This window comes from Aliiroseovarius sp. PrR006, from assembly GCF_010500215.1.
In the GTDB taxonomy this organism is placed as follows: domain Bacteria; phylum Pseudomonadota; class Alphaproteobacteria; order Rhodobacterales; family Rhodobacteraceae; genus Aliiroseovarius.
The window spans coordinates 789442-1245221 of the sequence record NZ_JAAGOY010000004.1; the positions used below are offsets into that span (position 1 = coordinate 789442).

Genomic DNA, 455780 nt, shown 5'->3' on the forward strand with positions numbered 1-455780 from the left:
ACTGGATGATTTCCCCGGTCTGAGCTGCCCCATTATTCGGCAGCGCCAACATGCCGATCATTTGGGACAAAGAAAGGATTATTGCACGAGATAGCAATGGCATAGGGGCCTCTGACACACGGGGATTGATGTTGTGCTAAGGTCTGCCCAAGCACCTGTCAATCAATCAGAGAATTCCCTTTCCTTTCCTGGGCGTTCCGCAATTGTAAACGCAGACCGCCCTGCGTGTTTTGACGCATACAGTGCCCTATCCGCATCTTCAGCCATCACCGTCAGATCCGGTTTCACATAGTTGGTCGACGGCACAACACCAATGCTGGCCGAAACCCTGCATTCGCGATCTTGAAACGTAATCGGAGCTTCGATCCTCCTGATCAAGCGGGCTGATATCTTTTCCAGTCGCGAGGGATAGACCTGATTGTCCAGGACAATCACGAATTCGTCCCCCCCTACGCGCGCTACCAGATCCTCTTCGCGCGTTTCTTCCCGCAGGATCTGAGCGACGGCTTCAAGCACTGCGTCCCCCGCCGCATGGCCGTGTGTGTCATTGACCGATTTGAAGAAATCCAGGTCGAGATGCATCAACGAAAACGGAACCCGGCGCAGAAACTGTCGCTCTAGCCGCGTCTCAAGCGCGCGCCTGTTGGCTAGACCGGTTAGCCCATCCGTTAAAGCTTGAGTCTGGGCAACCTCTTTTTCATCCTGAAGACGGTGTGCCAACTGGCTTGCGATGTCCATCACCGCTGATTTCGCTTCCACCAAATACAACATCTCGACCGCCAAATCGGTTGGTGCAAAATCTGATCCGGTCAATTCATAGCGCGCCACCGCTTCGGAAATTGAGTAGCCAAAGGACAGGTTGAGCAGCACGCTGTCCATATCAGGCATCACGGTCAACGCTCCGGTCAATGATGTGCGGTATGGATCGCGGATCTTCAGCTGCACGCGCCGGGTATCAATTTTGGCGACATCCTCGATCCGCGCGATACTTCTGGGCCGCCGAAGCTCAAGCAAGCCAAACACATTGCGCCCGATGACCCTGCGGTTGTTGAAAACCTTTTGGATCGTTGGCCCCGCATGTAGCACCACACCGGACCCGTCAATGATCATGTGCATCGGAAGAACGTGATCCAAAGCACCGCAAGTAAAGGGAATTGGGCGTTCAATGTTCATAGAGCACCATCCGTTGCCCAAAGAAATTCTCGCCCTTGGGCATGTTCGCGCTCCAACAGGCTTACCGAGATGACGGCGCTGTCCTGTTGCTCGCAACACACTTCGAGAAATGCAAGCGAGCCATAATCATCCGCCAATGCACGCAATGCACCCAAAAGCACGTATGGCGCACCCTTGGGGTTGTTTTCACACGTAACTTCAAAATCATGCGGCCCGACTTCGTCCACTTGTATATCCGGCAGTGTCAAGTCAGACACGGCCAAGCGCGCCCGTCCCTTAAGATCCTCTAAAGAATGTAAAAAATCGGTGTATTCAACTCCGCCGAACCGGAGCAACCGCCGCACCCGTTCGACACGCGGATCGGTCACGAGAAATGTACCGAAGTCTTCGAGCAATGAATTCCGGTCGCGCCCTTGCTCGATCGACAGCTGCCTTAAAATTGAAAGGCCGATCTGGACATCATAGTGAAACATAGGTTCGACGGATTGTACGGGCAGGTCCAATTCCGTCAGCACCTTCTCCCACACCTGATCTCCATAGGTCAGGCGTACAAATGCTTCGAATATCCACAGAATTAGGCCATGCATCATCATCACACGCGTCACTTCACGGTGATGTTCTAGAGCTCAATTCTTAACATTTCGAAAAAAGTGTATGTGTCTACTAAGCCTGTTTATCCAACCAAGCCGGAATTTGTCCGATATTGTCCAGCACCACATCCGCATATGGCGACAGCTCACCTTGGGTCGCCAACCCCGTCAGCACACCGATCGTCCGCATCCCTGCAGCGCGTCCGGCTTTCAGATCGTGCAGACTGTCCCCCACCATGGCGACCTGCTCTGACCGCACATCCACTTTTCGCGCGAACGCCAGACAGGGTGCCGCGTCGGGTTTGACGCCATTTCCGCTGTCATAGCCCGAGATGAAATCGAACAATTCCGACACACCGGCGCCTTCCAGATGCTGCCGCGCCGGGCGCTCCGCATCGTTAGTTGCAACACCCAAAGCGAGCCCGCGCGCGCGCAGGCTTTCCATCAACGGCACCAGCGCAACGGCCTCGACCTGAGGTGCGGTTTCAGCTTCATCGTTAAGAATGGTTTCCAGCGCGTTAGACGACATCCCAAAGTGTTTTTGCAGCGCCGTGACAATCTCGGCTGGCGTTCCGGCAATCACAACACTGTCACGCTTGAACGTCTGCGTGTCCATGTCGAACCCGATGTCCTGTCCAACTTCCGCGGCACGCTCTCTATCACCATCCGTCAGGCGCAAAAGCACCGCGTGCGCCCAAGCCTCCCACGTGGCCTTGAACTGGAAAAGCGTGCCGTCCTTATCAAAGAGAAGGGCCTTGATCATCATGGGTGCTCCTAGCTGCGTTTCAACGCCACACTGCCCATATCGGCCCATCAGGTCCAGTGCATTTGTGACCCGCCGGGCAATCCGTGCCGAACCTGCCCAACCTGATCATAGGACAGCCCTTGGGCATCACAGGCCTGTATGACCCACTGATCATCCATCATGAGGAAATCCAGCATCGCAGCAAGAAATTCTGGGTCGCCTGCATTGTCGCGCAACGTGTCCTGCCCTGCCCCGGTCGCCCCCATGAAAATCGGCAGAAGTTCGTCATTTGACACCAGCCAGGCCAGCATATTCAACGCAATCCGTTCGGCTTGATCTGACGTCAACTTAACACTCCTTATCAGTTGGAAAGGATTTATTAACCAATCGACTGCAGGATGTCTGCAACTTAGATTCAACTTTTAACGAAATGGTCAGATGAGCGGAAGGATATTGATAGCAGATGATCTTGCGACCAATCGCATTGTTCTGAAGGTGAAATTCACCGTATCAGGATATGACGTGATTCAGGTCGAGCGGATTGATGACGTGCTGGAAACAGCGCGGCGTGCGCAGCCTGACCTGATTATCTTGGGGCGGGGGCAATCTGGTCAAAGTCTGACCGCTTGCCGCGCTCTGAAAAACGATGCGAACCTACATACAATTCCAGTCATCCTGTTCGCCGATAAGGACAGCCACCATACCCGAATTGCCGCCTTGGAATCGGGGGCCGACGATGTCTATTCCCCGGAAGTGAAAGAAAGCACACTGTCCGCGATGGTCCGCAATCTGATCCGCATGCGCGGAACATATGACGAAATCATGCGTCATCGCGACATCTCGGCCGAATTCGGATGCGCCGAGGATGCAGCAAGTTTTGTTCCTGCGGCCCATGTCGCGCTTGTTGCACCAGAACCGGAACATGGGCTTCTGTGGCGTCGCAAGCTTGGGCTCGAGCTTCCGCACCGTCTAGATGTCATGTCCAAATCACAAGCGCTGAGCGAAGTGAACACGAACAGCAATACCCCCGACGCCTTTGTTATCAACGCATCACTGGCAGGGGAGGCAGACGGTCTGCGATTGGTCAGCGAGCTGCGCTCGCGCATACACACCCGCAACGCGATCATCGTGGTCATCCATGACCGTGATCGCCCCCATGACGGTGCAATGGCGCTGGATCTGGGGGCGGATGCGATCCTGCATTGTGGGTTCGACGCGACCGAGCTTGCCGTACGCCTGAAGACCCTTCTGGCGCGCAAGCTGGAACTGGACGCCCTGCGCAAACGCTTCGATCTCAACCTGTCGCTGGCGGTACAGGATCCTCTGACAGGGCTGCACAATCGCCGTTATGCGCAAAGCTATTTGAACCGGCTAGAGCAAGAGGCCCTGACCAACGGGCAGCCCTACGCGATCATGGTGCTGGATCTGGATCACTTCAAATCCATCAATGACCGGTTTGGGCATGGTGTTGGTGATCAGGTACTGATCGAGGTCGCAAATCGCTTGCGAGACAATCTGCGCGCATTCGACCTGCTTGCGCGGTTTGGTGGAGAGGAGTTCATGGTCGCCTTGCCCGATGTTAGCCAAAAGGACGTGATGTCCATGGCAGAACGTCTGCGCCAAGCCATCGGCGATCGGCCGATCTACGTTGCCGAGACCGCATTCCCGATCCCTGTTACAGTCTCGGTCGGGGTGGCCGTTTGGGGGGATCAGCCAAACGACACGCGCAGCGCGCATGAGCTGACACAGGCTGCGGATCAAGCGCTGTATGCATCGAAATCCGATGGCCGCAACGTGGTCACATTCGGGCGGTCTGCGGCCTAAACAGACGGGCCACATACAGACGCAGCCCACCCGAGATCAACGATCCTTGGGCCTCGCCCCGCGATCCACGGCGCGTTCCAAACGATTGGCAAATGCTTTGCGGTCTTCTACAGACATCCCGTCGATCCGTTCGACCAGCAGATGCCGCAAGGTCTCGCCGCGCAGACGCAGACGCTCGGCCTGCTGGGCCAAGGTGGCTTCAAAAGCGGCCGCGTCGAAACTGTCACTGCGCAGGATCTGCAGAAGCATCACAAAATCCCGCTCGAGCTCCGCGCGATTGTCCTTGAACGATCCGCTTTCACGCCGAAACGCGCGGCCGATCTCGCGCCGATCCTTGAGGTCCAGAGCCTTGGCGATCGGGCCAAACCCCAGATCACGGATCGCGCCGCGCTCGGGTCCGCGGTGATCAAAATCATCCCCGCGATGGCCCGAAACCTTGGCCCCTACGATTAATCCCAGAACCAGAAGGTTCAGCGTCAACGAGACCACCAGCACAACACGCGTCCAGCGTCGTGGCGCGCGCGGATCCGAGGTCGGTGTCTGCGGTGTCTGATCTGACATGATTATCCCTCATCCTCAGCAAAGAGTGTCGTTCCCAAGTACCCGGGTGCAAGGTCTTCCAGTGCGTATGACGTGTCCGTGGTGACATAATCGCCCGCCAGAACCAACCCGCCGGACAGCGTTTCAAGCTGCACGGGCTGCGTGAACCCGATCCAGACGCCAGCCACAGTCGCCGTTGCCAAGCTGGCAGCAGCAGGCAACCCGCCAATCGCGCTCCAGATGGATGCGATCCACCCTTGTTGACATGCCTGAGGGACGGGCAGCGGATCGATTGCGGGCATATGTGCCTGCGCATCGGCCATGATCGCCGCCATCAATGTGTCAGACGGCGCGGCCACGTCCTGCCGGGCCGCCTCAAAGAACAGGTCCAGCTCGTCGTCATGCATCGGCTGATTATCAGTCTTCGCCATATCCCAACTCCTCTCGTCGCCCGACCAAATCTTTGGCCAGTGCCCTTTTTCCCCGCGCGGTCAAACTTTCCACCGCTTCAACGCTGATGCCCATGATCTGGGCAATCTCGGGGTTCGTTGCCCCTTCGATATGTCGAAGCGTCACCGCTATCCGTTGACGTTCTGGCAACCGGTCCAACGCGCCCTGCAAGGCCGTGGCCCGGTCAACATCCATCATGGTTTCGACTGCCGATGGCTGACCGTCTTCCGGGTCACCCGCCGCATCCAGATCAACGGTCCGTCGTTTCCGCAGCCGGTCGGTGCATAGGTTCGACACCACCCGATAGAGCCAGGTCGAGACCTGAGCTTCGCCGCTCCGCCAGCTTGCGGCCTGTTTCCACAGACGCAACATCGCTTCCTGCGTGACGTCCTCGGCCTCGGCGCGATCACCGCCCAGAAGGCGCGTCGCGAAACCCAGGACGCGCGGCGCAAGCCGGTGGGTCAGCAGCTGAGCTGCCATAGGGTCGCCATTGCCGTAAAGCACCAGCAATGCCTCGTCCGAAGCACCCTCATACGCATCCAAGGCCATATTCATATGTCCTGCCTAGCCCGTTCCCTGACTTATGACAATCTGCGGGCACCCCCCCCGTCAGGCGGAGCACCCTTGTTAGTTTTAGCCCTTACGGTCGCGATCCTTGCCACCATGACGCATGAACATCTCTTTCTGCGCCGCATCGAATTCGGCTGCCGAAATCGCATTATCATCGTCCGTATCGAACCGGTCGATCATGCGCTCAAGCTTGGCCTGCTCGGGCGAGACCTCTTCAAAGCTCAGGCTGCCGTTGCCGTCCGCATCTTTCTTGGCCAGCATGTCTTCCAGCTTCCACCCCATACGCTTTTGGAACATCTTGCCCTTACGCTCGCCTTTGCCATCGCCTTTTGCGGCCATGCGATCCGCCATGCGTTTTTCGGCCTGCGCTTTCAACTCGTCCAGCGACAGCGCGCCGTCGCCATTGGCGTCTGCCGTGTCGAACCGAGCCTTGGCTGCGGCCTGCAGATCTTCAACAGTGATCTGTCCGTTTTTATCCAGATCCACATCGACGAATTCCATCTGCATGAACCCGCCTTTACGCCCCATCGCACCACGGTCACCGTCTTTGCCGCCGAACGCCATTGCAGCGGTCGAGGTCAGCGTCAAAGCAGCCCCAAGACCCAGAGCAATGGCAGTCGCAGCAGTTTTCTTATTGAGTTTCATAACGATCTCCTATGGTTACTTGCCTCTTGCGACACCGTGTTTCTGCGTCGCTATGTATCTTCAACGCGCGGGCCCCAGGTTTCCGTCGCAGCTCTGCGCATTTTTCCGCGACATCCCGACGCAAGCGCATTTCTGGGCCTGTTTTACATGTGAAGTTCTGTATGATGGTCTGACGCGCGATAAAGGAATCCCCGATGACCGAGACCGCTCAAATGACCGTGGAAGAGGTGATGCCGACCTTGGCTGAACCCGAACGCGAGATGAAACCCGCCTTGCGCAAGGGCTGGGCGAAGCGGTGCCCGAGCTGTGGCACCGGAAAGCTGTTTCAGGGATACCTGAAGGTCCATCACGATTGCACGGTCTGCGGGGAAGAGCTGCACCACCAGCGCGCGGATGATGGCCCGGCCTATCTGACCATCATTCTGGTCGGCCACGTCATGGCCCCGCTGCTGCACATCTTCTATGTGCACATCGTGCAGGACCCTCTGATCTTGGCCACCATCTTTACCGTCGGGACTGTCGCTGCGTCACTTTACCTTCTGCCCCGTTTCAAAGGCTTTATGATTGCCTTTCAGTGGGCGAAACGTATGCATGGGTTTGCCGGAAAGAAATAACAGAACGCATAAGGGGCCGACATGGACAAATCCAAGATCATCCGCGACGCAGCAACCGTCATTCTGATCCGGGACAAGACCACCCGCCCCCAAGTTCTGATGGGTCAGCGCGGCGCCAAGGCCGCCTTCATGCCCAACAAGTTCGTCTTTCCGGGCGGCGCTCTGGACACCACTGACGCTCAGGTGCCATTGGCGGACGCCGGTGCAGAACCTTGCCTGACCCGTCTGGGCGAACAGGCGGATGCCTCGAAAGCGCAAGCGCTTTTGGTCGCCGCCATTCGCGAACTTTGGGAAGAAACCGGCCAGATTCTGGGTGAGGCTGGCACGTGGTCCGACGAGGTGCCCGGCGACTGGCAGAGTTTTGCAGATGCGGGGTTCATCCCGTCCGCCAAGGGCATGTCTTTTGTCTTCCGCGCCATCACGCCCAAAGGCCGTCCGCGCCGCTTTGATGCGCGCTTCTTTGCGGTGGATGCGGACGAGCTTAAAACAGATGTCGACGACTTCTCGCGCGCCTCGGACGAGCTAAGCCACCTGCAATGGATCCCGCTCGATGACGTCCGCCGCTTTGACTTGCCCTTCATCACCGAAGTTGTGCTGGCCGAGATCGTGGGCAACCTGCCCAACTTGGGCGCCCCCGCGCAGGTGCCGTTCTTCAACAACTCGGACGAAGAAAGCCTGTTCGAACGTCTGGGTGGGGTCGGCCCGCTGTCCGCCGCCTTGTAACGGCGTTATTTCAAATACAGAACCAGCACCAGAACTGAGGCGAGGATCAGCGCGGTTCCCGCATATTCACGCCCGCTGACTTTTTCGCGGAACACAAACAGCGTAGCGGCATAGGAAAACAGCAGCTCGATCTGACCAAGCGCTTTCACCAGCGCTGCGTTTTGCAGCGTAAAGGCTGTGAACCAGCAGAAGCTCCCGATCATCGAGCTTAGCCCAACCAGCACGCCCACGCGCCATGCTTTGAACACGCGGGTGACCTCGCCTTTCTCACGCAGGACCATCCAACCAGCCATGACCAGCGACTGAAATGCGGTGACCACGGCCAAGGTGAAGCCTGCACGCGCCACAACATCTTCGACACCCAACGACAGGGACGCGCCGCGATACCCAATGGCTGAAAAAGAAAAGAGGAGCCCTGCCCCCAACCCTAGCGTGGCCGCCTTGTTAAAGAAGCGGCGCCAGCCCTGCCCACCCTCCGGCGGGTCCGACAGCAAGATCAGCCCGAAGAACCCGATACCGATCGCCAGCGCCCCGGCAATGCCGACGCCCTCGCCCAAGACCAGAAGTCCGGTCAGTGCGGTCAGCACAACTTCGGTTTTCTTGAAGGTGATCCCAACGGCAAAATTGCGTTCGGCAAACAGGGCGACCACACAAATCGTCGCCAAAATTTGGGCAATCCCGCCGATAAAGGCAAAGGCGAAGAAGCGCGCGTCAGGGCGTGGAACTTCCAGCCCCGTGACAGTGAAATAGATTGCCATCAACACCGCAACCAGCGGCGCCGAATAGATGAACCGCGCAAAAGTGGCCCCGGTCGCGCTTAAGCGCGTGTCCTTCAGCCGCTTTTGCAGCATGAACCGCAGGTTTTGCGAAAACGCGGCCAGAATGGTGATGGGGATCCAAGCTTGCATGCTCACGGATTCGCATGTCCTGCGGCCCTTCGCAAGCTTAGGGCTTACCGCGTTTGCAAACGATCCTTTGTGTATCCGTTGAAAGCCAGCATATCCGCGGCCGCCTTGATCCGATCCGCACCTCCAGTGCGCTTCCGGTCGATGATCCAGCCAAAGCTGCCTGACGGCGTGCCGATCGCCGCAGTGCGATAGTCTGCATCGACCCACAGAACCCAGTATTCGGTCCCAAAGGGCGGTGTGCCCACGATGATCCGGCCGGGAGTTTTCATCTGCGCGTCATAGCGTTCGCGTCCACCGGCAGCATTGCTTAGCGTGATCCCGGTGATGCCACCCGCGCCATGTTCGATCGAGACTTTCCCGTAGAGAGGCGCATGCCCGGGATGCACAAATTCGCCCCGGATCACCCAGTTTCCGGAAAAACGCTTGGCATCAAATCGGGTGGTTGAACTGATAGGGCGTCTGGTATTGCGGTGAAACTCGACCGTGCCGTTACTGACGCAGGCCGCGACCAAGGACGGCGCAGCAGCCGCCATCCCCAGTTTCAACACAGTTCGTCGATCTATCATCCCTAGCTCCGCACGTCATCTCGACCCCGTTGGGCCATTAGATATGACACCCCATTTAGTAAGGCATAGGGTGCGCGCGATGTGCCGCGTCGATGTCGGCCAATACGTCGTCCGACAATAGCAGATCTTTGCCCTTCAGAATACGCCCCAACTGCTCCATCGAGGAAGCGCCGAAAATCGTCGAGCCCATGAAAGGCCGCCCGACCGAGAACGCCAACGCCATTTGGACCAGATCAAGACCATGCTTTTCCGCAACCGCCTGATAGGCATCAACTGCAGGGAATGCGCGTTCAGTGGCACGCCCACCCAGCCCAGGGGCGAGCGACATGCGTGAGCCTTCAGGAACGGCACCTTTCTGATACTTCCCGGTCAGAAGTCCGGTTGCCAAGGGCGAATAGGACAAAACGCGCGGGCCTTCCTGCATGCACATCTCGGCCAGATCTGTGTCAGCCAGCCGGCACATCAGGCTATACTCATTCTGAACCGAGATCACTTCGGGCGCCCCCATCTCTCGGGCCATGCGCAACCACTGCGCGGTGCCCCACGCGCTCTCATTCGACAATCCAAAGTAGCGCACCTTACCGGCGGCCACGACCTCGGCCATGGCGGTCAGCACGTCGCGCATATGCGCTTCGGTTTCTTCGCGGTTCTGTTTCGACGGGTCGAACGTCCAGTTCTGACGGAAGGCATAGCTTCCGCGCAGGGGCCAGTGGGTCTGATAGATGTCGATATAGTCGGTCTGCAGCTTCTCCAGTGACTCGTCCACCGCCTGATGGATGATCGCACTGTCATAGCCCTTGCCACCGCGTTTCCAGCCCGGGTTGTCACCGGACACTTTGGTGGCAATGACCACATCGTCACGCCGCCCGGTCTTGGCCAACCAGCTTCCGATCACCGCTTCCGACGCGCCACAACGCTCGGCCTTGATCGGGTTTACCGGGTACATTTCGGCGGTATCAATGAAGTTGCCGCCGTGATCCAGAAACATGTCGATCTGCGCGTGGCCCTCGGCCTCGGTGTTTGTGGACCCCCACAGCATCGAGCCAAGAGAAAGCGCGCTGACCTCAAGTGCGCCATCGGCAAGCTTATTCATACGCATCCTGTGTCTCCCTCGTCGGACGGTCAAACTGGTGTGACGGCAAAGTTATGCACGCAGATGAAAACCACAAGTCATCACCCTTGCCGCCAAGCTTTTTTGTTTATTTCAAAGCGTAGTGTTCGTAGCCCCGCCATCCAGCAGCACATTCTGCCCCACCATGAACCCCGCGTGCTGCGAGCACATGAAGGCGCAGGTGGCGCCGAATTCTTCCTTGGTGCCATAGCGCCCGCTGGGAATGGTCGCCATACGCTGCGCACGTGCTTCGTCCAGCGTGATCCCCTGTGCCTCGGTCGCCCCTTTATCCAGAGCTGCCGCGCGATCTGTGTCATGCAGCCCGGGCAACAGATTGTTGATGATCACCCCCTGCCCTGCCACTTGGCGCGCAGTTCCCGCAACAAATCCAGTCAACCCGGTTCGCGCTGTGTTGGACAATCCAAGAACCGCAATCGGCGCTTTTACTGATACACTGGTGATGTTCACCACACGCCCCCAGCCGCGCTCCATCATGCCCGGCATCAGCGCTTGCATCAGCGCGATCGGAGTCAGCAAATTTGCATCAAAGGCGTCGATGAAATCATCACGGCTCCAATCAGACCACATGCCAGGGGGCGGACCGCCAGCATTGGTCACAAGGATATCCACCTCGCCCGTCGCCTTAAGGACCTCCGCGCGGCCTTCTTCCGAAGTAATGTCAGCGGCGACGGTCACCACGTCGACACCAGTTTCCGCCCGGATTACCTCGGCCGCGTCTAACAGCGGCCCTTCGGTCCGCGCATTCATCACCAAAGACACGCCTTCGCGCGCCAGCGCTTGCGCACAACCAAAGCCCAATCCTTTGGACGACGCACACACCAAGGCACGTTTGCCAGAAATTCCCAGATCCATCTTAACCTCCACCGTTTCTGATCAAGACCTAGCAGCGCACCGAAGGTGATGGAAGCGTCTATGGTTATTGCGCCGCCCTGCCCCCGTCGCTATATGCGACCCATGTTGGATACGAACACAAACCGCCCCGAATTGCCGCCCGAGATTGCGCGCCGTCGCACCTTTGCGATCATCAGCCACCCGGACGCTGGCAAGACGACCCTGACCGAGAAATTCCTTCTGTATGGTGGCGCCATTCAGATGGCCGGTCAGGTGCGCGCCAAGGGCGAGGCACGACGCACGCGCTCCGACTTCATGAAGATGGAACAAGATCGGGGGATCTCGGTCTCGGCATCCGCCATGTCGTTTGATTTCGGCAAGTATCGCTTCAACCTTGTCGACACGCCCGGCCACTCGGATTTCTCGGAAGACACCTATCGCACGCTGACCGCTGTAGACGCGGCCGTCATGGTGATCGACGGGGCGAAAGGGGTGGAAAGCCAGACGCAGAAACTGTTCGAGGTCTGCCGCCTGCGCGATCTGCCGATCCTGACATTCTGTAACAAGATGGACCGGGAAAGCCGAGATACGTTTGATATCATCGATGAAATTCAAGAAAACCTCGCCATCGACGTGACGCCCGCAAGTTGGCCCATCGGGATGGGTCGTGACTTTTTGGGGTGCTATGACCTGCTGAATGACCGGCTGGAGCTGATGGACCGCGCCGATCGGAACGTCGTCGCCGAGACCATCGAGATCAACGGGTTGGATGATCCAAAACTGGCCGAACATGTGCCAGAACACCTGCTTGAGAAGTTTCTGGAAGAGGTCGAAATGGCGAAGGAGCTCCTTCCCGCGCTCGACCCGCAATCCGTACTGGAAGGCCACATGACGCCGATCTGGTTCGGCTCGGCCATCAACTCGTTCGGCGTGCAGGAACTGATGCAGGGCATCGCGAACTACGGCCCGGAACCGCAGCCCCAGCAGGCTGATCCCCGCGCCATCGCGCCCGAGGAAAAGAAGGTCGCTGGCTTTGTGTTCAAAGTGCAGGCCAACATGGACCCGAAACACCGCGACCGCGTGGCGTTCATGCGTCTGGCCTCGGGCCACTTCAAGCGCGGCATGAAACTGACCCATGTGCGCTCGAAAAAGCCGATGGCCGTGTCGAACCCGGTTCTGTTCCTTGCCTCGGACCGCGAACTGGCGGAAGAGGCTTGGGCGGGCGACATCATCGGCATTCCGAACCACGGACAGCTGCGCATCGGAGACACGCTGACCGAAGGCGAGATGATCCGCGCCACCGGTATTCCGTCCTTCGCGCCGGAACTTCTGCAAGGTGTGCGTGCGGGCGACCCAATGAAAGCCAAGCACCTTGAAAAGGCGCTGATGCAATTTGCCGAAGAAGGTGCTGCCAAGGTCTTCAAACCGAATATCGGTTCAGGCTTCATCGTCGGTGTGGTCGGCGCGCTGCAGTTCGAAGTGCTCGCCAGCCGGATCGAACTAGAATACGGCCTTCCGGTCCGCTTTGAGCAGTCGCAGTTCACCTCGGCCCGCTGGATCATCGGCGATAAGGACGAGGTCGAAAAGCTGGTGAATGCCAACAAGCAGCACATCGCGCACGACAATGACGGCGATCCGGTGTTTTTGACGCGTCTTCAATGGGATATCGACCGTGTTGAACGCGACTATCCTGATCTGAGACTGTCCGCCACCAAGGAAATGATGGTCTAATCCATGTGCACGCCACGCCCCTCGCCCCTGCAAAACCGCGTTTTGCCAACGGGCGAGATCGTGGCGGATCCCGCACGTGGAATGTTCACCGGAAATCGCGGCATCCTGCCCTTCACCAAGGGGGGACTCGGCGTTTCACGTTGGAAACACCCGCACTGGATCATCTGTGACTTGACGCATCCCAAGGGCCGTTATCACGGACCGATGCCAGCCCGTGCTTGGACCCCGTTGTTCTTCTTGGATGAGGCTGTCGGACTGGCTGCAGGCCATCGTCCCTGCGCCTATTGCCGCCCCGACGCCTATCGCGCTTTCAAGTCGGCCTGGGCAAAGGCACACGCACCAATGGGCCACCAACAGATCGACCAGATGCTACACAAAGCCCGCGTGACCCGCAGCAGACAGCAGGTTCGACATATGGCTGATTGCTCTGGCCTGCCTGACGGAACGTTCATTCTGCTGAACCAGAAACCGCATCTATTGCGTGGGGCCCGCGCCCGCTGCTTTTCCAAACACGAATACAGCACATCCACCGCCCGCCCGAATGCCGAAGTCCAGGTTCTAACCCCTGCTCCGACCGTCGCAGCATTGCGCGCCGGGTTCTCGCCAAAGCTGCATTCAAGCGCGTGATCCGTGCAACAGCGGCACGTTTTCAGCCGCGATTCACGCAAACTGACCCATGTCATTGACCCTAGCTCCTTTTTTCTTTAGGCACTTCGTCATCAGAGAGGGACGCGAAAGCGCACGCCATACGGGCCTCCCTCGTTCAGCCGCACGGGCGTAAGATGTCCGTGATACAGGACATACATGACCAAATTCTCTGACTTGAAACTCAGCCCCAAGGTGCTGAAAGCCATCGACGAAGCGGGCTATGAAAGCCCCACCCCAATTCAGGCGGGTGCAATCCCCCCTGCCCTTGAAGGCCGCGACGTACTGGGCATCGCCCAGACCGGCACCGGCAAGACAGCCTCATTCACGCTGCCCATGATTTCCGCTCTGGCCCGTGGCCGCGCCCGCGCACGGATGCCGCGTTCGTTGGTGCTGTGCCCCACACGCGAGCTGGCCGCACAGGTCGCCGAGAACTTCGACGTTTACGCAAAGCACGTGAAACTGACCAAAGCCCTTCTGATCGGCGGCGTCAGCTTCAAAGAGCAAGATCAACTGATTGACCGTGGCGTTGATGTTCTGATTGCAACCCCGGGCCGCCTTCTGGACCATTTCGAGCGCGGGAAGCTGCTGCTTACTGGCGTCCAGATCATGGTGGTGGATGAAGCCGACCGGATGCTCGACATGGGGTTCATCCCCGACATCGAACGCATTTTCGGCCTGACACCGTTCACTCGCCAGACGCTGTTCTTCTCGGCCACGATGGCACCCGAGATCGAGCGTATCACTAACACCTTCCTGTCGAACCCGGAACGGATCGAGGTCGCCCGCCAGGCAACCACGTCCGAGACGATCACGCAGGAACTGTGCATGTTCAAGGCCTCGCGCCGCGATCGTGCCGCCAGCGAGAAACGCAAGCTTCTGCGCGCGCTGATTGACCGCGAGGGCGAGAAATGCACCAACGCGATCATCTTCTGCAACCGCAAGACGGACGTAGATATCTGCGCGAAATCGCTAAAGAAATACGGCTATAACGCGGCCCCGATCCACGGCGATCTGGAGCAATCCAAGCGCATGGAAGTTCTGGACGGGTTCCGCGCTGGTACGCTTCAATTCCTCTGCGCCTCGGACGTGGCTGCACGCGGGCTGGATATCCCGAACGTAAGTCACGTGTTCAACTATGATGTGCCGGGGCATGCGGAAGACTATGTTCACCGCATCGGGCGCACCGGACGTGCCGGGCGTGAGGGCAAGGCCATCATGATCTGCGAGCCGCGTGACGAAAAGAATTTGGATGCCGTTGAGCGTCTGATCGAAAAAGAAGTCCCGCGGGTCGACAATCCGCTGAAAGATGAAAAGCCCAAGCGCAGCCGTGCGAAACCGGACGAGGAGAAGGTCGAAAAGCCTGCCCGTCAGCGCAAGAGCGCTAAGCCGAAGGAAGACGTTTCCGAGGTCGTCCCTGCCGAGCAGCCGAAACCCGAAACCAAGCCCGAACGCAACGACCGCAACAAGTCACGTGGCCGTGGCAACAATCGCGGTGGCGGCAACAAGGTTGTGGGCATGGGCGATCACCTGCCCGAGTTCATCGCCAAAAGCTTTGACGAGCGTCGCGCAGGCTAAATGGCGCGGCGGATCGCGATCCCGACGGGGCTTCAGCCCGAAGATGCTGAAGCCTCTCTGGCGCTGACCCATGATGCGCTTCCCTTTCCGCAGTCCGAGATCAACCGTCTAAAAAGGCGCCGCTACATCCTTGATATGCTGCCAAAAAACTCGGTCGGTGCAGAGATTGGCGTGTTTCGTGGCCATTTCTCTGCGCTGATCTGTGAACACGTCCGGCCGCGGAGGCTTTTTCTGATCGATCCTTGGACCCAACTGGGCGAGACCTTCGGCTGGGGAAAAGGACCCTATGTGAACGGGGGTGAGCTTACCACCGAACTGGCGCAACAGGAAACTATCCTCCGCTGCACGCTCTACCCGGACATTGAATGCCACGTGATCGAAGGGTTCTATCCGGACTGCGCTAATATGATCGATGAGCCACTGGACTGGGCCTATCTGGATGCAAGCCACACGTATGAGGACACCTATCGCGAGGTTCAGGCCCTGTCACAGCAGGTCAAACCGGGGGGCTTCATCCTTGGCGACGACTGGCGGCCAGATCCGAACAGCTCTCAGCACGGCGTTTATCGCGCCGTGCAGAAGTTTACGTCCGAGACCGAGTGGGAAATCGTGATGTGCGGTCCTGCGGGACAGTGGTTGATCCGCCGCAGCCCGAACTATGGCGACATCTAAGTAAGAAAAGGGGCCCAAAGGCCCCCCGCTTATTCCAACCGGCTGACGACAACCGTGACTTCCGGCTTTCGCCCAATCTCGTCATTGGTGGACTTGCGCGCGATGCGTTTTAGCTCGTCCCCCAGCTTGTCCTCGTCGCGCAACGTCTTGTTGGACGCACGCATCAGGAACTGGCCCAGATCCTCTTCCAACACATCCACAAGCGGCGCGTTTGAGTGACCAACCTCGGGCAGGCCCATCAGTTCGACCCAGGGTTCGCCCAGAGGTTCGTTGCCGTCTAGGATCACGTTTACAATCACGTGCCCGTTCAGGGCCAATCGGATCCGGTCGCGGACGATCCCGTCCAGCGCGCCAATCAAGATGTCGCCATCCAGATAAATCCGATCCGTTTCAACATGCTCCACCACATGCGGCACGTCACTGGTCAGGTCACAGACAGCGCCGTTCACCACGACCATCGAAGGACGTCCTCCCTTCTCGGCCAGTTTGGCATGTTCGCGCAAATGGCGGTGTTCGCCGTGCATGGGAATGACCATTTGCGGGTTGATGATCTCGTGTACGCGTTGCAAATCGGGGCGGTTCGCGTGGCCCGAGACGTGATAGCGGTCATTTTCAGCGACCAGCTCCACGCCCATTTCCGAGAACGCGTTCATGATGCGGATCACACCGCGCTCGTTGCCCGGAATGGTCTTGGACGAGAACAGGAACATGTCCCCTTCCGCCATGGACAGCCCCATATATTTGCCTCTCGCCAGCTGCGCCGAGGCCGCACGGCGTTCGCCCTGCGATCCGGTTACGATCAGCATCAGGTTTTCACGCGGGATGTCGCGGGCATCTTCTGGCGTTACGGTTGTCGGGAAGTCGTGCAGGACCGATGTTTCGATCCCCGCCTGAATCATCCGACGCATCGCTCGGCCCAGCAAACAAACCGAACGACCCGCTGCTTTGCCCGCGTCCGCCAACTGCTTCACCCGTGCGACGTTCGAGGCAAAGGTGGTTGCCACGACCATATGTGGCGCATCTTTCAGCAGTTCGACCAGTTCAGGACCAACTTCGGCTTCGGACCGGCCCGGTGCAGGCGAGAACACGTTGGTTGAATCGCACACCAGCGCTTTCACGCCCGGCTTTGCCACCTCGCGCCACAATTCTTCATCAAACGCGTCGCCCAGCACCGGGGTCTCGTCCAGTTTGAAGTCGCCTGTATGCACGATGCGACCAGCAGGCGTGTCGATGATCAGACCCGCGCTTTCTGGGATCGAGTGGCTGAGCGGCAGATAGCTGACCTTGAACGGTCCGGCCTCGATCACCTGCGGATAAACATCGGCGGTGATCACGACCTCGGGCACCTGCCCCGCTTCCTCCAGCTTGCGTTGCGCATGATAGCGTGTGAAGGGGCGCGCGTGGATCGGCGCCTTTAGTTTCGAATACAGACGGCCCACCGCGCCCACGTGATCCTCGTGCGCGTGGGTGATGAAGATGGCTTCCAGGCGATCGACGTTTTCAACCAACCACGAGATATCGGGCATGATCAGGTTCACGCCCGGCGTCGTGTCCATATCCGGGAAGGTCACGCCCAGATCCACAAGGATCAGGCGTTCTTTACCGGGCTTGCCATAGCCATAGACATAGGCGTTCATGCCGATCTCGCCGGCGCCCCCCAGCGGGAGGTAAATCAGACGGTCAGCACTCATATGTTGCCCTGTTCCTTGTTGTAATCATAGATGCGCACAAGCCCGTGCATGGTTAGATCTTCATCGATCTCGTCGTATAGATGCGCGCCTTGTTCAAAGAGCGGCGCCAGCCCTCCTGTTCCGATGACCTTCATGGGAAGGCCGTATTCGTCTTTCACCTTCTGCACCAGCCCTTGCACAAGGCCAACATAGCCCCAGAAGATGCCAGACTGGATGCAGCCCACGGTGTTGGTGCCGATAACCTTGTCAGGCTGGGTGACGTCCACATGCGGCAGCGCGGCGGCCCCTTGGTGCAGCGCTTCCAGCGACAGGTTTACACCGGGCGCGATCACGCCGCCGATATAGGCCCCGTCATGCGCGACCACGTCGATATTCGTGGCTGTCCCAAAATCGACAACCATGCAATCGCCACCATAACGCTCGAACCCGGCCACGGCGTTGGCCAGACGGTCAGGGCCGGGCGTAGTCCCCTGATCCACGCGCGGTGCAACCGGCAGCAGGCAGTCAGGTTTGCCGACAACCAGCGGCCGCAAGCCAAAGAAACGATCTGCAAACACGCGCAGGTTCCACACCACGCGCGGCACGGTCGAGCTGATCACCACGCCCGAAATCTGTGGATCAATCTTGTAGTGATTGATCAGCGTCGAGAACCACGTGAAATAGGCATCCGCCGTGCGCGAATGGTGGGTCGATGTTCTGAGCGTGCACAGGAATTTTTCGCCATCCCAGATCGAGAAAACGGTGTTCGTGTTGCCGCAGTCAATGGCCAGAAGCATGGGCCACTCCTTCAGAAAAAGATCTCGGCCGCGGGGATGACCTCGCGGGATTTTGCTGTTGATAGGACAAGGTTGCCCTGCGCGTCCACTGTTTCAAATCGTCCCACGTATTCGTCGCGCGTCGTGCGGGCGGTAATGACTTCCCCAAGACGGGCGGCACGGGCCAGCCACGCCTCGCGAATTGGCTCGAACCCGTAGGTGGTGAACTGGGACTCAAAGTGCTGATAAGCCGGAGCCAAAAAGCCCAAAAACTCCTCGGGTGTCAGCTGCACGCCCGTCTCTCCAGCCAGACTGACGGGCGCCACGGCGGTGGCTTCGACCTGTTCCGTCTGTGGTGCGTCGATCAGGTTTACGCCGATCCCAATAGCGATGTGGCTGACCTGCCCCCCTGCAAGGCCCGCGCTTTCCAGAAGGATGCCGGCCACCTTACCGCCATTCAGAAGCACGTCATTGGGCCATTTCAACGACAATCCGCTAGTGCGCCCGGTGGCCGTGGCGAATGCATCATAAAGCGCCAAAGATGCCACGAAGCTGCGTAGCGCGACCTTATCCGGGGTCTCGTTCGGACGCATGACCAGCGTCGCCGAGAAGTGGCCGCGCGGTGCGGCCCATGGCCTGCCCCGCCGTCCGCGCCCGGCGGTTTGCTGATGCGCAAGCACCCATGTGGGGCCCAAAAGGCCCGGCGCGATACGCCGGGCCTCTTCATTGGTGCTGTCCACACTGGCCAGAACGCGTTTCTCAACACCTTCGGGCCATTTGGGCAGCGCGTTATTTGACAAGGGCTTCAGCAGCCGCAGCAGCGGCGCCTTCGATGCCGAAGAAGTTCACGACACCCAGAAGGATGATCGCAGCCGATCCCATCAGAGCAGCCCATGCGGCAGGCGACATGTTCAGCTCCAGCCCTTCGCCTTCTTCACCGAAATACATGAAGTACACGATGCGCAGGTAGTAGAAGGCACCGATCACCGAAGCGATCACACCAGCAACCGCCAGCCACGCCATTCCGGCCTGAACGGCGGCGATCAGCACACCATATTTGGCGAAGAAGCCCAGCATCGGCGGCACACCTGCCAGCGAGAACAAGAGGATCAGCATGGCCAGACCCTTCAGTTTATCGTTCACGGCGAACTGGTTCAGCGCCGCGATGTCGGTGACGGGACGACCGTCACGCTCCATCGACATGATGAAGGCGAAGGTCCCGATGTTCATGGTCAGGTAGACGGCCATGTAAAGCAGCATCGCCTGAACGCCATACTCGCTGCCCGCGGCCAGACCCAGCAGGGCAAAACCCATATGGGCAATGGATGAGTACGCCATCAGACGCTTGATGTTGGTTTGTCCGATCGCAGCGAAAGCACCAAGGAACATGGATAGCACAGCCAGAAGCGCGATGATCTGCTGCCAGTCGCCAACGGCCTGACCGAAAGCGTCAAACAGAACACGGGCGAACAGGCCCATTGCGGCCAGTTTCGGCGCGGTGGCGAAGAAGGCGGTAACCGGGGTCGGTGCGCCTTCGTACACGTCCGGCGTCCACATGTGGAACGGTACGGCGGATACCTTGAAGGCCAGACCAGCGGTCACAAAGACCAGACCGATCAGCAGACCAAGGCCAACCTGACCGTGGTTTGCGGCCTCGATAATGCCCGAGAACAGTGTGGTACCCGAATAGCCGTAGACCAGCGACGAACCGTAGAGCAGCAGGCCCGAGGACAACGCGCCCAGAACGAAGTATTTCAGACCGGCTTCGGTCGACTTCACGCTATCGCGGTTCAGCGACGCAACGACGTAAAGCGACAACGACTGCAGTTCGAGGCCCATGTAGAGCGTCATCAGATCACCAGCCGAGACCATGACCATCATACCAACAGTGCCGAGCGTCACGAGGATCGGATACTCGAATTTCAGCAGGCCACGGCGCGACATGGTTGCCTCGCCCATGACCAGAACCGCAGCGGCGGCCAGAAGGATCGCAACCTTAGCGAAACGCGAATACGCATCGTCCAGGAACATGCCGCCGAAGGCCGCTGTGTTGCCGTCTCCGCCTGCGACCATCAGGGCCACAAGCACCATGACGGCGCCAGTGATCCAGGTGATCGGCTTGGCCAGCCCGTCCTTCGACGTATAGACCGCGCCCAGAAGCGCCACCATCGCATAGACCGCAAGGATCAGCTCAGGCAGAACCGTTTGAATATCAACAGAGCTCATCTTTCGCTCTCCTTAATGCGCTGCGGCCTGAGCCATCTCTGCGTCTGCAGGGATAGCGGCGTGGAAGTTGGTCAGAAGCGCCTCGACCGAGGGGCCAATGATGTCCGTGACCAGTGATGGGTAGACACCCAGAAGCAGGGTCATGAAGACGAGCGGTGCGAAGATTGCTTTCTCGCGAGCGTTCATTTCAGTGATCGACTTCAGGCTTTCCTTGATCAGGTCGCCAAAGACGACGCGGCGATAGAGGTACAGCGCATAAGCGGCCGAGAAGATCACACCCGAGGTCGCAACCAAGGCCACCCAGGTATTGGCTTTGAACATGCCGACCAGCGTCAGGAATTCACCGACAAAACCCGAAGTGCCCGGCAGGCCCACGTTCGCCATGGTGAAGAACATGAAGATCAGCGCGTAGGCCGGCATGCGGTTCACAAGGCCACCATAGGCGTCGATGTCGCGGGTGTGCATGCGGTCATAGATGACTCCCACACACAGGAAGAGCGCGCCCGAGATGAAGCCGTGGCTGATCATCTGGAAGATCGCCCCGTCCAGACCTTGTTGGTTTAGCGAGAAGATACCGGCAGTGACATAACCCATGTGGGCAACCGACGAATAGGCGATCAGCTTTTTCATGTCTTCCTGAACCAGCGCCACCAGCGAAGTATAGACGATGGCAATCGCCGACATCCACAGAACGAAGCAGGCCATGACATCGGCCCCGACGGGGAACATCGGCAAGCTGAAGCGCAGGAAGCCGTAGCCGCCCATTTTCAGCAGGATCGCAGCCAGCACAACCGAACCTGCAGTTGGCGCTTGAACGTGTGCGTCAGGCAACCAGGTGTGGACCGGCCACATCGGCATCTTCACTGCGAAGCTTGCAAAGAAGGCCAAGAACAGAAGCGTTTGTGCGCCACCTACGATCTGGATGCCCAGAAGGCTGAAGTCTTCCGAACCAAACTTGTGTGCCGTCAACGTCGGAATATCCGTCGTGCCTGCGTCGACGAACATATAGATCATCGCAACCAGCATCAGGACCGAGCCAAGGAACGTATAAAGGAAGAACTTGAAGGATGCGTAGATGCGCTCTTTGCCGCCCCAGATACCGATGATCAGGAACATCGGGATCAGACCTGCTTCGAAGAACAGGTAGAACAGCACCAAATCCAGCGCCATGAAGACGCCCAGCATTAGGGTCTCGAGCAGCAGGAAGGCGATCATGTATTCCTTCACGCGCGACGTCACGCCCCAGCTGGCCCAGATGGTCAGAGGCATCATGAAGGTGGTGAGCATCACAAATAGGACCGAGATCCCGTCGACGCCCATCTTATACTTCAGACCCATGATCCACTCGCCCTCTTCCACAAACTGGAAGCCGGTGTCCGCGGGATCAAACCCGACAAGCACCAGAAGCGAGAAAAGGAAGGTTGCAACCGTCGCTGCCAGCGCAAGATATTTCGCGTTGCGCGCGGCCGCTTCGTCATCGCCGCGCAAGAACAGCGCGAGGATCACCGCCGCGACCAGCGGCAGGAAGGTGATGATGGAAAGCAGGTTGTTCATTAGTGCGCTCCACCGCTGAAGATAATCATGATTGTCACCAAGGCGACGATGCCAAGGACCATCGCGAAGGCATAAGAGAAGACGTAACCGGTCTGTGCACGGCCAGCCTGTTTGGTGAACCAAGGCACGATGCCCATCGCCACACCATTCAGGAAGCCGTCAATCACGTTGCCGTCACCGCGCTTCCACAGGAACCGCCCAACGATGAACGCAGGTTTCACGAAGAGGATGTCGTAGATCTCGTCGAAGTACCATTTGTTCAGAAGGAAGTTGTAGACCAGCGGGAACGTGGCCGCGAGACGCTTGGGCAACGACGGGTTCAGGATGTAGAACCAGAAGGCCGTGGCGAAACCGATGATCATCGCAATAAAGGGCGAGACCTTGACCCATTTCGGCACATAATGCGCGTCATGCAGGACGTGGTTGTCCGGGTGCATGAAGATGGCCCCTTTCGGTGCTTCGCCGTGATGGGCAGCTGCAACAGCCGCATGGGCTGGATCTGCCATTGTTTCAGCATGCGCTTCTTCCGTGGCGTGGCCTTCGTCAGCGTGCGTATCCTCTGCATGATCATCGCCGTGACTATCAGCAGCTTCGCCATGGGTCGCCGAAGCATGCGCCTCGATGCCGAAGAACTGATTCACTTTGTCTTCTTTACCGAAGAACGGGCCATACCAGATCATACCGGCAAAGATCGCACCAATGGCCAGAACACCCAGCGGGATGGTCATGACCAGCGGGCTTTCATGGGCATGCTCGTGCGTGTGCTTGTCGCCGCGCTGTTTGCCATAGAAGGTCATGAACATCAGACGCCAGCTGTAGAAGCTGGTGAACAGCGCTGCGATGACAAGCATCCAGAAGGCGTATCCGCCATTGGTGCCTGCAAATGCGCTTTCAATCACAGCGTCTTTCGACAGGAAGCCTGCAAAGCCGATGGTGGTCAGCGGGATGCCGACACCGGTGATGGCCAGCGTACCGATCATCATCGCCCAGAAAGTGATGGGCAGCTTCTTACGCAGGTTGCCATAGTTCCTCATGTCCTGCTCGTGATGCATTCCGTGGATAACCGAACCGGCACCAAGGAACAGCATCGCCTTGAAGAAGGCGTGGGTGAACAGGTGGAACATGGCGACCGAATAGACGCCGACGCCTGCAGCCACGAACATGTAGCCCAGCTGCGAACAGGTCGAATATGCAATCACGCGTTTGATGTCGTTTTGCACAAGGCCCACGGTGGCCGCGAAGAACGCGGTGGTGGCGCCAAGGAAGACGATGAAGTTGGTCGCCTCGGGCGCGTATTCCATCAGGGGCGACATGCGGCAGACCAGGAAGACACCCGCGGTCACCATGGTCGCGGCGTGGATCAGCGCCGACACCGGGGTCGGACCTTCCATCGCGTCCGGAAGCCAGGTGTGCAGGATCAGCTGCGCCGATTTACCCATCGCGCCAACAAACAGCAGGAAGGCCAGCAGGTTGGCAGCGTTCCAATCCGTCCACAGGAAGTGGATGTTGGTTTCCGCCAGCGCAGGTGCGGCTGCAAACACGTCGTCAAAGCGGATGCTGTCGGTCATGTAGAACAGGCCGAAGATCCCCAGCGCGAAGCCAAAGTCACCCACGCGGTTTACAACAAAGGCTTTGATCGCCGCCGCGTTGGCCGAGGGTTTCTTGTAGTAAAAGCCGATCAGCAGGTACGAAGCAACACCCACACCCTCCCAGCCGAAGAACATCTGCAAGAGGTTGTCCGAGGTCACAAGCATCAACATGGTGAAGGTGAAGAAGGACAGATAGGCGAAGAAGCGGGGGCGATAGCTTTCGCCCTCGAACTGCGGATCGTGGGCCATATAGCCCATCGAATAAAGGTGAACCAGCGACGAGACCGAGGTCACAACAACCAGCATGATCGCGGTCAGACGGTCCAGACGGATCGACCAGTCAACCGACAGGCTGCCCGACTGCACCCAATCCATTAGGTGGATGGTCTGTGTCTCGGAGCCAAGGCCAAAGAAGGTGATCCACGACAGGAACGCCGACCAGAACAGCAAGGCTGTTGTCAGGATCTGCGCGCCCTTGTCTCCGATGAACCGGTGGCCGAAGCCAGCGACCAACGCGCCAAAAAGCGGGGCAAAAAGGATGAACTGTACCATTCTTGGTTAGCCTTTCATCACGTTGACATCTTCGACAGCGATTGTGCCGCGGTTGCGGAAGAAGCTGACAAGGATCGCCAGACCAATGGCGGCTTCAGCAGCGGCCACGGTCAGTACAAAGAGCGTGAAGACCTGCCCCGTCAGATCGCCCAGATAGGACGAAAAGGCGACAAGGTTGATATTCACCGATAGAAGCATCAATTCGATCGACATCAGCAGGATGATGACGTTCTTACGGTTCAGGAAGAGCCCGAAAATGCCGATGACGAACAGCGCCGCACCAACTGCGAGATAATGTTCAAGACCTACCATTTTGTCCCTTCCATTCCGGACGCATCGTCTAGCGCCCACATCGTTTTATTCTTGTTCATCTCAGCCTCTTAAAGCCCCTGCCCCGGTTTCACGTCGATGATCTCCATCGCTTTGGCCGGGTCGCGGTGCATCTGGGCCATCACGTTCTGGCGCTTCACATTCGTGCGGTGGCGCAGGGTCAGGACGATCGCGCCGATCATGGCGACCAGCAGGATCAGACCTGCCAGCTGGAAGAGCAGGATGTATTGGGTATAGAGGATCTGGCCCAGAGCCTCGGTATTGTGGGCAACGTCCAGCGCGGGGGTGACAGAAGCACGTGCGGCCTCGGCCCCGTCAGCGAACTGCCACACACCGAAGATGGTGCCCAGTTCCATCAGCAGGATCACACCGATCAGCAGTGCCAGCGGCAGAGATTTCGACATCTCGGCCTTCAGGGCGGCGAAATCAACGTCCAGCATCATGACGACAAACAGGAACAACACCGCAACCGCGCCCACATAGACGATCATCAGCAGCATCGCCACGAACTCGGCGCCCAGCAGGACAAACAGACCGGTGGCTCCAATGAAGGCAGTGATCAGCCACAGGACCGAGTGCACGGGGTTTCTTGCCATCACGGTAAAGAACCCGCCGACCACGGTGGTCAGGGCAAAGAGGTAAAAGGCGAAATCGGCAACGCTCATGCGTTCCCCTCCTCGTTTTCGGCAAAGACGGCATTTGCTTCTTCAAGCGCCCGGTTCATCGCCGGCAGGCCGCCCAACATGGACATTTGATAGATCACTTCCGCGATCTCTTTTTCGGTAGCACCCGCTTCCAAAGCATGGCGCACAGTCACTTTCAGCTGAGGTCCGGCCTGCGCGCCCGCCGCCACTAGCCCGGCAAGGGCCACCAGCATGCGGGTTTTCGTGTCCAGACCATCCTTGTTGAAGGCATTGCCAAACATCATGTCCATCATGTCTTTCGGCATGGTGGGCATCAGCTTGTCCAAACCCTCGGGAACGAACTTCTCGAGCGCGGGGTTGAAGGCGCGGAGCATCAAGGTGCCCTGCTCCAGCATTTCAGCGTATTTCTTGGAAAAGTCGTCCATTGGATGCTCCTCAGCGATAGGGCGCGTCAAGTTCGATGTTGCGCGCGATCTCGGCTTCCCAGCGTTCGCCGTTCTCAAGCAGTTTTGCTTTGTCATAGAACAGCTCTTCGCGGGTTTCCGTCGCGAACTCGAAATTCGGACCTTCGACAATCGCATCCACCGGGCAGGCTTCCTGACAGAAGCCGCAATAGATGCATTTGGTCATGTCGATGTCATAGCGCGTGGTGCGGCGCGAGCCGTCTTCGCGGGGTTCCGCGTCGATGGTGATCGCTTGGGCGGGGCAGATTGCCTCGCACAGTTTACAGGCGATGCAGCGCTCTTCCCCGTTGGGATAACGGCGCAGTGCGTGTTCACCACGGAAGCGCGGCGACAGCGGGCCCTTTTCGAACGGGTAGTTGATCGTCGCCTTCTTCGAGAAGAAGTACTTCAGGCCCAGCTGGAACCCTTTCATGAAGTCCATCAGCAGGAAGTACTTCGTTGCGCGTGCGTAATCAAAAGCCATTGATCAGCCCCCCACAGTCCAGCGGGCATAAGCGCCCCAGAATGCCCCGTATTGGGCGAAGAATGCGACCAGCACGACCCAACCCAGCGACAGCGGCAGGAAGACTTTCCAGCCAATGCGCATCAGTTGGTCATAGCGGTAGCGCGGCGTGATGGCCTTCACCATCGAGAAGACGAAGAAGAAGAAGAAAATCTTCGCAAACAGCCACAGGATGCCATCCGGCAGCGCCTCGACCGGCGACAGCCAGCCACCGAAGAACAGGATCGAGATCAGCGTACACATCAGAACGATGGCCACATATTCACCGATCATGAACAGCAGGAACGGGGTCGACGAGTATTCAACCTGATAGCCAGCAACCAGTTCGGATTCCGCTTCTGGAAGGTCAAACGGTGGGCGGTTGGTTTCAGCCAGCGCCGAGATCAGGAACAGGAAGACCATCGGGAAGTGCGGCAGCCAGTACCAGCTGAAGAGGCCAGCACCGTCCTGTGCGTTCACGATGTCACCGAAGTTCATCGAGCCAGTCGAGATGATCACACCGATGATGATCAGGCCGATCGAGACTTCGTAAGAAATCATCTGTGCTGCCGAGCGAAGCGAGCCAAGGAAAGGGTATTTCGAGTTCGATGCCCAGCCGCCCATGATCACGCCGTAGACCTCGAGCGAGGAGACCGCGAAGACGAACAGGATCGCGACGTTCACATCCGCCAGCACCCAGCCGTCGTTGAACGGGATTACCGCCCAGGCGACCATCGCAAGCACGAAGCTCAGCATCGGGGCCAGCATAAAGACAAACCGGTCCGCACCCGCAGGCACCACGATTTCCTTCAGCACGTATTTCAGGAAGTCCGCAAAGGATTGCAGCACGCCGAAAGCGCCAACAACGTTGGGGCCTTTGCGCAGCTGAACGGCTGCCCAGACCTTGCGGTCGAAATAGAGCAGAAAGGCCAGCGCCACCAGAAGCGGGACCACGATCAGCAGACACTGACCAATGATCAAAAGCGCGATGCCTAAGTTTGTTGTGGTGAAGAATTCATACATATCTCTTCATGCCCTCAGACCGTAGGTATTCCATATTCATTCAGCAGCCAGCGGCGCACCCGTGCGGGCGCGCGCTTGTGCGGACAGTTCAGCCATAACTTCCGACGCCCGAGCAATCGGGTTGGTCAGATAGAAGTCGCCAATCACATAGCGGAAGGACGCGTTGCCCATCTTCTCGACCGGCAGTGCCTGCCATTCATTCTCAGCCACCTGATCGACGCCGCCCAGAACCGGAGCCGCTTCAACCATGGCGCGGCGCAGGCCAGCTTGGGTGTCCCAAGGCAGGGTCGCGCCCAGTTCAGCCGACAGCGCACGCAGGATGGCCCAGTTTTCCTTGGCCTCGCCCGGTGCGAAGTTGGCGCGCAGGGCAACCTGCGGGCGGCCCTCGGTGTTCACGAACAGACCGCTTTCTTCCGTGTAAGCAGCGCCCGGCAGGATCACGTCGGCGCGCATCGCGCCGCGGTCACCGTGGCTGCCCTGATAGATAACAAAGGGACCGTCTGCGATTTCAATCTCGTCGGCGCCCATGTTGAAGATGACGTCAGCACCAGCAGTTGCCGCTTCCATGCCACCTTCGGTGACAGCGCCCAGATCCATCGCGCCCACGCGGCCAGCCGCAGTGTGCAGGATCATCAGCTTCGATCCAGTGTCTTCAGCCAGTTTCATGGCATTGGACAGGACAGCCAAACCGTCAGCTTCACGCAAAGCGCCCTGCCCGACGATCACCACGCTCGGTGCGTCTTTCACGGCGCCGTAATCCTTGCCCACGATGCTTTCCAGCGCGGCGCGGTCATTGCCCACATGTGCGTAGTCATAGGTCAGATCGACAGCTTCACCGACCAAACCGACCTCGGCACCTTTCAGCCACGCCTTGCGGATGCGGGCGTTCAGAACCGGAGCTTCAACACGCGGGTTGGTGCCGATCAGCTGAATGAACTTGGCGTTGTCGATATCTTCGATCGACGCGGTGCCCACATAGCCCGAGCGGTTGTCAATCGGCAGACGTGCGTTATCGGTGCGGCATTCCACGTTGCCACCCAGACCCTCGACGATGGTCTTGAGCGAGAACGTCGCCTCGGCCGAGGCCAGATCACCGATCAGACCGGCGACCTTACCCGCACCTTTCAGCGCCTCGGCAGCTTTCGACAGAGCCTCCCCCCAGGTGGCTTTGCGCAATTTGCCGTTTTCGCGGATGTAAGGCACGTCCAGACGCTGACGACGCAGACCGTCCCAGATGAAACGCGTCTTGTCCGAAATCCACTCTTCGTTCACACCATCATGGTTACGCGGCAGCACACGCATGACTTCACGACCCTTGGTGTCCACGCGGATATTCGAGCCAAGCGCGTCCATCACGTCGATGGTCTCGGTCTTGGTCAGTTCCCACGGGCGGGCGGTGAACGCATAAGGTTTCGAGGTCAGAGCACCAACCGGGCAAAGGTCGATGATGTTGCCCTGCATGTTGCTGTCCAGCGTCTGGTTCAGATAGCTGGTGATCTCGGCGTCTTCGCCGCGACCAGTCTGGCCCATCTGCGTGATGCCAGCGATTTCCGACGTGAAACGCACGCAGCGGGTGCAGGAAATACAGCGGGTCATCGCGGTCGAGACCAGCGGCCCCAGATCCAGATCATCGACCGAGCGCTTCATCTCGTTAAAACGCGTGCCGGACATGCCATAGGCCATCGCCTGATCCTGAAGGTCGCATTCGCCACCTTGGTCGCAAATCGGACAATCCAGCGGGTGGTTGATCAGCATGAATTCCATCACGCCTTCGCGGGCCTTCTTGACCATGGGCGAGTTGGTTTTCACGACCGGAGGTTGGCCTTCTGGGCCGGGGCGCAGATCGCGCACCTGCATGGCGCAAGAGGCTGCTGGCTTGGGCGGACCGCCCACGACCTCGACCAGACACATGCGGCAGTTGCCCGCAATCGACAGACGCTCGTGATAGCAGAAACGCGGAACCTCGATCCCGGCCACTTCACATGCCTGGATCAGCGTCATCGCGCCGTCCACTTCGACTTCCATGTCGTCAATGACGATCTTTTTCAGGTCGCTCATCACGGTCCCTTTTTCGTTTCATGAGCCGGTGTTTTCACCGTGCCCACACAGTCTTGCCCTCAGCGCTCGTACAGTAACGAGCCCGCAAAAGAACGTTTTTCAATTTCGGCACGGCCCACCGTGCAATAGGTTTCTTCCTGACCCGCAACCACGCCTTTCGACGCCAGCAGAGGCTCGGCGATGGCACGGAAACGGTCCTGTTCGATGTCGCTGTCCACGTAAGCCATGACCTCGCCATGCGAGAAGCCCAGTGACATGGCGTGCTTGCGCAGCGAAAAGGCCTTGTTCAAAAGGCGCAGCTTGCGCAGCTTCAGCGCGTCACAGTTTTCGTCGATCAGATAGGCAACCGAGGCGCCCAGCAGTTCATTATGCATCCGTGCATCTTTGCGCAGCAGATCATAGTCGGTGGCAGATGCCATCCCAGCGCCAGCAAGTGCCGTCAGGGCAGTGGCCAGAAAAACAGTACGAATACGCATCATGTCAAATCTCCTTTTCGTAGAAAGGAGATGGTGATGCACGGCGCTGTCATGCAATAACAACGCGCTGAAACGGGCGGGAAACCGCCTGTTTTCAGTATGTTGTTCTGCTTGATCATTGTCTCGCCTCTACCCGGTCAACCGTCTGCTTACTCAGCAGCGATGCTGACCTTGCCCTGTTTGTTTACGCGAATGCGGTCTTCGATTTCGTCGCGGAAGTTGTTGATCAGGCCCTGGATCGGCCATGCGGCCGCATCCCCCAGCGCACAGATCGTGTGACCTTCGACCTGCTTGGTCACGTCCCACAGCATGTCGATCTCTTCCACATCGGCCTCGCCTTTCACCAGACGATCCATCACGCGCATCATCCAGCCGGTGCCTTCACGGCACGGCGTACACTGGCCGCAGCTTTCGTGCTTATAGAACTTCGACAGACGCCAGATGGCTTTGATGATATCGGTGGACTGGTCCATGACGATCACAGCCGCGGTCCCAAGGCCCGAGCCCAGCTCGCCGCGCAGATAGTCGAAATCCATGATCGCGTCGCGCATGTTCTCGGCGCGGACACACGGCACAGAGGAGCCGCCCGGAATAACCGCTTTCAGGTTGTCCCAGCCGCCGCGAATACCGCCGCAATGCTTCTCGATCAGTTCTTCAAAGCTGATCGACATCGCCTCTTCCACCACGCACGGGTTGTTCACGTGACCCGAAATGCCAAAGAGCTTCGTGCCCGCGTTATTGGCGCGGCCAAAGCCCGCGAACCATTCGGGACCACGGCGCAGGATGGTCGGGACAACAGCAATCGATTCCACGTTGTTCACCGTGGTCGGGCAGCCATACAAACCCGCACCCGCCGGAAATGGCGGCTTCATGCGGGGCATGCCTTTTTTGCCTTCAAGGCTTTCGATCAGCGCGGTTTCTTCACCGCAGATATAAGCGCCCGCACCGTGATGCAGGAACAGGTCGAAATCCCAACCGGATTTCGCAGCGTTCTTGCCCAGCAGACCCGCGTCATAGGCTTCGTCAATCGCCGCTTGCAGCGCTTCACGCTCGCGGATGAACTCGCCACGGATGTAGATGTAGGCGGTATTTGCATTCATCGCGAAGGACGCGATCAGCGCGCCTTCGATCAGTGTGTGCGGATCATGGCGCATGATCTCGCGGTCTTTACAGGTACCCGGCTCGGATTCGTCGGCGTTGATCACCAGATAGGCCGGACGCCCGTCGCTTTCTTTCGGCATGAAGGACCATTTCAGACCGGTCGGGAAACCCGCCCCACCACGACCCCGCAGGCCCGAGGCTTTCATCTGGTCGATGATCCAGTCGCGACCTTTTTTGATGATCCCGGCTGTGCCGTCCCAGTGACCGCGCGCTTTGGCGCCCGCAAGGGTACGCTCGTGCATGCCATAGAGGTTGGTAAAGATCCGGTCTTTATCCTGCAGCATTAGCTTCTATCCTTCATCCGTCTGACGCGCGCGCCAGATCCGATACGTTACGACCAGTCCGAAAACGAACCCGGCCAGCGCCAGCATGTCCATCAGGGCCATGGTCCGGTTGGACCAGCCGAGGGAGTTGCCAGCAAAGGTGCTTCCGACCCACAACAATCCGGTCACAGCGATGACGATTGCCGCCAGACGCCCCTGCCGTTTGATGTTGTTTTGAGGATCAGTAGCCATTCCCATTCCTTAGTAAACCTTGCCCTTTTTGACCTTGGACGAGAACTCGGTCTCTCCGCCCTCAGCCAGGGTCTTGGCTTGCTCAATCCAGCCGTCCCGTTCGATCCGGCCTTTGAATTTCAGGTTGTCATCAACCCATGCGATCTCGTCCGCGCCCCATTTGGCGATCTGGTCGAAATGCCAGAAACCCAGCTCGTTCAGGGTCTGCTCCAGCTTGGGACCAACACCCTTAAGCTGTTTCAGATCATCCGCGCCCGCTTTGCGGGGGGCTTTCATGGTGCGGGGTTTCTTCGCCTTACCAGTGACAGCAGGCGCGGCCTCTACCTTCTCGGCTTTTTTCGGTGCAGCTTTTTTGGCCGCCGGTTTGGCTTGCTGAGCAGCGGTCTTGCCAGTCGCAGGTGCTTTCGGCGTCGGTGCGGCGGCATTGCGGCCTGCTACGGTCCCGTCTTTGCCAATCCACGGCGTCAAAAGCGGAACTTCGGTGCCGTCGATGCGCTTGACCGTGTCGCCGATGTCGGTGGCCAGCTGAACCGAGGCGTTATACTGCGTCTTGCCGCTGTCATATTCGGTCAGCGAAGTTAGACCGGACAGAGGCTCGGCCGCATAGCGACCGTTTTGCGGACCGGGCGTGGGAACATTGCCTGCACGTAGCTCGTCCACGATCTTGGCGAAGCTCTCGGCGGTCAGATCTTCGTAATAGTCTTTCCCGATCTGAGCCATCGGCGCGTTGGTACAGGAGCCAAGGCACTCGACCTCTTCCCAGCTCAGCTTGCTGTCGTCCGACACAACATGCGGCTTGTCGGCGATCTTCTCGCGGCAGACGGCGATCAGGTCTTCCGCACCGCAGATCATGCAGCCCGTCGTGCCGCAAATCTGGATATGCGCAACAGATCCAACCGGCTGCAGTTGGAACATGAAATAGAACGAGGCGACTTCCAGCACGCGGATATAGGCCATGCCCAGCATGTCAGCCACAGCTTCAATCGCGGGCTTGGTCAGCCAGCCTTCCTGTTCCTGCGCCCGCCACAGAAGCGGGATCACCGCCGAGGCCTGACGCCCCTCGGGATATTTCGTGATCTGCCCTTCCGCCCACGCAAGGTTGGCGGGTGTGAAAGCAAAGCTTTCGGGCTGTTCATGATGCAAACGGCGGAGCATTAGCGGTCGATCTCCCCAAACACGACGTCCATGGTGCCGATGATGGCGGCGACGTCAGCCAGTTGGTGGCCACCGGCCACATAGTCCATTGCCTGAAGATGCAGGAACCCGGGCGCGCGGATTTTCGAACGATAGGGTTTGTTCGATCCGTCCGACACCAGATAGACGCCGAACTCGCCCTTGGGCGCTTCCACGGCGGCGTATACTTCACCTTCAGGCAGTTTGAAGCCTTCGGTGTAAAGCTTGAAGTGATGGATCAGGCTTTCCATCGACTGTTTCATGTCGCTGCGCTTGGGCGGGGTCAGCTTGCCACGGGCCAGCACATCGCCCTGCCCTTCGGGGGCGCGCAGTTTTTCAACACATTGCAGGATGATCGACAGCGACTGGCGCATCTCTTCCATACGGACAAGGTAGCGGTCATAACAGTCGCCGTTCTTGCCGACCGGAATTTGGAACTCGAACTCGTCATAGCATTCATAGGGCTGCGCGCGGCGCAAATCCCATGCCAGACCCGAGCCACGGACCATCACGCCCGAGAAACCCCAATCCAGAATGTCCTGTTCGTTCACCACACCAATATCAGCGTTACGCTGTTTGAAGATGCGGTTTTCGGTCAGAAGCTCGTCCAGATCCTTGATGCGCGTCGGGAAATGATGGGCCCACGTCTCGATATCATCGATCAGCTCAGGCGGCAGGTCCTGATGCACACCGCCGGGACGGAAATAGGCTGCGTGCAGGCGGGCACCGCAAGCGCGCTCGTAAAAGCCCATAAGTGCTTCACGTTCCACAAAACCCCACAGCGGCGGGGTCAGGGCACCGACGTCCATCGCCTGCGTAGTGATGTTCAGAAGGTGGTTCAGAATACGGCCAATTTCCGAGTACAGCACGCGGATCAGCTGACCACGGCGCGGGACTTCGACACCGGCCAGTTTCTCGATCGCCAGACACCAAGCGTGTTCCTGGTTCATCGGAGCCACATAGTCCAGCCGGTCGAAATACGGCAGGTTCTGTAGATAGGTGCGGCTTTCCATCAGCTTTTCGGTGCCACGGTGCAGAAGGCCGATATGCGGGTCGGCCCGCTCGACGATCTCGCCATCCAGCTCAAGCACCATGCGCAGCACGCCGTGTGCCGCCGGGTGCTGAGGCCCGAAGTTGATGTTAAAGTTTCGGATCTTCTGTTCGCCGGTCTTGGCGTCTTCGAAGTTGTTGGATCCGTCCATCATACGCTCACCATCTTCTGGGTCCATTCCGACGGAAGCTCACCCATGAACTTCTCGACGAAATTGTATTGCGGTTTAAGGGCTGCTTGCAGCTGGGCCCGTTGGGCTGCTGGCAGATCGGCAGACACGCTGCGATGCACCACGCGGTCAAACTGCGCCGGTTCATGGGTGATCCCCAAAAAGGCACAAAGACGCGCGATTGCGTCGGGCGAGAACAGCCGTTCGTAAAATTCAATGTGAAACATCTCGGTCGGCATCGCCGCGCTGAGACGGTTCAAAGTGCGGCGATAGTTCGACCGCTCAAGGATATTCGTGGCCGTTCCATCCAGAACGCCCTTGATCTTGGCATCCAAGGCGGCACGTCCGCCCTGCCCTGCAACCATGCGGATGTTCGACCAGATGCGCTCCACCGGGTCGCGCATCAGATAAACAAAGCGCACCTTGCCGGTCAGCCCTGCCATCGCACGAAAAGTCGCTTCCTTCAGCATGCCATAGGCCGGCGTAAAGTCTCCGATCAGCTTGGCATCGCCCGAGGTTCTGCGGACAAAGTTCAGATAGGCGTCGTCATCGCGGGTTTCCCCATCAAATGTATCCAGCCACTCCTGACCATCCTTCAGCAAACGCTTCTGGTGCGGCTTCGGCGTGTCGTCTATCGCCAGTTTGGCACGCACGCCTTCCATCCGCTCTTCAAGCTGCTTGCGGTGCCATGCGCCGCTGCCATGCTCAAGCGCGTCGAAATAGTGAAGCTCCTTCACGGCCGGAAGCTGACACTCCCGGTGCGAATTGAGGTAGTCGTACAGCCAGCTTGTGCCAGCCTTCGTCGCCCCAACGCAGAATATGAAGGTTTGCCCACTCATCAGGATCAGCCTTTGGCCTCTTCCGTTTTCTCGTCGCCGGGCAGGATGTAGTTTGCACCTTCCCACGGGGACATGAAGTCGAACTGGCGGTAATCCTGGGTCAGGGTTACCGGCTCGTACACCACGCGCTTCTCGACCTCGTCATAGCGTACTTCGGTATAGCCGGTGGTCGGGAAATCCTTGCGCAGCGGGAAGCCACGGAAGCCGTAATCCGTCAGGATGCGGCGCAGATCCGGGTGGCCTGTGAACAGGATGCCGAACATGTCGAAGACTTCGCGTTCAAACCAGTTAGCCGACTTGTGGACCTCGGTGATCGAGGGCACCATCTCGTCCTCGCGCACGGCCACTTTCACGCGAATGCGCTGGTTCGTGTACATGGACAGGAAGTGGTAAACCACGTCGAAACGGGCTTCACGCTCGGGATGGTCGACGGCGGTGATGTCCACCAAGGTCGAGAACTTGCAGGTGTTGTCGGTCTTCAGGAACTCGATGAAGGCCGGAATTCCCGACAGCGGCACATTCACGGTCAGCTCGCCATAGGCGACTTCCCAGCTCAGGACACAGTCAGGGCGTTTGGCTTCAATGGTTGCGCCAAGTTCGTTCAGGGCTTCGCTCATCACTTACCTCACAATCGTGCCGGTGCGGCGGATTTTGCGTTGCAGCTGCAGGATGCCGTACAACAGTGCCTCTGCGGTCGGAGGGCAGCCGGGAACATAAACGTCCACAGGCACGATGCGGTCACAGCCGCGCACCACCGAGTAGGAATAGTGATAGTAGCCACCACCGTTTGCGCAGGATCCCATCGAGATCACGTAGCGCGGGTCGGGCATTTGGTCGTACACTTTGCGCAGTGCCGGGGCCATCTTGTTGGTCAGCGTGCCAGCCACGATCATCAGGTCCGACTGACGCGGGGACGCACGCGGGGCAGTCCCGAAACGCTCAAGGTCATAGTGGGCCATCGCCGAGTGCATCATCTCGACCGCGCAGCAGGCCAGACCGAAGGTCATCCAGTGCAGCGACCCGGTACGGGCCCAGTTGATGATGTCATCCGTAGTGGTCAGCAGAAAGCCTTTGTCAGCCAGCTGATCGTTCAGAAGACGGGTCGCGTGTTCGCGGTCACCGCCTGCCGTGTTGGCTCCGGTCATCACTCCCATTCGAGCGCCCCTTTCTTCCATTCATATGCAAAGCCGATTGTCAGAACGGCCAAGAACACCATCATCGACCAGAACCCGACCAACCCGACATCCTTGAAGGCCACGGCCCAAGGGAACAGGAAGGCAATTTCCAGATCGAAAATGATGAACAGGATCGCCACCAGATAAAACCGGCTGTCAAATTTCATCCGTGCGTCATCGAAGGCATTGAAACCGCATTCGTAAGCACTAAGTTTTTCGGGGTCGGGATTGCGGACTGCCAGCACGACGGCTGCGAGGATCAGAACAAGTCCGATAACAATGGCGAGTCCGAGGAAAATGATGATGGGGAGGTATTCCCGGAGAAGATCTTCCACGTGTGGCTCCTTTTAAAGCGGATTTACCGCCTTTCGCTAGCTATGTGCGGTTTACCGCCGCACCGATGCAGGGTCAACCGACAGGCCATCGCATTCAGCCATTTGAATTTGACCAGGTGAGCGATCAGAAATTAAGCGAAATGGCGTTGAAAGTAAGGGGCGTGAGCGCTACCTGCGACGGAATTTCATCGGAAATTTCCATCACGTGTTAATCAAATTTCCTTGTCGACTTTCCGACGATCCGCGCATCTGCAGCATTTCGACTTCTGTGACGGGTCGGAAAAGAGACTCACTCGGTCGCTCGAGGGTGCCTAGACAAACGCAAGACGCAGCGCACAGAGGGTCAGGACCACGGTCACCGGTCCCCACAGGCGACGCTCGGCACGCGACGGAGTGGCCAGATTGGCAATTGTGGTGGCAATCGTGACAGCAAAGGCGGCCCAAAATGTCCAGTTGGGCCAGTCGAATGCGATGCCAGCCCGCGCCGCTATCGCTGTCCCCATGAAAGCGAGCAAAGCCCCTTGCCCGATGGCCACCACGCGCATGAAGCCCGGCAAGCGCCCGCGCCAGCGGCCTCCGTTCGCCAGATGTCCCCAAGGCGCCCCCAACGCCATGCAGGCTTGGAAACACACAAGGATCGCGATCAGCGTGACATATATCCAGCCAGCCCAAATCATCGGCAAAGCCTAGCGGATCAGGCCCAGCTTGGCTTCTCTTTTGCAAAGAACGCCGCGATGCCTTCCTGCGCCTCGGCACTTTCCCAGCGCGCAACCAGACCAGCGATGGTTTCGTCGATGATCTCTTCCGTGATGGGCGGGCCAAGACGGCGGGCCAAGGCTTTGGCTTCGGCCACGGCACCGGGGGCCACCGACAAATAGGGCTTCACTTCGGCCTCAACAGCCGCGTCCAGATCCTCGGGCGCAACGGCCTTGGCCAGCAGGCCCAATGTCACGGCTTCGTCCGCATCGAAAATGCGCGCTGACATGAAGACGCGGCGCGCCATCGCCTCGCCCAAACGGGCCAGAACGTAGGGGCCGATGGTGGCCGGGATCAGGCCCAGACGGGTTTCGGTCAGGCCGTACTTTGCCCCCTGCACTCCGATCGACACGTCCGAGACCGAGGCCATGCCAACCCCACCACCAAACGCCTGCCCCTGCACACGCGCGATCAAAGGTTTAGGCATTTCATTCAATGCATTCAACATCATAGCCAGCTTCTTGGCTTCGACCCCACGGGTCACGGGATCGGCCGCCATCTGGTCTTGCATCCAACGCAGATCACCGCCCGCGCAGAAGCTTTTGCCATCACCGGTCAGGATCACAACGCGTACCGCGTCATCTGCGCCCAGCTTGTGCGCGGCGTCCGTCAGCTCTTCAATCATCTGGGCCGACATGGCGTTGTGCTTGTCCGCACGATCCAAAAGCAGAGTGGCTACGCCGCGTTCGTCGGTCGAGATGGAAATGGTTTCGTAGGCCATGGTCACTCCCCTGCCCGCATCTGCCGCGCCATCACGGCGGCTTTTTCAAGAATGTCCCGGTCCAGCCCGGTGGTGTAGCCCAGCGCAGTCACGCGATCATACACGGCCTCGGTCGCCACGTTGCCCTGCGCACCCGGCGCATAAGGGCAGCCGCCCAACCCGCCGACAGCGGCGTCAAACACGCGAAGGCCCTTGGCCAGCGACGCCTCGACATTATCGCACGCTCGCCCACTGGTGTCGTGGTAATGGCCCGCAAACTTCGACGCATCGCCCTCGCCCAACACGGCGTCGAGCATTGCCGAAATGCTGTCCGGCGTCGCCTGCCCGATCGTGTCGCCCAGCGAAATCTCATAGCAGCCCATCGCCAGCAGTTCTTTCGCGACCCACGCCACCTGTGCGGGATCGGTCTTGCCGTCATAGGGGCAGTCCGTCACGCAGGAAATGTAGCCGCGCATGGGAAGGCCCGCCGTCTTGGCAGACTCGGCCACGGGCTGAAAGCGCTCAAGGCTTTCGGCAATCGTGCAGTTAATATTGGCTTTCGAGAACCCTTCCGAGGCCGAGCCAAAGATGGCGATCTCGTCGGCTTTCGCCGCCACCGCGCCCTCAAACCCGCGCATGTTCGGAGTCAGCGCTGCATAGGACACGCCCGGCGCGCGGGTGATGCCAGCCAGTACATCAGCACTGTCGGCCATTTGCGGCACCCATTTGGGGCTGACAAAACTGGCGATCTCGATCCGCTTGAAACCCGCGCCGGACAGCAGGTCGACCAGAGCGATCTTTTCCGCCGTCGGGATTTGGCGCTTTTCATTTTGCAACCCGTCACGCGGGCCGACTTCGAAAATCTCTACGTATTCCATAGGGTTACTCCTCGGGCACCGGATAGAAATCCTGCGCATAGAACCGTTGCTCACCCTCGCGGGCGACGGTGCGCTGATAGGACGGCAATGCCTCGATCCGCGCCTTATAGGCCGTGACATTCGGGAACTCGTCGAGCTTCACATAGTAAGGTGCCGCGAAGATGTTGAACCCCATCATGATGTCGGCCGCCGAGAACCCGCGATCCAGCAACCAGTCGCGCCCCTCAAGACGTTTTTCAAGCCCAGCCAGCGTGTGACGCAGACGCGCCACGTTTAGCTTCAGAACAATCGGGCTGGCCTTCGCGGGCGGACGCAGGAAGACCATCTGCATGTTCAGCTGTTCGATCAGGCTGGCCATGGTTTCGGTGTAGTGGATCCATTGCAGATAGTCGGTGCGTTCCGGCTGGCCGGGGGCGACACCCAGATCGGGCGCGTTGGTCTCGATCAGATATTCGACGATGGCACCGCTTTCCGACATGGTGATGTCGTCGATTTCCAACGCCGGAATACGGGTGGCGGGCGAGACCTTGCGCAGATCGCTTTCGAACATCTCGCGCGAGCCGATCTGGTATTCGACCACTTCGAGCGTCTCGCCCAGCTTCTCTTCCAGCCCGATTTCTTCGATCAGCCAGAGGATCCGAACCGAACGGCCATACTGAACATGATGTAGTCGAAAGGTCATGCCTCTTCCTCTTCGTCTTCCAGACGGATCAGCGGCGCACCGGCTTCCACCTGATCACCGTCGGCGCACAGCACCTCGGCCACCACACCATCACGCGCAGCTTCCAGCGAATGCTCCATCTTCATGGCTTCAAGGATCGCAAGGCGGTCGCCTTCCTTCACCTCTTGGCCAGCGGTGGCGAACACGGCTTTCACAAGGCCCGGCATCGGCGCTTCGATCACGCCAGCACCTGCACCGCTGTCAGCCATCTGATCCAAGGGATCGGCCACGTGGAACTCCAGACCCGATTGGGCAAATACGGTAACCACGTTTCCAGCCTTGGCCACGCGTGGGCCACGGTCGCCGCCCATTTTCCACTGACCGTTCAGGCACAGCGCCTCGATCTGATCGTCGCCGACTGCGATCATGTGACGATCCGCACCGTACGAGGTCACGACCACGTCGAACTGCTCGTCCGCATGTGTAAGCGTGACGAAGTGGTTCTGACCGCCCCACAGGGTAAAGCCGGTACCTTCACGTTTCAGCAGGTCCAGCGCACACAGGGCTGCGGCGCCAATGTCGCTGAGGCTGGGGCCGGGTTCGTCGGTTAGCGCCTCAAGGTCGCGTTCGATCAGGCCGGTGTCTACATCCCCTGCCGCAAATCCTTCATGACGGGTCAGTGCGCCCAGGAACGCAAGGTTGGTCACAGACCCGGCAACTTCCGTATGAGAAAGCGCCGAGGACAGCATCCGCAGCGCAGCCGCCCGCGAACCAGCATGCACCGTCAGTTTCGCAATCATCGGGTCATAGAACGGGCTGATCGTATCCCCTGCCCGCACGCCGGTATCGGCCCGCGCGCCTTCGGGGAATTTCAGGTGGGACAGCGTACCGGTCGCGGGCAAGAAGCCCTTCGGCACGTCCTCGGCATAAAGACGTGCTTCAAACGCGTGGCCGGTGATGGTCAGCTCGTCCTGCTGCTTGGGCAGGCCTTCGCCCGAGGCAACGCGCAGCTGCCATTCCACAAGGTCAACGCCGGTGATTTCTTCGGTGACGGGGTGCTCCACCTGCAGGCGGGTGTTCATTTCCATGAACCAGAACCCGTCCGTGCGCAGACCGTTGGCCCCGTCCACGATGAACTCAACCGTGCCTGCACCCTTATAGCCGATCGCCTCGGCGGCACGTACGCCAGCCATGCCCATTGCCTCGCGGACCTCTTCGGTCATGCCGGGGGCCGGGGCTTCTTCGATCACTTTCTGGTGGCGACGCTGCAGCGAGCAGTCGCGCTCGAACAGATGCACCGCATGGGTGCCATCGCCAAAGACCTGCACCTCGATGTGGCGTGGGCTTAGAATGTATTTTTCGACCAATACATCGGGGTTGCCAAATGCGGTCTGGGCTTCGCCCTGAGCCGAGGCCAAGGCATCCGCGAAATCGGCAGGATCATCAACACGACGCATCCCTTTGCCGCCGCCACCTGCGACAGCCTTGATCAGCACCGGATAACCCATCTTCTCGGCCTCAGCGGCCAGAAGCGCGGGATCCTGATCTTCGCCGTGATAGCCGGGAACAACGGGCACGCCTGCATCCACCATCAACTTCTTTGCGGCATCTTTCAGACCCATCTTGCGGATCGCATCTGCCGACGGGCCGATGAAGGTCAGGCCAGCCTTTTCAACAGCATCCACAAAGTCGGGGTTTTCCGACAAGAAGCCATAGCCGGGGTGAATACCCTGTGCGCCGGTGTCCAGTGCCACCTGAATGATCCGGTCGCCGAGCAGATAGGACTGCGCGGGCTGCGGCGGACCAATGTGAACGGCTTCATCAGCCATCCGCACATGGCGTGCATTCGCATCCGCGTCCGAGTAAACGGCCACCGTGGCCACGCCCAGCTTGCGGGCGGTGTCGATGACGCGGCAGGCAATTTCGCCGCGGTTTGCAATCAGAATTTTCGTGAACATATGTCTGTTCCTTTTGTCGGGCGGAGGTTCCGGGGGCTGTCTGGCGCCTCGGACATCCGAGAATATTTCCGGCCCGATGACGGGCCGGGTCCGATTACATCCGGAAGACGCCGAACTTGGTGTCTTCGATCGGGGCGTTCAGAGCGGCCAGCAGCGACAGGTACAGCACCTCGCGCGATTTACGCGGGTCAATGACGCCGTCATCCCACAGACGCGCCGAGGCATAGAGCGGGTGGCTCTGTTCCTCGAACATATCGATGGTGGGCTGCTTGAAAGCGGCTTCTTCATCTGCCGACCATTCGCCGCCCTGACGTTCGATCGCATCGCGTTTCACCGTGGCCAGCACGCCAGCGGCCTGTTCGCCGCCCATCACGGAAATCCGCGAGTTCGGCCAAGACCACATGAAGCGCGGCTGATAAGCGCGACCGGCCATGCCGTAGTTTCCTGCGCCATACGAGCCACCGACAACCATTGTCACTTTCGGGACGTTTGTGGTGGCAACCGCAGTCACCATCTTGGCGCCGTGACGGGCGATGCCCTCGTTTTCATACTTCCGGCCCACCATGAAGCCGGTGATGTTTTGCAGGAATACCAGCGGGATATTGCGCTGGCTGCACAGTTCCACGAAATGCGCACCTTTCTGCGCGGCTTCCGAGAAGATCACGCCGTTATTTGCGATGATCCCGATGGGGCAGCCTTTAAGGTGGGCAAAGCCGGTGACCAGTGTTTCGCCAAAGCGCGGTTTGAATTCGTCAAAGCGCGAGCCGTCCACGATACGCATGATCACTTCGCGGATGTCGTAGGGCGTCTTGAGGTCGGCGGGGACAACACCCAACAGTTCTTCGGCGTCATAGGCAGGTTCTTCCGGCTCTTGCCACTTCACAGTGGCCGGACGCTCGCGGTTCAGGCTATCGACTGCGCGGCGGGCCAGCGCCAGCGCGTGGGCGTCGTCTTCGGCCAGATAGTCTGCCACGCCCGACAGGCGGGTGTGCACGTCGCCACCGCCCAGATCTTCCGCGGACACAACCTCGCCCGTTGCGGCCTTCACCAAGGGGGGACCTGCAAGGAAGATGGTGCCTTGCTCTTTCACGATGATCGTCACGTCGGACATGGCGGGCACATAGGCACCACCAGCGGTACACGACCCCATCACAACCGCGATCTGCGGAATGCCCTTCGACGACATGCGCGCTTGGTTATAGAAAATCCGGCCAAAGTGGTCGCGATCCGGGAACACCTCGTCCTGCTGCGGCAGGTTCGCGCCGCCGCTGTCGACCAGATAAATACAGGGCAGATTACACTCTTCCGCGATCTCTTGGGCGCGCAGGTGCTTTTTCACGGTCATCGGATAGTAGGTGCCGCCCTTCACGGTGGCATCGTTACAGACGACCATGCATTCCTGACCGTGGACCTGTCCGATCCCGGCAATCACACCGGCACAGGGCGCGGAATTGTCATACATATCATGGGCGGCCGTCGCGCCGACCTCAAGGAACGGAGATCCCGGATCCAGAAGGTTCGACACGCGGTCACGCGGCAGCATCTTGCCACGCGACAGGTGACGGTCGCGGGATTTCTGTCCACCGCCGCCAACAGCGGCTTCGGCAGCATCTGCCACCACTTTCAAGGCTTCAAGGTGCCCTTCGCGGTTTGCTTTATACGCCTCAGAGCCGGGCGTGGCTTGGGATGTTAGTTTCATCTCAGCATCCTTCGTGGTTGCAGTTCATTTCGAGCCAGCCCTGAGCATCCTGTTCAAGCGACCAGGCTTGGCGGGCGGTCATGTTCAAGAAACACGAGACGCCAGCCGGACCGGCTCCCGTGCCATTGCCCCAATGGGAGCGGTCATAAGCACAGCTTGCATCGCGGAATGTGATCCACGCGCGCTGCATGTTGCGCAGGGCGTCCGCACGACTGGGAACGGTTGCGCCGATCTCGGCCATCTCAGTGTCGCTGGCTTTGTAGGCCGCCCTTAAAAGCCCATAGACTTTGTTCAGACGCCGGTCCCAATCGCGGGCTTCTTGGTCCATGCAGGACACCATGCCCATCGTGCTGTAGCCGGCGTCATTGGCCTCCATGCAGGCTTCTGCAGCTGCGCCGAAGCACTGATGCGCCTCTCCGGTTGAGCCCTTTTCAGCAAGGCAATCGGTGGTCGGCGCAAAGGAATAGTCCCAATCCTGCGCCGCAGCGGGTTGCGCTGCAGCACCGAACAAGATCAATGCGCCAACCAGAATCTTCATTACTGCGCGTTCATCAGTTCGCGGCCGATCAACATACGGCGGATTTCCGAGGTGCCCGCGCCAATTTCCATCAGCTTGGCGTCGCGGAAGATGCGGCTAACCGGGGTTTCATTCATGAAGCCCGCACCACCCATGGCCTGTACGGCTTGGTGCGCCTGTTTCATCGCTTCTTCCGAGGCATAAAGCACACAGGCAGCGGCGTCCTGACGGGTCACCTCGCCACGGTCACAGGCTTTGGCGACTTCGTAAACATAAGCACGGGCCGAGTTCATCGCGGTGTACATGTCGGCGATTTTCGCCTGCATCAGCTGGAAGTCCCCGATCGGACGACCGAACTGCTTGCGCTCTTTCATGTAGGGCATGATCTCGTCCAGACAGGCGGCCATGATGCCGGTACCAATGCCCGACAAAACCACACGTTCGTAGTCCAGACCCGACATCAGAACAGCAACGCCTTTGCCTTCCTCGCCCAGCACGTTTTCGAACGGCACTTCCACGTCTTCAAAGATCAGCTCGGCGGTATTCGATCCGCGCATCCCCAGCTTGTCGAAATGTTCCGAGGTCGAGAAGCCCTTCATCCCCTTTTCGATGATGAAGGTGGTGATGCCGCGGGGACCTGCATCCGGGTCGGTCTTGGCGTAAACCACCAGTGTGTCCGCGTCCGGGCCGTTGGTGATCCAGAATTTGGTGCCGTTCAGAACATAGTAGCCGTTGCGCTTTTCCGCACGCAGTTTCATGCCCACAACGTCCGAACCCGCGCCCGCTTCAGACATGGCCAGCGCGCCGATATGTTCGCCCGAACACAGCTTCGGCAGGTATTTCGCTTTCTGCTCGTCGGTGGCGTTGCGGCGGATCTGGTTCACGCAGAGGTTCGAATGCGCGCCATAAGACAGCGAGACCGAGGCCGAGGCGCGGGCGATCTCTTCCACCGCGATCACGTGCGCCAGATAGGACATGTCCGACCCGCCGTATTCCTCAGGCGTGGTGACGCCCAACAGGCCCAGCTCGCCGAACTCTTTCCACAGTTCGTTCGGGAAGGCGTTTTTCTGGTCAACTTCGGCAGCGATCGGCTTGATCCGGTCTTGTGCAAAGCGGTGCACCATCTCGCGGATGGCGTTGACGTCTTCACCCAGGTCGAAATTCATAGAGTTGTTGAACATGGCGGCTTCCTTCCGGATCAGATATTCTGGATCGCATTATTGAACACTTGTTCAGTTAATGCGCCGAAAGCTCGATTCGCGTCAATACGCGCGCAAATTCACGCAGCGTCACAACGCGCGCGGGCCTCGTTTCTGTCTGATTTTCGGGGGCTCAGCCCGCCTGCTGTACCCGCCCCACCACGTCACGGATAATCCGCGCAATCAGCGCGCAGTCATCCAGCGAGAAGGTCAGCGGTAGACGCAAATCCAGAATGCCTTTTAGGATCCGGTCGGTCTTGGGCAGGGTGGGCGTATCTGCATAGCGCCAACTGTCATAGCGGCTAGTAAAGCCAGCAGGCTCGGCCCCGCCGAACCATTTCAATTCGACACCACGGTCAGCACAGCGCGCGACAACTTCGGTCACGGCGTTTTCTGACCAATCCAACAAGAGGAACTGAAACGAGGACATGACGTAATCCTCGGCATCGGGCCGTTCGATCACCGTTAGACCCGGCGTGCTGCGAAGCCCTTCCTCGACCACGCGATAGCGCGCATTCCATGCGGCGCATTGTTCTTCCAGCTTCGCCAGCTGAGGCCGCAAGATCGCCGCCCGCAGATTGTCCATCCGGCCCGAGATATTGGGCGTGATGTATTTCACCTTCTCGAATGCTTCAGGCGGTGGACCGGCCAAGTGACGCTCATAGAGCATGTAGCTGCCCGACAGGATGATCGCGCGGGCCATCAGGTCGGGATCGTCCGAGATCAGCAACCCGCCCTCGCCCGAATTCACATGCTTATAGGTCTGGGTCGAATAGGCCGCCATCGCCCCGTGACGTCCGGACAGAGTGCCGTTCCAGCGCGCGCCCATCGTGTGGGCACAGTCCTCGATCACCGTGACCCCTGCCCCGTCGCAGATCTGCATCAAATGGTCCATGTCACAGATATGTCCGCGCATATGGGACAGCAGCAGCATACGCGGCGCATCCTTCTCAGCCACCAGCTGCGCCAGATGGTCCAGATCAATGGTCAGCGCCTCCGTCACTTCGACAAAAACCGGCTTCGCACCAAGGGACGCAATCGCACCCGGCACCGGGGCCAGCGTGAAGGCGTTGGTCAGAACGTGGTCACCCGCTTCGACCCCGACCGCACGCAGGGCGGTCGCAATCGCATACCCGCCCGAGGACACGGCGAGCGCATATTTCGATCCCATCTGGGCCGCGAATTCCTGCTCCAGCAAGGCTGCATGCGCGGTCTCGCCCTCGGCCACGTTATAGCGGTGCAGGCGTCCGTGACGCAGAACCTCCAAGGCTGCATCGACCCCTTCGTCGGGAATGGGTTCTTGCTGGGTGAAATTGCCGGTGAATCGTTCAGTCATGGCGGCAGAGTGCGCAGCCCTGCCGGGAAGGTCAATGGACAGGCTTAGCCAATCAGTCGTGCCACCGTGTCGTCCAGATCATCATAATGGTTCAGCATAGCCTCGGGTTCCAACCGCGCAACGCCCGGCCCCTCGGGTCCGAACCCTACAAGGATACAGGGTGCGTTGGCGGCGCGGGCCGTCTCGCGGTCGGTCACGGTATCGCCTACCAATAGCGCGCGGGCCGGATCGCCGCCAGCTTGCAAGGCAGCCGCCACAAAGGGCGCCGGATCAGGCTTCCGTGTTGGCAGCGTGTCCGCTCCGATCAGCGAGGTGAACCGGTCCAGAATGCCCAGACGCGTGAGCAAAATACGCGCTAGCCCCTCGGGCTTATTGGTGCAGATCCCAACCGCATAGCCCGCCACATGCAGCCGCTCGACCGCCTCCATCGTGCCGGGATAGATCACCGTGTGCCGATCGATGTCGGCCTCATACGCGGTCAATAGGTTGGGAAACTCGCGATCCACGTCAGCCTCGGCCGCTGCGCCGTTCAACCTTTCAAAACCTAGGCGCAGCATGGCCCGCCCACCGTGAAACGCAGTCAGCGCGTCCGCCTCCGGGTCCAACAGAGCCCCATGCCCCAGCCCTTCAAAACACGCATTTGCTGCTGCGATCAGGTCACCCGACGTGTCCGCAAGCGTGCCATCCAGATCAAAAATCACCGTGCGTTTTCCGTTGCCTTGCGCCATTCCACTGATCCCTCTTTGGCAAATCCCCGCCGACCCTGTAACCTCGCGTAAGGTTAATTGAACCGGTTTCCCTTGCGAGCCGCGCCTCAAGGGGTAAAACGGGCCAAAAGGAATTGAAAGAGCAGATCGACATGGCAACAGCCTTGATTATCCTTGCCGCGGGCAAGGGAACACGGATGAATTCGGACCTTCCCAAGGTGATGCATGAGGTCGCAGGCGCGCCGCTGTTTGCGCATGCGCTGGCCTCGGGTGCGGCGCTAGAGCCCGAACGCGCCGTGCTGGTCGTCGGCCACGGGGCCGAAATGGTGGGCAAAGCCGCCGCTGATCTGGACCCCGACATCACCATCGCCGTGCAGGAAGAACAGCTGGGCACCGGCCACGCTGTCGCTCAGGCCCGCTCCGCGCTGGACGGGTTCGATGGGGACGCAATCGTTCTGTATGGCGACACGCCGTTCATCCGCCCGGAAACGTTGGAAGCCATGGCGGCCGAGCGTGCGTCTGGGTCCGATGTGGTCGTTTTGGGGTTTGAGGCCGCAGATCCCGGTCGTTATGGCCGCTTGATCGCGAACGACGGCGCGCTGGAGCGCATTGTCGAATTCAAAGACGCATCGGAAGAGGAGCGCGCCGTAACGCTCTGCAATAGCGGCGTTATTGCGGCGAATGCTCAAACCCTGTTCGAGCTGATCGATGGGGTCGGGAACGACAACGCCTCGGGCGAGTATTACCTGACCGACATCGTGGAAGTGGCCCGCGCCAAGGGCCTGACCGCCCGCGTCGTCACCTGTGACGAGGCCGAGACGCTGGGCATCAACTCGCGCGCTGAACTGGCGGCTGCGGAAGAGGTGTTCCAAGCGGGCGCCCGTGCTACCGCGCTGGAGGATGGCGTTACGCTGATCGCCGCCGACACCGTCTATTTCGCACATGACACAGTGATTGGCCGCGACACGGTCGTGGAACCCAACGTAGTCTTCGGCCCCGGTGTGACCGTGGAAAGCGAGGCCCGCATCCGTGCCTTCTCGCACCTCGAAGGCTGCCACGTCTCACGCGGTGGGGTGGTCGGCCCCTATGCCCGTCTGCGCCCCGGCGCGGAATTGGCAGAACACGCCAAGATCGGCAATTTTGTCGAGATCAAGAACGCCCAGATCGAAGAAGGCGCGAAGGTGAACCACCTGTCCTATGTGGGCGACGCACGTGTGGGCGAAGGCGCGAATATCGGCGCAGGGACGATTACCTGCAACTATGACGGCGTCTCGAAGCACCACACCGATATTGGCGCGCGCAGCTTCATCGGGTCGAATACCTGTCTGGTGGCTCCGGTCTCGGTCGGGGATGAGGCGATGACCGCCACCGGTACCGTGGTCACGAAAAACGTGCCCGCAGGGGCAATGGCCGTAGCCCGCCCGAAGCTTGAGATCAAACCGGGCCTTGCCGTGAAATTGTTTGAAAAGTTAAGGGCGACCAAGGCCCGCCGTCAGAAAGGATCCTGAAAATGTGTGGTATTGTAGGGGTTCTTGGCGATCACGAAGCAGCACCGATCTTGGTCGAGGCGCTGAAACGGTTGGAATATCGCGGATATGACAGCGCGGGCATTGCAACCATCGACGCGAAAGGCCAACTGGGTCGCCGCCGGGCTGTCGGCAAGTTGGTGAACCTGTCCGACACGCTGGTCCACAACCCGCTGTCGGGCAAATCCGGCATCGGTCACACCCGCTGGGCCACCCATGGCGCGCCCACGACAGACAACGCCCACCCACACCGCGCAGGCAACGTGGCCGTGGTGCACAACGGCATTATTGAAAATTTCCGCGAGCTTCGTGATCGGCTTGCCGCTGAAGGGTTCGAGTTCTCGACCGAAACAGACACCGAAACCGTCGCTCTGCTGGCGCAAAGCTATGTGGCCCAGGGAAAGACCCCGAAAGAGGCTGTCGAGGCCACTCTGGCTCAGCTGGACGGGGCCTTTGCGCTGTGCTTCCTGTTCGATGGAGAAAGCGATCTGATGATCGCCGCGCGCAAGGGCAGCCCATTGGCCATCGGTCACGGCGACGGTGAAATGTTCGTGGGTTCAGACGCCATCGCACTGGCGCCGATGACCGACAAGATCACCTATCTGGAAGAAGGCGACTGGGCCGTCATCACCCGCGACGGAGCCGAGATCTACGACGCCGAAGGTCGCCGCGCCAACCGCCCCGTGAAACAGGTAAAACTGGACGCCGCCCGGATCGAGAAAGGCGGCTACAAGCACTATATGGCGAAGGAAATCGCCGAGCAGCCGACCGTGGTCGGCAATGTACTGAAGGCCTATGCCTCGGGCGACAAGATCACCATGGATCTTGGCGGGGTCAATTTCGCCGACGTGGATCGCCTGTCCATCGTGGCCTGTGGCACGGCCTATTACGCCGGGTTGGTCGCCAAATACTGGTTCGAACACTATGCCCGCCTGCCCGTTGACATCGACGTCGCGTCCGAGTTCCGCTATCGCGAGGCCCCCTTCGCGCCCAAAACCATCGGACTGTTCGTCAGCCAGTCGGGCGAAACTGCCGACACACTGGCCGCCCTGCGCTATTCGGCGGGCAAGGTCGATAAGATCGTGTCGCTGATCAACATGCCCGAAAGCTCGATCGCGCGGGAAAGCGATGTGGCGGTGGAAATCTATGCGGGTGTCGAGGTGTCCGTGGCCTCGACCAAGGCGTTCACCTGCCAGCTGGCCAGCTTCGCCATCATGGCGCTGAAAGCCGCCCATGATCGCGGGCATCTGGACGATGCCGCACTGGCCCAGCGTCTGGCCGAACTGCGTCAGCTTCCCGGCCTGATGAGCCACGCCCTGACCATCGACGCGGCCACCAAGAAGATTGCCAGCAAACTGGCCGAGGCACGCGACGTCCTGTTTCTGGGCCGCGGACAAATGTTCCCGCTAGCCCTGGAAGGCGCGCTGAAACTCAAGGAAATCAGCTATATCCACGCCGAGGGCTATGCGTCGGGCGAGCTAAAACATGGTCCCATCGCGCTGGTCGACAAGGTTACACCGACTGTCGTCATGGCACCTCACGATGCGCTGTTCGACAAGACCGTCTCGAACATGCAAGAGGTCATGGCCCGTGGTGGTCGTGTGGTGCTGGTATCCGATGCGCGCGCCGCCCAAGAAGCTGGGGATGGCGTGTGGCAGTCGCTCGCCCTGCCCGAAGCGCCTGAACTGATCCAACCGATCCTGTATGCCATTCCCGCACAGCTTTTGGCCTATCATACTGCGATCGCAAAGGGTACAGACGTGGACCAACCCCGCAATCTTGCCAAATCGGTGACCGTAGAATGACACTTGACGACGCGCTGGCCGCGCTGAAGGCCCAGATCGAACCGGGCCGCGCCGAAGGGCAGAAGGCCTATCATAAGCAAACGCGCGAGGTGTGGGGTATCCCGAACCCAGCGCTGAATGACCTGACCAAGGAATGGCGGCAGTCATTGTCCGTCGACGAACGCGTGGCTTTGGCCGATCAGCTGTGGAAAACCGATGTGTTCGAAGCCCGTATCGCCGCCGCAAAGCTACTGACTCAGGCCCGTATCCGTCCCGATGATGCGGTGTGGGATCTGATCCAAAGCTGGGTGCCGGATTTCGACAGCTGGGCGATTGCGGATCATGTCTGCATGGCCGGGCAAAAACGTCTGGTGGCCGATCCCTCGCGCCTTGATGATGTCGAGAAATGGACCACGTCCGACCACATGTGGACCCGCCGCGCGGCCCTTGTGATCACCCTGCCGTGGACCAAGCAAAACAACCCTAAGGACGAAGAAATCGCTGTTCGGGATCGCGTATTGGGCTGGGCCGATGGCTATGTCAGCGACCCGGATTGGTTCATCCAGAAGGCCGTGGCTTGGTGGGTACGCGATCTATCCAAACACGATCCGGATCGCGCCCGCGCCTTCCTGAAACCGCATGCCAAAACCCTGCAGCCTTTTGCGCTGAAAGAGGCGCGCAAGCATCTTCCTCCCCCTGCCCAGCTTCAAAAGGAAGCCAAGGACAAGTGGCGGGCAGAAAAGCGGAAATTGCGCGAAGAGAGCTGGGGCCGCAGGCGTCAGGACAACACCAACGACGACAACTGACCCGGCACGGCTTGGGTCCCAACCTCTTCAGATCTTAGAATTCCCGACAGTGATTAGCATTTCACTCGAAGGCCAGACGGGGGCAGTGCCCCCTTCTACCTCCTGAGCTCACGCCGCATAATCTTGCCAGTAGCCGTCATGGGCAGCTGATCCACGAAGTCGATAGACCGAGGCGCCACATGGGGGCTGATCCGGTCGCGGACCAGTTGGATCAGCGCCTTTTCCATCTCTTGGGGCGCGCAGCCGTCGCGCAAAACCACCACAGCCTTCACGGCTTCGGTTCTCAGCGGGTCCGGCACACCGATCACCGCCGCCATTGTCACGTCGGGATGAGTCATTAGGCAGTTCTCGATCTCGCTCGGCCCGATGCGATACCCGGCCGAGGTGATCACGTCGTCATCGCGGCTGGCAAAGGTAAAATAGCCCGCAGCGTCGCGCGTCGCCAAATCTCCAGTGCGCAGCCATTTGACCCCGCCCACATCGTGAAACTTGTCGCGTGTCTTCTCGGGCAGGTTCCAATAGCGCAGGAACATCACAGGGTCCGGCGCTTTCACACAGATCTCGCCCATTTCGCCCGGCTCAACAGGTGTTCCGTCTTCTGCCAGCAGCGTCACGTCGTGCCCGGGAATGGCCTGCCCCATACTGCCCGGCTTCACGTCCATCGCGCCAGCGACCGAGGACAGAACCAGATTGCATTCGGTCTGGCCGTAAAACTCGTTGATCTTCACGCCCAGGGCTTGATCCGCCCAATCGAGCAGCCCTGCCCCAAGGCTTTCGCCACCCGATCCAATAGACCGAATATTCACGCCATCAGGTGTTGCATCCGATTGCCGCAGCAGCTTCAGCGCTGTCGGCGGCATGAACAGGTTGCGCAGCTTGTGGTCGGCCAACAGGCGATAGGCGACCTCGGCCTCAAATTTGCGCATACGGTGGCTTACAATGGGTACGCCGAAATAAAGGAATGGCAGCGCCAGATCCATCAAGCCGCCAATCCACGCCCAGTCGGCCGGGGTCCAGCCTTTATCGCCCGCTTGTGGGAAGTCCTCGTTAAAGGTCTCGACGCAGGGCAAATGGCCCAACAGGAACCGATGGGCGTGCAACACGCCTTTGGGCGGCCCAGTCGTGCCCGAGGTATAGATCATCACCGCCGGATCTTCGGCCAACGTTTCGACGGGATCGGTTAGCGGATCGGCAGCGTCCAGTGCGCGCCACATATCCGTGGCCCCGTCGCAGGGATTCACCGTGAACACCGCCTGAAGTGTCGGCAGATCGGCGCGGATTTCGGACAGTTTCGCCATGTTGTCGGGATCTGTGACCACCAGCTTGGCGCCGCTATCTGACAGACGATACGCTAAGGCATCCGCGCCAAAGAGCGTAAACAGCGGCAACACCACTGCGCCCAGCTTATAGGCCGCGAAATGAGTGATCAGAACCTCAGGCCCCTGCCCCAGCAGAACCGCAATCCGGTCGCCTTCGCCAAGCCCCGCATCGCGCAATACCGTCGCAAACCGGTCCGAGGCCTCTTTCAGGCGCCCAAAGCTCCAATCCTCGGCGCCGCCATCCTGCCGCACATGGGTCAGCGCGATCCGGCCCTGATCCAGCGCGGCCCAGCTATCACAGCAGCGTTCAGCGATGTTGAAGTGTTTGGGAATATCCCATGAGAACCCGTCCTGCATGTCCCGCCACCGCCCCCAAGGCGCGACAAGCTTGCGGGCGCGGCCATGAGCCAGCCACGCCGCGTCAGATATCGACGTCACGACCCGAAGACCACCAGCTCATGCAGACCGGACAAATCCAAGTCCAACAGTTGCAGGGCCGAGATCGAAATCCGGCTTCCCCCGGTAGTGGTGGGTTTCAGCGTTACCTTCACCGTGCGCCCGGTTGCTTTGGACTGCACACGCCCCTCGGTCTCGGTGGCCACAAGCGGCGTTTCAAGCCAGAAACCCGGAACAGTCGGATCGCCCAGATTGGCAACCGTCGTCCCCAGCGCACCCGCTGGCGTCGGAGTCGATGACAACGCAGCCATATTGTCGCCCGCGCTGGCCGTGTTGAACTCGTCCACCGTGGTCGCATCCGCAGGTGGCGCATCCGGGTTAACGACCGGACCAGCCGGAGCCTGACGCAGATGCGGCGGCGTCGGCCAAAGAGTGTTCACGTCTACACCGGCACATCCCGTGACGGCCAGACAGGTGGCGGAGATAAGAATAACCTGTTTCATACAGGCAAACTGGCGCAATTCGCAGACGCATTCAACGGTTGAAATGACGCGGCCGTGACTTGCGCACAGCTTCGCCCACGCTTAGGTTCGCCCTATGGAAACGCCCAAGCTTGTCGACCCGTTTCACCGCCCGGTGACCTATCTGCGCCTGTCCGTGACAGACAGGTGTGATTTCCGCTGCACCTATTGCATGTCCGAAAACATGACCTTTCTGCCCAAGAAAGATCTTCTGACGCTCGAAGAACTCGATCGTCTGTGCACAGCCTTCATTGGACTTGGCGTGCGCAAGCTGCGCATCACCGGCGGAGAGCCTCTGGTCCGTAAGGGCATCATGGGTTTCTTCGACGCGATGGGACGGCATCTGGACAGCGGCGCGCTGGACGAGCTGACGCTGACCACCAATGGATCGCAATTGCATCGCTTCGCCGACGATCTGTTCAAGGCTGGCGTGCGGCGGGTGAACGTCTCGCTCGACACGCTGGACGAAGACAAGTTCGCCAAGATCACACGCTGGGGCCGCCTGCCGCAAGTTCTGCGCGGGATCGAGTCTGCTCAAAACGCCGGGCTGCGCGTCAAGATCAACGCCGTGGCGCTGAAAGGCTTCAATGATGACGAGGTCTTTGCCCTCGCCGAGTGGTGCGCCCAGAAAGACATAGACTTGACCTTTATTGAGGTCATGCCGATGGGCGATATGGGCGAGGAAAACCGGCTGGACCAATACTGGCCTCTGACCGAGCTGCGCCAGCACCTTGAAACACGGCTGTCCCTGACCGATTTGGACGATAACACCGGCGGACCCGCACGTTATGTGCGCGTCAATGAAACCGGTCAGAAAATCGGCTTCATCACGCCAATGACACATAATTTCTGCGAAAGCTGCAACCGCGTACGGATGAGTTGCACCGGCCAGCTGTATACGTGCCTCGGCCACGACGGCATGTCGGATCTGCGCGCACCACTGCGATCTTCGGAAAGCGACACGGTGCTGATTGATGCCATCCACGCTGCCATTGGGCGCAAACCCAAGGGGCATGATTTCGACTATAGTCGTCAGGAAATCCGCGGCCAGACGATCCGGCACATGAACCATACGGGCGGGTAACCCCCTAATTTTCTTGCATTAAATATCCTGGGGTGAGGCCCAATTGGGCCGAGGGGCAAAGCCCCTCCTCCCCAACATCATCTCAGCCGATTGGCATCCGGCTTTCTGCCATCTCTGCCCACCACGAACAACCCTGTGGGATCGCTTCATCATTGAAGTTGTACTCCGGGTGGTGAACCATCGCGGTGTCCCCATTTCCCATAAGAATATAGGCGCCGGGGCGCTCTTCCAGCATGAAGGCAAAATCCTCACCGCCCATGACGTAAGGGGCCTCGGAGCACTCCCCCGACACCTTGCGCGCGGCCTCAGCGGCGAACTCGGTCTCGTCGCCGTGATTCACCATCACCGGATAGTTCCGTTCATACCGAACCTTGGCCTCGCCGCCAAAAGTCGCAGCAATCCCACTGCATATCTCGGAAATGCGGGTCTCGGCCAGATCGCGGATCTCGGGCGACAGGGTGCGCACGGTGCCTTTCAGCTGCACCGATTGCGGGATCACGTTGAACGTGGTCGAGGACGTCTCGACCGAAGTGATCGAGACGACCACCTGTAACGTCGGATCGGCATTGCGCGAGGCAATCGTTTGCAGCGCGGTCACGGCCTGCGCGGCCATCACCACCGGGTCAATCGTGTCATGGGGTTTGGCCGCGTGCCCGCCGCGTCCGATCAACTGAATGTCCAGCAGGTCAGCCGCAGCAAAAAACGGGCCGGGCCGGATCGCAAATGCCCCCAAGGGCTGACCGGGCCAGTTGTGCATACCATAGACCTCTTGCACGCCGAAGCGGTCCATCAGCCCGTCTTCGCACATGACGCGACCACCGCCTCCACCCTCTTCGGCAGGCTGGAAGATCACCACGCACGTTCCATCGAAATTGCGTGTTTCAGCCAAATACTGCGCAGCCCCCAAAAGCATCGCAGTGTGCCCATCATGGCCACAGGCATGCATCTTGCCCGGCGTGGTGGACGCATAGTCCAACCCGGTTTCTTCATGTATCGGCAGCGCGTCCATGTCTGCGCGTAGACCAACAACTTTACCCGAATCCGTTTTTCGCCCGCGGATCACTCCAACGACACCTGTACGCCCGATGCCTTCGACAACCTCATCACAGCCAAAGTCACGCAGTTTCTCAGCCACAATCCCGGCGGTCCGATGGGTGTCGAACAGAAGCTCGGGGTGTTGATGAAAATCCTGACGCCACGCAGTGATGTCCTTGTGAAGTTCGGCAAAACGATTTCGGATCGGCACAGGATCATCCTTTTCTTTGTGGGGTAATGCAGCACACAGGCCTTGCGGACGACAATGCCCAGAAACCTTCTAAGGCTCAAGGTCTCTCTGACGGATAGTTCACGATGAAGAAGTGGTTCTGGCTGCTCGTGATTTGTCTTTGAATTCCATCAGAATTAGAAATGCAACAACACTGGGATTTCACCAAAACCCGTCGGCTCCCCCTTGCAACTCGCTTGTAATACAGTGTCATATTGCGCACAGGTTTGGCGGCGCGCGACACGGGTATTTGAGTTTGTTTTCTGCCACGAACGATCGAACTTGCACCGCCATTTCCCGGTTTATTAGCGGGGGTGGTTTGCAGAAACACCTAGGGAACCGACCAAAATGCCTGCTGCTTTTAAACACATCACCTTGGCCACTCTCAGCGTCACCGCTTTGGCCTCTGCCGCCCACGCCGAGCGCGGTTCGCAAGGGGACCTGAGCCTGATCTACTGGCAAGCCCCGACACTCCTAAACCCCTACCTTGCCTCTGGCCCTAAAGATTCCGAACCCGCGTCGCTGGTGCTGGAGCCACTGGCCCGCCATGATGAAACCGGCAAAATGGTCCCGTGGCTGGCCCAGTCGATCCCCACATTGGAGAATGGTGGCATTGCCCCCGATCTGCAGTCGATTACTTGGATTCTGAAGCCCGGGATCACGTGGTCCGATGGCAGTGACTTCACCGCAGATGACGTCGTCTTTACGGCGAACTACTGCATGGAGGCCGAGAGCGGCTGTCAGATGACTGCCAAGTTCACCGATGTTGTTGGGGTGCAAGCTCTGGACCCACTGACAGTGAAGATCAGCTTTTCGAAACCCAAACCCTACCCCTATGCGCCGTTCGTGGGCCTTGAAGTTCCTGTTCTGCAAGCTGCCCAGTTCGCGGACTGCATGGGGGCAAATGCGTTGAACTGCTCGGCCCAGAACCTCGCCCCGATTGGAACTGGTCCCTATCAGATCAGCGATTTCAAACCCGGTGATGTGGTGACCTATGACATCAACCCCAATTACCGCGACGCGGACAAGCCGGGCTTTGCCAAGGTGACCATCAAAGGCGGCGGCGATGCCTCGGGCGCGGCTCGCGCCGTGCTGGAAACCAGCGAGTTTGACTATGCGTGGAACCTGCAACTGGACCCGCAAGTGCTGGGTCAGATGAAAACCGCAGGAAATGGGCAAGTCGTGTCCTCGTTTGGAACCGCCGTAGAACGCCTTCAGGTCAACCTGACCAATTCGGCAGCCGATCTGGGCGACGCGCGCTCGACCCGAAACGGCGGCGCGCACCCCTTCCTTGCAGACCCGCGCGTGACGAAAGCCCTATCCTTGGCAATCGACCGCAGCACCTTGATCGACATCGCGTACGGAGACGCCGGACGCCCCACCTGTGACGTGCTTGCCGCCCCTGCCATCTATGCCTCGGGCGCGAATGACGCCTGCCTGACGCAAGATCTGGATGCCGCGCGTGCCCTGCTGGACGAGGCTGGCTGGACGGACAGCGACGGCGACGGCATCCGCGACAAGGATGGCGTGTCGATGACGATGCTCTATCAGACCTCGGTCAATCCGGTACGCCAGACCACACAGGACCTACTGAAAGCCTGGTGGGCTGAAATCGGCGTCGCGACCGAGCTGCGCGCCATTGCGCCTGCGGTCTTTTTCGGCGGCGATCAGTCCAGCCCAGATACCTATCAGAAATTCTATGCCGATCTGGAAATGTTCACCAACTTCTTCCCCGGCAACGACCCTGAACCTTACCTGAACAACTGGGCCTGCGCGTCGATCCCGACGCCCGAAAACGGCTGGTCCGGCATGAACGTCCCGCGTTACTGCGACCCGGACTATGACACCCTGCTGGCAAAGCTCGGTAATACGGTGGATATCGCCGAGCGGATCGCGATCTCAAAACAGCTGAACGACATGCTGATGCAGGCGGGCGCGCTGATCCCGCTGGTGCACCGCGGCGAGGTCTCGGCCCATGCCAATTCGCTGGAAGGTGTGCGGATGAATGTCTGGGACAGCGAACTTTGGAACATCGCGGACTGGACCCGCGCCAAGTAAGACCGCTAGACTGGCGGCGCGGCTAATTTCTGGCCGCGCCCCGGAACCAAAGGCCGTCGACCGCCCATGTTAACCTATTGTTTGCGCAGGCTTGCTTTCTCGGTTCCCGTGCTGATCTTCATCAGCTTCGCCATCTTCCTTCTGATGGATATGGCCCCGAACGACCCCACCGCAAATCTGCCCATGTCGATCCCCGCCGAGACCCGCGCCCAACTGCGCGAGGCGTTGGGCATGGGGGATCCGCTGGTGGCCCGCTATCTGCTGTGGTGCAAACAGTTCTTTATCCATGAACCGCTGAACTGGCTGACCGATCTGACCGGCCTCAGTTTCGGAGACCCTGACCGTCTGCGCGTTCTTAGCTGGGCCTCGCGCGCGCCAGTGGTCGAACTGATTGCCGAACGCCTCCCCCAAACCCTGTGGGTGGTCGGCCTGTCCTATCTGCTGGGCATCCTGATCGCCCTGCCCGTTGGAATCTATTCCGCCTATCGCCAGCACGGCTGGTTCGACCATCTGGGCAGCTTCATCTCGATGATCGGCTATTCCGTGCCGTCCTTCTTTCTGGGCGTCGTGGTGATCGTGATTTTCGCGGTGAAACTAAACTGGTTTCCATCGGTCTATGACACGACGCTGACCGTCACCGGGTGGGACAGCCTAATGGACCAACTGCGCCAAATGATCATGCCGGTCACGATCCTTGCGCTCTATAACGCCGCCCAGATCAGCCGCTTCATGCGCGCATCAATGCTGGAAAACCTGCACCATGATTACGTCCGCACCGCCCGCGCGAAAGGCGCCTCCGAGCCCCGCGTGGTGCTGGCCCATGTGGCGCGCAACTCGCTTCTGCCAGTCGTGACCGTGATCGCCTTGGGCGTCCCGCAGGTGCTGGCAGGCGCCATCATCACCGAGCAGATTTTCAAGATCAACGGGATCGGAGAGCTTCTGATTTCCTCAATCCAAAGTGGCGATCTGCCTGTGGTGCAAACCCTGACCTTTCTGTTCGCCGTGCTGATCGTGTTGTTCAACCTTCTGGCCGACATCGCCTATGGCCTGTTGGACCCGAGGATCAGCTATGACTGATCTATCGGTCCTCAGCGCTCCACCCAAAGGATTCTGGTGGCGATTTCTACGGCACAAGGGCGCCGTGTTCGGGGGCGGTTTGCTTGTCCTGATCCTGCTTGCTGTCCTGATCGGTCCGTTCCTGTGGCCGCATGAAGCGGGACAGATCAACGTCACCGCCCGCAACCTTGGACCCAGCTTGTTGCACCCGATGGGCACCGATCACCTTGGCCGCGACCTGTTCGCTGCCGTGCTGCAAGGCGGGCGTGTGACGATCTTGGTCGGCGTGGTCGCGATGGCTCTGTCGGTGCTGATCGGCGCTACTGTCGGAATTCTGGCGGGCATGATCCGTTGGCTGGACGCCCCCTTGATGCGCCTGACCGACTTGTTTCTGGCCCTGCCCGTCCTGCCCCTACTGCTTGTTACGATTATGCTATGGCGTGACAGCCTGCGCAGTCAATTTGGGGCCGAGGCCGGGATCTTCCTGTTGATCGTCGCGATGATTGCTCTGACCAGCTGGATGCAAACCGCCCGCATCCTGCGCGCCGAAGTTCTGGCCTTGAAGAAACGCGAGTTCGTCACTGCCGCCACCGCCTTAGGTCTGCGCCCTTGGGGTCTGATCCGGCGACACATCCTGCCCAACGTGATGGGGGTGATCATCGTCTCGGCCACACTGGGGCTGGCCAATGCGATTATCACAGAAAGCGCGCTGAGTTTCCTTGGGCTGGGCTTTCCCCCGGACCATCCCACATGGGGGCGGCTGTTGTTTGACGGGACCGAGTATCTGACGCTAACCCCCGCCCGCGCAATCTGGCCCGGGTTGATGATCACGCTGACGATTCTGTGCGCCAATTACCTTGGCGACGGGCTGCGGGATGCCTTGGATCCGCGCGGCAGCATCGGACACAAATAAGAACAGATCGAGCGCCCGCATACCTGCAGCGGTCCACCTGACCACCAAAAGCTCCACGACTGGTCATTCGTTCCGTGAACCTCGAACGATCAGAACATCTTCCCATCTCACCCCCTACTAGATGCGCTCATTAAGCTTGCTTAACGCAATCTCCCGCGCCAGATGGAACATATTCCCAAATGCGGAGACGTGAAGATGTTTGAAACCTTCGGCTTTGAGACCCTGGCCCCACGCACAGCCTCGATCCTGTTCGGGCTGGGCCTTGGTGCGACTTTCGGCATCCTGGCCGAGATCACGCGCTTCTGTCTGCGTCGCGGCGTGATTGGGGCCGGCATTGAAGGCCGTCAGGCACTGGCCGTCTGGCTGACAGCACTGGCCGTCGCCGTGATCGGTACGCAAGGTGCCGTCTGGGCCGGCTGGATCAGCTTCGCAGACCATCGTTATCACGCTCCCACCCTTCCGATCCTCTCGCTTGTCATCGGCGGACTGATGTTCGGCGCTGGTATGGTGCTGACGCGCGGTTGCCTATCGCGACTGGTCGTTCTTGGATCCTCGGGCAACCTGCGCGCGATCGTCGTTCTTGGCGTGGCGGCGCTGACCGCTCTTGCAACCCTCAAAGGCGTGTTTGCGCCGCTTAGAAACTCCCTGGGGGCGGTTGAGTTCGCCGCCCCTTCCCTGCCAGCCCTGGGCGCTCTTCTGCCCCTTACCCTGGCCGCCGTTTTTATCGCGCAAGCTCGTCCCAAGTTGCGCGTTTTGGTACCGGCGGCCTTGCTGGGGGCGCTCGTGCCTCTGGGCTGGCTGGGAACCGGATTGGTCTTGATGGACGAATTCGACCCCATCGCGGTGGAAAGCCTGTCTTTCACTGCTCCTTTGGCTGACACGCTTTTCTGGACCGCTGCTGCCAGCGCTGTCGGAGGTAACTTCGGCACCGGATTGGTCGGAGGCGTCATCTTCGGCGCCGCCCTGTCCGCCCTGATCGCCGGGCGCTTTGCATGGCAGGGCTTTGACGGCGCAGGCCAGATGGGCCGCTATCTGTCGGGCGGTGTTCTGATGGGCATGGGCGGCGTACTGGCCGGGGGGTGCACCGTGGGTGCGGGCCTGTCGGGCGTCGCAACACTTTCGACATCCGCCGTGATCGCGCTGCTGGCGATCATCGCCGGCGCTTGGCTGGCTGCCCGCGTCGACGCGCGTGTCAGTGGCCGAGCGACTTCCGAATTCGACGCACAGACAGCCACACCAGAAGCACCACAGGCAGCGTAAGCAACGCCGTCAGCGTGCCCTTGGACATGTTCAGCGCGCCCGCCAACGGATAGAACAAGTAGCCCGCCAGCGACACAGCGTAATAGCTGATCGCGACGACGGACAGCCCCTCAACCGTTTCCTGCAGGCGCAACTGCATTTTGGCGCGCGCATCCATGCTTTCAAGCAGCGCCTGGTTCTGTTCGGCCCGCTCGACGTCGACACGAGTGCGCAGCAGCTCGCCGGCCCGCGCAGCCCGTGCGGACATGTTTTCAAGCTGCGTCGCTGCGCTTTTCGTGGTCCGCATCGCGGGATCATAGCGACGCATCATGAACTCGCTCAGCGTCTGACGACCGCGAAACCGCTCTTCGCGAAGCACATCTATGCGTTGATTTAGGATGGCCTCGTACGCCCTCGTTGCCCCCAACCGGAACGAGGTCGACGCCATCAGCTCTTCCAATTCGGACGAGATGGTCAGAAGTTCACGCAACGTATTGTCTGGCGACTCGTCACTCCGCGTCATCGCCCCAACCAGATGTGTCAGCTCTCCATCCAGATTCCGCAGTTTTCGATGAATATCTTGTGCGACCGGAAAGCCCAGCATCGACATGGTCTTGTAGGTCTCGATCTCACACAAACGCTGCACAATTCGTCCGATGCGCCGTTTACTGGTACCCTCGCCAATAAACGCAACCAGACGCATATGGCCCGCGGGATCAATGCGAAAATCGGCCGCCACCATGGCCGCCCGATCCAGCACCCAAGTCGAGGCAATGCTTTCCGACACGAACCATTCGCGTACCAGCTTGTCCATTTCCTTTTCGGTACCGGGCATTTGTTGCACCCGGATATGGGCCGAGGTAATACGAGCACCCGGCGCGTCAGCCAACCAATCGTCCGGGAAGACATCAAAGGCTGCGGGGTCAAACGCGCGTGACGAAATCCCGTCCGAGAACACCGTGTAGCTGACGAACTCGTTATGCTGTTCCCACTTCAAATGATAGCGGCCGATCTCGCCGAAATAGTGGTTCGAGCCGGGACTGGGATGCGGCGCACCAAACCGATCCAAAAGCGCGACCAGATGTTGGCGATCAGCCTCGCGATCACGATTTGCCGCGTTCTCTGGACGCTTGATGGCCAGATAGACCGCCGTCCCCGGCGCACTCAGCGCGGGCGATGGACGGGCGTGCAGCTCGTTCGCAAGGTCATAGCGGCCCGGGTGGTCGGTCAAAGTCTTCATGCGCGTGTCTCCTACGCGCAAAGTCGTAACAGAGACGTGACACATTGCAACCCTTTAAAAACAAGGGGTTTTTGATAGCTTTCGCATACCGCGGAATACCGGTATCGCTCACATATCCTGAAGACGGTCCTGGACCAACCGGGTGAAGTCCTCTCCCCGCTTTTCGAAATCGGGATACTGATCGAAGCTGGCAGCGGCGGGGGCCAGCAGCACAGTGTCCCCGGATTGAGCGTCCTTGGCGGCAGCCGCGACGGCATTTTCCATCGTTTCGCAGATTTCATAGGGGACATCGCCCAGTTGCAGTGCGAACTCGCGCGCCGAATGGCCGATCAGATAGGCTTTGGTTACATTGCCAAGCGTATCCGATAGGCTTTCGATCCCGCCGTCTTTGCCAAGCCCCCCGGCGATCCAGCGGATGTTGTCGAAGGCCCCAAGGGCTGCGCGGGCGCTGTCCACATTGGTGGCTTTCGAGTCATTCACGAACGCCACACCGTCTTTCTCACCTACCAATTGCGAGCGGTGGGGAAGACCTTTGAAGGCGTGGAACGCGGCCTCGATCACCTTCGGGGCCAGCCCGATGGAACGGCATACCGCGTAAGCCGCACAGGCGTTTTGGTGGTTGTGGCTGCCCGGCAGCCCCTTCACGGCCCTCAGATCGACCGAAGCGATCTGACGGCCCTTGCGATACTCGGACAGGAAGCCTTTGCGTGCGAAAACCTGCCAGCCCGGCCCAGTCAGCTTGCGTTCAACTGAGATACGGATCACGCGGTCATCCACAGCGCCTTCGGACAGTTGCCCCGCCAGATAGGCGCCTTCAGCCTCGTCCACGCCAATGACGGCGCGATCAGGGCCACCTTCGGCAAACAGGCGGCGCTTGGCCGCGAAATAGCCGCCCATACCGCCGTGACGATCCAGATGATCGGGTGACAGGTTGGTGAAGACCGCGATATCGGGCGTCAGGGAACGGGCCAAATCGGTCTGATAGCTCGACAGCTCCAGCACCACGACCTCGCCATCATGGGCGGGGTCGATATCCAACACGCCACGGCCGATATTGCCTGCCAGCTGGGTGGGCTTGCCCGCATGTTCCAGCACGTGGTGGATCAGCGCCGAGGTGGTCGACTTCCCGTTCGATCCCGTCACCGCCACAATGCGCGGTAGAGTGTCGAAATTGTCCCATTCCTGATCGGCAAAGCTGCGGAAGAAGAGGCCAATATCGTTGTCCACCGGCACACCTGCCTCCATCGCGCGTGCGATCAGTTTGTTGGGCTCGGGGTAAAGATGCGGAATGCCCGGGCTGACGATCAGGGCGGCGACATCTTCCCACGCGTTGCCCTTGTTCAGGTCATGCAGGATCAGACCCTGCCCCTCGGCACGTTCGCGGGCCTCTTGTCCGTCATCCCAGCACAACGCCTCGGCCCCGCCAGCTTCCAGCGCATGGGCCGTGGCCAGCCCCGAGCGCCCAAGCCCCAGAACCGCAACCTTGCGACCATCAAAACCTTTCACCGGGATCATACGTGCCTCCTGCATTCGTCCGTTTTATCGCTAAAGGGTTTGGCCCAAAAACAAAAGCCCCGCCGGATGGGCGGGGCGTTTGCAAAAGCTTTGATGACGCTTAGCGCACCTTCAGCGTCGCCAGACCAATCAGCGCCAGGATCAGCGAGATGATCCAGAAGCGAATGACGATCTGCGGCTCTTTCCAGCCTTTATGCTCGAAATGGTGATGGATCGGGGCCATCAAGAAAACGCGTTTTCCGGTCTTCTTGTAGTACAGCACTTGGATGATGACCGAGAGCGCCTCGACCACGAAAAGCCCGCCCACGATGGCCAGTACGATCTCGTGCTTGGTGGCAACCGCAATGGCACCCAAGGCCCCGCCAAGGGCCAGTGACCCGGTGTCGCCCATGAACACAGCGGCGGGCGGTGCGTTGTACCACAGGAAGCCCAAGCCGCCTCCGATCAGGGCCGAGGTGAAGACGAACAGCTCTCCCGTACCTGGCACATAGTGCACGTCCAGATATTCGGTGAAGTCGACGCGGCCCACAGCATAGGCGATCACGCCCAGCGACCCTGCTGCGATCATCACCGGCATGATGGCCAAGCCGTCCAGCCCGTCCGTCAGGTTCACCGCATTCGCAGACCCGACGATCACGATCATCACGAAGGGGATGAAGAAAAAGCCCATATTCAAAAGCGTGTCTTTGAACACCGGGAAGGCCAGTTGATACTGAAGCCCCTCGGGATGCACGCTGGACGCCCAGAAGCCCGCAATCGCGGCGATCGCCAGACCGATCGCCAATCGGACCTTGCCCGAGACCCCTGCCGTGTTGTTCTTTGACACCTTCGCGAAATCATCCGCAAAGCCAATCAAACCAAAGCCATAGGTCACAAATAGCGTAATCCAAACATAGGGATTATCAAGTCGCGCCCACATCAGAGTGGCAACCAAAAGCGCCGACAGGATCAACAGCCCGCCCATGGTCGGCGTGCCCTGTTTTTCCTTGTGGCTTTCCGGGCCATCCTCGCGGATCGGCTGGCCTTTGCCCTGCTTGCGACGCAAGATGTTGATCAGCGGCTTGCCGAACATGAAGCCGAAAATCAACGCGGTAAAGAACGCCCCGCCCGAGCGGAAAGTGATGTAGCGAAACAGGTTGAAGACATCGCCACCATCCGAAAACTCGGTCAACCAATACAGCATATTGTGGGCCCTCTTGCTTGTTAGCCTTGCGATTGGCTCATTTTGCGGATCGCGTCAACAGCTTTGGAGACCAGCGACCCTTTCGATCCCTTGACCAGCACCACATCGCCTGCGTCGATCAGAGTGTGGACCTGCGCGGCCATTTCATCGGCGGTTTCGGTATAGATCCCCTGCTTGCCGCCCGGCAGACGCTCCCACAGAGATTTCATCAGCAGGCCTGAGCAATGGACCACGTCGATCTCGGCCACGAAGGGCAGATCGGCGATCTGGGCATGCAGAGCAGCCTCGTCCGGTCCCAGTTCCAGCATGTCGCCCAGAATGGCCATCCGGCGCCCCTTGTGGATCGCGCCGACACCATCGACAGGTTGGGCAGCCGCCAGAACTTCAAGCGAGGCTGCCATCGAGGTCGGGTTGGCGTTGAACGCGTCATCGATCAGCGTCAGGGTCAGCCCTTCAGGCGCGTCCAACAGAATATCCTCATGGGTGCCGCGCCCAGACGGGGGCAGCCAATGGCTGATGTCGCGGGCGGCCAAGGTAACATCCCCGCCGAGCGCGCGGGTGGCGACCAGAACCGCCAGCGCGTTCATTGCAAAATGCCGCCCAACACTTGCAATTTTCAACAAATGCTCCTGCCCGGCCACGTTGGCTTTGCAGATCGTGGCATCGGGGCTGAGGACGACGTGGACCAAATGGTGATCGTCACTGCGTTGGGCACTGAAGCTTTGGGTTTCGAACCCTTTGGCGGCGTCGCGCAGGATCTGCGTATTGTCCAGATCGGCGTTGACGATGGCAATGCCATCCGGCTCCAACCCTCTGAAGATGGACCCTTTTTCGCGCGCAATGCCGTCCAGATCGTCGAAGGCCTCAAGATGCGCGGGGGCGACGGTGGTCACCAGCGCCACGTGCGGGCGCGCCATCCGGGCTAAGGGCTCGATCTCGCCGGGGTTGCTCATGCCGATCTCGATCACAGCGAATTCGGCATCGGCGGGCATCCGCGCCAAGGTCAGGGGCACACCCCAATGGTTGTTATAGCTCGCCTCGGCTGCATGGGTTTTGCCCTGTCGTTCCAACACGGTGCGCAGCATCTCCTTGGTCGAAGTCTTACCGACCGAGCCAGTCACCGCGACTACCTGTGCCTTAGCGCGCGCGCGGGCCGCGCGGCCCAGATCTTCGAGCGCGGACAGAACGTCATCCACGATCAAGAGCGGCGCATCCTCGGCCACGCCGTCCGGAATATGACTGACCAAAGCCGCTCCCGCACCTTTTTCCAGCGCCTGCGCCACGAAGTCATGCCCATCACGGGCTGCTTTCAGCGCCACGAACATATCGCCAGCCTCGATCGTGCGGGTGTCTATGGACACACCGGACGCGGTCCAATCGCCGCGTGCGTCGCCACCTGTGGCCTTTGCCGCCTCTTTCGCTGTCCAAAGGCTCATGCCAACCGTCCTTCCAAAGCTGCCACCGCGACCGAGGCCTGTTCCACATCATCAAAGGGCAGCACATCATTACCAACGGTCTGGCCGGTTTCGTGCCCTTTGCCCGCAATCAACAGTGTGTCGCCCGGCCCAAGAGCGTCGACACCGCGCAGGATGGCTTCGGCGCGGTCGCCAACATTAACGGCCTCAGGGCAGCCTTCCATCACCATAGCGCGGATCAGGGCTGGGTCTTCGGTGCGTGGGTTGTCGTCGGTGACAAAGACCACATCCGCGTTCCCCGCCGCCGCCTGCCCCATCAGAATACGTTTCGAGGTATCGCGGTCACCGCCAGCACCAAATACGACCACCAGACGCCCCAACACATGCGGGCGCATAGCACGCAGCGCGGTTTTCAGCGCATCAGGCGTGTGCGCATAGTCCACAAACACGGCGGCCCCATTTTCACGGGTCGCGGCGTGTTGCATCCGACCGCGCACGGTTTCCAGATCTTTGAACGTCTCGAAAACATGTTCCGGTTCCGCGCCACAGCCGATTGCCAGCCCTGCGGCAGCCAAGACATTCTCTGCCTGAAAGCCGCCGATCAGGTTCAGCCGCGCGGTGTAGGGCTTGCCCAACCAGGTAAACATCAGCTCCTGCCCCGTGGCGTCATAGCGGCGCGCCTTGAGTTGCAGTTCACACCCCTCGGCTTGCCCCACGCGGATCAGCTTCTGGCCACGTGCCTCGGCGATGGTCGCCATCTCGGCGCCCTTCGGGTCGTCCATGTTGATCACGGCGGTGCCATCTTCGGGCAGCACACGCGCGAAGAGACCCGCTTTGGCCGCGAAGTATTCGTCGAAGGTTTCGTGATAATCCAAATGGTCTTGCGTGAAGTTGGTGAAGGCAGCGGCGGACAGGCGCACCCCGTCCAGACGGCGCTGCGCAAGGCCATGGCTGGACGCCTCCATCGCGGCGTGGGTCACGCCTGCACCGGCCATGTCGGCCAGTGTTTTGTGCAATGTGATGGGTTCAGGCGTGGTGTGCGACAAAGGGGCGGTGAACGCGCCTTCCACTCCGGTTGTACCCAGATTGGCGGCCTTGATGCCCAGAAGGGTCCAGATCTGGCGCGTGAAGCTTGCAACCGAGGTCTTTCCGTTCGTCCCCGTCGCTGCAACCATATGCTCGGGCTGCGTGCCGAACCAAAGCGCGGCGGCATAGGCGAGCGCCATACGCGGGTCTTCGGTCACAACAAGGGCGGCGTCCGACGCGGCCAGCTCGGCCTCGGCAATATTGGCACCTTCGGGATCGGTCAGGATGGCTGCTGCGCCCATGCGCAACGCGTATTGGATGAACTCGCCACCGTGCATCTTGGCCCCCGGAAGAGCTGCAAACAAATGGCCCGGTTTGACCAGACGGCTGTCCACCGACAGCCCCGTCACCTGCGCATCACGCCCGGCCCGGGCGCTGAGCCCCAGTTCACCCAGGGATTTCGTTACCATCTCAGCACCCATCTGTTTGCCATCCGCTTTAGTTCGACGTGAGTGTTACCCCAGTTGCGGTCAAAGGTTCAACGTGGGTTTCGCGCGGTTTCATGCCCAAAAGGGGCGCCACACGTTCGATGATCGTGGCCGCGACCGGAACCGCCGTCCAGCCAGCAGTGCGGCGCGGCTTGGTGCCCGAGGTCTCGACCGGTTCGTCCAGCGTCACAATCAGCACGTATTTCGGATTGTCGACTGGGAACATGCTGGCAAAGGTGTTGATCACCTTGTCTTCGTAATACCCGCCACGCGGCTTAGGCTTGTCCGCCGTGCCGGTCTTTCCGCCGACCAGATAGCCCTGAACCTCACCAAAGCTGGCGGTGCCTTCCGTCACAACCTTGCGCAGCATATCGCGCGCTGCCGTAGCACTTTCCGCGCTCATCACGCGCGGGCCGCGGTCCACATGATGTTGTTTCAACACGGTAGGCGTCACCGCATAGCCACCATTGGCAATCGCTGCATAGGACGCCGCCAAGTGCATCGGCGTGTTGGAAATACCGTGACCATAGGAAATCGTGACCGCGCTGAGCTTGCCCCATTTTTGTGGCAAAAGCGGGGTCGACCCCGAGGCCTCGACAATCTCGAACGGGGTGCGATCGAGCAGGCCCAGTGTTTTCAGGAACTCCTGCTGACGTTCTGGACCGATCTGCAGCGCCATGCGGCCCGTGCCGCGGTTCGAGCTTTTGACGATGATGTCCGATACTGACAGCTCGCCATAATTCTTGTTGCGAAACTCGCCGATGCTGAAGCCCGAGATCTTCATCGGCTGTCCCGTGTCGATCACAGTGTTCGGGTTCACCAGCCCCAGATCCATCGCCTGAATGGCGGTGAAAATCTTGAAGGTCGAGCCAAGTTCATAGACGCCCTGCACCGCGCGGTTAAAGAGCGGGCTGTCAGATTGATCCATCCCTTTGTCCGCCACGGTCAAGGGACGTGGACGGTTGTTCGGGTCGAAATCCGGCAGCGACGCGACCGAGATCACCTCGCCCGTGTGCACATCCATCAAGATCGCTGCGGCACCCTTGGCATTCATCATCTTCATGCCGCCATAGAGAACACGTTCGACCGCGTCCTGAATGGTCAGGTCGATGGACAGCTCAAGCGGTGCGCCGCCATTGGCAGGATCGCGCAGGAACTCGTCGAATTGCTTTTCGACACCGGCAACGCCAATCACTTCAGCCGCAGAAACGCCTTCGCGCCCAAAGCTTGCCCCGCCCAGCACGTGGGCTGCCAGCTTGCCGTTCGGATACAGGCGCATCTCGCGCGGGCCAAACAGAAGGCCCGGCTCGCCAATGTCGAACACGGCCTGTTTCTGCTCAGGGCTAATTTTCTTCTTGATCCACAGGAACTTACGCGACCCGGTGAAATCCTTGATCAGGCGCTCGTGCTCCAGATCCGGGAAGATACGCACCAGCTCTGTCGCGGCGCGTTTCGGGTCGACCATCTGATGCGGCTGCGCATAAAGCGCGTGGGTCACAAGATTGGTCGCCAGAATTCGACCCTGACGGTCCAAAATGTCAGCGCGCGCGGTTGCGATGGACGCGCCCGGCGCTTGCGCGCGCGGCTCTTGCGCTTCAGACGCGGACAGGGTTGCCATGCGCACCCCGACCATCGCAAAGGCACACAGGAAAAACCCAGCAAGCACCAAAAGCCGCCCTTCCGAGCGCAGACGCGATTCATTGCGGATCTGGTCATGCCGCTGGCGCAGGTTTTCTCGTTCGATGGTATCGGGGTTTTCACCCTTGGCGCGCGCTTCAAGAATGCGGGCAAGCGGACGAAGGGGGACGCGGGTCATTATTCGATCGCTCCCATTACTTCGACGGCGCCGGTAAATTCGGGTAGCCCATCATCTTCAGCAAAAGCGATCTGATCGACGCGGCCGAATTGGCCCGGCTCCAGCACGTTCAGCTCCAGCTTGTCATAGTTCAGCTGCGCCAGATCCCGCAGACGGTCGGGACGGTTCAGATAGGCCCATTCGGCACGCAGAACGGCCAGTTCCTCCTGCATGCGTCCAATCTCGCTTTGCAATTCCTGCGCGTGATCCAGTGAGGCTTGCGTTTTGTAGTTTTCCGAATAGGCCCAATAGGCCAGACCCATCACGGCAAGAGCGGAAAGGATATACAGCAAACTACGCATTACGCTCTGTCCTTAAATACCAGCGGCGGCAACCCAAGCTTCTTGCGATCCGAAGGGCCAGCGGGGGCATCCGTGCGGGTGGCCACCCTCAAACGGGCCGAACGGGCACGCGGATTTTCTTGCAATTCTTCCTTGTCCGGGCCGATGGCTTTGCGCGGGGTCAGCTTGAAGCGCGGAGTCTCTTCTGCAGCTTCCGGTGCATAGCGCGACCCGCCCCCGCCCGAGGACGCACGCGCCTGCAGGAACCGCTTTACCACGCGGTCTTCCATGGAATGGAAGGTCACGACAGCGAGTTTACCACCAGGCTTTAACGCCCGCTCCGCTGCCTCAAGCCCCTCAATCAATTGACCAAATTCATCATTCACCGCGATGCGGATCGCCTGAAAACTGCGCGTCGCAGGGTGACTTTGACCCGGCTTCGATCGCGGCAGGTTCTTCTCGATCACCTCGGCCAATTGTAAGGTCGTCTCAAACGGTGTCTCGGCCCGCGCCTTCACAATCGCGCGTGCAATCCGGCGCGAGGCACGTTCTTCACCGTAGTGATACAGTATGTCCGCCAGCGCATCAGCATCCGCTTCGTTCACCAGATCAGCGGCCGAAGGACCAGATTGGCTCATCCGCATGTCAAGCGGGCCATCTTTCATGAAGGAAAAGCCACGCTCAGCCAGGTCCAGCTGCATCGAGCTGACACCCAGATCCAGCACAACCCCATCGAGAAGCTTGCCAGCCAGCGTGTCCATCTCGGAAAACGTGCCTTCACGCAACGCCAGCCGGTCGCCATAATCGCCCGCCCAGCTTGCGGCCATCTCGAACACCATCGGATCTCGGTCGATCCCGCAGACCCAATCGGCCCCGGCATCGAGCAATCCGCGTGTATAGCCGCCCGCACCGAACGTCCCGTCTGCCCAGTCGCCGGAAACAGGCGCGACCGCCTCCAGAAGCGGCCGTAGCAAAACAGGAATATGGGGACGCTTGTCAGGTGAGTTGTTTGGGGCAGCCGGATCTGACATTTTAGCCTTCCCCCTGCCCGCCCAACAGGGACAGCACATCAAAATCATCCGGCTGTTCGTCCAGCCATTCTTCGGTTTTGGCGACCTCGACCTCTTCATAGGTCTCGGGCTTCCAGATCTGGAACGTGTCGCCGGTGGCGATAAAGAACGCCTCTTTGTCCAACCCGATCTTCTGACGCAGCTTCGCGGGCAGCACCAAACGGCCAGTTTCATCCACGGTTGTGGGGAAGGATTGCCCGTTGAACAAACGCTCCAGCATCCGACGCTCCATCGAGCCCCGCTGCATCTGTGCGATCTGGTCGTCCACCTCGTCGATAGCCTCGATCGTGTAAGCTTCCAGATAGTTGCGGCGGTGGTCGCCATATACAATGACAAGATTGGGGTTCAGACCGTCGGTCCAATCAGGGTCGCCCGCTTCCAGCACACGGCGAAACAGGGCCGGGATCGAAACCCTGCCCTTCGCGTCCACCTTATGGTGGCTTTCACCTCTGAACCTGCGTGCCACTTGCGCGGCCCCCTTTAATCAACTGTCCCGCCAACCCTGATTGGGGCTGGAATAAAAACGGCGAATTGATCTGCTGCCACTGACCAATCCGCCGCCTGTCCCGTTTCCGGGGGTGCCCAGCTGCGCGCGCCACCTGGGGGGATGTCTGCTCGCGTACGCGCCGGATCTCTTTCGTATGATGAAGCGGGGGCCTGTATGAAACCTGACTTGGGAGTGTCTAGCGGGGTCTTGTTGCCCCTTTCTGTCCCGTCCTCATCTTGAATACATGGATAACTTGGGAATTCATGGGAAGCAATAGTTTTTTGCGGGACCGAACATGGAGCAACGGTAGAAAAATCGCGCAGATTCAAGTGCAAATGCAGAATACCTAGCGAAATTTTGCGGAATGTAGGCCAACTTACAAAATCACCCACAAGATATAGTGCTGCCACCGCAGAATCATTTTTCCCATAAAATCCAAAATTTTTTACTTTTTTACGAGAGTGGTGCGCTCAGGCCGCAGTTATAGCCGCGCTCAACGCGAAAATCCATAGGCGGACAGCCTGATTTTTCCCACATCCATGGCTCGGCCCATGATTTCCCAGCCGGCCCACCCATGAATTCCCAAAGGAGGCCTCTCACCAGCGAAAACGCCCGGCGCATTCTCTGCACCGGGCGTTCATGTCATTGCATTTCCAAGATCTCAGGCGATCCCGCGCGCCACCATGTCTTGAGCCAGCTTGGCATAGGCATCGGCCACCGCCCCCTCGCCCGCAGCAATCGGCGTACCGCCGTCGCCCGCAAGGCGCACATCCAAGGACAGCGGGATTTCCCCAAGGAAGGGCGCACCAATCGCCGCGGCCTCGTCCTTTACGCCGCCATGACCGAACAGATGCGCCTCGTGGCCGCAATCAGGGCAAACATATGAGGACATGTTTTCAACGAGCCCCAAAATCGGAACCTTCACCTTATCAAACATGTCGATGGCTTTGCGCGCATCCAGAAGCGCCACGTCCTGCGGGGTCGAGACCACGACCGCTCCGCTGATCTGTGCCTTTTGCGCCAGCGTCAGTTGCACGTCACCAGTTCCGGGCGGCAGATCGATTAGCAGCACGTCAAGCGGCCCCCACGAGACTTGGAACAGCATCTGTTGCAACGCGCCCATCAGCATGGGCCCACGCCAGACAACGGCCTCGCGATCCGATTTCAGCATCAGGCCAATCGACATCATCTTGACCCCGTGCGCCATGACCGGTGTCAACATGTCGCCGTCGGGGGATCCGGGCCGCTCGCTTGTGCCCATCATGCGCGGCTGTGACGGGCCGAGGATATCGGCATCCAGAAGCCCCACCTTGCGCCCTTGCTTGGCCAGCGCCACTGCAAGGTTAGAGCTGAGCGTGGATTTCCCGACCCCCCCCTTGCCCGAGGCAATCGCAACAATCGACTTCACGCCCGGCACTTGCATCGGACCCGCCTGCGGCTTGGGGTGGCCACCAATCTTCAAATTCGGTGCAGGCTTTGCGGGGGCAGCACCGTGGGCCGTCAAAATGACAGACACGCTCTCGATCCCCGGCAGATCGGCCACGGCGGCCTCGGCCGCACGGCGTTGTGGCTCTAGTCCTGCGGCCTGCTTGGGCGACTGCGCTTCGATTACGAACCGCACCACCGCCCCATCGACTGTCAGAGCGCGCACCATGTCGCGCGATACAAGATCGCCACCATCCGGCAACGCCACTGCCGACAGCGCGCCCATAATCCTGTCTTTTACATCCGCCATTGAAGCCTCCTTGATCCTGACCTCTTTACTTGGCGAATTTCTACGGGCGCGCAAGGGGCTAATCAGTTGGTCAGATCACGCCCCGAAGAATCATTCGCGCGCCTTCAGCGGCCCTGTCCGCTCATCACACCCCACATTAAGTAGTGCCGAAATTCACCGCAGGAACTTTAAGACGAAAACTTACCCCACGGCACTTAACACACCAATCTTTCTGCTGTGCAGCAATTAAGGGCGACGCACAGCCTGATTGCGCCTAAATGCCTATTTTATTGGCCATTTTACCTATGCGCCAGACGCATGCCGGGTTTGTTTTTCCAAGGTATTGTGCATTCGCAGCATTACCCCCATGTTTGCTTCACAGCGACACCGTTGTCGCTAACAAGAAGAGTTTGGCCCAACGATACGGGCACCCAACCCGCAGAGATCTGCGAACAAAAGTGAGTACGTGCAATGGCACACGCATCTGAAATCATTCTGGCTCATGCCAGCCTAGCTGATCGGTTCGTCGCCTTGATCGCAGGCTGGAAAGACGACTTCGCTACGCGTCAAGCCTATCGCCAGACCGTGAAAGAGCTGAGCAGCCTGAGCGATCGCGAGCTGAAAGATCTGGGCATCAACCGAAGCTCGATCCGCCTGATTGCACGCATGGCCGTTTACGGCAACTAAGTTTCTGTTCCCCGCCTTCCTCCTCCCTGGCGGTGAACTGAATGGCGGCGAGGTCTCTCCTCCTCCCTGATCTCGCCGCCCAAAATCTTCGGACTGTCACCCTCCTCCCAGACAGTCCTCGGGTCGCGGTGATGTCTTCCTCCTCCCTGACATCACCGCACCCCCAAATTTCGGGGCGTTCCACCCTCCTCCCAGGAACAACCCGATTTGACGTGGGTCACCTCCTCCCGACCCAGGTCACAGCGCCGGACCTCTCTCCTCCTCCCAGAGGTCCGACCAAATAGGAAACGGCGTCGCTCTCCTCCTCCCGAGCGGCGCCGTTTTTCTTTTCGGAATGTCTGATGTGTTTAGAAGGGAACGTCGCCTGCTTGCGCGGCTGGGACGATGAACTTGGACACGACTTTCTTGGCCCCGGCCTTGTCGAATTCAATGTCCAACTTGTCGCCCTCGATCCCCATCACGGTGCCATAGCCGAACTTGGTGTGGAACACGCGGTCGCCTTGGGTGAAGGACGAGACAGCGGTCGCGTCGATCACAAGGCCCTTCGCTTCGTTCTGGGCGGGTTTCGCGCGCAGATTACCCTGCGCCTGCATCCGCTTCCAACCGGGCGAATTATAAGCGTCCGCGCGGCTGGCCTTGTCTTCCAGCGGAGATTGCCCACCGAAATCTCCTGACATGCCGCCATAGCCACCGCCATAGAGACCCGGTGCCGTCAGAACTTCCACGTGGTCCTCGGGCAGCTCATCGACAAAGCGTGAGGGCAGCTGCGACTGCCACTGGCCGTAAACGCGGCGGTTGGCGGCGAAAGAGATCGTGCAGACCTCCTCGGCCCGCGTAATGCCCACATAGGCCAGCCGCCGTTCTTCCTCGAGCCCCTTCAGTCCGCTTTCATCCATCGAGCGCTGAGACGGGAACAGCCCGTCTTCCCAGCCCGGCAGGAACACGGCGGGATACTCCAACCCTTTGGCACCGTGCAGGGTCATGATCGTGACCTTCTCTTCCGCATCGTCCGTGTCATTGTCCATGATCAGGCTGACATGTTCGAGGAATCCTTGAAGGTTTTCAAAGCTTTCCAGCGCCTTCACCAGTTCCTTGAGGTTCTCTAGCCGCCCCGGCGCTTCGGGCGTCTTGTCGTTCAGCCACATCGTTGTGTAGCCGGATTCCTCAAGGATCATCTCGGCCAATTCGATATGGGTGTCTTCCTCGGCGCGCAGTTGGTTGAACCAACGGTCGAGGTTCCCAACCAGCTCGGCCAGCCCCTTGCCGCCTTTGCCCTTGATCGCCCCGCTTTCCACCGCAATCCGCGCGCCTTCGACCAGCGAGACGCCGTTGGTGCGGGCGAGCATCTGGATGGTCTGGACAGCTTTGTCGCCCAAGCCACGGCGCGGCGTGTTGACGATGCGTTCAAATGCCAGATCGTCATCTTGGCTGACGGCGAGCCGGAAATAGGCCATCGCATCGCGGATTTCGAGCCGTTCATAGAAGCGCGGACCGCCAATGACGCGATAGGGCAAGCCTATGGTCAGGAAGCGGTCTTCGAAGGCGCGCATTTGGTGCGACGCGCGAACAAGGATTGCCATGTCATCCAGCGACATCCCCGCCCTGCCCCGTGTACCCGATTGCATCGCCTCGATTTCTTCACCGACCCAGCGCGCTTCCTCGTCGCCGTCCCAGTGACCGATCAGGCGCACCTTCTCGCCGCCTTCGGCCTCGGTCCACAGCTCTTTGCCCAGACGATCCGCGTTGCCCGCGATCACGCCGGACGCGGCCGCCAGAATATGCGCGGTCGAGCGATAGTTCTGCTCCAGCCGCACCACCTTCGCGCCGGGAAAATCCTTTTCAAACCGCAGGATATTGCCGACCTCGGCCCCGCGCCAGCCATAGATCGACTGGTCGTCATCGCCCACGCAGCAGATGTTTTTATGCCCCGCAGCGAGCAGGCGCAGCCAGAGGTATTGGGCGACGTTCGTATCTTGGTACTCGTCCACGAGGATGTATTTGAACCAGCTTTGATACTTGGCCAGAATGTCGTCGTGCCGCTGGAAAATCGTGACCATGTGCAGCAGCAGATCACCGAAATCACAGGCATTCAGCGTCTTCAGACGTTCCTGATATTGGGCATAGAGTTCTGGCCCGCGGCCATTAAACGCCTGCGCCTCGGACGTGGGCAGCGTTTCCGGTGTCCACGCCCGGTTTTTCCAATTGTCGATCACGCCCGACAACAGCCGCGCGGGCCAGCGTTTTTCGTCAATATTGTTGGCCACGATCAGCTGTTTCAGCAGCCGGATCTGGTCGTCCGTATCCAGAATGGTGAAGTTGGTTTTCAGCCCCACAAGCTCGGCGTGCCGGCGCAACAGCTTCACGCAGATCGAGTGGAAGGTGCCCATCCACGGCATGCCCTCTACCGTCTGCCCCAGCAGCCCCGCGACCCGTTCCTTCATCTCGCGCGCAGCCTTGTTGGTAAAGGTCACGGCCAAGATTTCATTGGTTCGCGCGGACCCGGTGGTCAGCAGATGCGCGATGCGGGTGGTCAAGGCTTTGGTCTTGCCCGTCCCCGCGCCAGCCAGCATCAAAACAGGGCCGTGTAGAGTCTCGACCGCCTCGCGTTGGGCGGGGTTCAAGCCGTCCATGTAGGGTGCTGAGCGAGCCCCCAAAGCCGCACCCATCGCACGCTGTGACAGCGGTACGTTTGGCGTGCTCATCCCGTCATCGGAATCATCAATCAGGTCGTCATCAAGATCACCGGCACCTTGGCCGGCCCCACCCGCACCCGATCGCCCCACAGCGCCCACGCGCGCTCCCCCTCCTTGCACGCGCCGAGGCTTTTCGGCCCCCGCCCAGTCTTCGGTAGATTTATCAAAAAGTTTGTCGTCGTCGGTGCTGCTCATCTGCTCTTCTTAGCAACGCCATCGCCACAGGGGAAGAGCATGTTCCACATCTGTTCCATCCGCCCCCTAAAAACGCCCACAACTTTCCGCCCCCTACGGGGGCGTGACGAAATGCGCCCCTATATAAGAAGAGTGCCCATTGACAAGCTGCCCCTTCCCGACCCATCTAACGCCCCCAGAGCAAGGCTGGTATTGCGCAGCCTGAATGAGTCGAGAGGAAGTTCATGCCCGTAGTCGTCGTTGAAAGCCCGGCCAAAGCCAAGACCATCAACAAATACCTTGGCTCGGACTACACGGTGCTTGCATCTTACGGGCACGTGCGCGACCTGCCGCCCAAGGATGGTTCGGTCGACACCGACAACGAATTTGCCATGAAATGGGAGGTCGGCCGCGACAGCGCCAAGCATGTGCGTGCGATTGCCGAGGCCCTGAAGGACGACAACAACCTGATCCTCGCCACCGACCCCGATCGCGAAGGAGAAGCGATTTCGTGGCACTTGGAAGAAGCTTTGCGCAAGCGTCGAGCCGTCAAGAAAGACACACCGGTCAGCCGTGTGGTTTTCAACGCGATCACCAAATCCGCCGTGACCGAGGCGATGCAGAACCCGCGCGATGTGGACAGCGATCTGGTCGAGGCCTATCTGGCCCGCCGTGCACTGGACTATCTGGTGGGGTTCAACCTGTCGCCGGTTCTGTGGCGCAAACTGCCCGGCGCACGCTCGGCCGGACGCGTGCAATCAGTGTGCCTGCGTCTGATCGTAGAGCGGGAAGAAGAGATCGAGGCGTTCAACGCCCGTGAATACTGGTCGGTTAAGGCGCTTCTTCAAACGCCGCGCGGAAAAGACTTCGAGGCCCGTCTGACGGTTCTGGGGGGCCAAAAGCTCGACCGGTACGACCTTGAAAACGAAACCGCTGCCGAATTGGCCGTGCAGGCCATCACCTCGCGCGATCTGTCGGTTCAGTCGGTGGAAGCGAAGCCTGCGACCCGCAACCCTTCGCCGCCCTTCATGACCTCGACCCTGCAGCAGGAAGCCAGCCGCAAGTTCGGCTTCGGTGCACGTCAGACCATGTCGACCGCCCAGCGCCTCTATGAGGCGGGCTATATCACCTATATGCGGACCGACGGGATCGATATGGCCCCCGAGGCTGTGGCGGCTGCGCGTGACGCCATTTCCGACCGCTATGGCAAGGACTTCATCCCGGCCTCCCCGCGGATTTACAAGAACAAAGCCAAGAACGCGCAGGAAGCGCACGAATGTATCCGCCCGACGGATATGACCGTCTCCGGCAGCGATCTGGCGAAACTTGAACCCGATCAGCGCAAACTTTACGACCTGATTTGGAAGCGGACGCTGGCCAGCCAGATGGAAAGCGCCCGGTTCGAGCGCACCAGTGTGGATGTCGGCTCGAACGATGGCCAAGTGGTGCTGCGCGCCACCGGTCAGGTTGTCGTCTTCGAAGGCTTCCTGAAGGTCTACGAAGAGGGCCGTGACGATCAGGTGGTGGACGATGACGACAAGCGTCTGCCGCAAATCATGGAAGGCGAGAAGGCTGACAAGAAGACCATTTCGCCCGAACAGCACTTCACCCAGCCCCCGCCCCGCTACACCGAGGCGACGCTGGTCAAACGCATGGAAGAGCTGGGCATCGGCCGCCCCTCGACCTATGCGTCGGTGATCACCACCATTCAGGACCGCGAGTACGTTCGCAAAGACAAGAACCGCCTGTTCCCCGAGGATAAGGGCCGGATCGTGACCATCTTCTTGATGAACTTCTTCCGCCAGTACGTAGGCTATGAGTTCACCGCGAATTTGGAAGAGGAGCTCGACGAGATTTCGGCGGGCGACATGGACTACAAGGAAGTGCTGGCGCGCTTCTGGCGAGATTTCTCTGCCGCGATTGCCGAGACGTCCGAGCTGCGCATTTCAGAGGTACTGGACAAGTTGGACGCGGCCCTCGCCCCTCAGCTTTATCCCCCGCGTGAAGACGGCACCGATCCACGTATCTGCCCGAAATGCGGCACCGGTCAATTGCACCTGAAGACCTCGCGCACCGGCGGGTTCGTGGGCTGCGGCAACTATCCGGAGTGTAACTACACCCGCCCGATCGCCGGTGAAGGCGCGGAAGGCGAAGAGAAGCTTTTGGGCACCGATGGTGATGACGAGATCTGGCTGAAGGATGGCCGCTATGGCCCCTATGTGCAGCGCGGAGAAGCCACACCGGAAAACAAGCGCCCCAAGCGGACGTCCCTGCCGCAAGCCCGCAATGGCGGCTGGCCGAAAGAGGAAACCGATCTGGAACGCGCACTGCAGCTTCTGTCGCTGCCGCGCCATGTGGGCGACCACCCGGAGGGTGGCCGCATCACTGCGAACCTTGGCCGGTTTGGTCCCTACCTGATGCACAAGTTCCCGGATGACGAAAAGCCGGTTTACGTGAGCCTCAAGCAATGGACCGAGATGTTCGACGTGGGCATGAACCACGCGGTCGAACTGCTGGCCGACAAGCGGGCCAACCCGGGCCGTCGTGGGGCTGCGGCTGCCAAACCCTTGAAAGAACTGGGCGAACACCCGGAAGAGGGTGGACCTGTGAACGTGTTGGACGGGCGCTATGGGCCTTACGTGAAATGGGGCAAGGTCAACGCCACCATTCCGAAAGAGGTCGCCCCCGCTGACGTCACCATGGAAATGGCCGTGGGCTGGATCTCGGAAAAAGCCGCCAAGAAAAAGCCCGCCCGTAAGAAAGCGGCGCCAAAGAAAAAAGTCGCAGCCAAGAAGAAGGCAAGCTGAACAGCAGGAGCCGGGTCACCAACCCGGTTCCGCACCGCAATTTGCCTCACTTTGAATTTGTCCCTATCGTTGACCCGGCGCTTGGCAATTGCGCCGGGTCAACGCCGTACTTCAGGGATGGATTGGACATGCTGGATTTAACGAACCCCGTATTTGAGACCTACGTAATCGCGGCAGCGCTCATGGTGCTTAAGCTCATGGGGCAGGGCTGGATGACAGTCTATCGGATGATGAAAAGCAACAGCGGCCTTGCCAGCCCGGAAGACCTGCAAAAAGGCATCCTGAATACCGACCCGCGCCCAGAACAGCTGGAGGTGAACGACTATGTCGACCGGTCGCGACGCATGCACCGAAATGATCTTGAAAACATCCCCGGGTTCCTGATCGCAGGCCTTCTGTTCGTGGTGACCGATCCCAGCCTGCTTATGGCGCAACTGCTAATGTTTGGTTTTGTCGCGGCGCGTCTGGCCCATTTCGTCGCCTATGCCACCAAGCAGACACACGAAGTCCGGGCGACGTTCTATACCATCGGGTCGCTGATCGTGATCTACATGGCAGCGCACGCGCTTGTCGTGGCGCTTGCAGGCTAGAAACTCGCGCTACGTAGTCTGGTAGGTAGAAATACCTTCGCCCCTGTAAAACCGCCCTGTTTCGTTGACTCCGTCCCTCCCCTTCGCCAGAAAAGCAGCGAAATAGACGAGAGGGAACTTTCATGAACAAGGTATATGGCAGCGCCGCCGAAGCTCTGGACGGGCTTCTGTCGGACGACATGCTGATTGCCGCCGGCGGCTTTGGCCTGTGCGGCATCCCCGAGCTTCTGCTGGAAGCCATCAAGGAAAGCGGCGTGAAGGATCTGACCTTCGCCTCGAACAACGCTGGCGTTGATGATTTCGGCATTGGCATCCTGCTGCAGACCAAGCAGGTCCGCAAAATGATCTCGTCCTATGTGGGCGAAAATGCCGAGTTCATGCGCCAGTACCTGTCGGGCGAGCTTGAGCTGGAATTCAACCCGCAGGGCACTCTGGCCGAGCGTATGCGCGCAGCCGGTCACGGCATCCCCGGCTTCTACACCAAGACCGGCGTGGGCACCGTGATCGCCGAGGGCAAGGAACACAAAGATTTCCCCACCGGCCCGAACGGCGAAGCCGAGACTTACATCATGGAAGAAGGCATCTTTGCCGATCTGTCCATCGTGAAAGCCTGGAAAGCCGACGAGACCGGCAACCTGGTCTTCCGCAAGACCGCCCGCAACTTCAATCCGCCGGCGGCCATGTGCGGCAAGACCTGCGTGGTCGAGGTGGAAGAGATTGTGCCGACCGGCTCGCTGGATCCGGATTCGATCCATCTGCCGGGCATCTACGTGCATCGCATCATTCAGGGCGAGCACGAGAAGCGCATCGAACAACGCACCATCCGGGAGGCTTAAGACATGGCTTGGGACCGCAATCAAATGGCCGCCCGCGCGGCACAGGAACTGCAAGACGGTTGGTATGTGAACCTCGGCATCGGCATCCCAACGCTGGTATCGAACTACATCCCAGAAGGCGTCACCGTGACGCTGCAGTCGGAAAACGGCATGCTGGGCATGGGCCCCTTCCCGACCGAAGACGAGATCGACGCCGACCTGATCAACGCAGGCAAGCAGACCATCACCGAACTGCCCCAGACCGCCTATTTCGACAGCTCGATGAGCTTCGGCATGATCCGTGGCGGCAAGATCGCCATGGCCATTCTGGGCGCGATGGAAGTTGCTGAAAACGGCGATCTGGCCAACTGGATGATCCCCGGCAAGCTGGTGAAAGGCATGGGCGGCGCGATGGATCTTGTGGCCGGTGTTGGCCGTGTGGTGGTCGTGATGGATCACACCAACAAGCATGGCGACTCGAAAGTGCTGAAAGAATGCACCCTGCCCCTGACTGGCAAGTCGGTCGTGGACCGCATCATCACCAATCTGGGTGTGCTGGATGTGGTCGAAGGTGGCCTGAAAATCGTCGAGACCGCCGATGGCGTGACCGAAGACGAGCTACGCGCCGCGACCGAGGCGACCATCGTCAACTAAGCGATCAAACAACTTTGAAAAGCCCCCTTCACGGGGGCTTTTTTATGCGCTCTCGTCTTTTTGACTTGGGTAAATCACGCATTGGCGTTCATCATTCACCCATCAGTTTTTGCTAACCCTTGGTGTGAAATGAACCGTCTTATTGCCTTCTGCGCCGCTTGTCTTGGCCTCTTTCTGCTCCCCGTTGCGGCGACAGCTTTTCAGATCGACGGTGATCAGGGCGGACGGCTGGAAGCTCGAAGCATCACACATTTCAATCACCCGTGGGCCATGACATTCCTACCTAACGGGCAGCTTTTGGTGACCACCAAGCCGGGCCGGCTGTGGCTGGTCGGACAAGATGGTGCGCGCTTTCAGGTCGCCGGTGTGCCACGCGTTTTGGATGGGGGGCAAGGCGGTTTGGGGGATGTGGTACCGCATCCCGATTTCGCCGATAATGATCTGATTTATCTGTCTTATGTGGACAAGGGCGACCAACCCGGCACACGGCAAGCCGTGGTAATCCGCGCGCGTTTGGACCTGTCCGCAGAGCCCAAACTAACCGACCATGAAGAGATCTGGCGCCAGTTCCCTGCCTATTCTGGGCGCGGGCATTTCTCGCACCGATTGGCATTTGGACCGGCGGGTGGGCCGCATGCGGGCAAGCTGTTCATCACTTCAGGCGACCGGCAGGAAATGGAGCCGGCACAGGACATGACGCAGGCGTTGGGCAAACTCATTCGCTTGAACGATGACGGCTCGGTCCCAGCGGATAACCCATTTCAGGACCACGGGGACCTCGCCAAGACCTTCTGGACGCTGGGCCATCGCAATTCGCTGGGCATCGCCTTTGACGTCAAAGGGCAGCTATGGGCGCATGAGATGGGGCCGCGACACGGGGACGAGCTGAACCTGATCCAGCCAGGCCGCAACTATGGTTGGCCTCTGGTGTCCGAAGGCAATCACTATAGCGGATTCAGGATCCCCAACCACGACACCCGACCAGACCTGACCGCCCCCAAGGCCGCCTGGATTCCCAGCATCGCACCCTCTGGGCTGGTGATCTGGTCTGACGGCCTGTTTCCCGACTGGCAACGTCAGGCGCTGATCGGAGGCCTCGTCAGTCGCGCCCTAATCCGGGTGTCTTTGAATAATGACGGCGCGCAAGAGCTGGAACGCTACAGCTGGGACGAACGCGTGCGCGAGGTTGAACAGGGGCCGGATGGTGCCCTGTGGGTGCTTGAGGACGGACGCCGGGGGCGTCTGTTACGCCTAACGCCCAACTAAGTCTGGCCTGCGCGATTTGCCCAACTTTTCCCCTCGTAATTGCTGTGCTGCTTTCATAATCTCGCCTCAATCCCCGGCCATAAGTCGGGCAATGACAATGAGCAGCGCAAACATGGCATCGTCCACCCAAGGGAAACAATCGACCCGCCCCGCCGCCAACAAACGGCTGCGGGATACGCTTGTTCTGCTGGGCCTATTCGGGCTGGTGCTGGCAGGTCTGATTGGACTGGCCGCGGCGACCGGCTGGGAAGAAACCCGTGCGCAGTTGATGAAACTGTCATGGGGCCAATTCGCCATCCTTCTGGCGCTCAGCCTTGTAAATTATCTGTTCCGTGGCCTGCGCTGGCACGTCTTTGCACGCAAACTTGGCCTGCCCACTGGGCTGATGCAGGATTTGCGCCATTTCCTTGGCGGCTTTGCCATGTCTGTCACCCCCGGCCGCGTGGGCGAGCTGGTGCGGATGCGCTGGCTGCGTCGCGAAACCGGTTGGAGCTTTGAACGCACCGCGCCCTTGGTCTTGATCGACCGCGCCTCGGACCTGACTGCGATGGCGTTGATCCTTGGTCTGGCGCTGGCCTTCTCGGCCACCGGCATCGCGGGTGGCTTGCCCGTCACCTTTTTGGCGCTGATCGCCGCCTTCGCTGCGACCCGCCCTCGCCTTCTGGCGGGCTTCGCCACGCTGGGCCACCGCCTGACGGGCCGGTTTTCGCGCCTCTGGGCCAAGCTGCGCCGCGCGGCTGGGTCGCTCGCGGCCTTCACGTCCCCCACTCTGATTGCCATTGCAGCCCTGATTGGCGTCATCGGCTGGATTGCCGAGGGCTATGCCTTCCACCTGCTTCTGATGTGGATGGGTGCCGATATCGGATTTTCAAAAGCGGTCGCCATCTTCGTCTTTTCAACACTGGCTGGCGGACTGACAGGCGCCCCCGGTGGTGTCGGAGGGGCCGAGGCCGCAATGATCGCCCTTCTAGCGCTTGAAGGTGTGCCGCTTGAAACCAGCCTGCCCGCAACCGCCATCATCCGCGTAACAACACTTTGGTTTGCGATCGGGATCGGCCTTCTGGTCTTTCCCCTCGCCGAGAGAATTTCACTGAGACATCAACATGGTTTGGAAAACAACTGAGTATTCAGGCTGGGGCCGCGTGCGCACAGCCACGGCGGAACTGGCACGGCCTGAACGTGCCAGCACGCTGAAAAACACCTTGGCAGATACCATCTGCCCGGCGATTGGAAACTGCCGCTCCTACGGCGATGCGCCCTTGAATGACGGGGGCCGCGCCATCGACATGACGCGGATGAACCGCATTCTGGATTTCGACGCCGGGACAGGGATTGTCACGGTCGAGGCGGGCGTGACAATCACCACGCTTGCCAACATCTTCGCCCCGCAAGGCTGGCTGCCCGCCGTCATGCCCGGCACCGGCTTTGCCACTGTCGGCGGCTGCATCGCACAGGACGTGCATGGCAAAAACCATCACAAGGAAGGCAGCTTTGGGCAGCACGTGCTGTCGGTCACTTTGCTGAACGGCGAAAAGCGCACAGTTGCCACGCCGGATCGCAACGCGGGGCTGTTCCGCGCCACGATGGGCGGGATCGGGCAGACCGGTGTGATTGCCGAGGCGAAACTGCAGTTGAAACCCTGCCCCGGCGACGTGATGATGGTCACCGAACAACGCGCCGAGAACTGGGACGCGCATCTGGCCCTGCTGGACGCGAGCCAAGCCAGCTATTGCGTGGGCTGGATCGACGCCACTGCCACGGGGGCCAGCCTTGGGCGTGGCGTTGTCGAAGAAGCCGAGCTGGCCGCAGGGCTATTGCCCAAAGCCAAACCGTCGAAATCTGTACCCATGAATGCGCCCAACTTCGCGCTATCCGGCCCGATCGTACGAACATTCAACAACGCCTATTACCGGCGCGTTCCGACCTCTGGCCGGTCGTCGGTCAAGCGGATCGACGAATTCTTCTTCCCACTGGACAAGATCCACGACTGGAACCGCCTCTATGGCAAGCGCGGGTTTTATCAGTTCCAAAACGTTGTCCCGCTGGATCAGGCGGACGCGTTGAAAGCAATGTTGGCCGAGATCGCCGGGGCGGGCCTCGCCTCGCCTCTGGCTGTGCTGAAACGTATGGGACCGGGACGTGCGGGTCCACTGAGCTTTCCGATGGAGGGGTATACGCTGGCCGTCGACTTCCCAGCCCGGGACGCCGCGCCCGAGCTGATCGGGATGCTGGAAGACATGACCGTCGACGCTGGCGGACGGCTGTATCTGGCCAAGGATGCGTTGGCCACGGGCCCTGCGATCAAAGCGATGTATCCAGAACATGGTGATTGGGTGAAGGCGGTGAACAAAGCCGACCCTGATCACGCGTTTGAAACCGACATGGTGCGGCGGCTTGATCTGCGCACGGCAGGAGGTGCGTCATGACACAGAAGTGCTGGATCATTTTGGGGGCGACGTCCTCGATGGCGCGAGCGTTTGCCAATGCGGTGGCGGATCAAGGCGCCAACGTCATTCTGGCGGGTCGGGATATGGAAGACCTGAAGCGCTCGGCCACAGACCTGACAGTGCGCGGGGTCGAGGCCGTTGCGATGAAGTTCGACGCGCGCGACAGCGCCACATTCGGCCCGATCATTGCGCGTGCTGAGCAGATGGAGGGTGTTATTAACGCCGCCGTCTTCGTGGGATCAATGCCGCCGCAAGACGCGATCGACGCCGATCCCCGCCTGATCGACGGTGTGATCAAGGACAGCCACACCGGCCCTGCGACCTTCCTGACCCAGCTTGCCCCCATTATCGAAGTGCGCGGCGCTGGCACCGTGGTTGGCGTGGGCTCGGTCGCTGGGGATCGCGGACGGATTGGAAATTATGTTTATGGCTCGGCCAAGGCGGGCTTCGCCACCTATCTGTCGGGCTTGCGCAATCGCCTGACCCGCTCGGGCGGTCACGTGGTGACGGTAAAGCCGGGCTTCGTCGACACGGCGATGACGTGGACCGTCGAGGGTATGTTTCTTGTCGCAGCACCCGAGGCCGTGGCCAAGGACATCCTGAAAGCGGTCGAGAAGCAGAAGAACGTGATCTATACGCCGTTTTTCTGGCGTTACATCATGCTGATCATCCGACATATCCCCGAGTTCATCTTCAAAAAGATGTCGATCTGATCCGCCCGTTGGGGCGCATCATGCTGGTATCGGCGGCCCGTGTCTAAGGCACGGGCACGAGCCTAGAGCGCTCCGAACCATGTCTGCCACAGACCCGCCGCGTAGAACATGATCGCTAGCGTCATCAGGATCAGACCGATCCCACGTTTGTCCTTCATGGCAAAGACGATCGGGTCGTAGTCCTGCTTGCCATGCCAGCCCAGTGACACCATGCGGATTAACCACCACGCCAAGGGGATTTCCGCCACCCAGATCAGCCAGCGGGTTTTGTACAGACCAATGGCTTGCTCGGTGAAGGAATAGAGGAAGAAGGCCACCAGCGCCGCGATCACACCTAGGGCTGCGACGTTCAGAAGGTCCGGACGGTCCGGACGGCCATAGCCGCGCCCCGGCAAACGTTCGTCGGTGGTGGCCAAGGTCAGCTCGGTCAGGCGTTTCACGCAGCCAAGGGCAAGAAACACCGGAAAAATGAAGACCAGAAGATAGCCTGAAATATATATCCCGGTCGCCGTCGCACCGGCGACAACGCGCAGCGTGTAGAGCGACGCCAGCACCGCAATATCGATCCACCGCATCCGCTTGAGCTTCAGCGAATAGGCCAGCGACATCGCCATATAGAATGCGACCACCCCTAGGAAGGTCCAAGACAGGGCTGCGGCCACCCCCAAGGCAATGGAGGAGAGAAGCACGAAACACAGCATGCCGGTCTGGATTGGGACGGCACCGGACGCGAAGGGGCGGTTTTTCTTTTTCACATGCAGGCGGTCGGCCTCGAGATCCAGCAGGTCATTCACCAGATAGATCGACGAGGCAGCGGCCGAGAACGCAACAATCCCAAGCAGTGCTGCGACCAGCGTGGGCATGTCAAACGCATGGCCCGCAATCATCGGCAGAAGCAGCAGGACGTTCTTAACCCATTGATGCGGTCGGAAACTCCGTAGCACATCGCCCATTCCCCAGCCGCCCTTGATCCGCGTAAGAGACTGCCCCCGAGCCTCGATCTGACGGGCAGAGGCAGTATCGCCGACGACAATGGCATGGTCCGATTTGGACCAGATCGCGCGATCGACGGGAGCGTTGCCGGCATAGTCAAACCCTTGCGCACCGAAGGTTTCGACCAAGGCGGCGGCCTTCCGGTCGCCTTTCAGGTTGGTCTGCCCGTCCGAGGCGAAGACACGCGGCGATAGATCGTGGTCGCGGGCCAGTTGCTCGACCAGGGGCTGGTGCGAGGCAGAGGCCAAGATAACCTCGCGCCCCTCGGATTTGGCCTGTTCTGCCAGCTGGGCAACCTCGGGCTCGACCGGAAGTAGATCCGTGCGCAGGTTCGCGATCTCAGCCAGTTCGGCCTTCAAACGCGCGGGCTGCTTCAGGTTCAGAAAGCTGACCTTCAGAGCACGAATGGGATCCTTGCCCAAGGCAGCCCAGAAGCACTCGAACAGGATATCAGTGCGCAGGAAAGTCCCATCAATGTCCAAAACCAAGGGTTTTGTGTCGATCTTGTCACCCATTCGAGGAGGCCCCCATTACCGCAAACACACAGCCATCCGTTAATAGCTCGGGTGGCGTCAAACACAACCCACGCGCGACATGCCACGCGACCAATACTTTGGGCACATAAGCGCGGGTTTCGGCATATGGGGGGATTCCGCCATGCTGGGTCACCGCATTTTCGCCCGCGTTATATCCGGCCAGTGCGAAGATCGGATCGCCTTTGAAATGCGTGATCAGCCATTCCAAATAGGCCACGCCACCTTTGATGTTCTGGGCTGGGTCCGTGCTGTCAGTCACGCCGAACCGTTCGGCGGTGGCCGGAATTAATTGCATCAGCCCCTCTGCCCCGGCTTCGCTAATGGCCTGTTCACGTCCCGCGCTTTCGACCGAGATTAAAGCAACCACCAGAGCCGGCGAGACCGGCGTCCCAACGGTGACGCGCAGGATCTCAGGTCCATGCGCGCGTGCAATATCCTGCAGATGCTGCAATCTGGGCTTGGCGATTTCCTCACGTTGCGCGATCGCGCTGATGGCTTTTTGGATGTTCGCGGGACCGGTATCGGACAGCTTCGGAGACACGTCTTGCCAGAACCAATCCCATTCGGTCGGGGCGGGCAGAGAAAACTCGGTTTCCGCTGCAGGTTCAGAACTCGCTTTTTCTGGAACCGCAAGGGCTGCAGCCTGTTCCTCGGGATCGATCTGAACGGTCAGCCGCTTGCCCGCACCGGCCTGTGGGACAGTGACGCGTTTGAATGTGAACTCTGGGAATGGCGGTGGAGTTTCCTGCGCAAGGGCAACTCCAGCCAAACCAAGCGCCCAGAGGGCTCCGGTATACGTTAGTAGCCGCATTTTGCGGTTCTCTGCTCTATCTCGTTAACTGATTCACTTCTCGCAGATTGCGGAAAAAAGCGCTAGTTTTTCCTGAATTTCAGGAAGTTCGACACAATATTCAGCCAAAAGCACACAGAGCCTCCCTCACGCAACCTTCCAATTTAATTAGTATTAACAATGTATTACGAAGTGTGTGAAAAAAAATTCACTCGAAGCGAGAAAACGTACGAAACCCGCCCAATTCTCGCCTTATTCCAAAGGCTTATTGTTGCCATGATGAGCGAAATGCGGGAGATCTCTCGTATAACGTTCACAAATCCTGAACGCCCAACCTGAGGAAGATATTATGAAACTGTTCGAGATGATCAAAACCTTCAAAGCCGACGAAGACGGCGCTGTAACCGTAGACTGGGTCGTGCTGACCGCAGCAGTCGTTGGCCTCGGCATTGCCGTACTGACTTCGGTATCCGGCGGCACCACTTCGCTGGCCGACAAAATCTCGTCCACGCTGTCGGGCATGAGCATCATGTCTCACTAAGGCCTCAGGGTTTGCGTTATTTAGCTAGTAAAAGGAAAGTACAATGAAGCTTTTTGAGATGATCAAAACCTTTAAAGCCGACGAAGACGGCGCCGTAACCGTAGACTGGGTCGTGCTGACCGCAGCAGTCGTTGGCCTCGGCATTGCCGTGCTAACCTCGGTTTCGGGCGGAACTACGTCGCTTGCTGACAAAATTTCGTCGACCCTGTCTGGAATGAGCATTTTGTCTCATTAATGTTGCCTAAACTAGAATACGGAAGCCGCGCCTTCGGGCGCGGCTTTTGCTTTGGAAGAGAGCTTAAGTCAGCCATAGTGGCGCCGTCACTCTACCAACCTTAAGATGTAGAGTTGACACTCTGAGCACATTTTCTCATTAATTCAGTCGCCCATGCTTTATGGGCTGGAAATTATTGCCGTTTCCTGTGATTTTCACCCGGACACTGCGTATTGTCTCTGATTTGGACGAAATCCTCTGATGCAGACAGGTTCAAGCTCGCAGGCGGCAGATTGATATACACGAAAGGAATTCGGATGCGCTTGATTTTCGGACTAGTCTTGGTGGTTGGTATCGGCTTGGCTGGCTTTGCCGTTTATATGGCGCGCGATTTCATTGGGGGATATCAGGCACAGCTGGACGCCGAACGCGCGGCGCGCGTGGCAGTCATTCCTACCGTTGAAGTCTTTGTGGTCAACCGGACGTTGCGTTATGGTCAACAAATCACAGCCAAAGACCTTCGCGTGGTGAAGTGGCCCGAAAACGCTATCCCGGAAGGAACGTTCCGAAAAATCGAAGACATTTTCCCTGAAGGCGAGCGGAAATTCCGCACTGTGATCCGCGCCATGGAAAAAGGCGAGGCCCTGATGACAGTGAAGGTGTCACGTCCCGGCGCCGATGCAGGGGTTTCGTCACGCCTGACCCAAGGCATGCGCGCCTTCGCCATTCGCGTGGATGTCAGCTCGGGCGTGTCCGGCTTCCTGCGCCCTGGGGACCGTGTTGATGTGTATTGGTCAGGCACGGGGGTAAATTCAGTTGGCGAATCCGAGGCCATCACCAAGCTGATCCTAGCCAACGTAGACTTGATCGCCGTGGACCAAATTGCCGACAACGACCGAACCGCCCCTACCATCGCGCGGACGATCACCGTCGAGGTCACGCCTCGACAGGTTGCAGCACTGGCTCAGGCGCAGGCCAGCGGGCGCTTGTCTCTGGCCCTAGTTGGTGCACAGGACGAAACGACCACAGACGCTGTCGAGGTTGGCCAAGGCGAGATCATCGGCGAGATCAATGCGCCCCAGAAGCAAAGCTGCTCGGTCCGTACGCGTCGCGGCGCCGAGATCATCGAAACCCCCATTCCCTGCCCCAACTAAGGCAAGCCAGAAAAGTTCCGGCCGGGGCCAAACAGAATAAGTGTTGCGTTCGGCACACATAAGCCCCGGCCTTAACGTCATTGATTGTTGATTTTTCAGTCAATCCGTCGCAGTGTTGCGACTAATAAGCGGTGATTGCCCCGACAAGAGGGCTACATTGTCAACGAGCAAAGGGGAAATCCTGTCAGCGGCAGGTACCTCCAAACATATACGTGATCAGAGAGGCAGGATCACATGAAGATCGATCGTTTTATCAAGGCGGCCCTATTGGGTCTGTCGTTAGGAGTTGGAACCGCACCTGTAGCAGGTTTTGCGGAAACTCTTCGTGTTACTGACACCGGCCCATCGCGCGCATTGAAGGTTCCAATGAACCGCGCCGTAGTCGTTGAAAGCGACAATCCATTTGCGGAACTTTCCATTGCAAATCCCGGCATCGCAGACATTTCGACCCTGTCTGACCGCACAATTTATGTGCTGGGCAAGACCCCCGGACGCACCACGCTGACCCTTCTGGGCCCGGATGGTAAGCTCCTGAGCAACGTCGAAGTGCACGTCACGCCGGATATCAGCGAATTCAAAGAGCGTCTGCGCCAGATCCTTCCGGGTGAAGGCATTGAAGTGCGCACCGCCAATGACGGCATCGTGTTGTCTGGCGTAGTTAGCTCTCCACAACAAATGGCGCTGGCCCTAGATCTGGCGAACCGCTACGCGCCCCAGCGCGTATCGAACATGATGAACGTGGGTGGCACACAGCAGGTGATGCTGAAAGTACGCTTTGCCGAAATGAACCGCTCGGTGCGCAAGGCGCTGTCGAGTTCCCTAGCGTTCTCTGGCGGCCTCTCACCAACCAGTCCTCAGGCTGCGACCGGCGTAGGGCTTAGCCAGGGCGCAAGCTTGCTGGATACAACGCAGACAACAACGGTTGCAGATGCTGAAGGCGCTTTCAAAATTGGTTTCGGCGCTGGCAGCTTCCAAGTCGGCATTCTATTGGAAGCCCTTGAAACCAAAGGCGTCGTGCGCACATTGGCCGAGCCGAACCTGACGGCCTTGTCAGGTCAGGAAGCGGCCTTCCTTGCCGGTGGCGAATACCCCATTCCGGTAAAAGACGACGATGGGGTCGCCATCGAATACAAGCCCATCGGTGTTGAGCTGAACTTCACCCCAACAGTGTTGAATGACGACGTCATCAATCTGCAAATGAAAGCTGCAGTGTCGGGCGTAGAGGGGGTTGTCAATGTCGGCAACGGCTACGACGCCGTCACATTCCGCCGCCGCGAAACATCGACGACGGTTGAACTAAGAGATGGTGAAAGCTTTGCGATCGCAGGCCTGATCGAAGACGACTTCCGCGACGCAATCGGCACGGTCCCGTGGCTTGGCGATCTGCCGGTTCTGGGTGCCCTCTTCCGCTCGACGGAATACGAGCGCCGCCAGTCGGAACTGGTCATCATTGTCTCGGCGCACCTCGTCTCCCCCACCCGCGGTGAATTCCTGGCCGTCCCGACTGACCGCATTCGCCCCCCGTCCGAAAAAGGCCTGTTCCTATTTGGCAAAACAGCCAAAGCCACTTCCCCGACGACGGGTGTTGCTGCTGAGATTGCCAAACAAGACTTTTCGGGGTCTTACGGCTACGTGATGGAATAAGGATAGTGACATGAAACGGATCAAACCCATTATCGCCGCCACGTCAGTTATCGCAGTTCTTTCGGGATGCGCGGACAACCCTCAGGCGATGCACTTCTGGCTGAACGAAGCTGGTGGAAGTCTGGATGAAGGTGGCTTCGGCACTCCGACCGCACACAACTTTGGCGTCCAGACCGGACAGATCAACGTTGTGCAAGCTCTCGCGGAACGTTTTAGCCGCGAAGTTGGAGACACGGTGAACTTCGAGTTCAATAAAGCCAATCTGACACCCGAAGCGCGGCGTATTCTGGACACGCAGGCGACTTGGATCCTGCAATTCCCGGAAATTCGCTTCCGCGTCTACGGTCACACCGACCTTGTTGGATCGACCGCATATAACAAACGCCTCGGCATGCGCCGCGCGCGTGCGGTTGTGAACTATCTGGTGTCGCGCGGCATCAGCCGTTCGCGCCTTGAGGCTGTCGTCAGCTATGGTGAAACCCGCCCGCTGATCCAGACCGATCAGCGAGAGCTGCGCAACCGCCGCACCGTGACCGAGGTCAGTGGCTTTGCCAACAACCGAAAGGCCACGCTGCTTGACGGCAAGTATGCTGCAATCATCAACCGACAGTATATTGCAAGCGCGGTGCCGCCCCCCCAAATTGCGCAGGGTGGTACCGGATCGGTCGAGTAACTTCACATCAAAATGTGACAGAAAGGGGCGCGCGAAAGAGTGCGCCCCTTTTCCTTTGCGACAGGGCATCTGCTTACCTGTTCAACAGCTGACTACTTCGCAAAGCTTGGTCGAGCATTTAGTTTATTTCTTTCGATATCAATGCTATAGTCAGAAGGATTGAGGCAAGAACGACTCTGAAAAAAGGTGACAAGCTCGTTCGTAAGGGCGAAACAGATACTTTCCAATTGGGCACACTGTCCATAAAATGCGGATAATAAAGGCTGAGGGCCGCATTCTTGCCTAGATTCCCTGCAACGGTTCACTCCGCCAGGGCGCTATTTGTTTGTGTGTGTGCGATTCGCAATTAACGAGAGAACCCGGTCGTCAGATCCGAAAGGGCCGCAATGCCGGATATGAAAGGAACAAGGAAATGAGTGGCAGCGCCGAGCTACAATCTGATCCCGAACCGATCACCGCCTGCACAGTCTCGCGAGATGTGCAGAATTTCGACCTTCTGATTGAAGATATGGAGGCCGAGCTGGGTGAGGCTTGGGGCGACCTTCCGCTTGAAGACGCTGTTGCATTCTTTGAACAGCCTGATGGCAAAGACCTTGAATTCATCGCCATGGCGCTGGACGATCAGGACGAGGCAGACCTCAGCACCGTTGCGGCAGTGATCAAAGCCGCTGTGCAGCGAAACATCAAAGTGATCGTTATCGCCGAAGAGGTCAGCCCGATTGCGCTGCACCAGTTGCTAAAACTGGGTGCCGAAGAATTCGTCCCCTACCCGCTTCCCGATGGCGCGCTTCATGACGCGATCAAGCGTATGCGTGAAAAAGAGGTCGCGCCCGTCGCCCATGCCGCCCCCCCGGAACACGCGCCCCGAAAGTCTACGGGAAATCGCGAAGCCGTCATTCTGGCCGTTCAACCTATGGCAGGTGGCACCGGTGCGACCACATTCGCTGTCAACTTGGCCTGGGAACTGACCCAAGTAGAGAAAACGACCCCACCGCGTGTGTGTCTGCTGGATTTCGGCCTTCAGTTCGGATCAACCGCCACCTATCTTGATCTACCACGCCGCGACGTCGTCTATGAGCTGCTGACCGACACGGAAATGATGGATCAGGAAATCTTCATGCAGGCCCTTCTGACTTATGAAGACCGCCTGCACGTCCTGACCGCTCCGCCCGATATTCTTCCGTTGGACATGATCACCGTTGAGGACGTCGAGCGGATCGTTGAAATGGCACGGACCAATTTCGACTATGTCATCATCGACATGCCCAACACGTTGGTCCAATGGACCGAAACGGTACTGCAAGCCGCGCATGTCTATTTCGTGACGCTGGAACTTGACCTGCGCTCGGCGCAAAATACGTTGCGCATGATCAAAGCGTTGAAAGCCGAAGAGCTGCCGGTTGAGAAACTGCGCTATGTTCTCAACCGCTCCCCGAAATTTACGGATTTGTCGGGCAAATCGCGCGTGAAACGATTGGCGGAAAGCCTCGATATTTCGATCGAGCTGATGCTACCCGACGGGGGTAAGCAGGTGCCAGAGTCAGGGGACCACGGCGCTCCACTGGCCAACTCCGCTCCGAAGAACGTGTTGCGCAAAGAAATGCAGAAACTTGCAAAATCCGTGCATGACCTGAACCAGGCTGACGTCGCAGCCCAGTAATCTATCGGAGGCAACATGTTCTCGCGTTATAAGAAACCAGCCAAGCCTCAAGCCAAAGGGGGCAGCCCACTGGCCGCATTGGATGGCCGGCAGATCGAAGAAGGTATCATCTCGGCCCCGCCCAAACAGGCAGCCGCCCCAAGGGTGAAAGCCCCAGAGCCGGTCAAACCTAAGGCCCCCGCAGCCGCGGCCCCGTCTGACAAGGAACGCAAGCGCAAGGAACGTCTGTCTGAAATCAAGACCGAACTTCACAAAGAGCTTCTGGACAACCTGAACCTGAGCGCACTCGACGGTGCTTCGGAAAAGGATCTTCGCGCAGAAATCACTGATATTTCATCAGAATTTTTGACAACGCGCGACGTGGTTCTGACCCGCGACGAACGATTAATTCTGAACCAGGAACTGTATGACGAGGTTAAGGGCCTGGGTCCGCTGGAACCCCTTCTGCAGGACGAAACCGTCAACGATATCTTGGTAAACGGCCCACAGCAGGTTTTCATCGAACGCGATGGTAAGCTTGAACTGACCGACGTGGCCTTTAAGGATGAACGTCACCTTCTGCGCATCATCGACAAGATCGTTTCGGCTGTTGGCCGTCGTGTCGACGAACAGAACCCGCATGTCGATGCGCGCCTTGCCGATGGCTCGCGCTTCAACGCGATGGTCCCCCCGATTGCGGTGGATGGCTCGCTGGTCTCTATTCGTAAGTTCAAAAAAGACAAGCTGGGCATCAACGAGCTGGTGAATTTCGGCGCCTTTTCCGAGGAAATGGCCGCCTATCTTCAGGCCGCAGTTGCCACCCGCCTGAACGTGATCGTGTCCGGTGGTACGGGCTCGGGTAAAACGACCACGCTGAACGCCCTGTCGTCCTTCATCGACGACAGTGAGCGCATCCTGACCATCGAGGATACGGCAGAACTTCAGCTGCAACAGACCCATGTGGGCCGTATGGAAAGCCGCCCGGCAAACGTCGAAGGCAAAGGCGCGGTCAGCCAGCGTGACTGTCTGAAAAACGCGCTACGTATGCGTCCTGACCGCATCATCGTGGGTGAGACGCGCGGCGAAGAAGTTATCGACATGCTGCAAGCTATGAACACCGGTCACGATGGGTCGATGACGACGATCCACGCGAACTCGGCACGTGATGCTGTGTCGCGTCTGGAAAACATGGTTGCGATGGCCGGGATCGAAATGCCAATCAAAGCCATCCGCAGCCAGATCGCCTCGGCTGTGAACCTGATTGTGCAGGCCAGCCGTCTTCAGGACGGGTCACGTCGCATGGTCTCGATCACCGAAATCACCGGCATGGAAGGCGAAGTTATCTCGATGCAGGAAGTGTTCCGCTATGAGCGCCTAGGGCTCGCGCCGGATGGTAAAATCATCGGGCGCTTCAACGCGACCGGTGTCCGGTCCCACTATGCCGAACGCTTCCGCCAGTGGGGTTACGACCTGCCCGCATCGATCTACGAGCCTTGGAGCGACTGATCATGACGATCTCTGCAGAACCAATTATCTATGGATTGATCTTCCTGGCAGTCTTGCTGCTGGTCGAAGGTATTTATCTGACATTGTTTGGGAAATCCATCAGCCTGAACAGTCGCGTGAACCGCCGCCTCGACATGCTGGAAAAGGGTGCGGCCCGCGAAGAGGTGCTGGAAAAACTGCGCAAAGAGATGAGCCAGCACGTCAAGGCGCAGGGCATTCCGTTCTATTCCCTTCTCGCCACCAAGGCGCAAAAAGCCGCCTTGGCATTCACCCCGACACAGCTGATCGTCATCATGGCCGCCCTGTCGGTCTTCGCCTATTTCGGACTGAGCGTCGCAACCGCCGCAAGCCTTCCCGTACGCGTAGGTGTGTCCATTGTGATGGGTGTCGGCGGAGTGTTCTTCTGGGTCGGCAACAAAGCCAAAAAGCGGATGTCGATGATCGAAGAGCAACTGCCTGACGCGGTTGAACTGATGGTGCGCTCGCTGCGCGTTGGTCACCCTTTCTCGTCGGCGGTACAGATCGTGGCCAAAGAAGTTCCGGATCCGCTGGGGACCGAGATGGGTTTGATTGCCGACGAAAGCGCCTATGGTCGTGACGTGGGCGAAGCTCTTGCGAATATGGCCGAGCGTATGGACAACCAGGACATGCGCTTTCTTGCGGTGGCTGTGACGATCCAGCAGACCTCGGGTGGCAACCTGGCCGAGATTCTGGACGGTCTGGCCAAGGTGATCCGCTCGCGCTTTCGCCTGTTTCGTCGGGTGCGCGCCATTACGTCTGAAGCCAAATGGTCCGGCAACTTCCTGTCGGGCTTCCCTCTTGTCGCGCTGGTCATGATCAACCTGATCCAGCCCAACTATTACGATGATGTCCGCGAAACTGCCTTTTTCATTCCGGCGTGTTTGGTCGTGGGTGGCTTTCTGATCGCCAATATCTTCGTGATGCGTATGCTTGTGAACATCAAAGTCTAGGCTGGCAAAACCATGCAATCCATCATCGACTTTCTGACCGAACAGCTTGGACCCGCGGGGCCAATTCTTGCGCTCGGGGGCGTCGGCATCCTTCTGGTCGTCGTCACGCTGCCCTTTGTGTTGCGAAAGCAGGTTGACCCGCTAGACAAATTGAAAAAGCAGCGTGAAGGCACCGCACGAGGCGCCGAGAAAGCCGACCTACGCGTGGCCCAAGGGTCGACGAAGCTTGAAAAATACTCGGCATTTCTGGAACCTCAGGACGCTGAAGAATATTCGGCCATTCAGCTAAAACTGCTGCAAGCTGGCTACCCGGGCAAAAATGCGGTTCAGACCTATCACTTCGCGCAGTTTGCTCTGGGTGTTGGCCTGTTGGCGTTTGGTGTATTCCTGACCATTTTAAAAACCGCCAATGAGCAGGAAATGAGCACGCAGGCCCGCATCCTGTGGATTTTGTTGCCCGGCATCTGCGGGTACATGTTGCCCAAATACTGGGTGACGCGCCGCGTCGAAGAGCGCAAGGAAGAAATCATCAACGGCTTTCCCGATGCGCTAGACATGATGCTGGTTTGCGTCGAGGCCGGTCAGTCGCTTGATCAGGCGATCTTACGCGTCGCCAAGGAAATTCGCCCTTCCTACCCCGCACTAGCGGATGAGTTTTCGATCGTCTCGAACGAGATGAAGGCCGGTAAGGACCGTGTACAGGTTCTGCGGGATATGTCCGAACGTTCGGGCGTGGCGGATGTGGCCAGCTTTGTGACCGTGATGATCCAGTCCTCGACCTTTGGTACATCCATCGCAGAAGCCTTGCGCGTCTACGCAAGCGAGATGCGAGACAAACGCGTAATGCGCGCCGAGGAAAAGGCCAACAAGTTGCCGACCAAGATGACGCTGGCCACCATGATGCTGACAGTGCCACCATTGCTGATCATCCTGATCGGACCGTCCGTTTACCAGATCTACCTGACCCTGAAGAACGTCAGATTCTGACCGCGCATCCGGCATGGAAAGGAACATCACGTGATCCAGCCCCCTGCCCTTCCAAAGCATAGAGGCGTACGCGCTGGCATTCTGACATCGCTCGCGACCGTGATGCTACTGGCCGGATGCCAAACGGGCACCACCGGATTTGGGCACGCGCCCGACAGCCCATATGCCCCCGGAACCTACGGCACGCTGGGCGACTCGGTCGATGGGCTGATCGTCGGTCATCGGCTGACTGCGGCGGGCGAACACGAGCTTGCGCTGAAAGCTTACAAGCGGGCGGCGATCGAGCATGGGTTCACCGTCGATGTCCTGTCTGCCCTCGGGTCCGCAAACTTGCAGCTCGGACGTTTGGGACAAGCCGAAAAGCTGCTGCGCAGAGCCACCCAAGTGGATGTGAACTTTGCGCCTGCCTGGAACAACCTGGGCGTTGTGTTGATGGAAACCGGCCGAGTCAGCGAAGCAGCCCGTGTGTTCCGGATCGCATTTGGTCTGGATCGTGGCCAATCTGCCGAAATTCGAGAGAATTTACGCCTAGCGCTCGCCAATCAAGGTAATCCGGACTATGATCCAGCCAATAATGATACATTTTCGCTGGTTCGGAGGGGCTCGGGTGACTACCTGCTACTGTCCGAAATCTAGACGGAGAGACGAGCAGTAAAGGACGCGAACATGCGCCACCCAACTCTACTTGTGCTTTGCGTAAGCAGTGCCTTGGCCCTTTCGGCATGTCAAAACCCCAAGAACGAGGGGGAAGACGTAGAACGCGCCTTGGCAGATCTGAATGTCATCGACGAAAGTAATCTGAACGACATCATGTTGACGGTCGGAGATGCGGACGAAGCCGCAGCCTATTTCCGCAGTGCTGTCAAAAGCAATCCTGATCGCATTGATCTTCAACGCGGCCTTGGGCAATCGCTTGTGCGCGCCAAACGGCCATCGGAAGCCGTCGGCGCATGGAAGAAAGTTGTGTCGCTTCCCGGCGCCACCAACGAAGACCGTGTCTCGCTGGCAGATGCGCTGATCCGTGCAGGCGACTGGGAACAGGCCGAGGCGGAACTGAACAAGATCCCCCCAACGCACGAAACCTTCCGTCGCTACCGGCTTGAGGCGATGATCGCCGACAGCAAGGAAGAATGGAAGAAGGCAGACAGCTTCTATGAGACCGCCGTGGGCCTGACGACGAACCCGGCGACCGTTCTGAACAACTGGGGATACTCGAAGCTGACACGCGCGGACTATAAGGGGGCAGAAGACCTGTTCATCCAGTCCCTGAGTTATGATGCCAAGCGCTTCACCACCAAGAACAACCTGATCTTGGCACGGGGCGCGCAGCGGAAATATGACCTGCCCGTCATCTCGATGACCCAGATCGAGCGTGCGCAGCTTCTGCATACGCTTGCCCTGTCCGCGATCAAGCAAGGCGATGTGACAATCGGGAAGGGCCTGCTTCAGGAAGCGATCGACACCCATCCACAGCATTTCGAAGCCGCCGCGCGCGCGCTTGAAGCTTTGGAAAACAACATCTCCAACGGGTAAGGCGCATGCAGATTTTCCTGACACAATGGGCAGCAATGCTATTCCTGCCACTCGCCCTTCTGGTGTCCGCATGGGTGATGTGGTCAGACATGTCCCGGATGAAGATCCCAAACAAGGCTGTCATGGTCTTGCTGATCGGCTTTGCCGTTCTTGGATTTTTTGCGTTGGATCTGTCCGCATATCTATGGCGCTGGTCCCATTTCGCGCTCATCCTTGTCATTGGATTTCTGATGAATGCGGCGCGTATGCTGGGGGCTGGCGATGCCAAATTCGCCGCGGCCATCGCGCCCTTTGTGGCTGTGCAGGATACGTTTTTGGTGTTGACCATCTTTGCGGCGATGATCGTCATCGGCTTCACGCTGCACAGAATTCTGCGCCGTATCAAACCCTTGCGAGAGATGACGCCGGAATGGGAAAGCTGGTCACGGCGCGACTATCCAATGGGATTGAGCATCTGCCTGACCTTCCTGACCTATCTGGTCTGCGGCCTGATCTACGGCGCCTGATATACAAACCGAAACATCAAAAAAACCCGCAGCTTTCGGCTGCGGGTTTTTTCGTCCCAGCATTGGTGTGAAGTGCCACCCTACGAGGTTTCGTCGTCGGGGTCGGCTTTAAGCTCTACTGGCTCGGCCTTTTCCCCAGGCAGGGCATAGAGCGTATACAGCGCGGTCCGGCGCACCTCTGTCACCTTGTCGGCCCAGCTCTGCGCCGAAATCTCGCCAAGGATGGATTTGCGCGTCGGTGCCGACAAGGGACATTTGGGAACAAGCAGATAGTCGGCGTTCTCGATCCCCGACAGCTCGCCGTAATACCAAGGTGCCCCGCGCTTGAGAGGCGCCAGATCGGCGTAAAGCCAATAGCTGGACAGCAGGTCCGCAGTGAACAGCGCAGCCCCCTCGCCGCCGTCCCATGTGGCGATGTCATTGGCGACGGTTTCAAACCACCCGACCATCCCCAGCTCTAACGTGCAATAGGACAGGTCGTCACCTTGGAAGGTCACTTCCAGCTTATCCCGGTCCGTATACTCGGCGTAATGCGCGAAGGGCGTCCCTTCACCATCCATCGCCGCCCGGTAATCCAGCTGGAAAGCGCGCGGGGCAAAAGTCTGAAGGTCCTCATGCAGCCCCGAGCCGGGCATCAGTGGGACGTATTTCTCGACATCCGTAGCCAGATGGCGGAACGTGCTTGCCGTTAAATTCATGAAGCTCGGAGATGCGAGCGCCAGTGCCGCTACGGCGCACAGCGTCACCGATTGCCGCAAATCCCAACCAAATCCGTTTTTAAGTCCGGCGTCGGGACGGCGCGCAAACAGCAACAGCCCCAGAAGCCATAACCATTGGGGATCATTTCCGAAATTCTGAAACGTGACATAGAAGAATGCCGGGGCCAGCAGCAAAAGCATCAGCCCTTCGGGCATGCGATCCGCCTGTCGCATCAGAACCACAGACGCCAAAATGATCAGTGATCCGCCAATATAGGCGGGCGCGCTGACCACATAGCCGAAGTCGCGGCCTGGCTGCGGACGCACCTCGGACCCGGCGACGTTCAGAAGATCCTGCAGATAGGCCAGCCAGAAGATGGGCGTCCCGACAACCAGCGTTGCCAAGCCTGCAGCAACCACTCCGCTGACCACTGCCCAAAGCACCGTGCGTCCGGCCCCGCGTGCCAAAAGCCCGATCAGGACCGGAAAGAAGAACGCCGCGAAATAGGTCACTTTGATCAGCGCCATCACGACCATCATCATGCCAACCACGACGCCATCAGCAACGGCCGCGCCGCGCCCACCCCGCGACGGGATCATGGCGACGGCAATCGCCAAGAAGGCTGCGGCCCAGGCCCAGCGGTTGTAGTGCATCGAGATCGAGACCGCATCCACGGCCTCGCCATACACCAGAGCCACGCAGAAGATCAGGATGGTGGCCGCGAACAGATAGGCCCAGCCCCCAGAAAACCTGCTTTTTGCCACCCACCACACAAATGGAAACAGCGCCAGAGCCACAAGGTATTGCCCCGCCAAGATCGCTTGCCCGGCGCCATATCCGGCCTTCAGAAAGACGACAATTGGCGCAAAAGCCAGAATGCCGATCGGGGTGACGAAATCGAAATGCGGCCAGTCTCCGCCCTGCATTCGGAACAACATTTGCAGAAGGTGCAGCGTGTCCCCTTCATGCTTGCCGATGTATAACCCACCCTTCAAAAAGGTCAGGGTTGCATAGGCCGCCAGAAGCGCGGCCATGAAGACCGCCAAAATCTTACCACTATTTGCGCTCATCCCTGCCCTCATTTTTTTGTAGCCAGATTAGCGTCAATGTATTCTCTGGCAAGGCTTTGTAAGCTATACAAGTGCATATATACACGGATTAATGGAATAATCTGAACGAATGATCGGGCAAAGAAAATGAATGTGCAACCGTCTGATATGATTGCCCCTCCGGGCCTGAAAACCGCCAGTGACCTTGGGCTAACCACGGTCATGATGCGGGATATCCTTCTGAAGACCATGTTCCGCACCAACCTAGAGCGGATCACCGATCTGGAACGCGTCCTATGCGTGCCAGCCCGCGTGGTACAGGAGCTGATTGACATGGGGCGCGACCTCGGCTTGGTCGAGGCAATGGGCACCATGCATGCCGGCGCACAAAGTTCAGAAATGGGGTACCGCCTCTCTGACACCGGCAAGGCGCGTGCGTTGGATGCGCTATCGCAGTCCGAGTATTTCGGCGCCATGCCCGTTCCGATGGAAGTCTATGCCGTACAGGTAAAACGCCAGTCGATCCGCAACATCACCATGACCCGCGATCAGCTGACCGGCGCGATGGGGCATCTGATCCTGCCGGACGACCTGTTGGACCAATTGGGACCGGCTGTTGGTTCGGGCCGCTCGATCTTGATGTATGGCCCGCCGGGCAACGGGAAGTCGTCGATCTCGAACGGGATCCGGGACGCGCTTGGGGACAAGATCTATGTTCCCAAGGCCATCGAGTATTCCGGCCAGATCATCACGGTCTATGACCCGATCGTGCACTCCTCGGCCGAAGAGGATTTTGACAATCCAGACACGCTGCGCCGCAAAGCCAAGAAATACGACCGCCGCTATGTGCTGTGTGATCGCCCCACCGTGATCACCGGGGGGGAACTGACGCTGGACATGCTGGACCTTGTCTACAACCCGACCGCGCGGACCTATACGGCATCGCTGCAGCTGAAATCCACCGGTGGCGTCTTCATCGTGGACGACCTTGGCCGTCAGACCGAACCCCCGCAGGCGCTGGTCAACCGCTGGATTGTTCCGCTGGAAGAAAACAAGGATATTCTGGCGCTTCAATCGGGGGAAAAATTCGAGGTTCCGTTTGACACGCTGGTCATCTTCTCGACCAACTTCCACCCAAACAAGATCTTCGATAGGGCGGCTCTGCGCCGTATCTTCTATAAGATCAAGATCGACGGACCGGATCAGGAAGACTTCCTGAAAATCTTCGCCATGGTCGCAAAGAAGCGGAAGATGCCTCTGTCGCAAGAGGCCCTGATCCACCTTCTGAAGAACAAGTACCCGCTGATCGACAACGTCTATGCAAACTATCAACCGATCTTCCTGATCGACCAGATGATCTCGATCTGTGAATTCGAAGGCATCCCCTATCAGATGACGCCGGAACTGGTCGACCGCGCTTGGGAAAACATGTTCGTAAAAGAAGAAGAGATCATTCACTAAACGAATGACGCATAACCGGGCGAGGTCTTGTTAAAAAACCCCGCCCGATTTTTTTGCCGGTCTGGGACGGAACCGGCAAGTTCTGGGGTCAGTGGTCATCACCTGATGCGAACAGCGCCGACATGGCCGCGGATTGAAGTCCGAAATCTCCATCAGTCGCATCGGCAAGGCTTTGGCCCGGCTGCAGATCGACACCCGCCTCGGACAGAAGCACGCGGCCCTCTTGCAAATCATGCCCGGACAGAGCCATCAACGTCGCCTCGTCTGCCTGCGCCACGGCCATCACCATGCTGCGGACGGGCGGCTCACCAGCGCCACCGATTGGCAGCAACGTCGCGATGGTCAACGCAGCCCCAACGCCCATGATCCACATCGCCAGTGGACGTTTGAAATAGGTGGTCAGCGCGCGCCAGTTCAGCACGATATGCGCGCCAACGCCGATCAGCATCAGCCACCCGGCCCATTCATGGATCACCTTCCCCACCATGGTGTTCAGGTGAAAGAACATCAGCGTGCCCGTCACGCCCATCACAAGAAATGATCCCACCGTCAGTGGTGTGGCCCATTTGCGCAGTGTCGACATCACAAACCTCCTTTGGTCGTCCTGCGTGATACGATTTCCCAGCGATTTTCCGTCGCCCTGAAATGAGTAATTTCGCCCCATCCCGGAATTCCCTATCCCGCCCCCAACGACGCCCCTTCCCGCCGAGTTCCAAAGCTGGCTTTCCGACCGCAGCGGGTCGCGCTTGGCGCGGATCCTGCCCGCCTATGGGACTTATATGGGCGGGCTCCGACCTGATGCGGAGGATGCAATCGCGTTCTGACCGGCTCCCCGCCCCATTCCGATGCCCCCGCAACCTTTGACGTGGCGTTTTGATGTCACGACCGGCCAGCGGGTCTATGCTGATCGCGAAAGGAACCGCCATGACCGATTTGTCACCCGAGATGGAAAAACGCCTGAAGGGCAGCTTCGCCGCCCAATCCCTGATGACTTTTGCGGGCGCTGAGGTGGAAAGCTGCGCCTATGGATCGTTTCGCATCACCAGCCCCATCCATGATGACATGCGACAGCAGCATGATTTCGGCCACGCGGCACTGACCTTCGCCTTGGGCGACACGGCGGCGGGCTATGCAGCCATGTCCGTCATGCGCCCAGACCAAGAGGTGCTGACAGCTGAGATGAAGATCCAATTGCTCGCGCCCGCAAAAGGTCAACGCCTGATTGCAGAAGGCCGCGTCATCAAAGCCGGGCGGCGCCTGATCCCGGTTGAGGCCGACGTCTGGGCCGAGGACGGCGACGAGACGGTCCACATTGCGCGGCTGATCGGCACGATGGTCCCCGTCGACATTCCGGTTGCCGCGACGTGAGACTTGCGCCCCTCCGACCAGACAGCGCAAAGTTCATTGAACACAAAGGATAAAATCATGTCAGAGCGCGTTTCCATCACCGAAGAAAACCAAGTCGCCACGGTCACGCTGACCCGCGCGGACAAGCGAAATGCGCTGGATTTGGACATGATCCGCGCCATTGTCGACGCCGGTGAAACCCTCGCCGCCCGCAAGGACATCCGTGCGGTGGTGCTGACCGGCGACGGGCCTGCGTTTTCCGCGGGGCTGGACCTGAACGCCATGCCCAAGATCGCTCAATATGCGATGCAGGGCGGCGTGTTTCTGGAGCGCACCCACAACAACTCGAACCTCTTCCAAGCCGCTAGCATGGTCTGGGCCGAGGTGCCCCAACCGGTGATCGCCGCCGTGCATGGCTATGCGTTCGGCGGCGCGTTCCAAATCATGCTGGGCGCGGATATGCGCATCGCGGCCCCGGACACGCGCTTTTCGATCATGGAGGGCCGCTGGGGCATCATCCCCGACATGGGCGGCATGGTCCTGATGCGCCAACTGGCACGGGGCGACGTGATCCGCAAGCTGACCTATTCCGCCGAGCAATTCGAGGCCCCCGCCGCGCTGGACTGGGGCTTTGTGACCGAGATCTCAGACACGCCGCTGGAGCGCGCACAGAAAATCGCCACCGAGATCGCATCAAAATCCCCCGACGCCATCCGCGCCGCCAAAGCCCTGATCCGCGACACCGAGTTGCTGGACACCCGCGAGACGCTGATTGCCGAAAGCAAAGCGCAAGAAAAGCTGATGGGCACGCCCAATCAGATGGAGGCGGTGATGGCCGGGATGCAGAAACGGGAGGCGGAGTTTAAGGATTGAGGGGTGTTTGTTGATTAACGAGAGTCAGTTGGGAGCCCAAATTGTCTGGTGCCGCGCAATGCATATTGGAATACGAAACGGACAAATCCGGCAGCGAGTTTCCTGCGGTCTTAACATTGAATAGCGGTCGGCCTAGCTCTCTACTGGATAGGCCGAACCTTCTTCCTGAGAACCTGCAGCCGATGATGCATGTCGATGCACCCACTTCCACTCCACGCCCTTCTTCACAAGTGAAACTGTCCAACGAACGGGCACCATTAACTTCTCATCGCCGATTTCCAGATGGATATTCAGCGTCGTCGCAACTGTCGCGGCGTCTTTGTGGATCGCTACATCTTGCCATTGCCACTCAAATTGCGTCGCAGTCGCGTCGCGGAAATTCCGTTCAAAAACAGATGCGACTGCTTTGCGCCCTGAACACAACTCGTCAGCGCCTGTTCCAATAAGTGAGATACTCTCGCCATCTACAAAGACGGCCATCAGCCGTTGCAGGTCTTTGGCACAATAGGCATCGGCATATTCTTCCAGCGTTGCCAGCACCGCATTCTGGTCAATCATGGCCATTCCTCGATATCCATTCGGATTAGAACTACCACAATACAACTTTTCGAGCAGTTTGGCTGTAGGTATAAACTAAATGATGCCGATTGCGATTATCAACTCAGTACACAGTGTACCCGCCGCTGAAACAAAGTCAGCGAATTACTGCTTCGCCCGCCGCTCTCCAAAACAAAACGGCGCCAGGTTTCCCAGACGCCGTTCAAGATTTCTAAACTTTCAGCTTACGCCGTCAGCCCATCCGGCTCGGCCAGGCCGTTGGCGCGGCAGCAGGCGGTCAGGGTGTTGGCCAGAAGGCAGGCGATGGTCATCGGGCCGACGCCGCCGGGGACCGGGGTGATCGCGCCCGCCACTTTCGAGGCGCTTTCAAAGTCCACATCGCCGACCAGCTTGTTCTTGCCGTCACGCTCGATCCGGTTGATGCCCACGTCGATCACGGTGGCTCCTTCGCGGATCCAGTCTCCGGGCACCATTTCCGGGCGGCCCACGGCGGCAACCACGATGTCAGCTTTGCGCACGACCTCGGGCAGGTCTTTGGTGCGGCTATGCGCGATGGTGACGGTGCAGCTGTCGCCGAGCAGCAGTTGTGCCATCGGCTTGCCCACGATGTTCGAACGGCCGATCACGACGGCGTTCAGCCCCGACAGTGATCCGTGGTGGTCGCGCAGCATCATCAGGCAACCCAACGGGGTGCACGGGACCATCGACTTCTGACCGGTGCCCAGCAGGCCCACGTTCGAGATGTGGAACCCGTCCACATCCTTGGCAGGGTCGATCGAGTTGATCACCAGGTCTTCGTTCAGGTGACCGGGCAGCGGCAGCTGAACCAGAATGCCGTGTACGGCAGGGTCGTTGTTCAGCTTGTCGATCAGCGCCAGCAGATCCTCTTCCGAGGTGTCGGCCTCCAGCTTATGCTCATAGCTGTTCATGCCCACTTCGACGGTCTGCTTGCCTTTCGAGCGGACATAGACCTGCGACGCGGGATCTTCGCCCACCAGCACCACGGCCAGACCCGGCGTGATGCCGTTTTCTTCTTTCAAGCGGGTCACGTGACCCGCGACTTTCTCGCGGACAGTTGCGGCAAATGCCTTGCCATCAATGATCTGAGCCGTCATCACGCTCTCCTTATCTGTCAGTCAAACTCGGAACGCGCATAGGCGTCACGATAGTGATTCATCTGCATTTCCGTTGCCAATACCGCGTTGGACATCAGGGTCGCAACCGTCACGGGGCCAACACCGCCGGGAACCGGGGTGATCCAGCCGGCAACTTGGCTGCAGCTTTCGAAATCCGCGTCGCCCACAGTCTTGCCGTCGACGCGATTGATGCCAATGTCGATCACCGCACAGCCGGGTTTCAACATCTCGCCGGTCACCAGACCGGGCTTACCCACGGCGACGAACACGGCATCCGCAGCGCGCGAGTGCATCGCAACCGAGCGGGTCATGTGGTGACACACGGTGACTGTCGCGCCCAGCCCCATCAGAAGGAAGGCGATGGGCTTGCCGACAATCTCGGAGTGGCCAATGACAGTGACGTTCAGCCCTTCCATATCCAGCGGCAGTGTTTTCAGGATTTCAACAGCGGCCACAGCGGTACAGGGGCCAAGCGCCAGATCGTTGTAGACGATATTCCCGATGGACGCGGGGTGCATGCCCTCCACATCCTTCAGCGGGTGGACCAGCTTTTGCAGGGTTTTAACCGGGATATGGTCCGGCAGTGGGCGCTGAATGATGATCCCGTTCACACGCGGGTCGGCGTTCAGGCCTTGGATGATACCCGTCAGCTGCTCAAGCGAGGTTTCGGCAGGATAATTGCGCGCCTCGAACTCGACCCCAGCGCTTTCCGCCGATTTCTGCTGATTGCGGACGTAAAGCTCGGCTGCGGCGACGTCACCGACGGACAACGACACCAGCTTGGGCGACCAGCCCTTATCAGACAGCTCGGCTGCGCGTGCGGCCACATCTTTGCGCATATCAGCGGCAATGGCCTTGCCGTCGATCAGAGTGGCAGTATTGCCAATCATGGCCCATTCCTTCTTTGCGGGTTTTTAAGGGGTCTTAAACGTGAAGGGCGGGGTATCCCCGCCCTTCGTGATCCTGCTTAGAACAGGCCTTCGATTTCGCCTTCGGCGTTCAGGCCGATGGACAGAGCCGCAGGTTTGCGCGGCAGGCCCGGCATGGTCATGATGTCGCCGCAGACGACAACGATGAAGCCAGCACCAGCCGACAGGCGAACCTCACGCACCGGAACCGAGTGGCCGGTGGGTGCACCGCGCAGCGACGGGTCGGTCGAGAACGAGTACTGGGTCTTCGCCATGCAGACCGGCAGATCGCCATAGCCCGCTTCTTCCCAGTCACGCAGCTGGTTGCGCACTTTGGCGTCGGCCAGAACTTCGTCAGCGCGGTAGATGCGCTTGGCGATGGTCTCGATCTTTTCGAACAGCGGCATTTCGTCCGGGTAGATGGGGGCGAAAGCAGCCACGTCAGCGTCGGCGATTTCAGCCACGCGGGTGGCCAGATCAGCCGAGCCTTCCGAGCCCAGTTCCCAGTGACGCGAAACGATAGCTTCGGCACCGTGACCGTCAACATAGTCTTTCACTGCAGCGACCTCGGCGTCGGTGTCGTTGACGAAATGGTTGATAGCGACCACAACCGGCACACCAAAACCCTTCAGGTTCTCGATGTGACGACCAAGGTTGTCGCAACCGGCGTTTACGGCGTCGACGTTCTCGTCGCCCAGATCGGCTTTGGCAACACCGCCGTTCATCTTCATCGCGCGCACAGTGGCAACCAGTACGACCACCGAGGGGGCCAGACCAGCCTTGCGGCACTTGATGTTCATGAACTTCTCGGCGCCAAGGTCAGCACCAAAGCCCGCTTCGGTGACAACATAGTCGGCCAGTTTCAGCGCGGTTTTGGTTGCGATGACCGAGTTACAGCCGTGTGCGATGTTGGCGAACGGGCCGCCGTGTACGAAGGCCGGGTTGTTTTCCAGCGTCTGCACCAGGTTCGGCTGCATGGCGTCCTTCAGCAGAACGGTCATTGCGCCGTCCGCACCGATGTCGCGGGCATAGATGGCTTTGCGCTCGCGGGTGTAGGCCACAATGATGTCGCCCAGACGTTTCTGCAGGTCTTGCAGATCGTTGGCCAGACACAGGATCGCCATGACTTCCGAGGCCACAGTGATGTCATAACCCGTCTGACGCGGGAAGCCGTTGGCAACGCCGCCCAGCGAACACACGATGTCACGCAGAGCACGGTCGTTCATGTCGACCACGCGGCGCCAAGCCACACGACGCTCGTCGATTTCCAGCTCGTTGCCCCAGTAGATGTGGTTGTCGATCATGGCCGACAGCAGCGAGTGTGCCGAGGTGATGGCGTGGAAGTCACCGGTGAAGTGCAGGTTCATCTCTTCCATCGGAACAACCTGAGCGTAACCGCCACCAGCAGCACCACCCTTCATACCAAAGTTCGGACCCAGCGATGCTTCGCGGATACAAACCATGGCGTTCTTGCCGATGCGGTTCAGGCCGTCGCCCAGACCAACGGTTGTGGTGGTCTTACCTTCACCGGCCGGGGTCGGGTTGATCGCGGTCACAAGGATCAGCTTGCCGTCCTCTTTGGACTGGACCGAGTTGATGAAATCCTGGCTGACTTTGGCTTTGTCGTGGCCATAGGGCAGCAGGTGCTCGGTCGGAATGCCCAGCTTGTCGCCGATTTCCTGAATCGGGCGTTTTTTGGCTTCGCGGGCGATTTCGATGTCAGATTTATAGCTCATGGCAGATCCTTCAGAAACGAGAGCATGTTCAAGGCAGCTGCATCCCTGTTAGCGCTGCAGCCAAATATCTACCTCTGCATAACGATCCTAAAACCGACTCACAGGCTGAAATCCGACATGTTTGCCGCCGATTTCGTCGGATCATTGACGCAACGTTTCTGATCCGCAACGAAGGTTCCGAAACAGCACGAAGATCTTTGCATTTGTTACGGTCAGCCTTGCGCTGGCTTCCAAGCCGGTTGATCCGGCACGAAGAGTCGCATCTGATCCCCAATTTTCAAGGCTCCGGCGTGTTCAACCCAGGCCGTGACACCCCGCTTTCCGCGCGCTGCTTGCTTGTAACCGATACCATGCCCGGGCATGGCGCGCTCGACCTCGCGCCCGGTAATGTTGCAGGGGCGATTTTCCATGTCGATCACAAGGCAGGTGCCGTTTTCCGACAGAAGGCGCGCGGATGGCGGGACATGTGTGAAATCGGGGATCCCCTCGATGATCATCGACGCGCCAAGCCATGCAGGGTCTAACACGTCCAACACTAACGCTGTAGCCACTTCGGCCAGTTCCTCGGCTGACAGTACCGAGATCTGGCGCGAGTTGCGAATTTCCGTCCCCTGTGGGTATTGGTTTGTCACGCGGGGACAGGACGCCCGCATCAGGCCGGATCGGACTTCCCCAACAAATCCATCATACGTCACGTCGACCGCGTCACGCGCTTCGCTGCGCATGGTGCTGTCGCGATCGGACGTGACCCCAAGCCACGTGATTGTTGCGATGTAGTCAGTGGGGATCAAGGCGGGCATGGGCGCTCCTTTTCGTTTCCAGCACCCTGCCCGGTTGCGCGACGAACAGCAATTCACAGCTTGTGTCGCTCTGAAAGAAAAACCCCAGAGCGTCGCTCTGGGGTTCTATCATTTTATGCGGTGGGTTCCGGTTCCATCCCACCATCGTCAGGCGCTTTCTTGCGCGGCTTGGTTTTCGGGATGGCCGCGACCGACGGGGCGTTGCCTTCGTCCGGCGTGTCGTCATCATCGGATGCATGGGGCGGTTCGCCCTTCATCACACGTTCGATTTCCGCACCGGTCAGGGTTTCGTATTCCAACAGTCCCTGCGCCAGATTTTCCCATTCTTGTTCGTACTCTTTCAGGAGTTTGAACGCAGTCTCATAGCCGTTCTGGATGAAGCCTTTCACCTCCCCCTCGATCAGCTCTTTCGTATGCGCCGAGACCGAGAAGCCAGCCGTGTTGCCCTGATAGCCTTCATGCGCTTCGGCATAGTCGATATTGCCGACCTTGTCGGACATACCCCAGCGCATCACCATGGCGCGCGCCAGACCGGACGCCTGCTGGATATCCCCAGCCGGACCGTTCGAGACGTTTTCTTCGCCATATTTGATGATTTCAGCAGCCTTGCCCGCCATGGTCATGGCCAGCTTTTCTTCACATTCCGACTTGTGCCAGTTCAGGCGGTCAATCTCGGGCAAAGATACAACCATACCCAACGCACCACCGCGGGGAATAATGGTCGCCTTATAGACCGGATCACATTGCGGCAGTTTCAGGCCGACCACGGCGTGACCAGCCTCGTGATAGGCAGTCTTTTCCTTCTGGTCGTCCGTCAGCACCATGGACCGACGCTCGGCGCCCATCATGACCTTGTCTTTCGCGTTCTCGAAATCTTCCATGGTCACGAAACGGCGCCCCACACGGGCAGCCATCAACGCGGCCTCGTTCACAAGGTTCGCCAGATCAGCACCCGAGAAGCCCGGCGTACCACGCGCGATGATGCGCATGTCAGCATCGGGGCCCAGCGGCACTTTGCGGGCGTGGACGCCCAGAATTTTCTCGCGACCTTTGATGTCGGGATTCGGCACGGTGACCTGACGGTCGAAACGACCGGGACGCAGCAAAGCCGGGTCCAGCACGTCACGACGGTTGGTCGCGGCCAGAATGATCACGCCTTCATTGGCCTCAAAGCCATCCATCTCGACCAGAAGCTGGTTGAGCGTCTGTTCGCGTTCGTCATTGCCGCCACCATAGCCAGCACCACGCGACCGGCCTACGGCGTCGATCTCGTCGATGAAAACGATACACGGCGCGTTCTTCTTGGCTTGTTCGAACATGTCACGGACACGCGACGCACCCACACCGACGAACATCTCAACAAAGTCGGAGCCCGAAATGGTGAAAAAGGGCACACCAGCCTCGCCTGCAATGGCACGGGCCAGAAGCGTCTTACCGGTACCCGGAGGGCCCACCAGCAGCGCGCCTTTGGGGATCTGACCACCAAGGCGGCTGAATTTCTGCGGGTTGCGCAGGAATTCCACGATCTCTTCCAGCTCTTCCTTGGCTTCGTCGATACCGGCAACATCGTCAAAGGTCACACGGCCTTCACGCTCGGTCAGCATCTTGGCTTTCGATTTACCAAAGCCCATCGCGCCGCCGCCCCCGCGACCTTGCATCCGGTTCATCATAAAGAACCAAAAGCCGATCAGCAGAGCCACAGGCAGAAGCAGTGTAATAATACTCATGAACCCCGATTGCTGCTGCGGTTCGGCGGTCACTTCGACGCCTTCCGCGATCAAGAGTTCAGTCACGGCCGCATCACGCGGCACGATCGTTTGATAGATCTTGCCGTCCGCGGCCTGATAGACCAGCTGTTCGCCATCGATCGTGACGGACTTCACATTGTCGCCCTCAACGGCGGCGATAAACTCCGAATAAGTTGCCTGAGACGATGCAAGCCCAGACTGACCGTTCGAAAACAGGTTGAACAAGGCCAGGATGAGCACAAAGAGCACTATCCAGAAGGCGAAATTTCTCGCGTTGCCCAAGAGGGATCTCCTTTAGATGCCATAGCGACAGGGCGCCAAGCAGGAAGCGTAACGCCGTGTTCTTAAAATAGGGATGATTGGCCGAGGTTCAATGCGATAAAATCGCCTTTAGGAAATCAGCTTTGCCTGGCCCAGCCAGAGTAACGCCTTCGCACAGAAAACCAGCTGCTGGCGCAGCCATTAGTTGATCTCCGTCGAACAGTGCAGGTGTGGTCATCAAACGATCACGGGGTTGGCCGGTTGTGCGCCAATCAGGACAATCGGAAATGGCATTCGCCAAGGCCCGAACCTGTGTGTTCGCGGGCCCTGTCAGGATCCAGCGACCATCCCAAACTTCGCCGGGCTGAGACGTTTCAGGCAAAAGGATATTTAGCTCGCGCCCAATCACAATTTTCCCGGCTTTCAGGTCCAAAGTGCAGCCAGACAAGGTTCGACGCTGTCCCTCTAGCACCTGCGTTTCGACCGCTTTCAGCGCGTCATAACGCGGGCGGTAGGTTGCCCCTGAGACAAAACGGATAGCAGCTGTCAGCAAGCGGTGTCGGGTCTCGATCGGAAGCGCCTCGTAGGTGGCGGCGTCAAACAGGACGTCCCCCAGCGCCACAACTGCACTGATTTCAGCAGCGTCAATTGCAGCCTGAGTTAGAGCGTTGCGCGCCTCGGCCATGCGATGGGCCGTGCTGACCAGCCGGTCGCGATTCAAACCAAGTTGGGCCAGATCCTTCATCGCAGCGCGTACCCGAACACGTTCAAACCGCGTGTCCACGTTTGAGGGATCGTCGATCCACTCCATCCCGCGCTGCTTCAGTACTTGCCGCAAGTCCTGACGACCCACCGCCAAAACAGGGCGCAGCCAGCGCATGCCCTGCGCCTGCCAATCGTCTTGCATCGCAGACAGCCCGTCTACACCCGAGCCACGCGCCAGACGCATCACGAAAGTTTCGGCCTGATCATCGGCGGTATGGGCCACGGCCACGGCGTCTAGCTCCAAATCCCGCGCCCACTTGGCCAGCAGATTGTAACGCGCAGCGCGCGCAGCGCTTTGGACATTGCCACTGGGCGCGTCCGTCCACGTCAAAGTGTCATGGGCCACACCAAGCGCGGCACAGCGGGCCTTGACCCACGCTGCCTCATTCGCGGCCTCGGGGCGCAGCCCATGATCCACTGTGGCCACCCGGAGGTCAGCCCCGACGCCCTTTGCCCAATCCTGCGCTAAAACAAGCAGCGCCATGCTGTCGCTGCCGCCCGACACCGCCAGTCCAAGACGCGAAACGGGCCCGCGCTGGCGGGCCCGGTCCAAGGCAATTTCAAATGTGTGTTCGGGCGTCACGGACAGCTCAGCGCCTGACGCGCGGCTTGCGCGTCGGCCACGGCAGGGGCCCCGGGGAACCGCTTGCCCACTTCAGCCAGCGTTGCACAGGCTTCGTTCACCTGCCCAAGTTCGCCCAGAGAAAAGCCCAAACGATACAGCGCATCAGGTGCACGGTCGCTGTTTGGCGCGCCGGAAAACGCGTTCAGATACGCACGGGCTGCGTTCTTGATATCGCCCGATCCGGTCAGGGCCTCGCCACGCTGGAAATGCGCTTCCGAGGTCAGCGGGCTACCCGGATAGTTCTCAATGAACTGCGTGTATAGGGTCGCAGCTTGGGCGAACTCACCCGCTTCCAACGCCCCACCTGCAGCGTCAAAATCCTGCTGCTCGCCCACGGCAAGCTCGGTCGCTGGGGAAGTAGACGTTGTGGGCGCCGTCACCGGACCTTCCGGTACCGCGCCGCCCCCAAGGGTCGAGGTTTCCCCCAGCTTTGAGATATCGCCGCCTTCAAGCTCGACCAAACGGAATTCCAGATCGCCGATGCGGTTGGTGCCATCTTTCACGATCGAGTTGATGCGAAACTCCAGCTGTTCGGTCTTCGAGGTCAGACGCGACAGCTCTCCTTCGATGGCCGCCATACGCTGAGACAGGCTGCCCACGCCAGTGGTCACGTTGGCGCTTCCAGTGGTCGACAACTCGGTCTTCAGCTTCTGGATCTCGACAAAAAGCACAGTCAGTTCCTGTCGAATATCCGCCAGCGATTGTGCCCGGTCCTGCGCCGACGCCAAGATGGGCGCACCCACCAGAACGGCACCCAGCAACAAAGCTTTCAAGGATCTTGCCACCATATCTTAATCCCTCTCAGTTCAGTTGGATTAGCTGGTAAATGCACCCGCGGCCAGCACGGTCACGGCGCGGCGGTTCTTGGAATAACACAGCTCGTCCGAGCAGACCTCAAGCGGGCGTTCTTTACCATAGCTGACGGTCTGCAAACGGTTCGGTGCAACACCGCGATCAATTAGGAAGTTCTGCACGGCCGAGGCACGGCGCGCACCCAGTGCAAGGTTGTATTCACGGGTGCCCTGCTCGTCCGCGTGACCTTCGATCACGGCGGTATAGCTGGTATTTTCCATCAGCCACGTGGCCTGCTGGGTCAGCACCTGAACGCCTTCCGGGCTTAGCGTCGATTGGTCCACGGCAAACAGCACGCGGTCCCCGATGGTCTGGTTGAAATAGGCGGGCGAACGCGGGTCGGACGGGCTGCCTGCCACGAAATCGCCGGAACCACCGCCAAAGCGGCCATTTCCAAAGCGGTCGTTCGAACAGGCCGACACGGCCAATGCGCCCACGAACAGCGCAGTCATCGCAATATGTTTCATGGTCATTCCTGTATCATTTTGCCCTTTGCGGGCATGCTCTTTCAGTTTCTTGCCGGAAGTCTAGCATTTCACCGGCGGTTTGAAAACAAAGCGCGTTCTACGCCCGTTTTGGTTTAGTTCAACAACGGCGACCACGCGGGGTCAGATGCGGCCCCTTCGGTCAGAACCCGGCGCAAGTTGCGGCCCGTGATGTCCACGGAATAAAGCGATGCCTCACCCGTCTCACCCTGACTTTCGCGGGTAAACATGATGACGCGGCCGTTGGGCGACCAGGTTGGGCCTTCATCCAGGAAGGATGCTGTCAAAAGACGTTCTTCCGACCCATCGGTCCGCATCACACCAATATGGAAGCGGCCTGCATTCTGCTTGGTAAACGCAATCAGATCGCCGCGCGGCGACCAAACGGGGGTGCCATAGCGCCCTTGACCAAAGCTGATCCGCGTCGCCTCGCCACCCGTTGCGGGCATCACGTAGAGCTGCTGGCTGCCTGATCGATCGCTTTCAAAGACAATCTTTGATCCATCCGGCGAAAAGCTGGGCGCGGTCTCGATCGACGGCGCTTGGGTCAGACGACGAGCCTGTCCGCTGGCAATGTCCATCGTGTAAAGGTCGGTGTTGCCGCCTGCTGACAGCGAATACACAACGGTGCGGCCATCCGGCGAAAAGCGCGGCGCGAAGGTCATGGTTCCCTCTTGGCTGGACAGCACGCGACGACCAACGGTGGCCACATCCAGCACGTAGACCTGCGGGAAGCCGGTTTCATAGCTGGTATAAAGCACCCGATCCCCTTGCGGCGAGAAACGCGGCGCCAGTACCAGCGCCGAGCTGTCGGTCAGGTACTGCACATTTGCGCCGTCATAATCCATGATCGCCAGACGCTTGCGACGGGCATTCTTCGGGCCACTTTCAGCCACGAACACTACGCGGCTGTCGAAATAGCCACTTTCGCCGGTGACGCGGCTATAGACAATGTCAGCGACCTTGTGCGCCATGCGACGCCATCCCGCCGCCCCGCCCGAGAACTGCAGGCCCTCGCCCAGCGGTTGGCCCGAGAACACGTCGAACACGCGGAATTTCACGTTGATGCTGTCGCCCGAGCTGCTGACCGCCCCGGTGATCAAGGCTTGCGCGTTGATCGCCTTCCAATCGGCATAGGCCACGGGGCTGGCGAAGTTGGAAACGCCCGAAATGAACGCATCCTGCGGAATTTCACGAAACAGCCCGGTGCTGGCCAGATCTGCAGCGATCACGCGCGAGATCGAGCGTGCAAAATCCGAGGCGCCACCGTCTTCGGCGACGAAATCCGGAATGGCGAAGGGCAAGGGCTCGATGACGCCGTCGGTAATCTCGATCCGCAGGGGACCATTGGATTGGGCGGACGCCATCGTCACGTGCCCTGCCATGAACGCGGCACATGCTGCCAGAAGGCAAGTCACTTTACTAAGCTGGAAACCCATGCGTTTCGATATGCGTGTCATTGTTCCAACGCTCCCTTCATCAGTTGCACCATATGCTTAGAGGTTGTGGCCCGGCCACCGGCAGGGGAAAAATCAGAGAAAATCCGCTCGTCTGCGATCTTTTCAGCACAAGAGGCATGAACTTCGGCGACTCCGGTGTCGCGCACCAAAGTGGCAACGTTCTGGTGGGTCAGCCCACACCCCGCCATCACCGAAATCCGACCGTCAGCCCGCGCCACCATACTGCGCAACATCGCAGCCCCGTCTGGCGCTTCGGGTGCTACGCCCGAGGTCAACACCCGGTCGAACCCAAGCTGGATAGCTGTGTCCAGTGCCTCGAGCGGGTCTGGCACCACATCGATCACGCGATGCAACGTGCTGCCCATTCCATCGGCAGCAGCCAGAAGACGCCTCAAACGTGCCACGTCGAGCCGGTGATCGCTTTGCTGCGCGCCCAGAACGACGCCCTCCAACCCAGCCTCTTTTGCGGCCTGAATATCCGCCAACATAATCGCTTCATCTGCATCCGAGAAATGGAACAGGCCCGAACGCGGTCGGATCATGGCAAAAACAGGGATGGACAGCGTTGCCGCCTGCCGCATCAGTCCAACAGAGGGGGTTAGCCCGCCTTCGGACAGTGCCGAGCACAGTTCGATCCGATCCGCGCCGCCCTCTTGCGCAGCACGCGCGCCGTCGAACGTATCTACGCAGACCTCAAGTGGGATCATGTGATTTGAACGGTTCATGACCTCTCCCCTCTGTGTTCCGGACCCATCACTTGATCCTCATCTTGTCGGGGTTGAAGGTCATTTCGATCTCGCGCCACTGGCCGTATTTCTCGGCAGGCAGGTCGAACCCACGGGCGCCGCAGCGGATGATGGCGCGGCGGGCGGCTTGGAACGCGGTGTTCGCAGCGGCTTGGTTCGGGCCGTCCCAGCTGTCCAGTGTGATCCCCTCGGGTTTGCCTTCTCGGCTCATCGTGACCATGACGACAACGGTCGTGGACAGAGCATCCGTCGACGAGGATCCAAGGTTCCAGCACTGACTGACGGCCACGCGCAACCCGTCTTTTTCACCGCGCGTCAACGGCGGACCTAACGGGATATCCTGCGCGGGGGTGTCTTGCGTACCGCCCGCCACCTCGTTGGCAACAGCATTCGCCACGGTGTTTGCATCAGCGGGAGGCGTTTCAGCGGGCGTTTCCGGTTGTGCCACCTGCGGACGCGGGCGGTTCGGGCGCGATTTTGGTCGTTGCGAGGTCGCGGGTGCAGCAGAGGGTTCATCTGCTGGTTCTTCGGCCTCGGTCACAATTTCAGTCGTAGCCTCGGGCGGGGCGGCTGGTGTGACCTCTTCCGGCACAGGGGCCGCCTCGGGGGTGGGCTCGGGCGTCACAGCCTCGACTGCCTCGGGGGCTTCCTCCACCGGGGTTTCGGGTTCCGGTGCGGCTTCTGGGGCCACACGAGGTGCGGCTTCGGGCGGTGCGACTTCGGTGACGTCTGCGGGTTCTTCAACTGGCACCGGCTCGGGTTCCGGTTCAGGCTCGGGTTCTGGTTCCGGGGTAGGCTCAGGCTCCGGCACAGGCTGAGGCTCTGGTTCAGGCTCGGGTTCGGGGCGCGGGGCGGGCGCCGGGCTTTCCTCGGGCGCATTGGCCTCGCCTTTCGGGGCACTCAGCGCGGCAAATTCATCCTCTGAGATAAATGAAACATCGGACACTGGCACAAGCTCATCGTCGCGGTCCCACTTGAAGACCCCGCCGAAAAGCACCCACAGGATCAGAACCCCATGAGCGGCTGTCGAGATATACAGCCCCTTGCGCATCCCTGCCTCAGTTCCCCTGCCCAGTCAGCGTCGGGCCACCGCCTTCGGTCACGAACCCGATCTTAGAGAAGCCCGCCGCATTCAACGCGCCCATGATCTGGGCCGTGGTGTCCCATTCGACCTGACCGTCGATCCGCAGGAAAATCTTGTCGTCCACACGTTCGGCTGCAATGGCACGCAGACGCGGGATCAGATCGTCGCGCGAGATTTCCGTGGTTTGCAGGAAGACCTGACCATCGGCATTGATCGTAATGGCCAGCGGTTCTTCCTCGGGTGCCTCTAAAGATTTAGCCGCCGTTTGTGATAGCTCGACCGGCACGCCGACCACCGACAAGGGCGCGGCCACCATGAAGATGATCAGAAGCACCAGCATGACGTCCACGAAGGGCGTCACGTTGATTTCGGCCATCACCCGGCGATGCTTGCCACGACGGCGCCCACGACGGGCGCGCCGGTCGGCACCCCCGCTGGCTTGCACATTCGCGCCCATCTCAACTGTCCAACTGACGGCTGAGGATGGTGGCGAATTCGTCCGCGAAGGCCTCGTAGCCTGAGAGGATGTTGTCGCTGTCCACGCTCAGCTTGTTGTAAAAGACAGCTGCCGGGATCGCGGCCAGAAGGCCCAGACCGGTCGCCAACAGCGCCTCGGCAATGCCGGGGGCCACAACGGCCAGGTTGGTGTTCTGTTGCTGCGCGATCTCGATAAAGGCATTCATGATGCCCCAGACGGTGCCGAACAGGCCGACAAACGGCGCGGTCGAGGCGACCGTGGCCAGAAAGCTTAGCCCCTTGTTCAGATCTTCGCCTTCCTTGGCAATCGCCACGTCCATCGAGCGATCAATCCGCGACTGCGCATTGGCAATTAACCCGCCATCGGCCCGGTGCGAGCGGCGCCATTCCAGCATCCCCGCAGCAAAAACCTTTTCCGCCGATCCCGAGGGGCTGGGTCCGATCTGGTCGAACAGCTCGTCCAGCGGTTCGCCCGACCAGAACTTGCGGTCGAACACGTCTGCCTCGGCACGGGACTGCCGAAACGCCATGAATTTTGTGATGATGATGGCCCATGACCAGACCGACGCAACAATCAGCAGAAGCATCACAAGCTTCACTGTAAAAGTTGCACGTAGGAATAGGCCCAAGAAGGAGAAATCAATCTCCGCCGCTGCCGAAAGCGCTTCCGTTTCCATAACTCTGCCTCTGTACCGCCGCCTCTTTGGGCTGCTTTTCTGCACGAAGATTAACTTATGGAAAGGCAGATGGCTATCAAAACTGAGTCATCGGCAGGAAATGCTGCAAATTCAATGCACCAACCGGCGAATATTTGCCGGAAGACGGACAGGAGCCCCCGTATCCGCGACGCAGACGATGGTCACAACCGCCTGAAACAAAGGCTGTTCGCCGCGTTTGACCACCTGCGCCAACACCAGACGCGCGGCGGTCACCTGCTCAACAGATGTTTCAACCTGTAACTCATCGTCAAATTTCGCTGGCGCGATATAGTCTGCCTCGACCCGGCGCACCGCGAAAACCAGCCCCTCTTCGCGCATCGCGTTCTGATCAATTCCGATCTCGCGCACCCAATCCGAGCGCGCCCGTTCGATGTAACGCAAATAGTTGGCGTAATAGACAATCCCGGCCATGTCGGTGTCTTCATAGTAAACGCGGATGGGGAAATGATGCATTGGAGCCTCGTGATTTTTATCCACTCTAGGACGTCAGGGGATAATCCGCCAAGACCTCGTATCGCGCGCCGTCTGGATGCAGTTCCGAGCGGTACAGCGATAGGGTGTCCAGCTGAGTATCTGGAAAACGAACCGCGCCGTGGGTCTGCAACACGTGTCCCAATGCGGTCATGTCCTCGGGCAAGGGTTTGCGCGGCAACCGCGCCAATGTCACATGGGCCTTAAACCGACGATGCGGCAGCGTGATCCCGGCTTGACGCACACAAGACAGGACTTGCTTTTGCAACCCATCAACTCCCAACACCATCAGCCCCAACACCGAGGGAACCTTTCCTCCCAATGGTTCGAGCCCCGAGAATTCAGCGTTGATCGCGGGAAGCGAGGTGACCTCCAAAGCTTCATGCACGTCTTGCAGCGCGTCGTGGGACTGATCTCCCAGAAAGGCCAACGTGACATGCAGGTTTTCGATGGGTTGCGGTCGCCCAACTTTAAGCCGCGCGGCAAAGCGCTCCACCTGATCCGCAAGCTCGTCAGGCAAAGGAAGGGCGAGGAAGCTGCGCATCAATGTTGTGTTTCGCCCTCCGGCACAGCGACCTGCATGCGCGCAAACAGGCGTAGCGCGTGCGAAGGATCATCGGCGCATGGCGGCAAGATCGGATCATAGGCCGCTTTGATCAGGGCGGCGATTTCAGGACGCAGAATGGTTTGCCCGTCAGGCAGCAAGGCCAGCGGGCTTTTCGAGCCGAACGCGCCTTCGCCCCACAGGACGACCGCTTGCACGGCCTGCGCCAGCGCGATGCTTTCGGCGGGTTGCTCGGCCATCTCGCCCGACATGCACACGAAAGTAAAACAGGCCTGAATGGCGCCGTCATTATCGAACCGGAAGGCGCGGTACTGGCTGGCTCCGGCGGCTTTCAGTCGCGGAACAAGAGGCTCAAGATCCGGGATCATCTCGCCCAGTTTCGGAACGTCCAAAAGTTCGTCCCAATCGCGGAAGAAGAACACCATCAAGTTGGCGCCCAGCTCGGGATCGGTCTCGGCCATCTTGTGGCCCGCCAGTACGACGACCGCTTCGATCGCGCCCTTGACCACCTCAAGCGTTTCTTCCTCAACCCCGAAGACCACAGGTACGATCGGGCGCCCCCAGCGCGCAAAGGTAAAGCTGCCATCCGTGCGGGTGAAATGTGCCGTAACGTCTTCGGGTGACATCATGGGGGGCATCTGAGGGGCGTCGGTCATGGGTGGTCTCCTTGCTTGGCGCTGTGTGTCGCGCAGCCAGCGTCCCGTTGCAAGACTTAACCCTCGAACAATTGGCCTTGGGATTTACGCTCGGGTTTCGGAGCCTCAAGCCCCAAATGTCGCCAAGCGCGTTCCCCCAGCATCCGACCACGTGGAGTGCGTTGGATCAGGCCCTGTTGTAGCAAATAGGGTTCGATCACCTCTTCCAGCGCATCGCGGCTTTCCGACAGCGCGGCAGACAGTGTTTCGATGCCTACGGGACCACCGCCATAATGTTCCGCCATTAACCCCATATAACGTCGGTCCGCGCCATCAAGACCCAGATTATCGACGCCCAATCGGGTCAGCGCATTGTCAGCAATGTCGCGCGTAATGCGTCCGTCACCTTCGACCACGGCAAAGTCCACGACACGGCGTAGCAGACGGCCCGCAATGCGCGGCGTCCCACGGGCGCGTTTTGCAATCTCGCGCGCCCCGTCTTGGTCTGCGGGTGCACCCAGTTTGATGGCATTGCGCGAGACGATCTCGTGCAGCTCGTCCACCGTGTAGAACTGCAGCCGCGTTGGGATACCGAAACGATCCCGCAAAGGCGTCGTCAGTAGACCCAGACGTGTGGTCGCGCCGACCAAGGTAAAGGGCTGCAGCTCGATTCGCACAGTGCGCGCGGCGGGGCCTTCGCCGATGACCAGATCCAGTTCGAAATCCTCCATCGCGGGATAGAGCACTTCTTCGACGACAGGATTCAGGCGGTGGATCTCGTCAATGAACAAGACGTCATTGGCTTCCAGATTGGTCAGGATCGCCGCCAGATCACCCGCCTTGGCCAGCACAGGCCCCGAAGTCATGCGGAAGTTCACCCCAAGCTCGCGTGCCATGATCTGTGCCAGCGTGGTTTTCCCCAGACCGGGGGGGCCATGGAACAACACATGATCCATTGCCTCATTCCGGCGGCGGGCGCTTTCGATGAAGACGCGCAGATTGGCGCGGGCCTCGGCCTGACCTATAAAATCACCCAGCGCTTGCGGGCGCAGGGCACGATCCACTTCCACGCGCTCTTCCGGCGTAGGCGCAGGGCGCAGGGTGGGGTCCGGGCTAAAAGATGGGTCCGAAGTCGACATAGGTTAATCCTTCAACTCCTAGCCTTTGGGCGCAAGCCGTTTCAGAGCCGCGCGGATCAGCCCCGCGGTGTTCAGCGCGGGGTCATCCCCCAAGGCTTGCGCGACAGCCGACGCAGCCTCACCGGGCGCGTAGCCCAGATTGGTCAAGGCCGAAAGCGCCTCGGCCTGCGCGGCAGGGTCCGTGCTTGGCGCGGTGGGCACAGCTGTCGCTCCCGCAACAGCGGATGTCTCGATGACCGTGTCATCGAGATCAGGCTCAGGCGCGGCAGCGCCTGAGCCTGCCCCAACCGAGCCCCCTGCCCCCGCCAATGCCATTACGCTGGCAGCCTTGTCTTTTAGTTCGTTCACAACGCGCTGCCCGGTCTTGGGACCAATTCCTTTGGCCGCTTTCACCGCATTCCAATCGCCCAGGGCAATCGCCCGGCTGACGCCATCCGCCCCCAGAGTGCCCAGAATAGCCATCGAGGCTTTCGCCCCCACGCCCTGCACGCTCATCAGAAGACGGTGCCATTCTTTCTCGACCAGAGAGGTGAATCCGAAGAGCTGCAAATTATCTTCGCGCACTAAAAGATCGGTATAGAGCGCCACGGCCTCGCCCGTGGCAGGCAGCGCTGACATGGTCCGGTCCGAAACATAGACCAAGTACCCCACGCCCTTCACGTCGATCAGCACGTGATCATCCGCGCGATAGTCAATGCGTCCTGCGATCCGTCCGATCATGCTGTTGCCCTTTTCACTGCGGCCTCAAGCCGTCCTGCGTTTTGTGCATGGAAGGAATGGCAGATGGCGATGGCCAGCGCGTCCGCCGCGTCGGGCCCGGTGATCTGCACCCCCGGCAATTGCATCCGCACCATGTGATCCACCTGTTGCTTGTCCGCGTGGCCGACACCCACCACGGCCTTTTTCACCGCGTTGGGGGCGTATTCACCAATGCTCAGCCCCGCCTGCGCCGGAACCAACAGCGCGATCCCGCGTGCCTGCCCCAGCTTCAGTGTACCGACCGCGTCTTTGTTCACGAACGTCTGTTCGACCGCCGCCGTGTCCGGTTGGAACCGCGCCACGACGTCAGTCAGCTGTTCATGCAAAGACAAAAGCCGAGACGCCAAATCACCCGTGCGGGACATGCAGACGCCATTGGCGACATGCGACAGCCGCGTCCCTGCGGTGTCCACAACCCCCCACCCCATGTTTCGAAGTCCCGGATCGATGCCAATGATGCGCATATCCTGCCCTGCTCTGCTGTTTCGTGGCCTTTTCGGCGCTTTTCGTTGCGCCCCAGAGGTAGCACGAAACAAGAACATTGACCAGCGAGATTTGCGTCAGGCGGCCTTTCGAGCCACCTCCTAGTTCAGACTTGATAAAATGCGAATAAAAATTCTGGGGGACAGCATCGCTAGCCGTACGGTTTTTGCCATTTTCCGACCAATTTCGACCTCGCAAATCCTGAAAACGACCCGTTGCACAAAACGCATAAGTGACATGCAAAAACCGTTCTTGTGGCAACGGTTTTTCGGTCCTAGATGGCGTTTCAGAGCAATTCAGCTCGCCCAACCTCTTTTTGTGAAGGACACGAAAATGGCTGCTTTCGAAACGATGACTCCCGTAACTGGCGGTGTCTTCGGGGGCCGTCTGTCCGACGCCATGCGCGGTATTGTTGCCGCTGTGGTCGCCTGGAATGACGCTCGCGAGACCCGCAACGCACTGTCGAAACTGACGGATCGCGAGCTTGAAGATATCGGGCTGTGCCGCGCCGACATCGACGCAATCTAAGACCTCGCCACTCGCGAATATGTTTGCACTGACCGTCCAAGGTTCAGGGGTGAACACAAATGAAACCCGCGCTGGTCTAGCGCGGGTTTTGTTTTGCCCGCCAGAACGAATCCGGCGGGAAATATCTTTTCGATTTACTCTTCCAGCGACAACGCAACAAAGCGCGGATTGCCATCACGGCGCACCAGAAGCAGGACCGATTTGCGGCCGCCATCACGCGCGACTTGCAGGCTGGCTTCCAGATCCTCGATCGAGGCAACGGGCTGCTGACCAGCCTCCGAGATTACGTCACCTGCACGGATGCCCTTCTCGAACGCCTCGGTGTCTTCATCGATGTCCAGAACGGCCAGACCCTCTTCACCGGGGTTCAAGCCCAGTGCCTCGCGGGTGCTGTCATCCAACGGTGCCAGCGACATACCCAGAAGCTTGCTTGGCTCAGCCGGAGCGGACGGTTCTTCGCCAGTTTGGTTCGAGGCAGCAACGGCATCTTCGCGACGGCCCAATGTTACCTTGATGGTTTCGGTTTTCCCGTCCCGCAGGATCATCACGCGCACGGCCTTGCCGACCGGGGCGTTGCCGACGATGCGCACCAGTGCGCCTGAATCCGTGACATCAACACCGTCAAAGCTCAGGATCACGTCATTGACCTGAATGCCTGCATCCTTTGCAGGACCATCCGGCACATCGGTCACCAGCGCGCCATCGGTGCTTTCCAAACCCAGCGCTTCGGCAATGTCGTCGGTGATGTCCTGAATGCGCACACCCAGCCATCCGCGGCGAGTTTCGCCGAATTCCTTCAACTGGCCTACCACGCGATCCACCACAGCCGAGGACATGGCAAAGCCGATCCCGATTGAGCCACCATTGGGGCTGAGGATCGCGGTGTTCACACCAATCACCTGACCATCCATGTTGAACAACGGCCCACCCGAGTTGCCTCGGTTAATCGCCGCGTCGGTCTGAATGTAATCGTCATAGCTGCCCGACAGCTCGCGGTTGCGCTGCGACACGATCCCGGCCGAGACCGAGAAGCCCTGCCCCAGCGGGTTGCCAACAGCCATCACCCAATCGCCAACGCGCATGATGTCGCTGTCACCGAAACTGACATAGGATAACGGCTCGTCGCTTTCGACTTTCAGAAGTGCAATATCGGTGTTCGGGTCGGTGCCAACCACTTTGGCTTCAAGCTGCTCTTCGCGATCAAAGAACTCGATCAGGATTTCATCCGCACCTTCAATCACGTGGTTGTTGGTGACAATGAACCCATCTTCAGAGATCACGAAACCCGAGCCCAGCGCCTGGCTGCGACGCTGACGCTGCTGAGGTTCGCCACCGTTCGGCCCTTGCTGGTTGCGATCAAGGAAGTCGCGGAAGAACTCTTCAAAGGGGCTACCTTCCGGGATCATTGGCTGCGGGCCACCTTCGCGCCCTGCCACGATCGTCGAGGTCGTGATGTTCACAACTGCAGGGCTGACCTGCTCGGCCAAATCGGCAAAGCTTTCTGGCGCACCGCGTGCATCTGCGCGTAGGGATGTTGCCAACAATGTGGCGACCGCAAGGATCAGGGCCACAAACCCCCGATAATACTCTGTCTGCACCTGCCTAAGGGCGTATGCCTGCGCTCTCACACTACTCTCCTTTTTGATAACTATCGGATGAGACATCCGTTTAAATGATAGTCTCTAGATAGGAGCCGAAAAGCGCAACGCAAAGTTTGGGTGGCGACCTCACCGGTATGTGAACATGCGTAACACAGCGTGAGCAGTTAGGCGGCTTTACGCCCCCACACCCGACAACCAGACCAGAAGCACGCCAAGCGCCAAGGCGACCAGCCCAATCATCCGCCGTTGGTCGCGCGACATGGCGGCCATCATGGCGACCAGATCATCCAGACGTGAAGGGGCCAGTGCGAACACCAGCCCCTCGATCACGAGCACAAGCCCGATACCTAGTATCAGAAGGCTCATTGCCGTCCTTGCTCCGACCCCAGATAGTCGAAGAACTCGCTATCCGGTGAGATTACCAGCGACGAATTGCCGGTGGTCAGCGAGTTTTCGTAAGCTTCCAGCGAGCGCAGGAAGGTGAAGAACTCGGCGTCACGGCCCAACGCTTCGGCCAGAATGGCGGTCCGGCGTGCGTCAGCCTCACCACGAACGATCTGAGCGTTCTTGCGGGCCTCGGATACGGTTTCCACCACAGTACGATCTGCAGTCGCACGAAGACGCTGAGCGGCTTCGTTACCACGAGCGATCTCGTCTGCTGCCAGACGCTGACGTTCGGCGCGCATCCGTTCGAAGGTCGCTTCAAGGTTTTGCTTGGGCAGATCGGCGCGCTTAATGCGCACGTCAACGATATCAACGCCAAGCGACAGCGCTTGCACACGCGCTTGGTCACGGATCTGGTTCATCAGGACCACACGGTCAGCTGACAGAACAGCGCCCGAGTTTACTTTACCCAGAACCTCACGCAGTTCCGCGTTCAGGATCCGCTCAAGCCGTGGTGCCGCGCCCGCGATCGAGCTTGCACCCACCGCACGGCGGAACTGCTTGGCATCCGCGATACGCCAGCGGGCGAACGCGTCGACCTCAAGGCGGCGACCATCGGCCGGGGTAACTTCCAGCTTTCGCGTGTCCAGCGGCAAGATCCGGTCATCGTATTTGACGATTTCGTGCAGGAACGGAACTTTGAAGTTCAGACCTGGCTCGCGGATCTCGGCGGTCACCTCGCCGAACCACAGACGCAAAGCGGTCTGCCGTTCATCAATAATGTAGACCGCCTGCAACGCACCAACGACCAGAGCGAACAGGACAAAAAGAGCGATTTGAGTACGTTTCATCAGTTCGACCCTCCGCTGTTGGATTGCGATTTGTTCAGCTCGTTCAGGGGCAGATACGGCACGACGCCGCTGTCGCCACTGATGGCTTCATCCAGAATAACCTTGTCGACGCTGGACATGACTTTTTCCAATGTCTCCAAATACAGACGCTTCCGCGTGATATCCTGCGCTTTCTGGTATTCTTCGAACACGGCAAGGAAGCGCGCAGCTTCACCTTCGGCTTCGTTCACGACCTGTGCACGATACCCTTCGGCCTGCTCCACCAACTGAGCGGCTTCACCACGGGCAGCGGCAACAACGCGGTTGGCATAGGCATCCGCCTGCTTCTGCAGTGTGTCGCGGGTCTGTTCCGCGGCCTGAACTTCACGGAAGCTGTCGATAACTTCAGCGGGCGGGTCGGCACGGTCAAAGTTCACACGAACGATGTTCACGCCTGACTGATACCCATCCAGCGTCGACTGAATCAGCTCTTCCAGCTCTTGGGCAATCACGCCACGATCCGATGTCAGGATCGGTGCCAAACGCGACCGCGCAATAATCTCGCGCATGGCCGATTCCGACACAGCCTGAATGGTGTTTTCAGGCGCCGCCAGATTGAACACGAATTTCTCAATGTCCGAGATATTCCACACGACCTGGAAGTCGATATCGACGATGTTTTCGTCACCCGTCAGCATCAGACCTTCCGACGTACCATCACCAATGTTGATGACGTTCTCGCGCGTAACCGGATAGATTTCCTTGGTCACGATGGGCCACGGGGCAAAGTTCAGACCCTCTTGCCCGACGCCGTACCGTTCGCCGAACAGCAGCTCGACCGATTGTTCGGACGTGTCCACACGATAGAAGCTGGCAAAGACCCAAACGGCTGCCGCGACAAGCGCAATCAGCAGGATCGAGCCGCGCCCGATGCTAGGACCGCCCGCGCCTTGACCACCGCGACCGCCACCCTTACGACTGTCACCTCGGCCACCCATGAGCACACGCAGTTGCTCTTGGCCTTTTTTCATCAGCTCGTCAATTTCCGGGATCTGGGGGTTGTCACCACCGGGGCGGTTGTTGCCTCCGCGGTTGCCACCATCATTCGAGGGGGGACGTCCATCGGAGCCGCCACGGTTTCCACCGCCGCCCCAAGGACCGCCATTATCGCTGGCCATCTGGTCCAATTCCTTCCGTCTTAAAAACAGGGTTTCGCGGTCATAACTGGCCTTTTACAGGCGGATTTTCAAGAGACCACACCAAAGGTTGCCCCGGTTTTCGTCGTTTCCTGTGCCACTTCGCAAGCCAAGCAGGCATATCAGCAGAAAAAGTGGGGTTTTGGTGCGCACAGCAATGCTGGAGCGACCAATCCCTTTGCTCATCTACCGGGGGCAATCTGAGCTGTGCTACAATGCCCCATTATTTGTATGTCTTTGTTTTGAGGAAAATCGAGCAGCGTAGCACTTTAATTTAAGGAGTTAAGCTATGCAGATTGAACTCATAAGTTTGTTAATGGTCCATTTTTTATGTAACGCATCGGCACAGGAAGGGCCGCTGAATATGGATGCAGCACTTTTTTGCTCTTCTAATTTCGAACGGGTCAAAGTGGCGCTACATCCCACACTGTCTCTTGAAGCCTACGATCAAATGACGACCGAAGAGCGCGTAGAGATCAGCGTCGAAGGATACGCGTATTACAAAGCCTGGCTGCAAGAGAATCCAGACCTTAGCGAACAGTTTCGGCTGTCCGCCACTGTTGTGATGACCAACTGGTAGGCGGTTTCAAAGGGCCTGCATTCCGACGTCATCAGAGGGGTGAAGTTTGGGGAAAACGCTCGGTGCAATGTGAAGCGATCCCCCAAACTTTGTATCTTTCAAATTGGCCTGATCTTAGTCGCTGCGGGTGGGCGACTTCATCAGCACGATTTCTTCAGACATGGTTGGGTGAACGGCCACGGTGCGGTCGAAATCGGCCTTGGTCGCGCCCATTTTCACGGCCACAGCAGCCAGCTGGATCATCTCACCCGCACCGTCTCCGACGATATGCACGCCCAGCACTTTCTGGGTCTCTTGGCTGACGATCAGCTTGAACAGCACACGCTCGTTCGAGCCGATAAAGCTTTTCTGCATGGGGCGGAAAGCGGCGCAGTAAACGTCGATCTTTTCTTGGACGCGGGCGTCTTCCTCGGACATACCGACAGCGCCGTACTCGGGCTGGGTGAACACGGCCGAGGCCACGTTTTCGTGGTCTGGCTTGGTCGGATTGCCGTTGAAGACAGTTTCGACGAACGCCATACCCTCGCGAATGGCGACTGGGGTCAGCGTGATCCGGTTGGTGACATCACCCACCGCATAGATCGACGGGACTGAGGTCTGGCTGTAGTCATCAACGACAACTTCGCCTCCCCGGCCAAGTTTCACGCCAGTCTCTTCAAGGCCAAGCTCGTCGGTGTTTGGCACGCGTCCGGTAGCGAAGAGCACTTGATCAAAGACCTCTTCACGGCCATCGGTGCCCTTGACCCAGATGGCGCCGTCACGCTCTTCCATGCGCTCGACTTCAAGACCCACATGCAGGTCAACACCACGCTCGCGGATGTGCTCGGCCAAGAAGCCGCGCACTTCGTCGTCAAAGCCACGCAGGATCTGCGCGCCGCGGTACCATTGGGCGACTTGGCTACCCAAGCCGTTGAAGATGCAGGCAAACTCGGTCGCAATATAGCCACCACCGACGATCAGGATCCGCGGGGGGAAGTCTTCCAGATTGAACACTTCGTTCGAGGTAATGCCCAGCTCGGCCGCACCCGGTGTGTCGGGAATGAAGGGTCGTCCACCAGTCGCCACAAGAATGTGCTTGGCGGTAAAGCTCTCGCCCGTCGACAGCTCGACCGTGTGTGCGTCTTTCACAACCGCACGAGCGTTGTAGATGTCGGCACCCGAGTTGCCGAGGTTGCGGTTATAGATCCCTTCGAGGCGCTCAAGTTCAGCATGCAACGCAGGACGGAATGTGTTTTTCCAGTCGAACGTCCCGCGTTCGTTACCCTTCCAGCCATAGGCGCGTGCATCAGCGGACGCGGGCCCGTGCTGCGAGGCAAAGACCATCAGTTTTTTCGGTACACAGCCGCGGATGACACAGGTGCCGCCCATCCGGAACTCTTCCGCCAGCGCCACTTTCGCGCCGCCTTCGGCTGCCACGCGACCAGCGCGCACGCCGCCCGAGCCGCCGCCGATTACAAAGAGGTCATAGTCAAATCCGCTCATATCCATTGCCTTTCACATCCCACCCGGTCGGGTGCGCATCACATCGGGGTTTGCATCCGCTGAAAGCTAGGAGCTTGGCACGCGGCTTTCCACCCCCAGAATTGTCACATTGATCACGTTTCCGCGTTTGATCCCAATCAGATATCCGCAAACATGTTTGCTTCCTGCCCGGTTTCGACCTGCACCTCAGTCAGGGTGCCGTCGGTCAGATCGGTCACTTCAATCCGCCCATCGCCATGACCGCAGATCACCATGTCGCAAATGTCGATGAACAGCCCGTTCTCGACCACACCCGGAACCTGGTTCAACGCAAGCGCAAGGTGGCGCGGGTCGCCTATCCGTTTCAGATGCAGATCGATGATATGGTTGCCCTGATCGGTCATAAAAGGTTCATCGTCGATCATCCGCATCACGGATTCCCAGCCCAGAACGTCCATCCCGTCCAGCATCGCCTCGACGGTGGCGCGGGTGGTTTGCAGCCCGAAAGGCACGACCTCGATCGGCAGGGGGAATGCGCCAAGATGGGCGACGGATTTCGAGTGATCGGCAATCACGATCATACGATCCGACGCCGAGGCGACGATCTTTTCGTGCAGCAATGCCCCGCCGCCACCTTTGATCAGGGTAAGCTCGGCATCATATTCGTCGGTCCCGTCGATGGTGATGTCCAGCCACTTCACGTCGTCCAAAGTGGCAACCCGCAGTCCGGCCTCTTGCGCAAGGGCAGCGGTGCGACGGCTGGTCGGCACGCCGACGATATTCAGCCCCTCCTCGCGAACGCGTTCGCCAAGGTATTTGACCATCCACGCCGAAGTCGACCCGGTCCCCAGCCCGATGCTCATCCCATCTTCAACGAACTGAACAGCGTATTTCGCCGCAATGCTTTTTGCCGTGTCGATAGGTGAAAGTTCTGCGGTCATTACAACGAATCCCTCAAACCAAACAACTGTTGCGCAGTTTATACGGCGCGGACCCCGCGTTGGCGAGTATCGAGCCAAACCGGCATCTTTTTTCTGGTCACTTTGCTGTGGATTTGATTGTGTCGCGCCATGTTGAGACTTCACTACGCCCCCGACAACGCATCCCTGATCATCCGGCTTGTGCTGGAGGAACTGGGCGAGCCCTATGAAACCGTTCTGGTGGACCGCGGCAGCAATGCGCAGCAAAGCCCGGCCTATCTGAAGGTCAATCCGATGGGAACGATCCCCGCGCTTGAGACCCCGCATGGCGTGATCTTTGAAACCGCGGCCATTCTGTTGTGGCTGGTGGATCGCGCCGGTCAGCTGGCCCCTACTGCAAACAGCCCCGATCGCGGTGCATTTCTGTCATGGATGATGGTGGCCTCGAACGGATTGCAGATGGATTTGCGTCAACATTTCTATGCCGAACGCTTCACAACCGGATCGGTGGAAGACCACCGCCGCATCGTGGCCAAACGTCTGCAAGGGCATTTGGATCGCTACGAGGCGCTTTTAGGCGAAGGACATGCGTGGTTTGGGGGCGAGGCGCCGACCGCGCTGGACTACTACGTTGCTACACCCCTGCGCTGGTTTGCGCTGTATTTGCGCAACGAGCCGTGGTTCGCACTTGAGAACTGGCCGCGCCTGCAAACCCTTGCCAAGCGGATCGAATCCCGCCCCGCGATGCAGGCGGCGATGGCCGCCGAAGGCTTGGGCGAGACGCCCCTCAGCAACCCCGCGCCCGCTGATCCGCCGGAAGGTGTGGCGCTTTAAGGCACCATCTGGACAATCCCCCTCTGGCGTCTGAGACTGTCGGGGCAGCAACATGGGCGCAGATCATGGGCAAGTATTTCTATCTCACGCTTGGCTGGTGCGCCGTCGCGCTTGGCCTGCTCGGAGTCATTCTGCCGGTTCTGCCCACCACACCATTCCTGCTGGTCGCGGCCTTTGCCTTTGGCAACAGCAGCCCCCGCGCGCGGGCTTGGCTGATTGATCACGCCCATTTCGGCCCCGCCATTCGCGATTGGGAAGAGCGTGGCGCGATCTCGCGGCGGGCCAAAACGCTCGCCACTAGCATGATGGCGCTGGTGCTTGCCATTTCACTGATACTGGGTGCCCCGTGGTGGGTGGTGCTGGCGCAAGTCGTGCTGATGGGGGCCGGAGCCGCGTTCATTCTGACCCGCCCAGACTGACCCCCGACCTGATCAGCAACGCGATTGGCGTAAAAACTGTCGCTTTTTCACGCACCTAGTGGCGGAAAATCCGCACAATGATCTGACGTAATCAAGCGAGGTCAAAATGTTCCTGTCTGTATTCGACATGTTCAAGGTCGGGGTCGGCCCCAGTTCGTCCCACACGATGGGGCCGATGGTTGCGGGTGCCCGCTTTCTGGATCTGCTGCGCGAACAGCCGTTCGAAGTGCATGGGCTGAAAGCCTCGCTGCATGGCTCGCTTGCGTTCACAGGCGTCGGCCACGCGACCGACCGCGCGACCATTCTGGGATTGGCTGGATTCCTACCCGACAGTTATGACCACGCCAGAGCCGAGGCGGCGATGGCCGCGATCGAGGAAACCAGCACTGTCTCTCCGGAAGGGCTGGGCACGCTGAAATTCGCGCCGAAAACTGATCTGATCTTCGACTACGAGCACCCCCTACCCGGCCATGCCAACGGCATGCAGCTGATGGCAACTGACGCGCAAGGCGACGTTGTTGTACGCGAGACCTATTACTCGATCGGCGGCGGGTTCGTCGTGACCGAAGCCGAGCAGGCCCAAGAGGCCAAGCTGGACGCCGAAGACGCCAAAACCCATCCGTTCCCGTTTGAAAACGCCGTGCAAATGCTCGAGATGGCGAAAGCCTCGGGCAAGAGCATCGCGGATATGAAGCGCGCGAACGAGCTGATACATATGGGCCCTGCCTCGCTGGCCGAGAAGCTCGACCGGGTTTGGGAAGTTATGCAGGACTGCATCCAGCGCGGGTTAGCGAACGATGGTATTCTGCCCGGCGGGCTGTTGGTCAAACGTCGCGCTAAAGCGATCCACGAAAGCCTGATCGCCGAACAGGGTCTGAACCTGACCGCCCCGCATACGATCAACGATTGGATGAGCGTCTATGCGATGGCGGTGAACGAGGAGAACGCCGCGGGTGGACAGGTTGTGACCAGCCCAACCAATGGCGCGGCAGGCGTGTTGCCTGCGGTGGTCTATTATTGGCTGAACCACGTGCCAGGGGCCTCGGCCTCGCGCGTTCACGACTTCCTGCTGACCGCCTCGGCCATTGGCGCCATCGTCAAACACAACGCGTCGATCTCGGGTGCCGAAGCCGGGTGTCAGGCCGAGGTCGGATCGGCCAGCGCCATGGCCGCTGCCGGTCTGTGCGCTGTTATGGGCGGGACACCTGAGCAGGTAGAAAACGCCGCAGAAATCGCACTGGAACACCATCTGGGCCTGACCTGTGACCCCGTGCGCGGTCTAGTTCAAGTCCCGTGCATCGAACGCAACGGTCTGGGCGCGATCAAGGCGGTGTCCGCCGCGTCCCTCGCTCTGCGTGGCGACGGCACCCATCTGGTCCCGCTGGACGCCTGCATCAAGACGATGTTCGAGACCGGTCAGGACATGATGGAGAAATACAAAGAGACCTCTCTGGGCGGACTGGCAGTCAACGTTCCGAACTGCTGACCCCAAACTGCGCGCTATGGGCAGAGCGAAGGATCGCCCTGCCACAGCGCCCGCACGGCCTGTCGCAGGAAGGCGCGTGGCAGAATTACCAAAAGCCCATCTCCCTCGGCTGATAGGGTGATGGGTCCATCCGTCACCTCGTTCGAGGTGCCAATCTGCCCCCAGGGTGCAAACTCCAACCCTTCAACAGGCCAGCGCAAACCGGTGCAATGTGCCACCACGCGGGCCATGGGAAACAGCGACAAACGCGTGCCAACGGGCAGCTCCAGCGAGACATCGTGGGAGAGGTGAAAACAGATGTCCTCGTCTCCCAAAAGAATCGCTGGTTTCCGCGCCTGACGCACCAAAACCGAATAGCAGGCCAACTGATGATCCATGCGCTTGCCAGTGAAGCCTGCGCACAGGATTACCGGTGCCTCGACAAGGTCCAATGCCTTATCAAAATCCGTTCTGTTCTGGTCGGGTGTTTCGATCAAAATTGAGGGATCCAAGGACGCGCGTGCTGCATCGGATATAGAATCGAAATCCCCCGAAACCCCCAACAAATCAAGGCCCAGCGACACCGCTCGGTTCGCACCGCCATCAACCCCGAACAGATTCGGGGCTAATGTTAACGATTCAGCGATGTCTTGCGCGGTAGAGTGCCCCCCACCAAGCAACGTAACACCCGCGTCCAGACACAACTCCTGACAACCCATGGTTAGTATTTTGGCCTCTCTCCACACAATCGCCACATTCTCGCCGCAGAAAAATCCCATCCGCATCGCGCTTTTGCGCAATTTAAGCAGCATATATAGTTAAATGTATCGTTGTCGTCGTTCTGGTTGAGAAGGTAAGTTTTTAATGGTTAACAACAACAAGATCCTTACGGTTTCCTATGGCACGTTTTCCTGCACGCTGGAAGGGTTTGATGATCCGTTTGGCGCCATGAAATCGATTGCCGAATATTTCCGTGGTTTGGCCGAGCAAGACCGCTCGTTTGGCGCAGAACCCGTGGCACCCGACACATCTGTGCTGCACCAGATTGCCGAGCGTGAATCCCTGAAACAGGTTGATGCCGAGATCGAGGATAAGGGCATTATCCTGCGTCAAAGCGGTGAAGACCTGAAGGCGCAAGCGGCTGGCCAACCCGAAATTGAAGATGACAAGCCCGCCACAGAGACAGCCAAAGTTGTCGCAATGGACGCGCAATCTGATGAGCGCGAAGACAACGCTGGCGCGCAACACGACCTGAACGAAGATGATGCGCTGTCAAAACTGTCTCGCCTGCGCGCTGCGGCGATGGACGATGCGCCGACCTCGGACGAGTTTCTGGAAGATGAACATGCCGCTGGCTCGGTAAAATCAGCGCTGACAGATCTGGATGATCTGGACGAATTTGAAGGGCTGATCAGCAACCATGCGCGTGCCGCAGATGCTGAGACGGAAGAAGAAACCGTGTCCGAAACCGCTGACCGTGAAGCCAAGCGTCAGCGTGTGAAAGATCAGATCGCGATGAATGATGATGGGGCACCTGAACCTCAGGTCACCGCCCTTACCCTCGGCGCGGAAGATGCTGTTGACGCGGCACTGGTCGTACAACAGACCGACGAAGCCGATCGCCGCGAGAACGCACCAAGCGAGGCAAGCAATGTATCGCGTGTCCTGCGTGTGAAACGGAAACGCCGGAATGACGGCGAAGAAGACGTCGTCATCTCGCAGACCAACACGCCCACAAGCGACAGCATTGAAGATGCGACCGAGATCGGCACGGAAACCTCTGTGGATACGGCAGCCGAACAAGAAAGCGTGCTGACGGCAGAGCAAGAGGCTGACCTGGCCGCTGAACTGGCACAGGCAGAGGCCGAAACCCGTGCAGAACTTGAACAGCAGCCCGAACCAGCGCCCGCGATCAAATCCGCGTTCGCATCCATTGCGCCGCTGCCGCCACTGCCACTGGACGATTCTTTGCGCGTTGCCGTGCAGGAAGTGTCGACCAAGGTTGGTGACAGCATCACTGGCGATATCTCGGCAAGCGCCCCGCGCAGCGAACTGCACACCGAAATCGAAGCGCTTTTGTCGACGATGGAAGCCGAAAGCCGCATGGACGCCCGCCGCGAGCGCCGCGCGCAAGTCTTTGACGATCAAGAATCGGCACGTGACGACACGGCATTGGACCGCATTCTGGCGGAAACCAACACCCAAATGGACGATCAGAATGCCTCGCGTCGTCGCAATTCGATCAGCCACCTGAAGGCCGCGGTTCAAGCAACCCGTGCCGACAAGCCCGGCGGTCCGGTTGAGGTCGCGGAAGAAGAGCAGAAATCGCCCTATCGCAGTGATTTGGCGCAGGCCGTGAAGCCGCCAAGCCCTGAGGCAACCGCACCGAAATCTCCGGGACCGCAGCGCACCTCGCCGCTGGTCCTGATTTCCGAACAGCGGATTAAAGAGACCGACATCGAACAGGACAATTCAGTTACGGCGCCGCGTGACCGTCTTGTTCGCCCGCGTCGCGTCAATGTCAGCACAAGCCGCAAGCGCCCGGACGGCACCGAGGCGGATTCGGATGCAGAGCCGGTCTACGCCGCCACTGCCGACCTGACCTCCTTTGTGGCCTTCACGTCAAATATCGACCACGGTGACATCGAAGGCTACCTGCGTGCAGCTGCTTCGTTTGTCACGCAGGCGTCAGGGCTGTCGCATTTCAGCCGCCCTCAGGTGGTGAAACTGGTGACCAAGCTTGATGTTCCCGGCGGGATCTCGCGTGAAGATGCGCTGCGTTCCTTTGGTCGTCTTCTGCGGGAAGGTGACATCATCAAAGTGGCACAGGGCTGCTATTCCCTGACCGCTGTGAACACCAACGTTGATCAGGGCGGGTTGCAAACCGCCTGATCCGACCACGATCTGTAAACAAAAAAGGCCCCGATCTCGGGGCCTTTTTTATTCGTTGTCTTCTTTATCCTTTAGGGCGTATTTCCCTGCGGGATCATGGGGATAGCTGGATTCATCTTCGTCCGGATCGGCCTTTCCGACCCCTAAGAACACCTGCTTCAATGGCACCATCCACAGGAAGCCAAGTACCGCATAGACGATGAACTCGAGCCAGATGGGCGGACGGTTAAACAGGCTAACCACGAACACCGCCGCGACGATGTAAAGCGGCAGCCCGACGACCAGCACCAGAAGTGCCAGACGCTTGCGTGCCTTGTATCCCAGCGCCATCAGATCAATCCGCGAACGGGTCAGTCACCAGAATGGTGTCGTCCCGTTCCGGGCTGGTGGACAGAAGGGCCACGGGGCACTCGATCAGTTCTTCGACGCGCTTAACGTACTTAATCGCGTTGGCGGGCAGATCATTCCAGCTGCGCGCGCCTTCGGTCGATTCCGACCAGCCGGGCATCTCTTCATAGATCGGGGTGCAACGGGCCTGCTGATCAGCCGCGGTGGGAAGGTAATCCATGCGTTCACCGTCCAGATCATAGCCCACGCAAATCTTCAGGGTCTCGAACCCGTCCAGAACGTCCAGTTTCGTCAGTGAGATCCCCGTCACGCCCGAGGTGGCACAGGTCTGGCGCACCAAAGCGGCGTCAAACCAGCCACAGCGGCGCTTGCGGCCAGTGGTGGTGCCGAACTCGTGCCCACGTTCGCCCAGACGCTGACCATCATCATCGTCTAGCTCGGTCGGGAACGGGCCTTCACCCACGCGGGTGGTGTAGGCTTTCACGATGCCCAGAACATAGTCGATCGAGCCCGGCCCGATGCCCACGCCGGTGGCCGCCTGTCCTGCAATCACGTTCGAGGACGTCACAAAAGGATAGGTGCCGAAATCAATGTCCAGAAGCGCGCCCTGCGCACCTTCAAACAGGATCCGATTGCCGGATTTGCGCTTTTCATTCAGCACTTTCCACACCGGAGCGGCGAATTTCAGGATGGCCGGAGCGACCTCTTTCAGAAGCGCAACCAACGCGTCGCGGTCGATGGGCTCGATGCCCAGACCCTTGCGCAGCGGATCGTGGTGCTGAAGCGCGCGGTCGACGCGGGCCTCAAGCGTGGCATCATCTGCCAGATCGGCCACGCGGATGGCGCGACGGCCCACCTTATCCTCATAGCATGGGCCGATACCGCGACCGGTGGTCCCGATCTTGGTGCCCTTCGACGCGGCTTCTTCGCGGGCGCGGTCGAGCTCTCCGTGGAACGGTAGGATCAGCGGGGTGTTTTCCGCGATCATCAGCGTTTCCGGAGAAATATCAACGCCTTGCGCGGTAACTGTTTCGATTTCCTTCAGCAGGTTCCACGGGTCCAATACGACACCGTTGCCGATCACACTCAGCTTGCCGCCACGCACAACACCCGAGGGCAGCGCATGCAGCTTGTAAACCGCTCCGTCAATAACAAGAGTATGGCCCGCATTGTGCCCCCCTTGGAATCGGCAGATCACATCGGCACGTTCGCTGAGCCAGTCAACGATCTTACCTTTTCCTTCATCGCCCCATTGGGCGCCTACGACAACGACATTGGCCATGGTCTTTTTCCTATCTCAAAGAAAACCCGGCCCGGTATAGCGGCACATCTTCCCCAGCGAAAGGAGTATTTGCTGCGAATGCAGAAAGGTCGCGATCCTGCCCGCTGCGGCTTGCACCCTGCGTTCTTTTCGCCTACATACCCCGGCAGATCGAATGAACCCAAACCACGGGAAACGCCCCATATGGAAAACGTCATCCTCGTCATTCACCTGATCCTTGCCCTTGGGCTGATCGGGATCGTGCTTTTGCAGCGCTCTGAGGGCGGTGGCCTTGGCATCGGTGGCGGTGGCGGTGGCGGCGTTATGTCGGCACGTGGTGCGGCAACGGCTTTGGGCAAACTGACCTGGGGTTTTGCGATTGCCTTCCTGGTGACCTCGATCTCGCTGACGATCATTTCGGCAAAGAATTCGGCTGATAGCTCGGTCGTGGATGCGCTGGGTCTTGAAGCGCCCGCCGCTGAAGGCGAGGCCGCGCCTGCAGTACCTGATGTCAGCAACCTGCTGCCGCCGGTGAACACCGACGACAGCCTGACCCCGCCGCGCGCAGATTGATCATCGGGCAGGTTCGCCTGCCCCATATCGTGCGTCGAACCGGTTTTCGCTTAGAAAACCGGACGATAGACAGCCCATACAACACCTAGAGGCGGGGCGCAAAGCCGCCCCATTATCTAGACGATCCGGTTGCACGGGAGGCCGGAATCGATTATATCTTTAATCCCGTGAGGACCGGATTCGCAGCGGTGTTTTCTGCTTGCTGTTTGCGCATCCACTTACCAGCTATTGCGGCGCAACGACGCCAGTATCACGGGGGCAGCCAACCACATGGCACGTTACATCTTCATCACCGGCGGTGTTGTTTCATCCTTGGGCAAGGGTCTGACCTCGGCCGCATTGGGTGCGCTGTTGCAGGCGCGCGGCTATTCGGTCCGTCTGCGAAAGCTTGACCCCTATCTGAACGTCGATCCCGGCACGATGAGCCCGTTTGAGCATGGCGAAGTCTTCGTGACCGACGACGGCGCCGAGACCGACCTGGACCTTGGCCACTATGAACGCTTCACCGGCGTGGCTGCACGTAACACGGATTCGGTCAGCTCGGGCCGTATCTATACCACCGTGTTGGAAAAAGAGCGCCGTGGCGACTATCTGGGTAAGACCATTCAGGTGATCCCGCACGTCACCAACGAGATCAAAGACTTCATCGAAATCGGGGATGACGAAGTCGATTTCATGCTGTGTGAAATCGGCGGCACCGTGGGTGACATCGAAGCCCTGCCTTTTTTCGAGGCCATCCGCCAGTTCAGCCAAGAACGTCCGCGCGGCCAGTGTATTTTCATGCACCTGACCCTGCTGCCCTATTTGGCAGCCTCGGGCGAACTGAAGACCAAGCCGACCCAGCACAGCGTAAAAGAGCTCCGCTCGATCGGCATCGCGCCGGACGTGCTGGTCTGCCGCTCCGAGCATCCGATTCCCGACAAGGAACGCGCCAAGATCGGTCTGTTCTGTAACGTTCGTCAGGAATCGGTCATCCCGGCTTATGACCTGAAGTCGATCTATGAAGCGCCGATGGCCTATCACAATGTGGGTCTGGATCAGGCTGTTCTGGATGCCTTCCAGATCGCGCCTGCACCAAAACCCGACCTGCGCCGCTGGGAAGACGTCGAAGACCGCATTCACAACGCCGAGGGCGAAGTGAAAATCGCTGTGGTCGGGAAATACACGCAGCTTGAGGACGCCTATAAGTCCATCAAAGAAGCGTTGACCCACGGCGGCATGGCCAACCGCACCCGCGTGAAGCTGGAATGGGTCGATGCCGAGCCTTTCGACAACGAAGATCCTGCCCCCTATCTGGAAGGCTTCCACGCCATTCTGGTTCCCGGCGGCTTTGGTGAACGCGGGACCGAAGGCAAGATCAAGGCTGCGCAATACGCCCGCGAGCACAAGATACCCTATCTGGGCATCTGTCTGGGCATGCAGATGGCCGTGGTCGAGGCCGCGCGCAATGTTGCTGGAATTGAAGATGCCGGATCGGAAGAATTCGATCACGAAGCGGGCGAAACCCGTTTCACGCCGGTTATCTATCACCTGAAAGAATGGGTACAGGGCAACTACAAGGTCAAGCGCAAGGTAGGGGACGACAAAGGCGGCACGATGCGTCTGGGCGCCTATTCCGCGACGCTTGCAGAAGGGTCGAACGTGGCACGGATTTACGGCGGCACCGAACTGGAAGAACGTCACCGTCACCGCTACGAGGTCGATGCAAAATACCGCGAGAAGCTTGAAGCCTGCGGATTAAAATTCTCGGGCATGTCGCCGGACGGTCGCCTGCCAGAGATTGTCGAATGGGAAGATCACCCGTGGTTCATCGGCGTGCAGTTCCACCCGGAACTCAAATCGAAGCCTTTCGATCCTGCGCCGCTGTTTGCTGATTTCGTGCGCGCCGCGAAAGAGATTGAACGGCTGGTCTAAACCACATCGAGTTTACGAACAGGGCGGGGTTTTTCCCGCCCTTTTCTTTGCGCAAACCGTGATTTAGGCTTCCCTAGTTCACGAAGGAGCGCCCATGTCGCAAGCTGACAACATCCGCTGGACCGAAGATGCACAAGGCGCCATGGGCGTGCTGCTGGTCCGCCTGGCGCGCGCGGATGCGAACTATGCCCAGACCGAGATCGCCCGGATCGATCGCCTCTTCGCCCATCACTATGACCTCAACCCCGTCGCAGCCGCGAAACTGCGCGCGGAATGTGAGGCACAGGAAAAACAGGCAGGCCCGACCGACGATCTGGCAAGGGCCGTGCAGGGCCTGATGCCCATGGAACAGAGGGTAAGAATCATCACGGCCTTGTGGCAGGTGTCCCTGGCAGATGGCGTACTTCGCGATGAAGAGGCCGATCTGGTCACGCGCGTGGCCGAGGCATCCGGCGTTCCGCGCGGCGATATTGTTGTGGAATGAAACCCGCTGCATTCATCGCATTCTGCCTGTCCGTTGCCCCAGCCGCGGCCAATCCCATCACGCAAGTCCCCTATGACCTTGTCGCGCAAGCCGCATCTGGTTTGATTGACTTCGAGAGCTTTCCCGTCCTGCCCGAGCCGGGCCAAGCGATTGCCGGTGCAATCCACGCCCCCGGAGCCATCTTGGGAGCCGCGCTGATTGGGCAGAGCCTTGTCGCACAGGATGTCTTCGCCGTTCTCGACGGCGAGCCAAAGCCCCCTCCGCGCGTGGTGCAGCCCCCGACGCGGCCACCTCTGGCCGTTGCCTTCCACGCGGGTTTCGGGTCGAATGCAGCCTTCCCATTAGGCCCCGACGGGTTCACACAGCGGTCCGGCCGAGGGGAAGGCAGTGTGGCAATCAGTTTTGACGCCCCAACCCAATCTTTTGCCCTGCGCCTGCATCTGGACTACTCGGATCCGCTGGGCAGCCGTCCACCACCCGGCCCAGTCTGGCTGAGCTTCTACGACAAAGACGCCACGCTTTTACACACGGATACACTGATGCCCGCGCATGGCGTGCAAAGTTTCGGGTTCCTCAGCTCCACCCCCGTCGCGGCAATTTCGCTGACCCATCAGGATCCCGGTGGAATTGCGATTGACGATATCCGCTATTCACTGGACAGTCTGACAAACTGAACGACAGGGGGCAAAAATGGCCAAAGGATACTGGATCGGACGCGTCGATGTGGACGACCTCGAACGTTACCAAGAATACGTTAAAGCGAACGGCCCAGCCTTCGAGACCTATGGCGCACGATTCTTGATCCGGGGCGGCAAATTCGAATCCGTCGAAGGTCAGTCGCGTTCACGCAATGTCGTGATCGAGTTTCCCAGCTATCAAGACGCCGTCGACTGCTACAACAGTGATATCTATCAAGCCGCCAAGGCCTTCCGCGATCCTGTCTCTCAGGCAGATGTCATCATCATCGAAGGCTATGACGGATAAGTGAAGGAGGTGGGCTTGGCATTTTCTGCGCCATGCCCACATAAAACGAATGCTGAAATCGCTTCTGGACAAACTGACCCAACCCGCCCCCCAGCCGCTTCAGGATGGGGATGCCAGACTAGCCGTGGCGGCCATTCTTGTGCGACTTGCGCGGGCGGATCACGACTATGACGCCGACGAAAAGCGTGCGATTGACCGGATTTTGGCGCAGCGGCATGGGCTATCAGATACCGAGGCCACGTCCCTTCGTACCGAAGCAGAGGCGTTGGAGACCACCGCCCCCGACACGGTCCGTTTTACCAACGCCGTGAAGGATGCCGTGCCATTGGATGATCGCATCGCCATCTTGGAAGCCGCGTGGACAGTTGTCCTGACGGACGGCGCGCGCGCCTCGGAAGAGGATGCACTTATGCGGATGATTCCTCGTTTTTTGGGCATCAGCGATGTCGACAGCAATCTGGCCCGCCAGCGGGCGGCAAAGGCGCTGTAGCCCCCTCAACCCTTTTCAGGTTTTGATTCCCCGCAAAGCGCGCGGCTCTTCGGCCAGACATGCGCGCTCTACCCCGTGTTGATCATCACGACACAAACCGACATTTCGCAGCGCGAACCGACCATCCACCCGGATTTACGTAACTTCCCCGTCATTTCGCCGTTGCAATCCGTATGAATTTGCTTCCTACTCAGGCACCACAAAACCCTGTACTAAGCCGGAACCACTCGTGCCTCGCGATAACTCAGACCATCATTCTGCCGACACTGCGTCGGTCATTGAAATCCGCGACCTGCACAAAAGCTATGGTGCGCTGGAAGTGCTAAAAGGCGTCGATCTGGTCGCCCCGCGCGGGCATGTAGTATCTCTGATCGGGTCATCCGGGTCTGGCAAATCCACCCTTCTGCGCTGTGCCAACCTGCTTGAAGAAAGCCAGCAGGGCGACATCCGCTTTGAAGGCGAGCCGATCAAGTGGAAGGGCCAAGGACTGAACCGTCACCCCGCGGATCGTGCTCAGGTCACGCGCATCCGTACCAACCTGTCGATGGTGTTCCAGCAGTTCAATCTGTGGTCCCACATGACCATCCTGCAAAACGTGATGGAAGCGCCCGTGACCGTTCTTGGCCGCGACAAGGTCGAGGTCGAAGAAAAGGCGCGCGCGTATCTGGCGAAGGTCGGCATTGGCGACAAATGCGACGTCTGGCCCGCGCAGTTGTCCGGTGGCCAACAGCAGCGTGCTGCGATTGCCCGTGCGTTGTGCATGGAACCAAAGGCGCTTTTGTTTGATGAACCCACGTCGGCGCTGGATCCAGAGCTTGAGCAAGAGGTGGTCAAGGTGATCAAAGATCTGGCCGCCGAAGGTCGCACCATGATCATCGTCACCCATGACATGCGCTTGGCCCATGATGTGTCCGATCATGTCGTGTTCCTGCATCAGGGGCTGATCGAAGAAGAGGGTGCGCCGGGCGAGCTGTTCGGCAATCCGAAAAGCGAACGCCTGAAACAATTCCTGTCTCACTCGCAACCCGTGTGAGACCAACTTAAACCAAAAAAGTAACCTGGGAGTAAATCATGAAAAAACTGATCGTCTCGACGGCGGCGCTGGCCCTGACAGCCGGCTTCGCACTGGCCGATGACACCGTGCGCCTCGGCACCGAAGGTGCCTATGCACCGTGGAACTTCGTGAACGATGCTGGCGAAATCGACGGCTTCGAACGCGAACTGGGCGACGAGCTGTGCAAGCGCGCCGAACTGACCTGCACATGGGTCAAGAACGAGTGGGATTCGATCATTCCGAATCTGGTCTCGGGCAACTACGACGCCATCATCGCTGGTATGTCGATCACTGCCGAACGTGACGAAGTCATCGACTTCACCCAAGCCTACACCCCGCCAGATCCCTCGGCTTATGCAGCCATGTCGGCAGACGTCGATCCGGCTGGCGGCGTTGTTGCCGCTCAGGCGACCACCATTCAGGCTGCTTTCGTAGCTGAACAAGGCTGGACCCTGGTTGAATTCGCAACCCCGGAAGAAACCGTTGCTGCCGTGAAGAACGGTGAAGCTGACGCGGTTCTGGCCGACAAATCCTTCCTGGACACCATGGTTGGTGCCGATGGTCTGGTGATGCTGGAACGTATGGAGCAAATCGGCGGCGGCGTTGGCATGGGTATCCGTGAAAGCGACGGCGACCTGCGCGCCAAGTTCGATGCGGCCATCCAGTCGATGAAAGACGATGGCACCCTGAACACCATGATCGCCAAATGGGAAGTTGCTTCTCAGTGGTAATGTAATGGCCGGGCCCGTGTGCTGACGCATGCGGGCCTTGCATCTTTCAGCGGATAATCTGCACACGCGATGTTTTCCTACTGTACCGATCCTTCCACGCTTGAGGGCCTAAGCTGGCTCAGCTGCTACCTGACCACAGGCAAGCATATGGCGTTCTATCAATCCTTTGGGATTGTCTTGGTGCTGTTGGCAATCACCGCACCGGTGGCCTTGATGTTCGGCTTTGCAGGCGCAACCGCAGCCCGCTCGCGCATCTGGCCGGTCAGCCTTCTGGGCAAATCCTACACTGCCATTGTACGGGGCGTCCCCGACATTGCGTTCTTCATGTTCTTCGTGATCGCACTGGATCAGGGGTTTGAGTATATGCGCCACAAGGTGAAGTGCCCCGACTGGTCCGAACCTGTTCGCCAGGGCAATGACTTCGTGGTCTGCGCGCAGGCCAAGCTTCCCCTGTCGACCAGCCCGCAATGGATGCACGAAACCTATGGCTTTGCGCTGGCGGTTCTGACCTTTGCCATCGTATTCGGGGCCTTTGCCGCGAACGTGCTGTTTGGCGCCATGAAAGCCGTGCCCCACGCCCAGCTTGAAACCGCCGAGGCCTATGGCATGTCGTCCCGCCAGACCTTCTGGCGCATCCTCGTGCCGCAAATGTGGGTCTATGCCCTGCCCGGCCTGTCGAACCTGTGGATGATCCTGATCAAGGCCACGCCGCTTTTGTTCCTTTTGGGCGTCGAAGACATCGTCTATTGGGCGCGTGAACTAGGAGCGACGAAATCTGCCAAGTTCACAGAGTATCCGCATGGGAACTGGAACGCCTATTACTTCGGGGGCCTTCTGGTTTTCTACCTGATGCTTACCTCGATCAGCGAGCGTGTGTATAAGCGACTGTCCCTCCGCCTGTCCCACGGTCAGGCCACCGCCGCCGGCGAAGCGCAACGGAAGGCCGCGACATGAGCTGCGTTCAAACTGTTCAGGACTATGCTTTCCGCTCGATTGGCTACGGTGAACGCCTGCTGCCGCGTGAAGACTATACGCTGTGCGAGCATTTCACGCTGATCGGCTCGGGCATGATCTGGAACATCTATTTCGGCCTCATCGCGATCCTGTTCGGTTTCTTTGCCGCCACGGGGTTGGCACTGGCCAAGAACAGCCGTTCGGTCCGAGTGCGCAAACCGGCCGAGTTCTTCATCTATGTGTTCCGCGGCTCGCCGCTGTTTATCCAGATGTTCTTTGCCTATGCGGTGTTTCTGTCGATCAAGCAGAGCGTCCCGGGCTTTTCGCTGCTGACAACAGCGTGGCTGGGTGCCTCGATCGTGCTGTTCCTGAACACCACCGCCTATTCAGCCGAGATCTTCTTTGGCGCACTGCAGTCGATCCCGAAAGGCGATCTTGAGGCCGCCGACGCCTATGGCATTACGGGCTGGACCCGCTTTAAGCGGATCATCTGGCCGTCGATGATGCGTCTGGCATGGCCTGCCTATACGAACGAGGCGATCTTCTTATTCCACGCCACGGCGCTGGTCTATTTCTCGGGCTTTCCGGTCTGGCAGCAACGCGGAGACGCGCTCTATTACGCCAGCTATTTCGCAGATAAGACGTTCAACCCGTTCATCCCCTACCCGATCCTGGCCTTCTATTTCATCTTGTTGACGTTAGCCGTCATCTTGATCTTTGGCCGCATCGGCAAGCGCCTGAACCGGCACCTTCCACAGGCTGTGGTGCGCCGCCCCAGCTTCATGCGCACCTTGTTTCGCTGATCAATCACGCAAAATTGCCCTTGCCCCGGCGTCACGGCTCGGGTAGGTCATGTATGACCGTGTAATAATTTGATCAAATTTGGGTGACGCATGAAAATCGGCATTCTGCAAGCGGGCCATTCCCCCGACGAACTACGCGATAGCGTCGGCGACTATGGCGAGATGTTCACCCGCCTTCTGGATGGGCATGGGTTCGACTTCCAGATCTTCTCGGTCGTGGATGGCGAATTTCCTGCGGGCACAGACGACGCGGATGGCTGGCTGATCACCGGCTCGAAACATGGTGTTTACGAGGATCACGACTGGATCCCACCGCTAGAAGATCTAATCCGCGACATCCGCGATGCGGGCCAGCCGCTGGTCGGCGTCTGCTTTGGCCACCAGATCATCGCCCAAGCGCTTGGCGGTAAGGTCGAGAAATTCGATGGTGGTTGGTCGATCGGGCGAACCGAGTACGATTTCGGATATGAGAAATTGGCCCTGAACGCTTGGCATCAGGATCAAGTGATCGACGCGCCAGAAGGAGCCGAAATCATCGCCTCGACCGATTTCTGCGCCAATGCGGCCATGATGATCGGCGACAGAATCCTGACCATCCAGCCCCACCCCGAATTCACAGCCCCCTTGGTCGCGGGTCTGATTGAACATCGCGGACGCGGCAATGTCCCGGATGCGCTGCTGGATGCTGCAGCGGGCGTGCTTGAGACCGGAACGGACAACGCCAAGTTTGCAGACCAGATGGCCGCTATTCTGAAAGGGTAGCCCTCAATCCCAGCCCCAAAAGCCGCGTTGCCTTAGCGCGGCTTTTCATTTTTGCCCCCTCCACCCCGCAGATTCGTAACACGCGCGCGACAAGTCTGAGAATTTCGTCGCGTCGACGGCAGTAAAACTTCTGGCCAGACTCAGCGTGCTATTTTATATTTTCCGAAATGAGTTTTCGAAAAAGCCGAAAAGGCGACACTCGAAAGAGGAGACAGCATGACCCTGGACCAGAACGCAGCCCCACTCGCCGCACCGAACGTCCACGACGCCGAACCCATCCCCGAAGCCGCCCGCGCCGAGATCGACCGGCTGCTACAGTCCGGTGACCTCTTCCGCTACACCGCCCCAGAAGACGCGCCTGTTGCCCTTCTGGAAGCCGAGTTCGCCGAGATGATGGGCGCTAAATACGCTCTGGCCGTGGCCAGCTGCTCGGCCGCGCTGTTTCTGTCCCTGAAAGCGCTAAATCTGCCGCGCGACACCAAGGTCCTGATCCCCGCCTTCACCTTCGCCGCTGTGCCCAGCTCGGTCGTGCATGCCGAGTGCAAGCCGGTGTTGGTGGATGTGCAGGACAACTACCGTATCGACATGAACGATTTCGCCGCCAAGCTGACCCCGGATGTGGGCGCGGTGATCATCAGCCATATGCGCGGCCATACTTCGGACATGGATGCGATCATGCAGCTGTGCGATGCCGCCGAAATACCGGTGATCGAAGACGCTGCCCATTCGCTTGGCACGCTATGGCATGGGCGCAAAATCGGTACGATCGGAAAAATCGGCTGTTTCTCGTTCCAGTCCTACAAGATGCTGAATGCGGGCGAAGGAGGCATTCTGATCACCGATGACGCCGATCTAGCCGCCCGCGCTGTGATCATGTCTGGCGCCTACGAGCATAACTGGAAAAAACACAAAACGCCGCGCGGTGAAAACTCGACCGATCTGGCCGACGCTTTCGCACGCTGGCAAAACCAGCTGCCGCTCTACAACACGCGCCTCTCGAACCTGTCCGCCGCCGTCATCCGCCCGCAAATTCCAGAGCTTGAGCGCCGCGTGGCGGACGGTCTGCGCAACCACGACTATGTGGCGGCAAAGCTGGAAAAAAGCCCGTGGATCACCGTCCCCGCGCCGCTGGCCCCGGAAACCCGCGCGCCGGATTCGATCCAGTTCAATCTGGTTAATGTCACCGATGAAGAGACCATCGCCTTCCAAGCGGCTGCAAAAGCACGCGGCGTCGGAGTTCAAGTTTTCGGAAGAAGCGAAGACAACGCCCGCGCCTTCTGGAACTGGCAGTTCATCGACGACCAAGGCCCGCTACCACAAACTCGCGAGATGCTGTCCCGTGCCTGCGACACCCGCCTGCCCGTGCGCTTGACCCCGCCCGAACTGGACTTCATCGCCGACGCCATTGTGGGTGCCCTCGCCGAGGTGAAAACCCAGAAAGCAGAAACAGCAGCCTAAACAACTCAGCGCATTTTCTTGCACTAAGTATCCTGGGGTTCGAGGGCTTCCTGGAATTGGTCCGGGGGACCAATTCGCCCGATGAACGGGCGGAGCCCCGGCCAAAGGCCAAGAGGGGCAACGCCCCTCCCCCTCACAACACCTGAAGCGCGCCCTTTAGCCACGGATAGTCGCGCACCGCAGGCTCTACGATCAGCGCGTCCAGAAGCGACCGGCACTGCGCCGCCAGATCCCGCGGCAAATCGCCCAGCATATCCGCGCGTGCAACAAGATTGATGCACCGCGTGAACGGGGCGAATGGCAGCTCGATCAGGTCGGCAGCATCCCGGAAACGGTGGGCGCGCAAAAAGCCCAGAGGCGTGATGATCGTCCAGCCAGCCCCGCCCGCCACCATCGCCATGATCGCGTGATAGCTGTCCAGCTCGAACCGGTTATCGAGCTTCAGGTTCTGCCGCGCCAGATTGTCGGAAATCACCCGCCCCATGTGATGGCGCGCCGTGTACTGCACCAGCGGAAGGTCCTTTAGTACCTCGCGCGGGTCACGATCCCCGATCAGCCCCTTAGGTACGGCGGCGACAAAGGGCTCTTCCAACAGGGGATGCACCTCCATCCACGGGGCAGAGGCTCCGGTATCCGCTGCCACGATCACGTCTAACGCCCGCGCATCCAACTGATCGTGCAACCGGTGCGAGGCACCCGTTTCCAGCAGGAACCGCGTTGACTGGAGCTGACCCGCTGCCTCGGACAGCAGGCGCGGGGTGACGTCTGCGTCAAAATCCTCGATCATACCAAGACGTAGACGGGACAGCTGGGACATAGCCCCCAGCGTCAGCTCGGCCTTCGCCTGTTCAGCCTCGTTCAAAATGGCCTGTGCGCGTTTAAGAAACAGAGACCCGGCGGCGGTCAAAGACACGGGCCGAGCCGAACGGTCGAGCAAGCTGGTGCCCAGTGCCGCCTCAAGGTTGGTAAGCTGCTGACTGACAGATGACGGGCTGACCCCCAAACGCCGTGCCGCCACCGAGATCGAGCGCTCATCGGCAATGGCAACGAACACTTCGACACCCCAAAGAGTGATCCGCCCGGCAGTTTCAACCATCTCGCTCTCCTTTGCGCAGAAAGCTAGGGGCAAAGACGGGGGCGGGCAACATCCAATCCCGCTTAGCGGGTCCACAGGCGCGACAGATCCTCTGGGTGGGACGGTTCGATGAACCAACCGCCGGGCTCAAGGTGCACGGCCACTGCGCCGCTCTGTGCAAGCGCCTTGCGATCCAAAAGGGCACACCCGTCGAGCACCGGCCCGTCGCGCCAAGCAGCCAGAACCACCAGATCGGTTGCAGCACAGGCCTCGACCAAACGATCTTCAGCCCCGCGCCCGGTCAAATGAGTCAAAGACAACCCGGACAAGTTGATCTCCAACTGCCCTTTCTGGCCACTGAAGCCTTCCCGTTCGAACGCCATCTGTTGTGTTGCGACATCGCCGTCATTCTCCAGCCATGATCGGGCAGCAAAGCCCTCGCCCCGCGATTTGGATAAGGCACGGCCATCACTGGTCATCACGCCGACCAATCCGCCCGAGGAACTGATCAGCACCGTCGGGCGCTCGACCGTTGCCCAGCCAACCAAAGCCACCATAGTGGGCAGTATGGCCACCCATTTTTCTCGCCCGCGCAGCAGAATGAAGAAAATCCCCGTCACGGCGAGCAGTGGCAGTACATATCCGGGGGGCGTTGGCACCTTTCCAATAGCACCATCTAAAGATGATACCGTGTCGGCCACCCACAGGATCCAACGGATCGGCCAGTCCATCAGCGATAGCGCCAGAGCTTCTAGGCGCACCACAGCCAGCAAAGCGGCCAGCACCGCAAGCGGCATGATTACGGCCCCCATGATGGGGACGCTCAGAAGATTGGCGACCAAACCGTAGTGGCTGACCTGATTGAAATGTGCCGCCCCAATCGGGGCTGTCGCCAACCCCGCCACCGCCGAAGAGATGACTACAGCCAGCACGGGTCGCAGCCAACCGGGCAAACGCCGAGGGGTTCCATTGCGAGATCGATCTCGGATCCATGCGAACACCGCAACCAACGCCGTGGTGGCGGCAAAGGACATCTGAAACCCCGGCTCAACTAGGGCTTCGGGGGTCAGGATCAGGACGATCATCGCCGCCATCGCAACCGCTCGCAGAGTCAGGGCACGCCGATCGAACAGAATCGCCACGAACATAGTCGTCACCATGATGAAGGCCCGCGTGGTCGCAACTGCGCCTCCGGAGAGGGCCAGGTAAAACACTCCGGCCCCGATGGCGGTCACGGCGGCCAGCTTCTTCACTGGTACGTTTAAGGACAGTCTGGGCCACAACCCCATCAGCACGCGCATCGCCTGAAAGACGAAGCCGGTCAGCAACCCCATATGCAGGCCAGAGATCGCCAACAAATGCGCGAGGTTTGATCCGCGCAATGCGTCAATGGTGGCACGATCCATCGAGGATCGATCCCCCGTCGTGATCGTCGCAGCAAAAGCTCCGCTGTCGCCGGGCAATACCTCTCGCACGCGGTTTGCAATCGTCTGGCGAAGCCGCCCTACGGCCAGTGACAGCTCGCCCATGGGTGGGGACAGCAAAAGCGCAGGACTGCGCGTATAGCCCACCGCCCCGATCCCGCGAAACCACGCCATGCGTTGGAAATCGAAGCCGCCGGGCTCGACCGGGCCGTTGGGGCCGGACAGATGTCCAGTCGTGGCGATACGTTGGCCGATCGCGGGCGTCAGAAAGTCCTGATCGCCGTGCAGCGACACACGCACCCGGTTCGGCAGCTTCGCAGGGTTCACATCATTGAGCCGCACTTGATCCAAGGTCAGGCGCACCGCATCGGATTGCGAGCGGTCCATCGCGATGATCCGCCCCTCGATCGGGCCGTAATATCGGAAATCCAGTACCGGCCCTGCGACCCAATGGGCGCGTGCCCCAGCCACCCCGAAGCCAAGCGCCACACAGATCACCGCGCGCGCCAGTGGCCCGCCCCCCCAAGGCCAGCGCCATGCGATGCTTGCGCAGATCAGGACCACGACCGCCAGTGTGGTATAGGTCGCGATATCCGGTTCACGCAGCGGCACGAAGTACAACCCAATGCCCGTACCAAAGAACAGCGGCGCCCAAACCAGGAACCGCCCGCGTTCTTCTTCGATACGAGACAAGAGATTCACGACCGCACCCTTGTTCAAAACCTTCCTTTTGTTAAAAGCATCTCAACAAAACTTGGTTTCAGGCTTTCCCTGAAATGCCACTTCCTCTGCGTACCGCGCACATGGTTTCCAAAAGGTTAATGACCGATGTCTCAGACACCCCAGATTGTCACCCGTTTCGCCCCCTCACCCACCGGTTATCTGCATATCGGCGGTGCCCGCACGGCACTGTTCAACTGGCTCTATGCCCGCGGCCGCGGCGGTAAATTTCTTCTGCGGATCGAGGATACGGACCGCGCCCGTTCGACCCCCGAAGCGACCGACGCAATCCTGAAGGGCATGGCATGGCTGGGTCTGGACCATGACGGAGAGGTTGTCAGCCAGTTCGACCGCGCCGACCGCCACGCCGAGGTTGCCCGTGAAATGCTTGCCAACGGCCACGCCTACAAGTGCTTTGCTACACAAGACGAAATTCAGGCCTTCCGCGATGAAGCCCGGGCCGAAGGTCGCTCGACTCTGTATCAAAGCCCGTGGCGCGACGCCGACCCGTCCACCCACCCGGACGCGCCTTATGTGATCCGTGTAAAAGCCCCGCGCGATGGCAAAACCGTGATCCACGACGAGGTGCAGGGCGACGTTACGATCCGCAACGACCAACTGGACGACATGATTTGTTTACGTTCGGATGGCACACCCACCTACATGCTGGCCGTTGTTGTTGATGACCATGATATGGGCGTGACCCATGTGATCCGCGGGGACGACCACCTGAACAATGCTGCGCGTCAGACGATCGTCTATCAGGCGATGGGCTGGGACCTGCCGGTTTGGGCCCACATCCCGCTGATCCACGGCCCGGATGGCAAGAAGCTGTCCAAACGCCACGGCGCCCTGGGTGTCGAGGAATACGAAGCTATGGGATATCCCGCCACAGCCATGCGCAACTACCTAGCCCGTCTGGGTTGGAGCCACGGCGATGACGAATTCTTTTCGGACGCGCAGGCATTGGAGTGGTTTGACCTGTCTGGCATCGGCAAAAGTCCTGCCCGGTTCGACTTCAAGAAGCTCGATAACCTGTCCGGTCAGCACCTTGCCGCGATGGAAGATGCTGACGTTCTGGCCGCTCTTCAGGGGTATATGGAGGCTGCAGGCGAAATTTCTTTGCAGTCGCAGCAAATTGATTTGGTATCGTCCGCGATGTATGTGCTGAAAACCAGCGCCAAAACCTTACCGCAACTACTTGAAAAGGCTAGGTTTGCAACGGTTTCGCGGCCCATTGACCGGGATGAGAAAGCCGAAAAGGCCCTCGACGAAGTATCCCGTGGTATACTGAAAGAATTGACGCCGCAGCTGCAAAATGGTAGCTGGGATCGCAACACGCTTGAGGGCACTCTCAACGGCCTCGCCGAGGCCCATGACCTCAAGTTCGGCAAACTCGCGGCGCCCTTGCGCGCAGCACTTGCCGGACGGGCCGTCACGCCCAGCGTTTTTGATATGATGCTTGTTCTTGGGCGCGACGAAACCATCGCCCGACTGGAAGAGGCAAGCGCCTAAAGCACAAGCGACCGGCCAACCGGGGCGGTCGCTTTCTAACACGAAGGGAAAATACATGGCTGAACAAACCGGAACCGCAAAGCTCTCGTTCGGAGACAAAGAACTCGAGCTTCCCATGTACTCCCCGACTGCAGGTCCGGACGTGATCGACATCCGCAAGCTTTATGCGCAGGGCGATGTGTTCACCTACGACCCGGGCTTCACGTCGACCGCAAGCTGCGATTCGACCATCACCTATATCGATGGCGACAAGGGCGAGCTTCTGTACCGCGGATACCCGATTGATCAGCTGGCCGAGAAATCGCACTACCTCGAAGTTTGCTACCTGCTGCTGTACGGTGAACTGCCCAGCGAAGCCGAGCTGGTGGATTTCGAAAGCCGCGTGACCCGTCACACGATGGTGCACGAACAGATGACCAAGTTCTTCTCGGGCTTCCGTCGTGACGCACACCCGATGGCCATCATCACCGGTGTTATGGGCGCCATGTCGGCCTTCTACCACGACTCGACTGACGTGAATGACCCGTGGCAGCGCGAAGTGGCAGCGATCCGCATGATCGCCAAACTGCCGACCATCGCCGCCATGGCTTACAAATACTCGATTGGTCAGCCCTTCGTGTACCCGAAGAACGATCTGGACTATGCGTCAAACTTCCTGCGCATGTGCTTTGCCGTTCCGGCCGAAGAATATGAAGTGAACCCGATCCTGTCGAAAGCCATGGACCGCATCTTCACCCTGCACGCCGATCACGAGCAGAACGCCTCGACCTCGACCGTGCGTCTGGCCGGTTCGTCGGGCGCCAACCCGTTCGCCTGTATCGCTGCCGGCATCGCCTGCCTGTGGGGCCCTGCCCACGGTGGTGCCAACCAAGCTTGCTTGGAAATGCTGCGTGAAATCGGCTCGGTCGACAACATTCCGGAATATGTGGCCCGCGCCAAGGACAAGGACGATCCCTTCCGCCTGATGGGCTTCGGTCACCGCGTCTACAAGAACTTCGACCCGCGTGCGAAGGTCATGAAGGAAAGCGCTGACGAGGTTCTGGGTCTGCTGGGTATCGAGGACAACGAAACGCTGAAAGTGGCCAAGGAACTGGAGCGCATCGCGCTGGAAGATCCCTATTTCGTTGACAAGAAGCTTTACCCGAACGTCGACTTCTACTCGGGCATCATTCTGGAGGCCATGGGCTTCCCGACCTCGATGTTCACCCCGATCTTCGCGCTGTCGCGCACCGTTGGCTGGATTTCGCAGTGGAAAGAGATGCTGGGCGATCCGGGTCAGAAAATCGGCCGTCCGCGCCAGCTGTATCTGGGCGACACCGAGCGCGACTATGTAGATGTAGAAAAGCGCTAAGCTACACTAAGTTAGAGAAAAGCCGCCCAATCATGGGCGGCTTTTTTCGTTTGACGGCACAGCCTATTCAGAAGTTCCCTCGGGCAATAAAAAAGGAGCCCGAAGGCTCCTTCCAGATCGTAATCCGTTTGGGATCAACGGCCTTCGTATTGCGGCGCGCGTTTCTCGAGGAACGCCAGCACGCCTTCCTTAAAATCACGCGACTTGCCGCATTCACCTTGCAGGCTGGCCTCAAGCGCCAGCTGCTCGTCCAGCGTGTTGCTTAGCGAGGCACGCATGGCTTTCTTGATATTGCGATAGGACAAGGTCGGGCCTTTCGCCAGTTGCTCGCCCCGCTTGCGCCAGGTGGTCTCAAATTCGTCGTCTGCCACGCATTCCCAGATCAATCCAAGATCGGCCGCTTCTTTCGCGGGCATCTTTTCAGCAAACAGGGCCGCGCCCATTGCCTTAGCAAAGCCCATCTGGCGCGGCATCCAATAGGTACCACCGGCATCCGGGATCAGACCAATGCGCGAGAACGCTTGCATGAAGAAGGCGCTTTCCGATGCAATCACCACATCCGCAGCCAGCGCGATGTTGGCCCCTGCCCCTGCAGCGGCCCCATTGACGGCCGAGATCGTCGGGATCGGGCTGTCATAGATGGCGCGCAGCAGCGGCTCGTATTCGTCACGCAGGGTGCGTTCCAGATCGACCTCGGCGGCGTTGGCGCGGTCGCCCAGATCCTGACCCGAGCAGAACGCGCGGCCCGAGCCGGTGATAACCAGAGCACGGGCGGTCCTGCCAGCCTCTTCAACAGCATGAGCAATCTCGGCGCGCATCTGGGTGTTCAGGGCGTTCATCACGTCGGCGCGGTCGAAAGTCAGAACCGCCAGGCCATCCGTAATGTCCAATGTGATCGTTTCGTAAATCATGTCATCCTCCCGGAGTTTCACGCAATATAACCGACCAAGTGGTCAGGTAAAGGTGAACGCCCCGTCATTTGTGGAAGTTTCCTGTGGTCAGGCCTTATTCGTCCAGCAATTCTTTCAGCCGGGCCTGTTCATCTTGCGTCAACGCGGCTACTCCGTCCTTCGACTGGGCGCGGCGACGCAGATAGAGCACACCCGACAGCGCGGCGATCAAAAACAATACCGGCCCCGTGGCCCAAAGAATCATGTTCGCGCCCGAGCGGTTCGGCTTCATCAGAACGTATTCGCCATAGCGTTCGACGATGAAGTCCACGACCTGATCGTCGCTGTCCCCCTCGACCAGACGCTCGCGCACCAAAAGGCGTAGGTCACGCGCAATCGAGGCATTGCTTTCGTCAATATTCTCGCCCCGACACACCACGCACTTCAGGTCGGACGAGATATCGCGCGCGCGCTCTTCCAACACCGGATCAGCCAGCACTTCGTCGGGGTTCACAGCGTGGGCAGGTGCCGCAAGGCAGCCCATAACGGCCAGCAAGGCTATCAGACGTTTCATTCGGCAGGCACCCCTTCCATACGGGTCTTGGCAGCCCCTGCGGCCACGCGGAACCGGCGGTCAAACAGGCTGAAGATGCCGCCCAAGGCCATGATGATCGAGCCAGCCCAGATCCAGTTGGCAAAGGGTTTGATGAAAGTGCGCACAGCCCAGCCGCCACCTTCCTGCGGGTCGCCGATCACCACATAGATATCGGTCCAGAACCCGTTCGAAATCGCAGCTTCGGTGGTGGGCATTGCCTGCACCGGATAGACGCGTTTTTCAGGGTACAGGACCGCAATCTCGGCGTTATCCTCCGAGACCACGATGGTCGCCATGGTCGAGATATAGTTCGGCCCCTGCTCGCGCCCGACATGCTCCAACGTGATGTCATACTCGGCCACTTGGAAGGTTTCTCCGATTTGCGCGACGCGGATGTCTTCGACCTCCCACGCCATCAGGCCGGAAATCCCCATCATGGTGATCCCAAGCCCGGCATGGGCGGCGAACTTGCCCCAGTCTGCACCGGGCAAACGGGTCAAGCGCGACAAGCGTCCCGCGATGGCCCCGCGCCCTGTACGGCTGAAGATGTCTGTCATCGCCCCGGTCACCAACCACGTTCCAAGGAACATTCCGATTGGACCGAGGGCAGACTTGCCCGTCTGCATCGCCCAGACCAGCGCCAACACGGCGATGGACAAAACCAGAGCTGGTACCAGTTGCTTCACCGCGCGTCCGATCTTGGCGCGTTTCCACGGCAGCATGGCGCCTATCGGCAGCACCAAGGCCAAGACCACCATGAAGGGCGTGAAGGCCGCTTCGAAAAATGGCGCACCGACCGAGATCTTGCGGTCGAATGCCTCGCCTACCAAGGGCCATATGGTGCCGACAAACACGACAAAGGACGACACGGCCAGCAGGATGTTGTTCACGACCAACGCGCTTTCGCGACTAACGAAACCGAAAACACCCTTGGCCTCCATCGCGCCAGCGCGAGCGGCAAACAGGGTCAGCGCGCCGCCGGTGAAGAACAGCAGGATGAACAGGATGAACACGCCGCGTTCAGGGTCGGATGCGAATGCGTGGACCGAGGTAATCACGCCCGAACGCACGATGAACGTGCCGATCAGCGAGAACCCAAAGGCCAAGATCGCCAGCAGGATGGTCCAGCTTTTCAGGCTCTCACGCTTCTCGACCACGATGGCCGAGTGCAATAGGGCGGCAGCGAACAGCCACGGCATGAAGGACGCGTTTTCAACAGGATCCCAGAACCAGAAGCCGCCCCAGCCCAGCTCGTAATAGGCCCACCAGCTGCCCAGCGCGATGCCGATGGTCAGAAAGACCCACGCGGCCAGCGTCCACGGGCGCACCCAGCGGCCCCAAGCGGCGTCGATGCGGCCTTCGATCAGGGCGGCCACGGCGAAGGAAAAGGCCATCGAAAGACCCACATAGCCCAGATAGAGGAACGGTGGGTGGAACGCCAAACCCGGGTCTTGCAAGAGCGGGTTCAAGTCCTGACCGTCGAAAGGCGGCTGTGCCAGACGCAGGAACGGGTTCGAAGTGAAAATGATAAACGCCAAGAATGCCACAGCGATCGAGCTTTGAACCGCTAGAACACGCGCTTTCAAGGTCCGTGGCAGGTTCTGCCCAAACCATGCCGCCGTTGCCCCAAAGCCTGCGATGATCAACACCCAAAGCAGCATCGAGCCTTCGTGGTTCCCCCACACGCCCGAGATCTTATACAGCATCGGCTTGGCAGAATGCGAGTTCAGCGTGACCAGCCGGACCGAGAAATCCGAGGTCACGAACGCATAGGTCAACGCCAGGAATGACGTAAGGATCAGCAAAAACTGGATGGTTGCCGCAGGCACGGCCATCTCCATCCAGCTGTTCCAGCCCTTATGTGCCCCGATCAGTGGCACGATGGTTTGCACCACGGCCACGCCCAGCGCCAAGATCAGCGCAAAATGTCCAAGCTCTGTAATCATGCAGCGGACTTTACAGAGAGTCGGCCCCAGTCACTAGCCCTTGCCGACTGATGCGGCACCCGGTCACGGTCTTTTGTCTGGCGCGGGCCTAGTGAACCAGCACATAAATCCCGGTCGAACACAGAACGGCCCCCAAAACCGGCGCCAGAAACGCCGCGCCGTGCAGCCCGAAAGATCGGTGAATTACGCTGAAATGCAGCACCGCCCCCGACAGGTACACAGCCAGCGGCGCGAAATGCAGCGCGCTTGCGACCATCGCCTCGGGTGCACCCAGCAGGGCATAAATCCACCACCACCCCAGCACCAGGCTTGCCCCGCACCAGCTATAGGCCATGCCCAACGCTAAGGGGGTGGCGCGTTGTAAATATAGCCAAAGGAAAGTAAGTGCGATCATCAAGCCCATCAACGTGATGGCCCCGAACCCGATCTGGAAAATCGCTTGGTAGCCAAAGGCCCAGTAACCGGCTTGAAGCAGAACGGCCAATATCGCGACTAAGAGAGCTGCTTGTTTCATTTGTGCAAGATACCTCTGACAACCGCGTCCAGTTCCGCGGCTGCTTTTTCGTTTCGTGAAAGCGCTTGTTGAAATCGGTTCGCCAGAAGGACGTCTTTCAGCCGCAGCTTGAGACAGGTAATCAGGTGCCGCACCATTATCGTCCCCCGCCCGAAGGCAACCGTTCGCGGATGATCGTCGTGATCTCGATCAGGATGGACGAGTTTTTGTCCAACACCGCGCGCGTCGCCTGATCCTTCTGCAAGTCGCGATAGAGCAGATAGAAGACCAGCAAGACCCAGGGGCCATGCTCGGCCACCAGCTTCAGGATCATGTCACTTGCCATTTTGCTGCGCCTTCCAATCCTGCAGGGCTGCATTGTCGCTGACATCCACATTCGCTGGGACGGTTGCCGAGAGCTGGCGAATGCCCAACTGAGCAAAGCCTGCGGCGACAGGCGCGGCCTCTTGTGGACCTGCAGACGCCCGCAACTCATTGGCGCGCACCAGCACCTCGGCGATCGAGCGCTGAAATTCCTGCCCTTTCACCTGCTGACGGGCTCCGAAATAGAAGCTGACAATGGCCCCCATCAGCCACCACAGCGGCTCGGGCACCAGCGTGATGCCCAGCATCCGATCCGCAAACCAGACCGGGTCCACCATCGCGGCAGCGAAAAGCCCCAGCGTCGACAGGGCCAAAGCCGGTCGCGGCACGCGGTTCAGAGCGTCCATGAAGCGGTCAAACCGACCGCGACGGGCATGGGCGAACTCGGCGGCGAAGGCCTCGATTGCGGTCATCTGCAATCCGGCATCGCGGGCCGAGGCAGCCTCGGCGTTCTCACGAAACACTTCTGCGGTCTCACGCACCACATTACCGCGCCCGCCGAACAGCACGCGGATCACATCACCAATTACACCCATGCCCGCACCCGTTCCCTGTGAGCCTCATCTGTCAGGTGATAACGGGGCGCGATGAATTCCTCAGCGCGCTTGATCCACCCGCCTTTGCCGCCATCCTTGCGCCGCGCATATTTGCGCGAGGTTGGGCGGCGGTCTGCCAACCGGTAGTAATAGTTGCGCCGCTCGATCCCGTAGGCATCCACCAGATGGCCCGACGCGGCCTTCATGGCGGCGCGCGCGATACCCAAGGTCTGCGGCCCAAGCGCCCCGTCCTGTGACAGTTCATAGCCCATCTTGGCAAGCAGTCGCTGTAGAATCCGCACCGCATTTCCACCCGCGTTGACATACATGTCGAACACTGTGGCCTGCAGCGGTTCTGGCAGTTCATCAATCCGAGGCTTGTAGAAGTAGTGCTTCAGAAAGATGTCACGCGCCTGCGCACGGGTCAGGCGCCTCACGTCCGAGGGCGTGATCTTGCCGTCCCCGTCCAAGTCCAACCCCAGCCGACGCATGGTGTGGATCGTGACCCCGAATTTCGTCGCCCCGCCGGGATCATCGGGGTCATTCACGTAGCCGCCTTCACGGGCGACGATCTGATCTGCGATGTCTGTGACGCTCTGCATCCGGGCCTTCCCCGCGTTTGTAACACGGGGGTAAGGCTGCGGAACTCAGGTTAACAATATCGAAATCAGTCGGTCGGTTCGACGTAGACGCCGCTTTCCTTCAGGCTGTCCACGACTTCTTTCGGCATGTATTCCTCGTCATGTTTGGCAAGGATCTCAGAAGCTTCAAAGACGCCGTCGACATAGGTCCCGGTGCCGATCATGCCTTGATTTTCGGCAAACAGATCGGGCAGCACGCCGGTATAGCGCACGGGCACCGTCTCGGCCCCGTCGGTCACCGAGAAGCTGACCGTCTCGCCTTGTCCGCGCACGATCGAGCCATCGGACACCAGCCCGCCCATACGGAACACCTCGTCCGCGCGGGGCGGTTCGGCGATCACTTCTGTGGGCGAGCGGTAATAGTTGATCCCGTCCTTCAGCGCAAAGCCAATCAGCCCCGTCGACAGCGCCAACGCCACGAAAGCCAGAACGATAATCTGGATACGACGGGTTTTCTTCAGGCTTTTCAGACCGGCCATTTCAGGCTCCTTTTCAATCGCTTACGGAAACACCGGTGGCATCATCAGCCCGGTGGTTTCATCTTCGCCCAGCATCAGGTTTGCGTTTTGCAACGCCTGCCCAGACGATCCTTTGCACAGGTTGTCCAAAGCCGACACGACCAAAGCACGGCCCGGAATACGGTCGCCCGCCACGCCCAGATGACACTGGTTCGATCCCATCACCTGCCCCATACCCGGCAGTTTGCCGAAGGGCAGCACGGTGACGAAGGGCTCGTCCGCATATTGCGCGACCAACGCGGCATGGATCGCCTGCGGGTCGCCGTCCACATAGCAGTCGGCCAGAATACCCCGGTTCACCGGCACCAGATGCGGGGTGAATTGGATACGCACATCGCGTCCAGCCAGCATCGAGAATTCCTGATCGAACTCGCCCAGATGACGGTGGGTGCCGCCCTGCGCATAGCCCAAAACATCAGTCGAGCGTTCGGCGAACAGCATGTTCTCCTTCAGCGACCGGCCAGCGCCCGAGATCCCGTTCTTCAGGTCACAAATGATCCGGTCCAGATCGACCAACCCACCCGAGATCAAAGGGCGCAACGCATATTGCACGGTCGCGGCGTTACAGCCGGTGCCAGCCACCAGACGCGCATTTTTGATGTCGTCGCGATAGAACTCGGTCAGGCCATAGACAGCCGTTTTCTGCAGCTCGACCGCCACATGCGGTGCGCCATACCATTTTTCGTACTCGGCCGGATCGCGCAGACGGAAATCCGCACCCAGATCGACGACTTTTACGCTTTCGGGCAGATCGCGCACCAGTGCTTGGCTCAACCCATGCGGCAGAGCGGCAAAGGCCAGATCGACGTTCGAAAAGTCGATCTCATCCATTTTGACCAGCTTCGGCAGATCCAGATGGCGCAGATGGGGATAAACGTCCGACATCTCTTGCCCGGCCTTGCGATCAGCGGAGAGGGCGACGATTTCCATCGACGGATGGGTTGCGATCAGGCGGACAAGCTCGGCTCCGGTGTAGCCGGACGCACCAAGAATGGCGATTTTGTGGGTCATACAGACCTCCTGCGAATTCGAAGGATAGATAGGTGTTTTGCGTGCGCCTTGCAATCAGGCGGCTTCGAAAGCGATCTTTCGTCGCAGAAACTGGGTCGCACGGTTGGATACTTGAGCGGGGTCGCCGGTGGTCAGGAACTTCGTCTCTGTCCCTGTTCCGCGCATCTTGGGATGGCGCTCAAGGTAGTCTGCAAGGCTTTCGGCCACCAGATTGGCTTGGCTATAGACCTTCACATCTGCCCCCAGCGCGTCCTGAAACTCCTGCTCCATCAGCGGATAGTGGGTGCAGCCCAGGATGGCGGCCTCGGGCTTGGGCATCTTACGCTTCAGTGCGTCCACATGGCTGCGCACCAGCGCTTCGGCCAGGATCATGTCGCCGTCTTCGATGGCATCCACGACACCACCACAGGCCTGCGCCTCGACATCCACGCCGATGGCGCGGAAGGCGAGTTCGCGCTGGAACGCACGGCTCGAGACGGTGGCGGGCGTGGCAAACAGCGCGACGTGCTTCACCTCGACCTCGCGCGGTGGCGAGTTATCGCCCCACTGGCGTTCCGTCAGCGCTTCGATCAGGGGGACAAACACGCCCAGCACCCGCTTGTCAGTGGGGATCCAGCTTTCCTGCATCCGGCGCAGCGCCGCAGCTGAGGCGGTGTTACAGGCCAGAATAACCAGATCGCAGCCTTGATCCCACAGGGCGGAAACCGCCTTGGTCGTCAAGTCATAGACATCATCCGCGTCCCGTACCCCGTATGGTGCGTGCGCGTTGTCGCCGTAATAGACAAAATCTACATCCGGAAGGCGTTTCGAGACCGCATCCAGAACCGTCAATCCGCCCAGACCGCTATCGAAAATACCTACTGCCATCGCCCTATGCCTTGTGCTTGTCCTCGAACTCGAACCCATAGGTGCCTTGGGCACCGGGTGTCTTGGACAAGGCATAGGTCCGATCGCGCAGGAAATCCATCATGGATTTGGCGTCTTTGGCATATTCGCCCCATTCTGCTGGCAAAATCGGCGGACCGACCGACAAGCTCACGGGTTTGTCGGTCCGCTTTCCGAATTCTCGGATCAAAAGCGCCATGCGCAGCGTCGTGTGCAAGTGGCTGGCCACCTGAAAACTGCGCGAGTTGTGGCCGTGGAAACAGATCGGCACCACGGTCGCATTGGATTTCGCAATCAAGCGTGCCGTGAACCGACGCCAGCCGGGGTCCAGCGGCGTGCCGAACGGCTTTTGCGCGGTCGAAACCGTACCGCCGGGGAAAATTCCGACCGCTCCACCGTCCGCCAGATAGCTGCGCGCCGCGTTGCGCGTCTCAAGGTTCACCTTCATCGCCTCGCGCGTTTCGGCAAAATCGACGGGCAGGATCACCCTGTTCAGATCCTCGGCCTTGCGGAAGATCTGATGGGCCAGAATGCGAAAATCTCCGCGGTGGCGGCTAAGGATATTCCCCAGAACCAGCCCGTCCAGAATGCCGTACGGGTGGTTGGCGACCACGATCACAGGACCGTCGCGCGGGATCAGATCCAGCGACCCTTCGACGAAATCCAGCGACAGCCCGTAGCGCTCGACCATCACCTGCCAGAAGTCCCGTCCCTGCGCGACATCGGCATCATAGCCATGGGCGCGCTTGATCAGGCGAAGCCGCCCGGTCGCGTTCTCCATGACCCGGATGACCGCACGGCCGGGACGCGTTTCGGCGCTGTGGGCATAGGTGATGTCGCGGGCGACGTGTCTGCTCATCTGCGTGATCCTTGATGGACGCCATATCTGGCAGCGCGATGTAACAGGTTTATGTCGCCCGATGAACTCTTATTCCGCAGCTTCCTGCACCGGATCGGTGCCATCAAACTTCGCCCACAGCACGCGGCGTTTGGTGTCTGCTGCGACGACGCTCGCCTCTTTCACCGGACCGAAGCCGCGGATCGACAGGGGCAGCGCCGCGATTTCCAACGCGACCTCGATGTTGGCCTCGGTCAAGCCTGCCACCAGACGCTGCATATCGACCTCGTAATCGGCGATCAACTTGCGTTCGGTTACACGTTCGGCAGACCGGCCAAAGGGATCAAGCGCTGTGCCACGCAGGCCTTTCATCTTGGCCAGAAGCGGTGCGGCCTTCTCGAACCACTGCCCAAAGCCGCGTTTTTTCGGACGGCCAACGGGGTCCGTGCCCCCCAACAATGGCGGCGCAAGGTGATAGGTCAGTTTCAGATCGCCATCGAACTCGGCCTCGGCCTTTGCGCGGGTTTCCGTGAGCAAGCGCGCGACCTCGTATTCGTCCTTGTAGGCCAGCAGTTTGTGATAGCCTTTCGCAACGGTTTCCTGCAGTTCTTCCGGCATCGCCCCTACGAAATCGCGGTATTTCCGGGCCATCGCTTCGTTCTGATAGCTCACCAGATGATCCGCACGGAAGGCGATGATATCTGCCAGAGACTTGGGCAGCTCCACCACATCTTTCTGCGTATACTTCGCGGCCTCTTCCGGGAAAGCCACCGCCCAGCGCCCCAGTTCAAACGCGCGTTTGTTGCGCTCGGGTGCTTGGCCATTCAGGTCAATCGCATGCATGAGGGCCTCATGCGTCAGCGGCACATAGCCCGCCTGCCACGACGCGCCCAGCACCATCATGTTCGAGAAGATGCTGTCGCCCATCAGAACCCGCGCCAATTCGCTTGCATCAAACATCGACAGACGGTCCCGCAGACGCGCCTGCAAGGACAATTGCAGCTGGTCGCCCGGAATGCTGAAATCCGTATCGCGGGTGAACTCACCCGTCACGGTTTCATGGCTATCCACCACCGCCCCGGTGCGCCCCGTCTTGGTCAGGCCCAACGTCGTTGACGCCGCCGAGACCACCAGCTCGCACCCGATCAGCGCGTCGCATTCCCCAGTGGCCACGCGAATGGCCGAGATATCTTCGGGTTTCTCTGCCAGCCGCAAATGCACCGTCACCGCGCCGCCTTTTTGGGCCAGCCCCGCCATCTCCATCATGCCAGCGCCCTTCCCATCGATATGCGCGGCTTGTGCCATCACGGCCCCGATCGTCACAACGCCGGTGCCCCCGACGCCGGTGATCACCGTGTTGAAGGTGCCGTCGATCTTCGGCAGCGCGGGCATGGGCAGATCCGGCAGGTCGATCTCGGCCGTAGCCGCCTTTTTCAGCTTCGCGCCTTCCACCGTTACAAAGCTGGGGCAGAAGCCGTTCACACAGCTGAAATCCTTGTTGCAGCTGGACTGGTCGATAGCACGTTTGCGGCCCAGCTCGGTCTCGACCGGAACAATAGACACGCAGTTCGACTGCACACCGCAATCGCCGCAGCCTTCGCAAATATCCGTATTGATAAAGACCCGCTTATCCGGGTCCGGGAACAGCCCGCGCTTGCGGCGGCGGCGCTTTTCAGCGGCACAGGTTTGGATATAGAGGATGATCGACACCCCCTTCAATTCCCTGCATTTTTCTTCAATGGGCAACAGTTCGTCGCGTGAATGCAGGCTCACCCCGCTGGGGAACGCACCGCGGTCGACATCTTCTTTGTCGTCATACACGACGAAGATATTCTTCACCCCCATCGCCAGCACTTCGCGGGCAATTCGGGGCGCATCCAGATCGCCTTCGTTGGTCTGGCCCCCGGTCATCGCAACCGCATCATTGTAGAGGATTTTGTAGGTGATGTTCACATCCGCAGCCAGTGCTGCGCGGATCGCCAAAATGCCCGAGTGGTTGTAGGTCCCGTCGCCCAGGTTCTGGAATACGTGATTGGTTTTCGAGAACGGCGCCTCGCCGATCCAGTTCACGCCTTCGCCGCCCATCTGGGTCGATCCCAGCGTCGAGCGATCCATCCACTGCACCATATAGTGACACCCGATCCCCGCGTATCCGCGGCTACCATCTGGCAGTTTGGTCGAGGTGTTGTGCGGGCAGCCCGAGCAGAAATAGGGCAAGCGCGCCGCGATATTTGGCGCATTGTCCGCCCCGCGTGCCTGTGCCAGCGCCTCAAGCCCCGCTTTGACGGCTTCTGTGCCGCGCCCCTCTTCGACCAGAATATCGCCCAGCTTTTCGGCGATCATGATCGGGTCCAAGGCATAGCGCGTCGGGAACAACTCTAACTGGCGCCCGTTTTCCCATGTGTCGCCTTTGTGCCAGCCGTAGACACGGCGACCCCGGCGGTCATCAAAGATGGCCTCCTTGATCTGAACTTCGATCAGTTTGCGTTTTTCTTCAACGACAACGATCAGATCGAGTCCCTCGGCCCATTCGTGGAAGCTGGTCATATCCAGCGGCCAAGTCTGCCCGACCTTATAGGTGGTGATCCCCAAACGTTCGGCCTCAGCCTCGTCGATCCCCAACAGGTTCAGCGCATGAACCAGATCCAGCCAATTCTTGCCCGCCGCGACGAAGCCGATTTTCGCCCCCGGCTTACCCCAGACCCGCTTGTCGATACGGTTCGCGCGGGCGTAGGCCTCGGCGGCGAAACGTTTATAGTCGATCATCCGCGCTTCTTGCGGGATACGGTCGTCAATCAGACGGATGTTCAGCCCACCTTCCGGCATGTCGAACTCGGGCGTGACCAGCTGCATCCGATCCACGCGGCCATCCACAACTGACGTTGCCTCGACCGTGTCTTTCATCACCTTCAACCCGGCCCACAGGCCCGAAAAGCGGCTGAGGCCATATCCATAGACACCAAAGTCGATAATTTCCTGTACGCCCGCAGGGCTGAGCACCGGGATATACGCATCCACCATCGCCCAGTCGGATTGGTGCAATACGGTCGAGCTTTCGCCCGTGTGGTCATCCCCCATCGCCATTAGAACGCCGCCCCTCGGTGACGATCCAGCCATGTTGGCGTGACGCATTACATCGCCGGTGCGGTCCACGCCGGGTCCCTTGCCGTACCACAGGCCAAAAACACCATCGCGCGCACCTCCGCCACGCACCTCTGCTTGCTGACTGCCCCACAAAGCCGTGGCGGCCAGATCTTCGTTCAGGCCCGGTTGGAAAAGAATGTCATTCTCGCTCAAGACGCCCTGCGCGCGCGACATCCATAAGTCTACAGCGCCCAATGGAGAGCCACGATATCCGGTCACATAGCCAGAGGTGTCGAACCCCGCCCGCCGGTCCCGCTCACGTTGTGTCAGCATCAAGCGCACCAGCGCCTGCGTGCCATTCAACAACACCTGATCTTTCGACAGATCGAACCGGTCATTCAGAGTGATTTCTGGCTTGCCCATGCCGTACCTCCCAATACGAATAGCTTGCTGGAGACTGGCCTCCATTTTAGGTCATAATATATGACCCATCAAAACAAATCCAATCACAATCCGTTCTGGCTTTCATCACGATTCTGATGGTAACAGTATGAATAGATTACACGCTAACAGGGATTGGTTCGTACGTCATGGACTGGGATAAGCTCAGAATATTTCACGCCGTGGCGGATGCAGGGTCGCTGACCCATGCGGGTGACGCGCTTCATTTGTCCCAATCCGCTGTGTCCCGCCAGATCAGAGCGCTTGAGGAAGGGTTGAACGCAACCCTGTTTCACCGTCATGCGCGCGGACTGATTCTCACCGAACAGGGTGAGCTGCTGTTTGACGCCACCAAAGCGATGAACCAGCGCCTTGAAGCAGCCGTTGCACGCATTCGCGACAGCAAGGAAGAGGTGTTTGGCGAGCTTCGCGTCACGACCACCACCGCGTTCGGGTCAATGTGGCTGGCGCCCCGCCTGCCGAAGCTTTACGAAAGCTATCCCGACCTGCGCATCGATCTGATGCTGGAAGAGCGCGTTTTGGACTTGCCCATGCGCGAAGCGGATGTGGCCATTCGCATGAAAGAGCCCAGCCAGGCGGATTTGATCCGCAAACGGCTGATGGACGTACACATGCGCCTTTACGCGACCCCGAGCTATCTAGAGGCCAACGGCACGCCCGAAACGCTCGAGGATCTGTCGAAGTTTCGCCTGATCTGTCAAAACACCTCGGCCGCGCAGGTCAGCGCCGGGGCCGCGTTGGTGCGCGAGCTGTTAACCTATGATGTCGGGTCGCTTCTGACCGTGAACAACTATTTTGGTGTGCTGCAATCGGTCTTGCATGACTTGGGGATTGGGGTCCTGCCGGACTATATCACACATGACTTCCCACAATTGACGCGCGTTCTGCCCGATGTGGAAAGCAAGGATATTCCGGTTTATCTGGCCTACCCCGAGGAATTGCGTGCTTCGAAGAGGATCGAGGCGTTCCGGGATTTTGTCACATCTGAGCTGGCAGCGCAGCGCCGCAGCATGGCAAGCTAAGAAATACATTCGCAAATAGTGATGCGATCACGCAACACTCACTTACACGCATTTAGGCCTTATTTTATTAACTCCAGCACTCCTTTACCGTGTTAAGTTTATATAATCATTGAACTATCTGAAGGTGAATTGACCTTAGGGCAGTTAAGCACCCGCAAAACACAATCAAGGCATGCGCAAAATGCATAGCTGCAATGCAGCATTTTACCTTGAAGCGACTCATTCCCCCACCTAAATCAGGTTCAAAGCCGATGGTTGAGCATCGCTCTAGTCGGTTTTTACCTCCCTGTTGGACTTGGCCGGGCTCTGCCCGGCCTTTTTTTTGCCTGAACGCCACCTGTTCCCGCAAAACAAGGCATCCAGACCCTTCCCCAAAGCGCGCCCTTCCCCTAAAAGGCGCAGCAACTGACATGGCAATCGCGCCCACTGCGAGTCGATGTCGCTGCAACGCCGAAGGGGACCGAGCATGAGCGAGCCGAAAATCACCACCGACCTGATTGAAGCACACGGCCTGAAACCTGATGAGTACGAGCTGATCCTCGAAATCATCGGACGTGAACCAAGCTTCACCGAGCTCGGCATCTTCTCGGCCATGTGGAACGAGCACTGCTCGTACAAGTCTTCGAAGAAATGGCTGCGCACCCTGCCGACAGAAGGCCCTCAGGTTATCTGTGGTCCGGGCGAAAACGCGGGCATCGTGGATATCGGCGACGGTCAGGCTGTGGTCTTCAAAATGGAAAGCCACAACCACCCCTCGTACATCGAACCCTACCAAGGTGCGGCCACCGGCGTGGGCGGCATTCTGCGCGACGTCTTCACCATGGGCGCCCGCCCGATTGCCGCAATGAACGCACTGAGCTTCGGCGAAGTTGATCACCCCAAGACCAAGCGTCTGGTCAACGGCGTTGTCGAAGGCATCGGCGGCTACGGCAACTGTTTCGGCGTTCCCAATGTGGGTGGCGAAGTACGCTTCCACCCGGCCTATAACGGCAACTGCCTTGTAAACGCGTTTGCGGCTGGTCTGGCGGATGCAGACAAGATCTTCTATTCGGCCGCCTCGGGCGTCGGGATGCCCGTTGTGTATCTGGGTGCGAAAACTGGCCGCGACGGCGTTGGCGGCGCGACCATGGCCTCGGCCGAGTTCGACGACACGATCGAAGACAAGCGCCCCACCGTTCAGGTTGGTGACCCCTTCACCGAAAAGCGCCTGATGGAAGCCACGCTGGAGCTGATGCAGACCGGCGCCGTGATCTCGATCCAGGACATGGGGGCCGCTGGCCTGACCTGTTCGGCCGTTGAGATGGGCGACAAGGGTGGTCTGGGCGTCAAGCTGAACCTCGAAGACGTCCCCCAGCGCGAAGACAACATGACCGCATACGAGATGATGCTGTCGGAAAGCCAAGAACGCATGCTCATGGTGCTGAAGCCGGAAAAAGAAGCCGAAGCCCGCGCCGTATTCGAAAAGTGGGACCTCGATTTCGCCATCGTCGGCGAAACGCTGGCAGATGACCGTTTCCTGATCATGCATCACGGCGAAGTCAAAGCTGACTTGCCGCTGTCGCCTCTGTCGGGCCGCGCGCCGGAATATGACCGCCCGTGGGTCGAGACCCCGGCAGCCGAGGAACTGGCCGACGTACCCGAAATCGATGCAATCGACGGCCTGAAGGCGCTGATCGGCTCGGCCAACCACGCTGCAAAGCAGTGGGTCTATGAACAATATGACCACATGGTTATGGCCGACACTGTACGTGCCCCCGGTCTGGGCGCAGGCATCGTGCGCGTGCATGGCACCGACAAGGCCGTGGCTTTTACCTCGGACGTGACGCCGCGCTATGTGAAAGCCAACCCGCTGGAAGGTGGCCGTCAGGCCGTGGCCGAGGCCTATCGCAACCTGACCGCGGTCGGCGCCAAGCCGTTGGCCACCACCGACAACCTGAACTTCGGCAACCCCGAAAAGCCCGAGATCATGGGCCAGTTCGTGGGCGCCATCAAAGGCATCGGCGAAGCTGTGGCCGCGCTGGACGTGCCGATCGTTTCGGGCAACGTCTCGCTCTATAACGAGACCGACGGCCAAGCGATCCTGCCGACCCCAACCATCGGGGCCGTGGGCCTGCTGGACAGCCTTGATGACATGATTGGCGGCGTGGCCCGCGAAGGTCACGTGGCACTGGTCGTGGGCGAAACCAACGGACATCTGGGCCAATCCGCCCTGCTGGCCGAGGTCTTCAACCGCGAAGACGGCGACGCGCCCCATGTCGATCTGGACGCCGAGAAGCGCAATGGCGACTTCATCCGCGCCAACCGCGAGCTGATCAAAGCCTGTTCGGACCTGTCGGATGGCGGTCTGGCGCTGGCTGCGTTCGAGATGGCCGAGGCCGGTGAAGTCGGCGTTCAACTGGACGCCGCCGACACACCAACGCTGTTTGGTGAAGATCAGGCGCGCTATCTGGTGGCCTGCAACTTCGATCAGGCCGAAGCGCTGATGATCGAAGCCGGCCGCGCTGGCGTGACCATCACCACTGTTGGCCGCTTCACCGGCGACAGCGTGAAGATGGGCAGCTCGGAAGCACCTCTGGCAGAACTGGCCCAGATCTTCCGCACTGGCTTCGATCAGGCGCATACGTAAATGACGGGCCCGGTGCCGCTGGCACAAGATCCCGCGACGCTGACCGCCGATTGTGCGGGCTGCATGGGGCTGTGTTGCGTAGCACCGGGATTCGACGCGGGCGATGACTTTGCCTTCGACAAACGCGCTCTTGCGCCCTGCCGTCACCTTGGCCCGGACAACCTGTGCCGCATCCACGAGACCCTGACGGATCAAGGGTTTCCGGGGTGCGCCAAGTTCGATTGCAAAGGCGCGGGGCAATATGTGACCCAGCAAATCTTCCCGCGCAAACGCTGGCGCACGGATCGCGAGACGCTGGAAGCCGTGTCCGAAGCCTATCGCCGGATGCGCGCCATTTGTGACATGGCGGAACTGCTGCATCTGGCCGCGCGCCTACCCCTGTCGGTCTCGCAAGAGGCCGCGCGCACGGATATGCTTGACCGCCTACTACCTGAGCCCGCGTGGACTGCCGACACTCTGGCCGCCGCCGAAGAGGCGGGTATTCTGTCTGACGCCCGCGCGGTCCTGACCAGTTTTCGTGATGCCGCAACACGCCGCTAGGCCTTGCAGCCCATCTGCGCGGCACATAAGTTAAACAAAACAGATAAAAGGTTTGGCCAATGTCCATGGAAGCATCCAAAATCGAAGACCTGATCCGCGCAGGTTTCCCCAACGCTCAGATCACCATCACCGATCTGGCAGGTGACGGGAACCATTGGGCGGCCGAGGTCGTGGATGAAAGCTTCCGCGACATGAACCGCGTGCAGCAGCAACGCGCCGTGAACGCCACCGTGCGCGAGCAAATCGACTCGGGCGAGCTGCACGCGCTAGCGCTGACCACGAAGGTGCCTGAGTGAACGTCTTAATTGGACTTCTCATCTTTTTGGCAATCGTGGTTCTGATTGGTGCTGCGCTCAAAAAGTTCATGCTATTCAGCTTTACCCACCAACCGATACCGCACGGAGAGGTCAATTCTCCCCCCAGTGGCTCGTTGATTGGCAGCTTTGGAGAGTATGGCGCAAAGATTCTAGAGTTGGCGGCCTTCGAAGGTTACGATCAGTTCTTTGTGTGCTGCACAGACCTCGAGAGTGACCGCTTTGTCCAGATGACCGCCGGCCGCGAAGAAGACGGGCACTATACATATCAATTTGATATCCCACGATTTCCATGGTCCGAACCGTTCTTGGAGCAAGTCGAGAGCAGCGCACGCGAGCGTGGGTTGTCGCCATATGACAGTGCGGGAGGATATGAGGACAAATTTTTTGATATCGACTTTGAATCCGCTGATGCGCTTATCAACTTCAGCCAGCACGTCGTCTTAGATATTTTTAGAACAAAACTGGACGGCCCCTTCGAAGTGACTTGGGGATAAACAGCCTGCTGTCCTTGAAACAGCGGATGATTTGTCCGATATGAAAACAGACTCAGCCAGACAACACGCGAGATGATCACATGACCGACGCAAAAACACGCATCGACGAAACCGTCAAAGCCAATGACGTGGTGCTTTACATGAAGGGCACGAAAGAGATGCCGCAGTGTGGGTTCTCATCCCGCGTGGCTGGTGTTCTAAACTACATGGGCGTGGATTACGCCGATGTGAACGTGCTGGCAGACGAAGAAATCCGGTCTGGCATCAAAGAATACTCCGACTGGCCGACCATCCCGCAGCTTTACGTCAAAGGCGAATTCGTTGGCGGTTGTGACATCGTGACCGAGATGACCCTGTCGGGCGAGCTGGACACGCTGTTTGCTGACAATGGCGTGGCGTTTGACCAAGACGCGGCCGACAAGATCCGCGAAGCCAACGCTTAATCGGACTGCGGCAAGGGGCGCTGCCCCTCGCCCGTTCCGGGCTCACCCCGGGATATTTCAGACAAGAAAAAGGCGCGTCGAAATTTCGGCGCGCCTTTGTTTTTGTTTTGTTTTCTGGGGTCAGTCTACCTTGAGGCGCTCCTCGACCGAGGCGGCCATCGCTTCGGTCCGGGCTGCGATCTCGGCCAATGTATCAGTGACCGACGCGGGCACCACAGGCACTTCGACCTTCTGTGGTTCCGCATTTTTCAGCGCTTCAATCTCGCGCTCCAGCTCGGCAATCCGACGTTCGGTCAGCTTGACCTTGTCTTCCATTCCGGCGGTTTTGTCGGCCAGCATCAGGCCCGACATCAGCAGCATCCGGCTTTCGGTCAGGTTCGAGATCTGGCTGACGAGAACCGAAGCCTCGGTATCCAGCATAGCGGCAGCAGCTTTCAGGAAGTGTTCTTCACCCTCCTGACAGGACACTTCAAAACTTCGGCTACCGATCGTGATCATAACGTCAGGCATGAGTGTCCTCCTCGCTTACGGGGGTGGCCATAGATGTCAGCTCGCTGAGAACCGCGTCCAGTTCGGCCCGATCAGCCTGCTGTGTCGCACGCAATGCGGTCAGTTCAGCGCCCATCGCGTCGTTGATCAACGCGGGCTCCACCACGCCGGTGGATGCGGCGGCACGCAATGCGTCGTTGGAGCTACGCAGCTCTTGATTGCTTTGGCGCAGCGCATCTGCCGAGGCTTCGGCCTGCGCAAGCTGTGCCTGCAATTGAGACAGTGCGTTCTCAACAACAACAAGCTTCTCGCTCATCTGGTCTTTCAGCGTAGACAGACGTTCGTTCAGTTGCGCGTTTGCCGTGCGTTCATCGTCCAGCTGGCGGGTCAGCGCGTCGACCTCATCGGTGTTCGCCGATGGTTGGTCCGCCCATTTATCAAGCCCCGCGTTTATCCGCTCCAGCGCTGTTGTAATGCGCGTCTCGAGTTCGGAGATATCACTCATAATATGCCCTGTTTAATTCTCTCCCTTTGATCTTGTCACAAGCCTGCCAAACACTCAACGCCCAGAGGGACCTATGCGCATTCAATCGCGATTCGTCGCCATATCCCGCAGATTTCACGCAAATCGCGCCACGACGATGCAATCGAAAGCGCGATTACAGACACTTAGCCCTGCCAATACGCCCCAAAGCCTTGCTTTGCTTGACCCAAGCAGCAGGACTGCTATCAGGGGCCAATCTTTACTTAGCCAAAGGACTCGGACCTTGGATATCGCTGCACTTGCCAAAGCCCACCCTGATCACTGGAAGAAAGCTGCCGCCATCCGCGCCTTGACGCTGGATGCTGTTGCTGCCGCAAATTCCGGCCACTCTGGCATGCCGATGGGCATGGCCGATGTGGCAACCGTTTTGTTTGAAAAGCACCTGAAGTTTGACCCCTCGGCCCCGCGCTGGGAAGACCGCGACCGGTTCATCCTGTCGGCAGGTCACGGCTCGATGCTGATCTATTCGCTGCTCTATCTGACCGGCTACGAAGACGTCACGCTGGACCAGATCAAGAACTTCCGCCAGTGGGGCGCGATCACTGCTGGTCACCCCGAATACGGTCACGTGTCGGGCGTTGAGACCACCACTGGCCCGTTGGGTCAGGGCATCGCCAACGCTGTTGGCTTCGCGATGGCTGAAGAGATCCAGCGCGCACAGTTCGGTAAGAAGATCGTCGATCACTACACCTATGTCATCGCTGGCGACGGCTGCCTGATGGAAGGCATCAGCCAGGAAGCCATCGGCCTTGCAGGCCGTCACGAGCTGTCGAAGCTGATGGTTCTGTGGGACAACAATGACATCACCATCGACGGTAAGGTGTCGCTGTCGGATCGCACCGACCAGGTGCAGCGTTTCAAAGCCTCGGGCTGGCACGTTCAGGAAATCGACGGTCACGATCCCGCGCAGATCGATGCGGCCATCGCCAAGGCAAAAACGACGGGCAAACCGTCGATGATTGCCTGCAAGACACATATCGCACTGGGCCACGCCGCTCAGGATACCTCGAAAGGTCACGGCGCACTGACCGATGCCGAGCAACTTGCCGCCGCCAAGGGCGTCTACGGCGCGCCGCAAGGTGCCTTCGAAGTCCCCGCCGACGTGAAAGCACAGTGGGAAGCCATGGGTGGACGCGGTGCAGAAGCACGCGCCGAGTGGGACGCACGTTTCGCCAGCATTTCCGACCGCAAGCAGGGTGAATTCAAGCGCGCCTATGCGCTGGAGGCTCCGAAGAAGCTGGCCTCGGTTGTGCGCAAGTTGAAGAAAGAGGTTGCCGAAAACAAGCCCTCTGTCGCGACCCGCAAGTCGTCGGAAATGGCCCTGTCGGTGATCAACCCGGTGATGCCGGAAACCGTGGGCGGCTCGGCTGACCTGACCGGTTCGAACAACACCAAGACCGGTGATCTGGGCGTCTTTGACACCGACAACCGTGGTGGCCGCTATGTCTATTGGGGCATCCGCGAGCACGGCATGGCCGCGGCGATGAACGGAATGGCCCTGCACGGTGGCATGCGCCCTTATGGCGGCACCTTCTTCGTCTTCACCGACTATGCCCGCCCTGCAATGCGCTTGGCGTCGCTGATGGGCATTCCGACCGTGTTTGTGATGACCCACGATTCGATCGGCGTTGGCGAAGATGGCCCGACCCACCAGCCGGTCGAGCATCTGTCGATCTGCCGCGCGACCCCAAACAGCTACACCTTCCGCCCTGCGGACACGGTGGAAACGGCTGAAGCTTGGGAAATCGCACTGACCGAGAAAGACACGCCCTCGACCTTGGTTCTGACCCGTCAGAACCTGCCGACCGTCCGCACCGAGTATAAACAGAAAAACCTGACCGCTCAGGGTGGTTACGTTCTGGCCGATGCGGAAGCTGGCAAGCGTCAGGTGATCCTGATCGCGACGGGTTCGGAAGTGTCGCTCGCAATGGAAGCCCGCGCGGCGCTGGAAGCCCAAGGCATCGGCACCCGCGTTGTGTCCATGCCCTGCTTGGAGCTGTTTGCCCAGCAGGACGAAGCCTATCGTCGCAAGGTTCTGCCCGCAGGCCCGGTACGCGTTGGTGTCGAAGCCGCCGTCCGCGATGGTGGATGGGACAAGCTGCTGCTGGGTGAGCGCGGCCGCGAAGCCAAGCAAGCCTTTGTCGGCATGACCGGCTTTGGTGCCTCGGCCCCGGCTGGCGTGTTGTTCGAGAAGTTCGGCATCACCACCGACAATGTCGTAGCACAAGCCAAAGAGCTTCTGGGCTAAGCCTAGGCCAATAACTCGACAGGGAATCTGCATAGATTCCGGTCCAATACTTCGAAACGCCCCGCCAATCGGTGGGGCGTTTTCTTTATGCCTTTTAAATCCGGCCCAGATCAGACAGTCTGCGCCTGTTTTATCAAAGGATACCAATGTGCTGTCAGGCTTAAGCGAAAACCATCGGGGTGCGCTGTTCATGGTCTTCGCCATGGGCGCCTTTGCGCTTGAGGACATGGCGTTGAAGGCTGCCGCGCGCGATATCCCGATCGGACAGGCGGTTGCTCTGTTCGGGCTGGGCGGACTGGTGATTTTCGCCCTGATCGCACGCGCGCAAGGCGCACGAGTTTTTCACCCGGATCTGCGCTCGCCCGTGTTGATCTGGCGGTCCCTGTCCGAGATTGCCGGGCGCTTGTTCTATGCGCTGGCAATTGCCCTGACGCCTCTGTCCAGCGCCTCGGCCATCCTGCAGGCTACACCTCTGGTCGTGGCTTTGGGGGCTGTAATCGTTTTCAATGAAAAGGTCGGGATACGTCGCTGGCTGGCCATCTTCGTGGGCTTCATCGGGGTTCTGATGATTCTGCGCCCCGGCTTAGATACCTTTGACCCGCTGTCGATCTTCGCTGTGCTGGGAATGCTCGGTTTCGCCGGACGTGACTTGGCAACCCGTGCCAGCCCAGCAAGCCTGTCCGGTGCCCAGCTTGGCGTGGCCGGGTTCGCCGTGCTGACGGTTTCGGGATTGGTCCTTGTGGCTTTTGAGGGCGAGTTGCGCACCCTGACGCCAGCGGCCAGTGGGTTCCTAGTTATGGCTACCGTATTTGGCGTTCTGGCCTATGGCGCGTTGACGCTGGCCATGCGGACCGGAGAAGTCTCGGTCGTCACGCCCTTCCGCTATTCCCGGCTGCTCTTCGCGCTTATTCTGGGTGTCGTGGTGTTCAACGAACGCCCAGACATAATGACGCTGGCAGGCAGCGCCGTCATTGTCCTCAGCGGGCTGTTCTTGCTCAGCCGGTCAAAGCCGAAAGCTTAAGCTTTGCCCTTGAAGATCGCGCCCCAGATGGGGCCGATCACCCATGTCGCCAAGGGAATGATCAGCACGCCAAGCGCAAGGCCCAGCACGCCATCCAGCGCCGCCGTCACGGCCCATTCCACGGCACCTGCAAATTGTGGCACCGCATGGGCAGCAGCCACGGCCATGTGGTGAATGGTGTCATAGGGCAGATGCCAGCCCAGTTCGTGCAGCCCGTGCACAATGATCGAGCCGCCGACCCAGATCATTGCTGCGGTTCCGACAATGGTTAGCAGCTTCATGACATAGGGCATCGCCTTCACGATCCCACGCCCCAGCGCCTGCGTCGCGCTAAGCCGCGCATTGTTGGCCAGATAGAGGCCGAAATCATCGGCCTTCACGATCAGCGCGACCGAGCCATAAACCGCCACGGTGATGCCCACAGCGGCAACCGCCAGCGTGGCGGCCTCCATCCAAAAATTGCTGTTCGGGATGCCCGACAGAATGATGGTCATGATCTCGGCCGACAGAATAAAGTCGGTCTTGATTGCACCGGCAATTTTAGCCTCTTCCAAGTGGGCCGGGTCGCCTTCGTCATGTTCGGCGTGGTCCCATGTGTGATCATGCGGGAACAGCGTATGCCAAACCTTCTCGGCCCCTTCAAAACACAGATAGGCCCCGCCCAGCATCAGAAGCGGCGCGATCGCCCAAGAGGCAAAGGCCGACAGAAGCAGCGCAATGGGCAGAAGGATGATCAGCTTGTTTTTGATCGAGCCCCAGGCGATACGCCCGATGATCGGAAGCTCGCGCTTGGCTTCAAAGCCCTGCACATATTTCGGCGTCACAGCAGCGTCATCAATAACGGCACCCGCCGCTTTGGCACTGGCCTTCGCCGCCTGCCCCGCGACATCATCAATCGAGGCCGCAGCGACTTTGGCAATCCCCGCCACGTCGTCCAGAAGTGCAATCAAACCGCTCATCGTACCGCCTTCACTGTCATTGTACTCATTGTGAGGCGAATCTAGCGAAACCGCCCTGAAGGGCAAGGGCAGGACGGGCTGACCCTTGGAATAATTCAGCCCCGCGAAGGTTTGCGCTAACCTGCGCGCTGAAAACAATGGATCACAGATGTTTTCGCTATCATGCTACTACGGAAGGTGTTTTCCGGGTTGGGTGACCACGCAGTCAACGGTATACCGCGTGCAAGTCTGAACACCCCCTCGCGGCCTGTGGATGCCGCCATGAGAATGAGGAAAACACCCATGACCGTCAAAGTCGGTATCAACGGATTTGGTCGTATCGGCCGCTGCACCCTTGGGCAGATCGCTGCTTCGGGACGCGAAGATATTCAGGTGGTGAAGGTCAATGCGACCGGCCCCTTGGAAACCGCAGCGCACCTGCTGAAATATGACAGCGTGCATGGCCGCTTCCCGAACGACGTCGTTCTGGGCGATGGCACCATGGATGTGGGCCAAGGCCCGATGCAGATGATGTCGACCTATGACATGAACGAACTGGACTGGGACGGCTGTGACGTTGTTCTGGAATGCACCGGCAACTTCAACGACGGCATCAAGGCCAAGCCGCACCTCGAGCGTGGCGCCAAGAAAGTTCTGCTGTCGGCCCCGGGTACCAACGTCGACAAGACCATCGTCTGCGGCGTGAACGAAGAGATGCTGACCGCCGGTGACGTAATGGTGTCGAACGGCTCGTGCACCACCAACTGTCTGGCCCCGGTGGCCAAGGTTCTGCTGAACGCCTTCGGCATCGAAAGCGGCATCATGACCACGATCCACGCTTACACTGGCGACCAGCCGACGCTGGACCGTCGCCACAAGGACCTTTACCGCGCCCGCGCTGCCGCCATGTCGATGATCCCGACCTCGACCGGTGCCGCGAAAGCTCTGGGTGAGGTTCTGCCCGCCCTGAAAGGCAAGCTGGACGGGTCCGCCGTGCGCGTTCCGACCCCGAATGTCTCGGCCGTGGACCTGACCGTTGTGGTCGAAAAGGACGTGACCGTCGCAGACGTGAACGCTGTGATGAAAGAGCAGTCGCTGGGCGCGATGAAAGGCGTTCTGGGCTACACGGAAGAGAAACTGGTCTCGACCGACTTCAACCACACCGAAGAAAGCTCGATCTTTGCCGCAGACCAGACCAAAGTCATTGGCGGCCGTCTGGTGCGCGTTCTGGCGTGGTATGACAACGAATGGGGCTTCTCGACCCGCATGGGCGATCTGGCCGTGAAGATGGGTTCGCTGTAATCCATCCCTGAAAAAACGTTTCTGAACCCCCAATGGCCCAGCCCTTGGGGGTTTTCTTTAACCTGCGTGTTTTACCTTGCTCCCACCGATGCGGCTTGCATAATCGCTGAAAACAGGCAGGAGCTTCCTTGTGACTAATCAGTTGGCCATCATTCTGGGCGCAGTAATCCTGCTGCTGGTCGGGCTGGATATTGTGGTCTGGGGCGGCGAGAACCTTTTGTTTCTGGCCAAGAAGTTCCTTGAACTGACCGAGTGGGTCGCCTTCTGGCGCTGAGCCTGCCTGCCCCTACAGAACCTGAGACAAGAACTGCCGCGTCCGTTCTTCGCGCGGGGCGTCGAAGATCTGGGCCGGTGTACCCTCTTCCAGAATGCGTCCACCCTCCAAGAAGCACACCTTGTCTGCCAGCTCGCGCGCGAAGCCCATTTCATGGGTGGCAAGGATCATGGTCATCCCCTCTTCCCGCAGACTGCGCAGCACATCCAGAACCTCGGCCACCAGTTCGGGGTCGAGGGCGGATGTGATCTCGTCAAACAGCAAGATGTCGGGCTGCATGGCCAGCGCACGAATGATGGCCACGCGCTGTTGTTGCCCGCCGGACAACTGATCGGGGTAGTGGTCGATCCGGTGGCCAAGGCCGAAACGGTCAAACAGTTCTTCCACGCGCCCTCGTTGCGCGGTACGGGACAGCCCCTTTACCCGGCGCGGGGCCAGCATGACGTTCTCAGCCGCCGACATATGCGGAAACAGGTTAAAGGACTGGAAGACCAGCCCGATACGCTGGCGGATCGGCTGTGGATCCAGCCCCGGTTCGGCGATATCCACACCGTCAAACCAGATCTCGCCATCATCGACCGGGTCCAACAGGTTCACCGCCCGCAGGAGCGTCGACTTTCCGGACCCGGACGCGCCAATCAGGCAAACCATTTCACCCTTTGCGACCTCAAGGTCGATGCCGCGTAGCACATGGTGATCGCCAAAGGCCTTCTGGATGTTTTTCAACGACAGCATGGGCTTATTGCTCCTGCTTGCGACGTTTGTTCATCAGGTGATCGGCAAACCGCGTCATCGGTATGGTGATCGCCAAGAAGATGATCGCCGCCCCCACATAGGGCGTGAAGCTGGCATAGAGAGACTTGTAGACACCCGCCTGCCGGAAGATCTCGACCGGGCCAACGAAGGACAGAAGCGCCACGTCTTTTTGCAGCGCGACCACAAGATTCATATTGGCGGGCAGCACGTTGCGCAGAGCTTGCGGCAGGATCACGTAACGCATCGTATCCGCGTTCGAGAGCCCCAGCGACAGCGCCGCCGAGCTTTGGCTTTTGTGGATCGAGCCGATGCCCGACCGGATGACCTCGGCCACGTAGGCGGCATAGACGAGGATCAGCGCCAAAGAGCCCCAGATATAGGGCGAATTCCACGGGCGCGGCAGGCCCAGACCGGGGATGCCGAAGCCCACAAGATAGATAACCAGAATGACAGGCAGTCCGCGAAACACGTCCGTATAGACGGTGGCAAACAGGCGCAGCGGATAAAGCGCGGGCTTCTGGATGTCGCGGCAGATCGCCACGAACAGACCCAGCAGCGCAATAAGCGGCGCACACCACGAGAAGATCGCGATATCCAGCAGGAAGGCATCCAATAGACCCGGAAAGGTCTTGGAAAAGACACCCCAGTTGAAGAAGCTTTTCTTCACGGCCTCCCAACCGGGCGCCAGCGGCACCAGGACCAGAATGGCCAAAAAGACCAAACTGGTCGAGACACCTGCGACCCACAAAGAGCGGCGGCGCAACGCAGCTTCATACTGCGCGCGCCGCCCCGGCATCGCCGGGTTTTCGTCTGCCTTCGTCATTCTGCGTGCTATCCGCCTTATTGAATGACCGGAACGCCAGTGGCGCCTTGCAACCACTCGGCTTCGATCTCGGCCAGCTTTCCGCTGTCCGTCAGGGCTTGGATGGCTTCATCTACGCAAGGTTTCAAGGCGCTTCCGTCAGCCATCAACATGCCAAACTGATCCGGGTTCTCGGACCGCTCCGCCGGGAACTGTCCCAGAAGCGCGCCGTTCTCAACCACGACGGCCGACAGGTACAGTGCGGTCGGCAGGTCAAACAGCGCCGCGTCGATCTGATTGGCTTGCAGGGCCGCGGTCACGTCGGTGTTGTCGTTATACAGCAGAACGTCCTGATCCGGTGCGATCACTTGCCCCACCATAGTTGCGCCCGTATGCGAAGCCCCTGCGCCCCAGAGCAGCCCCTTCAGAACCTCTATCGTCGGCTCGCCGACCTTCTCGGCCACCGATTGCGTGGTCAGAACGGCCATGGCCGAGCTGTAATACGGCAGCGAGAAATCGACGGTCTCTTCCCGTTCGGGCGTGATCGAATATTGTTGCAGGTTGAAGTCGAAATTCTTAGCACCGGGCTGGATCGCCTCGTCAAACGAGGTGCGAACCCATGTCACGGCATCGTCTGCAAAGCCCATTTCATTGGCGACCGCATAGGCCACGGCGGCCTCGAATCCCTGTTTGCTTTCGGGGGCATCATCCATAACCCACGGGTAATAGGCAGGGTTGCCAGTGGCGATGGTCAGCACACCATCGGTCAGCGTCTTGCCCGCGGCACAATGATTATCAGCGAATGCTGCGCTGCCCGCCAGCGACGCGCAGAGGATCGTCATCAATGTTTTCATGTCTCAAATCTCCCCAGATTGGATATTTTATCGGAGCCTAGCGCGAAGCGTTCGTCTGTTCGAGCGAAAAGCGCCGACCGAAACGCCCATTGACCTTCTGTATAATTTGATCAAATATCCAGCACCAACTCTTTTTATGAAATCCGGCGTCGCATGACACCCGACGCCGAAGGAGGTTTTGATGTCACGAAAGCGCCCCTTGGATTGGGCCCAGAACTTGTCCGCTGATTTTGTCGCCTACGCAGATGGGCGTCGCATTGAAGAAGTGGAGTGCATCATCCCCGACATTGTCGGAACCTCGCGCGGGAAGGCGATGCCTGCCGCGAAGTTTGATCCCGCAACCGATCTGGCCCTGCCTATCTCCCTGTTTTATCAGACGATTTCAGGCGAGTATGTCGATATGGAAATCGAAAACCAGTGGGTTGAACGGGATATCGTGTTGCGGGCTGACATGTCCACGGCCTGTGCCGTGCCGTGGTCGGAAGATGTCACGCTGCAGGTCATCTGCGACATGTTTAACCGCGATGGCTCAGCGCTGGCGATTTCTCCACGTGGGCTTCTGAAGCGCGTTGTGGATCTTTACGCGGCGAAGGGCTGGAAACCCGTCATCGCACCCGAGCTTGAGTTCTATCTGACCAAGCCCAACCACGATCCGAACGAACCCATCGAGCCGCCGATCGGCCGCACGGGGCGCAAAGGCGCCAGCCGTCAGGTCTATTCAATGTCCGCCGTGGATGAATACGGCCCAGTGATCGATACGATCTATGACTTTGCCGAGGCGCAGGGGCTTGAGATCGACACAGTCATTCAGGAGGGCGGCGCAGGTCAGATCGAGATCAACCTGAACCACGGCGACCCGGTTAATCTGGCCGATCAGGTCTTTCTGTTCAAACGCACCATCCGCGAGGCGGCCTTGAAGAACGGTGTCTTCGCCACCTTCATGGCCAAGCCGATCCGTGACGAACCGGGCAGCGCGATGCACGTGCACCAGTCGATCGTGGACTCTGAAACGGGCAAGAACATCTTCTCGAACGACGATGGCTCGGCCTCGGACCTGTTCCGCTGGTTCATCGGCGGGTCACAGAAATACATCATGGATGTCGTGCCGCTTTTTGCGCCTTACGTGAACTCGTTCCGGCGGATCACGGTCGACGGGCAATCGGCCCCGGCCAATCTTGAATGGGCCGCAGACAACCGCACCACCGGCCTGCGCGTGCCACATTCCAGCCCGGCAGCCCGCCGCCTGGAAAACCGCGTGATTGGTATGGACGCGAACCCCTATATTTCGATCGCAGCCTCGCTGGCCTGTGGCTATCTGGGCATGATGAACAAGGTCGAGCCCCGTGCCGAAGCCGTGAAAGAGGTCTGGAATGTAGAGGAGCCACTGCCTGCCTCTCTGCGTGCCGCGTTAGAACTGTTTGACGAGGCCAAAGACATGCGCGCCGTGCTGGGCGAAGAGTTCTGCAAGCTCTATTCCGACATCAAATGGGCCGAGAACGAGGAATACCAGCGCGAAATCTCGCCGTGGGAGCGCCAGCACTTGCTGCTGAATGCTTGATCCATAATCAAGCATCAGAAAACGACGCAGGGCGAGGAATACTTCGCCCTGTTGTGCTTTTGAAGGTAATGCAGGTGGCAGTCAGCAGATTGCCAAAATCAACCTAGTTCTGCAGAAGCCAAGCAATACGACTTGGCCACAGTAAATAGTGAACCACGGTGAGCGCAGCGAGCCAGAACCCCGGCCACGTGTACCCCACCGCATAGAACGCCCATGCTCCGCCGAAGAGCACCCCCCACTCCAAAACTAGGCGAGCTATTCCGGGAACAGGCACGGGCGCACTACCGGAACGACTGGGGTCATCTGGCACGGCGAATGTCGCCCAAATTACGCCGAGCAGCACCACGGCTGCGCCAACCGCAAGGAAACGCCAAACTCCTTCGGTCAAGCCCCAGACAAAAATGCTGAACCCGGCCAAGGCAGCAAGCTCCAAAAGGAAACGAAGGGCTAAGTTGGCATTGTGCATGGCCTAAAGTCTCACATGTCGCTTCAAGCGGGACAACCAAATTCAGATTGTCCGGCAGGGAGGTCTGTGCCCGCTGAATACAGCAACGAAAAAAGGGCGGGGAAAATCCCCGCCCTTTCTGTGTCTCACCGTTGCTGGCTTTAGAAATGCGCCGACTTGGTGGTTGACGGAACAGCCAGAGGCGGAGCGAACTTGGTCAGGTCGATGCCTTCAACAGCAGCCTTGTATTCCTCCATCGTGGGCGTGCGGCCCAGGATGGCGGACAGGACGACAACCGGGGTCGAGGCCAGCAGGCTTTCACCCTTCTTCTCGGGAAGGTCGCCTACGACGCGGCCTTGGAACAGGCGGGTCGAGGTGGCCAGAACCGTGTCACCCTTGGCGGCTTTTTCCTGGTTCCCCATGCAGAGGTTACAGCCAGGGCGTTCGAGGTACATGATGTTCTCGTACTCGGTGCGGGCCTGAGTTTTCGGGAACAGGTCGTCAAATTCGAAGCCCGAGTATTTCTCGAGGATCTCCCAGTCGCCTTCTTCCTTCAGCTCGTCCACAATGTTGTAGGTCGGAGCAGCAACCACCAGCGGTGCGTTGAATTCGACCTTGCCCATCGTCTTCTCGAGGTTTTTCAGCATCTGGGCCACGATCTTCATGTCGCCCTTGTGCACCATGCACGAGCCCACAAAGCCCAGATCCACCTTCTTGTCGCCACCGTAGTAGGAAACGGGGCGGATGGTGTCGTGGGTATACCGCTTGGACACGTCATCGTTGTTCACATCCGGGTCGGCGATCATCGGTTCGTCGATCGCATCCAGATCCACAACGACTTCAGCGAAGTAGTTGGCGGTATCGTCCGGCGTCAGGGCCGGGTTCGCACCCGACTTGATATCGGCGATGCGCTTGTCGGCCTTGGCAATCAGACCGGCCAGAAGCTGGGCTTCGTTGTCCATACCCTTGTCGATCATGACCTGAATACGCGACTTGGCCAGTTCCAGCGAACCGATCAGAGTATCATCGTTCGAGATACAGATAGACGCCTTGGCTTTCATCTCGGCGGTCCAGTCGGTGAAGGTGAAGGCTTGGTCAGCCAGCAGCGTACCGATGTGAACTTCGATCACGCGGCCCTGGAAGACGTTGTCACCATGCTGGTCCAGCATCTGTGCCTGAGTGGCGTGGACAACATCACGGAAGTCCAGATGCTCGGCCATCGAGCCCTTGAAGGTTACTTTCACCGATTCCGGGATCGGCATGGATGCTTCACCGGTTGCCAGTGCCAGTGCCACGGTGCCCGAGTCTGCACCGAAGGCCACGCCTTTGGACATACGGGTGTGGCTGTCGCCGCCGATGATAACGTCCCAGTCATCCACGGTGATGTCGTTCAGCACCTTGTGAATAACGTCGGTCATTGCGTGATATTCGCCCTTCGGATCACGCGCGGTGATCAGACCGAAATCGTTCATGAACTTCATCAGCTTGGGAATGTTAGCCTGAGCCTTCTTGTCCCAAACAGATGCCGTGTGACAGCCCGACTGATAGCCCACGTCAACCGACGGAGAGATCACGGTCGCAGCCATGGCTTCCAGTTCCTGCGCGGTCATCGGACCGGTGGTGTCCTGCGAGCCAACGACGTTCACTTTAACGCGTACGTCCGAACCTGCGTGCAAAACTGCACCGGGCGTGCTGCCCAAGGCGTTGCGGTTGAAGATCTTTTCAACAGCGGTCAGGCCCTGCCCGTCAACTGTGATCTCTTTCGAGGGTGCGTAGGCAGATTTCAGTTCCTGTCCCAGCGCAGCAGCAGCAAATGTCTGCAGCTTCTTACCGAAGACCACGGCGTAAGAACCGCCAGCCTTCATGAATTCCACCTTCTGCGGGGTGAAAGCAGCAGCTACGCTTTTCAGTTCTTTGCCATCTGCGTCATGCAGGGTTTTGGTTTTCGAGTTGATGGTCAGAACGGTGCCGGTTGCGACCGAGTAGGCCTCTTCCAGAACGGCTTCGCCATCTTCGTCTTCAACCACGTTGCCGTCGGCGTCCAGCTTCTTGACCCAGTTATCCAGATCAATACCGATACCGCCGGTCACGCCTACGGTGGTCAGGAAGATCGGCGAAATGCCGTTGGTACCTGCCACGACGGGGGCGATGTTGATGAAGGGCACATAGGGGCTGGCTTTCTTACCAGTCCACAGCGCCACGTTGTTCACGCCCGACATACGGCTTGAACCAACACCCATTGTGCCTTTTTCTGCGATCAGCATGACGCGTGCGTCCGGATGCTGTTTCTGTAGCTCTTGGATTTCGACCTGCGCTTCCGGCGTGATCATGCATTTGCCGTGCAGTTCGCGGTCTGCGCGCGAGTGTGCTTCGGCACCCGGCGACAGAAGGTCGGTCGAGATATCGCCTACACCGGCGATATAGGTCACGACTTTGATTTCTTCTTCTACTTCGGGAAGCTTGGTGAAGAACTCGGCCTTGGCATAGCTTTCCAGAATACCGGCAGCGACGGCATTGCCAGCTTTGTAAGCGGCTTCCAGACGGTCAGTGTCAGCTTCATAGAGGAACACCTGAGTCTTCAGCACTTCAGCAGCCTGCGCGGCGATTGCCGCTTCATCGCCCAGTGCCAGATCCAGCAGAACTTCGACCGACGGGCCACCTTTCATGTGCGACAGCAGCTCGAAGGCGAACTCGACCGAAATCTCAGCAACCGAAGCTTGGCCAAGGATGATCTCTTTCAGGAAGGCGGCCTTGACGCCAGCGGCGCTCGTGGTGCCCGGCAGAGTGTTGTAAATAAAGAAATTCAGCGATGCTTCGCGTTCAGCGTTGCCGGTGTCCTTGATCTGTTCGATCAGTTCAGCCACCAGCGCGCCGTCGTCGATCGGCTTGGGATTCAGACCCTCGCCTTTACGCGTTTCAATCTCATTTAGGTAGTCGGTGTACAAGCTCATGACGATCCCTACGAATTCGAGTGTGATGCAGCCCGTGAACCCAGCGAAACAGAATCTTCTGAGGCCGGATATGTCTGCGGTATGCCGCTGTATACCAAACTATCGCAGGCGCTGCAATATCTACAAAGGCGGTAGAACGCCGCCTCGCCGCTTCATACACAGATTTGCGATCTGATCCCACTGCAATTTCACTGCGTCATTAGGCCACCCCCACCTGCCTAACACATTCATAGACCTGAATACTTAACGGGCGTAGAGAGGCGCCAGAACGAAGCATTGCCTGATTGGAGGTCGCTCATGTCACACAACTTCAACGCCACACGCCGCGGATTTCTTGGATTTGCCGCAGGCGCTGGTGCCCTTATGGCCGCGGGCGCTGGTGCAACAGCCGCCCCTGCCCCTATCGACACCAAGGCGAAAATTGTCATCCTTGGCGCCGGTGCTGCCGGCACCGCGCTCGCCAACCGGCTGTCGCGCCGCCTGAATGGTGCCACGATCACCATCATCGACCCGCGTAAGGAACATTGGTACCAGCCTGGTTTCTCTCTGATCGCAGCAGGACTGAAACCGGCCAAATACTCGGTCTCGCAAACTGGGGACTGGCTACCGAAGGACATCACTTGGATCGCCGAGCGTGCTGCCGAGATCGACCCGGATGGCAACAAAGTCATGACCGAGAGCGGCAAGACTTTGCCTTATGACTTCCTCGTGCTGGCCACCGGCCTTGTCCTGAACTACGGCGCAATTGAAGGCTTCGAGATGGACATGATCGGCAAGAACGGCATCGGATCGCTCTATGCTGGACCGGACTATGCCGCCAAAACATGGGAGGCCGCTGGTCGCTATACCGAAGACGGCGGTGTCGGCATCTTCACCCGCCCCGCCACTGAAATGAAATGCGCAGGCGCGCCGATCAAGCACACCTTCCTGATTGACGACATAGCCCGCAAATCCGGCACGACCAAGCTCGACATCAACTATATGGCCCATAACAAGGCCCTGTTCGGGGTTCCGATCATCTCGGAGAAACTGCGGATGCTGTTTGGCCAGCGCGAGGTCACGCCGCATTACAGCCACGTGCTGAAAGCGGTCGATGCGGGCAAGAAGATCGCTACCTTCGCGACCGAAAACGGCGATGCGGAGATGCCCTATGACTATCTGCACATTGTGCCGTCGCAGCAAGCGCCTGACGTGGTCCGCAACTCGGCTCTGACTGACCCCGGAAGCTGGGATGGTCGCGGCTGGGCCACAGTTGATAAACACACGCTTCGCCACAACTTCTTCGACAACGTCTTCGCCGTGGGTGACATCGCAGGCGTTCCAAAAGGCAAGACCGCGGCCAGCGCCAAGTGGCAGGTTCCAGTGGTCGAAGAGCATCTGATCGCGCAGATCGCAGGCACCAAAAGCGATGCCAGCTATAACGGCTACACGTCCTGCCCACTGATCACCCGCGTCGGCCGCGCGATGCTGATCGAGTTCGACTACAACAACGACCTCACCCCCAGTTTCCCCGGCGTGATTGCGCCATTGGAAGAGCTGTGGATCAGTTGGCTGATGAAAGAGGTCGCCCTGAAAGCCACCTATAACGCCATGATCCGTGGCGACGCGTAAGGAGGATTTGAGAGATGAAAGAACTGACTTTTAGCACTCTGATCGCCGTCTTCGAGGAAATCTTCGGCCCCACCCTGTTCTGGGTCATGGTCATTGTGGCCGCCGTGATCACGCTGGCCTATTTCTATGTACTAATCCGAGACCGCGCGGTCAGTTGGCGCAAATTCCTGCGTGCCCAGCTGTCGATGCCCTTCGGCGCTGTGTTTGCGGTTCTGTTCGTGCAGAAAATGACTCATTCGGGCTTTTCGGACATAGGCGGGCCGATTGACCTGATCATCCTCTTGGGCATCGCGGTGATGGGCGCGGTCGGCGCAGCCATTCTGGTCTATACGTTCGGCGCGCTGTTCTTGCAGAAACCCGGCCAGCGATCCGAGTAAAAACCACCTAAATCCACAAAAAAGGGCCGCATGACGCGGCCCTTTTGGTTTGGAAAATGCGATCTGTGAAAACTTCATATCGCACGCCACGACACGCTTAGTTGGACGTGGCGCCCCGATACCACGCCACGATATAGTCGCGGCCTTCTTGATCCATCTCGATGGCATTGGGCGGCGGCATGGCGTGGGATGCGCCCGCCTGCAGGTAGACCTGCTGGGCATGGCGCGCGACGTCTGCTTCGGTTTCCAGAACCACGCCTTTCGGGGCCCAGTACATGCCGTCCCATGACGGTTCACGGGCGTGGCACATCGAACAGTTTCCAACCACCGCATAGAAGGCGTCTTCAAACCCATCGGCCGAAGCGAACTTCTGTTCAAAGGCGGTCATCTCGCGCGCTTCAGCATCCTCGTAGGTTTCGCCGGTTTTCATGGTTGAAAGCCACGCAATCGCAATCATCAGCAGCACAGTCACCAACCACGTCCAGTTCGGCCCTTTGCCCGTCTTGTGCATGGTGTTGAAATAATGACGGATGGTGACGCCAGTCAGGAAAATCAAGCTGGCAATGACCCACGAATACTGGGTCGCAAAAGACAGCGGGTAGTGGTTCGACAGCATCAGGAACACGACCGGAAGGGTCAGGTAGTTGTTGTGGGTCGAGCGCACCTTGGCGATCTTGCCGTATTTCGCATCTGGCGTCCGCCCGGCCTTCAGGTCCGCTACAACGATGCGTTGGTTCGGCATAATCTGGAAGAACACGTTGGCCGTCATGATCGTCGCGGTGAAGGCACCCAGATGCAGAAGGGCCGCACGACCGGTAAAGATCTGGTTATAGCCCCAGGACATCGCCACGAGGATGACAAACAAAAGCAGCATCAGTAGCGTTGGGTTCTCGCTCAGCTTCGATTTGCACATCTGGTCATAGAGCAGCCAGCCGATGGTCAGCGATCCGCCCGAGATCAGGATGCCCTGCCACAAGGCCAAATCCGCCTTGGTCGGGTCCAAAAGGAACAGCTCGCCCCCGACCCAGTAGATGATCATCAGAAGCGCCGCACCCGACAGCCAGGTCGTGTAGCTTTGCCATTTGTGCCATGTCAGATGCTCGGGCATTTCTGACGGGGCCACAAGGTATTTGACCGTGTGATAAAATCCGCCGCCGTGCACTTCCCATTCCTCGCCATAGGCGCCGTCGGGCAGATTGGGATTGGGTTTCAGCATCAGATCGAGCGCGATGAAATAGAATGACGCACCAATCCACGCCATTGCCGTGATGACGTGAAGCCACCGTACAGAAAACGCGATCCAGTCCCACAAAATTGCCAGGTCGTACATGGCATACCTCCCATATTCGTCTTAGCGACACTCTATGCTAAGCATATTTATTCTGGTATTGCTGCTAAATACCAAGCAGCATCAAAAAAAACAGAACAATGTCCTATCTTGCCAACATCCGAACCTTCGTGCGTGTCTATGAACTTGGAAGCATGTCCGCCGCGGGGCGCGACCTCCGGGTGTCGCCAGCTGTAACGTCCTCGCGTATCTCTCAGCTGGAAGACTATCTGGGCGTACGCCTGTTTCAGCGCACCACGCGCAGCCTTGCCCCGACCGAGCAGGGTGAAAGGTTCTATCGCGGCGCCACGGAAATCCTTGAAGCGGTGGAAAGTGCCGAGGCGCAAATTGTTGATATAACAGAAAACCCTCGCGGCCCGCTTTATGTCGCTGCCCCGTTGGGTGTCGGGCGTCGCCTGATCGCGCCGCTCGTTCCCGATTTTCTAGAGAAATACCCGGAGGTCAGCGTGCGCCTGCGCCTGACCGACCGCAAGGTGGACCTGACCACCGAAGGGCTTGATCTGGCGTTTTTCCTTGGCCAACCGGAAGACAGCAACCTCAAAATCCGCAAGATTGCCGATGTCGAGCGCGTCCTCTGCGCCGCACCGGCCTATATTGAACAGCGCGGCATGCCTCAAAGCGGGGACGATCTGATCAACGATGGGCACGAATGCCTCAGCCTGCGTTTTCCCGGCGCGACCGAGTTCCAATGGCTGTTGACCACGAAAGACGGCCCGAAACGCTTTCGCGTGACCGGGCGCTACGAATCCGATGATGGGGATGTGCTGACCGATTGGGCGCTTGGCGGAAACGGGATCGCGATGAAGCCGGTTTTCGAGATTGCAGAACACCTGAGTTCTGGGCGGCTGGTTCCGGTCGCGACCAAAACGCCGCCCGAGCCCATTCAGATGGCTTGCTTGTTCACCCACCGACGCGGTCAGGACCCCAAGTCACGACTGTTCATGGAGTTCGTGATCGATCGGATCGCCACAAGCATCCGCAGCAAGGATGCAAGCTAGCCTCAGCTGCCTCGGTAGGTAGAATAGCCGAAGGGCGACAGAAGCAGAGGCACGTGATAATGCGATGCTTCTGACATTCCAAAGCGCAGCGGGATCACATCCAGAAACCGAGGCGCTTCAGGCGGAACACCGATGCTGTCCAGATAGTCCCCTGCATAAAACACAAGTTCGTACTCGCCGGTTTCAAACTTTTCGGCGGGCAAGATCTGTTCGTCGGTTCGGCCATCATCGTTTGTCACCAGCGTTTTAAGCAAACTGCGCTCAGCGCCATCAATCCGAAACAGCTCGATCTTCAAGCCCTCTGCGGGACACCCGCGGGCGGTATCAAGCACGTGTGTGGTCAAGTAGCCAGTCATGGTTGGTATCTCCTATGTGGGCTTATGTTCAGCAGCCCCTTCTTAGTCTGGAAGCGCAAGCACACACAGAGCCAGACTGCCGAACAATCCTTCTTGATTAATTTGAAAGTACTCTCGGATTTTCGCCCTAGAATGACATCTAAGACAAATAAAGGGAAACCACGTGACACGATACCCACGCGACATGACCGGATACGGTGCCAAACCGCCGGTCGTCAGATGGCCCGGCAACGCAAAGATCGCCGTCCAGATCGTCCTTAACTATGAAGAGGGCGGCGAGAACTGTGTCCTGCATGGGGACGCGGCATCAGAAGCCTTCCTGTCCGAAATCACCGGGGCGCAACCCTGGCCGGGGCAGCGTCATTGGAACATGGAGTCCATCTATGAATACGGCTCGCGGGCCGGTTTCTGGCGCGTGCACCGTTTGCTTGGTGACCTGCCGGTCACTGTTTATGGCGTAGCCACTGCTTTGGCCCGCGCGCCAGAGCAAGTGAAGGCGATGAAGGCCTCGAACTGGGAAATCGCCAGCCACGGCCTGAAATGGGTCGAGCACAAGGATATGTCGCCTGATGAAGAGCGTGCGCAGATCCGCGAGGCGATCCGCCTGCACACCGAGGTCACAGGCACAGCTCCGCGCGGCTGGTACACCGGCCGCTGTTCAATGAACACGATGGATTTGGCCGCCGAAGAAGGTGATTTCGCCTATATCGCGGACAGCTATGCCGACGACCTGCCCTATTGGATCAATGCCGGTGGGAAGGACCAACTGGTTGTTCCCTACACGATGGATTGCAACGACATGCGCTTCGCGATTCAGGCGGGTTACACCAATGGAGACCAGTTCGAGAGCTACCTGAAGGACAGCTTCGACATGCTCTATGCGGAAGGGGAAGCTGGCGCGCCCAAGGTTCTGTCCATCGGCCTGCATTGCCGCCTGATCGGGCGCCCCGGCCGGGCAGCAGCCCTGAAACGTGTCATCGATCACTTCAAATCACACGAAGGTGTCTGGTTCGCCACCCGCGAACAGATTGCCGATCACTGGGCCAAGGAGCACCCCCCGATGCAAGGACTGAAACCCTCTGAGATGGACAAAGACACATTCGTGGCCGAATTCGGCGGCGTGTTTGAACACAGTCCTTGGATTGCCGAAGGCGCCTTTGGTCTGGAACTGGGACCGACCCATGACACGGCCGCAGGCGTACACAATGCCTTGGCCCGCGTGTTCCGTAGCGCCAGCGAAGAGGCGCGCTTGGGCGTGTTGGTGGCGCACCCTGACTTGGCCGGGAAACTGGCCGCCGCCGGGCGCCTGACTGCAGAAAGCACCGCCGAACAAGCGGGTGCCGGTCTAGACATGCTGACGGACGAGGAACGCGCGACCTTCACGAAACTCAACGAGGCGTACACCGCCAAGCACGGATTCCCCTTCATCATCGCGGTGAAGGACAACACCAAGCCCAGCATTATGGACGCCTTCAACCGCCGGATCGACAATGACCGCGATACCGAGTTTGCCGAGGCCTGCCGTCAGGTCGAACGCATCGCCGAGCTGCGTCTGGACGAGAAGTTCGCCGCATGACCCTGACCATCACCCCCCTGCCCCTAACGCCCGAAGCGTTTGCGCCTTATGGCGACGTTCTCGACACCAAGGGGACGCCTGACAAGATGATCAATCAAGGGCTTTGCGGGCGGTACCATGACCGCGCGACGCTTGATTTTTCGGACGGAAACGCCGGGATCAGCATCTTTGATGCCGAGGCCCGCAGCCTGCCGATGGTGCTGGATATGGTGGAACGCCATCCAGATGGAAGTCAGGCGTTCATTCCGATCAGCCGCGCACCGTATCTGGTCGTCGTCGCCCCGGACGCGGGCGGCCAGCCGGGGACACCCGTAGCCTTCATCGCGCAGCCCGGACAAGGCGTGAATTACCACCGCAACACCTGGCACGGGGTCTGTGCACCCCTTTCTGATCAGGGACAGTTTGCGGTGATCGACAGGATCGGCACGGGGCCGAACCTGCAGGAACACTGGTTCAAGGAGGAAATCAGAATCGAAAGGCCATAAGCCCGAAGTCGGAAGAGGAGCCGACACGGGCATCATAGGGAGGAAATCTAATGGCTAACACATCCATCGGGACGCCAGAGCAGCTGCGCGACCCAAACTACACACCACCACTTGCCAAGGCTGTGCCCTTGGGCATCCAGCACGTGCTGGCAATGTTTGTTTCAAACATCACGCCCGCCATTATCATAGCCGGGGCCGCCGGCTTTGGCTTTGGCTCTGACGCGGGCGCGCTTGGCTTTCCAGACATGAGCTATATGATTCAGATGTCGATGCTGTTCGCCGGCATCGCGACGCTGTTGCAGACTCTGACTCTGGGCCCGATCGGCGCCGGGCTTCCGATTGTGCAGGGCACAAGCTTTGCCTTTATCCCGATCATGATTCCGTTGGTTGCGGGCAAGGGGCCCGAGGCTCTGCCGGTGATTTTCGGCGGCGTTTTGGTTGGTGGTCTGTTCCACGCCGCGCTGGGGACCGTTATCGGACGTATCCGGTTCGCTCTGCCGCCGTTGGTTACCGGCCTAGTGGTGCTGATGATCGGTCTGTACCTGGTGCGCGTCGGCATTGAATACGCCGCAGGCGGCGTGCCGGCTAAGGCCTTTGGCCATGAGGAATACGGCAGTCTGCTGAACTGGTCGGTGGCACTGGTGGTAATTTTCTCGACCCTCGGGCTTAAATTCTTCTGCCGTGGCATGCTGTCGGTGTCCGCGGTGCTGATCGGCATCGTCATCGGCTATATCTATTCGATGTTCTTTGGTCTGGTGACTTTTGAAGGCATTGGCCAAAGCTGGGACCGCGCGGCGGCGTTCGGCCTGCCAAATCCCTTTAAATACGGCATCGAAATCAGCATGGCTGCAGTCATTGGTTTCTGCCTGATGTCCTTTGTCAGCGCGGTCGAAACCGTGGGCGACGTCAGCGGCATCACCAAAGGCGGTGCTGGGCGCGAAGCCACTGACAAGGAAATCCAAGGCGCGACCTATGCCGATGGTGTTGGTACAGCAGTTGCTGGCTTGTTTGGCGGTCTGCCCAACACCTCGTTCAGCCAGAACGTGGGCCTGATCGCCATGACCGGCGTGATGAGCCGCCATGTGGTGACAATTGGTGCTATCTTCCTGATCATTTGTGGCCTGATGCCCAAAGTTGGTGCTTTGATCCGCACGATCCCAATCGAAGTGCTGGGCGGCGGCGTTATCGTGATGTTCGGCATGGTCGTCTCTGCCGGTGTTTCGATGCTGTCAGATGTGGTCTGGAACCGTCGTAACATGGTGATCTTCGCCATCGCTTTGTCGATCGGATTTGGCCTGCAGCTCGAGGTTATGAACCTCAAGCCCGGAGCACCAAACGCACTGCAGTACCTGCCGGATACCCTGCGTATACTAGCCGCGTCTGGAATTCTACCGGCTGCTCTGATCGCAATTGTATTGAACCTGCTGTTGCCGGAAGAACTGTCAGATGAAGCAACCGACGAAGTGTCTGGCGGCCACGCTGGTCACGGTCAAGGCTCGCTAGCACAGGATGATCACGTCTAAGAGCAGCACATAAAAAACAAAAAGCGGCGTGAACCTCACGCCGCTTTTTTATTGGAACTGTACGGTGGGATCACGCAGCAACGGGTTCCTTCGAATTCTCAAGATCTGCGCTGACACGCCCGGTTTTGGCCGCCGCGCCAGCCACATAGACCTGATCGACCGCGCGGTCATCCCCCAGCATCTGCAGGATAAACAGCTCTTCCGACAGCGTTTCGGCGCGCTGCATCCGAAGGTCCATCGCATGGGTGGATCGGGCGTTCAGAACAACAATGTCTGCATCCGATCCGGTGGCCAAGGACCCAATTTTGTCCGACAGGCCCAGCACCTCGGCATTGCCACGCGTGATCCAGTCGAACGCGGCAAGCGGGTGCAGTTTCTGGTTCTGAAGCTGCAGGATCTTGTAGCCTTCATTCAGGGTCTGCAGCATCGAATAGCTGGTCCCTGCCCCAACATCGGTGGCGATCCCGTTTTGAATACCACGCGCATTAAGGCCCGCGTCGTCAAACAGGCCACTGCCCAAGAACAGGTTCGAGGTCGGGCAGAAAACCGGCTTCGAGCGCGTCTCAGCCAGCACATCAATCTCACGCGATGTTAGATGAATGGCATGGCCGAGCAGGGTTTTTTCACCCAGCAACCCATAGTGTTCATAAACGCCCAGATAGTCTGGCGCGTCGGGATAGAGCTCGGCGGTAAAAGCGATCTCGTCATGGTTTTCGCTCAGGTGCGTTTGGACGAAGCAATCGGGATGCTCTGCCACCAATGCCCCCGCCATTTCCATCTGTTCGGGCGTCGAGGTGATCGCAAAGCGTGGCGTAATCGCATATTGCGCGCGGCCCGTACCGTGCCATTTCTCGATCAGCGCCTTACTGTCATCATAGCCCGTCTGCGGCGTGTCCCGCAGTCCATCGGGGGCGTTTCGATCCATCATGACTTTGCCGGTGATCATGCACATATTGCGTTTCGCGGCTTCAGCGAACAGCGCCTCGACCGATCCCGCATGGACAGATCCAAAGGCAACCGCCGTGGTGGTCCCGTGGCCGGTTAGAAGGTCACAGAAGTGCGCGGCCATCGCGGCTGCATGGGCATCGTTAGCAAAACGTGTCTCTTCAGGGAAGGTATAAGTGTTCAGCCAGTCCAGAAGCTGCGCGCCCCACGAGGCGATCACCTGCACCTGAGGAAAATGGACATGCATGTCGATGAAGCCAGGCATCAACAGATGCGGGCGGTGGTCGATCACCGTCGCGTTTGGCGCACTGGCTGAAAGCTCTGAATAGGGTCCGGTCGCTTCGATCTTGCCGTTTGCGATCAGGATCGCGCCATCTTCCAGATAGTTATAGGCCTCGGCGTCGGTCTCGTCCAAAGGCTTGCGGTTGAAGTCGAGCGTCCGCCCGCGCAGAAGCGTCCGTGGCTGTGTGTTGGTCATCTTAATATCCGGTTCATTTACTTTGAGTGAGCGGAAAGCGAAGTGGGCCGACGGATCTCGCCGCGGCCCACTCCAAAGTTCAGGGCGTTATTCCGCAGGCGTGGTGGGGGCTTCCTCGACCACGACATTCTCGTTCACCAACTCGTCTTCCTTGTGGAAGAGCGGGTAGATGTAGAGGAACGCCGCCGAGATCAGGTAACCGGCAGAGACGCCGCTGAGCTCGGGCCAATGCAGGCTGGCACCGTGGATGATGCCGAAGGCCGACATGATGGCCGCTGCCAAGGCAAAGCCACCGGCATTCTTGAAGTTGCCATCGATGACACTTGCCACAATGGCACCCCAGATCAAGCCCGTCAGGATGGCACCTTGGGACAGGGCCAGGTGGCCTTCAAAGTGGGCCCCTTGCTGCAGAAGGGCGGCGGTCAGCGCTTCATCGCCAAGTTGCGGCAGGCCTGCCACGCCAACAGCACCAAGCGCACCGATCAGCGATCCCCATTTGACCATCAGGAAGGACGACACGTGGGGCATCATGGCAAAGGTCACGGCAGCCATATGGTCCGTCTTGACCGAATGGGCTGTGTTGGTGATCAAGCTCAGCGCCACAAACACCAGAACCGGCGCGGCGGCTGCCACGGGGATCAGATTGTTCAGGAACGCCAACAGGCCAAGGAACGCGGCCAGAGGGATCACGACCCCCACGCCGATGATATATCCGGAATGGGCCCCCATACGTTTATAAGCCGGGTGGCCGATATAGGCGGTGGTCGGGAAAGGCGAACCAAAGACCGCGCCAACCATAGTGCCCAGACCATCGGTGATCTGGCAGGTTGCAACAGGGTAGTGGTCGCCAGCAGCCTCGGCACTCTCGACGTTGTTCATCGTTTCGATGAAGTTGTAGATCTGCACCGGTACCAGAACCAGGAACAGCTCCGGGTTGGCAAACAGGTGTTGGATACCCGCAATCAGGTCACCGATATAGGGCATGGGCGGGTAGAAGCCGACGCCATCGGTGCTGATTTTGGCTTCACCAATCGCAAAGGCCACAATCGTCCCGACGATCAGCGCAAGCAAACCAGCCGGAATGTTAAACGGCAGACGGAAGCGCCCAACCAGACCCCACAGAATGATGATCATCGAGGCAAAGCCGATGAACGGGTTCTCAAACACTGTGGCCAGCGGCACAGTGCCGATGAACACAAGCGCGATGCCGCACAGCGTGCCCAGCATCCCTGCGCGCGGCGTCACGCGTTTCAGCCACGGACCGATGATCGCGCCCATAGCGGCAACGATACCGCCCATGAAGCCGGCGCCGATGCCAACCTGCCAGGCCAGAACCGGATCATTTGTCGACCAATAGATCGGCCCGATCACGCCAAACAGATAGACGAACATCACCGGCGTCGAAATGCCGTAAGGCATTGCCGTAACGTCCCGCCCGTGCTGAGCCGCCGCGCGTTTGGCGAGGCCTACATAGACCGCAATCCCCGCAAGGATCGCGATTGCCGCACCTGGCACGATGCGCCCATAGACGATCTCGGCCGGCATTTGGAAGACGAACTGACAGATGCCCGCCAGAACCATCAAGTTGATCAGGTTGTCGGTGAACAGCGCCCAAAACGCGCTGAAATCGCTGCGATGAAACAGCTTGTATGTGTAACTCCCATCCCTCATGGGGACCTCCTTCAATCAAACCGGGCTGGGGGCGTTCTCCTCGACACGTCCCAACCCGCGTTGCTTCACTGCGCCGCGATATGCGAAACAGCGCCCCAGTCAGGGGAATGTGCGGCAGTTTCAGAGGTCAGCGCCGTGATCACTTCTGCCGCCACGACGGCGGCGATCACGGCTGGCCGCTTGTCGCGGCTACCGCCTGCCCCGATGGGGCAGATCAAGGGTGCAACGGACAGGCCGTCGCAATTCTTACGGGTCCAGCTGGCGAATTTCGCGCGCTTTGTGGCGGACCCAATCATTCCAATATAGGATGCATCGCCGCGTTCCAGCGCGGCCGAGGTCAGCAGAAAATCCAACCCGTGGTCATGGGTCAGAACGATGAAAGCGCTGCCTTTCGACGCATTCATCACGTCAAACTCAGGCACAACACTTAGCCGTTTTTCCACATTGGCGTGGGAAAGGGCCAGCTCATCCTCGCGTTGGTCCACTAACACACAACGCACCGGAAGGTGTTGAAACAGATCTGCCAGCGCACGCCCCACATGCCCAGCGCCCAGCACATAGACTGCGGGCTGCCCGGCTTCTTCCATCTGAACGGCTTCCAAGGCGATATCTTTGTCCGTCGCGCTCATCCGCGCGAGCGCGATCTCAACCCGGCCCCCGCAGCATTGGCCGATCTCGGGCCCAAGCGGGACATCCAGATGCTGCGACAGATCGCCGTTCGCCAACAAAGCCCGCGCGGCCTCAATCGCCAGATGCTCCAACTGGCCACCGCCAATTGTGCCCCACAACCCGTCAGCCCGGACATACATTTCGGTCCCGGCCGTGCGGGGGGAGGAACCACGCACTTTGGTCAGTCGCACACTGGCGACCGGGCCGGGACCTGTCAGGAACTGTTGAAGGGATTGGGCGGAATACATCGGATCAACCCTGTGTGCGCAGGCGTTCAACTGCCATCAAAACGCGTTCGGGTGTGGCCGGAGCTTCAAGACGCGGACAGGTGCGATAGTCATTCACCGAAGCCACCGCCATCGACAGCGCCTCCAGCACCGACACGCCCAGCACAAACGGGGGCTCGCCCACCGCTTTCGATCGTTTGATCGTCATCTCGCGGTTCTCGGACCAGTCTGCAAGGTCCACGTTGAACACGCGCGGGCGATCACTGGCGAGCGGGATCTTGTAGGTCGAGGGAGCGTGCGTGCGCAGGCGACCAGCGTCATCCCACCAAAGCTCTTCCGTGGTCAGCCAACCCATGCCCTGAACGAAGGCACCTTCCACCTGCCCCTTGTCCAAGATCGGGTTCAACGACCGGCCCACATCATGCAAAATGTCCGTCCGCTCGATCCGGTATTCCCCGGTCAACGTGTCGATGGCGACCTCGGAACACGAGGCCCCATAGGCGTAGTAATAGAACGGCCGCCCGGTGCCCGAGGCACGATCCCAGTGGATTTTCGGCGTCTTATAGAACCCTGCCGCCGACAGCTGCACGCGGGCCATATAGGCTTCTTTGATGAAGGTATCGAAAGCGACGGTTTCATCCCCAATCCGCAGGTGATTGGGGCGGAATTCTACTGCATCTTCCGGCACGCCGCGGCTTTCAACCGCGAACGCGACCAGCCGCGCCTTGATCTGTTCCACCGCATCCAGCGCCGCCAGACCGTTCAGGTCCGCCCCAGAGGACGCTGCGGTGGCCGAAGTGTTCGGCACTTTCTCGGTCGTAGTTTTGGTGATCTTGATCCGGTTGAAATCGACCTGAAAGGCTTCAGCCACAACTTGGGCGATCTTGGTGTTCAGCCCCTGCCCCATTTCGGTCCCACCGTGGTTCAGGTGGATCGAGCCGTCATTGTAGACATGGACCAGCGCGCCCGCCTGATTGAACCAGGTGGCGGTGAACGAGATACCGAACTTCACCGGCGTCAGTGCGATGCCGCGACGGATCACACCGCCTTTGGCATTGTGTTCAAGGATCGCTTTGCGGCGCGCTTGATAGTCGGCGCTATCTTCCAGCTCGTCCACGATCCGGCCAATGACGTTGTCTTCGACCGTCTGGTGATAGGGCGTCACATTGCGCCCGTCCGTCTCATCGCCATAAAAGTTGGCCTTGCGGACCTCCAACGGATCCTTGCCCAGCGCGAACGCAATCTCTTCGATCATCCGTTCAGCGGCCACCGCACCTTGCGGCCCACCAAACCCGCGAAACGCGGTGTTCGAGACCGTATTGGTCTTTTGCGGACGCGAGGTCAGGCGCACGTTGGGGTAATAATAAGCGTTGTCCGCGTGAAACAGCGCGCGGTCCGTGACGGGACCGGACAGGTCCGAGGAATACCCACAACGGGCTGCAAACTGGCTGTCCACCACTTGAATGCGGCCATCATCGTCAAAACCCAGATCATAATCGATCACAAAGTCATGGCGCTTACCGGTGGCCGTCATATCCTGATCACGATCCGGGCGGATCTTAACCGGGCGGTTCAGCTTTTTCGCGCCCAGCGCAGCGACCGCGCAGAACAGGTTCATCTGGCTTTCCTTTCCGCCGAACCCTCCGCCCATGCGGCGTACATTGACCACGACCGCATTGTTCGGAACGCCCAGAACATGGGCCACCATATGCTGCGCCTCGCTTGGGTGCTGGGTCGAGCAATGCACGATCACATCGTCATCCTCGCCGGGGATCGCGAAAGCGATATGGCCTTCCAGATACATGTGATCCTGCCCACCGACGGTCATCTGACCCGAGATACGGTGCGTGGCTGCGGCAAACCCAGCCTCAACATCACCGCGCTCGAGCTTCAGAGGGTCTGTGACAAGGGGCATACCTGCCTTTTCAGCGGCCACCGGATCCAGTGCGTGCGGCAAAACCTCATACTCCACATCTGCAAGTTCTGCCGCGCGGCGTGCTGCGTCGCGAGTTTCGGCGATCACCGCAAACATAGGTTGGCCGTGGAACTCCACCTTCTCGGTCGGGAAAACCGGTTCATCATGGCGCCCTGTGGGGCTGACATCATTCACACCCGGCACGTCTTCTGCAGTAAGCACAGTGACCACGCCCGGCGCCTGACGCACGCGGGACAGCTCCATCGACAGGATTTTGCCATGCGTCACGGTCGAGACGCCAAGATAGGCATGCAGCGTGCCAATCGGCTCAGCGATGTCATCGGTATAGTCCGCGCGGCCCTGAACTTGTTTGACGGCACTGTCATGTTTCAGGTTCTGATGCGCTGCACCTTTTACGTTTTGAAGATCTTTCATCACATCGCCCCCTTACGCGGTCGCCAGACGTACGGGCACGTCACTGGCAGTGTCATGTTCAAGGTGGAAACGGCGCAGCAGGTTTCCGGCCACAAGCAGCCGGTATTCTGCCGACGCGCGCCAGTCCGTGAGTGGTGAGAAGTCTTGCGCAAGCGCCTTGGCCGCCGCATCGAAAACTTCGGCGCTCCATGGCTGGCCGACCAGCACGGTCTCTGCGGCAGTTGCTCGTTTCGGCGTGGCAGCCATACCGCCAAAAGCAATACGGGCGTTCGTGATGATGCCATCCACAACCGAGATACTAAGCCCGGCAGCAACCGACGAGATATCCTCGTCCCGGCGTTTCGAAATCTTATAGGCCGCATCAATCTGCGACGCAGGCGCACGCGGGATACGGATGCTGGCGACAAACTCGCCCTCGTTGCGGTCCTGTTTGCCATAGTCGACGAAGAAGTCCTCTAGAGGCAGAGAGCGCGTGCCCTTCGTGCTTTGCAGCATCACCTCAGCGCCCAGCGAGATGAGAACCGGCGGCGTGTCCCCAATCGGAGAGCCGTTTGCAATATTGCCCCCAATCGTGCCCATATTGCGCACTTGCCATCCAGCAATACGATCCCAGTATTCCCCCAGATGGGGGAAGGCCTGACGGATCGCCGATTGGCTTTCGCTATAAGTTACGCCCGCGCCGATGGTCAGCGCGTCGTCGGTCATATCGATGGATTTCAGATCATCCAGATGGGTGATGAACACAACCGGAGAGATCGGCCGCATGAACTTCGTCACCCACAGACCCACATCCGTCGAGCCCGCCACGATGGTCGCTTTCGGGTTGTCTGCCAACACCTTTGCAAGGTCAGTGGCGTCTAGCGGCAGAATGGCACGGTCGTCTTCCGGGCCAGTCTCGACGCGGGCAGTCTGGGACAGTGCGGTCAGTTGCGCCGTCACCGTCGCCCGCTCGGTTTTCAGATGATCATGCGCCGGGGTACCATACTGGTTCACGGCCAGCGCGGCTTTCACGATGGGTTCATACCCCGTGCAACGACACAGGTTCCCTTGGATTGCCGTCTCAACCTCTTCAGCGTTCGGCTGCGGGTTCTCCATCCACAGGGCGTAAAGTGACATGACGAAGCCAGGAGTGCAGAAGCCACACTGACTGCCATGGAAATCCACCATCGCTTGTTGCACGGGATGCAAGCGCCCCTTGGGGCCCGCCAGATGTTCGATCGTGACGATGTGGCAGCCATTCAGCGAGGCCAAAAAGCGAATGCAAGCATTTACGGTTTCATAATGCAGTACGCCATTTTGAAGCCGCCCAACCATAACTGTACAAGCTCCGCAGTCGCCCTCCGCGCAGCCTTCTTTGGTGCCGGTCAGACGCTCTTCAATCCGCAGATAGTCCAGAAGCGTCAGCGTGGCTTTCACGCTAGAAACGGTTTTCTCTTGTCCGTTCAGAAGAAAGCGAATGTTGCTTTGATTAGTCATGAGGCCTCCCAAAACCTATCCCGCGCAGGCGGGTATGAAGGTGAGTTTACGGCGTCTGACTGCGCGGTAAAATGGTGGCTTTAGGGAAATACTTTCAACAGATCGTTGATAATGACTATGATGGGCGCAATCGGCACCGAGGTGCTTTGAGAAAAGGAAGGAAGCCCAATGGCCTATATGGAAAGCCTGCGAGTCTTTTGCCGAGTGGTTGAGTTGGGCAGCATCACCTCAGGCGGGCGCGACCTGCGCCTTACGCCAGCCGTGGCAAGCAAACGGATCAAGGAGCTAGAGAAACATCTGGGCGTGCGGTTGTTCAATCGGACGACTCGGTCGCTGACCCCCACCGAAGTCGGTCAGCAGTTTTACACCGAGGCTTTGCGCATTCTGGAAACCGTGGACGAGGCCGAAAGCGTCGTTGCGCGTTTTTCGGACGCACCGCGGGGCACCGTGCGGGTGACCGCGCCGATGGCGGCGGGGCGCCGGATCATTGCCCCACTGGTGCCTGAGTTTGTAGATCAGAACCCGAATATCGACGTGCGAATGCGAATGTCGGATCGCAAGGTCGATATCCTCGCTGATGGTCTGGACGTGGCCTTCTTCGTCGGAACACCGCATGACAGCAGCCTGAAGTTGCGCAAGATTGCCGACTGCACACGCACACTTTGTGCCGCCCCCGCATATCTGGAACAAGCAGGCACGCCCAAGCACCCCGAAGACCTGCTACAAGGTCACAATTGCCTGTTGCTGCGGTATCCCCGGTCACCCGAGTATTTCTGGACGCTCAACTCTGACACCGGATATCGCAAGTTTGAGGTGTCCGGAAAGTACGACGCTGATGACAGTGATGTGCTGTTGAATTGGGCGCTGGACGGGCGCGGGATTGTCAACAAGCCGCTCTTTGAAGTGGCTGAGCATCTTCGCTCGGGACGTTTGGTGGAAATCTTGCCTGACGCGCGGCCAATGCCATCCATGTTCGGATGCCTTTACCCGCACAAGAAACTGCAGGACCCAAAGATCCGCCTATTGGTGGACTTCGTTGCACGCCGCGGTTTGGAGGTGCTGAAGGCAAGTACTTCGCACTCAACGTAGAACGCCCGCCACAGAGAACCGGGCGGGCGCTGTCTGGATTTGTGTCCGATCAGAAATCGACTTCGATGGCGATGCCCTTTTCAATTGCAAGCTCTACGACAGACGCTGCCACGGCAAGGTCCTGCAATCCGACGCCGGTGCCATCAAACAGCGTGATCTGATCGTCGGATGTCCGCCCCGGATTGGTTCCGTTGATCACCGCACCGATCTGCGCCACATCGCTTTCCTGGATCAGCCCCTGCCCCACAGCATGTTGCGCTTCGCCGATGGTGATGGACTGCGCGACCTCGTCCGTGAACACGTCCGCTTTGACCAGCAACTGCGGATCGACCTCTTGTTTGCCCTTCGTGTCGGTGCCCATGCAGGCGATATGCGTGCCCGGGCTGACTTGGCCTGCCCCAAGAATTGGATCGAAAGAAGACGTGATCGAGATGATCACATCAGCCTCTGTCATGCCGTCAAGCTCGACCGCTTCAAACGGCAACCCGGCCTCGTCTGCGACCTTTTCAAGGTTCGGCAGCATCTCGGGATGCAGGTTCCAGCCGATCACCTTCTCAAACGACCGCTTCTCAAGCGCAGCACGCAGTTGGAACGTCGCCTGATGGCCAGCACCGATCATACCGATCACCTTGGCATCTTCACGTGCAAGGTGCTTGATCGAGACCGAAGACGCAGCAGCCGTGCGCAGGGCGGTCAACAGGTTGCCCCCCACCATCGCCTTGGCCTTGCCCGTGTCCGGATCAAACAGGAAGACGGTCGACTGGTGATTGATGATCCCGCGCTTTTCCAAATTGTTGGGCCAATAGCCGCCGGCCTTCAGCCCCAAAGTCAGCCCGGCCTGATCGAACCCGCCCTTGAAGCCATAAAGCGCATCCTCGTGGCCGATTGCCTCGCGGATTACAGGGAAGTTGTAGGCGTCGCCCGACGCCATCGCCGCAAAAACTTGTTCCACCGCGCTAAAGGCGGCGTCGCGGGTCATAAGGCCCGCAATCTCGCGTTCTGGAACGATATACATGTTTGTGTCCTTCGAAAAAGCGGGTGGAGTGCGTCACTCCACCCAGTTCAGGAGGGTTCGGCCCGTCACCGGGCCAACCTCAGAGGTTCCTTAAAACGCTTTGCCGCGTGCCGAGACCGGCCAGAGGGTTTCCACCTTGCCGTTGCGCACGCCGACATACCAATCATGTACGTTGGCGGTCGGATCGCAGTGGCCCGGCACAAGGCGCAGTTTGTCGTTCACTTTCAGAGCACCATCCGGATCGGCCACCACGCCATGTTCATCCGAACATTTGATGTATTCGACATCATTGCGCCCAAAGACCACGGGCAGACCACTATCGATCGACTGCGCCTTCAGGCCCGCGTCGACGATCGCCTTGTCAGCCTTGGTGTGGCTCATCACCGAGGTCAGGATGAAGAACGCGTTTTCCCATTCGCCCTGGTCGATCCGGTTGCCATCCTTATCGAGGATACGGCCATAGTCTGCATCCATGAAAGCGTAGGAACCGCACTGCAGCTCGTTATACACACCCGAGTTCGACTCGAAGTAATAGGAGCCCGTACCGCCACCCGAGACCAGCTCGCACTCGATGCCTTCAGCCTTCAGGCCATCAACCGCGTCTTTGACCATGGCGATGGCGACATCCAGTTTCTCTTTGCGCGCCTCATAGGTATCAAGGTGCTGCATTGCGCCCTGATAGGCTTGTATGCCGGTGAATTTCAGGTTGTCGGCGGCATTGATCGCCTTGGCGATTTCGATCACATCCGCGGTCGAGTTCACACCACAGCGGCCTGCGCCGCAGTCGATCTCGATGAAGGTCTCCAGTTCGGTGCCGTGCTTCTGCGCTGCGGCCGACAAATCGGCCACGTTGTCCAGATCATCAACACAGACGATGATCCGGCTGCCCAGTTTCGGCAGCTGCGCCAGACGGTCGATTTTTAGCGGATCGCGCACTTGGTTCGAGACCAGAACATCCTTGATGCCGCCGCGCACGAACACCTCGGCTTCGGACACTTTCTGGCAGCAAACGCCAACCGCGCCACCCAGTTTTTCCTGCAGCTTGGCTACATCAACCGACTTGTGCATCTTGCCATGCACCCGGTGACGCATCCCATGCGCCTTTGCATAGTCGCCCATCTTCTTGATGTTGCGCTCAAGCGCGTCCAGATCCAGCACAAGCGCGGGGGTTTGGATGTCGGCCTCGTCCATGCCCGGCAGAGCCGGAACATCAAAGCCTACGACAAGGTTCTCAAAATTGGTCACTGCGTTCATTGTCTGTCTCCTTCACAGAGTCCAAGGCAGGCGGTCGAGATCGACATTGCCGCCGGTGATGATCAGGCCCACGCGCTTTCCTTTAAACGCGTCGGGGTTTTTCAGGATGGTGGCAAGCGGCACGGCGCTGGACGGTTCCATCACCACGCGCAGGTGCTTCCAGATCAGCTTCATCGCGTCGATGATCTCGGGATCTGAAGCCGTGTAGATCTCGCTCACATGGTTCGACACAAAGTGCCAGGTCAGCTCCTTCAGCGGCACCAGCAGCCCATCCGCGATGGTTTTGGGTGCGTCATCCGCAATGATGTAGCCCGCCTTGAAGCTGCGATAGGCGTCATCCGCCTGCTCGGGCTCGGCTGCGATCACTTGCGTTTCGGGGGCCAGAGTCGACAGCGTCAGACAGGTGCCCGAGATCATTCCGCCACCCCCAATCGGGGCTACAACGGCGTCCAGACCATCGGTTTGCTCAATGAACTCACGCGCGCATGTTCCCTGCCCCGCAATCACCCGGTGATCGTTGTAGGGATGCACGAAATCGCCGCCGGTTTCGGCCTGCACACGCGCAAAGGTTTCTTCGCGCGAAGACGTGGACGGTTCGCATTCGGTGATCTTGCCCCCATAGCGGCGCACCGTGTCTTTCTTGGCCTGCGGCGCAGTCCGCGGCATGACCACGTTGCACGGGATACCACGCTTCATCGCGGCATATGACAGGCACGAGGCATGGTTGCCAGACGAGTGGGTGGCCACACCTTTGGCCGCCTGCTCTTCGTCCAGCCCAAACACAGCGTTCGAGGCGCCGCGGACTTTGAAGGCCCCCGGTTCTTGAAAGTTCTCACACTTGAAGAACAACTCAGCCCCGGTCAGCTCGTTCAGGTAATCCGAGGTCCGAACCGGCGTGCGGCGGATATGGGGCTGGATGCGCTCATGCGCCTCCAGCATGTCTTCATAGGTCGGGATATACATCGGTGTATCCTTCATTCCGCGGCCTCTTGCTGGGCAGCGGTGGCACTTCCGCGGTAGTATTCTTGCGCAGTGGCAACCCCGAGGCCCAGCGTGATGTCCAAGCCAAGGTCGACCATGCACATCTCGGCGGTCGCGATGCCCGACAGAGCCATAACGTCGGTCATGCTGCCCAGGTGACCAATGCGGAACACCTTGCCGGCGACCTCTCCCAACCCGACACCAAAGGCGACGCCGTATTTCTCGGCCGCCAGAGTCACGATGTCCGTGGCATTGAAATGCGCAGGCGTGCGGATGGCACTAACCGTGTCAGAGTAAACATCCGGAGACGCGGCACACAGCTCCAGCCCCCACGCTCCAACGGCGGCGCGTACACCTTCCGCAATGCGGTTGTGGCGGGCAAAGACGTTCTCCAGCCCCTCATCCAGCAGCATTTTGCAGGACTCGTTCAGGCCATTCATCAGCCCCACAGCAGGCGTGTAAGGGTAGGCGTTATTGGCATAGCCCTTCGCCATATCGTGCACATCGAAGAAGGTACGCGGCAGCGTGCCTGTCTTGGTCGCCTCCATCGCCTTCTGACTGAAGCCTACGATGGCCAGACCAGCGGGCAGCATGAACCCTTTCTGGGAACCCGTTACCGCAACATCAACGCCCCACTCATCAAAGCGGAAATCCATCGACGCGATCGAGCTTACGCCATCAACGAACAGAAGCGCCGGGTGACCGGCCGCATCCAGCGCACGACGAACGGCAGCAATGTCAGACTTAACGCCGGTGGCGGTTTCGTTATGCGTGGCCAAGACCGCCTTGATCTCGTGGCCTTTGTCTGCGGTCAGGATCTCTTCATAGCGATCTGCGGGAATACCTTCACCCCACGGGGTCTCTACAATGGTGACATCCAAATCGTGGCGCTGACACATGTCGATCCAACGATGCGAAAACATACCATTGCGCGCAGCAAGGATCTTATCGCCAGAGGACAGGGTGTTGGTCAGGGCTGTTTCCCAGCCGCCCGTGCCGCTGGAGGGGAAGATGAAGACCTCGGCCGTTTGGCTCTTCAGGATCTTCTTCACGCCCTCGCGTGCCGGGTGCAGGATCTGCCCAAACAGCGGCGAACGATGGTCAATCGTCGGCATGTCAGACGCCTTGCGCAGGCTTTCAGGGATGTTGGTCGGGCCCGGAATGAAAACGGGGTTTTGAAAACTCATGGGGTTCTCCTTCGATCTTTAAGGCCACAATATTGCCCGCGCCGTTTGAAGGATATTTTTTTGAAATTGTTTTTCATTTTCGAAACTTGTTATTTTTTTGTTATTTATCAATCTATTGACTTTTTCATATTGTGAATTTATTTTTCACTGAAAATGCGAGGGTTTTTATGGAATCTCAAAAAGACGGCACATCGACCACCCGCAAGGCCCGTGGACGCCCCCGCGACTGGCATGACAAAACCGCCCAGAACACGATCAAATCGTTGGATCGCGCGATGGAGGTTTTCGAACATCTGAGCGAAGCGCAGGGCAAGCCCTTGTCCGTGATTGCCGAAGAAATGGGGCAGTCGCCCGCGACCGTTTATCGGGTTCTTGTGACGCTAGAGACGCGCGGGCTTGTCGAATTCGACAGCGTGGAACAGGTCTGGTTTATCGGCGCCCGCGCCTTCGTCATCGGCGCCCGCTTCCTGCGGCGCACCAGCCTTGTTGACAGGGCCCGCCCGATCCTGCGCAAGCTCATGGAAGCCACCGGCGAGACCGCAAATCTGGGGATCGAGAAAGAAGGGTCCGTCCTGTTTCTAAGCCAGGTCGAGACCCACGCAAATATCCGCGCCTTCTTTCCCCCCGGCTCGTTGTCGCCGATGCACTCGTCGGGTATTGGCAAGGCGGTGTTGGCCTATATGGACAAGGAACGGCTGAACCGGGTTCTCGACTCTGCGACGTTCGAGGCCTTTACCGAGTACACGATCACCACAGAGGAAGCTCTTCGTGCGGATTTGGAACAGATCCGCACGCGAGGATATTCCATCGACAACGAAGAAAAGAACGCCGGGATGCGGTGCATCGCGGCGCCTGTGTTTGACATGAACAGCGAAGTGGTCGCGGGGATTTCGGTCTCAGGCCCCACCAGCCGCGTCGGTCAGGACGAGACCGATCGACTGAGCCGCGCCGTCATTGACGCGTCACTCCTCCTGACCGAAGCCATCGGCGGAATCGCCCCCGCGCCGTCCTGACGTCTTAGCGACCGCCACCAAGCCGCAACGGCATGTGGCGGTTTACGTCTTTGTACAGAAGATACCGGAAACGTCCCGGCCCACCCGCGTAGCAAGCCTGCGGGCAGAACGCGCGCAGCCACATGAAATCCCCAGCCTCGACCTCGACCCAGTCTTGGTTCAAGCGATAGGCCGCCTTGCCTTCGAGCACGTATAGCCCGTGCTCCATGACATGGGTTTCCAGAAACGGGATGACCCCGCCTGGCTCGAAGGTCACGACCGTTACATGCATATCGTGGCGCAGGTCGTTCGGGTCCACAAACCGCGTCGTAGCCCACGCGCCATTCGTGTCGGGCATAGGCGTTGGCGCAATGTCATTTTCGTTTAGGATCAGGACGTCCGGCGCATCCAGCCCCTCGACCCGCTGATAAGCTTTGCGGATCCAATGGAACCGAAGCACTTCGTTCCCTTTATTGTGCAACGTCCAGCTTTCCGACGGCGGCAGATAGGCATAGCCGCCCGGCGTCAGTTCGTGCACGCCTCCTGCGACCTCCAACGTCGCGGTGCCCTCAACCACGAACAGCACCGCCTGCGCGTCGGGATCGTCTTCAGGCCGATCAGATCCACCACCCGGCTGAACCTCCATGATGTATTGCGAAAACGTCTCGGCAAATCCACTTAGCGGGCGGGACAACACCCACAGCCGTGTGCCGGTCCAGAAGGGCAAGAAGCTGGTCACAATATCCTGCATCACCCCTTTCGGGATCACGGCATACGCATCCGTAAACACGGCCCGATCGGTCAAAAGCTGGGTCTGGGCGGGAAGTCCCCCATGCGGCGCATAATATTGTGTGCTCATGAATGCTCCTAATCAGAGTGCAGATACCAGAAATATGCGTGTGATTTCATCATCTCACCACCCTCAATCTGGCAACAACACTTTAGGGAAACATTTGAAAAAGGCGAGAGCGCTTCAAGAAATGCGATTGAACCAGATCATTGGGGGCGCGTTTTGACATGGCAGGGCGCTGCTGTGCACCCTGCCCCTGTTTTTCTTTAAGGGAACGCTTTCTTCCTCCAACTCTAAGACCTAGGTCTCATCGTAGGACAATGCTGACGAGATGGCACAGAAGCTTGGCATGTCCACCTCGACGCTACATCGGCGCTCAAGGAGGAATGCCAAAGTTTTGGGGAAATCTAGGAAGAGCGCCGACGCAATCTGGCGATCTCGCTTCTAAAGAACACCATCCTTCCCGTCAGGTACGTTATGCTGAACCAAGCGCGTTTTTTCACGCGTTCAATCGGTGGTTCGGCACAACGCCCAGCGCGATCCGAAGCCGGGGATGAATTGGGGGACTACCTGCCTCAAGTCTAGACATTTGATTACCGTAGGCACCTCAATCAAATGCACCTGCATCAAAATGGGAGCCGCACGAATTTCATCTAAACCTCGGAAAGATGCGCGGGCGCCTTGGAAGCCACAGCTTTTGTGTTCCAACGACATGATATTAGCAGACTAGGCGCTAACTTTTGTAGACCGCGCACCCTTTCAGTGCTGCGGCATCATCCAGGATCGAGTGTACCGGTACCGGGTGCGCGTTATTCAGGGCAAACGGTTCACGAACGATGTCGGCGAAGGCCGCCTTGGCAGAAGTCGACAGAAGATGCCGCGCGACACCCCCGGCAAAGAAGATCCCCCGTCTGGGCAGAAAGGCCAGGATCAGGTTTCGTGTCAGCACCGCGAGTAGCTGCGCGTAGAAGACCTGAAATTCCTGTTTCACAGAGGTTTGCAATTCCGTGGCGCCATTCGTCACCGGCACGGCCCTCGCCTGTTCCAACGCATAGAGGGCGGCATAGCCTCGGCCCGAAAACACCTCTTCGATGGTTGTGAGCTTCTCGGCCTGCGCTCCAAAACGTGCGGACAGTTTGGCGGCGATGTCAGCAGGAAGGCAGATATGCCCGTATTCCACATCCAACTGCGCCACCCTGCCCTTCGATATCACCACCGGAGAGACGTTGAACCCGGTCCCGATCCCGACCACCAAAGCCTGTGCTTCGTCCATGGGGCTCTCACCAAGCGACACCAAGGGATCAAGACTTTCGAGCCCGAGGAAAACGCTGGCTTGTCCAAGCGCGGCCAGATCATTCAGCAGGGAAACGGGACGTTCACCAAGACTGCGTGACAGTTGCGTTTCGTCGAAATGCCAGTCCCGGTTGGTCAGGCAGGCCCGCCCGCTATGGACGGGACCGGCAACCGCGATGACCGCATCCGCAATCTGAGCGTCTTTCCTGTCAGAAAGATAGCGCACCAGCACGTCGTCGAAACTTGCGAAGTCATCGTTACGAAAGCTTTCGATCGATGTGCTGTTCAGTTGCCCCGCGCGGGCCAACCCCAAACGTGAGTTGGTCCCGCCGATATCGGCAACAAGCCTGTCACCGGTCAATTCAGACGCTCTCCGCTTTCCGGAGCAAAGTAGGACACTTTGCTCAGGTCAAAGGCCAACGGCAAGGTCTCGCCCGTACGCGCGCTGGTTTCGGCGTGCAGGCGTGCAGTGACCTGCTTGCCACCCAGTTGCGACACGACATAAGTGTCGGCCCCTGCCGGTTCGACCATATCGATCAAGCAATCGGCTTCTTGCACGTCTTCGCCCGCACGGAAGCCCGCTTCGGCGATGTCTTCGGGGCGCAAGCCCAGAATGACGTCCTCGGGTAGGCCTTTGGCGTGCGTATCGGTCAGGACCAGCGGCGCGGCACCTGCCCGTTCGATCTCGATCTTCGTCCCTGTGCCATTGGCCTTGGCGCGTGCCGGGATCAGGTTCATCGCCGGGCTGCCCATGAAATCCGCCACGAAGAGGTTCGCAGGCTTGTTATAGATCTCGGCGGGGCTGCCGATCTGCTGCACGATCCCACCTTTCAGGACGACGATCTTGGTGGCAAGGGTCATCGCCTCGATCTGGTCATGGGTCACATAGACCATCGTAGCGTTCAGGTTCTGGTGCAGCTTCTTGATCTCGGTCCGCATCTCGACCCGCAGCTTGGCGTCAAGGTTCGACAGCGGCTCGTCAAACAGGAAGAGCTTCGGATCACGCACCAGCGCCCGACCCATCGCGACGCGCTGCCGCTGACCGCCGGAAAGCTGGCCGGGACGACGCTGCAGAAGCGGTTCGATCTGCAGCTGCTGCGCCACCTCGTTCAGCTTCTTCTCTTGCGTTGCCGCGTCAACACCACGCACTTTCATGCCAAAGGTGATGTTCTTGGCCACCGACATGGTCGGATAGAGCGCATAGGACTGGAACACCATCGCGATGTCGCGGTCTTTCGGGCTGACCTCGGTCATGTCGCGCCCACCGATGCCGATCGAGCCGCTTGTGATCGGCTCAAGCCCTGCGATGCAGTTCAAGAGCGTGGACTTGCCGCAGCCCGAGGGGCCAACGAGGACCAAGAAGTCTCCCGGTTCGATCGCGACATTGATGTCTTTCAGGATCTCGACGGACCCATAGTTCTTGTAGAGGTTTTTGATATCCAGAATAGGAGCCATGGGTTTAGCCTTTCACGGAGCCCGCGGTCAGTCCGCGGATGAAGTATTTGCCGGCGACGACATAGACGAGGAGTGTGGGAAGGGCGGCGATGATCGCAGCAGCCATATCCACGTTGTATTCCTTCACGCCGGTGGTCGAGTTTACGATGTTGTTCAGCGCCACAGTGACGGGTTGGGTGCCAGCCTGACTGAAGCTCACGCCGAACAGGAAGTCATTCCAGATCTGAGTGAACTGCCAGATGACGGTCACAACGATGATCGGCAGCGACAGGGGCAGGAAGATCGACCAGAAAATCCGGAAGAAGCCCGCGCCATCCACTTTTGCCGCCTTCACCAGCTCTTGCGGAATGGTGACATAGTAGTTGCGGAAAAAGAGCGTGGTGAACCCGATGCCATAGATCACGTGGACGAAGATCAGCCCCGGGATGGTGCCCGCGATGCCCATGATGCCCAGCATCCGTGCCATCGGCAGCAGCACCACCTGGAAGGGGATGAAGCAGCCAAACAGCATCAGCGAGAAGATCAAGTTTGCGCCTTTGAACTTCCACTGGGCGATAACGTAGCCATTAAGCGCCCCAAGCATGGTCGAAATCAGAACCGCCGGGATCGCCAGGATCACCGAGTTCCAGAAGTAAGGGCGCAGGCCCTCGCACTGGATGCCGGTACAGGCGCCGGACCATGCGGTCCGCCAGGCCTCGAACGTGACTTCACGGGGGAAGGCCACAAGGCTGCCAGTGCGGATCTCTTCCAGACTTTTCAGCGAGGTCGTAACCATCACGAAAAGCGGCATCAGATAGAACAGGGCGAAGAGGCCAAGCAGGGTGAACAGAAGCCAGCGCAGGGCGATACGACCCCAATTGCGCGATGGGCTGTGAGCGGTGGTAAGCGCAATATCAGTCATGTTTCGTCCTCAGTTCAGAGTAGAGGTAGGGAACGATGATCGCGAAGACGACGGCCATCATGACCATGGCAGAGCTTGCCGCTTGCCCGATATCGCCGCGCGAGAACGCCATCGCGTACATGTAGGTTGCAGGCAGGTCGGTGGCATAGCCGGGACCGCCTCCGGTCAGGGCGATGACAAGGTCGAAGCTCTTGATCGCAAGGTGGGCCAGCACGATGAAGGCTGACAAGAAGATCGGGGCCATCGACGGGATGATGATGGCGGAATAGATGCGCCAGTTGGGGATACCATCGACCTGTGCGGCCTTGATGATCTCTCCGTCCACGCTGCGCAGACCAGCCAGGAACAGCGCCATGACAAAGCCCGAGGCCTGCCAGACACCGGCGATCACGACGGCGTAGATGGCCATATCCGGGTCAATCACCCAGTCAAAGCTGAAGTTTTCAAACCCCCAGTCGCGGACCATCTTTTCGATGCCCAGTCCGGGGTTCATGATCCACTTCCATGCAGTACCGGTGACGATCATCGACAGCGCCATGGGGTAAAGATAGATCGTGCGCAACACGCCTTCGGTGCGGATTTTCTGGTCCAGCAGGATGGCGATCAGCAGGCCCAGCACCATCGAGATGATGATGAACAGCGTGCCGAAGATGAAAAGGTTCACCATCGCGGTGTCGAAACGCGGAGATGCAAACAGGCGCTCGTATTGGATAAGGCCCTCGATCTCGTATTTCGGCAGCAGCCGCGAGCGGGTCAGTGACACCCAAGCGGTCCAAGCGATGAAGCCATAGACGAAGACGAGGATGGCGGCGAAAGAGGGTGCAAGCACCATCTTGGGGACATGACGTTCAAGCCATTCGGTCATTGTAACGTTCCCTGAATAGAAGGAGGCCCCGCACCTGAAGGTCAAGCGCGAGGCCAGGGAGATTTACATGGAGTTGGCGACAGCGTCGGCCAGCATGTTCACAGCATCAGCCGAGGACATGTCCGAGTTGAAGTGCGCAGTCACCACATCGGTGATGGCACCCGACTGTGCGCCACGCAGCGCCATACCGTGGGCATAGCTCGGCAGCAGCGAACCATTGTCCGAGCTCTCGTTCATGTCTTTGGCAGACAGGTGTGCACAGCTGTCGAATTCGTCCAGAGCCACGTCTACACGTGCCGGGATCGACCCTTTGTTCAGGTTGAACACTTTCTGGAAGTTCTTGCCGACGATCAGCTTGGACAGAAGGTCCTGACCAGCTTTCTTGTCGTCGCCGTCCACGTTGAACATGGCAAAGCTGTCCACGTTATACAGGAAGCCGTCACCCGGCACCGAGGCACACAGGAAGTCTTCGCCCGGCACTTTGCCTGCAGCAAGGAACTCGCCCTTGGCCCAGTCACCCATGATCTGGAAAGCGGCTTCGCCGTTCATGACCATTGCAGTGGCAAGGTTCCAATCACGCCCCGAGAAGTTGTCATCCACGTAACCGCGCATTTTGCGCATCTGGTCAAAAACGGCGACCATCTCGGCAGACTTCAGAGTGTCCATGTCCAGATCAACAAAGGCTTTCTTGAAGCCATCGGCACCAAGGATGCCCAGCGCAACAGCTTCGAACACGGTGGCGTCCTGCCACGCCTGACCACCATGGGCCAGCGGGGTGATGCCTGCGGCTGCCAGTTTGTCAGCGGCGGCGTTGAACTCGTCCCATGTCGTGGGCATTGCGATGCCATTGGCGCTTAGCACGTCAGCATTGCCCCAGATCCAGTCGATGCGGTGCACGTTGACAGGCGCTGCGCACCATGTGCCTTCGCACATCATGTGACCTGCGATCGATGCAGGCAGGACATCAGCCCAGCCTTCAGCTTCAGCCACGGCCGAAATGTCCGCCAGTACGCCTTCTTCATACCATTCTTGAATGGCCGGGCCCTTCAACTGAACGGCAGTCGGTGCATTGCCCGACAGAACGCGAGCACGAAGAGCGGTCATAGCAGCATCGCCACCGCCACCGGCAACCGGCATGTCGGTCCAGGTGCCGCCATTGTCTGCGAACTCTTGCTGCAGAACGGCGACGGATTTGGCTTCACCGCCCGATGTCCACCAGTGCAGAACCTCGGCCTGAGGCTCGGCCACAGCGGGCATGGCGCAGGTGAGTGCAATGGCCGAAACGGCCGCGAATACGGATGTCTTCATTAGATTTTTCCTCCCATTGGCCACCAATGTAGGTAGCGCTAAACCAAGCTTGCCGACCGAACCCGCCTTTGCGCAACGCTAGAAACAGGGCTTTCACGCCCCCAAGGTTAGTTTTTCGAGCCTTTTGTTACATGATGTTACGCAAGCCTTGATTTTGTTGCACGCTGTTACAAACACACAGAAGGTGAGGACGGCATATTTGCCGAAGGGAGGCACATCGCATGGCGATTCCAAAACTGCTTGTCGTCGATGATGACGCAGAAACGCGCAGCATGATGACCCAGTTTCTGCAACAGAACGGGTTCATGGCCTTCCCGTGCGAAACAGAAGATGCCATCCGCCATCACCTAAAGGGTGGCCGCGTGGACCTGATCCTGCTGGACGTGATGCTGGCGGATGAAAACGGCGTCGAAATCTGTGCCCGGTTGCGTAAGGAACAGGACGTGCCCGTCATTCTAGTGTCGGCCCTGTCCGCCGACCACCACCGTATGAAAGGCTACGAGGTCGGCGCGGATGACTATATCGCCAAGCCTTTCAATCCCGAACTTCTGCTGGCCCGCGTACGCGCCGTCCTGCATCGCGCCAATCGCAGCGCGTCACTTGTTTATCGGCGCAGCGTGTCGGTCTTTCGCTTTGCGGGCTGGCATTATGATGCGAAGCGCGACGAGGTCACCTCACCGCAAGGATATCAGGTTGCCCTGTCGCGCAAGGAAACCGCGCTGCTAAAGGTACTTCTGGCCAATCCGCACATCCCCCTGACCCGAGATGAGATCGCAAATGCCCTTGATGTCACCGGAGAGGCACAGGGAACCGCGCCCGAAGGCTCTGGCCGGGCCATTGACGTGCTGGTCGGGCGCCTGCGTGGCAAGATCGAGGCCGATCCCAAATCCCCCGAGCTTCTGCGCACAGAACGCGGCATCGGCTATGTCTTCGCCGCCGATGTCACGACCGAGGACAGCGCATGAGCAAAGGGTTTCGCCTGCAAACCCTTGGGGTCACTTTAGTCGTGGCCTCATTCGCGATGGCTTTCATCTCGGCTTGGATGTGGTTTGCCTCGAACCGGTCGTGGCAGGAACACCTGACCGGCAGCTACGTCACCGGCATCGCGCTTTACGAATCCCTGCGCACGGGTGCGGAGCCGCCTGAAGGCATCCACATCACTTCGCTGAACGCGATGGATGAAATTCTGGCCAGCCGCGGAGAGTTTTCGCGCCTGCCCGACATCCCGAAGCCCGCCTTCACCACCAATGTGTCAATCAAGGGTCCGGGCCGGGATCCCGTGTCTGGCGAAACCCTGATCCTCGGCATCGTATCCGCGAACCTGCAATATTCGGTGTCTGAACTTGTCTCGAACGAAGGCCAGCCTGCCGCCCAGAAGTTCGGCAATGTCACGCGCCTGCTCGCGACCTATTGCAGCGAACCGATCCTTTTTGCACGAATGGGAACGCAGCCATGGATGCGCATCGACGGGCGCGTGGTCTGGGGCTGTGACGCCGCACCCAAAGATATGCGCCTGCTGGCTGTTCTGATGTGTCTAGTGGCTCTAGCGATCCTCGCCACGGTGGTGCGCGATACCTCGGCCTATTTCGACCGCTTTGCGCGCGCGTTGCACAACCGCCGCCGTTTGGGTGGGCCGGAAAGTTATGCCGTGCAAGGGCCAGAGGAATTGCGCGACATCGTTCTGGCAGTGAACCGCTATCTTGAAGACGAACGCGCCCAGTTGTCCAAGCGCGCGACCGTTCTGTCCGGGGTCAGCCATGACCTTGGCACCCCCGCCACCCGCCTGCGTTTGCGTACGGCATTGATCAAGGATGCCGACCTGCGGGACAAATTCGAGGCCGACATCGACAGCATGACGGAAATGATCGAAAGCGTACTGACCTATACCCGCGCCGAACTGAACGAAGAGAACCCGCGTCAGGTGTCGTTGACCTCGCTGATCGAGGCGCTTGTCGCGGATTATGAAGACTTGGGTCAACCTGTCGCGATCCGCACACTAGAACGCCCCTCGGTCGAAGGGGGGCGATCCGTATTTGCGGCCACCCCCGGCCATGTGGCCCTTCCTGACACGCAACGCATCCTGATCACCGCCCGTCCCGTGTCCCTGAAGCGCGCCATTTCAAACTTGATCGAGAACGCGTTGAAATATGGCCGTCGCGCCACGGTCGAACTGACTGCGAATGCAGATTACGCAACGATCGTAATCGAAGACGAAGGGTCGGGCATGTCAGCGGAAGACATTGAGGCCGTGGTGGCACCGTTCAAACGTGGAGACAACACCAAGGCCGTCGACGGCTTTGGGTTGGGCCTGACGATCGTCGCAACCGTGGCCGAGCAGCATGGCGGGCGCCTGCACTTCGAAACCGGCGCGCATGGTTTGCGCGCCTGCCTCGAGATTTGCAGGAACTAGAAACTTGCAGCCATGATCTGGCGCCCGGCCCGGCCCAAGCCGGATTGTCCCTAGCGGTCGTGGTCGGCTGGAAAAACGGGCGGTAGGGGCAATTCAGCGACAGCGGCCGCGTTCTTCGGTTCAGCAACCTCGCGCAGGACCAAAGGTCGAGTGTCGTTGGTGTCTTGCCGCACAAAATCGCGCAGTTCCAGCACCATCGCCGTTCTCGGTTCGCCCAGATACTCGGTGACATTTCCATTGCCAGCACGGATCGCGACATAGGGTTGTTCCCCCTGAATTCCGCGCCATTGGCTGAACCCCGTGCCCGCAAAGATCCTATCGAAATCAATGTCGGGATCACTGCACACAGCCGACGAATGCACGACAACCACGAACGCGCCGTAGTCCTCGGAGGTACGCGCGATGGCGGTTCCAAAATCGGTATCGAGCAACACCTCGGGGTCCGGCAGATTGCCCCCCCAGGCGCAGGTGTCTTCGTGGGCGATTTTGACCGGGGCTGCGTCCGGGTTAAGGCCAAGCAGCGTCATCCCGCGATAGACATAGACGATATCGCCCTGCGCGCGGTTGGACACATAGCTTTCCCACGCCTCGGCACCGCCGGTCGAGCGGATGACGAAATCACCGACAAGGCCCGAGGGCGAAACAGAACGCACCTCGTCCGCATCAATCAGCAACGTGTTGTTGTAGAACCCGCCCACAACGCTGTCGAAATAGGCTTGGTCCGGGCGCACCTGCGCGAACACGTTCTTTAGGCTGCCGAAGGGCAAGGTTACGCCATCAGCCAAAGGAAACGACGTCAGGCCCGGGCTGCCGATACTTCCAACCAGCGCACAGTACTTTGCAGGCAAGGTGGCCTTGCGTCCCTCAAAGACACTGGTCCGGGCGCAGCGATCCACCCAGACAAACCGATCACCATACCACGTATCCAACAGCTTCCACGGCAGTTTGGTACCATCGGCCAGATCGTACAGAATGTCCCGGACGCGGAGATCTTCGTTTAGCTGGAAGATGGCAGGCAGCCGCACATAGCGCGTACCCATATAGGCCTTGTCGGCCGCCTCATCGACCCGAATGCCCGCGTTAAGCTGTGGGAAAACCGCCAGTGATGACAGGAAGGTCCAATGTTCTTCCAAAAGCAGGTTCAAGTCGGCTGTCGTGCTCCGCAACGATGGGGTCGCCCCCCGAAGATCACGCCCATATCCCATGGCATCAACATCCGCCCCCAGCAGCCCAAGGAAGGTCGGCGCAAGGTCAAAGGTCGTGCCGGGTTTGTCGATCTTGCCGGGCTCGATCCCCGCCCCGAACGCCATGACAAGGTTTGTACGATGCGCAGCCTCAAGCGTGTCCCAGACCGAGTTCGGCCGGGCCAGATGATCCGACATCACCAATAGCACCGTGTCCTCCATCGCGGGGCTTGCAAGGACGTGCCGGATGAACTCGCCCGCCATATGGTCGGCACAGTGCACTGCGTTCAGGAAGGGGTTCTCGCCATCCCCATAGGTGATGCCTTCACAGGTGTTGGAGACCGTGCCGCCCTGCGGATGGTGGGTATCGACGGTCAGAAGAACCAACCCGAACGGAGTGTCGCGGGCGGCAAGCGCGTCGAACCGCTTCGCCCCGATGTCCAAAAGGGCGTCGTCGTAGATCCCCCAGATGGACTTGTAATAGGGATCATCCAACGCGGCATAGAGGTCGTCCGCGCCCTCGACCGTGTCAAAACCGTGGGTTTCGTAAAACGTCCCCCAGCCTGCGAACTCAAGCGACGAGCCATGCATATAGGTCATGTCATAGCCAGCGTCACGCAGCAGATCCCCCATGCAGGTCGCGGCGGGCAGGAACTCGTCCGAGCCGGCACCAGACCCGGCCAGCGGAATGCCGCACTGGCTTGCCACCATGGCCCCGATGGTCCAACTGGCCCAAGTCGCTTGCGTCATGTCGGTAAAGCTAAGCGCCTGCTTTTCCAGCGCGCGCAGGTTCGGTGTCAGACCGGGAAAAAGGTCTTCGTCCATATAGGTGCGTTCGATCGATTCGAGATACAGCAAGACAACGTTCTTATCGGTCCCTTTGGCGTCGCGCGCTTCGATCGCAACATATTCCGGCGGAGCCGCAATTCGGACGTCATTGCCAAGAGTGCCAATTCCGTATTTCAACGCCAGATCGCTGACGTCCAGCACCGTCGGATTCACGGCGAACGCGGCAAGCAATGCAGCCGTCCCAGCCAAGACCGGGACACGGTGGGGCGCGTCGTTTTTGCGGGCGCGAATGAAGCGAAACGCAAAATATGTCACAACCAGCGCCGCAACCACCAACAGCGCGACAACTGCAATGATGGCGGTGAAGTCCTGAACCGTGGCGCCCTCCATCCCGGCGACAAGATGGAAGAGGACGGATTCATCGATGCCCGATCCGGTCAGGGCGTTCACGCCATAGTACGTGACGAGGAAAAGCAGCAGTACAAGAATAGCAAAGGCAAACCCAAGGGCCGCACGGCGCGATGCGACCGCCTTTCGCAGCAGCACGAGAGCCAGCAGTATCAATGCAATGCTTATGGCCGTTGTCATGTCAGTCCCTTCCCTTAATCAGATCCGCAAGCCTCGCATTTTCGCCATGTCAGCGCGCCTTTGCGGCATCCGAAGCTTGATCTGTGCCGGGAAATGCATGGTCAGACTGTTCGTCTCGTGCGGCTCCTGCATTCGGCGCTCCCTTAGGCGCGACCAAATGCGTTGAGTGGAAACACCAGATCTCCCTTCTGTTGACGCTACTCACTACGCCGGACCAACCACTATGATCTTGGTCAAGTTTGGCCAAACGGTTTACCGGCAGCCAAATCGAAGATTTCCGAAATCTTTGGTTCGAGATCAACCGCGCGGCGACCTCTCATCGGGCATCAGCGCTTCATACGGCTATAGCTCATCGAGATATGTGCCCGCTGAATCAGTGCGGCAGCCTGAAGGTCGCCCAGTTCAATCGCTGCGGTCACTTCGTCGACCTCACGCGCGAACACACGAATTTCTTCGTTAAGATCAATGATCGACGCGAAGAAGGATTTCAGCCAGATCCGAGTGGTTTGAATATAAAGCCTCTCGGAAATCTCGCGCAGAGGCGCGTTGTTGGACAGCTCCAGCCGCGCAAGGAAAAAGTCCATATTAAGCTGTGCAAAGGCGCGCGGTTCTGGGTTTTGCACAAGTGCCTTGGCGCGATGCGACAGATCAGAAAGACGCGCGGAAAGTGCGTCATCCGGCAGCTGAGGGCACAGTTTCCCCACCAGTTCCGCAAGCTCCATACGCAGTTGATATGTCTGCGCCAGCTCTTCAATATTCACATCGGTCACGAAGGTTCCAACACCATGCGCCGAATGCACCAGTCCCTCATCTTCAAGCCGCGCCAGAACCCGTCTAAGGGGAGTGCGTGACACGCCAAATTCTTCCGCCAGCTCTGTCTCGGAAAGCCGCATACCGGGGGCGTAATCCAGCAGACAAATCCGGTTGCGAAGTTCGAGATGCAGGATTTCGAAACGATCGCGTGCTTTGAAGTCGCTGTTTTCAAAAATGGCTGAGCTCACGGGGACGATCCTTCGATGGATGAACAGTTTACGCCCTGCTGGGGCAGAGTAAACCCCAGCGCGCAGTGGTCCAAAGCAGCGGAAACGGCCCACATCACGATCATATCAAACCAGCTTGGACGAGAGACGCGCAAGCATGTCCAAACATTGCTCCATCTGATCGATCGAGACATATTCATCCGGCTTGTGCGCCTGATTAATCGAGCCGGGCCCGCAGACGACAACCGACATGCCGAGCCCCTGAAAAATACCGGCCTCGGTCCCGAAGGGCACGACGTCCGCCCCATTGGCGCCCGTCAGCTCCATCACCAGATCCCGCGCTTCGTTCTCGGCCATGGGTTCCAGCCCGTCCACCTCGCCAATCACTTCCGTCTCAATCCCGGCCTCGGGATGCACGGCCTGCATTGCCGGGATGAGCGTATGCGCACAAAACTGGTGCAACGCGTCCTTCACATAGTCGGCATCTGACTGCTGAACCGGGCGCATTTCCCATTCAATCCGGGCTTTTCCGGGGATCACATTGTGGGCCACTCCCCCGATCAGCGCGCCGGTATTGATGGTGGTCCAGGGCGGTTCGAAGCGACTTCCCTGTGGTGCGCGGCTCTGTAGATCTGCCTTCATCTCCAACAATTTCGAAACATAACGCACCGCATATTCCACTGCATTCACACCGCGATCGGGGCCGGACCCATGCCCTTCAAGCCCCGTGAAGTGCGTCGTGTATTCATAGCACCCCTTGTGCCCCTCGATGATCCGCATCGAGGTGGGTTCGCCTATGATCGCAACTGCGGGTTTGATGCCCTTTTCACGCAAAGTGTCTGCCAGCGCACGCGCGCCGAAACAGCCGACTTCCTCGTCATAGGTGAAAGCAAAATGTACCGGGCGGCGCAAGTCCAGCGCCGCATAGCGCGGTGCCATGGCGACGGCTGCAGCAATGAACCCTTTCATGTCGCAGGTCCCACGCCCGAACCATTTGCCCTCGCGTTCGTCCATCACAAACGGATCCGAGGTCCAGTCCTGATCGGTCACCGGCACCACGTCGGAATGCCCCGACAACACGATACCCCCATCGCGTTTCGGTCCTAATGTGGCGAACAGATTGGCCTTGGTCCCGGTTTCGTCATGCCAGATTTCAACCTCGGCCCCACAGTCCGACAAACGCTCGGCAAGATGCAGGATCATATCCAGATTGCTGTCCGAGGATACCGTGGGGAAGCCGATCAACTCCCCCAAAAGGGTCTTTGTATCTGTAAGAGCGCTCACGATCAGTCCTTCACGAAGAGCTTTCGCTCCATATTGCACAAGGCCTCGGCAGGTCCGTTTTCGGTGATCAGAATGGTTTCGGTGGTCTCAAGTCCCCAGCTGTCCATCCAGAGCGCCGGCATGAAGTGGAACACCATGCCCGGTTCCAGAACGGTGTCATCCTCGGTTCGGATCGAGGCCGTACGCTCGCCCCAATCCGGCGGATAGCTCAGCCCAATGGGATAGCCCATGCGCCCTTCCCGCTTGATGCCATGTTTTGCCAGAACATCCATGAATGCATTGGCAATGTCACAGGTCCGGTTGCCGGCGCGGGCGGCCTCTAGCCCGGCGGCGATCCCTTTAATCTGCGCCTGCTCGGCTGCCAGCATTTCGGGCGGTGGGCTGCCAAGATAGACCGTCCGGCACAGTGGCGCGTGATAGCGCCTGTAGCAGCCCGACAGTTCGAAGAATGTGGCCTCTCCTGCCTTCATAGGAGCGCCATTCCAAGTCAGGTGAGCGGCAGTTGCATCCAGACCCGAGGGTGTCAGCGGGACGATGGCGGGATAGTCGCCCCAATCGTCATCGACCCCTGTGATTCCGGCGTGGAAAATGTCAGCCACCAGATCGTTCTTGCGCACGCCGGGCGCAGCACGGTCGATCGCTGTCTGGATGACCTTTTCAGAAATACGCGCGGCCTTGCGGATGAATCCGATCTCTTCGTCGGACTTCACCAGCCGCTGCCAGTTCACCAAGGCAGTTGCGTCCTGCAGGCTGGCGTTTGGCAACTCTTCGACCAGCACAGCGTGCGCTTTGGCCGAATAATAGTAATTCTCCATCTCGACGCCGATGCGGGCGGCCTCTAATCCCAGCGCGCGGATATGTCCGGCCAGATCCTGCATCGGGTGGCGCACGGTGGATTGCACATAGTTGTCAGCATATCCGTGGATATTGTCGTCAGACATCCAGCACGTCCGTCGCCCGCCCAAGGCATCCATAAACCGACCCCACCAGATGGGCTCTCCTTCCAGCCCCAGAAGCACCCCCTGATGGACATAGAAGGACCAGCCGTCATAGCCGGTCAACCAAGCCTGGTTCGATGGATCGGTGACAAACAGCAGGTCCAGCCCTGCTTTTTCCATCGCCTTTCGGGTCTTGGAAATTCGACGATCATATTCAGCCTGACTGAACGGAGCATGTTCGATGGGCATCGCAACCTCATGATTAAGTACGGATCGTTGTGCACAACTTGAACCGCACTGCGAAGCGGTCTGTGCCTTCCACCAAGCTAAACGCGAGCATAAGGGGGATTATCGCACAAAAACGGCACCCATATGTCGTTTTTCCTGATTGACCAAAACAAACCCGTCATGATGTTGTACACAAATAGCAGCAACCGGTGCACTTCGCATTTAATTATAGCACCGTCGGGGCTACGAATACGCCGCGACAGACAAGGAAAGCGATGACCTCGGATGACTGAAATGGCTCTCGAACTTCACCACATACTTGAGGCGCGGCATCGGATTCGCGGTGTCGCAGACAACACGCCCCTGATCCCGTCCCCGTTCATGTCGAATGTGGCTGGCCATGACTTTCTAATGAAGATGGAGACCATGCAGCCAGTTGGGGCGTTCAAGCTGCGTGGCGCAATGTCGGCGGTGATGGCGCTGCCGGACGATGTGCGCGGCGTGACCTGTTGCTCAACCGGAAATCACGGGCGCGGTGTGAGTTTTGCCGCCAACCGGCGCGGGATGCGGGCGGTGATCTGCATGTCGGAACTTGTGCCACAGGCCAAAATCGACGGGATCAAGGCGCTGGGTGCGGATGTTCGCATCATCGGCACCACGCAGGACGAGGCGATGCAGGAAAGCCAACGCCTGTGCGATGCTGAAGGGCTGGTCGAGATCTCGCCCTTCGACGACCTTCATGTGATCAGTGGTCAGGGCACGATTGGGCTTGAAATGCTCGAGGCACGGCCAGATCTGGATATGCTCCTTGTGCCGCTGTCGGGCGGCGGCCTTGCAGCTGGCATTGCCACGGCAGCCAAGGCAATCAATCCGCAAATCACGGTGATCGGTATCACCATGGATCGCGGCGCGGCCATGCATGCGTCGATCCACGCGGGCGAACCGGTCGAGGTGCCGGAATTCGCCTCGCTTGCGGACAGCCTGGGCGGGGGTATCGGATTGGGAAACCAGCTGTCGTATCCCATCTGCCGCGATCTTCTGGATGACACCATTCTGGTAACCGAAAGCGAAATCCTGCACGCCATGCAGGTGATGTTCTACGAGGATCGCATCGTGGCCGAAGGGGCATCGGTCGTCGGACAGGCCGCGATGCTGGCGGGAAAACTGCCCACACCAAACGGCCCTGTCGGTACGGTGATTACGGGGCGCAATCTGGACATGCCAACATTCGCGAAACTCATGACAGGGCAAGACGTGATGATCGGGGACCTTGAAGTGGAGGGAAAAACCTATGGCGCATGACATTCAGATCGTCACCGAAGCGGAACTAAGGCGGGCTGTAGGGCTCGACCTGACCGCCGTTGACGTGGTGGAACAGGCCTTCACGGCGTTGGCCTCGGGCAAGGTTGTGATGCCGCCGATCCTGTCAATGGACCTACACGAGGCGAATGGCGAGGTGGACGTGAAAACCGCCTATATTCAGGGTTTTGACGGGTTCGCGATCAAGGTTAGCCCCGGTTTTTTTGACAACCCGAAATTAGGCCTGCCCAGCCTGAATGGGCTGATGATCCTGTTCTCGGCCAAGACCGGGTTGGTGGAATCTCTCTTTCTGGACAATGGCTACCTGACCGATCTGCGCACTGCCGCTGCAGGCGCTGTTGCTGCGCGTCACTTGGCGCCACGGATGGTGGACACCGCAGGCGTGATTGGGACCGGTGCGCAAGCACGTCTGCAAATGATCGCCGCGCATCTCGTGCGCCCGTTCAAGCGGGTTCTGGTGCATGGCCGCGCCCCGGACAAGGCCGCCGCCTGCGCTGCCGATCTGGCCAAGGCGCTGGGGGTCGAGGCCAAGGTGGTGACGGATCCGGCAGAGCTGGTCGCCCGGTCGCAGCTTGTGGTCACCGCCACCCCCGCGCGCGAACCAGTATTGCGGGCCGAGTGGCTGCATCCGGGCCTGCACATCACGGCTATGGGCTCGGACCAGACCGGGAAAAACGAGATCGATCCCGCTGCGTTGATCGTGGCGGACGCGTATATCTGCGACAGCGTCAGCCAATGCGCGGTCTCGGGCGAGCTTGAAGCAGCCAAGACGGCCGGCCTTTGGGACAAAGGCACGCCAGCCGAGCTGGGCGAGGTGATCACCGGGGCCAAACCCGGCCGTACGTCTTTTGACGCGATCACCATCTGCGACCTCACCGGTACCGGTGCGCAGGATACTGCCATCGCCACCCATGTCCGCAAACATTTCGGCTCTGCCGGAACTGTCATTCAGGCGTGACCAGATGATGCTAGACAAACGCGACATCCAGATCCTGTCAGTTCTCACCCAAGAGGGACGGATCACCAAGGCTGCGCTGGCCGACAGGATCGCCCTGTCGCCTACGCCTTGTTGGGAGCGTCTGAAAAAGCTGGAAAACGCAGGCCTGATCGAAGGGTATGGCGCCCGCATCAATCTGAAGAAACTTGCGCCGCATGTGACGGTGTTCGTGGCGGCCGAGATCACCGATCACACCGCCGCCAGCTTCCGCGCCTTCGAAGCCGCAATGAGCCGTTATGACGAGGTCGTGGCCTGCTGGGCGCTTGGCGGCGGGTTCGACTATCTGTTGCAAATCGTCACCCGCGACATCGATTCCTATCAACGCCTGATCGACGAAATGCTGGACGCACGCATCGGCCTGTCCCGTTATTTCACCTATATCGTGACCAAACCGGTAAAGGGGCCAGCAGGCGTGCCCTTCGACATACTGCTTGGCGACATGCGAGACAGTTGAATCGTCTGGAACACCCCTCTAATTTGGACTCTTCTTCTTATCAGATCCGGCAAAATCCTCTGCAACAAGAGGAGGGCACAATGTCAGAAACGGCACTTTCTGCACGTTCAGATATCGAAGACAAAGCGCTAGTGCGTTCTTTTTCATATATTAATGGAAAATGGATGGCCGCACAGTCTGGTGAAAGCTTTGCTGTAACAGACCCTGCAAATGGCGATCACCTTGGCGATGTGGCGGCGATGTCGCCAGAGGAATCCTCTGGCGCTGTCGGCGCTGCTCAGGCGGCCTTTCCGGCATGGGCCGCGCTCTTGCCGCAGGAACGTGCCACCATTCTGCGCCGCTGGTTCGAGCTTCAACTGAAGCACAAGGAAGATCTGGCGCGCATCATGGTGCTGGAGCAGGGCAAGCCAATCTCAGAGGCGCGCGGCGAGATCGACTATGGCGCGGCCTTTGTCGAGTTCTATTCAGAAGAGGCCAAGCGCCCTAATATCGAAGGCGTCACCAGCCATCTGCCCGATGCCGAGGTTGAGCTGTGGCGCGAACCCGTGGGCGTGGTGGCCCTGATTACCCCGTGGAACTTCCCCTCGGCCATGCTGACACGCAAGGCGGCCGCAGCGTTGGCGGCGGGCTGCTCCGTGGTGGCACATCCTTCGGGTGAAACACCCTATAGCGCGCTGGCACTGGCCGAACTGGCCGAACGCGCGGGTATTCCGGCAGGCGTCTTCAATGTCGTCACCGGCATCGCTCCGACCGTAGTAGAACCTTGGACACACGACCCGCGCGTGCGCGCGTTGTCTTTCACTGGCTCGACCAACGTGGGCAAGCTGCTGTATCGCCAGTCCGCCGAAACAGTGAAGCGGCTGGTGATGGAGCTGGGCGGCCATGCTCCGGTCATCATCTTCAAGGGCGCCAATTTGGATGTGGCGGTCGAGGAAACCATCAAGGCGAAATTCGCCACGTCCGGGCAGGACTGCCTGGGGGCCAATCGTATCTATGTGGAGCGCGCCATCTATGATGACTTCTGCGCCAAATTCATCGACGCCACAAAGGCCCTGACCGTAGGGAACGGTATGGATGACCCGGATATCGGACCACTGATGAACGAAAAGGCAGTGCAAAAACAGGAAGAGCACGTGGCCGATGCGTTGGGGAAAGGGGCCAAGCTGGCCTTCGGCGGCAAACGCCATCCGCTGGGGCCGCTGTTCTATGAACCGACCGTGCTGGTCGATGTGCCTGCGGATGCCTGCATCATGACGGAAGAGACTTTTGGACCCGTCGCCCCGATCACTCCGTTCGATACCGAGGACGAAGTCGTCGCCCGCGCCAATGACAGCGAATACGGTCTGGTCGCCTATCTGCACAGCCATGAACCGCGACGTATCTATCGGCTTAGCCGCGCGCTGCAATATGGCATGGTCGCAGTGAACCGCACCAAGGTCACTGGCGCGCCGATCCCGTTTGGCGGCACGAAACAATCTGGTCTGGGCCGCGAAGGGGCGCGACTGGGCATGGAAGAATTCACCGAAATCAAATACATCTGCCGTGATTGGGCGTGATCGCACACGGACAAGAAAGGAACGCAAATGCTGAAAAACGACCAACTCGACCAGTGGGATCGCGAGAACTTTTTCCACCCCTCGACCCACCTGGCCCAACACGCCCGCGGTGAAAGCCCGAACCGTGTGATCAAGACTGCCTCTGGCGTCTTTATCGAGGATCGTGACGGCAACAAGCTGCTGGATGCCTTTGCTGGGCTTTACTGTGTGAACGTCGGCTATGGCCGACAAGAGATCGCCGAGGCGATTGGTGAACAGGCTAAAGAGCTGGCCTATTACCACTCCTATGTCGGTCACGGCACCGAAGCCTCGATCACGCTGTCGAAAATGATCTTGGATCGTGCGCCGAAGAACATGTCCAAGGTCTATTTTGGCCTTGGAGGCTCGGACGCGAACGAAACCAACGTCAAACTGATCTGGTACTACAACAACATCCTTGGTCGCCCCGAAAAGAAAAAGATCATCTCGCGCTGGCGTGGCTATCACGGGTCGGGGTTGGTCACGGGATCGCTGACGGGGCTCGAGCTCTTTCACAAGAAATTCGACCTGCCGGTCGAACAGGTGATCCACACCGAAGCGCCGTATTACTATCGCCGCGCCGATCTGGATCAAACGGAAGAGCAGTTCGTTGCCCATTGCGCGGCCGAGCTGGAGGCGTTGATCGAACGTGAAGGGGCCGACACCATCGCCGCCTTCATCGGCGAGCCGGTTCTAGGCACGGGCGGCATCGTGCCCCCGCCCGCTGGCTATTGGAACGCCATTCAGGCGGTGCTGAAAAAACACGATATTCTTCTGGTAGCCGACGAGGTCGTCACCGGCTTTGGCCGCCTCGGCACCATGTTCGGCTCGGATCACTACGGCATGGAACCCGATATCATCACCATCGCCAAGGGCCTAACGTCGGCCTATGCGCCGCTGTCTGGCTCGATCGTGTCGGACAAGGTCTGGAAAGTGCTTGAGCAGGGGACGGACGAAAACGGCCCGATTGGCCATGGTTGGACCTATTCGGCGCACCCGATCGGGGCCGCGGCGGGTGTTGCGAACCTGAAGCTGATCGATGACCTGAACCTCGTGCAGAACGCAGGCCAGGTCGGCACCTACCTGAACGATACCATGCGTGCTGCGCTAGCCGATCACACCCATGTCGGCGACGTGCGCGGCGAAGGGATGCTCTGTGCCGTCGAATTCGTGAAAGACAAGGACAGCCGTACTTTCTTTGACGCCGCCGACAAGATCGGGCCGCAGATCTCGGCCAAGCTATTGGAGCAATCCAAGATCATCGCCCGCGCCATGCCGCAAGGCGACATCCTTGGCTTTGCTCCGCCCTTCTGCCTGACCCGCGAAGAGGCCGATCAGGTCGTGGCCGGGACAGTTGATGCGGTAAAGGCCGTTCTGGGCTAACGCGCACAAAAAAACCGGGACAGGGCCGATATCTATCGGCCCTTCCTGCCTTCATCGCCAAACGGATGATCTCGGGACTGGTTTTGAAATAGCGGAATGGGGATGGTTTGGGCATGGCAGGACGCTAAACTGGCGCCATGCCCGTCTCAAGTAGGCTTTCTCTGACACAGCCCTTTTCGCTGCATCCGAAAATCTGATGTCTGTAAACTCATACAATGCGAAACGGCAAGACAACTCTTTGGCGGATCGATCGATGCTCATCTCAATAGGATGTAGCCCTGCTTAGCAGTCAGGTCCAAGCAAGCCAGACCTAGCCAACTTTTGCCCGTAGAAATGGCTTTGTCGGATCATATCCCCACAGGCTTAGAAGGAAGAACCAGACAGTGCAAACACACACTATTGAAAGCGCTATTGGTTCCAGCCGCTGGTAAAGAGCGAACCGGATGAGCTCGACCGCGTATGTGAACGGGTTCCAGACGACCACCGATGCAATATAAGGCGCGTTCTCCTGCATCTGCCAAAGCGGGTAAAGCGCTGTGGACAGGAAGAACATCGGGAAGATTACGAAATTCATAACGCCTGCGAAATTCTGAAGTCGCGTGATCATGGCGGATAGAAAAAGCCCCATGGCTCCTAACATCAGCCCGACAAGGAACAGGGCGGGCAATACTGCAAGATAACCACCCCACTGCATTCGGATATCAAACACCCAAGCGATCGCCAGAAAGACGACGCATTGCAGGATCGACACGAACGCACTGGCCAGAAGTTTTGCCAGAAGGATCCACCAGCGAGGCACCGGCGCGGTTAGCAAAAGCCGCATGGATCCCATTTCCCGGTCATAGACCATCGAAAGCGAGGACTGCATGGCGTTGAAAAGCACGATCATCGCGCACAGGCCAGGGACGATATATGTCTCGTAGCGGATGTAAGTTTCGTAGGGTGGGATAATCGACAGGCCAAGTGCCGCACGAAAACCTGCCCCGAAAATGAAAAGCCAGACAAGCGGGCGGACAAGTGCCGCAAGAAACCGCTCGCGCTGGTGCAGGAAACGCAAAAGCTCGCGGATGATGATGGCTTTGAGACATGTCATCATAGCTGCGGTCTTTCGTGGCCTGCATAGTGTCGCGACAGCTCTTCTGCGCCTCCAAGCTCCGCAAATCCGCCGCGACTTGCGATCTGTCCAGATTGCAAAACAATCACATCGTCTTCGGCCCAAAGCTCATCCAAAAGGTGAGTAATCCAAAGGACCGTCACGCCGTGAGCGCTCATCGCATGCACTTCATCAACGATCGCTTGTTTGGACGCAGGATCTAGTCCAGTTGTGGGCTCATCAAGCAGTAAAATCTTTGGGCTGGGTAACAGCGCGCGAGCGATTTCCAGACGGCGACGGTGCCCGCCATTCAAGTCGCGCACCGAGCTTCTCTCGCGCCCTTCAAGGCCAAACTGCGCCAGAAGCTTTTCGATCCGGTCCGCGGGTTTTTTAATCCCGTGCAACCCAGCGAAATAACGTAAATTCTGTGCGACTGAGAGTTCAATATCCAACGCAGATTGTTGAAACACCATGCCGACGTCACGCAATCCCGCGCGCGACGTCATCAGGGACTGCCCCATCACGCGCACGTCACCGCGATCTGGCAGAAGAAGGCCCGCAATCAGGTTGAAGATTGTTGATTTTCCAGCCCCGTTAGGTCCCAGAAGAGCGGTAAAAGAACCTTCGTCCAATCGCAGCGAAAACTGCGAAAGGACGGTGCGAGGCCCATAACTTAGGTCCACATCTTCCAGGACAACGGCTTTGGTCATTCAATCTCGATCTGTATCGCCTGGCTTTCGCCGGTGCTGCCCGGAATGCGCAGCTCGTATTTTCCGGGTTTGATTGCGACGAAGCCGATTTCCATCGTCCCCGCGTCGTCAAACTCGATCGAGTGTAGCGCGTAGGGACGGATTTCCAACCCTTCGATGACAACTTCGTCCACCCAGATCGCGCGGAAGAAATCATTTCCGGCCAGACCAATTTCGCCCGACCCGTCTGCCGTAAATTCGACCTCGTAATACTTGCCTGATTTCAGTTCCCACGGAGCGTCGGCCAGAGGCTCGCCGACGGACAGGATAACTTCAGGAAGGTCAATCTTGTTGGATCCCGACAACAGTCCGGCCATGCCCAGACTGTCGTCATCGTCATCCGCAAACGCGGTGCTTGCGGCCAGCAGACTGGCAAGGATAATGGCTTTTTTCATTTGTGGCTCCTCAACTGGTCGGGCGTGCGACCGCGCCCCAAGGGAAGCGGCCCACTTTGATGGATTTGATGGCTTTGTTGGTGGCAAGATCGACAACGCTGACGTCGCCAGACACACCATTGGTCGTGAACAGCTTAGTTCCGTCAGGCGAGAACGCCATGTGCCAGACACGGCGCCCCACCAAAACATAGTCCAGCACCTCGTAGGTTGCGGTATCGACCACGGCGACGTGATTGGACGGGCCGAGCGCCACATAGGCAAGGCTGTTGTCAGCATTCAGCTCGACCCCGACAGGCTGAACTTTGTCGGGATGAACGCCGGTGATCTCAAACGCGATCTTGGCGATCTGGCTTTGATCGGCGGTGTTGAACACGGCAACCGTGCCGCCGATTTCCGAGCTAACCCAAAGCTTGCTGCCGTCTGCGGTAAACTCGGCATGGCGTGGCCGGGCATCGACCAGAGAGTTGGCGTAGATGCTGTTCGTTTCCGTGTCGATCCAATGCGCCATATTGGTGGTTTCAGACGTTGTGATCGTCGTCTTGCCATCGGGGCTGACCGCCATCCCTTCCGGTTCAACCCCCACGTTGATCTGCGCAATAACGTGGTGGGTTTCGGTATCCACGACAGTGGTCACGGCATCATCTTCATTGGCGATGTAAAGCAGCTTCCCATTGGGATGCAGCGCGAATTGTTCGGGGTCTTCGCCTGAGGGCAGTTCGTGGATGATCTTGCCGGCCTCGACATCCAGCACCTGAACCGAATCTGAATCCGACGCGCAAATATAGAGATACTTGTAGTCGCTCGAAAACAGGATACCGCGCGGACGCTCCCCGACCTCGTATTCCTTTATGACCTCCAATGTATCGACATCGATCACCGAGATCGTGTCGCTTTTTTCGTTCGAAACCCAGATCTCGTCACTGAAGCCCGCAGCGGGTAGAAGGGCGATCAAGGCCGCCAGACAGGTGTTCATTTTCATTGCTTCATTCTCCGAATGCTATGCATTGGCTTTCCGGTTCGTCAGCACCAAGGCTGTCCAACTCGTTTCTGGCGTGCAGAAATCCCTCAAGCGGAGCCATCGCAACCAGAGCCGAGGCGTGCGTCAGCCCAATAGGTTGGCGCATCTGCCCGTTCCAGTTGCGGAATGACAGGGGGCGACCCTTGAACCCAGCCAGTTCGATTCCGCCCAGAAGGAAGGCGCGAATGTCGTTGATGGGGGCAAAACTTGTTCGCAGATGGGCTTCGTCCACGGCGCGCAACGCGGCCCATGCGGCATAGTCCACGTCCTGCATGTTCCGGCCCGATAGTTCGTGGAATCGGCTTTGCAACTGGGCAGCGCCCCATTGTTCGTTTACCCGGTCCCAACCGGTAGCGCGAAGGCCATCGCCACCAAGAACCGGGCGGGCAAGCCAAGTATTATAGGCAAGGTAACGCGCGAAATCGTTGTGTTCATCGGCAACGAACAGCACGTCATAGTCACCAAGCTTCTGGGTCAGCAACGGGACTTCCGCGCCAGCCTGCCTGCGCAGATCGCCATCCAGAACCCAAGGTTCTTCTGTCGCGAAGCTCATCCCGAATTTCTTCGAGGCTTTGTGCAGCGCTTGAGCAAATTTGGCGTCCTCAGCGGCATTGCCTGTTACAAGCGCCATCGTATCCCATCGCTTCTTCAAGACGAATTGCATAAGCGCGTCGGCGCGCATGGCATAGCTTGGCAATGTGTGCAAAAGCGTGGCGCGGCAGTTTTCGCCACGCAAACTGTCGTCATAGGACCGTATGTTGAAAAACAGCCGCGCTTCGGTCCCGTCCACAAGGCTGATCATTTCCTCGGCGCTCATGTCTAGCAGCACATAGGGGGCGTCGCTGCCCTGCAAGGCCGCGCGCGCGGACTCCAGATCGCCCTCGGCCAGATCGACGGTTTCCATGACGAACTGATATCCCATGAAGCCGCCCGTCGTGTTGTTGTCAGCAACAGCCAGATTAGCGCCTGCAAGGCCCAGATCCTCGGGGATCGGATCTAGATTCGACAGGACGGGGCGTTCAGGAGTGGCAATCCTGAGGTAGAGCACATTTATGTCGCGCTGATTGTCCGCGGCGTTGGAAATGTTTGCGAGCAAGCCAACAACCAGCATGACGACAAATGATTTCAATAAGTTCGTCATCAGTTCCTCCCTAAAAAAAGAGTGTCTCTGATTGTTAGACGTTCGAGTAGTTGGACAAAGGTCGAATAGTGCAGTCGCAGCAAGCCAATTAGAAAGTTTCAAAAGCTTGGAGGAGACACAATGAAACTCTCGACACGGATGCTTGTGCCACCGTTCATTCTTGCCGCCGCTGCTGCCTTTGCTCACGGCGACGTAGCCCCACAGGCTGTGGACACAGCCGGCCTTCCTGACCTTGGTGAGGAATGGCTTGAAGAAAACCCTTGGCGTGACCCGGCTGGCGAAAACTGGCAAGCCGCCATCGACATCGGCGCGTCTGGCTATAACCAGAACTGTGCACGGTGCCATGGGCTGGAAGTGGTATCCGGCGGACTTGCTCCGGACCTGCGCTATCTCAGTGCAGATTGGGACGGCGACGAATGGTATCTCGAACGCTACCGTAATGGCATGACCCAAAACGGCATCACCAAGATGCCTGCTTTCGGGGAATTGCTTGGTCAGGAAGCGGCATGGGCGATCCGCACCTATGTCGAAACGCGCCCAGACGATGGAGCGTTTGACGATCATCAGTCCCGCCTGTCCGAAATCCGCGACTATCTGAAAACCCGTGCGGTTGAGATCGAGGGTGGTGCCGACGCTGCAGCACTGAGCGACGAGGTCGCCGCCTTGCGCAGTGAACTGACTGACATCAACAGTTCGGCTGAAACTGGATCGGATGCACCGGTGGCAGAATCGGCCGTCTCTCGTGCCGCATTGGCATTGGACGGCAGCGCCCAAAGCTTTGGCAAAGCAGCCGAGATCTTGACCATCGGCCTGTCAGCTGCAAACTGATCGGCGTGCGGTTCTGGATTCATATTGTCTTGGTGCTCGGCCTATTGGCCGGCACCTCCGGGCACGCGCTGGCTCGATGTGAAGATCTGGCCAAGGGCTATGACGACGTGGTCCCGAACCGCTCGGACACTCGGATCGACGTTGGGCAGGACTTCGACACAATCCTTGAACGAGGGTTTCTAACTTTTGCTGTCTATGATGACTTCGCTCCATTTTCGTGGGAGGAGGGCGGCAAGCCCAAAGGCATCGATATCGAGATCGCGCGCATCATTGCCGAGGATATCGGTGTCGAGGCGCGCTTCAACTTCGTGACCGCCGACGAAAACGTCGATGCCGATCTGCGCAATCAGGTCTGGAAGGGGCCGTTGATTGGTGGCCGGGTATCGAACATCATGATGCATGTGCCTTACAGTAAAGACCTGCAATGCCGGAACGAACTTGTCGTTCTGAACGGTCAGTATTTCAACGAGACATTGGCGACGGCTTATCGCATCGACGTATTCCCGGATGATGCTCCGACAACGCCTTATTACCGCTTTCACAAGGTGGGCGTTGAAAACCACACGATCTCGGATTTCTATCTGTCGAACTTCAACGGCGGTATGCTACTGCCCAACATTCGCCACTACCCGGAACACGAAGACGCCTTCGCTGCGATGGAAGCAGGGGAAGTGGATGCCGTCATGGGCGTGAAGAGCATTCTGGAGCATCTCGACCAAAGTGATGCCATCGCAGTGGCCACCCCGCCGCTTGTGAACTTCGCGCTCGATACATGGACGCTGGGCATCGCTGTGCGTCACAATTTCCGCGAATTGTCCTATGCCGCCGACTACGCGATTGCGGATGCGTTGGCCGATGGCCGGATCGCAGCCATTTTCGAGAAATACGGCGTGAGCCACGCCGCCCCGGAATACTAAACGTCAGCCCATCTGTATCACGTCGCCTTCGTGACTTTCCAACCAGACATTGACGATCCCAAGGGCGCGGAAATCAAGCGCGCCGATCTCTGGTTTGGGCATGAGCGAAAGCGCGGTGGAATACCCGTCCGCCAGCGCCGAGCTTTGCGCTTGAACCGTGACGGTTTTCCAAACGGGAGCGCGCCCCAAAGGGTGCACGATATGTGCCCGACCATTGGCGCGTATCATGGCGCCCGGAGCGCTGGTCGCAAGGCCAAGATTTTCCAAATCGGCATACCCTAGCCGCTGTGCCTCATCGTTCTCGATGCCCAAACGCCAATCGCCGTCGCCCGCCGCGAATTCTCCGAGATCGACCAGATGTACGGCTTGGCCACGGCGCTGCAATAGGCGAGACAGCTGATCACTCGCATATCCCTGCGCGATCCCATTCAGCGTCAGGGCTGTGTCTGGTTTTTCGAACCGGATGATGTCGCGTTGGACGTCAATCGTCCCAAACCCGGCAGGAGGGAGTGGGGAAGCGTGCTCTGCTTGCCAGACCGACTGTATGGTAGGATCAAAGACCCCGTCAGTCGCGGCCCAGACCTCTTTTGACATATTCAGCAGCGCAACCAGATCTTCCGGCGGATTGTGCAGAACCCCTTCTCGGTTCAACCGTGAAATGGCCGAGTGTGGACGGAACAGGCTGAACACATTCTCAAGTCGTTCAACCTCGGCTTCAATTGCCGAGAACGTCCTGTCCGCGTCTTCGCCGCTTTCTTGAAACACCACCGACAGATTTGCGCCGAATCCGCGCCCGTGCCATTCGCGCCGGCTTGGTTTGTACCGCGTCAGGGCCAATGCCCCCAGCGCGGCCGCCCCAAGTTTGATGACATTTCTTCGCTGCATCATGACACGCGTACCCTTTTCTTGTCGGTTACGATCAGTGGCACGCATTTGTTGCGATCTTCATAGATGTCGACGCACTCCAGGCAACCAAAGCACTCGGAATAGTCGATCTTTCCCGATGTTTTGATGGCCTTGTAATCGCATTTGACTTTGCACAATTGGCAGGGTGATCCACATTCGGCCCGGCGTTCGATCCAAGGCGTTAAACGCAACCAACCGCCGATTGCCATAAGTGCGCCAAGGGGGCAGAGGTAACGGCAATAGGCTTTGAACACGACCGCCGATGCAAATAGGCAGATCATGGCGTAGAACACGTAGTACCATTCCCGCTGGAAGAAGACCGAAATGGCGGTTTTGAAAGGTTCGACCTCGGCAGCGGTTTCAACGTGTTCCGGGCGATAGAACAACGTCGCGACCAGACCGGCCAGCACAGCGTATTTCATAAGCTTCAAACGTCGGTCCCATATGCCCGAGACCGTCAGTTGCCGAACGCCCAAACGCTTGGCGATCGCGCCAACAAATTCTTGCATTGCGCCGAACGGACACAACCATCCGCAAAAAAGCGCCCGCCCCCAGATGAAGAACCCGATGATCGCGGCGATCCAAATCACAAGCGAAAACGGATCGTAAAGCAGGAAGCTGAGCGATTTCCCGGCCATTGCGGCGGACAGGGTCGCAATCGGTGTCAGGATCGAAAGCTGACCTTGCCCCCACCACCCAATCAAGCCAAGCGTCGCTGCAAGTACGCCATAGCGCACCAGACGATATTCGCGGCGGCGCACGAAACGACGATTGAACGTCATAAGGGCAAAGACCAACACCAGAAAACCACCCAGCAATAGCAGATCGGCGCGTCTATTCACCAATGCGCTTTCGAACGGAGACAAGGGTTTGGGCGGGGTGAGCACGTCGAAGAACCGTTCATCCGCCCTGACCATCCAGCTGAAGCGCGCTTGGCCTTCCTGCGGCTGGAGCATCCCGTGGTAACGGATCGCCAAAAGGCTAAGTTGCCACTCGCGCACCGGGTTGAATCCCAGCCTGCGATCGAGCCTCAGCACCATGGCCTGACCATCAGGCAGACCCTCTTTCAGGTCAATCAACAGGTCCGCATCCATCATGGACACGGGGAAATCGTCCTGTTTTGCCTCGATCCACGAGGGTGCGGTGTTTCGAACGAAGTCCTCTGACACCAATCCGTGATCACCAGCCTCGATCAAAAGAAGCGTCTGGTCGTCTGGCGATATCCTCCCCAGCCGCTCCCAGTCGCGCAGCATCCGCGCGCCCATCACCGCTTTCGCAACCGGCGGTGCTGTCACGTCTACAATCCAGAGATCGATGAAAGGGTCTCCGTCGTCGGCGCCGGGAAAGGGGTCGTCGCTTTGCCAAGTCGTCCCGGCAAACTCGCCCCGCACTTCGCCATGGGTGGCAACGACATGGCGCGCGATGCCCTCTTCGACCAGCTGATCCCAAGTGAATGTCTGGTCCAAATCAGGCTTAAGCACGACTTTTTCTTGCGGGCGAGCAATACCCTTGAGCTTTTGTCGCGCCACTTCGCGCGCTGCGGCCATGATGCTTTCGTGGGCGATCCGAACCGAAGCAGTGGCCTTGGTCACACCGTCCAGATAGACCAGTGATCCACCGCCACCCGAACCGTAGTTAGTCCCGATGGTGATGGGAGTGTTGATGGACAGGCCTCGGTATTGCTCCAAGAACTGCCGAAACGGCGCTTCCCCCATGCCGGACACGAAGATGGGCTCGCTTTGATTGAGCAGTTTCACATCGATGAATCCGCCATCCATATCCAGCAATACCATCATATTGATCGCCGCCCCCGAGAAGCCGGGAAGAGGCGAGATCGCCTCGGACTGAATGACATACCCTTCGCGCGCGCCACTGCCGTTCAGCAGCTCCCAAACCCCGTTGATGTCCGTCGGCTCACCAAGGCTGTAGGGGGCGATCACGGCGTCTCGCAATTCGGCTTCATCAACCAGATCGGCCGCCGCCCACTGTGCTCCAAATGCCAGTAGGAACACCCCCAGCAGCGAGCGGAACAAAGCGTTGATGATATCGGACCGTGTCACGGCGACGCAAACTCAGCGCCGTGCTGCAGAACGTCGCGCAGCTCATAGCTTTCAGCCCCAAGCGCCTCAGCCTCGTCCTGCGCATGAGTCACAAGTACCAGCGCGCTTCCGGTTTTGTCCAAGAACGCACGCGTAAGCGTCAGCATCTCGTGCCTGAGGCTCTGATCCAGCGAGGCAAATGGCTCGTCCAACAGCACCAGAGGCGTAGGGGTCAGGAAGCAACGCGCCAGTGCCAAGCGTCGCTGTTGCCCGACCGACAACTGGCGCGGATAGTGGCCAGCTTTGTCTTGCAGACCTACTTGAGACAGGGCCTCTTGTATGTCTTTTTCTTCCGAAGCAGGATGGAAAACCTGAAGATTTTCTCTGGTCGTGCGCCACTCCAGCAGGGTCGGGTTTTGAAACATCAAAGCGATCTCATCCGGTGCTTCGCGCGTCCCATCAAACCGCCTGTCCAGCCCCGCGATAATGCGAAGAAGCGTTGTTTTGCCGACGCCTGACGGACCAAAAATCGCGATCCGATCACCGTGTTTCAGGTCCAGATGAACGTCTTCCAAAACAGAGTGACCCGCGAAGGATTTGCGGTGAAGGTCAAGCTTCAGCATCGACACGCCACCTCCCGACCCGCTTTTCACTGGGCTGCATGATCGCAAACTCAATGAACAGGATGCAGATGACGAAGCTGAGCGCATAGGCCAGCACGCCCGTCACATCGAACAAAGAGAACTGCGTGTGTATTTGCCGTCCAATGCCGTTTGGACGGCCCAGAAACTCGACCACCAAGACGATCTTCCAAATCACGGAAAAACCGGTTCTTGCCGCCGAGACAATGTGAGGAAACAGTTCCGGCAAAATGATGTGGCGCAGCTTGGTCAGCAGTGAAAGCCGATAAACACTTGCCAGATCACGCAGCGCCGATGACGAATTGCGCGCGCCCTCGCGGATGATCGTAGTGGTCATAGGCACTTTGCTGAGCGTAACGGCCAGCACGGCCGCAAACTCGTTCAGGCCCACCCAGAGGTAGCACAGGACGATCAGCACAAGTGCTGGCAGGTTCAGGAAGATGATCAGCCATGGATCAAGCCAGGCGTCCAAGTTGTCTGATCGGCCCATCGCATATCCGAAAGCGCCTCCGATGAGCATCGCCAGCCCGAAGGCTGCTGTAACGCGCCAACCGGTCGCCACTAGGTTTTCCTGCAGCTTGCCTTGCTGCCATAGCACGCTCATTTCGTGAAAGACCTGCAACGGGGACGGCAGAACCTGCGGATCCCCCAACAAGACCGAGAGGCCGTTCCAAAACAAAAGGAACAGCCCCAAGGAAAAAATGCGTATGCCTGTGTTTCGGCGCATTGTCTGCGTCAGCTGCCGACGAACAACCCGGCTGGAAGAGATGTGGCTTTGCCGACAAGATCTTCACCACCAAGTTCGCCCATTAGCTTCAACATGTCCTGAACCGCATCGGTGTCGATCTCGGTTCCGGCGGGGATCCCGGCAATGAACCCGGCCTTAAGCGCCTCGAACTGAGCATCGTTTTTTGGTTTCATGCGCGGGCGGACAACCTCCCAGGCGGCGGCGTCGTTGCGCAGAATATCCTTGGCGGCGCGCGAGGCATTATAAAGCGCCTCGGACAGTTTGGGGTCCATATCGCCGTTTACGATGTAACCCAGAAGGGGTGTCGTCGTGCTAAGGCCAAGAGTTTCGGCAGCTTCTTGGACCGAGATGATCTCGACCAGACCCGCAGCTTTGGCCTTCGCTTGGAAGTGCCAGAAGTTGATCACCGCATCGACTTCCCCGGTCAGCGCGGATTTGAACATAAGCGGCGGAGCGCCGAATTCTTGCTTGGTGATCGCCTGCAGATCCAGCCCCGCCGTCTTCTCGGCATAGGCTTTCAGGATCAGCCAGCTTTTATCCAGCGGACCACCCGCAATACCAACCTTTTTGCCTTGCAGGCCTGCCAGATCGGTGATGCCGCTTTCTGGCTTCACCATGATGCCGCCAACAGCGGTGGAATAAGGAATGAACTTCACGTCGCGACCTTCGGCGCGCTGACGAGCCGCCCACACGACGTCCGACACCATCACGTCGATCTCGCCCCCAAGGAAGGCAATATCAGACGCGTTGCCGCCGCCCATCGGAACAACCTCAAGCGTGAAGCCATTCGCCTCGTCGAGGCCATTGTGCTTGATCGTGTCGAGCTCCCAGTTCACCGTGCCAAACGACAAGGCACCAAGCTTGATAACGGGCAGATCTGCCGCCAAAGCCACCTGTGTTACACAGGCAAATACCGCGCTGAACGCGGCCTTCTTGAATCCAAACATAACAGTCCTCCCTGTTTGTATGAAGCGTAGGCAAACAGGGGCCGCATCTCCTATACGACCAATTGGCAATACCTTTCAGACTCACTTTCCGCGAGTTTTTTGGGCGACAGGAATCTGGAGTTTCTGTCGTCTCGGATTGGGAGGACACGATGAAAAAATTACTACTGGCGACGTCAGCGATGGTTATCGCTGCGACGGCGTCGATCGCAGGGGTGACCGAAGAGGACATCGCCAACGATCAAAACATCACCACACAGATCGTGAGCAACGGGATGGGGCGTCATCAACAGCGCTATAGCCCGCTCGACATGGTCAACAAGGATAACGTAAAGAACCTGGTTCCGGCCTGGGCCTTCTCGATGGGTGGCGAAAAACAGCGCGGGCAAGAATCCCAGCCGCTGATTTATGACGGTGTCATGTATGTGACCGGTTCGTATTCGCGCATGTATGCCATCGACGTGAAGACGGGCGAAGAAATCTGGCAATACGATGCACGTCTGCCCGAAGGCATTCTGCCCTGCTGTGACGTGATCAACCGCGGTGGCGCGATCTACGGTGACAAGATTTATTTCGGTACGCTGGACGCTCGGATCGTCGCGCTGGATCTGAAGACAGGTGACGTTGTCTGGAAAGACAAGATCGCAGACTACAAGGCCGGCTATTCCTATACCGCTGCGCCGCTTATCGTGAATGGACTGGTTGTCACAGGCAACTCGGGTGGCGAATTCGGCATCATCGGCGAAGTGCAGGCGCGCGACGCCGAAACTGGCGAAGTGGTCTGGACCCGCCCGGTGATCGAAGGTCACATGGGCACGCTGAACGGCGAAGAAAGCACCATGACCGGCGAGCTGAATGCGACCTGGCCCGGCGATCTTTGGAAAACCGGTGGTGGCGCGACCTGGTTGGGTGGCAGCTATGACGCGGACACCGACACGCTGGTCTTCGGCGCGGGCAACCCTGCCCCGTGGAACTCGTGGCTGCGCGGTGCTGGCGACACCAAGGACGGCTCTGCCGACAACCTCTATGCTGCGTCGCGGATCGGGATCGACCCCGCAACCGGCGAAATCAAATGGCACTACCAGACCACGCCACGCGAAGGCTGGGACTTTGACGGCGTGAACGAAGTGGTTCCGTTTGTCGATGCTGAAGGCAACAAGCGCTATGCAACGGCTGACCGGAACGGATTCTTCTATGTCCTGAACCGCGAAGACGGCGCCTTTGTTTCGGCCTCTCCTTTCGTGAAGGACATCAGCTGGGCAGAAGGGATCGACGAAAATGGTCGTCCGATCTTTGTCGAGGAAAATCGTCCCGGCAACCCTGCCGACGCCGCTGATGGTGGCAAAGGCGACGTTGTGTTCTCGGTTCCGTCGTTCCTGGGCGGCAAGAACTGGATGCCCATGGCACACAGCCCGGACACCGGCCTGTTCTACGTCCCGTCCAACGAATGGGGCATGGACATCTGGAACGAGCCCGTCAGCTACAAGGAAGGCGCTGCCTATCTTGGGTCCGGCTTTACGATCAAACCGATCTTCGAGGATTACATTGGTTCCCTTAAGGCCATCGATCCGAACACCGGCGACGTCAAATGGGAATACAAAAACGATGCGCCTCTTTGGGCGGGTGTGATGACCACCGCTGGTGGCCTTGTCTTCACCGGCACGCCTGAAGGCTATCTGAAAGCATTCGACGCCGACACCGGCGAGGAGCTGTGGAAGTTCCAGACCGGATCGGGCATTGTCGGCCAGCCCATCACCTGGGATCAGGATGGTGAACAGTATGTTGCCGTTGCCTCGGGCTGGGGGGGCGCGGTTCCGCTCTGGGGTGGTGAAGTGGCCAAGAAGGTCAACTTCCTGAACCAAGGTGGATCGGTTTGGGTCTTCAAAGTCCCGACCATTAACTAACCCAAGTCAGACCAAGCAGAGCCCGCACCTTGTGGGCTCTGCACTTTCGTTATTTAATTCAGAGGCGAAAAATGCAAATGGCTGAGGTTGTCATGCCGAGTTTCGGTGAAACAAGTGAATTGAGATTGTTGTTGATCGACGACCACCCATTGTTTTGCGATGCGATGGCCATGACGGTAGGAGAGATTTTCGACGCGCCGATGATCCAGACCGCCGCAACGCTGAAAGATGCGCTGAAGCGTGTGTCTGAAACCGCGCCCGACCTTATCGTGCTGGACCTAAACCTTCCGGATGTCGACGGCGTTGATGGCTTGATCCGGCTGCGCTCGGCCGTGCCGGACGCGAAGATCGTCGTGGTCTCGTCGATCTCGGACAATCGCGTAACATCAAGCGTTCTGGATTCCGGCGCCGTTGGGTTCGTCCCAAAAGGCAGCCCGCGCGAAGAACTTGTCCGCGCGTTCCAGATCGTTGCGGATGGGGAAATTTATACACCCGAAGATTTCGTCGCACCGCAGGGGGATTTCCTGTCGCAGGAAAACCAGGACGTGGTCGAGAAGCTCTCGAGCCTCACGCCACAGCAGTCGGTCATTCTGAATTTGATCTGCGAAGGCAAGCTTAACAAGCAGATTGCCTATGACCTTTCCATCGCCGAAACGACGGTGAAAGCGCACCTGACTGCGATCATGCGCAAGCTTGGAGTTCAAAACCGTACACAAGCTGTATTACTCGCAAAAAAAGTCAGCTATGCTTCGCTCACAGGGGATGCTGGCGAAAGCTAGATTTCCAGGGAGGGGAACAGATTGAGCGAGTCTGACGCGCGTATCGTCGTGACCGTATCAGTCGACTTGTTGGCTGAAACGGACCCAGCTGGAAAGTTGGTCGAGGCATTGGGGGATGACCCTTATGCCTGCATTATCGTCTTGGCCTCGCCTGATGTTGAGCTGGAAAAATTTACCGTACAACTGCAAGCTCATCTGAATGCCCCGCATATCTTGGGCGCACGCACTGCAGGCGAGATCTGCGATGAAGGCTATAGCGAGCACAGGATTGTCGCGCTTGGCTTCCCGCAATCACATTTCGCCGCGAGTGCGCGTATATTTGAAGCCCTTGATGATCCGGACGAGGTCGCGATTGGCCGCGAAGTTCTGGCGCTTCGCCACGACGCGCAGGCGCAACGACATGATTTCAAACACGAGTTTGCGTTTCTGCTGGTGGATGGCCTGTCACGCCGAGAGGACGCGTTTGTTCTGAATGTCTCGACAGCGCTTGGATCGACACAGTTGTTCGGCGGATCTTCGGGCGACGGGTTGCGATTTGAAAGCGCGCCAGTCTTCTATAACGGACAGGTGCGCAACAAGGCCGCTATCGTATTGGTCGTCCGCAGTGATTGCCGGTTCGAGGTGTTCCGAGAAGACCACTTTGAATCGTCCGAGAAGCGCTTGGTTGTGACTGGTGCAATTCCTGAAAAACGGCTTGTGACCGAGATCAACGCCGAACCCGCAGCCCCAGAATATGCGCGCATTGTCGGCATTGACCCGAACCAACTGTCGCCCTTCATCTTTGCCTCGCATCCGATCGTAGTTTCTGTGGGCGACCAACACCACGTGCGCGCCATCCAGCGCGTTGAAGAAAACGGCCATCTCAGGTTTTTCGCTTCAATCGACGAAGGAATGGTGCTGACGGTTGCAAAGGCCAGAAATATCTCGGAACATTTGCAAGAGGTGCTTGATAAGCTCTCGGCGGATTGCGAACCGGACTTGATTTTTGCGTGTGACTGCATTCTCAGACGGCTTGAAGCCGAGCAAAAACAAGAAGTTATCAACATGTCCGCCGAGCTGAGAAAGCACCGTGTTGTGGGGTTCTCAACTTACGGCGAACAGCACAATATGCTGCATGTAAACCAGACCCTGACAGGAATAGCGATCTATCCACCTGACCATGAGTGACCCGCATTCGACAGATGGCCTTTTGAAGGCAACCGACAGCCTTGAGCGCGAAAACGAGAAGCTCAAGGTCATTGTCGACAAGCTGATGTCACGCGTGGAACGGGCGACTGTAGACAGCGCGAAAGGGTACATGCATTTCGAGCGCGCAATTGCTCTGGAAGGCGAAGTCCAACAACGCACCAGTAAGCTTGAGGAAGCGCTGGACGTGCTTCACGCCACCAACGCACAGCTTGCTGCCGCTCAGCGCGAGGCCGAGAAAGCCCGACAAGATCTGTCGTCAGCGGTTGAGACAATTCAGGAAGGCTTTGCAATTTTCGACGCCAGCGAGACTCTGGTGATGAAGAACTCGCGATTTTCGACCATGTTTCCGGATATCGTTGGCGACATCAAGCGTGGCATGAGCTTTGAAAGCTACCTTCGTCTGACCGCGGGCAGCGCGTATATCGTGCGGCCTGGTGGTATGTCGGTTGAAGACTGGGTGAGCCGACGCATTGCGGTTCACGAAAGCAACTCGGTGAACTTCACGCTCGAGCTTAAGGACGACCTTTGGCTGCAGATCAGCGAGCAGAACACACCGGATGGCGGCACAATTGTCCTGCAAACCGACATCACCGATCACACACGGCTGGAACGTGAAGAACGCACCAAAATTTTGGATCGGCAAGCCAAGATCGTCAAAGCGACGCTTGAACACATCGAGCAGGGCGTTTTGATTTTCGACGCGGATCGTAAGCTGATCGAGTGGAACGATGCCGCCATCGAAATTCTGAAAATCCATCGCAGGCTAGCGCGGGCTGGAATGCGCTTGGCCCGGTTTGAAAGGCTTTTTGAACCCGGCGTGGTGTTTAACCCCGAAAGCCAGCCGCAAGTGGTGTTCGAGTGGGCGTCGACCCGCAAGAACCGTGGAATCCTGCGTTGCGAACTGGAGGCCATGAATGGTTTTCAATATGATGTGGTTGGGCAGGAAATGGCTGATGGATCGTTCCTTGTGTCCTTCAATGACGTCACAAAGCTGCGGCAGACCTACAAGGATCTTCATCAGGTCAATGAAACCCTTGAACAGCGTGTTGTCGAAAGAACGGATGAACTTCGAGCGGCCCGAGATTCTGCAGAACGGGCCAACGCATCGAAATCGCGGTTTGTTGCAGCGGCCAGCCATGACTTGTTGCAGCCAGTGAATGCCGCCAAGCTGTTCATCTCGTCCTTGGAGCACACAGATCTTGATCCCAAACAGGGGTCTATCGTCGGGCGGATCTCGCAAAGCTTTCACTCAGTCGAAACGATACTGGGCGCTCTTCTGGACATCTCGAAACTCGATTCCGGGCAGGCAACACTAAACATCTCAGAGTTTTCGTTGGCTCAGATTTTCGAGCGCCTTTTGGAAGAGTTTTCAGGTGCGGCCGCAGCGAAGGGTCTTGAGCTGTCCGTCGTACCCACATCGGTCCATGTGAAATCTGATCCCGTGTATCTTCGCCGTATTCTGCAAAACCTCGTATCAAACGCGATCCGTTACACAAAGACTGGCCGCGTATTGGTTGGTGCGCGCCACCGTGGCAAAGGTATCGATGTGTATGTCATCGACACTGGCATCGGGATACCTGCTGAAGAGCAAGAGCTGGTCTTCAAGGAATTCCACAGATCCGACCCGAGCCAAGCAACCGAGTCTGCGATGGGGTTGGGGCTGGCAATTGTGGAACGCGCCTGCCTAATGTTGCAGCATGATCTGGAGCTGACCTCGGCTGTTGGTGTGGGCACGTCCATTCGCGTTTCGCTGCCGATTGCAGAACAGCCAGAACTGGCCGTCGAAACAGTGCAGCCCAGCCGGGATATCCCCTTGTCGCTAAAGAACGCGCTGATCATGGTGATTGAAAACGATCCAACAGTGCAGGACGCGATGGAACGGGTGCTTGAGGATTGGGGCGCCGCACCATTGATCGCTGCCTCACAACATGAGGCCGAAGCACAGATTGAAGAACTCGGTCTTCTGCCGGATGTTCTTCTTGTCGATTACCATCTGGATGACAACAAGAACGGGCTTGATCTGATTGGAAATCTGCGGGGCAATCACGGACCGCTGTTGTGTGTATTGCTGACTGCGAACAGATCGCCCGAACTGGCGCGCGATGCGCTGCAGCAGGGGGTTTTCCTGCGCTATAAACCGCTTGATGTCGAAGACTTGCAAGATCTTGTCGGAGGCCTTTTGGCAAGCCGTCCGCATGCTCAGACCTGAGCATCCACCTCTAACCGGATGAAAGAAAAAAAACCCGCCTCTGGTGAGGCGGGCTTTCAGGTTATTGTGGCGCATCAGGGTTTGCCACAGGGGGAGTCAATCCTAGAAGAAGCCCAGCTTGTTGGGGTTGTAGCTCATCAAGACGTTTTTGGTCTGCTGGTAGTGGTCCAGCATCATCTTGTGAGTTTCGCGCCCGATGCCCGACTGCTTGTAGCCACCGAAGGCAGCATGTGCGGGATAAGCGTGGTAGTTGTTCACCCAGACGCGACCAGCTTCGATCGCGCGGCCAAAGCGGTAGCAGCGGTTTGCGTCACGCGACCAAACACCGGCACCCAGACCGTACATCGTGTCGTTGGCGATCTGCAGCGCTTCTTCTTCGTCCTTGAAGGTCGTAACCGACACAACCGGGCCAAAGATCTCTTCCTGGAAGACGCGCATCTTGTTGTGGCCTTTCAGGATGGTTGGCTGGATGTAGAAACCACCCGAGATGTCCCCGTTGAAACGGGCCGCATCGCCACCGACCAGAACTTCGGCGCCTTCTTCGCGGCCGATGGTCAGGTAAGACATGATCTTGTCCTGCTGTTCTTGGCTGGCCTGAGCCCCGACCATGGTGTCACCCAGACGCGGGTCGCCTTGTTTGATCGCTTTTACGCGCTCGATACAGCGGGCCATGAACTCTTCATAAATGTCTTCCTGAACCAGCGCACGCGACGGGCAGGTGCAGACCTCGCCTTGGTTAAAGGCAAACAGAACGAAGCCTTCGACGGCCTTGTCAAGGAATGCATCATCTTCGGCCATGACGTCCGAGAAGAAGATGTTGGGCGATTTGCCACCCAGCTCCAGCGTGACCGGGATCAGGTTTTCCGTTGCGGCTTGCATGATCAGACGGCCGGTTTCGGTCGACCCGGTGAAGGCGATCTTGGCGATGCGGTTGGAACGTGCCAGCGGTGCGCCAACTTCGGCACCATAGCCGTTGACGATGTTCAGAACGCCATCCGGCAGCAGGTCGGCGATGATTTCCATCAGCACCATGATTGCAGCGGGGGTCTGTTCAGCAGGCTTCAGAACGATACAGTTACCAGCGGCCAGAGCAGGCGCCAGTTTCCATGCAGCCATCAAGATCGAGAAGTTCCACGGGATGATCTGACCCACGACGCCCAGAGGCTCGTGGTAGTGATACGCAACCGTGTCCGCATCGATCTCGGACATGGTGCCTTCCTGGCTGCGCAGAACGCCTGCGAAGTAACGGAAGTGGTCGACCGAAAGCGGAATGTCAGCCGCGGTGGTTTCACGGATCGGCTTACCGTTGTCCCAAGTCTCGGCGGTCGCGATCGTTTCCAGGTTCTCTTCAATCCGGTCAGCAATCTTCAGCAGGATGTTCGAACGCTCGGTCGCCGAAGTACGTCCCCAAGCTTCTTTCGCAGCATGAGCTGCGTCCAGCGCAAGTTCAACATCAGCAGCATCCGAGCGGGCCACTTCGCACACGGCAGCGCCGGTGATCGGGGTCACATTGTCAAAGTATTTGCCATTGACCGGTGCAACAAATTTGCCGCCGATAAAGTTGTCGTAGCGACTTTTGAAGGGCGAGGCAAAAGTGCCTGCCTCTTGAGTCATCTCATTCATAACGTCTCCTCCCAAGATTGGTGAATGAAGTTCAGATGGCGAAATCATGGACCCCGGAAGGTGTTTCGACACCCCCGACTTTGGTCGGACATCCCGCCAGTGGATTGGAAACGGCGGACGAGGTAGTCTGTCACAAGCTTTCGGCCGTTTTGTTGAGGCCGCAGATTATCAGAGAGGTTCCGATGACCCTGAAGAGATCGATACAAATAAGCTTGGCCGTATTGTTTTCCGCCGGGGCCGCCTGTGCCGAAAGTCGAGAAATGACATCGGATGAATTTGGCACCCATAACCCCGAAGAGCTGACCCTTCATGGTGCATTGGAACGGCTCGAACACGGAGAGTCTCATCCCATGGAATACGCCATGGGGTATTTCGCAGCAAAAGCCGGACTACATGACGAGGCAAGGAAACTGTTCGAAGGCGCCGTGGATGAATACGCAAGCCCGCAGGGTATGACATGGCTGTCGTGGATGGCTGACAATGGTCTGGCGGGGCCGGAAGACCCAGAGGCCGCCGCCGAATGGGATCGCAAAGCTGCCGAGGCCGGCAGCGAAGTTGGCATGTTCAATCACGGTCTGAACCTACTTCGCGGACGTGGTGTCGCCCGCAACGAGGACGAAGGGCGCCGCATGATCGAATCCGCCGCCGCCATGGGCCAGCCCCGCGCGCAACATCTGATCGACAATGACTATGATCTGGAAAGCGTCACGCCGGATGCGGACAGCTGGAAATACAACCCGCTCGCTTTCTAGCTAAGATCAGCGGACATCAACACAGGATCGCCAGCATGGAAAACTACGCAGACCTGATGTTTCGCGGGCAAGTTGCCGAGATCCAAAAGGCCGAAGGGTGCCACGGCATCCACAAGGCCAATTATCAGCGGCGCACGCAGGCAGCGCTAAGCGACGTTGACATCGCCTTCATCCAAACGCGTCAAAGCTTCTATATCGCAAGTGTGAACTCAGACGGTTGGCCTTACATCCAGCATCGGGGCGGTCCGGTGGGTTTTCTGAAAGTGATTGGCCCAACCCGCGTGGCCTGTCTTGATTATGTCGGCAATCGACAGTTCATCACCATGGGGCATGTTGCCGAGGATCCGCGTGTTTCGTTGTTCTTGATGGACTACATGCGTCGTGGGCGCATGAAATTGCAGGGGCACGCCACACTGGTACGGCTTGCTGATGCTGATCCGGCAGTTCTGGAGCAGTTTCAAACCGAAGGAACGCCTGCTGAACGGTTGTTGATCGTCGACGTGGTCGCGATGGACTGGAACTGTCCGAAGTACATCCCTACCTTTGTGCCCGTCGATGTTGCGAATGCTGCAACCGAAACCTATGCAGCCGACCTTCAGGCAGAGAACGACGCATTGAAAGCTGAACTGGCGGCCCTAAAGGCAAGCCGCTAATAACCTAGATCCACACTCAGAGCACAGCGCATCTACGACTAAAGTCGTAGAGAGATAGCCTTGTTTTGTTGACCTGCGTCAAACGGACTGCGGGTGCAGCATTCTAGGGTTGGGCATCAAATCGGAGGTTCCAATGAAACATCTCGCCCACACTTTCAGCGCCCTTTGCCTTGCTGTCTGCGCTTCCCCCGCCTTGGCTGAAACCACTTTTGAAAAGATCAAAGTTGAAGCTGGTGAAAAGCTGTACAACTCCGAATGCCGCAAGTGTCATGCCGCGGATGCTTCCGGCCCCAGCTATGGCCCGCCGCTAGAAAATATCGTCGGACGCGGCGCTGGTATGGTCCAAGACTATGATTATTCGACCAGCCTTGAGGCCTCGGGCATTGTCTGGACACCCGCCGCTTTGCGCGCGTGGATGGAAGACAATGACGGCTTCATGCCTGGCACCAAGATGCGCCATGTCGGCATCGAAGACCGCACGGTTCAGGATTTCATCATTGCCTATCTGTCGAGCATCACAACTCAGGACAACTCGGCGATTTCCGAATGATCTTTTGGCGCCAACGCCTTTAGACTTTAGTCTCATACTGCCAACTGCTCTTTCCAACTACGCTGACTCCATAAACAAGGAGCCATGCGATGGTGGACGAAGTGGAAAAAGTAGTCGTAACTGAAGCCGCGTTGGCGTTGCTTGAAGAAATTCGGGCCGAACACGGTGACGTTGTGTTCAAGATCTCAGCCGGGTGCTGTGATGGCACCGGGCCCATGTGTTTCCGCGAAGCCGACGTCATGATTGGGTCAAATGACATCAAACTGGGCGATGCGGACAATGCCGGTATCTGGGCAGCCCCATCCATCGCGGAACTCTGGAAGAATTCTCAAATGATCCTTGATGCAGGGCCTGGTACCGGCGCCGGTTTCAGCTTGGACAATGGTCGGACAACCCATTTTTTAACGCGCTCGCGCATCCTGTCTGTCGATGAATAAAGTGCCTTTATGATGCTCTGTTTTCCACAACAGGCCTAAGCGATCTGCGGTCAGACTCATTCTAACCAGTCTCAGCCAGGCCAGTCACACTGCCCCTTATACCGCGCAGAGACCACGCCACTCGGCAAGAGCGGCGGTTCGGTTGAGCTTGAAATGTTCACGTTTCGATAGGCTCCGCTCGTGATTAAAGTGGTTGAAAACCAAGGCGTGGGCGGCAACGAATTTCTGCAAACTTCGCATTCGTCGAAATCGTGACATCGCTCGTTCTCGTCGTCGGAATGGAAGGTGTGAGTTTTCAATCCGGTTGTTCAAATAGCGACCGGTCGCTTGCTTCTCGGCGTTTCCAATCTCCCGCATTGCAGCTCCTTAGGATCTGAGTTGATCTGTAACGATAAGTTCAGGTTGGCCATACCGTTTCATCGCTTTCTTTAAGAATTTAAGGGCTGCGCGCTTATTCCGTCGCTTCGTGACGTAGCTTTCCAGCACTTCACCTTCATGATCAATCGCTCGCCACAAGTAGTGCCGCTCGCCGTTGATCTTCACGAACACCTCGTCCAGGTGCCACTGCCATCGTGAAAAAGTACGGAGCTGTTGAACCCGTTTTCTTCAGATCTCAGAAGCGAACAATGGACCGAACCGGTTCCACCAATATCTCACGGTTTCGTGGCTAATATCGATGCCACGTTCGTGCAGCAGGTCCTCCACATTCCGCAGCGAAAGTGGAAACCGAACATATAGCATCACCGCAAGGCGGATGATCTCGGGGCTGGTTTTGTAATAGCGAAATGGGGAACGTTTAGGCATGGCAGGACGCTAATTCAGCACCCCGCCCGTCTCAAGCGTGTTTGCTCTGACACTGCCCAACAAAAGCTGATCCGTCACCCAAATCTGCATAAGATCGTAGTGGCACGGATCGAACAAGGCTGAACGCGTTCCTGTACGCAAAAACAGCCCGCTATGTGATCCGCGTCACAGGTTTCCAGACAATCATGGCCTAAAAAACTTAGGGGAGCACGATGCTCAGCCCTATCGTACTCGTTTCCAGAGGGTGATCAGATGGCTTTGAGATCAATGAAAGAACGTATCATCCAGACAATAAGTTTCGAACTGGGTGGTCTGATAATTGCAGCGCCGCTATACGCGTTATTCTTCAGCACCTCGTCGGGACATTCATTCTTTCTGCTGGTGTGTATTTCCGCGGTGGTGCTGACCTGGGCACCCGTGCACAATACGCTTTTTGACAAATTCGATCTCTACGCATTTCGCCGAATGGCCAGCGCCCGACCGCACAGGTGGCGGGTGCTCCACGCGGTCTCGCTGGAAATATCGTCAATTGCCTTGACCTTTCCCGTTGTCATGCTGATCAGCGAGCAAGGGGCCTGGGGCGCCCTAGCTGTCAATATCTGGCTCACGCTTTTCTATGCTGTGTATGGCTATCTATTTCACCTTACCTTCGACATGGTGCGCCCGGTGCAATCGAGCACGTTACTTTCCGAGTAACCACTACGCTGCTACCGGCTGCATCTCGCAACCGTCCGCGTCAGGCGTTTTTCTGCGAATGATCGGTGATCGCGGCACATGGGTGTGCTGTCAGACAAATTCTAACCAGTCTCAGCCAGGCCCGTCACACTGCCCTTTATGCCGCGCAGAGACCACGTCACTCGGCAAGAGCGGCGGTTCGGTTGAGCTCGAACTGGTCTCTGTTTGAAAGGCTGCGATCCTGATTGATGTGGTTGAAAACAGAGGCATGGACAGAGACGAATTTCTGTAAACTTCGCATTCGTCGAAAACGTGACATGGCCCTTCCTTGTCGTCGAAATGGGAGATGTGAGTTCTCAATCCGGTTGTTCAAATAACGGCCAGATGTCTGCTTTTCTGCATTCCCCATCTCCCGTATTGCTGCCCCGTAGGACCTCAGGCGACCAGTAACAACCAACTCAGGCTGGCCATACCGTTTCATCGTTTCCCTCAAGAACTTAAGGGCTGCGCGCTTGTTTCAGCGCTTCGTGACGTAGCTTTCCAACACCTCCCCTTCGTGATCAATTGCTCGCCACAAGTAATGTCGCTCGCCGTTGATCTTCACGAAGATCTCATCCAGATGCCATTGCCAACGTGAAAACAATCGTAGTTGCTGAACCCGTTTTCTTCAGATCTCAGAAGCGAACAATGGACCAAACCGGTTCCACCAATAGCGCACTGTTTCGTGGCTCACTTCGACCCCGCGCTCATGCAAAAGGTCTTCTACATTTCGAAGCGAAAGTGGAAACCGGACATACATCATCACCGCAAGGCGGATAATCTCGGGGCTGGTTTTGAAATAGCGAAAGGGAGAGAGATTAGACATGGCGGGACGCTAATTCAGCGCCCTGCCCGTCTCAAGCTGGCTTCTTCTGACACTGCCTTTCTATGGGAAGGCGTCACGAGTTTCGCTCCTAAAGCGCGTCCCGAAGGACTTGCGCCAGCTCGATTGTTTCTAGTTTGACTGGGTTTTTCAGGCTGGATGAGGCGCTTAAAGCAGCCTCTGCCAGAGCATCAATCTGATCAGACTGGATGCCCCAATGGGCAAGACGGGGCAGATTCTGCGTGGTGAGCCAAGATTCAAAGCCCGACAGGGGATCAAGAGGGTCCGTAGGCGCAAACACATCAAGGATAGCCTGCTGGCACATCATGATGTCACATCGAATGTCTTCCGTGCACAGCTCTGACGCCAAGTTTGCTTTCAGCACTGGCGTCAGCAGGCGCCCGCAAAGAGCTCCATGAGGAGCCGGGTACGCCGCCCCAAGGATCGATGCAAGACCATGAACCGCACCCAAACCGCCATTCGCCAGCGCAATGCCGCTGGAGAGGCTTCCCCATGCCAGTTGTGTCCAGGCATCCGGGTCGTCGCGCTCGATCACATCGCGAAGCGCACCCAAGGTGCTGGAAACCGCAGGCCCGGACAGGGCGCGCGTGAAAGGATTGGCGAAGGCCGAGATATGGGCTTCAATGTTTTGCACAACCGCATCCAACCCTGCGTAGAGCGCAACCGCTTTGGGGGCGGCGCGCATCAGGTCTGGGTCGACAATCGCAATAGAAGGCTGAAGCCCCTGCCCCCGCAAACTGATCTTGGCATCGCGCGTCGCTGCACCAAGAACCGCGTTTGGTGTCACTTCGGATCCCGTTCCGGCCGTTGTCGGAAGGACGATCAGAGGAATATCCACGCAAGCGACATGGTTCACTGCGAAGTCATCATCCGTCAGTGGGGCGCCTTTTTGCACAGCAATGCGCAGCGCCTTGCCCGTATCAATGGCCGAGCCGCCGCCACAAACCACAATGCAATCAACGGGTATTTTACCGATGGCGCGCCACGCCTCGTTGACCGAACGCACACTGGGTTCGCTGGCGCAAACGACCGTCGCACAGTGAAACCCGGCACCCGACAACAGCAGGCGGACCGGAGCAGAAGGACCATTCGAGACGCCTTTAACCAACAGAATTGATTGCACGCCTTGCGGCAGCAGATCAATCAATTTGCGATGGGTGCCTGCACCGAAATGCACGTCGGTTTTGCAAGTGATCGAAAAGGGATTGATGGGCAACACGCGCTCAATACCCCAAAGTCGCGCCCACGGCACGTTGCCAATTTGTGTACTTCTGTGCCCGAACGCTTTCTGGCATCTGGGATTGGAATTGCCGGTCAAGCTCCCACTGTTTAACAAAATCTTCTTGTCCAGGCATTGCGCCCACTTTCATTCCTGCAAGCCATGCAACCCCAAGTGCCGTGGTCTCAAGAACTTTGGGCCGGTCTACGGGAGCATCAATGATGTCAGCCAGAAACTGCATCGCCCAGTCGGAGGCGCTCATCCCGCCGTCCACTCGCAGCACACTGGAGGCCGCGTCGGTGGTCCAATCGGCTCGCATCGCATCCAACAGATCGCGGGTCTGATATCCGACGCTTTCCAATGCGGCCTTGGCCAGTTCGTTCGGGCCGGAATTCCGCGTCAATCCAAAGACAGCACCACGGCATTCTGGATTCCAATACGGAGCACCAAGACCGGTGAAGGCAGGCACAAGCACGACGGACTGCGCGTCATCCGCGTGTTGCGCCATGGGCTGCGTCTCAGAGGCGTCGCGGATAATTTTCAGACCATCGCGCAACCACTGCACGACAGCGCCCGCGATAAAGATCGAGCCTTCCAATGCATAGGTCGGCTTGCCATCAAGCTGATAGGCAATTGTCGTCAGCAAACGGTTCTTTGATTTCACGGGCGTGTCGCCGGTGTTCAACAGTGCAAAACAGCCTGTTCCGTAGGTGGATTTCAACATCCCCGGCTGGAAACAAGCCTGCCCTATGGTGGCAGCTTGTTGGTCCCCTGCGACACCACAAATTGGGATGGGCCGGCCAAATAGATCGGGGCGACTGTGGCCGAATTCGTCGGCACTGTCTTTGACCGCGGGCAGCATGTTCATCGGGATGTCGAACAGATCGCAGATGGTCTGGCTCCACCGCCCTTTGCGAATGTCATAAAGCATGGTGCGGGCGGCATTGGTAGCATCGGTAAGGTGCGATTTACCCCCGGTCAGCTTCCAGATCAGGAACGTGTCCACCGTGCCAAACAGCAGGTCGCCGTTCTGCGCTTTTGCCCTTGCGCCCTCCACATGGTCCAAGATCCACTTGAGCTTGGTAGCTGAGAAATACGGATCGACAAGAAGACCTGTTCGGTCCGCGAACATATCAGCGTGACCTGCATCGCGCAGGTTTTTGCAGAAATCTGCGGTGCGGCGGTCTTGCCAGACAATCGCGTTATGAATGGGTTCGCCGGTGGTGCGATCCCACACAATGGTGGTTTCGCGCTGGTTCGTGATGCCGATAGACACGACGTTTGCAGCATCAATATTGGCACGTTCAATCACCGCGCGGCAGGTTCCCGCAGTGGTGCCCCACAAATCGCTGGGATCATGCTCAACCCAACCGGATTGGGGGAAAATCTGCGGGAACTCTTCTTGCGCCTGCGCAACTACGGTTAATCTTTCATCAAACAGGATTGCGCGGGTGGACGTGGTTCCTTGATCAATCGCGAGTACATATTTCATGTGAAGTCTCATTCGGCCGCAAAAGAGGAAGAGGTGGCTAAGCCGCCCCGTGAAGTTTGCAATTACATGGCATTCAGGAAGAGAATGTTTCCGTTAGATTGTGGGGCGCATACGCGCCCCACAATCAGGGAGGAGACCCTTTACTGCCAAGACTTGATCAGCTCATCATAAGCGATCGTCTTAGGCTCTTCGTCTTCATTCTCAAGCTTGGCGTAAGGTGCGCCAGGCTGAGACAGCCAATGATCGGCACTCATCTCGTCATTCAGCTTCGGACCCAGGTCACCCTGGACGCCCGCACGCTCAAGACGCGACAGTACTTTTTCCTGATCGGCACACAGCTGATCAAGCGCTTCTTGTGGAGTCTTCGCACCGGACATTGCGTCGCCGATGTTCTGCCACCACAGCTGCGCCAGCTTCGGATAGTCAGGAACGTTCGTGCCTGTTGGTGACCACTGAACACGCGCAGGGGAACGGTAGAATTCTACCAAGCCGCCCAGCTTGTCAGCGCGATCTGTGAAGTGCTGGCTATCAATCGTGGATTCACGAATGAATGTAAGACCCACATCAGACTTCTTCAGGTCAACCGTCTTGGACACAACGAACTGGGCATAGAGCCAAGCCGCTTGCGCGCGATCAACAGGTGTGGACTCCATCAGCGTCCAGGAACCAGCATCTTGGTAGCCGATCTTCTGGCCGTCTTTCCAATATGCGCCGTGGGGCGAAGGTGCCATGCGCCACTTGGGCGTGCCATCTTCGTTCATCACGGGCAGATCAGGTTCGACAGTTGCTGCGGTGAAAGCAGTGTACCAGAACATCTGTTGTGCAACGTTACCCTGCGCAGGAATTGGGCCTGCTTCCGAGAACGTCATACCAGCAGCAGCCGGGGGCGAGTACTTTTCAAGCCATTCGATAGCCTTGGTCACAGCGTATACCGCAGCTGGCGCGTTGGTTGCACCACCACGGGCCACACACGAACCGGTAGGCTGGGAGTTTTCGTTCACACGAATACCCCATTCGTCAACCGGCAGACCATTCGGTTCACCAGCGTCACCCATTCCAGCCATGGACATCCACGCGTCGGTATAACGCCAACCCAAGGATGGATCTTTCTTACCGTAGTCCATGTTGCCAAAGACTTCGCCTTCAACGTCGAGGTGGCTTAGATCACGACCGGTGAAGAACTCGGCGATGTCCTCATATGCGGACCAGTTCACAGGAACGCCGAGCTCATAACCAAAGGCTTCTTTGAAGTCTGCTTTGTTTTTCTCGTCGTTGAACCAATCGTAGCGGAACCAGTAAAGGTTTGCGAACTGCTGTGTGGGCAGCTGGTACAGTTTGCCGTCGGGACCGGTGGTGAAGGATGTACCGATAAAATCATCAACATCCAGTGTAGGCAGTGTGACGTCTTTACCTTCGCCAGCCATCCAGTCTGTCAAGTTACGAACCTGCTTGTAGCGCCAGTGCGTACCGATCAGATCAGAGTCGTTGATGTAGGCGTCATAGATGTTCTCGCCGGACTGCATTTGCGTTTGCAGTTTTTCGACAACGTCACCTTCACCGATCAGGTCGTGCGTGACCTTGATGCCGGTAATGGCTTCAAACGCAGGTGCGAGCACTTCGCTTTCGTACTGATGCGTTGCAATGGTCTCAGAGACAACTTTGATCTCCATGCCCTTGTAGGGCTCCGATGCATCAACAAAGAACTGCATCTCGGCTTCTTGATCTGCACGAGATAGCGTAGACAGGCCGGCGATTTCGCCGTCCAGGAACGCTTTCGCGGCTTGCATGTCGGCAAAAGCAGGTGTGCTCAGCAGACCAAGTGATAGCGCCAGCGCTGTACTTGAATTTAGCGATACCTTCATTATTTCCTCCCAGTTATGGAAACGTTGTTTCACTAGTCGCTCTGGAGAACCGCTAAGTCTCCGGGGTGACGACTGTCCTATCTACACCCAGCGAAAGACCGCTATTGCGTAGATAAGGCAGACTATGAGTGCGAACGGTTGGTTCGCACTGACCACGCCCAGCCATGCCAGATTGATAAAGGCAGAGCCGAGCAGTGTGATGAAGAGACGATCACCACGTGTCGTCTCGATTCTGAGCACCCCTTTGCGGGGGGTTTCAGGAAATTTGATCGCCAGTACCGTGAAAACGGATAGGGTACATGCGATGCAGATAAAGAAGATCGCCGTGGGCCAGGTCCATGCCATCCATTCCATGTCAGTATCCTTTCGAATTTCAGGCTTACACGCGGCCCAGGGCAAAACCCTTGGCGATGTAGTTGCGGACAAAGTAGATAACCAAGGCGCCAGGCACGACGGTCAGCACACCAGCGGCAGCCAGCACACCCCAGTCGATACCGGCAGCCCCTTGGGTGCGTGTCATGATCGCAGCGATGGGCTTTGCATCAACCGTGGTCAGCGTGCGGCTCAGTAGCAGCTCAACCCATGAGAACATGAAGCAGAAGAAGGCTGCGACACCGATGCCGGACGCAATGAGCGGCGTGAAGATCTTCACGAAGAACTTCCCAAAGCTGTAGCCGTCAATATAGGCGGTCTCATCGATTTCCTTTGGGACACCGCGCATGAACCCCTCAAGGATCCATACAGCCAGCGGCACATTGAACAGGCAGTGCGCCAGAGCAACCGCGATATGCGTGTCAAACAGACCAACCGAGGAATAGAGTTGGAAGAATGGCAACGCGAACACGGCGGGGGGGGCCATACGGTTGGTCAGCAGCCAGAAGAACAAGTGGTTATCGCCCATAAACCGGTAGCGCGAGAAGGCGTAAGCCGCAGGCAGCGCCACCGTCAGGCTGATCACGGTGTTCATCACCACGTAGATCAACGAGTTGATATAGCCGTTGTACCATGACGGGTCCGTCAGGATGGTGGCATAATTCGCGAAGGTCAGGTTGCTGGGGAACAACGTGAATTCGTTCAGAATTTCCGTGTTGGTCTTCAGGCTCATATTCAGCAGCCAGTAAAGCGGCAGCATCAAGAAGAGCAGGTAGAGGGTCATGACAACCACCGAGCCTTTGACCTTGATACGGCTCTTGGGCTTGTTCGCGATTGTCGCTGTCGAAGATGCCAATGATACATCAGTCATGATCTTAGCCCCCCTTTTTGTCTAGATTGGTCATCACGGTGTAAAACACCCAGGAAATCAGCAGGATCACGAGGTAATACATGATCGAGAAGGCCGCAGCTGGTCCGAGGTCGAACTGTCCAAGTGCCATCTTCACAAGGTCGATTGACAGCAGCGTTGTCGAATTGCCGGGGCCGCCGCCTGTGACAACAAATGGCTCTGTGTAGATCATGAAGCTGTCCATAAAGCGCAACAAAATCGCGATCATCAGAACACCCATCATTTTTGGCAGCTCGATGTAACGAAAGATGGCCCAGCGGCTAGCCTGATCGATCTTCGCAGCCTGATAGTAGGCGTCGGGGATCGATTTGAGACCCGCGAAGGCCAGCAACGCCACAAGCGAGGTCCAGTGCCAGACGTCCATCACGATAACCGTCGCCCATGCCGCAAAGCTGTTTTGCGTGTAGTTGTAGGAAATTCCAAGCGCATCAAGAGTATAGCCCAGAAGCCCGATGTCGACACGGCCGAAGATCTGCCAGATGGTGCCCACCACGTTCCACGGAATGAGCAGCGGAAGTGACATCATGACCAGACAGAAGCTGGACCAAAACCCGCTTTTGGGCATGTTGAGCGCGACAAATATTCCGAGCGGGATTTGGATCATGAGGATGATCGCGGAGAACATCAGCTGGCGTGCCAAAGCATCCCACATCCGGTCTGAATGCAGCATATCTTCAAACCACTCGAGACCTGCCCAGAAGAATTGATTGTTCCCGAAGGTGTCCTGCACCGAGTAATTCACCACTGTCATCAGCGGGATCACGGCGGAAAACGCCACGAGCAACAGAACTGGCAGGACCAAGAACCATGCCTTTTGGTTAACTGTCTTTTCCATTAGGCGGCCTCCCCTACCTTGAGCCAGTCGTTGACGTAAACGTTCACATGCTTTGGATCGAAGACGACGCGGTTCATGTCCGGCGAAATGCTCTGATCCTCACCCGCAACGATGTTGATTTCATTGCCAAATAGATCTGCTCGCACGATTTTATGACGACCGACATCTTCGACGCGGCGTACGTTGACGGGCAGACCTTCACCTTTGGTCAAAGACACAAATTCAGGACGCACACCGATCTCGACCTTGCCATCAAGCGCTGTATATCCACGGTCCAACGTCAGTGATGCACCGTGCACATTGGCCATTTTGCCGGAGACCTTTGCGGGGATCACATTCATACCGGGTGAACCGATGAAATAGCCGACAAACGTATGCTCGGGCCGCTCGAACAGCTCTTGTGGCGTGCCGATTTGCACAACCCGGCCGTCATACATGACGACAACTTTATCCGCGAAGGTTAGCGCCTCGGTCTGGTCGTGGGTCACATAGATCATCGTGTGACCAAACTGGTGGTGCAAAGATTTCAGCTGTGTGCGGAGTTCCCATTTCATATGTGGGTCAATCACCGTCAGAGGCTCGTCAAACAACAGAGCGTTCACGTCTTCGCGCACCATGCCACGTCCAAGGCTGATCTTTTGCTTGGCGTCCGCCGTCAAACCGCGTGCACGATTGTCCAGCTCGGCTTCCATGCCGATCATTTGGCCGATCTGCTGTACGCGCTCTGCGATATACTTAGGATCTGCGCCGCGATTCTTGAGCGGAAACGCAAGATTGTCGCGCACTGTCATTGTGTCGTATACCACCGGAAACTGAAAAACCTGGGCAATGTTGCGATCTGAGGTGGTCGCGTGGGTCACATCATGACCATCAAACAGGATGCGCCCTTGTGACGGTTGCAGCAGACCCGAAATGATGTTGAGCAGCGTGGATTTCCCGCAACCCGAAGAGCCCAGAAGCGCATACGCTTCGCCGTCAGCCCAATCGTGGTTCAGCTCTTTGAGCGCGAAATCATCTTCACTCTTGGGGTTCGGATAGTAAGAATGCGCAAGGTTATCGAGGGTGATTTTTGCCATAGTCTCTCTCCTTATGCTGCAAGCGCGTAGGACGCGGGTGCAACCAACTCGCCATTTTCGTTGAAGATGTAGACGTGGCTGGGGTCGATATAGACCTGCAACGGCGCACCCAACTCCAAATTGTGCACACCGTGGATCAAACCAACCCATTTCTCGCCGTCGTGATCCAGGTGCACAAAGGTCTCGGACCCGGTGAGCTCGGTCACTACCAGTGTGGTATCAAAAACCATCGCCCCATCGGTATGCGAGATGATCTCGACGTGGTTGGGGCGGAAACCGGCGATGTAACGCCCATCAGCCAGGTTCGCCATGGGACCCGTGGCAGCAGCGCTTTGGCCATCCCCGAACATGATCTTGGCTCCGGTCTTGCTGACACGCAGGAAGTTCATGGGCGGATCGCTGAATACTCGCGCTGTCGTAGCGTCAACTGGTTGGCGGTAAACAGTCGGTGTCAGATCAAACTGACGCACTCGACCTTCCCAAAGGGCGGCTGTATTGCCCCCCAGCAACAACGCCTCTTCCGGCTCGGTTGTGGCGTAGACAAAAATGGACCCAGACTCTGCGAAGATCTTGGGGATTTCGACGCGCAGCTCTTCGCGGAGTTTGTAATCAAGGTTCGCCAGTGGCTCATCCAGCAAAACCAGACCAGCGTCTTTGACCAAGGCCCGCGCCAGCGCGCAACGTTGTTGTTGACCGCCCGACAGTTCCAGTGGCTTACGCTGCAACATCGGCGTCAGTTGCATCAAGTCAGCGGTTTTCTTGACCGCGGCCTCAATCTCGGAGGCAGATTTGCCCATCAGCTTTAGCGGTGAGGCAATGTTTTCATAGACCGTCATCGAAGGGTAATTGATGAACTGTTGGTAGACCATGGCGACCTTGCGATCTTGAACGCGCATGCCAGTCACATCTTGGCCTTCCCAGTGAACAGTGCCCTCGTTTGGCACATCGAGGCCTGCCATCAGACGCATCAAAGATGTTTTGCCCGACAAGGTAGGACCTAGCAGGACATTCATTGTACCTTTTTCAAGTGTCAGATCGGTGGGGTGAATATGCACAACTCCATCAACCGATTTCGCAACGCCTTTTAGTTCTAACGTCATGTCCATAGTCCCCTTATTCGGCTGCAGTGCTTTGCTGCGCGGCAAGCCGAGCTTTTATCCAATCATCCAATGCGCTGATCTGTGCGCTGCTCATGCGCAGGCCAAGTTTGCTTCTGCGCCACACCACATCTTCGGCGGTGCGCACAAATTCGTTTTCCATAAGCCACTGCACTTCGCGCTGAAACAGGTCGGCGCCGAAGTCTTGGCCCAGGTCTTTTTTATCTTGGGCATTGCCCAGCACATCCGGCACCTCGGTGCCGTAGGCGCGCACAAGGCGCAAAGCCCAACGGTCGGACAAAAAGGCAAACGTCTGCTTGACCTGCGCCACCAAAGCATCCACGCCATCCACCGCGAAATCTCCGCCGGGTAAGGCAACGCCAGCGGTCCAAGGTTTCGCCGTTACGGGCAGCACCTTTTCTATTTCTTCCATCGCGCCTTCAGCCAGACACCGATAGGTGGTGATTTTGCCGCCAAACACGTTCAGAAACGGCGCGCCGCGGGTCGTATCCAGCTTCAGCACATAGTCGCGCGTCGCCGCCGAGGCCGAGCTTGCGCCATCGTTGTAAAGTGGGCGTACACCGGAATAGGTCCAAACCACATCGTCCGCGCTGATTGGTTTTGCGAGGTATTCATTGATGAAGGTGATCAGGTAGTCCCGCTCTTCGGGCGTGCATTCTGGCTTGATGGACGCATCGTCATGATCCTGGTCCGTTGTGCCGATCAGCGTGAAATCCGTTTCATAGGGAATGGCAAAAATGATCCGCCCGTCTGTGCCCTGGAAGAAGTAGCATTTGTCATGGTCAAACAACTTCTTGGTAACTATGTGGCTGCCTCGGACCAGACGCACACTGTCTTGCGAATTGCTACACAGTGTGGTGCGCAACACATCCCCAACCCAGGGACCACTGGCATTCACAACCATCGCGGCAGTCACGGTGGTCTTGTCACCTGTGTCGGCATTCTCCATCTCTACGTGCCAAATGCCGTCGCTTACCTCGGCACTGATGACCTTCGAGCGCGTCCGGATTTGTGCGCCGCGCATCTGAGCATCGCGGGCATTCAGGACGACCAACCGAGAGTCTTCAACCCAGCAGTCCGAGTACTCGTAAGCCTTTTCAAACTTCGGGTTTAAACCTTTGCCTTCAATCGCTGAATGCAGGGCGATTCTAGACGTTGCAGGTAGAATTTCGCGTCCACCAAGATGGTCGTATATGAATAGGCCCAGGCGGATCATCCAAGCAGGGCGGCGGCCCTTCATCCACGGCATAACTGCGCCGAGCAGCTTGGACGTGGGCGTCGTCGTGTCAAAACGCATACTATCATGAAACGGCAGAACAAAGCGCATGGGCCAAGAGATATGCGGCATTGCGCGCAGCAGGTTCTCTCGCTCGATCAACGCTTCACGCACGAGGCGGAACTCGAAGTATTCAAGGTAACGCAAGCCGCCATGGAACAACTTCGTAGAAGATGCAGAGGTCGCCGATGCGAGATCATTCATTTCGGACAAGCAAACACGCAGACCGCGCCCTGTAGCGTCTCTGGCAATACCGCACCCGTTGATGCCGCCGCCAATGATCAAAAGATCAAAGTCCGGTGTCATGATGTCCTCCCTGGTCGCCCCTCCTCAGAGGCGTGCTAAATTTGTGACAAAAATCGAGCGCAAAAGAAAGTAAATAATGTTCGTTTGTGATCGTTATCCTTAAGCCAATGTTATAAAAGTATAAAATCAGAACTTCTGCGGCTGCCGCGTAACCATTTCGCACTCGCAGCACCGCTTTTTCCCACATTCACCACAAAGAATCGTGACTTCGCCACAAACCGCGATAAAACGAACATAAGAGAAGAAAGGATGGAAAATTGGTTCTGACTATTCGAAAGCCCGAAATCATTGCAATTGCTCGGCGCGAAGGCAAGGTTACCGTGGACGGGCTTGTCGACCATTTTGGCGTCACCCCCCAGACCATCCGCCGAGACCTGACCGAACTTGCTGAAACCGGAGAGCTTGAGCGCGTGCACGGTGGCGCGATCTTGCCGTCGACGACGGTCAATATTGCCTACAATGAACGTCGGATGCTCAATCAAGCCTCGAAGGTCGACATTGCCAGTGCCTGCGCAAAAAGGATCCCTAATGATTGTGCAATCTTTCTGAATATCGGAACGACAACCGAGGCTGTCGCCTCCGAGCTGCTTAATCATGAAGGGCTGCTGGTGGTCACGAACAACATCAATATTGCCAACATCCTATCGTCCAGTGATCAGATTGATGTGATCGTCACCGGCGGACAGTTGCGCCGGTCTGATGGGGGTCTCATCGGGGACCTTGCTCAGAATACAATCAATCAGTTTCGGTTTGATTACGCAATCATCGGCTGTTCGGCCCTGCGGCAGAATGGTGATTTAATGGATTTTGACATGCAAGAAGTCAGCGTGAGCAAAACCATCATCCGTCAAAGCGATCACGTCATGTTGGTCGCCGACAATTCCAAATTCGACAGAAAAGCCCCTGCCTTTGTCGCATCGATGCAGAGTATTTCGACGATTGTTACGGATAAGTCGGTTCCTGCGGACTGCAAAACACAATGCGATGTTTCTGGAACAGATATTGTCTATGCATCGAGTTGATGATGTGCTGTCAGACAAATTCGAACCACTCTCAGCCAGGCCAGCATCACTGCCCTTAATGCCGCGCAGAGATCGCGCCACTCGGCAAGAGCGGCGGCTCTGTTGAGCTTGAATTGATCTCTGTTCGACAGACTGCACTCGTGATTGAAGTGGTTGAAAACAGAAGAATGGGCGGCGACGAACTTCTGCAAACTTCGCATTCGTCGAAATAGGAGGTGTGAGTTCTCAATCCGGTTGTTCAAATAACGGCCAGTTGTCTGCTTTTCGGCATTCCCGATCTCCCGCATTGCTGCCCCGTAGGACCGAAGGCGATCTGTTACGACAAGCTCTGGCTGGCCGTATCGTTTCATCGCTTTCTTCAGGAATTTAAGGGCCGCACGCCTGCCTCGGCGCTTGGTGACAAAACTTTCTAGAACTTCTCCTTCGTGATCGATCGCTCGCCACAGGTAGTGCCGCTCGCCGTTGATCTTCACGAACACCTCGTCCAGATGCCACTGCCATCTTGAAAAGGATCGAAGCTGTTGAATTCGATTTCTTCGGATCTCTGATACGAACACAGGGCCAATCCAGACCTTGATGGCCGGTGCAGTCGATGTCCGTTTCGAACGTATTTTCCCGAATACTGCGCACTGCCTGAATGGCGGCTTCAGTGAAAATCTCGACTTGGGAACAACCGCTTTGCCTGATCGCGTGGATGCATGGCCCGGGCGGGATAACGGGCGTTTTTGGGGGTATCATCCGCGCGGGGGCCTTCGGTGGTTAGGGCTTCGGATTGGGGGTGCCCTAATTCGGACAGTTTATAGGACAGATCCTCAACATTCTGCGCGATCAGATGCACCACGATCCCTTCACGTTGCAGATAGCCCGTGACGCGCAAGAGCCGCCCGCCCATGACGGCGCGCCGGAAACGCTCGTAAACTTTGGGCCAGACCACCACATTGCTGACACCCGTTTCATCTTCCAGCGTCAGGAAGATCACACCAGAGGCCGTGCCGGGGCGTTGGCGGGTGATGACCAGACCGCAGACACTGTGCTGGCCCAAGGGTATGTCTTGCAGGGATGCATGGGTCACAAGACCCGGAAGTGTAGGGCGCAATAGTTCCATCGGGTGGGCGCGCAGGCTCAACCGAGTTGAAACATAGTCCTCGACCACCTCTTCGCCCAGTTGCATATTCGGCAATTGGACATCTGGTTCATCAATGCATTCCCCATCAATCGGATCATTAAACAGGGGCAAAGGCGTGGGGCTTTGGATCGCCTTGACCTGCCAAAGCGCATCGCGTCGGGTCAGACCCATATCGGAAAACGCATCCGCCTCGGCCAGGCGCGTCATCACATCTGGACGCAGACCCGCGCGCAGCCACAAGGCCTGCGGATCCGGGTAGCCATTGCCACGCGCCGCGACGATCCAACCCGCGTCCTCTTCCTTGAACCCTTTGATCTGGCGAAACCCCAGACGCAACGCCAGCGCACCATCGGCACGGCGTTCCAGCGTGTTGTCCCAATCGGAGTGATTTACACAGAGCGGGCGGGTTTCAACTCCATGTTCACGGACATCGCGCACGATCTGTGCAGGGGCATAAAATCCCATGGGTTGGGAGTTCAGTAAGGCACAGGCAAAAACCGCCGAATGATGACATTTCAGCCAAGCCGAAACATAGGCCAGCATGGCAAAGGCGGCTGCGTGACTTTCGGGAAAGCCATAATCGGCAAAGCCTTCGATTTGACCAAAGCAGCGTTCGGCCACCTCTTGCGGGTAGCCATTGCTCAGCATACCCGCGATGAATTTGTCGCGGTATGTGCCAATGGTGCCCATGCGCCGGAAAGAGGCGAGCGAGCGACGCAGGTGGTCGGCCTCTTCCGCAGAAAACCCCGCGCCCACTACGGCGATTTGCAGGGCCTGTTCCTGAAACAGCGGCACGCCCAGCGTGCGTTTTGTCACCTCTGCCAAAGCGGGGCCAAACGGTTGGGGCTGTTCCTGCCCGTTTCGACGCCGAATATAGGGCTGCACCATGTCACCCTGAATGGGGCCGGGGCGGACAATGGCGACCTCAATCACCAGATCGTAAAATTCGCGTGGACGCATCCGGGGCAGGAAATTCATCTGCGCGCGGCTTTCCACCTGAAAGACCCCAATCGCATCGGCGCGACACAGCATGTCATATGTGGGGGCATCGTCCTGTGGGATCGAGGCAATGCTATGGGTGATGTTCTCGTGGCTCTGTATCAGTTCGAACGATTTGCGAATACAGCTAAGCATGCCCAGCCCCAGAATATCCACCTTGAGAATGCCCAAAGCATCAATGTCATCCTTGTCCCAGCAGATGACCGTCCGGTTCTCCATCGCGGCATTTTCAATCGGGGCCAGCTCGTCCAAGCGCCCACGGGTGATGACAAACCCGCCCACATGCTGGGATAGGTGACGAGGAAAACCGATGATCTCTTGGATCAGATGGATGGTTTGCATCAGGCGGCGGTCGTCGGGGTCTAGCCCCAGCTCGCGGATGCGGTCCAGATCGACGCCGCCATTGCTCATGCCCCAGATCTGCCCCGATAACCCCGCGGTTACGTCCTGAGATAACCCCATCACCTTGCCCACCTCGCGGATGGCCGCACGGGTGCGAAAATGGATCACGGTGGCGCAAAGTCCTGCACGGTGGCGGCCGTATTTTTCATAGATCCACTGGATCACCTCTTCGCGACGCTCATGTTCGAAATCCACGTCGATATCCGGCGGCTCGCCCCGGTGTTTGGAGACAAAGCGTTCAAACACCATCGCGATCATATCGGGGCTGACATCGGTGATGCCCAGCAAGTAGCACAAGATCGAGTTCGCCGCCGAGCCGCGCCCCTGACACAAAATCCCCTGTGATCTGGCGAATTGCACAATGTCATGCACGGTCAGAAAATAGGCGGGGAAGTTCAACTCGCGCACCACAGCCAGTTCCTTGGACATCAGCTCCAGCGCCCTGTCTGGTGGACCGTCAGGATAACGGCGCTTTAACCCCTCTTTGGCAAGACGTTCCAACCGTTCCTGCGGTGTTTCCCCTTCGGTTTCTTCATGCGGGTATTCGTATGAGAGCTCACTCAGATCAAAACTGCATTTATCCGTGATCTCTAATGTCCGACGCAGGGCTGCCGGATGGTTGCGAAAGACCCGCACCATATCGGCCCCTGCCTTCAGGCGACGCTCACCATTCGGAAGCGCGCGGGTGCCTATTTCATCAATGGTGATATGTTCGCGCAGACAGGTCAGCACATCTGCCAGCTGACGGCGGGACGCGCGGTGCATCAGAACATCCCCCACCGCCACCATCGGGGCAGACGCCCTTTGCGCGGCCTGTGCGCAGGTGTTCAGATAGGCCTGATCACTGCCATCATAACGCGGTGCCGCCCCCAAAAAGACGTGACCCGGAAAATGTCGCCCCAGGCTGCGAAGCTCGGACACGGCATCCTTTAATCCGCCCTGCGGCAGGGCAATCAGGATCATGCCCTTGCAGGCGGGGATCATATCCTTTCTGTAAAGGATGCATTCCCCTTTTTCGGCCCGTCGTTTGCCAAGCGTCAGAAGCCGCGTGAGCCGCTTATACGCCGCCCTGTCGCGTGGCAGGGCGATCCAGTCCACTGAACCGTCCTGCAACACCAACCGACAGCCGACAATCAGCTTGGGTAACGAAACTGAATCGGGCTTCGCCAGTGGATCATTCTGCCCTCTGGTTTGCCGGGACGAGCTATCCACCCTCTGCTGTGATCGGATCTGCACCACATCCTGCGTTTCGCGCCGCAGTTCCTTGAGCGCCGACCACGCGCGTACCACCCCCGCCAATGAATTGCGATCCGTGATGGCAATGGCCGACAGTCCCAATTCAGCAGCCCGCACCACCAGTTCCTCAGGATGCGAGGCCCCGGTCAGGAAGGTGAAGTTTGTGGTGATGCAAAGCTCTGCGTAATCCTGTGCCGTCATGCAAACTCCCCCTGCACAAACCAGCTCGGGTTTTGCGGCGTGTGAAATAGCCATAGCCTGCGCCCTTCGCGCGTTTCCACCCGCCAGTAGTCGCGCAGACCTGAACGCCAGTTCTCATCCCCAAGCCACCATTCTGGCGCGATACGCTCCGGCCCAGTGGCGCGCCCCGTGGTCAGGGACATCCGTCGCCAACGAAACCGCGCTGGCGGGCGAGGCCCGCTGGCGGCAATGGGTTCAGGCGGAAAGAGGATCAGGGGACGCGGGTTCAGGCTGTTCCATCCCCCTGCCGGTTCAGAATAGGCGGCGGGTGCGATGATAAAACTCCGCTCTGGAATATGGCTGTCAGCTGGCAGGAAGCGATGGATGTTTTCCAACCCGATCCGCGTGCCAAGTCGGCTGATCAGATCGTCCAGCCTGTCTTGCCTCCTGTCCGACACATGGCTGATTTGTTGTATCGGCAAACTCTCAACCTGCGTGGCCTCCAGACGCAGCTGATCGATGCCGAAACCCGCATCAATCTCGCTCAATCCCCGCTCAAAGAGGGGTAAAATTCGTTTGGCGTCCCGCAATGGTCGCGCCAAACGCAGTTCGACATGTTGCTGGCCCTGATCAACGCGGCGCAGGGTGAGGCAAAGTTTGCGCGCACCCATTTCTTGTGCCTTCAGTTTCGCGCAGAGTTGAGACAGCAATCGTTCTGTCCCAGCCATCACATCCGCGAGCAAGCCAATCGGTTCGGGCAAGGTTATGCGCACCGCATAGTGGGGAGGGTCGGCATGGGGTGAGATATCTTCGGGCTGAGCGCCCAAGGCCTGATCTAATCGCAGCAGTAGGCCAGGTCCAAAGCGGCGGGTCAGCGGCGCACGCGCCGCCTTGGCCAGATCACCAATGCTGCGCAGCCCCAGACGTTGCAATGCAATCGACATATCCTCGTCGATCCGCAAACCTGCCACCGGCAGATCTGTCAGGGCAGCCAGCATATCCCCGCTTGGGGCAATCCCCTCGTCATAATGCGCCAAGGCCCAGGCCGCCCCGCGCGTATCGGCACAGCCGATCTGCACTGATAGCCCTGAGCGCATCAAACGCATGCGCATGTCGCCCAGCATGGGGGCTTCACCGCCAAACAGATGCGTGGATCCGGTGACATCCATCACCAAACCATCCGTGCCATCTACCCCGACCCACGGGCAATAGCGCGTGGCCCAACGACATAGGGCGCGCAGGAAACGGTGATCTTGTTCCGGTTCGGCTATTTGGCTTTGCAACTCAGGGCAAAATGCGCAGGCATCCGCATAGGGCATGCCTGGGTGCAGCCCCTGATGTTCTGCCGCCCTATTCAGGCAATAGATACGATTAGAATTTTTCTGCTTCAGCGTCAGGACAAAGGGGCCATCGAACGCGCGCAGCCGTAAAACCCGGTCACTTGCCAGCCGGGGAAACCATAACGAGACGACGCGCCGCTGTATCCCATCGAACATGCCAGACACCTAATGTTCCTGATTTGTTCTTAATAAGCTCCCACCGTTGTAGAGTCGAGTCCTCGGCGCCTGTCTCGGGGTCGAAGACTGGCGTGCAGCGCCAGCGCGTTTCCACGGCATTGCTGCCCATACCTTCGGGAATGATCGCCAATCCGGTGGCGTCCCCATCCCGCGCGGCAAGCTGCAACCGCCGCCCTTCGGTCAAACCAACAGGTTGGCTGAGCTGCATTATAACCAGCGACACCGCCCCCGAACGCAAGGCCTCTTCGGCCACTGCAAGTGTTTCAGTTTGGTTTTGGGTGATGCAGCGGATCAACCGCGATGGGTCCGCGAAATCGGCAAAGCCAGCAGGGTTGATCTGACTGGTTTCCCAGTTTTCGCGAATCCACATCGCCCCCCCCCTCAAATGCGTCGTGAGCACAAAGGCAAACATATACGCTCCGAACCCGCATACCTCATGTGTGCGGGTTCTGGCAGGAGGGAAGAATGGAATCTCAGCATGTTGCATGCGTAGAATGTATTGGAAAGCACTTGAGCCAGACAATACCGGACATTGGTGCCGTTGCAGCGAAAGCTCACTTTGTCTACAACCGGTCTGTTCGTGACTAACGCGGCAAATGACCGTTTTCCGCCCTTTGATACCCTCCTCAAAAAGAAAATAGGAAGCTCCCCCGGCAGCCAAGAAGGCCACCGAGGGAGGGGTTAGTGTAGTCGTCCTTTCACGACGTAGTCCGCGAACCATTGCCAGTACTTGGATGCGTCCTTGAAGCCCTGAGCCTGTGTGGCCAGATCTTCTGCTCTGGAACGAGAAAGGCCGCCTTCATACTGATGAATAGCGGCCCTCTCTTCGAACTCTTCAATGTCTGTATCTGGCTCATCCCAAGCACCTCGACGGCAACTGGATCTGGTCTACGATGGATCGCTTCTGCTCGTCGGAGATCCCCGCCGAGTAGATGCCGTAGGTCAGCTTGTTCTCTGATTGAGCGGACTTGTGGCCCACCAGAGATGCCGTGAAGTGTTCCGGGACACCCGTACGTTCGCATTGAGTGATGAACCACTTTCGAGTGCTGTGGAACACCAACTGGGGGCGTTCCGGAGAAAGCTCATCACGTAGCCTAGCGAAGGTCTTCGTCACCTTGCTGACGGTCAGGCCGGGGACCCGGCTCTAGGTGAAATAGGCCGACTTCGGCCCTGAGCTGTCAATGGTGTGGAACGCAGCGAATGTCAGCTTGGAATACATAGTGACGGATTTTGCGCAAAGCATGAACGACGACAAAGCCCCCAAAACTCCCGTTGGAGAGACAATATGGTAGTATCAGGAATGCAAGCAACTGCCTTAGAGACACAGCCAAGCGCTTCAATATGCTGACGGAAAAGCTCTACAAGATTGTCGGACTGAACGTCCCCAAAAGCCCGATCACTCCAAGACATCGCGCCAAGAGTGCTTTGGCTGAAACCCGACCATCTTCTTGGCCTTCTTGTTGGAAAAGAAAGTCTCGTTCGCGCCCATCTCGCAGCGCACTTCGACACCCTGATAAAACTGCTCAATCACCTGATCCGACGCGATACCGACCGACATGTCGTCGTTCGAAACGTTGAACACTTCGTAGCCCAAGCCGTCGGTCTTCAGGCAGCAATCGACCATATGCCCCAAATCGCGAGCATCGATATAAGCAAATATGTTGCGGCGGCGCAGAGCCGGGCTTTCCATGAATGCCGGGAACGTCTCTGTATATTCATGTGGCTCGATCACGTTGTTGATCCGCAATCCGTAGATGTCAGCGCCTGTCCGAGCCTGAAAGGATTGAGCGGTCACCTCATTGCAGACCTTCGACATGGCGTAGCTGTCATGGGGCACGGTCGGGTGGGTTTCATCAACAGGGACGAAGTCCGGTTTCACCTCTCCTTCGGAAAAGCAGATGGCATAGGTGGTCTCGGAGCTTGCGAAGATCACCTTCGGGACGCCAAGCTTCACTGCCGCCTCGATCACGTTGTAGGTGGTCAAGGTGTTCTGGCGAAAGCACTCGCCATCGGTACCGATCATAACGCGGGGGATTGCCGCGAAATGCACAACGGCATCATAGGTTGGAACGCCGGCGCCCGCGTCCAATTCCGCACCTTCGACGAACTGAGACATGGCGCCGATGACCTGGCCCGCATCGCAGAGGTCTACCAACAACTCGGGACAATCCAGCCCAGAGGGCGATTGATCCACATTCACAACATGATGGCCTTGGGCCTGCAGGTGCCGGATTGCCCACTTGCCCGCCTTGCCGCTGCCGCCCGTAAAGAATACTCTCATTTCGCCCTCCAATTTTCAGCACCAGAATGCCTGTCCGAATAGTGCTTGATGATGAACCACCAATGGTTTGGAGCGCAAGGCCGCCCCTTGGTGCAACGGCAGCTCTAAAAGAGGCCCGGTGACGACGAGGTCAGCGCGTCACGGGGGAAGACTGGACAATTCCACCGGCATCGCCCTTTTTTTCGCAAAGCTGTCGTTCATGCGGCCGCAGCGAATTCACACTAGTCCGCAGTTTACCAGTTCATGCGCAGAGCATCGAAAGGCGGTTCATGCTAGACTTGCCGTTCGTGGATCACGCGGCGAAGGTTCTTGAAGAGCCCAAGGCGGTAATTGATCTAGGGCAGGTTTCGCTTCAAATTGCGTAATATATTGCAGCAAAATTGACCGCGCGCGAACTCGGAGGATAGTTACTTGAATAACAGCGATCCATACCGCCATCACCCAGAGCTACGCGGAAAAATCAAACCTGCGAGTGAGTCCTTCTTCCGCGATGTGGATCTTGATGTCGTGGATGCGAACGTGGCCAAAGCCGGCCTCCCTTCTGGTTGGCGTACGCCATGTGCAGAACGTGAGGCGGAGCGGCGAGAGTGGCTAAAAGAGCGCTGGGGTCAAGACCTTTGGGTGTTTGGCTATGGATCGCTCATGTGGGATCCCTCGATTGAGTTTGTTGAGGTTCGCCGCGCGCATTGTCTCGGATACCAGCGAAGCTTTTGCCTGTGGGATGAAGGTGGCCGCGGTACCGTCAACGAGCCCGGATTAATGCTGGCTATCGATGAAGGCGGAAAATGTGATGGTCTGGCGCTCCGTATTGAGGCCGACAAAGTGGATCATGAGACGTTTGTATTGTTCCGTCGAGAAATGATCGCGCCAGCGTATCAACCGGATTGGCTCAGTCTCGACACTGCGGCTGGGCCGATAGAGGCGCTGGGTTTCGTTGCCAACCGCGATAACAAGAACATAAGACCTGGAATACCGTTGCACGATCAGGCCGAAATGATCGCTCAGGCGGAGGGATTCCTCGGCACGAACTATGACTATTTGTCAGACACCCAAAAGCATTTAGACCTCCTCGGGATTGATGATCCCTATATTGCGGAGCTTTGTGCTGCAGTCGGTGCCTTTCACAATTCATCCACCTGAAGTTGGTGGCATTTCGTTGCGGTTTTCCAAAGACGGCTTAGTCCCGCAACTTTCCAGTTCAGACACTGTGCAGCGAATGTTGGCAAATTCTGAACTTGTCATTCATGCGCCGTGCAGAGAATGGCAGGTCTGAGCACAATCAGACGCGTTAGGAACGCAGAGTCGGCACGTTCGCACACAATTCTTTGGATGTTTGACGCCTTGTGCTACGATTTTCAAAAATGGAGAGCATTTGAACAGAGATAAAAACTTCTGACAGACAAATGAGGCTATGAAGTTTCAGTTACATGGCGAGCTGAATTAAACAGATAGGTGTTCAGGGAGTAATGTAATGCGTCCTGCAAAAGGGTTTGTGCCCCATTTGGTACTGTACTGTTTTGTCCTACTTTTTGGGATTGTGCCCATCAAATCATTTGGTTCGGATGAAGTATCTGGAAGCGGAAAACTGGACGGCATGATCTTCTCGGGGAAGATAAGCCAGTCGGGTCAGTCGGGTTTCGACGACAAACTGTCATTTTCGGATGGCAGGTTTTGGTCAGAAATCTGTGTTCGATGTGGCTTTAAACCGGGGAAGTATTGGACCCGATCTGTTGACGGCGGCACCCATTTCATTGGCGAAATGCATGGGGATTACGGAACCTTTAAATATGAGGGTTTGATCGTCCAAGGTGAGGCTAATGTAAGTGTGATCTGGCAAAAATCACGTTGGTATTGGACAAGCAGCCGAGCGCTTTCTTTCGAAGGAAGATTGGCGCCAGATATGTCTCCACCTTCAGCGCTCCAAGTTGAGCAGTTCGCCATTGAGGCTCTGAAACGTGAACTTCCGGAGCATTGCTGGTGACGGTATCAGCCACTTGGATCAGGATCGCAGTATTCTACATTTTGCTGTTAGGAGGCGGCTGGCTGCTTGGACAATGGTTGCCTCAGGTTTCTGATCTAGATATTAGCCCGCGAAATGAGCCTCGGATCCATCGGATGATAATGACCGCCATGGTCGTGTTTGTTATCGCGTCTGCCACACCTTTTGTTCCGGGGGCAGAGATCGGATTTGGATTGATCTTGCTGTTTGGGGGGAAGATCGCTCCGCTGGTCTACTTGGGAATGGTTGCCGCCCTGTTTCTGGCTTTCTCCATCGGCCGTCTGTTGCCCCTAAGCTGGTTGGCGGCTTTCTTTCAGTATGTCGGACTTGAAAGGGCACATAAGTTTGTCCTTAAACAGCACTCCAAAAGCCCCCGGCAAAGGCTTGAGGCCCTGACCGAAAATGTTCCGAACCGCTTCGCCGATCTTTTGCTACGCCACAGATACCTTTTGATAATTGTGGTTCTGAATCTGCCGGGAAACTCACTCATCGGAGGTGGGGGAGGCATTGCGCTTCTGGCAGGAATTAGCGGTTTGTTTTCCATGACCAAGATGGCTTTGACGGTTGCCATCGCCGTGGCGCCTATCCCCTTGTTCTTCTTTCTTACCACCTAAAAGGCTACAATCAGCCGCAACCAAGAACAGCAATTGTCAACAATCGGAGGGAAGTCAGTGAGCCAACCAACAAGCGAAGACCTTCGAAATGTCTGGGATTCTGCCGCGGCTGGATGGGCGAAATGGGAAAATGTTCTGGCGCCTAATCTAGTGCCAGCGACGGAAGTAATGTTTGGAAAAGCGGGTATAGCCGAAGGGATGTGTGTTCTGGATATTGCCTGTGGTGCTGGCAGCACGGCGCTGCCGGCCGCAAAACGCGTTGGTCCCAATGGGTCCGTAATTGCAAGCGATATTTCCGAAGAGATGCTGAATTTCTTGCGTCAGAATGCAGATGCCGCGTGTTTGACCAATATTGAAACTCTTCGCTGTGCTGCAGAAGACATTGAGCACACGGACCACATGTTTGACGCGGCGATATGCCAAACTGGACTAATGCTGTTCAAGTCTCCTCAGAATGCATTGGAGGGGATCAGAACACGCCTTAGGCCCGGGGGTAAGATCTCGGTCATCGTCTTCGCAGCGCCACAAAACAACCCGTTTGCCGCGCAACCTATGGGGATCGCACTTAAACACGCAGGCAAGCAGCCTCCTGACCCTGGTGCGCCGGGCTTATTTGCTTTGTCACGGGAAGATGTTCTGCAGTGCCTTTTCGAAGCCGCGGGGTATAATGAAGTCGAGATCGTTCGATCCAAAGTAACACTTCAGCTGCCATCCGTGGATGACGCAGTGGCGATGATGCAGCAAGCTTTCGGCGCATATCGCGCTGTTCTCTCCGACCTGGATCAGGAGGCAAGAGATGCGGCCTGGGAAGAAATCAGGTCCTGTCTGGCGCAATTTGAAACTCCAAATGGTCTGGAGACAGGTCTCACGTTTCACATTGCCTCAGCCAGAAAACTTTAGGCACTTGAATAGAGTGAGTCAGCTGGGACAACGTCAGGAGTGGATCAACGGGTCACCCTATAACCCTGGGCTCTAGCGGAACTGAACCCCAAATTCAGCCCCGAGACCGCCACGACTTCGTGTCTTCTGTAGTGATGGGTTTGCCTACCTATCCCCACGCACCACTTCGGACTTCCTGAAGGCGTATACTGGTGCTGGCCTCCAAAGTGCTCCCTGTGACTTCGCCAAAGGCTTTGGTTTTTTTCGATGATCTGTTTCTTGTCATCGGCGGAGAACACTCCTTCCATGACTTGTCGTCGGTTAGTGGCATAGATCCTTTATCCTCAATACTTGATCTGTGTTGATTTAGTCTGGTCATGGTGTGCGATCGTTTCAATCGAAGCTTCTTTTTGAAACGCCTGATCTTCGGGCTTGGCACAGCAAAAGGCCAGATTGTGCCGAAATTTGATAAGCCGGCACCCCACAGACAGGACGTGCCCATCACATTCGGAGGAAAACATGTTACCAAATCCAATAGAGGATGCCGTTGATGCCTACATTCGGGCTACAACCCGTGGATTGGCGGAGGAGCTAGCGGACATCTTTCATGAAAACTTCACAACAGCAGGTTTGCATGGCGGTCAGATGCAGTGGTTCGATCGCGAAACCATAATTGAATTTTGTGTGAAAAATGCTCAGCCTGAGAATGATCCACTGCCGGTTTGGTCAATTCTTCACTCAAATGTCTTTGAAACCACAGCATATGCGGTCGTGGAGAGCAAACTCCCCAATTCGACATTCACAGAGGTTCTGACGTTTTTTCGCGAAGCTGAACGCTGGCGAGTCGCCTTCAAGAGCTTTGAAACACGAATGGAATAGCGCTTCCCGCGTATCTATCGGCGATCTGTGTGGGATTAACCTGGGCCCGAGTTGGGGGGCATATCACCGCAAGGGACAAAGAAATTTTGGCGCTGAGCTCGCATGTGCTAGCCTGTTCGCCACATATATAGGGGCGGATTGATGCAAGAATTTCCACCGCGGCTGGAGAACAAGTTTTACTTGACCGAAGGCGGCACAGAAACTGAGCTTCTCTACAAGTGGGGCTTTGAGCTTCCCGAATTTGCGATGTTCCCACTGCTTGATGATCCAAAAGCTGATCAAGTCCTGCGAGACATGTATCGCAGGTATTTCGATGTCGCCGAAAAATTTGATACCGGAATGCTCATCATGAGCCACGATTATCGCGCGAGCCCGGATTGGGGTGCTAAGCTGGGATATTCGCCCGAAGGTCTGGCGGATATGCAGCGACGCACGATTGATTTTCTTGAGGGCATGCGCTGTGAATATCAAGGGCGTGTTTCCGACGTCTACATAGCAGGTTGCATAGGACCAAAGGGGGATGCCTACGGGACTGGTGGTGACATTAGCGAGGATGAAGCCGAGGAATATCATTCGGTTCAACTAAGCACCCTCGCGGCAACCGCGGCGGACATGGCAATTGCCCTGACCTTCAACAACATCCCCGAGGCGATTGGTCTTGTCCGTGCTGCGGAGAAACTTGGGATTCCTCTGGGCGTTTGCCTGACATTAACAACCGAAGGAGTATTGAAATCGGGTCCGAGCCTGCAAGCGGCAATTGAGACCATAGATGAGAGAACTAATGGTGCTGCCGCTTGGTTCGGAACGAATTGCTCACATCCTTTGGAATTTGCACCTGCGCTTGCAAACTCCGGCCCGTGGTTGGATCGTATTCGCTGCATTCGGCCAAACGCCGTGAAAATGGAACAAGTCGCGCTTTGCAGACTGGGGCATCTTGAAGACGGAGATCCGGTGGAGTTGGGGAAACAGATGGGAGACGTAGCTGAACGGTTTCCGAAGGCAGATATCTTGGGCGGATGCTGCGGAACGGATGAACGGCATCTCAGCGAAATCGCGAAAAATGTGAACAGTCTTCGAAAATATGCTGCGGAATAGCTCTCATTGAATTTCACGGTGCATGCAAGGCGTGTGCGAGAAAACACAATCTCCCACATAGCGGACCTTGGTGGACGCTGCAGCGAACTACCGGTTCCCGCCCGTCGCGACAGATGCCCCAAGATCGAGTAACGACTGCATCGGGCTCTAATCTGCTGTTCGCGGCAGTGTAAACCAACGTCGGGCTTGGGAGGCTTCGCGAACGACAGTTCACCACTAGTAAGTCCAAGCATTCTTCGTGAAGAGGGCCACTTCTTTCGGTGAAACGACTTCTGGCATAGTCTCTGGCATCGAAACGATGATCTTTGACACTTCCAGCGCGTTTCTTAGAGCCGCGCTACCGATCCAACCGTTTTCCCACAGGGTGGTGTTGTGGCCGTTGACGATCTGACAGATTTTCTCGGTGCTTTCCAAAGCGAACCCCAACCGCCTCTGCATGAATCCCGAGCACCTCCAGTTCGGGACGCAGGCGGACAACAAGCGGGACGATTGGGAGTACTGGGCTAATGGGGTGGACTTTGATCTACTCTGAGGAGCCTGTGGCTCAGCCCTAGCCCGACCGATAGACTCCGACACCCTCACCCCCCCGGAGCTCAGGCTCTGGGGGACACTGGGGCACAAAACGGGGCACTTTCCGGCACAAAGACAGGTGAGCCGCCGAGGCAGATATCTGAGCTTTTCGGAGGGAAGAACTTGGCTGGGGTGGTAGGATTCGAACCTACGGTACACTGTACCAAAAACAGTTGCCTTACCACTTGGCTACACCCCAACCGTGCGCGATTAACTAGCCAAAGCGGAAACAGGGTGCAACCCCAAAATTCCGGTTCTTGCAGGAATTTTAATGGGCCAACATATTGCACCAACACTTTAGGTCTACCCCGACCTCGAGAGGGGAACTGTAATGCTGAGTAAAGGCGTAATTCACCAAAGCGGTGCATGCGGGATCAGTCGGCCAGCCCCTGAAACGGGCGCGCTTTGGCCAGAGCGTCAAACCCAGCAAGATCGTTTAGAAGAACTGGCATATGCTCGATTGGAATCATGTTCGGCCCATCTGACGGTGCGTTGTCAGGATCCTGATGTGTCTCGATAAAGACACCGGCAACACCCACCGCCACAGCCGCCCGCGCCAGTACCGGCGCATAAGCCCGCTGCCCACCCGAGGACGCGCCCTGCCCGCCTGGCACCTGGACTGCGTGCGTGGCATCCATGATCACCGGATGCCCCAGGCCCGCCATCTGCGGCAGTCCCCTCATATCGGTGACGAGCGTGTTATAGCCAAAGCTTGTGCCCCGCTCAGTCAGCAGGACCTGTTCGTTTCCAGACGACACCAGCTTGCCCGCCACATGCGCCATATCCCACGGCGCCAGAAACTGGCCTTTCTTCACGTTGACGGGCTTGCCGGATCGCGCAGCGGCCACTAGCAAATCGGTTTGCCGACACAGGAAAGCGGGGATTTGCAGCGCATCCACAACCTCGGTCACTGGGGCGCACTGGTCTGGCGCATGCACATCCGTCAAGACCGGCACGCCGATGACAGACTTGACCGCTGCCAGCATCTCAAGCCCATCCTCAAGACCCGGACCACGCTTTCCCTGCGCAGAGGTTCGGTTGGCCTTATCAAATGATGCCTTGAAGACGAATCCCACACCAGCATCATCGCAGGCCTGCTTCAACCGCTCGGCCAAAAACAAAGCGTGATCACGCGTTTCCAACTGACACGGCCCTGTAATCACCGACAGGGGCAGATGGTTGCCAAAGCGCACCGGACCGATCGACACCTCGCGCATATCAGGACGAGATCTGTTCGCGCAGGATCGACGCAGTCAGCGACAGCATCAGATAAATCCCTGAGAAGATCAGGAACGCCAGAAGTGTGTTCTCGAACGCTTTGGGATAGGTCGGCTGATCCGGTGCCACGGGGGTGACGTTGGTCGACAAATAGCGGGTTTGCTTATTTGCTTCGACCCTTGCGATTTCGAGCTGCTGCAAAGCCTGCTGCATCAGCAGGGTTCGCGTTTCGAGGTTAATCTGCGCAATCTGCAGTTGGCCGCTGATAGAGGCAAGCGACCCGTTTTCACCCCCCGTATCCGTCAGCTTTCCGCGCAAATCTGCGATCAGGGTTTCAAGACGCGCAATATCCCCCTGCACACCGTCCACACGGGCCTGATTGGGATTGGTGTTGTCCAACAGCTGGTCCAGTCGCAACCGCTTGTCCTGCAACTGAATCTCAAAGGTATTGATCTGTGACATCAAAGCCGTCGCATCCGAGGTCGCATCGAACACGCCGACGTCTTCCTGCAGCTTCAATACACGCTCCTGAGCGGCCAGCATTTCAACCTCGGCCTCTTCATAGCTGTCCAGCGCGCCCTGCATCTGGTCTTCGCGTTTGCGATGGGTCAGGTTATCAACACGCGCTTCCGCGTATGCAATCAGAGATTTCGAGTATTGTTCGCTGACTTCAGGAGAGGCCGCGATCACCTCCATCTTGATAATGCCTTCCGTCGGATCAAATCCGATTTTCACCCGTTTGCGATAGACCTTATATGCAGTTTCGTTGCTAGCATCCAGATCCAGACGTTGCACAGCATCAATCGACGGATCGCTGAAATGCGACTTGAACCCGACGTCACGATCCAGCCGCAACATCGCCTCGCGCGAGGTCAGATAGCCTTGCACACCGATACTGTCCTGACTGGACGCAAGGCCTGTCCCTGCAAACAGCCCGGCTGCGCCAGAGCCTCCGGCCCCGTCGGCCTGCTGGATCACAAACTCGGATTTCGTTGCGTACATCGGGGTCGCAACGTTGAAATAGTAATACCCGGCCATGATCGTTGGCAGCACAACGAAGAATGCCAGACGCAGAAGAAGCATTTGCAATTTGCGGCGACGGCGTCGGGCGATGTCGCGCTGGATATCCATGACCGAGCGCGCACGCGCGGCCGCATCAAACACGCCTGACGCAGGCGGGCTGGACTGCGCGGCCGGTTGCGGCAAATTGGCGGCATTTCGGTCGCCCTCTCCCTCAACCAGTTCAAGCATGTTGGCCCGTTTAAACGGATCAATTCCTGCCTGTCGCAGACGATAGACGGCCTCGTGATGGTCGTCTGACTGGATGCCGTGTTTTTGCGCCACACGTCGCGCCATCCGCAACTGCCGCGCGGTCAGGCCTTCCTGACGCACCTTTTCAATCTCGGCCACCTCGTCGATCGCGGCCGGATTAGTGCCGCGTTGCACGCTGACCCTTGGCGTCGCACCAGCAGACGGCAATCCATCCTCCTTCGGGCCTGCCGCCACTTCTTCCAGCGGATTGGGGGGCCTATCTTGTGAATTGTCGGCGCTTTGGGATGCGGCCTGCTCGGCCTGTTCGGCCGGATCCGACACAACACCGTCACCGTCCTGTGGCGCCTGCCCTTCTTGCGAAACAGACCCGGCATCACGGCGGATGCGATAACGATTAGCCTTGGGTTTGGTAGTCATAGAGCTGTTTCGCTTCTTCCAAAGTCTCGAACTGGTATAATTGGCCGTTGCTTAAAACGGCGGCCGAACTGCATAGCTTGTCCAATGTCTTCGCCTGATGAGACACCACAATCACCGTGGCGTCTTGCAAACGCTCCTGCAACACTGTCCCCGCGCGACGGTTAAATTCGGCGTCCGTTGTGCTCGGCATGCCCTCGTCGATCAGATAGATGTCAAACTCCATCGCCAGCAAAAGCGCTAAGGTAAACCGGCCCCGCATCCCTGCGCTGTAGGTCGCGATCGGGAAGTCATAGTATTCCTCAAGATTGCACAGCCACCGAGTGAATGCTTCAAGATAGTCAGGATCCAGCCCGTAAAGCCGCGCGATGTGCCGGGCATTGTCACGTGCTGACAGCTTGCTGACAACCCCGCCCATGAACCCCAATGGAAACGACACCCGGCAACCGCGTACGATCTCACCCTCGTCGGGCTTTTCGAGCCCGGCCATCATGTTGATCAGCGTGGTTTTACCGGTCCCGTTCGGCGCCAGAATGCCAAGCGAATTGCCCAGCTCAACCCGAAAGGACGCCTGGTCCAGAATGACCTTGCGCTGCTTCCCGGTCCAGAAGGACTTGCTGACATTCCTGAATTCGAGCATTCGCGCCCCGATACCTGAAGTGGTCCCACTACTCTTAGGCCGACTTTCTTAATGAAGATCTATAGGCCCCCATTCCGGCGAAAATATGTCTGTTTCCCACCGGAAATCCAGCGTGAATCTAGCAAAATACGCTACGAAGCAAAGAGGAAAGCGCCAGAAATTCTGACGCTTTCCTATGGTTTCCGTCGACCCGCTCGGGGTCGAATGTCTAGTCTCGGGTCAGCCGTGCTGCTTTTCCACACGCGTGACCTTGCCCGCGATGAAGGACAGGAACACAGCCCCGAAGCTGAACAGCGCACCCATTTTCGCCGCGTCCTGCACAGGTCCTGGCGCAAACGCAACGGATGCCACGAACAGCGATACGGTAAAGCCGATGGCCGCTACGAAGCCGATCACGATCAGATCAACCAACCGCATCCCGGCCGGAAGACCAAGCCGCATCGGCCCGACCGCAATCCATCCCATGATGAAGACCCCAACGGGCTTGCCGATAATCAGACCCGCAAGCACCAGCCAGGTTGCTTCTCCAATCGCACCAAACTCGACGCCCGCGTTCAGAAGTCCAAAGAAGAACAGCACGATGTCGACCGGAATGGCCAGCGAATGCTCCATTTGGTTCAGCGTGTCCGTTAGGTACTTCTCGGCCTCCGAGAAGATACCGAACGCGCGATCAGCATGCGGGATGGCTGGGATCACCGGCAGCAGGCCCAGCGCCGGGTGAATACCGGCTTGCGCAAAGCCATACCAGCTGAGACAGCCCGCGATGGCGTAGGGAATCCAGCCCAGTTTCTTGCGCACAAAGGTCGAATAGCGGCGCAACTGATCGCCACGGTCTTTGCGTCGCGGCAGCCAATTGAATAGCACAAACACGATGACCGACGCGGCAACAGACAGCAGCAACCATTCCGGGGCCAGCTCGCCCGACGGATAGAAAATTGCCAGAATGATCAGGCCCGCTGCATCATCCGCGATAGCCAAAAGCAGCAAGAAGCGCACAGCAGGGTGACCCGCACCGAAGACAAGACGGCCAACCAGATAGCTGAACGCAATATCGGTCGCGGTCGGGATCGCCCAACCACGCGCCACAGCGTCGAAGGTGCTGGAGCCAAGGAAGTAGGCAATGCCCAGATAGACCGCGATCGGGCCCAGCATACCACCAGCCGTGGCAACCAGAGGCGTCGCGGCTTTCTTACCGCGCAGGCTGCCATTCTTCAGAATGACAGCTTCCCAGACTTCCTTACCCGCGATGGCGAAGAACAACGCCATCAGCATGTCATTGATAAGATAGTGGAATGTCAGAACCTTCTCGACATCACCGTATTCAAAGTGATGCGAAGCTTCGCCATAGGCCTTTTCCCAGTACCCAATATCAATGCCGATCCAGCCGTTGAACCACAGCGGATACTCGACAACATGATGATAAGAGTGGGGGTCAATATTTGCCCAAACCAACGCAATCAATGCGCCACTGATTAGAAGAATGGAATAGGTGGTAATGAAATTCCACACACGATACATGGCGTTCCCCGTTCGATCTTATTCTCGCAAACAGGTCGCACCCCAGCTATCACGCGGGGATGCGACCGCATCCTGTTACATTTGGAAATAATTCATTTCCCGTCAAACAACAACAGGGGGGCAGCAAATCTCCGGTTGTTGATTGGCCCCGATGTTCACATTCACGCGATAGCGCTCCAACCGATGCCGGCAAGAATAGCCCCGACAACAGCGATGCCTAGATAGGCGGCAAAGACCCGTGGTTTAACCAAAGCCCAGACGGCGACGGCTGCGGGGATCGAGCTGATGCCACCTGCGATGACAAAGGCCATGGCTGCGCCATTTGACATGCCTTGCTCCAACAATGCATCGACCAGCGGGACGGCGGCATAGCCGTTCAGATACGCAGGTGCCCCCACGATGGCCCCCAGAAGGATCGGTCCCAATCCGGTCCCCCCCAGCACCTGAGCGATCAGTTCGGCCGGGATGTAGCGCAGCATCAGCGCCTCGATCATATAGGCCAGTGCCAGCCATTTCCCGAGGAAGAACAGGTTCTCAAACGCGGCCTCGCGGAAAGTGGCGCGACGATGTGCCTCGCCCCAAAACTTCCATTTCACAGCGCCCGAAAAGCTGCCTTCGTCCCCGCCACAGCTGGACGAGCAGCAGGACTTAACCTGTTCCTTCTTCAGAGGGTTGGCAAACAGCACGCTGGACGCGAAAGCCCGGACGGTAAATCCACCCAGCAATCCGATCGCCACAGCGAATCCCAACTTGGCGGTGGCAAAGCCGATCCCCAGCGTCCCCGCCGTGATCGAGAACATCGCCGGATCCATCAAGGGCGACGACAGCCAGAACGCCATCACCGCCGACAAGGGCGCGCCCATCGCCAAAAGCGCCGCGATAAAGGGAATAACCTGGCACGAGCAGAACGGAGACAGCCCCCCCACCAGCGCGGCAAGGACAATCATCCGAACTTCGCGTCCCTGAAATGCACCCGACAACAGGTTCTCGGCCCCGGTCGCCTTCATGTAGGCCACGGCGAGAATGGCGAACAGGATGAAAGGCAGCGTGCTTAGAAACGCGCTTGTCGCAAAGCGAATGGTCGGCTCGATCTGCGCCGGATCCAAGGCAGCCAGCACAATAGGGATCAGCACGATCACCGCGATGGTCTTGTCAATCTTCCAACGTTTCGATGGGGGTTGCACCCCGGATACATCAGCCATTTTCGGCGTCCTTTTCGACCGTACAATCCGCGCAGCATTCGGACAGAAGATAGTCCGACAACGCCTGCATCACGTCCATTTCAGCCGCCGCGCAGATGATCGAGCGGCCTTGTTTTTCCTGTGTCACCAAGCCTGCGGCGGCAAGGATCTTCATGTGGTGGGTCAGCGTCGACCCGGTGATCCCGCAGCGTTCGCCCAGTGCACCGATGGTCAGCCCTTCGGGGCCAGCCCGCACCAAGCTGCGCAATACGCTTAGACGATGTTCCGACCCAAGGGCCGCAAACTGCGAAGCAAAGACATCAACGTCTTTGGGAGTTAAAGAATCATGTTTCATATTTCTAGAAATATCGAAATATATGCAGGGCGCAAGTTTTATTTCGATAAAACTAGTAATATTGAAACCTCCACAAGCACCTCTTACGGTGTGCCCATGGCCGACTTAAAAACCCAAATCGCATCATGCACATTGTGCGCCACACGTTTCGCCCAGACCGAGACCACCCACACCCCGCGCCCCGTTGTGTGGTTTCAGCCCGGTGCACGGATCAGGATCATCGGGCAAGCACCGGGGATGCGGGTACATAAATCGGGTGTGCCCTTTGACGATCCCTCGGGGGATCGCTTGCGGCAATGGATGGGCGTGGATCGGGACGTCTTCTATGACCGCACGCGGATCGCCATCACGCCAATGGCCTTTTGCTTCCCCGGCTACGATGCCAAGGGATCCGACCTCCCGCCCCCGCCGCTCTGCGCCAGGACATGGGCCGGCCACGTGGATCAGACCTTGGGCGACATCCACCTCACATTACTTGTCGGAGGCTACGCGCAGGTCCGTCACCTTGGACGCGGCAAGGGTGTCACGGCCACCGTGACCGACTGGCGCGCCCATGCGCCGCGGCTCTTCCCCTTGCCTCATCCGTCGTGGCGCAATACGGGTTGGCTGAAGAAAAATCCGTGGTTCGAGGCCGATCTTCTGCCCGAGCTGCAAAAGCAGGTCGCCATCGCGCTGACCCCATAGCCGGAGATTGCCATGAGCGAGCTGACGCAACTGGACCACGCCCACACTGCCATGCAGGCAGACCTGAATGACGACGCTGCACGGTTGCGGTTCTATGAACGACTGGCAGATCGCGAGCTGTTCCTGCTCCTGTCCGCCGAACCGCAGGGCGAGGATATCGAGCCTGAACTGTTTGAACTCGAGACTGAGAAATACGTGCTGGTCTTTGACCGCGAAGATCGTCTGGCCGAATTCGTCGGCGCCCCTGCCCCCTACGCTGCCCTTCCGGGACGCATCATTGCAGGAATGCTGTCAGGTCAGGGCATCGGCCTTGGCGTCAATCTGGGCGTCGCGCCCTCGTCCATCCTGATCCCGGCCGAGGCAATGGACTGGCTGGCCCAGACCCTATCTAGTGCCCCCGACGAGGTCGAAGCACAAATCACCGACATCCTGCCCCCGTCTGCCCCCGAAGTGTTGCTGAATGCTTTGGCGGAAAAACTTGGGTCGGCGGGCGGCTTGGCACAATACGCCTGTCTGGCAGGCGTAGGCCACGCGGATGGGCGCCGCGGGCACCTTCTGGCCTTCGTCAATCCCGCCGAAGGCGCCGAGCGCGCGCTTGCGGGGGCCGCGAACGAGGCGCTGACCTTCTCGGGCATTGATGTCGGAGAGCTGGACGTCGGCTTCTTCGCCGAGACGGACGAGATCGCACAGAAACTGGCCGCCATTGGCCTGCGCTTTGACCTACCCGCCCCGAAAGCACCTGAAACTCTTGCGCCGATCGCGCCCGGTTCGAACCCCGAAAAGCCACCGATCCTGAAGTGATCGGCTGGTGAACCGGACGACGCAATAAGAAAAGGGTGCAGGAAACCCGCACCCTTTTCCCTCACCAGGAACGCCCCCGGCAAAGCCGTATTCCTAGGTTAGTATGCCGACCAGTATTTAGGAAAAGTGGCAATCTCATGTCACGATTCTATGACATTGTTACTGACACGAAGAAAAATTAGGCATGGCGTGAACAATACACCCCTCAACCATAGATTGATTACTTCTTAGCTTCCAATGCGTCCAGACGGACCTTCAGCGCCTCGTTTTCCTCGCGCGCTTTCTGAGCCATCGCACGCACGGCGTCGAATTCTTCGCGGGTCACGAAATCACGATCAGCCAGCCAGCGATCCATCCAGCTTTTCATCGCGGTCTCGGCTTCGTCCTTCGCACCCTGCGCCACGCCCATGGCGTTGGTCATCAGCTGGGAAATATCGTCAAAAACCTTGTTGCGCGTCTGCATCTGCTTCTCCTCGCTTGAGCTGCCCCCTATATGGGGCTTTGTGCAGACAGAGACAAGGTTGACTTGCCCTGAAGAAGAGGTTCAACAACGACGCATGTTTATGGCCATTCCCTTCCCCAATATCGGGCCCGAGATCTTTTCGATCGATCTGGGCAGCTTCACCTTTGCCCTGCGTTGGTACGCGATGGGCTATCTTGTGGGCATCGCGATCGGCTGGTGGATCATCGCCCGCGCACTGGCCCGTCCGGCGCTGTGGCGAGGCGAACCGCCGATGACGAAGGCGCAGCTGGAAGATCTGGCGACGTGGATCATCGTCGGCATCATCGCCGGGGGCCGTCTGGGCTTCGTCGCCTTCTATCAACCGGAATACTATCTTGCGAACCCCCTGGACATCCCCAAGATCTGGCAGGGCGGCATGTCATTCCATGGGGGTTTTCTGGGCGTCATCGTTGCTGTCTGGCTGTTTAGTCGCCGCAAGGGGCTGCCAACTGCATCCATCGCGGATCTTCTAGCCATTGCCGCCCCCATCGGCATCGGCCTTGTGCGTGTCGCAAACTTCATCAATGCCGAGTTGTGGGGCCGCCCGACCACCGCCCCGTGGGGTGTCATTTTCCCCGGAGAATACGCGCAGCACTGCCCCGGCTGGGACGCAGCCCTTGGTGCCTGTGCCCGCCACCCCAGCCAGCTTTATGAAGCGGTGCTGGAAGGTGCCGTCTTGGCGATTGCACTGCTATATCTGGCCTATCGACGCGACTGGCTAAAAACACCGGGCCGCCTGACTGGCCTGTTCTTTTTGGGCTACGGCCTATCGCGCTTTGTGGTCGAGTTCTTCCGTCAAGCTGACGCGCAATTCGTCACGCCGGATAACCCATGGGGCCATGTGATCCGCTTGGGCGATCTGGGCATCACCATGGGCCAGACCCTGACGCTCCCCATGATCGTCATTGGCAGTGCGACGCTTCTCTGGGCCAAACGGCGGGCATCGGAATGAGTGCTTTAGAAAAGCAACTAATAAATCGCATTTCTAAAGCCGGACCAATCTCGGTTGCGGACTATATGACCGAATGCCTGCTGCATCCCGAGCACGGATATTACGCCACCCGCGATCCGTTCGGCACAGAGGGTGACTTCACCACCGCACCCGAGATCAGCCAGATGTTCGGCGAGATGCTGGGGCTTGCGATTGCGCAGGCATGGCTGGATCAAGGCGCGCCGTCGCCCTTCACGCTGGCTGAGCTTGGGCCGGGGCGCGGCACTCTGATGGCCGACATCCTGCGCGCGACCAAGGGCGTGCCGGGGTTTCATGCCGCCGCACAGGTCCATCTGGTCGAGGCTTCGCCCGTGTTGCGCGCCCGTCAGATCGAGCGCCTTGTACCCACCCACGTCACCCATCACGACAGCATCGGCACCCTACCCGACGCGCCGTTGTTCCTTGTGGCAAACGAATTCTTCGACGCTCTGCCCATCCGTCAATACCAGCGCGACGGTGACGGCTGGCGCGAATGTCAGGTGGGGCTTGAGGGCGACAAACTCGCCATGGGCCTGACCGCCCCCCTGCCTGTCCCGGCTCTGGACCATCGGCTGGACGACACGCAAGACGGCGACGTGGTCGAGATCTGCGCGCCCGCCCAAGGTGTCATGGCCAAACTGGCAGATTTCATCGACGCGCATGGCGGAACCGCGTTTATCATCGACTATGGCGACTGGCGCTCTGTCGGCGATACGTTTCAGGCGCTGAAGGACCACGCACCGGTGCCGGTGCTGGACACACCCGGCGAGGCCGACCTGACTGCCCATGTGGATTTCGAGGCCTTGGCCCGCGCTGCCACCCCCCTAAGCGCGCACCAAATGACCCCGCAAGGCGTGTTTCTCGAACGTCTCGGCATCACTGCCCGCGCCCAAGCACTAGCTGGAAAGCTCAGCGGCGAGGCACTGGACAGCCACATCGCAGCACACCGACGCTTGACGCACCCGGACGAAATGGGGACGCTCTTTAAAGTGCTGGGACTGACTCGCGCCGACGCGCCCGATCTGCCCGGCCTGCAGCGCAACCAATCACAGGCCCGCCCCGATGGCACTTGAGATCCTGACCTCTGACGCCCTTAGCCAGACACGGCACGGGTTCTTCACCCGCAAGGGTGGCGCGTCTTCGGGCGTGTATGCCGGGTTGAACTGCGGCAGCGGCAGCAAGGATCAGGCCGAACTGGTCCAAATTAACAAAGACCGCGTGGCGCATGCGCTGGGCGTGGCCCCAAGCCATCTGTGCGGCGTCTATCAAGTACATTCCCCTGATGTGGTCGTTGCCGACGGCCCGATTACCGGTGACAAGCCACATGCAGATGCCGTCGTGAGCGCCACACCGGGACTTGCCTTGTCTATCTTAACGGCGGATTGCCAGCCAGTCCTGTTCTCGGACCCCGGTGCCAAAGTGATTGGCGCGGCGCACGCGGGCTGGAAAGGCGCAATTGGCGGCGTATTGGAAGCCACGCTCGACGCAATGGAAGCACTTGGTGCAACTCGGGCCAATATAACCGCCGTGATTGGCCCGACAATCAGTCCGAACGCCTACGAGGTCGGACCTGAGTTCCGCGAGGAGTTCTTGGGGCTCAACGACGACTACGCCCGCTTCTTCACCGATGGGAAGGGCGACCGCGCCATGTTCGACCTGCCTGCCTTCGGCTTACATCGCTTGAATGCCGCCGGGGTTAAGCACGCAGAATGGACTGGTCACTGCACCTATTCCGACCCCGAGCGGTTCTATTCCTATCGCCGCACCTGCCATAAGAACGAGCCGGACTATGGCAGGCTCATCTCGGCGATCCGGCTGTAACCCGACAAACAAAAATGCCGCCAACGATGTGGGCGGCATTCCAGCAATCGACAGAAATGTAATTCTTACGGCGTGTCTTCCATCCGTGCTTCCAGCACGTCAAACGGCACACCCGGTTCATCCTTAGCCCCGCGAATGACCAGCGAGGTCTTCACCGACGCCACATTTTCCGCTGACGTCAGCTGTTCGGTCAGGAAGCTTTGGAACGTCGACAGGTCGGGGGCGACACATTTCAGGATGAAATCCACCTCGCCGTTCAGCATGTGACATTCGCGGACCAGCGGCCAATCGCGGCACTGTTCCTCGAACGCGGACAGATCGACCTCGGCCTGACTGACCAGTCCAACCATCGCGAAGACCTGCACTTCGAAGCCCAGCGCGCGGGCGTCCACATCCGCGTGATAGCCCCGGATCAACCCATGCTCTTCCAGCGTGCGCACCCGCCGCAGACAGGGCGGTGCGGAAATCCCGACGCGCTTGGCGAGTTCCACGTTGGTCATGCGACCGTCGGCCTGAAGTTCGGCCAGAATCATACGGTCGATGGGGTCAAGTTTGCTTGCGGACATTGAGTTGCCTTCTGATGAGCATCCGGTAGCACGCCAAGCGGCGGCTTATGATCGGAAATTGCGCAGAGATTACATCTACATGTTGCATTGCGCAACAATCTTTCGCACCCGCGCAACATCATTTCTTGATGAAACCGCCGTCGACACCATCACGGGGTCGTGACGGGCTCGGGCTCGGGCCTTTCAATACAGGTCCGGCTCGCTTATATGCGTCACGAACCAAGAAAGCTCAAGGAAGTTCCAATGTCCGAGACCCGCCACACCAAAGTTCTGATCATCGGCTCCGGCCCTGCTGGCTACACCGCTGGCGTTTACGCCTCGCGCGCCATGTTGGAGCCGATCCTTGTGCAAGGCATGGAACCGGGTGGCCAGCTGACCACCACGACCGAGGTCGAGAACTACCCCTCCTTCATCGACATCCAAGGCCCCGAGTTGATGATGAAGATGGAAGAGCATGCCCGCGCTATGGGGACCGAAGTGATTGGTGATCTGATCGTGGATCTGGACATCTCGAAACGCCCTTTCACCGCCAAGGGTGATAGCGGCACGGTTTATACTGCCGATGCCGTCATTCTGGCCACCGGCGCCCGCGCCAAATGGCTGGGGCTTGAGAGCGAAGAGAAGTTCAAGGGCTTCGGCGTGTCTGCCTGTGCGACCTGTGACGGCTTCTTCTATCGCGGCGAGGAAATCGTCGTGGTGGGCGGCGGCAACACCGCAGTCGAGGAAGCGCTGTTCCTGACCAAGTTTGCCTCGAAAGTAACGCTGATCCACCGCCGCGACACGCTGCGTGCGGAAAAGATCCTGATCGACCGCTTGATGAAGAACGAAAAGATCGTGCCTCTGTGGGATCACCAACTGGACGAGGTCGTGGGCGACGAAAACCCGCTGGGCGTCACCGGCGTGCGCGCCAAACACGTCAAAACCGGCGAGATCACCGAGATCCCAGCAAAGGGTGTTTTCATCGCGATCGGCCACGCACCCGCCAACGAGTTGGTGAAAGATACGCTGGAAACCCACATGGGCGGCTATGTTGTGACCAAACCGGATTCGACCGCGACGTCTGTCCCCGGCGTTTTCGCCGCGGGCGACCTGACGGACCACAAATACCGTCAGGCCGTGACCTCGGCTGGGATGGGCTGCATGGCCGCGCTGGAAGCCGAGCACTTCCTGTCTGAGAACGAATAAACGTTCGGACCCACCCCAAACACATCTAAAAGGCGGCCCTTTGGCCGCCTTTTTTGCACCTCGCCCCACGTGAATTTCCCGCGTTCGCTCTTATTTACGCAACACTGTTCCCCAATCCACACAGTCCCGGCAACATTCCCCGTAAATTAGAATTCTGCCGAAATACTCCTTTGTCGAACAGGTGTTTCATGCGAAGCGTTCACGCGTGAACACACTTTGAGTCGTATGACATGCCGTCAACCGAAGCCAAACCAAACCCCGAGGAAGAGGATCAACTCTTCCGCCTTCTGCGCCAACTGGATACGGCGCCAGAGGCATCGCAACGTGCGATTGCGTCAGCCATCGGGGTGTCTTTGGGGCGGCTAAACGCGCTTCTGCGTGCGACGGTCGATGCTGGGCTGATTACGATCAGCAACCGCAACGGCCCCGACAAGCGCCAGCGGTATTCTTACTCGCTGACCGCACGCGGCGCGTCCGAGAAGGTGCGGCTCACAGACATTTTCTTGAACCGCAAGCTTGCAGAATATGACGCATTGCACGCGGAACTAACCGGTACAACCAGCGGCCTGGTTCCGCTTAAACACAGGACCAATCTTATGGAAAACAATCTTGCTCCAATCCCCGAACTTTACGTCAGCCACGAAAGCGCGCTGAAGCTGAAAGTCGAAGCGGCGGACCTGACCAGCCATGACCTGACCCCGCGCCAGATCTGCGACCTCGAGCTTCTGATGAACGGCGGCTTCAACCCGCTGAAGGGCTTCTTGTCGGAAGAAGACTATAACGGCGTTGTGGAAAACATGCGCTTGGCCGACGGCCAATTGTGGCCGATGCCGATCACACTGGACGTGTCGGAAGACTTCGCCCAGTCGATCGAACTGGGTCAGGACATCGCGCTGCGCGATCAGGAAGGCGTCATTTTGGCCACCATGACCGTGACCGACCGCTGGGAGCCGAACAAGGCCAATGAGGCCGAGAAAGTCTTTGGCGCCGACGACGACGCCCACCCTGCTGTAAACTATCTGCACAATCAGGCTGGCAAGATCTATCTGGGTGGTCCGGTTGTCGGCATCCAGCAGCCTGTGCACTACGATTTCCGCGGTCGCCGTGACACCCCGAACGAGCTGCGCGCCTATTTCCGCAAGCTGGGTTGGCGCAAAGTTGTGGCCTTCCAAACCCGTAACCCACTGCACCGCGCACACCAGGAACTGACCTTCCGCGCCGCGAAAGAAGCGCAGGCCAACCTGCTGATCCACCCGGTTGTCGGCATGACCAAGCCGGGCGATGTGGATCACTTCACCCGCGTACGCTGCTACGAGGCCGTGCTGGACAAATACCCGGCATCGACGACCTCGATGAGCCTTCTGAACCTCGCCATGCGTATGGCAGGCCCGCGTGAAGCCGTCTGGCACGGTCTGATCCGCGCGAACCACGGCTGCACCCACTTCATCGTTGGTCGTGACCACGCCGGCCCCGGCAAGAACTCGGCTGGTGAAGATTTCTACGGTCCCTACGACGCGCAAGAGCTTTTCCGCGCGAACCAATCGGAAATTGGCTGCGAAATGGTCGACTTCAAGCACATGGTCTATGTGCAGGAACGCGCCCAGTACGAACCCAATGACGAGATCAAGGACCGCGACAGCGTCACCATCCTGAACATCTCGGGCACCGAACTGCGCCGCCGCCTGTCCGAAGGCCTTGAGATCCCCGAGTGGTTCTCGTTCCCGGAAGTGGTGAAAGAGCTGCGCCGCACCAAGCCGCCGCGTTCGAAGCAAGGCTTCACCGTGTTCTTCACCGGCTTCTCGGGCTCGGGCAAGTCGACCATCGCCAACGCGCTAATGGTGAAACTGATGGAACAGGGCGGCCGCCCCGTGACACTTCTGGATGGTGACATCGTGCGTAAAAACCTGTCGAGCGAGCTTGGCTTCTCGAAAGAGCACCGCGACCTGAACATCCGTCGCATCGGCTACGTGGCCTCCGAGATCACCAAGAACGGTGGCATCGCGATCTGTGCGCCCATCGCGCCCTACGCAACCACCCGCCGTGCCGTACGTGAGGACATCGAACAGTTCGGTGCGTTTGTGGAAGTGCACGTTGCGACCTCGATCGAGGAATGTGAACGCCGCGACCGCAAGGGGCTGTATAAACTGGCCCGCGAAGGCAAGATCAAAGAGTTCACCGGCATCTCGGACCCCTATGACGTGCCCCTAAACCCGGAACTGTCGGTCGAAACTGAAAACGTCGACGTCGACAACTGCGCCCATCAGGTTCTGCTGAAGCTGGAAAGCTTGGGGCTGGTGAAAGCCTGATCGCTGAAAATTCTAAGGAAAAGCCCGGCCATCGCGCCGGGCTTTTTCGTTTTTTGGGGCTTTGCCCCCGCGTGAAGACCCCCTGGGCCTTCACACTCCCCCAGGATATTTGGAACAAGGAAAGGCGCAAGAAGGGCCCAGTGTATTAACTGCTCAACCCATCCGGCATCGGGTTCCAGTCGAAATAGGCTTTGACGATTCCGTGGTCGGACGCGCCCAGCTCTTCTTCAAAGCTTTCGCGGTTCAGGTGGTCGTTGATCACCTCCATCTCGCGGAAGGACCACAGGCGCTTGCGGGAGTGGTCATAGAACTCTTCGCTGACCAAAATATGATCAAGGCTCTCGCGCTTATGTTTGTAGACATGGGTGTAATAGACATGCCTCATGGATCGGTATTGTTGCAGGCGTTCGACGGAGTAGAGCCCCTTGTCGGATGTCAGCCCAGCGCGGCCTTTCTGCACCACACGATAGGTGGGCTGGTCGGAAATCAACTCGTTCGTCACGGACATCGTGTCGTCGTTCAGGTCGCCCATCACGATGGTGGGCGAAATGTCGTCTTCATCCTCGGACTTCATCCAGCCATCCAGCAGCACACGCAGCGCACCAGCCTCCATCACGCGGCGGATATGGGCCAGTGACGATTTCGCGTGCTTGGCGTGATGTTGCAGGATCAGGGGTTGCGGCTGCGCGAAGGACACGCGGGCCGGACCTTTGGATTTCAGATGCGCCACAACGACGCGCACCTCGGGCGGCTTGGGGCCGGTGCCTTCGGACTGGATCCGCGCCACCAGAAGCGGACGCGAGAATTTGTTGATGGTGATGGTGACCTCTTCCTCGGCCCCGGCAGTTTCGCGCACCTTGTCAAAGCGGAATTGCGGCGGGAAATCCGCGTGCCAGCCCCCATCGACCAACTGAGAATTGCCGTCCCGGCCCTTGCGCACCGCCAACGCGACCTGAGGTCGCCCCCGCCCCGGCGCATCCCGCGCCACGAGGTCATAGTCATTGGTCAATCCGGCCTCGGCAAAGCATTCGCGCAGGGCCAACGTGGACCAGAGTTCCTGAAAGGCGATGACCTCGGCGTCGACCTCTTTCAGGCGCGCGGCGGTCCAGCGTATCTTGCGTTGGTAATAAGCGCGACCTTCGGCGTCGTCCTCGATATGGGGACGGTTGGAATAGGTGATCCCACCCGGGACCTGTAGATTGAAAAGATTGATCGTCGCGAAGCTGAGATCGCGCATATTCGCACGGGCCATGACAAAGTCCTCCTGAAATCAACTACAGGAAGAATAGCATGATTCTGTATGATTGCGTGATAGCGGGCGGGTTTCGCCCTTTGTGACCTAGGCTTTGGTGATTGTGATGGTCTGAACCACGGTCTCTGGCTCGGCCCGTTCCAGATCGATGTGTAGAAGCCCGTTTTCGGTCTTGGCGCCGACAACCTCGACCCCTTCGGCCAGCACGAAGCTTTTCATGAACTGGCGGGCAGCAATACCACGATGCAGGAAAACCCGACCTTCATGCGTGTCGCCCTGCGACCCACGGATCACCAGTTTGGCGTTCTCGACCGTGATCGACAGATCGTCATCCGCAAATCCGGCCACGGCCAGCGTGATCCGATAGGCCCGGTCCGAGACCTGTTCGATATTGAATGGGGGGTAGCCATCTTTGCCGGATTTCGCGGCCTGTTCGACCATGCGTTCCAGCTGCTCGAAGCCCAACAGAAAGGGATGCGTTCCCAAGCTTACTTTCGTCATCGACACGTCCTTGAATAAGCGACACGTTTCATATGGCCCCCGCAGGCAACCACTTCTTGAATATGGGTGTCCCTCCAATCAGTTGCAAGGCGGCTTTTACTTGGCGATTGCGCCCGGCTGACGTTATGATCCGGCGACCACTCAACGAGAACGACTCGAAAATGAGCAATGCCAAAGAAATGAAGACCGACGACGTGCTCCGCGTAGAGCTCGAGGTCTTCCGCGCCGAACATCGGGATCTAGACGAAGCCATCCACGCGCTTGAGGAAAGCGGGCGGGCGGATCAGTTGCGCCTGCGCCGCTTGAAAAAGCAAAAGCTGGCCCTGAAAGACAAAATCGCCCGGATCGAGGACAAATTGACCCCGGATATTATTGCCTGACTGCAACGCAGCATTGCATCAAGGGGCGTGAAGCCTGTATGGAAACGCCAACTGACGCAAGGGATGCGAGGGACACATGACGGACGTGAAAGTCGGGATTATCATGGGCAGCCAGTCGGACTGGCCCACGATGAAAGAAGCCGCCACCATTTTGGACGAGCTGGGCATCGCCTATGAGACCAAGATCGTCTCGGCGCACCGCACCCCGGACCGTTTGTGGGACTATGGCAAGACCGCAGCCGATCGCGGGCTGCACGTGATCATCGCAGGCGCTGGTGGCGCGGCCCACCTGCCCGGCATGATGGCGTCGAAAACCCGTGTGCCTGTTGTGGGCGTGCCGGTACAGACGCGCGCGCTGTCGGGTGTCGACAGCCTCTATTCCATCGTGCAGATGCCCAAGGGCTTCCCAGTCGCGACCATGGCGATTGGTGCGGCGGGTGCTGCCAATGCAGGCCTGATGGCGGCTGGCATTCTGGCGATCTCGGACGCTGACCTTGCAACCCGGCTGGATGCGTGGCGTGACGCGCTGTCGGCCTCGATCCCGAATGAACCCTCGGATGACTGATATGCTGCAAACAGGCGCCACCATTGGTATTCTTGGCGGTGGCCAGCTGGGCCGCATGCTGTCGGTCGCGGCTTCGCGCCTTGGCTTCAAGACACACATTTTTGAACCGGGTGCAAACCCGCCTGCCGGTCAGGTGGCCGACCGTGTGACCACCGCAGGCTATGACGACATCGCCGCGCTCGAAGCCTTCGCCGCCTCGGTCGATGTCATCACCTATGAATTCGAGAACATCCCCACCACCGCACTGGACGCGCTGGAAGCGCACAAGCCGATCCGCCCGGGTCGCGAGGCGCTGCGCGTCAGCCAAGACCGCCTGACCGAGAAGGACTTCTTGTCCGGTCTAGGCCTGAAGGTCGCACCCTACGCGAATGTGGAAAGCGCCGAGGACATGGCCACTGCCATCGCACAGATCGGCACGCCCTCGATCCTGAAAACCCGCCGCTTTGGCTATGACGGCAAGGGACAGGCGCGGCTGAAGTCCGACGCAGATGCCGAGGCAGCGCTGGCAGACATGCAGGGCGCACCAGCGGTTCTGGAAGGCTTCGTAAACTTCAGCCATGAGGTAAGCGTGATCGCTGCGCGTGGCATCGGCGGCGACGTCGCCTGTTTTGATCCCGGCCAGAATGTGCACAAAGACGGCATTCTGGATACGACAACAGTGCCCGCAAACCTGACCGCCTCGCAGCGGATGGATGCGGTGCTTCTGGCCGCCAACATCCTGAACGCACTGGATTATGTGGGCGTCATGGGGGTTGAGCTGTTTGTCACGCCGCAAGGGCTGATCGTGAACGAAGTCGCCCCGCGTGTGCACAACTCGGGCCACTGGACTCAGCAGGGCTGCACCATCGACCAGTTCGAACAACACATCCGCGCCGTGGCTGGCTGGCCGCTGGGCGATGGATCGCGCTACGCGGACGTGGTGATGGAAAACCTGATCGGCGACGACATGGATCGCGTACCCGAGATTGCGCGCGAGGGAAATGCCTCGCTCCACCTCTATGGCAAGGCGGACGTCAAGCCGGGGCGCAAGATGGGCCACGTGAATCGCATCACACCGCGCCAAAGCTGATTCACGACTAGAAAATCACCGATCGCTCGCGAGAAATCAGCGGGCGATTTTCTTTTTTCCAAGAACAGTTTCAGCTCAGATTTCCCTTTACCCATCCACCGGCAACAATACCCCGCGCCAAGTGATCATTCCGACACGCGTACCAGATATTGAGAGATAAAAGTTCCCACACCAACATTTTGTAGATAAAAGAGATCAATCATTTTTTGCGATTGAAAACGAGTTTTGATGATGATGAAGACTGCCGGCCTCTTGACCTGTGCAACCGTGATTTTTTCAGCTGGAGCCGCGCTGGCGGGATCCTTGAATGATCCGGTAATCACCCCCGTCACACCTGTCGTTGAAGACCCTAAACCTTGGCAAGGTGCGTATGTCGGGGGCACACTCGGGTATCATTTCGCCGGTGGTGACCGGATCGGACTTACGCCCGCCATCGGCCCGTCGTTCAGCACCGGGGAAGAGCTGAACATTAGCGGCCCGGCCGTATCCTTGCGCGCTGGTTATCGCTGGCAGTTCAGCGATTTTGTTGTCGGAGGCGAGATTGCCGCCGAAGCTGGGAATGTCGAGGACAGTTTCACGGGCGGAGCCTATAGCGGGTCGACGAAACTGAACCACGCGCTTTCGCTTCGTGTGAAAGCGGGCGTTGCATCGAAGCTCTTTGGCTCTTTCATCTACGGCACCGTCGGCCTGTCGCGCGCCGAGTTTGACTATGTCATCTCGGGCTCTGGTGGCGGCGGAGCAGTGTCCTTTGATGACACCTATTCCACCAACGGCTATATCCTTGGCGTTGGGTTCGAGCGTCCGCTCTCGGATCGGTGGACTCTGACCGGCGATTATGAGTACGTCAATTTCGGCACGGACGAACTGACAGATGGCGCAGGGAACACCACCTTGGCAACGCCGCTGTTCCACACAATCAAGCTGGGTGTGAACTATAACTTCTAAGCCATGTGGCGCACCTTAAACGGGCGTGCTATTAGGCCAACCTGCGGAACGGACGTAGAAACGCGCCCAGAAGCAGCGACACGACCAGCCAGCCGCCCACGTACCCGATCCCGGCACACAAAAGGCCGTCCGCGGTCACGGGAACGGCTGGGCGGTATTCGATCCATGTGCGCTCTACCAGATCCACATCGCGGAAATGCCACAGCTTGGTTAGGCGCATCAGGGGCTCTGTTCCCTTCAGCGCTGTATAGGACGCATCCAGCTGATCGTAGCGGTCAAAGTTGTCCTGCATCTGGTTGCGCAGATCGTTCTGGAAGTCCGACCCGCTCATCTGATCAAGTGCTTGCTCGCGGGTATATCCGGCTGCGTTTGCCGTTAGATCGAACCCGGTGGTGATCACTTTCAGCTCGGTCCGCGCACCGGACAGACGCTGCATGTACTGCTGTGTGAACTCGGGAAACTGGCTGAGCGACACGGCGCCTGCCAAGCCACCCATCAAGGCCAATATTCGGATCATGGTCTGCTCTCACTTATGTGGTGTGTTTTCACAAACACTAGCGCAGGGCAGCTTCCCCCGTCAAAGGGGCCGCTTCCCGACTTGGTCTCGCCCCAAGAAAAAAGCCCCCGGAAATCCGAGGGCTTCTTTGTTTTACAGGCCAAGATCAGAGGCCGGTCACGCGGTGCGGTTCGTAGATCTCGATGATCTTGGCGATGGCCGCTTCCGGCGTCATCTCTTCGCTTTCGCCGGTGCGGCGGCTGGTCACCTCGACCACACCGTTCTTCAGGCCACGCGGGCCCACAGTGATGCGCCATGGCAGGCCGATCAGGTCCATGGTGGCGAACTTGCCACCGGCACGCTCCTTGCGGTCGTCATAGAGCGGCTCGAGCCCTGCATTGGTCAGGGCCTTATAAAGTGCCTCGCAAGCCTCGTCGGCGGCCTCGTCGCCCTGTTTCAGGTTCACGATGCCACAGTGGAACGGAGTCACGCCCTCGGGCCAGATGATGCCGTTATCGTCATGCGATGCTTCGATGATCGCGCCCAGCAGGCGGCTAACGCCAATTCCGTGCGACCCCATATGGACCGGAACCTGTTTCTGCTCGCTGTCGATCACTTTGGCGCCCATGGACTCAGAGTACTTGGTGCCGAAATAGAAGATCTGGCCGACTTCGATGCCGCGCGCGACGCGGCGACGCTCTTCCGGAACCTCGTTGAAGATCGCTTCGTCATGGGTTTCATCGGTACGGGCATATTTCGAGGTGAACTCTTCCAGAACGCCCTGACACTGCTCGACGCTGTCATAGTCGATCTCGCGGTCGCCGAAGGTCAGGTCGGTCACAGCGCTGTCATAGAACACTTCCGACTCGCCGGTTTCAGCCAGCACAAGGAATTCATGCGTATAGTCGCCACCAATCGGGCCACCATCGGCACGCATCGGGATGGCCTGCAGCCCCATACGCTCGTAGGTACGCAGGTAGCTGACAAGGTGACGGTTATAAGCGTGCAGCGCATCTTCTTTGGTCAGGTCGAAGTTATAGCCGTCCTTCATATAGAATTCGCGGCCACGCATCACACCGAAACGCGGGCGGATCTCGTCGCGGAATTTCCACTGGATTTGATAGAGAGTCAGCGGCAGGTCCTTATAGCTCGACACGTTCGAGCGGAAGACGTCGGTGATGACCTCTTCGTTGGTGGGACCATAGAGCATATCGCGGCCGTGACGGTCTTCGATGCGCAGCATCTCTTCGCCGTAATCGTCGTAGCGACCACTTTCGCGCCACAGATCGGCGGGCTGGATCGTGGCCATCTGCATCGGAATGTGACCCGCGCGGATCTGTTCCTCGTGCACAATGTTTTCGATCTTGCGCAGGACTTTGAAGCCCAGCGGCAGCCAAGTGTAGATGCCGGCGGCTTGCTGTTTGATCATGCCGGCCCGCAGCATGTAACGGTGGCTGACAATCTGGGCGTCTGCCGGGGTTTCTTTCAACACGGGCAGGAAATAGCGGGACAGGCGCATAGTGACCTCTGTTCATTCATTCATCCCAAGCGGTCTACGCCATTGGACGGGCCGGGGCAATCGCCCAATGTCACTTGCGTGATTGCGACCGGGACGGGTCGTAAACGGGATTGCATTCCACATTTCCAGTGGCAGGTTAGCGGTACCAAAAGGAGCCCCCCATGAGCGACACCATCCTGGAACCCGCGCGTCACACCCCGATCATCCACCGCACCGATGTGCTGGTGGTGGGATCTGGGCCCGGTGGGCTGGCGGCAGCGCTGGCCGCCGCGCGGGCGGGCGTCGAGGTAACGCTGTTGGATCGGTTCGGCTGTTTCGGTGGCAACATCACTACAGTCGGAGTCGAGGGCTTCGCGTGGTATCGCCACGAACAGACCGTCGAAGCAGGCGGCATCGGGCGCGAGTTCGAAGACCGCGCGAAAGAGATGGGCGCCGCTGTTCCCGAAAGCCAGTCCCTGTCCTATGAACTGGACAGCGAAGGATTCAAACTGGTGGCGGACCGCCTAGTGGAAGAGGCGGGCATCCACCCCATGTTCCACCGCACCTTCGTCGCCCCCATCGTGGACGGCAACGCCATCACCGGCGTGATTGTCGAAAGCAAAGCAGGCCGCGAGGCCATTTTGGCCAAGCGGGTCATCGACGCCACGGGCGATGCCGACATCGCGCAAATGATGGGCGCGCCGACCGTGAAGACCCCGGTGGAAGAGATGCAGGCGGCATCCGTCATGTTCCACATCGCAGGCGTCGACAAGCAGCGCTTCATGGAGGGCGTGCGCGCCGATCCGCAGACCTATGCCGACTGGTCCTCGGGCGAATGGCAGGTCGAGACCGATGGAAAAGAGGACACCATGTTCTCGCCTTTCCTTGGTAAACCGTTCGAGGCCGCGATCCGTGACGGGTTGATCCCGCCACATCTGAACACCATCGGCGGCACATGGGGTGCGGTCCATGACAGTGGCGAGATGACCTATATGAACCTTGTCCATCTGGCCGGGATCGACGGGACGGACCCTGACAGCATGACCAAGGGCGAGATCGAAGGGCGCAAACAGGCGATGTTGGCGATCGACGCGCTGCGGGCGTATACGCCGGGTTGCGAGGGTGCGCGTCTGCGCAACTTTGGCATGACCATCGGCATCCGCGACACACGCAAGATCGATGCGGTCTATAACATGACCGAGGCTGATGCCCGCGCGCAGGGTCGATTTGACGACACGATCGGTATCTATCCGGAATTCATCGATGGCTATGGCGTCCTGATCCTGCCCACCACTGGCCGCTATATGCAGGTGCCTTACCGCGCCATGCTACCAAAAGGGATCGAGGGGCTTCTGGTGACAGGCCGCGCCATCGGTGGTGACAAGATCGCGCACGCGGCAACCCGCAACATGGCCTGCTGCGCCGTGGCCGGGCAAGGAGCCGGGATCGCCGCAGCCTTATCGATCAAGTCAGATGTCACGCTGGACCGCGTGGATATCGCCGCCGTTCAGGCCGAATTGACTCGGCAGGGTGTACGGATCCACTGATTAAATTGAACCACCCATGCTAATGGTAAGCGTCGTTTTGGTGTGCGGGCTAACCTCGCCGCCACTATAGACCACGCCGACCCCAGCTGTGCCCGACACGGTCACCCCGGGCTCTTTCCGCTCGTACTGGTGCCCCTCACAGGCGGCAAGCAGAAGGGACATGGCGATGGCGGCAAACGCAGATTTTTTCATGGATCGTCCTTTCGGGTCTAATGGCAATATTGACCCAGACAGGCTGGTAAAACGCAAGCTGAAATGGAAAACTCACGCGATAACCTGCCGATAGCGCTTAGCCCCATATTTCGCCCTCCCCTTGAAAACCCCGGTAGCTTGGGCGACATAGAAGAAAGTTCATTTACCGGAGCCCGTATGCCGCTTCCCGTTCAGACACAGGCCAAGTACTGGTCGATTGTCATAGCCCTTTCTGCTCTCGCCCTGTGGTTTCTGGGCGATGTGATCATGCCTTTCATTCTTGGCGGAGCGATTGCCTATTTCCTGGATCCCGTCGCAGACCGGCTTGAAAAAGCGGGAATGTCGCGCGTTCTGGCCACGGTCGTGATCTCGCTTTTGGCGGTTCTGGTTGTGATCCTGGGCTTCCTTCTGGTCATCCCAACACTCGTCTCGCAAGCCATCGCGCTGGCAAACTCTGCCCCCGATCTTCTGCGTGAGCTTCAGTCCTTTCTGACCGAACGCTTCCCCTCGCTGATGGACGAAAGCTCGACCATGCGGCAGTCGCTGGAAAGCCTTGGGCAGAAAATTCAGGAACGTGGTGGCGAGCTAGTCGGCACACTACTGTCGTCCGCGATGAGCGTCATCAACGTCGTGATCCTTCTGGTTGTCACGCCCGTTGTGGCCTTCTACATGCTGCTCGACTGGGACCGGATGGTCGAAAAGGTCGACAGCTTCCTGCCTTTGGATCACCGCCCCGCCATTCGCCAAATCGCCAGCGACATCGACCGCACCTTGGCCAGCTTTATTCGCGGACAGGGCTCGGTCTGTATCGTGCTGGGCACCTACTATGCGGTGGCCCTGATGCTGGTTGGCCTGAATTTCGGCCTTGTGGTTGGTTTCATCGCGGGCCTGATCACCTTTATCCCCTATGTCGGCGCGCTTGTCGGCGGCGCTTTGGCGATCGGACTGGGCCTGTTCCAGTTCTGGGGCGAATGGTGGAGCCTTGGTGCCGTTGCCGTGATTTTCATGTTGGGCCAGTTCTTTGAGGGCAACATCCTGACCCCGAAACTGGTGGGCAGCTCGGTCGGTCTGCACCCAGTCTGGCTGATGTTTGCCCTGTCGGTCTTCGGGTCGCTCTTCGGATTTGTGGGAATGTTGGTCGCGGTCCCGGTTGCCGCCTCAATCGGTGTGGTTGCCCGTTTCTTCATCGTGAAGTATCAGACCGGCCGGCTGTACCAGGGTCTTACTGGACAGCAAGCCGCGCTGGACGAGGACATAGCCGAGTAATGCCCGAACAACTGACCTTTGACCTGCCCGCGCACCCCGCGCAGGGGCTGGATGATTTCCTTGTCACGCCCTCGAACGCCAACGCCATGGCGACCATTGAAAGCTGGCAGAACTGGCCCAACCGAAAGCTTGTGCTTGCCGGCGAGGCTGGCACTGGGAAGACCCACCTGACCCATGTCTGGGCGGGTCTTTCGGGCGCACAAATCCTGCACGCCAGCGCCCTGCCCCAAATCCGGATCGAGGATTTGGCAGGCCAGTCTGTCGCCCTCGAAGACGCCGATCAGATCGCGGGCAATGCCGAGGCCGAGAACGCGCTGTTCCATCTGCACAATCTGGTTCTGGCCGAAGGCGGTGCGCTGCTGGTCACCGCCCGCTCGGCCCCGTCCCGCTGGGGATTGACCCTGCCTGACCTGCGCAGCCGGATGGAGGGCACAACGCTGGCCCGCCTTGACCCGCCTGACGACATGTTGCTGTCTGCTGTTCTGGTCAAACTGTTCCATGACCGCCAGATCACCGTACCCGCCAACCTGATCGACTATCTTTTGCCGCGTATGGAGCGCTCACTGGCCGAAGCCGCGCGCTTAGTCTCGGTTCTGGATCAGGCCGCGCTGTCGGAAGGGCGCGCCCTGACGCGCACCCTGGCAGTACGCGTTCTGGACAAAGACCCGGAAAACGAGGCATAACGTCACCTTCCCGTCACACTTTCCCACGATAGAGTGCCGTCATGAATACGCCCAAGACACCCGAACTACCACTAGCCGACTTCTTGTCTGCCGATTTCCCGACAGCGTCGACCCTACCCGACGTTGCGTTTGCCGGTCCAAAGCGGTTTTTCAACCGCGAGCTCAGCTGGCTTGGGTTCAACTGGCGTGTGCTGGAAGAAGCCGAAAACAGCCGCGTACCGCTGCTTGAGCGTCTGCGCTTCCTGTCGATTTCAGCAGCGAACCTTGACGAGTTCTATACTGTACGCGTCGCCGGTCTGCGTGAACTGGTTCGCGAGGGCGTGTCGACCCCGGCCGCCGACGGCCTGTCTCCGACAGAGCAGTTGAAGCTCATTGACGCCGACGCCCGTGCCCTGATGGCACGCCAACAATCGGTATTCGAAATCCTGTCGGGCGAGATGCGCGGCGAAGGCATCATCATCGCCCGGCGCGAGGATCTGACCGACGCTGATCGCGCTCATTTGGACCATGTCTTCCTGACACAGGTTTTCCCGGTATTGTCGCCACTGGCCATCGACCCGGCCCACCCCTTCCCGTTCATCCCGAACACCGGCTTCTCGCTGGCACTGCAGCTTGAACGCACCAAGGACAAACAGAAGCTTAAAGCACTTCTGCCAATCCCGCATCAGATTGACCGCTTTGTGGCCTTGCCTGCTGCCGACGGTCAGTACCGCTTCTTGCCGCTAGAAGATCTGCTGCTGGAACATCTGGGCCAGCTCTTCCCCGGCTATGTCGAAAAAGGGCACTGCGCCTTCCGCATCCTGCGTGACAGCGATCTGGAAGTGGAAGACGAAGCCGAAGATCTGGTGCGCGAGTTCGAAACGGCCCTCAAGCGTCGCCGCCGGGGCGGAGTTGTCCGTCTAAAGATCACCGCGGGGGCCCCGTCTGCCCTTCTAACCATGATCAAACGCGAGCTGCGCATTACGAGCCAAGAGATCGTCGAGGCCAACGGCATGATCGGGATGGCCGACCTGAACGAACTGGTGCTGAAAGACCGCCCGGATCTGCTATGGCCTAGCTTCACGCCCCGCGTGCCTGAACGCGTGCAGGACCACGAAGGCGACATGTTCGCCGCTATCCGGCAAAAGGATATGCTGCTGCACCACCCGTACGAGACCTTCGACATGGTGGTGCGCTTCCTGCATCAGGCCGCGCGTGACCCCAACGTGGTGGCGATCAAGCAAACCCTCTATCGTACGTCCCATGACAGCCCGATCGTGAAGGCGCTGTGTGAAGCCGCCGAAGACGGCAAATCCGTCACCGCGCTGGTCGAGCTGAAGGCCCGTTTTGATGAAGCCGCCAACATCCGCCAGTCGCGTCGATTGGAGCGTGCAGGTGCGCATGTGACCTATGGCTTCATCAACTATAAGACCCACGCGAAGATCTCGACCGTGGTGCGCCGCGAAGGGGACGAACTGGTCACCTATACGCATTATGGCACCGGAAACTATCACCCGATCACCGCACGGATTTACACCGATCTCAGCTTTTTCACCTGCGATACCGCGCTGGGGCGCGACGCCACGCGGGTCTTCAACTACCTCTCAGGCTATGCAGAACCGCAAAGTCTTGAAAATCTTGCCATTTCACCGCTGGACCTGAAGTCTACCCTGATTAAGCGGATCAAGAACGAGGCTGAACACGCCAAAGCAGGCAAGCCTGCGCAGATCTGGGCCAAGATGAACTCTTTGGTCGAACCTGACGTGATTGACGCGCTTTATGAAGCGTCGCAGGCAGGCGTTAAAATCAGCCTTGTGGTGCGTGGCATTTGCGGGCTTCGGCCCGGCATCAAGGGGCTGTCCGAGAACATCCGAGTGAAATCCATCGTGGGCCGGTTCCTCGAACACTCACGCATTGTGTGCTTTGGTAATGGCCATGGCCTGCCATCCAAGAAAGCGCGGGTTTACATGTCCTCTGCTGACTGGATGGGGCGCAACCTGAACCGCCGCGTGGAAACGCTGGTCGAGATCAAGAATGCCACCGTGAAAGCCCAGATCGTCAGCCAAATCATGGCTGCCAACTTGGCCGATGTGGCTCAAAGTTGGGTGATGGGGCCGGACGGCAAGTTTACCCGCGCCGACCTTGATGCGATCGAGCGCCCCTTCAACTGCCACCGCTTCTTCATGGAGAATCCATCCCTGTCCGGGCGTGGATCAGCAGGCGCATCGGATGTGCCCGAACTAACGCATTCACAAGATTGAGTAATGTCGGGCGCAGCGCTAGAGTACACTCACTAGCACTGGGGGATTCTATGGACGGACGTGGCGATACCGGGGACGATTGGGGCCCGTTTGGACGACCACTGTTTGATGATCCCTCGGCCCGACGGCTTAGCCGTGTTGGCGTGGTCGATGTGGGCTCAAACTCGGTCCGTTTGGTGGTGTTTGACGGCGCCGCCCGTTCGCCCGCCTATTTCTTCAACGAAAAGATCCTCTGCGGCTTGGGCCGCGGCATTACCGAAACGGGCCACCTGCACCCCGAAGGCCGCGAACGCGCTCTGTCCGCAATCAAACGTTTTCAACGGCTGGCGGATGGCATGAACCTTGGCCCACTGTCTGCCGTCGCCACCGCTGCGGTGCGCGATGCGACGGACGGCCCTGAATTCCGCGAACAGGTTCTGCGTGAAACTGGGCTGGAGCTTTACGTCATTGATGGCGAAGAAGAAGCCCGCCTGTCTGCGCAGGGTGTCCTGCTCGGCTGGCCCGAAGCGCAGGGGCTGATGTGCGACATTGGCGGCTCGTCCTTGGAACTGGCCCATATTCGCGCCGGAGAGGTCGAAAAACGTGTCACGTCGCCCCTTGGCCCCCTGAAGTTGGCGGGCGTGCCCGGCGGCAAAAAAGGTCTGAAGACCGAGATCGCCCGCGTGGTTGATGAACTGGCCGACGAGATGGGAACCGATCACAAACGCCTGTTCCTTGTGGGCGGGTCGTGGCGCGCGATTGCCCGTCTGGACATGGAGCGGCGCGGCTATCCTCTGACCGTTCTGCACGAATACCGAATGACGCCGAAATCGCTAGCCAAGACCCTGAAATGGATTGAAGAGGTCGATCTGGACGAGGTGCGGCAACGCACCGGCACGTCCTCGGCCCGTATGGCGCTGGTCCCCATCGCGGCACAGGTTCTGAAACGCCTGATGCGCGTCTTCCGCCCAAAAGAGATCGCTGTAAGCTCCTATGGTATCCGCGAAGGGCTGCTCTATGAACAAATGCCCGACCGGCTGCGCAAACGCGACCCGCTGATCGAAGCGTGCTATCACGCGGAAAAGAAGGACGCCCGCAATCCGGGTTTCGGCAAAGCGTTGTTTCGCTTTCTGACACCGCTCTACAAATCACTAAAACCTCAGGACCTTCGCATCATCCGCGCCGCCTGCCTACTGCATGACGTCAGCTGGCGCGCGCACCCGGATTACCGGCACGAGGTGTGCTTCGACAACGCCACCCGCGCCAACCTGGGCGGGCTGACCCACGAACAACGTGTGTTCCTGGGGCTGGCTCTGCTGCATCGCTATAAGAACAGCCGCGAGGGATCGCGGTTCGAACCGCTTTTCGACATCCTTCCGGACAAGATGCTGGCCCGCGCCGAGGTGCTGGGCAAGGCCATGCGGTTCGGGGCCATGTTTTCGGTCGAAGATCCGACGCGCATGGCGGAACTACGCTGGTTCCCGAAAAAGCGCGAGCTGGTGCTGATTTTGCGGAAAGAAGCCGACGGATTGTTTGGTGAGGTCGCCGAAGCACGGTTCCAGACACTGGCCGACGCGCTGGACGCTACGCCCGTCGTCAAGAAAAAGCGCGGCTAGATATCTGTTTCACCCGGCGCGGTCGGATCAAGCGGGGTGCGGCGACGGATGATAATGTCCCCATTGGGCAGCACTTCCGGCGGGTGATAGACCTGCATATCGCCGAACTTCTCGACCAGATCAGCCCAGCCTTCGGCCCATTCGTCCGCCAGAGGCTCGATCTCATTGGCAAGCCCTTCCAGAAGCAACTGAAAGCCTCGGTTCAACAACTCGGCCCCTTCCGAAAGCTCGGGATTGTCCGGGGGCGTGTCGTCCTGCGCCAAGGCAGGCGCGGTCGCCAGAAGCACGGCAAGGGCGGTGGATGTCGCAAACTGTTTCATGACACACATGTAGGCGATCCTATCCAAAATTGAAGATCATAGCCTCAGATCAATCGACACCGGGAAATGGTCTGACGCGGTCAGCAGCGCTTCGCGCAGGGCCACATCCTGATAACAGAGCGAGTCGTCAAATGGATGCCAGATGCGCCAGTTGGGCTTGGTCTTCAAAAGGTCCGGAGACACCATGATATAGTCCAAAAGCGCCTGCAGATATCGTTTTTCCTTGGCGATATAAAATCGCGAGGTTGTCGGGCGCGCGCCGGTGCGTTGCAGCAAAGCCATGCGGGCATGGGGGTCGTACATACAGGCATTCTTGCCTTCGCCCAACACGACCTCGACGCCGGAGCGTCCGAACAGTTTTTCGTATTCATCCAGCCCCGGACCATCGTTAAAATCGCCCAGCACGATCAGCGGCTCTCCAACGTCCAGATGTTCATCCACGCGACGCCGGATCCAGATACATTGCGCCATCTGCTTGCGGCGGTTTTCAATGGCAACGCGCATGACCTCGGCCGCACCGCGCGCACCATGCGGGGCTTTCGACTTGGCGTGCACACCGATCAGCCGCAGCTCTTTCCCGCTTTCGCGGTGGGTCAATGCTACTTCAAGTGGGGGCTTTGAAAACACCACAGTGTCAGGTGTAGCGTCGGTATCCAGATCCAGCTCGAACCGACTGTCGAACCGGGGCGCGGCATAGGCATCGTCCACGTTCTCGGCCCCCAGCGGGTCATGGCGCGCGCTGATCACGCGGGGATCATAGAGCAGCGCGATTTCCTGCTGGGTGTCATTGCCAAAGCCGATCATCGCCTTGCGTGCGCGCAGCCCAAAGACCTCGGCGAAGGTTTCCAGCGCGGGAACCGTATCACGTCTTCGGCTCTGATCCGGTGCTTCGATGATCATCACAGCATCGGCATCCAAGGCCTGAAACACCTTGCCCACAGCGCTCCATTGTGCGGCGCGGGTGACGTCCTGACGGCCGGACCAGCCATTGTCCACGATCGGAACGCCCTCGTCATCGAACAGGTTGTCAAACCATTCAACGTTATAGGTCGCGATCCGCATCAGCCCACCCTACCCTTGGCCTGCGTTGATTTCTTCCCAGGCGCGATTGACGGCGATCAGGCGCTTTTCGGCCAGCTTGATCGCTTCTTCGGGGACACCGCGGGCGATCATCCGATCGGGGTGGCTTTCGCGCACCTCGTTGCGCCAGACCTTGCGGATATCTGCCATAGGAGTGTCGCGGGCCACGCCAAGCACCTGATAGGGGTCGGGATGTTCATCCGGCACCATGCGCGAACGCAGAGCGGCAAAGCGTTCCTCGGGCATGCCAAAGATCCGCGCGACCTCTTCCAGATAGGCGTTTTCGCCGGGGTGGTATTCGCCATCCGCCAGTGCGATGTGGAAAAGCCCTTCCATTAGGTCACACAGGGCGGGATCGTCAGGGCCGAACATCGCCGCGACCCGTTGGGCGTACAGCTCGAACCCGGCGACATCCGTGCGGGCCAGATTGAACAGGCGCGCTGCGTTTTTTTCTTCCGATTGCGGAATGGTGAACACCTCGCGAAAGGCCGAGACCTCGTCCCGTGTCACCTGCCCATCCGCCTTGGCCATCTTCGCGCCCAGCGCAATCACCGCAATCGCAAAGCCGGCCGAGCGTTCAGGCGGCGTGCGCAGATGCGAGAACACGTCTGACAGGCTTTCGCCCTTGGCAAGCGCGGACAGCGCGTCGGAGATACGGGACCAGATAGACATAAGGCAGTGTTAGCGGCTTTCGTCAGCGGGTCACAGGACTTTCTGCATCAGCACAAGATCGTGCCACCGGTCGTGTTTTCGTCCAGCCTGCGGGATCACACCGACAGTCACATATCCAAGGGCGGCGTGGAACGGCTCGCCCATCGGGTTTGATCCGGACACGCCCGCGATCATGGAATGAAACCCTTGGGCGCGTGCCTCGGCCTCGATCCGCTCCATCAGGATCCGCCCTGCCCCGTGTCCGCGCGCCTTGGGGGCCAGCATGATGGAATGCTCGGCGGTATGGGCATATCCGACCCCTGCGCGGAATTGGTCGAAGCTGGCATAGCCGATTATTTCGTCGCCTTCTTCGGCGACCAGTATGCATTTAGCGCTTTCGATTGCGTTCTCGACATCAAGCAGCGTTTTCGGGACCGAGTTAAACGTGATCAGCGTTTCGCAGATGGCAAGGTTCCACAATTCTTGGATCGCGTGTGCGTCGACCACGGTAGCAGCGCGGACGATCATAGCTGAACAAGCCCGGCAGGCGTGTCGATCCACGCAGCTAACCCCGGCTGCCCCGAATGAACCGAGATCCGCGGGTCCTGAACCAGTGGATGCAGGGCCACGCGCAGCGCCTCTGCCTCGGGATGGGTGATTTCCAGCGCGGCCAGTCGCAGCCCGTGATCGGGCAATCGCGGTGCAGGCAGGTCGCCCTGCCACGACAGAAGCCCCGGCGCGCAGCCCGCAAAAGGCAAACGCCCATCTGCGGGCACTGCCATGTCCCAACGCAGATCCCCGCGCGACAGCTGCAACTCGTCACCTGATCCTTCTGGCGCGCGTAGAAGTGCTTGATGCAGGTCCGGCACCCGCAGCGCCCAATTGGTCAGCCGTGCAGGCCCGGTGAAGTAGTCCAGATCGAACCACCGCGCATGATCGGGCGCATCCGCGTCGGGGTTGACGGAAATCACTTCAAGATAGGTGGCTGGTCCAAGGGACAGAAGGGCATTGTGGGTGCCCATGATCGGATGTTCTCCTCCCTCCGACATGGACACCCCAAGTAGGTCCTCGATATACGCAACGCCTTCTGACAGGGTCGCGGAGGACACCACAAGATGATCGACTACTCCCAGAGCCATTTCATTCCCTTCGATGGTCTGGGATGAAGCTGGCGGGAAACGCCGCCAGCCGCAAGTGTTTTTGGCGTTATCCGCGGGCTTCGCGCACCAGTTTCAGGATATCCTGAGCCGCCTCGGGGATGTTGGTGCCCGGACCGAAGATGGCTTTCACGCCATTTTCATAAAGGAAATCATAGTCCTGCTGCGGAATAACACCGCCACAGATCACGATGATATCCTCGGCGCCCTGCTCTTTCAAAGCCTGCACCAGTTGCGGGGCCAGTGTCTTGTGACCTGCTGCCTGCGAGGAAATCCCCACGATGTGCACGTCATTGTCGATGGCATCCTGAGCCGCTTCGTCCGGGGTTTGGAACAGCGGACCTACGTCCACGTCAAAGCCAATGTCCGCAAAGGCGGTCGCGATGACTTTGGCGCCGCGGTCGTGACCGTCCTGCCCCATCTTCACCACCAGCATACGCGGGCGGCGGCCTTCGGCATCGGCGAAGTCTTCGACCGATTTCTGAATGGCTGCAAAGCCTTCGTCGCCTTCGTAAGCTGCGCCATAGACACCAGCCAGCGTTTTTACTTCGGCGCGGTGACGGCCGAATTCGTCTTCCATAGCCATCGAGATCTCTCCTACGGATGCGCGCGCACGCGCGGCTTCGACAGCGGCTTCCAGAAGGTTTCCACCTTCCTTGGCGCGGCGGGTCAGCTCGGCCAAAGCGGCTTCGCACGCGGCTGCGTCGCGGGTTGCGCGGATGTTTTCAAGGCGGGCGATTTGGCTGTCACGCACGGCCATGTTGTCCACGTCCAGAATGTCGATCTGGTCTTCTTCGGCCAGCTTGTACTTGTTCACGCCAACGATGACTTCGTCACCTTTGTCGATCATTGCCTGACGCTTGGCCGCCGATTCCTCGATCCGCAGTTTCGGCATGCCCGAGGCCACAGCCTTGGTCATCCCGCCCATGCTTTCGACCTCTTCCATCAGCTCCCAAGCTTTGTTGATCAGCTCATCGGTCAGGCTTTCCACATAGTAAGAGCCCGCCAGCGGATCGACCACGTTGGTCACGCCGGTTTCTTCCTGAAGGATGATCTGTGTGTTGCGTGCGATACGCGCCGAGAAGTCGGTGGGCAGCGCAATCGCTTCGTCCAGCGCGTTGGTGTGCAGCGACTGGGTGCCACCAAGGGCAGCCGACATCGCTTCGTATGCGGTGCGGATCACGTTGTTATAGGGATCCTGTTCCTGCAACGACACGCCCGAGGTCTGACAGTGGGTGCGCAGCATTTTCGACCGCTCGGACTTGGCGCCGAACTCGGTCATCACGCGATGCCACAGGGTACGGGCGGCACGCAGCTTGGCGGCTTCCATGAAGAAGTTCATACCGATCGCGAAGAAGAAGCTCAGGCGACCGGCGAACTTGTCCACGTCCATGCCAGCCTCGATCGCAGCACGCACATATTCGCGACCGTCAGCCAGCGTATAGGCCAGTTCCTGCACCAGGTTCGCACCGGCTTCCTGCATGTGGTAGCCGGAAATCGAGATCGAGTTGAACTTCGGCATCTCGTTCGAGGTATACTCGATGATGTCCGAGATGATCTTCATCGACGGTTCAGGCGGGTAGATATAGGTGTTGCGCACCATGAACTCTTTCAGAATGTCGTTCTGAATAGTGCCGGCCAGCAGCGACTTGTCGTGGCCTTGCTCTTCCCCGGCGACGATGAAGTTCGCAAGGATCGGAACAACCGCGCCGTTCATGGTCATCGAGACCGAGACCTTGTCCAGAGGAATGCCGTCGAACAGGATCTTCATGTCTTCGACCGAGTCGATTGCCACACCGGCTTTACCAACATCGCCCACTACGCGCGGGTGGTCGGAGTCGTAGCCGCGGTGCGTTGCAAGGTCGAAGGCCACCGAAACACCCTGCTGACCCGCAGCAAGGTTGCGGCGGTAGAAGGCGTTCGATTCTTCGGCGGTTGAGAAACCGGCATACTGACGGATCGTCCACGGACGCCCCGCGTACATGGTCGCCTTCACACCACGGGTGAAGGGGCCAAAGCCGGGCAGCGTGCCCATGTGGTCCAGATCGGCTGTGTCTTCCGCGGTATAGAGCGGCTTGACGTCGATGCCTTCCAGCGTGTTCCACGTCAGATCATCCAAGGCACGGCCACGAAGTTCCTTCTCGGCCAGTTCCTTCCAGTTCTTTGTGTCGCTCATCTTGTCGTCCTTTTCGTCTTGATGCGCCTCTCAGCGCAGGCTGGTTCCGGGCCGCAGATCACAGGGGATCTCCTGCGGCAAAAAAGAGTTTTCGTTCAACGGGGTCGAGGATCATGACGCCCCCCACCCCAGTGTCATAGGCGATGGTTGCACCGGGCCGCGTCAGCGCGCGGTGGAAATCTTGGCTGTCCGTCTCGGACAGGCATTTCCCGACCAGCGCAGCGGCGGCGAGCGCCTGACGACCAAATACGCCGTCCTCCGTCGTCAGCATTTGATCGGTCAGGGTGTGCGGTGTCTGCCCCTCGGCGCGCAACGCGGCCTTCCCAGTGGCGCGGAACAGCTCCTGTGCATCGGCACTGGTCGTGGCCAACGGCATCTCAGGCTTCACATCGTTCAGCGCAGCGCGGATTACAGCCGCGGTGCAGGTCATCTTGCTTTCGAACGACAGCGTGTCGCCCAAAGTGAAATACTGACCAAGCGCCGCGCGCAGATCGGCTTCGCCATGCAGGTTGCAGCCAGCTAGGCCGATCAGGCAGGCTATTGCACCCCCCGCGGCTATGCGCGCGATGGTCATTCCTGTCCCTTTGGCTCGACCCACATCTCGGCGGGGCCGACAACGTTGGGTGAAAACTCGGCGATCAAACGGCGCAGTTCAGGTGCAGCTTCTGGACGGGTGGCATAATATGATACGTCACGCCCTCCAAGAAAACCGATATGGTATGAATAGCGCAACGTGCCAACTTTCACCCAATTCTTGCCAAGGCCGTCCTCGAACCAGCCATCATATACGATGGCCAGATCAATATTTGCTTCATCCGTAAGATCACCCGTCCAACCATCATAGGGGTTTTCCATCCGTGTCTTCAGTGCACGGTATGAAGCCAGCCCCCAGAGATCCAGAACGTAGTTTGGATTACCCCATGCGACCAATCCCAGATCATTCACCGCGATCGGCTTTTTGTAATATTCCTTAACGAACGTGCTGGCATTTTGTTGCTGCGCCAGAATGCCGGATGGCCCCCAAGTTCCGTATTTCAGCATCCACCGCGTATAGTTGCCTGCCAGAAACACCATCCCGACAAGAAACAACGTACGCATCGTCGCATAATCGTCATTCGTAAACACAACCAGCAAGAGCATCCCGAAAACAAAGCTCATTGCGTACAGCTCGTACCGTTCAAACCAGCCGAACTGCCCCAATAAAAGCTGGGCAGATCCTGTAAAAACGGTTGCAGCCAGTATAGCGCGCGCCCGCGTATCGGACCGCCAAACGCGGGGCAGCATTGCGGCTGCCACAATCACCGCCACCGCCATGACAATCGCGGTCTCTGAACGGAGCTGAACCTTTAGCTTCAGAAGCATGTTCTGAAACGCGAAATCCGGGCTGCCGGTCGGGCCCGAGATCTTAGACATTACTGAATTTGGAAACGGTTCAAGCCCAAGCGACATCAGAAATGCCATAAATGCGCCGACCAGAGCCACCGAGACTCCGAATAGCGCACCACCTGCCTTCCATCGCCCGGTCATCGCCAACAGAAGTCCAGCCGCGCCCGAAACTGCAAGCCCTTCAAACCGGATCAGAACACCAATGGCGGTGCCCGCGAACAGAAGCCAGTTAACCCGCCCTTCGTTCAGATAGATCTGCACACCACGCAGCGTGGCCATGACGGCCAGAACATGCAAAGTGTGCTCCATTGCAACCATGGTGATGCCAGCAAGATTGAAAGCAAGCGGACCAAGCAAAGCAAGCAATGTCGCCATTCGCGTATTGGACACTGCATCAAGCGTTATCCTAACCCACAGAACCGTCGCGCCAACAAGTGCGAACACATTCCAGAACACTGCCACCCAAATCTGGGACGACGTACCTGCAAAAGGCACCAACAAGAATGGATACAAAGGAGAGGATGCCGCCGACGTATACTCGCCCGCGTTTACACCATACCCACCAGCCGCGATCTGCTCGGACATGGCGAGGTGGATATACACGTCATCTAAGGGGAACTCGAACGCTCCGGCCTTGGAATAGGCTATCAACTGATAGACCAGATACAACCCCACAACCAAGAACAGAGACGCCGCAATCAGCGGCGCCCCTGACTGAAGGCGATGACGCGCATCGTTCATATTATTCGAACTCCATGATCACTTCGTCAACGGCAAGGCTGTCGCCTGCGCCTGCATTGATCTTGGACACGGTGCCCTTCTTCTCGGCGCGCAGGATGTTCTCCATCTTCATGGCTTCGATCGTGCAGAGCGCCTGACCTTCCTGAACTTCCTGACCGACTTCCACGTCGACCTTCACCACCAGACCCGGCATCGGGCAGAGCAGCATTTTCGAGGTATCCGGTGGTAGTTTTTCCGGCATCAAGCGGGCCAGCTCGGCCTGACGTGGGGTGCGAACATGCACCTTCAGGTCAGCACCGCGGCTCCGCATGCGGAAGCCCGAGGTGACCTTGTCGACCTTCAGAACCAGCGGCGAACCGTCCACTTCCAGCGTGGCAAGGCTGTCACCCGGCGTCCAATCCGAGGACACGCGCATTTTGGTGCCGTCTTCGAACTTGATGGTCGAGCCTTTCTTGTCAGCCTTGATCTTCACGGCAAACTCTTCGCCTTGCAGCGTCACGACCCAGTGCTTGCCCACTTTGCGCTCGTGGTTGTCCATGCGGCCCGAGATACGGGTGCGGCGGATTTCAGCAACACGGTACATGGCAGCAGCCGAAGCCGCGATGCGACGCAGCGCGTCGGTGCTCAGCTCAACACCTTCGAACCCGTCAGGATACTGCTCTTCGATGAAGGCGGTGGTCATGTCGCCATTGATGAAGATCGGATGATCCATAACGGCGCTGACGAAGGGCAAGTTGTGACCGATGCCTTCCAGTTCGAACCCATCCAGCGCGTTGCGCATGGCTTCGATCGCTTCGTTACGGGTCGGAGCCCATGTGCAAAGCTTGGCGATCATCGGGTCATAGTACATCGAGATCTCGCCGCCTTCGAAGACGCCGGTGTCGTTACGTACGGCAAAGTTGGTGCCCTCGATGGCTTCATCGGCCCATTTGCCGTTGGCCTGCATCGGACCAGCCGCGATTTCTGCGGGCGGACGGTAGCGGGTCAGGCGACCGATCGACGGCAGGAAGTTGCGATAGGGATCTTCCGCGTAGACGCGGTTTTCAATGGACCAGCCATTGATGCCCACATCGTCCTGCGTGATCGACAGCGGTTCGCCGTTTGCAACGCGGATCATCTGTTCCACAAGGTCGACACCGGTGATCAGCTCGGTCACGGGATGCTCCACCTGCAGGCGGGTGTTCATTTCAAGGAAGTAGAAGTTCTTATCGCCATCGACGATGAATTCCACCGTACCGGCCGAAGTATAGCCAACGGCTTTGGCCAGTGCGACCGACTGTTCGCCCATGGCTTTGCGGGTGGCTTCGTCCAGGAAGGGCGACGGGGCTTCTTCCACAACTTTCTGGTTACGACGCTGGATCGAGCACTCGCGTTCGTTCAGATAGATGCCGTTGCCATGCGCATCGCACAGAACCTGAATTTCGATGTGGCGCGGCTGGGTCACGAACTTCTCGATGAAGATACGGTCGTCGCCAAAGCTGTTGGCAGCTTCGTTCTTGGACGACTGGAAACCTTCGCGGGTCTCTTCGTCATTCCATGCAATCCGCATACCTTTACCACCGCCACCGGCCGAGGCTTTGATCATCACGGGATAGCCGATCTCGTTCGAGATCTTCACGGCTTCATCCGCGTCTTCGATCAGGCCCATGTAACCGGGAACGGTCGACACGTTAGCGTCCTGAGCGATCTTCTTCGAGGTGATTTTGTCACCCATCGACACGATCGCCCCTTTGGGCGGGCCGACAAATGCCACACCGGCATCTTCCAGTGCCTCAGCAAATTTCGAGTTCTCGGACAGGAAGCCATAGCCGGGATGCACGGCTTCGGCGCCAGAGTCCTTGATCGCCTGCATCACCTTGTCGATGACAATATACGACTGGTTGGCAGGGGGTGGGCCGATATGCACGGCTTCGTCTGCCATCTTCACATGAAGCGCGTTACGGTCGGCGTCTGAATAAATCGCCACCGTTTTGATGCCCATTTTGCGGGCAGTCTTGATCACGCGGCAAGCGATCTCGCCTCGGTTCGCAATCAGGATCTTGTTGAACATGTCCTGTCCTTTCGGTTCATGTGAGGGCGTGACGCTGTGAAACGTCCCGCTGATTGACATAGAAAAGCCCGCCGAACCCAAGGGTCTCGGCAGGCCGATTGTGTGTGATGGATCCGCGAGGCGCGGAGCCGGGGAAATTCAGATCAGTTGCAGATAGTGACGCCCAAGTCGTCGCACAGCGCCCCCGCGCCAGCACCGATGACGGCTCCGGTAAGAACACTGCCACTGGTTGCACTTGCGACCACAGCGCCTGTCGCCGCGCCGACACCAGCGCGCTCAAGGTCGTTCCACTGGCATCCTGCCAGCATGGCAAAGGCAAGCGCCCCTGCGATAAGCGTTTTGTATTGCATGTATGACTGCCTCTTTCAGAGTGGTTTCTTGCAGCCATTGTGCCCCGTTTGCACGGAGTACCCAAGGCGTATTTTCGCGATCCGCGACGCATGGCATCACGTGAACAGCTATCCATGGGCGAAAAAAGGCCCGGTTCAGACGCAAACACGCTGAACCGGGTAGAAGAAGGGGAAGGGTAATGGTTTCGACAAACCATTGCAGAGAACGGGGATTTGCTCTCTGCGTAAGTGTCATGTTGGCATGAACGACGGCCCGCGCAAGACCCCTCCAGACGCGTTGTGTCCGGTTGGGCTGTTTTTTGCCAATTGGTGTTCAATGCGGGCGAATTCATGCCTATTGTTCCTCGAACGCATCCGGGAACGAGGCCCGCGCACGGGCTTCATCGATCACAAGAAGGGCTTCATAGTCTTCGGGATCAAAGGGATCCTGCGCTGGCAGAACCTCGCGCTCAAAGAGCCACGACAGGCGCCCGGCATCCAGATTTCCGCGTTCAAACGGCTGGTCGCCGAAATAATCCCACAGCGCTTTCATAAAGCCCGTATCCGCACGCCGATCCGCCGGTTTGCGGTCTGCGTAACGCTCGCGCGCAGCAAGCTTCGTCGCACCCGTCTTGCTGGCACGGCGAATGACAAATTGAAAGTCGGTCCCCGTAAGGCGCCCGGGGAAGCCTTTGTGCTTCAACATATAAGGCAGTGCCATCAGAACCCGTCCCATACACACGCCCCGTCTTCGGGGCGGAAAGCTTCGAAAAACTGGGTCGCGTCCATGTCAGAGACGCCGAACTCGACCCAACGATCTGCCAGAACAATCACGATCTGCTCTGGCTCTGTTTGCGTGATCTTGGACAAGTGCGGCAGCACATAGTCCTGACAGATCACGGCCATATCCTCTTCCGCCTGCGAGAATTCTATCCGTCCCGTGTTGCGGGAGATCTCAGGCGCCAGGAACCGGACATGTATCGCCGATCCCACTTGGGTGCCATCCTGTTGATTGACTTCAAGCAGGGTGACGGTTTGGCCTGACGGAACCTGAAGCGGTGCGCCGTCAAACCAGTCTTCTTGCGCCGCTGCAAGGGACGCGGGCACGGTCAGGGATAGGGCCAGGGTGGCAGCGGCGGCCGCCACCCCGGTCAGGCCACGCGGGCCCATATATCCCGCCGTGCGACCCATGATCACAGCGGAATATTGTCGTGCTTCTTCCAGGGATTCTGCAGCTTCTTGCCACGCAGCGATGCAAAGGCGCGGCTGATCCGGCGACGCGACGACCGCGGCTGGATGACCTCGTCGATGAAGCCACGCTCTGCGGCCACAAACGGGTTGGCAAAGCGGTCTTCATAGTCCTGCGTGCGTTGCGCGATCTTCTCTGCATCGTCCAGTTCCGAACGGTACAGGATCTCGGTCGCGCCTTTTGCGCCCATAACGGCGATTTCAGCGGTCGGCCACGCATAGTTGAAGTCGCCGCGCAGGTGCTTGGACGCCATAACGTCATAGGCACCACCGTAAGCTTTACGCGTGATCAGCGTGACTTTCGGCACCGTAGCTTCACCATAGGCGAACAGCAGTTTCGCACCGTGTTTGATCACGCCGCCATATTCCTGGCTGGTACCCGGCAGGAAGCCCGGCACGTCGACCAGCGTCAGGATCGGAATTTCAAACGCGTCACAGAAGCGAACAAAACGAGCTGCCTTGCGCGAGCTGTCGATGTCCAGACAGCCAGCCAGAACCATCGGCTGGTTGGCCACAACACCCACGGTCTGCCCTTCTAGGCGGATGTAACCGGTGATGATGTTCTTGGCGTAGTCTTCTTGAATTTCGAAGAAGTCGCCCTCGTCACCAAGCTTGGTAATCAGCTCTTTCATGTCATAGGGCGAGTTCGGGTTGTCGGGGATCAGCGTATCAAGGCTGTCATCCACGCGCGCCGGATCGTCAAAGAACGGACGTACCGGAGCCTTATCGCGGTTGTTCAGAGGCAGGAAGTCGACCAGACGACGCACTTCCGACAGGGCTTCCACGTCGTTTTCGAACGCACCATCGGCGACCGAGGACTTCTTGGTGTGAGTCGAGGCGCCGCCAAGCTCCTCGGCGGTGACCACTTCGTTGGTCACGGTTTTCACAACATCGGGACCGGTCACGAACATGTACGAGCTGTCTTTTACCATAAAGATGAAGTCGGTCATGGCGGGCGAATACACAGCACCACCAGCACACGGCCCCATGATCACCGAGATCTGCGGCACCACGCCAGACGCCATGATGTTGCGCTGGAACACTTCGGCGTAGCCAGCAAGCGAGGCAACGCCTTCCTGAATACGCGCACCACCCGAATCGTTGATGCCGATCACGGGCGCGCCGTTTTGCATCGCCATATCCATGATTTTGCAGATCTTTTCAGCATGCGTTTCCGACAGCGAGCCGCCGAAAACGGTGAAGTCCTGCGAGAACACATAGACCAGACGGCCGTTGATTGTGCCCCAACCGGTGATGACACCGTCGCCCGCGGGCTTGTCGGCTTCCATGCCGAACTCGGTGCAACGGTGGGTTTTGAACATGTCGAACTCTTCAAACGAGTCCTCATCCAACAGCAGCTCGACACGCTCGCGGGCGGTCAGCTTGCCTTTCTTGTGCTGGCTATCGATCCGACGCTGACCGCCCCCAAGGCGGGCTTTCTCGCGGCGGCTCTCAAGTTCTTGGAGAATATCTTTCATGTGGCGGCACTCCTTGATTTCGCCGCAAACTAGCGTGACCAAGCGGCAGCGGGAAGCAAAAAGAGGCGAATTTGCAAACTAAATGCAAGTATGCTAGTGCAAATTGCAAATATGCGAACTCAGGAGGCTGCGATGGCCACCCAGAAGCTCTATGCCGGTGTAAAGCTACGCGAGATCCGGTCTCGCTTGAACCTGACCCAGAAAGCTTTCGCCGAGAAGCTTGGCGTCAGCCTTCCTTACCTGAACCAGATGGAAAACAACAACCGCCCCGTGTCGACGGGTGTGGTGTTGGCATTGGCACAAGAATTCGGTTTCGACGTGGCCGAGCTGTCAACGGGGGACGCAGAACGTCTTGTCACGGACATGCGCGAGGCCTTTGCCGACCCTGTCTTCTCGGACATCCCCCCGTTGGCGGATTTGCGGCTGGCGGCGTCGAATGCCCCTGCCCTTGCCCACGCGCTTTTGGAATTGCATCGCGCCTATCGGCTTGGGCACGAGCGCCTTGCGTCGATGGACCAAGAAATTGGCGCGGATGACACCCCCAACCAAGCCAGCCCGTGGGACGAGGTGCGCGACTTCTTCCACTACTGCGACAACTATATTGATGCGGTGGACCGCGCGGCCGAGCATTTTGCACAAACTGGCAAGTCCCGCGGGCTTGATCAGGCAGCAATGGCCGAAGCGGTTTTGAGCGACCGCGGCATCACTCTGATCCGCGAGGATGTGGACAAGGTGCGCAGCTATGACGTCGAGCGCCGGGAACTAACCCTGTCGACCCGCCCGCCGCGCGCCACGCAGGAGTTTCAGTTGCTGATGCAGGTGGCGCTTCTAACGCAAGACGCACTGCTGGAAGCCACACTGGATTTTGCGCGCTTTCAGACGGACGAAGCCCGCGCCATCGCCAAGCTGGGACTTGCAAACTACTTCGCGGGCGCGGCCCTTTTGCCCTATGAGCAGTTTCTCGCCGCTGCGCACGAAACCCGCCACGACCTTGAACGGTTGGCCGATCGCTTCGGGGCGTCGATCGAACAAATCGCCCACCGCCTGTCCACGTTGCAGCGCCCCGGATCAAAGGGCATTCCGTTCTTTTTCGTGCGTGTGGATCAGGCAGGAACGATCACCAAACGCCACTCGGCGACGCGCCTGCAGTTCGCCCGTTTCGGTGGTGCCTGCCCGCTGTGGAACGTGCACCAAGCCTTTGAAACGCCCGGCCGTTTTCTACGCCAACTGGCACAGACTCCGGATGGGGTGCGGTACTTCTGTCTAGCCCGGAACGTTACCAAATCCGGCGGAAGCTTTGACGCGCCTGTACGCCGCTACGCCATCGGGCTGGGCTGCGAGGTGAAACACGCAGGCGCACTGGTTTATGCGGATGATTTTGATGTCTCGAACGACGCCGCATTTGAACCCATTGGCATCTCGTGCCGGATCTGCGAACGCCAGCTGTGTCACCAACGCTCAGTTCCTCCCCTTGAACGCAAATTGCAGGTCGACCCATATTCGCGCGGAACACTTCCGTACGAGATAACCAGATGAACAAGTTCTTCCTGTCGGTCTTGGTAGCCGTGACCGTTCTGGTCTCTGCAGGACCGCAGCCTGCGCGCGCCCAGAACCTTGCAACCACGGCCGAGCGCAAGGCCTTCTATCAGTTCAACCCCAAGCGCGTTGATCCGGCCCAAGCAGACAAACGCCTGAAAGAGGTCGTCTATCAGGGGCTGGTGTTGTGGGTCGCGAAATCCAAAAAAGGAAAGCCAACGGTGATGTATCTGCCTGGTTCGGGCGGGAATCTGCAGACCCGCGGGCATAAGTATCGCTGGTTTTTGAACCAGGGATATGGCGTCGTCGCGATGGCCTATCCCGGGATGGGCGGCAGCAAAGGGCAGCCCAGCCGCCAAAGGATCCAAGGACTGGCTGATCAGCTGTATCGGGACATTCCCAAACTGACAGGAAGTCGGCGGATCATCCTGATGGGGGAAAGCCTTGGAACCGGAGTTGCAGTTGCGATTGCTGCAGGAAGTCCGGGGCGCGCTAACCCGCCGACGGCCCTCATCCTGCAGGCGCCCTATACGTCTTTAGTGGATCTGACCGCAGCCAAGAACCCAGTTCTTCTGCCCTTCCTTGCTGGCCGGACCGACCTGTGGCCATCCAAGCGCTATATCAAGAACGTCAAAGCTCCGACCTTCATCATGCATGGGGAAAAAGATCGCCATGTGCCGTTCCGCATGGGCCAAACGCTGTATCGCCTATCGCCCGCCAAGAACAAGGTGCTGGCCGCACGCGCGCACGCCGGGCACACAACGATCTGGCGCAAGAACGTATTGCGCCCGCTGCGTAACTGGCTGCAAGCCATCCACGGAAAATGAAAAGGCCGGGCAATGCCCGGCCTTCTGTCCCTCGTGCATCAGCGCTTATGCAGCCGATAGCATCCGATAGATCTCGTCCTTCAGAGCTGCGCGTTTTTTGCGCATGTCTTCTTCATTGAACTGATCGGTCGGCTCAACATTGGTCTCCGCACGGTGAATCGCACGGTTCACCTCGTGATAGTCGTCCGTCAGCTTCGAGAAATGCGCATCCGCTTGCTTCATTTCGCTCATTTTCTCGGCGTATTCGGGGAATTCCTCGCTCAGTTCATGCGGGGTGTGTGACATTCGCGTGTCTCCTTCGTGTAAAGTCAGAGGGAGTTTGCGCGCCGCAAGCTCCCCCCGCTTTGACAGGGATCAAATCACGCGCTTATCGCTGCGAATTTTGCCAATCCGGATGGATCCACGGTTCGTCATTTGCCGACGGAAGACGGCGGCCCAAAATGTGGTCGGACGCTTTCTCGCCCACCATGATCGACGGCCCATTCAGGTTGCCGTTGGTGATGCGCGGGAAGGTCGAGCTGTCAGCAACGCGCAGCCCTTCGACGCCGATCACCCGCATTTCCGGATCGACCACCGCCATCGGATCATCAGCCCGACCCATACGGCAGGTGCCACAGGGGTGATAGGCGCTTTCCGCGTGTTCACGAATGAAACTGTCAATCTCGTCATCCGTTTGCAGCGCATTGCCCGGCTGGATCTCGAATTTCACGAAGGGCTCGAACGCAGATTGCGAGAAGATCTCACGCGTCAGGCGGATACAGGTGCGGAAATCTTCCCAGTCCTGCTCGGTCGACATGTAGTTGAAGAAGATGCGCGGGGCATCTTTCGGGTCCGCCGATTTCAGCGTGATTTCCCCGCGCGAGGTCGAGCGCATAGGGCCGGTATGGGCTTGGAAGCCGTGGCCTTCCGCCGCCGCCTGCCCGTCATAGCGCACGGCAATCGGTAGGAAGTGATACTGAATGTCCGGATACTCAACACCCGCTTTCGAGCGGATGAAGGCCGCGCTTTCAAATTGGTTCGATGCACCCAGACCTGTCTTGGTGAAAAGCCACTGCGCACCCAGAATGCCTTTCCAGATAAGGTTCCAGTACCGATACAGCGTAATCGGCTGTTTCGAGGCATATTGCATATAGACCTCAAGGTGGTCTTGCAGGTTTTGCCCGACGCCGGGACGGTCGGCAACAACCTCGATCCCGTGCTCGTTCAGGTGGGCCGCCGGACCAATACCCGACAGCATCAGAAGCTTCGGCGAATTGATTGAGCTTGCCGCGATGATCACTTCGGCCTCGGCGCGGATCACTTCGATCTTGCCACCGCGTTCAACCTCGACCCCAACCGCACGACCATCTTCGATGACCACTTTGCGGGCGAAGGCACGGATCAGCTCGCAGTTTTCCCGTTCGAGTGCAGGACGGAGATAGGCATTCGCCGCCGACCAGCGCCGTCCTTTCCAGACGGTCTGCTCCATCGGGCCGAAACCTTCCTGCTTCTGGCCGTTATAGTCATCAGTGACCTCGTACCCGGCTTGCTTCCCCGCCTCGACAAAGGCGTGGAACAAGGGGTTCTTGCGCGGACCACGGGTCACGTGCAGCGGGCCATCCTTGCCGCGCCAATCTGCGTCACCGCCATGGCCGCTTTCGTGCCAGCTTTCCTGCCGTTTGAAGTAGGGCAGCACGTCGGCATAAGACCAGCCATCGGCGCCCTGCTCGGCCCAATGATCAAAGTCTTTCGCGTGACCACGGACATAGACCATCCCGTTGATCGAGCTGGACCCACCCACAACTTTGCCGCGTGGCGTCACCAGCGTGCGATTGTCCAGATGCGGCTCGGGTTCGGTCTGGAAGCCCCAATCATAGGTCTTCATGTTCATGGGATAGCTCAGTGCCGCGGGCATCTGAATGAACGGCCCGGCATCGGTGCCGCCATGTTCGATCACCAAAACCCGCTTGCCTGCTTCGGCCAACCGATACGCCATTGCGCATCCTGCGCTGCCAGCGCCAACGATGATATATTCTGCTTGCATTGTCATTCCGTCAGATCAGGGGTTACTCGCCACGGGGGAAGCGAGCATTTTCTTCAACATTGTCGAGGTTCATGTGGTTGCGCATGTAGCGCTCAGACGCTTTGCGCAGCGGTTGGTAGTCCCACGGGAAATAGGCACCGTTGCGCAGGGCTTCGTAGACCACCCAACGGCGGGCCTGGCTTTCGCGCACTTCATTATCGTAAGCGTCCAGATCCCAGCGCGCTTCGGATTTCGCACGTAGCGAGTTCAGCGTGCCTTCATGGGCCGGATCCTCGGCCAGATTGACCAGTTCGTGCGGATCGGCCTCCAGATCAAACAGCTGATCGGGGTCCAGCGCGCAGCGGTTATACTTCCATTTTCCATAGCGCAGCGACACCAGCGGCGCATAGGACGCCTCGGCGGCGTACTCCATCGCCACGGGGCTGGTGCGTTCTTCGCCATTGGCCAGCGGCACAAGGCTTTCACCATCCACCCACGGCTTCACCTCGTCCAGCGAAATTCCAGCCAGATCGGCCATGGTGGGGGTGACGTCCAGCGTTGAAACCGGCGTCTCGACCAAGCCCGGTTCAAGCCCTGATGCGGCGATCATCAAAGGCACGCGCGCCGAGCCTTCGTAGAAGTTCATTTTGAACCACAACCCGCGCTCGCCCAGCATGTCGCCATGATCCGAGACGAACATGATGATCGCCTCTTGGCGGGTGTTTTCCAGAATATCCAGCATCTCGCCCACCTTGTCGTCCAGATACGAGATATTGGCGAAATAGGCGCGGCGGGACTTGCCGATGTCTTCTTCGGTGATGTCGAAATTACGCCAATCATTGGCGTCAAAAATCCGCTGCGCATGGGGATCGTGATCCTCATAGGCCTTCGCAGGCACCTCGGGCAGCAGGTGCTCGCAATCCTCGTAGAGGTCCCAGTATTTGCGGCGCGCCACATAGGGGTCATGCGGGTGGGTGAAGCTGACGGTCAGGCACCACGGGCGTTCGTCATGGCCGCGCGCCAGATCGTAAAGCTTGGCGCAGGCGTTATACGCCACTTCGTCATCATACTCCATCTGGTTCGAGATCTCGGCGACCCCTGCCCCAGTGACAGAGCCCATGTTGTGATACCACCAGTCGATCCGCTCGCCGGGCTTGCGATAGTCGGGCGTCCATCCGAAATCGGCGGGGTAGATATCGGTGGTCAGGCGCTCTTCAAACCCGTGCATCTGGTCGGGGCCAACAAAGTGCATCTTGCCCGACAGCGCGGTCTGATAACCCGCACGGCGCAGGTGGTGAGCATATGTCGGAATGTCCGAGGCGAACTCGGCCGCGTTGTCATAGACCTTGGTCCGGCGCGGCAGCAGGCCCGACATGAAGCTGGCGCGACCCGGCGCACAGAGCGGGCTGGCGGTATAGGTGTTTTGAAACCGGACCGAACGCGCAGCCAGTTTCTTCAGATTCGGCGCATGTAGCCATTCTGCTGGCCCATCCGGGAACAGCGTGCCGTTCAGCTGATCCACCATGATGATCAGAATGTTTGGCGAGGTCATACGTAGGTCTCCAAAATGATATCAAGGCAGGCCATAACGCGATCACAGGCGCGTTTGCCGCTGGGAGTTTCTTCTCGAAGGGCGTGGCGAATATAGAGCCCGTCAATCATCGCCGCGAGCGTGTCCGCAACCTCGTGTGCGTCCTCGCCCACCAAAGGGCGCAGGTCATAGACAAGGTTGGAATGCAGTCGGTGCTGATAGACGCGCAGAAGCCGCCGCGCACCGTCATTGCTTTGAGACATCACATAAAAATTAAGCCAAGCGCTGATGACTTCTGGGCGGAAGTTACCCGCTTCAAAGTTGGCGCGGATAATCGCCTCGACTCGGTCACGCGGGGTCTTTGCACCCAGCACGGCGGCACGCACCTGCGCGCCATAGACCGACAGGATGTGGCGCATAGCGGCCAGAAAAATCTGATCCTTCCCACCGAAATAATGATGCGCCAAGGCGCTGGATACACCAGCGCGCTTGGCGATCTGCGTCACGGTCACATCAAGGCTGCCCGCGCGGCCGATCTCGTCGATCGTTGCCTGCACCAATGCGCCTTTCCGTATGGGTTCCATCCCCAGCTTTGGCATATGCCTCTCCGATTTGCGGTAAGATAGGGTTGCTTTTTTTAATTGACTCGTCAATCAATAAAAAGCACCGTCTGCACCAATGAAGCCGGTTCCACCCTTGCGCAGCCTGCGTTAGGGTCACGCCGAGCGGTCTGCATGCGCAGGCCCCGGCCAACAAAACCGCACCAAAAACAGGGAGCGAATATATGAAACTCAAATCCACACTTTCCGCCATTGCACTGTCGGCCGTTGCCACCACCGCATTTGCCGATGGCAATTGCGACAAGGTAACTTTCTCGGATGTTGGCTGGACCGACATCACCGCGACTACCGCAGCGACCACCGTAGTTCTGGAAGCTCTGGGCTATGAGACCGACATCAAGGTTCTGTCCGTGCCGGTGACCTACACCTCGATGGCCGAAGGCGATATCGATGTGTTCCTGGGCAACTGGATGCCCACCATGGAAGCCGACATCGCGCCCTACCGCGAAGCTGGCACCGTCGACACCGTGCGCACCAACCTTGAAGGCGCCAAGTACACACTGGCCGTAAACAAGGCCGCTGCTGATATGGGCATCAAAGATTTCGCTGACATCGCCGCCCAGGCAGACGCGCTGGAAGGCAAGATCTATGGCATCGAGCCGGGCAATGACGGCAACCGCCTGATCCAGTCGATGATCGACGGAAACTCGTTTGGCCTTGAAGGCTTCGAAGTGGCTGAAAGCTCGGAGCAGGGCATGCTGGCGCAGGTCGCCCGCGCCGACAAGAAAGGCGAGCCGATCGTCTTCTTGGGCTGGGAACCTCACCCGATGAACGCCAACTTCGAGATGTCCTATCTGACCGGCGGCGACGATTTCTTCGGCCCGAACCTGGGTGGTGCCGTGGTCGACACCAACACCCGTGCAGGCTACGTGGCAGAATGCGCCAACACTGGTAAGCTCCTGCAAAACCTAAGCTTCTCGCTGGCAATGGAAAACGAGATCATGGGCGCCATCCTGAATGACGGCCAAGATCCCGCTGACGCTGCCAAAGCATGGCTGGCCGCCAACCCCGACGCCTTCATGGCATGGTTGGACGGCGTGACCACCAAAGACGGTGGCGATGCTGTGGCAGCTGTCAAAGCGTCGCTGGGCATGTAAACCCAACACAATTTGGAACGCGCCGGGGATCCTCCCGGCGCGTTTCGTTTAGGCATCTCAAAGACCCAGACATGACACTAGCCACCCTTGCCCTTTTCATTCCGGCCTGCTTCGCGCTGAACATCGCGCCGGGGCCCAACAACGTGCTGGCGTTTTCGAACGGCGCACGGCGCGGGATTTTGGTGGGATTGGCAGGCGGCATGGGTCGTATGCTGCCTTTTACGGCGATGATCCTGCTGGTTGGCATTGGTCTGGGTGCCGTCTTGGCGGCCTCGGAAGCCGCATTCAATGCGGTAAAATATGCGGGCGCGGCCTATCTGATTTATGTCGGATGGCGCATGTGGCGCGCAAAACCAAAGGCCGAAACCTTTGCCCAGTCGGACGAGCCGATCTCGACCCTCATCCGCCGCGACTTTCTGATCGCCATTGGCAACCCGAAGGCCATTGCTATCTTCACAGCTTTCTTTCCGCAATTCACCGACCTGACCCAACCGCTCGCCCCGCAATACGCGCTTTTGGGCGGCTTGTTTCTGGTGCTCGAATGTCTTGCGGTCGCGCTTTACGCGGGATTTGGCGCAGGCTTCCAAGGCCTTTTGACCCCGCACCGCCTGCATACCCTGAACAAGGGTGTCGGCGGTTTCCTGATCTTCTCTGGCCTTGCCCTGGCCCTAAATGAAAGGCACTGACACGTGGACTGGCTGACAGATACCAAAATTCCGGTCGGCAAAACCATCTCGAATGGGTTTGACTGGCTGACTGACGCATTTGGCCCCTTCTTTGATTTCGTCGATGACGTGCTCAGCGACGGGATCGACGGTTTCCTTTGGGTGCTGCAATACCCGCCTGCCCTGCTGATCGTAGCACTGCTGGGCGCGCTGACCTATTACATCCAGCGCAGCTGGGCCCGCGTGATCGTCGTCGTGCTGTGCTTCCTTTACGTGCTGAACCAAGGCTATTGGGAAGAGACCACAGAAAGCCTGACGCTGATCGTCTTCTCGGTGATCTTCTGTATGGGCGTTGGCGTTCCGATCGGCATCTATGCCGCCCACCGCCCTCGCTTTTTCCAGGCGATCCTGCCGGTTCTGGACATGATGCAAACCATCCCGACCTTCGTGTACCTGATCCCGATGATCGTTCTGTTCGGCATCGGCATGGTGCCAGGTCTTGTGGCAACGTTCATCTTCGTCATTCCAGCCCCAATCCGCCTGACCCAACTGGGCGTCAGCCAAGTGCCCACCGCCCTGACCGAAGCCGGACAGGCATTTGGGGCAACACGGATGCAAACCCTGTGGAAGATCGAGCTGCCCTCGGCCTTCCCGCAGATCATGACCGGGTTGAACCAGACCATCATGCTGTCGCTGTCGATGGTCGTCATCGCCGCGCTTGTTGGCGCAGACGGCCTTGGTGTTCCGGTGGTGCGCGCCCTGAACACGGTGAACGCTTCGCTGGGCTTTGAAAGCGGCTTGGTCATTGTAGCCGTCGCCATCGCCCTTGACCGCATGCTACGCGTGGAGAGCAAATCATGACCGCTGTAGAATTTGACAATGTCTCGATCGTATTCGGCGACAAGCCGGAAAGCGCCCTGCCCGGGATGGATGCGGGCAAGGACCGTTCGGAAGTAAAGACTGAAACCGGTCAGGTGCTGGGCGTGCATAACTGCTCGCTGTCCGTGGCTGAAGGCGAAATCCTTGTGCTGATGGGGCTGTCGGGCTCGGGAAAATCCACCCTTCTGCGCGGCGTGAACGCGCTGAATCCCGTCGTGCGCGGCTGCGTGCGGGTGAATGACGGAAACGGTCTGGTTGACGTGACCAATGCCGACGCCGCCACCCTGCGCCGTATCCGCCAGAACCATGTGGCAATGGTGTTCCAGCAATTCGGCCTTCTACCGTGGCGCACAGTCCGTGAAAATGTTGGGCTCGGGCTGGAGCTGGCTGGCATGGACAAGGCCGAACACAAGGCCCGCGTGGATGAACAGTTGGAACTGGTCCACCTGAGCGACTGGGCCAGCCGCAAGGTGGGTGAGTTGTCGGGCGGCATGCAACAGCGTGTGGGCCTTGCCCGCGCCTTCGCGACCCAAGCGCCGATCCTGTTGATGGACGAGCCGTTCTCGGCCCTCGATCCGCTGATCCGCGCCCGCTTGCAGGACGAGTTGATCGAGCTGCAGCAGCGTCTGAAACGCACCATCATCTTCGTGAGCCACGATCTGGACGAGGCGTTCAAACTGGGCGACCGCATCGCGATCATGGAGGGCGGCCGCATCGTTCAATGTGGCACGCCGCGCGACATCTTCACCCATCCCGTTAACGAGTATGTGGCCGACTTCGTGGCACATATGAACCCGCTGGGCGTGCTGACCGCGCGCGATGTGATGGAAGACGGCGCCTCGGCCGCATCCACCACCGTCGACGTGGCAGACCACGTGGACGTGGTGATGAAAGCACTAGCAGGCCAGACCGAGATCAGCGTGATGCAGGACGGCCAATCGGTCGGGCGCATCACGTCTGATGCCGTCATGGCCCGCCTTCTGGACCCGCGCAGCTAACCGCGCGGGCCTAATTCGTCAGGCAATAGGTCTTGCCGCCTTCAACCCCGCCCAGACCGACCGCTTTGCGCGGGCACGCATTTTGGGCAATAGCGGGTTGAGGGCGCGCGCCCTCTTTGCGCACTAAGAAGAATTCGTGCGCAAAGCCGTATGGGCGTACTTGCAAGTCCCATCCAGTAAGGACATTCGCGCGCAGGTGTGGATCACTGGGCGGGAACAATAGCCAAAATTCACGTCCTGTCAGCTTTGTACTAACCAGCACTGACCGAAACCACAGCGCATCCGGCTGGCTATGCGCGCAGATCTCGGGCCGTGTAACAGCGCGTTTGGTGTCCGCGTCCACAACCTCCCACCCGATCAGGCGATCGCAGAAACTGGCTCTCCCACTGCTTTCGCTCGGCTGGCAGGCCGACACCGCAAGGCTCGCAATAAGGGTAAGAATAATACGCATGGCAAACACCTTTAAATTGCGAGAATCCTACAACAGCTTTGCCTTGCGTCAAACACCGTCATCGGCAAGTTTGGCATAACCCCGCTGACAAGGACCCGAAGACTGCCATGCCTCGTTTTGCTGCCAATCTGACCCTTCTGTTCACCGAACTACCCTTTCTGGACCGGTTCGAGGCCGCCGCCGAGGCCGGATTTGAGGCGGTCGAGGTGTTGTTTCCCTATGATGACGCGGCCAAAGAGGTTCAGCGGCGCCTGACGGCAAACGGGCTGCATATGGTGTTGATCAACACGCCCCCCCCGAACTGGACGGGTGGCCCGCGCGGCTTCGCAGCCCTGCCGGACGGGCAAAACCGGTTTCGCCACGACTTCAAACGCGCGCTGCGGTTTGCGCAGGCCTTCAACGCCACGCATCTGCACATCATGGCAGGCGCAGCAGAGGGCGATACGGCCCGCGCGACATTTGTCGAGAACCTGACTTGGGCCGCAGCCCACGCACCGAAGCAGAGCCTGACCATCGAACCGATCAATCGGGATGACATGCCGGGCTATTTCCTGTCGGACTATGATTTGGCCGCAGAGATTCTGGCCGAGGTCAATGCACCCAATCTGCACCTGCAATTCGACGCCTACCACGCACACAAAATCACCGGCGACATGCCTGCCACGTGGGAAAAGGTAAAACACTTGACCCGCCACATTCAGGTGGGCGGCATTCCGGACCGGCACGAACCCGAGGCGGGTGCCATCGACTATCCTGCATGGTTCCAGCAGCTGGACGACGAGGGCTATGCCGGGTGGGTCAGCGGCGAATATCGCCCCGCCGGGCGTACCGAAGACGGACTGTCATGGATTAAGGGGTTCGGCTGACAAACTCCTGACACTATGCTGTCAGGAGGGGTGTGTCAGAACCGCGTCATCAACACTGATGAAAGGACTGACCCAATGACCCCCACAATAGTATGCTGGAGCGAGATCCCCGTTTCAAATCTGGAAAAAGCCGTGAATTTCTATAGCACTGTCTTCAAATGGACGATGAAGATCGACACCACCGGCCCTGTGCCGATGGCCGATTTTGGCGGCACCGACGCGCCGGGCGGAGGGCATCTCTATGCCGGGAAGCCTGCGGTTGATGGCAGTGGCCCGACAGTGCACCTGGTGGTGCCGGACGCGCTGGAAGACGCGATTGCACGCTGCGAGGGTGCAGGTGGCAAAGTGACCAGCGATCCGATCCCGCTTCCGATGGGGCGTTTCGTTTATGCCTCTGATCCCGATGGCAACGCGATCGGCATGTTTGAACCGAAAGCAGCCTGATCCATGCGCCGTGCCGATCGCCTTTTCCAGATTGTTCAGCTGCTTCGAGGCGGTCGGCTGACAACGGCGCGGGACCTGGCCGAAAAACTCGAGGTCAGCGAGCGCACGATCTATCGTGACATCGCTGACCTGATCGGCTCAGGCGTACCCGTAGAGGGCGAAGCAGGCGTGGGATACGTCATGCGGGCGGGCTATGACATGCCGCCGCTTATGTTTACCCGCGACGAGATTATGGCCGTGATCGCAGGCACTCATCTGATCGAGCGTATGGGCGGAGCCGCGATGGCAGCCTCGGCCCGTGAGGCGTTGGTGAAAATTCGCGCCGTGTTACCTGAAGCACTGGAAGCACGGGCCCAGCGGGTCGAAATCCACGCCGGCCCCACCCTGCGCCCATCCGAGCGTGACCGCCATTTCATCGACCAGATCGAGGCCGCCATCGACGGGCGATTGCGGCTAGCCATGACCTACGCAGACGAGGCGGGCGCGAAGTCTACCCGCACCATTCGCCCCTTGGCGCTGTGGCTCTGGCGCAATGGATGGGCCGTGGTGTCTTGGTGCGAGTTGCGCGAAGACTTCCGCATGTTCCGTGTCGACCGAATTGAAGGCTTCTCCACCGGCGAGCGGTTCCGCGACGAGCGCGACAAGGGACTGAACGCGTTTTACGACCAGCTGGAAGAGCGCGGTTTGGATCCGCGGCTGAACACCTAACCAAGCGACGGCTTTGTCCCCCCGATCCGCCGCGACATATCGCACGCCGCGTCTGCATTTTCCATGTCCAACGTGACGTGGGCGATCCCCCAGTGATCAACCAAATAGGCCTTCACCGCAGCTTTCACCGGAAGCATCTCTGCCCAACTTGCTCCCTTCACCACTACATGCGCCTCGAGCGAGATTACATCTTCGCTGATTTGCCACAGATGAAGGTGATGGACGTTCTCGACACCCGGCACGGCCTCCATCCCGCTAAGAACTTCTTCCACATCGATGCCCTGCGGTGCGCCCAGCATCAGGATATGGGCCACGCCCTTCAGCTCGGACAGGCCCATCCAAATCACGTATGCCGCGATGCCCAACGTCGCAATCGGATCTGCCAGATGCCAATCGAACGCAACAATCAGCACGCCAACGACGATCACCGCGACCGACCCCAGCGCATCTGCTACGTTGTGCAGGAAAGCCGCCCGAATATTGGCACTGTCTTTCGCCATGCGCCATGTCAGCAGTGCCGTCACCGCGTCCACCACCAGCGCAATGCCTGCCACGATGATGACCAGCCAACCGGCCACCTCGGGCGGGTTGAAAAAGCGCATAACGCCCTCATAGGCCAGATAAATCCCGATCACGATCAGCGTGGTCAGATTGATCAGTGCGGCTACCAGCTCGACCCGTTTATAGCCGAACGTCATGATGCCGTCGGTGGGACGGCGCGCAATCTTGCGCGCAAAGAACGCAATCGCCAAAGACGCCGCATCCGACAGGTTGTGAATGGCATCCGCGATCAAAGCGACCGAACCAGAAAGCAGACCGCCAACGATCTGCGCCAAAGTCAGGAAAACGTTCACTGCAACGGCAAGCCCAACGCGCAAGTCGCCCGCTTCTGGGTCAATGTGATGGTGGTGGTGATGGCCGTGCGAATGGCTGTGATCATAGGGCATAGAAGCGCTCCGGTTCCGGGTGTTGTTCCTATCACAACTGGATATAATTCCTCTAGTCCCTAGAGGTTCAAGAGGAAAAGCACATGTTTTCCATCGGTCAGATTTCCACCCGCACCGGGGTGAAAGTGCCAACCATTCGCTATTACGAGCAGATGGGGTTGATCGCTGCGGAAGAGCGCACCGAAGGAAACCAACGTCGGTTTTCACAGGACGGCTTAGAGCGGCTTCACTTCATTCGGCACGCCCGCGATCTGGGGCTTTCGATTGATATGATCCGCCACCTTCTGACCATCGCGCCCAGCAACCACGCCGAAAGCCACCGGATCGCCGCCGAACATCTGGGCGAAGTGCGTGACCGGATCGCCCGGCTAAAACGGCTCGAGGCTGAGTTGGTACGGATCAAAGACAGCTGCGACGGCAAGGACGAATGTTCGGTGCTGTCCGCCTTTGGCGATCATTCCCAATGTGCAAGCGGGCACTGAGCGTCGGGGCGCTTAGTGCGCCTCGGCCCAGTTCATGCCAATGCCTGCGTCCACCACCAATGGCACGTCCAGTTTGATCGCGGGCTCTGCCGCGCCTTCCATCACGTGACGCACGGTTTCGATGACCTCATCTACGGCGTTTTCCTCGACTTCGAAGATCAGTTCGTCGTGGACTTGTAGCAGCATTTTCGCGGGCAATTTCGCGATGGCATCCGGCATACGGATCATCGCGCGACGGATGATGTCAGCCGCGGTGCCCTGAATAGGCGCGTTAATTGCAGCACGTTTGGCAAAGCCCGCCTGCGGACCTTTCGCGCCGATTTCGGGTGTGTGGATCCGGCGACCAAACAAGGTTTCGACGCGCTTGTGTTCTTTGGCGAACTCAATCGTGGTGTCCATGTATGTGCGAATTCCCGGGAAACGCTCGAAATAACGGTCGATGAAGCCCTGCGCTTCGCTGCGTGGAATGCGCAGGTTGCGGGCTAGCCCGAAGCCCGAGATGCCGTAAATCACACCGAAGTTGATCGCCTTGGCCTGACGGCGGATGTCCGGCGTCATCTCGTCCAGTGGTACATCGAACATCTCGGACGCCGTCATGGCGTGAATGTCATGACCATCGCGGAAGGCCTGTTTTAGCGCGTCGATCCCGGCCATATGGGCCAGAATGCGCAGTTCGATCTGGCTATAGTCGAGGCTGATCAGCTTGGTGCCTTCGGGGGCAACAAAGGCCTCGCGGATGCGGCGGCCTTCTTCCGAGCGCACGGGGATGTTTTGCAGGTTCGGATCACTGGACGCCATGCGACCTGTGTTCGCCCCGGACTGCAGGTAAGACGTATGCACGCGGCCCGTTTCCGGGTGGATGTGATCCTGCAATGCGTCGGTATATGTCGATTTCAGCTTTTGCAGCTGGCGATAGTCCAGGACCCGCGCGGCGAAGGGATGTTCGGCGGCGAGGTCTTCCAGCACGTCTGCGGGCGTGGACCACTGGCCGGTTTTGGTCTTCTTACCGCCGGGCAGCTCCATCTCGCCAAACAGGATTTCACCCACTTGGGCGGGGGATTGGACGTTGAAGTCACGCCCTGCGATCTCGTGCAGCTCGGCCTCATATCCCGCCATTTTCTGGGCGAAGGCGTTGGACATGCGCGACAGCACTTCGCGGTCGACCCTGATGCCGGTCATTTCCATTTGCGCCAGCACCGGAACCAGCGGGCGTTCGAGGCGCTCATAGACGCGAGTGACGTGGTTGCTGTGCAGGCGCGGCTTCAGGATCTGCCAGAGGCGCAGCGTGATATCCGCATCCTCGGCTGCGTATTTCACCGCGTCTTCAAGCGGAACCCGATCAAAGGTGATCGCGGATTTCCCTGTGCCCAGCAACGACTTGATCGAGATGGGCGTGTGCGACAGATACACTTCCGACAGTTTGTCCATGCCGTGTCCATGCAAGCCCGCATTCTGGGCGTAGGACATCAGCATTGTATCGTCGATCGGGGCGACATTGACTCCGTAGCGCGCCAAGATCTTGGCGTCGTATTTCATGTTCTGGCCGATTTTCAGGATCGCCGGATCCTCGAGCATCGGTTTCAGCGCTGCGAGGACCTGCTCCAATGGCAATTGCCCCTCGGCCAGCTCAGAACCACCAAACAGGTCATCCGCCTGACTGGTCTTGTGGGTGAGTGGGATATAGCAGGCCTCGCCAGCCTCAACCGCCAACGAAATCCCGACCAGATCGACCAGCATTTCGTTCAGGCCGGTAGTTTCTGTGTCGAAGGCCACATAGCCACGGGCATAGGCTCGGTCGATCCACGCCGACAGCGCGTCCATGTCTTTGACCCACTCGTATTTCTCGGGGTCGATGGCGGGCATTTCGATGGGCGCAGGCGCATCACCCCCGTCAGGCTGCGCAATCTCGGGGGCGTCCATCCCCAGCTTGCCAGCCACGCGATTGGTCAGCGTGCGGAACTCCATTTCGGCCAAGAAGTTCAACAGCGTTTCGGGTTCGGGATCTTTCAGCTCCATATCCTCGAACGTCACGTCCAGATCCATCTGGTCGTCCAGCTTTACCAGCTCGCGGCTGATACGGATCTGGTCGGCTTTCTCAATCAATGTCTGGCGGCGCTTGGGCTGCTTGATTTCCTCGGCGCGCTCCAGAAGCGTGTCGAGGTCTCCGTATTCGTTGATCAGAAGGGCTGCGGTCTTGATGCCGATACCGGGCGCGCCGGGGACGTTATCGACGCTGTCACCAGCCAGCGCCTGCACATCGACGACGCGGTTGGGGCCGACGCCAAATTTCTCTTCCACGCCTTCAACGCCAATGCGCTTGTTCTTCATCGGGTCGAGCATTTCGACACCGCCGCCCACAAGCTGCATCAGGTCTTTGTCCGACGACAGGATGGTCACGCGACCGCCTGCCTCGTCCGCTTGGCGGGCAAGGGTGGCGATGATGTCGTCGGCCTCAAACCCCTCGACCTCGATACAGGCGATGTTGAAGGCGCGGGTGGCGTCGCGGGTTAGCGGGAATTGCGGGCGCAGGTCTTCGGGTGCCGGGGGGCGGTTCGCCTTGTACTCGGGATAGATGTCACTGCGGAAAGTCTTGCCAGAATGGTCAAAGATTACAGCCACATGAGTGGGTGCATCGGCGCCTGCGTTGTCCTCGACGAACTTGAACAGCATGTTGCAAAATCCGGCGACCGCGCCGATGGGCAACCCGTCGGATTTACGCGTCAGCGGAGGCAGCGCGTGATAGGCCCGAAAGATAAAGGCCGATCCGTCGACCAGATGCAGATGACAGCCTTTTCCAAAGCTCATTGGATTTCCCCCTGATACGCATGTGACCAGTTAAGACGCAAAAGGCCGCGAGGCACCAGCCCGCGGCCCGGATTTGGTACAGCCCGGTGAAGATCAGGCGGCTTTGTCGTCGCCCGCATGATCCTTGTGAACAAACTTGCAATCGCAATAGGGGCATTCCACCCAGCCATGCTCGTTCGGGATCTGCAGATAGACGCGCGGATGGCCCAGCGCGCCCTCGCCGCCGTCGCAAGAGACCTTGTAGCTGTCAACAATCTTGGTTTCAGGAGCCGGTTGGGTCATGTGAGACACCTCTGTCATTTGTGTTGGTCTATTTACGCCCCGCGCGGGTGGTGCCGCAAGGGCGAACCGTCAATCCGCGCGCGATACCATGCGCCCGATGGGGCGGCCTGCCAGAATGTGGACATGCAGATGCGGAACCTCTTGTACGCCATGCTCGCCCGCGTTGGAAATCATGCGATATCCGTCGCCCGCATTGCCCGGCTCGACCCCCAAAAGCGCGCAGACTTTGCCCACGGCGCGGGTGAAACCTACGATTTCTGCATCCGAACCCTCAGCGGCCAAGTGATCGAAGGTCACATATGGACCTTTGGGAATCACCAGCACATGGTGCGGAGCTTTTGGCATGATGTCCTTGAACGCCAGCGCGTACTCGTCCTCGTACACGGTGTCATTCGGGATCTCGCCACGCAGGATCTTTGCGAAGATGTTCTGGTCGTCATAGCTGTAGGGCATTGGTCAGTCCTCAAACAGGTGATTGGTCTGGGCGATCTGAAGCGCCACTTCGGGCTGGATCGACAAGAATTGCGAGATCGCGAGCGCGTTTTCCGGCACGTCGCGCAGCTCGCTAATACGGTAGTAGTTCTGGAAGCCTGCGTCCCGGATTTTGTCACTTTCTCCCATCACATCCGCGCGGATCGTGGGCAAAAGCCGGTCAATTGAAGCTTTGGAAGTGTTCTCGCCCGCAAGCCCGATACGGATGGCATGACCGGCAAGATAGTCGTCCGTGAAGACGCTTTCGATTTCCAAAAGCCGTGTCGTGCAGCGGTCCGCGAAGAAATCCTGGAACATCTCCATATTCTTCGGATCCAAGCAGACGACCATGCGATCAGTATTGTAGTACTCGAACAGCATCCGCATCAGCGCCCGACGGTGGCGCGCACGCTTGCCCATCTGTGTCTGAATGCCACCCAGATCGGGCATGGGGCAGCTGGCTTCGTCGAACAGGTATTCGATGGTCTCGATCCCCGTGACCTCTTTGATCTTGTGGACCAGACGTTTGGCCACATGCCATTTCTTGGCTACGACAATCAGAAGCTCGCGCTCGCGGCCCAGACTGGCCTCAGCCTCCCAGAAGCGTGGGGCAAACCGCACGCCGTTTCGGCCCCGACTGGTCAGGAAACGAAACAGGCTGCGCCCTTCGTTCGAGATCTGGAACTCGACCCCCTTCGCTGCATAGAGATCCCCCAAACGCTGCTTCAGCTCGGCTGCCTCGGGGCTGATTTTGCGGGCAAACAGGAAATTCTGGCTCAGCAACAAGTCATAGTGGTCGTTATAGAAGGTCACCGGCATCCCATAATCGGTGAACATCAGGAAGGTCAGCGTACTGGAGCGAATCTCGCTGTCCGGCACCAGATGGCGCACGATGGTCTGAAAGAAGGTCTCGTCCGGGATCCATGTGGTGCGGAAGAAGCGCATCACGTCTTTGCGTTCCTGGCAGAACTTCATCACCCATTCGACGGTGCGGCGACGCAGACACCACCATTGGCTGCCAATCATCACTTGAATATCGGCGGGAACTTCGCGTGTCAGACCCAACTTCTTTTGCAACTGGAACGAGGTGTAGAACAGTTTCTTGTGTTTGCGTTCGTTCAGGAAGTGGCGATAGATCAGCCGCTCTTCCTTCATGCCAGTCTTGATCCAATCGCTTTCGAAGAAATCAAAACTCTCGATATAGTCGACATCCTCGCGGTCCAGAAGCTCATGCGCATATTCCGCCGATTTGATCGCCATGCAATCACCCGACAACATGTAGAAATGCGTGGCGCGCGGGAAAGCCTCTAATGCGGCTTCGACAGCATTCAGAGACGCCTGCACCAAGGACCACTCTCCCCAGCCACATTTGATCCGCTTCTTGGCGAAGGTGACATTGGGGTTGTCCTTCAGCGCATCCTGAATACGTTGAAAATCCTCCGGGTTTGCACGCGCATCAAAATGGATCGCCATATAGTCGCCCGCCGCCGTCAATTGGCGCGCTTGCGAAATGATGGCATCGGGATCCTTGTGGCACAGCAAAATGAAGGCGATTTGAGCCATGTAACGTTATAAGCCTTTGGAACACACTATGATCTGACTTAAATAGCGTGAACATCTGTCAGAAAAACAGAGATTCTTTACTTTTTTCATCATTCTGTTCACAAACAAAACTACAGCGCGAACCAAGTATTTAGAAGACGAGGTATTTTATGGGGTTTCCCGGCACCTGGATGACCGAAAGCGAAAGTGTAGTGTATCGCGTGGTCCCCAAATGCGCCTGTTCGACCATCGGACAAATCTTGTTCTATTCCGATCATGGCGAATTCTTTGACGGCGATATTCACGACAGCAAAGACCGGATGCACAAATGGGCACAAGACTATTCGCAGCCAAAGATCGAAGCGAATGTGCGCAATCACCAGAGTTATGCTTTTACCTGTGTGCGCAACCCCTACACGCGGATCCTGTCCAGCTTCTTTGACAAGATCTGTGGCATCCAACGCAATGGAAAGCGCTATCGCGGCAATCTGGTGCCACTTCTGATCCAGAAATACGGGATCGAGGTCGGAGACCCAGACACCGGGTTCGAGTTTGACCAGATCCAAAGCTTCCGCCGTTTCCTACTGTTTGCCCGCGACACCATCCGCTGGCGCAAACCAATGGACCCGGACATTCACTGGTCCGCCATGTCGGGCCACGTCTCGACCTTCATTGTCAACGGCGGGCGCTACGACAACATTTTCTGGACCGAGAAATTCAACGACGGCATGCAATCCGTTCTGGACGCGATCGAGACCCCGCATGCGGTCGATCTGGTCGATATCCCGCGTTTCAACGAAAGCGAAGGGCACGGCCCCAAGCGCGCCCATCCCGTCGAGGATTATTTCGACGATCTGTCGATGCATCTTGTCTATGAGATCTTCAAGAAGGACTTCGCGTTGTTTAAGTACGACTTCGAAAATCCCGGGAACAAAATGCCCATCGGCGAGATTGATCTGGACGAAGTCCACGCCAAACTGGGCGAGTAAATACGAGTTCTGGGCCAATTTCCAATTTTAGAATCCAATCTGGATGCTCGCCAAGCTTCGAGATCACCGCGGCTCTCACAACCGACGCGAGCCCCAAAAAGCCTCAAACACTGTTGCAAAACTCAAACAAGCCACGTTTACCCTTAGTTAACTTTGGACAAAGCCGATTGCATTCACTACGTTGAGTTTTAGGTATTTAGTAAAACATCATCTAGAGCATTGTTTTTCTGGAATTAATCTGGTGGAAAGACTGATTTTTTCCACCAATGGGGAAGGGAGTGATACAATGAAAGCTATTCTTTATTCGTCTTTGATCGCATTGACCGCTGGAGCAGCGGCTGCACAAGACTGGTCAGGTCCATATGCGGGTATTCAGGCTGGTGTGAACAACAATGGTTCTTGGGAGCATTTTTTCACCGGCGACACGGTGCCATTCAATACTGGCGACTATGATACCGGCTCAAGCTACGGTGGTTTTGCCGGAGTTAACTTCCAGTCTGGCTCTTTGGTTTATGGTGGCGAGATCGCATTCACGAAGAATGATTTCCGTTTCGCAACCTATCCTGATGAAGGTATCGACAACGCACTTCGAGTTTCCGGTCGTGCCGGCTATGCCTTTGGCAATTCCTTGGCTTATGCCCATGTAGGGTTCGCTCGAACCGGCTATATGGTTCCGGACCCAACCTACAATCTTACCGGCGTCGCGTATGGTGTGGGAATCGACCACATGTTCACCGACAAGATTTTCGGTGGCGCTGCAGTGACATTTTGGGACGTCAGCGGCCCCCTCCATGGCGGTACGGTCGACACCGAACACAACTGGACCACAATCGATTTGCGGATAGGCTATAAGTTCTAGCCCACACTTTGAAAAAGGCGATGGCAGGTAGTTCTCTTTCACTTGGCATCGCCCTCAGTCTAACAACTGGCCTCGCTCGAAAATCGCATGGACAGTTTTTAAGCTTCTTCACTTTTCGCTGAAGTACAATCCCATGCGGTCCTTCCTCAAAATCACGACCTTTGCTCCCCCTGACGCATATTAGGCTCAATGAATCTTTCGGCGCTTGCGTTAAGACCCCTTCAATCTCGGGCCAACCCGCTCCATAAATACCCGAAACCAAATGTTGATAGGGCAAATCATGAAAGCGCGCGTAAAATGGGCCGAGGCCCGCACCTTTATTGGCACCTCTGGCACGGGCCATAACATTGTTCTGGGCACGGGCCATGACGGCGCGGGAACCCCCGGCCCCAGCCCGATGGAGCTGCTCTTGATCGGAACCGCGGGCTGTTCAGCCTACGACGTTGTGTCGATCCTGCAAAAACAGCGCCAGCGCATTGAGGATGTCGATGTAGAAGTCGATGCCGAGCGGGCCGAAACCGACCCCAAGGTCTTCACCAAGATCCACCTGCATTTCATCGTCAAAGGGCGCGGGGTCAGCGCGGACAAGGTAGAGCGCGCAATTTCACTGTCGGTGGACAAGTACTGTTCGGCCTCGGCGATGATGGCCGCCTTGGCGAACGTCACCCACGATTTCGAGGTCGTGGACACCGATTAACTGCCCTGAACGATCACCTTGCGAGTGCTGTCAATGCATTCCTCGCCACGTCTTTCTAGCTCAGCATAAATGGCTCGCTGCTCCGATGGCGTTGAAATGTACTCAGAGCTATCAAGGATGCGGCACAGAAAGCCGGTAGGCATATCGGCTGTTGTCTCACTGTTAATTGGGCCTGTGCAAGCAGTTGCCAACAATGGTGCCGCGATAAGGGTAAAGTGAATTGCTTTCAATGGTGATACTCCTCTAGTGCAGGCAGGGATATCGCCCATAGCGAGAAATAACAATGAAAAATCAGCCGCCTAATCTAGGCGGCTTTTTCAGTAGAGAAACCTCAAATTTCTGATCAAATCTGGTCGAACGGGTCGAGGATTCTCGACACGTTCGACGACTTAAAGAAAGCCCAGATCGCAGGATCCGGGCTTTTTCATTACGGGGCTTGGATCAGCCCTTTTTCGCGGAACAGCGCAGGCAAGTTGCGATCGGCCCGCGGCCCCATGTGGCGGATTACTTCGCCGGCCACGGTGCAGCCCATTTCACCGCAGACACGCAGATCCGCGCCGGTAGCCAAACCATAAAGGAAGCCTGCCGCGAAGCCGTCACCGGCCCCCGTCGCGTCGACCGGAGTGATCCGCTCGACCGGTACGTCAACGCGTTCGCCGCCTGCAAGGATCGACACCCCGTCGCCCGAGCGTGTACAGGCGACCAGCGGGCAGATCTCGGCGGTTCTCGCCATTGCCACTTCCAGATCATCAGTCTGGAACAGCGACTTCAGCTCTTCCTCGTTCCCGATCACATAATCCAGCTCGTGCTCGATCAGCATTAGGAAGTCGGTGCGGTGACGTTCGACGCAGAACGGGTCGGAAATCGCGATCCCCGCCTTACCGCCTGCGGCACGACAGGCGCGGGCCATGGCGATGAACGCTTCTTTCCCTTTGTCCTTGTCGAACAGGTAACCCTCAAGGAACACGATCTCGGCGTCCGCTGCAACGTCCGGGTCCACGTCATCCGGGCCAAGCTCAGCCGAGATGCCCAGATAGGTGTTCATCGAGCGTTCACCATCGGGTGACACGAAGATCATCGAGCGCGAGGTCGGCAGCTCCCCCCCCGGCACCGGCGCGTTCACAAAGCGCGTGCCGTCCATCTCCATCGCGTCGGCGTAGAAGTGGCCAAGCGCATCGTCGTGAACACGACCAACAAAACCAGTGGTCAATCCCAGATTGCCGATCCCGGCGATGGTGTTCGCAACCGATCCACCCGCCGCCTGCTTGCGCTCCCGCATCGCGGCATACAGCACCTCGGCCCGGTCTTTCTCGACCAGCTGCATGATGCCCTTCTCGATGCCCATAAGTTCCAGAAAGCTGTCATCAGCGGTGGTGATGACATCCACAACCGCGTTGCCGATCCCGACAACCTTGTACTTTTTCGTCATAAGTTCTTTTCCTCGAAGGGACAGAGGTCCCGAATGATGCAGTTTCCGCACATTGGCTTGCGGGCCTTGCAGGTATAGCGCCCATGCAGAATCAGCCAGTGATGCGCATGGTGTTGAAAGTCGGCGGGGATGTTGTCCTCGATGGCACGTTCAACCACATCCACATTTTTACCGGGGCAAATGCCCGTCCGGTTGCCGACGCGGAAGATATGTGTGTCCACGGCCTGTGCAGGCACGCCCCACCACATGTTCAGGACGACATTTGCGGTCTTGCGCCCCACACCCGGAAGCGACTGAAGGGCTGCGCGCGAGTTCGGCACCTCGCCCCCATACTCGTCCACCAGGATCTGGCTCAGCTTCATCACGTTCTTGGCCTTCTGGCGGAAAAGCCCGATGGTCTTGATGTGCTCGGTCAGCCCCTCAAGCCCGAGGTCGAGCATCTTCTGCGGCGTGTCTGCCACTTTGAACAGCTCCCGCGTGGCCTTGTTCACGCCCGCATCCGTTGCCTGCGCCGACAAGGCCACCGCCACGACCAGCGTGTAGACATTCACATGTTCCAGCTCGCCCTTGGGCTCGGCTTCCTGTTCCTTGAAGCGCTCAAAGATCTCGCGGATCTGATGATATCCGAGTTGTTTTGCCATCGCGTCCATCCATTTCCGCAGATCGTCTTACGCGAGCCACGTTCAATGCGCAATTTCCGGGTCGCCTTGCTGGGGCAGAAAAGGCAAGCTCGTTGTATAGATGCATGAGGCCAGAGATGACACCGACCGAAGACAGCTATCATTACAACGTGATCCGCCGCGCGATTAACGAGATCGACGCGGCAGGCGGCGAGACGCTGTCACTGGACAGGTTGGCCGCGAAAATGGACATGTCGCCCGCACATTTTCAGCGCGTGTTTTCACGCTGGGTTGGCGTCTCGCCCAAACGCTATCAGCAGTTTCTGACGCTGGGCCATGCCAAAACATTGCTGGCCGAGCGGTTCTCGACCTTGGAAACGGCGCAGTCGGTCGGCCTATCGGGTCAGGGACGCCTGCATGACCTTTTCCTACGGTGGGAGGCGATGAGCCCCGGCGAATACGCCAAGAAGGGCGCGGGTCTGACGATTTACTGGGGCTGGTTCGACAGCCCGTTCGGGGCGTCTTTGGTGATGGGCACTGAACGCGGGATCTGCGGCATCGGCTTTGCAGATGAAACGGGAGTTGCCGAGACCTTCGAGGACCTGATCTCGCGCTGGCCCAATGCCACCTTCGTCGAAGATCCAATGTTCCTGCGACCTTGGGTTCTGGCGGCCTATGACACCGAACCGGGTGCGGATGGGAAGACGCCGCTGCACCTGATCGGCTCGCCTTTGCAGATCAAGGTATGGGAGGCGCTGCTGTCGATCCCCTCGGGCCACGTGACCACCTATGGGCAGATCGCTGAGAAGATTGGCCAGCCCCGCGCCGTGCGCGCCGTGGGTACCGCGGTCGGGCGCAACCCCGTCAGCTGGCTGATCCCCTGCCACCGTGCCCTTCGGAAATCCGGGGCGTTGGGGGGCTATCACTGGGGCCTTCCGGTCAAACGCGCCTTACTGGCATGGGAAAGTGCAGAACTGGAACAAGAACGCACAGGGTAAGCGTCTGTTTTCCGCCGAGTTTCCCCATAACAGGGCCTTGTTATTCGATATCAGGGCCCTTTTCTGTATGGAGAACAAGAAAACCAACCGAGGACCGCAGTATGCAACCAAGACATATGATTCTCTCGTTCGGCCTGATCGCCGGACTTGCCACCAGCGCCTGTACTTCCCCCACGAGCCCCACCGCCAATATGGGCCCGCGCACCCAGAACGGCGCCGCGATTGGTGCAATCGCAGGTGGCCTGTTTGGCGCGACCCGCAAGGGTGACGGCAAGCTGGGCAAGGCTGCCGTGGGCGCCGTCATTGGCGGCATGATTGGTGGCGCAATTGGACAGCAGCTGGACAAGCAAGCCGGTGATCTGCGTCAGGCCATCGACAATGACGACGTGAAAATCGTCAACACCGGCAGCGAGCTGATCGTGACAATGCCGCAAGACATCCTGTTTGCAACCAACAGCACCCAGATCAGCCAGGGCCTGCGCGGTGACTTGGCGGCACTGTCCCGCAACCTGATGCAGTATCCGAACTCGGTCGTCGAGGTGCGGGGCCATACCGACAACGTGGGCAGCGCGGATTACAACCTGTCGCTGTCGCGCAACCGCGCTGCGGCTGTGGCGTCGGTGCTATCAGCAAATGGCGTGCCCAGCTGGCGCATTCAGACCATCGGCTATGGTGAAGACCAGCCTATTGCATCGAATTTGGATGCCTATGGCCGCCAACAAAACCGTCGGGTCGAAATCGTCATCCGACCCACACAAGCGTAAGTTTCGCACCAGTGTCGTCAGTACGACGCGAAAAGCCGGGCCTTGTGCCCGGCTTTTTTGTTTGAGGCCCACGCCGTGATGTGGTCATATAATCTGACCAATTGACAAGAGACCCGGACGAGACCTTCATGCCCTTTCAGAAAATCGCCGCTAGCAAGCTGTCAAATTCCGTGGTCGAACAAATCGAGCTTCTGATTCTCCGCGGCGTATTGCGCCCCGGCGAACGCCTGCCGTCGGAACGGGATCTGGCGGACCGTCTTGGCGTGTCGCGGCCATCCCTGCGCGATGCTCTGGCCGTGCTTGAAACCTCGGGGTTGCTGGCGCGCCGGGCTGGGGCCGGGATTTTCATCTCGGAAGATCTGGACAGCTCTTTCCCCCCTGCCCTGACCAATCTCTTCTCTCGGCATGATGAAGCCGTTTATGACTACATCACCTTCCGTCGCGATATGGAGGGGCTGGCCGCCGAACGCGCGGCACAGTTCGGATCTGATACCGATCTGGCCGTCATAAATGAGATCTTCCTGAAGATGGAGAAAGCGCCAGAAGGGCAAGGCGCCGATCTGGACAGTGATTTCCACATGGCCATCATCGAGGCCAGCCACAACGTTCTGATGGTCCACATGATGCGCGCCATGTACGACCTGCTGAAACAGGGCATCCTCTATAACCGGCAAGTGGTCGTCCAGATTACCAACACGCGGATGGACCTGTTGGAACAGCACCGTGCCATCAACGATGCCCTGCAAAGCCGTGATCCCAAGGGCGCACGCACCGCAATCGAAGCGCATATGGACTATGTCGTTCAAGCCTATACTGACCTGCGGCGCACCGAACGCAACGAAGAAGTCGCGCAGCAACGGCTGGATTACGAGATGCAGCGCTAGGCTGCCGCTAAAATGAAAAACCCGGCCAAAGGGCCGGGTCTCTCGAAAGTCGTTGAAAAAAGTCTGCTTAGTGCAGCTTGGCTTCCACGTCCTTGATGGCCTCTTCGATCAGCTTGTTGCCGTCGGTTGCGGTCATCTGTTTGGCGATCATGTCGCGGGCAGCACCTACGGCAACCTGAACTGCGCTGTCGCGCACTTCTTTTACGGCAGCCGCTTCAGCCGATGCGATCTGGTCTTCGGCAGCAGCCAGACGGCGTGCGATCGAAGCTTTCAGATCTTCTTTGGCCTGAGCCGCAGCGTTAGCTGCTTCTTCCTTGGCGTGCGCAACGATGCGCTCGGCCTGTTCAGCCACTTCCTTTTGCTTGCGCTCGTAAGAGGCCAGAACGGTCTGGGCTTCTTCGCGCAGGGCACGGGCTTCGTCGAGTTCCGACTTGATGCCCTCGGCACGTTTGTCGAGCTGACCGCCCAACATTTTGTGCACGCCCATGTAACCAAGGAAGGTCACGAACAACAGGAAAGCCAGGGTGACAACCATGTTGGTGTTGGACAGATCGGTCCAGCCAGCGTCGCCAGCGGCAAATGCCGGGCTTGCCGCCAGAGCGAAGGGGAGAACTGCGAGTTTTTTCATCAGTTTACCCTTTCATCCGTGCGGTCACAGCCGCAGTTACCGACTTGGCATCCGCCTTATAGCCCATCGAACCCAGGATTTCCTTAGCGGCATCCTTGGAGACGGCTTTGACGCTGTCGACAGCTCCGGCGCGGATCTCAGCGATCGCGGCTTCGCTTTCGGCAGCTTTGGCCGAGATCTCAGCATCTGCCTTGGCAGCAGCTGCATCCAGATCCGCCTGAATATCAGCGCGCGCTTCAGCAACAATCTTGTTTGCTTCTGCACGGGCGTCAGCCAGGGCCTTGTTGTAAGCTTCTTCGGCTTCGACAGCCTTCTGCTTCAGCTCTTCGGCAGCAGCCAGATCGTTGGTGATCGTGCCCTGACGTTCAGACAGCACAGCCTCGATACGGGGCAGAGCAATCTTGGTCAGGACGAAGTAGATCACGACCAGCGTTACCACGAGCCAGAAAATCTGGTTCCCGAAGGTCGAGAAGTCCAGTTGCGGCATGCCAGCGGCTTCTGCGCCACCGTGTGCTGCTTCTGTGCTTTGTGTGTTACTTGCCATGTCTTAAGTCCTCTGGAACCGAGTTACTTGGGGCGAAACGCTGACGCCTCGCCCCGGCGTAAGGATGGTTCAGGTCTTAGACAGCAAACATCAGCAGCAGAGCGACCAGGAACGAGAAGATGCCCAGGGCTTCTGCAAATGCGATACCGATGAACAGGGTCGCGGTCTGAGCGGCAGCTGCCGACGGGTTGCGCAGAGCACCGGCCAGGAAGTTACCAGCAACGTGGCCTACACCGATAGCGGCGGCACCCGAACCGATAGCTGCCAGACCTGCACCGATGAATTGACCCATTTGAGCGATATTGCCTTCCATTGTGATTTCTCCTTACGTTGGAATGCTTGAATTAGGATTGGTTAGCGGGCTGCAACCGTCTTAGTGCGACGGATGCAGAGCGTCTTTCAGGTATACGCAGGTCAGGATGGTGAACACGTAGGCCTGGATGAAGGCTACGAGCACTTCCAGTGCGTAGACGGCCGAGATGGCCAGAATCGGCAGGAAGCTGAACATGCCCAGGGCAGCAGCGAAGCCGGCGAATACTTTGATAACCGCGTGGCCAGCCATCACGTTACCAGCCAAACGAATGGAGTGGCTGACGGGGCGCACGAAGTACGAAATCAGTTCGATAACCGCCAGGATCGGGCGCAGCGCCAGCGGAGCGGACGAGACCCAGAACAGACCCAGGAAGCCAGCGCCGTTCTTGACGAAGCCCAGCACGGTTACGAAGACGAACACGATCATGGCCAGAACAGCGGTCACAGCGATGTGGCTGGTGGCGGTGAACGAGGTCGGGATCAGACCCAGGAAGTTGGCGAACAAGATGAACATGAACAAGGTCATGATGCCGGGGAAGTATTTCACAGCGTCGTTACCGGCCACGTCCTCAACCATCTTATAGACAAAGCCGTATGCCATTTCGGCAACCGACTGGCTGCGGTTCGGCACGATTGCGCGGCCGCTCGAGCCAACAACCAGCATCAGCACGATACCGATGATTGCCAGAACCATCCACAAGGTCTGGTTGGTCACCGTGAACATGCCCAGTTTGCCGTCACCAAACAGCGGTTTGATTTCGAACTGATCCATCGGGTGGATGGCCAGGCCAGGATGTGCAGGCGAGAACAGCACGCCCGACAGCAGAACCACTGCCAGAACGGCAAAGAATGCAATCTTGATGATCGGGCCTGCACCCTGTTTTGCGCCTTGTTCAGCCACGTTCCTATCCCTCTTTCTTGTCAGAAGCCTGCGCCTTCGACGCATCCTCTGCTTTCTTCTGCATCTGGGCCGCAGTTCCCAGCATGACCTTCATGCCTGCCGCGAAGCCCAACAATATGAACAGCACCATGAATATCGGCTTGGTCCCAAAAAGACTGTCCAGCCCGTATCCGATGCCAAAGCCGATCACCAGACCGACTGTAAGCTCTATGACCATCTGCCAAGCGAACGATGCTTGGTTATAGGCCTCGTCTCCGGTTTTCTTTTCGTCCTCTTCCCCTTTCGCCGCTTGGATGCGGGCGTCGAGCTCTTTTAAGCGCTCGGGATCGGGGGTGTCGGGCACGAATATTCCTCCGGTGACAGTTAGGGCATGTGCTAAGGGGTAGGGGGCAATGAGTCAACGACGTTTAGCGCCAACACGTGAGACTTTAAGATGCTGATATTATTACACTTTAATATCAACGTAAATTCAGCGCAGCCCCAGCGGCACCCTCATACCCCAGATTCCGGCCAATTGCGTTTATTTAACCGATTGGTTGACGATTGATTGCGTGCACCCTAGGCCCATAGACATGGAAACCCGCCTTGATCTTGTCTTCGCCGCCCTGTCCGACCCGACACGCCGTGCCATTCTGACCATGCTTCTGGAAGATGACATGGCGGTCACTGATGTGGCCGAACCGTTCGAGATGTCGCTGGCTGCGATCTCGAAACACCTGACGATCCTGTCGCGTGCGGGTTTGATCGCGCAGGAAAAGCGCGGTCGGGTGAAATGGTGCAAGCTGGATCCCGGCGCGCTGCGTGAGGCATCCGTCTGGATGCAGGGGTTTGGGCAGTTCGAGCCGGTCAATCTGGATGCGTTTGAGCGGTTCTTGGAAGAAGAGCTGCGCGATGACAGTATTTAATCCGGCAAGCTGACCGCAGGATCTGTCGCCGCCCAATTCTTGGCAGCCTCTTTAAGCCATGTCAGCACGGCCTGAACTTTCGCCGTGCGATGCAGATCAACATGCGTCACCAGCCAGAACTCTGACCGCCATTCTGGCTGTGGCGGCATGATCTCGATCAGCTCTGGGTGTTCACCGCGCACCGCGAATCCGACACCCGCGCCTGACAGCAATGCCTGCTGCATCGACACATCATCAGTTACACGGAAAGTGACATTTTCCTCTGGGATGCTTTTTGCCATCCAACGCGCAAAGGGTGCACGTGAATGTATGTCATCCCCTCCGATAAACCTGTGCTTGTCCAACGTATCCTCGGTCGGCATCCCATAACGCTCTACATATTCCGGCGACACATAGAGCGAGAGGTCCATGTGCAGAAACCGCTGCGCCACGTTGTCGGGCTCTTGCGGGGCTTGGCCTGCGCGGATCGCCACATGAGCTTCACCATATTCCAGCCGGAACAGACGCAACCCGGTACGCAAACGGATCGAGGTATTCGGGTGCGCGTGCTGGAACGCCGCCAGAACCGGGGTCAGTCGCGGGGAGAATGAGGCAAGCGCCGTGACAACAACGTCGCCCGAGACATCCTCGCCCTGCCCTTTCAGCCGTGTTCCCAACTGTGCAAACTGCTCTTCGGTGGTCGAAGCGATGCGTGCCAGATCTACCCCGGCCTCGGTTGGGGTATATCCCCGCGCATGGCGCTGGAACAATTTCACACCCATCCGCGCCTCGAGCGAATCTACATGCCGGATCACCGTGGCATGGTGGATGCCCAGGCTGTCCGCCGCCCCGCTGACGGTGCCAGCGCGTGCCACATGAAAGGCCGTGCGAATTTCGTCCCAATGGTCCATGCGATCCCCTTGTTTTCCGATATGTGCATTTTCACACATATTCTGTTGATTTACCCAGATTGCGTTTGGAAATGCAAGATCACACATTCCCCTCAACAGACACAAACACACTCGGAGACATCCAATGCATATCCTTCGTATCGACAGCTCGACCCGCACCGACACCTCGCTTTCGCGCAAGCTGGCAGATGACGTTCTGGCCCATTATGCGGACGCCACCGTCACCACCCGCAATCTGGGCGAGGGCATCCCGCATATCGACGCTGACTTCACCCGCGCGACCTTCACCCCGCCCGAAGCGCGCAGCGACGCAGATAACGCCGCCCTTGCCCTGTCGGACGAAATCGTGGCCGAAGTTCAGGCCGCCGACCTGATCGTGATTTCGATGCCGGTCTACAACTTCTCAGTCCCCTCGACCCTGAAAGCCTGGATCGACCAACTGGCCCGCGTCGGCGTGACCTTCCAGTATACTGAGACCGGCCCGGTTGGCCTGCTGGAAGACAAACGCGTGATCGTGGTCAGTGCTTCGGGTGGCACACCGGTTGGTGCGCCATACGAATTCGCCTCGCCTTTCCTGACCCATGTTTTCGGGTTTCTGGGCCTGACAGACGTGTCCTTCGTGGGTGCGGCTGGCGAAGCAGGCCTAGCCGAGGCCGAACAAGCCATTCAGGCGCTCGCCGCCTAAGGCCTCGCATATAACAAGACATGAAACGGGGCCGTCTTCGGTCCCGTTTTTGCCTGCGCCGCACCGCATGGACAGCCTGCGCAATTGCAGGCAAGCTTTCTATATGTGTGGAAGACTGATCGCAGGCGAGATGACGCAGGCCCAGATGGCGGCCATTATCGAAGGGTTCATCTACCCTAGTCGCTCGGTCGTGATAGCCAGCGACGCACCCCCGGCCGCGACCGGATATAATGTGAAGCCTACCCAACAGGTAAACATCCTGTTCCCACAGGGGGGAAACCTGATCGCCTCGACCGCGCGCTGGTGGTTGGTGCCGCATTGGTTCAAAGGTCCTGCGGAAGAGTGGAAAGCCACCACTTTCAATGCCAAGATCGAAACCGCGCACGAAAAGCCGACCTTTCGCGAAGCTTGGTACCATGCCCGCTGTGTGATCCCCGCTTTGGGATATTATGAATGGAGCGGTCCGAAATCGGATCGCCAGCCCAACTACATCTCTTTGCAGCAAAACGATCCGCTAACGCTGTTTGCCGGGTTGCGTAGCACCTTGGCTGATGGGTGCGAGACCTGCACCATCCTGACGCGCCCAGCCCTGCCCGAGATCCACGACCTGCACCCACGCATGCCTGTTCTGCTATCAGCAGACGAGGCGGCGCAGTGGATGGATCATTCTGCCCCAGACGAGGAGATCCGCGCGGCATTCGGCACCCATTGGACGGGACGTTTCCAAACCCACCAAGTCGCAAAATTCGGAATGAAAGATGACGGCCCGCGGCTGATCGAACCCGTCGGCACCGGCAGTTTCGATTTCAGGGACTGATACAAAAAAGCCGCGCAGATCGCTCTGCGCGGCTCTGGGATTATCTGTGAAGCCTAAGCTTACATGCCAAGCGCTGCTTTGATCTGATCCAGAGCGGCCTGAAGCAGAACTGGATTACTGGCAGCCGCATCAGCTGCCGCTTTCAGGGCCGTCTTGGTGGCGTCATCCAGCGACGAAGCGTCGATCAGAGCGCCGACCTTGGCAGCGTCAAACCCTTCGGGGGTCAGCAGCTCTGCCGCCATTGTGTCGTCGGCCACTGCTGCGGGAGCTTCTTCAGCTACGGCTTCGGCAGTTTCACCAGTCACGGTTGCGGCGGCATCTTCCACGGCGCCAGTTACGGCTTCGGTCGCGGCTTCGGTCGCAGCGCCCAGCGCCTCGGTCACTGCATCGCTTTCACCAACAATGCCCGTCACCGCGTCGCCAACAGCTTCCATCGCACCTTTAACGGCGGTGGTTGCAGCTTCGGTGGCCGCAGCAGCGGCAGCTTCGGCGGCAGCCGCTGCTGCTTCAGCGGCGGCCTCGGCGGCGGCGGCTTCCTCGGCGGCTTTGGCCTCAGCTTCAGCTTTGGCAGCCGCTTCGGCAGCGGCGGCTTCTTCGGCAGCTTTGGCTTCAGCAGCCGCAACAGCCGCAGCTTCTTCGGCAGCGATCTTAGCCTGATTACCTTCGTACCACTTGTAGCCGCCAAAGCCGGCAGCAATCACAACCAAAACTGCGATAATGGATTTGTTCATGTCGACATCCTCAATTCGTTATCCACACAAGACCGATGGGTCGGCCTTGTCCTCGCCACGCGATGTGCGTGCTTCGCGCTGAAGGCGCAAGGGGAGTTTCTTGGTTTCGGCGTCAAAACGCTTAGAAAAGCCAAACTATCGGGTTGAAAGCAGCGCGGCGCGCCTTTACCTTTCGCCTCCATAGTTTAGCGAAACGACAGAAGGAATGGCACCATAGCCCGCAGACCTCATAACGCGCCCCCGACGCGCGACACCGGCCCCCGCATCAACGAACGCATCCGGGCCCCGGAAATCCGCCTGATTGGCGCCGACGGCGAGAACGTTGGGGTAGTTCCCCCGGCGCGCGGCCTTGCATTGGCGCAAGAAGCGGGTCTGGATATGGTCGAGATCTCGCCCAACGCCAATCCCCCTGTCTGCAAGATCATGGACTTCGGCAAGTTCAAATATGAACAGCAGAAGCGCGAATCTGAAGCACGCAAAAAGCAAAAGACGATCGAGGTCAAAGAGGTCAAGTTCCGCCCGAACACCGACACCCATGACTATGACGTCAAGATGCGCAATGTGGTGAAGTTCCTGGAAAAGGGCGACAAGGTTAAAGTGACCCTGCGCTTCCGTGGCCGTGAGATGGCCCACCAGAACCTTGGCCGCGAGCTGCTGCTGCGCGTGGCAGAAGACATCAAGGAACTGGGCAAGGTGGAAAACATGCCCAAGATGGAAGGCCGCCAGATGGTCATGATGATCGGCCCGCTGCCGAAATAATCCCATCAGACACTACTTTTGAAAACGCCCTGCTTTCGCAGGGCGTTTTTTGTTGCGGCCCAATCACTGCCTATTTCTGGATGCTCTCCAGATAGTAGACAAGCGACAGGATGCGCCCACGCACCTCGTAAACAGCGCTGAGATCGCGTTCCAACCCGCTTCCGGCATCCGCCGAGAACTGATCGCCCCATACTGGCATGTCCGATCCGTGCGCCATCACACCAGAGCGACCATCAACCATATGGACCACCTTTAAGAAGGGAAACTGTCCGTCGTTTCTTTGGGCAATGGTTGTCAGATCAGGGACACTCATACTGAGCACATCGCCCAAGGGGCCGTTCCCGTCCGCCTGCACGCCATGGCAAGATGCGCAGTAGCTTCGGAATTGCTCTTCTCCTGGCGCGTCAGCGAATGCGGACTGTGCTAACAACCCGCTCGCAAAAGTGATCGTCGCGGCGAGTTTTGGTAAATACTTCAACATGATCCGTCCTCCTCATCGTTCGCGCGACGCTGGATTCAGCGGTTCATGGGCTTTCTTCACCCGTATAGACTTTAGCACAGCTTAACGCGTGCACCTTGATTCAGGACAAGTCAGGGTACCTGCGCCTTCAGCTAAGCGGTCGACGATGCCGCGCCACAAGCTCGGCCATGATCGAGACCGCAATTTCCGCTGGCCCCAAGGCACCGATATCCAGCCCGACCGGGCCGTGGATTCGCCGCAGGTCTTCTGGGCCGTAGCCGCGCGCGGACAGGCGTTCCAGCCGCTGCCCTTGTGTACGGCGTGATCCAAGCGCGCCGATATAGAACGCGTCCGAGGCAAACCCGGCCTCAAGCGCAGGATCGTCAATCTTGGGATCATGAGCCAGCGTCACAATAGCCGTACGATGATCGACGCCGATCTGGGGCAGGACATCATCGGGATAGTCTTCATATATGGTCACATCTGGAAAGCGGTCCTGCGTCGCAAACGCGCCGCGCGGGTCGATCAGTACGATGTCGAACCCGACGATCTGCGCCATGGGGATCAACGCCTGTGCAACGTGGACAGCCCCGGCAATGATCAGACGCAGAGGCGGCTCGTGAGGATGGATATAGAGCCCGCTATGAATGCCGATCTCGGCCTCGGTGTCGCCGGGCGCTCGCAAGCAGCGCGCCCAGCCGTCTAGCGTCACCTCATAGACGATGCGCGTGCGTGTCGATCGGGCGGCCACCAGCTCTTCCAGCATCGCAATCGGCAGACCGTGGCCTGCACCATGCCCCTCACCCACCGGTTCGACCAACACCTTGATCTCGCCCCCGCAGGCCAACCCCGCCGAGAACGCATCGTCGCCGGACACCCCAAACTCCAGCAGAACTGGCAGGCCAGTGCGCAACGCCTCTTGCGCCTCAATCACCACCGCGCCCTCGACACACCCCCCCGAGACCGAGCCTTCGATCGCGCCGCTGTCAGCGATCAGCATCTGGCTGCCGGTCGGGCGCGGTGCACTGCCCCATGTGGACACGACCGTGGCGATGGCCACCTGTCGGCCTTGGGCAATCCAGTCCAGCGCCAATTCGGGAATGCGGTCGAAGGAGGATAGGGGGTGAGTCACGGCAACCTCATATTTCGCTTCGAGCGAATGTGGGCATTCCCCGCGCCCCACGCAAGAGAAAGGGCCGCACAAGGCGGCCCGTTTCGCTAGATTGTGCCGGTCGGTTTACTCGGCAGGGGCCGGAACAGCTTCGCCGCGCGGCGCTTCCGGAACCGCAAAAGCTACGGCGACAAAGATCAGGCCAAGAACGATGCCCAGCACGTCACCCGGCAGAGCCATCAGGCCATCATATTTGGCGCCCGGTACGGTGCCCAGCGTCACCTTGCCGCCAGCGATGGCGTCAAGCATGCCGGTCGCTTTCACCGTCGGGTAGGTAATCATGTAGGCCGCCGCGCCCAGCAGGCCGCCAAGGATAAAAAACAGCGCATCCTTGCGACCCGTCGCCGCCGCGCAGACGCCCGTGCCGGGGCAGAAGCCCGACAGCGCCCAGCCCGCGCCCAACAGCAGGCCACCCACAAATACGCCTACATAAGCGGTTTTGACCGACATGTGACCCACATCAACAAGGCCCGCCATCTGGCCGCCAAACATCAGGATCGAGCCGACTCCGATCGCCAACAGGATGGCTTTCATCAGGCCCAGAGAGCGCAGGCTCAGCATGCGGATCAGGACCGTGGGGTTAGTGGCGCCGATGCGATCAAGGACGAAGCCAAAAAGCGCACCGATAACAAGAGCAAGTACAATCTGCATGGCTTATCCTTTCTTATACATCATCATGGCGACAGGCACCGCCGCCGCAAAAGCGCCCGCAGCAAAGATGTAGCCCGACAGAGCGGTCTGCATCATGCCCGACATCATATGGCCCGAGGTACAGCCCCCCGCCAGACGTGCGCCATAGAGCACGACGAAACCGCCGACAAAGGCGATGGCGTAGCGCTTGATCGGCGTGTCTCCGAAATTGGCATAGTGGATTGCGGGCAGCTTGTTTTCGTCCGCGCCATTGCCGCCGCGCATCATGGCTGACAGGAACGCGCCGACCATCATCGCGATCACGAAGATGAAGCTATAGTTCAGCGGATTCGCGACCGACTTGGCGTATTTGCCGCCGGATTTCGCCAGATAGGCGTTGGTGGACGTATAGCCATCGTCGGTTTTTGTCACCAGTTCCGGGTTCACGACATCCGCAACGATCCCATCAAGGATCACGAATTGCGTCGATACCCCGATGGGTTTGACCAAGAGGACAGCAAGGAAGAACACAAGGCCCAGCGCCACCCCTCCGATTTTCCAGTTCAGCGTCATGGGACACCTCCTTCGCATTCATTTATACGAATATGTATCATTGTAAACGATATGAATGTCAAGTCACGGCGCATCGAAACGCGGTTAAACCGGCTTTAACCAAACGGACCCCATGCTGGGTTCATGAAACAGATTCGCACCCCCCTGACCGGAACGCCCCTCGTCCTGCCGCAGGCCAGCCACCCGTGTGGCACAGCGCAAGACATGCCCCTTCACCCCACCGACGAACTCGCTCAGATCCGGGCCGAGCTGAAACACCTGCGCCAACGTGAAGGCGAGTTGCGCCGCTTCTTTCGCGAGGACGCGCAGGAACAGGATTGCGGCGGCGCTGCACATGATGTCTCTGTGATCGCGCATAAAAAGCGGGTGTTTGATCCGTCAAAGCTGCCGCAATCCATTCGGACCAATCCCAGATTCTCTCGCAGCGAACTGCGCACATTGATCTCGATAATCGAGAAGCCCAATCAGGCACTCACGGGGCAATCCTTGCCCCTGTGACACGCTTTCCTCTGGACCATACCGGCAGGGCTGCGCTATGCCATGCCCCGATGACCCAGACACTTACGATCCGCCGCCCCGACGACTGGCACCTGCATCTGCGCGATGGCGAGATGCTAAAGACCGTCCTGCCCGAAACCGCGCGCCACTTTGCCCGCGCCATCATCATGCCGAACCTTGTTCCGCCGGTGGTGACCAAGACCGATGCAGCCGCCTATCGCGAGCGCATTTTGGCCGCCCTACCCGACGGCATGTCGTTCGATCCCCTGATGACACTGTACCTGACCGAGGACACGGATCCGGAAGATCTGGCTGCTGCGCACGCATCAGGCCTGATCACCTCGGTGAAACTGTATCCTGCCGGGGCCACGACGAATTCCTCCAGCGGCGTGCAGAACTTTGACAAGGTACGCCCGGTGTTAGAGAAAATGGCCGAGATCGGCTGCCCCCTCTGTGTCCACGGCGAAGTCACCGACCGTGACATCGACATCTTCGACCGCGAAGCCGTGTTCATCGACCGCGTGCTGGATCCGATCCGCCGCGCCACGCCCGATCTGCGCGTGGTGATGGAGCACATCACTACCAAGGACGGCGCCGACTACGTCAAAGCGAACGAGACCAATTTGGGCGCAACCATCACCGTCCAGCACCTGATCCTTGACCGCAACGACATGCTGGTCGGTGGCATGCGTCCACATTATTACTGCCTGCCGATCCTGAAGCGCAGCGAACACCGTGAGGCGCTGATTGCAGCAGCCACGTCTGGCGATCAACGCTTTTTCCTTGGCACCGACAGCGCACCGCACCCGACCCACGCCAAGGAAAGCGAATGCTGCTCGGCCGGCTGCTTCACCGCGCCCAACGCCCTGTCGATCTTGGCCCACGCGTTCGAAGCCGAAGGTGCACTGGACAAGCTGGAAGGCTTCACCTCGCTGCACGGCCCCGCCTTCTATGGCCTGCCGGTGAACGAAGACACCATCACGCTTACTAAGGTCGACGAACCCGTCACCTATCCCGCAACATTGCCCGCTGGCGACCACACCGTCACCACTTTTGACCCCGGCTTCCCGCTGCACTGGCGCGTCGACGCCTGACCCACCTTAACGAGGACCGCTGCCCATGATCCCCTCCACTTTCCCCGCGAAAGAAGAAATCGCCCGCCTGACCGCCCGGATGCTTCTGGAAATCGGCGCTGTGAACTTCAACACAGACGAACCGTTCACGCTGGCCTCGGGCCTGCCCAGCCCCAGCTATATCGACTGCCGCAAGCTGATCAGCTTCCCGCGCATCCGTTCGACGCTGATGGATTTCATGACAGTCACGATCATGCGCGAAGCAGGCTTCGAAGCCTTCGACAACATCGCCGGTGGCGAAACCGCAGGCATCCCCTTCGGCGCTTGGGTCGCCGAACGTTTGGCCCTGCCCATGACGTATGTGCGCAAGAAGCCCAAGGGCTACGGCAAAAACGCCCGCATCGAGGGTGCGATGGATGACAGCCAGCGCGTTCTGCTGGTCGAGGATCTGACCACCGATGGCGGCTCGAAACTGTCCTTCGTGGACGCGATTCGCGACACCGGTGCGACCTGTGGCGCCACCGCCGTGATCTTCTATTACGACATCTTCCCTGAGACAGAAAAAACCCTGTCCGATCATGGCGTTCAGCTGATCCACCTCTGCACCTGGTGGGATGTGTTGGCGGAGGCCAAGGCGCAGGGCGTGTTCTCGGCCGAAACGCTGGACGAAGTCGAGCGCTTCCTGAAGGATCCCCGCGCATGGCAAGCCGAGCGAATGAACGCCTAAATCACCACTACATTCAGGTGTGATTTTGCGGGGCCCTACCAAATATGGTAGGGTTCTGCAGACCTTACTTATCCACAAGTTACTCACAGAAACATACATTTTGCGTCGGCACGCCCGAACACGTAAAACAGCGGCCTAAGGACAGGTGGCGATGAACGAGATCAGCAATATCCAGCAAGGTGCAGCATCGGGCGAGGCCGAGGTGCAGGATAGCCTGCCCCACCACATCGAAGCCGAACAGCAGCTTCTGGGTGCCATCCTGACCAATAACGACGTGTTCGACCGCGTCGCCTCGATCATCAATGCCGGTCATTTCTACGAACCCGTCCATGCCCGTATCTGGGACATCGCCGCCAGCCGGATTTCCAAAAACGCACTGGCCAGCCCGGTCACGCTGAAGGCGTTCATGGAAGACGACGAGGGTCTGAAAGAACTGGGCGGCCCGGCCTATCTGGCGCGCCTTGCAGGTGCTGCGATTTCCAGCTTCGCCGCACGCGACTATGCGCAGATGATCTATGACCTCGCCATCCGGCGTGAACTGATCCAGCTGGGTCAGGACATCGCAGCCAAGGCACAAAAGGTCGACATCTCGTCCGAGCCGAAAGAACAAATCGTCGAGGCCGAACAGGCGCTTTATAAGCTGGGCGAAGCAGGCCAGACCGAAAGCGGTTTCCAAAGCTTCCTGAAAGCGGTGACCGAGGCCGTTCAGGTCGCCAACGCCGCCTACCAACGTGAAGGTGGGATGGCCGGGATCTCGACCGGTCTTATGGATATGGACGGAAAACTGGGCGGCCTTCACCCGTCTGACCTTCTGATCCTCGCGGGTCGTCCCTCGATGGGGAAAACGTCATTGGCCACCAACATCGCCTTCAACGTGGCCAAAGCCTATAAAAAGGGCACTAAGCCTGATGGGACAGAGGGCGCGATTTCCGGCGGGGTCGTCGGATTCTTCTCGCTCGAGATGTCAGCCGAACAGCTGGCGGGCCGTATCTTGGCCGAAGCGTCCGAGATCTCGTCCCACAAAATCCGTCAGGGTGACATGGACGAAAACGAATTCCGCCGTTTCGTTCAAGCCGCCAAAGACCTGGAAAGCTGCCCGCTGTTCATCGACGACACACCTGCGCTGCCGATCAGCCAGCTGGCAGCCCGCGCCCGTCGCTTGAAACGGACCCACGGGCTGGACCTGTTGATCATCGACTATCTGCAGCTGTGTCGCGGCATGTCGGATAACCGCGTGAACGAGATTGCCGAGATCTCGATGGGCATGAAAGCCATCGCCAAGGAACTGAACATCCCAGTGATCGCGCTGTCCCAGCTGTCGCGTCAGGTGGAAAGCCGCGACGATAAACGCCCGCAACTGTCAGACCTACGTGAATCGGGCTCGATCGAGCAGGACGCCGATGTCGTCATGTTCGTGTTCCGCGAGGAATACTATAAGGAACGCGAAAAACCGGGCGATCACGAGCTTGACCGCATGGCCGCGTGGCAGGACGAAATGTCCAGCCTGCACGGCAAGGCCGAAGTTATCATTGGCAAGCAGCGTCACGGTCCCATCGGCACGGTGGAACTGTCCTTCGAAGCGCAGTTCACCCGTTTCGGCAATCTGGTCAAAGCGTGGCAACAAGGATCGGGCGACGGGTTCTGATCCTCACGGACGTGCCCCTTAACGATAATAGCGCGTCACCATCTGGTAGTCCTTACGCGGGCCGGACACAGTCCAGACGGACTGCCAAAAGGGCCAAGCGCTGAAATCATAGGACACATTGTACTGATCCGGATCGCACCAATGCCGGTCTTCAGGGCGACCCTCGGTCAGATCGAAAGTATGGAAGTCGCGACCGTCCTCGAACAACACCTGAATGCGCCCGTCGGACGCTTGGCGCCAGTGATAGACCCGGCTGGCCGCAAAGCTGGCGCCGGTGTCGGTCATCAGAACCCCGTCCTCACGATAAAGCAGCCCTTCGAGTTCCGGCGAAAGCAGCGCGGTGCCAGTCAGGCGATGCGTGGCGCCCCCTGCCTCGACAATCTCGCGTTCAATGCGCCATTCCCCCAGAAAATCCGTGAATCTCACCCAGATCACCCCTTTTTCGTCGCAAACATGGGGCCCGCGCGCCCATTCCCGGCACGCTTCCCTTGTTCGCTGCATCGCGGCAGTTTATGAGAAGCGCGACTGCCAACCAAACGAAAAAGGCTCCGCCGATGATCCCTCGTTATGCCCGCCCCGATATGGTCGCCATCTGGTCGCCCGAAACCAAGTTCAAAATCTGGTACGAGATCGAGGCGCATGCCTGCGACGCCATGGCCGATCTGGGCGTGATTCCGCGTGAAAACGCGGATGCCGTCTGGAAAGCCAAGGATGTCGAGTTCGACGTGGCCCGCATCGACGAAATCGAAGCCGTCACCAAACATGACGTCATCGCCTTCCTGACCCACTTGGCTGAACATGTTGGCTCGGAAGAAGCTCGCTTCGTACACCAGGGCATGACCTCGTCCGACGTTCTGGACACCTGCCTGAACGTGCAGCTGGTCCGCGCCGCTGACCTGCTGCTGGTCGGCATGGACAAAGTACTGGCCGCGCTGAAGAAGCGTGCACTGGAGCACAAGGACACTGTTCGCGTCGGCCGCTCGCACGGCATTCACGCCGAACCCACCACCATGGGCCTGACCTTCGCGCGTTTCTACGCCGAGATGGACCGCAACAAGAACCGTCTGGAGAAAGCCCGCTGGGAAGTCGCCACCGGTGCGATCTCGGGTGCGGTTGGCACCTTCGCCAACATCGACCCCGCCGTGGAAGAGCACGTCTGCGAAAAGCTGGGCCTGCGCCCCGAGCCGATCAGCACGCAGGTCATCCCACGTGACCGCCACGCCATGTTCTTCGCCACTCTGGGCGTGATCGCCTCATCGATCGAAAACATCGCCGTCGAGATCCGCCACATGCAGCGTACCGAGGTTCTGGAAGGCGCCGAGTTCTTCTCGATGGGCCAGAAGGGCTCGTCGGCGATGCCGCACAAGAAGAACCCGGTTCTGACCGAGAACCTGACCGGTCTGGCCCGTCTGGTCCGCATGACCGTCATCCCCGCCATGGAAAACGTGGCGCTGTGGCACGAGCGCGACATCTCGCACTCGTCGGTCGAGCGCGGCATCGGCCCGGACGCCACTGTCACTCTGGACTTCGCCCTGCACCGTCTGGCCGGTGTTATCGACAAAATGCTGATCTTCCCCGAGAACATGCTGGACAACATGAACAAATTCCCCGGTCTGGTCATGTCGCAACGCGTGCTGCTGGCTCTGACGCAGGCGGGCGTGTCGCGTGAAGACGCCTATTCGATGGTCCAGCGCAACGCGCTGAAAGTCTGGGAAGAACGTCTTGATTTCCGCGAGCTGCTTCTGGCGGACGACGCCGTTGTCGAGGCGCTTGGCGAAGATGGCATCAACGAAAAATTCGACATGGGTTACCACACCAAACATGTCGACACGATCTTCAAGCGGGTCTTCGGCGACAGCTGATCCGCGCTGAATTTGGGCGCTCCGCCCGTTTGTGCTACGATAGGGGCCTTCTGAACAGGAGGCCCCTATGCAATTCAAGACCCTGCTTTTCACGGTCCTGTTGGCTTTGATCCCAACTCTGTCCATCGCTGGCCAATGCAACCGTGGATCACACGAAGCTTCGACCTGTGCAGCCGGACAAGTTTGGAACGACAAGCTACAGGCTTGTATCGACGAGAAATCGGTCTGATCAGCCCGGTGTAAAGGTGGCTTTAACCCACAGCTGTCAATCTGCCTGAAACCAAGGCGGAGGTGGCGTTGTGCCAAATGACATGACGGTTGGGGCAGATTTGGTATTGGGGGAAGTCACGGGTCAGGTTCTGGCTGGTGCGGCGCCGGACCCTGTGATGGAGGTGGCGCGCCCGCTGCATCAACTTCCACGGCATCTCTCGCGTCCCCAGAAGGCTGCCATCATTGTGCGTCTGTTACTGGCCGAAGGCGCGGTATTGGCCCTGCAGGATCTCCCAGACAGTTTACAGGGTGAACTGGTCCACCAGATGTCCACCATGCGCTATGTCGACCGGGCGACCTTGAAAGCGGTGATCGACGAGTTTGTTTACGAGATCGAAGAGATCGGCTTGTCCTTCCCCGGCGGTCTGGAAGACACGCTGTCTGTTCTTGATGGCACGATCAGCCCGGCCACCGCCGCACGTGTGCGCGAGCTGTCTGGCGTCGAGATCGCGCATGACCCGTGGATGACGGTTGCGAGCACCCCGATCGAACAGCTTCTGCCCTTACTGGAAAATGAAAGCGCCGAGGTCTCGGCGGTGTTGCTGTCAAAGCTAAGAACATCAGTTGCAGCAGAACTGCTGGGCAAGCTACCGGGGCAAACTGCGCGCAAGATCGCTTTTGCGGTCTCTCTGACCAGCACCATCGCGCCCGATGTGGTCGCGCGGATCGGGCGATCTCTGGCGGAACAGCTGAGCGATCGCCCTGCCAAAGCCTTTGACGATGATCCCAGCGAGCGCGTTGGATCGATTCTGAATGTCTCACCCGCCACCACACGAGAAGAAGTGTTGGATGGGCTAGAGCAGGAAGACACCGAATTCGCCAGCGCCGTGCGCAAATCCATCTTCACCTTCGCCAACATTCCTGAGCGTCTGCAGCCGGGCGACGTGCCGAAGGTCACCAAGGATGTCGACCAAGCGATCCTTGTGACTGCGCTTGCGGCCGCCACTGATGATCTGGAACCTGTCGCGAACTTCATCCTCGATGCGATGTCCAAACGCCTGGCCGAAGGCATCCGGGAAGAAATAACGGAACGTGGACCGGTGAAACCCGCCGACAGGGATGCGGCGATGAACGAAGTAATTGCCCAAATCCGCAACTTGGAAGCAGAGGGTGAGATTACATTGATCACGCCAGACGAAGACGACTGACACCCCCGCTGAAGCTTGCAGGCTGCAGCACTGCCCGTTATGTGTGTCCGGCAGCCCATTCTCATGTTGGGCAACGGACCGGGAGCGACCAAATGGTGCAAGTAAAACGTGGCGTAGGCCCCTATCTGACCCACATGGCGCTGGCCGGTGTTCTGAACCTGCCCCGCATCCTACCCTATAAATTGCGCCTTCCCGTGGTTGGCTGGTTTGCGTCACACATCATCGGTCCCGTCGCGGGCTATGACAAACGTGTTCGCAACAATCTGGCCCTGACCTTCCCTGACATGACTCCGGCCGAGGTCAAGCGCATGGAACGCGCAGTTTTATCCAACGCTGGCCGTTTTCTGGCCGAGATGTGGTCCGGCGAAGATCTGTTCAATCGCATGAAAAACACGCAGCTCAGCGGGCCGGGTGTTGCCGCGCTGGAGCAGGCGAAGGCGGAAGGGCGCCCGATCATCGCAACCTCGGGCCATTTCGGAAACTACGACGCGGCTCGCGCTGTTCTGATCCAGTCGGGCTTCAACACCGGCGCGCTGTATCGCCCAATGTCCAACGCCTATTTCAACGAAAGCTACATCAAGCGCATGGAAGGCTTCGAAGGGAAGGCGTTCGAACAATCCCGCCGCGGTATGGGCAGCATGGTCAAGCATCTGCGCAGCGGGGGGCTTTTGGCGATCCTCTTGGATCAGCGTGAAGATCAGGGCGCCATGCTCAGCTTTTTTGGAAAGCCAGCAATGACCACGCTTGCCATCGCCGAGATGGCCCTGAAATACAACACGCTATTCATCCCGGTCTTCGCAATCCGCAAGGAAAACGGGGTGGATTTTGACGTCGTGGTGGAAGAGCCGATCGAACACTCGGATCCGGAAACCATGATGCAGGAATTCAACGATCGGCTCGAAGCGCGCGTGCGTCAGAACATGGATCAGTTCCTGTGGATCCACAAACGCTGGCAGATGCCGGACAGCGACAATTCAGACGCGTAATCGTCAATCCAGCGCGATGGCGGCCACGATCTCGCCGGGATAGTCGCCCATTCGTGTGGCCTGCAAAAGGATCGCAGCGCTCTGCCCATCCGGGGCCACGGGACTGGGCAGTGAGAGCTCGATCTCGCCCATACCGTCCCATTTTCCGAAGGTTTGAATGTTGGTCACGATATTGGTCGATGTGATCGAGCGACCTGCGTTTTCCCCCCGTTTGACGGCCACAGTCGCCTTGGGCGTGAAATGCACGATCTGTGCAATCACCGGGTCAGGCAGAGGCATATTCGAAACATTGGCCACACGAACAATGCGCCCGTTCTCACCATTGTGGGTCGACAGGCTGACCCGGCCCACAGCCATCTGGTGCCGGTGCAGGATCTCCATCACCTTCATGACATGGCTACCCACGGCCTGATCGACACCGCCGATGACCATCTGAGGCGTATAGATCGACTTGGTCCCAAACCCATAGGCATAGGCCTTTTGGCGCTTGGTGTGCTCGGGCCGGGCAAAGGTGTCTTTCCAGCCGATATAATCCCAATAATCCACATGCATCGCCAAGGGCAGGACATCACTTTGGCGCGACAGCTCGCCCAGAAATTCATCTGCAGGCGGGCAGGATGAGCAGCCTTGCGAGGTAAACAGCTCGACCACCACAACGGGGCGATCTCCGGCGATGGCCAGACCTGTAAAGGTGCTTAGAACTATGCTGATCAATCCGGTCAGAAGTGCCCGCATCGGTGTCTCTTTCTGTTGTGCTCTGATCCCTAGATAGCGATCCCGGGCCTGACCTTCCAATCAAGGATTTGCGAGGTGTTTGTTACAGTTTCCCGCGGAAAGGGAATTTCACCTGCCGCGCTTGAGTATCCACACTGTGCACAGGGCATTACTTCTGGCGTATGTTGCGTGACCTTGCGGGAATTCATGAGGATCTACTCCCAAGAGCACAAAGCCACAGCGACCCGAATCGACGGCGCTTTGTCGTCACCGACCGTGTTCCGTCAGCTATTTCGTACGCTCTCTGCCTATGAAGGATCTACCGCGACCAGTGATGTGCGTCACTGTAGAATGCGCTAGGGCAGGTTAAGCTAACATTAGAAAAACAAACCGTTTCTGTATTGAATTCTAGATCACGGCGACCTGTCAGTTTACCCTGTTCCCAGCGTGATGGGCATATTTCAACCATCACCTATGTTACCAAGTGAGGTCAAAGTTAATTGAGTAGCTTATTTCGACAAATCCCGATTCCAGCGCTGGAATATCTCGGTTTCGCACTCATCATCCTGATGCTGAACTCAGCAAGTTAACGCGCTTCTGCCACCGCAATAGCGGGGCGAATGATGCTTTCCAGAATGCCTTCGGTAATCGGGCCTGCAAAACGTTTCACCACTGTCCCATCGCCCGCAATCACGAATGTCTCAGGCACGCCGTATAGCCCCCACTCCAGTCCGGTGCGACCGTCCGCGTCTGCCATCAGGGCAGCGTAAGGGTTGCCCAACTGGGCCAGGAAGCGTTTGGCATTAGCCGGGTCGTCCTTGTAGTTGATCCCGTTGATCTGCACACCTTCCTCGGCCAACCGTTCCAGCAAAGGATGCTCGGCCCGGCAAGGCGCACACCAACTGGCCCAGAAGTTTACCAACTTCACGCCGCCGGTTTTCAGGTCCTCTTGAGTAAAGCCGGGCTCGCCGTCAAAAGCGGTGACTTGCAGGGCCGGAACGATACCGCCTTCGCGGGTGGACGGAAGCGCATCACGGTCATCCTGCGTCATGCCCCAAAGAAACATGCTGGCCAGCCCAAGAAACAGGACGGGCGGCAGGATCATCAGCCACGAGATACCTTTTTTTGTCTCAGTCATTCCGCTTTGCCCTTTCTTCGGCCGCGTCCAGTTCACGTTTTACTTGGACCGAGCGACGCCAAGTCACAAGGACCAGAGCGATCAAAAGTACGAGAGTGATCACCCATGACGACAGGATCGCGTCGGCGTATTTTCCAAGCTCAAGCATCTTTCATCCTTTCACGAACGTCCAAACGGTGCAGGCGAACCAGACGCAGCTCGGTCCGGGTGCGGATCAGGACGAGGGCGACGAACAGCAGGATGAACCCGGCGATACACAGCAGTAGGGGCTGGTAGTAGACGTTCGACACGTGCTCTTCCTTATCCAGTGACAGAGACGCACCCTGATGCAGCCCTTGGTTCCAGAAGTTCACCGCATAACGGCTAAGCACGGCGAAGACCGAACCGACGATGCACAGGACCGATGTCAGATCGGCGGCTGTATCCGGGTTATCAATGGCCGCCCAAAGTGCCATATAGCCCAGATAGAACAGAAATAGGATTAGGAAGCTGGTTAGGCGTGGATCCCACGCCCAATAGGTGCCCCACATCGGTTGCCCCCAGATCGCCCCGGTGATCAGCGCGATCACGGTCATGGTGACACCAATCAGGGCGGCCGCCTTGGCGGCGCGGACCGAGACATGGTGACGGCGCACGATCCAGATCAGGGATGTTACAAGCATCATTACCCAGATATTGATCGCCATCATCGCGCTTGGCACGTGGATATAGATGATCTTGACCGAGTTGCCGAAATTAGCGGCTTCGGGTGTGAAGAAAAAGCCCCAGATCATTCCCGGGATCAGGGTCAGGGCGCACAGGCCAATCACCCAGGGCAAAACCTTGCCGCTGAGGGCCATGAACTTGACCGGGTTTGCGAATTCCCAAAGTGACATGTGTTTCCTCTGTGGCTTCCTTCAGTCGGTGGCGCAGGCAGCATAGTGCATGTGCCTCGGAATGGTTTGACCTATCTAAGGTTCACACGCAAGGCGGCCGCGGCGGCAAATGGTAGCAGGGCGATGGATCCCGCCGTGATTCCGGCCATCATTAGCAGCGGGGTTGAAGCCGATAGGCCTGCGGTGCCGCGGGTTGCGGCCTCGGCCCCGAAGATCAGGGTTGGGATATATAGCGGCAGGACCAAGAGCGACAGCAGCAAACCGCCGCGCTTAAGGCCCACGGTCAGGGCTGCGCCAAAAGCGCCGATCATCGACAGCGCGGGCGTGCCGATCAGGAGCGTGATGAAGATCCAGTAATGGCCGGGGCTTTCAAGGTTCATAAGCGTCCCCAGCACGGGCGCAGCCAGCGTCAGCGGCAACCCCGTCACCAGCCAGTGGGCCAGCGCTTTGACCGCAACAATTCCCTCCATCGGGATGGGGGCGGTGGCAAGCAGGTCAAGCGACCCGTCTTCAAAGTCGAGCTGGAATATACGATCCAGTGACAATAGGCATGCCAACAGCGCGCCCACCCACAGGATACCCGGCGCGATGCGCGACAAGATCGCGGCCTCGGGGCCGACACCAAAGGGTACAAGGGTCGAGACGATCAGGAAGAAGGCCAGCCCCAGCCCAAAGCCACCCCCTGCCCGCATGGCCAGCCGCAAATCCCGAACCAGCAAAGCGATCATGAAAAGGCCTCGTCGAAATCTGCGTAGGCGTCGCGGGTACCATCCGCACGTGGGCGCTGTGCGTTCGCTTTGAACGGACCGACGTCCAAGGTGTCCGCCTGCAACCCAAGATCGATATGGGTGGCAATCAGAGCCGAACCTCCACCTGCCACATGCGCACGCACCGCGTCCGCAAACAATGCAACCGAGGCCACGTCCAGCGATACAGTCGGTTCGTCCAGTAACCAGATGGGCCGCCCTGTGACCAACAGACGCGCCAGTCCAAGACGCCGCTTCTGCCCTGCTGACAGGTTGGCCGAGGGACGTTCAAGCAGCCCGCGCAGATTGAACCCGTCGACGGCTGGCGCGATATCCGCAATGCCGTGGACCGACGCCCAGAAGCGTAGGTTTTCTTCAACGCTGAGCGTGGCTTTTAGCCCATCGGCATGCGCACCATAGGTAATTTGTTCGGGGTCGGCAGAAACGCTACCAGCCAAAGGGGGTTGCAACCCCGCAAGGGTCCGCAACAGTGTGGTTTTTCCCGATCCGTTCGGGCCACGCAGGATCAACACCTGACCGGGGGACAGGGTAAACTCCAACCCCTCCAGCACCGGCACGCCTCCGCGCGCCACGGTCAGATTTTCGACCCGAAGTTCCATAGGGAAAGCCTTAGACCGGAAGGGCGGCCAGCGCAATGCGGCGGCCCTCGGCAATCAGGACGTTGTAGGTGCGGCAGGCAGCCGCAGATCCCATCATCTCGATCCCGATCCCGGCGTCTTCGAGTGCCTCGCGTAAAGAGGCGGGCGGATGGGCAATTTCGGCACCCGTGCCCAGAAACAGCACGTCGATCTGGTCTTTTAGGGCGGTCAGGGTCGCGATGTCCTCAAGCCCACCCCAGCCAGTTGCGGTTTCCGCCGTGACCAGCACCGGGCCTTCGATCACCTCGCCCGCGACGCGGAAAAAGCCGGGGCCGTAGCTGTCCACCGGTTGCGCACTGTCGTATCGGACTTCGTGAAACTGCATCGGGATCTCCTTAACCTAGGGCAGCGTATAGCCCTGACAGGGCCGATCCTGCAATGATCGCATAGGCAACGCGACGATAGAGCTTTTCATGCTCTGGGTTAAAAATCCAACCGCCAAGCAAATTGCCCGCCAAATTGGGCAGCATCGCGATCAGCCCCAAGGCCAGCGGCATGCCCAACAGTTTCCCCAAGCTCATGAACACGCCCAGCATCAGCACGTCATAGAGAAACAGAAACGCCGTGATATTGGCGCGGATCACCCGCGGATTATGGGGCGATGCCATGTATAACATGATGACCGGTGGACCGGGGATTCCGGCAGCTCCGCCCAACAAGCCAGATGCGCCGCCAGTGGCCCAGACGGTTTTGGATGTCACCTGCCCTTGGTACCGCCAGCCGCTGACAAGGGCCGCCAGCATGGCAAGGCTGACCAAGGATACGGCCAGTTTGAAGATAATCGGATCCACGATGAACAAAGCCGCCAATCCCAGCGGCAATGTTAGTGCCATGCTAAGCGTAAGGCGCACCAAATCCCGCGGATGGCCATCCTTCAACGCGCGCGGAATAGCGGGGGCAGGCCCGGCCAGATCCATTACAATCAGAATGGCAATGGCCCAGACCGGGTCAACGATCTGGGCCGCAACTGGTAGAAAAATCAGCGCTGTACCAAATCCCGCAAAGCCGCGCACCAGCCCGGCCGTAAAGGCAATGGCAAGAAGCCAGCCAAGCCCCGGCAGCGCCAAGGCTTGGGTCAGAAGATCAGGCATCCACATTGGCAAACTGGTTGCCAGCGGTGGCGTCGGGCTTTGACCAATCGCGTTTCACGCCAAGGCGCAGCAGGATGGCCGAGGCCACAAAGATCGACGAGTAGGTCCCCACGATCACGCCCCAGATCATCGCGAAGACGAAGCCACGGATCACATCGCCACCCAGCACATAAAGCGCGATCAGCGCCAAAAGTGTGGTGACAGATGTCATCATGGTTCGGGCCAGCGTTTCGTTGATCGACAGGTTCAGAACCTCTTTCAGGTCCATCTTCTTATAGCGGCGCAGGTTTTCACGCACACGGTCGAAGACAACCACAGTGTCGTTCAACGAATAGCCGACGATGGTCAGAAGCGCGGCGATGATGGCCAGATCGAACTTGATGCCCAACAGGCTGAAAATCCCGATGGTCAACACCACGTCATGCACAAGCGCGGCCACCGCACCCAAGCTGAACTGCCACTCGAATCGCAGCCAGATATAGACCAGAACGGCAGCAATCGCGGCCACAACGGCCAAGACGGCTGTGGTCACAAGCTCGCCCGAGACCTTCGGCCCCACGCTTTCCACGCTGGGGAATGTGATCGCTGGATCAACCTCGGCCAGCGCCTGTTCGATCAGGGTCATGGTCTCCGGCGTGATCGCCTCTTGTCCCTCTTGGGCTTCGATACGGATTTGGCTGACATGCTGGTCAGCGCGGAAGTTCACGTCGTTCACCTGAACAATCGAGATGTCGCCAAGTGCCAGCGGCGTCAGAGCGTCACGATAGCTGCCCACATCCACGGCCTGCGTGCTTTCGGTGCGGATCGTGGTGCCGCCGCGGAAGTCGATACCGAAGTTCAGGCCGATCACAAGGAACAGCACGACCGAAGCGACCATGGCCAGCCCCGAAGCGCCCAGCGTAGCCAGCGAGCGTTTGAAGAAGTCGAACACGCGGCCTTGGGGGGCAAGGCGGATGCCTTTGATCTCAAAGCTACGCGGGCGTTTGCGTTCGAACCAGATGACGACCATCAGGCGCGTCAGGAAGATCGCGGTGAAAACCGAGGTGATGATCCCCAGCCCCAGAGTGACCGAGAAGCCACGTACCGGGCCCGAGCCCATGATGAACAGGATCACAGCGGTGATGAAGGTGGTGATGTTGGCGTCCAGAATGGCCGACAGGGCCTTTTCATAGCCAAGTTCGATGGCGCGAGCGGGGCCGCGACCGGCTTTCAGCTCTTCCCGGATCCGTTCGAATACAAGCACGTTGGCGTCTACCGCCATACCGATGGTCAACACGATCCCTGCGATACCGGGCAAGGTCAGCGTGGCCCCGATCATCGACAGAAGGCCGAAAATCATGCCGACGTTCAGGATCAGCGCGACATTGGCGATCACACCGAACCACCCGTAAGAGGCGACCATGAAGATCAGAACGGCCGCAAAGGCCACCATCGACGCGATCTTACCAGCGTCGATGCTGTCCTGACCCAGTTCCGGGCCAATGGTGCGTTCTTCAACGTAAGTCAGCTCGGCGGGCAGAGCACCGGCCCGCAAAAGCACGGCCAGATTGGTGGATTCTTCGATCGAGAAGTTACCGGTGATGATACCGGACCCGCCACAGATCTGCTCATTGATCCGCGGAGCCGAGATGACCTCTTCATCAAGCACAATCGCGAACGGGGCACCCACATTGGCACCAGTATAGTCACAGAACAGACGCGCGCCCGAGACGTTGAACCGGAAGTTCACTGCAGGCTGGCCGTTTTGGTCAAATGCGGGCTGGGCGTCGTTCAATTGCTCGCCGGTCACAACCGGGGTCTGTTCCAACACATAGTACACACCTTCGTCATCCAACGACGGATAGATTACATTGCGCGGACCGGGTGTGGTCGTTTCATCGGTGGTACGGTTCACGACCGGATGGAAGGTCAGCTTTGCAGTCTTCCCGATGATTTCTTTCAGTTCCGACGCCGAACCGATACCCGGCACCTGAATCAGAATGCGTGTGTCGCCCTGACGCTGAATGGTCGGTTCACGGGTGCCAACCTCGTCCACGCGGCGGCGAATGATTTCAAGCGATTGCTGGATGGTGCGGTCGTCGGTTGCAACGCGCTCAGCCTCGGACAAGGTGACGACGAACTCGCCCTCACGACCGGTGTTTACCTCGATATCGGTCGAGCCGACACCAGACAAGCTGACCACCGGCTGCGCCAGACCGCGCACAAGTTCAATCGCTTGCGGCAACGCCTCGGGCTTCGAGATTTTCACGCGTAGTTCAGATGGTGCGCTGTCCTGACGGCGGATCGTGCCGATCGTGGCGCGTTCATCCCGCAGAGCATTGCGGATCTCAGGCCAGTAGCCATCCATCCGCGCTTCATAGACGTCTTCGACCTGAACCTCGGCCAGCAAGTGCGCACCGCCGCGCAGATCGAGACCCAGATTAACCAGCGCATTCGGCGCCCAATCGGGCCAGGCAGAGCGATCCGCTTCCAGCTCAGGCGTGGTGCCCGTGGTTTCGATCGTGGCCACCGCATCATTATGCGTCTCAACGCGGTCATAAAACCCGTTTGGCGACGCAAAATACAGGCCAAGGAGCACGAGCCCCCAGATCACAAGACGTTTCCAAGTTGCGATTTGAAGCATGTGCCCCTGCCCTATAAATTCTTGTTATTCAGTTGTTTGGGTCGGAAAACCCGCACCGATCAGCTTTCGACCGGCTCGGTTTTACCCATGACGTTCACGATGGTCGAACGCACAACGCGGACTTTCACACCCGATGCGATTTCAACTTCGACCTCTGTGTCGTCTTTAACCTTGGTGATCTTGCCGATCACGCCGCCCTGCGTCACGATCTGATCGCCCTTGCGCAGCGCACCAAGCATCGACTGATGCTCTTTCATTTTCTTCTGCTGGGGGCGGATCATGAAGAAGTACATGATGGCAAAAACCAGCACCATGGGGACCAGCATCCCGTTCAGAAGTCCACCCGCAGGCGCGCCCGCAGCTTGTGCAAAAGCAGGAGTTACAAACATCGTTATGTCCCTTTCTTCGTGGGCTGGTCCCTGTGCCTGCCCGAATGTCCGGCGCACCCTATATGGGGGTCTGAGGGTTGTCCAGCAAGCAGCGGGGTGGATTTCTCTTCCCCCCGGCGCGCCCATCTGGCATATGCGCGTCAGGTATAATCAAAGGACAGATCCATGCATGATATCCGCCTGATCCGCGACACCCCCGAAGCGTTCGACAAGGCTATGGCCCGTCGGGGCCTTTCGGCACTGTCGGGCGAGGTTTTGTCACTGGATGAAAATCGTCGCGCAGCCATTCTGGCCGCCGAAACCGCTCAGGCCGAGGCTAACAAGGCTGCCAAATCCGTCGGGGCTGCGAAAGCGTCGGGCGACGAGGCCGAGTTCGAGCGTCTGCGCGCCCTTGTTGGTGAAAAGAAAGCCGAGATCGCCAGCCTGAACGAGCAGGCGAAAGAACTGGACGGCAAGCTGACCGATCTGCTGATGGGTCTGCCCAACATCGTGGCCGATGACGTGCCGGATGGGGAAGACGAAGACGACAATGTCGAAATCAACCGCTGGGGCACCCCGCGTGAATTCGCATTCAAGCCGGTTGAGCACTATGAACTGCCCGCTGTGCAGGACGGTCTGGATTTCGAAACCGCCGCGAAACTGTCTGGCTCGCGTTTCATGGTTCTGTCGGGCGCCGTTGCCCGCCTGCACCGCGCTCTGGCTCAGTTCATGCTGGACGTACACGTCAATGACAACGACCTGACCGAGACTTGGACCCCGGTTCTGGTCAAGGAAGAGATGATGCGCGGCACGGGTCAGCTGCCGAAATTTGGCGAGGACAGCTATCAGACAACCAACGGCTGGTGGCTGGTGCCGACCGCCGAGGTGCCGCTAACCAATATCGTCAACGGTGCAACGGTCGAAGAAGGCTATCTGCCCCGCCGTTATGTGGCCCACACCCAGTGTTTCCGCTCGGAAGCGGGCTCGGCTGGCCGTGACACCGCAGGCATGCTGCGTCAGCACCAGTTCGAGAAAGTCGAGATGGTGTCGATCACCAAACCGGACGAGAGCGAAGCCGAACACAAGCGTATGACCCGCTGTGCCGAGGACATTCTGGAACGTCTGGGCCTGCCCTATCGCACTGTGGTTCTGTGCACCGGCGATATCGGCTTTGGCGCGATCCGTACGCACGATATCGAGGTCTGGCTGCCCGGTCAGAACACCTACCGCGAGATCAGTTCGATCTCGACCTGCGGCGACTTCCAAGCGCGTCGCATGAACGCACGGATGAAGCCCACCGAGGGCGGCAAGCCTGTGTTCCTGCACACGCTGAACGGCTCGGGCCTTGCAGTCGGCCGCGCGCTGATCGCTGTTCTGGAAAACGGTCAGGAAGAGGACGGATCGGTCACCGTGCCCGCGGCGCTGCACCCCTATCTGGGCGGCAAAACCCGGATCACGGCGGAAGGTCAGCTGGCCTAAGCCCCTGGTCTATTTCAAAAGATCCTCGATGACGGGATCAAGGGTGCGCGGACGATAAGACGTCTGACGCACCCTTTCTTTTGCGGCTCCTGAAATCTGGCGGACCGGGCTGTTGGGGTCGTGCAGAAGCGTGCGATCACACAGCAACAGCCCCCACAGATTACGCCAGACGGGTTGCAGTGCAGCCCCCCGATCATCCGCGTTCACATCAGCGACGGTCAGAAGGCCTTGCAGCCGCGACGGGTTGAAATCCAGCGCGCGTTCCTGCGCCCCCGCGACGATCCACGCCGTTGGAAAAGCGGACAGTTCCGGGGCTGCGCCCGATCCACCGACAATCCCGTGATTGCCCGCAAACCACAGCTGCTGATAACGCGAGGTACTGCCTGTGATCTCTCCGTTCAGCTTGTCCAGATTGGTCCAGAGCGCGGGCGGAAAGTGCTTGCGCCGCTCGTCAATCGCCACCGCATGACGCGCCGCACCGACGGACCGCGATAGGTCGGCATCGTGAAACGCGTAGCGCGCATTCAGGAAACGGGCGAGTGGGCCGAGGAACGCAGGCACCCCCAGTGCGCCCACCGTATCCCAGACGCCGACATAGGTGATATCCAGCAGGTGACAGTCGATCCCCTGCACCCTGCGCCATTCCGCGTCCTGCGGGCTGGTGGCAACCTCAGGCGACATGGATAGACGTGCCGCCATAGTGGGTTCGCTGTCGGGGTGCGAGTTACGGCCCTCGCGCGCACGATACATGCGCATCGCCTCGGGGATCATATCGGTTCGGTTGGATGGCAGAATGCCCGCCGTGCGGATCAAGCCTGCAAGCGAGCGCGCAGTGTACGCCCCACGGGAAAAGCCGAAGATATAGATCTGATCGCCGGGTTCATAGGTAAACAGCAGAGCGCGATAGGCTTCCAGAATACGGTCATCCAAGCCCCAGCCAAGCGCGCCACCAAGGACCTTGTCCATGAACCTGGACACCTTGGTCACGCCCTGCCCACTGCCCACACCGGGCAGATAATGCACGACCTGTGTAACGCCATCGCGTGCGGTGGGTCGGATCGCCTGCGCGATGCGCAACACATGGGCGGGGTTGCGCGCGTCGGATCGGTTCCAGGTTCCGTCACAGAAAATGGCGATGCGTTTCATATCAGCCTCGGTTTTGGATACCGAAGCTTAGCATGCCACGATGGGTTGAGAAATCTTTTGACGAGACGGGCTTAGTCCAGCGTGACGCCCTTACGCCCCGCCAGATCCGTAAAGTATTGCCACGCCACACGGCCCGAACGCGCCCCGCGCGTGGCTTGCCATTCAATCGCCTCGGCCCACAGGGTGTCGTCATCAATCTCGACCCCGTAGGCGGCACAATAGCCGCGGATCATCGACAGGTATTCGTCCTGATCACAGGGATGGAAACCCAGCCACAGGCCGAAACGATCCGAGAGCGAAACTTTCTCTTCAACCGCTTCCGAAGGGTTGATCGCTGACTGACGCTCGTTCTCGATCATGTCCCGCGGCATCAGGTGGCGGCGGTTTGACGTGGCATAAAAGACCACGTTGTCCGGACGACCCTCGATCCCTCCATCCAGCACGGCTTTTAGCGACTTATAGTGCTGGTCGTCGTGGCTGAAGGACAGGTCATCACAGAACAGCAAAAAGCGATATTCAGACCCGCGCAAAAGGTTCAGAAGGCGCGACACCGAGGGCAGGTCTTCGCGCTGCAACTCCACGATCTTCAGGGGCTTCCCGCGGTTCAGAATCTCGGCATGGACGGCCTTGACCAAGGACGATTTCCCCATGCCCCGCGCGCCCCAAAGCAGCGCGTTGTTGGCGGGTAAGCCATCGGCAAATTGCAGGGTGTTTTCCAAAAGCGTATCGCGCGAGCGGTTCACGCCGACCAGCAGCTCCAACGCGACGCGCGAGACCTTCTGAACGGGTTCCAACCGGTCCGGCGAGACATGCCAGACGAAAGCATCCGCACTGTCGAAATTCGGGGCCTCGAACGGCGCGGGTGACATGCGTTCCAATGCCTCGGCAATGCGTTTCATCATGTCCTGATCCGCCATTGGGGTAGTCCTTCCTACGATCGTAAATCTTGGACCTTTAAAGCGCGGATGGGGCGGATTTTAAAGGTCTAAGAAATCCCGCAGATGAAAAAAGCGCGCCCAATTGGGCGCGCTTTGAATTCTTATGACCTACGAGGGATCAGCGGCCGGTTTCGACCATGCCCGGATCATCTTCGGGATCATCATCCGGACCACCATCGGGGTCGTTGCTGGGATCCTCGTCCTCGCCGTCATCCTCGTCTTCGTCGAATTCGGCCATCAGCTCGTCTTCGACTTCCTCGTCGTCCTCGTCGAACCACAGACCTTGGGCGCGCAGATCGGCTTCGCGCTTTTTCTCAACCCGCTTCACCAGTTGGATCGAAATTTCATAAAGGCCGTAGACTACAACGAACAGAATGACCTGCGTGATGACATCGGGCGGCGTAACCAGTGCGGCCAGAACAAGAATGCCCACGACGGCATATTTACGGACGTCCGCAAGACCTTGCGAGGAGACCAGACCGGCCTTACCCATCAGCGTCAACAGCACGGGCAGTTGGAAGCAGAGACCAAAGGCCACGATGAACTTGATCGACAGGCGCAGGTATTCCTGCACAGAACCTTGGAAATCGATTGACGCCTCGACCCCAGTTTCAGCGACGTTACCGGTTTGCTGGAAGCCAAGGAAAAAGTCGAAGGCCAGCGGCATGACCACGTAGAATGCGAATGATGCCCCGATCAGGAACATAATCGGTGAGGCAAGCATGAAGGGCAGAAACGCGTTCCGTTCGTTCTTATAAAGGCCCGGCGCCACGAAGCGCCACAACTGGTAGCTGATATAGGGAAAGGACAGAACCAAGCCCCCAAACAGCGAGATCGAGATCGCCACAAAGAAGCCTTCTTGCAGCTTGATCAGGATCAGTCCGCAATCGTCCTGACCACGCTCAGCCATGGTCGAGCACAGCGGCTCGGTCAGGAAGTTGAAAATCGGATTCCAGACCGTAAAGCAGATCACCATGCCGATGATGAAAGCAATGGCAGAATGGATCAGCCGCGTGCGCAGCTCGGCCAAATGCTCGATCAGCGGGGCCGAGCTGTCTTCGATCTCGTCAGTGTCGCTCATGCGTCAGATGTGTCCGTGGATTTGGGCTTGGCCGCCGGTTTCTTCGCAGCCGGTTTCGTGGCGGCTGGTTTCTTAGCAGGTGCCTTTTGGGGGCTGGGCTTTTTCGCGGCGGGTTTCTTGGCAGCGGGTTTCTTGACCGTCTTGGACTTGGCTGCGGGCTTTTCGGCCTTGGCATCCTTTGCCTTCGCTTTCGCAGCGGGCTTGGCGCTGGCAGCGCTGATTTTCTCGGCGGCCTTGGCGGTGTCTTCCGCCAGCTTGGCGCGCTCCTCGGCCTCTTTGGCTTTCAAGGACGCGTCTGTTTCTTTCTGGTCGCGCCGGGCCTTAGAGGGGTCCCATTTCTCGAACCCATCTGCGGCTTTGTTCAGCGCATCCAACCCCATCGACTTGGGTGAGGTGGCCGATTTCAACGTGCTGGCAATGTCTTTTGCCCCACTTTCATCCGCCGCGTCGTTCATCGCCTGCGTAAACTCGCGCCCCATCTGGCGGGCACGGGCGGTGAAGCGGCCAAGCGTGCGGAACATGCCGGGCAGGTCCTTGGGACCCACCACAATCAAAGCCACCACGCCGATGACCAGAAGCTCGGTAAACCCGATATCGAACATAGGCAGCGCCTTTCCTTAGGCGGCTTACGCCTTGTCTTTTTCGGTCTCGGGGGTCACGTCCTTGGCCACGTCAGCGGCTTGATCCTCGATTTCCTGCTTGCCGTCATCCACGCCTTTTTTGAACGCGGTAATGCCTTTGCCCACTTCGCCCATCAGCGACGAGATTTTGCCGCGGCCGAACAGAACCAGCACCACGACGGCAATCAGCAGAAGGCCCGGAAGGCCGATATTGTTGAGCATATTTTTCTCCCTAGTCCGAAAGCTTTTCGCAGCTTTCGCAGATATATCGCCCTGAACATTTATTGCGTCATGCGGGAAGTTCAAAGCCCCAAAGGGAAAAAACTGCGAAAACGGTGGAATTTTCGTCGTAATCGGGGCGCGATGTCGCAGGGCCGATAGCCAAAAGTAGGGGCAAAACGCGAGTATTTCCGCTTGCAGCGTGCCTCGATTCTATTGCCGCTTATGGGTCAGCGACGCGGGAACACAAAGCAGCGGTCGCGACGGATGGCGATCCACAGGGGCGTATCGGGCTTAGGCAGGAACACCGATGGAACCGAGGCCGTCAGGATGCTTCCGTCCCGCTCCATCTGGAATTCCACAAGGCTTTCTTTGCCGATGAAGCGCGCCCGTTTGACCAGACCACGCGCCCAGACGCCGTGATCGGGGGTCGGGCTAGGCCCTACGCCACCGCGGTCAAAGTCGATCTTCAGGTGCTGCGGGCGGATCACGATGTCCACCTTGGATCCGTCGGGCACGCCGGGGGCCAGGAACTGACCGAAAGCGGTTTGCGTCAATGCGCCGTCTACCGTCCCCGAGATCACGTTGACATCGGAAAAGAAGGCCGCAGCCTGCAAATCCACCGGTGCGTTGTAGAGGTTATAGGGCGCGCCGCGCTGCACGATCTGACCTGCGCGCATCAGCGCGATCTCGTCGGCCATGCGCATCGCTTCTTCCGGTTCGTGGGTGACCAGAAGCACGGCCGCGCCTTCCTCTTTCAGGATACTCAGCGCTTCATCACGGATACCGTCACGCAGACGGTTATCGAGGCCCGAAAAAGGCTCGTCCATCAGCATGATCGAGGGTTTGGGCGCAAGCGCACGGGCCAAGGCGACCCGCTGCTGTTCACCGCCAGACAGCTCGTGTGGGAACTTGTCGACAAACTTGCCAAGTCCGACCTTGTCCAGAAGCGTGTGGACGCGCTGGCGTTTCTCGGTCCGCGTGCCGGTCAGGCCGAAGGCAACGTTGTCTCCGACAGACAGGTGCGGAAACAGGGCAAAATCTTGAAACATCAGGCCAATATGGCGTTTCTCGGGCGGGACAAACACGCCGGGGCCGGCAACCATCTGACCGTCGATCCAAACCTCGCCTTCGGTTTGATGATCCACCCCCGCAATGATCCGCAGCGTGGTGGACTTGCCGCAACCGGACGGCCCCAGAAGCCCAGTCACCTGACCGGCCTGAAGCGACAGCGACACGTCGCGCACCACGTCCAACCCGCCAAAATTGCGCTTCAACCCGCGCACTTCCAGTCGCGCCGTGCTTTGGGGTGTCATGTCCATCTACAGTGCCTTCCCACCTTCTGACGCAAATCCTATTGTTTCCATCAGGCTTCTCTCGCTTACCAGCGCCCCCGACGCCTCGCAAGCGAAACAGCGAAAAACGACAGCCAAAGGGGCAAGAGGTCGCGGACAGGACGGATAGCCCCTCCAAAACTGCCAAGCTTCCAGAGAACCGAGGTGCCGTATGCGACTGTTTTTAAGTTTTACCCCCCTGCTGCTGTCGATCGTGCTTTTGCAGCTAAGCTCTGGTGGGGCGGCGCCTTTGGACGCGGTATCCGGGCTGACGCTGGGCTTCACACGGGCCGAAGTCGGCCTTCTGGGGTCCGCGCACTTCGTCGGCTTCTTCGTGGGGTGCTGGTGGGCACCGCGCCTGATGGGAACCGTCGGCCACGCGCGCGCCTATGCGGGGTTTGCAGCACTAGGCGCCATTGGCCTGCTGGCGCATATGATGTGGGTCGATCCCTATGCTTGGGCGGTGATGCGGATGGCAACCGGGTTGTGCGTGGCAGGCAGCTATACGGTGATCGAAAGTTGGATCAACGCGCGCGTCACTAATGACACACGTGGACGCGTGATGGGCGGCTATCGCATCGTCGAACTGGGCGGATCGCTTTGCGCCCAGCTGATGATCGCGGTTCTAGAGCCTGCGCATTATGTCAGCTACAACATCCTTGCGATTGCCTGCTGCGCAGCCATTTTGCCCTTGGCCCTGACCCGCGCGCGTCAGCCCCAAACGCCCGAAACCCCACGCCTGCGCCCAGCGCTGGCCTGGGTCCGATCGCCGCTGGCAGTGGCAGCCGTAATCACCTCGGGCATCACCACATCGGCCTTTCGCATGGTCGGCCCGATCTATGGCAACGAGGTTGGGTTAGAGACCAGCCAGCTGGCATGGTTCTTGGCTGCGTTCGTCTTGGGCGGTGCATTGGCGCAGCTGCCAGCCGGGTGGCTGGCGGATCGCTATGACCGGCGCTGGGTGCTGATCTGGTTGTCGGGCGCCGCCATTGCAAGCTGCATGATTACGGTGCTTGCGGCAGGATCCGGCATCACCGGCGTCTTCCTTGCTGCTGGGCTGTTCGGGTTCACAACTTTCCCCATCTTCTCGGTCGCGGCAGCGCACGCCAATGACTTTGCCTCAAGCGAAGAACGGGTCGAGCTATCGGCAGCTTTGATGTTCTACTATGCGGTCGGGGCCATCGCCTCGCCGCTGCTCGCATCGAACCTAATCGAAAGCTATGGCCCGCCTGCTCTGTTCGCAATGATCGCCGCAGGCCATGTGGTGTTGATCGCCTTTGGTCTGGCCCGAATGCGCCGTCGCCCAACTTTGGACGAGCGCACGCCCTATACCTACACGCCGCGCACCACATTCTCGATGGGGCGGCTGTTTGGCAAGCTTCGGGACAAGTCCAGCGACAACAGTTGACAGCAGACACGCCGCTGAGTAGTCACGCGCCCTTTCTTTCAAGGAACGGAACGCTGTCATGACCTCTCCTGTGCTTGCCGTGGATTTCGGCACTTCGAATTCGGCGGCGGCTGTGATGCAAGCGGGCGCGGTTCGGCGCATTCCGATTGAAGGAGATGCCGACACGCTGCCCACCGCGGTATTCTTTCCCACAGAAGGTAGCGAGATGCGCATCGGGCGCGCGGCCAGTGCAGCGCTGATTGATGGCGATGACGGGCGCTATATGCGTGCGCTGAAAAGCATTCTTGGGCACGAGCTGCTGCACGAAAGCCGTCTGATCGGCGGCAAACGTCAGACCCTGGCGGATGTGGTCACATCTTTCTTGGTCGCCTTCAAAGCCCGCGCCGAGGCGCAGACAGGGCAGGAGTTCACGCAAGTGCTGTCGGGCCGCCCGGTGCAGTTTCATTCCGACAACCCCGCGCGCGATCATCAGGCCGAAGACGATCTGCGGGCCTGCTATCACGCGGCAGGATTCGAGGCGGTCGATTTCCTTTACGAACCCGAAGCGGCGGCACTGGCCTGTCGTGATCTGGGGGATACGCAGGGGATCGGGCTGATCGTGGACATCGGCGGCGGCACCTCGGACTTCAGCGTCTATCGCACGGAAGGCGACAAGATCGAGGTTCTGGCCAGCCACGGGATCCGGTTGGGGGGTACTGATTTCGACCAGAAGATCTCGGTCGCGCATGTGATGCCATTGCTGGGCTATGGCGGACAGCTGCGCCGCACGTTCGGGGACGAGCTACTGCCAATGCCCAATGCGATTTTTAACGAATTGGCAACCTGGGCAAAGATCCCGTTCCTGTATGCACGCGAGACCGAGCGCAAAGTGGAAGACCTGCTTGCCCACGCGGTCGAGCCTGAGAAACTGGCTCGCCTGCAAGAGGTGATCAAGGATCGGCTGGGACACGAACTGGCCTTTGCCGTGGAAGGCGGCAAGATCGCCGCCAATGCGGATCAAGTGCAAGCGCGGATTGCGATGGGGTTCATTGAACGCGGACTGAGTGCCCAGATCACAGCCGGCAGCATGAACGCGGCGCTCCAAGGATTTCGCGATGATCTACGCATGGCAATGTATGAAACATGCATGCGCGCAGGCGTGATGCCAACCGCGATCAACACCGCCATTCTGGTCGGCGGCTCCAGCATGATGCGCCTAATTGCCGACGAGGTCACAGCCACCTGCCCCGCCGCCCGACTGGAACGGTCCGAGGCCTTCACCGCCGTGGTTGACGGGCTTGCCTTGGCCACAGGGTAAGACGGCACTGGCCCTTTCGGGGATTTCAGCCTAAACAACCGCAAACACGTATTGGGAGCTCACATGAACCGCGTCCTCATCACTTCGGCGATCCCTTACATCAACGGGATCAAGCACCTTGGCAATCTGGTTGGCTCGCAGCTGCCCGCAGACCTTTACGCCCGCTATAACCGCTGCCGGGGCCGCGAGGTCATGTTCATTTGCGCGACCGACGAACACGGCACCCCGGCCGAGCTGGCCGCCGCAAAAGCAGGCAAGCCCGTGGCCGAGTTCTGCGCAGAGATGCATGAGGTTCAGGCCGAGATCGCACGCGGCTTCCGCCTATCGTTTGACAACTTCGGACGCTCGTCCAGCCCGCAGAACCACAAGCTGACCCAGCATTTCGCAGGCAAGCTGGCGGATAACGGGTTCATCGAGGAAGTCAGCGAAAAGCAGGTCTATTCCAACGCCGATGGCCGCTTCCTGCCGGATCGTTATATCGAAGGTGAATGCCCCAACTGTGGCTATGATGGCGCGCGCGGTGACCAGTGTGAAAACTGCACCAAGCAGTTGGACCCGACCGACCTGATCAACCCACGCTCGGCCATTTCGGGCTCGACCGATCTGGAAGTGCGCGAAACCAAGCACCTGTATCTGAAACAGTCCGCAATGAAGGACAAACTGGATGCTTGGATCGACCAGAAAACCGACTGGCCGGTGCTGACGACTTCGATCGCAAAGAAATGGCTGCATGATGGCGACGGCCTTCAGGATCGCGGGATTACGCGCGATCTGGACTGGGGTGTGCCCGTGAAGAAGGGTGACGAAGATTGGCCGGGGATGGAAGGCAAGGTCTTCTATGTCTGGTTCGACGCGCCCATCGAATATATCGCCGCCACCGCCGAGCTGGCGGACGAAAAAGGTGAAGGCCCTGAGTTCTGGGAGCGCTGGTGGCGCACTGACAAGGGCGCCGATGACGTGCGCTATGTTCAGTTCATGGGCAAAGACAACGTGCCCTTCCACACCCTGTCCTTCCCGGCCACGATCATGGGCTCGCAAGAGCCGTGGAAGCTGGTCGATTACATCAAGTCGTTCAACTATCTGAACTATGATGGCGGCCAGTTCTCGACCTCGAAGGGCCGTGGTGTGTTCATGGATCAAGCGCTGTCGATCCTGCCTGCGGATTACTGGCGTTGGTGGCTGCTGAGTCATGCGCCGGAAAACTCGGATGCCGAATTCACGTGGGAGAACTTCCAGACTTCGGTGAACAAAGACCTCGCTGACGTGCTGGGCAACTTCGTCAGCCGCGTCACGAAATTCTGCCGCTCGAAATTCTCGGAAGCCGTGCCAGAAGGTGGCGAATATGGCGAAGCGGAAACCGCGCTGATCGCCGATCTGACGACCAAGGTCCGCGCCTATGAAACCCATATGGAAGCGATGGACGTGCGCAAAGCCGCGCAGGAACTGCGTGGCATTTGGGTGGCGGGCAACGAATACCTGCAGTCCACCGCGCCTTGGGCGACGTTCAAGACCGATCCCGATCAGGCTGCCGCGCAGATCCGTCTGGCCCTGAACCTGATCCGCCTTTACGCGGTGCTGTCAGCTCCGTTCATCCCCGATGCGTCAGAAACACTGCGCGCCGCGATGAACACCGACATGGACTGGCCGGGCGATGTGGCCGAAGCACTGAATACGCTGAAAGCAGACCACGCCTTCACCGTACCAGAAAACCTCTTTGCCAAGATCGCCGACGAGCAGCGCGAGGAATGGCAAGAACGGTTTGCGGGCACGCGCGACTAAGCCATTTTCAGATGACATTCGAAACGCCCCGTCCATTGGCCGGGGCGTTTTTTGCGGCCCAACTGTCGGATTTGCACCTGATATAGGGGCCACGTCCCCTCCGCATACCAAATCAGCCAAATTCCCTTTATTTCGCCCTGAAACTGGCTATCTTTAAGTAAGAGCAACAAAAACCGGGTGAAATGACCGGAACCATGGGGAACAAAGGCAGCAAAAAGTTGACGATTGCGAAAGGCAAACAAAAGCCGATCCGGCTGTCGCTTTCGGATAAGCGATCCGTGCGCACGCAGTTTGGCGCGCTGCCGTTCCGCATCCACGATGGAAAGGTCGAGTTCCTACTGATCACGTCGCGCGGGACCGGGCGGTGGATTATTCCAAAGGGCTGGCCGATGGATGGGGAAACGCCCGCTGGGGCGGCCGCGACCGAAGCCATTGAAGAGGCTGGGGTTGAAGGGAAGCTGTATCACCAGGTTTTGGGGTTTTACGCCTATGACAAGGGTTTTGCAGGCGAACGGCTGCCCTGCGTGGTGGCTGTGTTCCCGTTGAAAGTGAAAAAGCAACTAAAAGCCTATCGCGAAAAGGACGAACGCCGTCGCAAGTGGGTAAGCCGCAAAAAGGCCGCGCAGTTGGTTGGCGAACCTGAGCTGCGCCAGATCATCAAGGATTTCGATCCCAAGGCGTTGCGATAGCTGTGACATAGCGTTCTGGGGCCTTGCACAAGCCCCCACCGGGTTTCATATATCTATAACACCACACCAATTGGACACACGCGCCCGATGATCCGCTATGCTCTGAAATGTGACCAGAACCACAAGTTTGAAAGCTGGTTCCAGAACGCTGACGCCTTTGATGCGTTGACGGCGGCAGGTCATGTGGCCTGCCCGGATTGCGGATCAACTAAGGTTGCAAAATCACTGATGGCCCCCAAGGTGCGCCCTGCGCGCAATGCTGCGGCGAAGCCTGAAGCGCAAGAGACGCCCCCCGTGCCCACAGCAGCTCCCTCGACCCCAGCACCGCATGTCGCGCCACCCCCGGAAGTGCAGGCCGAGATCGAAGCCGAAATCGCCAAACTGCGCGCCAAGGTCGAGGCCGAAAGCGATTACGTAGGCGAGGACTTTGCCGAAGAAGCCCGTGCAATGCATCTGGGTGAAGCCCCGGAACGCGCGATCTATGGTGAGACCAAACTAGAAGATGCCAAGGAACTGATTGAGGACGGGGTTCCGGTGATGCCCCTGCCCTTCACGCCGACACGTAAGGTGAACTAAGGCGTCTTGTGATTGGAGGGCGTTCGTCTAGGCTGTCGCCAAAGACACCCATTCAGGACGCCGACATGCCCAGCACCATTATCATCCGCCCCGTTTCTGCTGACGACGAACACGCATGGCGTGCACTGTGGACGGCCTACCTGGATTTCTATGAGACAAAGTTGGACGACGCAGTATACGAAATCTCGTTCAAACGGATGCTTTCTGGGGATTCCAACGAGTTTCAGGGGCTGGTGGCCGAGAAAGACGGAGCACTCGTCGGCCTGACGCATTTCCTGTTTCACCGCAGCATGTGGAGTGTCGAGAACACCTGTTACCTGATGGATCTCTATGTCGATCCCAGCTTGCGGGGCGGCGGCGTGGGCCGACAGCTAATCGAAGCCGTCCACAAGGTCGCCAAGGACAATGGCTGCTCGGGCACCTACTGGATGACGCAAGAGTTCAACTACAAAGGCCGGATGCTCTACGATCAGGTCGCCACGCGGACACCGTTTATCAAATACGCAAAGAAGGATTGAGGGCGTTCGATCTAATCGCCCCTACTGGCGGAACTGACTGATCGGTGTGCGCAGTTCGGAGAACGAGAGCCAACAAATGCAACTGTTCAAGTATGCATTGTTTCTTCACGTAAACCCGCGCTAGATAAAACCACTTACAATTGAATTTAATAAGGATTCTTGTAAATGGATATTTCCATCTCCTTCGCGCTGTTCTGGATGCTTTTGCCACTTCCCTTACTGTTTCTGTGGCTTCGCAACAGATCGCTACTGAGAAACTTACAATCCACCCACGAAACAGTTGTAGAGGAACACGAAGCACTGAAAAATAGGTTTTCAGATGTGTTATCCGTAGAGGATGAAGTAACGCGATTGACCGCAGCCACCGATACAGCGCGTCAAGATTTAGAAAATCTTAGGTCTGACTACCGTGAGAAGCGAACTATCTTTGATAAACTTACACATCAAATTGCAATCTACGACGAACGTATCGCGCTAGCCGAGCTTGGGATCTACGAGCCACATTTCGACTATGGAGACAGCGAAGCATTCAAGTCAGCCATCAAGGAGAAACGCGCAAAACAGAAAGAAATGGTGTCGAAAAAGACGGCAACGTTGTGCCCCAACAGCTGGACATTAGATGGAAGTCGCAGCAAAGGCGAAACCATGGTGAACAGGCAGTCAAGACTGACTCTACGCGCATTCAACAACGAATGCGAAGCGGCAATTGCCAACACGCGGTGGAACAACGTTGTCGCGATGGAAAAGCGCATTCAAAGTGCCGCGAAGCAAATCGACAGCGCGAACAACTCGATGCAATTGACGCTCAATCCGCAGTTCATCGCCTTGAAAATCGACGAGCTACGTTTGACGCATGAGTATCGAGAGAAGCTCAAGGTAGAGAAAGAAGAACGCGCGGAAGCTACAAGACAACAACGAGAAGAGAAAAAGCTGCTCGCAGAGGCGGCTGCGGCTGAGAAGAAAGAAGCAGAATATCAAAAGCTTCTGAATAAGGCGCGCGCAGAGGCTGGCGTCGACCAATCCCGCATCGACGAGTTGCAGGCCCAACTTGACGCAGCACATGAAGCCAGCGCCCGTGCACGGGCAATGGCCGAAATGACCAAATCTGGTTATGTCTACGTCATCTCAAATATCGGCTCATTTGGCGAAGATGTTGTGAAGATTGGGCTGACGCGACGCTTGGATCCCAACGACCGAGTTAAAGAGCTTGGCGATGCTAGTGTTCCATTTGGCTTTGATACGCATGCGATGATTTACTCCGGTACCGCCCCTGAACTTGAAAAGGCCCTACACAACGAGTTCTCAGATCGACGGATCAACATGTCCAACATGCGAAAAGAGTTTTTCAAGGTAGGCTTAGACGATGTCAAAGACGCTGTTTCGCGCCTAGCACCAAACGCAGAGTTTTTTGAAGATCGAGAAGCACAGGAATGGCACGAAACAGTCGCGCGTAGGAATAATATGCTTGCGCACAAGACTGAGGCCGCGGCAACATTCCCAGATGCGATTTAGCGTCCTTCCCCCATCCACACTTGCCCTTTCGCCCCCTCCTGCGTAAGAGAAGCCGGACGTAAAGGAAGGGATGGGGCACCATGCCAATTCTGGTGATGAAATTCGGCGGCACATCGGTCGCCAATCTGGATCGGATCCACCGGGCCTCGAAGCGGGTCGCGCGTGAGGTGGCCAATGGCTATGACGTGATCGTCATTGTCTCGGCCATGTCGGGCAAGACCAACGAGCTGGTGGGCTGGGTGAACGAAACCTCGCATCTCTATGACGCGCGCGAATATGACGCGGTGGTCAGTTCGGGCGAGCAAGTGACCGCGGGCCTGATGGCCCTGCGCCTGCAAGAGATGGACGTGCCAGCACGTAGCTGGCAGGGGTGGCAGGTGCCGGTAAAGACCACCGGTGTGCACTCGGCCGCACGGATCGAGGAAATCCCGTCCGACAACATCATGGCCAAGTTCGACGAAGGTATGCGCGTTGCTGTCGTCGCTGGCTTCCAAGGCATCGCAGATGATGGCCGTGTCACCACGCTGGGTCGTGGCGGATCGGACACCACGGCTGTGGCCTTTGCCGCTGCCTTTGATGCCGAACGGTGTGACATCTATACCGATGTGGACGGCGTCTATACGACCGACCCGCGCATCTCGGACAAGGCACGCAAGCTGGACAAGATCGCGTTCGAGGAAATGCTGGAACTGGCATCGCTGGGTGCGAAAGTTCTGCAAACCCGCTCGGTCGAGCTAGCAATGCGCTATAAGGTGAAACTGCGGGTTCTGAGCAGTTTTGAAGAATATGACCCGGAAGCAGGCACGCTGGTCTGCGACGAGGAGGATATCGTGGAAAGCAATGTAGTTTCTGGCGTCGCCTACAGCCGCGACGAAGCAAAAATGACCCTGATCTCGGTGGCAGACCGCCCCGGCATCGCGTCGGCCATCTTCACCCCGCTGGCCGAGGCTGGCGTGAACGTGGACATGATCGTGCAGAACATCTCGGAAGAGGGTCGCACGGACATGACCTTCTCGTGCCCGGTTGATCAGGTGGCCCGCGCCGAGAAAGCCATGACCGAGGCGAAAGCCGCCGGCAACATCAACTTCCACGACATCGTGGCGGATCAGGATGTGGCTAAGGTCTCGATCGTGGGCATCGGCATGCGTTCGCAGGCGGGTATCGCCGCCAAGATGTTCGACGTGCTGTCCAACGAAGGCATCAACATCAAGGTTATCACGACCTCCGAGATCAAGATCTCGGTCCTGATCGACCGCAAATACATGGAGCTGGCCGTGCAGGCGCTGCATGATGCGTTCGAGCTGGAGAAAGCGTAAGAGATACGGCCCTTCGGGTTGGAAAAGAGACGGCCTCGCAGAGATGCGGGGCCGTTTTTTTGGTGGGAGGGCTGCTTCGAGCCCAAACCTATCTTCGCGGAATTGACACTAGACAATCCATGGCAGAGGTTTCCAACATGAAATGGAATTACGATGACCCCGTATTTAACGATTTACTGGCGCTTAACCCATGGGCGATTGATTTATGGGCCGTGCGGCTGGATCTTATTCGAAACAAAAATTGGAACGTAAATAGTATCAACCAAGGTGGAAATGCTGAGACACGTGCTGGGCTGGAGCAATTCTTCCAAAAACGCAGTGACGCCACTTTGGCAAGATTGGTTGGATCAGCAATTGACCATGACTCTTGGGCGAGAGAGGTTGGGCTGATTGCTAGGGACGTCTTCGCCGATGTTGACGTAGCAAATGCTTGGGTCGGTTCCGGTAGGCAGCAATTCTCTGACGGAAGTTCCCTTGCTAATACCGATAGCAAGACCGAAGAATACACTATTGGGCAGTTCAAAGCCGATTTTCTACTTTTATCTCAAGCAAGTCTAAGGGCGCTTGAAATAAAAGAGCACATTGACATTTCAGGGAAAGTCTTCCCGATCGGCCTAGATTTGGTAAGGGCAAAACTCCTAGAACCACTGAATGCGAAAGGCACGAAATTTGGGCCGTTCTCAGATCATTCATCGGTCCGGTTCAACAGTGCGGATTTCTCTCAATCTGAATTTTTCGACCAAGCATATTTCACTATGACGAAGTTCGAAGGATTTGCCAGGTTTCAGGACGTAATATTCCACGGACCAGCCAGCTTTCATGCAACCTTGTTTTCAAAGGCAGCGTTTTTCAAAGGTTGTCGGTTCGAGCACTCCACCGGATTCTGCGGGGCAAAGTTTGAGGAGGCCGTGGATTTTTCAGAGGCTGTTTTTAATGGTGACACCACATTTGAGGATTCGATGTTCGGAGCTTCGGTTGAATTTAGAGATTCAACATTTCCGGGCAGAGTATACGTGGGTCGCATACCGAAAAACGTCAAACAACGTATCCTCGATGCAAATCACCCATAGCTTTTTTCGAATGCCCGCTTAGTCCCACAAAGCTGACGACCGCAGTAGAGCGCGAAACAGTTTTAATCACTGTGTTTAACGACCTCGCCCTCCAACCCCGCAATAATCAACTCCACTCCCTGCGCGAAGTTGTGCAACCCATCATATTCGCGCGCGGCAACCTTCTCGGCCATGGCACGCAGGTTGGGATAGGTCTCGGCGGGGATCAGGTGGAGGTGCGCTTGGGTGACCTCGGCGTAGTCCTCAGGGGCAAAGGGGAAGTTTAGCTCCTGCAGGGTGAAGCCATAGATGTGGCTGTCCATCAGGTTCCAAGCGTGATCGGCGTCGATCAACTCGAAGCCCGCATTGGTCATCACAGCCAGCGTCGCCTCGACATAGGCCAGCACGTTGGGGCCGGTGTTGGGCAGCGACACCATCAGTTGGATCGTCCACGGGTGGCGCTTGAACACAGCGCGGGCGTTGTGGGCGCGGGCGCGGAGTTCCTCTTGCCACGGCCCGTCCGGATTGGGTAGCGGGATTTGCGCGATGGCCCAGTCAGCCATACCCATCAGCAGCGCGTCTTTATTGGCGAAATGGTTGTAGAGCGACATCGCCTCGACCCCCAGCGCGGCGGCGAGTTTGCGCATGGACAGCGAATCAGAGCCGGCCTCATCCGCCAGCTTCACGGCAGCGGCGAGGATCGCCTCGCGCGTCAGCTTTGATGTTTTCTTTGATTTTCTAGCCACTTGCGCCCCTCCGATTACCCCCTCTTGATTTACTTACAGTGTAAGTTTATATCAAGCCCCAAGTTAACTTACAGTGTAAGTAAAGGATCAAGGATATGAAACGCATTTGCATCGTCGGGATTTCGGGCAAGCTGGGACAATATATGCTGAAACACGCGCTGGAGCGCGGCTATCACGTGAATGGCGTGTGCCGGGAAAAGAGTGTCGGAAAGTTGGACGCGGTGATGGCCGAGCATGGCGACCGCATCACGTTGTTCCCCGGCAAGACCAATGACCGTGAGGTGATCCGGCAAGCCGTGAAGGACTGCGAGGGCGTATTGACCGTGCTGGCCCCGTGGGGCGTGCAGCAATATTCGTCCGGCACCGCACAGGCAGTAATGGACTACGCCGCGCCGGACGCGCGGCTGATCTTCTCCTGCGGTTGGCACATCACTTTGGACGGGAAGGACCAATACTCGCGCACTTTCCGCGCGCTGCTTGCGATTGCGACCAAGCTGACCCGCTGGCTGCGACTGGTCGAGATTGACGACCAAGTGCTGGCTTGTGATCTGATCTTCAAGTCAGACACCAAATGGACCGTGGTGCGCGGATCGGACCTTGAGGAAGGGGAAAGCCAAGGACTCCCCGTCTGGTCCGAACATGTGCAGGACCCGGTGTTGGCCTCGAACAAGACCCACCGGATCGACTTTGCGCTGTTCATGGTCGAGGCGCTGAAAAACGACGCGCTGATCGGGAAGGCGCCCGCGATTTGCGGGGCTGGGACGGAAAGCGCGCGGGCCTATGCGTCCGTAGTCTGAAGTCGATTGACCCCTTGGGCAGTCAGCGCGGCGATGAGCTCGTCCATCGCAATGCTTTGAACGGGTTGGCCGCCGCGCAGCGCCAAGGCGGCGGCGGTTCCCGTCGCCTGCCCCATAGCCATGCATTGCGGCATGCCGCGCACTGACGCGAAGGCCACGGGATCTGCGGACAGGATCCGCCCCGCGAACATCAGGTTCTCGATCCGCGCCGGGATCAACGCACGAAACGGAATCGTGTAATAATCGCCGTTCGAGATCGCAGCGTGATGGGTCATATCCCCGTCCGAGCGCATCACGTCGTCAATGGGATTGTCGCAGGCCACGATGCCATCCGAGAACTTGGTGGCGGCTGCAAGGTCCGCACCGGTGAGACGGTAGAAGCCCTCCAGTTTGCGTGTTTCGCGCACGCCGACCGTCGGGGACAGCAGTGACATGTGGGCCTGCTGAAACCCCGGCACGTCGCTTTGCAGGAACTGCGCCAGCTGCAGGCAGCGCCGCCGCCCCTCTTGCGTGGCGCGTCCGACGGCCATCGGGTCGGTCCCATCCACATTGCGTATATGCACCGAATTGCAAAATACGGTGCCGGCGTGGAACCCGCGCATCAGGTAGAGCTGCGCAAGGTCGGGATGCAGGCGACCTTCAGATATGCCACGCGCGGCGTGGGCTTGGAAATAGGGGTCGGGGTCGGCAAAGGCCGTGTCCCAATCTGCACCGATCATGTGGAACGAGATCGTAACCGCCATCATATTGCCCGAGGCATCGCCCAGTGCATGGGGCACACCTGCCTTGGCTGATATATCTCCGTCGCCAGAGCAGTCGATAACCATGCCGGGCGTGACCGTGAACAGCCCGTTGCGATCACAGCAATCCACCCGGCCGATCTTGTCCCCTTCAAGATGCGGCGTCAGCGCAGTCGCCCCCAACCGGACCTCGACACCTGCTTCTTCAAGCATCTCGAACATCGTCAGAGTGGCGATGTCGTGGTCGTAGAGGATCTCGGGCCCGAAATTCTCCAGCGTGCAGGGGCGTTTCTCTGCGGCAGGAGGGTCCATTGCGGCAAGACGGTCTGTCAGCTCTTCCATCAGCCCGCCAATGATCTGATCGACCGGATAGCCCCCGCCCCACGGCATACCGGGGCAGAACGCCATGACGCCACCGACTTTCTGCGTCGCCTCCAGAAGCATTACACGAAGACCTTGCCGACCAGCGGCAACCGCCGCGCCAAAGCCTGCAGTGCCGCCTCCGACAACCAGAACATCCACAGCTATTTTGTTTTGTAACACGTCAGCCCCCCGATGCCTCGTTTCATCGCCGACTAGAGAGGCAACGAGACGCCGTTGCAAGTCACAAACGCATGGACCGGAAGGGCAATTATCGGCGGAGCACCCCAAACACTCGTCCGTCATTCACTGCAAACCCCACCGCGATGATCGCAAAGCCAATCCATGCCTCGGGGCCCATGCGTTCGCCCAGAAACAGCGCGCCGAGGCCGATGGCGAAGGGCGGGATCAAGAGGGTGACGAGCATCAGGTTTGCGGCCCCTGCCCTGACGAGGATCGCGAAGTAAAGGACATAGGCCAGCGCAGTGGACAGGGCGGCGAGGCCTAGAAGGGCGCCCCATGTGGTTGCGGTCAAGGCGAGGGTCGGTGCGCCGTCCACCACCCAGACCACGGGGGCCATGATCAGGGCGCTCGCCGTCACCATGCCCAGCGCGTTCATCAAAGGGGGCTGGCCTGCCAGCATGACCCGGCCCCAGACGCTGGCGAAAGCGTATGACAGTGCCGCACCCATGATTGCCAGCTGCGCGAGGTTGGCGGGGTTGAAGCCCGATACAGCCTCGGGCCCCATGATGACGCCGACACCGATGAGGCCCAGAATGGCGCCCCCGATCTTGCGGGCAGTGAGGGGTTCGTCGGCCAGCAACACGCCCGCGACCACTGCGCCAAACATCGCCGTTGTTCCGTTCAGGATCGAGGCAAGGCCGCTTTCAATCTGCGTCTGTCCCCAAAAAATCAGCGAAAACGGGATGGCGTTGTTCAACGCGCCCATGCCCAGATAGCCCAGCCAGATGCGCGGGTAGCGCGGGACGGGGATGCGTTTCAGAGCGACGATCACGGCCAGAATAGGAATGGTCCAGACCACACGATGCAGTGTGATGGTCAGGGGCGGCACCTCACCCAGTGCGACCTCGGCAAAGAAGAACGACCCGCCCCAAACGGCAGCCAGAGCGATCAGCATGATCCATGCAGTGCGATCCATTTGGAGGGCGGGTTGGGGCATAGAGTGGGATCCTGTGGTGTTGTTCCATAGGAATGGCGGGATTTGCCGCGAAGGCCAATCCGTTTCTTGTGGTTTTGCACCCGAGGAGGTGTCGCTTGCGTCAATCAACCCATGATGGCAACCTGCGCGAAAGACTTCGTTTTAGGAATCATTATGCGTAACTTTATTTTTGTCGCGGCCCTGTCCGTCCTCCCGTCCGTCGCGACAGCTGATCCATTGGAAGACATCCGCGAAAGCGTTGCGGCACAGGATGTTGAAGCCGTTAGTCAGTATATGCTGCAGATGCACAAAACCGCTGAAGCTGACGGGAACTTCACACCTCTTCAGCGCGTGAATGGTAAAGTGTTCTCGTCAACAGATCCCAAAGTAATTTCCTTCTTGAAGAAGTGGCTGGAAGAGGACCCAGAGAATCTGTATGCCTTAACCGCATGGGCTTGGAACCGTCACGAAGTTGCGTTCGCATATCGTGGGTTCAAAAACATGCGACAAAGCTCTCCTTACGCGATCGAGGCATACCGTCAGGAAAATGATGCCGCGCGAACTGCGGCTCAGATGGCCTATGCGCTGGACCCTAAGTATGTTCCCGCCGCGGACGCGATGATTACGATGCACCCGGGGCGCGGGGCCGCTGTCGATATTGACAAGATACTCGCAGACATCATGGAGGTGTCGCCAAACTATCAATCCCTTAGCAATGCAATTTGGGCCAGCAGTCCGAATTGGGGGGGATCGTTCAATAGCATGTCACAGAAATGCGTAAAATACGCCGACCGGATTCCAGACTACTCACAAGACATCTGCCTCACGAAAGCAGCGCTTGAATTCAACGTGCCTTCTGAAATGCGAAAGACGGCGTTGAAGGTGTTGTCGGAATCCGATCACCCCAGACTTCTGAGTAAGTACGCCGACAGCTACAACTATATCGGCTTTCCAAAACCAATTGATGTCGACAGGTTGATCGAGAAGCATCGGAAAGCCCTATCAACCAATCCCAATGCTGAGCAGTACCTGATATCTGCAGAATATTTTTCGATCAATTTCGGCCGGAGTGAGTACTATTTCGAGGCCCGCGACGCGCTGCGTGAAAATATACTGACGCGAGTGAAGGCCAATCCCTACGATCCCCATTTGATCAAGGACTATCTGCAGTTAGAGCTGAAAATTAAAACTGATATGCGGAGATTGGCTGGAAGGCCCAAGCCCGTCTGGGATGACAGCATGCTGTTGGCACTCCAAAAGCACTGGGTCAACGCTTTGGAATTCGGGCAATTTGACCCTGCGATCTGGGCGCTGGGGGCCAGTCTTCTTGATATAACGGACCCGCGTGATGACAATGACCGGATCGTGGCCTTTCTATCGCAGGCAATCTCGCTTTCTCCAGAGCCTCAGCAGTTTCTTGGACAGCTCATGAACCACCACTACTATACGTGGCGCGATGCGGCTTCGGCCTTGAAGTCAAACTCTGACACTATTGAAGGCGATGCTCAGTTCGATATCATGAAGGATGCACAATGCCCGATGTACGGCGCGGCACGTTTATTTGCCACATTCTGTGAATTCCAGCCTGGCAATCAATACTGCAATCCGGTGCTCATGTACCCGGGAACTGCTGAGAAAATCCTGTCAGATGGGGAAGTAATTACTGCGTGTTCGTTCGAAGCAGAGGCAGACATTCAAGATGTATATCTGAAATACTTCAATCCGGTTCCGACTGAGGACTTCCTCGCCAAACACATGCCTCATCTGGCTCATCCCGACGAGGAAACCGCAGCGGATTGAGATCCATCTGGCGCGCGGAAGCGATAGTCCGGCTAGAAACAAAAACAGCCCACCAATCCGGCAGGCTGTTCTTCGTTTATAGCGTCGCGCTTTACATCTGCCCGTAAGGCGTCGAGCGCGAGATCTCGAGCTCCTCGTCGCTCATCACCTCTTCAACGCCTTCAAACAGCGGGGTCGAGAGGTAGCGTTCGCCGGTGTCGGGCAGCATGACGAGGATGTTGGCGCCCTCGGGGGCATTTTTCGCGGTCTCGATCGCGGTGGCGAAGGTTGCACCGGCCGAGATGCCGACGAAGATGCCTTCCTCGGCGGCCAGACGTTGCGACCACTTGATGCCTTCCGGGCCGGGGACCGAGGTCAGCTCGTCATACAGCCCGTTGTCCAGCGCCTCTTGCAAGACATGCGGAATGAAGTCCGGGGTCCAGCCTTGGATGGGGTGCGGGTTGAAATCCGGGTGACCTTCGGTGGGCTGGTTGGCTTCGTTGCGGGTGTTCACGTAACCGGACGCGACAAGTGCTGCGTTGGCGGGTTCGGTCAGGATGATCTTGGTGTCGGGGCGTTCTTTCTTCAAGACGCGGCCGATGCCCGTCACGGTGCCGCCGGTGCCATAGCCGGTGACCAGATAGTCCAGCCGCTCGCCGTCGAAATCGGCAAGGATTTCGCGCGCGGTGGTGTTTTCGTGGATGTCGGCATTGGCGTCGGTTTCGAACTGGCTAGCAAGGAACCAGCCATTCGCCTCGGCCAGTTCTTTGGCCTTGGAATACATGCCAAAGCCCTTCAGTTCTTTTGGGGTCAGAACCACTTTCGCGCCCAGAAAACGCATCAGCTTGCGGCGCTCGACCGAGAAAGTCTCGGCCATGGTCACAACCAGCGGATAGCCCTTGGCGGCGCAGACCATGGCAAGGCCGATGCCGGTGTTGCCCGAGGTCGCTTCGACAACGGTCTGGCCGGGCTTCAATTCGCCCGAGGCTTCGGCGGCTTCGATGATGTTCAGAGCAAGACGATCCTTGACGGATCCAGCCGGATTGAAGGCCTCCATCTTGACGAACATGTTCACGCCCTCGGGCGCAATGCGGTTGATACGGATGACCGGGGTGTCGCCCACGGTGTCCAGAATGCTGTCGTAGCGCGTGCCGCGCCCGTTGGTCTGTCGAGGTGCCATGGAATGTCCTTTCGCAATACGCGTGTCCATTGTTCTTTGAGCATAAACCTAAGCCGGGATCCGCGCAGCCAAAACCCGCCTCGCGCGAAAAAGACTGAAATTCAGGTATCGCAATACGTCCCCATCGCATCGTCCCAGAAATCAGCAATGCGGCGCGTTTCTGTTCCGCACAAACCGTCGCCAGACAGCGCAATTTGCAGGCAAATTCTGATGCAGGCAAAAACGCGCAGAATTTTGCTGATGTGGACGTAACGAGTTTCTGGCATAGGTGGCAGCGAGCCGCTAGGATAAGGCTTGATCAAACGGCGCGCACGTCGGTCGCCGAGACCGCCAAGACGCCGTGGCAAACAGGGATTGGTAAGATGGCAGAAAGCCAGACAAGCGACAGCCGCAAGCTTTTGGTCAGCCTGCGCGAGACCCTTGCGGCCGCGTCCGAAGGGCAGGAACGGCTGGACCGGATCACATCCTTGATTGCGGAAAGCCTCGGGGTCGAGGTGTGCTCGATCTATCTGTTCCGGGATACGGAAACGCTTGAACTATGTGCGACCGAGGGGCTGAACCCTGAAGCGGTGCACCAGACGCGGCTGCGTGTAGGCGAAGGGCTTGTAGGCCGCGTGGCGCGCTCGGGCCGGGTGGTGAATACCGAAGACGCCCCGTCGGCGCGCGGGTTCCGGTATATGCCGGAAACGGGGGAAGAGATTTACTCGAGCTTCCTCGGCGTCCCCATTCAGCGCCTTGGCGAAAAACTGGGCGTGTTGGTGATCCAGTCGAAAGATGCGCGCGTCTTCTCGCCGGATGAGATCTACGGCATCGAAGTGGTCGCCATGGTGCTGGCCGAAATGACCGAGCTGGGTGCATTCGTTGGTGAAGGCGAGGCGATGGGCGCGCTGCACCAGCGGCCCGCCACGTTCAAAGGCGGGATCGGTCAGGAAGGCGCGGCCGAGGGGCAGGTTTGGCTGCACGAACCGCGCGTAGTTGTGACCAACCCGGTGGCGGATGACCCGGATGTCGAGTTGAAGCGCCTTCACGATGCCGTTGATACGCTGCGTGTATCCGTGGATGAAATGCTGGAAAACGCCCAGACCACCGACAAGGAACAGATGCAAGTTCTGGAAGCCTATCGGATGTTTGCCAATTCCAAGGGCTGGATGCGGCGCATGGCCGAGGATATCTCGCGCGGACTATCTGCCGAGGCTGCGGTCGAAAAAGAACAATCCGCTGCACGTGCGCGGATGAGCCAGGTGCCGGACGCTTACCTGCGTGAACGGCTGCACGATCTGGACGATCTATCCAACCGCCTGCTGCGCATCCTGACTGGACAGGGCAAGGATACCGGGGCCGAGATGCCGGAAAACCCGATCCTGATCGCCACAAATATTGGGCCGGGCGAGTTGCTGGAATACGGGCGTGGCCTGAAGGGAATCGTGCTGGAAGAAGGCTCGGTTGCCAGTCACGCCGCAATCGTCGCACGGGCCTTTGCGATCCCCCTGATTATTCAGGCGGGCCACATTGCGACCGAGGCCTTGAACGGCGACCACATCCTTGTGGATGGAGAGGCCGGCGTGGTGCATCTGCGTCCCGAAGATTCAATCGTCACCGCTTTCCGCGACAAGATGGCGATGGAGGCCAAGCAGCAGGAACGCTATCGCAGCCTGCGCGACAAGCCCGCGATGGGTCTGTGCGGGACCGAAGTTAAGCTGCATATGAATGCGGGTCTGATGGCAGATCTGCCATCGCTAGAAAGCTCTGGCGCTTACGGGGTCGGGTTGTTTCGCACCGAGCTTCAGTTCTTGACCGTAGACCGGGTGCCGCGCCGGGGTGATCTGGCCGCGACCTATGCGCGCGTCATGGATGCCGCGAAGGGTAAGCGGGTTACCTTCCGCACGCTCGATATCGGGTCGGATAAGGTGCTGCCTTATATGAACCCGCTGGACGAACCAAACCCGGCCTTGGGCTGGCGCGCAATCCGTGTCGGGCTGGACAAACCGGGCGTGATGCGGATGCAGTTGCAGGCCCTTATTCGCGCCGCTGCCGGACGCTGTCTGACCGTGATGTTCCCCTTCATCGCGCAGCTGGACGAATTCCGCGACGCCCGTGAAATGGTCTTGGCTGAAATCGAGCGTGAACGCGCCTTGGGTCATATCCTGCCCGAGAAGGTCGAGATCGGCGCGATGCTGGAAACCCCCTCGATGGTGTTTGCCCCGCAGCAGTTCTTCGAGATGGCCGATTTCATCTCGATCGGCGGGAATGATCTGAAGCAGTTTTTCTATGCGGCGGACCGGGAAAACGAACGTGTACGTCGGCGCTATGACACGCTGAACGTATCCTTCCTGAACCTGATTGAAGAGATCGTGACCCGTTGTGACGCAGCCCGCACACCCCTGAGTTTCTGTGGTGAAGACGCTGGCCGACCGTTGGAAGCGGTGTGCTTTGCAGCGCTTGGTATGCGGCATTTGTCGATGCGACCCGCTTCAATCGGGCCAGTCAAAAGCTTGATAAGACGGACAGATCTGGAAGGTCTGCGCGAAGTTATTGACGCAGCCCGCCTATCAGGAGAACAGTCCGTGCGCCCAACGGTAAAGGCATGGCTGGCGGAAAACGCAGTGTAAGAAACAGTTCGTTTCGACCGGCCACACGCCCGGTTAGGAAAATCTTTAGACAATTGGAACAATCGTAGAACAGCGACGCGGGTGTTTCGACATCCCACGAATGGGAACGGTCAAGCGCGCGCATTTTGGAAGATCACGCTGCGGCTCGGCGATCCGGCTCTCCACCGGGACCGAACTGCAAAAGGAGAGGCCCATGCTGTTTCGTGTACTCATCACCGGTGTTTTCACCGGCACTATCGCCGCCGTCACGGCGTTCTCGCAGGGGCTTGGCCCAGTGGTCGCCTTCATGACCTACGCGGTCTTCGCAGGGTTTGCCGTCATTGGAGTGGGTGTGCTGGCCATCACTGCGCCCAAACGCCCTGTCCCATCACATCAATGGAAGCTAGACCAGCCACGCGATGCGCGTACGCAGCGGATCTGGCATCCATTGTCGCATAACAGAAAGCCCCCGTACTGGCAGCAACGGTTAGAGAGGATGGCCCGGCAAACCATCGGCGCACAAGCCCGGCCCACGACATTTTGTGTGTTCACTTCGGCGCGCCGGAACCAACCGACCTTCCGTTAAGGGGGCTACGGCGTTGCGCTAGGCATCATCAAACCGGCGCACATCGCCCGCCACACCACGCCACGCCCCGTTGCCTTGGTCAAAGGCCAGAACCCGATCGGGATTTGTAGGGGGCGGCATGATAACGCCCTCTAATCGGGTAAACCCGAACCGCTGGTAATAGGGTGCATCCCCCACCAGCATCACACGATCCCAGCCCAATTCGGCCGCACGCCCAAGGCTTTGACGGATCAGATGCCCCCCCAGCCCCTCGCCCTGACGGGTCGGGTGCACGGCCACTGGCCCCAGCAACAGCGCTTTGTGCGTGTGCGCCCCGACGATAGCGATAGGCCAATAGCGGATAGCGCCGGCCAGAACACCATCAGCGTCACGCGCTACCATGGACAGCTCCGGGATCGGTGGGACATTGTCGCGCAAACGATAAGATGACAGAGCCTCGCGCCCGGGCGCAAAGCACAGGTCATAGAGGGCTTCAACCTCCCACCAATCTTCCTGCGTTTCCTGAGACAGATGATACAGCTGCCTGCCCTCGTGTTGCCTTTGGCTTCTCTTTACGTTCCTGCTATCACGGCAAGGCTATGAAACGGAAGGGATAAGCCAGTGTTCTACAAACCCGAAAACGGCCACGGGCTGCCCCATAATCCGTTCAACGCCCTGATCGTGCCGCGTCCGATTGCGTGGATCACCACGCGCGATGCGGATGGGCGTGACAACCTTGCCCCCTATTCCTTCTTCAATGGGGTCGCCTATGACCCGCCGCAGGTGATGTTCGCTACGACCTCGGGCAAGGCGGATCGGCAGATGGGCAAAGACAGTTTAGATAACATCCGCCAGACCGGCGTGTTTTGCGTCCACATGGTCTCGGAAGACCTGACAGACGCGATGAATATCAGCGCCGCCAATTTCGGGCGCGAGGTCAATGAGATCGAGGAAGCTGGTTTGGAACGCGTTGAGTGCGAGACCATCGCAGTCACCCGCCTGCCTGCCGTCCCCGCCGCGCTGGAATGCAAACTGACACAAATCACTCAGCTTCCGGGCGAGGCTAACCACGTCTGTTTCGGCGAGGTGACCGGGATCCATATGCGGGATGACTGCATCGTCGACGGGATATTCGACATCACCCGCGCGCGCCCCTTGGCGCGGTTGGGTTATCGCGACTATTCCATCGTGCGCGACAGCTTCACCCTGAAACGTCCCGGCGAATAACGTCGGACAGGAAAAAAGGCGCCCGAAGGCGCCTTTTTGTTAGTGTCCACCAAGGATGCCGGTTTTGACCGAATAGTCCACGGCGACCTCGTAATCGGGGTCGTCATCGCTGTCGACCATCAGGTGCCCCGCCTTGGTCAACAGGTCGTGGCAGTCGCGGCTCAGATGGCGCAGTTGCACCTTCTTGCCCAACGCTTCGTATTTTGCAGCCACGGCCTCGATCGCCTGAAGGGCTGATTGGTCGACGACGCGCGAGCGGGCGAATTCGATCACCACCAATTCTGGGTCATTTTTGACGTCGAACAGCTCGATAAAACCTTCGGCCGAACCGAAGAACAGAGGGCCTTCCACGTCGTAGACCTTGCCCCCGTCTTCTTCACGGGTCACGGCGTGGATGCGCGCGGCGGCGTTCCAAGCATAGGCCAGAGCAGACACGATCACACCGACCACAACCGCAACAGCAAGGTCTTCCGCCACGGTGACAGCGGTCACCAACAGGATCACGAAGGCGTCGGTGCGTGGCACGCGACGCAGGATTTTCAACGAGTTCCACGCGAAGGTGCCGATCACCACCATGAACATCACACCGACCAAGGCGGCCAGCGGGATCATCTCGATCCAGCTCGAGGCGACAACGATGAACAGCAACAGGAACAGCGCGGCGGCGATGCCGGCGATGCGGGTACGGCCACCCGAACGGACGTTGATCATCGACTGACCGATCATGGCGCAGCCGCCCATGCCGCCGAAGAAGCCGGTGATCACGTTGGACGCACCTTGCGCGATACATTCTTGCGAAGCTCCGCCACGCTGGCCGGTCATCTCGCCCACAAGGTTCAGGGTCAGCAAGCTTTCGATCAGGCCAATCGCGGCGAGGATCACTGCGTAGGGCAGGATGATCCAGAGCGTTTCCAGCGTGAACGGGGCCAGTGCAGTACCGTACAGTCCTTCACCCGTACCAAACGGGTTGTGGAAGCTGGGCAGACCACCCTTGATCGAGGCCATGTCGCCCACCGTCGGAACGTCGATGCCAAAGGCAATCACAAGTCCGGCGACAACGCCAATCCCGGCCAGTGGCGCTGGGATGATTGAGGTCAGCTTCGGCAGCCCCCAGATGATCAACATAGTCAGGCCAACAAGGCCCAGCATCATGTAAAGCGAAGTACCGGAAAGCCATGCATCCGCGTTGCCCGGCTCCTTGAACTGGGTCATCTGAGCCAAGAAAATAACGATCGCAAGTCCGTTCACGAAGCCCAGCATCACTGGGTGTGGGACGAGGCGGATGAACTTGCCCCAGTGCATGACACCGGCAAACACTTGCAGAAGCCCCATAAGAACAACGGTTGCGAACAGATATTCAACACCGTGTTGGGCGACCAGAGCCACCATAACAACCGCCAGCGCACCTGTTGCGCCTGAAATCATGCCGGGACGTCCACCGATGACGGCCGTGATTAGCCCGACCATGAAAGCTGCATACAGGCCCACCAGCGGGTGCACGCCCGCGACGAAGGCAAAGGCCACGGCCTCGGGCACAAGGGCCAGAGCCACGGTCAGGCCTGACAACAGCTCGGTCTTGATGCGCGACGGCGTCAGCTCATCGTTCGGCGACAAGCGCAGATCAGGGCGTTCGATACGATTGGCAAAGCTTGCCAGTAGGGCTCGGGCCACGGGGTCACCTCATAACGGGAATTGTTCGCGATGGCGCTGTCTAACGGCTTCAGGCCTGTCGGGCAATGCCTCAGATGACTTGCGGCCCTGCAACTATTGCATGGTGTGGGGGCAACGCGCGCGATAGGCTGCGGCCAAGATAAAAGCAGGAGGCAGGCATGAACACGCATATCGGGATCATCGGCGGGTCGGGCATCTATCAGATGGACGGCCTGAAAGACGCGCGGTGGGTGGATGTGGACAGCCCGTGGGGGGCGCCGTCGGACCAAATCCTGACCGGGCGGCTGGAAGGCGTCGCCATGTCTTTTCTGCCGCGCCACGGGCGGGGGCACGTGCATAGCCCCTCGGACGTGCCGTATCGTGCGAATATTGATGCTTTGAAGCGAATGGGTGTCACGGATGTGATCAGTGTGTCTGCCTGCGGGTCGTTCCGAGAGAAGATGGCGCCGGGCGATTTTGTCATTGTGGATCAATTCATTGACCGGACCTACGCGCGACCCAAAAGTTTCTTCGGGTCGGGCTGCGTGGCCCATGTGGGCTTCGCCCACCCAACCTGCCCGCGCCTGTCCGCCGCCTGCGCCGAGGCGGCGCACGCGGCAGGTGTGACTGTACATGAGGGCGGCACCTATCTGGCGATGGAAGGACCACAGTTTTCCACGTTGGCGGAAAGCCGGATGTATCGTGACCAGTGGGGCGCACATGTGATCGGCATGACCAACATGCCCGAGGCAAAGCTCGCCCGCGAGGCCGAGCTTTGCTATGCTTCGGTCGCGATGGTGACAGATTTTGATTGCTGGCATCCCGATCATGACGAGGTCGACGTGGCGCAGGTGATCGCGACACTGACTGACAATGGTGACAAGGCCAAACGCATGGTGGCAGGCCTGCCTGCGCGTCTGGGCGCGGACCGCGCGCCCTGCCCCCATGGCTGCGACCGCGCACTGGACATGGCCATCATGACCGCCCCCGAAAAGCGAGATCCTGTACTGTTGGCCAAGCTGGACGCGGTGGCGGGACGGATATTGTGAACCGCCTGCACGGCGCCGACCTTGCCCGTTTCCTTGCATTCGTCGGCATGGTTTTGGTGAACTTCAGACTTGTTGCCGAGGTTTCGTCAGGTTCCGATATCGGCTCGCTGATCACCGACAATCTGGAAGGCCGAGCCGCCGCTCTGTTCGTTATTCTGGCGGGCGTTGGCGCCAGTCTTGGTAAACCCGCGTGGCATCTGGCCCTGCGCCGTGCCCTCTTCCTGTTTGTCATCGGCATGCTGAACATGCTGATCTTCGACGCCGACATCCTGCATTTCTATGCGCTCTATTTCATCGTTGCGGTGGCGTTCATGCGCAAATCGAGCAATTGGCTCCTCTTGGGGGCCGCGGGCTTCACCCTGACCGGATTCGTGGCACAGTTGGTGTTGAACTTCGACACAGGTTGGAATTGGCACACGCTGGGCTATGTTGATTTCTGGACCATTGAGGGCTTCCTGCGCCATTCCCTGTTCAACGGCTGGCACCCCGTATTCCCTTGGGCAGCGTTTCTACTGTGGGGCATGTGGCTTGGGCGTCTGAAGCTTGGCCGCTGGACCGTCCAGATCGGCATGGTGCTGGGTGGCGCGCTGCTCGCGATTGCGACCCACAAGGCCAGCGCGGCCCTGATCAGCGATCCCAAGATTGGCGCTTTGATGAGCACCGATCCGGTTCCAGCCGGGCCGCTTTACATGCTGGCCAGTGGGGCCACGGCCGTGGCGGTTCTGGGTGCATTGCTGCTGATCACCCCGCTTTTGCTGGCCCTGCCGCTGATCCGGCGTCTCTGCGATGCGATGATCGTGGCCGGTCGCCAAACTCTGACCCACTATGTTGCGCACATTCTGATCGGGATGGGCACGCTCGAGGCGCTGGGACGGCTCGACGGGTCACTTCAACCGATACAGATTTTTTGGATCTCGATCGCCTATTGCGCATTTGCCGCGTTGTTCAGCTGGCTGTGGTCGCATAAGTTCAAACGCGGGCCGCTTGAGGCCACCATGCGTCTGATCACCGAGGGGAAAACATGAAATCCGTCAAAGACTATATCCGCACCATTGTGGACTTCCCGCACGAGGGGATCCTGTTTCGCGATGTGACCACCCTGTTTGCTGATCCACGCGGGTTTCGCATGGCGGTGGACCAGATGCTGCACCCCTATGCAGGCATGCAGATCGACAAAGTGGTCGGGCTAGAGGCGCGTGGCTTTATTCTGGGCGGCGCCATTGCGCACCAGCTGACGCTGGGGTTCGTGCCGATCCGCAAGAAGGGCAAGCTGCCCGGCGCCACCCTGTCGGAAGCCTATACGCTGGAATATGGCGAGGCGGTGATGGAGATCCATGACGACGCCATTCAGCCGGGCGAGAAAGTGCTGCTGGTCGATGACCTGCTGGCCACCGGCGGCACGGCTGAGGCCGGGATCAAATTGATCGAACGTCTGGGCGGCGAGATCGTAGGCTGCTCCTTCATCGTCGACCTTCCGGAACTGGGTGGGCGCAAAAAGCTGGAAGAGCTTGGTATGGGCGTCGATGTTTTGTGCGAATTCGAAGGGCTGTGAACCCTCGTTTAACCATTAGGCCCTAAAGCTGTTCCTGCCCGGTCGGAGCCCGGGCGCTGCTTGAGCACATGGATAACGTGCACGCCCCGCTTACCCGGCGGGGCGTTTTCTTTTGGAGTTGGTGGCTCACGATGTGAGCCTGAGGGGCTTTGCCCCCGCGCCTTTGGCGCTCCCCCAGGATATTTTCAGCAAGAAAATGAGAAAGCGTGACTTAGTCGACCGGAAAAATCACTCCGGGGTTCATGATCCCGTTGGGATCCATCCCCTGCTTGATCGCACGCATAGCGGCTAGGTGAGCGGGATCCCCGTAGCGGGCAAGCTCGTCTGTTTTCAGGCGCCCCACCCCGTGTTCAGCGCTGAAGGATCCCCCGTAGTCGTCCACAATGTCATAGACCGTTCTGCGAATGGCATCGCGTTGGAAAAGATAGGAGGCTTTGTCTTCGCCCGATGGGGGGAAAACGTTGTAATGCAGGTTGCCGTCTCCGAGATGTCCGAAGGCATTCACGCGGAATGGGCCGAGTGTTGCAAGTGCTTGGTCGGCGCGGGTTAGAAAAGCGGGGATCTGCGACAGCGGAAGCGAAATGTCATGCGAGCTGATCGCGCCTACAGCTTTGTTCGCCAAGGGAATTTCCTCGCGCAGCTTCCACAGGGCAGCACGTTGGGATTGGGATTGCGCGATGACGCCATCGGACACCAGATCCGCCCCTTGCGCAGCTTCAAAAAGCGTAAGAAGCGCGGCCTCAGGGTCTTCGGACGGGCCGAGGCCAAGATCGATCAGGATGGACCAAGCCGGCGGTTCAGAAAATGGCTGTGGACCGCCGAGTCCAGCCTCGGACAGAAACTCCAAGCCAGTACCTTTGATCAATTCGAACGCGCTAATCCCCTGCCCAAGTTGGGATTGCGCCAGCGCCAGTAGGTCCAAAGCGGCGGATGGGTCACGCACACACAAAAGCGCGGTTCCGGTGCGCGCAGGACGCGGAAACAGGCGGAGACTGGCGGCGGTGATCACGCCCAGCGTGCCCTCGGCTCCGCACAGGAGCGCGCGCAGATCATAGCCCGTGTTGTCCTTACGCAGCCGCTTCAGCCCGTGATGGATGGAGCCGTCGGGCAGCACAGCCTCGACCCCCAGACACAGCTCGCGCGCGGTGCCATAGCGCAGAACGTTCACGCCGCCTGCATTGGTCGACAAGCAACCGCCAATGCGGCACGACCCGTCCGAGGCGAGCGACAGCGGGAACAGGCGGTCCGCGTCTTCAGCGGCAGATTGGACATCTGCCAGTATCGCCCCTGCCTCGGCGACCAGAACGTTCTCGGTCGGATGGACGGCGCGAATGCGGGTCATGCGCTCGAAGCTTAGGATTACCGGGCGGGCGTCTTGCATCACCTGTCCGCCAACCAAGCCTGTGCCGCCTCCGTATGGAACAACGGGAACGCGCGCCTCGTTGCAAGCGCGCAGGATGGTGGAGACTTCGTCCACAGAACCGGGGGCCAAGAGCAACCCGCCATCACCTTGAAATTGCCCGCGCGGTTCTTCCAGATAGGCTGGCGTTAGAGGTCGAAATACGGCGTCCGGTAGGGCCGCGCGCAATTGTGCTTCGATGGCTGCATCGACAGATCTCACATCACGCCCCTTCTTGTGGTTCACATGCGGGTCAACAAGCAGCGGTCCTAGCCCGCCTGCGTGCGCCCACGCCGATCTGACCTGAGGTTGGCATAGAGCACGTGATTGCGCCAGCGCCCGTTGATCTGAAGATAGCTTTGCGCCACGCCTTCGTATTTGTAGCCGACCTTTTCCAGCACCCCGCGCGAGGCGGCGTTTTCTGGCAGGCAGCCCGCCTCGAGCCGCGAAAGATCCAGCTCGTTGAACGCGTAGTGCACCAGCGCTTCAAGCCCTTCGCGCATATAGCCCTGACGCGCGAAGCGTTCGCCGATCCAATAACCGGTGGTTCCCGCCTGCGACGGGCCGCGGCGAATGTTGTCCAGTGTCAGTGCCCCCAACAGCGCACCATCCTGACGTCGAAACATGAAAAGTGGAAGCGCCGTGTCACTGGAAACCGAACGATTGGCCCAGTAAACGCGATTTGTGAAACTTTTGCGCGTAAGGTGATCGGCAGCCCATGTGGGCTCCCATGGGGTCAGGAAGTCCCGGCTTGCAACCCGAAGGGCAGCCCATGCGCGATAGTCGCCATGCAAAGGCGGGCGCAGGGTCATGCGTTCGGTTTCAATCCGAACCTTCTTGGGCCGCGCGAACATCAGGCAGCACGTCTTTCCATCAGAGCCTCCAGCGGTTCGGCTTTGTCCGCCGGACCATAGACCGCCATCGCCATGGCGCTGTCCGACAATGAGGCGCCGAAATCACGCAGGTCTTGCAGGGTGACGGCGTCGATCTTGGACACCGTGTCAGCCAGTGTTGGCACCTCGCCCCAGATCCCGACCAATCGCGCCATGCGCTCGGCGCGGGCTGACGGGCTTTCCAGCCCCATCAGAAGCCCGGCCTTCATCTGCGTACGCGCGCGTTCCAGCTCGCGATCAGACATGTCGGACGCGGCACGTTTCATCTCGTCAATGCAAAGGCCCGACAGGGCGGCAATGTCATCACCGGACGTGCCCGCATAGACAGTCAACATACCGGTGTCATCATAGCACCCAACCTGCGAGAAGATCGAATAGCACAACCCGCGTTTCTCGCGCACTTCTTGGAACAGGCGCGAAGACATGCCACCACCCAGCGCCGAGCTGAAGAGCTGTGCCGCATAGAAACCGTCATCGCGATAAGACGGAGCTTCCAAGCCCAGCGTGAAATGCACTTGTTCCAGCGTATTGTTCACCTCGACCCGCGCGCCAGAGGTCCAGCGTGCGGCATCAGGCATCAGCACCGGGCGCGGAGCCAGCCCGCCGAAAGCGGCCTCGGCAAGGCGCAGGATCTCGTCGTGGTTCACTGCCCCCGCGGCTGACAGGATCAGCTGTTCCGGTCCGTAGTGTTGCCCCACGAAACCCGACAGGTCATCGCGACCAAAGGCTTTCACCCGCTCAGACGGACCAAGGATGGTGCGGCCAATGGGCTGTTCCGGGAAGGCGGCTTCCTGCAGCCAGTCGAAAACCACATCATCCGGCGTATCCAACGCCTGACCGATTTCCTGCAGGATCACCCCACGTTCGGTCTCGATCTCGCCGGTGTCGAAAACAGGGTTCAGCACGATATCCGAGATCACGTCGAGCCCCAGCGCTACGTCGTCTTTCAACACGCGCACGTAATAGGCGGTCACCTCGCGCGAGGTATAGGCGTTGATATAGCCGCCCACGTCCTCGATCGCCTCGGCAATCTCAAGCGCGTTGCGTTTTTCGGTACCTTTGAAGGCCATGTGCTCAAGGAAATGCGCGATGCCGTTCTGGGCCTGCGTTTCATGACGACCACCCGCAGTGACCCACACACCGAGTGAGGCACTTTCCAGCCCTGGCATATATTCGGTCACGACGCGTACGCCGTTGGGAAGACGGTCCAGACGCACGGTCATGCAGGGGTGGCCTTTCCGGTACGTTCCATGATCAGCGACTTCAGCGCGTCCAGATCGTTGGCCACGCGGGTCACACGTTCGCCGCGGTCAAACAGGTCGGCCATGCGCGGCGGCAGGGGGGCGTCTTGGCCACATGCATCTTTCACGGCAGCCGGGAATTTTGCGGGGTGGGCTGTGGCCAGCGTGACCATCGGGCTGTCGCCCAGATGCTCGTTGGCCACCTTCACGCCAACCGCCGAGTGCGGGCAGAGTACCTCGCCGGTGGTGGCGAAGCTGGTCTTGATCTGCGCCATGGTTTCGTCTTCCGAGGCACGGCCCGAGGTAAACTGCTCGCGCAGGTATTCCATCGCGCCTTGGCTGATCGAGAAACCGCCGTCGTTCAGGTCGTCCATCTGACCGGCCACAGCTGCGCCATCACGGCCATATGCGTCAAACAAAGCGCGCTCGAAGTTCGAAGACACCTGAATGTCCATCGACGGGCTGATCGAGGGCGTAACGCCCGCCTTGGTATAGGCGCCCGTCTCCATCGTGCGGTGCAGGATGTCGTTTTGGTTGGTGGCGATCACCAGCTGGTCAATCGGCAGGCCCATCTTCTTCGCAATATAGCCCGCGAAGATGTCACCGAAGTTGCCGGTCGGCACGGTGAAGCTGATCTTGCGATGCGGGGCGCCCAGCGACACGGCGGACGAGAAGTAATATACCACCTGCGCCAGCACCCGCGCCCAGTTGATCGAGTTCACGCCTGCCAGTTTCACGCCATCGCGGAAGTCGAAATCGTTGAACATGTCTTTCAGGCGCGCTTGGCAATCGTCGAAGTCGCCATCCACGGCCAGCGCATGCACATTGCTTTCCGACGGCGTGGTCATCTGGCGGCGCTGCACCTCGGACACGCGGCCATGCGGGAACAGGATGAACACGTCAACCGCGTCCAGACCCTTGAAAGCTTCAATGGCGGCCGACCCGGTGTCGCCCGAAGTTGCGCCCACGATGGTGACTTTCTCTCCGCGACGGCTGAGGGCCACTTGGAACAGCTGACCGATCAGCTGCATCGCGAAGTCTTTGAAGGCCAGCGTCGGGCCGTGGAACAGCTCTAGCAGGAAGTGGTTCGGACCCAGCTGCACCAGCGGCGCACGGGCGTCGTGGCCGAAGCCAGCATAGGCCTTGGCGATGATCTCTTTGAACTCTTCGTCGGTGAATGTGTCGCCCACGAACGGGCGCATCACGCGAAAGGCAATCTCTTCATACGACAAGCCAGCAAGAGCGGCGATTTCGTCCTTCGACATGGTCGGCACGGTTTCAGGCACATAAAGGCCGCCGTCACGGGCAAGGCCGGTCAGCATGGCGTCTTCAAAGCTGAGAACAGGTGCGTCGCCGCGGGTCGAGATATAGCGCATCGAAAGTGAGTCCTTCAGGTGTTTCGGCGTTTCTTACGCCATAGCAGGCCAAGTGTCATCACCGACCATGTGAGCGCCAGCAAAAACCACGTTCCTGCATATTCAAGGTGACGGTTGGGGACACCCTCGGATGTGACAGGAAGCGGCAAAACGCGGGGCTCGGCCGGGGTCATCTGGCGGGTGATGACAAGGGTCGGTTGGGTGCCCAGTTCCTCGGCCATCTGGTCAAGGTCGCGGGCAAACCACGTGTTGCCGGACACGTCATTTTCTGGGGTTGAACTACGACGGTCGTCGGGCCAGTGCAGGTTACCCTCGATCTGGATCGGACCTTCTGGCACCGAAGGCATCTCGTCCGCCACACGGATGAAACCCCGGTCGATCAGGATCGCGCCTTGATCGGTCTGTAACGGCGAGATCAGGCGATAGCCTGCCCCAGCTTGTTTGGTCGAGACCAATACACGCAGCGCGCCCTCGCCAAAGCTGCCCGAGACCACGACAGGCAGATAGGTGTCACGCGCCTTGTCGGGCGTTTCCGGCAGAGAGACCGGATCGGCGGCGATGCGGGCGTTGATCTCGACCAGCACGCCCTCTTTCCATTTCAAGCGCTGCACCTGCCATGTGCCCAGCCCGATAAACAGGGCCAGCACGGCGATAGACAGGATAATGGTAACGGCTTGGCGCATGACAGAGATCCGAAAAAAGAGAGGCGCGAGGGTTTCCCCTCGCGCCCCTGATTAGGACTAATCGCAGGTCAGGTTCAACCGCCCCAGATGTAAACAGCAGCGAACAGGAACAGCCATACGACGTCAACGAAGTGCCAGTACCAAGCGGCGGCTTCGAAGCCCACGTGGCTTTCCGGAGTAAAGTGCCCCTTGATCGCACGCATCAGGCAGACGAACAGGAAGATCGTGCCGACGATCACGTGGAAACCGTGGAAGCCGGTGGCCATGAAGAAGTTTACACCATAGATGTTGCCCGAGAACTCAAAGGCGGCGTGGCTGTATTCGTAGGCCTGGAACATGGTGAAGATCACACCCAGGATCACAGCCAGGGTCAGACCCCAAACCAGATCTTTGCGGTTGTTTTCATGCGCAATGGCGTGGTGCGCCCAAGTTACGGCACAACCCGACAGCAGCAGGATCAGGGTGTTGATCAGCGGCAGGTGCCAGGGGTCAAAGGTCTCGATCCCAACCGGTGGCCAAACACCGTCGATTTTGGGCGAGCCTTCGGTCATCGGGTACATTGCGTGCTTAAAGAAGCTCCAGAACCACGCAACGAAGAACATAACTTCGGACATGATGAACAGGATTACGCCATAGCGCAGGCCGATTTTCACGACCGAGGTGTGATCGCCGGTTTCGCCTTCATGCACAATGTCCGACCACCAGGCGAACATGACATAGAGAACGCCAGCCAGACCGGCGAAGAACATCCAAGGTGTTCCGTTAGCCATCCACTGGACGGCGCCAAACAGCATGACGAAGCCAGCGACGGCACCCAAGAACGGGTTCACCGAAGGCGGCAGAATGTGATAATCGTGGTTCTTTGCATGTGCCATAAGCGTCTAGTCCCTGTTCTTCTGGCGTCAGTTTTGCACAACCGTCAGGGGTGCGTCTAGCGAAGCGACCTCTTCCGGCAATTCGGTTTCGTGGAACGTGTAGGACAACGTGATCGCATTCACGTATTTGCCTTCATCGTCCTCGATCATTTCGGGGTCCACGTAGAAGGTGACCGGCATGGTCACGCGTTCTCCGGGTTGCAGCACCTGCTGTTCAAAGCAGAAGCAGTCAATCTTGGTAAAGAAACCACCCGCAGCGAAGGGCGCCACGTTGTAGCTGGCGGTGCCGGCGACCGGGCGGTCGGTGGGGTTGTAAGCTTCATAGAAAGCCAGACCGGTTTCACCCAGACGGATTTCCATCTCGCGCTGGACGGGCTTGAACTCCCACGGCATGCCACGTTCTTTCGAAGCATCGAAGCGCACCAGCACTTTGCGGTCCAGCACCACGTCAGAGGCTTTTTCAGCCACACCGGTGACACCGCCAAAGCCGGTGACGCGGCAGAACCAGTCATAGAACGGAACCGAGGCCCAGCTGAGCGATCCCATCAGGACCACTACGCCGACCATCTTGGCTGCCGTCATCTGGTGCTGCGAAAGGCTCATTGGCTGGCCTCCGAAGCGGCTTCCGGCTGATACAGCTCGCCGACTTTTGCCACGGTCAGGCCGTAGACAAGGGCGACAAAGCCCACAAGAACAAGGCCCAACCCGATGTTACGGGAAAAGCGGCGCTTGTGCATTTCGTGTTCTGCCTTGATCGCCATTAACCCCAGCCCCCTAGACCGAAAGGTTTCAGCGAGGCTTCAACCAGCAGCGCACCATAGTGCAGGAACAGATAGGCCAGCGACAGTTTGAACAGACCGCGTTCGGCCTTGTGGCTGTCTGCTTCGCTATCTGCATCGGTGCGACGGAACACGTCCCATGCACCTTTGATGAACATGGCGTTCAGAACCAGCGCGATCACCATATAGGTGGGGCCACCGACCGAGGTCAGACCCAGCGCGATGGCCACGGCGGCCAGTGCGAATGTGTAGCCAAGGATATGGTTGCGGGTCGCTTTGCGGCCGTGGGTCACGGTCAGCATTGGCACGCCTGCATTGGCATAGTCACCCTTGGTGAACAGGGCCAGCGCCCAGAAGTGCGGCGGCGTCCACGCGAAGGTCAAAGCGAACATCAGAACGCTTTCGATCGAGATCCCACCGGTGGCAACAGCCCAGCCGATCATCGGAGGGAACGCGCCCGCCGCGCCACCGATCACGATGTTCTGCGGGGTCCAGCGTTTCAGCCACATCGTATAGATCACGACATAGAAGAAGATGGTGAAGGCCAGCAGGGCTGCGGCCATCAGGTTGGCAGCAAGTCCCAGCATCACAACAGCCATGACCGACAGGGTAATGCCGATGGCAAACGCCTCGCCTTCTTCAACCTTGCCCGAGGGGATCGGACGGGTCAGGGTGCGCTTCATCTTGCGGTCGATGTCCGCATCCCACCACATGTTCAAGGCACCCGAGGCACCACCGCCCACGGCGATGAACAGGATCGAGGCCAGACCAACGATCGGGTTCACGCCAACCGGCGCGACCAGCAGCCCAACAAGGGCCGTGAACACCACCAGCGACATGACACGCGGCTTCAGCAGCGCGAAATAATCGCCAAATCCGGCCTCGCCGGTTTCGGTCTTGGTGGTTTGAATGCTGGCGTCAGTCATGATGTTTTGGCGCTCTGGCTAGGGTCTTTTTGGTAAGAAACCGCCCTCGGAAGGGCGGCTTGTGGGAAGGGGTTGCCCCCTTCCGTCTGATCAGTTGGCCGAGGCGACCTGAATTGCCGGCATGGTGGTCACGTCGCCTGCATATTCTTCGATCGCGCCTTTCAGCCATGCTTCATATTCGGCTTCGGTCACGGCTTTCACAGTGATCGGCATGTAAGCGTGGTCTTTGCCGCACAGTTCCGAACACTGACCGAAGTAAATGCCTTCCTTGCCGGGCTCAACTTCGAACCACAGCTCGGCCAAACGACCGGGGACGGCGTCCTGCTTCACGCCAAAGGCGGGAATGGTCCAGGAATGGATCACGTCGGCAGCGGTTACCTGCATCACGACCTTCTTGCCGGTGGGCACGACAACAGCGGTGTCGGTGGCCAGCAGATAGTCGCTCTTGTCATAACCATTGTCTTCAAGCTCGTCCTTGGCCAGCATGAAGCTGTCGAAACCGAACTCGTGCTCGGGATACTCGTAGCCCCAGTACCACTGATAGCCGGTCACCTTGATCACAACGTCACCTTTGGGGATGACCTGCTGCTGGAACAGAACCGGCAACGAGAAGGCACCGATGAAAACCAGGATCACAACGGGGATCAGGGTCCATGCGATCTCAATCGGGGTGTGGTGCGAGAAGGTCGCGGGCTCGGGGTTGGCGCGGCGGTTGTGGCGAACGATCACCCACAGCAGCAGCGCGGTTACGAACAGCGAGATGGCGATGATGATCACGTTGATCAGACCGTCCAGCCACTGTGCGCTTTCAGCGATGTTGGTTGCTGCAGGTTGGAACCCGATTGCACCGTCGACCGGTTTACCGATCACTTCGAGGTTTTCCTGAGCCGAGGCGATACCCGCCGTCATCATAGCCGTTGCAGTGGCGAAAAGGCTGCTGAAACGCATCATATTCGTCTTTCTCTTCCCTGTGCCGCGCGGCCCGACACCGGTGATTTCCGGTTCAAGCTGCTGCGCGCTCATGCCTCTCCCGCACACGGGGCGCGGGAATCCCTTGTTTCTCATTGGTGTGAAACCATATTAGAAAGCTGGGAACAAGGAAAAACCTTCTCAAGTTAACGAACAACGTCGCGTTTAGCGCAAACTAAAGGCCCCCTATGACCGACACCACCGCATTTCGCCCGTTCGAGACCCTGATTGGTCAGGATGAGGCCTCGAGGATTCTGGCGCAGACGACACACGGGGCCGATGATGGCGAATTGTTTCTGGAACGGATGCGGTCCGAGGCCTTGGTCTTTGATGACGGACGCCTGCGCAATGCCAGCTATGACGCGTCCGAGGGCTTTGGCCTGCGCGCCGTGAATGGCGAGACCACTGGCTACGCCCACTCGACCGAGATCAGCGAAGCAGCACTGAAACGTGCCGCGTCCACGGTCGCTTTGGCCGTGGGTGATGGCGGCGGCACTTGGGCTGATGCTCCTGCCCGCACCAATCGCAAGCTTTATACAGATGCCGACCCGATGGCCGATGCGGGCTTTGGCCTGAAGGTCGAGACATTGCGCGAGATCGACGCCTTCACCCGCGACCTTGATTCGCGGGTTGTTCAGGTCTCGGCGACCATCGCGGCCTCCTTGCAGGAGGTGCATATCCTGCGCCCAGACGGCCAGCTGGTCTCGGACACGCGCCCGATGACACGTCTGAACGTGTCTGTAATCGTCGAGAAAGACGGGCGTCGCGAAAGCGGATCCTCTGGCGGTGGCGGACGCGCAGGCCTGACCGGGCTAATGGACCCGCAACACTGGCAAAGCACCGCGCGCGAGGCGCTTCGCATCGCATTGGTGAACCTCGACGCGGTGCCTGCCCCTGCGGGCGTGATGGACGTGGTGCTGGGCAATGGCTGGCCCGGCATCCTGCTGCACGAAGCGGTGGGCCACGGGTTGGAGGGCGACTTCAACCGCAAAGGCACCTCAGCTTTCTCTGGACTTGTGGGCCAACAGGTAGCAGCCAAAGGGGTAACCGTCGTGGATGACGGCACCCTGCCCGACCGCCGCGGTTCGATCAGCGTGGATGACGAAGGCACGCCCTCGGGCCGGACCACCCTGATCGAAGACGGCGTGCTGGTCGGCTATATGCAGGACCGCCAGAATGCACGCTTGATGGGCGTACCCGCCACCGGTAACGGTCGGCGCCAAAGCTATGCACACGCGCCCATGCCGCGCATGACCAACACCATTATGGAGGGCGGAGACGCCACTCCAGAAGAGGTGCTGGGCGAGCTGAAAGACGGCATCTATGCAGTCGGGTTCGGTGGCGGTCAGGTGGACATCACAAACGGCAAGTTCGTATTCAGCTGCACTGAGGCCTACCGCGTTGAAGGCGGCAAAGTCGGCGCGCCGGTGAAAGGTGCCACCCTGATCGGAGACGGCCCACAGGCGATGAAGCAAATCCGCGCAATTGGAAATGACATGGCGCTGGATCCCGGCGTGGGCACTTGCGGCAAGGCCGGGCAATCGGTCCCGGTTGGTGTTGGGCAGCCATCGCTGTTGATCGGTGGACTGACGGTTGGGGGCTCTGCGGCGTAACGACTCTGACCGCGGGTGGATCCTTTGTTTTAAAGCGATTCACCCGCCGTTAACCAATTTCCCTGCATGCTGATCCGGCAAAAGACGGAATCACGTATGACCAAGGACCTTTTCCAACCTCTTCACCCCATTCCCTCACCCAGGACAGAGGATGAGGCCTTCGCGTGGATCCGTCTTTTGCGCTCGCGCCGTGTCGGCGTATCAACCTTTTTCAGACTTCTAAATGAACATGGCTCGGCCGAGGCGGCGCTGGACGCCCTGCCCGAAGTCGCCAAGGCCGCGGGCGTGAAAGACTATGCCCCCTGCCCCGAACATGTGGCCGAAGACGAATATCGCCGGGCACAGATGGCAGGGGCCAAGATGATCTGTTGGGGCAGCGACGCCTATCCGGCGCTGTTATCCGAGATATCGGACCCGCCCCCATTTTTCTGGGCGATGGGCGACGAGGCCTTGCTGCGTAGCCCCGTCGTCGCGCTGATTGGTGCACGCAATGCCTCATCTATTGGGACACGCATGGCCCGCAAACTGGCGTGCGAACTGGGCGAAGCTGGGTTCACCGTGATCTCGGGTCTCGCGCGCGGGATCGATACCGTCGCCCATGAAGCGGCGCTGAAATCTGGCAAAACCATTGCCGTGATGGCAGGCGGCGTGGATGTAATCTACCCCAAGGAAAACACCGATCTGGCCGAAGACATTGCCCGCGACGGGTTGCGCATCTCGGAAATGCCGCCGGGTGTGACACCGCAAGCGCGGCACTTCCCGCGCCGCAACAGGCTGATCTCGGGGCTGGCCCGCGCCGTGGTGGTGGTCGAGGCCGCCGCGAAATCCGGGTCGCTTCTGACCGCACGCAACGCGTTGGATCAAGGGCGCGATGTATTAGCGGTTCCGGGGCACCCGTTCGACGCCCGCGCCTATGGCTGTAACATGCTAATCCGCGATGGCGCGGCATTGGTCCGCAACGCGGCAGACGTCATTGAGGCCATCGGCCCCGCAACAACTGTCACGCCGTCTGACGCGAAATCGCACGCAAATGACGCTTCCGCTACCGCAGAACAGTCCGGAACTCGTGACAAAAGGACATTGGCAGAAACCGCCAAACTACACGGCCAGATCCTGTCCAGACTGGGATCGTGCCCGTTGGCCGAGGATCAGTTGATCCGGGACATTGGCCAGTCACATGGTCTGGGCTCGCAACAGATTTTGCCCGAGCTGGTAAATCTTGAGCTGGAAGGGCGCATCACGCGCCAAGCAGGGGGGCTTCTAACGAAGTCTTCGTAGCCAATTGTGACTTTTGGTAATATTATTTTACCAATTTAGCGCTAAACCTTACCCAATCGTTACAAAAACTATTGCGCTGCAATGCGGCACGCCCTACGACTCCTGCAATTCCATGAACGGGACAAGGGGGACCACTGATGCGCGACTTTCAGAAAATCCTGATCGCCAACCGGGGCGAGATTGCAATCCGCGTGATGCGGGCTGCGAACGAGATGGGCAAGAAGACCGTTGCGGTCTATGCCGAAGAAGACAAGCTGGGCCTGCACCGCTTCAAAGCGGACGAGGCCTATCGGATCGGCGAAGGCATGGGCCCTGTGGCCGCCTATCTGTCGATTGACGAGATCATCCGCGTTGCCAAGGAAAGCGGTGCGGATGCGATCCACCCGGGCTATGGCCTTCTGTCCGAGAACCCGGATTTCGTAGACGCCTGTGCGGCAAACGGCATCACCTTCATTGGCCCCAAGGCCGCAACCATGCGTGCGTTGGGCGACAAGGCCTCGGCCCGCAAAGTGGCCATTGAAGCCGGCGTGCCCGTCATCCCTGCTACTGAGGTGTTGGGCGATGACATGGCTGCGATCAAGAAAGAAGCCGCCGAGGTCGGGTATCCCTTGATGCTGAAAGCCTCGTGGGGCGGCGGCGGGCGGGGTATGCGCCCGATCTTCGGTGAAGACGAAGTTGAAGAGAAAGTCTTGGAAGGCCGCCGCGAAGCCGAAGCTGCTTTCGGCAATGGCGAAGGCTATCTGGAAAAGATGATCACCCGCGCCCGTCACGTCGAGGTGCAGATCTTGGGCGACAGCCACGGCAATATCTATCACCTTTATGAACGCGACTGTTCGGTCCAACGCCGCAACCAGAAAGTGGTTGAACGCGCGCCCGCGCCGTACCTGTCGGAAGCCCAGCGTGAGGAACTCTGCGAACTTGGCCGCAAGATTTGTAGCCACGTGAACTATGAATGCGCGGGCACGGTCGAGTTCCTAATGGATATGGAAAGCGGCAAGTTCTACTTCATCGAGGTGAACCCCCGCGTACAGGTGGAACACACCGTCACCGAGGAAGTCACCGGCATCGACATCGTGCAGGCACAGATCCTGATCGCTGAAGGCAAATCGCTGTCCGAGGCCACCGGCAAAGCCAGCCAGTACGACATCCGCCTGAACGGCCACGCGCTGCAGACCCGCGTGACCACGGAAGACCCGCAGAACAACTTCATTCCGGATTACGGCCGCATCACGGCCTATCGTTCGGCCACAGGCATGGGCATTCGTCTGGATGGCGGCACGGCTTACGCGGGCGGCGTCATCACGCGCTACTACGACAGCCTGCTGACCAAAGTGACGGCCTGGGCGCAGACGCCGGAAAAGGCGATTGCCCGCATGGACCGCGCGCTGCGGGAATTCCGTGTGCGCGGTGTGTCAACGAACATTGCCTTCGTCGAAAACCTGCTGAAGCACCCGACCTTCCTGAACAATCAGTACACGACCAAGTTCATCGACGAGACGCCTGAGCTGTTCAAGTTCTCGAAACGTCGCGACCGCGGCACCAAGGTGCTGACATATATCGCGGACATCACCGTGAACGGGCACCCGGAAACGGCAGACCGCCCGGCCCCGCCCGCCGATCTGAAAGCGCCGAAGCCGCCTGCGCTGCGCGCGGATCCGGCTGCTGGCACGCGCACTCTGCTTGAGGCCGAAGGCCCGCAGGCGGTTGCCGATTGGATGAAGGCGCAAAAGCAGCTGCTGATCACCGACACCACCATGCGTGACGGGCACCAGTCGCTTCTGGCAACCCGCATGCGCTCGATCGACATGATCAAGGTGGCACCGGCCTACGCCGCAAACCTGCCAAGCTTGTTCTCGGTCGAATGCTGGGGCGGTGCGACCTTCGACGTGGCGTATCGCTTCTTGCAGGAATGCCCATGGCAGCGCCTGCGCGACCTACGCACCGCGATGCCGAATGTGATGACGCAGATGCTGCTGCGTGCGTCGAACGGGGTTGGCTATACGAACTATCCTGACAACGTGGTGCAAGAATTTGTGCGTCAGGCAGCGGTGTCTGGCGTTGATGTGTTCCGCGTGTTCGACTCGCTCAACTGGGTGGAAAACATGCGCGTCGCGATGGACGCTGTGGTCGACGCAGGCAAGGTCTGCGAAGGCACGGTTTGCTATACCGGCGACATTCTGAACCCGGATCGCTCGAAATACGACCTGAAATACTATGTCGGCATGGCGAAAGAGCTGGAAGCCGCAGGCGCACACGTTCTTGGCTTGAAAGACATGGCCGGTCTGTTGAAACCCGCCGCGGCCCGCGTTCTGGTGAAGGCGCTGAAGGAAGAGGTCGGGCTGCCGATCCACTTCCACACGCACGACACCTCGGGCATTGCAGGCGCGACCATTCTGGCCGCAGCTGACGCGGGCGTAGACGCTGTGGACGCCGCAATGGACGCATTCAGTGGCGGAACGTCGCAAGCTTGTCTGGGCTCGGTCGTCGAAGCCTTGCGCAACACCGACCGCGACACTGGCTTGGACATTGGTGCAATCCGCGAAGTCTCGAACTATTGGGAAGGTGTACGCCACCAGTACACAGCCTTTGAAAGCGGACTGGAGGCTCCGGCATCTGAGGTCTACCTGCACGAGATGCCCGGCGGTCAGTTCACCAACCTGAAGGCGCAGGCGCGCTCGCTTGGGCTGGAAGAGAAATGGCCGGACGTGGCGCAAAGCTATGCAGACGTGAACCAGATGTTTGGCGACATCGTGAAGGTTACTCCGTCGTCCAAGGTTGTGGGTGACATGGCCCTGATGATGGTCAGCCAAGGCCTGACCCGCGACGAGGTCGAGGATCCCAAGACCGATGTAGCCTTCCCGGATTCGGTGGTCGACATGATGCGCGGCAATCTGGGCCAACCGCCCGGTGGCTTCCCCAAGTCGATCATCAAGAAGGTGCTGAAGGACGAGAAGCCCAATCTGGAGCGTCCCGGCAAGCATCTGGAACCGGTGGATCTTGAAGGCGCCCGCGCCGAGCTGTCGAAAGAGCTGGAAGGCTTTAAGGTCGATGACGAGGATCTGAACGGCTACCTGATGTATCCCAAGGTCTTCCTGGATTACATGGGGCGTCACCGCCTGTACGGCCCTGTCCGCACCCTACCGACCAAGACCTTCTTCTATGGCATGGAGCCGGGGGAAGAGATCTCGGCCGAGATCGATCCGGGCAAGACGCTTGAAATCCGTCTGCAAGCATTGGGCGAAACCGACGAGAACGGCGAAGTGAAGGTGTTCTTCGAACTGAACGGTCAGCCGCGTACAATCCGCGTGCCGAACCGTCTGGTGAAGTCGTCGACCGAAGCGCGCCCCAAGGCTGCCGACGGCAACCCGAACCATGTGGGTGCCCCGATGCCGGGCGTTGTTGCCTCGGTTGCCGTGGCTGCGGGTCAGCAGGTGCACGAAGGTGATCTGCTGCTGACGATCGAGGCCATGAAGATGGAAACCGGGATCCACGCAGAACGCGATGCGGTCGTCAAAGCCCTGCACGTGCAGGCGGGCGGCCAGATCGACGCAAAGGACCTGCTGGTCGAGCTGGAATAACAGACACGATCAAAAACAAGAAAACGGCCGTCCAAAGGGCGGCCGTTTTTCTTTTTGAGGCGCTTAACCGTTGACCTAACCGCCGGCTTAAAAGGCGCTCTCACGACTTTGTCGCGCCTTGATCTGGCAGTGATTGTGATGGTGATGCGCGTCGCGGTGGTTTTCGTCATGACATTTCGGACAAAGGGCGACCGGCGTCAGGACGCGCTCACCGCCCCCCAAGCGGGCCATGAATTCATCACCGCAGACCTCAAGGCTTTCGCCACGGGCTGCAAGTTCTGCGGACGTCACGCCGCAGCATTCACACTGCTTTAACGACAACGCCTCACGGCGTTCTCGCTCGGTTACCACCTTTTGATAGTTGCAAGCTTCTAGTTTCAAAACACACCCTCCCCAGGATGATTCTGAGCCCCACACTCATTCCTCCTTATTATATAAGCAAGAATCGTGCGTTTTTTAGGTCAATTCTTTGTGTGTACTAAGATGCGCCCCCGCACTTCCCTGTTCCCAGCAAAAAAAACTGGAAATTCTCGCTTTTCCCCTTGCAGCCCGCGCCCGTATTTCTTATTCCACGCCTCACCGAAGGAAGCGGGCGTAGCTCAGGGGTAGAGCATAACCTTGCCAAGGTTAGGGTCGGGCGTTCGAATCGCCTCGCCCGCTCCAATCGGAACCCAGTCTGGCAACCCACCAGACACTGCCATAGGAAGCGGGCGTAGCTCAGGGGTAGAGCATAACCTTGCCAAGGTTAGGGTCGGGCGTTCGAATCGCCTCGCCCGCTCCAAATGGACCAGATCCCAAAATCGATGGATAGACACAAGACGCAACGTTTGATGCGTCTGCTTATGCGTGTATCGCGCGCCTGTCAGAATTGGCGTGCGCCAAAAAGTAAGGGGACGCGCATTGCGCATCCCCTTATCCCCAGTTCATCCTTCCCCTCAGAGGACGGTGTGGGTTCAGGCGCTTAAAGATTGGCGCCCGGCAAGTTCGTGAATCATTGATTGGATCTGCGCACGGATCTTTTCATCCGTGATCGAGGACAATGCCTGCGCCGCCTTGGCGGTCCGCTCGTCCAGGGCTTCGCGTTGCGGCACACCCGCACGCGGCAGTCCTTCGAAGAAGTAGGCAGGCTCGACATCAAGCAGCTGTGCAATTTCGAACATCTTGCTGGCCGACACCCGGTTATAACCGGTTTCGTACTTTTGCAGCTGCTGGAACGACAGCCCCAGTTTTTCAGCTACGTTAACTTGCGTCATGCCCCGCAGCAGGCGCACTTCGCGAATTTTCTTTCCCACATGAACATCTACTGGATGTACCATTTTTTCACCACATAATTGTTTCCCGCTAAGGGAGAATGGCACCAAACGATATGAAACCCAACTGGTGAGGTATGAACAATCATGTAACATTTTTAATTGCATGATGGATGATTTATGTTACCAAATCTAATTGAGGCCTTTTTTATAAGGGCTTTTCGATCAGCCGTTTCGCAGGTCAGGTGAAGTGTTTCACTTGCGTGCACAATGCGTTTACAGCCAAGGAGCAGAGATGACCCATCGCGATGCACCTGCACTGCTCTACGAGATGCTGAGGTCTTTCGCCTCATTGGCGCAAACCTTGAACCTTTCCAAGACGGTCAAGAACCTTGGAAGCACGCGTCAAACTGTACGTCGGCACATTGATCACCTTGAAGAATATATGGGCAATCCGCTGTTCTCGTTTGACAACCGACAGTACAAACTGACCGAAACCGGAGAGAACGCCCTTAAAGAGGCCGAAGAGCTTCTGGCGCGGGGCGAAGCGTGGTTGAACAGCGAAAGCAGGCATGTTCACGGCCTGCACTACCTCGCCTTGCAAGCAGGTAAGATCCCCTACTTCTTGCAGCAGCATCCTTTGACCGCGTTATGGGACAATTCATCCGAGCTTTTGAAGTTTGGGTTCCATTGCTGGGCACAGTCCGAAGGCGAGTTGGAGAGCCCAGATTTCGCCAATTTGCGTCCTTATTTAATGGTGTTCAGATACAACCGGCAAAACGGCGACTGGATTTGTACTGAAGTCGGCGAGAAATCGTCCTTCGCAACCTGGTTTGGGTGGGAAAAGTACAGGTCTGCCGTTGGGCGCAGCGCGGTCAATCTGCCCACCGACAAAGGATACAGCTATCTGCTAACGCAGTCCTTCCACGATGTGGCCAGCACGCGCAGCGTAAGACTGGACCATATCCATACCCACATGCCGTATGGACCGGATGATACACCAACACCAATCTCGTATCATCGCTTGGTTATGGCCTGCCGATATGCGGACGGAGATCTGGCCTTGGCGACGCTGATTGACCGGACCCTGAACGTTGAAATTCTGGATCTTCCGGACGACATGCGGCTGGCGATGCCCCCTGAACTGGCAATGGATACAAAACCGCCTTTCTGAAGTCTTGTTTTCAGCTTCTGTGTCAATTTCACGCCACATACTTGACTATTTCCAACCGTGACGGGTTCATTCGACAAATCGTGGTGAACGCGCGAAACTTGGTCATAACCACTGATAAATGAGGTTCAGATGACCATTCACGATACATTCGCCGGCGCGCAGTACATCACGCGCATGCTGGACATCATTGCAGAGAAGGGCGTGATGATCGAAATAGGGACAGATTTCGATCTTTACGCGAGCTATATTGAAAAACACCGGACCAAGCTTCCACTGGGTCTGGCCTTCGACCCCAAGGTTCAGAAATTAACCGAAGACACCGGGTTCTGGATCGCGGGTTGGGACAGCGAAGGCAAGATGATGCACTCGCAAGCGATGCGCATGATCGACATGTCCGACACCTATCTGTCAGACTATCTTAGCGAGAATTTTCAACGGTTTGCACCACCTGGATACACTCTGGACATGAGCCGCAGCATCTACCGGGCTGGCCCCGGCGCGAAGCGGATTACCGGCCGGATTTGCTATCACGGGGACCTTTGGGTCGAAAGCAGCGACCGTTATCGCGGCACTGGGCTTCCCGGCATTCTGGCGCGATTCGCCCTAGCAACGAGTCTTCTGCGTTGGTCGCCGGATCACGTATTCGGTTTCATGGCCCAGCATCACGCTTTCCGTGGCCTCGCCGAACGCGAGGGATACATGCACTGTGAGCCGGGCGCACTGGAATTACACACGCGCGAGTTGAATACGGTGATTCGCGGATTCCTGACCTATATGTCGCGCGAAGACTTGAACTTCCTGATGGAAATCTGCCCGCGCGAGTTCGTGATGTCTCAGGCGGCATAAACACGCGCGGACGGGATTTCCCGTCCGGTGCACCTGACCGGATTTGGGGCGCGCAGACCACAGCGCCCCTTTTCGTTCCGTTTGCCGTCTTTTCGCCGCCGCCCCGCCCCCCTATAAGGGGCGCAGGTAATAAAAGGACATGCCATGCGGCGCGCTACGATCACTCGCAAAACCGCTGAAACCGCAATCTCGGTCGAACTGAACCTCGACGGGACCGGTCAGTATGACAATCAGACCGGCGTGGGCTTTTTTGACCATATGCTGGATCAGCTGTCGCGCCACTCGCTGATCGACATGACGATCCGCGCCGAAGGGGATCTGCATATCGACGATCACCACACGGTCGAAGATACCGGCATTGCCATCGGGCAAGCGCTGGTCGCAGCACTTGGCGACAAGAAGGGCATCCGTCGCTATGGCGAATGCCACCTGCCAATGGATGACGCGCAAGTTCGTGCAGCGCTGGACCTGTCCGCCCGCCCGTTCCTGATTTGGAATGTGGACTTCGCCGCTCCGAAGATCGGCAATTTCGACACTGAACTGGTGCGCGAGTTCTTCCAGGCGCTGGCAACGCACGGCGGCATCACGCTGCATATCGACCAGATCCACGGCTTCAACGCCCACCACGTGGCCGAAGCCGCGTTCAAGGCTGTGGCCCGTGCGCTGCGCATCGCCGTTGAAACCGATCCGCGCAAGGCGGACGCCATCCCCTCGACCAAAGGTGCGCTCTGACGCGCACCCGATCGGAGACCTATTATGCTGACCGTGATCATCGACTATGACAGCGGCAACCTGCACTCGGCCGAAAAAGCGTTTCAGCGCATGGCGGCCGAGACAAACGCAGGCGACGTGATCGTTTCCACCAAGCCCGAGGACGTATCCCGCGCAGACCGGATCGTCCTGCCCGGCGACGGGGCTTTTCCGGCGTGCCGCCAACAGCTGTCCGACCATCGCGGCATCTATGAAGCGCTGGAAGAGGCCGTCATCACGCAGGGCCGCCCCTTCATGGGCATCTGCGTGGGTATGCAGATGCTAGCCACCGTCAGCCACGAATATCAGGACACGGACGGGTTCGACTGGATCAAGGGCCATGTGCGCAAGATCACTCCGGCTGATCCTGCGCTGAAAGTGCCGCATATGGGCTGGAACGATCTGGTGATCGACAGCGACCACCCGGTGCTGGATGGCGTGAAAACCGGCGACCATGCCTATTTCGTGCACTCGTATCACTTCGTCGTGGACAACGCGGGGGAGCGTCTGGCCCATTGTGACTATGCCGGTGACATCACCGCTATTGTCGGACGTGACAACATGATCGGCATGCAATTCCACCCGGAAAAAAGCCAAGCTGCAGGGCTAAGGATGATCGCCAATTTCCTGACCTGGACACCGTAAACAAAAGGGCGCCGCATCGGGCGCCCTTCTTGATTTTAGAACCAGCGGTTATTGAACCTTAGTCCAAGTCTGCTTCTTGCAGATCGGCCCCACACAGCCTGCGACTTTCAACGTCGATCCCGACAGTGTCATTTTCGACTTATAGACCTTGTCCGTCGAAGGCTGCCAGATCTTGCCGCCCGAATACTTACCGCTCCCTTTGGCGTTCATGTCCCAGACCAACTGTTTTCCGATATTCTCGGACTGGTATTCGCCCGACGCATTGAACGTGCGCGAAATCACACCGCACAAAGCCGCCCCGCATTGCGAAAAGGTGACATGTGCATAAGCGCCATCATCCACCTGCGTCTTCCACACACCCAGCACTGGTTCAGCCATGGCCGGTCCTGCCAGCCCAACTGCAAGCGCCACTGCGGCAATCACTCGTTTCATAGGATCCTCCCTGTTTTGCGGATATCCTGACGTCCCCGGCGGCGCTGTGGCAAGTATGACGTGGCGGGAGGTCGCGCTTGGCTTTCCCCCTTGTCCGTGCAAAAAGCAGCGCAACCGACTGATTAACGGAGCGCCAGCCATGATCCTCTATCCTGCCATCGACCTGAAAGACGGCCAATGCGTGCGCTTGCTGCGCGGCGAGATGGAAGAAGCAACCGTGTTTAACGACGACCCCGCAGCTCAGGCGCGGGCGTTTCAGGACGCGGGTTGCGAATGGATCCATCTGGTCGACCTGAACGGTGCGTTCGCAGGCGAGCCAGTGAACGGCGCCGCCGTCGAAGCCATCTTGGGCGCCATCGACGTCCCTGCCCAGCTGGGCGGCGGCATCCGCGACATGGCCACCATCGAAAGCTGGATCGAAAAGGGTCTGTCCCGCGTGATCCTTGGCACTGTGGCCGTCGAAAACCCCGATCTGGTCCGTGAAGCCTCCCGCGCCTTCCCGGGCAAGGTCGCCGTCGGCATCGACGCCCGTGACGGTCGCGTTGCCACCAAAGGCTGGGCCGAGGAAACCGACGTCATGGTCACCGACCTTGCCAAGTCGTTTGAGGACGCAGGCGTCTGCGCCATCATCTACACCGACATCAACCGCGACGGCGCGATGCAAGGCCCGAACACCGAGGCGACTGCCGATCTGGCCCGCGCGGTCTCGATCCCCGTCATCGCATCAGGCGGCGTCAGCTCGTTGGACGACCTGCGCGCGCTGAAATCCTGCGGTGCCCCCCTGAACGGCGCCATCTCGGGCCGCGCGCTTTATGACGGCGCGATTGATTTGAAAGAGGCGTTGGACGTCCTGAAAGGCTGATACATGCTGAAAACCCGCATCATCCCCTGTCTCGACGTGGCCGAGGGCCGCACGGTGAAAGGCGTCAACTTCGTCGATCTGATCGACGCGGGCGACCCGGTGGAACAGGCGCGCGCCTATGACGCCGCCGGTGCAGACGAACTCTGTTTCCTCGATATCAAGGCGACCCACGAAAACCGGGGCACCATGTATGATCTGGCCACCCGCACGGCCGAGCAGTGCTTCATGCCGCTGACCATCGGTGGCGGTGTGCGCAGCCCGGAAGACGTGCGCGACCTCCTTCTGGCGGGCGCGGACAAGGTCAGCTTCAATTCAGCCGCCGTAGCTGACCCGGATGTGATCGCACGTTCGGCAGACCGTTTCGGCAGCCAATGCATCGTGGTCGCCATCGACGCCAAGACCATTGGACATGACGCGGACGGAAATCCCAACAAATGGGGCATCTTTACCCATGGCGGCCGCAAACCCGCGCTGGATGCGGATGGCAACCCGATTGATGCAGTCGAGTTCGCCAAACTGATGGAACAGAAAGGCGCGGGTGAAATCCTGCTGACCTCGATGGACCGCGACGGCACCCGCGCAGGCTTCAACCTGCCGCTGACCCGCGCCATTTCCGACGCGGTGCATGTGCCGGTGATCGCCTCGGGCGGCGTTGGCAATCTGGACCACCTTGTGGAGGGCGTGACCGAAGGCGGCGCCAGCGCTGTGCTGGCGGCCTCCATCTTCCACTTCGGCGACTACACCATCCGCGAGGCCAAAGAACACATGGCCGCCGCAGGCATCCCGATGAGGCTGACATGAGCATTCTGACCCAACTGGCCGCTACGATCGAGGCGCGCAAATCCGCAGATCCCGACAGCAGCTGGACCGCCAAACTGCTGGCCAAAGGCCCTGAAAAATGCGCCGAAAAGTTCGGGGAAGAAGCGATCGAGGCTATCATCGCCGCCGCCAAAAACGATCGCGAGAACCTGACCTACGAGGCTGCGGACGTGCTCTATCACCTTCTGGTCATGCTCGCCGCCCGCGACGTGGCTCTGGAAGACGTGCTGGCCGAGCTTGAGCGTCGCGAAGGCACCTCGGGCATCGCAGAAAAAGCAGCGCGCCAGACCTAAGACTCTCTTTTTCTTGTCTTAAATATCCTGGGGGAGCGCCAAATCATAGATTTTGCGCGGGGGCAAAGCCCCCTACCCCACCAGTTCAGTCAGAGCACCCGATCCAATCAAGCGCGGATATTCAATCGCAGGGCAGCGATCCTCGACCACCTCGATCCCGCGCGCTTCGGCCTTGGCCCGCGCGGGCGCGTTGAAGATCTCCAACTGCATCCAGACCGTGCGCAGGTTCGGCAAATTCGCCAATGCGTCGTCCACGAAGGGTTCGATTGCCTCAGAGCGGCGGAAAAGATCGATCATGTCGGTCTCTTTCGGCAGATCCGCGACGGATGCCACAACGACTTCGCCAAACATCTCTTTGCCTGCCAATCCTGGATTGACACCAATCACCCGATAGCCATTTTCAGACAGAAACCGGGCGACGCGGTAAGACGCACGTTCCGGCTTATGCGACAAACCGATAAGGCCGATCACGCGGGTCGAGGTCAGTATATTGCGAAGGCGGGTGTCGATATCTGTCTGTGTCATTCCCCCCCAGCTAATCACCCAAGATGTCCATTCCAAGGCCAGAAAAGAAAAAGCGCCCGAGGGGAGTATTGCCTCGGGCGCAGTTGGTGGAACGAGGGACAGTGAATGAGGTTGCAGGCGTTCCACAGCCTGGCCTCTGTTAGTCAGATATGTTGGCGGGGCGGAATTGGAAGGGCTGGTAAAACACTTGTGATCCGCCCGTCAGGCATCAGCCCTCAAGAATACCCGGCCAATTCGCATTGCCTTTGGCGATGTTGCCGGGGATGTCCTGCAACCACAGCTCGCGCGCGCGCAGGCTGAAATTCAGGTAGAGCTTGTCGTCATAGACGGTCCAAGCCTCGGGCACAGTGGGGGCGATATAGCCTTTGCTGGCCGCATAGGCGCAGTAACCGCCGAACTGTGGCGCGTATTTCGCGGGGTCAGCTGCGAACATGTCGCGGGTTTCGGCGCTGGAGAACAACACCGTCGCGCCTTCATAGTCCAACGAGAACTCAGTTACCCCAGGCGTCGGTGCACCCTTGGTGAAATAGGCCACGGGGTCATGCCCGTCCCACGCGATGCCATCTTCGGTATAGACTGGCGGGTTGGCGGCAAAAGCCGGTTGCGTCAGAAGCGCCGCCCCAACGGGGAAAGCGATCAGACCAGACAGAACATGACGGCGGGATAGGGACAGTTTCGACATTGGGACCTCCTTTTTCGGCTGTCCCTAATCTGCGCTGCCGGGGCGGATATTACAGCCCTACCCACAACAAGGTGATCACCGCGTGAGGCGGGTGGCATAAAGCGCGACTGCCGCCGCGTTGGACACGTTCAGCGAACCAAAGTCGCGCGCGAATGGGATTTTCACCAGCGCATCACAGGTCGCCTTGGTCTTTTCACGCAGCCCCGGCCCTTCGGCCCCCATGACCAGCGCGACGGGGCGATCCGGACGTGCAGCCAATGCCTCTTCAATGGTCTCAGTCGCCTCGCCATCCATGCCAAGAACCACAAAACCCATTTTGCGCAACTCTTCCATTGATTCTGCCAGATTGCGTACGCGCAGATAGGGCTGACGCTCCAACGCGCCCGAAGCGGTCTTGGCCAGGGCACCTGTCTCAGGTGCGGATCCGTGTTTCGTCCCAACAACGGCACTGGCGCCGAACACCTCGGCCGAGCGCAGAATCGCGCCCACATTATGCGGATCGGTCACACGGTCGAGCATAACCACGACGGGCATCTTGCCTTCGCCGCCAATCACCCGGCTGGCAAAGTCGCCCCAGTTCAATGGCTTCACTTCAAGCGCCGCGCCCTGATGAACCGAATTGGGATCAATCGGCGCCGGAAAACTGCGCGGGTCGGCCATTTCAGGCGTCATACCGGAGGTCGCGATCGCGTCCGCCAGTTTGTCGCTCGCGTTTTTCGTCACGATCAACCGCAACCGCACGCGGTCTGGGTTCATCAGCGCATCACGCACCGCATGCAGCCCGAAAAGCCACACGGTTTCAGACGCCGCCTGACGCTTGTCTTGTTCCTTTTTGACGACCCATTTTGGCTTTTTCATCACGCGATCCGCTGGAAGTTTTTCAAGGCCCGGACAATGCGCCATGGCTTTCTAAGAGACAAGTGCATTTGGGCGATTTTTCGTATTGACGCGGCCCGCTGCCCGCGATACCTAGCCCCACGTTCAGCGCAGATTGCGCAGGAAAAAGTGGGCGACAGGCCGCAAGGTGTGGCAGGGGACTGTAACTCCCTCGAGGCGACTCACGCTTGGTTCGATTCCAAGGTCGCCCACCATTTTCCAAATCTCCCGAAAAACAGATGACGTGAAGTTTGGCTTCGGAACGAAGGGCTTAGGCCCTCGGGACGTCTGTTTTTGACGCGTACTTACCGCTCCAATCGCGACGCAAACCGCGCCTTCCACAGCGCCTCTTCGTATTCCGACGCTGCGGTGCTGTCATAGACCAGCCCCCCGCCCACATTCAGCGTCGCGTCCTGCCCGTCCAGCAAAAGCGTGCGGATGGCAACGTTGAACTCCGCGCGCCCATCGGGGGCCATCCAGCCGATCGAGCCGCAATAGATGTCGCGCGGGTTGGGTTCCAGCTCGGCGATGATTTCCATCGCACGCAGTTTGGGGGCGCCGGTGATCGAGCCGCAGGGGAAGAGCGCGCACAGGATGTCGGACAGGCTGGTGCCCGCCTCCATCTGGCCGCGGATCAGCGACACCATTTGGTGTACGGTCTCGTAGCTTTCGACGGTGAACAGCTCGGGCACGTGGACGCTGCCCGCCTCGCAAATACGCGAGATGTCGTTGCGCAGAAGGTCCACGATCATCAGGTTTTCGGCCTGATTTTTTTCGTCGCTTTTCAGGAACACGGCGCGGGCGGCGTCCTCGACCGGGTCAGAACTGCGCGGTTGGGTGCCTTTCATCGGGCGGGTCTCGATCATCCCGTCAGCATCCGTACGGAAGAATAATTCGGGCGAGCGGGACAGGATCGCGGGTAGACCATCGGCCTGCACAAGCGCGCCATATTGAACCGGTTGCAAGCGCGAAAGCGCATGATAGAGCGCCTGCGCGTCGCCTTGCGCCCTGCCCCGGATCGGGAAGGTCAGGTTCACCTGATAGGTATCGCCCGCGCAGATATAGTCATGCACCGCCTGAAACCCACGAGCATAGGTGTCGGCATCCCAGTCGGGCGTCAGATCGGACAGCGCGGCGTCGCCGGGCCGAAGCGCGGATGCGGGAGTAGGGCTATCATAAAGACCAAACATCAGCAGCGGCAGGCGGCGGTTCGGTTTTAGCAGTGCCTCGAGACGCCGCTCCAGCGCATAACCAAGCTCGTAGCTTGCAAACCCAGCCAGCCACGCCCCGCTTTTCTGTGCTTGATCCAGACGGTCCAGTGCGGCCGGCACATCGTCCAGAGACCACGCCACGATCTGATCCTGCGGGGCTGTGAACAGCCCCGCATCCCCATCCGGTCCATGATCAAATCTGATGTCCACCTGCAAAGCCTCCGCTGCAAAAAGGTGATACTCTTCTGCGCGATACACCTGCTGACGAAAGGCGGCGTTTGCAAGCCCTTATGCGCCAGAAGCAGGGTTTGACGCCGAAGTCAGAGCTTGGCGGCCTGCAGCTTTTCCAGAAGATCCAGAAGCTGTTTCACCTCATCCTGGCCCATATGCGTCTCGATCCGGGTCGCAATGTCGTTGGCCAAATGCAGGTTGTCGCGCACGATGGCGCGTCCTTTGTCCGTAATCGTGACGAGCGTGCGGCGCTTGTCCTTGGCGTCGGACTGGCGCGAGATCAGACCATCTGCCTCCATCCCCCGCAGGATCCGCGTCAGGCTGGGCAAAAGCAGGCAGGCCTCTTTCGCGATGGTGCTTTGTTCAACCTCGCCCAGCTCGTCCAGCGTACGCAGGATGCGCCATTTTTGTTCGGTCAGGCCAAGCTCACCCAGCATGTCACGAATCGGCTGCATCACCACCTCGCGCGCCCGAAGAAGCGAGATCGGCAGCGAACGAGAAGTGCTGGGGAAGCCGGAACGGGTCGAATTATTCTTGGTCATACGGGTGTTATAGCAAGGCGTAGGAAATGAACAAAGCAACTATTGTTGACAGTCGCTCCACCATTAGTTAACATCGCAATTAATTACTGAACGTATGAGGGCAACATGTCGGATCTGGACAGCAATCTTTCTAAACTCGCGGGCTATCTTGAACGGTTCCGCGCGAGCGGGATCAAGAACCGGATCGCGGGTGAGGATCGGGACGGCGCGGGCGGCGTGTTCCAGACCACCAGCCCGGTGGACAAGTCGGTGATCTGCGATGTGGCCCACGGCACGGCGGATGACATCGACGCCGCAGCCAATGCCGCCCATGACGCCTTTGCAGGCTGGCGCGACATGCCCGCCACGGAACGCCGCCGCATCTTGCTGAACGTCGCGGACGCCATCGAAGCGCGCGCCGAAGAGATTTCGCTGTGCGAATGCTGGGACACAGGCCAAACCCTGCGCTTCATGTCGAAAGCCGCCCTGCGCGGGGCCGAGAACTTCCGCTACTTCGCCGATCAGGTCATTCAGGCTCGCGACGGGCAGCACCTGAAGTCGCCCACGCTTATGAACGTGACCAGCCGCACGCCGATCGGCCCGGTGGGTGTCATTACTCCGTGGAACACGCCCTTCATGCTGTCCACGTGGAAGATTGCGCCTGCTCTGGCCGCGGGCTGCACCGTGGTGCACAAGCCCGCCGAAGACAGCCCCCTGACCGCTCGCCTACTGGTCGAGATCGCGGAAGAAGCTGGCCTGCCCAAAGGCGTGTTGAACACCGTGAACGGTTTTGGCCCGGACGCGGGCAAAGCGCTGTGTGAACATCCGAAAATCAAGGCGATTGCCTTTGTTGGCGAAAGCCGCACCGGCAGCCTGATCGTCAAACAGGGCGCGGATACACATAAGCGTAACCATCTGGAATTGGGCGGGAAAAACCCTGTGATTGTCTTTGATGACGCTGATCTGGACCGCGCGCTGGATGCGGTGATCTTCATGATCTACTCGATCAATGGCGAGCGCTGTACGTCCTCGTCCCGCCTGCTGGTACAGGACACGATCAAGGAAGAATTCGAAGCCAAGCTCGCCCTGCGCGTGAACAACATCAAGGTTGGCCACCCGCTGGATCCCACGACCGAGATCGGCCCGCTGGTGACCGAAGAGCACTACAATAAGGTGAGCTCGTATTTCGACATCGCCAAGGAAGACGGCGCGACTGTTGCCGCTGGCGGCGTGAAGGTCGGTGACGAAGGATACTTCGTGCGCCCGACGCTGTTCACCAATGCCACCAACCAGATGCGCATCGCGCGTGAGGAAATCTTTGGCCCAGTCCTGACCTCGATCCCCTTCTCGACCGAGGACGAGGCGCTATCAATTGCCAACGACACGGATTACGGCCTGACAGGTTACGTGTGGACCAACGACCTGACCCGCGCGCTGCGCTTCACAGACAAGCTGGAAGCAGGCATGATCTGGGTGAACTCGGAGAACGTGCGCCACCTGCCGACCCCGTTCGGCGGCGTGAAAGCCTCGGGCATCGGGCGCGACGGCGGCGATTGGTCGTTCGAATTCTATATGGAACAAAAACACGTGGGCTTTGCCACCGGCCAACACAAAATCATGCGGCTGGGTGCCTAAGCACCCGCCCAAACGGAAACGCGCGACCACCAACGGGAGGAGACCCAATGGGACAGATCGTTCAAGCTGCGAAAATCACCCACGTGCCCAGCATCTGGATGTCCGAAACCATGGAAAAGTACAAAGGCATCCGCCAACCGGCCGTGGATGGCTATGCCAAACTACGGCAGGACGCGATTGACCGGGGCGTTGACACGTTCATCGTGTTCGACACGCATTGGATCACCAATCAAGGCTTTCACCTGAATGCCAAGCCCCATCACAAGGGGCGCTTCATCAGCCACGAGCTGCCGCACATGCTGGCAGATATGGAGTTCGACTATCAGGGTGACAACGAGTTGGCGCAGAGCATCTTGAGCGTTTTGGAAGAACGTGGCGAGCGCGCAATGGGCCATGCGCAGCCCGATTTGGGCATGGAATATGGCACCCTGCTACCGATGCACTTCATCAACAAGGGTGTAAACGCCCGCGTGTTGCCCATCGCCGTGAACCAATTCTCGTCCATTGAGGAAAACCGTCGTTGGGGCTCTGCGATCGCTGAAGGAATCAAGCGATCAGACCGTAAGGTTGCGATCTTCGCCTCTGGGTCGATGAGCCATGACTTCACGCCCAACGAACGCTCGATTGATGGGCTGAATTCGGTGAATGGCGAGTTCAATCGCCAGATGGACCTGCGCGTGCTTGAGCTTTGGGAGAACGGCAAATGGGCCGAGTTCCTGGACCTACTACCTGACTATGCCGTCAAATGTACCGGCGAATGCGCGATGAATGACACCGCTCTTCTGTTCGGCGCGTTGGGTTGGAAGGATTACGAGGGCGAGATCGACATCTACACCCCCTATTTCGGCAGCTCTGGGACCGGACAGGCCAATATCAGTTTCTCGGTCTAACCGACGATCAAAGGACAACACATGCGCTTTGCCACTTTCTCTGCCGAGGGTGAAACCTTCTTCGGTGCCATCACGGATGACGGGGCTATTGCCCTGAATGACGCCTTTCCCGATCACGCAAGCCTTTACGAAGTCATTGCGGCAGGCGGGTTCGAGCAGTTGGCCAAAGCCGCCGCGGGCCGCGACGTCACCCATACCGACTATACGTTCGAGATGGTGATGCCGGACGCCCAGCGCATCCTCTGCGTGGGCGTGAACTTTCCGGATCGCAACGCCGAATACAAAGATGGCAGCGCGCAGCCGAAATACATGTCACTGTTCCCGCGCTTTGCCAGCGGCTTCACCGGGCACAATCGTCCGCTGATCCGCCCGCCGGAAAACCACACGCTGGATTACGAAGGTGAGGTGGCAATTGTGATCGGCAAGACGGGCCGTCGGATCGCGGCCGAGGACGCCTATGACCACATCGCGGCACTGACCCTGTGCAACGAAGGCACAATCCGTGATTGGGTGCGCCACGCGAAGTTCAACGTCACCCAAGGCAAGAACTGGGATCGCTCGGGTGCGATTGGTCCGTGGCTTGTGCCTTTCACCGACGCCGCACAGCTGGATGACGCACGCATCCAAACTCATGTGAACGGAGAGCTGCGTCAGGATGATACCCTGAACCGCATGATGTTCCCGATCCGCGAGGAAATCGCCTATATCTCGACCTTCATGACGCTGCAGCCCGGCGATATGATCGTGACCGGCACCCCCACGGGCGCAGGCGCGCGGTTCGATCCGCCAAAATACCTTGTGCCCGGCGACGTGGTCGAAGTCTCGGTCGATGGCATCGGCACTCTGTCCAACACGGTTGAGGATGAAGTCGTATGACACCCGAGGATCACGCCCGCGCCGCAGCTGATTTACTTGCCGCTGAAAAGACCCGCGAGCAGATCGGGCTTCTGTCCAAACACCACCCTGCGATGGGGATGGACGATGCTTATGAAGTGCAGAACGCAATCTATCGCGCCAAGCTGGACGAGGGGCGCAAGGTCATCGGCTGGAAGATCGGGCTGACATCAAAAGCGATGCAATATGCGCTGAACATCGATATCCCGGACAGCGGTATTCTGTTTGACGACATGCTGTTTGAGAACGGCGCGACGGTGCCTGCAGGCCGGTTCATCCAGCCTCGTATCGAAGCCGAAATTGCCTTCGTGATGAAAGACGCCATCGGCGGTGAAAGCGTCACCCGCGAAGATGTAATCGCCGCCACAGATTATGTTGCCCCGTCGATCGAGATCCTGGACACCCGCATACAGCGCGTGGATCCCGAAACGGGTGCTGCCCGCACCGTCTTTGACACGATCAGTGACAACGCGGCCAATGCCGGGATCGTTCTGGGCGCTGAACGCCATGCAATCGATGCCTTTGACCTGCGCTGGGTCGGCGCCATCACCAGCCGCAATGGCGAGGTCGAGGAAACCGGTCTGGGCGCAGGCGTGTTGAATGATCCCGTGGAAAGCGTTGTCTGGCTGGCCCGCCGCATGGCGCAATACGGCCAAAGCATCGAACCCGGCCAGATCATCCTATCCGGCAGCTTCATCCGCCCTGTCGAATGCCCTTCTGGCACCGACATTCATGCGGATTTCGGGGCGTTTGGCAGCGTGGATGTCCGCTTCGCCTAACCCCATGCGAACAGGGCGATATGTCGCCCTCGCCGCAAAACCCCTTGCTGACGGGCCGCGCATCCCGTTATCTCGATCCGAGATGTTTTTATGTGCCCGTCGATATACCCTCGCTGCCCTGTTATTGGGCGCATCAGGCCTGCCCTCGTTTGCCGACCGGATCACCGTTTTCGCGGCCGCCAGTCTGGGTGGGGCGCTGGACGACGTGGCACAGGCGTTCGAGGACACAACGGGGCATGACGTTGCCCTGTCCTTCGCGGGTTCATCGGTCTTGGCCCGTCAGATCACCTTGGGCGCACCTGCGGACGTGTTCCTGTCCGCCAATACCGATTGGATGGATGCTGTCGAGAATGCGGGGTTGCTGGCAGACGGAACGCGCCGGGATTTTTCCGGAAATGCCTTGGTGATGATCGCCCCGACAGAGCAGACCACCCCGACGGACTTTCCAAAAACTCCTCAGAGTTTTGCAGCAGCGTTGGAGGGCGGCAGGCTATCCATGGCGCTGGTCGACGCCATTCCCTCGGGACAATACGGCAAGGCAGCTTTGACCCATCTGGGGCTCTGGGTCGACGCGGAACCGCATGTTGTGCAGACTGACAATGTCCGCACCGCCTTAGCGCTGGTCGCGTTGGGCGAGGCGCGTTTGGGCGTGGTCTATGCGACAGATGCACAGGCCGAGCCAAAGGTGCGCGTTGTCGGACAGTTCCCCACCAAGTCGCACCCACAGATCACCTATCCGGGGGCGGCGATTGCGTCAGGTGATCTTGCCACTGCCACCGCCTTTCTGGATTACCTGACCAGTGGGTCCGGGCAAACCATCCTGCAACAGCATGGCTTCCTGCCTGTGCCGGAGGTGTCGGAATGAGTTGGCTTGGCCCCGAAGAATGGCAGGCGGTCGCGCTGTCATTGAAAGTCGCAAGTTGGGCGACGGTCCTGTCCCTGCCCGTCGCCATCTGGGTTGCGCATCTGCTGGCCCGCAAAGAGTTTCCCGGCAAGCAGGTGGTGAACGGGCTGGTCCACCTGCCCTTGATTCTGCCGCCTGTCGTCACCGGATACCTTCTGCTGCTGACCTTCGGCGGAACTGCACCGCTCGGAGCATTCCTAACCAAGCTCGGCTTGCCGCTGGCCTTCCGCTGGACCGGTGCGGCGCTTGCTGCCGCAATTATGGGTTTTCCCTTGATGGTCCGCGCCATCCGCCTGTCGATCGAGGCAGTGGATCCCAAACTAGAAGCCGCCGCCGCGACCCTGGGCGCAAGCCGCTGGTCGGTCTTTTCCACCGTCACCCTGCCCCTTGCCCTGCCCGGCATCATCGCAGGTGCCATCCTTGGCTTTGCGAAAGCGATGGGGGAGTTCGGGGCGACGATTACCTTCGTCTCGAACATCCCCGGTGAGACACGCACAGTTCCCTCCGCCATCTATAGCTTCCTCCAAGTCCCGGGCGGCGAGAATGCGGCGCTGCGATTGGTCGTAATCTCGATCATCATCGCGATGGGTGCGCTGGTCGCATCTGAAGTGCTGGCCCGCCGTGTCGCCAAGCGGATGGAGGACGCATGACCCAGCCCGCCCTCTCGATCACCCTACGCGCCAAACGCCCTGGCTTCGATCTGGACGTGGATGTTGCTGCGCCCTCGGGACTGACCGTTCTGTTTGGCGCATCCGGGTCTGGTAAAACCAGCGTGGTGGATGCAGTGGCGGGCCTGACCCGCGATGTCTCAGGGCGGATCGCGGTGGGCAATCACGTGCTGCTCGACACGGTACAGGGCCTATGCCTGCCCCCCAGCCAACGCCGCATTGGATATGTCTTTCAGGATGCCCGCCTGTTTCCGCATCTGACTGTCCGGCGCAATCTGGACTATGCCCGCCGCGTCACGCGCCAACCCACAGACACCGCGCGTTTCGATCACGTGGTCGAAATGCTGGGCATCGGGCATCTGCTGGACCGCCGCACCCCGCGCCTGTCTGGTGGCGAAAAGCAACGTGTCGCCATCGGGCGCGCGCTACTGTCACGCCCGCAACTAATCCTGGCAGACGAACCGCTTGCCGCGCTGGACGATCCCCGCAAGGACGAGATCCTGCCCTATTTCGAACGTCTGCGCGACGAGGGCGAAGTGCCCATTCTTTACGTGACGCACTCGACCAGCGAGGTTGCGCGACTGGCGACCACCGTTGTCGCACTGGAAGAGGGTCGGGTTGTACGACAAGGCGACGCCATCGAGGTTCTGGGCGACCCCAGTTTCAGCCCCGGCGACGTGCGGTCTGTGGGGGCCGTGATCAAAGCCCGCGTGGCCACCCACCACGATGACGGGCTGACCGAGCTAGATGCCGGTGGTATCCCGCTGTATCTGCCCCGCATCGCCCGAGATCCCGGCGCGCGGGTTCGGGTTCGCATTGCGGCACAGGACGTGATCCTGTCGCGCGGACGGCCCGAGGGGATTTCAGCCCTGAACTGCCTGCCCGGCGTGGTGCATGAAGTTCAGGAAGGGGCTGGTCCGGGGGCGATCTTGTCGCTGGACACAGCTGCGGGTCGGGTACTGGCGCGGATCACCAAGCGATCGCTTGCAGCGATGGATCTGTCCGCTGGGACCGAACTCTATGCCATCGTAAAAACCGTGGCCGTCGCGCCAGAGGACGTGAGTGGCCCGAAGGGGTAGACGTCTGAAAAGCGTTTACAGCCTGTCGCGCAAGCTGAACCACAGCATCGCGGCCACCAAAAGCGGCCAACGCAGCGCCACGCCGCCCGGGAAACGATGGGTCGGCACCTGTGCCATCAGATCGAAACGTTCAGCCTGCCCCGAGATCGCCTCGGCCACCATCTTGCCACCCAGCGTCGCCATCGCAACGCCATGCCCGGAATAACCAGACGCCGACAGCACGTTCCCTTGCAACCGTTCGAAATGCGGCATCCGGTTCATGGTGATCCCCAGCGTACCGCCCCAGGCATAGTCAACTTTAGTGTCTTTCAGCTGTGGATAGATTTCCAGCATCGGCTTTGACACCAGCTTTACGATGTCCTTCGGGAACTTGTAGCCATAGCTTTCGGCCCCGCCGAACAGCATACGGTTGTCTTCAGACAGGCGGAAATAGTTGATCACGAACTTGCTGTCGGCCACGGCGTGCCCGTCGCGGATCAGGGATTTAGCAAAAGCCGCATCCAGCGGCTCGGTCGCCAGAATGTAATTGTTGATCGGCATGACCCGCGCGGCGACATGCGTCTGCGTGTTGCCCAGATAGCCATTGCAGGCCCAGACCAGATGGCTGGCCCGGATCTTGGCCTTGTCGGTCTGCACCGTCACCGTGCCGCCTTCTTTGACGCTGCTGACACGGCTGGTTTCATATATCCGCGCGCCCGCGGCCACCGCAGCACGCGCCATCCCAAAGGCCAGTCGCAGCGGGTGCGTGTGCCCTGCCCCCAAATCCAGAGAGCCACCGTGATAGGCGGGTGAGCCACACAACTCGCGCATCTCCTCTCGATCCACAGTGCGGATCTGGTCATAGCCGTATTCTTCATTCAGCTTGCGCACATAGGCGTGATCCTCGGGCACGTAACGCGCGCGGTGCATGGCGTGGATGATGCCGTCGGTAAACCCCGCATAGGGCGCGTGTTTGGCGACCACATCGCGCACCAACTGCACGCTTTCGGACGCCATGTCCCACAGCTTGCGGGCGTCGTCTTTGCCCACCATCTTTTCCAGCTCGTCTTGGTCCAGCCGCTGGCCCATACCGACCTGCCCGCCATTACGACCAGAGGCGCCGAAGCCCACGCGCTGCGCTTCCAGAAGCACGACGTCATAGCCGCGTTCCGCCAGATGCAGCGCTGCTGATAGACCGGTGAACCCGCCACCAATCACGCAGACGTCACAAGACACTTCGCCCTGTGCAGCAGGAAACGGACCCGGCGCATCGGCAGTGGCGGCATACCAGGATTGGGGATACTCCCCGTGGCGGTCATTTGCGGTGAGCAGGTCCATGGATCCCTCGGATCTTTCTAGGGGGTGTAAGAACTTGGAATGGGCGGACCCGAGGCCCGCCCAGAAACTGGGTTAACCAGCGACCATCAGGCCCTTTTCTTTTACGATCTCATAGGCTTCGTCCAGCGCTTTGCGGGCACGTGTGATCAGCGTATCGATCTCGTCCTTGGTGATGACCAACGGGGGTGCGATCACCATGCGGTCCCCAACATGACGCATGATCAAGTTGTTGGCGAAGCTACGCTCGCGGATGATCAGGCCAACGGTGCCAGCATCCGCTGCAAACGGCGCGCGGGCATCCTTGTCAGGCGTCAGCGCAAGCGAGGCCATCAGTCCGACGATCTTAGTTTCGCCCACCATCGGATGATCCGCCAATTCGTGCCATTTTTCAGCCAGATAGGGACCAGCGACGTCGCGCACATGCTCGACAATGCCTTCCTCTTCCATGATGCGCAGGTTCTCCAGCGCGACCGCACAGGCCACCGGGTGACCCGAATAGGTGTAGCCGTGGTTGAATTCAGTTCCGGCCAGAACTTCCGCGACCTTGTCCGACACAAGCGATGCCCCAATCGGCGCATAGCCCGAGCTGAGACCCTTCGCGACGGTCATGATATCAGGTTTCAGATCAAGGGTTTGGCTGCCGAACCAATTGCCCGTACGACCAAAGCCGGTGATGACCTCGTCCACGATCAGCAGGATGTCATATTTCTGGCAGATACGCTGAATTTCAGCCCAATAGCCGTCGGGGGCAACGATCACACCGCCAGCACCCTGGATCGGCTCGCCAATGAAGGCTGCGACCTTGTCTGCGCCAACTTCGTTGATCTTGGCTTCCAGCTCTTGTGCACGCGCCAGACCAAATTCTTCCGGCGTCATGTCGCCGCCTTCGGCGTACCAGTTGGGCTGCTCGATGAACTCGATGCCGGGGATCGGCAGGCTGCCCTGACCGTGCATGCCCTTCATGCCGCCCAAGCTTGTACCGCCAATGGTCGAGCCGTGATAGGCATTCCAGCGCGAGATGATCACATCGCGTTCCGGCTGGCCCTTCTCGGCCCAATAGGTACGGACCATGCGGATGTTGGTGTCATTCGCGTCCGAGCCGCCATTGGCATAGAATACGTGGTTCAAATCACCCGGTGCCAGTTCCGCCAGCTTTTGTGCCAGCGCGATGGCGGGCACGTGAGTCGTCTGGAAGAAGGTGTTGTAATAGGGCAGCTCGCGCATCTGACGCGCGGCGACCTCGGCAATGGATTCGTTGCCATAGCCGATGTTCACACACCACAGGCCAGCCATGCCGTCCAGAATCTCTTCGCCTTCACTGTCCTTCAGGAACACGCCCTTGGCCGAGGTGATCACCCGCGCGCCTTTCTGGCCAAGTTCGCCGTCATTGGTGAACGGGTGCATATGGTGTGCTGCATCGATGGCCTGAAGTTCGGCGGTGGGCAGATGGTTGGTGATCTTGTTCATCCTGGATCTCCTAGAAAACGTGGTCGAGTCACGCCCAAGGACAGGAGAATCACCCACCCTCTGGATCGTGCCAAAAGCTGAGTTAACAATATGATCAAAAATTAAGCTGTCAACGCAAGACCTGCGATCTGATCAAATTCAGGCCGACAAAAGCGTCTCGCGGACCTGAGCGATTCCCTGCTCGATGTCTTCGCGAATGGCGGCCGCGACCCCCTCGCCATCACCGGCGCGCATGGCGGCCATAGCCTCGGCGTGTTTGTCGGGAAGGTTGGCGGTGCCATAGCGGCCCAGCACCACGCGCAGCGATGGTCCAGCGCGCAGCCACAGCATATTGGCAATAGAGGACAGGACCTCGGACCCAGCCAAGTCATAGAGATAGGCATGGAAGCGATAGTTGTGCTCAAGATATCCGCGCACATCCCCTTTATCGATCGCTGCATTCAGCTGATCGTCATAAGAAACCAGGCGCGCAAACTCCTCTTCCCCAATGTTTTCTGTGGCTTTACGGGCCAACTCGGGCTCGACCGACAGGCGCGCATAGGCGATATCATTCCATTGCGTCATGTCGGGCTGTGGCACCGAAACGCGACGATTGCCTTTGAACTCCAACGCCCCTTCCGAGGTCAGCCGTCGGATTGCTTCGCGTACCGGGGTCATGCCCACATCCAATGACGAGACCAGCCCCTGAATGGTCACAGGCTGGCCGGGCGCCAGTTCTCCGAACAGAATCATTTCCCGCAATTTGCGGTAAACCCGCTGGTGATCTGGCAGTTTGGCCTGGCGTTCTGACAAGTTTGCCCCCGTTGTTTCAAATATTTTGCCTATTTCGGCGTCGAAGATACCCTTTGAAAGCAACCTACTATGACTTCCGTAATTTTACCATATTGCGTGAATCGTATTTTTTTGATCAAATGTCGCCAATGGGCGTCATGCCCCAACTAGGGAGAGAGTGTATGAAAAAATCCTGGCTTATGATGAGCGCAGCCTTCGTGATGGGGGCCACCGCTGCCACTGCCGAAGAAGTGCGCGTCTATAACTGGTCGGACTATATCGACGAAGAACTGCTGACGAAATTCGAAGAAGAGACCGGGATCGACCTGATCTACGACGTGTTCGATTCGAACGAGGTTCTGGAAACCAAGATGCTGGCCGGTGGGTCGGGCTATGACGTTGTGGTGCCTTCGGGCACCTTCCTGCAGCGCCAGATCGTTGCAGGCGCATTCCAGCCGCTGGACCTGTCTAAGCTGTCCAACCACGGCAACATGTGGGACGTAATTGCCGAGCGCACCGCCGCCTATGATCCCGGCAACGCGTATTCGATCAACTACATGTGGGGTACCACCGGTGCGGGCGTAAACGTCGGCAAGGTTAAGGAAGTGCTGGGCGAAGATGCTCCGATCGACAGCCTTGCGCTGATCATGAATCCCGCCAACATGGAAAAACTGGCCTCGTGTGGCGTGCATATTCTGGACGCCCCGTCGGAAATCATCCCGGCTGCACTGGCCTATTTGGGTGAAGACCCGAACAGCCATGATCCGGACGTAATCGCCAAGGCCGAACCGGTCCTGACGGCCATCGCGCCTTACGTGCAAAAGTTCCACAGCTCGGAATACATCAATGCACTGGCCAATGGCGACATCTGTGTGGCCGTGGGTTGGTCCGGCGACGTTCTGCAGGCGCGTGACCGTGCTGACGAAGCCGAAAACGGTGTTGAAATCGCCTATAACGCCTTCAAAGAAGGCTCGCTGATGTGGTTCGACCAGATGGCGATCCCGGCAGATGCCCCGAACCCGGACGCGGCGCACAAGTTCCTGAACTTCATCATGGACGAGCACAACATGGCGGCGGCGTCGAACTATGTTTACTACGCCAACGGCAACGAAGCGTCGCAAGCTCATCTTGAAGAGGATGTGATCGGCGATCCGGCGATTTATCCGACAGAAGCCGCCCTTGGCACGCTTTACACCACCTCGCCCTATGATGCGAAAGTCCAGCGTGTTGTGACGCGCTTGTGGACCAAAATCAAGTCGGGCACCTAAGCCCACTCTCCCGCTCCCTCCGGTATGTTCGCATCCCGGGGGGAGCCCCTTTATTTCCCCGAGGTTCATCATGTCCGACGCCGCCCTTGCCACGGCTCCTGCCGAGTTTGCTCCCTGGGAAGATGCCCAGGCCACCCCGCTGATCCGCTTCCAGAACGTCACCAAGCGCTTTGGTGATTTTACCGCGATCGACAACCTGACCATCGACATCTTTGAAAAAGAGTTTTTCGCCCTGCTTGGTCCGTCCGGCTGCGGCAAGACCACGATGATGCGGATGCTGGGTGGATTTGAAACCCAGACTGAGGGCACCATTCTGATTGACGGTCAGGACGTTGCGCCGATCCCGCCGAATAAGCGCGCGGTGAACATGATGTTCCAAAGCTATGCGCTGTTCCCACACCTGTCGGTTGCGGAAAACATCGCGTTTGGCCTGAAGCGCGACAAGATGCCGAAGGACCAGATTGCCGCCCGTGTTGACGAGATGCTGAACCTTGTGCAGCTGGGCAAGTTCGCCAGCCGCAAACCACACCAGATCTCGGGCGGACAGCGACAGCGTGTGGCGCTGGCGCGATCCTTGGCGAAAGCGCCGAAGCTTTTGCTGCTGGATGAACCCCTTGGCGCGCTGGATAAAAAGCTGCGTCAGGATACTCAGTTCGAGCTGATGGACATTCAGGAGCAGACCGGCACCACCTTTGTGATCGTGACCCACGATCAGGAAGAAGCCATGACGGTTGCCTCGCGCATCGCAGTCATGGACCACGGCAAGATCATCCAGGTGGATACGCCTGCGAAAATCTATGAAGAGCCCGGATCCGTCTATGTGGCTGACTTTATCGGTGACGTGAACCTGATCGAAGGCAACGTCACCACCTCCGGCGACGATCACGCCACGATCAGCTGGGCCGAGGGTCAGCAGGATCTGATTGGCATCGCCCATGACGCAATTCCCGCAGGCACCCGCGCCACGTTGGCGATCCGCCCCGAGAAGGTCAACATCGCGACCGAGAAACCCGCCGATATGACCAACATCATTCAAGGCAAAGTGCATGACATCGCTTATCTGGGCAACATGTCGACCTATGTCGTTGAGACGCCTACAGGACAGCTGATCAAAGCGCAGGCCGCCAACACCCGCCGCATTCGCCGCCGCGCGATCACGTGGGAACAGGATGTCTGGCTAAGCTTCACCGACACCGCGGGCGTGGTACTGACGTCATGAAACGCTTTGGCCTGATCTCTGTCCCCTATCTGTGGCTTTTGGCCCTGTTTCTGGTGCCGTTCCTGATCGTGCTGAAAATCAGCCTGTCGGATACGGCGCTGGCCATCCCGCCCTACACCCCCACGCTGGACATGTCCGAAGGCTGGGCGGGTTTCACCGCTTGGTTGTCCGGGCTGGACATCGAAAACTTCACGTGGCTCACCCAAGACGACCTTTACTGGAAAGCCTATCTGTCCAGCCTGAAAATCGCGACAATGTCGACGATCCTTGCATTGCTGGTCGGCTTCCCCATCGCCTATGGCATGAGCCGTGCGTCGGATGAATGGCGCCCGACCCTGATGATGATGATCATCCTGCCCTTTTGGACTTCGTTCCTGATCCGCGTCTATGCGTGGAAAGCGATCCTGAGCCAAGAAGGTCTGCTGAACCAGCTTCTGATGAATATCGGCATCATTGGCGAGCCACTGACCATTCTGAACACCAACACCGCCGTCTATATCGGCATCGTCTATACCTATCTGCCCTTCATGGTGCTGCCGATCTATTCGGCGCTGGAGCGTCTTGACGAAAGCCTGCTGGAAGCCGCCGAAGACCTTGGCTGCTCGCGCATGACCGCGTTCTGGCTGGTCACGTTGCCGCTTGCCAAACAAGGCATCATCGCGGGCAGCTTCCTTGTCTTCATCCCTGCAATGGGCGAATTCGTGATCCCGTCGCTTCTGGGCGGATCGAAAACGCTGATGATTGGTAAGGTTCTGTGGGAAGAGTTCTTCTCGAACCGTGACTGGCCGGTCGCCTCGGCAGTGGCCGTCGTGCTTCTGCTGATCCTGATCATTCCCATCGTGCTGTTCCAGCGCAACGAAGAAAAGCAAAGGGAGGCCGGCAAATGAGACGTTTAAGCTGGTTCAACACCGTATCGCTGACCCTCGGGTTTGCCTTCCTCTATATCCCGATGCTGATCCTGATCGTGTATTCGTTCAACGGCGGCAAGCTGGTCACCGTCTGGGCGGGTTTCTCGACCAAATGGTATGGCGAACTGTTCCGGAACGAAGCCTTCCTCGATGCTGCATGGGTCACGCTTAAAGTGGCCGTGATGTCCTCGTCCGTGGCAACCGTGCTGGGCACGATGGCGGCCTATGTCATGGTCCGCGCGGGCCGCTTCCACGGGCGCACGCTGTTTTCCGGCATGATCTATGCGCCGCTGGTAATGCCCGAAGTGATCACCGGTCTTTCGCTGCTGCTTCTGTTCATCGCCATTGGCTTGGATCGCGGCGTTCTGACCATCGTGCTGGCGCACACGACATTCTCGATGTGTTACGTCTCGGTCGTGGTGTCATCCCGCCTTGTGACCTTCGATCAGTCGCTGGAAGAGGCCGCGCTGGACCTTGGCTGCACGGGGTTCGAAGCCTTCCGCCTTGTCACCCTGCCAATCATCGCACCTGCGGTGATCTCAGGCTGGCTATTGGCCTTCACCCTATCGCTGGATGACCTTGTGATCGCCAGCTTCACCTCGGGCCCAAGCTCGACCACGCTGCCGATCAAGATCTTCTCGGCGGTCCGTCTGGGCGTCAGCCCCGAGATCAACGCGCTGTCCACGATCATGATTACCCTTGTGGCGGTCGGTGTGATTGGGGCATCCCTAACCTCAAAACGCGCCATCGCGAAACGCGCGAAGGATGAACAAGAGGCCACCTGATGAGCGATTTTCTTGAAGAATACGCAACCTATGTAAAAGCCCACGGGCGTCCTGACCGTCTGGAGCTGATGCTGTGCGACGCCAACGCGGTTCTGCGTGGCAAATGGTTGCCCGGCGACGACGAAAAGAAACTGGCCGAGGGCGCGGTGCGTCTGCCCATTTCCACCTATGCCCCAAACATCATGGGGGAAGAGGTTGAGGCCACCGGTCTGGGCATCGTCGTAGGTGACCCGGATGGGCGTATTGTGCCGGTTGCGGGTTCCCTACGTCCGGTCCCGTGGGCCAAGGGCCATGTGGCGCAGGTACAGGTGGAAATGATCGACCCGGACACGGGCGAGATCTCGAACCTGTCCTCGCGTCAGCAACTGGTACGCATGGTGGACAAGCTGCACGCGGCCGGTCTGCACCCGGTTTTGGCGACCGAGTTGGAGTTCTATCTGTTCAAGCCGCGTGCCGAGCAAACCGACGCCCCCACGCCGCCAGATCGCAGCCCGGACGCACAGAACTATGACCTCGAGGTGCTGGAACGCACGCAGGACATTCTGGACGACATCCTATCTGCCGCCACAGTGCAGGGGCTGGCCACCGACACATTGATTGCCGAGTTTGGCCCCGGCCAATTCGAGATCAACTTCCACCATACCGATGACGTGATGTGGGCCGCCGATACGGCGCTTTTGTTCAAACGTCTTGTCCGCGGTGTGGCGCGGTCGCATGGGATGGAAGCCACCTTCATGGCCAAGCCCTATGCCGACTTCCCGGGGAATGGGATGCACGTCCACGCCTCGGTCGTGGATCGTGACGGCAAGAACGTGTTTGACGACGGGACAGATGGGCCGTCTGACGCGCTGAAACATGCGGTGGGCGGGACGCTCGACACGATGCGTGACCTGCAGGCCATCTTTGCCCCGCATTTGAATTCTTACCGTCGCTTCAAACCCATGAGCTTCGCGCCGTCGGCCCCCGATTGGGGCTTCGACAACCGCGCCGCCGGTGTGCGCCTGCCCGAAACCAAGGGACCGGGCGCGCGTCTGGAACACCGGATCGCAGGGGCCGATGTGAACCCCTATCTGGCGATCACCGCAATCCTTGGCGGCATGCTGCACGGATTGGACACCAAACCTGCTCTGCCCTTGCCGCTGGATGACGCGAATGCAGAGCCCGCTGAACGTTTGTCTGCGGACTGGTTCCAAACGGTCGAGCGGTTCGCTGCCTCGGACGTGGCGGTCGCGATTTTCGGCCAGCGCTTTGTCGACGTCTACGCCGCCATGCGCCGGGACGAGATCGCGCAGCTGACTCATGAAATCACCCATGTGGAGTATCGCACCTATCTCGGACGGCTTTGATGTCCCGTAGGATCTACGAGGACTACGCCTATTCTGATGCGGCCCGCGCCGAATGCATCTGGCCGCGTCCCGAGGGCGACTGGCCCGCGCTAGAAGGTGATCACAAGGTCGAGGTCGCCGTTGTGGGCGGCGGCTTCACCGGTCTTTCGGCGGCACTTCACCTCGCTGAAGCCGGGGCCGAAGTGGTAGTTCTGGACACCAAGACCCCCGGCTGGGGTGCGTCTGGCCGGAATGGCGGGTTTTGCACCATCGGCGGCGACAAACTGGGGCTAAGCGGGATCCGAAAGCGTTTCGGAGACGATGCGACACGGGCCTATTTCTCGGCACAGAAAGCTGCAGTCGAACTGGTGGCCGACCTGCTGGAGCGCCATAACATCGACGCCGAAACCCATTCGGACGGCGAGCTGGTTATGGCCCATACGCCCCGCGCCATGACCAACCTGCGCGCCGAACAAGCCGAATGGGCCGAGCTTGGCCACCCCGCCGAGCTGATCCCAGCAAACGACTTGAAAACCCGCGGCATGAACGGTGCGTTTCACGGCGGGCTGATCCTGCCCTTGGGATTTGCGCTCAATCCCGGGCGCTATGTCAGCGGCTTGGCCCGCGCCACCGAATCCGCCGGGGCCATCCTATCCGCCCACAGCCCCGTCACCCGGATTGAGCACTCCAGCACCCACCACGTCCTAACGACCCCGACGGCCCGGATCACAGCGAAAAAACTAATCATCGCGACCAACGGCTATTCCTCGGAGGGCGTGCCCGACTGGCTAACGGGGCGCTATCTGCCGGTGCAATCCAACATCCTCGTGACCCGCAAACTGGCCCAAGAGGAGATCGCAGCACAGGGTTGGAGCACGGACCTGATGGCCTATGACAGCCGCAACCTGCTGCACTATTTCCGACTGCTCCCTGACGGACGGTTCCTATTCGGCGCGCGCGGCAATGTCGGCGCCAGCCCCGAAGGCCAAGCCGCGATGCGCGCCCGGATGAAACAGCACCTCGCCGCCATGTTCCCAGCGTGGCAAGACATCGAGACCCCGCATTTCTGGTCAGGCCTCATCAGCCTTTCACAAGACCTGCTGCCCTATGCCGGACCGATCGGAGACAGCACTACTGCCTGGGCCGGGCTGAACTTCCACGGCAATGGCGTGGCAATGGGCACCTGGACCGGCGCGCGGCTCGCAGACATGGCGCTTGGCCGCATCTCCGAGCTACCCGTGCACACACGCCCCCTACCCCGGTTTCCGTTTCCGGCATTCAGACGCAACTATCTGCACGCCGCCTTCGTTGGTTACCGCCTTAAAGATGGTCCGCCACCACGCTGACCCTCTCATTTTCTTGCTAAAAATATCCCGGGGGAGCATGAATTTCCGCAGGAAAATCATGCGGGGCAGCGCCCCTGACAGGCTCACGCAGTGAGCCGCCGAACACCTTACCCCTTCAACAGATCCGCAAAAGTGTTGCGCATAACATTCTTCTGAACCTTGCCCATCGTGTTGCGCGGCAGCTCGTCCACCACGATCACCCGCTTGGGCTGCTTGAACTTGGCAAGGCTCTCGGACACGCCCGCTTTCACCGAAGCTTCATCCACCGCGACACCATCCTGCGCCACGACAATGGCCACCACCGCCTCGCCGAAATCCTCGTGTGGGACGCCAATGACGGCGCTTTCCAAAACGCCGGGCAGCTCGTCAATCACGCCTTCAATCTCTTTCGGATAGACGTTGAACCCTCCGGTGATGATCAGGTCCTTGCCGCGCCCAACAATGGTCACATAACCATCCGGGTCAATCAGCACCAAGTCACCCGTGATGAACCAGCCATCCTCGCGCAGTTCTTCGGCGGTCTTCTCCGGCATCTGCCAATAGCCCGCAAAGACGTTGTCACCACGCACTTCCAGCACGCCAATCTCGCCTTCGGGCAGCGTCTGGCCGGACGCGGGATCACACACTTTCACCTCAACCCCCGGCAACGGGAAGCCCACCGTACCCGCACGACGCTCACCATCATAGGGGTTCGAGGTGTTCATGTTGGTCTCGGTCATACCATACCGCTCAAGGATCGCGTGGCCTGTCACCTCGCGCCAACGGTCATGGGTCTCGGCCAGCAACGGCGCAGAGCCGGACACGAAAAGCCGCATGCCCTTGGACGCCTCGGCAAGACGATCGTCCTTCAAAAGGCGCGTATAGAAGGTTGGCACGCCCATCAGCGCGGTGGCATTTGGCATGGCGTCGATGATGGCCTCGGCATCAAAGCCCGGTAGGAACACTGCCGCCCCGCCCGCCATCAGCGTGACATTGGTCGCCACAAACAGCCCGTGCGTGTGGAAGATCGGCAGCGCGTGGATCAGCACGTCCTTATCCGTGAAGCGCCAGTAATCCCGCAGCGTTTCACTGTTCGATGCCAGCGCCCGATGGGTCAGCATCGCGCCTTTTGAGCGCCCCGTGGTGCCCGAGGTATAGAGGATCGCCGCAAGGTCCAGCGCCTCGCGCGCCACGGCTTCAAATCCCGGCTCTTGTGCGTCACGGGCGGGGACCAGTGTCCCCGTCTCACCCGCGCCAAGCGTCAGCACATGCGCCACCTGCGCGTCTTCTGCCATGGGCGTCAGCGCGTCCAGTTTGCCCGGTTCACAGACGAACACGCGCGGGGCAGCGTCGCCTAGGAAATAGGCCACCTCGTCCGGCGTATAGGCCGTGTTCAGCGGCAGAAACACACCGCCCGCCAGCACCGTGCCCACGTAAAGCTCCAACATCGCGGGCTCTTTCGGGGCCTGCACTGCCACGCGGTCCCCCGGCGCAACGCCCAGCGCCACCAAAGCCGCCGCCATGCGTTCAGCATTGGCCCAGAAGTCACCATAGCTGGTCGCTTTGCCCGTGCGCCCATCGGTCAGGAACGTCGCGTCGTGGCGCCCATCTGATGCGCGAGAGATAGCGTGGGCAAGGTGGTTCTGGTCGTACATGTCGGCTCTCCTAAACTCGCGATTGGCTTAGCTTTTAGGCGTGACCGGGTCAATCGGACCAAGTGGCCCACCCATCACCATTTCGACCGCACGGGCGGCGGCCAGCAGCTTGGTCTCGCCACGTGGGGGACCGATCAGTTGCAGCCCGACCGGCAGCCCGTCATCCGACAACCCGACAGGCACGGAAATCGCGGGCAGTCCCGCGGTGGTCGCCAAGAAAGCAAAGCGCAGCCAATCCATATAGCCGGTCAGAGTTTGCCCGCCGACTTCGCTGACCCATTCCTCGGATTGCGGATGGGGCATGTTGCCGACCACCGGGCAGGCAAGCACGTCGTAGCGGTCAAGGAAGCTGCGCATATTGTCATAGATGAGCGAGCGGGACAGCTGCGCCGTGGCGATATCCTCGGCGGTCAGCGACAGCCCGAACGAGAGGTTCTCGGCCAGCGTCGGCTTGAAATGTTGCGTCAGGCTTTTCGGCGCCTTGATGAAGTTCGCCGCCCACATGCCGCCACGGATCACATGATAGGTGCGTTCAAGATCGGTCAGGTCCGGACAAGCCTCGTCGACCGTGGCGCCCGCCCCCTCGATCGCCGCCATGGCGCGGGCCAGATAGCGGGCCATATCCGCGTCGACCGGGGCATACCCCCCTAGGTCTGGCGCAAAGCCGATGCGCAGCTTGGTGTCGGCGCGTTTGACCGCCTCTTGATACGGCGCGTCAGGCGCGGGGAATGAGAGCGGCGCGCGCGGCTCAAAGCCAGCCATCGCGTCCAGAAACAGCGCGCAATCGGTGACCGACCGCGCCATCGGCCCTTGCACACCTTCACCGATGAACCCGGTCACGGACGCCGAAGCACACAGCCCCATGCTGGGACGCAAACCCACGATCCCGCAATACGCGGCGGGTGTGCGCAAGCTTCCACCATGGTCCGACCCATGGCTCAGCCACAGCGATCCGGTGGCCAGTGACACCGCTGCGCCCCCCGACGAGCCGCCCGCGTTCATCCGCGCATTCCAAGGGTTCAGGGTCGCCCCAAACACGTCGTTAAACGTGTTGGCACCCGCCCCGAATTCGGGCGTGTTGGTCTTGCCCATGACCAAGCCGCCCCGCGCCTCGAGCCGCGTGACGATCGGGTCGCTTTCTTTCGGAATGTTGTCGGCCAGCGCCTTGGTCCCGAAGGTCGTGCGCACGCCCGCCACGGGGGTCAGGTCTTTGATGCCAATGGGCAGGCCTGCCAGCCATCCGGGATGATCCGTGTCGCCCTGCAACGCTTTGGCCGCCGCCCGCGCCCGATCTGCGCAGATCACCGGCACCGCATTCACGGCGGGCTCTACCTGCGCCAAGCGCGCCTCGGACGCGTCGATCAGTTCCTCCGACGACAACTCGCCCTTGCGCAGCAGCGCCACGACCTCGTGCGCTTCCAGTTTGCAGATTTCGGGTCCGGTGAATGTGGTCATGTGATGCTCCTCCGCCGGATTAGATGACCACAGCCAAAGCCCCGTGGGAAGAGATGATTTCGCTTGGAGTACCTGCCGTTTCGCCGCACAGTGGCGGCATGAAAAAGCTTAGCATTTGCATCCCCTATTTTTCCGGATTTGGACATACGAAACGCATCGCGGAAACCATCGCGGAAGCCATTGGCGACGCAGCCCGGTTATTAGACGTGGAGGCTTTGACTGATGCGGATTGGCAAGCGCTGGACCAGACCGACGCCATCATCTTTGGCGCGCCCACTTATATGGGATCCACCGCCGCGCGTTTCAGTCTGTTTCTGGAGGAAATCGACACCCGCTGGGAGCATGGCCTGTGGAACGATAAGATTGCCGCGGGGTTCACCACGGCCATCCACCCATCCGGAGACAAGCTGGCCGCACTGCAACGACTGTCGATCTTCGCAGCTCAGATGGGCATGATCTGGATCGGCCCAAGCGACATTGGCGCCCCGGTTAAGCCCGGTCGTCCAGGACTGAACCGCGACGGAAGCTGGCTGGGCCTGATGGTGACAGAACAGCTGGGCGCGGACGAAGATCTGCTACCTGAGGATCTGGAAACTGCGCGCCGCTTTGGGGTGCGCGTGTTGGCTGCAACCCAGCGCTGGAGCGGTCAGTAACGGCCTTTGCGGGCCAGTTCGATCTGCGCGTCCATCATCGACATTTCTTTCATGATGTCAGTGCGCCGTGTACGGTCGCCAGTTTCCGCCAGTTCATCGCGCAGCCGCTTTAGTTCACGTGATAGGCGTACAAATTCGGGTACGGCACCACTTTCCTGCACCAAACGATTGAAAACGGCGTTTTCGGGGTCATCCACCTTGGGCAGCGGCTTTCCAGCGCCCTCAAGGTTCTCAAACTCGCCAGCTTCTTCTGCTGCGCGGATTTTCTGTTCAATAAGGTCGAAAAGCGGATGGTCCATGCGCGTATCTTAACGCGCCTTCGTAAAACGAAAAAGCCCCCGGCGGTGTCCCGTCGGAGGCCTTCAAAGGATCAGACACCCTTATTTTTGCGTAATGCGCCCATCCAGCATCGGCTTAACGGGGCCCATCTTGGCCATGTACTCGGCAGTTACATCCGCCAGATCCGGGCCGTAGTCGTACGCATTCTGGGCATCGCGGAACATTTTGTAGCCGTCGCCGCCATTGCGCACATAGTTGTTGGACACAACGCCGTACATCTTCGCGGGATCAATCGGCGCACCGCCCACCATCACGTCAGAAATCCGGCTGCCCGGCTCTTTCGAGACATCAAACGCGTAGGTCATACCAGCCACCTGCGGGAAGCGGCCTGCGCCTTCTTCGTGCTGGCTGACACCGTTTTCAAGCGCCGCGATGATGGTTTCACCCGATACTTGGAATGTGGACAGCGTGTTCTGGAACGGAAGCACGGTCAGCACTTCGCCCATGGTGACATCGCCCGCATCGATCGAGGCGCGGATCCCGCCGCCGTTCTGGATCGCAATCTGAATACCCTGATCCTTCACACGGTCCAGCATGGCGTCAGCAATGATGTTGCCCATGGCGCATTCCATCGCCCGGCACGAGCCACGCTCGCCGTCAATCGCTTCGGCAGTGTTGGCGACCACGCGCTGGCGGATTTCTTCCAGCGGCGCTGCTGCCTCGGCAATGCGCGCCTTGGTGGCGTCGTGTTCGTGCACGCCGCCATCCATGATCAACGGCTCACCCTTGGCTTCGGTGATGTTGCCGTTATCGTCAAAGGTCACGTTCAGCTCGCCAAGGAACTTGCCGTATGCATAGGCTGAAACAATTGCCGTCGAGCCAACCATGGTCGGATACGGACCTTCCGCACGCTCGTTTGTGTTCGAAAGCAGCGTGTTGGTGTGGCCACCCACGATAATATCGACGCCGGTGGTCTCGGCGGCAACCTTCTGGTCGACGCCATAGCCCGAGTGGCTAAGCACGATGATCTTGTTCACGCCCATCTCGGTCAGCTTGTCGACCTCGCCCTGCACCGCCTGAACCGGATCGGTGAAGATTACATTCGGCCCCGGCGAGGCCAGCTCGTCCGTATCTTGCGGTGTCAGGCCGATCAGGCCCAGCTTCTCGCCTCCACGTTCAATCACGGTGGATTTCGCCAGCTTGTCATGCAGCAGCGGCTCGCCCGAGACATCTGCGTTCGACATCAGCACCGGGAAGTTCACAGCATCCATGAAGCCGCGCAGCACCTCGGGACCGTCGTCAAACTCGTGGTTGCCCACGGTCATGGCGTCATAACCCATCTGGTTCATCATCTCGGCCGCCAGTGCGCCTTTGTAATAGGTGTAGAACAACGTGCCTTGGAATTGGTCGCCGCCATCCACAAGGATTGCGTTGTTGGTGCGCGAACGGGCTTCCTCGATCGCGGTTTGCAGGCGGGCGGAACCACCAAAACACTTGCCCTCGGTATTGTCCTCGGCCGAGCATCCGCTGTCATATTTGCTGATCGGTTCAAAACGGGCGTGAAAGTCGTTGGTGTGCAGAACGGTCAGCGAATAATCCGCCATCGCGGTGCCGGTGGTCAGCGCAAGGGCTGCCGCCGTGGTCAAAAATCTGGTCATGACTAATTCTCCCTAAAGTCTTGTTGTTTTGGCAG

At 58.8% G+C, this 455780-nt stretch carries 445 protein-coding genes, 4 tRNA genes and 4 pseudogenes (1 of these 453 running past the window's edge); 193 read left to right on the forward strand and 260 right to left on the reverse strand.

Features of this window, described 5'->3' with window-relative positions:
- The 5 genes from G0Q00_RS03890 to G0Q00_RS03910 form a co-directional block, all read right to left on the reverse strand.
- Positions 1–61 carry the 5' end (the start) of a hypothetical protein gene (locus G0Q00_RS03890; RefSeq protein ID WP_163036568.1) on the reverse strand. It extends 266 nt beyond the left edge of the window, so only the first 61 of its 327 coding nucleotides appear in the window; it begins with the start codon at positions 59–61; the stop codon falls past the left edge of the window.
- Positions 62–162: 101 nt separating this feature from the next.
- The gene (locus G0Q00_RS03895) at positions 163–1173 is read right to left on the reverse strand and encodes a GGDEF domain-containing protein (RefSeq protein WP_163036570.1); all 1011 of its coding nucleotides are present in this window, start codon (positions 1171–1173) and stop codon (positions 163–165) included.
- Positions 1170–1778, reverse strand: a complete 609-nt coding sequence (locus G0Q00_RS03900; protein WP_163036571.1) for a heme NO-binding domain-containing protein — start codon at positions 1776–1778, stop codon at positions 1170–1172. The genes G0Q00_RS03895 and G0Q00_RS03900 overlap by 4 nt, the downstream gene beginning before the upstream one ends.
- A 58-nt stretch (positions 1779–1836) precedes the next feature.
- Complete coding sequence (locus G0Q00_RS03905) at positions 1837–2529, reverse strand: HAD family hydrolase (RefSeq protein ID WP_163036573.1); 693 nt, start codon at positions 2527–2529, stop codon at positions 1837–1839.
- Positions 2530–2576: 47 nt separating this feature from the next.
- Positions 2577–2855, reverse strand: coding sequence for a DUF3572 domain-containing protein (locus G0Q00_RS03910; protein ID WP_255464730.1), 279 nt, complete (start codon positions 2853–2855; stop codon positions 2577–2579).
- A gap of 91 nt (positions 2856–2946) precedes the next feature.
- Here G0Q00_RS03910 and G0Q00_RS03915 point away from each other — a divergent pair, with 91 nt between their 5' ends.
- Positions 2947–4332 carry a diguanylate cyclase gene (locus G0Q00_RS03915; protein ID WP_163036575.1) on the forward strand — a complete coding sequence of 462 codons (1386 nt, stop codon included), beginning with the start codon at positions 2947–2949 and terminating at the stop codon, positions 4330–4332.
- A 36-nt stretch (positions 4333–4368) separates the two neighbouring features.
- Here the strand turns inward: G0Q00_RS03915 and G0Q00_RS03920 are convergent, their stop codons facing one another.
- The 4 genes from G0Q00_RS03920 to G0Q00_RS03935 form a co-directional block, all read right to left on the reverse strand.
- The gene (locus G0Q00_RS03920; RefSeq protein WP_163036577.1) at positions 4369–4893 is read right to left on the reverse strand and encodes a periplasmic heavy metal sensor; all 525 of its coding nucleotides are present in this window, start codon (positions 4891–4893) and stop codon (positions 4369–4371) included.
- Between the two features lie 2 nt (positions 4894–4895).
- Complete coding sequence (locus tag G0Q00_RS03925) at positions 4896–5303, reverse strand: dihydroorotate dehydrogenase (protein WP_163036579.1); 408 nt, start codon at positions 5301–5303, stop codon at positions 4896–4898.
- Entirely contained in the window at positions 5290–5877 is a 588-nt protein-coding gene (locus G0Q00_RS03930; protein ID WP_163036581.1) for an RNA polymerase sigma factor, read from the reverse strand. Before G0Q00_RS03930 ends, G0Q00_RS03925 begins: the two co-directional genes overlap by 14 nt.
- A 78-nt stretch (positions 5878–5955) precedes the next feature.
- Positions 5956–6537 carry an EF-hand domain-containing protein gene (locus G0Q00_RS03935; protein WP_163036583.1) on the reverse strand — a complete coding sequence of 194 codons (582 nt, stop codon included), beginning with the start codon at positions 6535–6537 and terminating at the stop codon, positions 5956–5958.
- 194 nt (positions 6538–6731) lie between these two features.
- Between G0Q00_RS03935 and G0Q00_RS03940 the strand changes: the two genes are divergently transcribed.
- Positions 6732–7151 (forward strand): DUF983 domain-containing protein, encoded by a 420-nt coding sequence (locus G0Q00_RS03940; RefSeq protein ID WP_239058316.1) that lies wholly within the window; start codon positions 6732–6734, stop codon positions 7149–7151.
- 21 nt (positions 7152–7172) lie between these two features.
- Positions 7173–7874 (forward strand): NUDIX hydrolase, encoded by a 702-nt coding sequence (locus tag G0Q00_RS03945; protein WP_163036585.1) that lies wholly within the window; start codon positions 7173–7175, stop codon positions 7872–7874.
- A gap of 5 nt (positions 7875–7879) precedes the next feature.
- Here the strand turns inward: G0Q00_RS03945 and G0Q00_RS03950 are convergent, their stop codons facing one another.
- From G0Q00_RS03950 to G0Q00_RS03965, 4 genes are all read right to left on the reverse strand, one after another.
- On the reverse strand, positions 7880–8782 hold the full coding sequence (locus G0Q00_RS03950; RefSeq protein WP_163036587.1) for a DMT family transporter: 903 nt from the start codon (positions 8780–8782) through the stop codon (positions 7880–7882).
- A gap of 44 nt (positions 8783–8826) precedes the next feature.
- Positions 8827–9348 carry a lipocalin family protein gene (locus G0Q00_RS03955; RefSeq protein WP_163036589.1) on the reverse strand — a complete coding sequence of 174 codons (522 nt, stop codon included), beginning with the start codon at positions 9346–9348 and terminating at the stop codon, positions 8827–8829.
- A gap of 55 nt (positions 9349–9403) precedes the next feature.
- Positions 9404–10447 (reverse strand): aldo/keto reductase, encoded by a 1044-nt coding sequence (locus tag G0Q00_RS03960; protein WP_163036591.1) that lies wholly within the window; start codon positions 10445–10447, stop codon positions 9404–9406.
- A gap of 105 nt (positions 10448–10552) precedes the next feature.
- Positions 10553–11332 carry an SDR family oxidoreductase gene (locus G0Q00_RS03965; RefSeq protein WP_163036592.1) on the reverse strand — a complete coding sequence of 260 codons (780 nt, stop codon included), beginning with the start codon at positions 11330–11332 and terminating at the stop codon, positions 10553–10555.
- Positions 11333–11434: 102 nt separating this feature from the next.
- Here G0Q00_RS03965 and G0Q00_RS03970 point away from each other — a divergent pair, with 102 nt between their 5' ends.
- The 4 genes from G0Q00_RS03970 (at position 11435) to G0Q00_RS03985 (ending at position 15937) form a co-directional block, all read left to right on the forward strand.
- On the forward strand, positions 11435–13042 hold the full coding sequence (locus G0Q00_RS03970; RefSeq protein ID WP_163036594.1) for a peptide chain release factor 3: 1608 nt from the start codon (positions 11435–11437) through the stop codon (positions 13040–13042).
- Between the two features lie 3 nt (positions 13043–13045).
- On the forward strand, positions 13046–13669 hold the full coding sequence (locus tag G0Q00_RS03975; RefSeq protein ID WP_163036596.1) for a hypothetical protein: 624 nt from the start codon (positions 13046–13048) through the stop codon (positions 13667–13669).
- Between the two features lie 177 nt (positions 13670–13846).
- The gene (locus G0Q00_RS03980) at positions 13847–15265 is read left to right on the forward strand and encodes a DEAD/DEAH box helicase (protein ID WP_163036598.1); all 1419 of its coding nucleotides are present in this window, start codon (positions 13847–13849) and stop codon (positions 15263–15265) included.
- Positions 15266–15937 (forward strand): class I SAM-dependent methyltransferase, encoded by a 672-nt coding sequence (locus tag G0Q00_RS03985; RefSeq protein ID WP_163036600.1) that lies wholly within the window; start codon positions 15266–15268, stop codon positions 15935–15937. It begins immediately after the preceding gene.
- 29 nt (positions 15938–15966) lie between these two features.
- Here G0Q00_RS03985 and G0Q00_RS03990 read toward each other — a convergent pair whose 3' ends face one another.
- The 31 genes from G0Q00_RS03990 to G0Q00_RS04140 form a co-directional block, all read right to left on the reverse strand.
- Positions 15967–17628, reverse strand: a complete 1662-nt coding sequence (locus tag G0Q00_RS03990; RefSeq protein ID WP_163036602.1) for a ribonuclease J — start codon at positions 17626–17628, stop codon at positions 15967–15969.
- Entirely contained in the window at positions 17625–18404 is a 780-nt protein-coding gene (locus G0Q00_RS03995) for a type III pantothenate kinase (protein WP_163036604.1), read from the reverse strand. The genes G0Q00_RS03990 and G0Q00_RS03995 overlap by 4 nt, the downstream gene beginning before the upstream one ends.
- Positions 18405–18415: 11 nt before the next feature.
- A complete protein-coding gene (locus tag G0Q00_RS04000; RefSeq protein ID WP_163038290.1) occupies positions 18416–19168 on the reverse strand; it encodes a biotin--[acetyl-CoA-carboxylase] ligase in 753 nt (250 codons plus the stop codon).
- A 4-nt stretch (positions 19169–19172) separates the two neighbouring features.
- Positions 19173–20609, reverse strand: coding sequence for an NADH-quinone oxidoreductase subunit NuoN (nuoN, locus tag G0Q00_RS04005; protein WP_163036606.1), 1437 nt, complete (start codon positions 20607–20609; stop codon positions 19173–19175).
- 12 nt (positions 20610–20621) lie between these two features.
- A complete protein-coding gene (locus tag G0Q00_RS04010) occupies positions 20622–22163 on the reverse strand; it encodes an NADH-quinone oxidoreductase subunit M (protein WP_163036608.1) in 1542 nt (513 codons plus the stop codon).
- Positions 22163–24304, reverse strand: coding sequence for an NADH-quinone oxidoreductase subunit L (gene nuoL, locus G0Q00_RS04015; protein ID WP_163036610.1), 2142 nt, complete (start codon positions 24302–24304; stop codon positions 22163–22165). The genes G0Q00_RS04010 and nuoL overlap by 1 nt, the downstream gene beginning before the upstream one ends.
- Positions 24305–24310: 6 nt before the next feature.
- Positions 24311–24616 carry an NADH-quinone oxidoreductase subunit NuoK gene (gene nuoK / locus G0Q00_RS04020; RefSeq protein ID WP_108856011.1) on the reverse strand — a complete coding sequence of 102 codons (306 nt, stop codon included), beginning with the start codon at positions 24614–24616 and terminating at the stop codon, positions 24311–24313.
- Between the two features lie 68 nt (positions 24617–24684).
- Positions 24685–25299, reverse strand: a complete 615-nt coding sequence (locus G0Q00_RS04025) for an NADH-quinone oxidoreductase subunit J (protein ID WP_163036612.1) — start codon at positions 25297–25299, stop codon at positions 24685–24687.
- Complete coding sequence (locus tag G0Q00_RS04030; RefSeq protein ID WP_163036614.1) at positions 25296–25703, reverse strand: carboxymuconolactone decarboxylase family protein; 408 nt, start codon at positions 25701–25703, stop codon at positions 25296–25298. The genes G0Q00_RS04025 and G0Q00_RS04030 overlap by 4 nt, the downstream gene beginning before the upstream one ends.
- 10 nt (positions 25704–25713) lie before the next feature.
- On the reverse strand, positions 25714–26205 hold the full coding sequence (nuoI, locus tag G0Q00_RS04035) for an NADH-quinone oxidoreductase subunit NuoI (RefSeq protein WP_163036616.1): 492 nt from the start codon (positions 26203–26205) through the stop codon (positions 25714–25716).
- A gap of 3 nt (positions 26206–26208) precedes the next feature.
- Entirely contained in the window at positions 26209–27246 is a 1038-nt protein-coding gene (gene nuoH, locus G0Q00_RS04040; RefSeq protein WP_163036618.1) for an NADH-quinone oxidoreductase subunit NuoH, read from the reverse strand.
- Between the two features lie 36 nt (positions 27247–27282).
- Positions 27283–29304 (reverse strand): NADH-quinone oxidoreductase subunit NuoG, encoded by a 2022-nt coding sequence (nuoG, locus tag G0Q00_RS04045; protein ID WP_163036620.1) that lies wholly within the window; start codon positions 29302–29304, stop codon positions 27283–27285.
- A gap of 59 nt (positions 29305–29363) precedes the next feature.
- On the reverse strand, positions 29364–29783 hold the full coding sequence (locus G0Q00_RS04050; protein ID WP_163036622.1) for a DUF5333 family protein: 420 nt from the start codon (positions 29781–29783) through the stop codon (positions 29364–29366).
- A 146-nt stretch (positions 29784–29929) separates the two neighbouring features.
- Complete coding sequence (nuoF, locus tag G0Q00_RS04055; protein WP_163036624.1) at positions 29930–31225, reverse strand: NADH-quinone oxidoreductase subunit NuoF; 1296 nt, start codon at positions 31223–31225, stop codon at positions 29930–29932.
- 6 nt (positions 31226–31231) lie between these two features.
- Positions 31232–31456, reverse strand: a complete 225-nt coding sequence (locus G0Q00_RS04060; protein ID WP_163036626.1) for a DUF5337 domain-containing protein — start codon at positions 31454–31456, stop codon at positions 31232–31234.
- Positions 31457–31465: 9 nt separating this feature from the next.
- A complete protein-coding gene (locus G0Q00_RS04065; RefSeq protein ID WP_163036628.1) occupies positions 31466–32611 on the reverse strand; it encodes an NADH-quinone oxidoreductase subunit E in 1146 nt (381 codons plus the stop codon).
- Positions 32611–33831, reverse strand: a complete 1221-nt coding sequence (locus tag G0Q00_RS04070) for an NADH-quinone oxidoreductase subunit D (protein ID WP_163036630.1) — start codon at positions 33829–33831, stop codon at positions 32611–32613. Before G0Q00_RS04070 ends, G0Q00_RS04065 begins: the two co-directional genes overlap by 1 nt.
- The gene (locus G0Q00_RS04075) at positions 33831–34688 is read right to left on the reverse strand and encodes a sulfotransferase (protein WP_163036632.1); all 858 of its coding nucleotides are present in this window, start codon (positions 34686–34688) and stop codon (positions 33831–33833) included. The genes G0Q00_RS04070 and G0Q00_RS04075 overlap by 1 nt, the downstream gene beginning before the upstream one ends.
- Before the next feature lie 5 nt (positions 34689–34693).
- Positions 34694–35305 (reverse strand): NADH-quinone oxidoreductase subunit C, encoded by a 612-nt coding sequence (locus G0Q00_RS04080; protein ID WP_163036634.1) that lies wholly within the window; start codon positions 35303–35305, stop codon positions 34694–34696.
- 3 nt (positions 35306–35308) lie between these two features.
- Positions 35309–35842, reverse strand: coding sequence for an NADH-quinone oxidoreductase subunit B family protein (locus G0Q00_RS04085; RefSeq protein WP_108855999.1), 534 nt, complete (start codon positions 35840–35842; stop codon positions 35309–35311).
- Complete coding sequence (locus G0Q00_RS04090) at positions 35833–36198, reverse strand: NADH-quinone oxidoreductase subunit A (RefSeq protein WP_133489503.1); 366 nt, start codon at positions 36196–36198, stop codon at positions 35833–35835. Before G0Q00_RS04090 ends, G0Q00_RS04085 begins: the two co-directional genes overlap by 10 nt.
- Positions 36199–36509: 311 nt before the next feature.
- Complete coding sequence (locus tag G0Q00_RS04095; RefSeq protein ID WP_163036636.1) at positions 36510–36875, reverse strand: hypothetical protein; 366 nt, start codon at positions 36873–36875, stop codon at positions 36510–36512.
- Between the two features lie 17 nt (positions 36876–36892).
- Entirely contained in the window at positions 36893–37675 is a 783-nt protein-coding gene (locus G0Q00_RS04100; protein ID WP_163036638.1) for a crotonase/enoyl-CoA hydratase family protein, read from the reverse strand.
- Positions 37676–37677: 2 nt separating this feature from the next.
- Complete coding sequence (locus G0Q00_RS04105; RefSeq protein ID WP_163036640.1) at positions 37678–38532, reverse strand: hydroxymethylglutaryl-CoA lyase; 855 nt, start codon at positions 38530–38532, stop codon at positions 37678–37680.
- A gap of 4 nt (positions 38533–38536) precedes the next feature.
- Positions 38537–39214 (reverse strand): glutathione S-transferase family protein, encoded by a 678-nt coding sequence (locus G0Q00_RS04110; RefSeq protein WP_163036642.1) that lies wholly within the window; start codon positions 39212–39214, stop codon positions 38537–38539.
- Positions 39211–41151, reverse strand: coding sequence for an acetyl/propionyl/methylcrotonyl-CoA carboxylase subunit alpha (locus tag G0Q00_RS04115; RefSeq protein WP_163036644.1), 1941 nt, complete (start codon positions 41149–41151; stop codon positions 39211–39213). The genes G0Q00_RS04110 and G0Q00_RS04115 overlap by 4 nt, the downstream gene beginning before the upstream one ends.
- Before the next feature lie 94 nt (positions 41152–41245).
- On the reverse strand, positions 41246–42850 hold the full coding sequence (locus G0Q00_RS04120; protein WP_163036646.1) for a carboxyl transferase domain-containing protein: 1605 nt from the start codon (positions 42848–42850) through the stop codon (positions 41246–41248).
- A 1-nt stretch (position 42851) separates the two neighbouring features.
- Positions 42852–43388, reverse strand: coding sequence for a lysozyme inhibitor LprI family protein (locus G0Q00_RS04125; RefSeq protein ID WP_163036648.1), 537 nt, complete (start codon positions 43386–43388; stop codon positions 42852–42854).
- Positions 43388–44548 carry an isovaleryl-CoA dehydrogenase gene (locus G0Q00_RS04130; protein WP_163036650.1) on the reverse strand — a complete coding sequence of 387 codons (1161 nt, stop codon included), beginning with the start codon at positions 44546–44548 and terminating at the stop codon, positions 43388–43390. The genes G0Q00_RS04125 and G0Q00_RS04130 overlap by 1 nt, the downstream gene beginning before the upstream one ends.
- Before the next feature lie 151 nt (positions 44549–44699).
- A complete protein-coding gene (locus G0Q00_RS04135) occupies positions 44700–45902 on the reverse strand; it encodes a DegT/DnrJ/EryC1/StrS aminotransferase family protein (RefSeq protein ID WP_163036652.1) in 1203 nt (400 codons plus the stop codon).
- 44 nt (positions 45903–45946) lie between these two features.
- Complete coding sequence (locus G0Q00_RS04140; RefSeq protein ID WP_163036654.1) at positions 45947–46630, reverse strand: HAD-IA family hydrolase; 684 nt, start codon at positions 46628–46630, stop codon at positions 45947–45949.
- 131 nt (positions 46631–46761) lie between these two features.
- Here G0Q00_RS04140 and glmU point away from each other — a divergent pair, with 131 nt between their 5' ends.
- From glmU to G0Q00_RS04155, 3 genes are read left to right on the forward strand one after another with little or no spacing between them, the layout of a single operon-like run.
- Complete coding sequence (glmU, locus tag G0Q00_RS04145; RefSeq protein ID WP_163036656.1) at positions 46762–48117, forward strand: bifunctional UDP-N-acetylglucosamine diphosphorylase/glucosamine-1-phosphate N-acetyltransferase GlmU; 1356 nt, start codon at positions 46762–46764, stop codon at positions 48115–48117.
- Between the two features lie 2 nt (positions 48118–48119).
- On the forward strand, positions 48120–49940 hold the full coding sequence (glmS, locus tag G0Q00_RS04150) for a glutamine--fructose-6-phosphate transaminase (isomerizing) (RefSeq protein WP_163036658.1): 1821 nt from the start codon (positions 48120–48122) through the stop codon (positions 49938–49940).
- Positions 49937–50725, forward strand: a complete 789-nt coding sequence (locus G0Q00_RS04155) for a DNA alkylation repair protein (RefSeq protein WP_163036660.1) — start codon at positions 49937–49939, stop codon at positions 50723–50725. The genes glmS and G0Q00_RS04155 overlap by 4 nt, the downstream gene beginning before the upstream one ends.
- A gap of 95 nt (positions 50726–50820) precedes the next feature.
- Here the strand turns inward: G0Q00_RS04155 and G0Q00_RS04160 are convergent, their stop codons facing one another.
- Together G0Q00_RS04160 and G0Q00_RS04165 are read right to left on the reverse strand one after the other, a co-directional pair.
- Positions 50821–52482: an AMP-binding protein gene (locus G0Q00_RS04160; protein WP_370458531.1), complete on the reverse strand. Its 1662-nt coding sequence runs from the start codon at positions 52480–52482 to the stop codon at positions 50821–50823.
- The gene (locus G0Q00_RS04165; protein ID WP_163036662.1) at positions 52479–52943 is read right to left on the reverse strand and encodes a D-galactarate dehydratase; all 465 of its coding nucleotides are present in this window, start codon (positions 52941–52943) and stop codon (positions 52479–52481) included. Before G0Q00_RS04165 ends, G0Q00_RS04160 begins: the two co-directional genes overlap by 4 nt.
- A 94-nt stretch (positions 52944–53037) precedes the next feature.
- Between G0Q00_RS04165 and moaA the strand changes: the two genes are divergently transcribed.
- Positions 53038–54045 carry a GTP 3',8-cyclase MoaA gene (moaA, locus tag G0Q00_RS04170; RefSeq protein ID WP_163036664.1) on the forward strand — a complete coding sequence of 336 codons (1008 nt, stop codon included), beginning with the start codon at positions 53038–53040 and terminating at the stop codon, positions 54043–54045.
- An 82-nt stretch (positions 54046–54127) separates the two neighbouring features.
- On the opposite strand, the gene G0Q00_RS04175 is transcribed toward moaA, so the two are convergent.
- Positions 54128–55291 (reverse strand): M20 aminoacylase family protein, encoded by a 1164-nt coding sequence (locus G0Q00_RS04175; protein ID WP_163036666.1) that lies wholly within the window; start codon positions 55289–55291, stop codon positions 54128–54130.
- Between the two features lie 366 nt (positions 55292–55657).
- Between G0Q00_RS04175 and G0Q00_RS04180 the strand changes: the two genes are divergently transcribed.
- The 4 genes from G0Q00_RS04180 (at position 55658) to G0Q00_RS04195 (ending at position 60596) form a co-directional block, all read left to right on the forward strand.
- Positions 55658–57367: a peptide ABC transporter substrate-binding protein gene (locus tag G0Q00_RS04180; protein ID WP_163036668.1), complete on the forward strand. Its 1710-nt coding sequence runs from the start codon at positions 55658–55660 to the stop codon at positions 57365–57367.
- Positions 57368–57433: 66 nt separating this feature from the next.
- Positions 57434–58444 carry an ABC transporter permease gene (locus G0Q00_RS04185; protein WP_163036670.1) on the forward strand — a complete coding sequence of 337 codons (1011 nt, stop codon included), beginning with the start codon at positions 57434–57436 and terminating at the stop codon, positions 58442–58444.
- Positions 58437–59336 carry an ABC transporter permease gene (locus G0Q00_RS04190; protein ID WP_163036672.1) on the forward strand — a complete coding sequence of 300 codons (900 nt, stop codon included), beginning with the start codon at positions 58437–58439 and terminating at the stop codon, positions 59334–59336. The genes G0Q00_RS04185 and G0Q00_RS04190 overlap by 8 nt, the downstream gene beginning before the upstream one ends.
- A gap of 195 nt (positions 59337–59531) precedes the next feature.
- Positions 59532–60596: a YeeE/YedE family protein gene (locus tag G0Q00_RS04195; RefSeq protein ID WP_163036674.1), complete on the forward strand. Its 1065-nt coding sequence runs from the start codon at positions 59532–59534 to the stop codon at positions 60594–60596.
- Here the strand turns inward: G0Q00_RS04195 and G0Q00_RS04200 are convergent.
- The 10 genes from G0Q00_RS04200 to G0Q00_RS04245 all read right to left on the reverse strand — a co-directional run bounded on the left by G0Q00_RS04200 (position 60529) and on the right by G0Q00_RS04245 (position 72870).
- Positions 60529–61815, reverse strand: coding sequence for a DUF3422 family protein (locus G0Q00_RS04200; RefSeq protein WP_163036676.1), 1287 nt, complete (start codon positions 61813–61815; stop codon positions 60529–60531). The two genes, G0Q00_RS04195 and G0Q00_RS04200, sit on opposite strands and share 68 nt — an antisense overlap.
- 108 nt (positions 61816–61923) lie before the next feature.
- Positions 61924–63330 (reverse strand): UDP-N-acetylmuramoyl-L-alanine--D-glutamate ligase, encoded by a 1407-nt coding sequence (gene murD, locus G0Q00_RS04205; RefSeq protein ID WP_163038294.1) that lies wholly within the window; start codon positions 63328–63330, stop codon positions 61924–61926.
- 100 nt (positions 63331–63430) lie between these two features.
- Positions 63431–64513 carry a phospho-N-acetylmuramoyl-pentapeptide-transferase gene (gene mraY, locus G0Q00_RS04210; protein ID WP_163036678.1) on the reverse strand — a complete coding sequence of 361 codons (1083 nt, stop codon included), beginning with the start codon at positions 64511–64513 and terminating at the stop codon, positions 63431–63433.
- Positions 64514–64533: 20 nt separating this feature from the next.
- A complete protein-coding gene (murF, locus tag G0Q00_RS04215) occupies positions 64534–65949 on the reverse strand; it encodes a UDP-N-acetylmuramoyl-tripeptide--D-alanyl-D-alanine ligase (protein ID WP_163036680.1) in 1416 nt (471 codons plus the stop codon).
- Positions 65946–67424, reverse strand: coding sequence for a UDP-N-acetylmuramoyl-L-alanyl-D-glutamate--2,6-diaminopimelate ligase (locus G0Q00_RS04220; protein ID WP_163036682.1), 1479 nt, complete (start codon positions 67422–67424; stop codon positions 65946–65948). Before G0Q00_RS04220 ends, murF begins: the two co-directional genes overlap by 4 nt.
- Before the next feature lie 28 nt (positions 67425–67452).
- Positions 67453–69258 (reverse strand): penicillin-binding protein 2, encoded by a 1806-nt coding sequence (locus G0Q00_RS04225; RefSeq protein WP_163036684.1) that lies wholly within the window; start codon positions 69256–69258, stop codon positions 67453–67455.
- Complete coding sequence (locus G0Q00_RS04230; RefSeq protein ID WP_163036686.1) at positions 69258–69599, reverse strand: cell division protein FtsL; 342 nt, start codon at positions 69597–69599, stop codon at positions 69258–69260. The genes G0Q00_RS04225 and G0Q00_RS04230 overlap by 1 nt, the downstream gene beginning before the upstream one ends.
- Positions 69599–70609 carry a 16S rRNA (cytosine(1402)-N(4))-methyltransferase RsmH gene (gene rsmH, locus G0Q00_RS04235; protein WP_163036688.1) on the reverse strand — a complete coding sequence of 337 codons (1011 nt, stop codon included), beginning with the start codon at positions 70607–70609 and terminating at the stop codon, positions 69599–69601. Before rsmH ends, G0Q00_RS04230 begins: the two co-directional genes overlap by 1 nt.
- 1 nt (position 70610) lies before the next feature.
- Complete coding sequence (gene mraZ / locus G0Q00_RS04240; RefSeq protein WP_163036690.1) at positions 70611–71114, reverse strand: division/cell wall cluster transcriptional repressor MraZ; 504 nt, start codon at positions 71112–71114, stop codon at positions 70611–70613.
- 682 nt (positions 71115–71796) lie between these two features.
- Positions 71797–72870 carry an Mrp/NBP35 family ATP-binding protein gene (locus G0Q00_RS04245; RefSeq protein WP_163036692.1) on the reverse strand — a complete coding sequence of 358 codons (1074 nt, stop codon included), beginning with the start codon at positions 72868–72870 and terminating at the stop codon, positions 71797–71799.
- 450 nt (positions 72871–73320) lie between these two features.
- On the opposite strand from G0Q00_RS04245, the gene G0Q00_RS04250 reads away from it, so the two are divergent.
- A complete protein-coding gene (locus tag G0Q00_RS04250; protein WP_163036694.1) occupies positions 73321–73536 on the forward strand; it encodes a DUF1127 domain-containing protein in 216 nt (71 codons plus the stop codon).
- A 347-nt stretch (positions 73537–73883) separates the two neighbouring features.
- Here the strand turns inward: G0Q00_RS04250 and G0Q00_RS04255 are convergent, their stop codons facing one another.
- A complete protein-coding gene (locus tag G0Q00_RS04255) occupies positions 73884–76238 on the reverse strand; it encodes an ATP-dependent helicase (RefSeq protein ID WP_163038296.1) in 2355 nt (784 codons plus the stop codon).
- Between the two features lie 410 nt (positions 76239–76648).
- Between G0Q00_RS04255 and topA the strand changes: the two genes are divergently transcribed.
- From topA to G0Q00_RS04295, 8 genes are all read left to right on the forward strand, one after another.
- On the forward strand, positions 76649–79210 hold the full coding sequence (gene topA / locus G0Q00_RS04260) for a type I DNA topoisomerase (protein ID WP_163036696.1): 2562 nt from the start codon (positions 76649–76651) through the stop codon (positions 79208–79210).
- 128 nt (positions 79211–79338) lie between these two features.
- A complete protein-coding gene (locus tag G0Q00_RS04265; RefSeq protein WP_239058317.1) occupies positions 79339–79800 on the forward strand; it encodes an MAPEG family protein in 462 nt (153 codons plus the stop codon).
- A gap of 122 nt (positions 79801–79922) precedes the next feature.
- Positions 79923–80636, forward strand: coding sequence for a CoA transferase subunit A (locus tag G0Q00_RS04270; protein WP_163036700.1), 714 nt, complete (start codon positions 79923–79925; stop codon positions 80634–80636).
- A gap of 3 nt (positions 80637–80639) precedes the next feature.
- Positions 80640–81269, forward strand: a complete 630-nt coding sequence (locus G0Q00_RS04275) for a 3-oxoacid CoA-transferase subunit B (protein ID WP_163036702.1) — start codon at positions 80640–80642, stop codon at positions 81267–81269.
- 129 nt (positions 81270–81398) lie between these two features.
- Positions 81399–82535, forward strand: coding sequence for a PQQ-dependent sugar dehydrogenase (locus G0Q00_RS04280; RefSeq protein WP_163036704.1), 1137 nt, complete (start codon positions 81399–81401; stop codon positions 82533–82535).
- Between the two features lie 112 nt (positions 82536–82647).
- Positions 82648–83658, forward strand: a complete 1011-nt coding sequence (locus G0Q00_RS04285; RefSeq protein WP_239058318.1) for a lysylphosphatidylglycerol synthase transmembrane domain-containing protein — start codon at positions 82648–82650, stop codon at positions 83656–83658.
- The gene (locus tag G0Q00_RS04290) at positions 83639–84961 is read left to right on the forward strand and encodes an FAD-binding oxidoreductase (protein WP_163036708.1); all 1323 of its coding nucleotides are present in this window, start codon (positions 83639–83641) and stop codon (positions 84959–84961) included. The genes G0Q00_RS04285 and G0Q00_RS04290 overlap by 20 nt, the downstream gene beginning before the upstream one ends.
- Entirely contained in the window at positions 84958–85695 is a 738-nt protein-coding gene (locus G0Q00_RS04295; RefSeq protein WP_163036710.1) for an SDR family NAD(P)-dependent oxidoreductase, read from the forward strand. Before G0Q00_RS04290 ends, G0Q00_RS04295 begins: the two co-directional genes overlap by 4 nt.
- A 62-nt stretch (positions 85696–85757) precedes the next feature.
- Here G0Q00_RS04295 and G0Q00_RS04300 read toward each other — a convergent pair whose 3' ends face one another.
- The gene (locus G0Q00_RS04300) at positions 85758–87203 is read right to left on the reverse strand and encodes a UbiA family prenyltransferase (protein WP_163036712.1); all 1446 of its coding nucleotides are present in this window, start codon (positions 87201–87203) and stop codon (positions 85758–85760) included.
- Entirely contained in the window at positions 87196–88035 is an 840-nt protein-coding gene (locus G0Q00_RS04305) for a lytic transglycosylase domain-containing protein (RefSeq protein ID WP_163036714.1), read from the reverse strand. Before G0Q00_RS04305 ends, G0Q00_RS04300 begins: the two co-directional genes overlap by 8 nt.
- Positions 88036–88363: 328 nt before the next feature.
- Between G0Q00_RS04305 and G0Q00_RS04310 the strand changes: the two genes are divergently transcribed.
- The 12 genes from G0Q00_RS04310 to G0Q00_RS04365 all read left to right on the forward strand — a co-directional run bounded on the left by G0Q00_RS04310 (position 88364) and on the right by G0Q00_RS04365 (position 99382).
- A complete protein-coding gene (locus G0Q00_RS04310; RefSeq protein WP_163036716.1) occupies positions 88364–88555 on the forward strand; it encodes a Flp family type IVb pilin in 192 nt (63 codons plus the stop codon).
- Positions 88556–88598: 43 nt separating this feature from the next.
- Positions 88599–88790, forward strand: a complete 192-nt coding sequence (locus G0Q00_RS04315; RefSeq protein ID WP_163036718.1) for a Flp family type IVb pilin — start codon at positions 88599–88601, stop codon at positions 88788–88790.
- Positions 88791–89086: 296 nt separating this feature from the next.
- A complete protein-coding gene (gene cpaB / locus G0Q00_RS04320; protein WP_163036720.1) occupies positions 89087–89923 on the forward strand; it encodes a Flp pilus assembly protein CpaB in 837 nt (278 codons plus the stop codon).
- Positions 89924–90157: 234 nt separating this feature from the next.
- The gene (locus G0Q00_RS04325) at positions 90158–91567 is read left to right on the forward strand and encodes a type II and III secretion system protein family protein (protein WP_163036721.1); all 1410 of its coding nucleotides are present in this window, start codon (positions 90158–90160) and stop codon (positions 91565–91567) included.
- A gap of 10 nt (positions 91568–91577) precedes the next feature.
- Entirely contained in the window at positions 91578–92240 is a 663-nt protein-coding gene (locus G0Q00_RS04330) for an OmpA family protein (protein WP_203564890.1), read from the forward strand.
- A gap of 412 nt (positions 92241–92652) precedes the next feature.
- Positions 92653–93900, forward strand: coding sequence for an AAA family ATPase (locus tag G0Q00_RS04335; RefSeq protein WP_163036723.1), 1248 nt, complete (start codon positions 92653–92655; stop codon positions 93898–93900).
- A 15-nt stretch (positions 93901–93915) separates the two neighbouring features.
- Positions 93916–95385, forward strand: coding sequence for a CpaF family protein (locus G0Q00_RS04340; protein ID WP_163036725.1), 1470 nt, complete (start codon positions 93916–93918; stop codon positions 95383–95385).
- Between the two features lie 2 nt (positions 95386–95387).
- Positions 95388–96356, forward strand: a complete 969-nt coding sequence (locus G0Q00_RS04345) for a type II secretion system F family protein (protein WP_203564891.1) — start codon at positions 95388–95390, stop codon at positions 96354–96356.
- A 12-nt stretch (positions 96357–96368) separates the two neighbouring features.
- On the forward strand, positions 96369–97343 hold the full coding sequence (locus G0Q00_RS04350) for a type II secretion system F family protein (RefSeq protein WP_163036727.1): 975 nt from the start codon (positions 96369–96371) through the stop codon (positions 97341–97343).
- Positions 97344–97373: 30 nt separating this feature from the next.
- Positions 97374–97979, forward strand: a complete 606-nt coding sequence (locus G0Q00_RS04355; protein WP_370458532.1) for a tetratricopeptide repeat protein — start codon at positions 97374–97376, stop codon at positions 97977–97979.
- Between the two features lie 30 nt (positions 97980–98009).
- Entirely contained in the window at positions 98010–98876 is an 867-nt protein-coding gene (locus G0Q00_RS04360) for a lipopolysaccharide assembly protein LapB (RefSeq protein WP_163036729.1), read from the forward strand.
- A 5-nt stretch (positions 98877–98881) separates the two neighbouring features.
- Positions 98882–99382: a prepilin peptidase gene (locus G0Q00_RS04365; protein WP_163036731.1), complete on the forward strand. Its 501-nt coding sequence runs from the start codon at positions 98882–98884 to the stop codon at positions 99380–99382.
- An 80-nt stretch (positions 99383–99462) separates the two neighbouring features.
- On the opposite strand, the gene G0Q00_RS04370 is transcribed toward G0Q00_RS04365, so the two are convergent.
- Positions 99463–101151 carry a hypothetical protein gene (locus G0Q00_RS04370; protein WP_163036733.1) on the reverse strand — a complete coding sequence of 563 codons (1689 nt, stop codon included), beginning with the start codon at positions 101149–101151 and terminating at the stop codon, positions 99463–99465.
- 126 nt (positions 101152–101277) lie between these two features.
- On the opposite strand from G0Q00_RS04370, the gene G0Q00_RS04375 reads away from it, so the two are divergent.
- The gene (locus G0Q00_RS04375; protein WP_163036735.1) at positions 101278–102591 is read left to right on the forward strand and encodes an ATPase; all 1314 of its coding nucleotides are present in this window, start codon (positions 101278–101280) and stop codon (positions 102589–102591) included.
- 88 nt (positions 102592–102679) lie between these two features.
- Here the strand turns inward: G0Q00_RS04375 and G0Q00_RS04380 are convergent, their stop codons facing one another.
- Positions 102680–103174 carry a DUF4405 domain-containing protein gene (locus G0Q00_RS04380; protein ID WP_163036737.1) on the reverse strand — a complete coding sequence of 165 codons (495 nt, stop codon included), beginning with the start codon at positions 103172–103174 and terminating at the stop codon, positions 102680–102682.
- 350 nt (positions 103175–103524) lie between these two features.
- Between G0Q00_RS04380 and G0Q00_RS04385 the strand changes: the two genes are divergently transcribed.
- A complete protein-coding gene (locus G0Q00_RS04385; protein WP_163038303.1) occupies positions 103525–103959 on the forward strand; it encodes a PaaI family thioesterase in 435 nt (144 codons plus the stop codon).
- A gap of 57 nt (positions 103960–104016) precedes the next feature.
- On the forward strand, positions 104017–104811 hold the full coding sequence (locus G0Q00_RS04390) for a crotonase/enoyl-CoA hydratase family protein (RefSeq protein ID WP_163036739.1): 795 nt from the start codon (positions 104017–104019) through the stop codon (positions 104809–104811).
- A 132-nt stretch (positions 104812–104943) separates the two neighbouring features.
- Here G0Q00_RS04390 and G0Q00_RS04395 read toward each other — a convergent pair whose 3' ends face one another.
- The 20 genes from G0Q00_RS04395 to ruvC all read right to left on the reverse strand — a co-directional run bounded on the left by G0Q00_RS04395 (position 104944) and on the right by ruvC (position 123204).
- Positions 104944–105369 carry a nuclear transport factor 2 family protein gene (locus tag G0Q00_RS04395; RefSeq protein WP_163036741.1) on the reverse strand — a complete coding sequence of 142 codons (426 nt, stop codon included), beginning with the start codon at positions 105367–105369 and terminating at the stop codon, positions 104944–104946.
- Between the two features lie 224 nt (positions 105370–105593).
- Positions 105594–106484 carry a bifunctional methylenetetrahydrofolate dehydrogenase/methenyltetrahydrofolate cyclohydrolase FolD gene (gene folD / locus G0Q00_RS04400; RefSeq protein ID WP_163036743.1) on the reverse strand — a complete coding sequence of 297 codons (891 nt, stop codon included), beginning with the start codon at positions 106482–106484 and terminating at the stop codon, positions 105594–105596.
- Positions 106485–106501: 17 nt separating this feature from the next.
- Positions 106502–107395, reverse strand: coding sequence for a bifunctional 5,10-methylenetetrahydrofolate dehydrogenase/5,10-methenyltetrahydrofolate cyclohydrolase (locus tag G0Q00_RS04405; protein ID WP_163036745.1), 894 nt, complete (start codon positions 107393–107395; stop codon positions 106502–106504).
- A 77-nt stretch (positions 107396–107472) separates the two neighbouring features.
- Positions 107473–109149 (reverse strand): formate--tetrahydrofolate ligase, encoded by a 1677-nt coding sequence (locus G0Q00_RS04410; protein WP_163036747.1) that lies wholly within the window; start codon positions 109147–109149, stop codon positions 107473–107475.
- A gap of 212 nt (positions 109150–109361) precedes the next feature.
- Positions 109362–109949, reverse strand: a complete 588-nt coding sequence (locus tag G0Q00_RS04415) for an MOSC domain-containing protein (protein ID WP_163036748.1) — start codon at positions 109947–109949, stop codon at positions 109362–109364.
- A gap of 113 nt (positions 109950–110062) precedes the next feature.
- Positions 110063–111979: an ATP-dependent zinc metalloprotease FtsH gene (gene ftsH, locus G0Q00_RS04420; protein ID WP_163036750.1), complete on the reverse strand. Its 1917-nt coding sequence runs from the start codon at positions 111977–111979 to the stop codon at positions 110063–110065.
- Between the two features lie 88 nt (positions 111980–112067).
- On the reverse strand, positions 112068–113306 hold the full coding sequence (tilS, locus tag G0Q00_RS04425) for a tRNA lysidine(34) synthetase TilS (RefSeq protein WP_163036752.1): 1239 nt from the start codon (positions 113304–113306) through the stop codon (positions 112068–112070).
- The gene (gene ybgF, locus G0Q00_RS04430; protein ID WP_163036754.1) at positions 113303–114136 is read right to left on the reverse strand and encodes a tol-pal system protein YbgF; all 834 of its coding nucleotides are present in this window, start codon (positions 114134–114136) and stop codon (positions 113303–113305) included. The genes tilS and ybgF overlap by 4 nt, the downstream gene beginning before the upstream one ends.
- 27 nt (positions 114137–114163) lie before the next feature.
- Complete coding sequence (pal, locus tag G0Q00_RS04435) at positions 114164–114667, reverse strand: peptidoglycan-associated lipoprotein Pal (protein WP_163036756.1); 504 nt, start codon at positions 114665–114667, stop codon at positions 114164–114166.
- Between the two features lie 113 nt (positions 114668–114780).
- Positions 114781–116070: a Tol-Pal system beta propeller repeat protein TolB gene (gene tolB / locus G0Q00_RS04440; RefSeq protein ID WP_370458556.1), complete on the reverse strand. Its 1290-nt coding sequence runs from the start codon at positions 116068–116070 to the stop codon at positions 114781–114783.
- A 71-nt stretch (positions 116071–116141) separates the two neighbouring features.
- Positions 116142–116870, reverse strand: a complete 729-nt coding sequence (locus tag G0Q00_RS04445) for a copper homeostasis protein CutC (protein WP_239058319.1) — start codon at positions 116868–116870, stop codon at positions 116142–116144.
- A gap of 28 nt (positions 116871–116898) precedes the next feature.
- Positions 116899–117942 carry a hypothetical protein gene (locus tag G0Q00_RS04450; RefSeq protein ID WP_163036758.1) on the reverse strand — a complete coding sequence of 348 codons (1044 nt, stop codon included), beginning with the start codon at positions 117940–117942 and terminating at the stop codon, positions 116899–116901.
- 7 nt (positions 117943–117949) lie between these two features.
- Entirely contained in the window at positions 117950–118432 is a 483-nt protein-coding gene (locus tag G0Q00_RS04455) for an ExbD/TolR family protein (RefSeq protein WP_108855929.1), read from the reverse strand.
- Position 118433: 1 nt separating this feature from the next.
- Complete coding sequence (tolQ, locus tag G0Q00_RS04460) at positions 118434–119129, reverse strand: protein TolQ (protein WP_163036760.1); 696 nt, start codon at positions 119127–119129, stop codon at positions 118434–118436.
- Positions 119130–119240: 111 nt separating this feature from the next.
- Positions 119241–119624 (reverse strand): tol-pal system-associated acyl-CoA thioesterase, encoded by a 384-nt coding sequence (gene ybgC, locus G0Q00_RS04465; RefSeq protein ID WP_163036762.1) that lies wholly within the window; start codon positions 119622–119624, stop codon positions 119241–119243.
- Positions 119625–119649: 25 nt separating this feature from the next.
- Complete coding sequence (gene thpR / locus G0Q00_RS04470; protein ID WP_163036764.1) at positions 119650–120186, reverse strand: RNA 2',3'-cyclic phosphodiesterase; 537 nt, start codon at positions 120184–120186, stop codon at positions 119650–119652.
- Positions 120186–120863 (reverse strand): hypothetical protein, encoded by a 678-nt coding sequence (locus G0Q00_RS04475; protein WP_370458533.1) that lies wholly within the window; start codon positions 120861–120863, stop codon positions 120186–120188. The genes thpR and G0Q00_RS04475 overlap by 1 nt, the downstream gene beginning before the upstream one ends.
- A gap of 56 nt (positions 120864–120919) precedes the next feature.
- Positions 120920–121981: a Holliday junction branch migration DNA helicase RuvB gene (gene ruvB / locus G0Q00_RS04480; RefSeq protein ID WP_163036765.1), complete on the reverse strand. Its 1062-nt coding sequence runs from the start codon at positions 121979–121981 to the stop codon at positions 120920–120922.
- 18 nt (positions 121982–121999) lie between these two features.
- Entirely contained in the window at positions 122000–122701 is a 702-nt protein-coding gene (ruvA, locus tag G0Q00_RS04485) for a Holliday junction branch migration protein RuvA (RefSeq protein ID WP_163036767.1), read from the reverse strand.
- Positions 122698–123204 (reverse strand): crossover junction endodeoxyribonuclease RuvC, encoded by a 507-nt coding sequence (gene ruvC / locus G0Q00_RS04490; RefSeq protein WP_163036769.1) that lies wholly within the window; start codon positions 123202–123204, stop codon positions 122698–122700. Before ruvC ends, ruvA begins: the two co-directional genes overlap by 4 nt.
- Before the next feature lie 352 nt (positions 123205–123556).
- Between ruvC and G0Q00_RS04495 the strand changes: the two genes are divergently transcribed.
- The gene (locus G0Q00_RS04495; protein ID WP_163036771.1) at positions 123557–123751 is read left to right on the forward strand and encodes a DUF1127 domain-containing protein; all 195 of its coding nucleotides are present in this window, start codon (positions 123557–123559) and stop codon (positions 123749–123751) included.
- Positions 123752–123885: 134 nt separating this feature from the next.
- Here the strand turns inward: G0Q00_RS04495 and G0Q00_RS04500 are convergent, their stop codons facing one another.
- The 4 genes from G0Q00_RS04500 to hflK all read right to left on the reverse strand — a co-directional run bounded on the left by G0Q00_RS04500 (position 123886) and on the right by hflK (position 127744).
- On the reverse strand, positions 123886–125415 hold the full coding sequence (locus tag G0Q00_RS04500; protein WP_163036773.1) for a DegQ family serine endoprotease: 1530 nt from the start codon (positions 125413–125415) through the stop codon (positions 123886–123888).
- 111 nt (positions 125416–125526) lie between these two features.
- A complete protein-coding gene (locus G0Q00_RS04505; RefSeq protein ID WP_163036775.1) occupies positions 125527–125718 on the reverse strand; it encodes a DUF2065 family protein in 192 nt (63 codons plus the stop codon).
- Positions 125715–126587: a protease modulator HflC gene (gene hflC / locus G0Q00_RS04510; protein WP_163036777.1), complete on the reverse strand. Its 873-nt coding sequence runs from the start codon at positions 126585–126587 to the stop codon at positions 125715–125717. Before hflC ends, G0Q00_RS04505 begins: the two co-directional genes overlap by 4 nt.
- Positions 126587–127744, reverse strand: coding sequence for an FtsH protease activity modulator HflK (hflK, locus tag G0Q00_RS04515; RefSeq protein ID WP_163036779.1), 1158 nt, complete (start codon positions 127742–127744; stop codon positions 126587–126589). Before hflK ends, hflC begins: the two co-directional genes overlap by 1 nt.
- Before the next feature lie 307 nt (positions 127745–128051).
- Here hflK and G0Q00_RS04520 point away from each other — a divergent pair, with 307 nt between their 5' ends.
- Positions 128052–128342, forward strand: coding sequence for a hypothetical protein (locus G0Q00_RS04520; RefSeq protein ID WP_163036781.1), 291 nt, complete (start codon positions 128052–128054; stop codon positions 128340–128342).
- 114 nt (positions 128343–128456) lie between these two features.
- Here G0Q00_RS04520 and gor read toward each other — a convergent pair whose 3' ends face one another.
- Entirely contained in the window at positions 128457–129824 is a 1368-nt protein-coding gene (gor, locus tag G0Q00_RS04525) for a glutathione-disulfide reductase (RefSeq protein WP_163036784.1), read from the reverse strand.
- A gap of 137 nt (positions 129825–129961) precedes the next feature.
- Entirely contained in the window at positions 129962–130744 is a 783-nt protein-coding gene (gene rpiA / locus G0Q00_RS04530) for a ribose-5-phosphate isomerase RpiA (protein ID WP_163036786.1), read from the reverse strand.
- 129 nt (positions 130745–130873) lie between these two features.
- Between rpiA and G0Q00_RS04535 the strand changes: the two genes are divergently transcribed.
- The 3 genes from G0Q00_RS04535 (at position 130874) to G0Q00_RS04545 (ending at position 133462) form a co-directional block, all read left to right on the forward strand.
- Entirely contained in the window at positions 130874–131557 is a 684-nt protein-coding gene (locus tag G0Q00_RS04535; protein WP_163036788.1) for a glutathione S-transferase family protein, read from the forward strand.
- 65 nt (positions 131558–131622) lie between these two features.
- Positions 131623–131976, forward strand: coding sequence for a YbaN family protein (locus G0Q00_RS04540; RefSeq protein WP_163036790.1), 354 nt, complete (start codon positions 131623–131625; stop codon positions 131974–131976).
- Positions 131977–132082: 106 nt separating this feature from the next.
- On the forward strand, positions 132083–133462 hold the full coding sequence (locus tag G0Q00_RS04545; RefSeq protein WP_163036792.1) for an L-serine ammonia-lyase: 1380 nt from the start codon (positions 132083–132085) through the stop codon (positions 133460–133462).
- 14 nt (positions 133463–133476) lie between these two features.
- Here G0Q00_RS04545 and G0Q00_RS04550 read toward each other — a convergent pair whose 3' ends face one another.
- Complete coding sequence (locus tag G0Q00_RS04550; RefSeq protein WP_163036794.1) at positions 133477–134253, reverse strand: thiamine diphosphokinase; 777 nt, start codon at positions 134251–134253, stop codon at positions 133477–133479.
- A gap of 52 nt (positions 134254–134305) precedes the next feature.
- On the opposite strand from G0Q00_RS04550, the gene G0Q00_RS04555 reads away from it, so the two are divergent.
- Positions 134306–136333, forward strand: a complete 2028-nt coding sequence (locus tag G0Q00_RS04555) for a hypothetical protein (protein WP_163036796.1) — start codon at positions 134306–134308, stop codon at positions 136331–136333.
- Positions 136334–136381: 48 nt separating this feature from the next.
- Here the strand turns inward: G0Q00_RS04555 and G0Q00_RS04560 are convergent, their stop codons facing one another.
- Positions 136382–136663 carry a DUF2842 domain-containing protein gene (locus tag G0Q00_RS04560; RefSeq protein WP_163036798.1) on the reverse strand — a complete coding sequence of 94 codons (282 nt, stop codon included), beginning with the start codon at positions 136661–136663 and terminating at the stop codon, positions 136382–136384.
- Between the two features lie 4 nt (positions 136664–136667).
- Positions 136668–137963 (reverse strand): adenylosuccinate synthase, encoded by a 1296-nt coding sequence (locus G0Q00_RS04565; protein ID WP_163036800.1) that lies wholly within the window; start codon positions 137961–137963, stop codon positions 136668–136670.
- A gap of 183 nt (positions 137964–138146) precedes the next feature.
- Between G0Q00_RS04565 and secG the strand changes: the two genes are divergently transcribed.
- The 12 genes from secG to G0Q00_RS04625 all read left to right on the forward strand — a co-directional run bounded on the left by secG (position 138147) and on the right by G0Q00_RS04625 (position 148149).
- On the forward strand, positions 138147–138515 hold the full coding sequence (secG, locus tag G0Q00_RS04570) for a preprotein translocase subunit SecG (protein WP_163036802.1): 369 nt from the start codon (positions 138147–138149) through the stop codon (positions 138513–138515).
- Between the two features lie 270 nt (positions 138516–138785).
- Positions 138786–140429: a CTP synthase gene (locus G0Q00_RS04575; RefSeq protein WP_163036804.1), complete on the forward strand. Its 1644-nt coding sequence runs from the start codon at positions 138786–138788 to the stop codon at positions 140427–140429.
- A gap of 94 nt (positions 140430–140523) precedes the next feature.
- Entirely contained in the window at positions 140524–140913 is a 390-nt protein-coding gene (locus G0Q00_RS04580; protein WP_163036806.1) for a TerB family tellurite resistance protein, read from the forward strand.
- Complete coding sequence (locus G0Q00_RS04585; protein ID WP_163036808.1) at positions 140910–141587, forward strand: hypothetical protein; 678 nt, start codon at positions 140910–140912, stop codon at positions 141585–141587. Before G0Q00_RS04580 ends, G0Q00_RS04585 begins: the two co-directional genes overlap by 4 nt.
- 16 nt (positions 141588–141603) lie before the next feature.
- Entirely contained in the window at positions 141604–141897 is a 294-nt protein-coding gene (locus G0Q00_RS04590; RefSeq protein WP_163036810.1) for a DUF1330 domain-containing protein, read from the forward strand.
- A 49-nt stretch (positions 141898–141946) separates the two neighbouring features.
- Positions 141947–142387 carry a TerB family tellurite resistance protein gene (locus tag G0Q00_RS04595; RefSeq protein WP_163036812.1) on the forward strand — a complete coding sequence of 147 codons (441 nt, stop codon included), beginning with the start codon at positions 141947–141949 and terminating at the stop codon, positions 142385–142387.
- Positions 142388–142616: 229 nt separating this feature from the next.
- Positions 142617–143420: an amino acid ABC transporter ATP-binding protein gene (locus G0Q00_RS04600; protein ID WP_163036814.1), complete on the forward strand. Its 804-nt coding sequence runs from the start codon at positions 142617–142619 to the stop codon at positions 143418–143420.
- Between the two features lie 38 nt (positions 143421–143458).
- A complete protein-coding gene (locus tag G0Q00_RS04605; protein WP_163036816.1) occupies positions 143459–144172 on the forward strand; it encodes a transporter substrate-binding domain-containing protein in 714 nt (237 codons plus the stop codon).
- Between the two features lie 69 nt (positions 144173–144241).
- Positions 144242–145126: an ABC transporter permease gene (locus G0Q00_RS04610; protein ID WP_163036818.1), complete on the forward strand. Its 885-nt coding sequence runs from the start codon at positions 144242–144244 to the stop codon at positions 145124–145126.
- The gene (locus G0Q00_RS04615) at positions 145123–145929 is read left to right on the forward strand and encodes an ABC transporter permease (protein WP_163036820.1); all 807 of its coding nucleotides are present in this window, start codon (positions 145123–145125) and stop codon (positions 145927–145929) included. Before G0Q00_RS04610 ends, G0Q00_RS04615 begins: the two co-directional genes overlap by 4 nt.
- A gap of 90 nt (positions 145930–146019) precedes the next feature.
- Entirely contained in the window at positions 146020–146691 is a 672-nt protein-coding gene (locus G0Q00_RS04620; protein ID WP_163036822.1) for a type 1 glutamine amidotransferase, read from the forward strand.
- A 216-nt stretch (positions 146692–146907) separates the two neighbouring features.
- Positions 146908–148149, forward strand: coding sequence for a DegT/DnrJ/EryC1/StrS aminotransferase family protein (locus G0Q00_RS04625; RefSeq protein ID WP_163036824.1), 1242 nt, complete (start codon positions 146908–146910; stop codon positions 148147–148149).
- 133 nt (positions 148150–148282) lie between these two features.
- Here the strand turns inward: G0Q00_RS04625 and G0Q00_RS04630 are convergent, their stop codons facing one another.
- Entirely contained in the window at positions 148283–149245 is a 963-nt protein-coding gene (locus tag G0Q00_RS04630) for a LysR family transcriptional regulator (RefSeq protein ID WP_163036826.1), read from the reverse strand.
- 62 nt (positions 149246–149307) lie between these two features.
- On the reverse strand, positions 149308–151350 hold the full coding sequence (locus G0Q00_RS04635) for a ComEC/Rec2 family competence protein (protein ID WP_163036828.1): 2043 nt from the start codon (positions 151348–151350) through the stop codon (positions 149308–149310).
- Positions 151351–151476: 126 nt separating this feature from the next.
- Here G0Q00_RS04635 and gltX point away from each other — a divergent pair, with 126 nt between their 5' ends.
- Positions 151477–152883: a glutamate--tRNA ligase gene (gltX, locus tag G0Q00_RS04640; RefSeq protein WP_163036830.1), complete on the forward strand. Its 1407-nt coding sequence runs from the start codon at positions 151477–151479 to the stop codon at positions 152881–152883.
- A 55-nt stretch (positions 152884–152938) separates the two neighbouring features.
- Positions 152939–154234 carry a citrate synthase gene (gltA, locus tag G0Q00_RS04645; RefSeq protein WP_163036831.1) on the forward strand — a complete coding sequence of 432 codons (1296 nt, stop codon included), beginning with the start codon at positions 152939–152941 and terminating at the stop codon, positions 154232–154234.
- Positions 154235–154368: 134 nt separating this feature from the next.
- Here gltA and G0Q00_RS04650 read toward each other — a convergent pair whose 3' ends face one another.
- The 12 genes from G0Q00_RS04650 to G0Q00_RS04705 form a co-directional block, all read right to left on the reverse strand.
- Positions 154369–155145: an enoyl-CoA hydratase-related protein gene (locus G0Q00_RS04650; RefSeq protein ID WP_163036833.1), complete on the reverse strand. Its 777-nt coding sequence runs from the start codon at positions 155143–155145 to the stop codon at positions 154369–154371.
- 94 nt (positions 155146–155239) lie between these two features.
- Positions 155240–155698 carry a cytochrome c-type biogenesis protein gene (locus G0Q00_RS04655; protein ID WP_163036835.1) on the reverse strand — a complete coding sequence of 153 codons (459 nt, stop codon included), beginning with the start codon at positions 155696–155698 and terminating at the stop codon, positions 155240–155242.
- Positions 155695–157665, reverse strand: a complete 1971-nt coding sequence (locus tag G0Q00_RS04660; protein WP_163036837.1) for a heme lyase CcmF/NrfE family subunit — start codon at positions 157663–157665, stop codon at positions 155695–155697. Before G0Q00_RS04660 ends, G0Q00_RS04655 begins: the two co-directional genes overlap by 4 nt.
- Positions 157666–157753: 88 nt before the next feature.
- On the reverse strand, positions 157754–158179 hold the full coding sequence (locus G0Q00_RS04665) for a hypothetical protein (RefSeq protein WP_163036839.1): 426 nt from the start codon (positions 158177–158179) through the stop codon (positions 157754–157756).
- A 136-nt stretch (positions 158180–158315) separates the two neighbouring features.
- Positions 158316–158504 (reverse strand): hypothetical protein, encoded by a 189-nt coding sequence (locus G0Q00_RS04670; protein ID WP_133487870.1) that lies wholly within the window; start codon positions 158502–158504, stop codon positions 158316–158318.
- Positions 158494–159078 carry a holin family protein gene (locus tag G0Q00_RS04675; protein WP_163036841.1) on the reverse strand — a complete coding sequence of 195 codons (585 nt, stop codon included), beginning with the start codon at positions 159076–159078 and terminating at the stop codon, positions 158494–158496. Before G0Q00_RS04675 ends, G0Q00_RS04670 begins: the two co-directional genes overlap by 11 nt.
- Entirely contained in the window at positions 159069–159680 is a 612-nt protein-coding gene (locus G0Q00_RS04680) for a holin-associated N-acetylmuramidase (protein ID WP_163036843.1), read from the reverse strand. Before G0Q00_RS04680 ends, G0Q00_RS04675 begins: the two co-directional genes overlap by 10 nt.
- 65 nt (positions 159681–159745) lie before the next feature.
- Positions 159746–160189 carry a cytochrome c maturation protein CcmE gene (gene ccmE, locus G0Q00_RS04685; protein WP_163038311.1) on the reverse strand — a complete coding sequence of 148 codons (444 nt, stop codon included), beginning with the start codon at positions 160187–160189 and terminating at the stop codon, positions 159746–159748.
- A gap of 30 nt (positions 160190–160219) precedes the next feature.
- Complete coding sequence (gene argC / locus G0Q00_RS04690) at positions 160220–161248, reverse strand: N-acetyl-gamma-glutamyl-phosphate reductase (protein WP_163036845.1); 1029 nt, start codon at positions 161246–161248, stop codon at positions 160220–160222.
- Between the two features lie 54 nt (positions 161249–161302).
- The gene (murI, locus tag G0Q00_RS04695; protein WP_163036847.1) at positions 161303–162115 is read right to left on the reverse strand and encodes a glutamate racemase; all 813 of its coding nucleotides are present in this window, start codon (positions 162113–162115) and stop codon (positions 161303–161305) included.
- Positions 162116–162119: 4 nt separating this feature from the next.
- Positions 162120–162992 carry a lysophospholipid acyltransferase family protein gene (locus G0Q00_RS04700; protein WP_163036849.1) on the reverse strand — a complete coding sequence of 291 codons (873 nt, stop codon included), beginning with the start codon at positions 162990–162992 and terminating at the stop codon, positions 162120–162122.
- Between the two features lie 69 nt (positions 162993–163061).
- Complete coding sequence (locus tag G0Q00_RS04705) at positions 163062–166478, reverse strand: indolepyruvate ferredoxin oxidoreductase family protein (protein WP_163036851.1); 3417 nt, start codon at positions 166476–166478, stop codon at positions 163062–163064.
- Between the two features lie 167 nt (positions 166479–166645).
- On the opposite strand from G0Q00_RS04705, the gene G0Q00_RS04710 reads away from it, so the two are divergent.
- The 6 genes from G0Q00_RS04710 to grxD all read left to right on the forward strand — a co-directional run bounded on the left by G0Q00_RS04710 (position 166646) and on the right by grxD (position 171959).
- Complete coding sequence (locus G0Q00_RS04710) at positions 166646–167539, forward strand: LysR family transcriptional regulator (RefSeq protein WP_163036853.1); 894 nt, start codon at positions 166646–166648, stop codon at positions 167537–167539.
- A gap of 466 nt (positions 167540–168005) precedes the next feature.
- Positions 168006–170165, forward strand: a complete 2160-nt coding sequence (gene purL / locus G0Q00_RS04715) for a phosphoribosylformylglycinamidine synthase subunit PurL (protein WP_163036855.1) — start codon at positions 168006–168008, stop codon at positions 170163–170165.
- Positions 170166–170705 carry a hypothetical protein gene (locus tag G0Q00_RS04720; RefSeq protein WP_163036856.1) on the forward strand — a complete coding sequence of 180 codons (540 nt, stop codon included), beginning with the start codon at positions 170166–170168 and terminating at the stop codon, positions 170703–170705.
- A 59-nt stretch (positions 170706–170764) separates the two neighbouring features.
- Positions 170765–171001 carry a BolA family protein gene (locus G0Q00_RS04725; protein WP_108855881.1) on the forward strand — a complete coding sequence of 79 codons (237 nt, stop codon included), beginning with the start codon at positions 170765–170767 and terminating at the stop codon, positions 170999–171001.
- Positions 170998–171516: a hypothetical protein gene (locus tag G0Q00_RS04730; protein WP_163036858.1), complete on the forward strand. Its 519-nt coding sequence runs from the start codon at positions 170998–171000 to the stop codon at positions 171514–171516. The genes G0Q00_RS04725 and G0Q00_RS04730 overlap by 4 nt, the downstream gene beginning before the upstream one ends.
- A gap of 80 nt (positions 171517–171596) precedes the next feature.
- Positions 171597–171959 (forward strand): Grx4 family monothiol glutaredoxin, encoded by a 363-nt coding sequence (gene grxD, locus G0Q00_RS04735; protein ID WP_163036860.1) that lies wholly within the window; start codon positions 171597–171599, stop codon positions 171957–171959.
- Between the two features lie 120 nt (positions 171960–172079).
- Here the strand turns inward: grxD and G0Q00_RS04740 are convergent, their stop codons facing one another.
- Positions 172080–172469, reverse strand: a complete 390-nt coding sequence (locus tag G0Q00_RS04740; RefSeq protein WP_163036863.1) for a cell division protein ZapA — start codon at positions 172467–172469, stop codon at positions 172080–172082.
- Positions 172462–172953 carry a hypothetical protein gene (locus tag G0Q00_RS04745; protein WP_163036864.1) on the reverse strand — a complete coding sequence of 164 codons (492 nt, stop codon included), beginning with the start codon at positions 172951–172953 and terminating at the stop codon, positions 172462–172464. The genes G0Q00_RS04740 and G0Q00_RS04745 overlap by 8 nt, the downstream gene beginning before the upstream one ends.
- Before the next feature lie 262 nt (positions 172954–173215).
- Between G0Q00_RS04745 and tkt the strand changes: the two genes are divergently transcribed.
- Both tkt and G0Q00_RS04755 read left to right on the forward strand, forming a co-directional pair.
- The gene (gene tkt / locus G0Q00_RS04750; protein ID WP_163036866.1) at positions 173216–175240 is read left to right on the forward strand and encodes a transketolase; all 2025 of its coding nucleotides are present in this window, start codon (positions 173216–173218) and stop codon (positions 175238–175240) included.
- 202 nt (positions 175241–175442) lie between these two features.
- A complete protein-coding gene (locus G0Q00_RS04755; protein ID WP_239058377.1) occupies positions 175443–176261 on the forward strand; it encodes a DMT family transporter in 819 nt (272 codons plus the stop codon).
- Here the strand turns inward: G0Q00_RS04755 and G0Q00_RS04760 are convergent.
- Positions 176258–177220 (reverse strand): DUF808 domain-containing protein, encoded by a 963-nt coding sequence (locus G0Q00_RS04760; RefSeq protein ID WP_163036868.1) that lies wholly within the window; start codon positions 177218–177220, stop codon positions 176258–176260. The two genes, G0Q00_RS04755 and G0Q00_RS04760, sit on opposite strands and share 4 nt — an antisense overlap.
- A 282-nt stretch (positions 177221–177502) precedes the next feature.
- On the opposite strand from G0Q00_RS04760, the gene gap reads away from it, so the two are divergent.
- Positions 177503–178501: a type I glyceraldehyde-3-phosphate dehydrogenase gene (gene gap / locus G0Q00_RS04765; RefSeq protein WP_163036870.1), complete on the forward strand. Its 999-nt coding sequence runs from the start codon at positions 177503–177505 to the stop codon at positions 178499–178501.
- Positions 178502–178631: 130 nt separating this feature from the next.
- Entirely contained in the window at positions 178632–178775 is a 144-nt protein-coding gene (locus G0Q00_RS15795; RefSeq protein WP_203564892.1) for a hypothetical protein, read from the forward strand.
- 12 nt (positions 178776–178787) lie between these two features.
- Here the strand turns inward: G0Q00_RS15795 and G0Q00_RS04770 are convergent, their stop codons facing one another.
- Genes G0Q00_RS04770 through G0Q00_RS04780 form a run of 3 tightly spaced genes read right to left on the reverse strand, consistent with a single transcriptional unit; the run spans position 178788 to position 181187 of the window.
- A complete protein-coding gene (locus G0Q00_RS04770; RefSeq protein ID WP_163036872.1) occupies positions 178788–179510 on the reverse strand; it encodes an amino acid ABC transporter ATP-binding protein in 723 nt (240 codons plus the stop codon).
- 4 nt (positions 179511–179514) lie between these two features.
- On the reverse strand, positions 179515–180354 hold the full coding sequence (locus G0Q00_RS04775; protein WP_239058320.1) for an amino acid ABC transporter permease: 840 nt from the start codon (positions 180352–180354) through the stop codon (positions 179515–179517).
- Positions 180355–180371: 17 nt separating this feature from the next.
- Positions 180372–181187, reverse strand: a complete 816-nt coding sequence (locus G0Q00_RS04780) for an ABC transporter substrate-binding protein (RefSeq protein WP_163036873.1) — start codon at positions 181185–181187, stop codon at positions 180372–180374.
- A gap of 181 nt (positions 181188–181368) precedes the next feature.
- On the opposite strand from G0Q00_RS04780, the gene G0Q00_RS04785 reads away from it, so the two are divergent.
- Complete coding sequence (locus tag G0Q00_RS04785; protein ID WP_163036875.1) at positions 181369–182745, forward strand: glutamine synthetase family protein; 1377 nt, start codon at positions 181369–181371, stop codon at positions 182743–182745.
- Positions 182746–182848: 103 nt separating this feature from the next.
- Here G0Q00_RS04785 and G0Q00_RS15970 read toward each other — a convergent pair whose 3' ends face one another.
- Together G0Q00_RS15970 and G0Q00_RS04795 are read right to left on the reverse strand one after the other, a co-directional pair.
- A complete protein-coding gene (locus tag G0Q00_RS15970) occupies positions 182849–183211 on the reverse strand; it encodes a YrdB family protein (RefSeq protein WP_163036877.1) in 363 nt (120 codons plus the stop codon).
- Between the two features lie 140 nt (positions 183212–183351).
- Positions 183352–186141, reverse strand: a complete 2790-nt coding sequence (locus G0Q00_RS04795; RefSeq protein WP_163036879.1) for a bifunctional aconitate hydratase 2/2-methylisocitrate dehydratase — start codon at positions 186139–186141, stop codon at positions 183352–183354.
- Between the two features lie 297 nt (positions 186142–186438).
- Here G0Q00_RS04795 and G0Q00_RS04800 point away from each other — a divergent pair, with 297 nt between their 5' ends.
- Together G0Q00_RS04800 and G0Q00_RS04805 are read left to right on the forward strand one after the other, a co-directional pair.
- Positions 186439–187752: an FAD/NAD(P)-binding oxidoreductase gene (locus G0Q00_RS04800; protein ID WP_163036881.1), complete on the forward strand. Its 1314-nt coding sequence runs from the start codon at positions 186439–186441 to the stop codon at positions 187750–187752.
- Positions 187753–187766: 14 nt separating this feature from the next.
- Positions 187767–188129, forward strand: coding sequence for a DUF5368 domain-containing protein (locus G0Q00_RS04805; protein ID WP_163036883.1), 363 nt, complete (start codon positions 187767–187769; stop codon positions 188127–188129).
- Positions 188130–188226: 97 nt separating this feature from the next.
- Here G0Q00_RS04805 and G0Q00_RS04810 read toward each other — a convergent pair whose 3' ends face one another.
- Positions 188227–189459 (reverse strand): urate hydroxylase PuuD, encoded by a 1233-nt coding sequence (locus G0Q00_RS04810; protein WP_163036885.1) that lies wholly within the window; start codon positions 189457–189459, stop codon positions 188227–188229.
- 98 nt (positions 189460–189557) lie between these two features.
- Here G0Q00_RS04810 and G0Q00_RS04815 point away from each other — a divergent pair, with 98 nt between their 5' ends.
- Entirely contained in the window at positions 189558–190475 is a 918-nt protein-coding gene (locus tag G0Q00_RS04815; protein ID WP_163036886.1) for a LysR family transcriptional regulator, read from the forward strand.
- 2 nt (positions 190476–190477) lie between these two features.
- On the opposite strand, the gene uraH is transcribed toward G0Q00_RS04815, so the two are convergent.
- Positions 190478–190831 carry a hydroxyisourate hydrolase gene (uraH, locus tag G0Q00_RS04820; RefSeq protein ID WP_163036888.1) on the reverse strand — a complete coding sequence of 118 codons (354 nt, stop codon included), beginning with the start codon at positions 190829–190831 and terminating at the stop codon, positions 190478–190480.
- A gap of 163 nt (positions 190832–190994) precedes the next feature.
- Between uraH and puuE the strand changes: the two genes are divergently transcribed.
- Genes puuE through G0Q00_RS04835 form a run of 3 tightly spaced genes read left to right on the forward strand, consistent with a single transcriptional unit; the run spans position 190995 to position 194415 of the window.
- A complete protein-coding gene (puuE, locus tag G0Q00_RS04825) occupies positions 190995–192407 on the forward strand; it encodes an allantoinase PuuE (RefSeq protein WP_163036890.1) in 1413 nt (470 codons plus the stop codon).
- A complete protein-coding gene (locus tag G0Q00_RS04830) occupies positions 192404–192892 on the forward strand; it encodes an ureidoglycolate lyase (RefSeq protein ID WP_163036892.1) in 489 nt (162 codons plus the stop codon). Before puuE ends, G0Q00_RS04830 begins: the two co-directional genes overlap by 4 nt.
- A 50-nt stretch (positions 192893–192942) precedes the next feature.
- Positions 192943–194415: a uracil-xanthine permease family protein gene (locus G0Q00_RS04835; protein ID WP_163036894.1), complete on the forward strand. Its 1473-nt coding sequence runs from the start codon at positions 192943–192945 to the stop codon at positions 194413–194415.
- Between the two features lie 70 nt (positions 194416–194485).
- On the opposite strand, the gene guaD is transcribed toward G0Q00_RS04835, so the two are convergent.
- From guaD to xdhA, 5 genes are all read right to left on the reverse strand, one after another.
- Positions 194486–195838, reverse strand: coding sequence for a guanine deaminase (gene guaD / locus G0Q00_RS04840; protein WP_163036896.1), 1353 nt, complete (start codon positions 195836–195838; stop codon positions 194486–194488).
- 87 nt (positions 195839–195925) lie between these two features.
- Positions 195926–197509: a xanthine/uracil/vitamin C permease gene (locus tag G0Q00_RS04845; RefSeq protein ID WP_163036898.1), complete on the reverse strand. Its 1584-nt coding sequence runs from the start codon at positions 197507–197509 to the stop codon at positions 195926–195928.
- 65 nt (positions 197510–197574) lie between these two features.
- Positions 197575–198426, reverse strand: a complete 852-nt coding sequence (xdhC, locus tag G0Q00_RS04850; RefSeq protein WP_163036900.1) for a xanthine dehydrogenase accessory protein XdhC — start codon at positions 198424–198426, stop codon at positions 197575–197577.
- A gap of 4 nt (positions 198427–198430) precedes the next feature.
- Entirely contained in the window at positions 198431–200755 is a 2325-nt protein-coding gene (gene xdhB, locus G0Q00_RS04855; RefSeq protein ID WP_163036902.1) for a xanthine dehydrogenase molybdopterin binding subunit, read from the reverse strand.
- A gap of 12 nt (positions 200756–200767) precedes the next feature.
- Complete coding sequence (gene xdhA, locus G0Q00_RS04860) at positions 200768–202231, reverse strand: xanthine dehydrogenase small subunit (protein WP_163036904.1); 1464 nt, start codon at positions 202229–202231, stop codon at positions 200768–200770.
- A gap of 168 nt (positions 202232–202399) precedes the next feature.
- Between xdhA and G0Q00_RS04865 the strand changes: the two genes are divergently transcribed.
- Entirely contained in the window at positions 202400–203320 is a 921-nt protein-coding gene (locus G0Q00_RS04865) for a LysR family transcriptional regulator (RefSeq protein WP_163036905.1), read from the forward strand.
- A 49-nt stretch (positions 203321–203369) separates the two neighbouring features.
- On the opposite strand, the gene bhcD is transcribed toward G0Q00_RS04865, so the two are convergent.
- From bhcD to bhcA, 4 genes are all read right to left on the reverse strand, one after another.
- Positions 203370–204335: an iminosuccinate reductase BhcD gene (gene bhcD / locus G0Q00_RS04870; RefSeq protein WP_163036907.1), complete on the reverse strand. Its 966-nt coding sequence runs from the start codon at positions 204333–204335 to the stop codon at positions 203370–203372.
- A gap of 90 nt (positions 204336–204425) precedes the next feature.
- Positions 204426–205589: a 3-hydroxy-D-aspartate aldolase BhcC gene (bhcC, locus tag G0Q00_RS04875; protein ID WP_163036909.1), complete on the reverse strand. Its 1164-nt coding sequence runs from the start codon at positions 205587–205589 to the stop codon at positions 204426–204428.
- Between the two features lie 12 nt (positions 205590–205601).
- On the reverse strand, positions 205602–206567 hold the full coding sequence (gene bhcB, locus G0Q00_RS04880; protein WP_163036911.1) for a beta-hydroxyaspartate dehydratase BhcB: 966 nt from the start codon (positions 206565–206567) through the stop codon (positions 205602–205604).
- Positions 206564–207757, reverse strand: a complete 1194-nt coding sequence (gene bhcA, locus G0Q00_RS04885) for an L-aspartate--glyoxylate aminotransferase BhcA (protein WP_163036913.1) — start codon at positions 207755–207757, stop codon at positions 206564–206566. Before bhcA ends, bhcB begins: the two co-directional genes overlap by 4 nt.
- A gap of 167 nt (positions 207758–207924) precedes the next feature.
- Here bhcA and bhcR point away from each other — a divergent pair, with 167 nt between their 5' ends.
- Positions 207925–208770, forward strand: coding sequence for an HTH-type transcriptional regulator BhcR (bhcR, locus tag G0Q00_RS04890; RefSeq protein ID WP_163036915.1), 846 nt, complete (start codon positions 207925–207927; stop codon positions 208768–208770).
- 4 nt (positions 208771–208774) lie between these two features.
- On the opposite strand, the gene G0Q00_RS04895 is transcribed toward bhcR, so the two are convergent.
- The 6 genes from G0Q00_RS04895 to G0Q00_RS04920 form a co-directional block, all read right to left on the reverse strand.
- Positions 208775–209608 carry a bifunctional allantoicase/(S)-ureidoglycine aminohydrolase gene (locus G0Q00_RS04895; RefSeq protein WP_163036917.1) on the reverse strand — a complete coding sequence of 278 codons (834 nt, stop codon included), beginning with the start codon at positions 209606–209608 and terminating at the stop codon, positions 208775–208777.
- Between the two features lie 664 nt (positions 209609–210272).
- Positions 210273–211193, reverse strand: coding sequence for a glucokinase (locus tag G0Q00_RS04900; RefSeq protein WP_163036918.1), 921 nt, complete (start codon positions 211191–211193; stop codon positions 210273–210275).
- Positions 211190–212287 carry an ABC transporter ATP-binding protein gene (locus tag G0Q00_RS04905; RefSeq protein ID WP_163036920.1) on the reverse strand — a complete coding sequence of 366 codons (1098 nt, stop codon included), beginning with the start codon at positions 212285–212287 and terminating at the stop codon, positions 211190–211192. The genes G0Q00_RS04900 and G0Q00_RS04905 overlap by 4 nt, the downstream gene beginning before the upstream one ends.
- A 4-nt stretch (positions 212288–212291) precedes the next feature.
- Positions 212292–213188, reverse strand: a complete 897-nt coding sequence (locus tag G0Q00_RS04910; RefSeq protein WP_163036922.1) for a carbohydrate ABC transporter permease — start codon at positions 213186–213188, stop codon at positions 212292–212294.
- Positions 213181–214053 (reverse strand): carbohydrate ABC transporter permease, encoded by an 873-nt coding sequence (locus G0Q00_RS04915; protein WP_133489604.1) that lies wholly within the window; start codon positions 214051–214053, stop codon positions 213181–213183. The genes G0Q00_RS04910 and G0Q00_RS04915 overlap by 8 nt, the downstream gene beginning before the upstream one ends.
- Positions 214054–214116: 63 nt before the next feature.
- A complete protein-coding gene (locus G0Q00_RS04920) occupies positions 214117–215361 on the reverse strand; it encodes an ABC transporter substrate-binding protein (RefSeq protein WP_163036924.1) in 1245 nt (414 codons plus the stop codon).
- A gap of 221 nt (positions 215362–215582) precedes the next feature.
- On the opposite strand from G0Q00_RS04920, the gene G0Q00_RS04925 reads away from it, so the two are divergent.
- Together G0Q00_RS04925 and G0Q00_RS04930 are read left to right on the forward strand one after the other, a co-directional pair.
- Complete coding sequence (locus G0Q00_RS04925; RefSeq protein ID WP_163036926.1) at positions 215583–216326, forward strand: response regulator; 744 nt, start codon at positions 215583–215585, stop codon at positions 216324–216326.
- Positions 216323–217771 (forward strand): HAMP domain-containing sensor histidine kinase, encoded by a 1449-nt coding sequence (locus G0Q00_RS04930; RefSeq protein WP_163036928.1) that lies wholly within the window; start codon positions 216323–216325, stop codon positions 217769–217771. Before G0Q00_RS04925 ends, G0Q00_RS04930 begins: the two co-directional genes overlap by 4 nt.
- 50 nt (positions 217772–217821) lie before the next feature.
- On the opposite strand, the gene G0Q00_RS04935 is transcribed toward G0Q00_RS04930, so the two are convergent.
- The 4 genes from G0Q00_RS04935 to G0Q00_RS04950 form a co-directional block, all read right to left on the reverse strand.
- The gene (locus G0Q00_RS04935; protein WP_163036930.1) at positions 217822–220332 is read right to left on the reverse strand and encodes a sulfatase-like hydrolase/transferase; all 2511 of its coding nucleotides are present in this window, start codon (positions 220330–220332) and stop codon (positions 217822–217824) included.
- Positions 220333–220658: 326 nt separating this feature from the next.
- Positions 220659–221333 (reverse strand): GntR family transcriptional regulator, encoded by a 675-nt coding sequence (locus tag G0Q00_RS04940; protein ID WP_370458534.1) that lies wholly within the window; start codon positions 221331–221333, stop codon positions 220659–220661.
- Positions 221334–221438: 105 nt separating this feature from the next.
- A complete protein-coding gene (gene argE, locus G0Q00_RS04945; protein ID WP_163038319.1) occupies positions 221439–222599 on the reverse strand; it encodes an acetylornithine deacetylase in 1161 nt (386 codons plus the stop codon).
- Positions 222599–223783 (reverse strand): M24 family metallopeptidase, encoded by a 1185-nt coding sequence (locus G0Q00_RS04950; protein ID WP_163036932.1) that lies wholly within the window; start codon positions 223781–223783, stop codon positions 222599–222601. Before G0Q00_RS04950 ends, argE begins: the two co-directional genes overlap by 1 nt.
- Before the next feature lie 273 nt (positions 223784–224056).
- Here G0Q00_RS04950 and eutB point away from each other — a divergent pair, with 273 nt between their 5' ends.
- The 5 genes from eutB to G0Q00_RS04975 all read left to right on the forward strand — a co-directional run bounded on the left by eutB (position 224057) and on the right by G0Q00_RS04975 (position 229490).
- The gene (eutB, locus tag G0Q00_RS04955; protein WP_163036934.1) at positions 224057–225064 is read left to right on the forward strand and encodes a hydroxyectoine utilization dehydratase EutB; all 1008 of its coding nucleotides are present in this window, start codon (positions 224057–224059) and stop codon (positions 225062–225064) included.
- Positions 225054–226040 carry a cyclodeaminase gene (locus G0Q00_RS04960; RefSeq protein ID WP_163036936.1) on the forward strand — a complete coding sequence of 329 codons (987 nt, stop codon included), beginning with the start codon at positions 225054–225056 and terminating at the stop codon, positions 226038–226040. The genes eutB and G0Q00_RS04960 overlap by 11 nt, the downstream gene beginning before the upstream one ends.
- Before the next feature lie 4 nt (positions 226041–226044).
- On the forward strand, positions 226045–226533 hold the full coding sequence (locus tag G0Q00_RS04965) for an Lrp/AsnC family transcriptional regulator (RefSeq protein ID WP_163036938.1): 489 nt from the start codon (positions 226045–226047) through the stop codon (positions 226531–226533).
- A gap of 80 nt (positions 226534–226613) precedes the next feature.
- Positions 226614–228089: an NAD-dependent succinate-semialdehyde dehydrogenase gene (locus tag G0Q00_RS04970; RefSeq protein ID WP_163036940.1), complete on the forward strand. Its 1476-nt coding sequence runs from the start codon at positions 226614–226616 to the stop codon at positions 228087–228089.
- 27 nt (positions 228090–228116) lie between these two features.
- A complete protein-coding gene (locus tag G0Q00_RS04975) occupies positions 228117–229490 on the forward strand; it encodes an aspartate aminotransferase family protein (protein WP_163036942.1) in 1374 nt (457 codons plus the stop codon).
- Positions 229491–229800: 310 nt separating this feature from the next.
- Here the strand turns inward: G0Q00_RS04975 and G0Q00_RS04980 are convergent, their stop codons facing one another.
- The 5 genes from G0Q00_RS04980 to G0Q00_RS05000 are packed head-to-tail and all read right to left on the reverse strand — an operon-like array spanning position 229801 to position 233886.
- Complete coding sequence (locus tag G0Q00_RS04980; RefSeq protein ID WP_163036944.1) at positions 229801–230583, reverse strand: ABC transporter permease; 783 nt, start codon at positions 230581–230583, stop codon at positions 229801–229803.
- A complete protein-coding gene (locus tag G0Q00_RS04985; RefSeq protein ID WP_163036946.1) occupies positions 230583–231293 on the reverse strand; it encodes an ATP-binding cassette domain-containing protein in 711 nt (236 codons plus the stop codon). The genes G0Q00_RS04980 and G0Q00_RS04985 overlap by 1 nt, the downstream gene beginning before the upstream one ends.
- On the reverse strand, positions 231290–231727 hold the full coding sequence (locus G0Q00_RS04990; RefSeq protein ID WP_163036948.1) for a hypothetical protein: 438 nt from the start codon (positions 231725–231727) through the stop codon (positions 231290–231292). The genes G0Q00_RS04985 and G0Q00_RS04990 overlap by 4 nt, the downstream gene beginning before the upstream one ends.
- 10 nt (positions 231728–231737) lie before the next feature.
- The gene (locus tag G0Q00_RS04995) at positions 231738–232700 is read right to left on the reverse strand and encodes a YVTN family beta-propeller repeat protein (protein WP_239058321.1); all 963 of its coding nucleotides are present in this window, start codon (positions 232698–232700) and stop codon (positions 231738–231740) included.
- 10 nt (positions 232701–232710) lie between these two features.
- Positions 232711–233886: an ABC transporter substrate-binding protein gene (locus G0Q00_RS05000; RefSeq protein WP_239058322.1), complete on the reverse strand. Its 1176-nt coding sequence runs from the start codon at positions 233884–233886 to the stop codon at positions 232711–232713.
- Positions 233887–234006: 120 nt separating this feature from the next.
- Between G0Q00_RS05000 and pedF the strand changes: the two genes are divergently transcribed.
- Together pedF and G0Q00_RS05010 are read left to right on the forward strand one after the other, a co-directional pair.
- Positions 234007–234714 carry a cytochrome c-550 PedF gene (pedF, locus tag G0Q00_RS05005; protein ID WP_163036951.1) on the forward strand — a complete coding sequence of 236 codons (708 nt, stop codon included), beginning with the start codon at positions 234007–234009 and terminating at the stop codon, positions 234712–234714.
- 5 nt (positions 234715–234719) lie between these two features.
- Positions 234720–235631, forward strand: coding sequence for a substrate-binding periplasmic protein (locus tag G0Q00_RS05010; protein ID WP_370458535.1), 912 nt, complete (start codon positions 234720–234722; stop codon positions 235629–235631).
- Between the two features lie 3 nt (positions 235632–235634).
- Here G0Q00_RS05010 and G0Q00_RS05015 read toward each other — a convergent pair whose 3' ends face one another.
- The 5 genes from G0Q00_RS05015 to G0Q00_RS05035 form a co-directional block, all read right to left on the reverse strand.
- Positions 235635–236516, reverse strand: a complete 882-nt coding sequence (locus G0Q00_RS05015; protein WP_163036953.1) for an FAD:protein FMN transferase — start codon at positions 236514–236516, stop codon at positions 235635–235637.
- Complete coding sequence (locus tag G0Q00_RS05020; protein ID WP_370458536.1) at positions 236516–238597, reverse strand: 4Fe-4S binding protein; 2082 nt, start codon at positions 238595–238597, stop codon at positions 236516–236518. The genes G0Q00_RS05015 and G0Q00_RS05020 overlap by 1 nt, the downstream gene beginning before the upstream one ends.
- Positions 238594–239199, reverse strand: coding sequence for an ATP-binding cassette domain-containing protein (locus tag G0Q00_RS05025; protein WP_163036955.1), 606 nt, complete (start codon positions 239197–239199; stop codon positions 238594–238596). Before G0Q00_RS05025 ends, G0Q00_RS05020 begins: the two co-directional genes overlap by 4 nt.
- On the reverse strand, positions 239186–239821 hold the full coding sequence (locus G0Q00_RS05030; protein WP_239058323.1) for an ABC transporter permease: 636 nt from the start codon (positions 239819–239821) through the stop codon (positions 239186–239188). The genes G0Q00_RS05025 and G0Q00_RS05030 overlap by 14 nt, the downstream gene beginning before the upstream one ends.
- 131 nt (positions 239822–239952) lie before the next feature.
- Positions 239953–240912 carry an ABC transporter substrate-binding protein gene (locus G0Q00_RS05035; protein WP_163036957.1) on the reverse strand — a complete coding sequence of 320 codons (960 nt, stop codon included), beginning with the start codon at positions 240910–240912 and terminating at the stop codon, positions 239953–239955.
- A gap of 149 nt (positions 240913–241061) precedes the next feature.
- Here G0Q00_RS05035 and G0Q00_RS05040 point away from each other — a divergent pair, with 149 nt between their 5' ends.
- The 4 genes from G0Q00_RS05040 (at position 241062) to G0Q00_RS05055 (ending at position 246989) form a co-directional block, all read left to right on the forward strand.
- The gene (locus G0Q00_RS05040) at positions 241062–242813 is read left to right on the forward strand and encodes a PQQ-dependent methanol/ethanol family dehydrogenase (protein ID WP_163036959.1); all 1752 of its coding nucleotides are present in this window, start codon (positions 241062–241064) and stop codon (positions 242811–242813) included.
- A gap of 92 nt (positions 242814–242905) precedes the next feature.
- The gene (locus G0Q00_RS05045; RefSeq protein ID WP_163038326.1) at positions 242906–243592 is read left to right on the forward strand and encodes a response regulator transcription factor; all 687 of its coding nucleotides are present in this window, start codon (positions 242906–242908) and stop codon (positions 243590–243592) included.
- Between the two features lie 21 nt (positions 243593–243613).
- Entirely contained in the window at positions 243614–244759 is a 1146-nt protein-coding gene (locus G0Q00_RS05050; protein ID WP_163036961.1) for an FIST N-terminal domain-containing protein, read from the forward strand.
- On the forward strand, positions 244752–246989 hold the full coding sequence (locus G0Q00_RS05055; protein ID WP_163036963.1) for a PAS-domain containing protein: 2238 nt from the start codon (positions 244752–244754) through the stop codon (positions 246987–246989). Before G0Q00_RS05050 ends, G0Q00_RS05055 begins: the two co-directional genes overlap by 8 nt.
- A gap of 102 nt (positions 246990–247091) precedes the next feature.
- On the opposite strand, the gene adh is transcribed toward G0Q00_RS05055, so the two are convergent.
- Entirely contained in the window at positions 247092–248612 is a 1521-nt protein-coding gene (gene adh / locus G0Q00_RS05060) for an aldehyde dehydrogenase (RefSeq protein WP_163036965.1), read from the reverse strand.
- A gap of 260 nt (positions 248613–248872) precedes the next feature.
- On the opposite strand from adh, the gene G0Q00_RS05065 reads away from it, so the two are divergent.
- The 4 genes from G0Q00_RS05065 (at position 248873) to G0Q00_RS05080 (ending at position 251004) form a co-directional block, all read left to right on the forward strand.
- Positions 248873–249364, forward strand: coding sequence for a tetratricopeptide repeat protein (locus G0Q00_RS05065; RefSeq protein ID WP_163036967.1), 492 nt, complete (start codon positions 248873–248875; stop codon positions 249362–249364).
- A 35-nt stretch (positions 249365–249399) separates the two neighbouring features.
- Positions 249400–250017 (forward strand): pyridoxamine 5'-phosphate oxidase family protein, encoded by a 618-nt coding sequence (locus tag G0Q00_RS05070; RefSeq protein WP_163036969.1) that lies wholly within the window; start codon positions 249400–249402, stop codon positions 250015–250017.
- Positions 250018–250150: 133 nt separating this feature from the next.
- Positions 250151–250567 carry a cytochrome c family protein gene (locus G0Q00_RS05075; protein WP_163036971.1) on the forward strand — a complete coding sequence of 139 codons (417 nt, stop codon included), beginning with the start codon at positions 250151–250153 and terminating at the stop codon, positions 250565–250567.
- Between the two features lie 89 nt (positions 250568–250656).
- Positions 250657–251004: a DUF779 domain-containing protein gene (locus tag G0Q00_RS05080; RefSeq protein ID WP_163036973.1), complete on the forward strand. Its 348-nt coding sequence runs from the start codon at positions 250657–250659 to the stop codon at positions 251002–251004.
- 96 nt (positions 251005–251100) lie between these two features.
- Here the strand turns inward: G0Q00_RS05080 and G0Q00_RS05085 are convergent.
- Positions 251101–251808: pseudogene (locus G0Q00_RS05085) on the reverse strand (IS6 family transposase).
- A 267-nt stretch (positions 251809–252075) separates the two neighbouring features.
- Here G0Q00_RS05085 and G0Q00_RS05090 point away from each other — a divergent pair.
- Complete coding sequence (locus G0Q00_RS05090; RefSeq protein WP_163036975.1) at positions 252076–252504, forward strand: chlorhexidine efflux transporter; 429 nt, start codon at positions 252076–252078, stop codon at positions 252502–252504.
- 157 nt (positions 252505–252661) lie between these two features.
- Here the strand turns inward: G0Q00_RS05090 and G0Q00_RS05095 are convergent.
- The 10 genes and pseudogenes from G0Q00_RS05095 to glpD all read right to left on the reverse strand — a co-directional run bounded on the left by G0Q00_RS05095 (position 252662) and on the right by glpD (position 263832).
- Positions 252662–253348 (reverse strand): annotated as a pseudogene (locus G0Q00_RS05095) (IS6 family transposase).
- A gap of 88 nt (positions 253349–253436) precedes the next feature.
- Entirely contained in the window at positions 253437–254582 is a 1146-nt protein-coding gene (locus G0Q00_RS05100; RefSeq protein ID WP_163036977.1) for an iron-containing alcohol dehydrogenase, read from the reverse strand.
- Positions 254583–254589: 7 nt separating this feature from the next.
- Entirely contained in the window at positions 254590–256077 is a 1488-nt protein-coding gene (gene glpK / locus G0Q00_RS05105; protein ID WP_163036979.1) for a glycerol kinase GlpK, read from the reverse strand.
- A gap of 140 nt (positions 256078–256217) precedes the next feature.
- A complete protein-coding gene (locus G0Q00_RS05110; RefSeq protein ID WP_163036980.1) occupies positions 256218–257939 on the reverse strand; it encodes an ABC transporter substrate-binding protein in 1722 nt (573 codons plus the stop codon).
- Positions 257940–258020: 81 nt separating this feature from the next.
- Positions 258021–258293 (reverse strand): DUF2160 domain-containing protein, encoded by a 273-nt coding sequence (locus tag G0Q00_RS05115; RefSeq protein WP_163036982.1) that lies wholly within the window; start codon positions 258291–258293, stop codon positions 258021–258023.
- Between the two features lie 25 nt (positions 258294–258318).
- A complete protein-coding gene (locus G0Q00_RS05120; protein ID WP_203564895.1) occupies positions 258319–259182 on the reverse strand; it encodes a carbohydrate ABC transporter permease in 864 nt (287 codons plus the stop codon).
- A gap of 4 nt (positions 259183–259186) precedes the next feature.
- Complete coding sequence (locus tag G0Q00_RS05125; protein WP_163036984.1) at positions 259187–260056, reverse strand: carbohydrate ABC transporter permease; 870 nt, start codon at positions 260054–260056, stop codon at positions 259187–259189.
- Positions 260056–261132, reverse strand: coding sequence for an ABC transporter ATP-binding protein (locus G0Q00_RS05130; RefSeq protein ID WP_163036986.1), 1077 nt, complete (start codon positions 261130–261132; stop codon positions 260056–260058). The genes G0Q00_RS05125 and G0Q00_RS05130 overlap by 1 nt, the downstream gene beginning before the upstream one ends.
- Positions 261133–261143: 11 nt before the next feature.
- Positions 261144–262232 carry an ABC transporter ATP-binding protein gene (locus G0Q00_RS05135; protein WP_163036988.1) on the reverse strand — a complete coding sequence of 363 codons (1089 nt, stop codon included), beginning with the start codon at positions 262230–262232 and terminating at the stop codon, positions 261144–261146.
- Between the two features lie 13 nt (positions 262233–262245).
- Positions 262246–263832 carry a glycerol-3-phosphate dehydrogenase gene (gene glpD, locus G0Q00_RS05140; RefSeq protein ID WP_163036990.1) on the reverse strand — a complete coding sequence of 529 codons (1587 nt, stop codon included), beginning with the start codon at positions 263830–263832 and terminating at the stop codon, positions 262246–262248.
- A gap of 257 nt (positions 263833–264089) precedes the next feature.
- Between glpD and G0Q00_RS05145 the strand changes: the two genes are divergently transcribed.
- Positions 264090–264854, forward strand: coding sequence for a DeoR/GlpR family DNA-binding transcription regulator (locus G0Q00_RS05145; RefSeq protein WP_163036992.1), 765 nt, complete (start codon positions 264090–264092; stop codon positions 264852–264854).
- Between the two features lie 59 nt (positions 264855–264913).
- Here G0Q00_RS05145 and G0Q00_RS05150 read toward each other — a convergent pair.
- From G0Q00_RS05150 to G0Q00_RS05170, 5 genes and pseudogenes are all read right to left on the reverse strand, one after another.
- A pseudogene (locus G0Q00_RS05150) lies at positions 264914–265420 on the reverse strand (transposase); the annotation flags it as partial.
- 80 nt (positions 265421–265500) lie between these two features.
- Entirely contained in the window at positions 265501–268818 is a 3318-nt protein-coding gene (locus G0Q00_RS05155) for an error-prone DNA polymerase (protein WP_239058325.1), read from the reverse strand.
- Positions 268815–270293, reverse strand: coding sequence for a DNA polymerase Y family protein (locus G0Q00_RS05160; protein ID WP_163036995.1), 1479 nt, complete (start codon positions 270291–270293; stop codon positions 268815–268817). Before G0Q00_RS05160 ends, G0Q00_RS05155 begins: the two co-directional genes overlap by 4 nt.
- Positions 270235–270684 carry a hypothetical protein gene (locus tag G0Q00_RS05165; RefSeq protein ID WP_370458557.1) on the reverse strand — a complete coding sequence of 150 codons (450 nt, stop codon included), beginning with the start codon at positions 270682–270684 and terminating at the stop codon, positions 270235–270237. Before G0Q00_RS05165 ends, G0Q00_RS05160 begins: the two co-directional genes overlap by 59 nt.
- Positions 270685–271710: 1026 nt before the next feature.
- A complete protein-coding gene (locus G0Q00_RS05170) occupies positions 271711–272595 on the reverse strand; it encodes an NAD(P)-dependent oxidoreductase (RefSeq protein WP_163036999.1) in 885 nt (294 codons plus the stop codon).
- A 411-nt stretch (positions 272596–273006) separates the two neighbouring features.
- On the opposite strand from G0Q00_RS05170, the gene G0Q00_RS05175 reads away from it, so the two are divergent.
- From G0Q00_RS05175 to G0Q00_RS05200, 6 genes are all read left to right on the forward strand, one after another.
- The gene (locus G0Q00_RS05175) at positions 273007–273735 is read left to right on the forward strand and encodes a gamma-glutamylcyclotransferase (RefSeq protein ID WP_163037001.1); all 729 of its coding nucleotides are present in this window, start codon (positions 273007–273009) and stop codon (positions 273733–273735) included.
- 331 nt (positions 273736–274066) lie between these two features.
- Positions 274067–274576, forward strand: coding sequence for a hypothetical protein (locus G0Q00_RS05180; RefSeq protein WP_163037003.1), 510 nt, complete (start codon positions 274067–274069; stop codon positions 274574–274576).
- Positions 274577–274716: 140 nt separating this feature from the next.
- Complete coding sequence (locus G0Q00_RS05185) at positions 274717–275208, forward strand: hypothetical protein (protein ID WP_163037004.1); 492 nt, start codon at positions 274717–274719, stop codon at positions 275206–275208.
- A gap of 57 nt (positions 275209–275265) precedes the next feature.
- On the forward strand, positions 275266–276108 hold the full coding sequence (locus G0Q00_RS05190) for a class I SAM-dependent methyltransferase (protein ID WP_163037006.1): 843 nt from the start codon (positions 275266–275268) through the stop codon (positions 276106–276108).
- A gap of 498 nt (positions 276109–276606) precedes the next feature.
- The gene (locus G0Q00_RS05195; RefSeq protein WP_163037008.1) at positions 276607–276966 is read left to right on the forward strand and encodes a nuclear transport factor 2 family protein; all 360 of its coding nucleotides are present in this window, start codon (positions 276607–276609) and stop codon (positions 276964–276966) included.
- A gap of 141 nt (positions 276967–277107) precedes the next feature.
- Positions 277108–278061, forward strand: a complete 954-nt coding sequence (locus G0Q00_RS05200) for a homocysteine S-methyltransferase family protein (protein WP_203564896.1) — start codon at positions 277108–277110, stop codon at positions 278059–278061.
- 216 nt (positions 278062–278277) lie between these two features.
- Here G0Q00_RS05200 and G0Q00_RS05205 read toward each other — a convergent pair whose 3' ends face one another.
- The 8 genes from G0Q00_RS05205 to G0Q00_RS05240 form a co-directional block, all read right to left on the reverse strand.
- A complete protein-coding gene (locus G0Q00_RS05205; protein WP_163037012.1) occupies positions 278278–278475 on the reverse strand; it encodes a hypothetical protein in 198 nt (65 codons plus the stop codon).
- A gap of 280 nt (positions 278476–278755) precedes the next feature.
- A tRNA-Gln gene (locus tag G0Q00_RS05210) sits at positions 278756–278830 on the reverse strand.
- A 175-nt stretch (positions 278831–279005) separates the two neighbouring features.
- Positions 279006–279848, reverse strand: a complete 843-nt coding sequence (gene kdsA, locus G0Q00_RS05215; RefSeq protein WP_163037014.1) for a 3-deoxy-8-phosphooctulonate synthase — start codon at positions 279846–279848, stop codon at positions 279006–279008.
- A gap of 1 nt (position 279849) precedes the next feature.
- Positions 279850–281538: a capsule biosynthesis protein gene (locus tag G0Q00_RS05220; RefSeq protein ID WP_163037016.1), complete on the reverse strand. Its 1689-nt coding sequence runs from the start codon at positions 281536–281538 to the stop codon at positions 279850–279852.
- Positions 281516–282175: an ABC transporter ATP-binding protein gene (locus tag G0Q00_RS05225; protein ID WP_163037018.1), complete on the reverse strand. Its 660-nt coding sequence runs from the start codon at positions 282173–282175 to the stop codon at positions 281516–281518. Before G0Q00_RS05225 ends, G0Q00_RS05220 begins: the two co-directional genes overlap by 23 nt.
- A 219-nt stretch (positions 282176–282394) precedes the next feature.
- Positions 282395–283693, reverse strand: a complete 1299-nt coding sequence (locus tag G0Q00_RS05230; RefSeq protein WP_163037020.1) for a Na+/H+ antiporter NhaA — start codon at positions 283691–283693, stop codon at positions 282395–282397.
- Between the two features lie 161 nt (positions 283694–283854).
- On the reverse strand, positions 283855–284895 hold the full coding sequence (locus G0Q00_RS05235) for a permease (protein ID WP_163037021.1): 1041 nt from the start codon (positions 284893–284895) through the stop codon (positions 283855–283857).
- The gene (locus tag G0Q00_RS05240) at positions 284888–285229 is read right to left on the reverse strand and encodes a helix-turn-helix transcriptional regulator (RefSeq protein WP_163037023.1); all 342 of its coding nucleotides are present in this window, start codon (positions 285227–285229) and stop codon (positions 284888–284890) included. Before G0Q00_RS05240 ends, G0Q00_RS05235 begins: the two co-directional genes overlap by 8 nt.
- Positions 285230–285325: 96 nt before the next feature.
- Between G0Q00_RS05240 and G0Q00_RS05245 the strand changes: the two genes are divergently transcribed.
- Positions 285326–285913 (forward strand): uracil-DNA glycosylase family protein, encoded by a 588-nt coding sequence (locus tag G0Q00_RS05245; RefSeq protein ID WP_163037025.1) that lies wholly within the window; start codon positions 285326–285328, stop codon positions 285911–285913.
- Between the two features lie 12 nt (positions 285914–285925).
- Complete coding sequence (locus tag G0Q00_RS05250; protein ID WP_163037027.1) at positions 285926–286714, forward strand: SseB family protein; 789 nt, start codon at positions 285926–285928, stop codon at positions 286712–286714.
- Positions 286715–286934: 220 nt separating this feature from the next.
- Here the strand turns inward: G0Q00_RS05250 and G0Q00_RS05255 are convergent, their stop codons facing one another.
- Positions 286935–287177 (reverse strand): accessory factor UbiK family protein, encoded by a 243-nt coding sequence (locus G0Q00_RS05255; protein WP_163037029.1) that lies wholly within the window; start codon positions 287175–287177, stop codon positions 286935–286937.
- Positions 287178–287271: 94 nt separating this feature from the next.
- Between G0Q00_RS05255 and lgt the strand changes: the two genes are divergently transcribed.
- Genes lgt through pgeF form a run of 3 tightly spaced genes read left to right on the forward strand, consistent with a single transcriptional unit; the run spans position 287272 to position 290007 of the window.
- A complete protein-coding gene (gene lgt / locus G0Q00_RS05260; protein ID WP_163037031.1) occupies positions 287272–288168 on the forward strand; it encodes a prolipoprotein diacylglyceryl transferase in 897 nt (298 codons plus the stop codon).
- A complete protein-coding gene (locus G0Q00_RS05265; RefSeq protein WP_163037033.1) occupies positions 288165–289259 on the forward strand; it encodes a class I SAM-dependent methyltransferase in 1095 nt (364 codons plus the stop codon). The genes lgt and G0Q00_RS05265 overlap by 4 nt, the downstream gene beginning before the upstream one ends.
- The gene (gene pgeF, locus G0Q00_RS05270) at positions 289249–290007 is read left to right on the forward strand and encodes a peptidoglycan editing factor PgeF (protein ID WP_163037035.1); all 759 of its coding nucleotides are present in this window, start codon (positions 289249–289251) and stop codon (positions 290005–290007) included. Before G0Q00_RS05265 ends, pgeF begins: the two co-directional genes overlap by 11 nt.
- A gap of 65 nt (positions 290008–290072) precedes the next feature.
- Here pgeF and G0Q00_RS05275 read toward each other — a convergent pair whose 3' ends face one another.
- Entirely contained in the window at positions 290073–290573 is a 501-nt protein-coding gene (locus tag G0Q00_RS05275; protein ID WP_163037037.1) for an Lrp/AsnC family transcriptional regulator, read from the reverse strand.
- A 243-nt stretch (positions 290574–290816) separates the two neighbouring features.
- Here G0Q00_RS05275 and trxB point away from each other — a divergent pair, with 243 nt between their 5' ends.
- Both trxB and G0Q00_RS05285 read left to right on the forward strand, forming a co-directional pair.
- A complete protein-coding gene (gene trxB / locus G0Q00_RS05280) occupies positions 290817–291758 on the forward strand; it encodes a thioredoxin-disulfide reductase (protein ID WP_163037039.1) in 942 nt (313 codons plus the stop codon).
- Positions 291759–291988: 230 nt separating this feature from the next.
- Positions 291989–294064: a bifunctional sulfate adenylyltransferase/adenylylsulfate kinase gene (locus tag G0Q00_RS05285; protein WP_163037041.1), complete on the forward strand. Its 2076-nt coding sequence runs from the start codon at positions 291989–291991 to the stop codon at positions 294062–294064.
- 145 nt (positions 294065–294209) lie between these two features.
- On the opposite strand, the gene G0Q00_RS05290 is transcribed toward G0Q00_RS05285, so the two are convergent.
- Positions 294210–295316 (reverse strand): endonuclease/exonuclease/phosphatase family protein, encoded by a 1107-nt coding sequence (locus tag G0Q00_RS05290; protein ID WP_163037043.1) that lies wholly within the window; start codon positions 295314–295316, stop codon positions 294210–294212.
- A gap of 87 nt (positions 295317–295403) precedes the next feature.
- Positions 295404–295817: an Hsp20 family protein gene (locus G0Q00_RS05295; protein ID WP_163037044.1), complete on the reverse strand. Its 414-nt coding sequence runs from the start codon at positions 295815–295817 to the stop codon at positions 295404–295406.
- A 161-nt stretch (positions 295818–295978) separates the two neighbouring features.
- Here G0Q00_RS05295 and G0Q00_RS05300 point away from each other — a divergent pair, with 161 nt between their 5' ends.
- The 4 genes from G0Q00_RS05300 to G0Q00_RS05315 all read left to right on the forward strand — a co-directional run bounded on the left by G0Q00_RS05300 (position 295979) and on the right by G0Q00_RS05315 (position 298776).
- Positions 295979–296197, forward strand: a complete 219-nt coding sequence (locus tag G0Q00_RS05300; protein WP_108855770.1) for a YdcH family protein — start codon at positions 295979–295981, stop codon at positions 296195–296197.
- A gap of 76 nt (positions 296198–296273) precedes the next feature.
- The gene (gene purE, locus G0Q00_RS05305; protein WP_163037046.1) at positions 296274–296762 is read left to right on the forward strand and encodes a 5-(carboxyamino)imidazole ribonucleotide mutase; all 489 of its coding nucleotides are present in this window, start codon (positions 296274–296276) and stop codon (positions 296760–296762) included.
- A complete protein-coding gene (locus G0Q00_RS05310; RefSeq protein WP_163037048.1) occupies positions 296755–297831 on the forward strand; it encodes a 5-(carboxyamino)imidazole ribonucleotide synthase in 1077 nt (358 codons plus the stop codon). The genes purE and G0Q00_RS05310 overlap by 8 nt, the downstream gene beginning before the upstream one ends.
- A 231-nt stretch (positions 297832–298062) precedes the next feature.
- A complete protein-coding gene (locus G0Q00_RS05315) occupies positions 298063–298776 on the forward strand; it encodes an outer membrane protein (RefSeq protein ID WP_163037050.1) in 714 nt (237 codons plus the stop codon).
- 31 nt (positions 298777–298807) lie between these two features.
- Here the strand turns inward: G0Q00_RS05315 and G0Q00_RS05320 are convergent, their stop codons facing one another.
- Both G0Q00_RS05320 and proS read right to left on the reverse strand, forming a co-directional pair.
- A complete protein-coding gene (locus tag G0Q00_RS05320; RefSeq protein ID WP_163037052.1) occupies positions 298808–299293 on the reverse strand; it encodes a DUF2937 family protein in 486 nt (161 codons plus the stop codon).
- 145 nt (positions 299294–299438) lie between these two features.
- A complete protein-coding gene (gene proS / locus G0Q00_RS05325; protein ID WP_163037054.1) occupies positions 299439–300791 on the reverse strand; it encodes a proline--tRNA ligase in 1353 nt (450 codons plus the stop codon).
- 161 nt (positions 300792–300952) lie between these two features.
- Here proS and G0Q00_RS05330 point away from each other — a divergent pair, with 161 nt between their 5' ends.
- Positions 300953–302317 (forward strand): FAD-dependent oxidoreductase, encoded by a 1365-nt coding sequence (locus G0Q00_RS05330; protein ID WP_163037056.1) that lies wholly within the window; start codon positions 300953–300955, stop codon positions 302315–302317.
- Here the strand turns inward: G0Q00_RS05330 and G0Q00_RS05335 are convergent, their stop codons facing one another.
- The gene (locus G0Q00_RS05335; protein WP_163037058.1) at positions 302318–302509 is read right to left on the reverse strand and encodes a hypothetical protein; all 192 of its coding nucleotides are present in this window, start codon (positions 302507–302509) and stop codon (positions 302318–302320) included.
- A 177-nt stretch (positions 302510–302686) separates the two neighbouring features.
- On the opposite strand from G0Q00_RS05335, the gene G0Q00_RS05340 reads away from it, so the two are divergent.
- From G0Q00_RS05340 to G0Q00_RS05355, 4 genes are read left to right on the forward strand one after another with little or no spacing between them, the layout of a single operon-like run.
- A complete protein-coding gene (locus G0Q00_RS05340; protein WP_163037060.1) occupies positions 302687–303775 on the forward strand; it encodes an AI-2E family transporter in 1089 nt (362 codons plus the stop codon).
- Positions 303775–304458, forward strand: coding sequence for a DnaA ATPase domain-containing protein (locus tag G0Q00_RS05345; protein ID WP_163037062.1), 684 nt, complete (start codon positions 303775–303777; stop codon positions 304456–304458). Before G0Q00_RS05340 ends, G0Q00_RS05345 begins: the two co-directional genes overlap by 1 nt.
- Positions 304459–304499: 41 nt before the next feature.
- Entirely contained in the window at positions 304500–306698 is a 2199-nt protein-coding gene (locus tag G0Q00_RS05350) for an RNA degradosome polyphosphate kinase (RefSeq protein WP_163037064.1), read from the forward strand.
- 50 nt (positions 306699–306748) lie between these two features.
- Positions 306749–308293 carry a Ppx/GppA family phosphatase gene (locus G0Q00_RS05355; protein WP_163037066.1) on the forward strand — a complete coding sequence of 515 codons (1545 nt, stop codon included), beginning with the start codon at positions 306749–306751 and terminating at the stop codon, positions 308291–308293.
- Here G0Q00_RS05355 and G0Q00_RS05360 read toward each other — a convergent pair.
- From G0Q00_RS05360 to G0Q00_RS05420, 13 genes are all read right to left on the reverse strand, one after another.
- On the reverse strand, positions 308290–308613 hold the full coding sequence (locus G0Q00_RS05360; protein WP_163037068.1) for an AAA+ family ATPase: 324 nt from the start codon (positions 308611–308613) through the stop codon (positions 308290–308292). The two genes, G0Q00_RS05355 and G0Q00_RS05360, sit on opposite strands and share 4 nt — an antisense overlap.
- A 36-nt stretch (positions 308614–308649) precedes the next feature.
- Positions 308650–309675, reverse strand: a complete 1026-nt coding sequence (locus tag G0Q00_RS05365) for an endonuclease/exonuclease/phosphatase family protein (RefSeq protein ID WP_163037070.1) — start codon at positions 309673–309675, stop codon at positions 308650–308652.
- Positions 309676–309684: 9 nt separating this feature from the next.
- Positions 309685–310365, reverse strand: coding sequence for a molecular chaperone DjiA (locus tag G0Q00_RS05370; protein ID WP_163037072.1), 681 nt, complete (start codon positions 310363–310365; stop codon positions 309685–309687).
- Positions 310366–310395: 30 nt separating this feature from the next.
- Complete coding sequence (locus tag G0Q00_RS05375; protein ID WP_163037074.1) at positions 310396–310872, reverse strand: GNAT family N-acetyltransferase; 477 nt, start codon at positions 310870–310872, stop codon at positions 310396–310398.
- The gene (locus G0Q00_RS05380) at positions 310869–311483 is read right to left on the reverse strand and encodes a VOC family protein (protein ID WP_163037076.1); all 615 of its coding nucleotides are present in this window, start codon (positions 311481–311483) and stop codon (positions 310869–310871) included. Before G0Q00_RS05380 ends, G0Q00_RS05375 begins: the two co-directional genes overlap by 4 nt.
- A gap of 67 nt (positions 311484–311550) precedes the next feature.
- The gene (scpA, locus tag G0Q00_RS05385) at positions 311551–313677 is read right to left on the reverse strand and encodes a methylmalonyl-CoA mutase (RefSeq protein WP_163037078.1); all 2127 of its coding nucleotides are present in this window, start codon (positions 313675–313677) and stop codon (positions 311551–311553) included.
- A gap of 58 nt (positions 313678–313735) precedes the next feature.
- On the reverse strand, positions 313736–314251 hold the full coding sequence (locus G0Q00_RS05390) for a hypothetical protein (RefSeq protein WP_163037080.1): 516 nt from the start codon (positions 314249–314251) through the stop codon (positions 313736–313738).
- Complete coding sequence (locus G0Q00_RS05395) at positions 314248–315804, reverse strand: hypothetical protein (RefSeq protein ID WP_163037081.1); 1557 nt, start codon at positions 315802–315804, stop codon at positions 314248–314250. The genes G0Q00_RS05390 and G0Q00_RS05395 overlap by 4 nt, the downstream gene beginning before the upstream one ends.
- Before the next feature lies 1 nt (position 315805).
- Complete coding sequence (locus G0Q00_RS05400; RefSeq protein WP_163037083.1) at positions 315806–317854, reverse strand: acetyl/propionyl/methylcrotonyl-CoA carboxylase subunit alpha; 2049 nt, start codon at positions 317852–317854, stop codon at positions 315806–315808.
- Positions 317855–317997: 143 nt separating this feature from the next.
- Positions 317998–318204, reverse strand: a complete 207-nt coding sequence (locus G0Q00_RS05405) for a hypothetical protein (RefSeq protein WP_163037085.1) — start codon at positions 318202–318204, stop codon at positions 317998–318000.
- 334 nt (positions 318205–318538) lie between these two features.
- Complete coding sequence (locus G0Q00_RS05410) at positions 318539–318889, reverse strand: hypothetical protein (protein ID WP_163038328.1); 351 nt, start codon at positions 318887–318889, stop codon at positions 318539–318541.
- A gap of 14 nt (positions 318890–318903) precedes the next feature.
- Positions 318904–319353 (reverse strand): DUF6497 family protein, encoded by a 450-nt coding sequence (locus G0Q00_RS05415; RefSeq protein ID WP_163037087.1) that lies wholly within the window; start codon positions 319351–319353, stop codon positions 318904–318906.
- Positions 319354–319376: 23 nt separating this feature from the next.
- Positions 319377–320909, reverse strand: coding sequence for an acyl-CoA carboxylase subunit beta (locus tag G0Q00_RS05420; RefSeq protein ID WP_163037089.1), 1533 nt, complete (start codon positions 320907–320909; stop codon positions 319377–319379).
- A 132-nt stretch (positions 320910–321041) separates the two neighbouring features.
- Between G0Q00_RS05420 and G0Q00_RS05425 the strand changes: the two genes are divergently transcribed.
- Together G0Q00_RS05425 and G0Q00_RS05430 are read left to right on the forward strand one after the other, a co-directional pair.
- Positions 321042–322445, forward strand: a complete 1404-nt coding sequence (locus tag G0Q00_RS05425) for a short-chain fatty acyl-CoA regulator family protein (protein ID WP_163037091.1) — start codon at positions 321042–321044, stop codon at positions 322443–322445.
- On the forward strand, positions 322442–323272 hold the full coding sequence (locus G0Q00_RS05430) for an alpha/beta hydrolase (protein WP_163037092.1): 831 nt from the start codon (positions 322442–322444) through the stop codon (positions 323270–323272). The genes G0Q00_RS05425 and G0Q00_RS05430 overlap by 4 nt, the downstream gene beginning before the upstream one ends.
- 45 nt (positions 323273–323317) lie before the next feature.
- Here G0Q00_RS05430 and G0Q00_RS05435 read toward each other — a convergent pair whose 3' ends face one another.
- The 4 genes from G0Q00_RS05435 to betI form a co-directional block, all read right to left on the reverse strand.
- Entirely contained in the window at positions 323318–323557 is a 240-nt protein-coding gene (locus tag G0Q00_RS05435) for a YdcH family protein (RefSeq protein ID WP_163037094.1), read from the reverse strand.
- Between the two features lie 82 nt (positions 323558–323639).
- Positions 323640–325295 (reverse strand): choline dehydrogenase, encoded by a 1656-nt coding sequence (gene betA, locus G0Q00_RS05440; RefSeq protein ID WP_163037096.1) that lies wholly within the window; start codon positions 325293–325295, stop codon positions 323640–323642.
- Between the two features lie 22 nt (positions 325296–325317).
- Positions 325318–326826 carry a choline-sulfatase gene (gene betC, locus G0Q00_RS05445; protein ID WP_163037098.1) on the reverse strand — a complete coding sequence of 503 codons (1509 nt, stop codon included), beginning with the start codon at positions 326824–326826 and terminating at the stop codon, positions 325318–325320.
- Positions 326823–327389: a transcriptional regulator BetI gene (gene betI / locus G0Q00_RS05450; RefSeq protein WP_163037100.1), complete on the reverse strand. Its 567-nt coding sequence runs from the start codon at positions 327387–327389 to the stop codon at positions 326823–326825. The genes betC and betI overlap by 4 nt, the downstream gene beginning before the upstream one ends.
- Positions 327390–327589: 200 nt before the next feature.
- Here betI and choX point away from each other — a divergent pair, with 200 nt between their 5' ends.
- The 4 genes from choX (at position 327590) to choV (ending at position 331064) form a co-directional block, all read left to right on the forward strand.
- Complete coding sequence (gene choX / locus G0Q00_RS05455) at positions 327590–328522, forward strand: choline ABC transporter substrate-binding protein (RefSeq protein ID WP_163037102.1); 933 nt, start codon at positions 327590–327592, stop codon at positions 328520–328522.
- Between the two features lie 71 nt (positions 328523–328593).
- On the forward strand, positions 328594–329208 hold the full coding sequence (locus tag G0Q00_RS05460) for a LysE family translocator (protein ID WP_163037104.1): 615 nt from the start codon (positions 328594–328596) through the stop codon (positions 329206–329208).
- Between the two features lie 3 nt (positions 329209–329211).
- The gene (choW, locus tag G0Q00_RS05465) at positions 329212–330048 is read left to right on the forward strand and encodes a choline ABC transporter permease subunit (protein ID WP_163037106.1); all 837 of its coding nucleotides are present in this window, start codon (positions 329212–329214) and stop codon (positions 330046–330048) included.
- Positions 330045–331064, forward strand: coding sequence for a choline ABC transporter ATP-binding protein (gene choV / locus G0Q00_RS05470; RefSeq protein WP_163037108.1), 1020 nt, complete (start codon positions 330045–330047; stop codon positions 331062–331064). Before choW ends, choV begins: the two co-directional genes overlap by 4 nt.
- Positions 331065–331074: 10 nt before the next feature.
- On the opposite strand, the gene G0Q00_RS05475 is transcribed toward choV, so the two are convergent.
- On the reverse strand, positions 331075–331515 hold the full coding sequence (locus G0Q00_RS05475; protein ID WP_163037110.1) for a hypothetical protein: 441 nt from the start codon (positions 331513–331515) through the stop codon (positions 331075–331077).
- A gap of 107 nt (positions 331516–331622) precedes the next feature.
- Here G0Q00_RS05475 and G0Q00_RS05480 point away from each other — a divergent pair, with 107 nt between their 5' ends.
- From G0Q00_RS05480 to G0Q00_RS05490, 3 genes are all read left to right on the forward strand, one after another.
- Positions 331623–332381 carry a hydroxypyruvate isomerase family protein gene (locus G0Q00_RS05480; protein ID WP_163037112.1) on the forward strand — a complete coding sequence of 253 codons (759 nt, stop codon included), beginning with the start codon at positions 331623–331625 and terminating at the stop codon, positions 332379–332381.
- Between the two features lie 75 nt (positions 332382–332456).
- The gene (locus G0Q00_RS05485) at positions 332457–332825 is read left to right on the forward strand and encodes a VOC family protein (RefSeq protein ID WP_163037114.1); all 369 of its coding nucleotides are present in this window, start codon (positions 332457–332459) and stop codon (positions 332823–332825) included.
- 3 nt (positions 332826–332828) lie between these two features.
- Complete coding sequence (locus tag G0Q00_RS05490) at positions 332829–333533, forward strand: YafY family protein (protein WP_163037116.1); 705 nt, start codon at positions 332829–332831, stop codon at positions 333531–333533.
- Here G0Q00_RS05490 and G0Q00_RS05495 read toward each other — a convergent pair.
- On the reverse strand, positions 333530–334480 hold the full coding sequence (locus tag G0Q00_RS05495) for a cation diffusion facilitator family transporter (RefSeq protein ID WP_163037118.1): 951 nt from the start codon (positions 334478–334480) through the stop codon (positions 333530–333532). The two genes, G0Q00_RS05490 and G0Q00_RS05495, sit on opposite strands and share 4 nt — an antisense overlap.
- An 83-nt stretch (positions 334481–334563) precedes the next feature.
- On the opposite strand from G0Q00_RS05495, the gene G0Q00_RS05500 reads away from it, so the two are divergent.
- Positions 334564–334962 carry a helix-turn-helix domain-containing protein gene (locus G0Q00_RS05500; protein ID WP_163037120.1) on the forward strand — a complete coding sequence of 133 codons (399 nt, stop codon included), beginning with the start codon at positions 334564–334566 and terminating at the stop codon, positions 334960–334962.
- Positions 334963–334974: 12 nt separating this feature from the next.
- Here the strand turns inward: G0Q00_RS05500 and polA are convergent, their stop codons facing one another.
- From polA to G0Q00_RS05520, 4 genes are all read right to left on the reverse strand, one after another.
- Complete coding sequence (polA, locus tag G0Q00_RS05505; RefSeq protein WP_163037122.1) at positions 334975–337767, reverse strand: DNA polymerase I; 2793 nt, start codon at positions 337765–337767, stop codon at positions 334975–334977.
- Positions 337768–337860: 93 nt separating this feature from the next.
- Positions 337861–338049, reverse strand: a complete 189-nt coding sequence (locus G0Q00_RS05510) for a zinc-finger domain-containing protein (RefSeq protein WP_163037124.1) — start codon at positions 338047–338049, stop codon at positions 337861–337863.
- Positions 338050–338118: 69 nt separating this feature from the next.
- The gene (locus G0Q00_RS05515) at positions 338119–338502 is read right to left on the reverse strand and encodes a histidine triad nucleotide-binding protein (RefSeq protein WP_163037126.1); all 384 of its coding nucleotides are present in this window, start codon (positions 338500–338502) and stop codon (positions 338119–338121) included.
- Positions 338503–338505: 3 nt separating this feature from the next.
- Complete coding sequence (locus G0Q00_RS05520) at positions 338506–340083, reverse strand: DUF5928 domain-containing protein (RefSeq protein WP_163037127.1); 1578 nt, start codon at positions 340081–340083, stop codon at positions 338506–338508.
- Between the two features lie 149 nt (positions 340084–340232).
- Here G0Q00_RS05520 and G0Q00_RS05525 point away from each other — a divergent pair, with 149 nt between their 5' ends.
- The 3 genes from G0Q00_RS05525 (at position 340233) to G0Q00_RS05535 (ending at position 342607) form a co-directional block, all read left to right on the forward strand.
- Positions 340233–341051, forward strand: coding sequence for a sulfotransferase family protein (locus G0Q00_RS05525; RefSeq protein ID WP_163037129.1), 819 nt, complete (start codon positions 340233–340235; stop codon positions 341049–341051).
- A gap of 286 nt (positions 341052–341337) precedes the next feature.
- Positions 341338–341910 carry an outer membrane protein gene (locus tag G0Q00_RS05530; RefSeq protein WP_163037131.1) on the forward strand — a complete coding sequence of 191 codons (573 nt, stop codon included), beginning with the start codon at positions 341338–341340 and terminating at the stop codon, positions 341908–341910.
- Between the two features lie 280 nt (positions 341911–342190).
- Entirely contained in the window at positions 342191–342607 is a 417-nt protein-coding gene (locus tag G0Q00_RS05535; protein ID WP_163037133.1) for an OsmC family protein, read from the forward strand.
- Between the two features lie 427 nt (positions 342608–343034).
- On the opposite strand, the gene G0Q00_RS05540 is transcribed toward G0Q00_RS05535, so the two are convergent.
- Complete coding sequence (locus G0Q00_RS05540; RefSeq protein WP_163037135.1) at positions 343035–344036, reverse strand: adenosine kinase; 1002 nt, start codon at positions 344034–344036, stop codon at positions 343035–343037.
- Positions 344033–344677 carry an endonuclease III gene (nth, locus tag G0Q00_RS05545; protein WP_163037136.1) on the reverse strand — a complete coding sequence of 215 codons (645 nt, stop codon included), beginning with the start codon at positions 344675–344677 and terminating at the stop codon, positions 344033–344035. The genes G0Q00_RS05540 and nth overlap by 4 nt, the downstream gene beginning before the upstream one ends.
- Before the next feature lie 116 nt (positions 344678–344793).
- Here nth and G0Q00_RS05550 point away from each other — a divergent pair, with 116 nt between their 5' ends.
- The 3 genes from G0Q00_RS05550 to G0Q00_RS05560 all read left to right on the forward strand — a co-directional run bounded on the left by G0Q00_RS05550 (position 344794) and on the right by G0Q00_RS05560 (position 347302).
- Positions 344794–345654 carry a bifunctional helix-turn-helix domain-containing protein/methylated-DNA--[protein]-cysteine S-methyltransferase gene (locus tag G0Q00_RS05550; protein ID WP_163037138.1) on the forward strand — a complete coding sequence of 287 codons (861 nt, stop codon included), beginning with the start codon at positions 344794–344796 and terminating at the stop codon, positions 345652–345654.
- Positions 345655–345755: 101 nt separating this feature from the next.
- Positions 345756–346418, forward strand: coding sequence for an OmpA family protein (locus tag G0Q00_RS05555; protein ID WP_163037140.1), 663 nt, complete (start codon positions 345756–345758; stop codon positions 346416–346418).
- Between the two features lie 128 nt (positions 346419–346546).
- Positions 346547–347302: a FadR/GntR family transcriptional regulator gene (locus G0Q00_RS05560; RefSeq protein WP_163037141.1), complete on the forward strand. Its 756-nt coding sequence runs from the start codon at positions 346547–346549 to the stop codon at positions 347300–347302.
- A gap of 67 nt (positions 347303–347369) precedes the next feature.
- Here G0Q00_RS05560 and G0Q00_RS05565 read toward each other — a convergent pair whose 3' ends face one another.
- The 5 genes from G0Q00_RS05565 to G0Q00_RS05585 all read right to left on the reverse strand — a co-directional run bounded on the left by G0Q00_RS05565 (position 347370) and on the right by G0Q00_RS05585 (position 350030).
- Positions 347370–347930, reverse strand: coding sequence for a F0F1 ATP synthase subunit B (locus tag G0Q00_RS05565; protein ID WP_163037143.1), 561 nt, complete (start codon positions 347928–347930; stop codon positions 347370–347372).
- Positions 347931–347934: 4 nt separating this feature from the next.
- A complete protein-coding gene (locus G0Q00_RS05570; RefSeq protein ID WP_163037145.1) occupies positions 347935–348474 on the reverse strand; it encodes a F0F1 ATP synthase subunit B' in 540 nt (179 codons plus the stop codon).
- 76 nt (positions 348475–348550) lie between these two features.
- Positions 348551–348787 carry a F0F1 ATP synthase subunit C gene (locus G0Q00_RS05575; protein WP_055188564.1) on the reverse strand — a complete coding sequence of 79 codons (237 nt, stop codon included), beginning with the start codon at positions 348785–348787 and terminating at the stop codon, positions 348551–348553.
- A gap of 60 nt (positions 348788–348847) precedes the next feature.
- Positions 348848–349651, reverse strand: coding sequence for a F0F1 ATP synthase subunit A (locus G0Q00_RS05580; protein ID WP_163038329.1), 804 nt, complete (start codon positions 349649–349651; stop codon positions 348848–348850).
- A gap of 40 nt (positions 349652–349691) precedes the next feature.
- Positions 349692–350030, reverse strand: coding sequence for an AtpZ/AtpI family protein (locus tag G0Q00_RS05585; RefSeq protein ID WP_163037147.1), 339 nt, complete (start codon positions 350028–350030; stop codon positions 349692–349694).
- Between the two features lie 229 nt (positions 350031–350259).
- On the opposite strand from G0Q00_RS05585, the gene G0Q00_RS05590 reads away from it, so the two are divergent.
- Positions 350260–350592, forward strand: coding sequence for a helix-turn-helix transcriptional regulator (locus tag G0Q00_RS05590; protein ID WP_163037149.1), 333 nt, complete (start codon positions 350260–350262; stop codon positions 350590–350592).
- Here the strand turns inward: G0Q00_RS05590 and G0Q00_RS05595 are convergent.
- Positions 350589–351482, reverse strand: a complete 894-nt coding sequence (locus G0Q00_RS05595; RefSeq protein WP_163037151.1) for a LysR family transcriptional regulator — start codon at positions 351480–351482, stop codon at positions 350589–350591. The genes G0Q00_RS05590 and G0Q00_RS05595 overlap by 4 nt on opposite strands.
- A gap of 124 nt (positions 351483–351606) precedes the next feature.
- Between G0Q00_RS05595 and G0Q00_RS05600 the strand changes: the two genes are divergently transcribed.
- Entirely contained in the window at positions 351607–352167 is a 561-nt protein-coding gene (locus G0Q00_RS05600) for an FMN-dependent NADH-azoreductase (protein ID WP_163037153.1), read from the forward strand.
- Positions 352168–352270: 103 nt separating this feature from the next.
- Positions 352271–352984 (forward strand): SOS response-associated peptidase, encoded by a 714-nt coding sequence (locus tag G0Q00_RS05605; RefSeq protein ID WP_163037155.1) that lies wholly within the window; start codon positions 352271–352273, stop codon positions 352982–352984.
- Positions 352985–353043: 59 nt separating this feature from the next.
- Here the strand turns inward: G0Q00_RS05605 and G0Q00_RS05610 are convergent, their stop codons facing one another.
- Positions 353044–353715 carry a hypothetical protein gene (locus G0Q00_RS05610; protein WP_163037157.1) on the reverse strand — a complete coding sequence of 224 codons (672 nt, stop codon included), beginning with the start codon at positions 353713–353715 and terminating at the stop codon, positions 353044–353046.
- A gap of 213 nt (positions 353716–353928) precedes the next feature.
- Between G0Q00_RS05610 and infC the strand changes: the two genes are divergently transcribed.
- Positions 353929–354474, forward strand: a complete 546-nt coding sequence (gene infC / locus G0Q00_RS05615) for a translation initiation factor IF-3 (protein ID WP_163038330.1) — start codon at positions 353929–353931, stop codon at positions 354472–354474.
- 70 nt (positions 354475–354544) lie between these two features.
- Here the strand turns inward: infC and G0Q00_RS15975 are convergent, their stop codons facing one another.
- The 5 genes and pseudogenes from G0Q00_RS15975 to G0Q00_RS05635 all read right to left on the reverse strand — a co-directional run bounded on the left by G0Q00_RS15975 (position 354545) and on the right by G0Q00_RS05635 (position 357308).
- Positions 354545–354715, reverse strand: a complete 171-nt coding sequence (locus G0Q00_RS15975) for a hypothetical protein (RefSeq protein ID WP_370458558.1) — start codon at positions 354713–354715, stop codon at positions 354545–354547.
- Positions 354716–354727: 12 nt separating this feature from the next.
- A pseudogene (locus G0Q00_RS15980) lies at positions 354728–354955 on the reverse strand (cytochrome c); the annotation flags it as partial.
- A 127-nt stretch (positions 354956–355082) separates the two neighbouring features.
- Positions 355083–356066: an XdhC family protein gene (locus G0Q00_RS05625; RefSeq protein ID WP_163037160.1), complete on the reverse strand. Its 984-nt coding sequence runs from the start codon at positions 356064–356066 to the stop codon at positions 355083–355085.
- Between the two features lie 105 nt (positions 356067–356171).
- Positions 356172–356756 (reverse strand): DUF6691 family protein, encoded by a 585-nt coding sequence (locus tag G0Q00_RS05630; RefSeq protein ID WP_163037162.1) that lies wholly within the window; start codon positions 356754–356756, stop codon positions 356172–356174.
- 3 nt (positions 356757–356759) lie between these two features.
- Positions 356760–357308 (reverse strand): YeeE/YedE thiosulfate transporter family protein, encoded by a 549-nt coding sequence (locus G0Q00_RS05635; RefSeq protein ID WP_163037164.1) that lies wholly within the window; start codon positions 357306–357308, stop codon positions 356760–356762.
- 123 nt (positions 357309–357431) lie between these two features.
- Between G0Q00_RS05635 and G0Q00_RS05640 the strand changes: the two genes are divergently transcribed.
- The 4 genes from G0Q00_RS05640 to G0Q00_RS05655 all read left to right on the forward strand — a co-directional run bounded on the left by G0Q00_RS05640 (position 357432) and on the right by G0Q00_RS05655 (position 361251).
- Positions 357432–357806 carry a hypothetical protein gene (locus G0Q00_RS05640; RefSeq protein WP_163037166.1) on the forward strand — a complete coding sequence of 125 codons (375 nt, stop codon included), beginning with the start codon at positions 357432–357434 and terminating at the stop codon, positions 357804–357806.
- 50 nt (positions 357807–357856) lie between these two features.
- Positions 357857–358900 (forward strand): dihydroorotase, encoded by a 1044-nt coding sequence (gene pyrC / locus G0Q00_RS05645; protein ID WP_163037168.1) that lies wholly within the window; start codon positions 357857–357859, stop codon positions 358898–358900.
- Between the two features lie 25 nt (positions 358901–358925).
- Complete coding sequence (locus G0Q00_RS05650) at positions 358926–359606, forward strand: orotate phosphoribosyltransferase (RefSeq protein ID WP_163037170.1); 681 nt, start codon at positions 358926–358928, stop codon at positions 359604–359606.
- A 151-nt stretch (positions 359607–359757) separates the two neighbouring features.
- Positions 359758–361251, forward strand: a complete 1494-nt coding sequence (locus G0Q00_RS05655) for a replicative DNA helicase (protein WP_163037172.1) — start codon at positions 359758–359760, stop codon at positions 361249–361251.
- Positions 361252–361269: 18 nt separating this feature from the next.
- Here G0Q00_RS05655 and G0Q00_RS05660 read toward each other — a convergent pair whose 3' ends face one another.
- Positions 361270–361677 carry a DUF6314 family protein gene (locus tag G0Q00_RS05660; RefSeq protein ID WP_163037174.1) on the reverse strand — a complete coding sequence of 136 codons (408 nt, stop codon included), beginning with the start codon at positions 361675–361677 and terminating at the stop codon, positions 361270–361272.
- Between the two features lie 128 nt (positions 361678–361805).
- Between G0Q00_RS05660 and purB the strand changes: the two genes are divergently transcribed.
- From purB to G0Q00_RS05680, 4 genes are all read left to right on the forward strand, one after another.
- Positions 361806–363113: an adenylosuccinate lyase gene (gene purB / locus G0Q00_RS05665; protein ID WP_163037176.1), complete on the forward strand. Its 1308-nt coding sequence runs from the start codon at positions 361806–361808 to the stop codon at positions 363111–363113.
- Positions 363114–363180: 67 nt separating this feature from the next.
- Positions 363181–363342, forward strand: coding sequence for a chitin-binding domain-containing protein (locus tag G0Q00_RS05670; protein ID WP_163037178.1), 162 nt, complete (start codon positions 363181–363183; stop codon positions 363340–363342).
- Positions 363343–363424: 82 nt separating this feature from the next.
- Positions 363425–364531: a flagellar motor switch protein FliG gene (locus G0Q00_RS05675; protein ID WP_239058326.1), complete on the forward strand. Its 1107-nt coding sequence runs from the start codon at positions 363425–363427 to the stop codon at positions 364529–364531.
- A gap of 92 nt (positions 364532–364623) precedes the next feature.
- Positions 364624–365517, forward strand: a complete 894-nt coding sequence (locus G0Q00_RS05680) for a lysophospholipid acyltransferase family protein (protein ID WP_163037179.1) — start codon at positions 364624–364626, stop codon at positions 365515–365517.
- A gap of 3 nt (positions 365518–365520) precedes the next feature.
- On the opposite strand, the gene G0Q00_RS05685 is transcribed toward G0Q00_RS05680, so the two are convergent.
- The 10 genes from G0Q00_RS05685 to yajC form a co-directional block, all read right to left on the reverse strand.
- Entirely contained in the window at positions 365521–366252 is a 732-nt protein-coding gene (locus G0Q00_RS05685; protein WP_163037181.1) for a thioredoxin family protein, read from the reverse strand.
- Between the two features lie 565 nt (positions 366253–366817).
- A complete protein-coding gene (locus G0Q00_RS05690; protein WP_239058327.1) occupies positions 366818–367369 on the reverse strand; it encodes a DsbE family thiol:disulfide interchange protein in 552 nt (183 codons plus the stop codon).
- Positions 367362–367517, reverse strand: coding sequence for a heme exporter protein CcmD (gene ccmD, locus G0Q00_RS05695; RefSeq protein ID WP_163037183.1), 156 nt, complete (start codon positions 367515–367517; stop codon positions 367362–367364). The genes G0Q00_RS05690 and ccmD overlap by 8 nt, the downstream gene beginning before the upstream one ends.
- Positions 367510–368244: a heme ABC transporter permease gene (locus tag G0Q00_RS05700; RefSeq protein WP_163037185.1), complete on the reverse strand. Its 735-nt coding sequence runs from the start codon at positions 368242–368244 to the stop codon at positions 367510–367512. The genes ccmD and G0Q00_RS05700 overlap by 8 nt, the downstream gene beginning before the upstream one ends.
- Before the next feature lie 71 nt (positions 368245–368315).
- On the reverse strand, positions 368316–368972 hold the full coding sequence (gene ccmB, locus G0Q00_RS05705; RefSeq protein ID WP_108855698.1) for a heme exporter protein CcmB: 657 nt from the start codon (positions 368970–368972) through the stop codon (positions 368316–368318).
- Positions 368969–369610 carry a heme ABC exporter ATP-binding protein CcmA gene (gene ccmA, locus G0Q00_RS05710; protein WP_163037187.1) on the reverse strand — a complete coding sequence of 214 codons (642 nt, stop codon included), beginning with the start codon at positions 369608–369610 and terminating at the stop codon, positions 368969–368971. The genes ccmB and ccmA overlap by 4 nt, the downstream gene beginning before the upstream one ends.
- Positions 369611–369620: 10 nt before the next feature.
- The gene (locus G0Q00_RS05715) at positions 369621–369974 is read right to left on the reverse strand and encodes an Mth938-like domain-containing protein (RefSeq protein ID WP_163037189.1); all 354 of its coding nucleotides are present in this window, start codon (positions 369972–369974) and stop codon (positions 369621–369623) included.
- A 10-nt stretch (positions 369975–369984) separates the two neighbouring features.
- On the reverse strand, positions 369985–370740 hold the full coding sequence (locus G0Q00_RS05720; RefSeq protein WP_163037191.1) for a sulfite exporter TauE/SafE family protein: 756 nt from the start codon (positions 370738–370740) through the stop codon (positions 369985–369987).
- Positions 370733–373363 carry a protein translocase subunit SecD gene (secD, locus tag G0Q00_RS05725; protein ID WP_163037193.1) on the reverse strand — a complete coding sequence of 877 codons (2631 nt, stop codon included), beginning with the start codon at positions 373361–373363 and terminating at the stop codon, positions 370733–370735. The genes G0Q00_RS05720 and secD overlap by 8 nt, the downstream gene beginning before the upstream one ends.
- 59 nt (positions 373364–373422) lie before the next feature.
- Positions 373423–373752: a preprotein translocase subunit YajC gene (yajC, locus tag G0Q00_RS05730; RefSeq protein WP_163037195.1), complete on the reverse strand. Its 330-nt coding sequence runs from the start codon at positions 373750–373752 to the stop codon at positions 373423–373425.
- A 165-nt stretch (positions 373753–373917) separates the two neighbouring features.
- Here yajC and serS point away from each other — a divergent pair, with 165 nt between their 5' ends.
- The gene (gene serS / locus G0Q00_RS05735) at positions 373918–375210 is read left to right on the forward strand and encodes a serine--tRNA ligase (RefSeq protein ID WP_163037197.1); all 1293 of its coding nucleotides are present in this window, start codon (positions 373918–373920) and stop codon (positions 375208–375210) included.
- A gap of 9 nt (positions 375211–375219) precedes the next feature.
- Here serS and G0Q00_RS05740 read toward each other — a convergent pair whose 3' ends face one another.
- From G0Q00_RS05740 to G0Q00_RS05765, 6 genes are all read right to left on the reverse strand, one after another.
- Entirely contained in the window at positions 375220–376356 is a 1137-nt protein-coding gene (locus tag G0Q00_RS05740; RefSeq protein WP_163037198.1) for a DUF2235 domain-containing protein, read from the reverse strand.
- 71 nt (positions 376357–376427) lie between these two features.
- Positions 376428–377273 carry an ATP-binding protein gene (locus tag G0Q00_RS05745; RefSeq protein WP_163037200.1) on the reverse strand — a complete coding sequence of 282 codons (846 nt, stop codon included), beginning with the start codon at positions 377271–377273 and terminating at the stop codon, positions 376428–376430.
- A 139-nt stretch (positions 377274–377412) separates the two neighbouring features.
- On the reverse strand, positions 377413–378375 hold the full coding sequence (gene tatC / locus G0Q00_RS05750) for a twin-arginine translocase subunit TatC (RefSeq protein WP_163037202.1): 963 nt from the start codon (positions 378373–378375) through the stop codon (positions 377413–377415).
- Positions 378372–378977, reverse strand: a complete 606-nt coding sequence (tatB, locus tag G0Q00_RS05755) for a Sec-independent protein translocase protein TatB (protein ID WP_163037204.1) — start codon at positions 378975–378977, stop codon at positions 378372–378374. The genes tatC and tatB overlap by 4 nt, the downstream gene beginning before the upstream one ends.
- 24 nt (positions 378978–379001) lie before the next feature.
- Complete coding sequence (locus G0Q00_RS05760) at positions 379002–379217, reverse strand: twin-arginine translocase TatA/TatE family subunit (protein ID WP_163037206.1); 216 nt, start codon at positions 379215–379217, stop codon at positions 379002–379004.
- A 227-nt stretch (positions 379218–379444) separates the two neighbouring features.
- Positions 379445–380530, reverse strand: a complete 1086-nt coding sequence (locus G0Q00_RS05765) for an ABC transporter ATP-binding protein (protein ID WP_203564945.1) — start codon at positions 380528–380530, stop codon at positions 379445–379447.
- Between the two features lie 190 nt (positions 380531–380720).
- Between G0Q00_RS05765 and G0Q00_RS05770 the strand changes: the two genes are divergently transcribed.
- From G0Q00_RS05770 to G0Q00_RS05810, 9 genes are all read left to right on the forward strand, one after another.
- Entirely contained in the window at positions 380721–381956 is a 1236-nt protein-coding gene (locus G0Q00_RS05770; protein WP_163037210.1) for an MFS transporter, read from the forward strand.
- A 58-nt stretch (positions 381957–382014) separates the two neighbouring features.
- Positions 382015–383253, forward strand: coding sequence for an Hsp70 family protein (locus tag G0Q00_RS05775; RefSeq protein ID WP_163037212.1), 1239 nt, complete (start codon positions 382015–382017; stop codon positions 383251–383253).
- A gap of 63 nt (positions 383254–383316) precedes the next feature.
- A complete protein-coding gene (metG, locus tag G0Q00_RS05780) occupies positions 383317–385032 on the forward strand; it encodes a methionine--tRNA ligase (protein WP_163037214.1) in 1716 nt (571 codons plus the stop codon).
- A gap of 218 nt (positions 385033–385250) precedes the next feature.
- On the forward strand, positions 385251–385721 hold the full coding sequence (locus tag G0Q00_RS05785) for an NUDIX hydrolase (RefSeq protein ID WP_239058328.1): 471 nt from the start codon (positions 385251–385253) through the stop codon (positions 385719–385721).
- A gap of 87 nt (positions 385722–385808) precedes the next feature.
- Positions 385809–386297 (forward strand): DUF1178 family protein, encoded by a 489-nt coding sequence (locus G0Q00_RS05790; RefSeq protein WP_163037216.1) that lies wholly within the window; start codon positions 385809–385811, stop codon positions 386295–386297.
- Between the two features lie 65 nt (positions 386298–386362).
- Complete coding sequence (locus G0Q00_RS05795) at positions 386363–386815, forward strand: GNAT family N-acetyltransferase (protein WP_163037218.1); 453 nt, start codon at positions 386363–386365, stop codon at positions 386813–386815.
- Between the two features lie 165 nt (positions 386816–386980).
- Positions 386981–388327, forward strand: coding sequence for a DUF4041 domain-containing protein (locus G0Q00_RS05800; protein WP_163037220.1), 1347 nt, complete (start codon positions 386981–386983; stop codon positions 388325–388327).
- 80 nt (positions 388328–388407) lie between these two features.
- Positions 388408–389643: an aspartate kinase gene (locus G0Q00_RS05805; RefSeq protein ID WP_163037222.1), complete on the forward strand. Its 1236-nt coding sequence runs from the start codon at positions 388408–388410 to the stop codon at positions 389641–389643.
- 119 nt (positions 389644–389762) lie between these two features.
- A complete protein-coding gene (locus G0Q00_RS05810) occupies positions 389763–390713 on the forward strand; it encodes a pentapeptide repeat-containing protein (RefSeq protein WP_163037224.1) in 951 nt (316 codons plus the stop codon).
- A gap of 62 nt (positions 390714–390775) precedes the next feature.
- Here the strand turns inward: G0Q00_RS05810 and G0Q00_RS05815 are convergent, their stop codons facing one another.
- Positions 390776–391438, reverse strand: coding sequence for a TetR/AcrR family transcriptional regulator (locus tag G0Q00_RS05815; protein WP_163037226.1), 663 nt, complete (start codon positions 391436–391438; stop codon positions 390776–390778).
- Between the two features lie 95 nt (positions 391439–391533).
- On the opposite strand from G0Q00_RS05815, the gene G0Q00_RS05820 reads away from it, so the two are divergent.
- Positions 391534–392235, forward strand: coding sequence for an NAD(P)H-binding protein (locus G0Q00_RS05820; protein ID WP_163037228.1), 702 nt, complete (start codon positions 391534–391536; stop codon positions 392233–392235).
- Here G0Q00_RS05820 and G0Q00_RS05825 read toward each other — a convergent pair.
- Complete coding sequence (locus G0Q00_RS05825; protein WP_370458537.1) at positions 392217–393518, reverse strand: FAD-dependent oxidoreductase; 1302 nt, start codon at positions 393516–393518, stop codon at positions 392217–392219. The two genes, G0Q00_RS05820 and G0Q00_RS05825, sit on opposite strands and share 19 nt — an antisense overlap.
- Positions 393519–393606: 88 nt before the next feature.
- Positions 393607–394494: a DMT family transporter gene (locus G0Q00_RS05830; RefSeq protein WP_239058329.1), complete on the reverse strand. Its 888-nt coding sequence runs from the start codon at positions 394492–394494 to the stop codon at positions 393607–393609.
- 174 nt (positions 394495–394668) lie between these two features.
- Here G0Q00_RS05830 and G0Q00_RS05835 point away from each other — a divergent pair, with 174 nt between their 5' ends.
- Positions 394669–396294 carry a hypothetical protein gene (locus G0Q00_RS05835; RefSeq protein ID WP_163037234.1) on the forward strand — a complete coding sequence of 542 codons (1626 nt, stop codon included), beginning with the start codon at positions 394669–394671 and terminating at the stop codon, positions 396292–396294.
- Between the two features lie 91 nt (positions 396295–396385).
- On the opposite strand, the gene cysK is transcribed toward G0Q00_RS05835, so the two are convergent.
- Complete coding sequence (gene cysK / locus G0Q00_RS05840) at positions 396386–397453, reverse strand: cysteine synthase A (protein ID WP_163037236.1); 1068 nt, start codon at positions 397451–397453, stop codon at positions 396386–396388.
- Between the two features lie 362 nt (positions 397454–397815).
- Between cysK and ptsP the strand changes: the two genes are divergently transcribed.
- Both ptsP and G0Q00_RS05850 read left to right on the forward strand, forming a co-directional pair.
- Positions 397816–400062 (forward strand): phosphoenolpyruvate--protein phosphotransferase, encoded by a 2247-nt coding sequence (gene ptsP / locus G0Q00_RS05845; protein ID WP_163037238.1) that lies wholly within the window; start codon positions 397816–397818, stop codon positions 400060–400062.
- 193 nt (positions 400063–400255) lie between these two features.
- Positions 400256–400627, forward strand: coding sequence for a hypothetical protein (locus G0Q00_RS05850; protein WP_163037240.1), 372 nt, complete (start codon positions 400256–400258; stop codon positions 400625–400627).
- Between the two features lie 18 nt (positions 400628–400645).
- Here G0Q00_RS05850 and G0Q00_RS05855 read toward each other — a convergent pair whose 3' ends face one another.
- The gene (locus G0Q00_RS05855; RefSeq protein ID WP_163038335.1) at positions 400646–401146 is read right to left on the reverse strand and encodes a GNAT family N-acetyltransferase; all 501 of its coding nucleotides are present in this window, start codon (positions 401144–401146) and stop codon (positions 400646–400648) included.
- A gap of 81 nt (positions 401147–401227) precedes the next feature.
- Between G0Q00_RS05855 and G0Q00_RS05860 the strand changes: the two genes are divergently transcribed.
- Positions 401228–401833, forward strand: a complete 606-nt coding sequence (locus tag G0Q00_RS05860) for a flavin reductase family protein (protein WP_163037242.1) — start codon at positions 401228–401230, stop codon at positions 401831–401833.
- 39 nt (positions 401834–401872) lie between these two features.
- Here G0Q00_RS05860 and G0Q00_RS05865 read toward each other — a convergent pair whose 3' ends face one another.
- Complete coding sequence (locus G0Q00_RS05865) at positions 401873–403504, reverse strand: SulP family inorganic anion transporter (RefSeq protein WP_163037244.1); 1632 nt, start codon at positions 403502–403504, stop codon at positions 401873–401875.
- Between the two features lie 158 nt (positions 403505–403662).
- Here G0Q00_RS05865 and G0Q00_RS05870 point away from each other — a divergent pair, with 158 nt between their 5' ends.
- From G0Q00_RS05870 to G0Q00_RS05880, 3 genes are read left to right on the forward strand one after another with little or no spacing between them, the layout of a single operon-like run.
- On the forward strand, positions 403663–404532 hold the full coding sequence (locus G0Q00_RS05870; RefSeq protein ID WP_163037246.1) for an S-methyl-5'-thioadenosine phosphorylase: 870 nt from the start codon (positions 403663–403665) through the stop codon (positions 404530–404532).
- A complete protein-coding gene (locus G0Q00_RS05875) occupies positions 404529–405557 on the forward strand; it encodes a DUF418 domain-containing protein (protein WP_370458538.1) in 1029 nt (342 codons plus the stop codon). The genes G0Q00_RS05870 and G0Q00_RS05875 overlap by 4 nt, the downstream gene beginning before the upstream one ends.
- A complete protein-coding gene (locus G0Q00_RS05880; RefSeq protein WP_133487404.1) occupies positions 405554–406084 on the forward strand; it encodes an adenine phosphoribosyltransferase in 531 nt (176 codons plus the stop codon). The genes G0Q00_RS05875 and G0Q00_RS05880 overlap by 4 nt, the downstream gene beginning before the upstream one ends.
- Before the next feature lie 211 nt (positions 406085–406295).
- Here the strand turns inward: G0Q00_RS05880 and G0Q00_RS05885 are convergent, their stop codons facing one another.
- The 10 genes from G0Q00_RS05885 to coxB form a co-directional block, all read right to left on the reverse strand.
- A complete protein-coding gene (locus G0Q00_RS05885) occupies positions 406296–407705 on the reverse strand; it encodes an FAD-binding oxidoreductase (protein WP_163037248.1) in 1410 nt (469 codons plus the stop codon).
- Between the two features lie 47 nt (positions 407706–407752).
- Positions 407753–408337 carry a GNAT family N-acetyltransferase gene (locus G0Q00_RS05890; protein WP_163037250.1) on the reverse strand — a complete coding sequence of 195 codons (585 nt, stop codon included), beginning with the start codon at positions 408335–408337 and terminating at the stop codon, positions 407753–407755.
- A complete protein-coding gene (locus G0Q00_RS05895; RefSeq protein ID WP_163037251.1) occupies positions 408337–409599 on the reverse strand; it encodes a pitrilysin family protein in 1263 nt (420 codons plus the stop codon). The genes G0Q00_RS05890 and G0Q00_RS05895 overlap by 1 nt, the downstream gene beginning before the upstream one ends.
- Positions 409596–410993 carry a threonine synthase gene (gene thrC, locus G0Q00_RS05900; protein WP_163037253.1) on the reverse strand — a complete coding sequence of 466 codons (1398 nt, stop codon included), beginning with the start codon at positions 410991–410993 and terminating at the stop codon, positions 409596–409598. Before thrC ends, G0Q00_RS05895 begins: the two co-directional genes overlap by 4 nt.
- Before the next feature lie 14 nt (positions 410994–411007).
- Positions 411008–411676, reverse strand: coding sequence for an SURF1 family protein (locus G0Q00_RS05905; RefSeq protein WP_163037255.1), 669 nt, complete (start codon positions 411674–411676; stop codon positions 411008–411010).
- A 74-nt stretch (positions 411677–411750) separates the two neighbouring features.
- Positions 411751–412551 (reverse strand): cytochrome c oxidase subunit 3, encoded by an 801-nt coding sequence (locus G0Q00_RS05910; RefSeq protein WP_163037257.1) that lies wholly within the window; start codon positions 412549–412551, stop codon positions 411751–411753.
- Between the two features lie 27 nt (positions 412552–412578).
- The gene (locus tag G0Q00_RS05915; protein WP_163037259.1) at positions 412579–413154 is read right to left on the reverse strand and encodes a cytochrome c oxidase assembly protein; all 576 of its coding nucleotides are present in this window, start codon (positions 413152–413154) and stop codon (positions 412579–412581) included.
- The gene (locus tag G0Q00_RS15800) at positions 413151–413312 is read right to left on the reverse strand and encodes a hypothetical protein (RefSeq protein WP_203564900.1); all 162 of its coding nucleotides are present in this window, start codon (positions 413310–413312) and stop codon (positions 413151–413153) included. The genes G0Q00_RS05915 and G0Q00_RS15800 overlap by 4 nt, the downstream gene beginning before the upstream one ends.
- Entirely contained in the window at positions 413312–414256 is a 945-nt protein-coding gene (gene cyoE, locus G0Q00_RS05920) for a heme o synthase (RefSeq protein ID WP_133487418.1), read from the reverse strand. Before cyoE ends, G0Q00_RS15800 begins: the two co-directional genes overlap by 1 nt.
- Before the next feature lie 90 nt (positions 414257–414346).
- Positions 414347–415207 (reverse strand): cytochrome c oxidase subunit II, encoded by an 861-nt coding sequence (coxB, locus tag G0Q00_RS05925; RefSeq protein ID WP_163037261.1) that lies wholly within the window; start codon positions 415205–415207, stop codon positions 414347–414349.
- A 206-nt stretch (positions 415208–415413) separates the two neighbouring features.
- Between coxB and tldD the strand changes: the two genes are divergently transcribed.
- From tldD to G0Q00_RS05955, 6 genes are all read left to right on the forward strand, one after another.
- Entirely contained in the window at positions 415414–416838 is a 1425-nt protein-coding gene (gene tldD, locus G0Q00_RS05930) for a metalloprotease TldD (protein ID WP_163037262.1), read from the forward strand.
- Between the two features lie 96 nt (positions 416839–416934).
- Entirely contained in the window at positions 416935–418116 is a 1182-nt protein-coding gene (dprA, locus tag G0Q00_RS05935) for a DNA-processing protein DprA (protein WP_163037264.1), read from the forward strand.
- Positions 418117–418253: 137 nt separating this feature from the next.
- Entirely contained in the window at positions 418254–421694 is a 3441-nt protein-coding gene (locus tag G0Q00_RS05940) for a pyruvate carboxylase (protein WP_163037266.1), read from the forward strand.
- A 108-nt stretch (positions 421695–421802) separates the two neighbouring features.
- Positions 421803–422009 carry a hypothetical protein gene (locus tag G0Q00_RS05945; RefSeq protein ID WP_163037268.1) on the forward strand — a complete coding sequence of 69 codons (207 nt, stop codon included), beginning with the start codon at positions 421803–421805 and terminating at the stop codon, positions 422007–422009.
- 273 nt (positions 422010–422282) lie between these two features.
- Positions 422283–422357: transfer RNA gene (locus tag G0Q00_RS05950), tRNA-Gly, on the forward strand.
- A gap of 43 nt (positions 422358–422400) precedes the next feature.
- Positions 422401–422475: transfer RNA gene (locus G0Q00_RS05955), tRNA-Gly, on the forward strand.
- A 172-nt stretch (positions 422476–422647) separates the two neighbouring features.
- Here the strand turns inward: G0Q00_RS05955 and G0Q00_RS05960 are convergent.
- The gene (locus G0Q00_RS05960) at positions 422648–423112 is read right to left on the reverse strand and encodes a helix-turn-helix domain-containing protein (protein WP_239058330.1); all 465 of its coding nucleotides are present in this window, start codon (positions 423110–423112) and stop codon (positions 422648–422650) included.
- 127 nt (positions 423113–423239) lie between these two features.
- Here G0Q00_RS05960 and G0Q00_RS05965 point away from each other — a divergent pair, with 127 nt between their 5' ends.
- The 4 genes from G0Q00_RS05965 to hisH all read left to right on the forward strand — a co-directional run bounded on the left by G0Q00_RS05965 (position 423240) and on the right by hisH (position 426359).
- Positions 423240–424118 (forward strand): LysR family transcriptional regulator, encoded by an 879-nt coding sequence (locus tag G0Q00_RS05965; RefSeq protein ID WP_163037270.1) that lies wholly within the window; start codon positions 423240–423242, stop codon positions 424116–424118.
- A 129-nt stretch (positions 424119–424247) separates the two neighbouring features.
- Positions 424248–424964, forward strand: a complete 717-nt coding sequence (locus G0Q00_RS05970; RefSeq protein WP_163037272.1) for a hypothetical protein — start codon at positions 424248–424250, stop codon at positions 424962–424964.
- Between the two features lie 144 nt (positions 424965–425108).
- Positions 425109–425696 carry an imidazoleglycerol-phosphate dehydratase HisB gene (hisB, locus tag G0Q00_RS05975; protein ID WP_163037273.1) on the forward strand — a complete coding sequence of 196 codons (588 nt, stop codon included), beginning with the start codon at positions 425109–425111 and terminating at the stop codon, positions 425694–425696.
- Between the two features lie 24 nt (positions 425697–425720).
- Entirely contained in the window at positions 425721–426359 is a 639-nt protein-coding gene (gene hisH, locus G0Q00_RS05980) for an imidazole glycerol phosphate synthase subunit HisH (protein WP_163037275.1), read from the forward strand.
- A gap of 48 nt (positions 426360–426407) precedes the next feature.
- On the opposite strand, the gene G0Q00_RS05985 is transcribed toward hisH, so the two are convergent.
- A complete protein-coding gene (locus G0Q00_RS05985) occupies positions 426408–426791 on the reverse strand; it encodes a DUF2147 domain-containing protein (protein WP_163037277.1) in 384 nt (127 codons plus the stop codon).
- 139 nt (positions 426792–426930) lie between these two features.
- On the opposite strand from G0Q00_RS05985, the gene hisA reads away from it, so the two are divergent.
- The 3 genes from hisA to G0Q00_RS06000 are packed head-to-tail and all read left to right on the forward strand — an operon-like array spanning position 426931 to position 428765.
- Complete coding sequence (gene hisA / locus G0Q00_RS05990) at positions 426931–427653, forward strand: 1-(5-phosphoribosyl)-5-[(5-phosphoribosylamino)methylideneamino]imidazole-4-carboxamide isomerase (RefSeq protein WP_163037279.1); 723 nt, start codon at positions 426931–426933, stop codon at positions 427651–427653.
- 3 nt (positions 427654–427656) lie between these two features.
- Positions 427657–428454 carry an imidazole glycerol phosphate synthase subunit HisF gene (gene hisF / locus G0Q00_RS05995; RefSeq protein WP_163037281.1) on the forward strand — a complete coding sequence of 266 codons (798 nt, stop codon included), beginning with the start codon at positions 427657–427659 and terminating at the stop codon, positions 428452–428454.
- Positions 428451–428765, forward strand: coding sequence for a phosphoribosyl-ATP diphosphatase (locus tag G0Q00_RS06000; RefSeq protein WP_163037283.1), 315 nt, complete (start codon positions 428451–428453; stop codon positions 428763–428765). The genes hisF and G0Q00_RS06000 overlap by 4 nt, the downstream gene beginning before the upstream one ends.
- A 72-nt stretch (positions 428766–428837) precedes the next feature.
- Here G0Q00_RS06000 and G0Q00_RS06005 read toward each other — a convergent pair whose 3' ends face one another.
- The 3 genes from G0Q00_RS06005 to rlmB all read right to left on the reverse strand — a co-directional run bounded on the left by G0Q00_RS06005 (position 428838) and on the right by rlmB (position 430830).
- Positions 428838–429290 carry a CoA-binding protein gene (locus G0Q00_RS06005; protein ID WP_163037285.1) on the reverse strand — a complete coding sequence of 151 codons (453 nt, stop codon included), beginning with the start codon at positions 429288–429290 and terminating at the stop codon, positions 428838–428840.
- A 208-nt stretch (positions 429291–429498) separates the two neighbouring features.
- Positions 429499–429972 carry a YHS domain-containing (seleno)protein gene (locus tag G0Q00_RS06010; protein ID WP_163037287.1) on the reverse strand — a complete coding sequence of 158 codons (474 nt, stop codon included), beginning with the start codon at positions 429970–429972 and terminating at the stop codon, positions 429499–429501.
- 75 nt (positions 429973–430047) lie between these two features.
- Positions 430048–430830, reverse strand: a complete 783-nt coding sequence (gene rlmB, locus G0Q00_RS06015; protein WP_163037288.1) for a 23S rRNA (guanosine(2251)-2'-O)-methyltransferase RlmB — start codon at positions 430828–430830, stop codon at positions 430048–430050.
- A 149-nt stretch (positions 430831–430979) separates the two neighbouring features.
- On the opposite strand from rlmB, the gene G0Q00_RS06020 reads away from it, so the two are divergent.
- Positions 430980–431063, forward strand: a tRNA-Tyr gene (locus tag G0Q00_RS06020).
- Positions 431064–431153: 90 nt separating this feature from the next.
- On the opposite strand, the gene G0Q00_RS06025 is transcribed toward G0Q00_RS06020, so the two are convergent.
- Together G0Q00_RS06025 and hpaR are read right to left on the reverse strand one after the other, a co-directional pair.
- On the reverse strand, positions 431154–432269 hold the full coding sequence (locus G0Q00_RS06025) for an aminodeoxychorismate synthase component I (RefSeq protein ID WP_370458539.1): 1116 nt from the start codon (positions 432267–432269) through the stop codon (positions 431154–431156).
- Between the two features lie 110 nt (positions 432270–432379).
- Positions 432380–432832, reverse strand: a complete 453-nt coding sequence (gene hpaR / locus G0Q00_RS06030) for a homoprotocatechuate degradation operon regulator HpaR (RefSeq protein ID WP_163037290.1) — start codon at positions 432830–432832, stop codon at positions 432380–432382.
- 105 nt (positions 432833–432937) lie between these two features.
- Between hpaR and hpaE the strand changes: the two genes are divergently transcribed.
- From hpaE to modC, 7 genes are all read left to right on the forward strand, one after another.
- Positions 432938–434446: a 5-carboxymethyl-2-hydroxymuconate semialdehyde dehydrogenase gene (gene hpaE, locus G0Q00_RS06035; protein WP_163037292.1), complete on the forward strand. Its 1509-nt coding sequence runs from the start codon at positions 432938–432940 to the stop codon at positions 434444–434446.
- A 47-nt stretch (positions 434447–434493) separates the two neighbouring features.
- Complete coding sequence (gene hpaD / locus G0Q00_RS06040) at positions 434494–435336, forward strand: 3,4-dihydroxyphenylacetate 2,3-dioxygenase (RefSeq protein ID WP_163037294.1); 843 nt, start codon at positions 434494–434496, stop codon at positions 435334–435336.
- A gap of 21 nt (positions 435337–435357) precedes the next feature.
- Complete coding sequence (locus G0Q00_RS06045) at positions 435358–436212, forward strand: fumarylacetoacetate hydrolase family protein (RefSeq protein ID WP_163037296.1); 855 nt, start codon at positions 435358–435360, stop codon at positions 436210–436212.
- Positions 436209–437009: a 2-oxo-hept-4-ene-1,7-dioate hydratase gene (hpaH, locus tag G0Q00_RS06050; RefSeq protein WP_163037298.1), complete on the forward strand. Its 801-nt coding sequence runs from the start codon at positions 436209–436211 to the stop codon at positions 437007–437009. Before G0Q00_RS06045 ends, hpaH begins: the two co-directional genes overlap by 4 nt.
- Before the next feature lie 82 nt (positions 437010–437091).
- Positions 437092–437874: a molybdate ABC transporter substrate-binding protein gene (gene modA / locus G0Q00_RS06055; RefSeq protein ID WP_163037300.1), complete on the forward strand. Its 783-nt coding sequence runs from the start codon at positions 437092–437094 to the stop codon at positions 437872–437874.
- Complete coding sequence (gene modB / locus G0Q00_RS06060) at positions 437871–438563, forward strand: molybdate ABC transporter permease subunit (RefSeq protein ID WP_163037302.1); 693 nt, start codon at positions 437871–437873, stop codon at positions 438561–438563. The genes modA and modB overlap by 4 nt, the downstream gene beginning before the upstream one ends.
- On the forward strand, positions 438560–439660 hold the full coding sequence (modC, locus tag G0Q00_RS06065) for a molybdenum ABC transporter ATP-binding protein (protein ID WP_163037304.1): 1101 nt from the start codon (positions 438560–438562) through the stop codon (positions 439658–439660). Before modB ends, modC begins: the two co-directional genes overlap by 4 nt.
- A gap of 15 nt (positions 439661–439675) precedes the next feature.
- Here the strand turns inward: modC and G0Q00_RS06070 are convergent, their stop codons facing one another.
- The 3 genes from G0Q00_RS06070 to G0Q00_RS06080 all read right to left on the reverse strand — a co-directional run bounded on the left by G0Q00_RS06070 (position 439676) and on the right by G0Q00_RS06080 (position 443299).
- Complete coding sequence (locus tag G0Q00_RS06070) at positions 439676–440977, reverse strand: FAD-binding oxidoreductase (protein WP_163037306.1); 1302 nt, start codon at positions 440975–440977, stop codon at positions 439676–439678.
- 72 nt (positions 440978–441049) lie between these two features.
- Positions 441050–442444, reverse strand: a complete 1395-nt coding sequence (locus G0Q00_RS06075) for an aspartate aminotransferase family protein (protein ID WP_163037308.1) — start codon at positions 442442–442444, stop codon at positions 441050–441052.
- Positions 442445–442582: 138 nt separating this feature from the next.
- Positions 442583–443299 (reverse strand): GntR family transcriptional regulator, encoded by a 717-nt coding sequence (locus tag G0Q00_RS06080; protein ID WP_370458540.1) that lies wholly within the window; start codon positions 443297–443299, stop codon positions 442583–442585.
- A gap of 98 nt (positions 443300–443397) precedes the next feature.
- Here G0Q00_RS06080 and G0Q00_RS06085 point away from each other — a divergent pair, with 98 nt between their 5' ends.
- The 6 genes from G0Q00_RS06085 to G0Q00_RS06110 all read left to right on the forward strand — a co-directional run bounded on the left by G0Q00_RS06085 (position 443398) and on the right by G0Q00_RS06110 (position 450066).
- Positions 443398–444483: a polyamine ABC transporter substrate-binding protein gene (locus G0Q00_RS06085; protein ID WP_163037311.1), complete on the forward strand. Its 1086-nt coding sequence runs from the start codon at positions 443398–443400 to the stop codon at positions 444481–444483.
- Between the two features lie 70 nt (positions 444484–444553).
- On the forward strand, positions 444554–445702 hold the full coding sequence (locus G0Q00_RS06090) for an ABC transporter ATP-binding protein (RefSeq protein ID WP_163037313.1): 1149 nt from the start codon (positions 444554–444556) through the stop codon (positions 445700–445702).
- The gene (locus tag G0Q00_RS06095; RefSeq protein WP_163037315.1) at positions 445699–446589 is read left to right on the forward strand and encodes an ABC transporter permease subunit; all 891 of its coding nucleotides are present in this window, start codon (positions 445699–445701) and stop codon (positions 446587–446589) included. The genes G0Q00_RS06090 and G0Q00_RS06095 overlap by 4 nt, the downstream gene beginning before the upstream one ends.
- Positions 446586–447395 carry an ABC transporter permease gene (locus G0Q00_RS06100; protein WP_163037316.1) on the forward strand — a complete coding sequence of 270 codons (810 nt, stop codon included), beginning with the start codon at positions 446586–446588 and terminating at the stop codon, positions 447393–447395. The genes G0Q00_RS06095 and G0Q00_RS06100 overlap by 4 nt, the downstream gene beginning before the upstream one ends.
- Entirely contained in the window at positions 447395–448741 is a 1347-nt protein-coding gene (locus G0Q00_RS06105; RefSeq protein WP_163037318.1) for a glutamine synthetase family protein, read from the forward strand. The genes G0Q00_RS06100 and G0Q00_RS06105 overlap by 1 nt, the downstream gene beginning before the upstream one ends.
- Complete coding sequence (locus tag G0Q00_RS06110; RefSeq protein WP_163037320.1) at positions 448741–450066, forward strand: FAD-binding oxidoreductase; 1326 nt, start codon at positions 448741–448743, stop codon at positions 450064–450066. Before G0Q00_RS06105 ends, G0Q00_RS06110 begins: the two co-directional genes overlap by 1 nt.
- Before the next feature lie 107 nt (positions 450067–450173).
- Here G0Q00_RS06110 and G0Q00_RS06115 read toward each other — a convergent pair whose 3' ends face one another.
- Entirely contained in the window at positions 450174–451700 is a 1527-nt protein-coding gene (locus G0Q00_RS06115; protein WP_163037322.1) for a malonyl-CoA synthase, read from the reverse strand.
- A gap of 27 nt (positions 451701–451727) precedes the next feature.
- Positions 451728–453155: an amidase gene (locus tag G0Q00_RS06120; RefSeq protein ID WP_163037324.1), complete on the reverse strand. Its 1428-nt coding sequence runs from the start codon at positions 453153–453155 to the stop codon at positions 451728–451730.
- 23 nt (positions 453156–453178) lie between these two features.
- On the opposite strand from G0Q00_RS06120, the gene G0Q00_RS06125 reads away from it, so the two are divergent.
- The gene (locus G0Q00_RS06125) at positions 453179–453808 is read left to right on the forward strand and encodes a flavodoxin family protein (RefSeq protein WP_239058331.1); all 630 of its coding nucleotides are present in this window, start codon (positions 453179–453181) and stop codon (positions 453806–453808) included.
- Here G0Q00_RS06125 and G0Q00_RS06130 read toward each other — a convergent pair.
- Positions 453802–454107 carry a DUF1992 domain-containing protein gene (locus G0Q00_RS06130; RefSeq protein ID WP_163037326.1) on the reverse strand — a complete coding sequence of 102 codons (306 nt, stop codon included), beginning with the start codon at positions 454105–454107 and terminating at the stop codon, positions 453802–453804. The two genes, G0Q00_RS06125 and G0Q00_RS06130, sit on opposite strands and share 7 nt — an antisense overlap.
- Positions 454108–454188: 81 nt before the next feature.
- Entirely contained in the window at positions 454189–455745 is a 1557-nt protein-coding gene (locus G0Q00_RS06135; protein ID WP_163037328.1) for a bifunctional UDP-sugar hydrolase/5'-nucleotidase, read from the reverse strand.
- Positions 455746–455780: the final 35 nt, after the last annotated feature.

What these genes read in the sequence shown, in the direction of transcription:
- G0Q00_RS03895 (WP_163036570.1), bottom strand. Translation starts at nt 1,173, where the DNA reads ATGAACATTGAACGCCCAATTCCCTTTACTTGCGGTGCTTTGGATCAC.
- G0Q00_RS03905 (WP_163036573.1), bottom strand. Translation starts at nt 2,529, where the DNA reads ATGATGATCAAGGCCCTTCTCTTTGATAAGGACGGCACGCTTTTCCAG.
- G0Q00_RS03915 (WP_163036575.1), top strand. Translation starts at nt 2,947, where the DNA reads ATGAGCGGAAGGATATTGATAGCAGATGATCTTGCGACCAATCGCATT.
- G0Q00_RS03920 (WP_163036577.1), bottom strand. Translation starts at nt 4,893, where the DNA reads ATGTCAGATCAGACACCGCAGACACCGACCTCGGATCCGCGCGCGCCA.
- G0Q00_RS03925 (WP_163036579.1), bottom strand. Translation starts at nt 5,303, where the DNA reads ATGGCGAAGACTGATAATCAGCCGATGCATGACGACGAGCTGGACCTG.
- G0Q00_RS03930 (WP_163036581.1), bottom strand. Translation starts at nt 5,877, where the DNA reads ATGAATATGGCCTTGGATGCGTATGAGGGTGCTTCGGACGAGGCATTG.
- G0Q00_RS03935 (WP_163036583.1), bottom strand. Translation starts at nt 6,537, where the DNA reads ATGAAACTCAATAAGAAAACTGCTGCGACTGCCATTGCTCTGGGTCTT.
- G0Q00_RS03940 (WP_239058316.1), top strand. Translation starts at nt 6,732, where the DNA reads ATGACCGAGACCGCTCAAATGACCGTGGAAGAGGTGATGCCGACCTTG.
- G0Q00_RS03945 (WP_163036585.1), top strand. Translation starts at nt 7,173, where the DNA reads ATGGACAAATCCAAGATCATCCGCGACGCAGCAACCGTCATTCTGATC.
- G0Q00_RS03950 (WP_163036587.1), bottom strand. Translation starts at nt 8,782, where the DNA reads ATGCAAGCTTGGATCCCCATCACCATTCTGGCCGCGTTTTCGCAAAAC.
- G0Q00_RS03955 (WP_163036589.1), bottom strand. Translation starts at nt 9,348, where the DNA reads ATGATAGATCGACGAACTGTGTTGAAACTGGGGATGGCGGCTGCTGCG.
- G0Q00_RS03960 (WP_163036591.1), bottom strand. Translation starts at nt 10,447, where the DNA reads ATGCGTATGAATAAGCTTGCCGATGGCGCACTTGAGGTCAGCGCGCTT.
- G0Q00_RS03965 (WP_163036592.1), bottom strand. Translation starts at nt 11,332, where the DNA reads ATGGATCTGGGAATTTCTGGCAAACGTGCCTTGGTGTGTGCGTCGTCC.
- G0Q00_RS03970 (WP_163036594.1), top strand. Translation starts at nt 11,435, where the DNA reads ATGTTGGATACGAACACAAACCGCCCCGAATTGCCGCCCGAGATTGCG.
- G0Q00_RS03975 (WP_163036596.1), top strand. Translation starts at nt 13,046, where the DNA reads ATGTGCACGCCACGCCCCTCGCCCCTGCAAAACCGCGTTTTGCCAACG.
- G0Q00_RS03980 (WP_163036598.1), top strand. Translation starts at nt 13,847, where the DNA reads ATGACCAAATTCTCTGACTTGAAACTCAGCCCCAAGGTGCTGAAAGCC.
- G0Q00_RS03985 (WP_163036600.1), top strand. Translation starts at nt 15,266, where the DNA reads ATGGCGCGGCGGATCGCGATCCCGACGGGGCTTCAGCCCGAAGATGCT.
- G0Q00_RS03990 (WP_163036602.1), bottom strand. Translation starts at nt 17,628, where the DNA reads ATGAGTGCTGACCGTCTGATTTACCTCCCGCTGGGGGGCGCCGGCGAG.
- G0Q00_RS03995 (WP_163036604.1), bottom strand. Translation starts at nt 18,404, where the DNA reads ATGCTTCTGGCCATTGACTGCGGCAACACGAACACCGTTTTCTCGATC.
- nuoN (WP_163036606.1), bottom strand. Translation starts at nt 20,609, where the DNA reads ATGAGCTCTGTTGATATTCAAACGGTTCTGCCTGAGCTGATCCTTGCG.
- G0Q00_RS04010 (WP_163036608.1), bottom strand. Translation starts at nt 22,163, where the DNA reads ATGAACAACCTGCTTTCCATCATCACCTTCCTGCCGCTGGTCGCGGCG.
- nuoL (WP_163036610.1), bottom strand. Translation starts at nt 24,304, where the DNA reads ATGGTACAGTTCATCCTTTTTGCCCCGCTTTTTGGCGCGTTGGTCGCT.
- nuoK (WP_108856011.1), bottom strand. Translation starts at nt 24,616, where the DNA reads ATGGTAGGTCTTGAACATTATCTCGCAGTTGGTGCGGCGCTGTTCGTC.
- G0Q00_RS04025 (WP_163036612.1), bottom strand. Translation starts at nt 25,299, where the DNA reads ATGAGCGTTGCCGATTTCGCCTTTTACCTCTTTGCCCTGACCACCGTG.
- G0Q00_RS04030 (WP_163036614.1), bottom strand. Translation starts at nt 25,703, where the DNA reads ATGGACGACTTTTCCAAGAAATACGCTGAAATGCTGGAGCAGGGCACC.
- nuoI (WP_163036616.1), bottom strand. Translation starts at nt 26,205, where the DNA reads ATGGCTTTTGATTACGCACGCGCAACGAAGTACTTCCTGCTGATGGAC.
- nuoH (WP_163036618.1), bottom strand. Translation starts at nt 27,246, where the DNA reads ATGTATGAATTCTTCACCACAACAAACTTAGGCATCGCGCTTTTGATC.
- nuoG (WP_163036620.1), bottom strand. Translation starts at nt 29,304, where the DNA reads ATGAGCGACCTGAAAAAGATCGTCATTGACGACATGGAAGTCGAAGTG.
- G0Q00_RS04050 (WP_163036622.1), bottom strand. Translation starts at nt 29,783, where the DNA reads ATGATGCGTATTCGTACTGTTTTTCTGGCCACTGCCCTGACGGCACTT.
- nuoF (WP_163036624.1), bottom strand. Translation starts at nt 31,225, where the DNA reads ATGCTGCAGGATAAAGACCGGATCTTTACCAACCTCTATGGCATGCAC.
- G0Q00_RS04060 (WP_163036626.1), bottom strand. Translation starts at nt 31,456, where the DNA reads ATGGCTACTGATCCTCAAAACAACATCAAACGGCAGGGGCGTCTGGCG.
- G0Q00_RS04065 (WP_163036628.1), bottom strand. Translation starts at nt 32,611, where the DNA reads ATGCTCCGCCGTTTGCATCATGAACAGCCCGAAAGCTTTGCTTTCACA.
- G0Q00_RS04070 (WP_163036630.1), bottom strand. Translation starts at nt 33,831, where the DNA reads ATGGACGGATCCAACAACTTCGAAGACGCCAAGACCGGCGAACAGAAG.
- G0Q00_RS04075 (WP_163036632.1), bottom strand. Translation starts at nt 34,688, where the DNA reads ATGAGTGGGCAAACCTTCATATTCTGCGTTGGGGCGACGAAGGCTGGC.
- G0Q00_RS04080 (WP_163036634.1), bottom strand. Translation starts at nt 35,305, where the DNA reads ATGAGCGAAGCCCTGAACGAACTTGGCGCAACCATTGAAGCCAAACGC.
- G0Q00_RS04085 (WP_108855999.1), bottom strand. Translation starts at nt 35,842, where the DNA reads ATGGGAGTGATGACCGGAGCCAACACGGCAGGCGGTGACCGCGAACAC.
- G0Q00_RS04095 (WP_163036636.1), bottom strand. Translation starts at nt 36,875, where the DNA reads ATGATTTGGGCTGGCTGGATATATGTCACGCTGATCGCGATCCTTGTG.
- G0Q00_RS04100 (WP_163036638.1), bottom strand. Translation starts at nt 37,675, where the DNA reads ATGGCCTACGAAACCATTTCCATCTCGACCGACGAACGCGGCGTAGCC.
- G0Q00_RS04105 (WP_163036640.1), bottom strand. Translation starts at nt 38,532, where the DNA reads ATGGAATACGTAGAGATTTTCGAAGTCGGCCCGCGTGACGGGTTGCAA.
- G0Q00_RS04110 (WP_163036642.1), bottom strand. Translation starts at nt 39,214, where the DNA reads ATGACCTTTCGACTACATCATGTTCAGTATGGCCGTTCGGTTCGGATC.
- G0Q00_RS04115 (WP_163036644.1), bottom strand. Translation starts at nt 41,151, where the DNA reads ATGTTCACGAAAATTCTGATTGCAAACCGCGGCGAAATTGCCTGCCGC.
- G0Q00_RS04120 (WP_163036646.1), bottom strand. Translation starts at nt 42,850, where the DNA reads ATGAAACTAACATCCCAAGCCACGCCCGGCTCTGAGGCGTATAAAGCA.
- G0Q00_RS04125 (WP_163036648.1), bottom strand. Translation starts at nt 43,388, where the DNA reads ATGAAGATTCTGGTTGGCGCATTGATCTTGTTCGGTGCTGCAGCGCAA.
- G0Q00_RS04130 (WP_163036650.1), bottom strand. Translation starts at nt 44,548, where the DNA reads ATGTTCAACAACTCTATGAATTTCGACCTGGGTGAAGACGTCAACGCC.
- G0Q00_RS04135 (WP_163036652.1), bottom strand. Translation starts at nt 45,902, where the DNA reads ATGACTGAACGATTCACCGGCAATTTCACCCAGCAAGAACCCATTCCC.
- G0Q00_RS04140 (WP_163036654.1), bottom strand. Translation starts at nt 46,630, where the DNA reads ATGGCGCAAGGCAACGGAAAACGCACGGTGATTTTTGATCTGGATGGC.
- glmU (WP_163036656.1), top strand. Translation starts at nt 46,762, where the DNA reads ATGGCAACAGCCTTGATTATCCTTGCCGCGGGCAAGGGAACACGGATG.
- glmS (WP_163036658.1), top strand. Translation starts at nt 48,120, where the DNA reads ATGTGTGGTATTGTAGGGGTTCTTGGCGATCACGAAGCAGCACCGATC.
- G0Q00_RS04155 (WP_163036660.1), top strand. Translation starts at nt 49,937, where the DNA reads ATGACACTTGACGACGCGCTGGCCGCGCTGAAGGCCCAGATCGAACCG.
- G0Q00_RS04165 (WP_163036662.1), bottom strand. Translation starts at nt 52,943, where the DNA reads ATGAAACAGGTTATTCTTATCTCCGCCACCTGTCTGGCCGTCACGGGA.
- moaA (WP_163036664.1), top strand. Translation starts at nt 53,038, where the DNA reads ATGGAAACGCCCAAGCTTGTCGACCCGTTTCACCGCCCGGTGACCTAT.
- G0Q00_RS04180 (WP_163036668.1), top strand. Translation starts at nt 55,658, where the DNA reads ATGCCTGCTGCTTTTAAACACATCACCTTGGCCACTCTCAGCGTCACC.
- G0Q00_RS04185 (WP_163036670.1), top strand. Translation starts at nt 57,434, where the DNA reads ATGTTAACCTATTGTTTGCGCAGGCTTGCTTTCTCGGTTCCCGTGCTG.
- G0Q00_RS04190 (WP_163036672.1), top strand. Translation starts at nt 58,437, where the DNA reads ATGACTGATCTATCGGTCCTCAGCGCTCCACCCAAAGGATTCTGGTGG.
- G0Q00_RS04195 (WP_163036674.1), top strand. Translation starts at nt 59,532, where the DNA reads ATGTTTGAAACCTTCGGCTTTGAGACCCTGGCCCCACGCACAGCCTCG.
- G0Q00_RS04200 (WP_163036676.1), bottom strand. Translation starts at nt 61,815, where the DNA reads ATGAAGACTTTGACCGACCACCCGGGCCGCTATGACCTTGCGAACGAG.
- murD (WP_163038294.1), bottom strand. Translation starts at nt 63,330, where the DNA reads ATGATCCCGGTGAAAGGTTTTGATGGTCGCAAGGTTGCGGTTCTGGGG.
- mraY (WP_163036678.1), bottom strand. Translation starts at nt 64,513, where the DNA reads ATGCTGTATTGGTTGACCGAGTTTTCGGATGGTGGCGATGTCTTCAAC.
- murF (WP_163036680.1), bottom strand. Translation starts at nt 65,949, where the DNA reads ATGAGCCTTTGGACAGCGAAAGAGGCGGCAAAGGCCACAGGTGGCGAC.
- G0Q00_RS04220 (WP_163036682.1), bottom strand. Translation starts at nt 67,424, where the DNA reads ATGGTAACGAAATCCCTGGGTGAACTGGGGCTCAGCGCCCGGGCCGGG.
- G0Q00_RS04225 (WP_163036684.1), bottom strand. Translation starts at nt 69,258, where the DNA reads ATGACCCGCGTCCCCCTTCGTCCGCTTGCCCGCATTCTTGAAGCGCGC.
- G0Q00_RS04230 (WP_163036686.1), bottom strand. Translation starts at nt 69,599, where the DNA reads ATGCGTAGTTTGCTGTATATCCTTTCCGCTCTTGCCGTGATGGGTCTG.
- rsmH (WP_163036688.1), bottom strand. Translation starts at nt 70,609, where the DNA reads ATGTCAGATCCGGCTGCCCCAAACAACTCACCTGACAAGCGTCCCCAT.
- G0Q00_RS04245 (WP_163036692.1), bottom strand. Translation starts at nt 72,870, where the DNA reads ATGGCGGATGTAAAAGACAGGATTATGGGCGCGCTGTCGGCAGTGGCG.
- G0Q00_RS04250 (WP_163036694.1), top strand. Translation starts at nt 73,321, where the DNA reads ATGGCACACGCATCTGAAATCATTCTGGCTCATGCCAGCCTAGCTGAT.
- G0Q00_RS04255 (WP_163038296.1), bottom strand. Translation starts at nt 76,238, where the DNA reads ATGAGCACGCCAAACGTACCGCTGTCACAGCGTGCGATGGGTGCGGCT.
- topA (WP_163036696.1), top strand. Translation starts at nt 76,649, where the DNA reads ATGCCCGTAGTCGTCGTTGAAAGCCCGGCCAAAGCCAAGACCATCAAC.
- G0Q00_RS04265 (WP_239058317.1), top strand. Translation starts at nt 79,339, where the DNA reads ATGCTGGATTTAACGAACCCCGTATTTGAGACCTACGTAATCGCGGCA.
- G0Q00_RS04270 (WP_163036700.1), top strand. Translation starts at nt 79,923, where the DNA reads ATGAACAAGGTATATGGCAGCGCCGCCGAAGCTCTGGACGGGCTTCTG.
- G0Q00_RS04275 (WP_163036702.1), top strand. Translation starts at nt 80,640, where the DNA reads ATGGCTTGGGACCGCAATCAAATGGCCGCCCGCGCGGCACAGGAACTG.
- G0Q00_RS04280 (WP_163036704.1), top strand. Translation starts at nt 81,399, where the DNA reads ATGAACCGTCTTATTGCCTTCTGCGCCGCTTGTCTTGGCCTCTTTCTG.
- G0Q00_RS04285 (WP_239058318.1), top strand. Translation starts at nt 82,648, where the DNA reads ATGGCATCGTCCACCCAAGGGAAACAATCGACCCGCCCCGCCGCCAAC.
- G0Q00_RS04290 (WP_163036708.1), top strand. Translation starts at nt 83,639, where the DNA reads ATGGTTTGGAAAACAACTGAGTATTCAGGCTGGGGCCGCGTGCGCACA.
- G0Q00_RS04295 (WP_163036710.1), top strand. Translation starts at nt 84,958, where the DNA reads ATGACACAGAAGTGCTGGATCATTTTGGGGGCGACGTCCTCGATGGCG.
- G0Q00_RS04300 (WP_163036712.1), bottom strand. Translation starts at nt 87,203, where the DNA reads ATGGGTGACAAGATCGACACAAAACCCTTGGTTTTGGACATTGATGGG.
- G0Q00_RS04305 (WP_163036714.1), bottom strand. Translation starts at nt 88,035, where the DNA reads ATGCGGCTACTAACGTATACCGGAGCCCTCTGGGCGCTTGGTTTGGCT.
- G0Q00_RS04310 (WP_163036716.1), top strand. Translation starts at nt 88,364, where the DNA reads ATGAAACTGTTCGAGATGATCAAAACCTTCAAAGCCGACGAAGACGGC.
- G0Q00_RS04315 (WP_163036718.1), top strand. Translation starts at nt 88,599, where the DNA reads ATGAAGCTTTTTGAGATGATCAAAACCTTTAAAGCCGACGAAGACGGC.
- cpaB (WP_163036720.1), top strand. Translation starts at nt 89,087, where the DNA reads ATGCGCTTGATTTTCGGACTAGTCTTGGTGGTTGGTATCGGCTTGGCT.
- G0Q00_RS04325 (WP_163036721.1), top strand. Translation starts at nt 90,158, where the DNA reads ATGAAGATCGATCGTTTTATCAAGGCGGCCCTATTGGGTCTGTCGTTA.
- G0Q00_RS04330 (WP_203564890.1), top strand. Translation starts at nt 91,578, where the DNA reads ATGAAACGGATCAAACCCATTATCGCCGCCACGTCAGTTATCGCAGTT.
- G0Q00_RS04335 (WP_163036723.1), top strand. Translation starts at nt 92,653, where the DNA reads ATGAGTGGCAGCGCCGAGCTACAATCTGATCCCGAACCGATCACCGCC.
- G0Q00_RS04340 (WP_163036725.1), top strand. Translation starts at nt 93,916, where the DNA reads ATGTTCTCGCGTTATAAGAAACCAGCCAAGCCTCAAGCCAAAGGGGGC.
- G0Q00_RS04345 (WP_203564891.1), top strand. Translation starts at nt 95,388, where the DNA reads ATGACGATCTCTGCAGAACCAATTATCTATGGATTGATCTTCCTGGCA.
- G0Q00_RS04350 (WP_163036727.1), top strand. Translation starts at nt 96,369, where the DNA reads ATGCAATCCATCATCGACTTTCTGACCGAACAGCTTGGACCCGCGGGG.
- G0Q00_RS04360 (WP_163036729.1), top strand. Translation starts at nt 98,010, where the DNA reads ATGCGCCACCCAACTCTACTTGTGCTTTGCGTAAGCAGTGCCTTGGCC.
- G0Q00_RS04365 (WP_163036731.1), top strand. Translation starts at nt 98,882, where the DNA reads ATGCAGATTTTCCTGACACAATGGGCAGCAATGCTATTCCTGCCACTC.
- G0Q00_RS04370 (WP_163036733.1), bottom strand. Translation starts at nt 101,151, where the DNA reads ATGAGCGCAAATAGTGGTAAGATTTTGGCGGTCTTCATGGCCGCGCTT.
- G0Q00_RS04375 (WP_163036735.1), top strand. Translation starts at nt 101,278, where the DNA reads ATGAATGTGCAACCGTCTGATATGATTGCCCCTCCGGGCCTGAAAACC.
- G0Q00_RS04380 (WP_163036737.1), bottom strand. Translation starts at nt 103,174, where the DNA reads ATGTCGACACTGCGCAAATGGGCCACACCACTGACGGTGGGATCATTT.
- G0Q00_RS04390 (WP_163036739.1), top strand. Translation starts at nt 104,017, where the DNA reads ATGTCAGAGCGCGTTTCCATCACCGAAGAAAACCAAGTCGCCACGGTC.
- G0Q00_RS04395 (WP_163036741.1), bottom strand. Translation starts at nt 105,369, where the DNA reads ATGATTGACCAGAATGCGGTGCTGGCAACGCTGGAAGAATATGCCGAT.
- folD (WP_163036743.1), bottom strand. Translation starts at nt 106,484, where the DNA reads ATGACGGCTCAGATCATTGATGGCAAGGCATTTGCCGCAACTGTCCGC.
- G0Q00_RS04405 (WP_163036745.1), bottom strand. Translation starts at nt 107,395, where the DNA reads ATGATTGGCAATACTGCCACTCTGATCGACGGCAAGGCCATTGCCGCT.
- G0Q00_RS04410 (WP_163036747.1), bottom strand. Translation starts at nt 109,149, where the DNA reads ATGAGCTATAAATCTGACATCGAAATCGCCCGCGAAGCCAAAAAACGC.
- G0Q00_RS04415 (WP_163036748.1), bottom strand. Translation starts at nt 109,949, where the DNA reads ATGCCCGCCTTGATCCCCACTGACTACATCGCAACAATCACGTGGCTT.
- ybgF (WP_163036754.1), bottom strand. Translation starts at nt 114,136, where the DNA reads ATGGTGGCAAGATCCTTGAAAGCTTTGTTGCTGGGTGCCGTTCTGGTG.
- pal (WP_163036756.1), bottom strand. Translation starts at nt 114,667, where the DNA reads ATGAAACATATTGCGATGACTGCGCTGTTCGTGGGCGCATTGGCCGTG.
- tolB (WP_370458556.1), bottom strand. Translation starts at nt 116,070, where the DNA reads ATGGCAGGGCACGTGACGATGGCGTCCGCCCAATCCAATGGTCCCCTG.
- G0Q00_RS04445 (WP_239058319.1), bottom strand. Translation starts at nt 116,870, where the DNA reads ATGAACCGTTCAAATCACATGATCCCACTTGAGGTCTGCGTAGATACG.
- G0Q00_RS04450 (WP_163036758.1), bottom strand. Translation starts at nt 117,942, where the DNA reads ATGCGCAAGGGGCTGTATATCTCGACAGCCGCTCATGGGGTTCTGATC.
- G0Q00_RS04455 (WP_108855929.1), bottom strand. Translation starts at nt 118,432, where the DNA reads ATGGGCGCGAATGTGCAAGCCAGCGGGGGTGCCGACCGGCGCGCCCGT.
- tolQ (WP_163036760.1), bottom strand. Translation starts at nt 119,129, where the DNA reads ATGGAAACGGAAGCGCTTTCGGCAGCGGCGGAGATTGATTTCTCCTTC.
- ybgC (WP_163036762.1), bottom strand. Translation starts at nt 119,624, where the DNA reads ATGCATCATTTCCCCATCCGCGTTTACTATGAAGACACCGACATGGCC.
- thpR (WP_163036764.1), bottom strand. Translation starts at nt 120,186, where the DNA reads ATGCGCAGCTTCCTCGCCCTTCCTTTGCCTGACGAGCTTGCGGATCAG.
- G0Q00_RS04475 (WP_370458533.1), bottom strand. Translation starts at nt 120,863, where the DNA reads ATGACCGACGCCCCTCAGATGCCCCCCATGATGTCACCCGAAGACGTT.
- ruvB (WP_163036765.1), bottom strand. Translation starts at nt 121,981, where the DNA reads ATGTCGACTTCGGACCCATCTTTTAGCCCGGACCCCACCCTGCGCCCT.
- ruvA (WP_163036767.1), bottom strand. Translation starts at nt 122,701, where the DNA reads ATGATCGGACGGATCGCAGGACGCATTGACTATCGCGCGGATGATCAC.
- ruvC (WP_163036769.1), bottom strand. Translation starts at nt 123,204, where the DNA reads ATGCGCATCATTGGCATCGATCCGGGACTTCGAAACATGGGGTGGGGG.
- G0Q00_RS04495 (WP_163036771.1), top strand. Translation starts at nt 123,557, where the DNA reads ATGGCTGCTTTCGAAACGATGACTCCCGTAACTGGCGGTGTCTTCGGG.
- G0Q00_RS04500 (WP_163036773.1), bottom strand. Translation starts at nt 125,415, where the DNA reads ATGTCTCATCCGATAGTTATCAAAAAGGAGAGTAGTGTGAGAGCGCAG.
- G0Q00_RS04505 (WP_163036775.1), bottom strand. Translation starts at nt 125,718, where the DNA reads ATGAGCCTTCTGATACTAGGTATCGGGCTTGTGCTCGTGATCGAGGGG.
- hflC (WP_163036777.1), bottom strand. Translation starts at nt 126,587, where the DNA reads ATGAAACGTACTCAAATCGCTCTTTTTGTCCTGTTCGCTCTGGTCGTT.
- hflK (WP_163036779.1), bottom strand. Translation starts at nt 127,744, where the DNA reads ATGGCCAGCGATAATGGCGGTCCTTGGGGCGGCGGTGGAAACCGTGGC.
- G0Q00_RS04520 (WP_163036781.1), top strand. Translation starts at nt 128,052, where the DNA reads ATGCAGATTGAACTCATAAGTTTGTTAATGGTCCATTTTTTATGTAAC.
- gor (WP_163036784.1), bottom strand. Translation starts at nt 129,824, where the DNA reads ATGAGCGGATTTGACTATGACCTCTTTGTAATCGGCGGCGGCTCGGGC.
- rpiA (WP_163036786.1), bottom strand. Translation starts at nt 130,744, where the DNA reads ATGACCGCAGAACTTTCACCTATCGACACGGCAAAAAGCATTGCGGCG.
- G0Q00_RS04535 (WP_163036788.1), top strand. Translation starts at nt 130,874, where the DNA reads ATGTTGAGACTTCACTACGCCCCCGACAACGCATCCCTGATCATCCGG.
- G0Q00_RS04540 (WP_163036790.1), top strand. Translation starts at nt 131,623, where the DNA reads ATGGGCAAGTATTTCTATCTCACGCTTGGCTGGTGCGCCGTCGCGCTT.
- G0Q00_RS04545 (WP_163036792.1), top strand. Translation starts at nt 132,083, where the DNA reads ATGTTCCTGTCTGTATTCGACATGTTCAAGGTCGGGGTCGGCCCCAGT.
- G0Q00_RS04550 (WP_163036794.1), bottom strand. Translation starts at nt 134,253, where the DNA reads ATGCTGCTTAAATTGCGCAAAAGCGCGATGCGGATGGGATTTTTCTGC.
- G0Q00_RS04555 (WP_163036796.1), top strand. Translation starts at nt 134,306, where the DNA reads ATGGTTAACAACAACAAGATCCTTACGGTTTCCTATGGCACGTTTTCC.
- G0Q00_RS04560 (WP_163036798.1), bottom strand. Translation starts at nt 136,663, where the DNA reads ATGGCGCTGGGATACAAGGCACGCAAGCGTCTGGCACTTCTGGTGCTG.
- G0Q00_RS04565 (WP_163036800.1), bottom strand. Translation starts at nt 137,963, where the DNA reads ATGGCCAATGTCGTTGTCGTAGGCGCCCAATGGGGCGATGAAGGAAAA.
- secG (WP_163036802.1), top strand. Translation starts at nt 138,147, where the DNA reads ATGGAAAACGTCATCCTCGTCATTCACCTGATCCTTGCCCTTGGGCTG.
- G0Q00_RS04575 (WP_163036804.1), top strand. Translation starts at nt 138,786, where the DNA reads ATGGCACGTTACATCTTCATCACCGGCGGTGTTGTTTCATCCTTGGGC.
- G0Q00_RS04580 (WP_163036806.1), top strand. Translation starts at nt 140,524, where the DNA reads ATGTCGCAAGCTGACAACATCCGCTGGACCGAAGATGCACAAGGCGCC.
- G0Q00_RS04585 (WP_163036808.1), top strand. Translation starts at nt 140,910, where the DNA reads ATGAAACCCGCTGCATTCATCGCATTCTGCCTGTCCGTTGCCCCAGCC.
- G0Q00_RS04590 (WP_163036810.1), top strand. Translation starts at nt 141,604, where the DNA reads ATGGCCAAAGGATACTGGATCGGACGCGTCGATGTGGACGACCTCGAA.
- G0Q00_RS04595 (WP_163036812.1), top strand. Translation starts at nt 141,947, where the DNA reads ATGCTGAAATCGCTTCTGGACAAACTGACCCAACCCGCCCCCCAGCCG.
- G0Q00_RS04605 (WP_163036816.1), top strand. Translation starts at nt 143,459, where the DNA reads ATGAAAAAACTGATCGTCTCGACGGCGGCGCTGGCCCTGACAGCCGGC.
- G0Q00_RS04610 (WP_163036818.1), top strand. Translation starts at nt 144,242, where the DNA reads ATGTTTTCCTACTGTACCGATCCTTCCACGCTTGAGGGCCTAAGCTGG.
- G0Q00_RS04615 (WP_163036820.1), top strand. Translation starts at nt 145,123, where the DNA reads ATGAGCTGCGTTCAAACTGTTCAGGACTATGCTTTCCGCTCGATTGGC.
- G0Q00_RS04620 (WP_163036822.1), top strand. Translation starts at nt 146,020, where the DNA reads ATGAAAATCGGCATTCTGCAAGCGGGCCATTCCCCCGACGAACTACGC.
- G0Q00_RS04625 (WP_163036824.1), top strand. Translation starts at nt 146,908, where the DNA reads ATGACCCTGGACCAGAACGCAGCCCCACTCGCCGCACCGAACGTCCAC.
- G0Q00_RS04630 (WP_163036826.1), bottom strand. Translation starts at nt 149,245, where the DNA reads ATGGTTGAAACTGCCGGGCGGATCACTCTTTGGGGTGTCGAAGTGTTC.
- gltX (WP_163036830.1), top strand. Translation starts at nt 151,477, where the DNA reads ATGTCTCAGACACCCCAGATTGTCACCCGTTTCGCCCCCTCACCCACC.
- gltA (WP_163036831.1), top strand. Translation starts at nt 152,939, where the DNA reads ATGGCTGAACAAACCGGAACCGCAAAGCTCTCGTTCGGAGACAAAGAA.
- G0Q00_RS04650 (WP_163036833.1), bottom strand. Translation starts at nt 155,145, where the DNA reads ATGATTTACGAAACGATCACATTGGACATTACGGATGGCCTGGCGGTT.
- G0Q00_RS04655 (WP_163036835.1), bottom strand. Translation starts at nt 155,698, where the DNA reads ATGAAACGTCTGATAGCCTTGCTGGCCGTTATGGGCTGCCTTGCGGCA.
- G0Q00_RS04660 (WP_163036837.1), bottom strand. Translation starts at nt 157,665, where the DNA reads ATGATTACAGAGCTTGGACATTTTGCGCTGATCTTGGCGCTGGGCGTG.
- G0Q00_RS04665 (WP_163036839.1), bottom strand. Translation starts at nt 158,179, where the DNA reads ATGAAACAAGCAGCTCTCTTAGTCGCGATATTGGCCGTTCTGCTTCAA.
- G0Q00_RS04670 (WP_133487870.1), bottom strand. Translation starts at nt 158,504, where the DNA reads ATGGCAAGTGACATGATCCTGAAGCTGGTGGCCGAGCATGGCCCCTGG.
- G0Q00_RS04675 (WP_163036841.1), bottom strand. Translation starts at nt 159,078, where the DNA reads ATGGGTGTAATTGGTGATGTGATCCGCGTGCTGTTCGGCGGGCGCGGT.
- G0Q00_RS04680 (WP_163036843.1), bottom strand. Translation starts at nt 159,680, where the DNA reads ATGCAGAGCGTCACAGACATCGCAGATCAGATCGTCGCCCGTGAAGGC.
- argC (WP_163036845.1), bottom strand. Translation starts at nt 161,248, where the DNA reads ATGACCCACAAAATCGCCATTCTTGGTGCGTCCGGCTACACCGGAGCC.
- murI (WP_163036847.1), bottom strand. Translation starts at nt 162,115, where the DNA reads ATGGCAGTAGGTATTTTCGATAGCGGTCTGGGCGGATTGACGGTTCTG.
- G0Q00_RS04700 (WP_163036849.1), bottom strand. Translation starts at nt 162,992, where the DNA reads ATGAGCAGACACGTCGCCCGCGACATCACCTATGCCCACAGCGCCGAA.
- G0Q00_RS04705 (WP_163036851.1), bottom strand. Translation starts at nt 166,478, where the DNA reads ATGGGCAAGCCAGAAATCACTCTGAATGACCGGTTCGATCTGTCGAAA.
- G0Q00_RS04710 (WP_163036853.1), top strand. Translation starts at nt 166,646, where the DNA reads ATGGACTGGGATAAGCTCAGAATATTTCACGCCGTGGCGGATGCAGGG.
- purL (WP_163036855.1), top strand. Translation starts at nt 168,006, where the DNA reads ATGAGCGAGCCGAAAATCACCACCGACCTGATTGAAGCACACGGCCTG.
- G0Q00_RS04720 (WP_163036856.1), top strand. Translation starts at nt 170,166, where the DNA reads ATGACGGGCCCGGTGCCGCTGGCACAAGATCCCGCGACGCTGACCGCC.
- G0Q00_RS04725 (WP_108855881.1), top strand. Translation starts at nt 170,765, where the DNA reads ATGTCCATGGAAGCATCCAAAATCGAAGACCTGATCCGCGCAGGTTTC.
- grxD (WP_163036860.1), top strand. Translation starts at nt 171,597, where the DNA reads ATGACCGACGCAAAAACACGCATCGACGAAACCGTCAAAGCCAATGAC.
- G0Q00_RS04740 (WP_163036863.1), bottom strand. Translation starts at nt 172,469, where the DNA reads ATGCCTGACGTTATGATCACGATCGGTAGCCGAAGTTTTGAAGTGTCC.
- G0Q00_RS04745 (WP_163036864.1), bottom strand. Translation starts at nt 172,953, where the DNA reads ATGAGTGATATCTCCGAACTCGAGACGCGCATTACAACAGCGCTGGAG.
- G0Q00_RS04755 (WP_239058377.1), top strand. Translation starts at nt 175,443, where the DNA reads ATGGGCGCCTTTGCGCTTGAGGACATGGCGTTGAAGGCTGCCGCGCGC.
- G0Q00_RS04760 (WP_163036868.1), bottom strand. Translation starts at nt 177,220, where the DNA reads ATGAGCGGTTTGATTGCACTTCTGGACGACGTGGCGGGGATTGCCAAA.
- gap (WP_163036870.1), top strand. Translation starts at nt 177,503, where the DNA reads ATGACCGTCAAAGTCGGTATCAACGGATTTGGTCGTATCGGCCGCTGC.
- G0Q00_RS04770 (WP_163036872.1), bottom strand. Translation starts at nt 179,510, where the DNA reads ATGCTGTCGTTGAAAAACATCCAGAAGGCCTTTGGCGATCACCATGTG.
- G0Q00_RS04775 (WP_239058320.1), bottom strand. Translation starts at nt 180,354, where the DNA reads ATGACGAAGGCAGACGAAAACCCGGCGATGCCGGGGCGGCGCGCGCAG.
- G0Q00_RS04780 (WP_163036873.1), bottom strand. Translation starts at nt 181,187, where the DNA reads ATGAAAACATTGATGACGATCCTCTGCGCGTCGCTGGCGGGCAGCGCA.
- G0Q00_RS04785 (WP_163036875.1), top strand. Translation starts at nt 181,369, where the DNA reads ATGTCACGAAAGCGCCCCTTGGATTGGGCCCAGAACTTGTCCGCTGAT.
- G0Q00_RS15970 (WP_163036877.1), bottom strand. Translation starts at nt 183,211, where the DNA reads ATGCACAATGCCAACTTAGCCCTTCGTTTCCTTTTGGAGCTTGCTGCC.
- G0Q00_RS04795 (WP_163036879.1), bottom strand. Translation starts at nt 186,141, where the DNA reads ATGAGCTTGTACACCGACTACCTAAATGAGATTGAAACGCGTAAAGGC.
- G0Q00_RS04800 (WP_163036881.1), top strand. Translation starts at nt 186,439, where the DNA reads ATGTCACACAACTTCAACGCCACACGCCGCGGATTTCTTGGATTTGCC.
- G0Q00_RS04805 (WP_163036883.1), top strand. Translation starts at nt 187,767, where the DNA reads ATGAAAGAACTGACTTTTAGCACTCTGATCGCCGTCTTCGAGGAAATC.
- G0Q00_RS04810 (WP_163036885.1), bottom strand. Translation starts at nt 189,459, where the DNA reads ATGTACGACCTGGCAATTTTGTGGGACTGGATCGCGTTTTCTGTACGG.
- G0Q00_RS04815 (WP_163036886.1), top strand. Translation starts at nt 189,558, where the DNA reads ATGTCCTATCTTGCCAACATCCGAACCTTCGTGCGTGTCTATGAACTT.
- uraH (WP_163036888.1), bottom strand. Translation starts at nt 190,831, where the DNA reads ATGACTGGCTACTTGACCACACACGTGCTTGATACCGCCCGCGGGTGT.
- G0Q00_RS04830 (WP_163036892.1), top strand. Translation starts at nt 192,404, where the DNA reads ATGACCCTGACCATCACCCCCCTGCCCCTAACGCCCGAAGCGTTTGCG.
- G0Q00_RS04835 (WP_163036894.1), top strand. Translation starts at nt 192,943, where the DNA reads ATGGCTAACACATCCATCGGGACGCCAGAGCAGCTGCGCGACCCAAAC.
- guaD (WP_163036896.1), bottom strand. Translation starts at nt 195,838, where the DNA reads ATGACCAACACACAGCCACGGACGCTTCTGCGCGGGCGGACGCTCGAC.
- G0Q00_RS04845 (WP_163036898.1), bottom strand. Translation starts at nt 197,509, where the DNA reads ATGAGGGATGGGAGTTACACATACAAGCTGTTTCATCGCAGCGATTTC.
- xdhC (WP_163036900.1), bottom strand. Translation starts at nt 198,426, where the DNA reads ATGTATTCCGCCCAATCCCTTCAACAGTTCCTGACAGGTCCCGGCCCG.
- xdhB (WP_163036902.1), bottom strand. Translation starts at nt 200,755, where the DNA reads ATGAAAGATCTTCAAAACGTAAAAGGTGCAGCGCATCAGAACCTGAAA.
- xdhA (WP_163036904.1), bottom strand. Translation starts at nt 202,231, where the DNA reads ATGACTAATCAAAGCAACATTCGCTTTCTTCTGAACGGACAAGAGAAA.
- G0Q00_RS04865 (WP_163036905.1), top strand. Translation starts at nt 202,400, where the DNA reads ATGGCCTATATGGAAAGCCTGCGAGTCTTTTGCCGAGTGGTTGAGTTG.
- bhcD (WP_163036907.1), bottom strand. Translation starts at nt 204,335, where the DNA reads ATGTATATCGTTCCAGAACGCGAGATTGCGGGCCTTATGACCCGCGAC.
- bhcC (WP_163036909.1), bottom strand. Translation starts at nt 205,589, where the DNA reads ATGAACGCAGTGACCAATTTTGAGAACCTTGTCGTAGGCTTTGATGTT.
- bhcB (WP_163036911.1), bottom strand. Translation starts at nt 206,567, where the DNA reads ATGAAGGATACACCGATGTATATCCCGACCTATGAAGACATGCTGGAG.
- bhcA (WP_163036913.1), bottom strand. Translation starts at nt 207,757, where the DNA reads ATGAGTTTTCAAAACCCCGTTTTCATTCCGGGCCCGACCAACATCCCT.
- bhcR (WP_163036915.1), top strand. Translation starts at nt 207,925, where the DNA reads ATGGAATCTCAAAAAGACGGCACATCGACCACCCGCAAGGCCCGTGGA.
- G0Q00_RS04895 (WP_163036917.1), bottom strand. Translation starts at nt 209,608, where the DNA reads ATGAGCACACAATATTATGCGCCGCATGGGGGACTTCCCGCCCAGACC.
- G0Q00_RS04905 (WP_163036920.1), bottom strand. Translation starts at nt 212,287, where the DNA reads ATGGCTCCTATTCTGGATATCAAAAACCTCTACAAGAACTATGGGTCC.
- G0Q00_RS04910 (WP_163036922.1), bottom strand. Translation starts at nt 213,188, where the DNA reads ATGACTGATATTGCGCTTACCACCGCTCACAGCCCATCGCGCAATTGG.
- G0Q00_RS04915 (WP_133489604.1), bottom strand. Translation starts at nt 214,053, where the DNA reads ATGACCGAATGGCTTGAACGTCATGTCCCCAAGATGGTGCTTGCACCC.
- G0Q00_RS04920 (WP_163036924.1), bottom strand. Translation starts at nt 215,361, where the DNA reads ATGAAGACATCCGTATTCGCGGCCGTTTCGGCCATTGCACTCACCTGC.
- G0Q00_RS04925 (WP_163036926.1), top strand. Translation starts at nt 215,583, where the DNA reads ATGGCGATTCCAAAACTGCTTGTCGTCGATGATGACGCAGAAACGCGC.
- G0Q00_RS04930 (WP_163036928.1), top strand. Translation starts at nt 216,323, where the DNA reads ATGAGCAAAGGGTTTCGCCTGCAAACCCTTGGGGTCACTTTAGTCGTG.
- G0Q00_RS04935 (WP_163036930.1), bottom strand. Translation starts at nt 220,332, where the DNA reads ATGACAACGGCCATAAGCATTGCATTGATACTGCTGGCTCTCGTGCTG.
- G0Q00_RS04950 (WP_163036932.1), bottom strand. Translation starts at nt 223,783, where the DNA reads ATGCCCATCGAACATGCTCCGTTCAGTCAGGCTGAATATGATCGTCGA.
- eutB (WP_163036934.1), top strand. Translation starts at nt 224,057, where the DNA reads ATGGCTCTCGAACTTCACCACATACTTGAGGCGCGGCATCGGATTCGC.
- G0Q00_RS04960 (WP_163036936.1), top strand. Translation starts at nt 225,054, where the DNA reads ATGGCGCATGACATTCAGATCGTCACCGAAGCGGAACTAAGGCGGGCT.
- G0Q00_RS04965 (WP_163036938.1), top strand. Translation starts at nt 226,045, where the DNA reads ATGATGCTAGACAAACGCGACATCCAGATCCTGTCAGTTCTCACCCAA.
- G0Q00_RS04970 (WP_163036940.1), top strand. Translation starts at nt 226,614, where the DNA reads ATGTCAGAAACGGCACTTTCTGCACGTTCAGATATCGAAGACAAAGCG.
- G0Q00_RS04975 (WP_163036942.1), top strand. Translation starts at nt 228,117, where the DNA reads ATGCTGAAAAACGACCAACTCGACCAGTGGGATCGCGAGAACTTTTTC.
- G0Q00_RS04980 (WP_163036944.1), bottom strand. Translation starts at nt 230,583, where the DNA reads ATGACATGTCTCAAAGCCATCATCATCCGCGAGCTTTTGCGTTTCCTG.
- G0Q00_RS04985 (WP_163036946.1), bottom strand. Translation starts at nt 231,293, where the DNA reads ATGACCAAAGCCGTTGTCCTGGAAGATGTGGACCTAAGTTATGGGCCT.
- G0Q00_RS04990 (WP_163036948.1), bottom strand. Translation starts at nt 231,727, where the DNA reads ATGAAAAAAGCCATTATCCTTGCCAGTCTGCTGGCCGCAAGCACCGCG.
- G0Q00_RS04995 (WP_239058321.1), bottom strand. Translation starts at nt 232,700, where the DNA reads ATGAACACCTGTCTGGCGGCCTTGATCGCCCTTCTACCCGCTGCGGGC.
- G0Q00_RS05000 (WP_239058322.1), bottom strand. Translation starts at nt 233,886, where the DNA reads ATGACGAACTTATTGAAATCATTTGTCGTCATGCTGGTTGTTGGCTTG.
- pedF (WP_163036951.1), top strand. Translation starts at nt 234,007, where the DNA reads ATGAAACTCTCGACACGGATGCTTGTGCCACCGTTCATTCTTGCCGCC.
- G0Q00_RS05015 (WP_163036953.1), bottom strand. Translation starts at nt 236,516, where the DNA reads ATGCAGCGAAGAAATGTCATCAAACTTGGGGCGGCCGCGCTGGGGGCA.
- G0Q00_RS05025 (WP_163036955.1), bottom strand. Translation starts at nt 239,199, where the DNA reads ATGCTGAAGCTTGACCTTCACCGCAAATCCTTCGCGGGTCACTCTGTT.
- G0Q00_RS05030 (WP_239058323.1), bottom strand. Translation starts at nt 239,821, where the DNA reads ATGAGCGTGCTATGGCAGCAAGGCAAGCTGCAGGAAAACCTAGTGGCG.
- G0Q00_RS05035 (WP_163036957.1), bottom strand. Translation starts at nt 240,912, where the DNA reads ATGTTTGGATTCAAGAAGGCCGCGTTCAGCGCGGTATTTGCCTGTGTA.
- G0Q00_RS05040 (WP_163036959.1), top strand. Translation starts at nt 241,062, where the DNA reads ATGAAAAAATTACTACTGGCGACGTCAGCGATGGTTATCGCTGCGACG.
- G0Q00_RS05045 (WP_163038326.1), top strand. Translation starts at nt 242,906, where the DNA reads ATGCCGAGTTTCGGTGAAACAAGTGAATTGAGATTGTTGTTGATCGAC.
- G0Q00_RS05055 (WP_163036963.1), top strand. Translation starts at nt 244,752, where the DNA reads ATGAGTGACCCGCATTCGACAGATGGCCTTTTGAAGGCAACCGACAGC.
- adh (WP_163036965.1), bottom strand. Translation starts at nt 248,612, where the DNA reads ATGAATGAGATGACTCAAGAGGCAGGCACTTTTGCCTCGCCCTTCAAA.
- G0Q00_RS05065 (WP_163036967.1), top strand. Translation starts at nt 248,873, where the DNA reads ATGACATCGGATGAATTTGGCACCCATAACCCCGAAGAGCTGACCCTT.
- G0Q00_RS05070 (WP_163036969.1), top strand. Translation starts at nt 249,400, where the DNA reads ATGGAAAACTACGCAGACCTGATGTTTCGCGGGCAAGTTGCCGAGATC.
- G0Q00_RS05075 (WP_163036971.1), top strand. Translation starts at nt 250,151, where the DNA reads ATGAAACATCTCGCCCACACTTTCAGCGCCCTTTGCCTTGCTGTCTGC.
- G0Q00_RS05080 (WP_163036973.1), top strand. Translation starts at nt 250,657, where the DNA reads ATGGTGGACGAAGTGGAAAAAGTAGTCGTAACTGAAGCCGCGTTGGCG.
- G0Q00_RS05090 (WP_163036975.1), top strand. Translation starts at nt 252,076, where the DNA reads ATGAAAGAACGTATCATCCAGACAATAAGTTTCGAACTGGGTGGTCTG.
- glpK (WP_163036979.1), bottom strand. Translation starts at nt 256,077, where the DNA reads ATGAAATATGTACTCGCGATTGATCAAGGAACCACGTCCACCCGCGCA.
- G0Q00_RS05110 (WP_163036980.1), bottom strand. Translation starts at nt 257,939, where the DNA reads ATGAAGGTATCGCTAAATTCAAGTACAGCGCTGGCGCTATCACTTGGT.
- G0Q00_RS05115 (WP_163036982.1), bottom strand. Translation starts at nt 258,293, where the DNA reads ATGGAATGGATGGCATGGACCTGGCCCACGGCGATCTTCTTTATCTGC.
- G0Q00_RS05120 (WP_203564895.1), bottom strand. Translation starts at nt 259,182, where the DNA reads ATGACTGATGTATCATTGGCATCTTCGACAGCGACAATCGCGAACAAG.
- G0Q00_RS05125 (WP_163036984.1), bottom strand. Translation starts at nt 260,056, where the DNA reads ATGGAAAAGACAGTTAACCAAAAGGCATGGTTCTTGGTCCTGCCAGTT.
- G0Q00_RS05130 (WP_163036986.1), bottom strand. Translation starts at nt 261,132, where the DNA reads ATGGCAAAAATCACCCTCGATAACCTTGCGCATTCTTACTATCCGAAC.
- G0Q00_RS05135 (WP_163036988.1), bottom strand. Translation starts at nt 262,232, where the DNA reads ATGACGTTAGAACTAAAAGGCGTTGCGAAATCGGTTGATGGAGTTGTG.
- glpD (WP_163036990.1), bottom strand. Translation starts at nt 263,832, where the DNA reads ATGACACCGGACTTTGATCTTTTGATCATTGGCGGCGGCATCAACGGG.
- G0Q00_RS05155 (WP_239058325.1), bottom strand. Translation starts at nt 268,818, where the DNA reads ATGACGGCACAGGATTACGCAGAGCTTTGCATCACCACAAACTTCACC.
- G0Q00_RS05160 (WP_163036995.1), bottom strand. Translation starts at nt 270,293, where the DNA reads ATGTTCGATGGGATACAGCGGCGCGTCGTCTCGTTATGGTTTCCCCGG.
- G0Q00_RS05165 (WP_370458557.1), bottom strand. Translation starts at nt 270,684, where the DNA reads ATGTGGATTCGCGAAAACTGGGAAACCAGTCAGATCAACCCTGCTGGC.
- G0Q00_RS05170 (WP_163036999.1), bottom strand. Translation starts at nt 272,595, where the DNA reads ATGAGAGTATTCTTTACGGGCGGCAGCGGCAAGGCGGGCAAGTGGGCA.
- G0Q00_RS05180 (WP_163037003.1), top strand. Translation starts at nt 274,067, where the DNA reads ATGCGTCCTGCAAAAGGGTTTGTGCCCCATTTGGTACTGTACTGTTTT.
- G0Q00_RS05185 (WP_163037004.1), top strand. Translation starts at nt 274,717, where the DNA reads ATGACCGCCATGGTCGTGTTTGTTATCGCGTCTGCCACACCTTTTGTT.
- G0Q00_RS05195 (WP_163037008.1), top strand. Translation starts at nt 276,607, where the DNA reads ATGTTACCAAATCCAATAGAGGATGCCGTTGATGCCTACATTCGGGCT.
- G0Q00_RS05200 (WP_203564896.1), top strand. Translation starts at nt 277,108, where the DNA reads ATGCAAGAATTTCCACCGCGGCTGGAGAACAAGTTTTACTTGACCGAA.
- kdsA (WP_163037014.1), bottom strand. Translation starts at nt 279,848, where the DNA reads ATGCGCGAGGTGTCGATCGGTCCGGTGCGCTTTGGCAACCATCTGCCC.
- G0Q00_RS05220 (WP_163037016.1), bottom strand. Translation starts at nt 281,538, where the DNA reads ATGACTACCAAACCCAAGGCTAATCGTTATCGCATCCGCCGTGATGCC.
- G0Q00_RS05225 (WP_163037018.1), bottom strand. Translation starts at nt 282,175, where the DNA reads ATGCTCGAATTCAGGAATGTCAGCAAGTCCTTCTGGACCGGGAAGCAG.
- G0Q00_RS05230 (WP_163037020.1), bottom strand. Translation starts at nt 283,693, where the DNA reads ATGTATCGTGTGTGGAATTTCATTACCACCTATTCCATTCTTCTAATC.
- G0Q00_RS05235 (WP_163037021.1), bottom strand. Translation starts at nt 284,895, where the DNA reads ATGGCTGATGTATCCGGGGTGCAACCCCCATCGAAACGTTGGAAGATT.
- G0Q00_RS05240 (WP_163037023.1), bottom strand. Translation starts at nt 285,229, where the DNA reads ATGAAACATGATTCTTTAACTCCCAAAGACGTTGATGTCTTTGCTTCG.
- G0Q00_RS05245 (WP_163037025.1), top strand. Translation starts at nt 285,326, where the DNA reads ATGGCCGACTTAAAAACCCAAATCGCATCATGCACATTGTGCGCCACA.
- G0Q00_RS05250 (WP_163037027.1), top strand. Translation starts at nt 285,926, where the DNA reads ATGAGCGAGCTGACGCAACTGGACCACGCCCACACTGCCATGCAGGCA.
- G0Q00_RS05255 (WP_163037029.1), bottom strand. Translation starts at nt 287,177, where the DNA reads ATGCAGACGCGCAACAAGGTTTTTGACGATATTTCCCAGCTGATGACC.
- lgt (WP_163037031.1), top strand. Translation starts at nt 287,272, where the DNA reads ATGTTTATGGCCATTCCCTTCCCCAATATCGGGCCCGAGATCTTTTCG.
- G0Q00_RS05265 (WP_163037033.1), top strand. Translation starts at nt 288,165, where the DNA reads ATGAGTGCTTTAGAAAAGCAACTAATAAATCGCATTTCTAAAGCCGGA.
- pgeF (WP_163037035.1), top strand. Translation starts at nt 289,249, where the DNA reads ATGGCACTTGAGATCCTGACCTCTGACGCCCTTAGCCAGACACGGCAC.
- G0Q00_RS05275 (WP_163037037.1), bottom strand. Translation starts at nt 290,573, where the DNA reads ATGTCCGCAAGCAAACTTGACCCCATCGACCGTATGATTCTGGCCGAA.
- trxB (WP_163037039.1), top strand. Translation starts at nt 290,817, where the DNA reads ATGTCCGAGACCCGCCACACCAAAGTTCTGATCATCGGCTCCGGCCCT.
- G0Q00_RS05285 (WP_163037041.1), top strand. Translation starts at nt 291,989, where the DNA reads ATGCCGTCAACCGAAGCCAAACCAAACCCCGAGGAAGAGGATCAACTC.
- G0Q00_RS05290 (WP_163037043.1), bottom strand. Translation starts at nt 295,316, where the DNA reads ATGGCCCGTGCGAATATGCGCGATCTCAGCTTCGCGACGATCAATCTT.
- G0Q00_RS05295 (WP_163037044.1), bottom strand. Translation starts at nt 295,817, where the DNA reads ATGACGAAAGTAAGCTTGGGAACGCATCCCTTTCTGTTGGGCTTCGAG.
- G0Q00_RS05300 (WP_108855770.1), top strand. Translation starts at nt 295,979, where the DNA reads ATGAGCAATGCCAAAGAAATGAAGACCGACGACGTGCTCCGCGTAGAG.
- purE (WP_163037046.1), top strand. Translation starts at nt 296,274, where the DNA reads ATGACGGACGTGAAAGTCGGGATTATCATGGGCAGCCAGTCGGACTGG.
- G0Q00_RS05310 (WP_163037048.1), top strand. Translation starts at nt 296,755, where the DNA reads ATGACTGATATGCTGCAAACAGGCGCCACCATTGGTATTCTTGGCGGT.
- G0Q00_RS05315 (WP_163037050.1), top strand. Translation starts at nt 298,063, where the DNA reads ATGATGAAGACTGCCGGCCTCTTGACCTGTGCAACCGTGATTTTTTCA.
- G0Q00_RS05320 (WP_163037052.1), bottom strand. Translation starts at nt 299,293, where the DNA reads ATGATCCGAATATTGGCCTTGATGGGTGGCTTGGCAGGCGCCGTGTCG.
- proS (WP_163037054.1), bottom strand. Translation starts at nt 300,791, where the DNA reads ATGCGCCTGTCCCGCTATTTCCTGCCCGTGTTGAAAGAAACCCCGGCA.
- G0Q00_RS05330 (WP_163037056.1), top strand. Translation starts at nt 300,953, where the DNA reads ATGAGCGACACCATCCTGGAACCCGCGCGTCACACCCCGATCATCCAC.
- G0Q00_RS05335 (WP_163037058.1), bottom strand. Translation starts at nt 302,509, where the DNA reads ATGAAAAAATCTGCGTTTGCCGCCATCGCCATGTCCCTTCTGCTTGCC.
- G0Q00_RS05340 (WP_163037060.1), top strand. Translation starts at nt 302,687, where the DNA reads ATGCCGCTTCCCGTTCAGACACAGGCCAAGTACTGGTCGATTGTCATA.
- G0Q00_RS05345 (WP_163037062.1), top strand. Translation starts at nt 303,775, where the DNA reads ATGCCCGAACAACTGACCTTTGACCTGCCCGCGCACCCCGCGCAGGGG.
- G0Q00_RS05350 (WP_163037064.1), top strand. Translation starts at nt 304,500, where the DNA reads ATGAATACGCCCAAGACACCCGAACTACCACTAGCCGACTTCTTGTCT.
- G0Q00_RS05355 (WP_163037066.1), top strand. Translation starts at nt 306,749, where the DNA reads ATGGACGGACGTGGCGATACCGGGGACGATTGGGGCCCGTTTGGACGA.
- G0Q00_RS05360 (WP_163037068.1), bottom strand. Translation starts at nt 308,613, where the DNA reads ATGAAACAGTTTGCGACATCCACCGCCCTTGCCGTGCTTCTGGCGACC.
- G0Q00_RS05365 (WP_163037070.1), bottom strand. Translation starts at nt 309,675, where the DNA reads ATGCGGATCGCGACCTATAACGTTGAATGGTTTGACAACCTGTTCGAT.
- G0Q00_RS05370 (WP_163037072.1), bottom strand. Translation starts at nt 310,365, where the DNA reads ATGTCTATCTGGTCCCGTATCTCCGACGCGCTGTCCGCGCTTGCCAAG.
- G0Q00_RS05375 (WP_163037074.1), bottom strand. Translation starts at nt 310,872, where the DNA reads ATGATCGTCCGCGCTGCTACCGTGGTCGACGCACACGCGATCCAAGAA.
- G0Q00_RS05380 (WP_163037076.1), bottom strand. Translation starts at nt 311,483, where the DNA reads ATGGCTCTGGGAGTAGTCGATCATCTTGTGGTGTCCTCCGCGACCCTG.
- scpA (WP_163037078.1), bottom strand. Translation starts at nt 313,677, where the DNA reads ATGAGCGACACAAAGAACTGGAAGGAACTGGCCGAGAAGGAACTTCGT.
- G0Q00_RS05390 (WP_163037080.1), bottom strand. Translation starts at nt 314,251, where the DNA reads ATGACCATCGCGCGCATAGCCGCGGGGGGTGCAATAGCCTGCCTGATC.
- G0Q00_RS05395 (WP_163037081.1), bottom strand. Translation starts at nt 315,804, where the DNA reads ATGAACGATGCGCGTCATCGCCTTCAGTCAGGGGCGCCGCTGATTGCG.
- G0Q00_RS05400 (WP_163037083.1), bottom strand. Translation starts at nt 317,854, where the DNA reads ATGTTCAACAAGATCCTGATTGCGAACCGAGGCGAGATCGCTTGCCGC.
- G0Q00_RS05405 (WP_163037085.1), bottom strand. Translation starts at nt 318,204, where the DNA reads ATGCAATACAAAACGCTTATCGCAGGGGCGCTTGCCTTTGCCATGCTG.
- G0Q00_RS05410 (WP_163038328.1), bottom strand. Translation starts at nt 318,889, where the DNA reads ATGTTGAAGCACAAAGGCTTCCCCGGGCGCCTTACGGGGACCGACTTT.
- G0Q00_RS05415 (WP_163037087.1), bottom strand. Translation starts at nt 319,353, where the DNA reads ATGGGCCCGCGTGGCCTGACCGGGGTGGCGGCCGCCGCTGCCACCCTG.
- G0Q00_RS05420 (WP_163037089.1), bottom strand. Translation starts at nt 320,909, where the DNA reads ATGAAAGATATTCTCCAAGAACTTGAGAGCCGCCGCGAGAAAGCCCGC.
- G0Q00_RS05425 (WP_163037091.1), top strand. Translation starts at nt 321,042, where the DNA reads ATGGCCACCCAGAAGCTCTATGCCGGTGTAAAGCTACGCGAGATCCGG.
- G0Q00_RS05430 (WP_163037092.1), top strand. Translation starts at nt 322,442, where the DNA reads ATGAACAAGTTCTTCCTGTCGGTCTTGGTAGCCGTGACCGTTCTGGTC.
- G0Q00_RS05435 (WP_163037094.1), bottom strand. Translation starts at nt 323,557, where the DNA reads ATGTCACACACCCCGCATGAACTGAGCGAGGAATTCCCCGAATACGCC.
- betA (WP_163037096.1), bottom strand. Translation starts at nt 325,295, where the DNA reads ATGCAAGCAGAATATATCATCGTTGGCGCTGGCAGCGCAGGATGCGCA.
- betC (WP_163037098.1), bottom strand. Translation starts at nt 326,826, where the DNA reads ATGACCTCGCCAAACATTCTGATCATCATGGTGGATCAGCTGAACGGC.
- betI (WP_163037100.1), bottom strand. Translation starts at nt 327,389, where the DNA reads ATGGAACCCATACGGAAAGGCGCATTGGTGCAGGCAACGATCGACGAG.
- choX (WP_163037102.1), top strand. Translation starts at nt 327,590, where the DNA reads ATGAAACTCAAATCCACACTTTCCGCCATTGCACTGTCGGCCGTTGCC.
- G0Q00_RS05460 (WP_163037104.1), top strand. Translation starts at nt 328,594, where the DNA reads ATGACACTAGCCACCCTTGCCCTTTTCATTCCGGCCTGCTTCGCGCTG.
- choV (WP_163037108.1), top strand. Translation starts at nt 330,045, where the DNA reads ATGACCGCTGTAGAATTTGACAATGTCTCGATCGTATTCGGCGACAAG.
- G0Q00_RS05475 (WP_163037110.1), bottom strand. Translation starts at nt 331,515, where the DNA reads ATGCGTATTATTCTTACCCTTATTGCGAGCCTTGCGGTGTCGGCCTGC.
- G0Q00_RS05480 (WP_163037112.1), top strand. Translation starts at nt 331,623, where the DNA reads ATGCCTCGTTTTGCTGCCAATCTGACCCTTCTGTTCACCGAACTACCC.
- G0Q00_RS05485 (WP_163037114.1), top strand. Translation starts at nt 332,457, where the DNA reads ATGACCCCCACAATAGTATGCTGGAGCGAGATCCCCGTTTCAAATCTG.
- G0Q00_RS05490 (WP_163037116.1), top strand. Translation starts at nt 332,829, where the DNA reads ATGCGCCGTGCCGATCGCCTTTTCCAGATTGTTCAGCTGCTTCGAGGC.
- G0Q00_RS05495 (WP_163037118.1), bottom strand. Translation starts at nt 334,480, where the DNA reads ATGCCCTATGATCACAGCCATTCGCACGGCCATCACCACCACCATCAC.
- G0Q00_RS05500 (WP_163037120.1), top strand. Translation starts at nt 334,564, where the DNA reads ATGTTTTCCATCGGTCAGATTTCCACCCGCACCGGGGTGAAAGTGCCA.
- polA (WP_163037122.1), bottom strand. Translation starts at nt 337,767, where the DNA reads ATGAGCTTTGGAAAAGGCTGTCATCTGCATCTGGTCGACGGATCGGCC.
- G0Q00_RS05510 (WP_163037124.1), bottom strand. Translation starts at nt 338,049, where the DNA reads ATGACCCAACCGGCTCCTGAAACCAAGATTGTTGACAGCTACAAGGTC.
- G0Q00_RS05515 (WP_163037126.1), bottom strand. Translation starts at nt 338,502, where the DNA reads ATGCCCTACAGCTATGACGACCAGAACATCTTCGCAAAGATCCTGCGT.
- G0Q00_RS05520 (WP_163037127.1), bottom strand. Translation starts at nt 340,083, where the DNA reads ATGGCTCAAATCGCCTTCATTTTGCTGTGCCACAAGGATCCCGATGCC.
- G0Q00_RS05525 (WP_163037129.1), top strand. Translation starts at nt 340,233, where the DNA reads ATGGGGTTTCCCGGCACCTGGATGACCGAAAGCGAAAGTGTAGTGTAT.
- G0Q00_RS05530 (WP_163037131.1), top strand. Translation starts at nt 341,338, where the DNA reads ATGAAAGCTATTCTTTATTCGTCTTTGATCGCATTGACCGCTGGAGCA.
- G0Q00_RS05535 (WP_163037133.1), top strand. Translation starts at nt 342,191, where the DNA reads ATGAAAGCGCGCGTAAAATGGGCCGAGGCCCGCACCTTTATTGGCACC.
- G0Q00_RS05540 (WP_163037135.1), bottom strand. Translation starts at nt 344,036, where the DNA reads ATGACGAAAAAGTACAAGGTTGTCGGGATCGGCAACGCGGTTGTGGAT.
- nth (WP_163037136.1), bottom strand. Translation starts at nt 344,677, where the DNA reads ATGGCAAAACAACTCGGATATCATCAGATCCGCGAGATCTTTGAGCGC.
- G0Q00_RS05550 (WP_163037138.1), top strand. Translation starts at nt 344,794, where the DNA reads ATGACACCGACCGAAGACAGCTATCATTACAACGTGATCCGCCGCGCG.
- G0Q00_RS05555 (WP_163037140.1), top strand. Translation starts at nt 345,756, where the DNA reads ATGCAACCAAGACATATGATTCTCTCGTTCGGCCTGATCGCCGGACTT.
- G0Q00_RS05560 (WP_163037141.1), top strand. Translation starts at nt 346,547, where the DNA reads ATGCCCTTTCAGAAAATCGCCGCTAGCAAGCTGTCAAATTCCGTGGTC.
- G0Q00_RS05565 (WP_163037143.1), bottom strand. Translation starts at nt 347,930, where the DNA reads ATGAAAAAACTCGCAGTTCTCCCCTTCGCTCTGGCGGCAAGCCCGGCA.
- G0Q00_RS05570 (WP_163037145.1), bottom strand. Translation starts at nt 348,474, where the DNA reads ATGGCAAGTAACACACAAAGCACAGAAGCAGCACACGGTGGCGCAGAA.
- G0Q00_RS05575 (WP_055188564.1), bottom strand. Translation starts at nt 348,787, where the DNA reads ATGGAAGGCAATATCGCTCAAATGGGTCAATTCATCGGTGCAGGTCTG.
- G0Q00_RS05590 (WP_163037149.1), top strand. Translation starts at nt 350,260, where the DNA reads ATGGAAACCCGCCTTGATCTTGTCTTCGCCGCCCTGTCCGACCCGACA.
- G0Q00_RS05595 (WP_163037151.1), bottom strand. Translation starts at nt 351,482, where the DNA reads ATGGACCATTGGGACGAAATTCGCACGGCCTTTCATGTGGCACGCGCT.
- G0Q00_RS05600 (WP_163037153.1), top strand. Translation starts at nt 351,607, where the DNA reads ATGCATATCCTTCGTATCGACAGCTCGACCCGCACCGACACCTCGCTT.
- G0Q00_RS05605 (WP_163037155.1), top strand. Translation starts at nt 352,271, where the DNA reads ATGTGTGGAAGACTGATCGCAGGCGAGATGACGCAGGCCCAGATGGCG.
- G0Q00_RS05610 (WP_163037157.1), bottom strand. Translation starts at nt 353,715, where the DNA reads ATGAACAAATCCATTATCGCAGTTTTGGTTGTGATTGCTGCCGGCTTT.
- G0Q00_RS15975 (WP_370458558.1), bottom strand. Translation starts at nt 354,715, where the DNA reads ATGGTTGATGGTCGCTCTGGTGTGATGGCGCACGGATCGGACATGCCA.
- G0Q00_RS05630 (WP_163037162.1), bottom strand. Translation starts at nt 356,756, where the DNA reads ATGCAGATTGTACTTGCTCTTGTTATCGGTGCGCTTTTTGGCTTCGTC.
- G0Q00_RS05635 (WP_163037164.1), bottom strand. Translation starts at nt 357,308, where the DNA reads ATGACGCTGAACTGGAAAATCGGAGGGGTGGCGCTGGGCCTTGTGTTC.
- G0Q00_RS05640 (WP_163037166.1), top strand. Translation starts at nt 357,432, where the DNA reads ATGAAACAGATTCGCACCCCCCTGACCGGAACGCCCCTCGTCCTGCCG.
- pyrC (WP_163037168.1), top strand. Translation starts at nt 357,857, where the DNA reads ATGACCCAGACACTTACGATCCGCCGCCCCGACGACTGGCACCTGCAT.
- G0Q00_RS05650 (WP_163037170.1), top strand. Translation starts at nt 358,926, where the DNA reads ATGATCCCCTCCACTTTCCCCGCGAAAGAAGAAATCGCCCGCCTGACC.
- G0Q00_RS05655 (WP_163037172.1), top strand. Translation starts at nt 359,758, where the DNA reads ATGAACGAGATCAGCAATATCCAGCAAGGTGCAGCATCGGGCGAGGCC.
- purB (WP_163037176.1), top strand. Translation starts at nt 361,806, where the DNA reads ATGATCCCTCGTTATGCCCGCCCCGATATGGTCGCCATCTGGTCGCCC.
- G0Q00_RS05670 (WP_163037178.1), top strand. Translation starts at nt 363,181, where the DNA reads ATGCAATTCAAGACCCTGCTTTTCACGGTCCTGTTGGCTTTGATCCCA.
- G0Q00_RS05675 (WP_239058326.1), top strand. Translation starts at nt 363,425, where the DNA reads ATGACGGTTGGGGCAGATTTGGTATTGGGGGAAGTCACGGGTCAGGTT.
- G0Q00_RS05680 (WP_163037179.1), top strand. Translation starts at nt 364,624, where the DNA reads ATGGTGCAAGTAAAACGTGGCGTAGGCCCCTATCTGACCCACATGGCG.
- G0Q00_RS05685 (WP_163037181.1), bottom strand. Translation starts at nt 366,252, where the DNA reads ATGCGGGCACTTCTGACCGGATTGATCAGCATAGTTCTAAGCACCTTT.
- G0Q00_RS05690 (WP_239058327.1), bottom strand. Translation starts at nt 367,369, where the DNA reads ATGACTGAGACAAAAAAAGGTATCTCGTGGCTGATGATCCTGCCGCCC.
- ccmD (WP_163037183.1), bottom strand. Translation starts at nt 367,517, where the DNA reads ATGCTTGAGCTTGGAAAATACGCCGACGCGATCCTGTCGTCATGGGTG.
- G0Q00_RS05700 (WP_163037185.1), bottom strand. Translation starts at nt 368,244, where the DNA reads ATGTCACTTTGGGAATTCGCAAACCCGGTCAAGTTCATGGCCCTCAGC.
- ccmB (WP_108855698.1), bottom strand. Translation starts at nt 368,972, where the DNA reads ATGATCGCTTTGCTGGTTCGGGATTTGCGGCTGGCCATGCGGGCAGGG.
- ccmA (WP_163037187.1), bottom strand. Translation starts at nt 369,610, where the DNA reads ATGGAACTTCGGGTCGAAAATCTGACCGTGGCGCGCGGAGGCGTGCCG.
- G0Q00_RS05715 (WP_163037189.1), bottom strand. Translation starts at nt 369,974, where the DNA reads ATGCAGTTTCACGAAGTCCGATACGACAGTGCGCAACCGGTGGACAGC.
- G0Q00_RS05720 (WP_163037191.1), bottom strand. Translation starts at nt 370,740, where the DNA reads ATGCCTGATCTTCTGACCCAAGCCTTGGCGCTGCCGGGGCTTGGCTGG.
- secD (WP_163037193.1), bottom strand. Translation starts at nt 373,363, where the DNA reads ATGCTTCAAATCGCAACTTGGAAACGTCTTGTGATCTGGGGGCTCGTG.
- yajC (WP_163037195.1), bottom strand. Translation starts at nt 373,752, where the DNA reads ATGTTTGTAACTCCTGCTTTTGCACAAGCTGCGGGCGCGCCTGCGGGT.
- serS (WP_163037197.1), top strand. Translation starts at nt 373,918, where the DNA reads ATGCATGATATCCGCCTGATCCGCGACACCCCCGAAGCGTTCGACAAG.
- G0Q00_RS05740 (WP_163037198.1), bottom strand. Translation starts at nt 376,356, where the DNA reads ATGAAACGCATCGCCATTTTCTGTGACGGAACCTGGAACCGATCCGAC.
- G0Q00_RS05745 (WP_163037200.1), bottom strand. Translation starts at nt 377,273, where the DNA reads ATGGCGGATCAGGACATGATGAAACGCATTGCCGAGGCATTGGAACGC.
- tatC (WP_163037202.1), bottom strand. Translation starts at nt 378,375, where the DNA reads ATGAGCGACACTGACGAGATCGAAGACAGCTCGGCCCCGCTGATCGAG.
- tatB (WP_163037204.1), bottom strand. Translation starts at nt 378,977, where the DNA reads ATGTTCGATATCGGGTTTACCGAGCTTCTGGTCATCGGCGTGGTGGCT.
- G0Q00_RS05760 (WP_163037206.1), bottom strand. Translation starts at nt 379,217, where the DNA reads ATGCTCAACAATATCGGCCTTCCGGGCCTTCTGCTGATTGCCGTCGTG.
- G0Q00_RS05765 (WP_203564945.1), bottom strand. Translation starts at nt 380,530, where the DNA reads ATGACACCCCAAAGCACGGCGCGACTGGAAGTGCGCGGGTTGAAGCGC.
- G0Q00_RS05770 (WP_163037210.1), top strand. Translation starts at nt 380,721, where the DNA reads ATGCGACTGTTTTTAAGTTTTACCCCCCTGCTGCTGTCGATCGTGCTT.
- G0Q00_RS05775 (WP_163037212.1), top strand. Translation starts at nt 382,015, where the DNA reads ATGACCTCTCCTGTGCTTGCCGTGGATTTCGGCACTTCGAATTCGGCG.
- metG (WP_163037214.1), top strand. Translation starts at nt 383,317, where the DNA reads ATGAACCGCGTCCTCATCACTTCGGCGATCCCTTACATCAACGGGATC.
- G0Q00_RS05790 (WP_163037216.1), top strand. Translation starts at nt 385,809, where the DNA reads ATGATCCGCTATGCTCTGAAATGTGACCAGAACCACAAGTTTGAAAGC.
- G0Q00_RS05795 (WP_163037218.1), top strand. Translation starts at nt 386,363, where the DNA reads ATGCCCAGCACCATTATCATCCGCCCCGTTTCTGCTGACGACGAACAC.
- G0Q00_RS05800 (WP_163037220.1), top strand. Translation starts at nt 386,981, where the DNA reads ATGGATATTTCCATCTCCTTCGCGCTGTTCTGGATGCTTTTGCCACTT.
- G0Q00_RS05805 (WP_163037222.1), top strand. Translation starts at nt 388,408, where the DNA reads ATGCCAATTCTGGTGATGAAATTCGGCGGCACATCGGTCGCCAATCTG.
- G0Q00_RS05810 (WP_163037224.1), top strand. Translation starts at nt 389,763, where the DNA reads ATGGCAGAGGTTTCCAACATGAAATGGAATTACGATGACCCCGTATTT.
- G0Q00_RS05820 (WP_163037228.1), top strand. Translation starts at nt 391,534, where the DNA reads ATGAAACGCATTTGCATCGTCGGGATTTCGGGCAAGCTGGGACAATAT.
- G0Q00_RS05830 (WP_239058329.1), bottom strand. Translation starts at nt 394,494, where the DNA reads ATGGATCGCACTGCATGGATCATGCTGATCGCTCTGGCTGCCGTTTGG.
- G0Q00_RS05835 (WP_163037234.1), top strand. Translation starts at nt 394,669, where the DNA reads ATGCGTAACTTTATTTTTGTCGCGGCCCTGTCCGTCCTCCCGTCCGTC.
- cysK (WP_163037236.1), bottom strand. Translation starts at nt 397,453, where the DNA reads ATGGCACCTCGACAGACCAACGGGCGCGGCACGCGCTACGACAGCATT.
- ptsP (WP_163037238.1), top strand. Translation starts at nt 397,816, where the DNA reads ATGGCAGAAAGCCAGACAAGCGACAGCCGCAAGCTTTTGGTCAGCCTG.
- G0Q00_RS05850 (WP_163037240.1), top strand. Translation starts at nt 400,256, where the DNA reads ATGCTGTTTCGTGTACTCATCACCGGTGTTTTCACCGGCACTATCGCC.
- G0Q00_RS05870 (WP_163037246.1), top strand. Translation starts at nt 403,663, where the DNA reads ATGAACACGCATATCGGGATCATCGGCGGGTCGGGCATCTATCAGATG.
- G0Q00_RS05880 (WP_133487404.1), top strand. Translation starts at nt 405,554, where the DNA reads ATGAAATCCGTCAAAGACTATATCCGCACCATTGTGGACTTCCCGCAC.
- G0Q00_RS05890 (WP_163037250.1), bottom strand. Translation starts at nt 408,337, where the DNA reads ATGTTCGCGCGGCCCAAGAAGGTTCGGATTGAAACCGAACGCATGACC.
- G0Q00_RS05895 (WP_163037251.1), bottom strand. Translation starts at nt 409,599, where the DNA reads ATGACCGTGCGTCTGGACCGTCTTCCCAACGGCGTACGCGTCGTGACC.
- thrC (WP_163037253.1), bottom strand. Translation starts at nt 410,993, where the DNA reads ATGCGCTATATCTCGACCCGCGGCGACGCACCTGTTCTCAGCTTTGAA.
- G0Q00_RS05905 (WP_163037255.1), bottom strand. Translation starts at nt 411,676, where the DNA reads ATGCGCCAAGCCGTTACCATTATCCTGTCTATCGCCGTGCTGGCCCTG.
- G0Q00_RS05910 (WP_163037257.1), bottom strand. Translation starts at nt 412,551, where the DNA reads ATGGCACATGCAAAGAACCACGATTATCACATTCTGCCGCCTTCGGTG.
- G0Q00_RS05915 (WP_163037259.1), bottom strand. Translation starts at nt 413,154, where the DNA reads ATGAGCCTTTCGCAGCACCAGATGACGGCAGCCAAGATGGTCGGCGTA.
- G0Q00_RS15800 (WP_203564900.1), bottom strand. Translation starts at nt 413,312, where the DNA reads ATGGCGATCAAGGCAGAACACGAAATGCACAAGCGCCGCTTTTCCCGT.
- cyoE (WP_133487418.1), bottom strand. Translation starts at nt 414,256, where the DNA reads ATGACTGACGCCAGCATTCAAACCACCAAGACCGAAACCGGCGAGGCC.
- coxB (WP_163037261.1), bottom strand. Translation starts at nt 415,207, where the DNA reads ATGATGCGTTTCAGCAGCCTTTTCGCCACTGCAACGGCTATGATGACG.
- tldD (WP_163037262.1), top strand. Translation starts at nt 415,414, where the DNA reads ATGACCGACACCACCGCATTTCGCCCGTTCGAGACCCTGATTGGTCAG.
- dprA (WP_163037264.1), top strand. Translation starts at nt 416,935, where the DNA reads ATGACCAAGGACCTTTTCCAACCTCTTCACCCCATTCCCTCACCCAGG.
- G0Q00_RS05940 (WP_163037266.1), top strand. Translation starts at nt 418,254, where the DNA reads ATGCGCGACTTTCAGAAAATCCTGATCGCCAACCGGGGCGAGATTGCA.
- G0Q00_RS05960 (WP_239058330.1), bottom strand. Translation starts at nt 423,112, where the DNA reads ATGCAATTAAAAATGTTACATGATTGTTCATACCTCACCAGTTGGGTT.
- G0Q00_RS05965 (WP_163037270.1), top strand. Translation starts at nt 423,240, where the DNA reads ATGACCCATCGCGATGCACCTGCACTGCTCTACGAGATGCTGAGGTCT.
- G0Q00_RS05970 (WP_163037272.1), top strand. Translation starts at nt 424,248, where the DNA reads ATGACCATTCACGATACATTCGCCGGCGCGCAGTACATCACGCGCATG.
- hisB (WP_163037273.1), top strand. Translation starts at nt 425,109, where the DNA reads ATGCGGCGCGCTACGATCACTCGCAAAACCGCTGAAACCGCAATCTCG.
- hisH (WP_163037275.1), top strand. Translation starts at nt 425,721, where the DNA reads ATGCTGACCGTGATCATCGACTATGACAGCGGCAACCTGCACTCGGCC.
- G0Q00_RS05985 (WP_163037277.1), bottom strand. Translation starts at nt 426,791, where the DNA reads ATGAAACGAGTGATTGCCGCAGTGGCGCTTGCAGTTGGGCTGGCAGGA.
- hisA (WP_163037279.1), top strand. Translation starts at nt 426,931, where the DNA reads ATGATCCTCTATCCTGCCATCGACCTGAAAGACGGCCAATGCGTGCGC.
- hisF (WP_163037281.1), top strand. Translation starts at nt 427,657, where the DNA reads ATGCTGAAAACCCGCATCATCCCCTGTCTCGACGTGGCCGAGGGCCGC.
- G0Q00_RS06000 (WP_163037283.1), top strand. Translation starts at nt 428,451, where the DNA reads ATGAGCATTCTGACCCAACTGGCCGCTACGATCGAGGCGCGCAAATCC.
- G0Q00_RS06005 (WP_163037285.1), bottom strand. Translation starts at nt 429,290, where the DNA reads ATGACACAGACAGATATCGACACCCGCCTTCGCAATATACTGACCTCG.
- G0Q00_RS06010 (WP_163037287.1), bottom strand. Translation starts at nt 429,972, where the DNA reads ATGTCGAAACTGTCCCTATCCCGCCGTCATGTTCTGTCTGGTCTGATC.
- rlmB (WP_163037288.1), bottom strand. Translation starts at nt 430,830, where the DNA reads ATGAAAAAGCCAAAATGGGTCGTCAAAAAGGAACAAGACAAGCGTCAG.
- hpaR (WP_163037290.1), bottom strand. Translation starts at nt 432,832, where the DNA reads ATGACCAAGAATAATTCGACCCGTTCCGGCTTCCCCAGCACTTCTCGT.
- hpaE (WP_163037292.1), top strand. Translation starts at nt 432,938, where the DNA reads ATGTCGGATCTGGACAGCAATCTTTCTAAACTCGCGGGCTATCTTGAA.
- hpaD (WP_163037294.1), top strand. Translation starts at nt 434,494, where the DNA reads ATGGGACAGATCGTTCAAGCTGCGAAAATCACCCACGTGCCCAGCATC.
- G0Q00_RS06045 (WP_163037296.1), top strand. Translation starts at nt 435,358, where the DNA reads ATGCGCTTTGCCACTTTCTCTGCCGAGGGTGAAACCTTCTTCGGTGCC.
- hpaH (WP_163037298.1), top strand. Translation starts at nt 436,209, where the DNA reads ATGACACCCGAGGATCACGCCCGCGCCGCAGCTGATTTACTTGCCGCT.
- modA (WP_163037300.1), top strand. Translation starts at nt 437,092, where the DNA reads ATGTTTTTATGTGCCCGTCGATATACCCTCGCTGCCCTGTTATTGGGC.
- modB (WP_163037302.1), top strand. Translation starts at nt 437,871, where the DNA reads ATGAGTTGGCTTGGCCCCGAAGAATGGCAGGCGGTCGCGCTGTCATTG.
- modC (WP_163037304.1), top strand. Translation starts at nt 438,560, where the DNA reads ATGACCCAGCCCGCCCTCTCGATCACCCTACGCGCCAAACGCCCTGGC.
- G0Q00_RS06070 (WP_163037306.1), bottom strand. Translation starts at nt 440,977, where the DNA reads ATGGACCTGCTCACCGCAAATGACCGCCACGGGGAGTATCCCCAATCC.
- G0Q00_RS06075 (WP_163037308.1), bottom strand. Translation starts at nt 442,444, where the DNA reads ATGAACAAGATCACCAACCATCTGCCCACCGCCGAACTTCAGGCCATC.
- G0Q00_RS06085 (WP_163037311.1), top strand. Translation starts at nt 443,398, where the DNA reads ATGAAAAAATCCTGGCTTATGATGAGCGCAGCCTTCGTGATGGGGGCC.
- G0Q00_RS06090 (WP_163037313.1), top strand. Translation starts at nt 444,554, where the DNA reads ATGTCCGACGCCGCCCTTGCCACGGCTCCTGCCGAGTTTGCTCCCTGG.
- G0Q00_RS06095 (WP_163037315.1), top strand. Translation starts at nt 445,699, where the DNA reads ATGAAACGCTTTGGCCTGATCTCTGTCCCCTATCTGTGGCTTTTGGCC.
- G0Q00_RS06100 (WP_163037316.1), top strand. Translation starts at nt 446,586, where the DNA reads ATGAGACGTTTAAGCTGGTTCAACACCGTATCGCTGACCCTCGGGTTT.
- G0Q00_RS06105 (WP_163037318.1), top strand. Translation starts at nt 447,395, where the DNA reads ATGAGCGATTTTCTTGAAGAATACGCAACCTATGTAAAAGCCCACGGG.
- G0Q00_RS06110 (WP_163037320.1), top strand. Translation starts at nt 448,741, where the DNA reads ATGTCCCGTAGGATCTACGAGGACTACGCCTATTCTGATGCGGCCCGC.
- G0Q00_RS06115 (WP_163037322.1), bottom strand. Translation starts at nt 451,700, where the DNA reads ATGTACGACCAGAACCACCTTGCCCACGCTATCTCTCGCGCATCAGAT.
- G0Q00_RS06120 (WP_163037324.1), bottom strand. Translation starts at nt 453,155, where the DNA reads ATGACCACATTCACCGGACCCGAAATCTGCAAACTGGAAGCGCACGAG.
- G0Q00_RS06125 (WP_239058331.1), top strand. Translation starts at nt 453,179, where the DNA reads ATGACCACAGCCAAAGCCCCGTGGGAAGAGATGATTTCGCTTGGAGTA.
- G0Q00_RS06130 (WP_163037326.1), bottom strand. Translation starts at nt 454,107, where the DNA reads ATGGACCATCCGCTTTTCGACCTTATTGAACAGAAAATCCGCGCAGCA.
- G0Q00_RS06135 (WP_163037328.1), bottom strand. Translation starts at nt 455,745, where the DNA reads ATGACCAGATTTTTGACCACGGCGGCAGCCCTTGCGCTGACCACCGGC.